Annotated in this window: 435 protein-coding genes, 6 tRNA genes, 2 pseudogenes and 1 riboswitch (2 of these 444 running past the window's edge); of the genes and pseudogenes, 168 read left to right on the top strand and 275 right to left on the bottom strand. The window is 59.2% G+C overall.

From position 1 onward, the window contains the following. The 7 genes from minD to KI231_RS08985 form a co-directional block, all read left to right on the top strand. Nucleotides 1-101, top strand: partial view of a septum site-determining protein MinD gene (minD, locus tag KI231_RS09015; RefSeq protein WP_007913953.1) — the 3' end only. The gene continues 712 nt to the left of window position 1, outside the view; the window shows 101 of its 813 coding nt (coding positions 713-813); the start codon falls outside the window, past its left edge; its stop codon occupies nt 99-101. Next, a complete protein-coding gene (gene minE, locus KI231_RS09010; RefSeq protein WP_003223146.1) occupies nt 101-355 on the top strand; it encodes a cell division topological specificity factor MinE in 255 nt (84 codons plus the stop codon). Before minD ends, minE begins: the two co-directional genes overlap by 1 nt. Nucleotides 356-446: 91 nt before the next feature. After that, nucleotides 447-1082, top strand: a complete 636-nt coding sequence (locus KI231_RS09005; RefSeq protein ID WP_007960625.1) for an RluA family pseudouridine synthase — start codon at nt 447-449, stop codon at nt 1080-1082. Between the two features lie 177 nt (nt 1083-1259). After that, nucleotides 1260-2549, top strand: a complete 1290-nt coding sequence (locus tag KI231_RS09000; RefSeq protein ID WP_007919200.1) for a M18 family aminopeptidase — start codon at nt 1260-1262, stop codon at nt 2547-2549. A gap of 237 nt (nt 2550-2786) precedes the next feature. Continuing rightward, complete coding sequence (locus KI231_RS08995; protein WP_177431475.1) at nt 2787-2963, top strand: hypothetical protein; 177 nt, start codon at nt 2787-2789, stop codon at nt 2961-2963. 77 nt (nt 2964-3040) lie between these two features. Further along, the gene (locus KI231_RS08990) at nt 3041-5194 is read left to right on the top strand and encodes a mechanosensitive ion channel family protein (protein WP_213028023.1); all 2154 of its coding nucleotides are present in this window, start codon (nt 3041-3043) and stop codon (nt 5192-5194) included. Between the two features lie 66 nt (nt 5195-5260). Beyond that, nucleotides 5261-6595, top strand: coding sequence for an amidohydrolase (locus KI231_RS08985; RefSeq protein WP_213028022.1), 1335 nt, complete (start codon nt 5261-5263; stop codon nt 6593-6595). A gap of 479 nt (nt 6596-7074) precedes the next feature. Here the strand turns inward: KI231_RS08985 and KI231_RS08980 are convergent, their stop codons facing one another. Continuing rightward, a complete protein-coding gene (locus KI231_RS08980) occupies nt 7075-7788 on the bottom strand; it encodes a UTRA domain-containing protein (RefSeq protein WP_103307243.1) in 714 nt (237 codons plus the stop codon). Nucleotides 7789-8139: 351 nt separating this feature from the next. On the opposite strand from KI231_RS08980, the gene KI231_RS08975 reads away from it, so the two are divergent. From KI231_RS08975 to KI231_RS08950, 6 genes are all read left to right on the top strand, one after another. Further along, on the top strand, nt 8140-9207 hold the full coding sequence (locus KI231_RS08975; RefSeq protein WP_103307244.1) for an ABC transporter substrate-binding protein: 1068 nt from the start codon (nt 8140-8142) through the stop codon (nt 9205-9207). 181 nt (nt 9208-9388) lie between these two features. Then, entirely contained in the window at nt 9389-10195 is an 807-nt protein-coding gene (locus KI231_RS08970) for an alkaline phosphatase family protein (protein WP_213028021.1), read from the top strand. A 5-nt stretch (nt 10196-10200) separates the two neighbouring features. After that, nucleotides 10201-11037 carry an ABC transporter permease gene (locus KI231_RS08965; protein WP_177431477.1) on the top strand — a complete coding sequence of 279 codons (837 nt, stop codon included), beginning with the start codon at nt 10201-10203 and terminating at the stop codon, nt 11035-11037. Then, nucleotides 11024-11824 (top strand): ABC transporter permease, encoded by an 801-nt coding sequence (locus KI231_RS08960; RefSeq protein WP_213028020.1) that lies wholly within the window; start codon nt 11024-11026, stop codon nt 11822-11824. The genes KI231_RS08965 and KI231_RS08960 overlap by 14 nt, the downstream gene beginning before the upstream one ends. Beyond that, nucleotides 11821-12810: an ABC transporter ATP-binding protein gene (locus KI231_RS08955; protein ID WP_213028019.1), complete on the top strand. Its 990-nt coding sequence runs from the start codon at nt 11821-11823 to the stop codon at nt 12808-12810. The genes KI231_RS08960 and KI231_RS08955 overlap by 4 nt, the downstream gene beginning before the upstream one ends. 111 nt (nt 12811-12921) lie before the next feature. Next, the gene (locus tag KI231_RS08950) at nt 12922-13575 is read left to right on the top strand and encodes an HAD family hydrolase (protein ID WP_213028018.1); all 654 of its coding nucleotides are present in this window, start codon (nt 12922-12924) and stop codon (nt 13573-13575) included. Between the two features lie 113 nt (nt 13576-13688). Here KI231_RS08950 and KI231_RS08945 read toward each other — a convergent pair whose 3' ends face one another. Next, on the bottom strand, nt 13689-14651 hold the full coding sequence (locus KI231_RS08945) for a zinc-binding dehydrogenase (RefSeq protein WP_213028017.1): 963 nt from the start codon (nt 14649-14651) through the stop codon (nt 13689-13691). Between the two features lie 138 nt (nt 14652-14789). Here KI231_RS08945 and KI231_RS08940 point away from each other — a divergent pair, with 138 nt between their 5' ends. Both KI231_RS08940 and KI231_RS08935 read left to right on the top strand, forming a co-directional pair. Then, nucleotides 14790-16874 carry a carboxy terminal-processing peptidase gene (locus KI231_RS08940; RefSeq protein WP_213028016.1) on the top strand — a complete coding sequence of 695 codons (2085 nt, stop codon included), beginning with the start codon at nt 14790-14792 and terminating at the stop codon, nt 16872-16874. A gap of 134 nt (nt 16875-17008) precedes the next feature. Then, nucleotides 17009-18799 (top strand): bifunctional diguanylate cyclase/phosphodiesterase, encoded by a 1791-nt coding sequence (locus KI231_RS08935; protein WP_213028015.1) that lies wholly within the window; start codon nt 17009-17011, stop codon nt 18797-18799. A gap of 109 nt (nt 18800-18908) precedes the next feature. On the opposite strand, the gene KI231_RS08930 is transcribed toward KI231_RS08935, so the two are convergent. From KI231_RS08930 to bamJ, 7 genes are all read right to left on the bottom strand, one after another. After that, on the bottom strand, nt 18909-19223 hold the full coding sequence (locus KI231_RS08930) for a contact-dependent growth inhibition system immunity protein (RefSeq protein ID WP_213028014.1): 315 nt from the start codon (nt 19221-19223) through the stop codon (nt 18909-18911). Continuing rightward, nucleotides 19213-23874 carry an RHS repeat-associated core domain-containing protein gene (locus tag KI231_RS08925; protein WP_213028013.1) on the bottom strand — a complete coding sequence of 1554 codons (4662 nt, stop codon included), beginning with the start codon at nt 23872-23874 and terminating at the stop codon, nt 19213-19215. Before KI231_RS08925 ends, KI231_RS08930 begins: the two co-directional genes overlap by 11 nt. A 237-nt stretch (nt 23875-24111) precedes the next feature. After that, nucleotides 24112-24519 (bottom strand): SEL1-like repeat protein, encoded by a 408-nt coding sequence (locus KI231_RS08920; RefSeq protein WP_103307431.1) that lies wholly within the window; start codon nt 24517-24519, stop codon nt 24112-24114. Continuing rightward, nucleotides 24520-24891 carry a hypothetical protein gene (locus KI231_RS08915; protein WP_003223109.1) on the bottom strand — a complete coding sequence of 124 codons (372 nt, stop codon included), beginning with the start codon at nt 24889-24891 and terminating at the stop codon, nt 24520-24522. After that, entirely contained in the window at nt 24888-25229 is a 342-nt protein-coding gene (locus tag KI231_RS08910) for a helix-turn-helix domain-containing protein (protein ID WP_213028012.1), read from the bottom strand. Before KI231_RS08910 ends, KI231_RS08915 begins: the two co-directional genes overlap by 4 nt. A gap of 112 nt (nt 25230-25341) precedes the next feature. Beyond that, a complete protein-coding gene (locus KI231_RS08905) occupies nt 25342-25797 on the bottom strand; it encodes a YkvA family protein (RefSeq protein ID WP_213028011.1) in 456 nt (151 codons plus the stop codon). Nucleotides 25798-26090: 293 nt separating this feature from the next. Continuing rightward, the gene (gene bamJ / locus KI231_RS08900) at nt 26091-26810 is read right to left on the bottom strand and encodes a BamJ family beta-barrel-assembly machinery protein (protein WP_103306955.1); all 720 of its coding nucleotides are present in this window, start codon (nt 26808-26810) and stop codon (nt 26091-26093) included. A 270-nt stretch (nt 26811-27080) separates the two neighbouring features. On the opposite strand from bamJ, the gene KI231_RS08895 reads away from it, so the two are divergent. Next, nucleotides 27081-28889, top strand: coding sequence for a di-heme-cytochrome C peroxidase (locus tag KI231_RS08895; protein ID WP_213028010.1), 1809 nt, complete (start codon nt 27081-27083; stop codon nt 28887-28889). After that, complete coding sequence (locus tag KI231_RS08890; protein WP_213028009.1) at nt 28886-30049, top strand: catalase family protein; 1164 nt, start codon at nt 28886-28888, stop codon at nt 30047-30049. Before KI231_RS08895 ends, KI231_RS08890 begins: the two co-directional genes overlap by 4 nt. Here the strand turns inward: KI231_RS08890 and KI231_RS08885 are convergent, their stop codons facing one another. The 5 genes from KI231_RS08885 to KI231_RS08865 form a co-directional block, all read right to left on the bottom strand. After that, nucleotides 30050-31465: a hypothetical protein gene (locus tag KI231_RS08885; protein WP_213028008.1), complete on the bottom strand. Its 1416-nt coding sequence runs from the start codon at nt 31463-31465 to the stop codon at nt 30050-30052. Nucleotides 31466-31607: 142 nt separating this feature from the next. Beyond that, a tRNA-Asp gene (locus KI231_RS08880) sits at nt 31608-31684 on the bottom strand. A 19-nt stretch (nt 31685-31703) separates the two neighbouring features. Continuing rightward, nucleotides 31704-31779 (bottom strand) — tRNA-Val (locus KI231_RS08875). 190 nt (nt 31780-31969) lie between these two features. Continuing rightward, a tRNA-Asp gene (locus KI231_RS08870) sits at nt 31970-32046 on the bottom strand. A 19-nt stretch (nt 32047-32065) separates the two neighbouring features. Beyond that, nucleotides 32066-32141 (bottom strand) — tRNA-Val (locus KI231_RS08865). Nucleotides 32142-32300: 159 nt separating this feature from the next. On the opposite strand from KI231_RS08865, the gene rdgC reads away from it, so the two are divergent. From rdgC to sugE, 3 genes are all read left to right on the top strand, one after another. Beyond that, nucleotides 32301-33221, top strand: a complete 921-nt coding sequence (gene rdgC / locus KI231_RS08860; protein WP_103306951.1) for a recombination-associated protein RdgC — start codon at nt 32301-32303, stop codon at nt 33219-33221. 164 nt (nt 33222-33385) lie between these two features. Next, on the top strand, nt 33386-34351 hold the full coding sequence (locus KI231_RS08855; RefSeq protein WP_213028007.1) for a bile acid:sodium symporter family protein: 966 nt from the start codon (nt 33386-33388) through the stop codon (nt 34349-34351). 118 nt (nt 34352-34469) lie between these two features. After that, complete coding sequence (sugE, locus tag KI231_RS08850; protein ID WP_127652648.1) at nt 34470-34784, top strand: quaternary ammonium compound efflux SMR transporter SugE; 315 nt, start codon at nt 34470-34472, stop codon at nt 34782-34784. 123 nt (nt 34785-34907) lie between these two features. Here the strand turns inward: sugE and KI231_RS08845 are convergent, their stop codons facing one another. The 4 genes from KI231_RS08845 to KI231_RS08830 all read right to left on the bottom strand — a co-directional run bounded on the left by KI231_RS08845 (nt 34908) and on the right by KI231_RS08830 (nt 39687). Further along, nucleotides 34908-36782: an MFS transporter gene (locus tag KI231_RS08845; protein ID WP_103306948.1), complete on the bottom strand. Its 1875-nt coding sequence runs from the start codon at nt 36780-36782 to the stop codon at nt 34908-34910. A 96-nt stretch (nt 36783-36878) separates the two neighbouring features. Beyond that, nucleotides 36879-38030 (bottom strand): TDT family transporter, encoded by a 1152-nt coding sequence (locus tag KI231_RS08840; protein WP_213028760.1) that lies wholly within the window; start codon nt 38028-38030, stop codon nt 36879-36881. Nucleotides 38031-38135: 105 nt separating this feature from the next. Further along, a complete protein-coding gene (locus KI231_RS08835; protein ID WP_213028006.1) occupies nt 38136-38447 on the bottom strand; it encodes a cupin domain-containing protein in 312 nt (103 codons plus the stop codon). A gap of 52 nt (nt 38448-38499) precedes the next feature. Next, nucleotides 38500-39687, bottom strand: a complete 1188-nt coding sequence (locus KI231_RS08830; RefSeq protein ID WP_213028005.1) for an MFS transporter — start codon at nt 39685-39687, stop codon at nt 38500-38502. A gap of 91 nt (nt 39688-39778) precedes the next feature. On the opposite strand from KI231_RS08830, the gene KI231_RS08825 reads away from it, so the two are divergent. Together KI231_RS08825 and KI231_RS08820 are read left to right on the top strand one after the other, a co-directional pair. Beyond that, nucleotides 39779-40321, top strand: a complete 543-nt coding sequence (locus KI231_RS08825) for a TetR/AcrR family transcriptional regulator (RefSeq protein WP_103306944.1) — start codon at nt 39779-39781, stop codon at nt 40319-40321. Between the two features lie 246 nt (nt 40322-40567). Next, a complete protein-coding gene (locus KI231_RS08820) occupies nt 40568-44038 on the top strand; it encodes a hybrid sensor histidine kinase/response regulator (protein ID WP_213028004.1) in 3471 nt (1156 codons plus the stop codon). Nucleotides 44039-44201: 163 nt separating this feature from the next. Here the strand turns inward: KI231_RS08820 and KI231_RS08815 are convergent, their stop codons facing one another. Together KI231_RS08815 and KI231_RS08810 are read right to left on the bottom strand one after the other, a co-directional pair. Then, entirely contained in the window at nt 44202-45566 is a 1365-nt protein-coding gene (locus KI231_RS08815; RefSeq protein ID WP_213028759.1) for a DNA recombination protein RmuC, read from the bottom strand. Nucleotides 45567-45741: 175 nt separating this feature from the next. Next, complete coding sequence (locus tag KI231_RS08810) at nt 45742-46065, bottom strand: SEL1-like repeat protein (RefSeq protein WP_103306941.1); 324 nt, start codon at nt 46063-46065, stop codon at nt 45742-45744. A 963-nt stretch (nt 46066-47028) separates the two neighbouring features. Between KI231_RS08810 and KI231_RS08805 the strand changes: the two genes are divergently transcribed. The 3 genes from KI231_RS08805 to KI231_RS08795 all read left to right on the top strand — a co-directional run bounded on the left by KI231_RS08805 (nt 47029) and on the right by KI231_RS08795 (nt 49429). Then, nucleotides 47029-47253 carry a hypothetical protein gene (locus KI231_RS08805; protein WP_064586664.1) on the top strand — a complete coding sequence of 75 codons (225 nt, stop codon included), beginning with the start codon at nt 47029-47031 and terminating at the stop codon, nt 47251-47253. Between the two features lie 275 nt (nt 47254-47528). Next, nucleotides 47529-48011 (top strand): hypothetical protein, encoded by a 483-nt coding sequence (locus tag KI231_RS08800; protein ID WP_103306940.1) that lies wholly within the window; start codon nt 47529-47531, stop codon nt 48009-48011. A gap of 146 nt (nt 48012-48157) precedes the next feature. Further along, complete coding sequence (locus tag KI231_RS08795; RefSeq protein WP_213028003.1) at nt 48158-49429, top strand: OmpP1/FadL family transporter; 1272 nt, start codon at nt 48158-48160, stop codon at nt 49427-49429. A gap of 120 nt (nt 49430-49549) precedes the next feature. On the opposite strand, the gene KI231_RS08790 is transcribed toward KI231_RS08795, so the two are convergent. The 15 genes from KI231_RS08790 to cobO form a co-directional block, all read right to left on the bottom strand. Further along, on the bottom strand, nt 49550-50110 hold the full coding sequence (locus KI231_RS08790) for a glutathione peroxidase (RefSeq protein WP_103306938.1): 561 nt from the start codon (nt 50108-50110) through the stop codon (nt 49550-49552). A 54-nt stretch (nt 50111-50164) separates the two neighbouring features. After that, nucleotides 50165-50287 (bottom strand): hypothetical protein, encoded by a 123-nt coding sequence (locus tag KI231_RS30150; RefSeq protein ID WP_256583597.1) that lies wholly within the window; start codon nt 50285-50287, stop codon nt 50165-50167. Beyond that, nucleotides 50284-51483, bottom strand: coding sequence for an MFS transporter (locus KI231_RS08785; protein ID WP_177431462.1), 1200 nt, complete (start codon nt 51481-51483; stop codon nt 50284-50286). Before KI231_RS08785 ends, KI231_RS30150 begins: the two co-directional genes overlap by 4 nt. A 61-nt stretch (nt 51484-51544) precedes the next feature. Further along, nucleotides 51545-51949, bottom strand: a complete 405-nt coding sequence (locus tag KI231_RS08780; protein ID WP_213028002.1) for a MarR family winged helix-turn-helix transcriptional regulator — start codon at nt 51947-51949, stop codon at nt 51545-51547. A 26-nt stretch (nt 51950-51975) separates the two neighbouring features. Next, nucleotides 51976-52302 (bottom strand): hypothetical protein, encoded by a 327-nt coding sequence (locus tag KI231_RS08775; protein WP_213028001.1) that lies wholly within the window; start codon nt 52300-52302, stop codon nt 51976-51978. Nucleotides 52303-52407: 105 nt separating this feature from the next. Further along, on the bottom strand, nt 52408-53139 hold the full coding sequence (locus KI231_RS08770) for an adenosylcobinamide-GDP ribazoletransferase (protein ID WP_213028000.1): 732 nt from the start codon (nt 53137-53139) through the stop codon (nt 52408-52410). Nucleotide 53140: 1 nt separating this feature from the next. Continuing rightward, nucleotides 53141-53716 (bottom strand): alpha-ribazole phosphatase family protein, encoded by a 576-nt coding sequence (gene cobC / locus KI231_RS08765; RefSeq protein ID WP_213027999.1) that lies wholly within the window; start codon nt 53714-53716, stop codon nt 53141-53143. Next, nucleotides 53713-54768: a nicotinate-nucleotide--dimethylbenzimidazole phosphoribosyltransferase gene (gene cobT / locus KI231_RS08760; RefSeq protein ID WP_213027998.1), complete on the bottom strand. Its 1056-nt coding sequence runs from the start codon at nt 54766-54768 to the stop codon at nt 53713-53715. The genes cobC and cobT overlap by 4 nt, the downstream gene beginning before the upstream one ends. Continuing rightward, a complete protein-coding gene (gene cobU / locus KI231_RS08755; protein ID WP_213027997.1) occupies nt 54765-55286 on the bottom strand; it encodes a bifunctional adenosylcobinamide kinase/adenosylcobinamide-phosphate guanylyltransferase in 522 nt (173 codons plus the stop codon). The genes cobT and cobU overlap by 4 nt, the downstream gene beginning before the upstream one ends. A gap of 148 nt (nt 55287-55434) precedes the next feature. Further along, complete coding sequence (locus tag KI231_RS08750) at nt 55435-56886, bottom strand: cobyric acid synthase (protein WP_213027996.1); 1452 nt, start codon at nt 56884-56886, stop codon at nt 55435-55437. Further along, nucleotides 56883-57875: a threonine-phosphate decarboxylase CobD gene (gene cobD, locus KI231_RS08745; protein ID WP_103306930.1), complete on the bottom strand. Its 993-nt coding sequence runs from the start codon at nt 57873-57875 to the stop codon at nt 56883-56885. The genes KI231_RS08750 and cobD overlap by 4 nt, the downstream gene beginning before the upstream one ends. Next, nucleotides 57868-58776, bottom strand: coding sequence for an adenosylcobinamide-phosphate synthase CbiB (cbiB, locus tag KI231_RS08740; protein ID WP_213027995.1), 909 nt, complete (start codon nt 58774-58776; stop codon nt 57868-57870). Before cbiB ends, cobD begins: the two co-directional genes overlap by 8 nt. After that, on the bottom strand, nt 58773-59423 hold the full coding sequence (gene bluB / locus KI231_RS08735) for a 5,6-dimethylbenzimidazole synthase (protein WP_213027994.1): 651 nt from the start codon (nt 59421-59423) through the stop codon (nt 58773-58775). The genes cbiB and bluB overlap by 4 nt, the downstream gene beginning before the upstream one ends. Continuing rightward, nucleotides 59420-60883: a cobyrinic acid a,c-diamide synthase CobB gene (locus tag KI231_RS08730; RefSeq protein WP_213027993.1), complete on the bottom strand. Its 1464-nt coding sequence runs from the start codon at nt 60881-60883 to the stop codon at nt 59420-59422. The genes bluB and KI231_RS08730 overlap by 4 nt, the downstream gene beginning before the upstream one ends. Next, the gene (cobO, locus tag KI231_RS08725; RefSeq protein ID WP_213027992.1) at nt 60880-61491 is read right to left on the bottom strand and encodes a cob(I)yrinic acid a,c-diamide adenosyltransferase; all 612 of its coding nucleotides are present in this window, start codon (nt 61489-61491) and stop codon (nt 60880-60882) included. Before cobO ends, KI231_RS08730 begins: the two co-directional genes overlap by 4 nt. A gap of 80 nt (nt 61492-61571) precedes the next feature. Next, nucleotides 61572-61796: riboswitch (cobalamin riboswitch) on the bottom strand. Between the two features lie 162 nt (nt 61797-61958). On the opposite strand from cobO, the gene KI231_RS08720 reads away from it, so the two are divergent. Both KI231_RS08720 and KI231_RS08715 read left to right on the top strand, forming a co-directional pair. Further along, complete coding sequence (locus KI231_RS08720; protein WP_213027991.1) at nt 61959-62543, top strand: hypothetical protein; 585 nt, start codon at nt 61959-61961, stop codon at nt 62541-62543. Nucleotides 62544-62609: 66 nt separating this feature from the next. Next, nucleotides 62610-63923 (top strand): PQQ-dependent sugar dehydrogenase, encoded by a 1314-nt coding sequence (locus tag KI231_RS08715; protein ID WP_213027990.1) that lies wholly within the window; start codon nt 62610-62612, stop codon nt 63921-63923. Between the two features lie 210 nt (nt 63924-64133). Here the strand turns inward: KI231_RS08715 and KI231_RS08710 are convergent, their stop codons facing one another. From KI231_RS08710 to KI231_RS08690, 5 genes are all read right to left on the bottom strand, one after another. Beyond that, nucleotides 64134-64670, bottom strand: a complete 537-nt coding sequence (locus KI231_RS08710; RefSeq protein ID WP_213027989.1) for a C40 family peptidase — start codon at nt 64668-64670, stop codon at nt 64134-64136. Between the two features lie 221 nt (nt 64671-64891). After that, nucleotides 64892-65509, bottom strand: a complete 618-nt coding sequence (locus tag KI231_RS08705; protein WP_213027988.1) for a C40 family peptidase — start codon at nt 65507-65509, stop codon at nt 64892-64894. A gap of 226 nt (nt 65510-65735) precedes the next feature. Next, the gene (gene hda / locus KI231_RS08700) at nt 65736-66440 is read right to left on the bottom strand and encodes a DnaA regulatory inactivator Hda (protein WP_003223042.1); all 705 of its coding nucleotides are present in this window, start codon (nt 66438-66440) and stop codon (nt 65736-65738) included. Between the two features lie 207 nt (nt 66441-66647). Further along, complete coding sequence (locus tag KI231_RS08695; protein ID WP_213027987.1) at nt 66648-67721, bottom strand: AI-2E family transporter; 1074 nt, start codon at nt 67719-67721, stop codon at nt 66648-66650. Between the two features lie 34 nt (nt 67722-67755). Further along, on the bottom strand, nt 67756-68814 hold the full coding sequence (locus tag KI231_RS08690) for a DUF2066 domain-containing protein (RefSeq protein WP_213027986.1): 1059 nt from the start codon (nt 68812-68814) through the stop codon (nt 67756-67758). Between the two features lie 373 nt (nt 68815-69187). Here KI231_RS08690 and purM point away from each other — a divergent pair, with 373 nt between their 5' ends. Genes purM through KI231_RS08675 form a run of 3 tightly spaced genes read left to right on the top strand, consistent with a single transcriptional unit; the run spans nt 69188 to nt 71618 of the window. Further along, nucleotides 69188-70246: a phosphoribosylformylglycinamidine cyclo-ligase gene (gene purM, locus KI231_RS08685; RefSeq protein ID WP_213027985.1), complete on the top strand. Its 1059-nt coding sequence runs from the start codon at nt 69188-69190 to the stop codon at nt 70244-70246. Beyond that, on the top strand, nt 70246-70896 hold the full coding sequence (gene purN / locus KI231_RS08680; protein ID WP_103306610.1) for a phosphoribosylglycinamide formyltransferase: 651 nt from the start codon (nt 70246-70248) through the stop codon (nt 70894-70896). The genes purM and purN overlap by 1 nt, the downstream gene beginning before the upstream one ends. A gap of 8 nt (nt 70897-70904) precedes the next feature. Continuing rightward, a complete protein-coding gene (locus KI231_RS08675) occupies nt 70905-71618 on the top strand; it encodes a DUF3108 domain-containing protein (RefSeq protein WP_213027984.1) in 714 nt (237 codons plus the stop codon). Between the two features lie 179 nt (nt 71619-71797). On the opposite strand, the gene KI231_RS08670 is transcribed toward KI231_RS08675, so the two are convergent. Further along, nucleotides 71798-73423 (bottom strand): methyl-accepting chemotaxis protein, encoded by a 1626-nt coding sequence (locus KI231_RS08670; RefSeq protein ID WP_213027983.1) that lies wholly within the window; start codon nt 73421-73423, stop codon nt 71798-71800. Between the two features lie 130 nt (nt 73424-73553). After that, nucleotides 73554-74609, bottom strand: coding sequence for an amidohydrolase family protein (locus KI231_RS08665; protein ID WP_502937311.1), 1056 nt, complete (start codon nt 74607-74609; stop codon nt 73554-73556). Between the two features lie 128 nt (nt 74610-74737). Between KI231_RS08665 and KI231_RS08660 the strand changes: the two genes are divergently transcribed. Both KI231_RS08660 and KI231_RS08655 read left to right on the top strand, forming a co-directional pair. After that, nucleotides 74738-75154 (top strand): OsmC family protein, encoded by a 417-nt coding sequence (locus tag KI231_RS08660; RefSeq protein ID WP_213027981.1) that lies wholly within the window; start codon nt 74738-74740, stop codon nt 75152-75154. A 61-nt stretch (nt 75155-75215) separates the two neighbouring features. After that, nucleotides 75216-76079: a pirin family protein gene (locus KI231_RS08655; RefSeq protein WP_213027980.1), complete on the top strand. Its 864-nt coding sequence runs from the start codon at nt 75216-75218 to the stop codon at nt 76077-76079. Nucleotides 76080-76237: 158 nt separating this feature from the next. Here the strand turns inward: KI231_RS08655 and KI231_RS08650 are convergent, their stop codons facing one another. The 4 genes from KI231_RS08650 to KI231_RS08635 all read right to left on the bottom strand — a co-directional run bounded on the left by KI231_RS08650 (nt 76238) and on the right by KI231_RS08635 (nt 79948). Then, nucleotides 76238-76966: a dienelactone hydrolase family protein gene (locus tag KI231_RS08650; RefSeq protein ID WP_213027979.1), complete on the bottom strand. Its 729-nt coding sequence runs from the start codon at nt 76964-76966 to the stop codon at nt 76238-76240. Nucleotides 76967-77035: 69 nt separating this feature from the next. Beyond that, on the bottom strand, nt 77036-78940 hold the full coding sequence (htpG, locus tag KI231_RS08645; protein ID WP_213027978.1) for a molecular chaperone HtpG: 1905 nt from the start codon (nt 78938-78940) through the stop codon (nt 77036-77038). Nucleotides 78941-79022: 82 nt separating this feature from the next. Continuing rightward, nucleotides 79023-79475 (bottom strand): PaaI family thioesterase, encoded by a 453-nt coding sequence (locus tag KI231_RS08640; protein WP_103307277.1) that lies wholly within the window; start codon nt 79473-79475, stop codon nt 79023-79025. Beyond that, nucleotides 79472-79948 carry a PaaI family thioesterase gene (locus tag KI231_RS08635; RefSeq protein WP_213028758.1) on the bottom strand — a complete coding sequence of 159 codons (477 nt, stop codon included), beginning with the start codon at nt 79946-79948 and terminating at the stop codon, nt 79472-79474. The genes KI231_RS08640 and KI231_RS08635 overlap by 4 nt, the downstream gene beginning before the upstream one ends. Before the next feature lie 158 nt (nt 79949-80106). Between KI231_RS08635 and KI231_RS08630 the strand changes: the two genes are divergently transcribed. Further along, nucleotides 80107-80343 (top strand): hypothetical protein, encoded by a 237-nt coding sequence (locus tag KI231_RS08630; RefSeq protein ID WP_007962865.1) that lies wholly within the window; start codon nt 80107-80109, stop codon nt 80341-80343. A gap of 75 nt (nt 80344-80418) precedes the next feature. Here the strand turns inward: KI231_RS08630 and KI231_RS08625 are convergent, their stop codons facing one another. From KI231_RS08625 to sdhC, 12 genes are all read right to left on the bottom strand, one after another. Further along, nucleotides 80419-80820, bottom strand: a complete 402-nt coding sequence (locus KI231_RS08625) for an MAPEG family protein (protein ID WP_103307279.1) — start codon at nt 80818-80820, stop codon at nt 80419-80421. Continuing rightward, nucleotides 80820-81557, bottom strand: coding sequence for a DUF599 domain-containing protein (locus tag KI231_RS08620; protein WP_103307280.1), 738 nt, complete (start codon nt 81555-81557; stop codon nt 80820-80822). Before KI231_RS08620 ends, KI231_RS08625 begins: the two co-directional genes overlap by 1 nt. Nucleotides 81558-81728: 171 nt before the next feature. Continuing rightward, a complete protein-coding gene (brnQ, locus tag KI231_RS08615) occupies nt 81729-83042 on the bottom strand; it encodes a branched-chain amino acid transport system II carrier protein (protein ID WP_103307281.1) in 1314 nt (437 codons plus the stop codon). A 495-nt stretch (nt 83043-83537) separates the two neighbouring features. Continuing rightward, nucleotides 83538-84419 carry a succinate--CoA ligase subunit alpha gene (gene sucD / locus KI231_RS08610; RefSeq protein ID WP_007919877.1) on the bottom strand — a complete coding sequence of 294 codons (882 nt, stop codon included), beginning with the start codon at nt 84417-84419 and terminating at the stop codon, nt 83538-83540. Then, a complete protein-coding gene (sucC, locus tag KI231_RS08605; RefSeq protein ID WP_007919879.1) occupies nt 84419-85585 on the bottom strand; it encodes an ADP-forming succinate--CoA ligase subunit beta in 1167 nt (388 codons plus the stop codon). The genes sucD and sucC overlap by 1 nt, the downstream gene beginning before the upstream one ends. A gap of 199 nt (nt 85586-85784) precedes the next feature. Continuing rightward, nucleotides 85785-87221, bottom strand: a complete 1437-nt coding sequence (lpdA, locus tag KI231_RS08600; protein WP_126361382.1) for a dihydrolipoyl dehydrogenase — start codon at nt 87219-87221, stop codon at nt 85785-85787. 97 nt (nt 87222-87318) lie between these two features. Next, the gene (odhB, locus tag KI231_RS08595) at nt 87319-88542 is read right to left on the bottom strand and encodes a 2-oxoglutarate dehydrogenase complex dihydrolipoyllysine-residue succinyltransferase (RefSeq protein WP_103307282.1); all 1224 of its coding nucleotides are present in this window, start codon (nt 88540-88542) and stop codon (nt 87319-87321) included. Nucleotides 88543-88584: 42 nt separating this feature from the next. Beyond that, complete coding sequence (locus tag KI231_RS08590) at nt 88585-91416, bottom strand: 2-oxoglutarate dehydrogenase E1 component (RefSeq protein ID WP_103307283.1); 2832 nt, start codon at nt 91414-91416, stop codon at nt 88585-88587. A 259-nt stretch (nt 91417-91675) separates the two neighbouring features. After that, nucleotides 91676-92380 (bottom strand): succinate dehydrogenase iron-sulfur subunit, encoded by a 705-nt coding sequence (locus KI231_RS08585; protein WP_038364054.1) that lies wholly within the window; start codon nt 92378-92380, stop codon nt 91676-91678. An 11-nt stretch (nt 92381-92391) separates the two neighbouring features. After that, on the bottom strand, nt 92392-94164 hold the full coding sequence (gene sdhA, locus KI231_RS08580; RefSeq protein ID WP_007919889.1) for a succinate dehydrogenase flavoprotein subunit: 1773 nt from the start codon (nt 94162-94164) through the stop codon (nt 92392-92394). A 3-nt stretch (nt 94165-94167) separates the two neighbouring features. Beyond that, a complete protein-coding gene (gene sdhD / locus KI231_RS08575; protein WP_007919900.1) occupies nt 94168-94536 on the bottom strand; it encodes a succinate dehydrogenase, hydrophobic membrane anchor protein in 369 nt (122 codons plus the stop codon). Beyond that, the gene (gene sdhC / locus KI231_RS08570) at nt 94530-94904 is read right to left on the bottom strand and encodes a succinate dehydrogenase, cytochrome b556 subunit (RefSeq protein WP_045122948.1); all 375 of its coding nucleotides are present in this window, start codon (nt 94902-94904) and stop codon (nt 94530-94532) included. Before sdhC ends, sdhD begins: the two co-directional genes overlap by 7 nt. A gap of 362 nt (nt 94905-95266) precedes the next feature. Here sdhC and gltA point away from each other — a divergent pair, with 362 nt between their 5' ends. Then, on the top strand, nt 95267-96556 hold the full coding sequence (gltA, locus tag KI231_RS08565; RefSeq protein ID WP_003222994.1) for a citrate synthase: 1290 nt from the start codon (nt 95267-95269) through the stop codon (nt 96554-96556). Nucleotides 96557-97840: 1284 nt separating this feature from the next. On the opposite strand, the gene KI231_RS08560 is transcribed toward gltA, so the two are convergent. The 3 genes from KI231_RS08560 to KI231_RS08550 all read right to left on the bottom strand — a co-directional run bounded on the left by KI231_RS08560 (nt 97841) and on the right by KI231_RS08550 (nt 100906). Then, entirely contained in the window at nt 97841-99499 is a 1659-nt protein-coding gene (locus KI231_RS08560) for a cation acetate symporter (protein ID WP_103307418.1), read from the bottom strand. Continuing rightward, a complete protein-coding gene (locus tag KI231_RS08555; protein ID WP_103307417.1) occupies nt 99496-99807 on the bottom strand; it encodes a DUF485 domain-containing protein in 312 nt (103 codons plus the stop codon). Before KI231_RS08555 ends, KI231_RS08560 begins: the two co-directional genes overlap by 4 nt. 247 nt (nt 99808-100054) lie before the next feature. After that, nucleotides 100055-100906 (bottom strand): glycine betaine ABC transporter substrate-binding protein, encoded by an 852-nt coding sequence (locus tag KI231_RS08550; protein WP_213027977.1) that lies wholly within the window; start codon nt 100904-100906, stop codon nt 100055-100057. A 287-nt stretch (nt 100907-101193) separates the two neighbouring features. Between KI231_RS08550 and KI231_RS08545 the strand changes: the two genes are divergently transcribed. Further along, entirely contained in the window at nt 101194-102789 is a 1596-nt protein-coding gene (locus tag KI231_RS08545; RefSeq protein ID WP_213027976.1) for a glycoside hydrolase family 17 protein, read from the top strand. Nucleotides 102790-102911: 122 nt separating this feature from the next. On the opposite strand, the gene KI231_RS08540 is transcribed toward KI231_RS08545, so the two are convergent. Further along, the gene (locus tag KI231_RS08540) at nt 102912-103280 is read right to left on the bottom strand and encodes a hypothetical protein (RefSeq protein ID WP_213027975.1); all 369 of its coding nucleotides are present in this window, start codon (nt 103278-103280) and stop codon (nt 102912-102914) included. Nucleotides 103281-103504: 224 nt separating this feature from the next. On the opposite strand from KI231_RS08540, the gene mlaY reads away from it, so the two are divergent. After that, complete coding sequence (gene mlaY / locus KI231_RS08535; protein WP_103307413.1) at nt 103505-104803, top strand: lipid asymmetry maintenance lipase MlaY; 1299 nt, start codon at nt 103505-103507, stop codon at nt 104801-104803. After that, nucleotides 104796-105584 (top strand): MlaA family lipoprotein, encoded by a 789-nt coding sequence (locus tag KI231_RS08530; RefSeq protein WP_213027974.1) that lies wholly within the window; start codon nt 104796-104798, stop codon nt 105582-105584. Before mlaY ends, KI231_RS08530 begins: the two co-directional genes overlap by 8 nt. A 180-nt stretch (nt 105585-105764) precedes the next feature. On the opposite strand, the gene KI231_RS08525 is transcribed toward KI231_RS08530, so the two are convergent. Further along, nucleotides 105765-106679 carry a DUF808 domain-containing protein gene (locus KI231_RS08525; RefSeq protein WP_103306809.1) on the bottom strand — a complete coding sequence of 305 codons (915 nt, stop codon included), beginning with the start codon at nt 106677-106679 and terminating at the stop codon, nt 105765-105767. Between the two features lie 135 nt (nt 106680-106814). On the opposite strand from KI231_RS08525, the gene KI231_RS08520 reads away from it, so the two are divergent. Next, complete coding sequence (locus tag KI231_RS08520) at nt 106815-107420, top strand: TetR/AcrR family transcriptional regulator (protein ID WP_007919931.1); 606 nt, start codon at nt 106815-106817, stop codon at nt 107418-107420. Nucleotides 107421-107824: 404 nt separating this feature from the next. On the opposite strand, the gene KI231_RS08515 is transcribed toward KI231_RS08520, so the two are convergent. The 3 genes from KI231_RS08515 to KI231_RS08505 form a co-directional block, all read right to left on the bottom strand. Beyond that, the gene (locus KI231_RS08515; RefSeq protein ID WP_103306810.1) at nt 107825-108283 is read right to left on the bottom strand and encodes an REP-associated tyrosine transposase; all 459 of its coding nucleotides are present in this window, start codon (nt 108281-108283) and stop codon (nt 107825-107827) included. A 299-nt stretch (nt 108284-108582) separates the two neighbouring features. Continuing rightward, nucleotides 108583-109653 (bottom strand): alpha/beta hydrolase, encoded by a 1071-nt coding sequence (locus tag KI231_RS08510; RefSeq protein ID WP_213027973.1) that lies wholly within the window; start codon nt 109651-109653, stop codon nt 108583-108585. Nucleotides 109654-109748: 95 nt separating this feature from the next. Continuing rightward, the gene (locus KI231_RS08505; protein ID WP_103306812.1) at nt 109749-110189 is read right to left on the bottom strand and encodes a GlcG/HbpS family heme-binding protein; all 441 of its coding nucleotides are present in this window, start codon (nt 110187-110189) and stop codon (nt 109749-109751) included. A gap of 268 nt (nt 110190-110457) precedes the next feature. On the opposite strand from KI231_RS08505, the gene gcl reads away from it, so the two are divergent. The 8 genes from gcl (at nt 110458) to KI231_RS08465 (ending at nt 120333) form a co-directional block, all read left to right on the top strand. Beyond that, entirely contained in the window at nt 110458-112233 is a 1776-nt protein-coding gene (gene gcl, locus KI231_RS08500) for a glyoxylate carboligase (RefSeq protein ID WP_213027972.1), read from the top strand. A 140-nt stretch (nt 112234-112373) separates the two neighbouring features. Further along, nucleotides 112374-113156: a hydroxypyruvate isomerase gene (hyi, locus tag KI231_RS08495; RefSeq protein ID WP_025111893.1), complete on the top strand. Its 783-nt coding sequence runs from the start codon at nt 112374-112376 to the stop codon at nt 113154-113156. Nucleotides 113157-113379: 223 nt separating this feature from the next. Then, nucleotides 113380-114273, top strand: a complete 894-nt coding sequence (locus KI231_RS08490) for a 2-hydroxy-3-oxopropionate reductase (RefSeq protein ID WP_064594449.1) — start codon at nt 113380-113382, stop codon at nt 114271-114273. Between the two features lie 170 nt (nt 114274-114443). Continuing rightward, nucleotides 114444-115718 carry a glycerate kinase type-2 family protein gene (locus tag KI231_RS08485; RefSeq protein ID WP_213027971.1) on the top strand — a complete coding sequence of 425 codons (1275 nt, stop codon included), beginning with the start codon at nt 114444-114446 and terminating at the stop codon, nt 115716-115718. Then, the gene (gene pyk / locus KI231_RS08480) at nt 115715-117130 is read left to right on the top strand and encodes a pyruvate kinase (protein WP_103306816.1); all 1416 of its coding nucleotides are present in this window, start codon (nt 115715-115717) and stop codon (nt 117128-117130) included. Before KI231_RS08485 ends, pyk begins: the two co-directional genes overlap by 4 nt. Before the next feature lie 340 nt (nt 117131-117470). Continuing rightward, nucleotides 117471-118385, top strand: a complete 915-nt coding sequence (locus tag KI231_RS08475) for an urea transporter (RefSeq protein ID WP_213027970.1) — start codon at nt 117471-117473, stop codon at nt 118383-118385. 21 nt (nt 118386-118406) lie between these two features. Then, nucleotides 118407-119231 (top strand): ion transporter, encoded by an 825-nt coding sequence (locus KI231_RS08470; protein ID WP_103306818.1) that lies wholly within the window; start codon nt 118407-118409, stop codon nt 119229-119231. A 103-nt stretch (nt 119232-119334) separates the two neighbouring features. Next, nucleotides 119335-120333, top strand: coding sequence for a sulfate ABC transporter substrate-binding protein (locus tag KI231_RS08465; RefSeq protein WP_213027969.1), 999 nt, complete (start codon nt 119335-119337; stop codon nt 120331-120333). Between the two features lie 240 nt (nt 120334-120573). On the opposite strand, the gene KI231_RS08460 is transcribed toward KI231_RS08465, so the two are convergent. Then, the gene (locus tag KI231_RS08460) at nt 120574-121194 is read right to left on the bottom strand and encodes a DUF5666 domain-containing protein (protein ID WP_213027968.1); all 621 of its coding nucleotides are present in this window, start codon (nt 121192-121194) and stop codon (nt 120574-120576) included. A gap of 243 nt (nt 121195-121437) precedes the next feature. On the opposite strand from KI231_RS08460, the gene KI231_RS08455 reads away from it, so the two are divergent. Beyond that, nucleotides 121438-122625, top strand: a complete 1188-nt coding sequence (locus KI231_RS08455; RefSeq protein ID WP_213027967.1) for an MFS transporter — start codon at nt 121438-121440, stop codon at nt 122623-122625. A 68-nt stretch (nt 122626-122693) separates the two neighbouring features. On the opposite strand, the gene KI231_RS08450 is transcribed toward KI231_RS08455, so the two are convergent. From KI231_RS08450 to ccmA, 12 genes are all read right to left on the bottom strand, one after another. Then, entirely contained in the window at nt 122694-123098 is a 405-nt protein-coding gene (locus KI231_RS08450; RefSeq protein WP_213027966.1) for a type II toxin-antitoxin system HicB family antitoxin, read from the bottom strand. Then, complete coding sequence (locus KI231_RS08445; RefSeq protein ID WP_213027965.1) at nt 123098-123310, bottom strand: type II toxin-antitoxin system HicA family toxin; 213 nt, start codon at nt 123308-123310, stop codon at nt 123098-123100. The genes KI231_RS08450 and KI231_RS08445 overlap by 1 nt, the downstream gene beginning before the upstream one ends. Nucleotides 123311-123517: 207 nt before the next feature. Next, nucleotides 123518-123922, bottom strand: a complete 405-nt coding sequence (locus KI231_RS08440) for a hypothetical protein (protein WP_103306824.1) — start codon at nt 123920-123922, stop codon at nt 123518-123520. Between the two features lie 31 nt (nt 123923-123953). Next, a complete protein-coding gene (gene ccmI / locus KI231_RS08435; protein ID WP_103306825.1) occupies nt 123954-125156 on the bottom strand; it encodes a c-type cytochrome biogenesis protein CcmI in 1203 nt (400 codons plus the stop codon). Continuing rightward, nucleotides 125153-125623, bottom strand: a complete 471-nt coding sequence (locus tag KI231_RS08430; RefSeq protein ID WP_103306826.1) for a cytochrome c-type biogenesis protein — start codon at nt 125621-125623, stop codon at nt 125153-125155. The genes ccmI and KI231_RS08430 overlap by 4 nt, the downstream gene beginning before the upstream one ends. Then, nucleotides 125620-126156, bottom strand: coding sequence for a DsbE family thiol:disulfide interchange protein (locus KI231_RS08425; protein WP_099758373.1), 537 nt, complete (start codon nt 126154-126156; stop codon nt 125620-125622). The genes KI231_RS08430 and KI231_RS08425 overlap by 4 nt, the downstream gene beginning before the upstream one ends. After that, nucleotides 126153-128141: a heme lyase CcmF/NrfE family subunit gene (locus tag KI231_RS08420; RefSeq protein ID WP_213027964.1), complete on the bottom strand. Its 1989-nt coding sequence runs from the start codon at nt 128139-128141 to the stop codon at nt 126153-126155. The genes KI231_RS08425 and KI231_RS08420 overlap by 4 nt, the downstream gene beginning before the upstream one ends. Before the next feature lie 3 nt (nt 128142-128144). Beyond that, the gene (gene ccmE, locus KI231_RS08415; RefSeq protein ID WP_213027963.1) at nt 128145-128600 is read right to left on the bottom strand and encodes a cytochrome c maturation protein CcmE; all 456 of its coding nucleotides are present in this window, start codon (nt 128598-128600) and stop codon (nt 128145-128147) included. Then, the gene (gene ccmD / locus KI231_RS08410; protein ID WP_103306829.1) at nt 128597-128773 is read right to left on the bottom strand and encodes a heme exporter protein CcmD; all 177 of its coding nucleotides are present in this window, start codon (nt 128771-128773) and stop codon (nt 128597-128599) included. The genes ccmE and ccmD overlap by 4 nt, the downstream gene beginning before the upstream one ends. Next, nucleotides 128770-129525 (bottom strand): heme ABC transporter permease, encoded by a 756-nt coding sequence (locus KI231_RS08405; RefSeq protein WP_213027962.1) that lies wholly within the window; start codon nt 129523-129525, stop codon nt 128770-128772. The genes ccmD and KI231_RS08405 overlap by 4 nt, the downstream gene beginning before the upstream one ends. 78 nt (nt 129526-129603) lie before the next feature. Beyond that, a complete protein-coding gene (gene ccmB, locus KI231_RS08400; RefSeq protein ID WP_103306830.1) occupies nt 129604-130272 on the bottom strand; it encodes a heme exporter protein CcmB in 669 nt (222 codons plus the stop codon). After that, on the bottom strand, nt 130269-130904 hold the full coding sequence (ccmA, locus tag KI231_RS08395; protein WP_213027961.1) for a cytochrome c biogenesis heme-transporting ATPase CcmA: 636 nt from the start codon (nt 130902-130904) through the stop codon (nt 130269-130271). The genes ccmB and ccmA overlap by 4 nt, the downstream gene beginning before the upstream one ends. 197 nt (nt 130905-131101) lie before the next feature. On the opposite strand from ccmA, the gene fliK reads away from it, so the two are divergent. The 4 genes from fliK to KI231_RS08375 all read left to right on the top strand — a co-directional run bounded on the left by fliK (nt 131102) and on the right by KI231_RS08375 (nt 135516). Further along, a complete protein-coding gene (gene fliK / locus KI231_RS08390) occupies nt 131102-132676 on the top strand; it encodes a flagellar hook-length control protein FliK (protein ID WP_213027960.1) in 1575 nt (524 codons plus the stop codon). Beyond that, entirely contained in the window at nt 132673-133011 is a 339-nt protein-coding gene (locus KI231_RS08385) for an EscU/YscU/HrcU family type III secretion system export apparatus switch protein (RefSeq protein WP_213027959.1), read from the top strand. Before fliK ends, KI231_RS08385 begins: the two co-directional genes overlap by 4 nt. 100 nt (nt 133012-133111) lie before the next feature. Then, nucleotides 133112-134818 carry a hypothetical protein gene (locus tag KI231_RS08380; RefSeq protein ID WP_213027958.1) on the top strand — a complete coding sequence of 569 codons (1707 nt, stop codon included), beginning with the start codon at nt 133112-133114 and terminating at the stop codon, nt 134816-134818. A 50-nt stretch (nt 134819-134868) separates the two neighbouring features. Further along, nucleotides 134869-135516, top strand: coding sequence for a hypothetical protein (locus KI231_RS08375; RefSeq protein ID WP_213027957.1), 648 nt, complete (start codon nt 134869-134871; stop codon nt 135514-135516). A gap of 78 nt (nt 135517-135594) precedes the next feature. On the opposite strand, the gene KI231_RS08370 is transcribed toward KI231_RS08375, so the two are convergent. From KI231_RS08370 to flhA, 16 genes are all read right to left on the bottom strand, one after another. Then, entirely contained in the window at nt 135595-137229 is a 1635-nt protein-coding gene (locus KI231_RS08370; protein WP_213027956.1) for a hypothetical protein, read from the bottom strand. 43 nt (nt 137230-137272) lie between these two features. Then, nucleotides 137273-138913 carry a hypothetical protein gene (locus tag KI231_RS08365; RefSeq protein ID WP_213027955.1) on the bottom strand — a complete coding sequence of 547 codons (1641 nt, stop codon included), beginning with the start codon at nt 138911-138913 and terminating at the stop codon, nt 137273-137275. Between the two features lie 202 nt (nt 138914-139115). Next, complete coding sequence (locus KI231_RS08360; RefSeq protein WP_213027954.1) at nt 139116-139508, bottom strand: DUF2802 domain-containing protein; 393 nt, start codon at nt 139506-139508, stop codon at nt 139116-139118. Nucleotide 139509: 1 nt separating this feature from the next. Next, on the bottom strand, nt 139510-139995 hold the full coding sequence (locus tag KI231_RS08355; RefSeq protein ID WP_025111919.1) for a chemotaxis protein CheW: 486 nt from the start codon (nt 139993-139995) through the stop codon (nt 139510-139512). 73 nt (nt 139996-140068) lie between these two features. Then, nucleotides 140069-141013, bottom strand: coding sequence for a CheW domain-containing protein (locus tag KI231_RS08350; protein WP_213027953.1), 945 nt, complete (start codon nt 141011-141013; stop codon nt 140069-140071). Between the two features lie 2 nt (nt 141014-141015). Then, nucleotides 141016-141804 carry a ParA family protein gene (locus KI231_RS08345; protein ID WP_116033258.1) on the bottom strand — a complete coding sequence of 263 codons (789 nt, stop codon included), beginning with the start codon at nt 141802-141804 and terminating at the stop codon, nt 141016-141018. A gap of 43 nt (nt 141805-141847) precedes the next feature. Next, nucleotides 141848-142738: a flagellar motor protein MotD gene (gene motD / locus KI231_RS08340; protein WP_064120990.1), complete on the bottom strand. Its 891-nt coding sequence runs from the start codon at nt 142736-142738 to the stop codon at nt 141848-141850. Between the two features lie 15 nt (nt 142739-142753). Then, on the bottom strand, nt 142754-143494 hold the full coding sequence (locus KI231_RS08335) for a flagellar motor protein (protein ID WP_095190692.1): 741 nt from the start codon (nt 143492-143494) through the stop codon (nt 142754-142756). Beyond that, complete coding sequence (locus KI231_RS08330) at nt 143494-144630, bottom strand: protein-glutamate methylesterase/protein-glutamine glutaminase (RefSeq protein WP_103306837.1); 1137 nt, start codon at nt 144628-144630, stop codon at nt 143494-143496. The genes KI231_RS08335 and KI231_RS08330 overlap by 1 nt, the downstream gene beginning before the upstream one ends. Before the next feature lie 49 nt (nt 144631-144679). After that, nucleotides 144680-146947, bottom strand: coding sequence for a chemotaxis protein CheA (locus KI231_RS08325; RefSeq protein ID WP_213027952.1), 2268 nt, complete (start codon nt 146945-146947; stop codon nt 144680-144682). 54 nt (nt 146948-147001) lie between these two features. After that, entirely contained in the window at nt 147002-147790 is a 789-nt protein-coding gene (locus KI231_RS08320; RefSeq protein WP_027613919.1) for a protein phosphatase CheZ, read from the bottom strand. A gap of 17 nt (nt 147791-147807) precedes the next feature. Further along, nucleotides 147808-148179: a chemotaxis response regulator CheY gene (locus KI231_RS08315; RefSeq protein WP_024012118.1), complete on the bottom strand. Its 372-nt coding sequence runs from the start codon at nt 148177-148179 to the stop codon at nt 147808-147810. Nucleotides 148180-148345: 166 nt separating this feature from the next. Next, nucleotides 148346-149086, bottom strand: a complete 741-nt coding sequence (gene fliA / locus KI231_RS08310) for an RNA polymerase sigma factor FliA (protein ID WP_003222919.1) — start codon at nt 149084-149086, stop codon at nt 148346-148348. After that, nucleotides 149083-149913 carry a flagellar synthesis regulator FleN gene (gene fleN / locus KI231_RS08305; RefSeq protein ID WP_003222917.1) on the bottom strand — a complete coding sequence of 277 codons (831 nt, stop codon included), beginning with the start codon at nt 149911-149913 and terminating at the stop codon, nt 149083-149085. The genes fliA and fleN overlap by 4 nt, the downstream gene beginning before the upstream one ends. A 116-nt stretch (nt 149914-150029) precedes the next feature. Further along, nucleotides 150030-151370: a flagellar biosynthesis GTPase FlhF gene (gene flhF, locus KI231_RS08300; RefSeq protein WP_103306839.1), complete on the bottom strand. Its 1341-nt coding sequence runs from the start codon at nt 151368-151370 to the stop codon at nt 150030-150032. Between the two features lie 11 nt (nt 151371-151381). After that, nucleotides 151382-153511, bottom strand: coding sequence for a flagellar biosynthesis protein FlhA (gene flhA, locus KI231_RS08295; RefSeq protein WP_213027951.1), 2130 nt, complete (start codon nt 153509-153511; stop codon nt 151382-151384). Between the two features lie 348 nt (nt 153512-153859). Between flhA and KI231_RS08290 the strand changes: the two genes are divergently transcribed. Further along, nucleotides 153860-157549, top strand: a complete 3690-nt coding sequence (locus KI231_RS08290) for an immunoglobulin-like domain-containing protein (RefSeq protein ID WP_213027950.1) — start codon at nt 153860-153862, stop codon at nt 157547-157549. Nucleotides 157550-158226: 677 nt separating this feature from the next. Further along, the gene (locus KI231_RS08280) at nt 158227-158586 is read left to right on the top strand and encodes a DUF6124 family protein (protein ID WP_213027949.1); all 360 of its coding nucleotides are present in this window, start codon (nt 158227-158229) and stop codon (nt 158584-158586) included. A 282-nt stretch (nt 158587-158868) separates the two neighbouring features. On the opposite strand, the gene KI231_RS08275 is transcribed toward KI231_RS08280, so the two are convergent. From KI231_RS08275 to tssI, 48 genes and pseudogenes are all read right to left on the bottom strand, one after another. Next, nucleotides 158869-159543: a hypothetical protein gene (locus KI231_RS08275; RefSeq protein ID WP_213027948.1), complete on the bottom strand. Its 675-nt coding sequence runs from the start codon at nt 159541-159543 to the stop codon at nt 158869-158871. A gap of 180 nt (nt 159544-159723) precedes the next feature. After that, nucleotides 159724-160862, bottom strand: a pseudogene (gene flhB / locus KI231_RS08270) (flagellar biosynthesis protein FlhB). A gap of 3 nt (nt 160863-160865) precedes the next feature. Next, nucleotides 160866-161651 carry a flagellar biosynthetic protein FliR gene (gene fliR / locus KI231_RS08265; protein ID WP_103305378.1) on the bottom strand — a complete coding sequence of 262 codons (786 nt, stop codon included), beginning with the start codon at nt 161649-161651 and terminating at the stop codon, nt 160866-160868. Nucleotides 161652-161654: 3 nt separating this feature from the next. Further along, on the bottom strand, nt 161655-161924 hold the full coding sequence (gene fliQ, locus KI231_RS08260; protein WP_007920026.1) for a flagellar biosynthesis protein FliQ: 270 nt from the start codon (nt 161922-161924) through the stop codon (nt 161655-161657). After that, a complete protein-coding gene (fliP, locus tag KI231_RS08255) occupies nt 161921-162679 on the bottom strand; it encodes a flagellar type III secretion system pore protein FliP (RefSeq protein WP_064121002.1) in 759 nt (252 codons plus the stop codon). The genes fliQ and fliP overlap by 4 nt, the downstream gene beginning before the upstream one ends. Next, the gene (gene fliO, locus KI231_RS08250) at nt 162679-163140 is read right to left on the bottom strand and encodes a flagellar biosynthetic protein FliO (protein WP_213027947.1); all 462 of its coding nucleotides are present in this window, start codon (nt 163138-163140) and stop codon (nt 162679-162681) included. The genes fliP and fliO overlap by 1 nt, the downstream gene beginning before the upstream one ends. Next, nucleotides 163141-163596: a flagellar motor switch protein FliN gene (fliN, locus tag KI231_RS08245; RefSeq protein WP_025111935.1), complete on the bottom strand. Its 456-nt coding sequence runs from the start codon at nt 163594-163596 to the stop codon at nt 163141-163143. Between the two features lie 56 nt (nt 163597-163652). Continuing rightward, nucleotides 163653-164621, bottom strand: coding sequence for a flagellar motor switch protein FliM (gene fliM, locus KI231_RS08240; RefSeq protein ID WP_003222890.1), 969 nt, complete (start codon nt 164619-164621; stop codon nt 163653-163655). A 9-nt stretch (nt 164622-164630) separates the two neighbouring features. Next, complete coding sequence (gene fliL, locus KI231_RS08235) at nt 164631-165134, bottom strand: flagellar basal body-associated protein FliL (protein ID WP_007920033.1); 504 nt, start codon at nt 165132-165134, stop codon at nt 164631-164633. Nucleotides 165135-165354: 220 nt separating this feature from the next. Next, nucleotides 165355-166725 (bottom strand): flagellar hook-length control protein FliK, encoded by a 1371-nt coding sequence (locus KI231_RS08230; protein ID WP_213027946.1) that lies wholly within the window; start codon nt 166723-166725, stop codon nt 165355-165357. Nucleotides 166726-166831: 106 nt separating this feature from the next. Further along, the gene (locus KI231_RS08225; protein WP_103305375.1) at nt 166832-167179 is read right to left on the bottom strand and encodes an Hpt domain-containing protein; all 348 of its coding nucleotides are present in this window, start codon (nt 167177-167179) and stop codon (nt 166832-166834) included. 31 nt (nt 167180-167210) lie between these two features. Further along, nucleotides 167211-168917: an ATP-binding SpoIIE family protein phosphatase gene (locus KI231_RS08220; RefSeq protein WP_213027945.1), complete on the bottom strand. Its 1707-nt coding sequence runs from the start codon at nt 168915-168917 to the stop codon at nt 167211-167213. A gap of 5 nt (nt 168918-168922) precedes the next feature. Then, nucleotides 168923-169228: an STAS domain-containing protein gene (locus KI231_RS08215; RefSeq protein ID WP_103305373.1), complete on the bottom strand. Its 306-nt coding sequence runs from the start codon at nt 169226-169228 to the stop codon at nt 168923-168925. Between the two features lie 100 nt (nt 169229-169328). Continuing rightward, nucleotides 169329-169778: a flagellar export protein FliJ gene (fliJ, locus tag KI231_RS08210; RefSeq protein WP_213027944.1), complete on the bottom strand. Its 450-nt coding sequence runs from the start codon at nt 169776-169778 to the stop codon at nt 169329-169331. Between the two features lie 6 nt (nt 169779-169784). After that, nucleotides 169785-171143 carry a flagellar protein export ATPase FliI gene (gene fliI, locus KI231_RS08205; RefSeq protein WP_103305370.1) on the bottom strand — a complete coding sequence of 453 codons (1359 nt, stop codon included), beginning with the start codon at nt 171141-171143 and terminating at the stop codon, nt 169785-169787. After that, entirely contained in the window at nt 171133-171939 is an 807-nt protein-coding gene (gene fliH / locus KI231_RS08200) for a flagellar assembly protein FliH (RefSeq protein WP_103305369.1), read from the bottom strand. Before fliH ends, fliI begins: the two co-directional genes overlap by 11 nt. A gap of 4 nt (nt 171940-171943) precedes the next feature. After that, the gene (fliG, locus tag KI231_RS08195) at nt 171944-172963 is read right to left on the bottom strand and encodes a flagellar motor switch protein FliG (RefSeq protein WP_007920042.1); all 1020 of its coding nucleotides are present in this window, start codon (nt 172961-172963) and stop codon (nt 171944-171946) included. Next, nucleotides 172956-174743, bottom strand: coding sequence for a flagellar basal-body MS-ring/collar protein FliF (gene fliF / locus KI231_RS08190; RefSeq protein ID WP_103305368.1), 1788 nt, complete (start codon nt 174741-174743; stop codon nt 172956-172958). Before fliF ends, fliG begins: the two co-directional genes overlap by 8 nt. A gap of 15 nt (nt 174744-174758) precedes the next feature. Then, on the bottom strand, nt 174759-175088 hold the full coding sequence (fliE, locus tag KI231_RS08185; protein WP_103305367.1) for a flagellar hook-basal body complex protein FliE: 330 nt from the start codon (nt 175086-175088) through the stop codon (nt 174759-174761). A gap of 128 nt (nt 175089-175216) precedes the next feature. Further along, nucleotides 175217-176608, bottom strand: coding sequence for a sigma-54-dependent transcriptional regulator (locus KI231_RS08180; RefSeq protein WP_213028757.1), 1392 nt, complete (start codon nt 176606-176608; stop codon nt 175217-175219). A gap of 5 nt (nt 176609-176613) precedes the next feature. Continuing rightward, nucleotides 176614-177807, bottom strand: a complete 1194-nt coding sequence (locus KI231_RS08175; RefSeq protein ID WP_213028756.1) for a sensor histidine kinase — start codon at nt 177805-177807, stop codon at nt 176614-176616. A gap of 128 nt (nt 177808-177935) precedes the next feature. Then, nucleotides 177936-179411: a sigma-54 dependent transcriptional regulator gene (locus KI231_RS08170; protein WP_007920053.1), complete on the bottom strand. Its 1476-nt coding sequence runs from the start codon at nt 179409-179411 to the stop codon at nt 177936-177938. Nucleotides 179412-179583: 172 nt separating this feature from the next. Then, nucleotides 179584-179880 carry a flagellar protein FliT gene (gene fliT / locus KI231_RS08165; RefSeq protein ID WP_103305364.1) on the bottom strand — a complete coding sequence of 99 codons (297 nt, stop codon included), beginning with the start codon at nt 179878-179880 and terminating at the stop codon, nt 179584-179586. A 10-nt stretch (nt 179881-179890) separates the two neighbouring features. Next, a complete protein-coding gene (gene fliS, locus KI231_RS08160; protein WP_103305363.1) occupies nt 179891-180286 on the bottom strand; it encodes a flagellar export chaperone FliS in 396 nt (131 codons plus the stop codon). A 129-nt stretch (nt 180287-180415) separates the two neighbouring features. Beyond that, the gene (fliD, locus tag KI231_RS08155; protein WP_213027943.1) at nt 180416-181876 is read right to left on the bottom strand and encodes a flagellar filament capping protein FliD; all 1461 of its coding nucleotides are present in this window, start codon (nt 181874-181876) and stop codon (nt 180416-180418) included. A gap of 82 nt (nt 181877-181958) precedes the next feature. Beyond that, nucleotides 181959-182315, bottom strand: a complete 357-nt coding sequence (locus KI231_RS08150) for a flagellar protein FlaG (protein WP_103305361.1) — start codon at nt 182313-182315, stop codon at nt 181959-181961. Nucleotides 182316-182388: 73 nt separating this feature from the next. Then, nucleotides 182389-183240 (bottom strand): flagellin domain-containing protein, encoded by an 852-nt coding sequence (locus tag KI231_RS08145; RefSeq protein WP_016984295.1) that lies wholly within the window; start codon nt 183238-183240, stop codon nt 182389-182391. 244 nt (nt 183241-183484) lie between these two features. Further along, nucleotides 183485-183751 (bottom strand): hypothetical protein, encoded by a 267-nt coding sequence (locus KI231_RS08140; protein WP_213027942.1) that lies wholly within the window; start codon nt 183749-183751, stop codon nt 183485-183487. Then, nucleotides 183748-185037 (bottom strand): motility associated factor glycosyltransferase family protein, encoded by a 1290-nt coding sequence (locus tag KI231_RS08135; RefSeq protein ID WP_213027941.1) that lies wholly within the window; start codon nt 185035-185037, stop codon nt 183748-183750. The genes KI231_RS08140 and KI231_RS08135 overlap by 4 nt, the downstream gene beginning before the upstream one ends. 86 nt (nt 185038-185123) lie before the next feature. Beyond that, the gene (locus tag KI231_RS08130) at nt 185124-186050 is read right to left on the bottom strand and encodes a ketoacyl-ACP synthase III (RefSeq protein ID WP_064119546.1); all 927 of its coding nucleotides are present in this window, start codon (nt 186048-186050) and stop codon (nt 185124-185126) included. Between the two features lie 230 nt (nt 186051-186280). Continuing rightward, a complete protein-coding gene (gene pseI / locus KI231_RS08125; protein ID WP_213027940.1) occupies nt 186281-187333 on the bottom strand; it encodes a pseudaminic acid synthase in 1053 nt (350 codons plus the stop codon). After that, on the bottom strand, nt 187330-188760 hold the full coding sequence (gene pseG / locus KI231_RS08120) for a UDP-2,4-diacetamido-2,4,6-trideoxy-beta-L-altropyranose hydrolase (protein WP_213027939.1): 1431 nt from the start codon (nt 188758-188760) through the stop codon (nt 187330-187332). Before pseG ends, pseI begins: the two co-directional genes overlap by 4 nt. Further along, on the bottom strand, nt 188757-189452 hold the full coding sequence (gene pseF / locus KI231_RS08115; RefSeq protein ID WP_103305356.1) for a pseudaminic acid cytidylyltransferase: 696 nt from the start codon (nt 189450-189452) through the stop codon (nt 188757-188759). The genes pseG and pseF overlap by 4 nt, the downstream gene beginning before the upstream one ends. After that, nucleotides 189449-190069, bottom strand: coding sequence for a pseudaminic acid biosynthesis-associated methylase (locus KI231_RS08110; protein ID WP_213027938.1), 621 nt, complete (start codon nt 190067-190069; stop codon nt 189449-189451). The genes pseF and KI231_RS08110 overlap by 4 nt, the downstream gene beginning before the upstream one ends. A gap of 31 nt (nt 190070-190100) precedes the next feature. Beyond that, nucleotides 190101-191258 carry a UDP-4-amino-4,6-dideoxy-N-acetyl-beta-L-altrosamine transaminase gene (gene pseC, locus KI231_RS08105; protein WP_213027937.1) on the bottom strand — a complete coding sequence of 386 codons (1158 nt, stop codon included), beginning with the start codon at nt 191256-191258 and terminating at the stop codon, nt 190101-190103. After that, entirely contained in the window at nt 191255-192256 is a 1002-nt protein-coding gene (gene pseB, locus KI231_RS08100; RefSeq protein WP_213027936.1) for a UDP-N-acetylglucosamine 4,6-dehydratase (inverting), read from the bottom strand. Before pseB ends, pseC begins: the two co-directional genes overlap by 4 nt. Nucleotides 192257-192286: 30 nt before the next feature. Continuing rightward, on the bottom strand, nt 192287-195211 hold the full coding sequence (locus tag KI231_RS08095) for a TIGR00180 family glycosyltransferase (protein WP_213027935.1): 2925 nt from the start codon (nt 195209-195211) through the stop codon (nt 192287-192289). A gap of 49 nt (nt 195212-195260) precedes the next feature. Further along, nucleotides 195261-195989, bottom strand: coding sequence for a cephalosporin hydroxylase family protein (locus KI231_RS08090; protein WP_213027934.1), 729 nt, complete (start codon nt 195987-195989; stop codon nt 195261-195263). A 29-nt stretch (nt 195990-196018) separates the two neighbouring features. Beyond that, complete coding sequence (locus tag KI231_RS08085; RefSeq protein ID WP_103305350.1) at nt 196019-196684, bottom strand: acetyltransferase; 666 nt, start codon at nt 196682-196684, stop codon at nt 196019-196021. After that, the gene (locus KI231_RS08080) at nt 196681-197802 is read right to left on the bottom strand and encodes a DegT/DnrJ/EryC1/StrS family aminotransferase (protein WP_213027933.1); all 1122 of its coding nucleotides are present in this window, start codon (nt 197800-197802) and stop codon (nt 196681-196683) included. The genes KI231_RS08085 and KI231_RS08080 overlap by 4 nt, the downstream gene beginning before the upstream one ends. Further along, nucleotides 197799-199025: a class I SAM-dependent methyltransferase gene (locus KI231_RS08075; RefSeq protein ID WP_213027932.1), complete on the bottom strand. Its 1227-nt coding sequence runs from the start codon at nt 199023-199025 to the stop codon at nt 197799-197801. The genes KI231_RS08080 and KI231_RS08075 overlap by 4 nt, the downstream gene beginning before the upstream one ends. Further along, nucleotides 199022-199582 carry a dTDP-4-dehydrorhamnose 3,5-epimerase family protein gene (locus tag KI231_RS08070; RefSeq protein WP_213027931.1) on the bottom strand — a complete coding sequence of 187 codons (561 nt, stop codon included), beginning with the start codon at nt 199580-199582 and terminating at the stop codon, nt 199022-199024. The genes KI231_RS08075 and KI231_RS08070 overlap by 4 nt, the downstream gene beginning before the upstream one ends. Continuing rightward, complete coding sequence (gene rfbG, locus KI231_RS08065; protein ID WP_213027930.1) at nt 199579-200661, bottom strand: CDP-glucose 4,6-dehydratase; 1083 nt, start codon at nt 200659-200661, stop codon at nt 199579-199581. The genes KI231_RS08070 and rfbG overlap by 4 nt, the downstream gene beginning before the upstream one ends. After that, nucleotides 200643-201416 (bottom strand): glucose-1-phosphate cytidylyltransferase, encoded by a 774-nt coding sequence (rfbF, locus tag KI231_RS08060; protein WP_103305345.1) that lies wholly within the window; start codon nt 201414-201416, stop codon nt 200643-200645. Before rfbF ends, rfbG begins: the two co-directional genes overlap by 19 nt. 62 nt (nt 201417-201478) lie before the next feature. Further along, nucleotides 201479-202882 (bottom strand): 7-cyano-7-deazaguanine/7-aminomethyl-7-deazaguanine transporter, encoded by a 1404-nt coding sequence (locus tag KI231_RS08055; protein ID WP_249412107.1) that lies wholly within the window; start codon nt 202880-202882, stop codon nt 201479-201481. Then, nucleotides 202875-206273: a toxin VasX gene (locus KI231_RS08050; RefSeq protein ID WP_213027929.1), complete on the bottom strand. Its 3399-nt coding sequence runs from the start codon at nt 206271-206273 to the stop codon at nt 202875-202877. Before KI231_RS08050 ends, KI231_RS08055 begins: the two co-directional genes overlap by 8 nt. Continuing rightward, nucleotides 206270-207145 (bottom strand): DUF4123 domain-containing protein, encoded by an 876-nt coding sequence (locus KI231_RS08045; protein ID WP_213027928.1) that lies wholly within the window; start codon nt 207143-207145, stop codon nt 206270-206272. The genes KI231_RS08050 and KI231_RS08045 overlap by 4 nt, the downstream gene beginning before the upstream one ends. Further along, complete coding sequence (gene tssI, locus KI231_RS08040; RefSeq protein ID WP_213027927.1) at nt 207138-209153, bottom strand: type VI secretion system tip protein TssI/VgrG; 2016 nt, start codon at nt 209151-209153, stop codon at nt 207138-207140. The genes KI231_RS08045 and tssI overlap by 8 nt, the downstream gene beginning before the upstream one ends. Before the next feature lie 579 nt (nt 209154-209732). Here tssI and KI231_RS08035 point away from each other — a divergent pair. Then, the gene (locus KI231_RS08035; RefSeq protein WP_213027926.1) at nt 209733-210101 is read left to right on the top strand and encodes a DUF6124 family protein; all 369 of its coding nucleotides are present in this window, start codon (nt 209733-209735) and stop codon (nt 210099-210101) included. A gap of 230 nt (nt 210102-210331) precedes the next feature. On the opposite strand, the gene KI231_RS08030 is transcribed toward KI231_RS08035, so the two are convergent. From KI231_RS08030 to KI231_RS07990, 9 genes are all read right to left on the bottom strand, one after another. Beyond that, complete coding sequence (locus KI231_RS08030) at nt 210332-213925, bottom strand: glycosyltransferase (RefSeq protein ID WP_213027925.1); 3594 nt, start codon at nt 213923-213925, stop codon at nt 210332-210334. 108 nt (nt 213926-214033) lie between these two features. Further along, complete coding sequence (locus KI231_RS08025) at nt 214034-215602, bottom strand: flagellar hook-associated protein 3 (RefSeq protein ID WP_103305343.1); 1569 nt, start codon at nt 215600-215602, stop codon at nt 214034-214036. Between the two features lie 13 nt (nt 215603-215615). After that, nucleotides 215616-217661: a flagellar hook-associated protein FlgK gene (flgK, locus tag KI231_RS08020; protein WP_103305342.1), complete on the bottom strand. Its 2046-nt coding sequence runs from the start codon at nt 217659-217661 to the stop codon at nt 215616-215618. A gap of 24 nt (nt 217662-217685) precedes the next feature. Further along, a complete protein-coding gene (gene flgJ / locus KI231_RS08015) occupies nt 217686-218978 on the bottom strand; it encodes a flagellar assembly peptidoglycan hydrolase FlgJ (protein WP_213027924.1) in 1293 nt (430 codons plus the stop codon). Between the two features lie 11 nt (nt 218979-218989). Further along, on the bottom strand, nt 218990-220078 hold the full coding sequence (locus tag KI231_RS08010; protein WP_213028755.1) for a flagellar basal body P-ring protein FlgI: 1089 nt from the start codon (nt 220076-220078) through the stop codon (nt 218990-218992). A gap of 27 nt (nt 220079-220105) precedes the next feature. Further along, the gene (flgH, locus tag KI231_RS08005; RefSeq protein ID WP_213027923.1) at nt 220106-220801 is read right to left on the bottom strand and encodes a flagellar basal body L-ring protein FlgH; all 696 of its coding nucleotides are present in this window, start codon (nt 220799-220801) and stop codon (nt 220106-220108) included. 52 nt (nt 220802-220853) lie between these two features. Further along, the gene (flgG, locus tag KI231_RS08000; protein ID WP_103305338.1) at nt 220854-221639 is read right to left on the bottom strand and encodes a flagellar basal-body rod protein FlgG; all 786 of its coding nucleotides are present in this window, start codon (nt 221637-221639) and stop codon (nt 220854-220856) included. Between the two features lie 45 nt (nt 221640-221684). Next, nucleotides 221685-222425, bottom strand: a complete 741-nt coding sequence (locus KI231_RS07995; protein ID WP_213027922.1) for a flagellar basal body rod protein FlgF — start codon at nt 222423-222425, stop codon at nt 221685-221687. A 355-nt stretch (nt 222426-222780) separates the two neighbouring features. After that, nucleotides 222781-224343 (bottom strand): sigma-54-dependent phenylalanine hydroxylase transcriptional regulator PhhR, encoded by a 1563-nt coding sequence (locus tag KI231_RS07990; RefSeq protein ID WP_008085977.1) that lies wholly within the window; start codon nt 224341-224343, stop codon nt 222781-222783. Between the two features lie 372 nt (nt 224344-224715). Between KI231_RS07990 and phhA the strand changes: the two genes are divergently transcribed. The 6 genes from phhA (at nt 224716) to KI231_RS07965 (ending at nt 229223) form a co-directional block, all read left to right on the top strand. Then, nucleotides 224716-225507, top strand: a complete 792-nt coding sequence (phhA, locus tag KI231_RS07985) for a phenylalanine 4-monooxygenase (protein WP_003222800.1) — start codon at nt 224716-224718, stop codon at nt 225505-225507. 117 nt (nt 225508-225624) lie between these two features. Continuing rightward, nucleotides 225625-225981, top strand: coding sequence for a 4a-hydroxytetrahydrobiopterin dehydratase (locus KI231_RS07980; RefSeq protein ID WP_213027921.1), 357 nt, complete (start codon nt 225625-225627; stop codon nt 225979-225981). Further along, entirely contained in the window at nt 225981-227174 is a 1194-nt protein-coding gene (locus tag KI231_RS07975) for an amino acid aminotransferase (RefSeq protein ID WP_213027920.1), read from the top strand. Before KI231_RS07980 ends, KI231_RS07975 begins: the two co-directional genes overlap by 1 nt. A 363-nt stretch (nt 227175-227537) precedes the next feature. Continuing rightward, a complete protein-coding gene (locus tag KI231_RS30145; RefSeq protein ID WP_256583563.1) occupies nt 227538-227669 on the top strand; it encodes a hypothetical protein in 132 nt (43 codons plus the stop codon). Nucleotides 227670-227738: 69 nt separating this feature from the next. Further along, complete coding sequence (locus tag KI231_RS07970) at nt 227739-227921, top strand: hypothetical protein (protein WP_213027919.1); 183 nt, start codon at nt 227739-227741, stop codon at nt 227919-227921. 102 nt (nt 227922-228023) lie between these two features. Beyond that, nucleotides 228024-229223, top strand: a complete 1200-nt coding sequence (locus tag KI231_RS07965; protein WP_213027918.1) for an MFS transporter — start codon at nt 228024-228026, stop codon at nt 229221-229223. Here the strand turns inward: KI231_RS07965 and arfB are convergent. Beyond that, a complete protein-coding gene (gene arfB, locus KI231_RS07960; RefSeq protein ID WP_095050152.1) occupies nt 229220-229633 on the bottom strand; it encodes an alternative ribosome rescue aminoacyl-tRNA hydrolase ArfB in 414 nt (137 codons plus the stop codon). The two genes, KI231_RS07965 and arfB, sit on opposite strands and share 4 nt — an antisense overlap. Nucleotides 229634-229890: 257 nt before the next feature. On the opposite strand from arfB, the gene KI231_RS07955 reads away from it, so the two are divergent. The 10 genes from KI231_RS07955 (at nt 229891) to queC (ending at nt 235359) form a co-directional block, all read left to right on the top strand. Beyond that, nucleotides 229891-230388, top strand: coding sequence for a hypothetical protein (locus KI231_RS07955; RefSeq protein ID WP_213027917.1), 498 nt, complete (start codon nt 229891-229893; stop codon nt 230386-230388). Between the two features lie 127 nt (nt 230389-230515). Beyond that, nucleotides 230516-231004 (top strand): SUKH-3 domain-containing protein, encoded by a 489-nt coding sequence (locus KI231_RS07950; protein ID WP_213027916.1) that lies wholly within the window; start codon nt 230516-230518, stop codon nt 231002-231004. A gap of 8 nt (nt 231005-231012) precedes the next feature. Next, entirely contained in the window at nt 231013-231750 is a 738-nt protein-coding gene (locus tag KI231_RS07945; protein ID WP_213027915.1) for a hypothetical protein, read from the top strand. Between the two features lie 107 nt (nt 231751-231857). Continuing rightward, complete coding sequence (locus KI231_RS07940) at nt 231858-232286, top strand: hypothetical protein (RefSeq protein ID WP_213027914.1); 429 nt, start codon at nt 231858-231860, stop codon at nt 232284-232286. Between the two features lie 42 nt (nt 232287-232328). Continuing rightward, a complete protein-coding gene (locus tag KI231_RS07935) occupies nt 232329-232679 on the top strand; it encodes a hypothetical protein (RefSeq protein ID WP_213027913.1) in 351 nt (116 codons plus the stop codon). Further along, a complete protein-coding gene (locus KI231_RS07930) occupies nt 232676-233086 on the top strand; it encodes a hypothetical protein (protein WP_249412106.1) in 411 nt (136 codons plus the stop codon). The genes KI231_RS07935 and KI231_RS07930 overlap by 4 nt, the downstream gene beginning before the upstream one ends. A gap of 169 nt (nt 233087-233255) precedes the next feature. Next, the gene (locus KI231_RS07925; protein ID WP_213027912.1) at nt 233256-233588 is read left to right on the top strand and encodes a hypothetical protein; all 333 of its coding nucleotides are present in this window, start codon (nt 233256-233258) and stop codon (nt 233586-233588) included. A gap of 36 nt (nt 233589-233624) precedes the next feature. Continuing rightward, on the top strand, nt 233625-234089 hold the full coding sequence (locus KI231_RS07920) for a hypothetical protein (protein ID WP_213027911.1): 465 nt from the start codon (nt 233625-233627) through the stop codon (nt 234087-234089). A 6-nt stretch (nt 234090-234095) separates the two neighbouring features. Next, nucleotides 234096-234488 carry a hypothetical protein gene (locus KI231_RS07915; RefSeq protein ID WP_213027910.1) on the top strand — a complete coding sequence of 131 codons (393 nt, stop codon included), beginning with the start codon at nt 234096-234098 and terminating at the stop codon, nt 234486-234488. A gap of 172 nt (nt 234489-234660) precedes the next feature. After that, entirely contained in the window at nt 234661-235359 is a 699-nt protein-coding gene (gene queC, locus KI231_RS07910) for a 7-cyano-7-deazaguanine synthase QueC (RefSeq protein WP_213027909.1), read from the top strand. 62 nt (nt 235360-235421) lie between these two features. Here queC and KI231_RS07905 read toward each other — a convergent pair whose 3' ends face one another. Continuing rightward, nucleotides 235422-236300, bottom strand: a complete 879-nt coding sequence (locus KI231_RS07905) for a queuosine precursor transporter (protein ID WP_103305323.1) — start codon at nt 236298-236300, stop codon at nt 235422-235424. Then, on the bottom strand, nt 236284-236889 hold the full coding sequence (locus tag KI231_RS07900) for a helix-turn-helix transcriptional regulator (RefSeq protein ID WP_213027908.1): 606 nt from the start codon (nt 236887-236889) through the stop codon (nt 236284-236286). The genes KI231_RS07905 and KI231_RS07900 overlap by 17 nt, the downstream gene beginning before the upstream one ends. A 555-nt stretch (nt 236890-237444) precedes the next feature. On the opposite strand from KI231_RS07900, the gene glyA reads away from it, so the two are divergent. Further along, entirely contained in the window at nt 237445-238794 is a 1350-nt protein-coding gene (glyA, locus tag KI231_RS07895) for a serine hydroxymethyltransferase (protein WP_213027907.1), read from the top strand. Nucleotides 238795-238848: 54 nt separating this feature from the next. Here the strand turns inward: glyA and KI231_RS07890 are convergent, their stop codons facing one another. Beyond that, nucleotides 238849-240270 (bottom strand): amino acid permease, encoded by a 1422-nt coding sequence (locus KI231_RS07890; RefSeq protein WP_103305320.1) that lies wholly within the window; start codon nt 240268-240270, stop codon nt 238849-238851. 893 nt (nt 240271-241163) lie between these two features. On the opposite strand from KI231_RS07890, the gene KI231_RS07885 reads away from it, so the two are divergent. Further along, the gene (locus tag KI231_RS07885; RefSeq protein WP_003222780.1) at nt 241164-241301 is read left to right on the top strand and encodes a hypothetical protein; all 138 of its coding nucleotides are present in this window, start codon (nt 241164-241166) and stop codon (nt 241299-241301) included. Between the two features lie 70 nt (nt 241302-241371). Then, the gene (locus KI231_RS07880; RefSeq protein WP_213027906.1) at nt 241372-242337 is read left to right on the top strand and encodes a M29 family metallopeptidase; all 966 of its coding nucleotides are present in this window, start codon (nt 241372-241374) and stop codon (nt 242335-242337) included. A gap of 211 nt (nt 242338-242548) precedes the next feature. On the opposite strand, the gene rluB is transcribed toward KI231_RS07880, so the two are convergent. The 6 genes from rluB to KI231_RS07850 form a co-directional block, all read right to left on the bottom strand. Next, a complete protein-coding gene (gene rluB, locus KI231_RS07875) occupies nt 242549-243769 on the bottom strand; it encodes a 23S rRNA pseudouridine(2605) synthase RluB (RefSeq protein WP_103305383.1) in 1221 nt (406 codons plus the stop codon). Nucleotides 243770-243923: 154 nt separating this feature from the next. Beyond that, on the bottom strand, nt 243924-244115 hold the full coding sequence (locus tag KI231_RS07870) for a DUF1289 domain-containing protein (protein ID WP_007919669.1): 192 nt from the start codon (nt 244113-244115) through the stop codon (nt 243924-243926). A 145-nt stretch (nt 244116-244260) separates the two neighbouring features. Then, a complete protein-coding gene (scpB, locus tag KI231_RS07865; RefSeq protein WP_213027905.1) occupies nt 244261-245277 on the bottom strand; it encodes an SMC-Scp complex subunit ScpB in 1017 nt (338 codons plus the stop codon). Nucleotides 245278-245288: 11 nt separating this feature from the next. Further along, nucleotides 245289-246110 carry a segregation and condensation protein A gene (locus KI231_RS07860; protein WP_103305317.1) on the bottom strand — a complete coding sequence of 274 codons (822 nt, stop codon included), beginning with the start codon at nt 246108-246110 and terminating at the stop codon, nt 245289-245291. Next, nucleotides 246111-246740: an L-threonylcarbamoyladenylate synthase gene (locus tag KI231_RS07855; RefSeq protein ID WP_103305316.1), complete on the bottom strand. Its 630-nt coding sequence runs from the start codon at nt 246738-246740 to the stop codon at nt 246111-246113. It lies immediately after the preceding gene. Nucleotides 246741-246753: 13 nt separating this feature from the next. After that, complete coding sequence (locus KI231_RS07850; RefSeq protein WP_103305315.1) at nt 246754-247617, bottom strand: PHP domain-containing protein; 864 nt, start codon at nt 247615-247617, stop codon at nt 246754-246756. Between the two features lie 87 nt (nt 247618-247704). Here KI231_RS07850 and KI231_RS07845 point away from each other — a divergent pair, with 87 nt between their 5' ends. From KI231_RS07845 to KI231_RS07820, 6 genes are all read left to right on the top strand, one after another. Continuing rightward, nucleotides 247705-248301, top strand: a complete 597-nt coding sequence (locus KI231_RS07845; protein ID WP_103305314.1) for a septation protein A — start codon at nt 247705-247707, stop codon at nt 248299-248301. Between the two features lies 1 nt (nt 248302). Then, nucleotides 248303-248602 carry a YciI family protein gene (locus tag KI231_RS07840; RefSeq protein WP_007984134.1) on the top strand — a complete coding sequence of 100 codons (300 nt, stop codon included), beginning with the start codon at nt 248303-248305 and terminating at the stop codon, nt 248600-248602. Nucleotides 248603-248712: 110 nt separating this feature from the next. Further along, nucleotides 248713-249123 carry an SH3 domain-containing protein gene (locus tag KI231_RS07835; protein ID WP_103305312.1) on the top strand — a complete coding sequence of 137 codons (411 nt, stop codon included), beginning with the start codon at nt 248713-248715 and terminating at the stop codon, nt 249121-249123. A gap of 7 nt (nt 249124-249130) precedes the next feature. Further along, nucleotides 249131-249808, top strand: coding sequence for a response regulator transcription factor (locus tag KI231_RS07830; RefSeq protein ID WP_016771129.1), 678 nt, complete (start codon nt 249131-249133; stop codon nt 249806-249808). A 166-nt stretch (nt 249809-249974) separates the two neighbouring features. Then, the gene (locus tag KI231_RS07825) at nt 249975-250424 is read left to right on the top strand and encodes a Spy/CpxP family protein refolding chaperone (RefSeq protein WP_213027904.1); all 450 of its coding nucleotides are present in this window, start codon (nt 249975-249977) and stop codon (nt 250422-250424) included. Between the two features lie 238 nt (nt 250425-250662). Next, entirely contained in the window at nt 250663-252003 is a 1341-nt protein-coding gene (locus tag KI231_RS07820) for a sensor histidine kinase (protein ID WP_213027903.1), read from the top strand. A 259-nt stretch (nt 252004-252262) separates the two neighbouring features. On the opposite strand, the gene KI231_RS07815 is transcribed toward KI231_RS07820, so the two are convergent. Then, nucleotides 252263-252829, bottom strand: a complete 567-nt coding sequence (locus KI231_RS07815) for a nitroreductase family protein (RefSeq protein ID WP_213027902.1) — start codon at nt 252827-252829, stop codon at nt 252263-252265. A gap of 121 nt (nt 252830-252950) precedes the next feature. On the opposite strand from KI231_RS07815, the gene KI231_RS07810 reads away from it, so the two are divergent. Then, nucleotides 252951-254405: a TrkH family potassium uptake protein gene (locus KI231_RS07810; RefSeq protein WP_103305308.1), complete on the top strand. Its 1455-nt coding sequence runs from the start codon at nt 252951-252953 to the stop codon at nt 254403-254405. Here KI231_RS07810 and KI231_RS07805 read toward each other — a convergent pair. Next, entirely contained in the window at nt 254362-255423 is a 1062-nt protein-coding gene (locus tag KI231_RS07805; protein ID WP_213027901.1) for an AraC family transcriptional regulator, read from the bottom strand. The genes KI231_RS07810 and KI231_RS07805 overlap by 44 nt on opposite strands. A 164-nt stretch (nt 255424-255587) precedes the next feature. On the opposite strand from KI231_RS07805, the gene KI231_RS07800 reads away from it, so the two are divergent. After that, complete coding sequence (locus KI231_RS07800; RefSeq protein WP_095187810.1) at nt 255588-255899, top strand: Mpo1-like protein; 312 nt, start codon at nt 255588-255590, stop codon at nt 255897-255899. A 23-nt stretch (nt 255900-255922) separates the two neighbouring features. Beyond that, nucleotides 255923-256513, top strand: coding sequence for an HD domain-containing protein (locus KI231_RS07795; protein ID WP_213027900.1), 591 nt, complete (start codon nt 255923-255925; stop codon nt 256511-256513). 116 nt (nt 256514-256629) lie between these two features. Here the strand turns inward: KI231_RS07795 and KI231_RS07790 are convergent, their stop codons facing one another. After that, nucleotides 256630-257445 (bottom strand): UDP-2,3-diacylglucosamine diphosphatase, encoded by an 816-nt coding sequence (locus KI231_RS07790; protein WP_103305305.1) that lies wholly within the window; start codon nt 257443-257445, stop codon nt 256630-256632. A gap of 132 nt (nt 257446-257577) precedes the next feature. On the opposite strand from KI231_RS07790, the gene KI231_RS07785 reads away from it, so the two are divergent. Both KI231_RS07785 and KI231_RS07780 read left to right on the top strand, forming a co-directional pair. Continuing rightward, the gene (locus KI231_RS07785; RefSeq protein ID WP_213027899.1) at nt 257578-258342 is read left to right on the top strand and encodes a helix-turn-helix transcriptional regulator; all 765 of its coding nucleotides are present in this window, start codon (nt 257578-257580) and stop codon (nt 258340-258342) included. A 196-nt stretch (nt 258343-258538) separates the two neighbouring features. Beyond that, nucleotides 258539-259432, top strand: a complete 894-nt coding sequence (locus tag KI231_RS07780) for a DMT family transporter (RefSeq protein WP_103305303.1) — start codon at nt 258539-258541, stop codon at nt 259430-259432. Here KI231_RS07780 and KI231_RS07775 read toward each other — a convergent pair. After that, nucleotides 259426-259713: an Rdx family protein gene (locus tag KI231_RS07775; protein ID WP_103305382.1), complete on the bottom strand. Its 288-nt coding sequence runs from the start codon at nt 259711-259713 to the stop codon at nt 259426-259428. The two genes, KI231_RS07780 and KI231_RS07775, sit on opposite strands and share 7 nt — an antisense overlap. Before the next feature lie 70 nt (nt 259714-259783). Here KI231_RS07775 and KI231_RS07770 point away from each other — a divergent pair, with 70 nt between their 5' ends. Further along, nucleotides 259784-261973 (top strand): patatin-like phospholipase family protein, encoded by a 2190-nt coding sequence (locus KI231_RS07770; protein WP_213027898.1) that lies wholly within the window; start codon nt 259784-259786, stop codon nt 261971-261973. A gap of 153 nt (nt 261974-262126) precedes the next feature. On the opposite strand, the gene KI231_RS07765 is transcribed toward KI231_RS07770, so the two are convergent. From KI231_RS07765 to recQ, 3 genes are all read right to left on the bottom strand, one after another. After that, a complete protein-coding gene (locus KI231_RS07765; protein WP_213027897.1) occupies nt 262127-263911 on the bottom strand; it encodes a motility hub landmark protein FimV in 1785 nt (594 codons plus the stop codon). Nucleotides 263912-264038: 127 nt separating this feature from the next. Next, nucleotides 264039-264473 carry a MarR family transcriptional regulator gene (locus KI231_RS07760; RefSeq protein ID WP_213027896.1) on the bottom strand — a complete coding sequence of 145 codons (435 nt, stop codon included), beginning with the start codon at nt 264471-264473 and terminating at the stop codon, nt 264039-264041. Between the two features lie 134 nt (nt 264474-264607). Next, the gene (recQ, locus tag KI231_RS07755; protein ID WP_103305300.1) at nt 264608-266737 is read right to left on the bottom strand and encodes a DNA helicase RecQ; all 2130 of its coding nucleotides are present in this window, start codon (nt 266735-266737) and stop codon (nt 264608-264610) included. A gap of 411 nt (nt 266738-267148) precedes the next feature. On the opposite strand from recQ, the gene KI231_RS07750 reads away from it, so the two are divergent. Next, nucleotides 267149-267736: a UPF0149 family protein gene (locus KI231_RS07750; RefSeq protein WP_007919726.1), complete on the top strand. Its 588-nt coding sequence runs from the start codon at nt 267149-267151 to the stop codon at nt 267734-267736. A gap of 10 nt (nt 267737-267746) precedes the next feature. Beyond that, entirely contained in the window at nt 267747-268142 is a 396-nt protein-coding gene (locus KI231_RS07745) for a YbaN family protein (RefSeq protein WP_213027895.1), read from the top strand. A gap of 252 nt (nt 268143-268394) precedes the next feature. On the opposite strand, the gene KI231_RS07740 is transcribed toward KI231_RS07745, so the two are convergent. The 4 genes from KI231_RS07740 to KI231_RS07725 form a co-directional block, all read right to left on the bottom strand. Further along, nucleotides 268395-270230 carry an autotransporter outer membrane beta-barrel domain-containing protein gene (locus tag KI231_RS07740; RefSeq protein WP_249412105.1) on the bottom strand — a complete coding sequence of 612 codons (1836 nt, stop codon included), beginning with the start codon at nt 270228-270230 and terminating at the stop codon, nt 268395-268397. A gap of 671 nt (nt 270231-270901) precedes the next feature. Continuing rightward, complete coding sequence (locus KI231_RS07735) at nt 270902-272860, bottom strand: hypothetical protein (protein WP_213027893.1); 1959 nt, start codon at nt 272858-272860, stop codon at nt 270902-270904. 127 nt (nt 272861-272987) lie between these two features. Beyond that, entirely contained in the window at nt 272988-275006 is a 2019-nt protein-coding gene (locus KI231_RS07730; RefSeq protein ID WP_213027892.1) for a hypothetical protein, read from the bottom strand. A gap of 321 nt (nt 275007-275327) precedes the next feature. Beyond that, nucleotides 275328-284702, bottom strand: coding sequence for a retention module-containing protein (locus KI231_RS07725; RefSeq protein WP_213027891.1), 9375 nt, complete (start codon nt 284700-284702; stop codon nt 275328-275330). A 532-nt stretch (nt 284703-285234) separates the two neighbouring features. Between KI231_RS07725 and KI231_RS07720 the strand changes: the two genes are divergently transcribed. From KI231_RS07720 to KI231_RS07710, 3 genes are all read left to right on the top strand, one after another. Next, on the top strand, nt 285235-286593 hold the full coding sequence (locus tag KI231_RS07720) for a TolC family outer membrane protein (RefSeq protein WP_038363705.1): 1359 nt from the start codon (nt 285235-285237) through the stop codon (nt 286591-286593). A 171-nt stretch (nt 286594-286764) separates the two neighbouring features. Continuing rightward, nucleotides 286765-288924, top strand: coding sequence for a type I secretion system permease/ATPase (locus tag KI231_RS07715; protein WP_213027890.1), 2160 nt, complete (start codon nt 286765-286767; stop codon nt 288922-288924). Nucleotides 288925-288933: 9 nt separating this feature from the next. Continuing rightward, nucleotides 288934-290307, top strand: a complete 1374-nt coding sequence (locus KI231_RS07710) for an HlyD family type I secretion periplasmic adaptor subunit (RefSeq protein ID WP_213027889.1) — start codon at nt 288934-288936, stop codon at nt 290305-290307. Nucleotides 290308-290451: 144 nt separating this feature from the next. On the opposite strand, the pseudogene KI231_RS07705 reads toward KI231_RS07710, so the two are convergent. Next, a pseudogene (locus KI231_RS07705) lies at nt 290452-291047 on the bottom strand (tRNA-uridine aminocarboxypropyltransferase). An 18-nt stretch (nt 291048-291065) separates the two neighbouring features. Next, a complete protein-coding gene (locus tag KI231_RS07700) occupies nt 291066-291959 on the bottom strand; it encodes a LysR family transcriptional regulator (protein ID WP_007956593.1) in 894 nt (297 codons plus the stop codon). A 358-nt stretch (nt 291960-292317) separates the two neighbouring features. On the opposite strand from KI231_RS07700, the gene speB reads away from it, so the two are divergent. The 6 genes from speB (at nt 292318) to KI231_RS07670 (ending at nt 297906) form a co-directional block, all read left to right on the top strand. Beyond that, the gene (speB, locus tag KI231_RS07695) at nt 292318-293268 is read left to right on the top strand and encodes an agmatinase (protein ID WP_103306197.1); all 951 of its coding nucleotides are present in this window, start codon (nt 292318-292320) and stop codon (nt 293266-293268) included. 10 nt (nt 293269-293278) lie between these two features. After that, nucleotides 293279-293701 carry a YybH family protein gene (locus KI231_RS07690; protein WP_213027888.1) on the top strand — a complete coding sequence of 141 codons (423 nt, stop codon included), beginning with the start codon at nt 293279-293281 and terminating at the stop codon, nt 293699-293701. Nucleotides 293702-293756: 55 nt separating this feature from the next. Further along, on the top strand, nt 293757-295259 hold the full coding sequence (locus tag KI231_RS07685; protein ID WP_213027887.1) for a purine-cytosine permease family protein: 1503 nt from the start codon (nt 293757-293759) through the stop codon (nt 295257-295259). A gap of 163 nt (nt 295260-295422) precedes the next feature. Next, nucleotides 295423-296802 (top strand): sodium:solute symporter family protein, encoded by a 1380-nt coding sequence (locus KI231_RS07680; RefSeq protein ID WP_103306194.1) that lies wholly within the window; start codon nt 295423-295425, stop codon nt 296800-296802. Between the two features lie 86 nt (nt 296803-296888). Further along, the gene (locus KI231_RS07675; RefSeq protein WP_213027886.1) at nt 296889-297614 is read left to right on the top strand and encodes an MBL fold metallo-hydrolase; all 726 of its coding nucleotides are present in this window, start codon (nt 296889-296891) and stop codon (nt 297612-297614) included. Between the two features lie 43 nt (nt 297615-297657). Continuing rightward, nucleotides 297658-297906, top strand: coding sequence for an acyl carrier protein (locus KI231_RS07670; RefSeq protein WP_213027885.1), 249 nt, complete (start codon nt 297658-297660; stop codon nt 297904-297906). A gap of 222 nt (nt 297907-298128) precedes the next feature. On the opposite strand, the gene KI231_RS30140 is transcribed toward KI231_RS07670, so the two are convergent. Continuing rightward, nucleotides 298129-298257: a PA1414 family protein gene (locus KI231_RS30140; protein ID WP_003184145.1), complete on the bottom strand. Its 129-nt coding sequence runs from the start codon at nt 298255-298257 to the stop codon at nt 298129-298131. Nucleotides 298258-298399: 142 nt separating this feature from the next. After that, nucleotides 298400-299293, bottom strand: a complete 894-nt coding sequence (gene ptrR, locus KI231_RS07665) for a putrescine utilization regulator PtrR (protein ID WP_213027884.1) — start codon at nt 299291-299293, stop codon at nt 298400-298402. Nucleotides 299294-299397: 104 nt separating this feature from the next. Here ptrR and KI231_RS07660 point away from each other — a divergent pair, with 104 nt between their 5' ends. After that, nucleotides 299398-300579, top strand: a complete 1182-nt coding sequence (locus KI231_RS07660; protein ID WP_213027883.1) for an MFS transporter — start codon at nt 299398-299400, stop codon at nt 300577-300579. Here KI231_RS07660 and KI231_RS07655 read toward each other — a convergent pair. The 3 genes from KI231_RS07655 to KI231_RS07645 all read right to left on the bottom strand — a co-directional run bounded on the left by KI231_RS07655 (nt 300524) and on the right by KI231_RS07645 (nt 303042). After that, the gene (locus KI231_RS07655) at nt 300524-301456 is read right to left on the bottom strand and encodes a DMT family transporter (protein ID WP_103306189.1); all 933 of its coding nucleotides are present in this window, start codon (nt 301454-301456) and stop codon (nt 300524-300526) included. The genes KI231_RS07660 and KI231_RS07655 overlap by 56 nt on opposite strands. Before the next feature lie 299 nt (nt 301457-301755). After that, entirely contained in the window at nt 301756-302160 is a 405-nt protein-coding gene (locus tag KI231_RS07650; RefSeq protein WP_213027882.1) for a DUF2177 family protein, read from the bottom strand. A 45-nt stretch (nt 302161-302205) separates the two neighbouring features. Next, entirely contained in the window at nt 302206-303042 is an 837-nt protein-coding gene (locus KI231_RS07645) for a CvfB family protein (protein ID WP_103306187.1), read from the bottom strand. Between the two features lie 340 nt (nt 303043-303382). Here KI231_RS07645 and KI231_RS07640 point away from each other — a divergent pair, with 340 nt between their 5' ends. The 3 genes from KI231_RS07640 to KI231_RS07630 all read left to right on the top strand — a co-directional run bounded on the left by KI231_RS07640 (nt 303383) and on the right by KI231_RS07630 (nt 305443). Beyond that, the gene (locus KI231_RS07640; protein WP_016985943.1) at nt 303383-303571 is read left to right on the top strand and encodes a PFL_1563 family small protein; all 189 of its coding nucleotides are present in this window, start codon (nt 303383-303385) and stop codon (nt 303569-303571) included. 207 nt (nt 303572-303778) lie between these two features. Next, nucleotides 303779-304495 carry a TorF family putative porin gene (locus tag KI231_RS07635; RefSeq protein ID WP_103306186.1) on the top strand — a complete coding sequence of 239 codons (717 nt, stop codon included), beginning with the start codon at nt 303779-303781 and terminating at the stop codon, nt 304493-304495. Between the two features lie 78 nt (nt 304496-304573). Then, nucleotides 304574-305443: a DUF6279 family lipoprotein gene (locus tag KI231_RS07630; protein WP_213027881.1), complete on the top strand. Its 870-nt coding sequence runs from the start codon at nt 304574-304576 to the stop codon at nt 305441-305443. 123 nt (nt 305444-305566) lie between these two features. Here the strand turns inward: KI231_RS07630 and KI231_RS07625 are convergent, their stop codons facing one another. Further along, the gene (locus KI231_RS07625; RefSeq protein ID WP_213027880.1) at nt 305567-305959 is read right to left on the bottom strand and encodes a transcriptional regulator; all 393 of its coding nucleotides are present in this window, start codon (nt 305957-305959) and stop codon (nt 305567-305569) included. Between the two features lie 175 nt (nt 305960-306134). Here KI231_RS07625 and KI231_RS07620 point away from each other — a divergent pair, with 175 nt between their 5' ends. The 4 genes from KI231_RS07620 (at nt 306135) to KI231_RS07605 (ending at nt 308679) form a co-directional block, all read left to right on the top strand. Then, the gene (locus KI231_RS07620; protein ID WP_213027879.1) at nt 306135-306869 is read left to right on the top strand and encodes a DUF899 domain-containing protein; all 735 of its coding nucleotides are present in this window, start codon (nt 306135-306137) and stop codon (nt 306867-306869) included. An 84-nt stretch (nt 306870-306953) separates the two neighbouring features. Beyond that, nucleotides 306954-307229 carry a hypothetical protein gene (locus KI231_RS07615; RefSeq protein ID WP_213027878.1) on the top strand — a complete coding sequence of 92 codons (276 nt, stop codon included), beginning with the start codon at nt 306954-306956 and terminating at the stop codon, nt 307227-307229. Nucleotides 307230-307485: 256 nt separating this feature from the next. Continuing rightward, a complete protein-coding gene (locus KI231_RS07610) occupies nt 307486-308067 on the top strand; it encodes a C39 family peptidase (protein ID WP_213027877.1) in 582 nt (193 codons plus the stop codon). A gap of 12 nt (nt 308068-308079) precedes the next feature. Next, nucleotides 308080-308679 carry a hypothetical protein gene (locus KI231_RS07605; protein ID WP_103306180.1) on the top strand — a complete coding sequence of 200 codons (600 nt, stop codon included), beginning with the start codon at nt 308080-308082 and terminating at the stop codon, nt 308677-308679. 62 nt (nt 308680-308741) lie between these two features. On the opposite strand, the gene KI231_RS07600 is transcribed toward KI231_RS07605, so the two are convergent. Next, nucleotides 308742-310082, bottom strand: coding sequence for a DEAD/DEAH box helicase (locus tag KI231_RS07600; protein ID WP_103306179.1), 1341 nt, complete (start codon nt 310080-310082; stop codon nt 308742-308744). Nucleotides 310083-310273: 191 nt separating this feature from the next. Here KI231_RS07600 and KI231_RS07595 point away from each other — a divergent pair, with 191 nt between their 5' ends. Further along, a complete protein-coding gene (locus KI231_RS07595) occupies nt 310274-311572 on the top strand; it encodes a mechanosensitive ion channel family protein (RefSeq protein ID WP_213027876.1) in 1299 nt (432 codons plus the stop codon). Nucleotides 311573-311682: 110 nt separating this feature from the next. Here the strand turns inward: KI231_RS07595 and KI231_RS07590 are convergent, their stop codons facing one another. The 3 genes from KI231_RS07590 to KI231_RS07580 all read right to left on the bottom strand — a co-directional run bounded on the left by KI231_RS07590 (nt 311683) and on the right by KI231_RS07580 (nt 314050). Next, nucleotides 311683-312549, bottom strand: a complete 867-nt coding sequence (locus tag KI231_RS07590; RefSeq protein WP_213027875.1) for a carboxylate/amino acid/amine transporter — start codon at nt 312547-312549, stop codon at nt 311683-311685. A gap of 344 nt (nt 312550-312893) precedes the next feature. Continuing rightward, nucleotides 312894-313493 (bottom strand): FMN-dependent NADH-azoreductase, encoded by a 600-nt coding sequence (locus tag KI231_RS07585; protein WP_213027874.1) that lies wholly within the window; start codon nt 313491-313493, stop codon nt 312894-312896. A 242-nt stretch (nt 313494-313735) separates the two neighbouring features. Continuing rightward, complete coding sequence (locus KI231_RS07580) at nt 313736-314050, bottom strand: 3-phosphoglycerate kinase (RefSeq protein ID WP_103306175.1); 315 nt, start codon at nt 314048-314050, stop codon at nt 313736-313738. Nucleotides 314051-314099: 49 nt separating this feature from the next. Here KI231_RS07580 and KI231_RS07575 point away from each other — a divergent pair, with 49 nt between their 5' ends. From KI231_RS07575 to aqpZ, 5 genes are all read left to right on the top strand, one after another. Beyond that, nucleotides 314100-315023 (top strand): PA3225 family LysR-type transcriptional regulator, encoded by a 924-nt coding sequence (locus KI231_RS07575; RefSeq protein ID WP_213027873.1) that lies wholly within the window; start codon nt 314100-314102, stop codon nt 315021-315023. A 14-nt stretch (nt 315024-315037) separates the two neighbouring features. Further along, complete coding sequence (locus tag KI231_RS07570) at nt 315038-315841, top strand: alpha/beta fold hydrolase (RefSeq protein ID WP_103306173.1); 804 nt, start codon at nt 315038-315040, stop codon at nt 315839-315841. A 3-nt stretch (nt 315842-315844) separates the two neighbouring features. Beyond that, the gene (locus KI231_RS07565; protein WP_103306172.1) at nt 315845-316408 is read left to right on the top strand and encodes a peptidylprolyl isomerase; all 564 of its coding nucleotides are present in this window, start codon (nt 315845-315847) and stop codon (nt 316406-316408) included. Between the two features lie 88 nt (nt 316409-316496). After that, complete coding sequence (locus tag KI231_RS07560; RefSeq protein WP_213027872.1) at nt 316497-318329, top strand: ABC transporter ATP-binding protein; 1833 nt, start codon at nt 316497-316499, stop codon at nt 318327-318329. Between the two features lie 314 nt (nt 318330-318643). Then, nucleotides 318644-319339 (top strand): aquaporin Z, encoded by a 696-nt coding sequence (gene aqpZ, locus KI231_RS07555; RefSeq protein WP_103306170.1) that lies wholly within the window; start codon nt 318644-318646, stop codon nt 319337-319339. Nucleotides 319340-319450: 111 nt separating this feature from the next. Here the strand turns inward: aqpZ and KI231_RS07550 are convergent, their stop codons facing one another. Beyond that, on the bottom strand, nt 319451-320575 hold the full coding sequence (locus KI231_RS07550; RefSeq protein ID WP_213027871.1) for a GNAT family N-acetyltransferase: 1125 nt from the start codon (nt 320573-320575) through the stop codon (nt 319451-319453). Nucleotides 320576-320856: 281 nt separating this feature from the next. On the opposite strand from KI231_RS07550, the gene KI231_RS07545 reads away from it, so the two are divergent. Continuing rightward, nucleotides 320857-322179, top strand: coding sequence for a putative porin (locus KI231_RS07545; RefSeq protein ID WP_213027870.1), 1323 nt, complete (start codon nt 320857-320859; stop codon nt 322177-322179). Between the two features lie 96 nt (nt 322180-322275). On the opposite strand, the gene KI231_RS07540 is transcribed toward KI231_RS07545, so the two are convergent. The 5 genes from KI231_RS07540 to aceK all read right to left on the bottom strand — a co-directional run bounded on the left by KI231_RS07540 (nt 322276) and on the right by aceK (nt 330574). Next, nucleotides 322276-322515 carry an anti-sigma factor family protein gene (locus KI231_RS07540; RefSeq protein ID WP_213027869.1) on the bottom strand — a complete coding sequence of 80 codons (240 nt, stop codon included), beginning with the start codon at nt 322513-322515 and terminating at the stop codon, nt 322276-322278. Then, complete coding sequence (locus KI231_RS07535; RefSeq protein WP_103306166.1) at nt 322509-323120, bottom strand: RNA polymerase sigma factor; 612 nt, start codon at nt 323118-323120, stop codon at nt 322509-322511. Before KI231_RS07535 ends, KI231_RS07540 begins: the two co-directional genes overlap by 7 nt. Nucleotides 323121-323267: 147 nt before the next feature. Beyond that, the gene (locus tag KI231_RS07530; protein ID WP_213027868.1) at nt 323268-324389 is read right to left on the bottom strand and encodes a beta-ketoacyl-ACP synthase III; all 1122 of its coding nucleotides are present in this window, start codon (nt 324387-324389) and stop codon (nt 323268-323270) included. A gap of 320 nt (nt 324390-324709) precedes the next feature. Then, nucleotides 324710-328621, bottom strand: coding sequence for an ATP-dependent RNA helicase HrpA (gene hrpA, locus KI231_RS07525; protein WP_213027867.1), 3912 nt, complete (start codon nt 328619-328621; stop codon nt 324710-324712). Between the two features lie 231 nt (nt 328622-328852). Further along, nucleotides 328853-330574 (bottom strand): bifunctional isocitrate dehydrogenase kinase/phosphatase, encoded by a 1722-nt coding sequence (gene aceK / locus KI231_RS07520; RefSeq protein ID WP_103306163.1) that lies wholly within the window; start codon nt 330572-330574, stop codon nt 328853-328855. Between the two features lie 213 nt (nt 330575-330787). Here aceK and KI231_RS07515 point away from each other — a divergent pair, with 213 nt between their 5' ends. After that, nucleotides 330788-331696, top strand: coding sequence for a DMT family transporter (locus tag KI231_RS07515; protein ID WP_213027866.1), 909 nt, complete (start codon nt 330788-330790; stop codon nt 331694-331696). A gap of 146 nt (nt 331697-331842) precedes the next feature. Here KI231_RS07515 and KI231_RS07510 read toward each other — a convergent pair whose 3' ends face one another. Beyond that, nucleotides 331843-332706, bottom strand: a complete 864-nt coding sequence (locus KI231_RS07510; RefSeq protein WP_213027865.1) for a DMT family transporter — start codon at nt 332704-332706, stop codon at nt 331843-331845. Between the two features lie 451 nt (nt 332707-333157). Here KI231_RS07510 and KI231_RS07505 point away from each other — a divergent pair, with 451 nt between their 5' ends. Both KI231_RS07505 and KI231_RS07500 read left to right on the top strand, forming a co-directional pair. Continuing rightward, complete coding sequence (locus tag KI231_RS07505) at nt 333158-333682, top strand: hypothetical protein (RefSeq protein ID WP_213027864.1); 525 nt, start codon at nt 333158-333160, stop codon at nt 333680-333682. Beyond that, the gene (locus tag KI231_RS07500; protein ID WP_213028861.1) at nt 333679-333876 is read left to right on the top strand and encodes a hypothetical protein; all 198 of its coding nucleotides are present in this window, start codon (nt 333679-333681) and stop codon (nt 333874-333876) included. Before KI231_RS07505 ends, KI231_RS07500 begins: the two co-directional genes overlap by 4 nt. Before the next feature lie 55 nt (nt 333877-333931). Here the strand turns inward: KI231_RS07500 and KI231_RS07495 are convergent, their stop codons facing one another. Then, entirely contained in the window at nt 333932-334870 is a 939-nt protein-coding gene (locus tag KI231_RS07495) for an aspartyl/asparaginyl beta-hydroxylase domain-containing protein (RefSeq protein ID WP_213027863.1), read from the bottom strand. A gap of 224 nt (nt 334871-335094) precedes the next feature. Beyond that, the gene (gene cysK, locus KI231_RS07490) at nt 335095-336072 is read right to left on the bottom strand and encodes a cysteine synthase A (protein WP_213027862.1); all 978 of its coding nucleotides are present in this window, start codon (nt 336070-336072) and stop codon (nt 335095-335097) included. A gap of 126 nt (nt 336073-336198) precedes the next feature. On the opposite strand from cysK, the gene KI231_RS07485 reads away from it, so the two are divergent. Continuing rightward, nucleotides 336199-337275 (top strand): DUF748 domain-containing protein, encoded by a 1077-nt coding sequence (locus KI231_RS07485; protein WP_103306157.1) that lies wholly within the window; start codon nt 336199-336201, stop codon nt 337273-337275. On the opposite strand, the gene KI231_RS07480 is transcribed toward KI231_RS07485, so the two are convergent. Both KI231_RS07480 and KI231_RS07475 read right to left on the bottom strand, forming a co-directional pair. After that, the gene (locus KI231_RS07480) at nt 337272-337769 is read right to left on the bottom strand and encodes a helix-turn-helix domain-containing protein (protein ID WP_213027861.1); all 498 of its coding nucleotides are present in this window, start codon (nt 337767-337769) and stop codon (nt 337272-337274) included. The genes KI231_RS07485 and KI231_RS07480 overlap by 4 nt on opposite strands. Beyond that, on the bottom strand, nt 337757-337987 hold the full coding sequence (locus KI231_RS07475) for a DUF4160 domain-containing protein (protein WP_213027860.1): 231 nt from the start codon (nt 337985-337987) through the stop codon (nt 337757-337759). The genes KI231_RS07480 and KI231_RS07475 overlap by 13 nt, the downstream gene beginning before the upstream one ends. A gap of 200 nt (nt 337988-338187) precedes the next feature. Here KI231_RS07475 and KI231_RS07470 point away from each other — a divergent pair, with 200 nt between their 5' ends. Together KI231_RS07470 and KI231_RS07465 are read left to right on the top strand one after the other, a co-directional pair. Beyond that, nucleotides 338188-339033, top strand: a complete 846-nt coding sequence (locus tag KI231_RS07470) for an AAA family ATPase (protein WP_007911294.1) — start codon at nt 338188-338190, stop codon at nt 339031-339033. A gap of 12 nt (nt 339034-339045) precedes the next feature. Beyond that, the gene (locus KI231_RS07465; RefSeq protein WP_027614532.1) at nt 339046-340224 is read left to right on the top strand and encodes a vWA domain-containing protein; all 1179 of its coding nucleotides are present in this window, start codon (nt 339046-339048) and stop codon (nt 340222-340224) included. A 117-nt stretch (nt 340225-340341) separates the two neighbouring features. Here KI231_RS07465 and KI231_RS07460 read toward each other — a convergent pair whose 3' ends face one another. The 4 genes from KI231_RS07460 to KI231_RS07445 all read right to left on the bottom strand — a co-directional run bounded on the left by KI231_RS07460 (nt 340342) and on the right by KI231_RS07445 (nt 344078). After that, nucleotides 340342-341265 carry a 5-oxoprolinase subunit C family protein gene (locus KI231_RS07460; RefSeq protein ID WP_213027859.1) on the bottom strand — a complete coding sequence of 308 codons (924 nt, stop codon included), beginning with the start codon at nt 341263-341265 and terminating at the stop codon, nt 340342-340344. Further along, nucleotides 341262-341966: a 5-oxoprolinase subunit PxpB gene (gene pxpB / locus KI231_RS07455; RefSeq protein ID WP_103306154.1), complete on the bottom strand. Its 705-nt coding sequence runs from the start codon at nt 341964-341966 to the stop codon at nt 341262-341264. The genes KI231_RS07460 and pxpB overlap by 4 nt, the downstream gene beginning before the upstream one ends. Continuing rightward, nucleotides 341963-342715 (bottom strand): 5-oxoprolinase subunit PxpA, encoded by a 753-nt coding sequence (locus tag KI231_RS07450; RefSeq protein WP_213027858.1) that lies wholly within the window; start codon nt 342713-342715, stop codon nt 341963-341965. The genes pxpB and KI231_RS07450 overlap by 4 nt, the downstream gene beginning before the upstream one ends. Before the next feature lie 76 nt (nt 342716-342791). Beyond that, on the bottom strand, nt 342792-344078 hold the full coding sequence (locus KI231_RS07445; protein WP_213027857.1) for an MFS transporter: 1287 nt from the start codon (nt 344076-344078) through the stop codon (nt 342792-342794). Nucleotides 344079-344236: 158 nt separating this feature from the next. Here KI231_RS07445 and KI231_RS07440 point away from each other — a divergent pair, with 158 nt between their 5' ends. Continuing rightward, a complete protein-coding gene (locus KI231_RS07440; RefSeq protein ID WP_213027856.1) occupies nt 344237-345151 on the top strand; it encodes a LysR family transcriptional regulator in 915 nt (304 codons plus the stop codon). Nucleotides 345152-345313: 162 nt separating this feature from the next. On the opposite strand, the gene KI231_RS07435 is transcribed toward KI231_RS07440, so the two are convergent. The 3 genes from KI231_RS07435 to KI231_RS07425 are packed head-to-tail and all read right to left on the bottom strand — an operon-like array spanning nt 345314 to nt 347158. Continuing rightward, nucleotides 345314-345856 (bottom strand): DUF2937 family protein, encoded by a 543-nt coding sequence (locus KI231_RS07435; protein ID WP_103306150.1) that lies wholly within the window; start codon nt 345854-345856, stop codon nt 345314-345316. A gap of 12 nt (nt 345857-345868) precedes the next feature. Next, a complete protein-coding gene (locus KI231_RS07430; protein WP_100847538.1) occupies nt 345869-346645 on the bottom strand; it encodes a class II glutamine amidotransferase in 777 nt (258 codons plus the stop codon). Between the two features lie 15 nt (nt 346646-346660). Continuing rightward, nucleotides 346661-347158 carry an MFS transporter gene (locus KI231_RS07425; RefSeq protein WP_213027855.1) on the bottom strand — a complete coding sequence of 166 codons (498 nt, stop codon included), beginning with the start codon at nt 347156-347158 and terminating at the stop codon, nt 346661-346663. Nucleotides 347159-347384: 226 nt separating this feature from the next. On the opposite strand from KI231_RS07425, the gene KI231_RS07420 reads away from it, so the two are divergent. Together KI231_RS07420 and KI231_RS07415 are read left to right on the top strand one after the other, a co-directional pair. Beyond that, complete coding sequence (locus KI231_RS07420) at nt 347385-349439, top strand: S9 family peptidase (RefSeq protein ID WP_213027854.1); 2055 nt, start codon at nt 347385-347387, stop codon at nt 349437-349439. A gap of 152 nt (nt 349440-349591) precedes the next feature. After that, nucleotides 349592-350065, top strand: a complete 474-nt coding sequence (locus KI231_RS07415) for a cyclic nucleotide-binding domain-containing protein (RefSeq protein ID WP_103306147.1) — start codon at nt 349592-349594, stop codon at nt 350063-350065. On the opposite strand, the gene KI231_RS07410 is transcribed toward KI231_RS07415, so the two are convergent. Next, a complete protein-coding gene (locus KI231_RS07410; protein ID WP_103306146.1) occupies nt 350062-350346 on the bottom strand; it encodes a superantigen-like protein SSL4 in 285 nt (94 codons plus the stop codon). The two genes, KI231_RS07415 and KI231_RS07410, sit on opposite strands and share 4 nt — an antisense overlap. 78 nt (nt 350347-350424) lie before the next feature. Here KI231_RS07410 and KI231_RS07405 point away from each other — a divergent pair, with 78 nt between their 5' ends. From KI231_RS07405 to KI231_RS07390, 4 genes are all read left to right on the top strand, one after another. After that, nucleotides 350425-351111 (top strand): spermidine synthase, encoded by a 687-nt coding sequence (locus KI231_RS07405; RefSeq protein WP_103306145.1) that lies wholly within the window; start codon nt 350425-350427, stop codon nt 351109-351111. Between the two features lie 48 nt (nt 351112-351159). Beyond that, nucleotides 351160-351531, top strand: coding sequence for a YajD family HNH nuclease (locus KI231_RS07400; protein WP_007911336.1), 372 nt, complete (start codon nt 351160-351162; stop codon nt 351529-351531). A 205-nt stretch (nt 351532-351736) separates the two neighbouring features. Next, a complete protein-coding gene (locus KI231_RS07395) occupies nt 351737-352207 on the top strand; it encodes an RNA methyltransferase (protein ID WP_007911337.1) in 471 nt (156 codons plus the stop codon). An 81-nt stretch (nt 352208-352288) separates the two neighbouring features. After that, nucleotides 352289-352666, top strand: a complete 378-nt coding sequence (locus tag KI231_RS07390; RefSeq protein WP_213027853.1) for a YgaP family membrane protein — start codon at nt 352289-352291, stop codon at nt 352664-352666. 127 nt (nt 352667-352793) lie between these two features. Here KI231_RS07390 and KI231_RS07385 read toward each other — a convergent pair whose 3' ends face one another. Both KI231_RS07385 and KI231_RS07380 read right to left on the bottom strand, forming a co-directional pair. Next, a complete protein-coding gene (locus KI231_RS07385; protein WP_213027852.1) occupies nt 352794-354023 on the bottom strand; it encodes a hypothetical protein in 1230 nt (409 codons plus the stop codon). 35 nt (nt 354024-354058) lie between these two features. After that, nucleotides 354059-354508 carry a YcgN family cysteine cluster protein gene (locus KI231_RS07380; RefSeq protein WP_213027851.1) on the bottom strand — a complete coding sequence of 150 codons (450 nt, stop codon included), beginning with the start codon at nt 354506-354508 and terminating at the stop codon, nt 354059-354061. Between the two features lie 278 nt (nt 354509-354786). Between KI231_RS07380 and KI231_RS07375 the strand changes: the two genes are divergently transcribed. After that, nucleotides 354787-355380 (top strand): nitroreductase family protein, encoded by a 594-nt coding sequence (locus KI231_RS07375; RefSeq protein ID WP_213027850.1) that lies wholly within the window; start codon nt 354787-354789, stop codon nt 355378-355380. Between the two features lie 122 nt (nt 355381-355502). Here KI231_RS07375 and KI231_RS07370 read toward each other — a convergent pair whose 3' ends face one another. The 4 genes from KI231_RS07370 to KI231_RS07355 all read right to left on the bottom strand — a co-directional run bounded on the left by KI231_RS07370 (nt 355503) and on the right by KI231_RS07355 (nt 359777). Beyond that, nucleotides 355503-356435, bottom strand: coding sequence for a D-2-hydroxyacid dehydrogenase (locus tag KI231_RS07370; RefSeq protein ID WP_103307058.1), 933 nt, complete (start codon nt 356433-356435; stop codon nt 355503-355505). A gap of 105 nt (nt 356436-356540) precedes the next feature. Continuing rightward, a complete protein-coding gene (locus KI231_RS07365) occupies nt 356541-356834 on the bottom strand; it encodes a YcgL domain-containing protein (protein ID WP_103307060.1) in 294 nt (97 codons plus the stop codon). Next, nucleotides 356831-357964, bottom strand: coding sequence for a ribonuclease D (gene rnd / locus KI231_RS07360; protein WP_077571546.1), 1134 nt, complete (start codon nt 357962-357964; stop codon nt 356831-356833). The genes KI231_RS07365 and rnd overlap by 4 nt, the downstream gene beginning before the upstream one ends. A 163-nt stretch (nt 357965-358127) precedes the next feature. After that, complete coding sequence (locus tag KI231_RS07355) at nt 358128-359777, bottom strand: phosphoethanolamine transferase (RefSeq protein ID WP_213027849.1); 1650 nt, start codon at nt 359775-359777, stop codon at nt 358128-358130. A 398-nt stretch (nt 359778-360175) separates the two neighbouring features. Between KI231_RS07355 and KI231_RS07350 the strand changes: the two genes are divergently transcribed. Then, nucleotides 360176-361360, top strand: a complete 1185-nt coding sequence (locus tag KI231_RS07350) for a cyanate transporter (RefSeq protein WP_213027848.1) — start codon at nt 360176-360178, stop codon at nt 361358-361360. A gap of 197 nt (nt 361361-361557) precedes the next feature. Then, nucleotides 361558-362493: a LysR family transcriptional regulator gene (locus KI231_RS07345; RefSeq protein WP_213027847.1), complete on the top strand. Its 936-nt coding sequence runs from the start codon at nt 361558-361560 to the stop codon at nt 362491-362493. Between the two features lie 62 nt (nt 362494-362555). Here KI231_RS07345 and KI231_RS07340 read toward each other — a convergent pair whose 3' ends face one another. From KI231_RS07340 to KI231_RS07320, 5 genes are all read right to left on the bottom strand, one after another. Continuing rightward, nucleotides 362556-363476 carry a LysR substrate-binding domain-containing protein gene (locus KI231_RS07340; RefSeq protein ID WP_103307067.1) on the bottom strand — a complete coding sequence of 307 codons (921 nt, stop codon included), beginning with the start codon at nt 363474-363476 and terminating at the stop codon, nt 362556-362558. An 87-nt stretch (nt 363477-363563) separates the two neighbouring features. Beyond that, nucleotides 363564-365660, bottom strand: coding sequence for a DUF6311 domain-containing protein (locus KI231_RS07335; protein WP_213027846.1), 2097 nt, complete (start codon nt 365658-365660; stop codon nt 363564-363566). After that, nucleotides 365657-366043 (bottom strand): GtrA family protein, encoded by a 387-nt coding sequence (locus KI231_RS07330; protein ID WP_213027845.1) that lies wholly within the window; start codon nt 366041-366043, stop codon nt 365657-365659. Before KI231_RS07330 ends, KI231_RS07335 begins: the two co-directional genes overlap by 4 nt. Continuing rightward, complete coding sequence (locus KI231_RS07325; RefSeq protein ID WP_213027844.1) at nt 366040-366750, bottom strand: class I SAM-dependent methyltransferase; 711 nt, start codon at nt 366748-366750, stop codon at nt 366040-366042. Before KI231_RS07325 ends, KI231_RS07330 begins: the two co-directional genes overlap by 4 nt. 3 nt (nt 366751-366753) lie before the next feature. Continuing rightward, nucleotides 366754-367719, bottom strand: coding sequence for a glycosyltransferase family 2 protein (locus KI231_RS07320; protein ID WP_213027843.1), 966 nt, complete (start codon nt 367717-367719; stop codon nt 366754-366756). 277 nt (nt 367720-367996) lie between these two features. On the opposite strand from KI231_RS07320, the gene KI231_RS07315 reads away from it, so the two are divergent. Then, on the top strand, nt 367997-368188 hold the full coding sequence (locus KI231_RS07315; protein WP_103307075.1) for a YegP family protein: 192 nt from the start codon (nt 367997-367999) through the stop codon (nt 368186-368188). A gap of 152 nt (nt 368189-368340) precedes the next feature. Next, nucleotides 368341-368547, top strand: coding sequence for a hypothetical protein (locus KI231_RS07310; RefSeq protein ID WP_103307076.1), 207 nt, complete (start codon nt 368341-368343; stop codon nt 368545-368547). 133 nt (nt 368548-368680) lie between these two features. Here the strand turns inward: KI231_RS07310 and KI231_RS07305 are convergent. The 5 genes from KI231_RS07305 to dapA all read right to left on the bottom strand — a co-directional run bounded on the left by KI231_RS07305 (nt 368681) and on the right by dapA (nt 372375). Continuing rightward, a tRNA-Ser gene (locus tag KI231_RS07305) sits at nt 368681-368770 on the bottom strand. A gap of 83 nt (nt 368771-368853) precedes the next feature. Continuing rightward, a complete protein-coding gene (gene purC, locus KI231_RS07300) occupies nt 368854-369567 on the bottom strand; it encodes a phosphoribosylaminoimidazolesuccinocarboxamide synthase (RefSeq protein WP_103305607.1) in 714 nt (237 codons plus the stop codon). A gap of 28 nt (nt 369568-369595) precedes the next feature. After that, complete coding sequence (locus KI231_RS07295) at nt 369596-370357, bottom strand: MBL fold metallo-hydrolase (RefSeq protein ID WP_103305606.1); 762 nt, start codon at nt 370355-370357, stop codon at nt 369596-369598. A 6-nt stretch (nt 370358-370363) separates the two neighbouring features. Beyond that, nucleotides 370364-371479, bottom strand: a complete 1116-nt coding sequence (gene bamC, locus KI231_RS07290; RefSeq protein ID WP_103305605.1) for an NlpB/DapX family lipoprotein — start codon at nt 371477-371479, stop codon at nt 370364-370366. 17 nt (nt 371480-371496) lie between these two features. Next, nucleotides 371497-372375 carry a 4-hydroxy-tetrahydrodipicolinate synthase gene (gene dapA / locus KI231_RS07285; protein ID WP_047292292.1) on the bottom strand — a complete coding sequence of 293 codons (879 nt, stop codon included), beginning with the start codon at nt 372373-372375 and terminating at the stop codon, nt 371497-371499. 339 nt (nt 372376-372714) lie between these two features. Between dapA and KI231_RS07280 the strand changes: the two genes are divergently transcribed. Further along, complete coding sequence (locus tag KI231_RS07280; protein ID WP_016984694.1) at nt 372715-373275, top strand: glycine cleavage system transcriptional repressor; 561 nt, start codon at nt 372715-372717, stop codon at nt 373273-373275. Nucleotides 373276-373285: 10 nt separating this feature from the next. Further along, nucleotides 373286-373759 carry a peroxiredoxin gene (locus tag KI231_RS07275; RefSeq protein WP_103305603.1) on the top strand — a complete coding sequence of 158 codons (474 nt, stop codon included), beginning with the start codon at nt 373286-373288 and terminating at the stop codon, nt 373757-373759. Between the two features lie 127 nt (nt 373760-373886). Here the strand turns inward: KI231_RS07275 and KI231_RS07270 are convergent, their stop codons facing one another. Beyond that, nucleotides 373887-374957, bottom strand: coding sequence for an AI-2E family transporter (locus KI231_RS07270; RefSeq protein ID WP_103305602.1), 1071 nt, complete (start codon nt 374955-374957; stop codon nt 373887-373889). A gap of 32 nt (nt 374958-374989) precedes the next feature. Beyond that, nucleotides 374990-375229: a sulfurtransferase TusA family protein gene (locus KI231_RS07265; RefSeq protein ID WP_038358357.1), complete on the bottom strand. Its 240-nt coding sequence runs from the start codon at nt 375227-375229 to the stop codon at nt 374990-374992. Nucleotides 375230-375328: 99 nt separating this feature from the next. Here KI231_RS07265 and KI231_RS07260 point away from each other — a divergent pair, with 99 nt between their 5' ends. After that, nucleotides 375329-376762, top strand: a complete 1434-nt coding sequence (locus tag KI231_RS07260) for a M48 family metalloprotease (RefSeq protein ID WP_213027842.1) — start codon at nt 375329-375331, stop codon at nt 376760-376762. A gap of 78 nt (nt 376763-376840) precedes the next feature. On the opposite strand, the gene KI231_RS07255 is transcribed toward KI231_RS07260, so the two are convergent. The 4 genes from KI231_RS07255 to rpoE form a co-directional block, all read right to left on the bottom strand. Then, the gene (locus KI231_RS07255; RefSeq protein ID WP_213027841.1) at nt 376841-378271 is read right to left on the bottom strand and encodes a DegQ family serine endoprotease; all 1431 of its coding nucleotides are present in this window, start codon (nt 378269-378271) and stop codon (nt 376841-376843) included. 210 nt (nt 378272-378481) lie between these two features. After that, nucleotides 378482-379447, bottom strand: a complete 966-nt coding sequence (locus KI231_RS07250) for a MucB/RseB C-terminal domain-containing protein (RefSeq protein WP_213027840.1) — start codon at nt 379445-379447, stop codon at nt 378482-378484. 8 nt (nt 379448-379455) lie between these two features. Next, nucleotides 379456-380043: a sigma-E factor negative regulatory protein gene (locus tag KI231_RS07245; protein WP_034153146.1), complete on the bottom strand. Its 588-nt coding sequence runs from the start codon at nt 380041-380043 to the stop codon at nt 379456-379458. Between the two features lie 30 nt (nt 380044-380073). After that, on the bottom strand, nt 380074-380655 hold the full coding sequence (gene rpoE / locus KI231_RS07240; RefSeq protein WP_003172477.1) for an RNA polymerase sigma factor RpoE/AlgU: 582 nt from the start codon (nt 380653-380655) through the stop codon (nt 380074-380076). A 559-nt stretch (nt 380656-381214) separates the two neighbouring features. Between rpoE and nadB the strand changes: the two genes are divergently transcribed. After that, the gene (gene nadB / locus KI231_RS07235) at nt 381215-382831 is read left to right on the top strand and encodes an L-aspartate oxidase (RefSeq protein ID WP_103305598.1); all 1617 of its coding nucleotides are present in this window, start codon (nt 381215-381217) and stop codon (nt 382829-382831) included. Here the strand turns inward: nadB and KI231_RS07230 are convergent. Continuing rightward, nucleotides 382800-383252, bottom strand: a complete 453-nt coding sequence (locus KI231_RS07230) for a protein YgfX (protein WP_213027839.1) — start codon at nt 383250-383252, stop codon at nt 382800-382802. The genes nadB and KI231_RS07230 overlap by 32 nt on opposite strands. Beyond that, nucleotides 383236-383496, bottom strand: a complete 261-nt coding sequence (locus tag KI231_RS07225; protein ID WP_103305596.1) for an FAD assembly factor SdhE — start codon at nt 383494-383496, stop codon at nt 383236-383238. The genes KI231_RS07230 and KI231_RS07225 overlap by 17 nt, the downstream gene beginning before the upstream one ends. A 150-nt stretch (nt 383497-383646) precedes the next feature. Between KI231_RS07225 and ygfZ the strand changes: the two genes are divergently transcribed. Further along, nucleotides 383647-384588: a CAF17-like 4Fe-4S cluster assembly/insertion protein YgfZ gene (ygfZ, locus tag KI231_RS07220; protein WP_103305595.1), complete on the top strand. Its 942-nt coding sequence runs from the start codon at nt 383647-383649 to the stop codon at nt 384586-384588. Nucleotides 384589-384623: 35 nt separating this feature from the next. Continuing rightward, complete coding sequence (locus KI231_RS07215; protein WP_213027838.1) at nt 384624-385445, top strand: HDOD domain-containing protein; 822 nt, start codon at nt 384624-384626, stop codon at nt 385443-385445. A 151-nt stretch (nt 385446-385596) separates the two neighbouring features. Here KI231_RS07215 and tctE read toward each other — a convergent pair whose 3' ends face one another. Both tctE and tctD read right to left on the bottom strand, forming a co-directional pair. Beyond that, the gene (gene tctE / locus KI231_RS07210) at nt 385597-386982 is read right to left on the bottom strand and encodes a two-component system sensor histidine kinase TctE (RefSeq protein ID WP_213027837.1); all 1386 of its coding nucleotides are present in this window, start codon (nt 386980-386982) and stop codon (nt 385597-385599) included. Beyond that, nucleotides 386975-387646, bottom strand: coding sequence for a two-component system response regulator TctD (gene tctD / locus KI231_RS07205; RefSeq protein WP_038358340.1), 672 nt, complete (start codon nt 387644-387646; stop codon nt 386975-386977). Before tctD ends, tctE begins: the two co-directional genes overlap by 8 nt. A gap of 236 nt (nt 387647-387882) precedes the next feature. On the opposite strand from tctD, the gene KI231_RS07200 reads away from it, so the two are divergent. The 5 genes from KI231_RS07200 (at nt 387883) to KI231_RS07180 (ending at nt 393320) form a co-directional block, all read left to right on the top strand. After that, nucleotides 387883-389175 carry an OprD family porin gene (locus tag KI231_RS07200; RefSeq protein WP_103305592.1) on the top strand — a complete coding sequence of 431 codons (1293 nt, stop codon included), beginning with the start codon at nt 387883-387885 and terminating at the stop codon, nt 389173-389175. 109 nt (nt 389176-389284) lie between these two features. Next, on the top strand, nt 389285-390262 hold the full coding sequence (locus tag KI231_RS07195) for a Bug family tripartite tricarboxylate transporter substrate binding protein (protein WP_103305591.1): 978 nt from the start codon (nt 389285-389287) through the stop codon (nt 390260-390262). A 56-nt stretch (nt 390263-390318) separates the two neighbouring features. After that, nucleotides 390319-390777: a tripartite tricarboxylate transporter TctB family protein gene (locus KI231_RS07190; protein ID WP_103305590.1), complete on the top strand. Its 459-nt coding sequence runs from the start codon at nt 390319-390321 to the stop codon at nt 390775-390777. A 1-nt stretch (nt 390778) separates the two neighbouring features. Next, a complete protein-coding gene (locus KI231_RS07185) occupies nt 390779-392293 on the top strand; it encodes a tripartite tricarboxylate transporter permease (protein WP_213027836.1) in 1515 nt (504 codons plus the stop codon). Continuing rightward, the gene (locus tag KI231_RS07180; protein ID WP_103305588.1) at nt 392286-393320 is read left to right on the top strand and encodes an AbrB family transcriptional regulator; all 1035 of its coding nucleotides are present in this window, start codon (nt 392286-392288) and stop codon (nt 393318-393320) included. The genes KI231_RS07185 and KI231_RS07180 overlap by 8 nt, the downstream gene beginning before the upstream one ends. Before the next feature lie 139 nt (nt 393321-393459). Here the strand turns inward: KI231_RS07180 and ung are convergent, their stop codons facing one another. Further along, entirely contained in the window at nt 393460-394152 is a 693-nt protein-coding gene (gene ung, locus KI231_RS07175) for a uracil-DNA glycosylase (protein ID WP_213027835.1), read from the bottom strand. Between the two features lie 132 nt (nt 394153-394284). Between ung and dspII the strand changes: the two genes are divergently transcribed. Next, a complete protein-coding gene (gene dspII, locus KI231_RS07170; protein WP_103305587.1) occupies nt 394285-395397 on the top strand; it encodes an enoyl-CoA hydratase/isomerase DspII in 1113 nt (370 codons plus the stop codon). 66 nt (nt 395398-395463) lie between these two features. Here the strand turns inward: dspII and KI231_RS07165 are convergent, their stop codons facing one another. Both KI231_RS07165 and KI231_RS07160 read right to left on the bottom strand, forming a co-directional pair. Then, complete coding sequence (locus tag KI231_RS07165) at nt 395464-395871, bottom strand: hypothetical protein (RefSeq protein WP_103305586.1); 408 nt, start codon at nt 395869-395871, stop codon at nt 395464-395466. A gap of 178 nt (nt 395872-396049) precedes the next feature. After that, nucleotides 396050-396313: a hypothetical protein gene (locus KI231_RS07160; RefSeq protein WP_213027834.1), complete on the bottom strand. Its 264-nt coding sequence runs from the start codon at nt 396311-396313 to the stop codon at nt 396050-396052. 238 nt (nt 396314-396551) lie between these two features. Between KI231_RS07160 and KI231_RS07155 the strand changes: the two genes are divergently transcribed. The 6 genes from KI231_RS07155 to KI231_RS07130 all read left to right on the top strand — a co-directional run bounded on the left by KI231_RS07155 (nt 396552) and on the right by KI231_RS07130 (nt 400857). Continuing rightward, entirely contained in the window at nt 396552-398039 is a 1488-nt protein-coding gene (locus tag KI231_RS07155; RefSeq protein WP_213027833.1) for a sensor domain-containing diguanylate cyclase, read from the top strand. Further along, nucleotides 398032-398262 carry a cysteine-rich CWC family protein gene (locus tag KI231_RS07150; RefSeq protein ID WP_103305583.1) on the top strand — a complete coding sequence of 77 codons (231 nt, stop codon included), beginning with the start codon at nt 398032-398034 and terminating at the stop codon, nt 398260-398262. Before KI231_RS07155 ends, KI231_RS07150 begins: the two co-directional genes overlap by 8 nt. 33 nt (nt 398263-398295) lie before the next feature. Continuing rightward, complete coding sequence (locus KI231_RS07145) at nt 398296-398988, top strand: pseudouridine synthase (RefSeq protein ID WP_213027832.1); 693 nt, start codon at nt 398296-398298, stop codon at nt 398986-398988. Between the two features lie 316 nt (nt 398989-399304). Further along, nucleotides 399305-400189 (top strand): alpha/beta fold hydrolase, encoded by an 885-nt coding sequence (locus KI231_RS07140; protein WP_213027831.1) that lies wholly within the window; start codon nt 399305-399307, stop codon nt 400187-400189. A 158-nt stretch (nt 400190-400347) separates the two neighbouring features. Then, a tRNA-Gly gene (locus KI231_RS07135) sits at nt 400348-400421 on the top strand. A gap of 253 nt (nt 400422-400674) precedes the next feature. Beyond that, nucleotides 400675-400857 carry a hypothetical protein gene (locus KI231_RS07130; RefSeq protein WP_213027830.1) on the top strand — a complete coding sequence of 61 codons (183 nt, stop codon included), beginning with the start codon at nt 400675-400677 and terminating at the stop codon, nt 400855-400857. A 19-nt stretch (nt 400858-400876) separates the two neighbouring features. Here the strand turns inward: KI231_RS07130 and KI231_RS07125 are convergent, their stop codons facing one another. Further along, complete coding sequence (locus KI231_RS07125; protein WP_213027829.1) at nt 400877-401395, bottom strand: BRCT domain-containing protein; 519 nt, start codon at nt 401393-401395, stop codon at nt 400877-400879. Between the two features lie 360 nt (nt 401396-401755). On the opposite strand from KI231_RS07125, the gene KI231_RS07120 reads away from it, so the two are divergent. Further along, entirely contained in the window at nt 401756-401935 is a 180-nt protein-coding gene (locus KI231_RS07120; RefSeq protein WP_103305578.1) for a type II toxin-antitoxin system HicA family toxin, read from the top strand. Between the two features lie 36 nt (nt 401936-401971). Then, nucleotides 401972-402379 carry a type II toxin-antitoxin system HicB family antitoxin gene (locus KI231_RS07115; RefSeq protein WP_103305577.1) on the top strand — a complete coding sequence of 136 codons (408 nt, stop codon included), beginning with the start codon at nt 401972-401974 and terminating at the stop codon, nt 402377-402379. A 70-nt stretch (nt 402380-402449) separates the two neighbouring features. On the opposite strand, the gene KI231_RS07110 is transcribed toward KI231_RS07115, so the two are convergent. Further along, nucleotides 402450-402812 (bottom strand): DUF6124 family protein, encoded by a 363-nt coding sequence (locus KI231_RS07110; protein WP_213027828.1) that lies wholly within the window; start codon nt 402810-402812, stop codon nt 402450-402452. A gap of 571 nt (nt 402813-403383) precedes the next feature. Here KI231_RS07110 and KI231_RS07105 point away from each other — a divergent pair. Continuing rightward, complete coding sequence (locus KI231_RS07105; RefSeq protein WP_213027827.1) at nt 403384-404112, top strand: class I SAM-dependent methyltransferase; 729 nt, start codon at nt 403384-403386, stop codon at nt 404110-404112. A gap of 142 nt (nt 404113-404254) precedes the next feature. Further along, complete coding sequence (locus tag KI231_RS07100; RefSeq protein ID WP_213027826.1) at nt 404255-405499, top strand: VWA domain-containing protein; 1245 nt, start codon at nt 404255-404257, stop codon at nt 405497-405499. Nucleotides 405500-405548: 49 nt separating this feature from the next. Here the strand turns inward: KI231_RS07100 and KI231_RS07095 are convergent, their stop codons facing one another. The 16 genes from KI231_RS07095 to tam form a co-directional block, all read right to left on the bottom strand. Continuing rightward, nucleotides 405549-406727, bottom strand: a complete 1179-nt coding sequence (locus KI231_RS07095; RefSeq protein WP_213027825.1) for a DUF4236 domain-containing protein — start codon at nt 406725-406727, stop codon at nt 405549-405551. 52 nt (nt 406728-406779) lie between these two features. Then, nucleotides 406780-407745 carry a lysozyme inhibitor LprI family protein gene (locus KI231_RS07090; RefSeq protein WP_213027824.1) on the bottom strand — a complete coding sequence of 322 codons (966 nt, stop codon included), beginning with the start codon at nt 407743-407745 and terminating at the stop codon, nt 406780-406782. 174 nt (nt 407746-407919) lie between these two features. Continuing rightward, nucleotides 407920-408498 carry a TerD family protein gene (locus KI231_RS07085; protein WP_213027823.1) on the bottom strand — a complete coding sequence of 193 codons (579 nt, stop codon included), beginning with the start codon at nt 408496-408498 and terminating at the stop codon, nt 407920-407922. Nucleotides 408499-408525: 27 nt separating this feature from the next. Further along, entirely contained in the window at nt 408526-409101 is a 576-nt protein-coding gene (locus KI231_RS07080; protein WP_103305570.1) for a TerD family protein, read from the bottom strand. Nucleotides 409102-409133: 32 nt separating this feature from the next. Next, entirely contained in the window at nt 409134-410135 is a 1002-nt protein-coding gene (locus KI231_RS07075; protein ID WP_103305637.1) for a TerC/Alx family metal homeostasis membrane protein, read from the bottom strand. Between the two features lie 44 nt (nt 410136-410179). Continuing rightward, nucleotides 410180-410629, bottom strand: a complete 450-nt coding sequence (locus KI231_RS07070) for a tellurite resistance TerB family protein (protein ID WP_103305569.1) — start codon at nt 410627-410629, stop codon at nt 410180-410182. Nucleotides 410630-410675: 46 nt separating this feature from the next. After that, entirely contained in the window at nt 410676-411851 is a 1176-nt protein-coding gene (locus KI231_RS07065; RefSeq protein WP_213027822.1) for a TerD family protein, read from the bottom strand. Beyond that, nucleotides 411851-412435, bottom strand: coding sequence for a TerD family protein (locus tag KI231_RS07060; protein ID WP_213027821.1), 585 nt, complete (start codon nt 412433-412435; stop codon nt 411851-411853). The genes KI231_RS07065 and KI231_RS07060 overlap by 1 nt, the downstream gene beginning before the upstream one ends. Before the next feature lie 2 nt (nt 412436-412437). Next, complete coding sequence (locus tag KI231_RS07055) at nt 412438-413193, bottom strand: HAD family hydrolase (protein ID WP_213027820.1); 756 nt, start codon at nt 413191-413193, stop codon at nt 412438-412440. After that, a complete protein-coding gene (locus KI231_RS07050; protein WP_103305565.1) occupies nt 413190-414140 on the bottom strand; it encodes an HpcH/HpaI aldolase/citrate lyase family protein in 951 nt (316 codons plus the stop codon). The genes KI231_RS07055 and KI231_RS07050 overlap by 4 nt, the downstream gene beginning before the upstream one ends. Then, complete coding sequence (locus KI231_RS07045) at nt 414140-415234, bottom strand: cysteine protease StiP family protein (RefSeq protein ID WP_213027819.1); 1095 nt, start codon at nt 415232-415234, stop codon at nt 414140-414142. Before KI231_RS07045 ends, KI231_RS07050 begins: the two co-directional genes overlap by 1 nt. Further along, nucleotides 415227-415985: a trehalose phosphatase gene (locus KI231_RS07040; protein ID WP_213027818.1), complete on the bottom strand. Its 759-nt coding sequence runs from the start codon at nt 415983-415985 to the stop codon at nt 415227-415229. The genes KI231_RS07045 and KI231_RS07040 overlap by 8 nt, the downstream gene beginning before the upstream one ends. Further along, nucleotides 415975-417102 (bottom strand): phosphoribosyltransferase domain-containing protein, encoded by a 1128-nt coding sequence (locus tag KI231_RS07035; protein ID WP_213027817.1) that lies wholly within the window; start codon nt 417100-417102, stop codon nt 415975-415977. Before KI231_RS07035 ends, KI231_RS07040 begins: the two co-directional genes overlap by 11 nt. 70 nt (nt 417103-417172) lie before the next feature. Continuing rightward, the gene (locus KI231_RS07030) at nt 417173-418312 is read right to left on the bottom strand and encodes a trypsin-like peptidase domain-containing protein (protein ID WP_103305561.1); all 1140 of its coding nucleotides are present in this window, start codon (nt 418310-418312) and stop codon (nt 417173-417175) included. 93 nt (nt 418313-418405) lie between these two features. Beyond that, nucleotides 418406-419407, bottom strand: a complete 1002-nt coding sequence (locus KI231_RS07025) for an ATP-grasp domain-containing protein (protein ID WP_213027816.1) — start codon at nt 419405-419407, stop codon at nt 418406-418408. Between the two features lie 167 nt (nt 419408-419574). Continuing rightward, nucleotides 419575-420348, bottom strand: coding sequence for a trans-aconitate 2-methyltransferase (gene tam / locus KI231_RS07020; RefSeq protein WP_213027815.1), 774 nt, complete (start codon nt 420346-420348; stop codon nt 419575-419577). 233 nt (nt 420349-420581) lie between these two features. Here tam and KI231_RS07015 point away from each other — a divergent pair, with 233 nt between their 5' ends. Further along, a complete protein-coding gene (locus tag KI231_RS07015) occupies nt 420582-420992 on the top strand; it encodes a low affinity iron permease family protein (protein WP_103305557.1) in 411 nt (136 codons plus the stop codon). 59 nt (nt 420993-421051) lie between these two features. Here KI231_RS07015 and KI231_RS07010 read toward each other — a convergent pair whose 3' ends face one another. From KI231_RS07010 to KI231_RS06975, 8 genes are all read right to left on the bottom strand, one after another. Further along, a complete protein-coding gene (locus KI231_RS07010; protein WP_103305556.1) occupies nt 421052-421555 on the bottom strand; it encodes a DUF4142 domain-containing protein in 504 nt (167 codons plus the stop codon). A 75-nt stretch (nt 421556-421630) separates the two neighbouring features. After that, complete coding sequence (locus KI231_RS07005) at nt 421631-421789, bottom strand: KGG domain-containing protein (protein ID WP_081500477.1); 159 nt, start codon at nt 421787-421789, stop codon at nt 421631-421633. 116 nt (nt 421790-421905) lie between these two features. Continuing rightward, the gene (locus tag KI231_RS07000) at nt 421906-423255 is read right to left on the bottom strand and encodes a GGDEF domain-containing protein (RefSeq protein WP_213027814.1); all 1350 of its coding nucleotides are present in this window, start codon (nt 423253-423255) and stop codon (nt 421906-421908) included. A gap of 79 nt (nt 423256-423334) precedes the next feature. Further along, nucleotides 423335-423973: a LysE family translocator gene (locus KI231_RS06995; RefSeq protein WP_213027813.1), complete on the bottom strand. Its 639-nt coding sequence runs from the start codon at nt 423971-423973 to the stop codon at nt 423335-423337. A 60-nt stretch (nt 423974-424033) separates the two neighbouring features. Beyond that, nucleotides 424034-424450, bottom strand: coding sequence for a fosfomycin resistance glutathione transferase (gene fos / locus KI231_RS06990; protein ID WP_213027812.1), 417 nt, complete (start codon nt 424448-424450; stop codon nt 424034-424036). Nucleotides 424451-424454: 4 nt separating this feature from the next. After that, nucleotides 424455-425171, bottom strand: a complete 717-nt coding sequence (locus KI231_RS06985) for a PA3715 family protein (protein ID WP_103305552.1) — start codon at nt 425169-425171, stop codon at nt 424455-424457. 37 nt (nt 425172-425208) lie between these two features. Next, nucleotides 425209-425943 (bottom strand): PA3715 family protein, encoded by a 735-nt coding sequence (locus tag KI231_RS06980; RefSeq protein WP_213027811.1) that lies wholly within the window; start codon nt 425941-425943, stop codon nt 425209-425211. Nucleotides 425944-425964: 21 nt separating this feature from the next. Then, complete coding sequence (locus KI231_RS06975; protein WP_213027810.1) at nt 425965-426876, bottom strand: LysR substrate-binding domain-containing protein; 912 nt, start codon at nt 426874-426876, stop codon at nt 425965-425967. 77 nt (nt 426877-426953) lie between these two features. Here KI231_RS06975 and KI231_RS06970 point away from each other — a divergent pair, with 77 nt between their 5' ends. After that, nucleotides 426954-427442: a DMT family transporter gene (locus tag KI231_RS06970; RefSeq protein ID WP_213027809.1), complete on the top strand. Its 489-nt coding sequence runs from the start codon at nt 426954-426956 to the stop codon at nt 427440-427442. Between the two features lie 173 nt (nt 427443-427615). Here the strand turns inward: KI231_RS06970 and yiaY are convergent, their stop codons facing one another. Beyond that, nucleotides 427616-428764, bottom strand: a complete 1149-nt coding sequence (gene yiaY / locus KI231_RS06965; RefSeq protein WP_213027808.1) for an L-threonine dehydrogenase — start codon at nt 428762-428764, stop codon at nt 427616-427618. Between the two features lie 154 nt (nt 428765-428918). Here yiaY and KI231_RS06960 point away from each other — a divergent pair, with 154 nt between their 5' ends. Then, the gene (locus KI231_RS06960; protein ID WP_213027807.1) at nt 428919-429938 is read left to right on the top strand and encodes a DUF4917 family protein; all 1020 of its coding nucleotides are present in this window, start codon (nt 428919-428921) and stop codon (nt 429936-429938) included. Nucleotides 429939-430104: 166 nt separating this feature from the next. Here KI231_RS06960 and KI231_RS06955 read toward each other — a convergent pair whose 3' ends face one another. Continuing rightward, nucleotides 430105-430647 carry a helix-turn-helix domain-containing protein gene (locus KI231_RS06955; protein ID WP_103305546.1) on the bottom strand — a complete coding sequence of 181 codons (543 nt, stop codon included), beginning with the start codon at nt 430645-430647 and terminating at the stop codon, nt 430105-430107. Between the two features lie 106 nt (nt 430648-430753). Between KI231_RS06955 and KI231_RS06950 the strand changes: the two genes are divergently transcribed. Both KI231_RS06950 and KI231_RS06945 read left to right on the top strand, forming a co-directional pair. Further along, entirely contained in the window at nt 430754-431536 is a 783-nt protein-coding gene (locus KI231_RS06950) for an aldolase (protein WP_213027806.1), read from the top strand. Nucleotides 431537-431560: 24 nt separating this feature from the next. Then, on the top strand, nt 431561-432442 hold the full coding sequence (locus tag KI231_RS06945) for a dihydrodipicolinate synthase family protein (protein WP_213027805.1): 882 nt from the start codon (nt 431561-431563) through the stop codon (nt 432440-432442). Nucleotides 432443-432581: 139 nt separating this feature from the next. Here the strand turns inward: KI231_RS06945 and KI231_RS06940 are convergent, their stop codons facing one another. Beyond that, a complete protein-coding gene (locus KI231_RS06940; protein WP_213027804.1) occupies nt 432582-432926 on the bottom strand; it encodes a YegP family protein in 345 nt (114 codons plus the stop codon). A 156-nt stretch (nt 432927-433082) separates the two neighbouring features. On the opposite strand from KI231_RS06940, the gene KI231_RS06935 reads away from it, so the two are divergent. The 3 genes from KI231_RS06935 to KI231_RS06925 all read left to right on the top strand — a co-directional run bounded on the left by KI231_RS06935 (nt 433083) and on the right by KI231_RS06925 (nt 437257). Continuing rightward, nucleotides 433083-433619: an RNA polymerase sigma factor gene (locus KI231_RS06935; protein WP_103305542.1), complete on the top strand. Its 537-nt coding sequence runs from the start codon at nt 433083-433085 to the stop codon at nt 433617-433619. Beyond that, nucleotides 433616-434575, top strand: a complete 960-nt coding sequence (locus KI231_RS06930) for a FecR family protein (RefSeq protein WP_213027803.1) — start codon at nt 433616-433618, stop codon at nt 434573-434575. Before KI231_RS06935 ends, KI231_RS06930 begins: the two co-directional genes overlap by 4 nt. A 120-nt stretch (nt 434576-434695) precedes the next feature. Then, nucleotides 434696-437257 carry a TonB-dependent receptor gene (locus KI231_RS06925; RefSeq protein ID WP_213027802.1) on the top strand — a complete coding sequence of 854 codons (2562 nt, stop codon included), beginning with the start codon at nt 434696-434698 and terminating at the stop codon, nt 437255-437257. Nucleotides 437258-437325: 68 nt separating this feature from the next. On the opposite strand, the gene KI231_RS06920 is transcribed toward KI231_RS06925, so the two are convergent. Then, nucleotides 437326-437631 (bottom strand): ribbon-helix-helix domain-containing protein, encoded by a 306-nt coding sequence (locus tag KI231_RS06920; protein WP_016982789.1) that lies wholly within the window; start codon nt 437629-437631, stop codon nt 437326-437328. Nucleotides 437632-437644: 13 nt separating this feature from the next. Continuing rightward, entirely contained in the window at nt 437645-438226 is a 582-nt protein-coding gene (locus KI231_RS06915) for a DJ-1/PfpI family protein (protein ID WP_213027801.1), read from the bottom strand. Between the two features lie 321 nt (nt 438227-438547). On the opposite strand from KI231_RS06915, the gene KI231_RS06910 reads away from it, so the two are divergent. Further along, nucleotides 438548-439453: a DMT family transporter gene (locus KI231_RS06910; protein ID WP_213027800.1), complete on the top strand. Its 906-nt coding sequence runs from the start codon at nt 438548-438550 to the stop codon at nt 439451-439453. Between the two features lie 80 nt (nt 439454-439533). On the opposite strand, the gene KI231_RS06905 is transcribed toward KI231_RS06910, so the two are convergent. From KI231_RS06905 to KI231_RS06890, 4 genes are all read right to left on the bottom strand, one after another. Continuing rightward, nucleotides 439534-440751, bottom strand: coding sequence for a class I SAM-dependent methyltransferase (locus KI231_RS06905; protein WP_213027799.1), 1218 nt, complete (start codon nt 440749-440751; stop codon nt 439534-439536). Between the two features lie 335 nt (nt 440752-441086). After that, complete coding sequence (locus KI231_RS06900) at nt 441087-441704, bottom strand: TPM domain-containing protein (protein ID WP_103307434.1); 618 nt, start codon at nt 441702-441704, stop codon at nt 441087-441089. 33 nt (nt 441705-441737) lie between these two features. Further along, a complete protein-coding gene (locus KI231_RS06895; RefSeq protein WP_213027798.1) occupies nt 441738-442493 on the bottom strand; it encodes a TPM domain-containing protein in 756 nt (251 codons plus the stop codon). Nucleotides 442494-442506: 13 nt separating this feature from the next. Beyond that, complete coding sequence (locus KI231_RS06890; protein ID WP_103307001.1) at nt 442507-443115, bottom strand: LemA family protein; 609 nt, start codon at nt 443113-443115, stop codon at nt 442507-442509. Nucleotides 443116-443377: 262 nt separating this feature from the next. Here KI231_RS06890 and bglX point away from each other — a divergent pair, with 262 nt between their 5' ends. After that, nucleotides 443378-445669, top strand: coding sequence for a beta-glucosidase BglX (bglX, locus tag KI231_RS06885; protein WP_213027797.1), 2292 nt, complete (start codon nt 443378-443380; stop codon nt 445667-445669). A 133-nt stretch (nt 445670-445802) separates the two neighbouring features. On the opposite strand, the gene KI231_RS06880 is transcribed toward bglX, so the two are convergent. The 5 genes from KI231_RS06880 to KI231_RS06860 form a co-directional block, all read right to left on the bottom strand. Continuing rightward, nucleotides 445803-446960 carry a phospholipase D-like domain-containing protein gene (locus KI231_RS06880; protein WP_213027796.1) on the bottom strand — a complete coding sequence of 386 codons (1158 nt, stop codon included), beginning with the start codon at nt 446958-446960 and terminating at the stop codon, nt 445803-445805. A 1-nt stretch (nt 446961) separates the two neighbouring features. Then, entirely contained in the window at nt 446962-447552 is a 591-nt protein-coding gene (locus tag KI231_RS06875; protein WP_103307007.1) for a YceI family protein, read from the bottom strand. Between the two features lie 218 nt (nt 447553-447770). Continuing rightward, nucleotides 447771-448067, bottom strand: a complete 297-nt coding sequence (locus tag KI231_RS06870; protein ID WP_103307009.1) for an amidase — start codon at nt 448065-448067, stop codon at nt 447771-447773. Further along, nucleotides 448064-449137, bottom strand: a complete 1074-nt coding sequence (locus tag KI231_RS06865; RefSeq protein WP_213027795.1) for a serine hydrolase domain-containing protein — start codon at nt 449135-449137, stop codon at nt 448064-448066. The genes KI231_RS06870 and KI231_RS06865 overlap by 4 nt, the downstream gene beginning before the upstream one ends. A gap of 181 nt (nt 449138-449318) precedes the next feature. Further along, nucleotides 449319-450197 carry an acyl-CoA dehydrogenase middle domain-containing protein gene (locus KI231_RS06860; protein ID WP_213027794.1) on the bottom strand — a complete coding sequence of 293 codons (879 nt, stop codon included), beginning with the start codon at nt 450195-450197 and terminating at the stop codon, nt 449319-449321. Between the two features lie 153 nt (nt 450198-450350). On the opposite strand from KI231_RS06860, the gene olsB reads away from it, so the two are divergent. Then, a complete protein-coding gene (olsB, locus tag KI231_RS06855; protein WP_213027793.1) occupies nt 450351-451106 on the top strand; it encodes an L-ornithine N(alpha)-acyltransferase in 756 nt (251 codons plus the stop codon). After that, nucleotides 451106-451897 (top strand): lysophospholipid acyltransferase family protein, encoded by a 792-nt coding sequence (locus KI231_RS06850; protein ID WP_103307014.1) that lies wholly within the window; start codon nt 451106-451108, stop codon nt 451895-451897. Before olsB ends, KI231_RS06850 begins: the two co-directional genes overlap by 1 nt. A 125-nt stretch (nt 451898-452022) precedes the next feature. Here the strand turns inward: KI231_RS06850 and KI231_RS06845 are convergent, their stop codons facing one another. Then, entirely contained in the window at nt 452023-452601 is a 579-nt protein-coding gene (locus tag KI231_RS06845; protein WP_103307016.1) for an acyl carrier protein phosphodiesterase, read from the bottom strand. Between the two features lie 171 nt (nt 452602-452772). Here KI231_RS06845 and KI231_RS06840 point away from each other — a divergent pair, with 171 nt between their 5' ends. Genes KI231_RS06840 through KI231_RS06830 form a run of 3 tightly spaced genes read left to right on the top strand, consistent with a single transcriptional unit; the run spans nt 452773 to nt 455345 of the window. Beyond that, nucleotides 452773-453093: an ArsR/SmtB family transcription factor gene (locus KI231_RS06840; protein ID WP_103307017.1), complete on the top strand. Its 321-nt coding sequence runs from the start codon at nt 452773-452775 to the stop codon at nt 453091-453093. A 5-nt stretch (nt 453094-453098) separates the two neighbouring features. After that, a complete protein-coding gene (locus KI231_RS06835) occupies nt 453099-454265 on the top strand; it encodes an MFS transporter (RefSeq protein ID WP_213027792.1) in 1167 nt (388 codons plus the stop codon). Between the two features lie 30 nt (nt 454266-454295). Then, nucleotides 454296-455345, top strand: a complete 1050-nt coding sequence (locus tag KI231_RS06830) for an alkene reductase (RefSeq protein ID WP_213027791.1) — start codon at nt 454296-454298, stop codon at nt 455343-455345. Nucleotides 455346-455747: 402 nt separating this feature from the next. On the opposite strand, the gene emhR is transcribed toward KI231_RS06830, so the two are convergent. Beyond that, a complete protein-coding gene (gene emhR / locus KI231_RS06825) occupies nt 455748-456380 on the bottom strand; it encodes an efflux system transcriptional repressor EmhR (RefSeq protein WP_103307022.1) in 633 nt (210 codons plus the stop codon). A 267-nt stretch (nt 456381-456647) separates the two neighbouring features. Between emhR and emhA the strand changes: the two genes are divergently transcribed. Together emhA and emhB are read left to right on the top strand one after the other, a co-directional pair. Next, the gene (gene emhA, locus KI231_RS06820; RefSeq protein ID WP_103307024.1) at nt 456648-457805 is read left to right on the top strand and encodes an efflux RND transporter periplasmic adaptor subunit EmhA; all 1158 of its coding nucleotides are present in this window, start codon (nt 456648-456650) and stop codon (nt 457803-457805) included. Between the two features lie 3 nt (nt 457806-457808). After that, a protein-coding gene (emhB, locus tag KI231_RS06815; protein WP_213027790.1) for an efflux RND transporter permease subunit EmhB crosses the window boundary here: on the top strand, nt 457809-459398 show its 5' portion. The gene runs 1575 nt beyond the window's last position; the window shows 1590 of its 3165 coding nt (coding positions 1-1590); it begins with the start codon at nt 457809-457811; its stop codon lies beyond the right edge, outside the window.

Below are 459398 nucleotides of genomic sequence, written 5' to 3'. Positions count from 1 at the left end.
ACAGCGATACCGTCGACCGTTTGCTGGGCAAAGAAAAAGCCCACCGTTTCCTCGATGTCGAGAAGAAGGGATTCTTCGAGCGCCTGTTTGGAGGTAGGTAATGAACCTTTTTGACTTCTTTCGTGCCAACAAAAAGCCAAGTACCGCCTCGGTAGCGAAAGAGCGTCTACAGATCATCGTGGCGCATGAGCGCGGCCAGCGCAGCACGCCGGATTACCTGCCAGCCTTGCAGAAGGAACTGGTCGACGTGATCCGCAAGTACGTCAACATCGGCAACGACGACGTACATGTTGCACTGGAAAGCCAGGGCAGTTGCTCGATTCTGGAACTCAACATCACCCTGCCAGATCGCTGAGTCGATCCGGCAGGAACGACGGCGGCTCAGGGCCATTCCCATACCGGAATGGCCCTGAGCCGCCGTTGGCATTTGTTACGAGGCTGTTTTAATGCCGTTGTCCAACATCCGCATCATCCATCAGGACGCCGCCGTACTGGTGGTCGACAAACCGACCCTGCTGCTTTCGGTGCCCGGTCGCGCCGACGACAACAAGGATTGCCTGATAACCCGCTTGCAGGAAAACGGCTACCCGGAAGCGCGCATCGTCCATCGTCTGGACTGGGAAACCTCCGGCATCATTCTGCTGGCCCGTGACGCCGACACCCATCGCGAACTGTCGCGTCAGTTTCATGACCGCGAAACCGAAAAGGCCTACACCGCGTTGGCCTGGGGTCAGCCGGAGCTGGACAGCGGCAGCATCGATTTGCCGCTGCGCTACGACCCGCCGACCAAGCCACGTCACGTGGTGGATCATGAATTCGGCAAACATGCTCTGACCTTCTGGCGCGTGCTGGAACGTTGCGGCGACTGGTGCCGCGTCGAGCTGACGCCGATCACCGGCCGCTCGCACCAGTTGCGTGTACACATGCTGTCGATCGGGCATCCGTTGCTTGGCGATGGCCTCTACGCACACGAACAAGCCCTCGCTGCCTGGCCGCGCCTGTGCCTGCACGCGAGCATGCTCAGCTTCACCCATCCGCAAACCGGTGAACGCCTGCGCTTCGAGTGCCCCGCCCCCTTCTGACGGCTTGCGCAGAAACCCTGTAGGAGTGAGCCTGCTCGCGATAGCGGTGTGTCAGACCAGAATTATTTGAATGACACACCGCTATCGCGAGCAGGCTCACTCCTACAGGGATCCGGTGCAGATTCAATTCCCCGGCCGATGCGTTAAACTCCCGCCCATTGCTGTCTGGAGTTTCTTATGCGCGAAGAGTTGAACCAAGGCCTGATCGACTTTCTCAAGGCCTCCCCTACCCCGTTCCACGCCACTGCCAGCCTTGTTCAACGTCTGGAGGCCGCCGGTTTCGTGCGCCTCGACGAGCGCGAGCCATGGACCACCGAGCCTAACGGCCGCTATTACGTCACCCGTAACGACTCCTCGATCGTCGCGATCAAAATGGGCCGCACTTCGCCACTGCACGGCGGTATCCGCCTGGTGGGCGCGCACACCGACAGCCCGTGCCTGCGGGTCAAGCCGCAACCGGAGCTGCAGCGTCAGGGCTTCTGGCAACTGGGCGTCGAAGTCTACGGCGGTGCGCTGTTGGCCCCGTGGTTCGACCGCGATCTTTCGCTGGCCGGCCGCGTGACCTTCCGCCGCGACGGCAAGGTCGAAAGCCAGTTGATCGACTTCAAGGCGCCGATCGCGATCATTCCGAACCTGGCCATTCACCTCAACCGTGAAGCCAATCAAGGCTGGGCAATCAACGCGCAGACCGAACTGCCGCCGATTCTCGCGCAATTTGCCGGTGACGAGCGCGTCGACTTCCGCGCCGTACTCACCGATCAACTGGCCCGCGAACATGGCTTGAACGCCGACGTCGTGCTCGATTACGAGCTGAGTTTCTACGACACGCAAAGTGCTGCAGTGATTGGCCTGAACGGCGACTTCATCGCTGGCGCGCGTCTCGACAACCTGTTGTCGTGCTACGCCGGCCTGCAAGCCTTACTCACTGCCGAGACCGACGAAACCTGCGTGCTGGTGTGCAACGATCACGAAGAAGTCGGCTCCTGCTCGGCCTGCGGTGCCGACGGCCCGATGCTCGAACAGACCCTGCGCCGCCTGCTGCCGGAAGGTGACGAGTTCGTCCGCACCATCCAGAAATCCCTGCTGGTTTCGGCCGACAACGCCCACGGCGTACACCCGAACTATGCCGAGAAGCACGACGCCAACCACGGCCCGAAACTCAATGCCGGTCCGGTGATCAAGGTCAACAGCAACCAGCGCTACGCCACCAACAGCGAAACTGCCGGTTTCTTCCGTCATCTGTGCATGGCCGAAGAAGTGCCGGTGCAAAGCTTCGTGGTGCGCAGTGACATGGGCTGCGGCTCGACCATCGGCCCGATCACCGCCAGCCATCTGGGTGTGCGCACCGTCGATATCGGTCTGCCGACCTTCGCCATGCACTCGATTCGGGAGTTGTGCGGCAGCCATGACCTGGCGCACCTGGTGAAAGTGCTGAGCGCGTTCTACGCCTGCCGCGAATTGCCGTAAGCAGTATTTGTGGCGAGGGAGCTTGCTCCCGCCGGGTTGCGAAGCGGCCCCAAAACCTGAGCACGCGTAGAGTCAGCATGATCGTGTGCTCAGAATTTACGACGGCTGCGCCGCCGAGCGGGAGCAAGCTCCTTCGCCACAAGATCGAACAAACACCGGCTCATTGCTGACACACATCACCACCCGCGTCAGAAACCGACCTAGACTTGAATCATCCCTCCCGACAAGGCAGTCACCATGATCTCGATGTCCTCCTTCCACGCCATGCTCATTCCGATCCTGTGCGGAATGATCCTGCTGGCCATCGGCTTCAACTTCCGCGACAAGAACGCCGGGGTGTTCGCCATGTGGATCGGCATGCTGATGATCCTCGCCACCGTGGTCTACAAGATCCTCGCCAAACTCAACGAATAAATCCGCGCCCGGCTCGCATTGAATCAGGCGGGCTCGTACACTCCAGCGAATCCGCCCCTTGCGAGGTTGACCGCCTAGTGTTTGCTCGTCTGTTTGCTCTACCCTGCCTGTTCCTCATCTGCCTGATGACGCTGCTGCCCGTGGCGCCTGCCCACGCGGTCGGTCTGCCGGGCCTGCTCAACACCACCAAGACGCAGCCCGAAGCCCAGGAACCGCTGGGGCAATCCCTCGATGAAGTCATCAAGTCGCTGGAAAACGACAAGCAACGTGCGCAGTTGCTGACCGATCTGAAAAAGCTGCGCGACGCCACGAAAAAGGCTCAGGCCTCACCGGAAGAAGGCGTTCTCGGCCTGATCGGCGGCACGCTGGCCAGTTTCGAAAAACAATTCTCCGGCGCCGACAGCCCGCTCAATCGCTGGTCCAACGAGTTCGATCTGGCCAAGGATGAGCTGAAAGCCATGCTGCTCCCGGCCAGTGAATGGCTGCCGATCATCTTCGGCTTCGCGGTGATTCTGATGGTCTGGAGCCTGCTCGCCGCCGCGCTGATCTGGCTCGGCCACCGGGTGCGCATGCGCTTTGGTCTCACCGAAGAACTGCCGCAACACCCCAAGGCTCTGGATATGCTGCGCTTCGCGTTGCGCAAACTCGGGCCGTGGCTGATCGCCTTGGTGATGACCGTTTACATGAGCTACGCCTTGCCCTCGTCACTGGGCAAAAGCCTGGCGATGGTGCTGGCCTATGCGCTGGTGGTCGGCACCTGTTTCTCGGCGATCTGCGTGATCGCATTCTCCCTGCTCGACGGCCCGCACCGCCATCGCGCGCTCTATATCCTGCGCCATCAGGCGTTCCGGCCATTGTGGCTGATCGGCAGTTTTGCTGCGTTTGGTGAAGCGCTGAACGACCCGCGTCTGATCGAGAGCCTCGGCGTGCACTTGGCACACACGGCGGCGACTGTCGCCAATGTCCTCGCCGCGCTGTCAACCGGGCTGTTCATCCTGCGTTTCCGCCGGCCGATCGCGCACCTGATCCGCAATCAGCCGCTATCCCGGCGCCTGACCCGCCGCGCCCTCAGCGACACCATCGAAATCCTCGGGACCTTCTGGTACGTGCCGGCACTGGTACTGGTCGGCATTTCGCTGTTCGCCACGTTTGTTTCCGCTGGCGACACCAGCACCGCGCTGCGCCAGTCGCTGATCTGCACCGTGCTGCTGGTGTTGTGCATGGTCATCAATGGATTGGTACGCCGGCATTCGCTCAAACCGCAACGCGGAGCGAAACGCCACGCGCTCTACTCCGAGCGCCTGAAAAGTTTCTTTTACACACTCGCGCATTTGCTGGTCTGGCTGGTGTTCATCGAACTCGGCCTGCGGGTGTGGGGCCAGTCGCTGATCGGTTTTGCCGAAGGCGAAGGGCATGACGTCAGCGTCAAACTGTTCAGCCTGATCGGCACACTGATCTTCTCCTGGCTGATCTGGATTCTCGCCGACACCGCTGTGCATCACGCCCTCACCCGCTCACGCAAAGGCCTGGCCAACGCACGCGCGCAGACGATGATGCCGCTGATCCGCAACGTGCTGTTCGTGGCGATTTTCATCATTGCGCTGATCGTCGCCCTGGCGAACATGGGCATGAACGTCACGCCACTGCTGGCCGGTGCCGGTGTCATCGGTCTGGCCATCGGTTTCGGCGCGCAGTCACTGGTCGCGGACTTGATCACCGGCCTGTTCATCATCATCGAAGACTCGCTGGCCATCGATGATTACGTCGACGTCGGCGGCCACCTCGGCACCGTCGAAGGCCTGACCATCCGTACCGTGCGCCTGCGCGACATCGACGGCATCGTCCACACGATTCCATTCAGCGAAATCAAAAGCATCAAGAACTACTCGCGGGAATTCGGCTACGCGATCTTCCGCGTGGCCGTGCCGTACAACATGGAAATCGACGACGCGATCAAACTGATGCGCGAAGTCGGCCAGAAGATGCGCACCGATCCACTGCAACGGCGCAACATCTGGTCGCCGCTGGAGATTCAGGGTGTCGAGAGTTTCGAGTCCGGCAGCGCGATTCTGCGTGCTCGATTCAAGACTGCGCCGATCAAACAATGGGAAGTTTCCCGGGCCTTCAACCTGTCGCTCAAGCGGCATCTGGACGAGGCAGGGCTGGATCTGGCGACGCCGAGAATGAGTGTGCAGGTGATCACTGCCGGTGGTGGCCAGCCGAAGGAATAGCACTTAGGCACGACGTTCGGGTCACAGGCAGGGAAGCCAGAAAAACAATAACCATGGAGAAACCCGATGCAGCTGACACGCATTGCCCAAGCCCTTCTGCTCACTCTGATCGCCAGTAACGCCGTCGCGGCGACAATGGACAGCAGCCGCGAACAGATCGCCGCGCAAGCCAAACAGCTTGAACCCGAACTGCTGGAAACCCGCCGCGACATCCACGCCCACCCGGAACTCGGCAACAGCGAAAAACGCACGTCGGAACTGGTCGCCAAACAACTGAAAGCCATGGGCCTGGAAGTCAAAACCGGCGTCGCCCGCACCGGCGTGGTCGCCATCCTCAAGGGCGCCCTTCCTGGCCCGACCGTGGCCCTGCGCGCCGACATGGACGCCCTGCCGGTCAAGGAAGTTTCCGACCTGCCGTTCGCCTCGAAAGCCAAAGGCACCTACCTCGACAAAGAAGTCGACGTCATGCACGCCTGCGGCCACGACGCCCACACCGCCATCCTGCTCAGCACGGCAAAAATTCTCACCGGCCTGCGCGACACCCTGCCCGGCACCGTGGTGTTCTACTTCCAACCGGCGGAAGAAGGTCCGAGCGACTTCATTCCCGACGGCAAAAACAGTTGGGGCGCGAAAATGATGGTCGAAGAAGGCGTAATGAAGTCACCCAAACCCGACGCTGTCTTCGGCCTGCACGTCTGGGCCGGCATCCCCGCCGGCCAGATCGCCTATCGCCCCGGCGCCACCCTCGCCAGCTCCGACGACCTGCGCATCAAAATCCTCGGCAAACAAACCCACGCCGGCCGTCCCTGGGACGGCATCGACCCGATCACCGTCGGCGCCCAAACCATCGTCGGCCTGCAAACCGTGGTCAGCCGTCGTACCGACATCTCGTCTTACCCCTCAGTGGTCAGCATCGGCACCATCAACGGCGGCACCCGCTACAACATCATTCCCGAATCCGTCGACATGACCGGGACCATCCGCTCTTACGACTACGGCATTCGCCAGAAACTGCATGCGGACGTGCGCCAGACCGTCGAGAAAATCGCCGAGAGCGGTGGCGCGAAAGCTGACGTCACCATCATCGAAAAATACGACCCCACGATTAACAACCCGGCACTGACCGAAAAAATGCTGCCGACGTTGAAGTGGGCAGCCAAGGATGATGTGGTGAATGCACCGCTGGTGGGGGGCGCGGAAGACTTTTCGTTCTATGCCAAGGAAGTGCCGGGTTTGTTTGTGTTTCTGGGCGTGACGCCACGGGATCAGGACATGAGCAAGGCAGCACCGAATCATAATCCGGGGTTCTTTGTGGATGAGTCGGCGTTGGTGGTGGGCGTGAGGACATTGGCGTCGCTGGCGACGGATTTTTTGTATGCCAATGCGGGGGGTGGCAAGTAGAGAGGGGGTGACTGTGGGGGCGCTTTCGCGAGCAGGCTCGCTCCCACAATGGACCGAGCTCAATCAGCCAGAGACTGGTCGGCTGTCAGGCCGCCATCGCTGGCAAGCCAGCTCCCACAAGGAAATGAGTACACCCGAAACGCGGCGCATGCCGCCCCACTCAACACAATGAGCGTTAGCTCGAGTACCGCTTTTGATCTAGAGCGCCCATCGGCAGGCTGAGCGGAGGGATTGATCCGGGGGTGGGAGCGCAGCGACCGCTTGGCGAAGCCAAGCACATCGAGAGGAGGTGCAGCGCAGCAAACCGGAGGCGATGCCCCCCGGATCAATCCCGCAGCGAAGGAACCCGAGCCACAGCGAGGGCCGAACGTCAGGGCACAGACCTTTGGTTACTTTGGGGCGTTTGCCAAAGTGACCCGCCGTAAGGGCGGAACCCTAATCAGCAACACCCGAAGCAACGGATATGCCCCCAAAAACGATCAAACCACATCAACCCCGACGTGAATCGCATCATGCCGCCAAAACTCCAGATCACAATCAATCAACCGCTCATGCTGATCATAATTGACCCGAGCAATCCGCAACCCCGGACTCCCCACCGACACCCGTAAAGCCGCCGCCGCATCCACCGACAACGACGTAGGCACAATCTCAAAGCGCACCCGCCCGTAGTGCAAATCGTAATGCCGCGCATACAACTCGGTAATCGACTGATTCAAATCAAAATCCAGAATCCCCGGAAAAAACTGCGGATTCAGATAATGCTCCACATAAAGCACCAGCCGCCCATCAATCCGCCGCGACCGACAAATCTGAATCACACTCGACAGCGCCGGCAACTGCAGCCAGGCACAGACCGCCGCCGACGCCGGTTGCAGTCGAGCCGAAATCACCTCGGTCGACGGCACCCGCCCCTGCGCACTGACCATCGCGTGAAAGTGACTGCGCTGCATCAAGTTATAAGCCAGACGCGGCGGCGAAACGAACCAGCCCCGCCGCTCCTCACGATAAATCTGCCCTTGCGCCTCCAGTTGCAACAACGCCTCGCGCACAGTAATCCGCGTCGTGCCGAACAACTCACTGAGCTTGCGCTCGGCCGGCAACTTACTGCCAGGCGCCAATAGCCCGTGGTCAAGTTGCTCCTGCAACACCTGGCCAATCGCTGTCACCGCTTTTGTTGCCTCATCGCGCATCAACGTTACCTATCTGGACTAGACCAGCACTGTTTCGGGGCAAAACCGCACGGCGATCTCACCGCTTTCGTGTGTTGCAAGCCTAGGCAGTGCAGATGACCAAGAGATGACAAACCTGCTGAACGGTCGGCTAAACGACTTGCAATACATCGGCCAAGTCCCTTGCTCTCCGGGGCTTTGAGCATGGTCTACGCTTAGCGGGCAGCCGTCGAAACCGGGCAAATAAAAGGCTTGTCCGGCGACCACCGACATCAAAGTGTCATCCAGCCCCCTTAAATTGGCTCAGGTATTGCTGACCTAGACCAACACAAACCGCAATCGCAGCGTTGAACACGACCAAGGAGCTTCGGAATGAAACAGCTTTTCCTGGCAACACTGTTAGGCTCGACCATTGCAATGTGCACCTCCGCCATGGCGGCAGGCACCGATCTGAAAACCCTCGAAGCCGCTGCGAAAGCGGAAGGCGCCGTCAACAGTGTCGGCATGCCCGATGACTGGGCCAACTGGAAAGGCACCTGGGAAGACCTGGCCAAGACCTACGGCCTGAAACACATCGACACCGACATGAGCTCGGCTCAGGAAATCGCCAAGTTCGCTGCCGAAAAAGACAACGCCAGCGCCGACATCGGCGACGTCGGTGCAGCCTTCGGCCCGATCGCGGTCAAGCAAGGCGTGGTGCAGCCGTACAAGCCAAGCACCTGGGATCAAGTCCCGGACTGGGCCAAGGACAAGGACGGCAACTGGGCGCTGGCCTACACCGGTACCATCGCCTTCATCGTCAACAAAAAACTTCTGCACGGTTCCGAGGTACCGACCAAATGGGCTGACCTCAAGGGCGGCAAATACAAGGTCTCCATTGGTGACGTGAGCACCGCCGCACAAGCCGCCAACGGTGTACTCGCCGCTGCACTGGCCAACGGTGGCGACGAGAAAAACATCCAGCCTGCGCTGCTGCTGTTCGCCGACATCGCCAAGCAAGGTCGCCTGTCGATGGCCAACCCGACCATCGCCACCATGGAAAAAGGCGAGATCGAAGTCGGTGTGGTCTGGGACTTCAATGGCCTGAGCTACAAGGCAAAGATGGCCAACCCGGATGACTACGTGGTGCTGATTCCGTCCGACGGCTCGGTGATTTCCGGCTACACCACGATCATCAACAAATACGCGAAAAACCCTAACGCCGCCAAGCTGACCCGCGAATACATCTTCAGCGACGCCGGCCAGACCAACCTCGCCCGCGGCAATGCGCGCCCAATCCGCGCCGAGCACCTGCAACTGCCGGAAGACGTGAAAGCCAAGCTGCTGCCGAACGAGCAGTACAAAAAGGTCACGCCGATCAAAGACGCCGATGCGTGGGAAAAAACTTCCAAGGCCCTGCCGCAGAAGTGGAACGAAGAAGTCATCGTAGAGATGAAGTAACGCGGCTGATCACCACTTTGTGATCTGAAACAAATCCCCATGTAGGAGTGAGCCTGCTCGCGATAGCGGTCGAACATTCAACAACAGTGTTGACTGATCCACTGCTATCGCGAGCAGGCTCACTCCTACAGGGGGTCCAGGTTGAATCTGCAATTTATTGTTTCGCGGAGTTTTTGCCCCTATGAAGCACAACGTCATCCTTGTCGTGCTCGACGGCCTCAACTATGAAGTCGCGCGTCACGCCATGGGGCATCTGCAGGCTTACGTTGGCGCAGGACGCGCCGCGCTCTACCAGTTGGAGTGCGAGTTGCCGGCCCTGTCCCGACCGCTTTACGAATGCATCCTCACCGGCGTGCCGCCGATTGACAGCGGCATCGTCCACAACAACGTCTCGCGCCTGTCCAACCAGCGCAGCATCTATCACTACGCGCGCGAGGCCGGGCTGAAAACCGCCGCTGCCGCCTATCACTGGGTCAGCGAGTTGTACAACCGCTCGCCATTCGTGGCCGCCCGCGACCGTCACACCGACGATCCGACGCTGCCGATCCAGCACGGCCATTTCTACTGGCAGGATCACTACCCGGATTCGCACCTGTTCGCCGACGCGGAACACCTGCGCCTGCGCCACGCGCCGGACTTCCTGCTGATCCACCCGATGAACATCGACGACGCCGGCCACAAGCACGGCCTCGACACCGCGCAATACCGCAACAGCGCGCGTTTCGCCGACATTTATCTCGCCGACTATGTGCAGGGCTGGCTCGACGCCGGTTATCAGGTGCTGGTGACTGCCGACCACGGCATGAACAACGACCGCTCGCACAACGGCCTGCTTCCCGAAGAACGTCAGGTGCCGTTGTTCGTCCTCGGTGACGCCTTCAGCCTCGACGCAAACGCCACACCGAAACAGACGGAAATTTGCGGCACGGTCTGCGAACTGCTCGGCGTACCCCACGACAAACCTGTGTGCCGGGAGTTGCTCAAGTGAATGCCATGACTCGCGGCAAATGGCTGGCGGCCCTGTGTCTGGTGCCCTTCGCCCTGTTCTTTATCGTCTTCGAAATCGCTCCGCTGATCTGGGTGATGATCAACAGCCTGCAATCGGAGGAATTCGGTTGGGGACTGGAAAACTTCACCAGGATCTTTAGCTCGAAGTTCTATCTGCAAGCGATCCAGTACAGCCTCGAGATCAGTTTCTGGTCGAGTGTATTCGGCATCATCATCGCCGTACTCGGTGCGTATTCGCTGCGCCGGGTCGACTCCAAACTGCGCAATTTCGTCAATGCCTTCGCCAACATGACCAGCAACTTTGCCGGCGTGCCTCTGGCCTTCGCGTTCATCATCCTGCTCGGTTTCAACGGCAGCTTCACCATCATGCTCAAGCAGGCCGGGATCATTCAGGACTTCAACCTGTACTCGAAAACCGGCCTGATCATTCTCTACACCTACTTCCAGATTCCGCTCGGCGTGCTGCTGCTCTACCCCGCCTTCGATGCCTTACGGGAAGACTGGCGCGAGTCCGCAGCGCTGCTCGGCGCCAATGGCTGGCAGTTCTGGCGACACATCGGCCTGCCGGTGTTGACCCCGGCGCTGCTCGGCACGTTCGTGATCCTACTGGCCAACGCCCTCGGCGCCTACGCCACGGTGTACGCACTGACCACCGGCAACTTCAACGTGCTGCCAATCCGTATTGCGGCGATGGTCTCCGGGGATATTTCCCTCGATCCGAATCTGGCCAGTGCGCTGGCTGTGGTACTGGTGGCGCTGATGACCATCGTGACGGTTGTGCATCAACTGCTGCTGAAGAGGAGCTACCATGTCTCGCGCTGAATCCGGCCCGGCCGGTGTCTACCACCGCGTCGTGGTCTACCTGCTGTTCGCCATCCTCCTGTTGCCACTGGCCGGCACGCTGGTCTATTCGATCGCCAGCAGTTGGTCGGCGACCATCCTGCCCAGCGGCTTCACCTTCAAGTGGTACATCCAGTTGTGGAGCGACCCGCGCTTTCTCCACGCCTTTGGCCAATCGCTGCTCGTTTGCGTCGGCGCGCTGGTGCTGTCGGTGGTGCTGATCCTGCCGCTGCTGTTCGTGGTGCATTACCACTTCCCGAAACTCGATGCGCTGATGAACATCCTGATCCTGCTGCCCTTCGCGGTGCCACCAGTGGTGTCGTCGGTGGGCCTGTTGCAACTGTACGGTTCCGGGCCGATGGCGATGGTCGGTACGCCATGGATTCTGATCGGTTGCTACTTCACCGTGGCGCTACCGTTCATGTATCGGGCGATCACCAACAACCTGCAAGCGATCAACCTGCGCGACCTGATGGACGCCGCGCAACTGCTCGGCGCCACCACCTTTCAAGCGGCGTTTCTGGTGGTGCTGCCGAATTTACGTAAAGGCCTGATGGTCGCGCTGCTGCTGTCGTTCTCGTTCCTGTTCGGTGAGTTCGTCTTCGCCAACATCCTCGTCGGCACCCGCTACGAAACCCTGCAGGTTTATCTGAACAACATGCGCAACAGCAGTGGCCACTTCACCAGTGCGCTGGTCATCTCGTATTTCTTATTCGTGCTGGTCCTGACCTGGATCGCCAACATCTTGAACAAGGACAAAAGCGAATGAGCTATGTCAGCGTCCAACACCTGCAGAAAAACTACGCGGGCACCACGGTGTTCAGCGACATCAACTGCGAAATCAACAAGGGCGAATTCGTCACCCTGCTCGGCCCGTCCGGCTGTGGCAAATCCACCCTGCTGCGCTGCATCGCCGGCCTGACGCCGGTGGATGGCGGCAAGATCCTGCTCGACGGTGTCGACATCGTGCCGTTGAGTCCGCAGAAACGCGGTATCGGCATGGTGTTCCAGAGCTATGCACTGTTCCCCAACATGACCGTCGAACAGAACGTTGCCTTCGGCCTGCGCATGCAAAAGGTCAACGCCGACGACAGCCAAAAGCGCGTTGCCGAAGTGTTGAAACTGGTTGAACTGAACGACTTCGCCAGCCGCTATCCGCATCAGTTGTCCGGTGGCCAGTGCCAGCGTGTCGCCCTCGCCCGCTCGCTGGTCACCCGCCCGCGCCTGTTGTTGCTGGATGAACCGCTGTCGGCACTTGATGCGCGGATTCGTAAACACCTGCGAGAACAAATCCGTCAGATCCAGCGCGAACTCGGCCTTACGACAATCTTCGTCACCCACGACCAGGAAGAAGCGCTGACCATGTCTGATCGGATTTTCCTGATGAATCAGGGAAAAATCGTACAGAGCGGCGACGCTGAAACCCTGTACACCGCTCCGGTCGATGTATTCGCTGCCGGCTTCATCGGCAACTACAACCTGCTCGACGCCGATGACGCGTCGAAGCTATTGCAACGGCCGATCAACCACCGCATCGCCATTCGCCCGGAAGCTATCGAACTGAGCCTCAACGGCGAACTCGACGCGCAGATTCGCAGCCACAGCCTGCTCGGTAACGTCATCCGCTACCGGATTGAGGCGCGTGGCGTGGAACTGGTGGTGGATGTGCTTAACCGCTCGGCCGCCGATCTGCATCCCGACGGTCAGCGCCTGGCACTTTCCATCGATCCGACTGCCCTGTGTGAGGTAGCTTAAAAGCAGCTGCAAGCTTCGAGCTACAAGCTTCAAGTTGTAGACTGCGGCGCAGCTGATTCCAATTCTTGCAGCTCGAAGCTTGTAGCTCGCAGCTGTTCTCGGAGAGAACTGATGGCCCTGGCAATTTTTGATCTGGACGAAACCCTGATCCACGGCGACTGCGCCACCCTCTGGAGTGAGCAGATGGGGCGCCTGGGCTGGGTCGATCCCGAGTCCTTCATGCGCAAGAACAATGAGCTGATGGACGCCTACAGCCATGGCAAATTGCGCATGGAAGACTACATGGAGTTCAGCCTCGAACCCTTGATCGGCCGCACGCCGGAAGAGGTCGAGCACCTTGTCGGCCCGTGGGTCGAAGACTTCATCGAGCCGATCATCTTCAGCGACGCGACCAAAACCATCGCCGCCCACCGCAAGGCCGGCGACCGGATTCTGGTGATCTCGGCCTCAGGCACACATCTGGTCAAACCGATTGCCGATCGCCTGGGCATCGACGAGGTGCTGGGCATCGAACTGGAAGTCGCGCATGGCGTATATAGCGGCCACACCGTGGGCACCCTGACCTATCGCGAAGGCAAGATTACCCGGTTGCTGGAATGGCTGGATGCCGAGGAAGAAAACCTCGAAGGCGCGAGTTTCTATTCCGACTCGCGCAATGATCTGCCGTTGTTGCTGAAGGTGGATTTCCCGCATGTGGTGAATCCGGATCCGGTGCTGCTTGAACACGCCGAAAAGGCCGGCTGGCCAATTCATCTCTGGAAATAACGGAGATCAAATGTAGGAGTGAGCCTGCTCGCGATGGCGATCTGTCAGCCAACATCAATGCTGACTGACAGACCGCCATCGCGAGCAGGCTCACTCCTACAGGGTTTGCGTTCTCAGCTCAGGCTGTCGTCAATCACCAACACCAGTTTCCCCGAAACCGTATTGCTCGCCAGCTCGGCAAACGCCGCCTCGGCGTCTTTCACCGCAAAAGCCTTGGCCAACTGCGGACGCAGCCGCCCTTCGGCAAACAGCGGCCACACATGCTGGCTCAGATCACTGAACAGATCGGCCTTGAACTGATCGTCACGACTGCGCAGGGTCGAGCCCAGCAGTTGCACACGCTTGGCCAACACCTGCGCCAGATCCAGTTTTGCCTCACGACCGCCCATCAAACCAATCAACACCCAACGCCCATCCAGCGCCATCAGCTTGAGATTGAGCACCGAATAATTGCCCCCGACCGGATCGAGAATCACATCGAACGGCCCGAAGTCGCGCAGACTTTCCAGGTCATCGGTACGCACCACCCCGCCCTGGGCTCCCAGCGCTTCACAGTAAGCCAAACGCTCGGTGGAGCCGACGCTGACCCAGCAAGGGTTGCCAAACGCCTTGCACAACTGAATGGCGGCTGAACCGATTCCACTTGCCCCGGCGTGCAGGAGAACTTTCTCACCGGGTTTGAGTGCCGCAAGTTGAAACACATTCAGCCAGACTGTTGCGTAAACCTCGGGTAATGCCGCTGCTTCGATCAGCGATACACCTTCCGGCACCGGCAGCACATGCCGTCCGTCGACCACCACCTCTTCGGCCATGCCGCCCCCGGCCAGCAAGGCGCAGACCCGGTCGCCCACCTGCCACGAACTGCCCGCACCAACCTCGCTGATCACCCCGGAACACTCCAGACCGAGCACTTGGCTGGCGCCGGGCGGGGGCGGATAAAGCCCTGCCTTCTGTAATAAATCAGCGCGATTGAGGCCGGCTGCCGCCACTCGAATGCGGACTTGTCCTACATCACACGTAGGACTCGGCTCTTCAACCCATGCCACTTGACCTTCCACGCCTTGCAATGCCTTCACAGTGCCTCCATAGTGAGTCTGGACTGAGCCCGAAGCTGTAGCGCCGGGCTTTTTGCATTATGCGACCGGCTCTCGTAGAACCGGCGACTTCAAAGACGGCCTAATATGCGTTATCAATTGTCCCCGCGTCGAATCAGCATGAAGCATTTGCTCCCCAGCACCGCCCTCGCTCTTTTTATCGGTATCGGCCTGTTGCCGGTGTCTGGCACCACATTCGCAGCCAACAGCTGGGACAAGTTGCAGCCTGATCGCGATGAAGTCATCGCCAGCCTGAACGTCGTCGAGTTGCTCAAGCGTCACCACTACAGCAAGCCGCCGCTCGACGATGCGCGCTCGGTGATCATCTACGACAGCTACCTCAAGCTGCTCGACCCGTCGCGCAGCTACTTCATGGCCAGCGACATTGCCGAATTCGACAAGTGGAAAACCCAGTTTGACGACTTCCTCAAAAGCGGCGACCTCAACGCCGGGTTCACCATCTACAAGCGCTATCTGGACCGCGTCAAGGCGCGTCTGGACTTCGCCCTTGCCGAGCTGAACAAAGGCGTCGACAAGATGGACTTCACCACCAGGGAAACCTTGCTGATCGATCGCAAGGACGCCCCTTGGCTCAAATCCACCGCTGAACTCGACGACCTGTGGCGCAAACGCGTCAAGGACGAAGTGCTGCGGATGAAGATCGCCGGCAAAGAGCCGAAGCAGATCCAGGAAACCCTGACCAAGCGTTACAAGAACCAGTTGTCGCGCCTGGACCAGACCCGTCCGGAAGACATCTTCCAGGCGTACATCAACACCTTCGCCATGTCTTACGATCCGCACACCAACTATCTGTCGCCGGATAACGCGGAAAACTTCGACATCAACATGAGCCTGTCCCTCGAGGGCATCGGCGCCGTGTTGCAGAGCGACAACGACCAGGTGAAAGTCGTGCGTCTGGTGCCGGCAGGCCCGGCTGACAAGACCAAGCAGGTCGCTCCGGCCGACAAGATCATCGGTGTTGCCCAAGGCAACAAAGAGATGGTCGACGTGGTCGGCTGGCGTCTGGACGAAGTGGTCAAGCTGATCCGCGGTCCGAAAGGCACCGTCGTGCGCCTGGAAGTGATTCCGGCGAGCAACGCGCCGAACGACCAGACCACCAAGATCGTGCCGATCACCCGTGAAGCGGTGAAGCTCGAAGACCAGGCCGTGAAGAAGTCCATCCTGAACCTGAAACAGGACGGCAAGGACTACAAACTCGGCGTCATCGAGATCCCGGCCTTCTACCTCGACTTCAAGGCGTTCCGTGCCGGTGATCCGGACTACAAGAGCACCACCCGCGACGTCAAGAAACTGCTGACCGAACTGCAGAAAGACAAAGTCGACGGCGTGGTCATCGACCTGCGCAACAATGGCGGCGGCTCCTTGCAGGAAGCCACCGAGCTGACCAGCCTGTTCATCGACAAGGGCCCGACCGTCCTCGTGCGTAACGCCGATGGCCGTGTCGATGTGCTGGAAGATGAAAACCCGGGTGCGTTCTACAAAGGCCCGATGGCGCTGCTGGTCAACCGCCTGTCTGCCTCGGCTTCGGAGATCTTCGCCGGCGCCATGCAGGACTATCACCGCGCGCTGATCATCGGTGGCCAGACCTTCGGTAAAGGCACCGTGCAGACCATTCAGCCGCTGAACCATGGCGAACTGAAACTGACCCTGGCCAAGTTCTACCGGGTCTCCGGTCAGAGCACCCAGCATCAGGGCGTCCTGCCGGACATCGACTACCCGTCGCTGATCGACACCAAGGAAATCGGCGAGAGTGCCCTGCCGGAAGCCATGCCGTGGGACACCATCCGCGCGGCGATCAAACCGGCAGCCGATCCGTTCAAACCGTACCTGGCCCAACTCAAGTCCGAGCACGACACGCGCACCGCCAAGGATGCCGAGTTCGTCTTCATCCGTGACAAGCTGGCGCTGGCGCAGAAACTGATGGAAGAAAAAACCGTCAGCCTCAACGAGGCCGATCGTCGTGCCCAGCACGCCGACATCGACGCCAAACAGCTGACGATGGAAAACATCCGTCGCAAGGCCAAAGGCGAAGAGCCGCTCAAAGAGCTGAAGAAAGAGGACGAAGACGCCCTCGCCGCCGCTGAGCCGGACAAGGTCAAACCGGAAGACGATGCCTACCTGAGCGAAACAGGGCGTGTGCTGCTGGATTACCTGAAGCTGAGCAATCAGGTGGCCAAGAAGTAAAGTGATGGCAATTTAATGCTGACGATCCCCGGATCGTCATCAAACAGTCATCATTCTGTCGTGCAATAAAGGACTGGGAGCCACTCTCTTCATCGAGAGCGCTCCCAGTCCTTTTTTTATCGCCAGAGATTGCCATGACCACGACCGAACAGCTGAGTGCCTTGAGCTCGATCCTGACTCAAAGCGGATTACACAGCCTGTTCCAGCCGATCATCTGTCTCTCCGAACGACGCATCCTCGGTTACGAAGCCCTTACCCGCGGCCCGTCCAATAGCCCTCTTCATTCACCCATCGCATTGTTCGCCGTAGCGCGTCAGGCCGGCCGTTTGAGTGAACTGGAAATCGCCTGCCGGCAGAGCGCCTGCCGCCGTTTCAACGAGCAGCAACTGCCGGGGAAGCTGTTTCTTAACGTCTCGCCGGAGTCCTTGCTCGAAGCTGCGCACCAGCCGGGGCGTACGTTGCAATTGCTGCAGGACTTCGGCATTCCGCCAAGCCAGGTAGTCATCGAACTGACCGAACAGACGCCGATCGACGACTTCCAATTGCTGCAAACTGCACTGCATCACTATCGAGCCATGGGCTTCTCGATTGCGCTGGATGACCTCGGTGCCGGGTATTCGAGCCTGCGCCTGTGGTCGGAACTGCGTCCGGATTACGTGAAGATCGACCGGCACTTCATCGACGGTATTCATCAGGATGCGTTGAAGCGAGAGTTTGTTGGATCGATCCTGCAAATCGCCAAGGCCTCGCGGGCGCAAGTCATTGCCGAAGGTATCGAATTGCCGGAAGAGTTGGCGGTGCTGACCGAGATGGGTGTCGATCTGGTACAGGGTTACCTGCTCGGCCGACCGCAGGAACATCCGCCCCGCGACGCCCGGGCCTTGATGCCGAAACACGACAGCAGCGCCGTAGCGTTGAACGACGAAGGCAGCGATCTCAGCGCTCTGCTCAATGACCAACCCGCCGTGCATCGCGACACGCCGACCGCCACTGTGCTGGAAGCCTTCCGCCGCCAGGCCAACCTCAACTCACTGGCCGTCCTCGACGAACAAGGCCAGCCATGCGGCATCGTTCACCGCCACTCCCTATCGGATGCCCTGCTCAAACCCTTCGCCACCGACCTGTTCGCCCGCAAACCCATCAGCCGCTTGATGAACGACGACTTCCTCGCCGTGGAGATGAGCCAGTCGCTACAGCAGGTCAGCCGCCTGATCACCAGCCGCGCCCGCCAACGCATTGAAGAAGACTTCATCATCACCCTCAACGGCGGCTACCTCGGCCTCGGGCGCGTGATCGACGTACTCAAACTGATCACCGAACTGAAAATCCAGCAAGCCCGCTACGCCAACCCACTGACCCTGCTACCGGGCAACGTCCCCATTCAGCAATGCCTGACCCGCCTGCTGCAACAGGGCCGCGAATCGATCATCTGCTACGTCGACATCGACAGCTTCAAACCCTTCAACGACATCTACGGCTACGGCCGCGGCGACGAAGTCCTGCTGTGCCTGGCGCAATGCCTCAACGAACGCGTCGACCCGTCGCGCGACTTCGTCGGCCACATCGGCGGCGATGACTTCCTACTCGTTCTCGGCCCCGAGGACTGGCGCAAACGCCTCAACCAGTTGCTTGATGACTTCCAAAGCCAATGCCGCCGCTTTTACCGCCCCGAACATCTTGAAGCAGGTTGCTTCATTGCGCCGAATCGCCAAGGGGTGCGGCAGGAATTTCCGCTTCTGTCACTGTCTATCGGCGTCGTCCACCTGCATCCCGAAGCCTGCGCACAACTTGATGCGAGCCAACTCGCGGAGATGGCCTCGCAGGCGAAGCATCATGCGAAGAATGTTCCGGGGTATAGCGTGCACCTACTCGACAGCCTCACCGCCCCCGATCTCCATACCTCACAACTAATTGGCCAACGCTGATCCTCCAAACAGCATAAATCCATGTGGGAGCGGGCTTGCCCGCGAAGAGGACGGCTCATGAATCAATATTCTTATTGATCAAAAATAATAAAAGCTATCCAAGAAAAATTTAAACATAAGTTTGTGAATCCTCTTGAAGAACTGCAGAAATATGCTTCAACCAAGCATATCCATTTTGCCAGTCATGCCAATAGCAGTAACAACATCCAATTTCTTTCAGCAAAAAATCTCGAGTTTCGTGTTCTGTCATCTCCACGGCCAACAAGGTATCGATTTCCTTTATCACTTCACTTACTACAAAACCTTCTGAGTCCGCGAGGAAAGATCTAACAACGTCATCTGCCAAGTCAAACTCACACATCCAGTCTTCGTGAAAATAGGCCCCGAGAAACTGGAATAGGCTAGGAAAATCTTCAGTTGTCATTTACAAACCCCGTCAAGATAAAGTAACCAAGTGGTGAAGTTGAATCTCGCCGTAGCACTAATCTAATACTAGACAGTTGTTCCAAATTTCCGCTCTGCCTCACAACACCCACACCAGCAGGAGCAGACACCCGCTCATTAATCACGAGTTTATTTGCGTTACCTGCTAGAAAGTCATCAATTTTTACTTTGTTGATCCTCATAACATTTGAGAGTGCAGCCTCAGCTTCAGCTCTATTAAGAAATGTTGACGCAATAGGTATGTTCGGTTCAGCTAATAGTCTAGCTCTTAGTTGAGCCTCCGACCTATCGACATGTCTCGCAATAGCATGCCCTCCTCGAGACTCATGGGCCTCTAACCCTCCTCCTGGAACGATTTCACTGTAGGGGCCATCAGCAACACCCGATCCAGGACAAGGAGTGCAAGCTAACCCCAACGGATCCACCCACCCCGTCGGGTTCGGCACGTACTGGTACTGATTCAACCCACCGGCCAACTTGATCGGATCCGGCGTCAGATACCGTCCCAACCTCGGGTCGTAATACCGATGGCGGTTGTAGTGCAGCCCGCTTTCCCCATCGAAATACTGCCCCTGAAAGCGCAGTGGCTGGTCCAGGTAATCCTCGCCGGCCAGGGTGATCGCGGCGACTTTGCCGTAGGCGTCGTATTGCGCCGACCAGACGATTTCGCCGCTGTAGTCGGTGAGTTCCTGCGGGGTGCCGAGATGGTCGAGTTGGTAGTAGAACGGGCAGGCCTTCTTCGGGCCTTTGCCGTCGAGCAGCGCCAGCGGGCGGAAGGTGCCGGGTTCGTAGACGTAGCTGCGGTGGTGGGTTTTGCTGCTTTCGGCGACGAGGTGGTCGCCTTGCCAGAAAAACTCGGTGGTGGTGCCGTCGACGGTTTTGCGGATGCGCCGGTTGAAGGCGTCGTACTGGTAGGACGCGGTTTTGCCGTCGGGACGGGTCAGGCCGATGAGGCGGTGCTGGCTGTCATAGCGGTATTCGGTGACGAGTTTTTGCGCGGTGCCACGCCGTTCGCGGATCAGGTTGCCGAAGGCGTCGTAGTCGTAGTGGCGGTCGCCCTGCAGCAGCAGGCGGTTGCCCTTGATCTGTGTCGGGCCGGGACGGTCCTGCATCAGCAGATTGCCGGCGGGATCGTGGGCGAAGGATTCCGGCAGTTCGTCGCGCGAGTGGCGTACGCGGATCAGCCGGTCGAGGGCGTCATAGCCGTAGGTGCGCTGGCCGTGGCGGGTGTCGGTTATGTGCTGCAGATTGCCGTTGGCGCTGTAGGCATAATCGCGGCGGTACAGCGAAGCGTGCTCATGGCCTACGGCGTGGGCGAGCAAGCGGCCCTGATCGTCGTAGGCATATTTGCTGAGCAGCAGGCCTTGTTTGCGCTGTTGTTCACGACCGGACTCATAGCGATGCGAAGTCAGGGGCGCGCCGTTGAGGTGGATTGCGGTGAGCGCGCCGCCCTTGGCGTAGTGGTAGTCGAGCTTGCTGTTGTCCGGCAGACGCTGGCGTTTGAGCTGGCCGCAGGCGTCGTAGGTATAACGCAAGGTGCCCCAGCCCTGATGCTCGGTGATCAGCCGATCCTGCAGGTCGTATTCGAAGGCCAGCGGGTGCTTTTGGCCATCGTCGACGCCGGTCAGTCGGCCGAGGCGGTCGTAGCGGTATTCGACCTTGATCCCATCCGGCAAGGTCTTGATCAGCAGGCGCCCGGCGGCATCGCGCTCGTAAGCGGTGAGCAAAACAGAGCCGTCATCGCCGAACTCGGTCTTTTCCAGCAGATGGCCATTGAGGTCGTAGGCGTAGGCCGTGCGTCGGCCGTCGAAGCCGCTTTCCTGTCGGATCAGTCCGGTTGGTGTGTAGTCCAGTTGGTACTTTTCGCCGGACTCGTTCTCGATTTCGGTGAGCAGCAGCTGCGCATGGTCGTAGCGATACTGCACCCGCGTGCCGTCGGGGTTGATCTTGCGCGAGACCAAGTGGAGGTCATCGTCATACTCGTAGCGGGTGATGCGCCCGAGTTCGTCGCGTTCGGCGGTGACCTGGCCATAAGCGCCGTAGCTGTAGGCACGGGTGGAACCTGTAGGAGAAGTCGTCTGGATCAGTCGGCCAACCGCGTCCCAGTGCTGCCGCGTGATCGCGCCGTGTTCATCAACAGTGGTCGTCCGCCGCCCCAGAGCGTCGTAGGAAAAACGCCGCACGCCGCCATCGGGTAGGGTTTCTTCCGTCAGTTGACCGAGCGTGTTCCAGACGAAAACATGCCGACTGGTGTCCGGATAACGGATCGACAGCAACTGCCCGCGAGCGTCGTAGTGGTAATGGCTGACCTGCCCGTCGGGATCAACCGCTTCGGTGACATCGCCCTGGGCATTGCGCCGGTAGGTCCACACCGCCTCGCCACGGCAGCGGCTGTGCAGGAAACCGTTGCGGTACTCGTAGGACGTCGGCTCATCGTCCGGCGGAAGCAGCGCGACCAGCCGTCCGACGTCGTCGTAGCGGTATTCGGTAACGGCGCCTAAAGGATCCTGCTCGGCGATCAAACGTCCCGCGTCGTCGTAAGCCTTGAGATGCTCGCCGCCGTCGGCTTCGACCTTGCGCACCAGGCGTGCACGGTCGTCGTGGACGTAGGTTTCTTCGGTGCCATCGACGTAATGCACCGCCACGCTGCCGTCGTCGTCCCAGACGTAACGGGTGTCCATCTGCGAGAACGAGGCCCAGTGCCGCACGCAGCGGGCAGCATTGCCAGCGCGCTCCCACTCCCAGAAGAAGCTCGCGCCACCGGTCAACTGGCGCTGCAGAATGACGTGCTGATCGTCGTAGTCGTAACGCTCGCTGTCGCCGACGGCGTTACGCGCTTCGATCAGGTGCTGATAGGCGTCATAGGCGTAACTGACGAGGGTCTGCTCGGTGTGCCAAGGCTCAGCAAGATTCTGCGTCGGATCAAAGCGCTGGTAATCCACCGCAACCAGATGAGCCCGATCGTAGCGCAACAACAACGCCCGCCCAGCCCCGTTATCCAGCCGCTGAACACGATCCTGACGATCCCGACTAATACGCAGACGGTTGCCATACCCATCACTGACCGCCGCCAGCCTTCCAGCCCGAAAGTGATAAAACCGCGCCGCGTCCCCCGCCAGCGCGAGGATCAACTCCTCCGGCTCATCCCCGAGGAAAATCGCCGCCCGCGACAAACTGTTGTGAATCGCCGGCCGCGCAACGCTAGGCAACGGAAACCGCGTACGCCGGTTCTCATGGTCAACCCAGACCACAAAATCGCCATCGAACTCCAGCCGATGCGCCAGCGAGTGACTCCAGCCAAACCCTAGCCCGACATCGATCTCGGCCGCGCTGGTGCGATACAAACGGGTGAACTCAAACGGCAGCAAACCATCCAACACGCCATCGGTGAGGGTCAGCAGTTCCTCGCCAGTGACCATCGACACCGGGCAGCCGTTGGTGCAAGTACCGGGCACACAATCGGCGCTGTCACCGTTGGGGTTTTTCGCCTGATCCGGAGCGTCGTCGTGGTGTTCGTTTTTCTTCAGCAAAGCGTTGCGCTTGGCATTCCAGCGCAATTGCATCCGGCCTTTTTTCACACTGGCCGCGATCCCGCGCGCGGCAACGGTCTTGTATTTATCAACGTACTTGATGAAGCCACTGACGATGCCGAACAACGCCTTCACCAACCGCATCACCGCCGACAGCAGTTGAACCGCGCGATCCGCCATACGCAGCGTCAGATAAGCGATGCCCGCGCCGCCACTGGCAAACGTCAGAACAACGGCAATCAGCACATCAATCAACAATTGCACGATGACCAGCGACACCACTTCAGCGGTTTTGCCGAAGACCTCACTGGGCGGCAGCATCTCCAGCCAAAGGCTGGCCGTACGTAACAGCAAACACAGCGCGGCCTCGTCACTGACCAGCAACTGCAGCTTTTCCGTGAGCTCGGGAGCGTTCGCAACCAGATCGATCAGATCCGCCGCGCCACTGCCCAGGCGCTCTGCAAACGCGCCCGGATCCTTGAGAATGTCCGACAGCATCCCAATGCTGTCCCACACCCCTTCGATCGCCGCCCAACTGCCGGCGAGCATGCCGTTGCCCGCCGCCGTCGCCACCGACTGCGACCACTGCGGCTTGAATCCCTGCCACTCGCTGCGCAACCAATCATCCAGCTCAACGGTCAGGCCATCGTAGGATTCGAAAAGATCTTCAACTTGTTTCGGGGTGACAGCGCTGTGCACATGCACCCGATAGAACTTGCCCTCTTCGCCGCGAAATTCGCCCTGGCCTTGGGCATCAAGGGTCACGGGTACTGTTTTGCCACCATCTACCGCCACGACATCAACCACGATGTTGCCCAGCGGGATGTCATAGACCGATTCGAACTTGCTCTCGATCAGCATCAATCCGCCCTTCGGGCACTGGACGACGCGGGAGAAAAACTGGTCGTCGCTACTGCTGACGGCGCTAGTGTTTTCACCGAAGCGGATCAACCGCTCCATGCCCATCAGCGACGGCAGATCGGCGGCGTGGCTGACGGTATCGGCTGTACGGCTGGCCCAATGTTTGAGCTGTTCGCGGTAGAGGCTGAGGGTGTCGGGGAAGCTGTCGAGCTCTTGCTCGATACGGGTGATGGCTTCCATCAACGTACGCTGGCGTACGGAGTGGACTGAATGACCGGGTCGAGCATGAACGTTCCCTCGCGCAAAAATTAGGCGCGGGAACTGTGCGGGGGATCAATCAGGAAAGAAGTCAGGCAAGTAGGCAATGGATGTAGGACTAGTCTGTAAAACATCAAAAAAAATAAACAGACCGGCATAAACGCAAACGTGGCGTGAGGTTTCCCTCACGCCACGTTTATTGGGCAGACATATTTGAAGTTACTGCGTTGAACCTCCAGTCCCCAGTTCTTTCAATTTAAGCTCGGCCAACGGATGCCCGGCCTTGGCCGCCATATTCCACCAGCGTGCGGCTTCGACAGGATCCGGCGCTTTGCTTGGCGTGCCTGCCAGGCTGATCACACCGACCTGATAGGCCGCTTTGCCATCACCGGCCAGGGCCGCCAACCGCAACAGGCGCACGCCTTCTTCTCGCGCCCCCAGCCCGACACCGCGAAAGGTCAGGATGTGTCCGTAGAAGCTTTGCGCGCCGACATCGCCGAGGTTGGCCATGCGTGCGAACTGGCCCTCCAGCCAACGCCAGCCGCGCGGCTGACGGACAAACCACGACCAGTGAAACAGCCGGCGCGCCAACCAGTAGCTGGCCTGCGCCTTGAGTCGTAAAAACACTCAGGCCTCCGCCGATTCCGGGTACTCGTATTCGAAGACTCTGACCACTTCCGAAGCATGCCAGGAAGCCGCTGCAACACCATCGGACGGCCCGGAAAAACGTCCCAGACGCTCAACGCACTCGAAAAAACCGGTGCGCGGCAGACGACTCGCGCCCTGACTGATTACCAACGAGCTGCGCAACGGCTGTTCGGCCTTGGCGTCGAGTGCCGCCAGATGCTCAAGCGCGGCGGTCAGGGTCTGCATCGCCGGCGTCGGCAATTGCAAACGTTCGAGCAGCGCCCGATAAGTCAGCAGATGGCGCTGCCTGCGTGCCTGATCCAGCTCCCCCAGCAATCCGTCCCAATGTTGTCGACTGATGCGTACGCTCACGATTCTTCCCTCCACCCTGGCACCGTCAGTTCCCAGGCCAGGCTGCGGCGAATCGCGGCGTCAGGCAGACGCTCACCACTTTCAATCATGGCCAGGTAAGACGGGCTGATGCCTACCGTGCGGGCCAGCGCCTCGATGGCGATGCCCTTCCCTTCGCGCAAACTGCGTAGTTGATCCAGACCTGGAAGAATCGGGTCCGGTGATGCCGCGACTGGCTCTGGAGCCTGCCGCGACGGTGTTTCGTTGATGCCTGCTGCTTTCAGTAGAGCCTGATACTGAGCCCATGGCAGAACCGCGTATTCGGGTTCGCCATCGCGTGCAATTATCTGAATATCCATGACTACCCCGTAGGACAACAACACTTAGCGAGTCGGCACTTTTCCCTAGAAGTGTAATCCTAACAGCGGCCAAGGTCGCGGGGGGTATCTATCTGTTGGCGGGTTGGGTGGATCAGGGCTTTTTCGGGCCCTGAAGTTGCAGTTGCGCGGGGGTATCAGGCAGTCGCTCGACGACCGCCAGTTTTTCCGGTTGCTGGCGATTGCGCCAAAGTCTGAAGGCGCTGAGTTCATCGTCGAGGGTTTTCATCAGCCAGGCGAGGACGGCTATGTCATCAAGCATGCCGAATACCGGGATGAAATCCGGGATTGCATCGACCGGACTGAGGAAATACATCAGCCCCGCGACCACCGAGATCAACGCTTTGGGACTGATAGCGCGATACTCGCCGCGCCAGTAGGCCAGGCATAGCGCCTGGAGCAAACGCAGATCATCCTTCAGTTTTCCGAGACGATTGCCCTGCGCAGCGCCTTTGCTGGCTACCGCAAACAGCAACGTCGGCAGGCGACCGCGAGCGAGCAACCGGCCAGCCAAGGGCAGGAATCGAGCGAAATTCCACGGAGCTTTCATCTTTTCCTCCCGTTGAAATGTTATCCACACAAATTGTGGATAACCTTGTGAACAGAGCTGCATTTCAGCGCTGAGAGCCCCGTTTCATAAGGGCTGCGCTCAGATCGGGCGTTTTTTACTCACATAAAAAACCCCAATATTTCATTGACTTGGCGGCTCAGGGCGTCTAGCGCAGCAACCTCAAAGGCTATGACTCTTCTGACCGGCATCGGTTCGCTCTGTTTACCCTTGCCAAGGTCCAGATGCAACAACGCCCCGCATAAGCGAGGCGTTGTTGTTGAAGCCCTGGCCGATTACTTGGCGGCAGCAGCGTCTTCTTTGGCTGGATCCTTGATGGCCAGCAGTTCCAGATCGAAAACCAGAACCGAGTTGGCCGGGATTGCCGGGCTTGGCGATTGTGCGCCGTAAGCCAGATCGCTAGGGATGTACAGTTTGTACTTCTCGCCAACGTGCATCAGTTGCAGACCTTCAACCCAACCCGGGATCACGCCGCTCACCGGCAGATCGATCGGGCTGCCGCGCTCGACGGAGCTGTCGAAAACGGTGCCGTTGGTCAGCTTGCCGGTGTAGTGAACGGTCACTACGTCGGTAGGCTTAGGCTGTGGGCCGTCAGCTTTCTTGACCACTTCGTACTGCAAGCCCGAGGCGGTGGTAGTCACGCCAGCCTTCTTGCCGTTTTCTTCGAGGAACTTCTTGCCGGCAGCTGCCGACTCTTCGCTCATCTTGGCCATGCGCTCTTCGGCACGCTTTTGCAGCGCGGCGAAAGCTTCGACCAGTTCTTCATCTTTCAGCTTCTGTTCTTTCTTGCCGACGGCATCTTCGATGCCCTGGGCTACCGCTTTGGAGTCCAGGTCATCCATGCCTTCCTGAGCCAGGCTCTTGCCCATGTTCAGGCCGATACCGTAGGAAGCTTTTTGCGCCGGGGTTTTCAGCTCTACGCTGGTCTGCGAATCACAACCCGCGAGGACCAGGCTAACCAGGGCTACCGCCGCCGCCAACCGATGCTGTTTCATGCTATTTCCTTGTTCATGCGCCGAAAGGGCAATCGAGTAAAGCCGCGAGCTTATCAGGCCGCCACGACCAATGGCTACCGGCATGAGAGCAGTAAACCTGCGATAAGTTCAGGGACCAAAACGCATTTGGGCAAACGGATGATGAAGCTTCTGTCATCTGATCCTGAGCGCGAGCGAATCACCCATCCTTATGACTTGGCGTAATGGCCACTTGCCGCACCGGGTCAAGCTCAGGCATAACAGCGCAACAATTCGACAAGGATGTTTATCTTGCGCCTCTTATTCCGTGTGCTGACCCTGATCGTCGTGCTGCTTGGACTCGTCCTTGCGGTGGTGTTGTATTACGTCGCCAATCCGAAATTACCCTTCTACACCCCCGTGCAGCAGGTGCATTACCTGAATCAGTGGTCGCAGGCAGAACGCCAGACCTACTACTTCACGCCACAGGGCACTCAGGTCAAAGGATTGCGTTACGAGTGGTTCCAGGCGCTGGAGTTGCCCTTTTCGCAACAGCGTTTCGCCTCTCCCGAATACCTCGCACGCTTTGGCTTTCTGATTGATCCACAACAGAAAGCCACGCCAAACAACCCCGGCAATCTTCCTGTCGGCTTTGCGCGGCACCAGAATCCCGGAAGCACCGAGCAATATCTGGACATAACTTGCGCCGCTTGCCATACCGGCGAATTGCGCTTTAACGGCCAAGCCGTGCGTATTGATGGCGGCTCGGCGCAACACGTATTGCCTTCCAGTGTTCCTACGCTGCGCGGCGGCAGTTTCGGACAAGCCTTGGTCGCCAGTCTGACCTCGACTTACTACAACCCATGGAAATTCGAACGCTTCGCGCGCAAGGTGCTGGGCAATGACTACGACGCACGCCGCGAGCAACTGCGCAAAGACTTCAAAGGCTCGCTGAACACCTTTCTGAAAGTCGCCTGGAACGACACCCACCGTGGCCTCTACCCCACCGAAGAAGGCCCGGGACGCACCGATGCATTCGGGCGGATTGCCAACGCGACGTTCGGCGATGCCATTTCTCCCGCCAACTATCGCGTCGCCAACGCGCCGGTGGACTACCCGCAGTTGTGGGACATGTGGACGTTCGACTGGGTGCAGTGGAACGGTTCTGCGCAACAGCCGATGGCGCGCAACATCGGCGAGGCATTGGGTGTCGGCGCCACCCTGAACTTCTTCGACGCCAATGGCCAACCGCTGCAAGGTGATGAACGCTATGCCTCCAGCGTCCGTGTGCGTGATCTGCACAAAATCGAAGAAACCCTGCAGCGCCTGCAACCACCCGCGTGGCCGGAAGACGTGTTTGGCGTCGTCGATAAAGCGCTGGCGGCCAGGGGGCGCGCACTGTTTACCGAAAACTGCGCCGGCTGCCACGTTCCGCGCAAGACTCAGGAAGGCGAACGCTGGGTGCAACATTTGCACCTGTTGCCAGTGGAGGTGATCGGCACCGATCCGAATGCTGCCAACAACATCGCCAGCCATCGTTTCGACCTCACGGCCCTGCAATGGGACTTGAAGGAGCTGGAAAAAATGGACGTGAAACTGCACCCGTCACCCGAGGAGCCGCTAGATCTGAGCCAGTTATCCGTGGCCAAAGGCCTGGCGTACGTCACCGCATTCGTCGAAAACCGCGCTTACCGCGAAGCCAACGTCACTGCGCAAGAGAAACCGCGACTCGACGGTTTCGGCCTGCCGATCGGTGTGCGCGAAAAAGTCGCCTACAAGGCTCGCCCACTGGCCGGCGTCTGGGCCACTGCGCCGTTTCTGCACAACGGTTCGGTGCCGAGCCTTTATCAGTTGCTGTCGCCGCAGGATGAGCGCGCCACCACCTTCTATAAAGGCAGCTTCGAATACGATCCGCGTCATCTGGGCTATCGCACCGAGGCTTTTACCAACGGCTTCCTGTTCGACACGCGGATCACCGGCAACCACAACAGCGGGCATGAATTCCGTGCGGGTGAACGCGGCAACGGCGTCATCGGCCGCTGGTTGCAGCCCGAAGAACGTTGGGCGTTGCTGGAATACCTGAAAGTCCTTGGCGGTCCACTGGAGGCGCAATTGCCATGATCTCGACCTTCAAGAAAGACCTCCCGCCGCTGGCCCGGATCTGGTTGTGGCTGGGGCGCCTCCTGGGCAAAACCCTGCTGTTGTTACTCGCCATCGGACTGCTCGGCTGGGCCGTTGCCTGGGCCTGGTTTGCCTGGCAGCACCGTGGCCCGGTTTCCGCGCTGGAGCAGATTCCGCCGGGCGAGTCGGCCATGACTCAAGAGGTGATCCAGACCGCCGTGCGCATTGTTGATCAGCACCGCGAGCCGACCCGCTATCTGCGCGACGCTCACGCCAAGGCGCATGGTTGCGTGAAGGCGCAGGTGCTGGTTCTGCCGCAACTTGCCCAGTCGTTGCAGCAGGGCGTGTTCAGCGAGCCGGGGAAAACCTGGCAAGCGCTGATTCGCCTGTCCAACGGCAACGCCTATCCGCAGTTCGACAGCATCCGCGATGCCCGGGGCATGGCGATCAAACTGCTCGACGTACCCGGCAAACCCTTGCTCGACAACCGCCAGCAACAGCATGAGCAAGACTTCGTGATGTTCAGTCATCCGAACTTCTTTGTCAGTGATGTCGCCGAGTATCGTCAGAATGTGGCGGCGCAAGCTGACGGCAAAAAGGTCATGGCGTTTTTCCCCGGTTGGGATCCCCGCACCTGGCAAGTCCGGCATCTGTTTATTGCCCTGGCGACCTTGTCGCCTGCGCCGGACAGCCCGACACGGACCACGTATTTCTCGGTCTCGCCGTACAAGTTCGGCGAGTCGAACGCCAAGTTCCGAGTAACGCCGGATCCCGACAATTGCCCGGCCTACACCCTGCCCCAACAAAACCAGGATCTGCCGAACTTCCTGCGCAGCGCCCTGTATCAGCAACTCTCGACGGATCGCGTACCGGCCTGTTTCCTGCTGCAGATTCAGCGCCAGGATGCCAACAAATACATGCCGATCGAGGACACCAGCATCGAGTGGCGCGAGCAGGATTCGCCGTTCGAAACCGTGGCCCGTATCACCGTGCCACCTCAGGATTTCGATACACCGCAGCAGAACCTCGATTGCGACAACCTGTCTTTCAACCCCTGGTTCGGCATTGAAGCGCACCGCCCGATTGGCGGGATCAATCGCCTGCGCAAAGCGGTGTACGAGGCGGTCAGCGACTATCGTCATCAGCGCAATGGCGGTTGATCACGGCTCTTGCTGTGCGGCAGATGACGCCATGACTCTTCCAGCCTGGGGCCATGCAGCACTGGGGAGCAGGACGCTGAGAATTCCGGCGCTGGCGACTTTGTCGATCAACATCTGCGCACTGATGTCGCCGGAGTTGATTTTTTGCTCAAGGTCTTGGGTGAGTTCGGCGATCAACTCGCGAACCTTGGGCAGTATCGGTTTGGCGAAACGCAAGACAGCGCCGTCGGGGGTGATTGCAAAAATGCGTTGATGAGGCGCCTCACTGACCCGTGCCAGACTGACTTTGAGGTCGGCGGTAGAGAAAAAATTGCGCGAAAGATCGGTCCCGCCCGATGTCGGCGATGGTTGAATCGAGTGATAAATACCAAGCACGCGAAAGGCTCGGGGGATGCGCGGCTGACCCTGTTGATTCCCGGGAAACAGCGCACTGCGGTCAAAGCTCGCGTATTGGCGGGAGACCGGCTCGGTGACGATCAGAAAATCACTGACGTTATGTTTGAGAATAAAACCGACACTGGGATTTGCCGACGGCAACGCGGGTAATTGTTTTCGCAGATAGACGGCTGCTTCTTTTGCATTTCGACAGATCGGACCAAAGATCGGCATGGTTTTAAGCGCCGGTGGTGCCTGCAGAATGTCCGACCGCCAACTGGCTTTGAGCCGGCCACGGTGCCGCCAGAGATCCCCGGGAACCACAACGGTTACCTTTCCAGCCGCCACCGCCAACAGGATCCACAGGCTGCTGGGAATCGAACCCTCTTCATACAGGATCTGAAAACGTCGCGAATCGCCATCCGGGTTCGGCGCAAGGCGCGGCGACAGTTCCTGTTCAAACGGTAGATTGGTCGACGTGTACGAGAGAAGTCCGCCGTTACCGGCACTCAGATAACATTTCGAGTATTTTCGATGCGGATTCATCACCGCAGACAAATCGGCAATGGTGAAGAAGCGATTGCGCTGAACCCATTCCGTGGTGGCTTCGTCGGCGCCTTGAACCTTGGCCGGGTGCGCATGGAAACTCGCTTCGAGGGAAAAACCTCTGGGAATGATCAACTGGCCATTCGCACCGGCAGTCACTGCCCACTCTCGACGCGGATCCTTGGCTGGATCAGGGAGTTTTTCCTCGACCCCGCTGGCTTTAGCCTCGATCCGCTGAACGCAATAGAAGCGCTCGTCCGCGCTTTTCAGAATGAACCAGTGCAACTCGGTACTTCGCGGCGGTTTCAGCAGGCCGTGCAGACACGCTGCGGCATCATCGCTCGAGAGAAATGCAGGTTTGTCTGCCATGAATGACAGCGCATTCGTGTCGTCGGCAGAAACGGTAGCGGTTGCAGAGGGAGTTGGGGGCATGCGGTCGGGCTCTCGGCAGGCAATGGAATCGGCGCCATGACCTGATGAGGTCATGGAAAACAAGGTCCATTGTCCGAAAACGATGCGACTGGCAGGCACTACATAGATATAGGCCGTGAAGAAAACCCAAACGCCAGACAGCAAAAAGCCCGCACTAGGCGGGCTTTCTGTGGAATCTGGCGTTCAGTGTTCCAGATTCCGAATATGGCGCAGCGGACGGGACTCGAACCCGCGACCCCCGGCGTGACAGGCCGGTATTCTAACCGACTGAACTACCGCTGCGCGAAACGCTTGAAACGAATGGTGGGTGATGACGGGATCGAACCGCCGACATTCTGCTTGTAAGGCAGACGCTCTCCCAGCTGAGCTAATCACCCTTCGCTTCGTTACGGGACGCATTATGCCACAAGTTTTCGTAAAGTGTTGATTTAATTGAAGTTTTTTTCAAATAAATCCGAAAACCGGTGAAACGACACATCTCGAAGGTACAACTCGAGGCAGAAAAAAACCCGCCTTGGCGGGTTTTTCCGTGGTGACCTGGCGTTCAGTGTTCCAGGTTACCGAATATGGCGCAGCGGACGGGACTCGAACCCGCGACCCCCGGCGTGACAGGCCGGTATTCTAACCGACTGAACTACCGCTGCGCTAAACACTTGAAACGAATGGTGGGTGATGACGGGATCGAACCGCCGACATTCTGCTTGTAAGGCAGACGCTCTCCCAGCTGAGCTAATCACCCTTCGCTTCGGTGTGGCGCGCATTCTACGGAGCGACCCCACCTCTGGCAAGCACTTTTTTAAATAATTTTCTCAGGCCTTCCAAAGGCTTAGAGAAGGGTTGGCCTATGCCACGGCGAAGACAATAATGCCCCCCTTTGTATAAAGGAGAGACTCACCCCATGTGGTTCAAAAACCTGCTTATCTATCGCCTGACCCAAGACCTGCCTGTCGATGCCGAGGCGCTGGAAACTGCACTGGCCACCAAACTGGCGCGTCCATGTGCAAGCCAGGAGTTGACCACCTACGGTTTCGTCGCGCCGTTCGGCAAAGGCGAAGATGCTCCATTGGTGCACGTCAGCGGTGATTTCCTGCTGATCGCTGCACGTAAAGAAGAACGCATTCTGCCGGGCAGCGTCGTACGCGATGCGGTCAAGGAAAAGGTCGAAGAGATCGAAGCCGAGCAGATGCGCAAGGTCTATAAGAAGGAACGCGACCAGATCAAGGATGAAATCATCCAGGCGTTCCTGCCGCGCGCCTTTATCCGTCGTTCGTCGACCTTCGCCGCCATCGCGCCGAAACAAGGCCTGATCCTGGTCAACTCGGCCAGCCCGAAACGTGCCGAAGATCTGCTTTCGACCATTCGTGAAGTGATCGGCACCCTGCCCGTTCGTCCGCTGACCGTGAAAATGGCGCCGACCGCAGTCATGACCGATTGGGTGACCACGCAGAAAGCCGCCGACGACTTCTATGTGCTGGACGAGTGCGAACTGCGCGACACCCACGAAGACGGCGGCATCGTGCGCTGCAAGCGTCAGGACCTGACCAGCGAAGAAATCCAGCTGCACCTGAGCACCGGCAAAGTCGTTACTCAATTGTCGTTGGCCTGGCAGGACAAGCTGTCGTTCATGCTCGATGACAAGATGACCGTCAAACGCCTGAAGTTCGAAGATCTGTTGCAGGATCAGGCGGAACAGGACGGCGGCGACGAGGCCCTGGGTCAACTGGACGCCAGCTTCACCCTGATGATGCTGACGTTCGGTGATTTCCTGCCGGCGCTGGTGGAAGCGTTGGGTGGCGAAGAGACTCCGCAGGGGATCTGAACATAACCGGTTTCAACTGAAGAAACCGGGGTCTACTGTGGGAGCTGGCTTGCCAGCGATAGCGGTGTTACAGATAGCTCATATGCCGTCTGACACACCGCCATCGCTGGCAAGCCAGCTCCCACAATGTTATGTGGTGTTCACTCAATAATAAGGAACAAGCCATGCGCGCACTGGCTGCACTCAGCCGCTTTGTCGGCAATACCTTCGCTTACTGGGTTCTGATTTTCGCGGTCATCGCGTTCCTGCAACCGGCATGGTTCCTCGGCCTCAAAAGCGCGATCGTGCCGCTGCTGGGCCTGGTGATGTTCGGCATGGGCCTGACCCTCAAACTTGATGATTTCGCCGCTGTCGCCCGCCACCCGTGGCGTGTCGCGCTGGGCGTAGTCGCGCATTTCGTGATCATGCCCGGAGTGGCGTGGTTGCTCTGCCAGGTATTTCACCTGCCGCCGGAAATCGCCGTCGGAGTGATCCTGGTCGGTTGCTGCCCGAGCGGCACCTCATCCAACGTGATGACCTGGCTGGCCCGTGGCGATCTGGCGTTGTCGGTGGCCATTGCCGCCGTGACCACCCTCCTCGCCCCGCTGCTGACCCCGGCGTTGATCTGGCTGTTGGCTTCGGCGTGGTTGCCGGTGTCGTTCATGGAGTTGTTCTGGTCGATCCTGCAAGTGGTGCTGCTGCCGATCATTCTCGGTGTGGTTGCGCAACGCCTGCTCGGTGACAAGGTCCGCCATGCGGTGGAGGTGTTGCCGCTGGTGTCGGTGATCAGCATCGTGATTATCGTCACCGCTGTAGTGGCGGCCAGTCAGGCGAAAATCGCCGAATCGGGTCTGCTGATCATGGCGGTGGTGATGCTGCACAACAGTTTCGGCTACTTGCTGGGTTACTTCACCGGTCGCCTGTTCAAATTACCGCTGGCGCAGCGCAAGTCGCTGGCGCTGGAGGTCGGCATGCAGAACTCGGGATTGGGCGCCGCTTTGGCCAGTGCACACTTCTCGCCACTGGCGGCGGTACCAAGTGCATTGTTCAGTGTCTGGCACAACATTTCCGGGGCACTCCTTTCAACCTATTTCCGGCGCATGAGTGAGAAGGAAGATCGCGAAGCATTGGCGCAACAGGCCGTCGACTGAGCTGAAACTTGATCCCCGGATCAAGGCTCGGCAATATGTCGCGCAACGCGGGGACGACCCTGCGGCTCGATCGAGTTTTTAATCTGGGGACGACCCCGTCAATCGATGGAGGTCTCTCATGTCCTGGATCATTCTGTTTTTCGCCGGCCTGTTTGAAGTCGGCTGGGCCGTCGGCCTGAAATACACCGATGGCTTCACCCGCCCGCTCCCCACCGTATTGACCGTTGCGGCCATGGCCATCAGCCTTGGCCTCCTGGGTCTGGCGATGAAGGAATTGCCGCTGGGCACGGCTTATGCGATCTGGACCGGGGTCGGTGCCGTGGGCACGGTGATTGCCGGAATCATTCTGTTTGGCGAGTCGATGGCGTTGATTCGGCTGGCCAGTGTGGCGTTGATCATCACTGGTTTGATCGGCCTTAAAATTAGCGCTTAGGCCTCTGGCCCCATCGCTGGCAAGCCAGCTCCCACAAGGATTTCCGGTGAACACAAATGCTGTGTACACCCAGGAAACCTGTGGGAGCTGGCTTGCCAACGATAGGGCCAGTCCCTTCACCGACTATCTAACGGCGCCCCGCAAATCGCCCACCAACGTCTGCAACTTCTCTGGCTGCGCTGCCTCGACGTCCACAGGCGCACCCGCCACCAATGTCACCCGCGACCACAACCGGCGGAACACACCCTTGTTCGGGTCGCGACTGAAGAAACTCCCCCACAAGCCCTGCAACGCCAGCGGAATTACCGGCACCGGCGTTTCCTCGATAATCCGCGTCAGCCCACCCTTGAACTCATTGATCTCGCCATCGGCAGTCAACTTGCCCTCAGGGAAGATGCACACCAGCTCACCGTCCTTCAGATACTGGGCAATGCGGCTGAAGGCTTTTTCGTAGATCTGAATGTCTTCATTGCGTCCGGCAATCGGAATCGTCCCCGCCGTACGAAAGATAAAGTTCAGCACCGGCAAGTTGTAGATCTTGTAGTACATGACAAAGCGAATCGGCCGACGCACCGCGCCGCCGATCAGCAAAGCGTCGACAAACGACACGTGGTTGCACACCAGCAACGCCGCGCCTTCATCCGGTATAGCTTCAAGGTTGCGATGCTCGACGCGGTACATGGAATGGCTGAGCAGCCAGATCATGAAACGCATGCTGAACTCGGGAACGATCTTGAAGATGTAAGCGTTGACGCCGATGTTCAGCAGCGACACCACGAGGAACAGTTGCGGGATCGACAGTTTGACCACGCTCAACAACACGATCGAGACAATCGCCGACACCACCATGAATAGCGCGTTGAGAATGTTGTTGGCGGCAATCACTCGCGCCCGCTCGTTCTCGGCCGTGCGCGACTGGATCAATGCGTACAGCGGCACGATGTAGAAGCCGCCGAAAATGCCGAGGCCGAGAATGTCCACCAACACTGCCCAGGTGTGAGCAAAGCCCAGGACTTCGGTCCAGCTGTGGCCAGTGACACTGTCGGGAATCCCACCGGAATGCCACCACAGCAGCAAGCCGAACACCGTCAGACCGAATGAGCCAAACGGCACCAGACCGATCTCGACTTTGCGCCCGGAGAGCTTTTCGCAGAGCATCGAACCCAGCGCGATACCCACCGAGAACACGGTGAGAATCAGCGTGACCACGGTTTCATCGCCGTGCATCCACTCCTTGGCGTAGGCCGGGATCTGCGTCAGGTAAATCGCCCCGACAAACCAGAACCACGAGTTGCCGACAATCGAGCGCGATACTGCGGGCGTCTGGCCCAGGCCCAGTTTCAGGGTCGCCCAGGATTGGCTGAAGATGTTCCAGTTCAGACGCATTTCCGGTGACGAGGCCGCCGCGCGGGGAATGCTGCGGCTGGCCAGATAACCCAGCACGGCGATGCCGACGATGGCGGTCGACACCAGCGGCGCGTAGTGGGTCGAGGACATGATGACCCCGGCACCGATGGTCCCTGCAAGAATCGCGAGGAACGTGCCCATCTCCACCAGACCGTTGCCGCCGACCAATTCCTCTTCACGCAAGGCCTGCGGCAGGATCGAATACTTCACCGGCCCGAACAGCGCCGAATGGGTGCCCATCGCGAACAGCGCCACCAGCATCAGCGACAAGTGATCGAAAAGGAAACCGACCGAGCCCACCGCCATGATGGCGATTTCCGCAAGTTTGATCAGACGGATCAGCGCGTCCTTGGCGAACTTCTCGCCGAACTGCCCGGCCAGCGCCGAAAACAGGAAGAACGGCAGAATAAACAGCAGCGCACACAGGTTGACCCAGATCGAGCGATCACCCTCGATGGTCAGCCGGTAGAGAATGGCGAGGATCAGCGACTGTTTAAACACGTTGTCGTTGAACGCACCGAGCGACTGCGTGATGAAAAACGGCAGGAAGCGCCGGGTGCGCAGCAGGTTGAACTGTGAGGGGTGACTCATCTTCCGTGTTTTCCTGATGTTGGGTAGAGAGGCCTGGGTTCTTGTATTGGAATCTCGAACCGCGATCCAGGCCACACATTACCTAAACTTTTCAGGTTATTTCTTCAAACCTGCAATGCACGGCGAAACAAACAGCTCACCACGCCATGCCCCTTGCACGGTGCGCTTGCCGACAATCAGCCACATCAAGGCCAACAGGGCCACCAGCACGTAACCAACCACACTGAAAAACCCGAGGTTCAGCGTACTGGCAAGCTTGAGCGTTGCCAGCGAATACACGCCCAATGGAAAGGTGAACCCCCACCAACCGAGGTTGAACGGAATACCGTCGCGCAGATAACGCACGGTGATCAGCAGTGCCATCAGCATCCACCACAGACCAAAGCCCCACAGTGTGATCCCCGCCACCAAGCCAATGCCGGAAGCGATTTCGCCAATGCCCGGCAGGCCGTTGGCGGCGAAGATGGCCGGCGCGTCGGCCCCCAGCAGCAACATGCCCAGCGCACCAGTGCCAATCGGGCCGAGGGCCAGCCAGCTCGATGCAGCCATATTCTCGTGAGGAAGTTTGTGCAGGGCCATGCGCAGCAACAGGATTGTGAGAATGCTGAACGCTACCGGTAGGGAAAACGCCCAGAGCACGTAGCTTGTGGTCAACACCACCAGTTGCGAGTGGGCATCGGTCAGATGCGGAGCGAGCAAACCGCCGCTGGCCGCCGCCACTTCCGCAGCCACCACCGGCAACAGCCAAACCGCCGTCATCTGGTCGATGCTGTGTTCCTGACGGGTAAACATCATGTAGGGAATCAACACGCCACACGCCAGAGACATCGCCACATCAATCCACCACAGCACTTCGGCCAGCTGGATGACACCCTCGCCCCAACGCGGCAGACCAAACAACAGAAAGCCGTTGATGATCGTTGCCATTCCCATGGGAATGGTGCCGAAGAACATCGATACGGTGGAATGGCCGAAAATCCGCCGCGCCTCGTCGAAAAACAGGATCCAGCGTGCGGCGTATGCAGCGGTAAACAATGTGAACAACAGGATGTTGAAAAGCCACAGCCCTTCGGCCACGGCATGCATCCCGGGAATCGCCACCGGCAAATTCGCCAGTGCCAGCGCCAGCACACCAGTACCCATGGTTGCGGCGAACCAGTTCGGAGTGAATTGACGGATCACTTCACGCGGATGCTGAAGTTGGCTGAGCGGCTTGATGCCGGGTTTGGCGCTGTTAGGGCAAATCATCATGAACTCCTGTCCTCGGGTGAGGTTGAATCCATGGTAGATCCGAATCGAATATCTATATAACGGGTAATTTCTCTAACTGTTATCTGTTCTATAGATAAGCAGTCAAACACTACCTTCGCTTTCGATGACCAGAATCCGTGCGACGCCCTGCGGATGCGCGACATGTTCGGTACCGACCGAGGCGTAGAAGATGTCGCCAACTTCCAACTGCACCTGTTTTTCTTCACCTTCCTCGCGGTAATGCATCGACACTTTGCCGTCGAGCACCACGAACACTTCCTCGCCGTCATTGACGTGCCACTTGTACGGCTGATCAGTCCAGTGCAGGCGTGTGGTGATGCCGTTCATGTTGGCGATATCGAGCGCGCCCCAGGCGCGGTCGGCGGTGAAGGTCTTGCTGCGAATAATCTTCATGAATCGATCCGTGAGAAGAGTGGCCGGGCAAGGCTAACCGAAACCGCTGTGCTTATGGAGCGCTGCACACCTTGGCAGATCGAGGACGCAGACTGAGCAACAGCGCTGCCACGGCCAACACGATCAGCACCCCGCCATACACATCAGTCGTGGCCAGCAATCCGAGTTGGTGGGTGAAGTGCCCGGCTAATAAAGCAGGCACGCAAAACGCCAGATAGCTCAGCACGTAAAACGCCGACATCAACCCGGCCCGCTCATGCGGTAACGCCAGCGGCACCAGGCTGCGCACCGCGCCGAGAAAGCCTGAGCCGAAACCACACCCGGCGACCAGCGTGCCGAGGAAAAACAGCGACAGACTGGCGCTGTGCACACCGAGCAGAATCAGCACCAGACCACTTGGCAGCAGGCTTGCGCCGAGTTGCAAAGCGCGCGTGGCGGGACGATTGCGCAGGGTGAAGATCATCAGGGCGCCGGTGACGGTCAGTGCCGCGACGGTTGCGCCGCCGATCAGATTGGATGTGGAACCAGTGGCCGTGCGCACCAGCGACGGCGCCAGTGATGCGTAGAAACCGCCGAGCGCCCAGGTCGCGGTGTTCAGCGGCAGCACTCGCCACAACGTTGAACGCGCCTGAGCCGGGACATGCAGCGTCGGCCGCAACGACGCCCAGGCCCCAGGCTGCGGGCTGACAATTTCCGGCAGGCGCCAGACATACAGTGCTTGCAGCACAAACAGCGCGAGCAGCAGCCAGTACGTCAGTTGCAACGGCGCCGGAGCGAACTCGGCCAGCAGGCCACAGCCCATGGCTCCCAACGCCATACCCAGCAACGGCGCAACACTGTTGATCAGCGGACCTTGCTGACGGTCGGTGTCGAGCAACGTTGCACTTAATACGGCAGTGGCCATGCCGGTCGCGAAGCCTTGCAGCACCCGCGCACTGATCAGCCAGGTGACGCTGTCGGCGCTGATGAACAACAGCATCGCCAGCGCATTGAGCAGAACGGCAGCGAAGATCACCGGTTTACGCCCGAGATGATCGGACAGCGATCCGACGGTTAACAGCGCCGCCAGCAAACTCAGAGCGTAGACGCCGAAAATCAACGTCAGCATGGCTGCCGAGAAATGCAGCTGATCCTGATACAGGTGATACAACGGCGTCGGCGCCGTGGAAGCGGCGAGAAAACTCAGTAAGGTGATCGCCAGAAACCACAGGCTGGGACGATTGGATGCAAGGCTATTCATGTGCACACTCCGCAAAAGCTAATTTTTTGCTTTTGCGGAGTGTGCTCTCGGCCTGTGCTTAAAGCAAATTCTTTGTGTTAAGGTCTGCCGCATGGCTATTAAAGAAGGTTTACGCCCCGGTGGTCGCAGTGCCCGGGTGCAAGAGTCGATTCATTCGGCAGTCCGCGCGCTCCTGCAAGAACAGGAGCGTTCGACCGTGACCGTCCCGCAAATCGCCGCACGCGCAGGCGTTACGCCGTCGACGATTTATCGACGCTGGGGTGATCTGGCGGCCTTACTGGCCGACGTCGCCCTCGCCCGCATGCGTCCTGACAGCGAACCGGCAGAAACCGGCAGTTTGCGCAGCGATATCCGCGCGTGGGCCGAGCAGTATCTCGACGAGATGAGTTCCGAGCCTGGACGCAACATGATGCGCGACGTGCAGGCGAGTGCCACGCCGGGGTATTGCGTGACGATTATCGGCGCGCAGTTGCAGACGATCATTGAGCGGCATCCGGATGAGCCGGCACCGAGCGTTGATCATTTGATCAATCTGGTGGTGGCGCCGGTGGTGTTTCGCATTCTGTTTTCCGCGGCGGCGTTGCAGGTGGAGGAATTGCACCGGTTGATTGATATCGCGCTGAAACAGGACTGACGCCATCGCTGGCAAGCCAGCTCCCACAGGGATCTCCAGCGAATGCAAATTTTGTATACGCCCTGAAAACTGTGGGAGCTGGCTTGCCAGCGATGAGGCCGCCCAGTCACTGCAAAAACCACCCGGTTCCACACCTGCGACACCCCGCCACTCCACGACCTTGGTCGACACTGACTAACCGCCGCACTCATGCGAGACTGTCCGCCCGGGCAGGACTGCCGGGGAGTCTTCTGTCGGGAGTGTTGCATGTCGTTGTCCACCGGGCTGATCGCCGCCGTCGCTCTGGCCTATATGGCCATCATGTTCGCCATCGCCTTCTACGGCGACCGTCGCAGCACGCCGCTGCCGCCACGGATGCGTGCCTGGGTGTACAGCTTGTCGCTGGCGGTTTATTGCACCAGTTGGACGTTTTTCGGCGCGGTCGGTCAAGCCGCTGAACAGTTGTGGTCATTCCTGCCGATTTACCTCGGGCCGATCCTGCTGCTGGTCTGTGCACCGTGGGTCCTGCAAAAAATGGTGATGATCAGCAAACAGGAGAACATCACCTCCATCGCTGACTTCATTGCCGCGCGCTACGGCAAATCGCAATCGCTGGCGGTGGTCGTCGCGCTGATCTGTCTGGTCGGCGTTCTGCCCTACATCGCTCTGCAACTCAAAGGCATCGTCCTCGGCGTGAACCTGCTGATCGGCGCCGGGGCCGATGCAATGGGCACCCGCGCCCAGGACACCGCGTTGATCGTGTCGCTGGTGCTGGCGCTGTTCACCATTGTTTTCGGCACGCGCAACCTCGACGCCACCGAACACCACCGGGGCATGGTGCTGGCGATTGCATTCGAATCGCTGGTCAAGCTGTTCGCCTTTCTCGCCGTCGGCGCCTTCGTCACTTATGGCCTGTATGACGGTTTCGACGACCTGTTCAATCAGGCGATGCTCGCCCCGCGCCTGGAGGAATACTGGAAAGAAACCATCAACTGGCCGTCGATGGTGGTGCAGACCGGCGTGGCCATGATGGCGATCATCTGCCTGCCGCGGCAGTTTCACGTCACCGTGGTGGAGAACATCGATCCGCAGGATCTGCGCCTGGCCAAATGGGTGTTCCCGGCGTACCTCGCGCTGGCCGCGCTGTTTGTAGTGCCAATCGCCCTCGCCGGTCAGATGCTGCTCCCGAGCAACGTGCTGCCTGATTCATTCGTGATCAGCCTGCCACTGGCCCAGGCCCACCCGGCGCTGGCCATGCTGGCGTTTATCGGCGGCGCTTCAGCCGCCACCGGCATGGTCATCGTCGCCAGCGTGGCGCTGTCGACCATGGTTTCCAACGACATGCTGTTGCCGTGGTTGCTGCGGCGCAACAATGCCGAGCGTCCGTTCGAGGTATTTCGTCAGTGGATGTTGTCGGTACGCCGAGTGAGCATCGTGCTGATTCTGCTGCTGGCTTATGTCAGCTATCGATTGCTCGGTTCCACGGCGAGTCTGGCGACCATCGGCCAGATCGCCTTCGCCGCCGTGACGCAACTGGCGCCGGCGATGCTCGGCGCGCTGTACTGGAAACAGGCTAACCGGCGTGGCGTGTTTGCCGGCCTCGCCGCCGGCACATTCCTCTGGTTTTACACGCTGATCCTGCCGATTGCCGCGCGCAGTCTCGGCTGGTCGCTGGACACCTTCCCCGGTCTGGCGTGGCTGCACAGCAACCCGCTGAACTTGCCGATCACGCCATTGACCCAAGGCGTGGTGCTGTCGCTGGCGGGCAACTTCACCTTGTTCGCCTGGGTCTCGGTGTTGTCCCGCACGCGGGTGTCGGAGCACTGGCAGGCCGGGCGCTTCATCGGTCAGGAAATCAGCGCCCGCCCGAGTGCACGCTCGATGCTGGCGGTACAGATCGATGATCTGTTGCAACTGGCCGCGCGCTTTGTCGGTGAAGAACGTGCCCGCCAGAGCTTCATTCGATTCGCCTACCGCCAAGGCAAAGCCTTCAACCCCAATCAGAACGCCGACGGTGAATGGATTGCCCATACCGAACGTTTGCTGGCCGGCGTGCTGGGCGCCTCTTCGACGCGAGCGGTAGTAAAAGCCGCCATCGAAGGTCGGGAAATGCAGCTGGAGGACGTCGTGCGAATCGCCGACGAAGCTTCCGAGGTGTTGCAGTTCAACCGCGCCCTGCTGCAAGGCGCCATCGAGAACATCACCCAAGGCATCAGCGTGGTCGACCAGTCGTTGAAACTGGTGGCGTGGAACCGGCGTTACCTGGAACTGTTCAACTACCCGGACGGACTGATCAGCGTCGGCCGGCCGATTGCCGACATCATTCGCTACAACGCCGAGCGTGGCTTGTGCGGTCCCGGCGAGGCGGAAGTCCACGTCGCCCGGCGTTTGCACTGGATGCGGCAGGGTCGCGCGCACACCTCTGAACGGCTGTTCCCCAACGGCCGGGTGATCGAGCTGATCGGCAACCCGATGCCGGGCGGCGGTTTTGTCATGAGTTTTACCGACATTACCGCGTTCCGCGAGGCCGAGCAGGCCTTGACCGAAGCCAACGAAGGCCTGGAGCAACGGGTCAGCGAACGGACTCAGGAGCTGTCGCAACTCAACGTCGCGCTGACCGAAGCCAAGGGCACCGCCGAGGCCGCCAACCAGTCGAAAACCCGCTTCCTCGCCGCCGTCAGCCATGACTTGATGCAGCCCTTGAACGCCGCTCGCCTGTTCTCCGCCGCCCTCTCCCACCAGGATGACGGTTTGAGCAGCGAGGCGCAGAAACTGGTGCAGCACCTCGACAGTTCGTTGCGTTCGGCCGAAGACCTGATCAGCGATCTGCTGGACATTTCCCGCCTGGAAAACGGCAAGATCAACCCGGATCGCAAGCCTTTTGCGGTCAATGAGCTGTTCGACACGCTCGGCGCCGAGTTCAAGGCGCAGGCTCAGGAACAAGGGTTGACCTTCCGCGTACGCGGCAGCCATTTGCGCATCGACAGCGACATCAAGTTGCTGCGGCGGATCCTGCAGAACTTCCTCACCAACGCGTTCCGCTACGCCAAAGGCCCGGTGCTGCTGGGCGTACGGCGCCGCACCGGCGAGTTGTGCCTGGAGGTGTGGGATCGCGGGCCGGGCATTCCTGAAGACAAGCAGCAGGTGATTTTCGAGGAATTCAAACGCCTCGACAGTCATCAGACCCGCGCCGAAAAAGGTCTCGGCCTCGGGCTGGCGATCGCCGACGGCTTGTGTCGCGTACTCGGTCATACATTGCGTGTGCGCTCGTGGCCGGGGCGCGGCAGTGTGTTTAGCGTCAGTGTGCCGCTGGCTCGCACGCAGACCGTGCCGGCCAGCGCTGCTGTCGAGATAAACGGCAAGATGCTGAGCGGCGCGCAGGTGCTGTGCGTCGATAACGAAGACAGCATTCTGATTGGCATGAACAGCCTGTTGAGCCGTTGGGGTTGTCAGGTCTGGACGGCGCGCAATCGTGAGGAATGTGCAGCGTTGCTCAGCGACGGGGTGCGGCCGCAAGTGGCGCTGGTCGACTACCACCTCGATCACGGGGATACCGGGACCGAGTTGATGGCATGGTTACGCACGAGTCTGGGTGAGCCGGTGCCAGGCGTGGTGATCAGTGCCGACGGGCGACCAGAGATGGTTGCGCAGGTGCATGCGGCAGGGCTGGATTATCTGGCCAAACCGGTGAAGCCGGCGGCGCTGCGGGCGTTGTTGAGTCGCCATTTACCGCTGTAACGCAAAGATAGCGCAAGACCTGTGGCGAGGGAGCTTGCTCCCGCTCGGCTGCGCAGCAGGCGCCAAACCATTCAACGCGGTGTTTCAGATAAATCGGAATCGGGGTTTTCGGGGGTGCTTCGCCCCCCAGCGGGAGCAAGCTCCCTCGCCACAAAAATCGGGTTTACTCAGGCAACTCGACCAACCCGTCGACATCCGTCATCGCTCGCTCCAGCAGATCCGCCGGCAAGCTTTTGCTCGCCCGCGCGCCGAGCAGTTTGAGCTGCTCACTGCGGCTGACCAGGTTGCCGCGTCCTTCTGTCAGCTTGTTGCGCGCCGAGCTGTAGGCTTTGTCCAGTTGCTGCAGGCGATTGCCGACCTCGTCCAGATCCTGAATGAACAACACGAACTTGTCGTACAGCCATCCGGCCCGCTCGGCGATTTCCCGGGCGTTCTGGCTCTGGCGTTCCTGTTTCCACAGGCTGTCGATGACCCGCAACGTCGCCAGCAACGTGGTCGGACTGACGATCACGATGTTGCGGTCGAACGCGTCCTGAAACAGCGTCGGCTCAGCCTGTAATGCCGCCGAAAAAGCCGCTTCGATGGGCACGAACAGCAGAACGAAATCGAGGCTGTGCAGGCCCTCCAGACGTTTGTAGTCCTTGCCCGACAAGCCCTTGACGTGATTACGCAGGGACAGCACGTGCTGTTTGATCGCGATCTGCCCGAGGGTGTCGTCTTCGGCGGCAACGTACTGTTGATAGGCGGTCAGGCTGACCTTGGAGTCGACCACGACCTGTTTGTCGCCTGGCAGGTAAATGATCACGTCGGGCTGGAAGCGCTCACCGTCCGGGCCCTTGAGGTTGACCTGCGTCTGGTACTCGCGGCCCTTCTCCAGGCCGGCATGTTCCAGCACGCGTTCGAGGATCAACTCACCCCAGTTACCTTGGGTTTTCTGGCCTTTCAAGGCGCGGGTCAAGTTGGTGGCTTCATCGCTCAAGCGCAGATTGAGCGCTTGCAAACGCTCCAGTTCCTTGGCCAGCGAAAAGCGCTCGCGAGCCTCGGCCTGATAGCTTTCTTCCACGCGTTTTTCGAAAGACTGGATGCGCTCTTTCAACGGATCGAGCAACTGGCCGAGACGTTGTTGACTGGTCTCGGCAAAACGCTGTTCGCGCTCGTCGAAGATCTTGCCCGCCAGTTCGGCGAACTGCGCACGCAACTCATCACGCGAGCCTTGCAAGTCATTAAGGCGTTGTTGATGGCTTTCCTGCTGCTCGCGCAATTCGGCGTTCAGCGATGCCGCCTGAGCGTCGAGGCGACGCAGTTCGGCTTCCTTGTTGGCCCGCTCGATGTTCCAGGCATGGGAAGCGTCACGGGCGTCATCGCGCTCGATCTGCAACAACTCGACTTCGCGACGCAGGGCTGCCAATTCAGCTTGTTTGGCCGCGTTGGCCTGGCCGAGGTCAGCGACTTCGTCGCGACTGGCCTCCAGTTGAGCGTTGAGCCCGTCCTGTGCCAGTTGCGCCATGGCCAGTCGCTCTTCGAGCAAGGCCACTTCGGCTTGCCCGCTGCTCGCCCGGCGCTGCAGTTGCCAGGCCAGTGCCAGCAACGGCAGCCCTGCCGCTGCGAGCCCCAGCAATACGCTGGTCAAGTCCATAGCCATAGCGATTCCTGCCGATCCGATAAAGCCTGAAGGTTAACCAAGGTGTCAGAACTTGGACAGCTCAGTCTTCGATGAGACCGAGTTCCTGTTGCGCACGAAGGTCGCCGGCGCGCGCGGCCTGACGCAACAGATCGTGACCGATGCGGCGATCGCGGGCATTCCCGCATTCACGGCACATCAACTGTCCGAGACGGCTTTGCGCGGCGACCACGCCTTCGCGCGCCGGTTGCTTGAGCAAGCGACCCGCAAGGTGCTTGGCATTGTGACTGTCGCTCAGGCGCGGGCTGTCGAGCAGCCATTCGGCCACACGTACGGAAAATCGCTTTGGCGACGTAACACGAGGAGGTTCTGAGGTAACAGAGTCTGATACTGAGCGAAACTTCATAAAACACTGTGGGACAGATCGGAAGGCGCGCCACTCTACTCTCTTTTTCTTACAGGTAAAGTCGAAAAACAACCCGGCACGCCCGTCCTAGAGCAAGCGCTCGGGACAATCCACAGAAGCTGTGGATAACTCAGTGGACAACCGCCCTTCAACCCTCGCAAAGCCTTGTGGAATGGGGCTCGCAGTCAAACTGACGATTTTTTCACCAACAAAAAAAAGCGATGTTTTTCATTGACTTAAACTTTCGTTACAGGCAGCCATCGGGGTCAGGATTGATGTGACAGCGTCGTTACAGCTCGCGCAACTAATGTGCACAAGTACCTGTTACCCGGTTATATCGATGCGCTTTTTCCGGTCGTTTTAGCTGTCTGCCTGGGGATAAGCGGCTCTAAAACGCGGCTTGATGGAAAAACATTCACTGACCGGTGGTCGATATGTGAGCCGATTCGGGGCGATTCAATGGAATGCAAAGCAGACTTGGCCAGAGATTTCAATAATTTTTCAACAAAGGTTTGCTTTAACAAAAATGATCCATTACTATCCGCGGCGTTAGTACCAAGCTGAAAGTCAATTCCGGTCGAACATATCCCCACGGTCAGCCTTCTTCCAAGAAGCCCTTACCGAAAAAAGCGGGAACGACCCCTCGATGGTTTCCAGGTAAATCTTTCCGCGATACGGCCTTTGAATAATGCAAAGGGTGTTGCGAAGACCACTTACTCTGACCGAACCAGCCTGCAAATTGATCAGGATCTTCACCCCGGGCCCAGAACCTTTGCCCTTGATGTGATGCCTGTCCTCCTAAGTACCTACCTGCCAGCCCAAGCGCGCTCACTTATCAGCGCTTCAAACTGGCTGCTTTGTTCCAGTCGGGTTCTTTGTTCGACCAATGGTGGTCGACATTACTGGAACGTTTTAACGTTGCACGGTTCTTATCCGTGTCATTTGTAGGAACACCTAATAACTATGTCTACTCAAATCCATACTCAGGATGCCATTCGCACCCTAACCAACGCTTTTGCACCAATGAACTGCCTGATCATGGCCGCTCGCAAAGGCTGCTTCAGCTTCACCGTAGTCAATGAACACGGGATCGCCCGCCACAGCGAGCGTCTGTACCCCGATCAATACTCCAGCGCCGAACCGCTGCAGGCCGTGATCGATCGTACCCGTCAGGCACTGGTTGCCTGAAAGCCGAAAAGGCTGCAAAAAGCAAAAGCCCCGCTTAAAACGCGGGGCTTTTTATTGCCTGATGTTTCACTTTGCGCGGTCAGCGCTTAAGCACCTTCCGATATAACGGTTATAACGGGTCGGCGGAAATATTTTAAAAACAGGCCTTTACGTCGCGAATATGACACTACACTTCAACTCAAGCGGCGTGATCCGCTTCCGGCGAGCCTGAGTCGATCCACCGCTGCCAAGGCCCCTTCAGGTATCGCCGCCCAATAACAAGATCCGAGGGATTTATGGGTATCGCTGCCAGCGAACTGTGTCGCTATGTGATCCGTCCTACGCTGATTTATCTGGGACGTCACTGCGCGACCGCCGAATCCCTGCTGCTGGGCATCGCCGCCAGCCAGTCTGCCCTCGGGTCCGCCCTGCATGACCGCCGTGGCCACGGCCTCTACCGCATCGCCGAGCATCGCCATCAGGCGCTTTGGGATCACTACCTGGCGCTCGATCCGGAGCGTGCAAGCCTGGTGCGCGGTCTCGCCAGCCAGCATGCCTTTCTCAGCGGCCCGCACCTGGAATTGACCGTCAACCTGCGTTACGCCACGGCGATCGCCTGGCTGCTGGTGGAAGAACAAAACCCTACTCTCCCCGACCCGAATGACTTGCTCGGTATGGCGCGTATCTGGCGTCAGACCTTTCAACCTCAAGGTCGTCTGCGTGACTTCACCTGCGCTTGGCAAACCTGTGTTTCACCGCTGAATCAGGTCGCTTGCTGACCAAGCAGTTTCACAAGATCGCCCAACAGGCAGTGATTCTGGTCGGATTGTCCTACAAAACCGCTCTAACTCAAGGCATACGGACTATAGCGCCGAGACGAAAATGTTGGTAATTTTCGCCCCGGTGATCACCAGGAGTTCTAATAATGAAAAAAGTAATGCTCAAAACCACCCTTAGTCTTGCCGTAACCGTGGCATCCACCCAGATCTTCGCAGCTGGCTTTGCCATCAACGAACACAGCATCAGCGGGATGGGGACTGGGTACGCCGGGCGATCTTCTTCTGCCGACGACGCAAGCACTGTTTATGGCAACCCTGCCGGCATGTCGCGCATCAAGCGCGAACAAGTCACGGGCGGTGTTGCATTCCTCGACGCAAAAACCGATATCAGCGACGCCAGCTCCAGCCCTAACCGCGGTAGCAACAAAGGCGACATGGTGCCCTTCACCTCCGTACCTATGGGCTTCTACGTCAAACCGATTGACGACCATTGGGCATTCGGTCTCGGTGTATACGTGCCGTTCGGCCTGATTACTGACTACGAGAAAAACTTTGCCGGCCGCTACTTCGGCAGCAAGTCTGAAGTACAAGTCATCACCTTCCAGCCGACTGTCAGCTACGCCTTCAACGACAAGGTATCGATCGGTTTCGGTCCGACCATCAACCGCATCGACGGTACGCTGGAATCCAACCTGTCGATCACTCAGGCCGCGCCGGATGGCAAGGTCAAGATCAAGGGTGACGACACCGCGCTGGGCTACAACATCGGCGTGCTGGTACAAGCCACTGATACCACTCGTCTGGGTCTGACTTACCACTCGAAAGTCGACTACAAGCTGGAAGGCAACACCAAGGTCAACTACGGTGTGCTCGGTGCAGTCGGTCTGGGCGCCAACCAGAAGTACGATGCTTCGTTGAAGATCACCACGCCTGAATCGATCGACTTCTCGGTCACTCAAGCGATCAACGACCGCTGGAACGTCTACGCCGGTTCGACCTGGACCCGCTGGAGCCAGCTGGAAAAGATCACCGTCAAGAACTCCGGTGTGCAGCCGCTGCTGGCCGGTCAGTTCGGCGAGATCACCGAAGACCAGAACTGGCACGATTCCTGGGCTTACGCCGTGGGTACTTCGTACCAGTTGAACAAGGAATGGGTACTGCGAACCGGTCTGACCTTCGACCAGTCGCCGACCAACAACGTCGACCGTTCGCCACGTATTCCTACCGGCGACCGGACCATCTTCAGCATCGGTGCCGGCTGGAGCCCGACCGAAGACCTGACCATCGACGTTGCTTACTCGTACCTGAAGGAAGAGTCGGTCAAGATCCGCAACGAAAACGATCGTGGCCAGAGCTACAACGCCAAGTATGAAAACTCGGCAAACGGCTTCGGTGTCGGCGCGACTTACCGCTTCTGATGCTGCACGGCGAGGCTAACCCCCTCGCCCACAAAAAAGCCCCGCTCTCTTTGCAGAAGCGGGGCTTTTTTGTGCCTGGCGTTCGCCCTCAGAAACGAGCAGGCTCGCTCCCACAAGAGCTCAGTTCTTCAGGGGTTTCGAGGCGATGGCTTTCTCGATTGCGGCGATAAATTCCGGATCATCGGGCTTGGTCAGGCTGGAGAAATTCGCGATGACCTTGCCCTGACGATCGATCACATATTTGTAGAAATTCCATTTTGGCGCACTGCTTTGGGCAGCGAGCACCTGGAACAGATGGGTGGCATCGTCACCACGGACTTTCTGCGGTTCGGTCATGGCGAACGTCACGCCATAGTTGGCGTAGCAGACCTTGGCGGTCTCGGCGCTGTCCTTGGACTCTTGCTTGAAGTCATTGGAAGGCACGCCGAGCATTTGCAACCCCTGCCCTTCGTAGCGTTTGTGCAGCGCTTCAAGGCCTTCGAACTGCGGCGCAAAACCACAGAAACTGGCGGTATTGACCACCACCAGCGGCTTATCGGCGTACTGCTTGCACAGATCGATGGATTCCTTGGCTCGCAGCTTGGGCAGCGAACCTTGCAACACTTCCGGGCAATCCGCCGCCTGGGCCAGGCCAGTCAACGCCACCAGCAACGCGGGAACAGCACACCAGCGCATCAGCATGTCGTACATCCTTGAGCAGTCGTCAGACTTCGACGTTACTCGCCGGACAGCCTTCTAGCAAATGCTCATGCCAAGTTGCATCAATGCCAGCCCGCCTTGATGCCAGCCCCACCACACCAGCGCCAGCAAAGCGGCGCCGAGTGCGGTGATGGCGATTCGTGGCCAGAATCGGCTCATGCGGCGCTCGCAGCGGCTTGCAGGCGCGCCACCGGACGCTCGCGCACCGGCCAGTTCAATGCAGCCGCCAACAGGCTGAGAAGAATCGCCACTTGCCAGATCAAGTCGTAACTCCCGGTACGGTCATACACCACCCCGCCCAGCCAGCCGCCGAGGAACGATCCGAGCTGATGGAACAGGAACACAATGCCACCGAGCATGGACAGATTGCGCACACCAAACAAGGTTGCCACCGTACCGTTGGTCAACGGTACCGTCGACAACCACAGGAAACCCATGGCCATGCCGAACAGGTAGGCCGACGTGGTCGTCACCGGCAGCCACAGGAACAGCACGATCACCACCGCACGCAACAGGTACAACGCGGTGAGCAGACGCGGTTTCGACATGCGCCCGCCGAGCCACCCGGCGGTGTAGGTACCGAAGATGTTGAACAGCCCGATCAGCGCCAGCACCGTGGTGCCGACCGTGGCCGGCAAGTGCTGATCGACCAGGTACGCCGGCAGATGCACACCAATGAATACCACTTGAAAACCACAGACGAAAAAGCCGAACGCCAACAGCCAGAACCCCGAGTGTGAACAGGCTTCGCGTAGCGCCTCGGACAGCGTCTGCTCGTGACCGAGCACCGGCAGCGGTTTGTCCTTGAGCATGCTCACCAGTGGCACGATCATCGCCACCAGCAGGCCCAGCACCAGCAGTGCGGCCGACCAGCCGAGCCAGCCAATCAGCCCCAATGTCCCCGGCAACATGGCGAACTGGCCAAAAGAGCCGGCGGCACTGGCGATGCCCATGCCCATACTGCGTTTCTCTGGTGGCACGGCACGCCCCACGACGCCGAGGATGACCGAGAACGAGGTGCCGGAAAGACCGATACCGATCAGCAGGCCGGCGCTCAGTGACAACGTCACCGCCGAATCAGACAGCCCCATGCACACCAGACCCGCCGCGTAAAGCACTCCACCGACGAGTACCACTTTCGCCGCGCCGAAACGGTCAGCCAGCGCACCGGTAAACGGCTGCGCCAGACCCCAGATCAGGTTCTGCAAAGCGATCGCGAAGGCAAACACCTCGCGGCCCCAGCCGAACTGCGCACTCATCGGCGACAGGAACAGGCCGAAGCCGTGACGCACGCCCAATGACAACGCGAGAATCAGCGCACTACCCAGCAACACCCAACCGCACGCACGCCACATCGATGTCATTGTTATTCTCCAGTCGCGGGTATATACCCGCTTGAACCCGAAAAAACTGGCATCAAGCCAGTTCATCCAGCAATTTGAGCAAGGTTTCACGCTTCTCGGCACCCAGGCGATCAATCAATCGCTGCTGCGCCGCTTCCCACGCCGGCAGCGCTGCTGCCAAACGCTGCGCGCCGGTTTCGGTGAGCCGGACAATCCGGTTACGCATGTCCGCGCCCTCGGCCAGCGCCACCAGCCCTTCGCCTTCCAGCACGCGCAGATTGCGCCCCAGGGTGCTGCGATCCAGGCCCATGGCTTCGGCAAGTTCGGAGATGCTCGGTTGATCCAGACGCTGCAGATTGCACAGCAAAGAATACTGGGCAACGTTGATCCCGAAGCCGTCGAGAGCGCCGTCGTAATGCCTGCTGACGCCACGAGCGGCGCGACGCAGGTTAGTGCACAAACACTGAGAAGAAAGCATGATGCGTGTATATACCCGCGACTGTGTTAAATCAAGTTACAGATGAGTTCACCCATAACATTTGTGGTGCCTGAAGGATTGCTATCGCTGGCAAGCCAGCTCCCACAGAGAATGATATTGCCCACAAAATCTGCAAATCCCCCCAATACCTGTGGGTGCTGGCTTGCCAGCAGATTCAACATAAAATTTCTACAGGAAATGACATTGCCCAAAAATCGGCAAACCACCCCAATACCTGTGGGAGCTGGCTTGCCAGCAGATTCAACATAAAATTTATACAGGAAATGACATTGCCCAAAATCGGCAAACCACCCCAATACCTGTGGGAGCTGGCTTGCCAGCAGATTCAACATAAAATTTCTACAGGAAATGACATTGCCCAAAAATCGGCAAACCACCCCAATACCTGTGGGAGCTGGCTTGCCAGCGATGAGGCCAGCAGATTCAACAGAAATCTGTCAGACCAAAACCAGCCCAACCAGCACCGCCATCTCCAGCAACTCCAGCAACGCCCCCGCCGTGTCTCCGGTCGTACCGCCCAACCGCCGCACCATCACTCGCCGCAGCCAGACGAACACGACAACCGCCACCAGCAGCGCAACAACAGCCTTGAACCCGGCAATCAGCACACACGCCAACGCGCTCACCGCAACAACCCACCAACCCGCTTTGCGAGGCAGATGATCGGCCAACGCTTGCCCCAAGCCACCGGCCCGCACATACGGCGTGGTCAGAAACAACCCGAGCAGCGCCGCCCGCCCCAGCACCGGCACGATGATCAGCGCCAGCGTCTGCTGCTGTTCGATCAACGCCAGCAGCGCCGCGAACTTCAGCAATAACACCAACACCAGCGTCACCACCGCAATCGGCCCGCTACGTGGATCCTTCATGATCGTCAGCGTGCGCTCGCGATCACCAAAACCGCCGAGCCAGGCATCGGCGCTGTCGGCGAGTCCATCAAGATGCAATGCCCCGCTGAGCAACACCCAAACCGTCAACAGCAACGCCCCGTTCAGCAACAGCGGCGCGCCCGCCAACGCCAGATTCAGCGCCCAGAGCATCACGCCGAACAGCAGCCCGACCAGCGGATAAAACAGCAGCGAACGCCCAAGCTGTTCAGGCTCCGGCATCCCCGGCAAACGAATCGGCAAACTGCTGAGAAATTGCAGGGCGATCCACAGCGGCAACATGTCAGCGACCTTCCTTGAGCGAGCCATCAGCGTCGACGGTCAGTGAGAACAATGCCCCATGAGTGACTTCGACATTAAGCAGTTGCTCACGAGGCAACCCTCGCGCCCGCGCCAGCAACAGGCGCATCACTCCGCCATGACTGATCAGCAGCACCCGCTCACCCGCGTAAGCCCTGTGCAACCGCGCAACCGCCGCCAACACCCGTGCAGAAAAATCGCCGACTGGCTCCCCTTGCGGCGGCGTAAATGAATAGGGATCCGCCCAAAACAGCCCCAACGCCTCGGCATCGGTTTCCATCAACGCCGCCGCGCTCTGCCCTTCCCACGCACCGAAATGCAGTTCCTGCAGATCCTTGTCCAGTTGCACCGGCAGATTCAATTGCTCGCCCAACTCAGCGGCAAAGCGCGCACAACGCTGCAACGGCGAACTGACCAGACGATCCCACGGCCCGCCCGCGATGACCGCCGCACGCATCTGCGCCCAGCCCTTCTCAGTGAGCGCATCGTCGAGGCTGCCGCGCAAGCCACCACCCAGTTCCGTCTCACCGTGGCGCAGCAGATCCAGACGCAAAGTCATGCCGGACGATCCGCCACCGCCGCTTCGGCGAACGTCGCCATCTGCCCGTGCAGATCACAGGCCAGACGCAACAGCGGCACCGCCAACGCCGCTCCGCTGCCTTCGCCCAGGCGCAGACCGAGTTCCAGCAATGGTTCGGCGTTCAACGTTTCCAGCACATGCCGGTGACCCGGTTCCGCGCCACGGTGACCAAACAGCAGCCACTCGCGGCAGGCCGGATTCAGGCGTACAGCTACCAGCGCAGCGACGGTGCAGATAAAGCCATCGACCAGCACCGCGACACCCTCCTGCGCCGCTGCCAGATACGCGCCGACCAGCGCCGCAATCTCGAAACCACCCAGATTGAACAGCGTCTGCAACGCATCACCCCGTTGCGCCGCGTGCAAGGCCAAACCACGCTCGATCACTTGCGCTTTATGGCTGACGCCTTCGGCATTCAAACCAGTCCCGGGACCGGTCAGATGCACCACCGGGCAGTCGAGCAACGCACACGCCAGCGCGCTCGCAGCGGTGGTATTGCCAATGCCCATTTCGCCGCCGATGAACAACTGCGCGCCTGCCGCTTTCGCCCGCAGTACGCTGTCGCGACCGGCCTGCAACGCGAGTTCGCCTTGCGCCTGGGTCATCGCGGCGCCCTGAACGAAATTCGCCGTACCCGCGCCGATGTTCAAGTGACGTACGCCCGGCAGATTCAGCGACGGCGTCACCGTGCCCAGATCCACCACTTCCAGTTGCGCATTGAGCTGGCGCGCCAACACGCTGATCGCCGCCCCGCCACTGACGAAGTTGAGCAGCATCTGCCCGGTGACTTCCTGTGGAAACGCGGAAACGCCTTCAGCGACCACGCCGTGATCGCCAGCAAAAATCGCAATCCAGATCTGCTCAAGCGTCGGTTTGACCTGCCCTTGCAGACCGGCCAGTTGCACCGCCACGGACTCAAGGCGCCCCAGGGAACCGGCCGGTTTGGTCAATTGCTGTTGCCGCGCCGCCGCTTGCTCAACGATATCGGAGTGCACCGGTTTGCACGGGTTCAGCCACCAGGTGTGGGTCATAAGGCAGATCCTTTCAGGGTCAGGGGCAGGCCGGCGACGGTCAGGACAACACGCTGACAACGCTCGGCCAGAGCTTGATGCAGCCAACCGGCTTCATCGACGTAGCGGCGAGTCAATTCGCCCAGCGGCACGACACCCATTCCGGTCTCGTTGCTGACAAAAATGATTTCCCCCGGCAGTGACGCCAGGCAATCGAGCAGGGCTTCGCGTTCGGCAGCGAGGCGTTCGGCATCGTCGAGCATCAGCAGATTGGTCATCCACAGGGTCAGGCAATCGATCAGCAGGCAACGCTCGGCACTGGCGTTTTCGCGCAATACGCGAGCAAGCTCCAGCGGTTCTTCGATGAGCGCCCATTCAGCGGGGCGGCGGGCACGATGATGGGCGACGCGGTCGCTCATTTCACCGTCCAGCGTCTGGCTGGTGGCGATGTAGGTCACGGCCAGTTGAGTGTCGCTGGCGAGTTTTTCTGCCAGGCGACTTTTGCCGGAGCGGGCGCCGCCGAGGATCAGTTGGAGCATGGGTCATCCAGAAAAATGTGTAGTGAGCCAACCGGCCTCTTCGCTGGCAAGCCAGCTCCCACAGGGTTCAAAGGTGTTCACAAAATTTGCAGCCGACATCAATACTTGTGGAAGCTGGCTTGCCAGCGATGAGGCCAGCACAGGCAACTCAAATCCCACAGAGCTGACGCAACAAATCGGTATCCAGATGCTTCTCCACCAGATCCGCCAAGCGCTCGATATCGCGCTCGCGCAAGCCGTGGTAATCCACCTCCTGCACGTCGCTCAGCCCCGCCCAGCGCAACAGCGCCGCACTGGCTGCCGGCGATTCGAACAAGCCATGCAAATAGGTGCCAAACACCTGCCCGTCAAGACTTTGCGCACCGTCGCAACGACCATCATCCAGATGCACCGCCGCATGCTCCAGCGCCGGCCCGCTGGTCACACCGGCATGAATCTCATAGCCGCTGACCTCAGCCTCTTCCAGCGCCAGACGCCCGCGCACATTGCGCAGTTGCTTCTCGGCCTCCAGCGTCGTTGCAAACGCCAGCAAACCCAGACCGGCGCTGGAACCCGGCGCGCCTTCCAGGCCCAGCGGGTCATGCACCTGCTCACCGAGCATCTGCAGACCGCCGCAAATCCCCAAGACTTTGCCGCCGTAACGCAGGTGACGGCTGATCGCCGTTTCCCAACCGTTGGCGCGCAGATACGCGAGATCACTGCGCACGCTTTTCGAACCCGGCAGGATGATCAGATCCGCCGGCGGAATCGCCTGGCCCGGACCGACAAATTGCAGATCGACTTGCGGATGCAAACGCAGCGGATCGAAATCGGTGTGGTTGCTGATCCGCGGCAACACCGGCACCACCACTTTCAATACCTGTTCGGCCTTGTCGGTCTGGCGCTGATCGATACCGTCCTCGGCTTCAAGATGCAGGTCCATCACGTACGGCAGCACGCCCACCACCGGTTTGCCGGTGCGCTGCTCAAGCCAGTCGAGGCCCGGTTGCAGCAAGGCGATGTCGCCACGAAAACGGTTGATGATGAAGCCCTTGACCCGCGCCTGTTCGCTCGGCGAGAGCAGTTCCAGCGTGCCGACCAAGTGGGCGAAAACCCCGCCGCGATTGATGTCGGCGATCAGCAACACCGGACAATCCACCGCTTCGGCAAAGCCCATGTTGGCGATATCGCCGGCACGCAGATTGATCTCCGCCGGCGACCCCGCGCCCTCGACCATGACCAGCGGATACGCCGCGCTGAGCCGTTGGTGCGAGGCCAGCACGGCTTGCATCGCGATGGCCTTGTAATCGTGATACGCCACGGCGTTCATGCTGGTGACGGCACGGCCATGGATGATCACTTGCGCGCCGGTGTCATTGTTGGGTTTGAGCAAGACCGGATTCATGTCGGTGTGTGGTTCAAGATTCGCCGCTTGTGCCTGCACCGCTTGCGCGCGACCAATCTCACCGCCGTCAGCGGTCACCGCGCTGTTGAGCGCCATGTTCTGTGGTTTGAACGGCACCACGGCGATGCCTTGGCGGGTCGCCCAGCGGCATAGCGCCGTCACCAAGGTGCTTTTGCCGGCGTCGGAGGTGGTGCCTTGCACCATCAGGGTTGTCATCGGGTTTCCTTGGCGAAAGCTTGCAGCGCCTGTTCGAGGCGCGCCTCTTCAGCTGCATCGGCAGGCAGGCCGAAACGCAGACTGCTGTTGTGAGTGAAGATGCGCAGGAGGATGCCGCGTCGGGCCATGAATTCGTGCAGCGCTTGCGCCTGCTCGGTGATCAGCCACTGAAACAGCGCGCAACCGCCGTGCGGTTTGAAGCCATAGCGTTCCAGCAACAGCGCCAGCCGCTCGCTCGCTTCATCGCTGCGAATGCGCTGACGGGTGTGACCTTCGGTGTCTTGCAGACAGGCCTGACCAAGCACCCGCGTCGGTCCGCTCACGACCCACGGCCCGACCTGTTCGGCGAGTAGCTTGAGCAACTTGCGCTCGGCCAGCACAAAGCCCAACCGCACTCCGGCCAGGCCAAAAAACTTGCCGAACGAGCGCAACACAATCAGACCGACCAAGTGAGTATGCGCGGCCAGGCTCAGTTGCGGCGTGTTGTCCATAAATGCTTCATCGACCACCAGCCAGCCACCGCGCTGAGCGAGCCGCGCATGCCAGTCGAGCAGGCGCGCCGGGGTCAGGCTCAGGCCGGTCGGGTTGTTCGGGTTGACCACCACCAGCACATCGAGGCTGTCGAGAAAGAATTCGACTTCCTGTTCCAGCACTTCGCGCACGATGTAGCCGCTGCGCCGCCAGGCCTCGGCATGCTCGGCATAACACGGCGACAGCACGCCGACCTTGCCGGCACGACGCAAACGCGGCAGCAACTGGATGGCCATCTGCGAACCGGCCACCGGCAACACCTGCGCCGCGCCGTAGTAATCGCATGCCGCCTGCTCGAGACCATCATCGGTTTCCGGCAATCGCGCCCAGGCGCGCAGCGGAATCTCCGGGACTGGAAACGGCCACGGCGCCAGTCCGCTGGACAGGTCGAGCCAGTCAGCCTCGGCGATGCCGTAATCGTGTGCAGCCTTGCGCAGCCGGCCACCGTGCTCAAGCATAGAATTCAGCCCCCACGCAGAGAATCAGCAGCCATAACCATACGCCGCGCTGGACCAATTGCCAGCCACGGTCGATGGAATCGGCATCGGCCGCTGGGCCTTCGCCGAGTTGCGGACGCTCATGCAGTTCGCCGTGATAAATCGCCGGACCACCCAATTCCACGCCGAGCGCACCAGCCCCTGCTGCCATCACCGGGCCGGCGTTGGGGCTGTCCCACTGCGGGCCTTGGGTACGCCAGCATTTCAAGGCGAGTCGGGTTTTGCCCAGCACTGCGTAGGTCAAAGCAACAAGCCGTGCAGGAATGTAGTTAAGGACATCGTCGATTTTTGCCGCGCACCAGCCGAAGCGCTCGAAGCGTTCGTTGCGATAGCCCCACATCGCGTCGAGCGTATTGCTCAAGCGATACAGCACCACGCCCGGCGCACCGGCCACGACAAACCAGAACAGCGCGGCGAACACCGCATCGCTGCCGTTCTCCAGCACCGATTCAGTAGCGGCGCGGGCGACCGCAGTGCTGTTGAGTTCGCTGGTCTGGCGGCTGACCAGATAACCGACACGCTTGCGCGCTTCCTCCAGATCATCGGCGCGCAACGCCGCGGCAACCGGCGCGACGTGCTCACCGAGGCTGCGCATACCGAGGGCGCAATACAGCGCAAGAATTTCGACGAGCCAGCCCACGTACGGCGCCCAGGAAAACGCGGTGGCGAGCAACGTCAGCGGCAGCACCGCGATCACCCACGCGGTGACGCCATGGCTGCGCCAGCCACGTCCGCCGGCGTTGAAACGTTGCTCGATGCGCCCGGCAAAATTGCCGAACGCCACCAGCGGATGCCAGCGTTTCGGTTCACCCAGCAGCGCATCCAGCGCGACCGCGGCGACACTCAACAACGCCACACTCATTGACTCACTCCCCAATAATTCTCAAACAGCAACTCATTGAGCGGACGCGCCTGCGCCCACCCTTCGAGTACCAGCATCGGCGCCGGATAGAATTCCTTGACCGGGCCCAGACACAAAACCGCCAGCGGCTTGGCGCCGGCCGGCAGTTTCAGCAGATCCGCCAACGCTTGCGGCTCGAACAGCGAGACCCAGCCCATGCCCAAGCCTTCAGCCCGGGAGGCCAGCCACAGGTTTTGAATCGCACAAGACAACGAAGCCATGTCCATTTCCGGCAGCGTGCGCCGACCGAAAATGTGTTTCTCGCGATCATCCATCAATGCGGCGACCAGCACTTCGGCGCAGTCGTTGATGCCTTCGACCTTGAGTTTCATGAACTCGTCACTGCGCTCGCCGAGCGCTTCGGCGGTGCGGATGCGTTCTTCTTCCACCAGATTCTGGATCTGCCCGCGCAGGGCTCGGTCGCTGATACGGATGAAGCGCCAAGGCTGCATCAGGCCGACGCTGGGGGCCTGATGCGCGGCCTCGAGCAGTCGCCCCAGCAGTTCGGGCGCGACAGTGCCACCGGTGAAATGGCGCATGTCGCGGCGTTCGGCGATGGCTCGATAAACCGCTGCGCGCTCGGCTTCGGAGAATGCGTTGTCGGTCATGGCCCCATCGCTGGCAAGCCAGCTCCCACAGGGGATTGGGTTTCTTCAGACATTGCATCACCCACCACAGAAGCTGGATTACCAGTCCCTAATGGCGATCGCATTTCTTCAGGCTTTACACCGCCCACCGTGGGAGCTGGCTTGCCAGCGATGGCGGCCTTGAGATCTGGCGCAAACAGCGCGGCAATCGCAGTCGGATTCGACGGGAAATAAAAATGCACGTACGAAGCCGTCATCCGCCCTTCCCGATAAACCGCCTCGGCCCCGCGCCCGCCATTCGGGCTCAGGCCCCGGGCAATCGGCGTCAGCTCGGTGGTGGTCAGGGAATGATGATAGGTGTGACCGCGCAGCGAACCCTCCGGCAGATCCACCGCTTGCAGGGCCAACGCCGCGAGACGCTTTTGCATCACCGCATCGCCCGCCAGCAAACCGACCAGTTCAGCGCGAGTGCCTTCAACGTCAGTCAAGGAATCGAGCAGATACAGCATGCCGCCGCACTCGGCGAGTAACGGTTTGCCAGCCGCGTGATGCGCACGGATCGCGTCGAGCATCGCGGTGTTCTGCGACAGCGCAACATGATGCAATTCCGGATAACCACCGGGCAGATACAGGCTGTCCGCCTCGGGTAATTGCGTATCGCGGATCGGCGAGAAGAAGCTCAATTCGGCACCCATTGCGCGCAACAGGTCGAGGCTCGCGCCATAGGTGAAGGCAAAGGCTTCATCGCGAGCAACGGCAATGCGCACGCCTTCGAGCAATGGCTCGGCGGCGATCACGTCAGGCGCGGCGAACTCCACGGCCGGTGGCAGCGCTACCTCGCAACTGCTGGCAAGCGCTGCGGCGGCCGCATCGAGGCGCACGTCGAGATCATTCAGTTCGCTGGCCTGCACGAGGCCGAGATGGCGGCTCGGCAGTTCGATGCCGGTTTCGCGAGACAACGCGCCGTACCAGCGCAAACCTTCGGTGAGGCTGCCTTCGAGCAATTGCGCATGGCGCAGGGTGCCGACGCGGTTGGCCAGCACGCCGGCAAACGGCAAGTCCGGCTGATAGCGCGCCAATCCAAGCGCCAACGCTCCAAAGGTCTGCGCCATCGCCGTGCCGTCGATCACACCGAGGACCGGCACACCAAAATGCCGCGCCAGATCAGCGCTCGACGGCGTGCCGTCAAACAATCCCATCACGCCTTCGATCAGAATCAGATCGGCTTCAGCGGCCGCTTCCCATAACAGGCGACGGCTTTCCTGCTCGCCGACCATCCACATGTCCAATTGATAAACCGGCGCACCGCTGGCGCGCTCGAGAATCATCGGGTCGAGAAAATCCGGGCCGCATTTGAACACGCGGACCTTGCGCCCCTGATTGCGATGCAGACGGGCGAGTGCTGCGGTGACGGTGGTCTTGCCCTGACCGGAGGCCGGCGCGGCGATGAGGACCGCCGGGCAGTGACGTGGTTGATTCAAAGTTCGACGCCTTTCTGCGCTTTGATACCGGCCTGGAAGGCGTGTTTGAGCATGCCCATTTCGGTGACCGTGTCGCCCATCTCGATCATTTCCGGCTTGGCCGCACGACCGGTGACGATCACGTGCTGCATCGGTGGACGCGCCTGCAAGTCGCTGAGCACCTGATCGAGATCGAGGTAGCCGTGCTTGAGGGCGATGTTCAGTTCGTCGAGCACCACCAGACCGATCGACGCATCGCGCAGCAGTTCGCGAGAGACGGCCCATGCAGCTTCGGCGGCGGCGATATCGCGCTGACGGTCCTGGGTCTCCCAGGTGAAACCCTCGCCCATCACGTGGAAACGTACTTGCTCGGGGAAGCGGCGGAAGAACAGTTCTTCGCCAGTGCTATTACGGCCCTTGATGAACTGCACCACGCCGCACTGCATGCCGTGGCCCATGGCGCGGGCGAGCATGCCGAATGCCGAGCTGCTTTTGCCTTTGCCATTGCCGGTCAGCACCAGCACCAGACCGCATTCGTCTGGCGAGTTGGCGATGCGTTCATCGATCACGGCTTTTTTGCGCTGCATACGCGCCAGATGGCGTTCGTCACGCTCGGGGGAATCAGTCATGGGGAGCTCTCCGTTGAGGCTGGATAACGGCGGGCAGGCACAAGAATAGACGGCAAAAAGCCTGGCATCGCCCACCGTGATGCCGCTGGATGGATCAGGCCGGTCTCCGGGCTCATGAGCGGCGTTCGCCTGACTGCGCGCCTTCCCGCTTTGAGCAGTGGCATTCGACGCAGTTTTCACTCATTTACCGTTGCGGGGGCAGCGCCGGGATCGTGGTCGCTCTTCGCTCGAAGACAACCCTCACCGGCTTCCCTGTTTCACTCTGTCGACGCAGGTCACAGAGCACCTGAAACAAGCCGCGAAGGTTAGAGGGTTGGGGGTGGAGCGTCAATTAAAGAGGGGGCCGTCGGGCGAATAACTGCCGTCGATCAATTAACTGGCGTCAATCTTGTGCCATGCTCAGACAAGTGATATCAAAGAGCCATGCTTTTCTCGAAAAAGCCATCACAACAATAAGGATGATTACGATGCAAGGCATGATCATCAGCAACCCGCGCCTGGAATTCCTGCGCCCGGTGCTTGAACGCTGGTTTGACTGTATCGACCGCTACAACGCCGTGCGCGGCGACAGCGACACGCCCTACTGGCATGACGAGAAAGCCAATCTCGGCCTGCTCTCGGCGGCGGCATGGATGGCCGAGCTGGTGACGCTGGAACAGACGGCCACCCGCAAGCAAAACGAAGACGGTGAGCGCAATGCCCGTGCCGACCTGTTTCTCGCCGGCAGCGAAGACCGCGCATACATCCAGGCCACGCAACGCTGGCCGCGAGTCAACAACCTCAACCTGACCCAAGCCCTGCAGGAGATCACCGGCGACGCCAAACGCATCAGCTTTGCCAGCGATCTAAAACTCGGCTGCCTGTTTGTCGCCCCGCAAAAAGCCCAGCACAGCGCCAGCCCCGAAGAACTGCAAGACATGGTCGACGACCTGCAAAAGGAACACACCTGCGCCGTCGCCTGGTATTTCCCTTACGCCTATCGCAAGCTGCGCAACGAAGCCGGCAACTATCACCCGGGCATCGCCGTACTGTTCAAAGAGGCCCGCAGTTGAGCAGTTGAACCATCGGGCTTGCGCGCTCCTCTATGATTAGGAATGCATTCATAGGGAAGATCAGTAATGCGCAAGTCCCAGCTCGTTTTCGTCATCGCCCTCGCCGGAGGGCTCACCGCCTGCGGTGAATCCTCCAGCCTGCAAGTTTCCGACGGCACCGGCCCGTCACCGAAGCTGCCCGAACCCAATAAGACCCTGATCCCGACGGTGAATATTGCTCCGGCGGTCGGCTGGCCCGAGGGCGGCAAACCGACAGCAGCGGCAGGCACCCAGGTTGCCGCGTTCGCCGAAGGCCTCGATCATCCGCGATGGCTCTACGTGCTGCCCAATGGTGATGTGCTGGTGGCCGAAACCAATGCCCCGCCGAAACCTGACGACAGCAGCGGCGTTCGTGGCTGGGTGATGAAGAAAGTCATGGGCAAGGCTGGCGCCGGCGTGCCGAGCCCGAACCGCATCACCCTGCTGCGCGACGCCGATCACGATGGCGTGGCCGAGACACGCACGGTGTTTCTGCAGAATCTCAACTCGCCGTTTGGCATGACCCTGGTCGGCAATGATCTGTATGTGGCGGATACCGATCGCCTGCTGCGCTTCCATTACGAAGCTGGCGCGACCGAGATCAAGTCGCAACCGATCAAAGTCACGGATCTGCCCGGCGGTACGCTGAATCACCATTGGACCAAGAACGTCATCGCCAGCAAGGACGGCAGCAAGCTGTACGTCACGGTCGGCTCGAACAGCAACGTCGGCGAAAACGGCCTGGATAAAGAGGAAGGTCGCGCCGCGATCTGGGAAGTGGATCGGGCGACCGGCAATCACCGGATTTTCGCCTCGGGCATTCGCAATCCCAACGGTCTGGCCTGGGAACCTACCAGCGGTGCGTTGTGGACGGCAGTCAACGAGCGTGACGAAATCGGCAGCGATCTGGTGCCGGACTACATTACCTCGGTCAAGGATGGCGGCTTCTATGGTTGGCCATTCAGCTATTACGGCCAGCACGTCGATGTGCGGGTGGAGCCGCAGAATCTCGATCTGGTCGCCAAGGCGATTGCTCCAGACTACGCCGTCGGCCCGCACACGGCTTCGCTGGGCCTGACCTTCGCCGCAGGCAACACGCTGCCGGCGCAGTTCAAGGAAGGTGCGTTCATTGGCCAGCACGGCTCATGGAACCGCAAGCCGCACAGTGGCTATAAAGTGATTTTCGTGCCGTTTACCGGCGGCAAGCCGAGAGGTGCGCCGGTGGATGTGCTGACGGGGTTTCTCGACAAGGACGAGAACGCGCTTGGCCGCCCGGTAGGCGTGGTGATCGATCAGCAAGGCGGCTTGCTGGTGGCGGATGATGTGGGGAACAAGGTGTGGCGGGTGTCTTCAGCGAAGTAGAGTTCTAACCGCTGTACGCAATACCTGCGGGAGTGGGCTTGTGTGGCGAGGGGATTTATCCCCGATCGGCTGCGAAGCAGTCGCCAAACCATCACACTCGGTACAACGGGTGGACTGAGAGGGTTGTTTTGGGGCGGCTTCGCCACCCATCGGTGATAAATCCCCTCGCCACACAAGCCCGCTCCCATAAGGGTTCTTCAAAGAATTGAATTACGGGTTATGCGCCAGATGCTCAGGTTGCAACACCCGCTTGGCGCTCAGATAAGCCTTCTGCCAATACGCCTTCGACAGGCTATCCAGCTTCACCGTACCGCCAGTAGCCGGTGCATGCACAAAGCGCCCTTCCCCGACGTAAATCCCCGCATGGCTGACCTGCGAACCACCATTGGTGGCGAAGAAGATCAGATCCCCCGTCTGCAAGCCTTCCTTACCGACATTCGGCGCCTGCATCACAATCAGCTCGCGAGTCGAGCGCGGCAGAGAGATACCCGCCGCATCACGGTAGACAAAACCTATGAGCCCGCTGCAATCAAACCCTGAATCCGGCGTGTTGCCACCCCAGCGATAAGGCGTGCCGACCAGACCAAGCGCGCGGAACAGCACGTCTTCAGCAGCGGGCGAGAAAGATTGGGAAGGGCCGAACACGACCGGAGCGCGAACTACAGGCGCAGACGGCGGAGTACGACTGGCGCAGGCGCTGAGCAGCGCTGCGAAGAAGATCAATGCGAGACGGGCCGACATGGTCATAAGCAGAACATCCTGATCTGGCTGCGGCTTTCTCTGCCGGATGGACAGAAAACAAAACCGCCTGCGCAGCACGCAGGCGGTTTGCCATCAATATAGATTCAGGATTCTAGCGGCTACGCGGCAAACTTCAAGTAAGACTTTAACTTCACCTTGTAAAGTCTAGGTCTACTCCGTTGCCGGGAAGCTTTGTTGTCGCCACGGACGTGGCGACAACCGGGAAATTACTTGCGCGCGGTGACCACGGTCGGGGCCATGGCGAGTGCACGCTTGGCTTCGATGAAGGTCTTGCTCCAGTAGCTGTCACCCAGGCTGTCGATGCGAACACCGCCGCTGCGACGACTGCTGGAATGGATGAACTGGTTGTCACCGAGGTAGATCCCGGCGTGGCTGACACGACCGCGACGACCGTTGGTGGCGAAGAACAGCAGATCGCCCGGCTCGAGGTTGCTACGCGATACCAGCGGCGCATCCACGTTGATCATTTCGCGAGTGGAGCGTGGCAGGTTCATGCCGGCCTCTTCGCGGAACAGATAGCCGATGAAACCGCTGCAATCGAAACCGGCTTCAGATGTACCACCGAAACGGTAACGGGTACCGATCAGGGACATGCCGCGTTCGAGGATGCTGTCGGCCAGAACTGGAAGCTGGTAAGGCTTGTTGCCGTTGAAGTCCGACAGTTCTTTTTCGGTGTCCAGCTCTTCCTGGTAAATAACGGAAGACTGGGCAGTGGCAGAATTTTTAACCTGTTGTGGCTGCTCTTGAACTGGAGAATGAGCAGCGCAACCGAACAACAGGGTGACGAGTGCGAGAGGCACGAGGGGTGCGAAGCGCTTTAGCATGGGCACGACCGTGGCTGATAGTTGTAAAGAAGCCGAGACTATGCCCGCTATCGACCTCATTTGCAAATTCAATCGATCTTTTTGTGACTTCTCGGTTTCTCGTTTACATCTAAGCGCTTAAGCCCATTTGAACGAATACGCGACCTGCAAGCGGTGCAGGAACGCGGATTTTCTGGCGCCTGTAATATGCCGAAACACGCTGAAAGCCGCAGAACCAAAGGGATGGCTACCAGCCGAGGGTTTCTTTGAGGAAGGGAATGGTGAGCTTGCGTTGCGCCTGCAACGAGGCCTGATCAAGCTGTTCAAGCAGGTCAAACAGTGCACTCATGCTGCGGGTGCCGCGAGTCAAAATAAAATGCCCGACTTCGTCAGTCAGGTGCAAACCACGACGCGATGCGCGCAATTGCAAAGCACGCAATTTGTCTTCATCGGAGAGTGGGCGCATCTGAAAGATCAGCGCCAGGGTCAGACGCGATTTCAGGTCAGCCAGTTTGACCGGCAGTTCACGCGGCGAGGTCGAAGCAGCAATCAACAGGCGCCGACCGCTGTCACGCAGACGGTTGAACAGATGAAACATCGCCTCTTCCCAGTCCGCCTTGCCGGCAATCACCTGCAAGTCGTCCAGGCAGACCAGTTCGTACTGCTCAAGATTGTCGAGAATTTCGATACCGCGATCCATCAACTCGGCCAACGGCAGATACACCGCCGGCTCGCCCATCTGCTCGAAACGCAGACACGCGGCCTGCAACAGATGCGTACGCCCTACGCCGTGTTTGCCCCACAGGTAGATCAGGCTTTCTGTCCAGCCGGCGTCGGCTTCGCATAGGCGCTCGACATAGCCGAGTGCAGCGGCATTGGCGCCTGGGTAGTAGTTGATGAAGGTGGCGTCGTCACGCAGACGCACACCTAGGGGCAGCTGAATCGGTTTCATGCTGACTGAACAGTTCCCAAGGAACCGTTAGTGGCCTCTGTGTAAAGTTTGCGAAGTTTATACCCGTGAAGCTGAGCGCACAATGCAACAGAGTCCAGCCAAATCAAAGGTTTGCGTTAACACACTGGTTTTATGACAGATTCTCTGACGCCAACACCTGCATGACACGGGCCAACCCGGCGATTTGCCGGGTGGCCGTCACTGCCACTACAACTCGGGCTCGTCCGCCCCGCTATAGATGTCGGAGTCCTTGTACAAGTCGTGTACGTGGCGCACCAGCACCATGATCACCGCCGCCACTGGCAACGCCAGCAGTACCCCGGTAAACCCGAACAACTCGCCACCGGCCAGAATCGCAAAGATCACCGCCACCGGGTGCAGACCAATGCGGTCGCCCACCAGCAAAGGCGTCAGCACCATGCCTTCCAGCGCTTGGCCGACCATGAACACCGCAACAATCCCGATCATCGGGTAAAGATCACCGCCGAACTGGAACAACCCGGCAATCAGCGCCGCGCCGATGCCGATCACGAAGCCCATGTACGGCACGATCGCCGCTAGGCCCGCGATCAGGCCGATCAACAGCCCCAACTCGAGACCGACGATCATCAGTCCCGCCGCGTAGATCACACCCAGCGCCACCATCACCAACAACTGACCGCGCACAAATGCCCCAAGCACTTCATGACATTCGCCCGCCAGCGACACGATGGTTACTTCACGATCGCGCGGCAGCAGGCTGCGGATCTTGGCCATCATCACGTCCCAGTCGCGCAGCAGGTAAAAGCTCACCACCGGGATCAGCACCAGATTGGCCAGCCAGCCGATCAACGCCAGGCTCGACGCCGTTGCCTGACTCAGCACCACACTGACAATGTCAGTGGTCTGACCCATGTGCTCGCTGATCGCCGCCTTGACCTTGTCGAACTTCCAGAAGCCATCCGACAGCCCGAGCTTCGCCTGTGCCCACGGCAACGCCGTGTGCTGCAACCAGTCGAGCATCTGCGGCGCCAGTTCGTACAAGCGCAGCAATTGTTTGGCGAGCATCGGCACCAGTACCAGCAACAGCGCCGTGACGATCAGGGTGAACAAGGCAAACACGGCGATCACGCCCCAGGTGCGCGACAGACCGAGGCGCTCCAGACGATCCACCAGCGGATCGAACAGATACGCCAGCAGCAACGCCACCAGAAACGGCGTGAGGATCGGATGCAACAACCATACAAACGCGCAAAGCAGGACTACCCCACCGAGCCAGAACCAACGCCGCGTATCGGCCATGTACCACTCCTGTTGCTTCTATATAAGGAAAGACTTACCAGCGAAACCGCAACGACGGGGCCGCCGGTGTCGGGGCCGGAGCCACAACGGGCGGAGCACCTGCTACTGCTGGCTGTGGCGCTGCAACTGGCACGGGCGCTTCGGCGGGCAGTTCCTGCAACTTTGCCAGCGACAACTGCGCACGCATCTGATCGGCACTGCCATTGACCCGATAGACGATGCGATCGCCATCGACACTTTGCAGACGCACGCCGAACGGTTCGAGTAACCGCAGCAGCGTGGCGTAATGCTCAAGATTCATGCCCTGCACTTCCAGGGTCTGCTGCCCCGAAGCCCCGGGCTTGGCAACAAAGCGTGGCGCCAGGCGCTCGGCCACCGCCAGCATCACCGCATCGGCCACGGCGACCTGATCGGCGCCCTGCACGCTGCCAGCTTCTTTTTGATCGCCCAGCCACAAGTGCCATTTGGCTTGCCACTGCCCGCCCTCTTCGCGCGCATGCACGGCCAGCAAGGCATCCGCGTTGTAGCGCTCCGAAGCACCGCGCAACGGCGCCGGATCGCTTCCTTCCAAAGCAGGCGCCGTGGCAACCAGTTGCTCACTCAGATCGGCCAGCGGCAAACGCAGCGGCAAACCACGGTGCTGAGCAGCCGTACGCAACGGCGCGGCCGCGGCCTGACCGTCACCGACCAGACTCGAACCTTCGGTAGAGTCGTTCAGCCACCAGCTCAGAATCGAAGGTCGACTGGCGCCCCACAAGGACAACCCGGCACGGCGCAGGGCCTGTTCGGTGGTCGCCGGATCGAAGTCGACCTTTAGCACCTCCGGCGGCCCGGCATCAAAACCGAACTGGCTGATGATCTGCTGCGGATCTTTGCGAATCGCCGCCAGCCCTGGACTCTGCGGGGCTTTTGGGTCGCCGGTCAGGCGCAGGACCAGCGTATCCAGCGCAGCCTGAGTCGCGCGATCACGTTCTTCCGGTGCCTGGCCGTGGACCGGCTCACGTACTTGATAGAGGCCTTTGAGGTTTTCGGCATGACTCGCCAGGCTGACCACAGACAAACAGCCCACAAACAACAATTTACAAAAACGCATGGAAAATTCCCGTCGACAGGAGCGGCTGGAACAGGCCGCGTGAACCGGTTGAGCAAGGCTGTGACCCTCGGCCGTTGCAAAACATTCACACGGCGGCGGTAAGTTTTTGCACAGTGATAACGATAGACGGTTAATTGCCACACCTTATACAGGCACCCGTACGCCTCAATTGCAAAAAATTTCCGCCGATATGGCCCTGCCCGTCGGTGCGAGGATGGCCGCTGCCCCTCAAGCCTGATAAAATCGCGCGCCTTCGCAGACCGGCAACAGCCGGGCACCTCGAAACTCGCGTGAGGCCATCGCCCCCTCGATTTCGATGTTCCCGCTGAACTCGGTCGTTACCCCTGAATCCCCTCCCCTAAAGGCCTGGATCATGAGCAAGCAACCCTCCCTGAGCTACAAGGACGCCGGTGTAGACATCGACGCCGGTGAAGCATTGGTCGAACGCATCAAGAGCGTCGCCAAGCGCACTGCGCGCCCGGAAGTCATGGGCGGCCTGGGCGGTTTCGGCGCCCTCTGCGAAATCCCGGCCGGCTACAAGCAGCCTGTACTGGTTTCCGGCACCGACGGCGTCGGCACCAAGCTGCGTCTGGCGCTGAACCTGAACAAGCACGACAGCATCGGTATCGACCTGGTTGCGATGTGCGTGAACGACCTCGTCGTTTGCGGCGCTGAGCCACTGTTCTTCCTCGACTACTACGCCACCGGCAAACTCAACGTCGACACCGCTGCCCAGGTGGTTACCGGCATCGGCGCTGGCTGCGAACTGTCCGGCTGCTCGCTGGTCGGCGGCGAAACCGCTGAAATGCCAGGCATGTACGAAGGCGAAGACTACGACCTGGCCGGCTTCTGCGTCGGCGTCGTGGAAAAAGCCGAAATCATCGACGGCTCGAAAGTCGCCACCGGTGACGCCCTGATCGCGCTGCCATCGTCCGGCCCGCACTCCAACGGCTACTCGCTGATCCGCAAGATCATCGAGGTGTCCGGTGCAGACATCGAAACCATCCAGCTCGACGGCAAACCGCTGACCGACCTGCTGATGGCTCCGACCCGCATCTACGTGAAGCCGCTGCTCAAGCTGATCAAAGACACCGGCGCGGTCAAAGCCATGGCCCACATCACCGGTGGCGGCCTGCTCGACAACATCCCGCGCGTTCTGCCAAAAGGCGCTCAGGCCGTGGTTGACGTTGCCAGCTGGACTCGCCCGGCCGTCTTCGACTGGCTGCAAGAGCAAGGCAACGTTGACGATACCGAAATGCACCGCGTCCTGAACTGCGGCGTCGGCATGGTCATCTGCGTGGCTCAGGAGCACGTTGAAGTCGCTCTGAACACCCTGCGTGACGCTGGCGAGCAGCCTTGGGTCATCGGTCAGATCGCTGTAGCTGCCGAAGGCGCTGCTCAGGTCGAACTGAAGAACCTTAAGGCTCATTAATGTCCGCAACCTGTGATGTCGTGGTGCTGTTGTCCGGCACCGGCAGTAACTTGCAGGCTTTGATCGACAGCACGCGGACCGGCGACAGCCCGGTTCGCATCGCTGCGGTGATTTCCAACCGTGCCGACGCCTACGGCCTGCAACGCGCCAGTGACGCGGGTATCGCCACCCGCTCGCTGGATCACAAGGCATTCGAGGGTCGCGAGGCCTTCGACGCTGCCTTGGTCGAACTGATCGACGAATTCAATCCGAAGCTCGTGGTGCTGGCCGGTTTCATGCGCATTCTCAGCGCTGATTTCGTTCGCCACTATCAGGGTCGCCTGCTCAATATCCATCCGTCGCTGCTGCCCAAATACAAAGGGTTACACACTCATCAGCGCGCGCTGGAGGCCGGCGATACGGAACACGGCTGCTCCGTACACTTCGTCACCGAGGAACTCGATGGCGGACCACTGGTCGTACAGGCAGTATTACCGGTAGAGTTGCACGACACGCCGCAGAGTCTGGCGCAGCGAGTGCATGTTCAGGAACACCTGATCTATCCGATGGCGGTACGCTGGTTTGCCGAAGGGCGACTGGCACTCGGTGAGCAAGGTGCTTTACTGGATGGCCAGTTACTCGCGGCCAGCGGCCACTTGATTCGACACTAGGAGATATTATGCGTCGCGCCCTGCTCTTCGCTTGCGCACTGCTCGCCCTGCCTTTTGCGCAGGCGGCAGACCTTCAACCGTTCTCCGCCAGCTACACCGCCGACTGGAAGCAGCTGCCCATGAGCGGCACTGCCGAACGCAGCCTGACCAAAGGTGCCAACGGCGTCTGGACGCTCAGTTTCAAGGCCTCGATGATGATCGCCAGCCTGACCGAACAAAGCACCATGACCCTGGACAAGGACACCTTGCTGCCGCAGTCCTACCACTTCGAACGTGGCGGTCTGGGCAAAGCCAAGAAAGCTGATCTGGATTTCGACTGGAACAGCAAAATGGTCACCGGCACCGACCGTGGCGACGCGGTGAAAATCCCGCTGAACCGTGGCATGGTCGACAAGTCGACCTATCAACTGGCACTGCAACATGACGTGGCTGCCGGCAAAAAGACCATGAGCTATCAAGTGGTCGATGACGGCGAAGTCGATACCTATGACTTCCGCGTGCTGGGTTCGGAAAAAGTCGAGACCAAGGCTGGCAAGATCGATGCGATCAAGGTCGAGCGCGTACGCGACCCGACACAAAGCAAGCGCATCACCGTCCTGTGGTTCGCCAAGGATTGGGATTACCTGCTGGTCCGCCTGCAACAGGTTGAAACCGACGGCAAGGAGTACAACATCATGCTCCAGGACGGTACGGTCAACGGCAAGGCTGTCAAAGGTAGCTGATCCGATGGATGTGAAAAGCCCCGAAGATGCGGGGCTTTTTATTGCCTGCGATTTCTGCAACGACACCAATACCCTGTGGGAGCGAGCCTGCTCGCGAAAGCGGAGTGCCAGTCACTGAAAAATTTGACCGAACGGACGCCTTCGCGAGCAGGCTCGCTCCCACAGGATTCAGTGCTTATTCAAACCGAGAATTTGGCCACCATATTGTTCAAATCCACCGCCAACCGTGACAACTCCTGACTCGCCGCACTGGTCTGATTCGCCCCCGCCGACGTCTGCATGGCCAGATCGCGAATATTCATCAAATTGCGATCCACCTCCCGCGCCACCGCCGCCTGCTCCTCCGATGCACTGGCGATCACCAGGTTGCGCTCATTGATCAGCGTGAACGCCGAAGCGATCTCCTCCAGCGCAGTCCCGGCAGCCTTGGCCAGTTCCAGCGTCGAGCGCGCTCGAACATTGCTCTGCTGCATCGAACTGACCGCCGAATCCGTGCCTTGCTGGATCCCGCCAATCATCTGCTCTATTTCCTGTGTCGATTGCTGCGTGCGATGCGCCAGTGCCCGCACTTCGTCCGCCACAACCGCAAACCCGCGCCCGGCATCACCGGCGCGCGCGGCCTCAATTGCCGCGTTCAGCGCCAACAGGTTAGTCTGCTCGGCAATCGACCGAATCACGTCCAATACCTTGCTGATGCCATGAACCTTCTGTGCCAGGTCTTCCACCTGACTGGCATTGCTGGTCACATCCTCAGCCAGAAACTCAATCGACGACACCGTCTGCTGCACCTGCTCGCGGCCGTGCTGGGCAATCCGATCGGATTCACGCGAGGCCTCGGAGGTCGCCACCGCATTGCTGGCCACCTCCTCCACCGCTGCGGTCATCTGATTCACCGCCGTGGCCGCTTGCTCGATCTCCAGACTCTGTTGATGCAATCCGCGCGTGGCGTCTTCGGTGACGCAACTCAGCTCTTCCGAGGCCGAGGCCAGTTGGCTGGAAGACTCCGAGATCTGCCGGATCGTCTCACGCAGATTGTGCTGCATGCTTTTCAGCGCATGCAGCAGCCGCGCCGGTTCATCCTTGCCGGAGATCGTGATGTCGCCAGTCAGATCGCCGCCCGCTACCACTTCCGCGACACCTAGCGATTGCGCCAGCGGCAGCACGATGCTGCGGGTCAACAGCAGCGCCAGCCCGATGGTGATCAGTGCAGTGACAGCGATCATGACACCGACCCACACCCGCGAATTGATGAAAACCAGTCGTGCAGCCTCGGTCGCGAGATTCGCATTGTGCTTATTGAGCTCGACCAGTTCACGAAGGGTGACCGCCATGTCGTCGGCCAATGGACTCATCTCGCCATTGAGAATCGCAGCAGCCTCCTCGACTCGATCCTGAGCAGACAACTGCATCACCTGCGCCTGGAACTCCAGATACTTGTGCTCGGCGACTTTGAAGCGATCAAACAGCTTGCGCTCCTCGGGCAACACGATCAGCACGTCATAACGCTGCTGGGCTTCACTCAGCACACCGCGCAGCTCGTTGAGCTTGGCGACATTCTGCTGCAGCGCCTGCGGATCACGATTGAGCAGCAGGCGCATGGTCAGTGCGCGCAGGCGCAACATGTCCTGACTCATCTCGCCGACGGCCATCACGCTGGGCAGCCAGTTGTTGTCGACCTCATCAGACTGCGCGCGCATGTTCGACATTTGCAGCAGGGCGAACGCGCCGAGGGCAAATACCATCAGGGCCAACAGGCCAAAACCCAGTCCGGCGCGCGGGGCAATATTGAGACTACGGATACTCATTGCTCTGGTTCCTTCCAAAAGCGCTGCATCAACCCTGCAGCTGGTTGCTGTAGAAGGTATCGGCCCGGCGAGAATTTGCGTAAGACGAAAAAGTGATATCAAAAGGCCTTAATACTTCGAACGCTCGGCATTAACGATTCAGCGCGGTTTTGCCGGACTTGAACTCCATTCGCGGCAAGATCGCCAAAAAGTTATCTCGCGCCACTTTGCGGGCAACGTCTTCCGGCAATGCGTCGAGGAACGGGCTGAAGCTATGCATTTCCTGCCCAAGTTTGTTGAAACGCCCTACGACGTCTGAACCGAGCATGAAGCGCTCCGGGTATTTCTCCACCAGCGCAAGCCATTCCGGACGCGGCTTGCCCTGTTCGTCCAGCAGATAAGGCGTGAGCATGCTCCACGACAAGTCGATAAACAGATTGGGGTAAGCCTCAAGCATGCGCGTGAGGGTGGGCAGGAGAAAATCCAGTTGCGTCTGGTGTCGATGAATCTCGGCGCTGGTACCGGCGTGGGCCCAGATGAACCGTGTGTGCGGGTGATTACGCAGCGGCTCCTCGATTTCCTTCAGGTACAGCGGATTCTTCTCACGCTTGGAGGTGATGTTGGAGTGCAGCATCACCGGTAAATCGTTTTCCGCCGCCAGGTGATAAATCTTGGTCATAGCCTCGTTATTGGCGCGCGGCGTGTCGCCGGACGTCAGTGCCGTCAGGTCATCATGTCGGGTAAACACTTCACCAATGCCCTGCCACAACCCTGGATACAGATCGAGCATGCGTTGAATGTGCGCGGCGGAGTTTTTGTCGTTGGGGTTGAAGCCGGAAAGGAATGGATGAAAGTACGGACGCTGCTCAGGTGTCAATTTCTGTACGGCGTCGGCGACGATCACGTCGGTGGCGCTGTACCAATAGGCATCAGCGTCATCGCCGGCGTAATAACGTGGGCGCTTGGGTTCGTCTTCGTGCCACTTCTTCGCTACAGGGATGCCGGAAATCATCACATGCTCGATGGAGTTTTCCTTCATCGCCGTCAGCAGTTTCGCCATGCCGGCGGTTTCCTGGAAAAAATCCACGTAGTGCAGGTGTGCATCGCTGTAAGTGTATTCGCGGGCGCTGGCAGTACCGGCGAACACCAGGAGGCAGGCGAGACTCAAACGAAACAAAGACACAATTAATCTCCGACAAGTAGGCATAGCCTAGACCCCGCCCTGATGACAAGGGTTCATCCCGCAGGAAAGTGGAACGCGCACCAGTGGGAATGCTCTATAACTTCAAGGTCTTTTTTGATCGAACGACTTTTCCTACTGCCAGTGAGGTTCCCATGACCGTTACCGTCAATACCGTCTCCGCTGAAGGTTTTCGTCACACCGTACAAATCGATGACCACGAAATGTTTGCCGACGTACCGAAATCCGCCGGTGGCGAAGGCTCGGCACCTGAGCCGCACGACTACTTCGACGCCGCCCTCGGTGCCTGCAAAGCCCTGACCCTGAAGATGTACGCAAAAAAGAAAGACATCCCGCTGACCGGCGTCGGTGTCGAAGTGAAACGCGACAACAGTGAGGAGCAGAAAGGCAAATACGCCCTGCACGTCACCCTCACCCTCAAAGGCGTGTTGACCGATGCCCAGCGTGAAGAATTGCTGCGCGTCGCCGACCGCTGCCCGATCCACAAGCTGATGACCACCAGCGAAGTGGCCATCGAAACCCACGCCCCACAAGGCTTTGACAGCCAGTAATCACTACAGCGCCAGTGGCGGGTTATGCTTCTGGCATCACCCGCTCAGCCTGGAATGCACCATGGACACGCAACCTCTGATCATCCGCCCGCGCGCCGAAGACGTCGAAGGCCAGCCGATTCTGCGCCCGTTGCCGTCAGCCAAATGCCGTAGCGTCGGGCCTTTCGTGTTTTTTGATCACATGCTCGAAACCGTGTATCCGACCGGCAAAGGCATGAACATCCGACAGCACCCGCACATTGGTCTGTCGACCCTTACGTATCTGTTTGAAGGGCAGATCCAGCACAAGGACAGCCTCGGCTCCGATCAGGTGGTCAGCGCTGGCGATGTCAGTTGGATGACTGCCGGCAGCGCCATCGCTCATGTTGAACGCACACCTGAGCCGCTGTGGGAGCAGAGCTTCACGATGCACGGCCTGCAAATCTGGCTGGCTTCGCCCAAGGATCACGAGCAGGGCCCCGGACATTACAGCCATCACCCGGCAGCGACCTTGCCGGTCAGCGATAACCTCGGCGTGCAGATTCGCATGATTGCCGGGTCAGGCTTTTGCCTGGAATCACCGGTGCCGGTGCTTTCTCCTACGCTGTATGCCGAAGTGAAGATGCAGACGGCGACCACGCTGCTGATTCCGACGGAGCATGAGGAACGGGCGGTATATGTATTGAGCGGTGATGCGCAGTTGAATGGCGAAGCGATTGAACCGCACGCGCTGGTGGTGTTGCCGGCCGGGGAAGAGATGAGCCTGTTTGCCGACAGCGATTTACATGCAGTGATATTCGGCGGCGCGCCGCTGGACGGGCCTCGGCGGATCAACTGGAATTTTGTGGCGAGTGATCCGGCGGCAATTGATGAGGCGCGGCGCAAGTGGGCGGCCGGGGATTGGCCGACGGTGCCGGGGGAAGTTGAGCGGATTGAATTGCCTTAGTTCTGTGTCGCCTGTGAGTCAGTCATCGCTGGCAAGCCAGCTCCCACAGGTTTTCGCGTCGAATAGCTATTCTGCAAACGACTCGAAAACTGTGGGAGCTGGCTTGCCAGCGATGGGGCCCTGTCAGGCATCAGAAAAGTGAGTGCCTGTCACCAGAATCAACCCTTGAACACTTCATCCAGCAAATCATGCATCGACTTGAAAGCGCGCTTGGCAGTCTTCGCGTCGTACATCATCTTGCCCGGCACATTCGCATGCGGATCAGTAAACGAGTGCACCGCACCGCCGTAGCTCAGCAACTGCCAATCGACGTTCGCTGCGTTCATCTCATCTTCAAACGCCGGCAACTGCTCTTTCGGCACCAACGGATCGGAAGCGCCGTGCAGCACCAGCACCGAGCCTTTGATGTTTTTCGCATCGGCCGGGTTCGGCGAATCCAGTGTGCCGTGGAACGACACCGCCGCTTTCACCGCCGCGCCAGTGCGCGCCAGATCCAGCGCACAGCAACCGCCAAAGCAGAAACCGAACACCGCCAGTTTCGAGGTATCGACTGCCGCCTCACCCTGCTTCTGCAACTGCTCGAAAGCCGCCTGCATACGCTTGCGCAGCAATGCGCGGTCATCCTTCAGCGGCATCATCGCCGCACCGGCCTGGTCAGCGTTCTGCGGACGCACAGCCTGGCCGTAAACGTCAGCGATCAACACCACGTAACCCTTGGCCGCCACCGACTTGGCGATTTCTTCGGCACCGGCGCTGACACCCATCCAGTTCGGCGCCATCAACAGACCCGGGCGCGCGTCTTTATGTTCGGCGTCGAACGCCAGACGACCTTCATACGGCTGGCCATCAATCTGATAGACCACGGAACGTACAGTGACTTGGCTCATTTCTGACTCCTGATTTGTTAAACACCAGAATGAAAAAACCCGCCGAAGCGGGTTTTTCCTACAACGTGATCAAACCGACAGTTCAACCAGCAGCTTGTTCAGGCGGCGCACATAAGCGGCCGGATCCTTCAAGCTGTCGCCAGCCGCGAGGGCTGCCTGATCGAAGAGGATGTGCGAAAGGTCGCCAAAACGCTCTTCGCTCTGCTCGCCATCGAGTTTCTCGATCAGCGGGTGGCTCGGGTTGAATTCGAAGATCGGCTTCGAATCCGGCACCTTCTGACCGCTGGCTTCGAGGATCTGACGCATTTGCAGACCCAGGTCCTGCTCGCCGATGGCCAGAATGGCCGGCGAATCGGTCAGACGATGGGAAACGCGCACTTCAGCCACGGAATCGCCCAGCGCGGTTTTCAGACGCTCGACCAGACCTTCTTTGGATTTCGCGACTTCTTCTGCGGCTTTCTTGTCTTCTTCCGAGTCCAGGTTGCCCAGATCGAGATCACCGCGTGCCACGTCGACAAAAGTCTTGCCGTCGAACTCGCTGAGGTAGCTCATCAGCCACTCGTCGATGCGGTCGGTCAGCAGCAGCACTTCGATGCCTTTCTTGCGGAAGACTTCCAGGTGCGGGCTGTTCTTGACCTGCGCGTAAGTTTCGCCGGTGAGGTAGTAGATCTTGTCCTGACCTTCCTTGGCGCGTGCCAGGTAGTCGGCCAGACCGACGATCTGCTCGCCGTCGTCGCCATTGGTCGATGCGAAACGCAGCAGACCGGCGATTTTTTCCTTGTTGGCGAAATCTTCTGCCGGGCCTTCTTTCATGACCTGACCGAAGTTTTTCCAGAAGCCTTTGTATTGCTCAGGCTCGTTCTTCGCCAGTTTTTCCAGCATGTCCAACACACGCTTGGTCAGCGCGGTCTTCATCGAATCGATAATCGGGTCTTTCTGCAGGATCTCACGCGACACGTTCAGCGACAGGTCGTTGGAATCGACCACGCCTTTGATGAAGCGCAGGTACAGCGGCAGGAACGACTCAGCCTGATCCATCACGAAAACGCGCTGCACGTAGAGCTTCAGGCCTTTCGGCGCTTCACGCTGATACAGGTCGAACGGTGCGCGAGCCGGCACGTAAAGCAGCGAGCTGTATTCGAGCTTGCCTTCGACTTTGTTGTGGCTCCAGGCCAGCGGGTTTTCAAAGTCGTGGGCGATGTGTTTGTAGAACTCCTGATATTCCTCGTCCTTCACTTCAGTGCGAGGGCGGGTCCACAGGGCGCTGGCGCGGTTGACGGTTTCCCATTCAACGGCCGGGGCTTCTTCGCCTTCGGCAGCAGCCGCTTCTTTCGGCAGCTCGATTGGCAAAGCGATGTGGTCGGAGTATTTCTTGATGATGTTGCGCAGACGCCAGCCATCAGCGAACTCGTCTTCAGCCGCTTTCAGGTGCAGAACGATGCGAGTACCGCGCTCAGGTTTTTCGATGGTGGCGACTTCGAATTCGCCCTCGCCTTTCGACGACCAGTGCACGCCTTCGTTGGCCGGGGTGCCGGCACGACGGCTGTACACGTCAACCTGGTCGGCAACGATGAACGCCGAGTAAAAGCCCACGCCGAACTGACCGATCAGGTGCGAATCTTTCTTCTGATCGCCCGAGAGATTCTTCATGAAATCGGCGGTGCCCGACTTGGCGATGGTCCCCAGGTGGGTGATCACATCGTCACGGTTCATGCCGATACCGTTGTCTTCGAGAGTGACGGTCTTGGCGTCCTTGTCGAAGCTCACACGGATTTTCAGATCTGCGCCACCTTCGAGCAACTCAGGCTTGGCCAGGGCTTCGAAGCGCAGCTTGTCGACAGCGTCAGAGGCGTTCGAGATCAATTCGCGAAGGAAGATTTCCTTGTTGGAATACAGCGAATGGATCATGAGGTGCAGCAGCTGCTTTACCTCGGTCTGGAAGCCCAGGGTTTCCTTTTGAGTTTCCACACTCATGGTCATCAAACTCCAATCAGATGGCAGTGGCCGAGACCCGAAATGGTCTACGGCGGGTTGTCATCTGAGTTTGGGGCAGTGTTCAGGATTTCAAGGGCTCTTCAATTTTGAAGTGCGCGCGGGCGGTGGCAATCGGTTCGCTTTCTGTGCTTTGCCAGGCCGTGACGGCAACGTTGGCCACCCGCCGCCCCTGGCGGCACACCTGACACTTGGCCCAGGTGTCGCGAAACTGCCCGGCGCGCAGGTAATCAAGGGAAAAGTCGATGATCTTCGGCACACCCGGCGCACCAGTGAAGATCAATAAATGCAACGCCGCTGCGAGCTCCATGAACCCGGCAATCACCCCACCGTGGATCGCTGGAAGTAAAGGGTTACCAATGTTGTCCTTGTTCGCCGGCAGCTTGAACAGCAGCTCGTCACCGACGCGTGAGCATTCGATGCCAATCAGCCCGGCATACGGGATCAGTTTCAGCAACGGCGCATAGTCTCCCTGCGCATGAGCCTGTAGCAGTTGTTCCTTGAGGTCGTTGCTCATTGGCCTCCCCCCTTGATGGCGCCGCCGAAACCTTTTGTTCCTTTTATATTTTTGCCCATGCGCATGAAGGTGCCGACGACATGGGCAATCGGCTGCTCGGGATCATCCTGATAGGCGAAACCGCGAGCGAAGATCACATCGGTCGTCACTCGGTAGCACTGGGCAAAGCCGTAGACATCCTTATTGGGCTCGGCGGCGTGCATGTAATCAATGCGCAGGTCGAGGGTCGGGCAGACTTCGAATTCCGGCAGCACGCAGAGGGTGGACATGCCGCAGGCCGTGTCCATCAACGAGGTGATCGCTCCGCCGTGAATGACACCAGTCTGCGGATTACCGACGATTTGCGGACTGTACGGCAGGATCACCGTCAGCCCCTCGACTGAGGCGCTGTACACCTTTAAACCCAACACCTGACAGTGACGCAACGCCGACAGAAATCGCGTCGCACGCTCAAAAACGGGGTTTTCGGCCATTTGATAATTACTCTCGTTAGAGCCTTTTGCCAGTAGTAAGGAATACCGCAAAAGTTCCATGTAAAAACAAACTTATATATCTGAAAGAAATGAGGAACTTAACGTTGCGGGCAACGTTCTTAAGGCCAGTAGTTATTTTCCATAAGGAGAAACACCCCATGCGTAAGACTTTAGCTATTGCCTTGATGTTGACCGCTTCCCTCGGTCTCGCTGCCTGCGATAAAAAATCCGAGGACAAAGCTCAAGATGCCAACCAACATGCTGAGCAGGCTCAGCAAGACATGAACAAAGCTCAGGATAAAGTGAACGACGCAGCAAAAGAAAACGCCGAAGCTGCCAAAGCTCAGGCTGAATCGAATCAAGCTGCTCAAGAAGAAGCCGCCAAAAAGCAATAATTTGCTTTTCGGTGTAAAAAAGAAAACCCGCCAAGTGCGGGTTTTCTTTTGCCTGTCATTTGTCGCTAATGCCGCTTAGAGCAGCACAGTTCTAAAAGTCGGACTAATCATCAACAATAAAGAGCAAATCAGGCCCACCAGCCAGACCAGACTGCGCAGCTTTGGAATATCAGCCAGGTAGAACCACAAATAGAGGATCCTCGCGATCACAAAGATGATCGCCAAGGCATCGATCAACCATCCCTGGGTTTGCGTGGTATGCGCCATCAGCACACCGACTGCGAACAAGATGAATGCTTCGATACTGTTCTGGTGCGCCGCCAGCGCTCTGGCCCCATAACCGCTGAGTTGCGCCTGCTGTTGGCGTGGCAGATGGTTGTTGTAGCCGCCCTGCTCTTTCATGGCCTTGCCCACCGGCAGGCGCGCGATATAGATCAACAGCGCACTGATAAACACACACCAGAACGGAATACTCATCAAACGACCTCTTTGTTTGCCTCGGGAATGGGCGCTTCTGTAGGGGTATAGACCATCACATCAAGAACGTCGGAATGAAATTCACGGCGATACAACACCAGCACAACGCCAGCACTCATCAGCATGAACAGCCACGGGCTGACGAACCACGCCAGCATGGTCATGCCGAAATAATAGGAACGCAGACCAAAGTTGAACTGGTTGGCCGCCATGGAAATCACACGGGCCGCCCTTGACGCAAACGCCTTGCGCTCCTGCTCCGACACATGCCGCTCACCCACCATCGGCGCCGACCCCACTAGCACGGCGGCAAAGTTGTACTGGCGCATGCACCAACTGAACGTGAAGAACGCATAGACGAACACCAGCGCCAGGCACAGCAACTTGATCTCCGACATGCCCTGTGAGGCCTGCTGCACCATCGGGATGTCAGCCAGCAACGACACCGCCCGCTCGGAGGCACCGAGCACGGTGAGAATACCGGCAAGAATGATCAGGGTGCTGGATGCGAAGAACGAGGCGTTGCGCTCCAGATTGCCGATCACGCTGGCGTCGGCAATGCGGTTGTCGCGCAGCAACATGCGGCGCATCCAGTCTTCGCGGTAGAGATGCAACACGCTGGCCAGACACGCGGTGTCGCGAGCCTTCCAGCTGGCGTAGCGGGTGTAACCGCCCCAGCAGATGACAAACCAGAGTGCGGCGAGCAGGTGGATCAGGTTGGCGTGGATGAACGACATGCGGGTCCCTGTGATGAATGGAAGCTGTTCCAGGTAAAACCTGTGCAGTGCTTCGACGTTAGCTCAGGGAAAAAGACACTGCCTGACGCCCATAAAAAATGCCCCGTATCGATTGATACGGGGCATTTCTGTTTAAGCGTTGCAAACCCGCTTGTGGCGGATCACGAAGCTTTAAGCAATGGCTTCGCTACGCTTGCCCAGCAGACGATCGCAAACCACCGCGACCACCAGGGTCATCACGCACGGCACCAGCCATGCCAGGCCCTGCTCGCTCAGCGGCAAGTGGGACAGTTGCGAAGGCATCCAGTCAGCCAGACCGGCGCCCTTGAGTGCATCGATGGTGCCGAACAGGAACGACACCAGCATCACCGGGCCGAGAATGCGCCCATGCTCATGCCAGAAGTCTTTGCAGAAGCTCAGTGCCACCAGCACGATGCATGGCGGATAGATCGCGGTGAGCACCGGGATCGAGAACGCAATCAGCTTGGTCAGGCCCAAGTTGGACACCAGCAGCGAGAACGCTGCCAGGATGATCACCAGCGTCTTGTAAGACAGCGGCACCACACCGCTGAAGTATTCGGCACAGGCGCAGGTCAGGCCAACCGCCGTCACCAGGCACGCCAGCGAGATCAGCACCGCGAGGAAACCACTGCCCAGCGAACCGAAGGTGTGTTGCACATAAGCGTGCAGTACCGCCGCGCCGTTGGTAGCACCGACCGCCACTTCGTGGCTACCGGAACCGAGGCGGAACAGGCTGACATACACCAGCGCCAGACCGACACCGGCAATCAACCCGGCGATGATCGCGTAACGGGTGATCAGCGCAGGCGACTCGACGCCACGGGAGCGGATCGCGTTAACGATGACGATACCGAACACCAGGGCCCCGAGGGTATCCATGGTCAGGTAGCCATTGATGAAACCCTGGGAGAACGGTGCCGCCACGTATTCCGCTGTGCCTTGACCAATATCACCGGCCGGCAAGGCGAATGCCGCGATGCCCAGTACCGCCAGGGCGATGATTTTCAGCGGCGCGAGGAAACGCCCCACGGTGTCCAGCAAACGGCCCGGGTAGAGCGAGATGAAGAACACCAGCAGGAAGTACACCGAGCTGTAGAGGAACAGCGCCAGCGGGCTTTCGCCAGTCAGCGGCGCCAGGCCCACTTCGAACGACACGGTCGCGGTACGCGGTGTCGCGAACAGCGGACCGACCGCCAGATAGCACGCGGCAGCCAGAATGCCGCCAGCGATCTTGCCGATCGGGCTGCTCAGCGCATCCATCGCCCCACCGACCTTGGCCAGTGCAACGACGGTGATCACCGGCAAGCCGACAGCGGTGATCAGGAAGCCCAGCGCCGCCATCCAGACGTGAGGTCCGGCCTGCAAACCGACGATAGGCGGGAAGATGATGTTACCGGCCCCGACGAACAGGGCAAATGTCATAAAACCCAGTGCCAGGATGTCCTGACCTTTCAAAACTTTCATTAAGGAAACCACACTCTGAATCGGAATTTAGGAGGGGATTTCCCTGTGGGGTTAGGGAAATGCTGTCGATCCGTATGGGATCAACCCGTTTAGCGCGTTGCATGCCTTGTGGGCGGCAGACGCAAAAATGGCTGCTAGCCTAACGAATTTGTCTGACAAACGCACTGTTTGGGGGCGAACTATCCGATACGCGACGTGTCTTTGTCGCGTTTACGTATCTATTTTTCCTACATGGAACTCTGTAGGTAGAGCACGAACCCTGTAGTGAGGGGATTTATCCCCGATGGGCCGAAGCAGCCCTGATTGAGAACTTCTAGCGCTTTTCGATTGGCTGGATACATCGGGTTTGGAGCCGCTTCGCAGCCCAACGGGGCGGTGCGACGTTTCGCTAAATCCCCTCGCCACAGAAGCCCTCCTGTCCCTCTAAATGCCAGAAACGACAAAGGCCACCCGAAGGTGGCCTTTGTTTGGTAAAGCGTCAGCTAAGCACGAGGCTTACTTGACAGCCCAACCAGTCAGCTCGGCCAGGGCCTTGCCGATGTCTGCCAGCGAACGCACGGTTTTTACACCTGCGTCTTGCAGAGCAGCGAATTTCTCGTCTGCAGTGCCTTTGCCGCCAGAGATGATTGCGCCAGCATGGCCCATGCGCTTGCCCGGAGGAGCAGTCACACCAGCGATGTAGGAAACAACCGGCTTGGTCACGTGTGCCTTGATGTAGGCAGCCGCTTCTTCTTCAGCCGAACCGCCGATCTCGCCGATCATTACGATCGCTTCGGTCTTCGGGTCTTCCTGGAACAGCTTCAGGATGTCGATGAAGTTCGAACCCGGGATCGGGTCACCACCGATGCCGACGCAAGTCGACTGACCGAAACCGGCGTCAGTGGTCTGCTTCACAGCTTCGTAGGTCAGGGTGCCGGAACGGGAAACGATACCGACCTTGCCTGGCAAGTGAATGTGACCTGGCATGATGCCGATCTTGCATTCGCCTGGGGTGATCACGCCTGGGCAGTTAGGGCCGATCAGGACTACGCCCAGCTCGTCGCACTTAACTTTAGCGTCCAGCATGTCCAGGGTAGGAATGCCTTCGGTGATGCAGACGATCAGCTTGATGCCGCCGAAAGCAGCTTCCAGGATCGAATCTTTGCAGAAAGGAGCCGGAACGTAGATCACGCTGGCGGTAGCGCCAGTGGCCGCTACTGCGTCTTTGACGGTGTTGAACACTGGCAGACCCAGGTGCTCGGTGCCGCCTTTGCCTGGAGTTACGCCACCAACCATCTTGGTGCCGTATTCGATGGCTTGCTGGGTGTGGAAACTACCTTGCGAACCGGTAATACCCTGGCAGATAACTTTGGTGTCTTTATTGATCAGGACGCTCATTATTTGCCCTCCGCAGCTTTGACAACTTGTTGAGCAGCGTCGGTCAGGCTGGTAGCAGCGATGATGTTCAAACCGCTTTCTGCCAGTACTTTAGCGCCCAGCTCAGCGTTGTTGCCTTCAAGGCGAACAACAACCGGGATTTTCACGCCGACTTCTTTCACAGCGCCGATGATGCCTTCGGCAATCATGTCGCAGCGAACGATGCCGCCGAAGATGTTGACCAGTACTGCAGCGACGTTGGTGTCGGACAGGATGATCTTGAACGCTTCGGTAACGCGTTCTTTGGTAGCACCACCACCTACGTCGAGGAAGTTGGCTGGCTTGCCGCCATGCAGGTTGACGATGTCCATGGTACCCATGGCCAGGCCAGCACCGTTGACCATGCAGCCGATGTTGCCTTCCAGTGCTACGTAGTTCAGTTCGAACTTGGCAGCGTGCGCTTCGCGCGGATCGTCTTGCGACGGATCGTGGAAAGTCTTCAGCTTAGGCTGACGGTACATTGCGTTGGCGTCGATGTTGATCTTGGCGTCCAGGCAGTGCAGATCGCCGTCAGCCTTGATCACCAGCGGGTTCACTTCCAGCAGAGCCAGGTCGTGATCCTTGAACAGTTTGGCCAGACCTACGAAGATCTTGGCGAACTGAGCAACCTGCTTGCCTTCCAGACCCAGCTGGAATGCCAGCTCGCGACCCTGGAATGGCTGAGCGCCAACCAGTGGATCGATAGTGGCCTTGAGAATTTTTTCTGGAGTGTCGTGAGCGATTTTCTCGATGTCCACGCCACCTTCGGTGGAAGCCATGAACACGATGCGACGGCTCGAACGGTCAACGACAGCGCCCAGGTACAGCTCTTTAGCGATATCAGTGCACGATTCAACCAGGATCTTGGTGACTGGCTGGCCATTGGCGTCAGTCTGGTAAGTCACCAGACGCTTGCCCAGCCACTGCTGTGCGAAGGCTTTGGCGTCTTCTTTGCTGCGAACCAGCTTAACGCCGCCCGCTTTACCGCGACCACCGGCGTGGACCTGGGCTTTGACAACCCACTCGCTGCCGCCGATTTTGTCGCAAGCTTCTGCTGCTGCTTCCGGGGTGTCTACTGCGTAACCAGTGGAAACTGGCAGGCCGTATTCAGCGAACAGCTGCTTACCCTGATACTCGTGAAGATTCATGCTTTTTACCGTCTTCGTTAGGTACTGCGCATTCGGCGCTGCGCTCATTTGAGTGCCGCGCCACCTGTGACTGCTGCTTGCGTAGCCTTTCCGGATACCCGGTGCAGCTACGCAAGACTGCGTCCAGCGGACATTCCGCGGTGAGACTTGCTCGCAAGGCTCACGACGGGCCGTTACCGCCGTGGTTTCTTATTGTGTCTTAACGCTTCTTGCGGTTGGCAATGTGGATGGCGCCGCCATTCACAGCCAAAGCAGCTTCGTGCAAGGCTTCAGACAGGGTCGGATGGGAGAAAACCATCATGCCCAGATCTTCAGCGCTGGTGCCGAATTCCATACCGATCGCGCCCTGCTGAACCAGTTCTGCAGCGCTCGGGCCAATCACGTGCACGCCCAATACGCGGTCAGTCTTGGCATCAGCGATGACCTTGACGAAACCACCGGTATCGTTGGCGGCCATGGCACGGCCGGAAGCGGCGAACGGGAAGGTGCCGACGTTAACTTCAACGCCTTCAGCTTTCAAGGCCTGCTCGGTTTTGCCAACCCACGCGATTTCCGGGTGAGTATAAATAACCGAAGGGATCAGGTCATAGTTCATCTGGGCTTTGTGGCCCTTGATGCGCTCGACAACCATGATGCCTTCTTCGGATGCCTTGTGAGCCAGCATCATGCCGCGAACCACGTCACCAATGGCGAAAACGCCCGGTACGGTGGTGGCGCAGTGATCGTCAACATGCACGAAACCACGCTCGTCGAGGGTCACGCCGCTGTCGGCAGCCAACAGATCAGTGGTCACCGGACGGCGACCAACGGCTACGATCAGCTTGTCGAAAGTGATGGTCTGTTCGCCGTTGGCATCGGTGTAGTTGACAACGACTTCTTCGCCGTTGACTTTCGAACCGGTTACGCGAGCGCCCAGCTTGATGTCCAGACCTTGCTTGGTCAGGGTTTTCAGCGCTTCCTTGGAAACAGCGGTGTCCGCTGCCATCAGGAAAGTGTCCAATGCTTCGAGGACAACCACTTCGGAGCCCAGACGCGACCATACCGAACCCAGTTCCAGGCCGATCACGCCAGCGCCGATCACGCCCAGACGTTTAGGTACGGTCTGGAATTCCAGTGCGCCAGTCGAATCAACGATGACTTTCTGGTCAACCGGAGCCGGTGGAATGTCGATTGGACGCGAGCCTGGAGCCAGGATCACGTTTTCAGCTTCGATGACTTCAACCGAGCCGTCCGGCTTGGTGACTTCGACTTTCTTGCCAGCCAGCAGTTTGCCGTGGCCCTGGATCGAAGTAACGCCGTTGGCCTTGAACAGAGTGGCAACGCCGCCGGTCAGGTTCTTGACGATGCCAGCCTTGCGGCCAACCATCGCAGCGACGTCCATTTTGACTTCGCCAGTCGAGATACCGTGAACGTTGAAGCTTTCTTTGGCTTCCTTGTATTTCCAGGAGCTGTCCAGCAGCGCCTTGGAAGGAATGCAGCCGACGTTCAGGCAGGTACCGCCCAAGGCTTGCTTGCCTTCGGCGTCGGTGTACTTCTCGATGCAGGCAGTGGTCAGACCCAGCTGCGCGGCCTTGATGGCAGCTACGTAACCGCCAGGGCCGGCACCGATCACTACTACGTCAAATTTCTGCGACATTCAAAAAATCCTCTTTAGCGAAAAGCTTCAAGCCGCGCGCTCCAAGCCAAGCTGCCCTTTCCTGCAGCTTGAAACTTGAAGCCCGCGACTGCTTCTATCAGATATCCAGCAACAGACGAGCCGGATCTTCCAGCAGGTTCTTGATGGTCACCAGGAAGGTTACAGCTTCTTTGCCATCGATCAGACGGTGATCGTAGGACAGTGCCAGGTACATCATCGGACGGATAACGACCTGACCGTTGATGGCCATAGGACGCTGGATGATGTTGTGCATGCCCAGAATCGCTGCCTGCGGCGGGTTGACGATCGGGGTCGACATCATCGAACCGAAGGTACCACCGTTGGTGATGGTGAAGGTACCACCGGTCATCTCGTCCATCGACAGTTTGCCGTCACGGGCTTTCTTGCCGAAAGTGGCGATGCCGCCTTCGATTTCAGCCAGGCTCATCAGTTCGGCGTTACGCAGGACCGGAACAACCAGGCCACGGTCGCTGGAAACGGCAACGCCGATGTCCGCGTAGCCGTGGTAAACGATGTCGCCGCCGTCGATCGACGCGTTGACAGCCGGGAAGCGTTTCAGCGCTTCGGTAGCTGCTTTCACGAAGAACGACATGAAGCCCAGGCGTACGCCGTTGTGGGACTTCTCGAACAGGTCCTTGTACTTCGAACGCAGAGCCATGACTTCGGTCATGTCGACTTCGTTGAAAGTGGTCAGCATCGCCATGTTCGACTGAGCTTCAACCAGACGCTTGGCCACGGTGGCACGCACGCGGGTCATCGGTACGCGCTTCTCGATGCGGTCGCCAGCGGCGAACACAGGAGCGGCAGCCGAAGGAGCAGCAGCCTTGGCAGGCGCGGCAGCCGGAGCGGCTTTCTTGGCAGCAACAGCTGCAACCACGTCTTCCTTGGTCACACGACCGCCTTTGCCGGTGCCGGCAACGGAAGCGATGTTGATGCCGTTTTCTTCAGCCAGCTTGCGCGCAGCCGGTGCAGCAACAGGATCGTCTTCGCCTTCGGCAGCAGCCGGTGCAGCGGCAGCAGCGGCCGGAGCAGCAGCGGCGGCTGGAGCAGCGGCAGCAGCGCCGCCCGCTTCGATGGAGCCCAGGACTTCGTCGGACAGAACGGTGTCGCCTTCGTTCTTGACGATTGCGCCCAGCACGCCGTCGGCAGTAGCCAGAACTTCCAGTACGACTTTGTCAGTTTCGATGTCGACGATCAGATCGTCGCGCTTGACAGCGTCGCCCGGTTTTTTGTGCCAGGTGGCAACGGTGCCATCGGCAACCGATTCCGGGAAAGTGGGGGCTTTGATCTCGATAGCCATTATCTGTGGTTCCTTAAATTCGGTTTCAGGTGCGCGAAGGCATTAAACGGTAAACGCGTCTTGCAGCAGTTTTTCCTGCTGCTCGGCGTGCATCGATGCGTAACCACAAGCAGGTGCAGCAGAAGCCTCACGGCCCGCGTACTCAAGTACGAGAGATTTGTTGAGGTTGCTGATGCTGCGACGCAAGTGGTGCTGGCTGCAGTACCAGGCGCCCTGGTTCATCGGCTCTTCCTGACACCAAACGGCATGTTTGACGTTGGTATAAGGAGCCAGGACTTCTTTCAAGTCGTCCTCAGGGAATGGGTACAACTGCTCGATACGCACGATGGCGATATCTTCGCGGCCTTCGGCACGGCGTTTTTCCAGCAGGTCGTAGTAAACCTTGCCGCTGCACAGAACAACGCGCTCGACCTTTTTCGGGTCCAGGGCATCGATTTCCGGGATCACGGTCTGGAACGAACCTTCGGCCAGATCTTCCAGCGTCGAGATGGCCAGCTTGTGGCGCAGCAGCGACTTCGGCGTCAGCACGACCAGCGGCTTGCGCAGCGGGCGAATCACCTGACGACGCAGCAAGTGGTAGATCTGTGCCGGCGTGGTTGGTACGGCTACCTGAATGTTGTGCTCGGCGCACAGCTGCAGGTAACGCTCCAGACGTGCCGAGGAGTGCTCGGGACCCTGGCCTTCGTAACCGTGTGGCAGCAACATGGTCAGACCACAGAGACGGCCCCACTTGTGTTCGCCGCTGGTGATGAACTGGTCGATAACAACCTGTGCACCGTTGGCGAAGTCGCCGAACTGGGCTTCCCAGATCACCAACGCATTTGGCGTGGTGGTCGAGTAACCGTATTCGAACGCCAATACCGCTTCTTCCGACAGGAACGAGTCGTACAGGTCGAAACGTGGCTGACCGTCGTACAGGTGCTGCAGCGGAATGTAGGTGCCGGCATCTTTCTGGTTGTGCAGAACAGCGTGACGGTGCGAGAACGTACCGCGGCCGATGTCCTGACCCGTCATGCGGATCGGGTGACCTTCGAACGCCAGGGTCGCGTACGCCATGGTTTCAGCGTAACCCCAGTTGATCGGCAGGCCGCCGGCTTGCATCTTCTGACGGTCTTCGTAGATCTTCGCAACCTGACGCTGAACTACGAAGCCTTCCGGAATTTCCAGCAGCTTGGCAGACAGTTCTTGCAGGGTCTTCAGATCAAAGCGAGTGTCGTGACGCGCAGTCCAGGCGTGGCCCAGATACGGACGCCAGTCCACGAACAGCTCTTTGTTCGGCTCTTTGACCAGCGATTTCACAACGTGCAAACCGTTGTCCAGCGCGTTGCGATACTCGTCGACCTTGGCCTGAACACGCTCAGCGTCCAGTACACCGGACTGAGTCAGACGATCAGCGTACAGCTCACGGGTGGTGCGCTGCTTGGTGATCTGCTGATACATCAGCGGCTGGGTGCCGCTAGGCTCGTCGGCCTCGTTGTGGCCGCGACGACGGTAGCAGACCAGGTCGATCACCACGTCACGCTTGAACTGCATGCGGTAGTCGATAGCCAGCTGGGTCACGAACAACACGGCTTCCGGATCATCGCCATTCACATGGAGAATCGGCGCCTGGATCATCTTCGCAACGTCGGTGGCGTACTCGGTGGAACGCGAGTCCAGCGGGTTGCTGATGGTGAAACCCACCTGGTTGTTGATCACGATGTGCACGGTGCCGCCGGTTTTGAAACCGCGGGTCTGCGACATCTGGAAGGTTTCCATGACCACACCCTGACCTGCGAATGCAGCGTCACCGTGGATGGAGATCGGCAGAACCTTCTCACCGGTCTGGTCGTTACGACGATCCTGACGGGCGCGAACCGAACCTTCGACCACCGGGGAAACGATTTCCAGGTGGGACGGGTTGAACGCCATGGCCAGGTGAACTTCACCGCCAGTGGTCATCACGTTGGACGAGAAGCCCTGGTGGTATTTAACGTCACCGGAACCCAGCTCGACCTTCTTCTTGCCTTCGAACTCGTCGAACAGCTCGCGCGGGTTCTTGCCGAAGGTGTTGACCAGCACGTTCAGACGGCCACGGTGGGCCATGCCGATGACGACTTCCTTGGTGCCGTAGGAACCGGAACGCTGGATCAGTTCGTCGAGCATCGGAATCAGGCTTTCGCCGCCTTCCAGACCGAAACGCTTGGTGCCCGGGTATTTGGTGCCCAGGTATTTTTCCAGGCCTTCACCGGCAGTCACGCGCTCAAGCAGGTGGCTCTTGATGTCGGCGGAGTACGTCGGACGACCACGCACGCTTTCCAGACGCTGCTGGAACCACTGGCGCTGCTCGGAATCGGTGATATGCGTAAATTCAGCGCCGATGGTGCGGCAATATGTCTGCTGCAACGCTTCGTGAATTTCGCGTAGGCTCGCTTCCTCTTTGCCGATGAACAGGTCGCCGGCACGGAAGGTCGTATCAAGATCGGCATTGGTCAAGCCGTAATGATTGATCGACAGGTCTGCAGGTGCAGGACGCTGCCACAGCCCCAGCGGGTCAAGCTGGGCTGCCTGGTGGCCACGCATACGGTAGGCCTGGATCAATCGCAGCACTTCAACTTGCTTCTTCTCGTGCTCACTGCTCACGCTGCCGGCGGAAACCGGTTGGGCGCGGCGCTGGTTCTTTGCCAGCAGCACAAAATGATCGCGAATTGTGGAGTGCGAAACATCAGTGGCAGAGTTGCCGTCGGCAGGCAACTTCTGAAAGTAGGTGCGCCACTCTTCTGGCACAGCGTTAGGGTCGTGCAGGTAGAGCTCATAAAGCTCTTCCACATAGGCAGCGTTTCCACCTGAAAGGTAGGCGCTGTTCCACATGCGCTGCATCACGCTTTCTTGCATGCTTGGTCACCCTCGGTTAGGGGAACACCATCGGCGTCGACACCGAGCAAACTTGCAGAAGTCCGAATGCAGCGACCAAAACAAGCCACCTAGGATCACGCTGATAGTCCGGGTACCAGCCCGGATGCCCCTGCTTGTCTCATTTCTTCAAAATAAGAGCCGCAGCTTATGGCTGCTGCTCTGGTTATAGCCATGACGCGGGTTGAAGCCCGCGCCACAGCCTCTTCGGTACAGCGGTTCTACGGTTACAGCAGCTGAATCACACGCCGCTCGAAAGCAGCATGTTACGGATGTGACCGATGGCCTTAGTCGGGTTCAGGCCTTTCGGACATACGTTGACGCAGTTCATGATGCCCCGGCAGCGGAATACGCTGAACGGGTCATCGAGCGAAGCCAGACGCTCGTTGGTCTTGGTGTCACGGCTGTCTGCCAGGAAGCGGTAGGCTTGCAGCAGTGCAGCCGGACCCAGGAACTTGTCCGGGTTCCACCAGAAGGACGGGCAAGAGGTCGAGCAGCAAGCGCACAAAATGCACTCGTACAGACCGTCGAGCTTTTCACGCTCTTCTGGCGACTGCAGACGCTCGATGGCCGGAGCCGGCGTGTCGTTCTGCAGGTAAGGCTTCACCTTCTCGTATTGCTTGTAGAAGATGCTCATATCGACGACCAGGTCACGGATAACCGGCAAACCTGGCAGTGGACGAACGATCAACTTGTTACCTTTTACAACGGCGGACAGCGGCGTGATGCACGCCAGACCGTTCTTGCCGTTGATGTTCATGCCGTCGGAGCCGCAGACGCCTTCACGGCAAGAGCGACGATAGGAGAAACCCTCGTCCTGCTCTTTGATCAGCGCCAGCACATCCAGCACCATCAGGTCTTTACCACCGGTATCGACCTGGAATTCCTGCATGAACGGCGCAGCGTCCTGATCAGGGTTGTAGCGATAAACACTGACTTGCAACATGGCGGTCACCCTTAATAAGTCCGGACTTTAGGTTCGAAAGTCGGAACAGTCTTCGGCGAGAAGTTCACGGCACGTTTGGTGACGCGCTTGTCACCCGGGAAGTACAGGGTGTGGCACAGCCAGTTTTCGTCGTCACGATCTTCGAAGTCTTCACGGGCGTGAGCGCCGCGGGACTCTTTACGTACTTCGGCAGCGATGGCGGTAGCTTCAGCCACTTCCAGCAGGTTTTGCAGTTCCAGCGCTTCGATACGAGCAGTATTGAACGCCTGCGACTTATCGTTGATCTTCACGTTGGCGATGCGGGTACGCAGATCAGCGAGCTGAGCGATACCTTTCTGCATGTATTCGCCGGTACGGAATACGCCGAAGTAGTTCTGCATGCAGCTTTGCAGCTCGCGACGCAGGGTTGCCACGTCTTCGCCATCAGTACGGCTGTTCAGCGCGTTCAGACGCGACAGGGCAGCTTCGATGTCGGCTTCGGTAGCGTCGTCGTATTCGATGCCGTCGGTCAGCGCTTTTTCCAGGTGCAGGCCGGCAGCGCGGCCGAATACCACCAGGTCGAGCAGCGAGTTGCCGCCCAGACGGTTGGCACCGTGAACCGATACGCAAGCCACTTCACCTACCGCGAACAGACCAGGAATGATCTGGTCCACGCCTTCGGCGTTCTGGGTGATCGCCTGGCCATGAATGTTGGTGGCAACGCCGCCCATCATATAGTGGCAAGTCGGAACAACCGGAACCGGAGCAACCACCGGGTCAACGTGAGCGAAAGTCTTCGACAGTTCGCAGATGCCTGGCAGACGGCTGTGCAGCACTTCCTCGCCCAAGTGGTCGAGTTTGAGCATTACGTGGTCGCCATTCGGACCGCAACCGTTGCCGGCGATGATTTCTTTAACCATCGAGCGAGCAACCACGTCACGACCGGCAAGGTCTTTGGCGTTCGGAGCATAACGCTCCATGAAACGCTCGCCGTGCTTGTTGATCAGGTAACCACCTTCACCACGGCAACCTTCAGTTACCAGAACACCGGCGCCGGCGATGCCGGTCGGGTGGAACTGCCACATTTCGATGTCTTGTACCGGTACGCCAGCACGCAGAGCCATGCCGACGCCGTCACCGGTATTGATCAGGGCGTTGGTGGTGGAAGCATAGATACGACCTGCACCGCCGGTAGCCAATACGGTGGCCTTGGCGCGGATGTAGGTGGTTTCGCCGGTTTCGATGCAGATTGCGATCACACCGACGAATTCGCCTTCCTGGTTTTTCACCAGGTCAACAGCGTAGTACTCGTTCAGGAACGTGGTACCGGCTTTCAGGTTGCCCTGATAAAGGGTGTGCAGCAGAGCGTGACCGGTACGGTCGGAAGCTGCGCAGGTACGTGCAGCCTGACCGCCCTTACCGTAGTCCTTGGACTGACCACCGAATGGACGCTGGTAGATACGGCCTTGCTCGGTACGCGAGAACGGCAGACCCATGTGGTCCAGCTCGAAAACGGCAGCCGGGCCTTCCTGACACATGTACTCGATAGCGTCCTGGTCACCGATGTAGTCGGAACCCTTGACGGTATCGTACATGTGCCAGCGCCAGTCATCGTTCGGGTCAGCGGACGCGATCGCGCAAGTGATGCCGCCCTGGGCGGATACAGTGTGCGAACGGGTCGGGAAAACCTTGGTGATCACGGCAGTCTTGTGACCACCCTGTGCCAGTTGCAGCGCAGCGCGCATGCCGGCACCGCCACCACCAATAATGATGGCGTCGAAAGAAATCGTTGGAATGTTAGCCATGAATCAGATACCCCAGAGAATCTGCACACCCCAGACGAAGTAAGCGAACATCGCGATGCCGCAAACTGCCTGGAAAAGGAAACGTACTGCGGTCGCGGACTTGCCCAGCGCCATTGGCGTCAGGTAGTCGGTCGCGATGGTCCACATGCCAACCCAGGCGTGAGCGCCAAGGGCAACGAGGGCCAGCAGACTGAAGATACGCATCCCGTTGTGAGCGAACAGGCCGTGCCACTGGTCGTAGCCAATGCCCGGATTCGCTGCAAGGTATCCGATCAGGAAGATGAAATAAGCCGCGAGAACAACCGCAGACACACGTTGCGCCATCCAGTCATAGAGGCCCGAACGCGAAAGGTTCGTAACGCTGGTTACCATATCCAAACTCCTGCCAGAACGATCAGCACCACGGAAATGGCGATGATGATTTTCGAGCCCAGGCGGCCGCCTTCCAGCGTCTCACCGATGCCCATATCCATGATCAAGTGGCGCACACCGGCTACCAGGTGATACAGCAGAGCGGACAGGAGGCCCCATGCTACGAACTTGGCCAGCGGGCTGGTCAAGCATGCCTTCACTTCGGCAAAGCCTTCCTCGGAACCCAGGGATTTGCCCAATGCATAAAGCATGAAGCCAAGGCCCAGGAAGAGGATGATGCCGGAAACACGGTGAAGAAACGACGTAACGCCGGTGATGGGGAGTTTGATGGTCCTTAGGTCTAGGTTTACAGGTCGTTGGCTTTTCACGGCTTTTTTTTCACACTGAAGAGCCCCTAACAATCAGGGCAAAGTTGTTGGGGAGTGCACTGGTCAGGTAACCACCACCCAGGGATGCGACCCCCAATAAAGCAGGCCCAAAAGCCCTTGGCGGTCGGTGGCCGAGTATAGACAGTTAGGCTACTAATGACAACGCAATCACCTACCCCAAATAGCTGATTGCACAAGTCGTATAAAAGGCGTAAATGGCAGTCAATTTCGAGGAAAAAGTACGCTTAAAGCCTTCTGGAGCAAGACTTTAGGCAAATTGACATTCGAATTTATCTCACTATAGTGGTGCGGGCCCTGCGTGGGGGGTCTGTCTGATGGTTCAAGCATAAATAGGAGGCCACATGGCTGACAAAAAAGCGCAGTTGATCATCGAGGGCGCAGCCCCCGTCGAGCTGCCCATTTTAACCGGCACCGTTGGTCCCGATGTAATCGATGTTCGGGGCCTGACGGCCACGGGCCGCTTCACTTTCGACCCTGGTTTCATGTCGACCGCCTCGTGCGAATCGAAGATCACCTATATCGACGGCGACAACGGCATTCTGTTGCACCGCGGCTACCCGATCGAACAGCTGGCTGAAAAGTCGGACTACCTGGAAACCTGCTACCTGCTGCTCAACGGCGAACTGCCGACAGCAGAACAGAAGGCCCAGTTCGTCAGCACCGTGAAAAACCACACCATGGTTCACGAGCAGCTGAAAACCTTCTTCAACGGCTTCCGTCGCGACGCCCACCCGATGGCCGTCATGTGCGGCGTAGTCGGCGCCCTCTCGGCCTTCTACCACGACTCCCTCGACATCAATAACCCGCAGCATCGCGAAATCTCCGCGATCCGCCTGGTTGCCAAGATGCCGACCCTGGCAGCGATGGTTTACAAGTACTCCATGGGCCAACCCATGATGTACCCGCGCAACGACCTGACGTACGCGGAAAACTTCCTGCACATGATGTTCAACACCCCGTGCGAGATCAAACCGATCAGCCCGGTACTCGCCAAGGCCATGGACCGGATCTTCATCCTCCATGCCGACCACGAGCAGAACGCATCGACTTCCACCGTGCGTCTGGCCGGCTCTTCGGGTGCCAACCCGTTCGCCTGTATCGCCGCCGGTATCGCCGCACTGTGGGGCCCTGCCCACGGCGGCGCGAACGAAGCCGTTCTGACCATGCTTGACGAGATTGGCGATGTTTCGAACATCGACAAGTTCATCGCCAAGGCCAAGGACAAGAACGATCCGTTCAAACTGATGGGCTTCGGTCACCGCGTTTACAAGAACCGCGACCCTCGCGCGACTGTAATGAAGCAGACCTGCGACGAAGTACTGAAGGAATTGGGCATCAACAACGATCCGCAACTCGAACTGGCGATGCGCCTGGAAGAGATCGCGCTGACCGACCCGTACTTCATCGAACGCTCGCTGTACCCGAACGTCGACTTCTACTCGGGGATCATCCTCAAGGCGATCGGCATTCCGACCAGCATGTTCACCGTGATCTTTGCGCTGGCGCGTACTGTTGGCTGGATCTCCCACTGGAAAGAAATGCTCTCCAGCCCGTACAAGATTGGCCGTCCGCGCCAGTTGTACACTGGTTACGAGTCGCGTGACATTACCAAGCTGGAAGACCGCAAATAAGACTTGTCTTGCGATGACGTCTTAAGTTTGTAACGGGGACGGCCTCTATTTATATGGAGGCCGTTTTTGTTTGTCTGGGGGTTTGGGGGTTTGGGGGTTTGGGGATTGTGAGCATATCCGTTGCTGCGGTGATGGCTGCTTAGGGTTCCGCCCTTACGGCGGGTCACTTTTGGCAAACGCCCCAAAAGTAACCAAAAGGGCTGCTCCCTGACGTACGGCACTTCGCTTAGGCTCAGTGTTCCCTCGCTACGGCGTCCATCCGGGGGCATCGCCTCCGGTTTGCTTCGCTGCACCTCCTCTCGATGTGTTTGGCTTCGCCAAACGGCGCTGCGCGCCTACCCCGGATGAACACCTCCGCTCGGCCTGCCGATGGGCCTGAAGATCAAGAGCAGGATCAAAAGCCAGATCAAGAGCCCCTCACCCTAGCCCTCTCCCGGAGGGAGAGGGGACTGACCGAGGTGTTTGAGAGAACTACGCCGACATGAAATACCGAGTCGAACTCAGGTTCTGAAAGGCTCACAAATCGGCCCCCCTCTCCTTGGACCCTAGCCCTCTCCCGGAGGGAGAGGGGACTGGCCTAGGTGTTTGAGAGAGCTACGCCGACATGAAACACCGAGTCGAACTCAGATTCTGAAAGATTCACAAATCGGCTCCCTCTCCTAGGGGAGAGGGCTGGGGTGAGGGGCAAACCCAACACAAAACCAAAGCCAACCGCACGCTTCTCACCCCTCAACACAATGAGCATTAGCTCAAGTACCGCTCTTGATCTTCACCCCTCAACACAATGAGCGTTAGCTCGAGTACCGCTCTTGATCTTCACCACTCAACACAATGAGCGTTAGCTCGAGTACCGCTCTTGATCTTCACCACTCAACACAATGAGCGTTAGCTCGAGTACCGCTCTTGATCTTAAGCGCCCGTCGGAAGGCTGAGCGGAGGGATTGATCCGGGGTGGGAGCGCAGCGACCGTTTGGCACAGCCAAACACATCGAGAGGAGGTGCAGCGCAGCAAACCGGAGGCGATGCCCCCCCCGGATCGATCACGGAGCGAAGGAACCCGAGCCACAGCGAGGGCCGTACGTCAGGGTAAAGCCTTTTTGGTTACTTTTTCGGCGTCTGGAAAAAGTGACCCGCCGTAAGGGCGGAACCCTAAGTAGCCATCACAAAAAAAACGGATATACACCCAAAATAAAAAAACCCACCAAAGTCCGATAACCGCCCACAAAAAATGCCCCGATCTCTCAACCGGGGCATTCAGCACAACACTACAAAACCATCAAGCCATCAATGCGAAACCGCCCCACTCGCCCCCAACCCCGTCTGCGAACGCACGAACTGCGGGAAAAACAGCGCCCGCTCATTATCCGCAGCCGCCGACTTGTCAGTAATCGAGAAGAACCAGATCCCGACAAAAGCAATGATCATCGAAAACAGCGCCGGATACTCGTAAGGGAAGATCGCCTTCTCATGATGCAGAATCTGCACCCAGATGGTCGGACCAAGAATCATCAGCCCCACCGCACTCACCAACCCCAACCACCCGCCAATCATCGCGCCACGGGTAGTCAACTTCTTCCAGTACATCGAAAGCAACAACACCGGGAAGTTGCAGCTGGCCGCGATCGAGAACGCCAGACCCACCATGAACGCAATGTTCTGGCTTTCAAACAGAATGCCCAGACCAATGGCCAGAATCCCCAGCGCAATCGTGGTGATCTTCGAAACGCGAATCTCATCCTTGTCGTTGGCCTTGCCCTTCTTGATCACACTGGCATACAGATCGTGCGATACCGCCGAAGCACCGGCCAGAGTCAGACCCGCCACAACCGCCAGAATGGTCGCAAACGCCACCGCCGAGATGAAGCCAAGGAAGATACTGCCGCCCACCGCATCAGCCAGGTGCACCGCTGCCATATTGTTGCCACCGAGCAAAGCGCCCGCCGCATCTTTAAAGGCCGGATTGGTGCTGACCAGCAAGATCGCGCCGAAGCCGATGATGAACGTCAGGATGTAGAAATAACCAATGAACCCGGTTGCGTACAGCACGCTCTTACGGGCTTCTTTAGCGTCACTCACAGTGAAGAAGCGCATCAGGATGTGCGGCAGGCCAGCGGTACCGAACATCAGTGCCAGACCCAGCGAGAACGCCGAAATCGGATCTTTCACCAGACCGCCCGGGCTCATGATCGCCTCACCTTTGGGGTGAACCTTGATCGCCTCGGAGAACAGCATGTTGAAGTCGAAGTTGACGTGCTTCATCACCATCAGCGCCATGAACGAGGCACCCGACAGCAACAGCACCGCTTTGATGATCTGCACCCAAGTGGTCGCCAGCATGCCGCCGAACAGCACGTACATGCACATCAGGATGCCAACCAGAATCACCGCGACGTAATAGTCGAGACCGAACAGCAACTGGATCAGCTTGCCGGCGCCAACCATTTGCGCGATCAGGTAGAACGCCACCACCACCAGCGAACCGCAGGCCGACAGCGTGCGGATCTGGGTTTGCCCGAGGCGGTAGGACGCCACGTCGGCAAAGGTGTATTTACCCAGGTTACGCAGACGCTCGGCGATCAGAAACAAAATGATCGGCCAGCCCACCAGGAACCCGATCGAGTAGATCAGACCATCGTAGCCGGAAGTGAACACCAGCGCGGAAATCCCCAGGAAGGACGCCGCTGACATGTAGTCACCGGCAATCGCCAGACCGTTCTGGAAACCGGTGATCTTGCCGCCCGCCGCATAGTAGTCGGCGGCCGACTTGTTACGCTTCGAGGCCCAGTAGGTGATGCACAGCGTGGCACCGACGAACACCACAAACATGGCGATCGCGGAGACGTTGAGCGGTTGTTTGTGGACTTCACCCGTCAGGGCTTCAGCGGCCCAGACGGCGGGCGCGAACGCTGCGATGCTCAATAAAGCCAGTAGACGCCGGATCATTGCTGAGCCTCCTTGAGAATCGCATTGTTCAGGTCGTCGAACTCGCCATTGGCGCGGCGCACGTAGATCGCGGTCAGGATGAAAGCCGAGACAATCAGGCCGACACCGATCGGGATGCCCCAGGTGATCGAAGACTCGGGACTGAGCTTGGCCCCGAGCACTTTCGGGCCGTAAGCGATCAGAAGGATGAATCCGGAGTAGAGCCCGAGCATGATCGCCGAGAGTATCCAGGCGAACTTTTCCCTTTTTCGCACCAGCTCCTTGAATCGGGGACTGTTTTGAATCGAGAGGTAAATGCTGTCGTTCATTGTTTTTATCCTCGCAGCACAGATTATTGTTGGAACATAGCTAATGTATGCGGCTGCGAGCGCGGTAACAGACGACCTTAGTAGTAGAACGCCATGACCCTTTTGCCAATTTCAAGCACAAAAAAAACTGTGGGAGCTGGCTTGCCAGCGATGACGTCGTGTCAGCCAACTATTAGTCAACTGACAGACCGCTATCGCGGGCAAGCCCGCTCCCACAGGATTGGTGGTGAACAAAAGCTATTTCGGGTTATTTAGTCCAGTCAGCCACGCGATCCGGGTGCTTGGCGACCCAATCCTTGGCCGCTGCTTCAGGTTTGGCACCATCCTGAATGGCAAGCATGACTTCGCCGATTTCGTCTTTCGACGCCCACTGGAAGTTCTTCAGGAACTTGGCCACTTCCGGCGCCTTGGCGTCCAGTTCTTTGCTGCCGATGCTGTTGACGGTTTCAGCTGCGCCGTACACGCCTTTCGGGTCGTCGAGGAAGCGCAGTTTCCACTTGGCGAACATCCAGTGCGGCACCCAACCGGTGACAGCGATGGATTCGTTCTTCTTCTCGGCACGAGTCAGCTCGGCGATCATGCCGGCGCCGGAACTGGCCTTGAGGTTGTACTTGTCGAGGCCGTAATCCTTGATCGCCTGATCAGTCTTGAGCATCACGCCTGAACCGGCGTCGATGCCGACAATGCGGTTCTTGAAAGTGTCATCGGTTTTGAGGTCTTCGATCGACTTGGCTTTCACATACTCCGGCACGATCAGGCCGATTTTCGCGTCCTTGAAGTTCGGGCCGTAGTCGACGACCAGATCCTTGTTCTTCGCCCAGTATTCGCCGTGGGTCACGGGCAGCCAGGCGGAGAGCATGGCGTCGAGTTTGCCGGTGGCGACACCTTGCCACATGATCCCGGTGGCGACGGCTTGCAGTTTCACGTCGTAGCCGAGTTTCTGCTTGATCACTTCGGCCGCAACGTGGGTGGTCGCGACGCTGTCGGACCAGCCGTCAACGTAACCGATGTTCAGGGTCTGTTTTTCAGCGCTGGCAAATGTGGAACTCATCGCAAGCACCAGAGCGGCACCGGTGCCTAAAAGTCGTCGCATCTTCATCGTTACTTCCCCGAAATGCTGCGCCCGACGGATGACGGGCGACGTCAACGTATTGTTATGGTGCACAGCGCCCCCATCACGCCCGACCGCAAACTCGCTCTACTGCCAGTGGAGTGCTGACGCTTTCGATCATCAACCTGACGACCGTCGCGACCTGCTCTGTCAGCGACCTCAAGGCAACGAGAAACGACATCAGAAGGCCATTAACCGCGTCTATATAAATGACGCCAAATAATCCGCCCGAACTTTGCATGTCAAAATCATGCGAGCCACCAACCCCCGCTTAAATGCAGGTAACATGCGTCGCTTTGCAGCCACTCGGCCTGACCATGTCCGCGACCTCCCGCTTTCCTTTTCTTCCATATATCTTCGCCTGCCTGCTTGGCCTGTTTGCGCTTGGCGGCTTCTGGTACGGCTTGGGTAAACCGGTGATTCTGCCAGACGCCGCGACGCCGACGCACAAGCTGCAATGCGCCTCCTACACCCCTTTCGATAAAGACCAATCGCCGTTCGACGTGCCGTTCAAGCTGCGCCCGGAGCGCATGGACGCTGACCTTGCATTACTGGCGACGCGATTTGAGTGCATCCGCACGTATTCCATGACCGGCCTCGAAGCGTTGCCTGATCTGGCGCGCAAGCATGGCTTGAAGTTAATGATCGGCGCCTGGGTCAACAGCAATCCGGTAGACACCGAGAAGGAAGTCGATCTGCTGATCAAATCGGCCAATGCCAACCCGGACGTGGTCAGTGCGGTGATCGTCGGCAACGAAGCGTTGCTGCGCAAGGAAGTCACCGGCGCGCAACTGGCCCGACTGATCAACAAGGTCAAAAGCCAGGTCAAGCAACCGGTTACCTACGCCGATGTCTGGGAGTTCTGGCTCAAGCATCCGGAAATCGCGCCGGCGGTGGACTTCTTGACCATTCACCTGCTGCCGTACTGGGAAGATGATCCGTCGAACATCGACGCGGCCCTGCAACATGTCGCGGACGTGCGTCAGGTGTTTGGCAACAAGTTCGCACCCAAGGACGTGATGATTGGCGAAACCGGTTGGCCGAGCGAAGGTCGCCAGCGTGAGACCGCGCTGCCGAGCCGGGTCAACGAAGCCAAGTTCATTCGCGGGTTTGTCGCAATGGCAGAGAGAGAAGGCTGGCATTACAACCTGATCGAGGCGTTTGACCAGCCATGGAAGCGGGCAAGCGAAGGCGCGGTTGGCGGGTATTGGGGGCTGTTTGACGCCGATCGTCAGGATAAAGGCGTACTCGCCGGTCCCGTGACCAATGTGCCGTACTGGAAAGAATTGCTGGCGGCCGGAGGACTGATCTTCCTCGGCACCCTGATCCTCGGCGGCCGGGTTCGCACGACACGCTCGGCACTGATCTTGCCGCTGCTGGGCGCCCTCGCCGCTTGTTCGATTGGCGCCTGGGGCGATCTGGCGCGAGTCACCACACGATTCACCAGCGAATGGCTGTGGGTCGGGTTGTTGACGGCACTGAATCTATTGGTGCTTGCACATGCCGCGCTGACATTGAGCGCTCGTATTGGCTGGCGTGAAAAAGCCTTCAACCTGCTGGAGCGTCGTGCCGGGTGGCTGGTGGCCGCAGCCGGTTTTGCAGTGGCGGTGATGATGCTGGAAATGGTGTTTGATGCACGCTATCGCAGTTTTGCGAGCATGGCGTTTGTGGTGCCTGCGCTGGTTTATCTGTGCCGGCCGGTGAGCGTGCCGCGTCGTGAGATTGCTCTGCTGACCTTTATCGTCGGTGCGGGCATTGCGCCGCAGTTGTATCAGGAAGGTTTGCAGAATCAGCAGGCGTGGGGTTGGGCGTTGGTCAGTGGGTTGATGGTGATTGCGCTGTGGCGTTGCTTGCGAGTTTGTACCCGCTGATCTTCGGCGTCTGTACCGCCCTCATCGCTGGCAAGCCAGCTCCCACAGAGGTATGGGTTAACACGACATGTGTGCACGACCCAAAAAACTGTGGGAGCTGGCTTGCCAGCGATGGCTGACTGTCAGGCGCTACGGGAAGCTCTGACCAGCCGCAACCCGGCAATCACCACCGCAAACACCGCCAGTGTCGTGTTGTACAACGCCAGTGCCGGCAACCCGACCATCAGCGCCAGCACCGCCAGCCACCACCCTGCCCGCCCCGGCACGACAAAACCGAGCAACGCCGCACCCAACGCCGTCCAGCCCAATACCTTGAAGTGAATCATCAGCCCCAGGTTCGAGCGCAGCTGACACTCCCATCGGCTCGCCTCATCAACGCAGATGCCGACCCACTGCCCGTCCTCCATAAAGCCATAGCGAGCCCCATAACTGGCGGCCAGCCATAGCGGCAGCAAAACAAGCAGCAGAATCATGGGCAAGCGGCGGGACATGAAGCACTCCAATCTTCGGAAATCGGCGGCCAGCTTAATCTGCCGCCATCCATACGCAAGCACTAACAACAGTTAACTAGTCATCCAATCCGTGCAAAGTGTATCGTCCAGCTACTATTACTCCGAATTCTGCCTGTTTGGTGCCGCGGCATGGCACTTTGGCGCAAACCCGGTGGTCATAGCCTGCGAACTTCATTCGGCACCTTCCTCTAAGGGATCTAGTCATGCTCCGTTCCTTGCGCTTCGCCGCGCTGTTCAGCGGCCTTATTCTGAGTGCGTCCGCACTGGCGGTGGATATCGACGCCGCCAGCTATGGCTACCCCCTGACCAACCCGTTCGAGGCGACCATCGCCACGACTCCGCCGGACCTGCGTCCGGAACTGCCGCTGGATGACGACATCAATCAGTCGGATCGCAGCGTCACCCTGCGTCCGGAGCGAGCGTTCATCCTGCCAGACAACTTCTGGGCGGTGAAAAAGCTCACCTATCGCATCGCCGAGCAGGACAAACCGGCACCGCTGATCTTCCTGATCGCCGGCACCGGTGCGCGCTACGACAGCACGCTCAACGAATACCTGAAAAAGCTCTACTACAAGGCCGGCTACCACGTCGTGCAACTGTCGTCGCCGACCAGTTTCGACTTCATCAGCGCCGCTTCACGCTTCGCCACCCCAGGCGTGACCAAGGAAGACGCCGAAGACATGTACCGCGTGATGCAGGCCGTGCGGGCGCAAAACCCGAAAGTGCCGGTCACTGACTACTACCTCAGCGGTTACAGCCTCGGCGCTCTGGATGCCGCATTCGTTGCGCACCTGGACGAAACCCGCCGCAGCTTCAACTTCAAGAAAGTCCTGCTGCTCAATCCACCGGTCAACCTCTACACCTCGATCACCAACCTCGACAAGCTGGTGCAGACCGAAGTCAAAGGCATCAACAACAGCACCACGTTCTATGAACTGGTACTGGGCAAACTGACCCGCTACTTCCAGCAGAAAGGCTACATCGACCTCAACGATGCCCTGCTGTATGACTTCCAGCAGTCCAAGCAGCATCTGAGCAATGAGCAGATGGCAATGCTGATCGGCACCTCGTTCCGCTTCTCGGCCGCCGACATCGCCTTCACTTCGGACCTGATCAACCGTCGCGGCCTGATCACCCCGCCGAAATTTCCGATCACCGAAGGCACCAGCCTCACGCCGTTCCTCAAGCGTGCACTGCAATGCGACTTCGATTGCTACCTGACCGAACAGGTGATTCCGATGTGGCGCGCCCGTACCGACGGCGGCAGCCTGCTGCAACTGATCGATCAGGTCAGCCTGTACGCGCTGAAGGATTATCTGCACGACAGCCCGAAAATCGCCGTGATGCACAACGCCGACGACGTGATCCTCGGCCCGGGCGACCTCGGCTTCCTGCGCAAGACCTTTGGCGATCGCCTGACCGTTTACCCACTGGGCGGCCATTGCGGCAACCTTAACTACCGCGTCAACAGCGACGCCATGCTGGAGTTCTTCCGTGGCTAAATATCTCCTGCTGATTGCAGCGTTACTCTGTGCAGGCGTGGCCCAGGCCGACAACAGCAAAGCCAATGCACCGGTGGTCGTCGACAGTGACGGTTTCAAGGAGCCGCTGTCGAAACTCAAGTTCAACGCGGGGCTGGATCAGCGTGAATTCGAGCGGTCGACGCTCAACGCGCTGAACGTCTATGACCCGCTGGAAGAGTGGAACCGTCGCGTTTACCACTTCAACTACCGCTTCGACCAATGGGTGTTCCTGCCCGTGGTCGATGGCTATCGCTACATCACGCCAAGCTTCGTGCGTACGGGCGTGAGCAACTTCTTCAACAACCTTGGCGATGTGCCGAACCTGGTCAACAGCCTGTTGCAGTTCAAGGGCCAGCGCTCGATGGAAACCACCGCGCGCCTGCTGCTCAACACTACGATCGGCATCGCCGGCCTGTGGGACCCGGCCACTGCGATGGGCCTGCCGCGCCAGAGCGAAGACTTCGGGCAGACCCTGGGCTTCTACGGCGTACCGGGTGGCGCATACTTCGTCCTGCCGATCCTCGGCCCGTCGAACCTGCGTGACACCGCCGGTCTGGCGGTGGATTACAGCGCTGAAACGGCGATCAACTTCCTCAACGTTTCGGAAGTCAGCTCCAACCACCCGGAAATCTGGGCCCTGCGCGCCGTCGACAAGCGCTACCAGACCAGTTTCCGTTACGGTCAGCTGAACTCGCCGTTCGAATACGAGAAGGTGCGTTACGTGTACACCGAGTCACGCAAGTTGCAGATTGCCGAATAAGTAGGCGGCAACAAAAAAGGGCCATTCGATGCGAGTCGAATGGCCCTTTTTCATGGCACCACAAAGATCAAACTGTAGGAGTGAGCCTGCTCGCGATAGCGGTGTGTCAGGTCATGATTGTGCGACTGACACACCGCTATCGCGAGCAGGCTCACTCCTACAAAGGTTTTGTGTTGTAGGTTAGTTCTTTACTGCTTTCCAGATCTTGCCAACGACCGAGACAACCGCCAACACCACTGCACCGGCAATAATCCCCGCTACACCGTTGAGCAGCATCGGCACCACAAAGCCGGCACTTCCCGCCGCCGCGCCAACGCTTTCAATCCAGTGATGCACCACTGGAATGCCGTGAGTGAGGATGCCGCCGCCGACCAGGAACATCGCCGCCGTGCCCACCACCGACAGGGTTTTCATCATGTACGGCGCCGCCGTCAAAATACCGCTGCCGATTTTTCTGGCCACTTGCCCAGGCTTCTGCGTCAGCCACAAGCCGAGGTCGTCGAGCTTGACGATGCCCGCCACCAGACCGTAAACGCCGACGGTCATGACAATCGCGATGCCCGACATCACGATGACCTGCTGAGTCAGCGAGGCATCGGCCACCGTGCCCAGTGTGATCGCGATGATTTCTGCCGAAAGAATGAAGTCGGTGCGGATCGCGCCTTTGATCTTGTCCTTCTCGTACGCCACCAGATCAGTGGCCGGATCGGCTACGGCCTCGGTCAGTTGCGCGTGCTCGGCGTCATCTTCAGTCTTGCTGTGCAGAAATTTGTGCGCGAGCTTCTCGAAACCTTCGAAACACAGGTACGCGCCACCGACCATCAACAGCGGCGTCACCAGCCAAGGCACGAACGCACTGATCGCCAACGCCGACGGCACCAGAATCAGTTTGTTGACGAACGAGCCCTTGGCCACCGCCCAGACCACGGGAATTTCCCGCTCGGCGCGCACGCCGGAGACTTGCTGGGCATTCAGCGCCAAGTCGTCGCCGAGCACCCCGGCGGTCTTCTTGGCGGCCATTTTGCTCATCAACGCCACGTCATCCAGCACGGTGGCAATATCGTCGACCAGCACCAGCAAACTGCTTCCTGCCATGAATCCTGTTTCCTTCTATGTATGAATGTTGCGAAGCATAACGCGACCACAGACCACACGGGGCATTCTTGAGCGTCGCGCGAGGCCGGTGCTACCATGCGCAACCGCCAGAACAGGCAAGGAACCACCGGGTTTATGAGCACAATCCGCGAGCGCAACAAAGAACTGATCCTGCGTGCCGCCAGTGAGGAGTTTGCCGACAAGGGCTTCGCTGCGACCAAAACCAGCGACATCGCCGCCAAGGCAGGATTGCCCAAGCCCAACGTCTACTACTACTTCAAGTCCAAGGAAAACCTCTATCGCGAGGTGCTGGAAAGTATCATCGTGCCGATTCTGCAAGCGTCGACACCGTTCAACCCGGATGGCGTGCCGAGCGAAGTGCTCAGCGGCTACATCCGCTCGAAGATCCGCATCTCCCGCGACCTGCCCTTCGCCTCCAAGGTCTTCGCCAGCGAAATCATGCACGGCGCCCCGCACCTGAGCGCCGACCTGGTCGAGCAGCTCAACGGCCAGGCCAAGCACAACATCGACTGCATCCAGAGCTGGATCGACCGCGGCCAGATCGCCCCGATAGACCCCAATCATCTGATGTTCAGCATCTGGGCCGCGACCCAGACCTACGCCGACTTCGACTGGCAGATTTCTGCAGTCACCGGCAAGGACAAGCTGGACGAGGCGGATTACGAGGCGGCAGCGCAGACGATTATTCGATTGGTGCTCAAAGGGTGTGAGCCGGACTGATAGACCGTGGTGCGGCTATCGCTGGCAAGCCAGCTCCCACAGGGATTTGTATTGTTTACTGAATCTGCGTTCAACACAGCTCCCACATGGATTTGTGCTGTTTGCTGAATCTGGGTTCAACACAGCTACCACAGGGATTTGTGCTGTTTGCTGAATCTGGGTTCAACACAGCTCCCACAGGGATTTGTGCTGTTTGCTGAATCTGTGTTCAACACAGCTCCCACAGGGATTTGTGCTGTTTGCTGAATCTGGGTTCAACACAGCTCCCACATGGATTTGTGCTGTTTACTGAATCTGGGTTCAACACAGCTCCCACAGGGATTTGTGCTGTTTGCTGAATCTGGGTTCAACACAGAAACCTGTGGGAGCTGGCTTGCCAGCGATGGCGGCGACTCGGTCCTGGATTAAACCCAGATAGCATCCCACAGTGGATAGTCGCCAAGCTTTTCCACCAAGCCTGCCCGCAATGGGTTGGCCACTACATAGCGCGCCATTTTCACCAGATCATCTTCCCGCCTCAATGCGCGATCATGGAAACCCTGCTGCCAAAGCGGCCCACTTCTACCACTTGAAAGATTCACTTCACGCGTAATCAGGGACTTGGTCTCGCGCATCAACTTGTGCAGAGAACAATTCTCCAATTCGACAAGCCAATGGAAATGGTCAGGCATGACAACCCACGCCAATGATTTTGCCAGTCCAAGATCTTGCGCCCGACGAAACTGCCGAACAACCAATCGGCCCAACGCGAAATCGGAAAAGATCGGTTCGCGATCTAGTGTGTTAGTGGTCAGTAAGTAGATTCGATGGTGCTCGGCATAGCGGCCGGTTCGCAGACGATGTGATGCGGGAAGATCAGGCAATCCATTGCCCCTTCATGATGTGTTCATCAGAAGGCTAGACCTCAGTGGTCTATCTGGCTGTGCCAGTCTTTTATCTTGATGTGTCAGTCAGTCCGCCATCGCTGGCAAGCCAGCTCCCACAGGGATTTGTGTTGCTCGCTGAATCTGGTTTCAACACATAAACCTGTGGCAGTTGGTTTGTGTTGTTCGCAAAACCCACGTTCAACACAGAAACCTGTGGGAGCTGGCTTGCCAGCGATGGCTATCGATCAGACGCCAGAGAACATGCATTCACTGCACATCCGCGGCGATCTTTCGTTTCAACCCTCTTCACCCATCACCCAACGCAGCGCCTGCGGAAACGAAGTTTTCCAGTCATCCGGGTAGAAGTGTCCACCTTCATGGGTACGGGACTTCACCTCATTGCCGTCACTGAACAGCTGGCGGAAATCGACCGTCATCTGCTGATTGCCCGGCCCTTCTTTTTTGCCGTTGATCACAAACACCCTTTTGCCACGAGCCTTGCTCACCGTCGGGGTCGGCTGCATGCCGCCGGGTGAGACCAGCAGCGCACCCGCGTAATCCTCCGGATGCTGGGCCAGCAAGGCACCCGCGTGTTGCGAACCCTGGGAGAAGCCCATCAGGTAGACGCGTTTGCGGTCGATGCACTGCTGCGCTTCCAGCTCTTTCAAGCCTTTCTGTACAACCTTGTGCGTGCCTTCGAAACCCGGGCCGATCCAGCGGAAACTGTTGGTGGCATTGATCATTTCCGTGCCATTGATGCCGAGAATGATTGCCCCGGTATCTGCCAGCGGCTGATCACTTTCATCCAGTTCACCGTTGATGCCGTAACCGTGCAGCCACACCACGACCGGACGGCAAGCTTTGGGCGCGGGAATGCCGGCAGACGGGTTGAGCACCGAAATCGCGCCGACCTTGCCGACGGCGATTTTCTTGTAGCGCTCCTGAGCATTGGCCAGCACGGATTTATAGGTGGCGGTGTCGCGCAACTCGGAGAAATCCTCGTCACCGGCCAGCAACGGGCCGAACCACAGACCGCGATCATCGGCCTCTTTAAGAAAGCGCAGGGCCAGCTTGTCATCGCCACGGCGGGCAAACAGTGCGGCGACCTGGTAAGGCGCCTTCAGTTGCTTGGGATCTTCACGGGTGGCCGCCAGATAAACCGCAATCGCCTGCAGCGTATCGGTGTCTTCGAGCTTCTCGGCCCGTTCCATCAACTCGGGCACATCGTCGGCATTGAGCAACGCGGACACCACCGGGCTAAGCGCCTGGAACGCGATTTCGTCGGCGTCCAGCGGTTCGGCGGCGTGCAGAAAGGTCGTGCAGAGGGTCATGGCCGTGGCCAGAGAAATACGAATGAGCGTTTTCACGCTGATCTTCCTTGATACAAAAACGGGGCGGCAGTCTATCGACGCCACCCCGATTCGTCACCACCTCAATGCCAACCGGGGTGATTGCGTTCAGATCAAGAAGCCACTCCCGCGTCCGCTTTCAAATCCAGCGCCTCCACCGCTTTGATCGCGACCTGTTCATCGATGTCCGACAGATCGCCGCTGATGCCGATCGCACCCAGCACGTTCCCCGCCTGATCGCGGATCAGCACACCACCCGGTGCCGGCACGACGCTGCCCTGGCCCATGCTGTTCAGCGCGGCAATAAACGCCGGACGTTGTTGCGCGTCGAGCGCCAACAGGCGTGAGCCCTTGCCCAGTGCTATGGCGCCCCAGGCTTTGCCGATGGCGATCTGCGGGCGCAGCAGGCTGGCGCCGTCTTCGCGTTGCAGAGTGATCAGGTGCCCGCCGGTATCGAGTACCGCGATGGTCAGCGGCGCGGCGTTGATGCCCCGCCCGGCACTGATGGCCTGGTTGACCAGGTTGACTGCGACTTTCAAGGTTAAAGCGCTCATGGTGCCGTCCTCATTTTGTTATTGGGAAAGTCGTGGGGCTGCGGTTTTCTGCCGCAGCCGGATGCAACAAATAGAACACAATGAGTTATTTTTTTGTATACAATAATTCTCGAAAAGCGCCACGTGCGACGAAAAGCCACAGTCATACAGGCTTCCGACGAATGAAACAGGCGCTTGAGAAAATGGATTGACCTGCGCCGTCCGCCGTGAATACACTCTGCGCAAAGCCACTTGTATACAATTACAAAACGTAAAGAGGCACAAAACCATGAGCAAAATGAGAGCAATCGAAGCCGCCGTTCTGGTGATGCGCCGTGAAGGGGTTGATACCGCTTTTGGCATCCCGGGCGCTGCCATCAACCCGCTGTACTCCGCCTTGCAGAAAGTCGGTGGCATCGATCACGTCCTCGCTCGCCACGTTGAAGGCGCCTCGCACATGGCCGAGGGCTACACCCGCACCAAGGCCGGCAATATCGGCGTGTGCATCGGTACTTCCGGCCCTGCCGGTACCGACATGGTCACCGGGCTCTACAGCGCCTCGGCCGACTCGATTCCAATCTTCTGCATTACCGGCCAGGCACCCCGCGCCCGTATGCACAAGGAAGACTTCCAGGCGGTCGACATCACCAGCATCGTCAAGCCCGTCACCAAGTGGGCGACCACTGTTCTGGAACCGGGCCAGGTGCCTTACGCGTTCCAGAAAGCTTTCTACGAAATGCGCTCCGGCCGCCCTGGCCCTGTGCTGATCGATCTGCCGTTCGACGTACAGATGGCCGAAATCGAATTCGACATCGACGCTTACCAGCCGCTGCCATTGGCCAAACCGACCGCGACTCGCGTTCAGGTCGAGAAGGCCTTGGCTCTGCTCGATCAGGCTGAGCGCCCACTGCTGGTGGCCGGCGGCGGCATCATCAACGCTGACGCCAGCGACTTGCTGGTCGAGTTCGCTGAACTGACCGGCATCCCGGTTATCCCGACCCTGATGGGCTGGGGCACCATCCCGGACGATCACCCCCTGATGGTTGGTATGGTCGGCCTGCAGACTTCGCACCGTTACGGCAACGCCACGATGCTCAAATCCGACGTGGTGCTGGGTATCGGTAACCGTTGGGCCAACCGCCACACCGGTTCGGTTGACGTCTACACCGAAGGCCGCAAGTTCATTCACGTTGACATCGAAGGCACGCAGATTGGTCGTGTGTTCACGCCGGATCTGGGCATCGTGTCCGACGCCGCTGCTGCACTGACCGTGTTCATCGAAGTGGCCCGTGAATGGCAAGCCGCCGGCAAACTGAAAAACCGCAGTGCCTGGCTGCAGGATTGCCAGCAGCGCAAAGCCAGCCTGCACCGCAAGACCCACTTCGACAACGTGCCGGTCAAACCGCAGCGCGTTTATGAAGAGATGAACCAAGTATTCGGCAAAGACACCTGCTACGTCAGCACCATTGGTCTGTCGCAGATTGCCGGCGCGCAGTTCCTGCACGTCTACAAGCCGCGTCACTGGATCAACTGTGGCCAGGCAGGCCCGTTGGGCTGGACCATTCCGGCAGCGTTGGGCGTGGTCAAGGCCGATCCGAGCCGGAAAGTCGTGGCCCTGTCGGGGGACTATGACTTCCAGTTCATGATCGAAGAACTGGCGGTCGGCGCTCAGTTCAAACTGCCTTACATCCACGTCGTGGTGAACAACTCGTACCTGGGGCTGATCCGTCAGGCCCAGCGCGGGTTCGAAATGGACTACTGCGTGCAGCTGTCCTTCGATAACCTCAACGCGCCGGAACTCAACGGTTACGGGGTTGACCACATCGCAGTGGCCGAAGGCCTCGGCTGCAAGGCGCTGCGTGTGTTCGAACCGTCGGAAATCGCCCCTGCCCTGCGCAAGGCCGAACAGATGATCGAAGAGTTCAAGGTGCCGGTGATCGTCGAGATCATTCTGGAGCGTGTGACCAACATCTCCATGGGTACCGAGATCAACGCTGTCAACGAGTTCGAAGACCTGGCGCTGGTCGGCAACGATGCGCCAACGGCGATTTCGCTGCTCGACTAACTGCTGACCGCTCTCCCTGTGAGAGCGAGTCTGCTCGCGAAGACTGCTTCATATCCAACACCGATGTTGGCTGACAGACCGCTTTCGCGAGCAGGCTCGCTCCCACAAGGGGAACCTCACAAGATTTACGGGAGACCACCATGCCGCGTTTCGCAGCCAACCTGTCCATGCTGTTCACCGAACAGGATTTCCTTGCCCGTTTCGACGCCGCCGCCAAGGCCGGTTTCTCGGGCGTTGAATACCTGTTCCCGTACGACTTCAGCTCTGCCGAAATCAAGGCCAAGCTCGACGCCAATGGTCTGACCCAAGTGTTGTTCAACCTGCCGGCCGGTGACTGGGCCAAGGGCGAGCGCGGTATCGCCTGCCTGCCGGATCGCGTTGAAGAGTTCCGCGCCGGGGTCGATCTGGCCATCGCTTACGCACAAGTACTGGGCAATACCCAGGTCAACTGCCTGGCCGGTATCCGTCCGCAAGGCGTTGACGATGCCACGGTAGAAAAGACCTTCGTCGCCAACCTGAAATACGCCGCCGACAAGCTGCAGGCAGCGGGCATCAAACTGGTGATGGAAGCGATCAACACCCGCGACATCCCGGGCTTCTACCTGAACAACACGGCGCAAGCCCTGTCGATTCGCGAGCAGGTCGGCAGTGCCAATCTGTTCCTGCAATACGACATCTATCACATGCAAATCATGGAAGGCGATCTGGCCCGCACCCTGCAATCGCACCTGGGCGAGATCAACCATGTGCAGCTCGCGGACAACCCGGGGCGCAACGAGCCGGGCACCGGTGAAATCAACTACCGCTTCCTGTTCGAACACCTCGACCGCATCGGTTATCAGGGTTGGGTGGGTTGCGAGTACAAGCCGCTGACCACCACTGAAGCGGGCCTTGGCTGGCTGAAGACCCACAACGCAATCTGAGTTCGAGTTTTCAACATGGGTCTGGACTTGAAACCAGATCCCCTGTGGTGAGGGGATTTATCCCCGACCGGCTGCGCGGCAGTCGTAAAACCTGCACCCGGGATTGGAACTGATTGGCGCTAAAAACTGGGGCAGCTTCGCTGCCCATCGGGGATAAATCCCCTCGCCACAAAAGCCCATCGGTTGCAAACCGGGGGAAAGACAAAAACAAGAGGATTTTCTCATGGCTAAAATCGGATTTATCGGCACCGGCATCATGGGCCACCCAATGGCGGCGAACCTGCAGAAAGCCGGTCACAGCCTGTTCCTGTCGGCGCACCACGACGCCGCCCCGGCCGATCTGGTTGCCGCTGGCGCCGTCGCCCTGGCCAACCCGCGCGAAGTGGCGCAGGAAGCTGAATTCATCATCGTCATGGTCCCGGATACCCCACAGGTCGACGACGTACTGTTCCGCGCCGACGGCGTTGCTGCCGGTATCGGCAAAGGCAAAGTGGTGATCGACATGAGTTCGATCTCGCCAACCGCCACCAAGGCGTTCGCCGCGAAGATCAACGAGAAAGGCGCGCAGTACCTCGACGCACCAGTGTCCGGCGGTGAAGTCGGCGCCAAAGCTGCGACCCTGAGCATCATGGTCGGTGGCGACGCCGATGCGTTCGAACGCGCCCTGCCGCTGTTCCAGGCCATGGGCAAGAACATCACCCTGGTGGGTGGCAATGGCGACGGTCAGACTGCCAAAGTCGCGAACCAGATCATCGTCGCGCTGAACATTCAGGCTGTGGCCGAAGCCCTGCTGTTCGCCTCGAAAAACGGTGCCGATCCGGCCAAAGTGCGTGAAGCGCTGATGGGCGGTTTCGCTTCGTCGAAGATCCTCGAAGTGCACGGCGAGCGCATGATCAAAGGCACCTTCGATCCAGGCTTCCGCATCAGCCTGCACCAGAAGGACCTGAACCTGGCCCTGCAAGGCGCCAAGGAGCTGAACATCAACCTGCCGAACACCGCCAACGCCCAGCAAGTGTTCAGCACCTGCGCGGCCATCGGTGGCAGCAACTGGGACCACTCGGCGCTGATCAAAGGTCTGGAACACATGGCCAACTTCTCGATTCGCGACAAAAAATAATCTGCGCCTCTGGCTCGCTCCCTGTGGGAGCGGGCTTGCCCGCGATGGCATCGACGCGGTCTGCCTGCAAGACCGCAGCGCCTGAATCGCTGGCAAGCCAGCTCCCACAGGGACCGGGTCGCTGCACCGTTGTCGCTCCACTCCAATAACAAGAATTCCGGGAGCCCGCCATGTCGGTCGATCCGCAACAACTGCTGCGCGAGCTGTTTGCCACAGCCATCGACGCGGCCCATCCGAACCAAGTCCTCGAAGCCCATCTGCCCGCCGACCGCACTGGCCGCGTGATCGTCATCGGTGCCGGCAAAGCCGCCGCTGCCATGGCGCAAGTGGTCGAGCGCTGCTGGGAAGGTGAAGTGTCTGGCCTGGTAGTGACCCGTTACGGTCACGGCGCCCCGTGCGAAAAAATCGAAGTGGTCGAAGCCGCGCATCCGGTGCCGGACGCTGCCGGTCTGGCCGTGGCCAAACGCGTGCTCGAGCTGGTCAGCAACCTGACTGAAGACGACCGCGTGATTTTCCTGTTGTCTGGCGGCGGCTCTGCCCTGCTCGCCTTGCCGGCCGCCGGCATCACCCTCGCCGACAAGCAATCGATCAACAAGGCCCTGCTCAAATCCGGTGCGACCATCGGCGAGATGAACTGCGTGCGCAAGCACCTCTCGGCGATCAAGGGCGGACGCCTGGGCAAGGCCTGCTGGCCTGCGACGGTTTATACCTACGCCATTTCCGATGTGCCGGGCGACCTCGCCACGGTCATCGCTTCCGGCCCGACCGTGGCCGATCCGAGCACCTCGGCCGAAGCGCTGGCGATCCTCAAGCGCTATGCCATCGAAGTACCGGCCTCGGTACGCAACTGGCTGCAAAACCCGGAATCGGAAACCGTCAAACCCGGCGATCCGAGCCTGGCGCGCAGTCATTTCCAGTTGATCGCCCGTCCTCAGCAGTCGCTGGACGCCGCTGCGGTGAAATGCCGTCAGGCCGGTTTCAGCACGCTGATCCTCGGCGACCTCGAAGGCGAGTCGCGCGAAGTGGCGAAAGTCCACGCCGGCATCGCCCGCCAGATCATCAACCACGGCCAGCCACTGGCGGCGCCGTGCGTGATCCTTTCCGGCGGCGAAACCACCGTGACCGTGCGCGGCAATGGCCGTGGCGGGCGCAACGCCGAATTCCTCCTCAGCCTGACCGACAGCCTCAAAGGCCAGCCCGGCGTCTATGCCCTGGCCGGTGACACCGACGGCATCGACGGCTCGGAAGACAACGCCGGCGCCATCATGACCCCGGACAGCTACGCCCGCGCCGCCGCCCTCGGTCTGAGCGCCAGCGATGAGCTGGATAACAACAACGGCTACGGCTATTTCGCAGCGCTCGATGCACTGATCGTCACCGAGCCGACCCGCACCAACGTCAACGACTTCCGCGCCATTCTGATCCTCGAGAGTTCTAAATCATGACGCCTGATAAAAAGGTCAAAATCCTCGCCACACTCGGGCCTGCGGTCGATGGCATCGAAGACATCCGCGAGCTGGTCGAGGCCGGGGTCAACATCTTCCGCCTCAACTTCAGCCACGGCGATCACGCCGACCACGCCAAGCGTTATCAGTGGATCCGCGAAGTCGAGCGCCAGCTCAACTACCCGCTGGGCATTCTGATGGACTTGCAAGGGCCGAAACTGCGCGTCGGCAAGTTCGCTGACGGCAAGGTCCAATTGCATCGCGGTCAGGCATTCCGCCTCGATCTGGACGCGACGCCGGGCGATGAACGCCGGGTGAATCTGCCGCATCCAGAAATCATCGCCGCACTGGAAGCAGGCATGGATCTGCTGCTCGACGACGGCAAACTGCGTCTGCGCGTGGTGACCAAATACCACGACGCGATCGACACCACCGTGCTCAACGGTGGCGAGTTGTCGGACCGCAAAGGCGTCAATGTGCCGCAAGCGGTACTCGACCTGAGCCCGCTGACCGCCAAGGATCGTCGCGATTTGAGTTTCGGTCTGGAGCTGGGTGTGGACTGGGTTGCGCTGTCGTTCGTGCAGCGTCCGCAAGACATCCTCGAAGCCCGCGAACTGATCGGCGACAAAGCGTTCCTGATGGCGAAGATCGAGAAGCCGTCGGCGGTTGAACAGCTGCGCGAGATCGCCGAACTGAGCGACGCGATCATGGTGGCCCGTGGTGACCTCGGCGTTGAAGTGCCGGCGGAAAGCGTGCCGCAGATTCAGAAAAACATCATCACCACCTGCCGCGAACTGGGCAAACCGGTGGTGGTGGCGACGCAGATGCTGGAGTCGATGCGCTTCTCCCCTGCCCCGACCCGCGCTGAAGTGACTGACGTTGCCAACGCCGTGGCCGAAGGTGCCGATGCGGTGATGCTGTCGGCGGAAACCGCGTCCGGCGAGTACCCGCTGGAAGCCGTGCAGATGATGAGCAAGATCATCCGTCAGGTGGAAAACGGCCCGGATTATCAGACTCAACTGGACGTGAGTCGGCCGAAAGCTGAAGCGACCGTTTCCGATGCGATCAGCTGCGCGATCCGTCGCATCAGTAACGTGCTGCCAGTGGCGGTGCTGGTCAACTACAGCGAGTCGGGCGCGTCGAGTTTGCGTGCATCGCGGGAACGGCCAAAAGCACCGATCCTCAACCTGACGCCGAACCTGCAGACGGCGCGGCGTTTGAGCGTGGCGTGGGGCATTCACTCGGTGGTCAACGATCGCCTGCGTCAGGTTGACGAAGTCTGCTCGACCGCGCTGGAGATTGCTCAGGCGCAAGGCATGGCCGAGCGTGGCGATACTTTGCTGATCACGGCGGGTGTTCCGTTCGGGCAGCCTGGATCAACTAACTCGCTGCGTATTGAAACGTTGATTTAACGAAAGCTACACAACCTGTGGCGAGGGAGCTCGTCGAGTCGTCGCACCGTCCCGCTCGACTGCACAGCAGTCGTCGCTTTTAGGGCATGACGGTTTTCACAGAAAAACCGCATCAACCCATGTTGGGGCCGCTTCGCGACCCAGCGGGAGCAAGCTCCCTCGCCACAGAGATTCATATAACAAAGAGATTCATTGTTTTTACTGGCCTCTTCGCGAGCAGGCTCGCTCCCACAGTTGATTTGTGAGCACCACAAAATCAATGACTGAACAAAGATTCAATGTGGGAGCCAGCCTGCTGGCGAAGCAGGCGACTCGGTTTCACTGACTTTTTAGAACTGCCATGCCTGCCAATCATTTCAACACCCACTGCCCCGACTGGGCCGAGGCTTTGCTCAACGGTTTCAGTCAAATATTCCTTCAGCGCCATCCGCTGTGCGGCCTGCTGTGCCTCTTGGCGATCCTGCTCACTGCGCCCGTGCTGTTTGCCGGTGCGCTGCTCGGTGCTGTCGCCGGGTTGCTCACCGCACAACGACGCAACTACGCCAAGGCCGATCGCCAGGCCGGGCTGTTCAGCTACAACGGCGTTTTGCTCGGCCTGTTGCTGAGTCTGTATTTCCCTTGGTCGCCGATGCTGCCGCCGCTGATTCTCGCTGCCGGCGGCTTGAGCGCGATGCTCACGCAGCAATGGCTCAAATATGTGTACCGCAGCCGATCCATACCGGCCTACACCTCGCCGTTCGTGGCCATGAGCTGGGCGTTATTGCTGTTCGCTGAACCGTCAGCGCCGATGGCTCACATCGAGATGAATACGCTGAACCTGCTCGCGGCCGAGCTCCGAGGCTTGGGCCAGGTGATGTTTCTCGACCATCCATTGGCAGGCGCGCTGATCGCCGCCGGTTTGTTGATCGCGGATCGCCGCGCCTTCTGCTGGGCGCTGCTCGCATCTGCCATCGGCCTGGGCTCCAGCCTGCTACACCACGAAACCAGCGCTGCGCTTTTCGGCCTCGGCAGCTATAACGCCGTACTCGCCGCCCTCGCCTTCAGTAGCCAACGCCAACAACCGTGGTTGCCGCTGGTCGGCATCGTCCTCGCACTGCTGGTCACGCCGCTGTTTGCCGCCATCGGCTTGGCCACGTTGACCGCGCCGTTCATCCTCGCCTGCTGGCTGATTCGCGCCGGGATTCAAATGCTCGGCAAAGCCACGGTAGACAGTGCGTCTTGCGCTCACGGGGAGAATCAACCTAGGCTGCGCTGATCTTTGATTCAGGCGTTTTCCATGGACAGCAGCAGCAACTGGCGTGAACGGCTTTACGTCATGATTTTCCAGAGCGACACCCTCGCCGGGCGGCGCTTCGACGGCATCTTGCTGTTGATCATCCTCGCCAGTCTGGTGATCGTGATGCTCGACAGTATCGACAGCGTTCACCGCAACTACGCCGATGTGCTGGCGTACATCGAGTGGGGCTTCACGATCATCTTTCTCGGCGAGTACATCCTGCGTCTGTACTGCTCGCCCAAGCCGTTGCGCTATGCCTTCAGTTTTTATGGACTGGTGGACCTGCTGGCGATCGTGCCGGGCATCCTCGCGCTGTATTACAGCGATGCGCAGTACCTGCTGATTATCCGGATCATTCGGATGCTGCGGATTTTCCGCGTGCTCAAGCTCAGTCCGTACCTCAAGCAGGCCAACTATTTGATGTCGGCGCTGCGCGGCAGCAAGCAGAAAATCGTCGTGTTCCTGGTCAGCGTCTGCACCCTGGTGACGGTGTTCGGCACGTTGATGTACGTGATCGAAGGCCCGGAGCATGGCTTCACCAGCATTCCCAAAGGCATCTATTGGGCTATCGTGACCCTGACCACGGTGGGCTTCGGCGACATCGTGCCGAAGACGCCGCTGGGCCAGGTGATTTCATCGCTGGTGATGATCACCGGTTATTCGATCATTGCCGTGCCGACGGGGATTTTCACCGCCGAACTGGCCAACGCCATGCGCGGCGAACAGCTGCAACACGACTGCCCGGTGTGCAAGAAAAACAGCCACGAACACGGCGCGGCGTTCTGCTCGCGCTGTGGCAATGCGTTATTTAAGAAACTGGAATAAGCACAGAGCTTTTTAATCTTTAAACGACTATGCGGGCGCCGTTATAGTCAGTGGCAAATGAACATCACCCCTGCTTCTACACAGATAAAACAAGGAATGCGCAGTGAAAAAACTCTTTGGCGCCTCACTTCTCGCCGCCGGCCTGGCCTTGGCCAACATCGCTCAGGCAGCCCCGACGCTGCTTAACGTTTCCTACGACGTGATGCGCGATTTCTACAAGGACTACAACACTGCGTTCCAGAAACACTGGCAAGCCGAGCACAACGAAAACATCACCGTACAGATGTCCTTCGGCGGTTCGAGCAAGCAAGCGCGCTCGGTGATCGATGGCCTGCCGGCTGACGTCATCACCATGAACATGGCCACCGACATCAATGCCCTCGCCGACAACGGTCAATTGGTACCGAAGGACTGGGTCACCCGTCTGCCGAACAACAGCGCGCCGTTCACCTCGGCCACCGTGTTCATCGTCCGAAAAAGCAACCCGAAAGCCCTGAAAGACTGGCCGGACCTGCTCAAGGACGGCGTGCAAGTGATCGTGCCGAACCCGAAAACCTCGGGCAACGGCCGCTACACCTACCTGTCGGCCTGGGGTTATGTGCTGAAGAACGGCGGTGACGAGAACAAGGCCAAGGACTTCGTTGGCAAACTGTTCAAGCAGGCGCCAGTACTCGACACCGGTGGCCGCGCCGCGACCACCACGTTCATGACCAACCAGATCGGCGACGTGCTGGTGACCTTTGAAAACGAAGCGGAAATGATCGCTCGCGAGTTTGGTCGTGATCAGTTTGAAGTGATCTACCCAAGTGTTTCTGCTGAGGCCGAGCCGCCGGTGTCCGTGGTCGATAAAGTCGTCGACAAGAAAGGTTCACGCGCTGCTGCCGACGAGTACCTGAAGTACCTGTGGTCGCCGGAAGGTCAGGAAATTGCAGCCGCTAACTACCTGCGTCCGCGTGATCCGGCGGTACTGGCCAAGTACACCGACCGGTTCCCGAAAGTTGATTTCCTTTCGGTGGAGAAGACTTTTGGTGACTGGCGCACCGTGCAGAAGACGCACTTCAACGATGGTGGGGTGTTTGATCAGATTTACAGCGGGCAGTAAGACTTAAGTGACAACGAAAAAGGCGACCATCAGTGGTCGCCTTTTTTTGTGGAAGCCTTACCCTCACCCCAGCCCTCTCCCATAGGGAGAGGGAGCCGACCGAGGTGTCTGGCGTCAGACATCGACCTGAAAGATTTCGTCGATTATGGAATCGCTGAAGCACGTTCAGGTCGGTGTACCTTTCAAGCATCCCCCAATCAGTCCCCTCTCCCTCTGGGAGAGGGTTAGGGTGAGGGGCTTTTACATCGGCGGCGTTACCCCATCCTTACCTGCAGAGATCGATTGCGCCGTCAACGTGCCATCCGCACTCTGTGTCACGAACGTCACAATCTTCACCCCAACCTTCAGCAAGCTGCGATCCCCCGGCATCAGATTAACGATCGGCACATCCTCCGGCACCAGAATCTTCTGCTGGCCGCCCTTGTAATTCACCGTCAACACCCGGCCATTGCTGACCACCAGATCACCGACACTGCCATTGGTCATGCTGCTGCCTTTGGCCAGATCAAACGGCCGATGTCCATCGCCGCTGCCGGCCAACTCCGGCGGAAACACATGCACCTCCAACGCCTTGAGCGTGCCGTCTTCCTGTGGCATGGCTGCCGAGCCAATGTAGCTGCCGGGCTTGATGTCTTCGATATTGGCGAGGGTCACGGCGCGGACCTTGGTGTCCTGGGTCAACTGGATTACCACATTCTCGCCACTGTTGACGTGGACTTTCAAGGAGGCGGCGCTGACGCCAGTGATCTCGCCGCGCACGCCGATGCGCATCCCCGGCGCGTCGGCCGCTTGCACGCTGTTCGCGCCCAGCAAGCCGAGCATGGCTATGGTTGCGGTGTAACGAAGCATCAGACGAAACATTGCAATCCTCCGGTCATGAATATTCAACAAGTCGCTGCAAACATAAGCACGCTATCGAAGAAGATGTAAGTGAATGTATCATCGACCGTCAACGGCCGGACGCAAGGTCCACTGAAGAACATTGAACCGATGACAGCCCGTCATTCCGCAACGGAATAACTGATATCAATCGAAGGCGCCTTCTGCCCGCCTGGCTTGTCCCATAGCCTCACCGCATTCCCTTTCGCTGGATCGAGAAACCTTATGACCGCCACAACTCACGCAATGACCCGGGGCATGGTGCTGCTGTTCGCTTTCTGCTGCGGCGCCATCGTTGCCAACATCTACTACGCGCAGCCGATCATCGGCCTGATTGCGCCGGACATCGGCCTGACCGACACCATGGCCAGCTTCATCGTCTCACTGACCCAGATCGGTTACGCGCTGGGCCTGTTCTTCCTGGTGCCGCTGGGCGATCTGCTGGAAAACCGTCGGTTGATGATCATCACCACGATGGTGGCGATTGCCAGCCTGCTCGGTGCTGCGTTCACCGATCAGCCCAATGTGTTTCTGCTGATCTCGTTGTTGGTGGGCTTCAGTTCGGTGTCGGTACAGATCCTGATTCCGCTGGCTGCACATCTGGCGCCGGAAGAATCTCGTGGACGTGTCGTCGGCGGGATCATGGGCGGCTTGCTGCTGGGTATTCTGCTGGCGCGGCCAGTGTCGAGCGTGGTCGCCGACCATTTCGGCTGGCGGGCGATGTTCATGATCGCGGCGGCATTGATGGCGGCGATCAGCGTGGTGCTGGCCCTGACCGTGCCCAAGCGCCAACCGGATCACAGCGCCTCTTACGCGCAACTGATCGGCTCGCTGTGGACGTTGCTGCGTCAGCAACCGGTGCTGCGTCAGCGGGCGTTTTATCAGGGCTGCATTTTCGCCACCTTCAGCCTGTTCTGGACGGCGGTGCCGCTGGAACTGGCACGCAACCATGGCCTGTCGCAAAGCGAGATCGCGATCTTCGCCCTGGTCGGCGCCATTGGAGCCATCGCCGCGCCGATCAGCGGACGCCTGGCCGACGCCGGCCATACCCGCATTGCTTCGCTGCTGGCCATGGTGTTCGCCAGCCTGAGCTTCCTGCCCGCCTTTATCCACCCGGCCTACAGCGTCATCGGTCTGGCCGTGACCGGCGTGGTGCTCGACTTCTGCGTGCAGATGAACATGGTCCTTGGCCAACGCGCGGTGTACTCGCTGGACGCGAAAAGCCGTGGTCGCCTGAATGCGCTGTACATGACCAGCATTTTCATCGGCGGCGCCTTCGGCTCTTCGGTGGCCAGCGCGGTATTCGAGCATGGCGGCTGGTTGTGGATCGTGATTGTCGGCAGCGCGTTTCCGGTGTTGGCGTTGTTGCGGTTTTTGAGTGTTTCGCAGCGTGGTTCATTGGCAACGGCGTAAGACGTAAAAGCTTCGCGAGCAGGCTCGCTCCCGCAGGTTATTCATTGATCCCGCGGGAGCGTTGTCACTCAATACCGAACCAGTTTTTCCATCGCCGCATCCGCCAGAAAGGAGGAGCGGCTTTTGACGTTGTGCTCACGCACGTAGCGATCAATTCGCTGGATCACGTAGCCGGGCAGCGTCACGTTAACCTTCTCGGTCTTGCCCAGATAAGGCGAGATGTCCAGTTCCAGCATGCCCCAACCCATCTCGGCGAATTCCGGATTGTTGCGATGTGCCGCCGCAGAAGTTGGCAACGGAATGTGCTCTCCGTCCGCCGCGATCTCTTGCAGCATGATGTGTGCGATCTCAACCGCTGCGTTGTAGGCATCTTCAAAGCTATCCCCCGCCGTGACAGCGCCGGGAATATCGGGGATCTGAATACCGATGGCGGTGTTCTCATCACCCCACTCGATGCAGATGGGATATTGCATTATGGATCTCCTTCGAAACTGGCTGGCGGGTTGTACAGCCCGGCACGCCTCCTGATACTTTTGACCGTCCCCAACGGTAAATCCTTTTTCGGATGAGGCACGGGAATCGTGTACGGGTTGTAACGGTGCCTGAAGATGTGATGGCTGCCGGTAATCCCGTCCAGCGTCCATCCTGCCTCCTCCAGCTCCTTGATCAATAACCTGCTTTGCACCAACCGCCTCCTTGCCTCGGCCTGTTAAAAGTAACTCTAGAGTTATCTTTACTCAAGCATAGAAATCCGCAGAGCGACGCCCGGTTGTTTTACAGAGTGTGATTGAAACCGCTAAACCTTGAGCGCTGTGCAGCACTTCCATGAGCAATTTCTGTGGGCACCCAACAGGCACACAGCAAAACGGCGATCCGAAGATCGCCGTTTTCATTACTGTCCGAACTGCTTGCCCAATCCCGGCGGCACGCCGTGGATGTCGGTGTCTTCCCACGGGCCGTTGGGGCTGATGGAGCGGCTCCAGCCGTTGTTCCAGCGGAAGTAGGTGCGTTGGCGGTAGAAGGTGTTGGTTTGGCCGTCGAGGACGTAGACGCCGAGTTTCTGATCCCAATGGCTGTTGCCACCCGGTGGTGGAGCGAAGCTCGCCGAAGTACGCGGGACCGGTTTCGCCGGTTTGGCGGGGATGCTTTTACCCGGTGTCGGTGAGGTCGACGGAGTCGGGCTGGGTTGCGACGGCGGAATTGGCGGCAGGTTGGTGGTCGGTTCCGGTCGTTGCACCGCACATGCACTCATGCCCAGGGCCAGTGTGAGGACTGTGATTCGGGCGATGGTGTGCATGGCGGTGCTTTCCTGTTTTTATTCCCGGTGGTTATTTGTCCGGGCTGTCGATGGTCAGTGTTTGTGGCGCGGTGGTGCTGCTGGCCAGAGGGCCGCTGCGACCGACCCACTCCCCGGCGGTCGGCTGACCGGCCCGGGAGATGCGCGCAACCAATTGGACTTCAGGGAAGTTCGACAGTTTCAACTGCGGCATCATCGCGTCGGCATCGCCCAGTTCGACGGTCACCGGCAGATCGGCCACGGTCAGGCGTTTGGCCGCCAGCGGCGCTGGAGGCCCGGACGTGGCGCGGGCAAAGATGAACACGCTGTCCCCCGGCTGCACCCTGCCTTTGAGTTCGCTGGCCAGATCGACGCGAACCTTGAGCAGTGCGGCAGTTTTGGCCGCTGGAGCCTCGGCGACCTTGCCGCCGCTGGCTTGCAGGCGCTCGGCGGCACGCTCGATCCCGCCTTGCAGCGCTTCGCGGGACTTGTCGTCCGGTGGCAATTGCGCCAGCAGACGATTCCAGTAATCGATGGCTTGCTGATAGCGCTCACCTTCGAATGCGGCGATACCCAGCAGACCGAGGCTGGTGACTTCTTTCGGATCGGCCTTCAGCGCTTCATCGGTCAGGGCTTGAATCTTGTCCGACCACTTTTTGCCATCGGCAAAATACTGCGCCTGCGCCCACTGCCCGAGCAGTTCCGGCTGGCGGCCGGCGAGGTTGGCGGCGCGTTCGAACATCTTCGCCGCGTCCGCCGGACGCTCCTGAGCCATGTAAGTGCGACCGAGGAAGTACAGGCCTTCCGCCGAATCCGGCTGCGCGGCAACCGCGCGCTCCAGACGTTGGGTCATCTCTTCCATCGACTGCGGTGCCTGGGCGAATTCGCGGGTCAGTTCGACTTTGTCGGCAGCACCGAAATGCAGGTACAGACCGAGTCCCAACACCGGTACAAGCACCGCCGCCAGCAACGGCAACGGCTTGCCCAGCTTCGACACGCGCGGCGCTGTAACGCCTTCGGTATCCGCCAGCAATTCACGCGCAGCCTCAGCGCGACCGCTGTCCATTTGCGCGGCGTCGAGCACGCCTTCAGCCTGTTGCGATTGCAACTCGGCCACGCGCTCCTGATACAGCGCAACGTTCAGGGCAGTGCGATCTTCTTCACGCTGGGCGCGACGTTCACGCAAAACCGGGATCAGCAGAAAACTCAGGGCGACCAGAAGCAACAGCCCTGCGGCAAGCCAGAAATCAATCATTCTTGGTTTTTATCCAACAGTTGGTCGAGGCGCTGACGCTCATCGGCGGAAAGCGATTGCGGGGTTTCGGCGCGTTGCCCGCGACGACGGCGGACGATCACCGCGATCACCACAAAGCCACCGAGCAGCAGCGCGGCCGGGCCGAACCACAGCAAGGCAGTCTTGGCATTCAGTGCAGGTTTGTAGCGGACGAAATCACCGTAGCGATCGACCATGAAGTCGATGATCTGCTGGTTGTCCTTACCCTCGCCGAGCATGCGAAAAATCTCTTTTCGCAGGTCAGCGGCAATCGGCGCGTTGGAATCGGCGATGTCCTGGTTCTGGCATTTGGGGCAGCGCAGTTCCTTGGTCAGTTCGCGGAAACGCTCGCGGTCACCTTCTTTGGCGAACTCGTAAGTATCGATGGCGGCGTGCGCCACACCGGCCAGACTCAAGCCCAATACCACGGCGGCTAAAAAACGCTTCATGGCTTGGCCTCATCGACCAGCGCCTGATACTTGGCCGCGAGTTTTTCGCGCCAGACCTGCTCGTCGATCACACCGACGTATTTGTCACGAATGATGCCTTTGGCGTCGATGAAAAAGGTTTCCGGCGCGCCGTAGACTCCGAGGTTCAGGCCCAGCGAGCCTTCGTCGTCACGGATGTCCAGCGCATAAGGATTGTGAAATTCGGCCAACCACTTCAGCGCATCGGCGTTGGTGTCCTTGTAGTTGATCCCGTAGATCACCACACCGCGCTCGGCCAGTTTGTTCAGCACCGGGTGTTCGACCCGGCAGGAAATGCACCAGGTGCCCCAGACGTTTACCAGGGCAGGTTTACCGAGAATGTCAGCCTTGGTCAGGGTCTTGTCGCCCTGCACTGCCGGCAACGAAAACTCCGGGAACGGTTTGTTGATCATGGCCGACGGCAGCTCCGCCGGATCAAGGTACAGACCGCGATAAAGGAATACCGCCACCAGCAGGAAAATCGCCAGTGGCACCAGCATCAACCAACGTCTCATGCAGCCGCTCCCGTCATGCCTAGCGCATCACGCACCCTGGATTTCACCTTGACCCGATAACGTCGATCCAGCGCCGCCAGCAAACCACCCAAACCGGTGAGCAAACCGCCGAACCAGATCCAGCGCACAAACGGTTTGACATGCACGCGCACCGCCCACGCGCCGTTTTCCAGCGGCTCGCCGAGGGCAACGTAGAGATCACGGGTGAAACCGGCGTCGATCCCGGCTTCGGTCATCATCGAACTCTGCACGGTGTACAGGCGTTTTTCCGGGTGCAGCACGCTGATTTCCTTGCCGTCGCGAATGACCCGAATGGTGCCCTTGTCGGAGGTGAAGTTCGGCCCTTCGAAGTGCTTCGCGCCTTCGAAGACAAACTGATAACCGGCCAGCGCCATCGACTCACCCGGCGCCAGACGCAGGTCGCGTTCGGCACTGTTCTGGCTCGACAACACCACGCCCAATGCACACACGGCGATGCCGAGGTGGGCGATCTGCATACCCCAGTAACTGCGGGTCAGGGTCGGCAGGCCTTTGATCAGGCCTTTGTGGCGGGTCTTGTCGAAAATGTCGCGCACGCCGGCGAGCAATACCCACGCGGCGAGCAGGAAGGTCGCGATCACCGCCCAGTTGAAATCACCGTAGGCGACGCCGGCCACGACTGCCAGCGCGACACTGCCGAGCAACACCGGGGTGAGCATGCCAACCAGCCATTTCACCGGGGTGTCTTTCCAGCGCACGATCACGCCGACCGCCATCACCAGCATCAGCAACGCCATCAACGGAATGAACAGCGCATTGAAGTACGGCGGGCCGACCGACAGTTTGGCGCCGCTGATCGCATCGAGAATCAACGGGTACAAGGTCCCGAGCAGAATCATCGACGCCGCTACCACCAACACCAGGTTGTTGCCCAACAACAGGGTTTCCCGGGACCACAGATTGAAGCCGACCTGACTTTTCACCACTGGCGCACGCAAGGCAAACAACGTCAGCGATCCACCGACCACGAACAGCAGGAAGATCAGGATGAACACACCGCGCTCAGGGTCGGAGGCAAAGGCGTGCACCGAGGTCAGCACGCCGGAACGTACAAGGAAGGTACCGAGCAGGCTCAACGAGAACGCGGCAATTGCCAGCAGCACCGTCCAGCTCTTGAATACGCCGCGTTTTTCCGTGACCGCCAACGAGTGGATCAGCGCGGTGCCAACCAGCCAAGGCATGAAGGAAGCGTTTTCCACCGGGTCCCAGAACCACCAGCCACCCCAGCCGAGTTCGTAGTAAGCCCACCACGAACCGAGGGTGATGCCGATGCCGAGGAAGGCCCAGGCGACGATGGTCCACGGCCGCGACCAGCGTGCCCACGCCGCATCGAGACGACCGCCGAGCAGTGCCGCAATGGCGAACGCGAAGGCCACGGAGAAACCGACATACCCCATGTAGAGCATCGGCGGATGAACGATCAGGCCGATGTCTTGCAGCAAAGGATTGAGGTCGCGACCGTCCGCCGGAATCTGCGGCAGGATCCGCGAAAACGGGTTCGACGTGAGAATCAGGAACAGCAGGAAACCGGTACTGATCATGCCCATCACCGCCAGTACGCGGGCGAGCATGACTTGCGGCAATTGCCGCGAGAACACCGACACGGCGAAGGTCCAGCCACCGAGGATCAACGCCCACAGCAGCAGCGAACCTTCGTGGGCGCCCCACACCGCGCTGAACTTGTAGTACCACGGCAAGGCACTGTTGGAGTTCATCGCCACATAGCCGACCGAGAAATCATCGGTCATGAAGGCGTAAGTCAGGCAGCCGAAGGCAAACAGCAAAAAGGCAAACTGCCCCCATGCGGCCGGCTGGGCCAGACTCATCCAGAAACGGTCGCCGCGCCATGCACCGACCAATGGCACCACGGCTTGCACCAGCGCAAAACACAGCGCCAGAATCATCGCCAGATGGCCCAGTTCAGGAATAAATATCGCGGAAGTCATCGATCAACCCTCCTTCGCTGGGGTCGGTGCGGATTGACCGCTGTCTTTCAACGCTTTGGTCACTTCCGGCGGCATGTACTTCTCGTCGTGCTTGGCCAGCACTTCATCGGCGACGACCACACCGTCCGCATTGATCTTGCCGAGGGCAACGATGCCCTGCCCTTCGCGGAACAGGTCCGGGAGGATGCCGCGATAGGTGATGGTCACGGCTTTGTTGAAGTCGGTGACGACGAATTTGACGTCCAGCGAATCCGGAGAACGCTGCAGCGAGCCCTTCTCGACCATGCCACCGGCACGGATGCGCGTGTCGTGCGGCGCTTCGCCATCGGCAATCTGGGTCGGGGTGTAGAACAGATTGATGTTCTGCTGCAAAGCGCTGAGGGCCAGGCCGACGGCAGCGCCGACTCCGACCAGAATCGCCAGAATGATGATCAAACGTTTTTTGCGCAGCGGATTCACTTGCCGTTCTCCCGGCGCAGACGACGCGCCTCTTGTTGCAGATACCGCTTGCGGGCCACGATCGGCGCCGCCACGTTGAAGGCCAGTACCGCCAGACAGATGCCGTAGGCCGACCAGACATACAGGCCATGATGGCCCATGGCGAGGAAGTCGCCGAATGAAGCAAAACTCATCGAACGGCCTCCAGACTGTGCTGCACTTCTTCTTTGACCCAACTGGCGCGGGCTTCGCGCTTGAGCACTTCCAGGCGCATGCGCAGCAACAGCACGGCGCCGAAGAAGCAGTAGAAACCCAGAACCGTCAGCAGCAGTGGCAGCCACATCTCGGCAGGCATTGCCGGTTTTTCAGTGAGGGTAAAGGTCGCGCCCTGGTGCAGGGTGTTCCACCACTCCACCGAGTATTTGATGATCGGAATGTTGATCACGCCGACGATAGCCAGCACGGCGCAGGCCTTGGCGGCACTGTCACGGTTGCTGATGGCGTTGCCCAGCGCGATCACGCCGAAATACAGGAACAGCAGAATCAGCATCGAGGTCAGCCGCGCGTCCCAGACCCACCACGAGCCCCACGTCGGTTTGCCCCAGATCGCCCCGGTGACCAGCGCCACGGCGGTCATCCACGCACCGATCGGTGCCGCGCATTGCAGGGCGACGTCGGCCAGTTTCATTTTCCACACCAGCCCGACCACGCCGCACATCGCCAGCATCACGTAGATCGACTGAGCGAGCATCGCAGCAGGCACGTGGATATAGATGATGCGAAAGCTGTTGCCTTGCTGATAATCCGGCGGCGCGAAGGCCAGGCCCCAGACGACGCCGACACCAATCAGCAGCAACGCTGCAATGCTCAACCACGGCAAGAACTTGCTGCTGATGCCGTAAAACCACTTGGGCGAGCCGAGCTTGTGAAACCAGGTCCAGTTCATACTGTTTCCATCACGGGTGCCGCTCATCGGTGTGAGCAGTCTCAGGGTCTTTGCTGGTTAAATTTTAACCAGACCTCATTATTCGCCGACGCTGATCTTCAGGCCAGCCGCTATTGCAAAAGGTGTCAGGGTGATCGCCAGGGCGGTCAGGCTACCAAGCCACAGCAGATACCCGGTCGCCGGCATGCCTTGCAAAGCCGCCTGCAGGGCGCCACTGCCAAGGATCAACACCGGGATGTACAACGGCAGAATCAGCAGCGCCAGCAACAGGCCACCGCGCTTCAAACCCACCGTCAGCGCCGCGCCCACCGCGCCGAGCAAGCTCAACACCGGCGTGCCCAGCAGTAACGAAAGCAGCAAAACCGGCAGACACGCGGTCGGTAAACCGAGCATCAATGCCAGCAAGGGCGAGAGTAAAACCAGTGCCAGCCCGGAAAAAAGCCAGTGTGCCAGCACCTTGGCCAATACCAGAAGTGGCAGCGGGTGCGACGAAAGGACCCACTGTTCCAGGGAGCCATCTTCAAAATCACTGCGGAAAAGCCCGTCCAGCGAGAGCAGGACCGACAAAAGCGCCGCCACCCAGACTAACCCCGGGGACAGGTTTTGCAACACTTGCGTTTCCGGGCCGACGGCCAGCGGGAACAAAGCGATGACGATGGCGAAGAAAATCAGCGGATTGGCCAGTTCCGCCGGGCGGCGAAACAGCAGTCGGGATTCACGGGCAACCAGCAGGCCGAACACACTCATACCGCCCAATTCCCCAGATCGATGTCGCGATAACCGGCCGGCATCCGGCTCAGGGTGTGGTGCGTGGTCAACACCACCAGGCCGCCGCGCTCGCAATGACCAGCCAGATGCTCTTCAAGTTGCGCCACCCCTTGCTTGTCGAGGGCGGTGAACGGCTCGTCGAGAATCCACAGCGGCGGGCTGTCGAGATATAAACGCGCCAGTGCCACACGGCGCTGCTGACCGGCGGACAACGTGTGGCAGGGAACATCTTCGAAACCGCGCAATCCTACGGCTGCCAGCGCTTGCCAGATGGCATCGCGTTCGGCGGGATGATGCAGGGCGCACAGCCAGGAGAGGTTTTCTTCCGGGGTCAGCAGGTCCTTGATCCCGGCGGCATGGCCGATCCACAACAGATTGCGCGCCAGTTCGCTGCGCTGTTCGGTCAGCGGCTGGCCGTTGAGCAGGACTTGACCGTCGGTCGGTTGCATCAGCCCGGCCAACAGACGCAACAGACTGGTTTTACCGCTGCCATTGGGACCGCTGATTTGCACCATATCGCCACTGGCCAGTCTCAATTCGAGATTTTCGAAGAGCAGCCTCAAGTCACGTTCACACGCGAGGGCAACGGTTTGCAGGACAGGACTGGTCAAGGGATCACGGGCCTTATACGGTTCAAGTCGGCTCGGGTGCGGCCGTTAAAGAGATGCAGCATAGATGCATTGACGGCTCGTTCTAGAGAGCTGCGTCAAACAATTGTTATGTTTTTTGAACGAAGCGCAAGACGGGCGGCATTATACATGTCGTGCCTTACTCTCAAGAGTGCAATTTCCTCAGGTTGTGTCCGCGTATGACAGGCGAAATGAACATCCTCCCGCTCCCGCCCACCACCCCGGCGACCGCTCGCCCGCAGGTGGGTGAGCTGCTCAAGCTGCTGACGCCGGTTGAAGGCTTGATCGGCGCCGGGCAGAGCGCCAAGGCCGAGGTGTTGTCGCTCAAACAGGCGGATCAGACGTTTCAATTATTGCTGAAGGTGACGCTGGACAGCGGGCGGCAGACCACCGTGCAAGCGACCAGCAATCTGCCATTGCCGCAAGGCACCAGCCTGGCGATCACCCAGCCGTCGGCAGGCAATCTGGCGATCACTGTGCAACAGGCGATTGCCAGCAGTGTCGCCACCCTCACCCGCATCGACACCGCGCAACTGCCGGTCGGTACTTTGTTGCAAGGCAAGGTGCTGACCTCGCAGGTCGTTGCGCAGCCACCGGGTCAAGCGACGGTGTTCCGCTCGATGGTCAGCCTGCTCAATACCGCGTTGAGCGGCAGTACCCTGAGCATCGACAGCCCGCAACCGCTGCGTATCGGCACCCTGCTCTCGGCGCTGGTGGAAGATTCGCAAACCCTGAAATTCCTGCCGCTGAGCAGCCGTCAGGAGCAACTGGCGGTGAGCCAGCAACTGGTCGGCCAGCAGAGTCGCCAGGCATCGCTCAGCGGTTTATTGAATGCGCTGCAAAACCTGCCGGCCGATACCGATCAAACGTCGGCAGATCTGCGCGCAGCGGTCGACAAACTGCTGGCCGGCCTGCCTGACGTACAACAGCTGAGCACGCCGAAGGGTCTGGCAATGGCGCTGGCCAACAGCGGCATGTTTCTCGAAGCCAAACTGCTGACCGGGCAAAACCCGACGCTGGCCCCGGACATGAAAGCCGATCTGCTCAAGTTGATCGCGCAACTCACACCCGGCCTGCCCGGCAACACCAATCTGAATGCGATCATTGCCGCCAACACCTTGGCGCAGGCCATGCCGAGTTTCGTACGCAACGCCCTCGGCATGCTCGGTCAAGTCAGTGCCAAACCGCTGCCAAACAGTTTCCCGCTGCCCGACCGACTGCTGCAAAGCCAGGACGGCGAAGGTGATCTGGAACATTTGCTGCGCCTCGCCGCCGCCGCTGTTTCCCGGCTGCAAAGCCATCAGTTATCGAGCCTGGAACAGACCGGCGTCACCGATGACGGGCGCCTGCTCAGCACCTGGCAACTGGAAATTCCCATGCGTAACCTGCAGGACATCGTGCCGTTGCAGGTCAAGTTCCAGCGCGAAGAAGCGCCGGAGAAAGAGCCGCAACCGAATGAGCGTCGCGACGAACGCGAGCCCAAACAACAATTGTGGCGCGTCGATCTGGTGTTCGACATGGAACCGCTGGGGCCGATGCAGATTCAGGCGCAATTGATTGCCGGCAGCCTGTCGAGTCAGCTCTGGGCCGAACGGCCGTACACCGCCGACCTGATCGAAAACAACCTGTTCGCTCTGCGCCAGCGCCTGCTCGATCGCGGGCTGAACGTCGGCGATCTGGACTGCCACCACGGCACCCCGCCGCAAGGCAACCAAACCCGCCTCGACCACCGCTGGGTTGACGAAACCGCATGAATGACACCACCGCCCCACGCCAGGCCATCGCCCTCAAATACGACGGCAACCACGCCCCGACCCTCACCGCCAAGGGTGACGAGGAACTGGCCGAAGAAATCCTGCGGATCGCCCGCGAGTGTGAAGTGCCGATCTACGAGAACGCCGAACTGGTGCGCCTGTTGGCGCGCATGGAACTGGGCGACAGCATTCCCGAAGAGCTGTATCGCACCATCGCCGAGATCATCGCGTTTGCGTGGAATCTGAAGGGGAAATTCCCCGAGGGACAGGATCCGGATGCGCCGATGGTCGAGAAGGACATCACCGATCAGGGTGCAGACTACCGATACACGTGACCATCCGTCGGGACTGTCAGATCTGACAGTTGGCGAATTGCACTGAATTTGGCCAGATCATTCCTGGAAGCCGCATCGCGCTTTTTTTCAGGAGAATCCAATGACAACGCAATCGAAACCCGGCTCAGATAATGCGATTCAAGCCCTGCGACCTGTCGATATTTCGGGCTTTGTGCAACCAGTCGAGGGTGAGGAGCTGTACGACGGTGGCGTGGGAATCAATGCCTTCGAGCGAGGCCTGCGTATAAACATCTCCCCTTGGCAAATGAAGTTGGGGGATGAATGCAGATTGTACTGGCAGAACGTTGCCTCACCGATCAGGCTGGAAGTCATCGACTCCGATGACAAACTCAACAAAGAAGTTGTATTCAACCTGAGCGGCCAGGAAGTCCTCGACGGCTCCGCACTGGTTTTTTATACCGTGGGAGCTAGACACCAGACACCGGAAGACTCAGCAAAGCTGAAGGTGCTGGTCAAACGCACCTATCCTGGCGGCCAACTTGACCAGCCAGAACCTGCTGGGCACCCGAACCTGCGCTATCGATTCATTCCCGATGTCGCGAACGGCATTGATCAAGGCATGGTCGATAACGGCATCCGCTTGCGGGTTCTGCCTTACCCCAATATGACGATCTACGACAAAATAGTCGCGCGGTGGGGAGTATCTGAGAAAGCGACTTTCTATCCCGTCACTCAACGCAACATTGACGATCCTATCAATCATCCGGTCGAAGTTTTCTTCAGCAAGGCCTTGATCGAGCGAGCAGGACGAGGCATTCACTCTGTCACCTTTCAGGTTATCGATCGCTGCGGCAACTTTCCGCACCCTTCTGCGCCTTGGGCGATTGCGACCGAAGTCAGCGTAAACCTGGGAGACACCTCCCCTCTTCTGCCACCTGAAGTCACAGGCGAACAATCCGGCTCCATCGACCCGGCCTTTCTGACAAACCTCGTCGTCAGGGTTCCCAAGAGCGGATTGCACCTCAATGACCTCGTCAGTGTTGACTGGCAGGGACGCATTGCCCGATCAACCCCCGCAAAGAACTACACCGGTGGAGAAACCCTTGACTTTGCCATTCCACTCGATTGGGCGAGAGAAAGCGATCAAAGCACAGTCACTATCACTTACAAGGTGCGCAACAGAACTTCCCAGCCCAAATCTGTAAACGTGAAAACCACCATTGAGCTAAAGATTCCATTGGTTCTAGAAGCTTACGGTGATGCTCGCGATCGATTGAAGATGGCTGACATCTATGAAGCGAGACATGTAACGATTCGCGTCCAACCCTATGTGGGCATGGCGGTCGGGCAAACCATTCGAGCCCGCTGGGACAATGCCCGGCATCGCTGCGACAGCGAAATAACCACGGTCACAGCCGTCGGCCCAATGGATTTTCTCGTGCCACGCATGGAAGTTGTGGACTCCATCGGGAGTATCGTCCCCGTCTCCTTCAAGGTGCGTACCTTTCCGAAAGGACCTCTACATCGCTCTATCCCCCTGCGACTCACGGTTGATGCTCAAGACTTCGCTCTTCCTCCGCCACGCCTCACGCCGGATCAGACCACCGTCACTGTTCGTTATCCGCAAATGGCGAGCGGCCAGATAGCGCGTGTACGCCTGGCAGGAGTAGTGACCCGCAGGACCGCATGGAAGCAAATGAAAACCGGTATCACAGCCGAGTTTACGATCCCGGCCAGTTGGATAGAAGAAAACAAAGGCAAGACTGTCTTGATCAATTACAGCGTTAATCGATCCTCACCAGGCGAGTTGAGCCAGTTCTCTCAGGTATTGAGAGTCGCGCTCTAACCCGCGCAGATCGTTGCCCGCGTATTAATATCTCGAATGGAGTTGAAAAGATGAGCACTGAACTTACAACATTCAATCTTGTTCCACCGAAAGTCCTCGAGGCCTATGGCGCTGATGGTAAACGTTTGAATTTCAATGACGTCTACGCCAGCACTCACATCAACGTGCGGGTGCCGCATTACGTTGGCATGCTCAGAGGCCATAGAGTGCGAGTGCGTTGGACAAACGGCCACTATAAGTACGACACGGAAATACTGGACGTCGGCAATCCGGCGCCGTTGAACTTCATCATCCCTCGTCTTGAAGTCATTGATTCAATTGGTCGGCTTGTCACCGTCAACTACAGCGTTCGCCTCACACCAGAAACACCGTTGATCATCTCAAAATCGCTGTCGCTCACTATCGACCCGCAAGATTTCGATCTGGTTGAGCCAAGACTCTCCAGCGACAGAAAAAGAGTGACCGTCAAGTTCTTGAACATGGCACCCGGCTATACCGTCAAGGTCAGATGGCACGGTGTGGTAGTGCGCGAGACAGAAACAAAGCCGATTCAAAGCAGCTCTTCAGTGGCTTTCGATATACCTGCGAACTGGGTAACAGAGAACGCTGGCAAAACTGTAATCGTCAACTACACCGTTTACCGGGTCGGTTCGAATGCCAATCTGATGTTTTCCCGCTTGTTGCGTGTCACTTTATGAGTAAATGGTAGAAATAAAAAAGGCACACGATACTGAGTTACAGCATCCTGTGCCTTTACGTAAACAACGCCTACCCCACTAAATACCGGAAACAGTGACCGATTGCTCCTCAGGATGAAAACTGAATGTCGCCACATCACCCGCAAAGGTGAGCCGTATCACTGGCAAATAATTTAAAGTCTGCTCAAAATAATCCTCCTGCATGAATTTTGCGCCGGCGAGCGCTGTTGCCGGGTTAGCAGAAGCAACATAAATAAAGGCCTCCAGGGGTAATTTTTCCGGTATTCCTGCAGGCCATGCCGCCATTACGATTTCATTTGTATAGTTCAAATCAACAGGGTATTCGAAGTTATTTCGACCTTGTAAAAAAATTGTAAATTGGTCCTTTCCCGGCCCCAAACTGCACTGATGTTGAAATCTATCTCCTATTTGTGTCTTCGAATGATAATGACTTTTCCACTCAGCCAAAGTCAACTTCCCTAATTCCTCACAAGGGCCGCTATCATCTGGAAACCGAACATGCGGCCCACATGATTTTTCCCGATAAGTACTCGTCGCCCCATCCCCCGGAAACTCACATCGCACCGTGATAGGCTGTGAGTTTGACTTGATTGCGAAATCCATACTCTTGAACGTAAATCCGACTGCCTCGGAAATATACAACCCCTTCATCTTTAGATCTTTTCTAAGGTAGGAAAATGAAATCCCGTCCCGCGCGATAGAGTTACTACTGGGGTCCCAGGCGTGGTAATTGGTAGTCGCCTTTGTCGTCCTGATCATTATCCCGTTGCAAAAATATGCTGGCCTACCAGAACAATCATTTGAAACGTTGGCGAAGCGGGCATTCATTTGTTCGGCAACTACCTCGCCATACTTCTGATCCTCAGCAGAAAAAACAAAGACATTCCTGTCTGGCGCAGCCAGATTCAACTTGACGATAGGGACGTACAGAGAAGTTGCAAGGTAGTACTCGCGCTGAAACTTTTGCGCATCGGCCACTTTGGCGGGCGTCGAAGCATCGTAGAACACAGCTTCGACGGGTAGAGTTTCAGGCTTGCTCTCATCCCACGTCTTCAACAGGACTTCCATCGGCTTGGCCGTCCACGCAGCGCCCATTAGCGTGTGTGCTTCAAGACTGGCCTTGAATTGCGCCGCCACCACCGTACTTAGCGAACACTGATTCCTGGGAAGGGACTGATTTTCCAAGAAGTTCCGCAGCCATGCCGACGTCGTAACAGGCGAGCCCGACAATTTTGCACAATTGGCCAGATCGGGCTCCGCTTGTGCCGCTCCAGGTGCAAACCCACAACCGTGATCTGCCCGAAGATTGAGTGACTCGGTCGGAAAAGGGAAAATACACCGCAGACTCAAAGCCTTTCCCGCTGCCAATGCCGACGTCTGGTCTTTCAAAATGAAGCCGCTTTTCCTGTTGCCGTTCAGCGTCGTACTGCCGATATCTGAACGGACATAAGTAAAAGCAACCGAGCCCAACTTTGTCGCCTGCGAGCCGTAATCCCAAAATTTAAAAAACGTACTGTAATCCACTGCCCGCAGGAGAACTCCAGAACAATAGTACGCAGGCGTTCCGTTCGAGCATTGAGCAACTGTACTGAAATATCTCGCATTTAAATCGGTTACCATGGCCTGACCAGACATGGCATTAACATTAGCATTCACAGCCACTACTAAAATCAAAAAAATTAACAATCTCATACTGATCTCCCCGCAATAAAGATCGCAGCGCTATTTACGCGACCTATTTCCAGACATCTGACTGCTCAGACGCATGATAACTAAATGCCTCTGACTTACCATCAACCAAGGTGACACGTATGACAGGCAATAAATTGCCTGTCACATTGAAGTAGTCTTTCTGAGCATACTTGGCACCCTCTATACCCACCTCAAGGGTCTGCTTGTGCAGATAGAAAAATGCGGCTATCGGCAATTGTTCTGGAATGCCTCTAGGCCAAGTCTTCAACATGACTTCGTTATGATAAGGACGCTCTTCTTCTGGCCGCTCAAAATTGTTACGTGCTTCTAGACTCAGAGCAAACTCATCCTTGTCACCAGTAAAACTGCACTGATTTCTGTTTCTCTGCGAAAAGTAGCCTGAACCACCGACAGATCGGTAATGCACCTTCCAACTATCCAATGTTGTAACACCGACTTCCAGGCAGGTACGACTGGTTACTGGATAAAATGTGTTTGGACCACACCCTCCATCCGTAGGTCGACTGTACGTATTAGCGTCAGATGGATAAGAGCAAAGCAAAGGAGTGGGATATGAGCCTAAGCGTTCTGCTGTATCAAAGTCCTTGAAAATGAAACCTTGCGTCTCATTGTAGACGAGGATTTCTGTACCCAAGTCTTTTCGCAAATAAGAGAATGAAACTCCGCCCGTTTTTATAGAGTTATCACTTGGGTCCCAGGCATGATATGCCGGCTTGGTTCCCGTGACCCTCAAAAGCACACCACTGCAATAATAAGCTGCCCAACCATTACACTCTTTTGTCACATTGGAATACTTAATGTTCAAGCGCTCAGCGACCGCTTCCCCATAACGCTGATCATCAGTGGCGTAACTAAAGACTTCTTTATTCGCATCCGTCAGGTTCAATCTGACGATTGGCACATAAATAGATGTCTCCAGATAGTATTCTCGCTGAAACTTCCGCGCATCTTCCACTTTGGCGGGAGTTGAGGCATCGTAGAACACAGCTTCGACGGGTAGTTTTTCAGGCTTGCTCTCATCCCACGTCTTCACCAGGACTTCCATCGGCTTGGCCGTCCACGCAGCGCCCATTAGCGTGTGTGCTTCAAGACTGGCCTTGAATTGCGCCGCCACCACCGTACTTAGCGAACACTGATTCCTGGGAAGGGACTGATTTTCCAAGAAGTTCCGCAGCCATGCCGACGTCGTAACAGGCGAGCCCGACAATTTTGCACAATTGGCCAGATCGGGCTCCGCTTGTGCCGCTCCAGGTGCAAACCCACAACCGTGATCTGCCCGAAGATTGAGTGACTCGGTCGGAAAAGGGAAAATACACCGCAGACTCAAAGCCTTTCCCGCTGCCAATGCCGACGTCTGGTCTTTCAAAATGAAGCCGCTTTTCCTGTTGCCGTTCAGCGTCGTACTGCCGATATCTGAACGGACATAAGTAAAAGCAACCGAGCCCAACTTTGTCGCCTGCGAGCCGTAATCCCAAAATTTAAAAAACGTACTGTAATCCACTGCCCGCAGGAGAACTCCAGAACAATAGTACGCAGGCGTTCCGTTCGAGCATTGAGCAACTGTACTGAAATATCTCGCATTTAAATCGGTTACCAAGGCCTGACCAGACATGGCATTGACACTGGCGGCAAGTAGCATTGTTAAAAACAGTAATAGTCTCATGCCCATACTCAAGATGATTTTGAAATCATCTTGAGTATGTTGAATGTCAAAGAACGCTAGCTACTGTCAGATCTGACAGTCCCGACAAACGGTATTTTTCGTCTAAAAGCAAAAAATCGCAGCCTTTGGCAGCTCTTACAGGAAATGCGAATTCCAATGTAAGAGCTGCCGAAGGCTGCGATCTTTTGATCTGGTTTTAGCTTCAGCTTCTGTGCAACTTACGCATCAACTCCGCCTCAGCCTGGGTCAAACCGCAGGACTGAGTCAGTTCATCAACGCTCGCGCCCATCCCCACCAGTTTCGCCGCTTGGGCGAACGACAGGCTCGATGGATCGCGCTGCTCCAGCGCAACAATCTTGTCAGGCAACGGCCCGACGACCGCGCGCAACTCGTGCAGGGCTTCGCCCATGCGCACGTTGCCGTTCTGGTAGTCGTCAACGCGTTTGGCCAGGTCCTTGATGCGCTGATCACGCAGCGCATCGCCATGAGCCTGTTGCGCGGCAATCACTTTTTGCGCCTTGATGTACGACACAAACATCGCCAGCGTCCCTGCCCAGAAAAGGAACAGGACAATAACCGCAACCTCGAGAATCAAATCAGATGCTCTCCAGTTCCGACCATTCTTCTTCGCTCATCATCTTGTCCAGCTCGACCAGGATCAGCAACTCGTTGTTCTTGTTGCACACGCCCTGGATGAACTTGGCCGACTCTTCGTTACCGACGTTCGGTGCGGTCTCGATTTCCGACTGACGCAGGTAAACCACTTCAGCCACGCTGTCGACCATGATCCCGACCACTTGCTTGTCGGCTTCGATGATGACGATACGGGTGTTGTCGCTGATCTCGCCGGTGCTCAGGCCGAAGCGCTGACGGGTGTCGATCACGGTGACAACGTTACCGCGCAGGTTGATGATGCCCAGCACGTAACTTGGCGCACCCGGTACCGGCGCGATCTCGGTGTAGCGCAGGACTTCCTGAACGCGCATCACGTTGATGCCGTAGGTTTCGTTGTCCAGCTTGAAGGTCACCCATTGCAGGATCGGATCTTCGGAACCCTTTGCCGCCGTCGCCTTGTCGTTCATACCCTAGCCCCTCGAAGTACCGCGCCTGGCGGTTTATGTTTCGTTTCCGGCATATCGATGCCGGTACTGTCTGTTATGTCGGTTTGTGGTTCGGCTTACTGCCGGACATGTGTTTTGCCCCGCCGCTGGCGATTAACTCGGCCAGTGCGGCGACATCGAGCAAGGCGCACATGTGTTCAATCACCGTGCCGGCGAGCCATGGCCGCTGACCTCGATGACTTCTCCATTTGATTTCATTCGGATCAAGACGCAACGAACGACTGACCTGATGCACCGCCAGGCCCCACTCGTAACCTTGTACCGAAATCACGTACTGCAAGCCCTGACGGAAGTCATCGCGATAGCGATCCGGCATGACCCAGCGCGCGGTGTCCAGAACTTTCAGGTTGCCGGCCTGGCTCGGCAAGATGCCGAGGAACCATTCCGGCTGGCCGAACAGCGGCGTCAGTTCATGACCGGCCAGCGAATAGATCGAGCCGAGGCACACCAGCGGCACCGCCAACGTCAGCCCGGCCACGTCGAACAGCAGGCATTCGAACGCTTCGGAGGCCCAGGCTGGACGGCCGTCGGTTTCCACGGGCGGTGGCGTATTGCTCGGCGGCAAATGCACTTCCACCAGCGGCGGCACCAGCGTCTGTTCGACGGGTTCGGGCACGACTGGCGCAGGCTCGGCCACGACCGGTTCTGGCGTGGTTTTCAGAAGCTGGGTTTGCAGCAGTGGCGCCAATGTCGAAACGGGGGCGCGAACCGGCGCTGCCTCTTCGATCAACATCACCGGCGCCTTGGCCGCTGGAGCAACGGCGGGGGCAGCAACCGGCTTCACAGCCTGCTGCGCATCACGCGCCTGCTCTTCCAGCACCGCGGCCTGGAATTCATCCAGCGCCGCCGCACTTTCCACCTCTTCAGGTTCCGCTACGAATGCCGCTGGCAACTCGTCAGGAATCTCCTGCAACAAGCCATCCAGATACGACTGCAAGGCCAACTGCGGCTTCGACGTCAACTTAAGCGGCCGATTCATGCTCAAGCCACCTGCGGAACAAGTTGTTGCGCCAACAGATGCTTGAGCAGCGCGCGGTAGGCCAGCACGCCACGGCTCTTGCCGTCGAATTGCGAAGGTGTGACACCGGCACGGCTGGCGTCGCGCAGACGCGTATCGACCGGGATGTAACCCTGCCAGATCTCCTCGGGGAATTTGTCACGCAGCACGCGCAAGGTATGCATCGATGCCTGTGTACGGCGATCGAACAGGGTCGGCACGATGCTGAACGGCAGCGCCTGTTTGCGCGAGCGGTTGATCATCGCCAGGGTGTTGACCATCCGCTCCAGGCCTTTGACGGCCAGGTGTTCGGTCTGCACCGGGATCACCAGTTGCTGGCTGGCCGCGAGGGCGTTGACCATCAGCACGCCGAGCAACGGCGGGCTGTCGATGACGGCGTAATCGAAGTCCTGCCACAGCTGCGCCAGACTCTTGGCGATCACCAGACCCAAGCCACTCTGCCCCGGCGACTGGCGCTCAAGGGTGGCCAGAGCGGTGCTCGACGGCAGCAGGGAAATGCGTTCGTCGCTGGTCGACAACAGCAACTGCCCGGGCAAGCCTTGCGGCACAGTGCCCTTGTGCAGAAACAGGTCGTAGTTGCTGTGTTCCAGGCTGTCGGGGTCGTAGCCGAAATAGCTGGTCATCGAGCCGTGCGGGTCGAGATCGACCACAACCACGCGCTTGCCCGCCTCCGCCAGTAAACCGGCTAAAGCGATGGAAGAAGTGGTTTTACCAACACCACCCTTTTGATTGGCGACTGCCCAGACTCTCATTCAGTTCGTTCCTCCCGGTCGAGATGCTCGACCGAGACATGGCTCAGCGTGTTAATGCGGGTGACGGAGAATTGACGGCACTCTCGCGTCCCGGCGTCTTGACCGGGGTCGGTGCAGTTTGTGTGCCAGCACGCTTGAGTGCGGCGTCCGGTTGCGCGTTGGCGGTTCCGGTGCCCGTGAGGCTGCGGCGCACATCGAGGTTGCGCGACACCACCAGCACCACCCGACGGTTTTTCGCCCGGCCTTCGGCCGTGGCGTTGTTGGCCACTGGCTGGAACTCGCCGTAGCCCACCGAGGCCAGACGACCAGGGTTCACGCCCTGCATCGCCAGCATGCGCACGATGCTCGCCGAACGCGCCGAGGACAGCTCCCAGTTGGTCGGGTACTGCGCGGTGCGGATCGGTTGATCGTCGGTGAAGCCTTCAACGTGGATCGGGTTGTCGAACGGTTTGAGGATCGCCGCAACCTTGTCGATGATGTTGAACGCGATGTCGCTGGGCATGGCGTCGCCGCTGCCGAACAACAGGCTGGAGTTGAGTTCGATTTCGACCCACAACTCGTTGCCACGCACGGTCATCTGATTGGAGCTGATCAGATCGCCGAACGCTGCACTGATGTCATCGGCAATGCTCTTCAGCGGATCGCTGGCGCCGGCGATACCGGCGTCGACCTGCTCGGCATCCTTGACCAGCGGCTTGGCCGGGGTCACGGTCTTCGGTCGTTCTTCGCCGATCGGGATCGGTTTGAGTGAGCGATCGGAGTCGGTAAAGACGCCGATCAGCGCTTCGGAAATAACCTTGTACTTGCCTTCGTTTATCGACGAGATCGAGTACATGACCACGAAGAAAGCGAACAGCAGCGTGATGAAGTCGGCGTAGGACACGAGCCAGCGCTCGTGGTTAACGTGTTCTTCCTGATGCCTGCGACGAGCCATAGTCCATTACCCCCATCAATCCATGAAGCCCTGAAGCTTCAACTCGATAGAGCGCGGGTTTTCACCTTCGGCGATCGACAAGATACCTTCCAACAACATTTCGCGATAACGCGACTGTCGCAACGCGATTGACTTCAGTTTGGCCGCGACCGGCAACAGGATCAGGTTGGCACTGGCCACGCCGTAGATGGTCGCGACGAACGCCACGGCGATGCCGCTGCCCAATTGCGTCGGGTCGGCGAGGTTGCCCATCACATGAATCAGGCCCATCACCGCACCGATGATGCCGATGGTCGGCGCGTAGCCGCCCATGCTTTCAAAGACTTTCGCCGCTTCGATGTCGCGGGCTTCCTGGGTGTAGAAATCCACTTCAAGGATGCTGCGGATCGCTTCCGGCTCGGCGCCGTCGACCAGCAGTTGCAGGCCCTTGCGCGAGTAGCTGTCGGGTTCGGCATCGGCCACGCCTTCCAGACCGAGCAAACCTTCCTTGCGTGCGGTGAGGCTCCAGTTGACCACGCGGTCGATGCCGCCGGCCAGGTCCACTCGCGGCGGAAAGAAGATCCAGGCGAGGATCTGCATCGCGCGTTTGAACGCGCTCATCGGCGATTGCAGCAGCGCGGCACCGATGGTGCCGCCCAGTACAATCAGTGCCGCCGGGCCGTTGGCCAGCGCACCGAGGTGACCACCTTCAAGGTAGTTGCCGCCGATGATGGCGACAAACGCCATGATGATCCCGATAAGGCTTAGAACATCCATCAGATACACGCCTCGACGATGTGCTTGCCGATGTCGTCCAGACCGTACACCGCATCCGCAAGGTCGGCTTTGACAATGGCCATCGGCATGCCGTAGATCACGCAGCTGGCTTCGTCCTGTGCCCACACCGAACTGCCGCCCTGCTTGAGCAGTCGTGCGCCTTCACGACCGTCGGCGCCCATGCCGGTCAACACGACCGCCAGAACTTTGTCACCGTAGGATTTCGCCGCCGAACCGAACGTGATGTCCACGCACGGCTTGTAGTTCAGACGCTCGTCGCCCGGGAGGATTTTCACCGCGCCACGGCCGTCGATCATCATTTGCTTGCCACCCGGGGCCAGCAACGCCAGGCCCGGACGCAGGATGTCGCCATCCTCGGCTTCCTTGACACTGATGCGGCAGAGCTTGTCCAGACGTTCAGCGAAGGCCTTGGTGAACGCTGCCGGCATGTGCTGGATCAGCACGATCGGCGCCGGGAAGTTGGCCGGCAATTGCGTCAACACGCGTTGCAGGGCAACCGGACCGCCCGTCGAGGTACCGATGGCAACCAGTTTGTAGGCTTTGCGTTTCGGTGCCGGCGACGAAGCGCTGGCAGCCGGCGCGCGCGTTGGCGCTGGCGCAGGTGCCGGACGTACCGGGGCGCTGGTGCTGTGGCTGCTGAAGCTCGATGCCGCCGGAGCAGGCGTCGGTGCAGGCGCAGCTACCGGAGCCGGCGCGCTGTAGGCACTGAAACGACGGTTACTGCGCGAGATGCTATGGACCTTCTCGCACAGCAGTTGCTTGACCTTCTCCGGGTTACGCGAGATGTCTTCAAAATTCTTCGGCAGGAAATCCACCGCACCGGCATCCAGCGCATCGAGGGTTACCCGAGCGCCTTCATGGGTCAGCGAGGAGAACATCAACACCGGGGTCGGGCAGCGCTGCATGATGTGCCGCACGGCCGTGATGCCGTCCATCATCGGCATCTCGTAGTCCATGGTGATCACGTCTGGCTTGAGGGCCAGGGCCTGATCAATCGCCTCTTTACCGTTGGTGGCCGTACCGACCACCTGGATGCTCGGATCCGCTGAAAGAATTTCCGAGACGCGGCGGCGGAAAAAACCCGAATCGTCCACCACCAGGACTTTGACTGCCATAAACACTCCATTAGGCGCAGCGGGACGTTGTCGCCCCGCCGCCCCGGATTCAAATACGCCGTGCGGCGTAACGCTTGAGCATGCTTGGAACATCGAGAATCAGTGCAATGCGGCCGTCACCGGTGATGGTGGCGCCGGACATGCCCGGAGTCCCTTGCAGCATTTTGCCCAATGGCTTGATGACCACTTCTTCCTGGCCAACCAGTTGATCGACGACGAAGCCGATCCGCTGAGTGCCCACCGACAGGATCACCACATGGCCTTCGCGCTGTTCTTCATGAGCGGCGGAGCTGACCAGCCAGCGCTTGAGGTAGAACAAAGGCAAGGCCTTGTCCCGCACGATCACCACTTCCTGGCCGTCCACGACGTTGGTGGTCGACAGGTCGAGGTGGAAGATTTCGTTGACGTTGACCAACGGGAACGCAAACGCCTGATTGCCGAGCATGACCATCAGGGTCGGCATGATCGCGAGGGTCAGCGGCACCTTGATGACGATCTTCGAGCCCTGGCCCTTGGTCGAGTAGATATTGATCGAACCGTTGAGCTGGGAAATCTTGGTCTTCACAACGTCCATGCCGACACCACGGCCGGACACGTCGGAGATCTCGGTCTTGGTCGAGAAACCCGGGGCGAAAATCAGGTTGTAGCACTCGGTATCGCTCAGGCGATCGGCCGCGTCCTTGTCCATCACGCCGCGTTTTACCGCGATCGAACGCAGGACGTTCGGGTCCATGCCTTTGCCGTCATCGGAGATCGACAGCAGGATGTGGTCGCCTTCCTGTTCGGCGGCCAGCACCACGCGACCACCACGGGCCTTGCCCGACGCTTCGCGTTCTTCCGGCGACTCGATACCGTGGTCGACGGCGTTGCGCACCAAGTGGACCAGCGGGTCGGCCAGAGCCTCGACAAGGTTTTTGTCGAGGTCGGTTTCTTCACCCACCAGCTCCAGATTGATCTCTTTCTTCAGCTGACGCGCGAGGTCGCGAACCAGACGCGGGAAGCGCCCGAAGACCTTCTTGATCGGCTGCATCCGGGTCTTCATCACCGCGGTCTGCAAGTCAGCCGTGACCACGTCGAGGTTCGACACGGCCTTTTGCATGGCTTCGTCGCCGCTGTTGAGACCCAGGCGCACCAGGCGGTTACGCACCAGTACCAGCTCGCCGACCATGTTCATGATTTCGTCGAGACGTGCGGTGTCGACCCGCACGGTGGTCTCGGCTTCGCTCGCCGGTTTTTCCGGTGGCGGTGCAGCGGCAGCACGGGCCGGAGCCGGTGCAGCAGCGGCAGCCGGTTTTGGCGCTTCGGCTTTCGGTTCAGGCTTGGCGGCAGGCTTCGGCGCAGCAGCAGCGGCCGGTGCTTTCGCAGGCGGCGTGGCGACTGTCGAAGCGGAGCCGGCAGCAGCGGCGCCGACTTCAGTGAACTTGCCTTTACCGTGCAATTCGTCGAGCAGCGATTCGAATTCGTGATCGCTGATCAGATCGCTACCGGCAGCGGCGGCCGCCGGTGCGGCAGGCGCAGGGGCCGAGGCAATCGCCGACTCCAGCGCTTCGACGGCGAAGTTGCCTTTGCCGTGCAACTGATCGAGCAGTGCTTCGAATTCGTCGTCGGTGATGTCCGAGCTGTCGCCTGCTGCCGGCGCTGCAGGTTTGGCCGCCGCCGGCGCGACTGCGTCAGCTGCAAATTGACCTTTACCGTGCAACTGATCGAGCAGTGATTCGAACTCGGCGTCAGTGATTTCATCGCTGGCTGCCTCTTCGGCAGTTTGCGCAGGCGCAGCCGCCGCCGGGGCTTCGGCTTCGGCCTTGACGGCGTTCAGCGAGTCCAGCAGCTGTTCAAATTCGTTATCGGTGATGTCGCCCGAATCGCCTTCGACGACCAGTTCTTCGATCATCTCGGCCACTGGCGAAGCCGGGGCTTGATCCGCCGATTGCGGCTCGGCCAGACGCGCCAGCGCTGCCAGCAGTTCCGGCGTGGCGGCGGTGATCGGTGCACGCTCGCGGACTTCGCTGAACATGCTGTTCACCGCGTCCAGTGCTTCGAGGACAACGTCCATCAGTTCTGCATCAACGCGACGCTCACCCTTACGCAGGATGTCGAACACGTTTTCGGCGATGTGACAGCACTCCACCAGCTCGTTGAGCTGAAGGAAGCCGGCGCCCCCTTTTACAGTGTGGAAACCGCGAAAAATTGCGTTGAGCAAATCTGCGTCATCCGGACGGCTTTCCAGCTCGACCAGTTGCTCGGACAGTTGCTCAAGAATCTCGCCGGCCTCAACCAGGAAATCCTGAAGGATCTCTTCATCGGCGCCGAAGCTCATTAATGGGGTGCTCCTACAGGTCTAAAAACCCAAAAAACCTAAAATTCCAAAACTCTAGAATCCGAGGCTGGATAACAAATCGTCCACATCGTCCTGACCGGACACAACGTCTTCTCGTTTATCGGCATGAATCTGCGGACCTTCACCCTGCGAGAGATGTTTTTGTGGATCTTTTTCTGCAAGCATCGCTGCACGGTCATGTTCGATGCCCGCAAAGCGGTCGACCTGACTGGCCATGAGCACAAGTTTGAGCAAATTGCTTTCGACTTCGGTGACCAGTTGGGTCACACGCTTGATCACTTGACCGGTAAGGTCCTGGTAATCCTGAGCCAGCAGGATGTCGTTCAGATTGCTCGACACCGCACGGTTGTCCGTGCTGCTGCGTGACAGAAAACCGTCGACCCGGCGCGCCAGTTCGCGGAACTCTTCAGCTCCGACTTCACGACGCATGAAACGCCCCCAGTCGGTACTCAAGGCCTGGGCTTCTTCAGCCAGACCATTGACCACCGGCGTGGCGCTTTCCACCAGATCCATGGTGCGGTTGGCCGCGGCTTCTGTCAGCTTGACCACATAGCCCAGGCGTTCGGTGGCGTCGGTGATTTGCGACACTTCCTCAGCCTGCGGCATGTGCGGATCGATCTGGAAGTTGACGATCGCACTGTGCAGTTCACGTGTGAGCTTGCCGACTTCCTGATACAGGCCACGGTCACGGGTCTGATTGAGCTCATGGATCAGTTGCACAGCGTCGCCGAACCTGCCTTTTTCAAGGCTCTCGACCAGTTCGACCGCGTGTTTTTTCAGGGTCGACTCGAAATCGCCCTGTGAAGATTCGTTATGCTCCATAGCTCCCCCGCGCGTCATCAGCCGATGCGTTCGAAAATCTTCTCGATTTTGTCTTTCAACGCCTGAGCCGTGAAAGGTTTGACCACGTAGCCGTTCACACCGGCCTGAGCGGCCTCGATGATTTGCTCGCGCTTGGCTTCAGCGGTCACCATCAGCACGGGCAGATGCTTGAGTTTTTCATCGGCACGCACGTGGCGCAGCAGGTCGATACCGGTCATGCCCGGCATGTTCCAGTCTGTTACCAGAAAGTCGATGCTGCCGCTGTTGAGCACCGGAATGGCGGTAGTGCCATCGTCGGCCTCGACGGTGTTGGTGAACCCAAGATCGCGCAGCAGGTTCTTGATGATCCGCCGCATCGTTGAGAAGTCATCAACGATGAGGATTTTCATGTCTTTGTTCAATTCGACCTCCAAGCAGTCTTAAACGCGCCCAGCACCTGGGCGCGCCACTTCAATCAATCGGCGCAGCACTCGAAGACTGTCTGGAGCACAACAGAGCAAGACCGGTGCCGTTCATCACTGCACCAGCCTCGTTCGCAGTGTCCCCACACTGCCTTCAGCGCGCTCGCCACTCCCCCAAACGCCCCCGCAAACGGGCCGCGCACTGGCTGTGTAACTGGCTGACCCGCGATTCACTGACGCCAAGGACTTCACCGATCTCCTTGAGGTTCAGCTCTTCGTCGTAGTACAGCGCCAACACCAGTCGCTCACGCTCCGGCAAATTGGCAATCGCGTCCGCCAGCGCCGCCTGGAAGCGTTCATCTTCCAGATCGCGTGACGGCTCAAGATGAGCACTGGCGCCATCCTCGTGCAGCCCTTCGTGTTCGCCGTCCTGCAAGAGGTCGTCGAAACTGAACAAGCGACTGCCCAGGGTGTCATTCAAAATCCCGTAGTAATCGTCGAGACTCAATTGGAGTTCGGCCGCAACCTCGTGATCTTTAGCATCACGGCCGGTTTTAGCTTCAATTGCCCGAATTGCGTCGCTGACCATACGGGTGTTGCGGTGAACCGAGCGTGGCGCCCAGTCCCCTTTGCGCACTTCGTCGAGCATCGCGCCGCGGATTCGAATGCCCGCGTACGTTTCGAAACTGGCGCCTTTACTGGCGTCGTATTTGGTCGAGACTTCGAGCAGGCCAATCATCCCGGCCTGAATCAGATCCTCGACCTGCACACTCGCCGGCAATCGCGCCAGCAGGTGGTAGGCGATGCGTTTGACCAGTGGCGCGTAACGCTCGATCAACTCGTACTGCGCGTCACGTGCCGACTTCTTGTAGTAGTTCATACCGCTGGCGGTCATAACACAGGCCCTGCCGTTTGCTGCACGAGGCGCTCGACGAAAAACTCAAGGTGGCCGCGCGGGTTGGCAGGCAGTGGCCAGGTATCGACCTTCTGCGCGATCGCCTTGAACGCCAGCGCGCACTTGGAACGCGGGAAAGCTTCATAGACCGCTCGCTGCTTCTGCACTGCCTTGCGCACGCTTTCGTCGTAGGGCACGGCGCCGACGTATTGTAGGGCCACATCAAGGAAGCGATCCGTGACCTTGGTCAACTTGGCGAACAGGTTGCGACCTTCTTGCGGGCTCTGCGCCATGTTGGCGAGGACGCGGAAGCGGTTCATGCCGTAATCGCGGTTGAGCAGTTTGATCAGTGCGTAGGCATCAGTGATCGAGGTCGGCTCGTCGCAAACCACCAGCAACACTTCCTGGGCTGCGCGAACAAAACTGACTACCGAGTCACCAATACCCGCAGCGGTGTCGATCACCAGTACATCGAGATTGTCGCCGATGTCACTGAAGGCCTGAATCAGACCGGCATGTTGCGCCGGGCTCAGGTGAACCATGCTTTGGGTGCCGGACGCGGCCGGCACGATGCGGATCCCGCCGGGACCCTGCAACAGCACGTCGCGCAATTCGCAGCGGCCTTCGATCACGTCGGCCAGGGTACGTTTGGGCGTCAGGCCCAGCAGAACGTCGACGTTCGCCAGCCCCAGATCGGCGTCCAGCAGCATGACCCGACGGCCAAGCTCTGCCAGCGCCAGAGACAAGTTCACTGACACGTTAGTCTTGCCGACGCCACCTTTGCCGCCGGTCACCGCGATCACCTGTACGGGATGCATGCTGCCCATGTTATTTCTTTACCTTGTCTTGCATAGACGGAGGCCACATTACTGGCTGCGCGTTCACAACCGGAACAATGCATGGCAGACCATCGATGTAGGTACAAAAACTGTTCATGATTACCTCAGCCAACCTGCTTGGTCGGGCTGTGATAGATATCAGCGAACATGTCGGCCATGGCTTCTTCGCTGGGTTCTTCCTGCATTTGCACGCTGACGGCGCGGCTGACCAGTTGATGACGCCGCGGCAGATGCAGATCATCCGGAATCCGTGGGCCATCGGTCAGGTACGCGACCGGCAATTCATGACTGATCGCCAGGCTCAACACTTCGCCAAGGCTGGCCGTTTCATCCAGTTTAGTCAGGATGCAGCCGGCGAGCCCGCAACGCTTGTAACTGTGATAAGCGGCGGTTAGAACCTGTTTCTGGCTGGTGGTTGCCAGCACGAGATAATTTTTTGCACGGATGCCACGCCCGGCCAGGCTTTCGAGCTGCATGCGCAGGGCTGGGTCGCTGGCTTGCAGGCCGGCGGTATCGATCAGCACCACGCGTTTGCGTAGCAGTGGATCCAGCGCCTGCACCAGCGACTGGCCCGGATCGACGTGGGTCACCGGCACATTGAGGATGCGACCGAGGGTCTTCAGTTGTTCCTGAGCGCCGATACGGAAACTGTCCATGCTCACCAGCGCCACATTCTGCGCGCCGTACTTGAGCACATAACGGGCCGCCAGTTTGGCCAGCGTGGTGGTCTTGCCCATGCCGGCGGGGCCGACCATGGCAATCACACCGCCCTCTTCCAGCGGCTCGACTTCCGGTACGGCAATCATCCGCGCCAGGTGCGCGAGCAACATGCGCCAAGCCTGACGAGGTTCTTCAATATCGGTGATCATCGCCAGCAGGTCGCGCGACAGCGGGCCGGACAGGCCGATCCGCTGCAGACGGCGATACAGGTTGGCTTGCGCCGGACGGCTGCCTTGCAGCTGATTCCAGGCGAGCGTGCCGAGCTGGACTTCCATCAGCTCGCGCAGGCTGTTCAATTCAAAACGCATCGAATCCAGCGCACGCGGATCCACGCCGCCGGAGGACTGCGCAGGCGCCGGGGCCGGACGCGCCGGGGCGGCGTAAGTCGGCTCGCTCAGCGGCTCAGCGGCAGTCAGCGGCAGGCCAGCGGTCAACGGCAGCCCGGCGAAAATCTGGCGATTGCTATTGCCATCGGCTTCGCCACGCAGGCTCAGTTCGGCCTGGGCGGTGACGATGCGCGACTGGGTCTTGCGCAGCTCGTCTTCGAGTTCCATGTTCGGAACCCGAGGCGCCAGCGCCGACAATTTGTAATCCAGTGCCGCCGTCAACTCGACACCGCCGGCAATGCGGCGATTGCCAATGATGGCGGCATCAGCGCCCAGCTCATCACGAACCAGCTTCATGGCCTGACGCATATCGGCGGCAAAGAAACGCTTAACTTGCATAAACCACTACCTCAGCCGTTGGGCCCTACTGTCGCAACGATGGTCACTTGCTTGTTGTCCGGTATTTCCTGGTAGGCCAGCACGTGTAGCCCTGGGACCGCGAGGCGGCCGAAACGCGAAAGCATCGCGCGGATCGGGCCTGCTACCAACAGGATCACCGGCTGACCTTGCATTTCCTGACGCTGCGCCGCTTCGATGAGCGACCGTTGCAGCTTCTCGGCCATGCTTGGCTCCAGCAGAACGCCCTCTTCCGAGCCTTGTCCTGCCTTCTGCAGACTATTGAGCAATATTTGTTCCAACCTTGGTTCCAGGGTGATCACAGGCAGCTCGGAGTCAGTGCCTACAATGCTTTGGACGATGGCGCGAGATACGCCGACCCGCACGGCAGCCACCAGCGCGGCGGTATCTTGACTCTTCGCGGCGTTGTTGGCGATGGCTTCGGCGATGCTGCGGATATCGCGCACCGGCACGTGTTCGGCCAGCAACGCTTGCAGCACTTTGAGCAACTGCGACAACGTGACCACGCCCGGCACCAGCTCTTCGGCCAGTTTCGGCGAGCTTTTGGCCAGCAATTGCATGAGTTGCTGGACTTCTTCGTGGCCAATCAGCTCGCTGGAGTGCTTGTACAAAATCTGGTTCAAGTGGGTCGCGACCACGGTACTGGCATCCACCACCGTGTAACCGAGGGATTGTGCCTGGGCACGCTGGCTGATTTCGATCCACACCGCCTCCAGGCCGAAAGCCGGATCTTTGGCGTTGATACCGTTGAGCGTGCCGTAGACCTGGCCCGGGTTGATCGCCAGTTCACGATCCGGGTAGATCTCCGCTTCGGCGAGAATCACGCCCATCAGGGTCAGGCGATAGGCGCTCGGCGCCAGATCGAGGTTGTCGCGGATGTGCACGGTCGGCATCAGGAAGCCCAGATCCTGCGAGAGCTTCTTGCGCACGCCCTTGATCCGCGCCAGCAGTTGCCCGCCCTGATTGCGGTCCACCAATGGAATAAGGCGATAACCGACTTCCAGGCCGATCATGTCGATCGGGGTCACGTCATCCCAGCCAAGCTCCTTGGTTTCCATGGCGCGGGCCGGCGACGGCAGCAGCTCCTGCTGGCGCTTGACCTCTTGCAGTGCTTCGACCTTGGCGACGTTCTGCTTTTTCCAGAACAGGTAAGCGCCGCCAGCGGCCAGCGCCGCCATGCTCAGGAACGAGAAGTGCGGCATGCCCGGCACCAGACCCATGACCGCCATCAAACCTGCGGCCACCGCCAGCGCTTTCGGCGAGGCGAACATCTGGCGATTGATCTGCTTGCCCATGTCTTCCGAGCCGGACGCACGGGTCACCATGATTGCCGCCGCTGTCGATAACAACAGTGATGGCAATTGCGCCACCAAACCGTCACCGATGGTCAGCAAGGCGTAAACCCGGCCGGCGTCGCCGAAGCTCATGTTGTGCTGGAAGATACCGACGGCCATGCCGCCGATAAGGTTGATGAACAGAATCAGCAGACCGGCGATGGCGTCACCACGGACGAATTTGCTGGCACCGTCCATCGAACCGTAAAACTCGGCCTCTTGCGCCACTTCCTGACGACGCGCCTTGGCCTGGTTCTGGTCGATCAGACCGGCGTTGAGGTCGGCGTCGATCGCCATTTGTTTGCCGGGCATCGCATCGAGGGTGAAACGCGCACTCACCTCGGAAATCCGCCCGGCACCCTTGGTCACCACGACGAAGTTAATGATCATCAGGATCGCGAAGACCACGATACCGACCACGTAGTTACCGCCGATCACTACTTCACCGAAGGCCTGGATCACCTTACCGGCGGCGGCGTGGCCGTCCTGACCGTGAAGCATCACCACCCGCGTCGACGCCACGTTCAATGCCAGCCGCAGTAACGTCGCGACCAGCAGAATGGTCGGGAACACCGCAAAATCCAGCGGCCGCAGCGCGTACACGCAGACCAGCAGCACGACAATCGACAAGGCAATGTTGAAGGTGAAGAACACGTCGAGCAGGAACGGCGGCACCGGCAGCATCATCATGGCCAGCATGACCAGCAGCAACAACGGCACGCCCAGATTGCCTCGACTGAGGTCGGCAACATTCGAGCGAGCAGTGTTGAATAACTGAGAGCGATCCACCGGTTTTCCCCGTTCCTTTAAAGCAAACTTTTGACGCCCAGAGCGGACGCACGGCGGGTACTGCAAGAAGCCTTCCAACTTTTGCCATTGATTGAAACAGAGGGGGTTGAACGTGAGTTTCTGCTGACCGCAATGTGAGTTCGCGGAATCTGCAGGTGTCGGACTATCCGTGGCACACCACACATGACATCTGGAGCTGCCGAAGGCTGCGATCTTTTGACCTTCGCTTTTCCTCAATGACCGTTCGTCGAAAACCCACCCGCACCTGTCAGATCTGACAGGTGCGCAATTCCCCGATCCCACGTTCAATCACTCCGTCGCCCCCACCATCGACCGGAGCCCGCCACCATGACCACGTCCCAACATCCGCTAGCCCTCAAACCGCTGTATTTCCCCACGCTGGTCACCCTGACTCCCGCCGAGCATTACAACGGTGGCATTCCCATCCGGGCGGTGGAAGACGACCTGCAAGGCATCATCCCCGCCTGGTTCAACATGAACATTGGCGACAAGGCCGAGGTGTTCTGGGGCAATGCCACGACGGCAATCTGGAGCAAGACCCTCGATCTCGATATCGAGCTCAACAAGGACCTGTCGTTCACCATTCCCAAGGCCCACGTGCTCGACGGCGAGGCCAAGCCGGTGTTTTACCGGATCACCTACAAGAACCAGACGGAGGAAGACTCCAAACCCGAACTGGTCCTGCTGGTCAAGCTCACGCGGCCCGGCGAATACGATGACATCGCTGGCGATGACGGCCACTCCGATCTGAAGTTTTCCCTCGACCATGACGAGGTTGACCAAAACCTGCCGGCCAAGGGCGTGACGATGCGCATCGTGCCCTACCGCAACCTCACCCGCTACGATCGCATCCTCGCCCGCTGGGGCAGTCAGCAAGTCACTCACGTCGTCACGCCGGAACAGGCCCTGGACCCGGTCCGCCATCCAATCGACGTGGTGTTCAGTCGCGCCGTGATCGAGACGGCGGGTGATGGCCCGGAAGTGGCGGTGGCTTATCAGGTCATCGACCGCTGCGGCAACTACCCGGACGAGCGCGCGCCGTGGTCGGCCATTCGCAAAGTGCTGGTGGATCTGGGCGGCAATCGACTGGACGTTCCATTGGTGCTGGTCAAAGGCCAGCCGGCCAACAGCATCAATCTCGATCAGCTCGGCGATGACGATGTGGAGGTCCTCGTCAACACGCCGGCAGCTGATTTCAAGGTCGGTGACAAGGTGTTCCTGACCTGGACAGGCACCCCGGCGCAAGGCTCGCAGATCATCGTCGGGCCACTTGAATTGCCGGTCGCGGTCGTATCGTTTCCTCTGAAATTTCCCATTCCCAATGCATCGGTCAGGGCCATCGCCAAGGGCAGCGCCTCGGTCGGCTATGTCTGTAAGCGCAGCGGTGCAGCCGACCGCCCTTCGAAGAACGCCAGCGTCCCGGTGATTGGTGACATCAGCCAACTGCGTGAACCAACCGTGGACGAGGCCCCGGGTGGGACTTTGCCGCCGGAGACACCTTGGGCGACGGTGAACATTCCCTGGTATCCCGGCCGCAACAGCAGCGACCTGATCAATCTGATCTGGCAGGCCCAGGCGCCGGGTGGTAGTACCGTCTATTACGAAGATCCGCGTCCGGTCGGCGACATCGCGGAAAACCAGCCCGTCCAACGCAACGTGAGCAATGCCGAAATCCGGCGCTTCAACGGCCTGAACGTCAAGGTCTTTTACACCGTCACCAACAGCGAAACGGCGCTGCTGAGCGTGCGCGAATCGCTGGTATTTCCGATGCAGGTCGGCGTGGCCTTGCCGACGTTTGACCGACCGGAAGTCGAGGGCGCAGACAATGACGTGCTCGATCCGGACAAAGTGCCGCCGCTCGGCGCCACGCTGGTGGTGCCGTACCTGGGCACCCGCGACAAGGACCGCGTGACCTGGCGCTGGCGCGGTTCGGCCAGCGGCGGCAGCACCAGCGGCCATATCGACCTGATCCCCGCCACCGCCGGCAAGCCTGTGCGCATCACCGTGGCCAAGCAATATGTGACGGCCAACCTCAACGGCACGGTGGTCGCTGATTACAGCATTCAGCGGGCGGGGGCGACGGTAGGGAACTCGCATGAATTGACGTTGCGTATTGGCGCGGCGCTGGGTCTGGACGCACCGAAGATCAAGGAGGCCAATGGCAGCACCAGCCTCAATCCATTGGCAGCCAAGGACAGCCTGACCGCCATCGTCGACTACACCGGCATGGCCCTCGGTGACGACATCATCGTCACCTGGACCGGCACGCCACCGAACGGCTCGGACACCTCCGCGAAAAAAACCGTGACCACGCTGGGGCCACAATCGATCCCGCTGAAGAACGCGGTCGTGGCCTTCAACCTGGGCAAAGCGGTGACGGTGAGTTACACCGTGACGCGCGGTGGTGCGCCGGTGCCTTCGAAGGTTTTGCCGCTGACGGTGCTGGCGATCCCGCAAGAACATGCCGAACTGCCCAAGGCAACCATCGATGGCGCGTCCAACGATGATCTCGATGTGACCGCCCTGGCCAATGCGTCCACCCGCGTGGCTGCCTGGCCTTTGATTGCTGCGAATCAGAAAATCTGGCTGCGCTACAGCGGCACCAAAGCCGATGGATCGGAGTACAAAAAAACGACTTATGAGGGGGAAACTCTACGCGGTGATGGCGTGATCGTAGGGCCTTACCCGGCGACACCGGTGGCCGAGTTGCGCGGTCTCAAGGACAACTCGACACTGAAAATCGAGTTCAAGGTCACTTTCGACGGCAGCCCCGATGAAGCCAAAGCCGTGACCTTCCCGTCGCGCGTTTACAACGTCAAAGCCGTGCAGGATGTGAAACCGGTGATCAGCACGGTGAAGGATTCCAAGGGTGAAGACATTCCGAATTACGGTGGCACGGTCGATCCGAAGATCAAACTGACCGGCACTGCGGCACCGCTTCAGGAAGTCGAGGTGTTCGAGGGAGCTGCCACTAAAGGTAAACACCCGGTCAATGCCGGTGGCATCTGGACCTGCGAAATCACACTGACCGCCATTGGTACTCGCACGCTCACTGCCAAGGCGCTGTACGGTACGGGGCAGGTATCGCTTGGCAGAGTCGTCACCCTTTCCAATGCCATCAAGCCAAGCATCACCTCGGTGAAAGACTCGACAGGCATTGAAATTCCCTCTAACGGCAAGACGTACGATACCTCACTCAAATTGACCGGCGGCGGTACACCGCGCCTGAAAGTCGAGATCTTTGACGGGCCGACGTCCAAAGGTATAGCGGAGGTGCGTGCCGATAACGGCCGTTGGGAACTTGAGGTGAAAGAACTGAACGCCGCGCTGCACAGTTTCACCGCCAAGGCGCTGTACGCTCCGGGGGAGACATCTGCCGCAAGGACATTAACCGTAATGACGCGTCCTGAACTTATCGTGGATCCGTCCCTGCTCAGAATCAACGGGCACAACATATCAATCGAAGGCTCGGGACTGCCATGGGTCCTGACTGGCGTCGATCCTATCGGAACCGCGTTCGATCGTAGTGCCGAAGGTGGGGTTCCTCCTTATATCTATGAATCCCTCGACGAGCGCATTGCTTCGGTTGATCGCCTTCTCGGTATCGTCAGAAGTCAAGGCAACGGAAGCACCACTATCAGAGTTCGAGACCAGGCGAATCAAATTAAGGAGTTCCCCGTCACCGTTTCCAATGTGGCCCATTACGTATCTTCCAATAATCAGAAATTCAATCATGAGGAATACCTCGTATGGGCGCAAAGCGTTGGTGCGGAACCAATCCCAGTTCACGAACGCTCTCATCACATGAAAGTCATGAATACAAAATTCACCGCTACCGCGCATTACCCAGAAGCCGTCTGGTGGCATGGGCCTAGTCAGACGTTTCAGGATAGAGAGCAGGCATTCTGCACAGGCTATCTTCCTTTTACAAAAGATTGGAGTCTCCAATTCAGTCGGTTGAACGACCAGAAACACGGTGTGGCCATGTACGTTCCCGATCAAAAAAAAACTACCTGATCGCATTAATAGGACAACTTTGATTTGTCCCATCCACTGCCCTTCCTAGGGCAGTGGATGAAGTTGTACCTGAAACAGTCGCTCTTTTTATGATTAGTAACCAGCATGAGTCCTATTGAGATGGGCTAACGCTTTCGATGGAGAGTCTGGTCAGTTCGATATAACGTCGGCGAAGGGCCGTGATGTCGCTGCATGATGGCTGTGTTGGCCCAGTATGTTCAGGCTCGGATCTGACGGAGAGAAAATCAAAGATCGCCGCCTTCGGCAGTTCCTACATGGATCGATGTAGACGCTGCCGAACGTTGCGATTTTTGTTTTTAAACACCTTCGTTTAAGTGACACGGCAAGACACGTAATCAGGCTACACGACCTTGCGTAATTGCCTACAGCTACGCCAGAATCCGCCGGCTTGTGCGCCTTGGGGGCGGGTTCTATTGTGGTGCGATCGCTGACGAATCAGCGATCGGGTTTAGCGATCCGGCATCTAACAGACGCAACATGCCCATTCTCAATTGCAGTTTTTGTCTATCTGCAATTGGCGTCATGGTGGCTGTGCGTGGGAGACCTTCGGGTCTACCCGGGGTTTCTGTGACCCGGATCGCTAACCTGCGTACAGCCGCCACCTTTACTTGTTTAGCGATGAGCCGTGGCGGCCAAATCAACCACGGAGTCTCACCATGTTCAAACCAACACCCAACCCGCCCGAAACCGATCTCACCTCCCCCTACGAATCCCTCGATTCGAAAAAGCTCAACGACGCCGCCGACCGCGCCCTCGATCACTATCTCTGCCCGCCCGGGTCCACACCACCGCCCCGCAGAACCCGCAGGATGTACGCCGTTACTGCGGACTTCAAAAACGAGGAGATGCTGGCCGATGCCTTCGAGACCCTTGCTTCGGCAAGAACCATTGCCAGTGACTTTGCCCACCTCTTGCCAGCGTCGCAGCGCCGGACGCTGTTGGGGATTGCGCAGCTGATCATGCTCGGGGAGTTGGCGGTGAACCGGGTGCTGGATAATCTGCAGGTGCCGCAGTAGCAGGACTGTCTGACAAGGCTTGAGTGCTGTGCTGTGGTTGCTGAGGTCTTCGCGGGCAAGCCCGCTCCCACAGGGATATGCATTAATCACAAGCCTGTGAGCAGTTACCAAACCTGTAGGAGCAGGCTTGCTCGCGAAAACTGAGGCACAGCCAACACATGTCTTCAGGCATGAAGAAACCGCCGCCCGGTTCAATCGGGACGGCGGTTTTTTCGTTTCAGCTCTCGATCAAACCGTTTCCACGGTCGTCCAGCAACAACGTGGCGGCCATGCTGCCCATCCCTACGCCGTCAAAACCTGCTCAGGTGCAATCACACCGAAACTGAGGGCCTTGCCATTGATGTAGCGCGAACCCTTGAGCACGAAGACCCCTTCGATGTCGACGAACTCAGTCTGCGTGTACATAAACGTCACTATCTCCTCAGGCGTTCTAATGTCTGGCTTCCCCCAGGACACTTTTACGCGCTGCTCTATCAGGGTTAGCCCCCACTTGAAAGGGATGATGGCGAGGTCTTTGATTTCGATCTGGCGCGCGGGATCCAACCAGCGAAAGTCCTGACGTGCCGTAATGAAAAGAGCATCACCTTCAATGGTGAATTGCGGTTTGCTGTAGCGCCTTTCCATTTCATCGTAGATCCAGCCATCCATGTAGTCCTCCAGATGGGTGAATCGCTCGAAAAGCATCGCGCTGTTGACGATTTTTTCGTCAGGTTTGCCAATCAAATTGTAGCTAGAGTGGTACGCCAGCCCCTCCAGCTCAGGCCGAATCGAGTTAGTCGACACCTCCAGATAATTTGGACTATAGGCGTTGGCCATGTGCTTGAAATGAGTGAAATCCAGAATCAGTTTGAACGTGACGGTGTAACCGATTGCGCGCTCATCAGGGCGCCTTTCCAACACACCGGAGACAAACTCCATCTCCATGCCGTCCAATTTTTTTAGCGGATTCGCTGCCATGATCGCTTCCTCTGAAACCTGACGTAGACGCCGATCCCTGGTACTCGCATCAAATGATCAGAGCCACCAATACAGGGAAAATGCCGGGAGAAATCCCATGGCAATTAGATCGCTGAGGAGTGCTCACTGGCTACTGTCAGAAATAACAGGTGCGGAGGTCTTTCAGACAGACGGTAACCGTCAGGAATCGCGACGCAGGTCCGGCGGAATCGGCAGATCGTCCTTGAGCGGATCCGGGCGCTTGCCCTTGCCCGCCTGGAATTGGCGGATCTGGTAGACGTAGGCCAGGACCTGGGCAACCGCCAGATACAAGCCCCGGGGATTTCCTGATCGAGCTCAGTGGAGTAGTAGATCGACCGCGCCAACCCCGGCGACTCGAGGAGCATGACGTTGTTGGCCACGGCGATTTCACGGATCTTCAGCGCCAGGAAGTCGCTGCCCTTGGCCAACAGGACGGGGGCCCCACCCTTCTCGGAATCGTACTTGAGCGCCACCGCGTAGTGGGTCGGGTTGGTGATGACCACGTCGGCATCGGGAATCGCCGCCATCATCCGCCGCTGGGACATCTCGCGCTGGGTTTGACGGATGCGTTGTTTGACTTCAGGCCGGCCTTCCTGATCCTTGTGCTCGTCGCGCACTTCCTGCTTGGTCATCAGCAGTTTCTTGTGGGCTTCCCAGAGCTGCACCGGCACGTCGACTGCAGCGATGATGATCAGCCCGCAAGCCAGCCACAACGTACTCCAGGCAACCAGCGTGACGCTGTGAATGATCGCCCGGTCCAGCGGCTCATGGGCGATGCGCAAAAAGTCATCGACGTCGGCTGACAGCACCACCAGCGCCACACCCAAGGTGATCAGAAACTTCGCCAAAGCCTTGAGCAGTTCGACCACAGACTTGAAGGAGAACATCCGCTTGATGCCCGCTGCCGGGTTCATCCGGCTGAACTTGGGCGCCAGGGAGCCGGCCGCGAACAGCCAGCCACCGAGGGAAATCGGCCCGATCAACGCGGCCAGCAACAAGGTGATCATGATCGGCTGAATCGCCACCAGGGCGAGCTTGCCCGACTGCATCAGGAACGTGCCCATGGAGCCCTGGTTCATGATCACTTCGCGCGACAGCGTGAAGTTCATACGCATCAGGTCCATCAGGTCTTCGGCGAGCATGCCGCCGAATATCAACAGCGCGCTGGCACCGGCCATCATCACGGCGAGGGTGTTGAGCTCTTTCGAGCGGGCGATCTCACCCTTCTCACGGGAGTCCTTTTTACGTTTCTCCGTGGGGTCTTCTGTTTTGTCCTGACCGCTTTCGCTCTCGGCCATGAGTCAGCGCGCCCGTGCCAGTTCGCGTAACAGCTGCAAGGCCTCGGTAGCCAGCGGCTGGTACTGATTGAGAATGTCCGCCAGGCCGACCCAGACAATGAACAGGCCGAGCACCAGGGTCAGTGGAAAACCGATGGAGAAAATGTTCAGTTGCGGCGCGGCACGGGTCATCACGCCGAACGCGATGTTGACCACCAGCAGCGCGGTGACCGCCGGCAATACCAGCAACAACGCCGCGCCCAGCACCCAGCCGAGTTTGCCGGCCAACTCCCAGTAATGCGCGGTCATCAACCCACTGCCCACGGGCAACGTGGTGAAGCTTTCGGTGAGGACCTCGAACACCACGAGATGGCCATTCATCGACAGGAACAGCAACGTCACCAGCATGGTGAAGAATTGGCCGATCACCGCCACCGAGACACCGTTGGCCGGGTCGACCATCGAGGCGAAGCCCATACCCATCTGGATCGCGACAATCTGCCCGGCCACGGCAAAGGCCTGGAAAAACAGCTGCAAGGAAAACCCGAGTACGGCGCCGACCAGGATCTGCTCGGCAATCAACAGCAGCCCGCTGAGATCGAGCGGACTGACCGCCGGCATCGGCGGCAGGCCGGGCACAATCACCACGGTAATCGCCACGGCGAAATACAGGCGCACACGCCGGGGGATGAGGGTTGTGCCGAACACGGGCATGACCATCAGCATCGAGGCGACGCGAAACAGCGGCAACATGAACGTCGCCACCCAGGAACTGATCTGGGTGTCGGTCAACTGCAGCAGCGATTGCATGGCTTAGCCGATGACCATCGGAATGTTTTTGTACAACTGAATGATGTACTCCATGAACGTCTGCACGATCCACGGGCCGGCGACGATCAGCGTGACCAGCATCACCAGCAGACGCGGCAGGAAGCTCAGGGTCTGTTCGTTGATCTGCGTGGCCGCCTGGAACATTGCCACCAGCAAACCGACCAACAGGCTCGGCACCACCAGAATCGCGACCATCAACGTGGTCAGCCAAAGCGCCTCACGAAATATGTCGACCGCGACTTCCGGCGTCATGGCGAAACACCTCCAAAACTGCTGGCCAGCGTGCCGATGATCAGCGCCCAGCCATCCACCAGCACAAACAGCATGATCTTGAACGGCAGCGAGATGATCAGCGGCGAGAGCATCATCATACCCATCGCCATCAGCACACTGGCCACGACGAGGTCGATGATCAGGAACGGAATGAAGATCATGAAGCCGATCTGGAACGCGGTTTTCAGCTCGGACGTGACGAACGCGGGTACCAGAATGGTCAGCGGCGCCTGATCCGGGGTGGCGATGTCGGTGCGCTTGGACAGGCGCATGAACAACTCCAGATCACTGGTGCGGGTCTGCGCGAGCATGAAGTCCTTGATCGGCACCTGAGCCTTTTCCACCGCTTGCTGAGCGGTGAGTTTCTCGGCCAGATACGGTTGCAACGCATCGTTGTTCACCCGATCGAACACCGGCGCCATGATGAACATGGTCAGGAACAGCGCCATGCCCGTGAGGATCTGGTTCGACGGTGTCTGTTGCAGGCCCAGGGCCTGACGCAGGATCGAGAAGACGATGATGATCCGCGTGAAACTGGTCATCAGGATGACCGCCGCCGGGATAAAACTCAGCGCGGTCATGATCAGCAGAATCTGCAGACTGACCGAATATTCCTGCGCGCCGTCGGCGTTGGTGCCCAGCGTGATCGCCGGGATCGACAACGGATCGGCGGCGAACGCCAGCGGCGCGGCCAGCAACAGGGCCAGCGTCAAGACGATGCGTAGCGCACCCATTACTTCTTATCCTTCTGATCCTTGCCGAGAATCTTCAGCAGATGCTGAGCGAATTCCGGGGTCGCTTTCTCGCTGGTACCTGGCACTTCAACCGGCTCTTTGAGCACGTGCAGCGCGGTGATGGTGCCGGGGCTCAGACCGAGCAGAATCTGCTCATTGCCGACCTGCACCAGCATCAACCGGTCACGCGGACCGAGCGCACGGGAACCGATCAGCTCGATCACCTGGCCCTTGCCTGCCGGGCCTGCCTGCTGCACTCGACGCAACAGCCAGGCAAGGAAGAAGATCAGCCCCAGCACCAGCAGCAAGCCGAACACCAGTTGCGTCAATTGCCCGGCCACGCCGCTGCTGACCATCGGCGCAGTCGCGGCAACCGGCGCAGCAGCAGCGTGGGTTGCCGCCGGTTCAGCGGCCAGCACGCTCAACGGCAACGCGAGCAGAGCCCAGAGAAACCTTTTCACTCAGCGCAGCTTCTTGATGCGTTCGCTTGGGCTGATCACGTCGGTCAGGCGGATGCCGAACTTCTCGTTGACCACGACCACCTCGCCGTGAGCGATCAGCGTGCCGTTGACCAGCACGTCCAGCGGCTCACCCGCCAGGCGGTCCAGTTCGATGACCGAACCCTGGTTGAGTTGCAGCAGGTTGCGAATGTTGATGTCGGTGCTGCCCACTTCCATCGAGATCGACACCGGGATGTCGAGGATCACGTCCAGGTTCGGACCGTCCAGCGTTACCGGATCGTTGTTCTTCGGCACGCTGCCGAATTCTTCCATCGGCAGACGGTTGGAGCTGGCGGCGCCAGCGTCAGCAGCCAGCAGCGCATCGATGTCAGCCTGGCCGTCACCGGTTTCTTCCAGGGCAGCAGCCCATTCGTCAGCCAGTGCCTGATCGTCCTGGGCGTTCATATCGTCGTTCATCATTTGTCCTCGGCGGGCAACAATTCAGCTAAATGTGTGGGGGTGAGAGCGGCGCTTCAGCGACGCTCGATCGGCTCGATCACTTGCAACGCGAGGTTGCCTTTGTGCGAGCCCATCTTGACCTTGAAGGCCGGTACGCCGTTGGCGCGCATGATCATGTCTTCCGGCATTTCCACCGGGATCACATCCCCCGGCTGCATGTGCAGGATGTCGCGCAGCTTCAACTGGCGACGGGCGACGGTGGCACCGATCGGCACGTCGACATCGAGCACGTCCTGGCGCAGGGCATTGACCCAGCGCTCGTCCTGATCGTCGAGGTCCGACTGGAAACCGGCGTCGAGCATTTCGCGCACCGGCTCGATCATCGAGTACGGCATGGTCACGTGCAGGTCGCCGCCACCGCCATCGAGTTCGATATGGAAGGTGGAAACCACGATCGCTTCGCTCGGGCCGACGATGTTGGCCATGGCCGGGTTCACTTCCGAGTTGATGTACTCGAAATTGACTTCCATGATCGCCTGCCAGGCTTCTTTCAAATCGACGAAGGCCTGCTCCAGCACCATGCGCACCACGCGCAATTCGGTCGGGGTGAATTCACGCCCTTCGATCTTCGCGTGACGACCGTCACCGCCGAAGAAGTTGTCCACCAGTTTGAACACCAGTTTGGCGTCGAGGATGAACAGCGCGGTGCCGCGCAGGGGTTTGATCTTGACCAGGTTGAGGCTGGTCGGCACGTACAGCGAGTGTACGTATTCGCCAAACTTCATCACCTGTACGCCACCGACGGCAACGTCCGCCGAGCGGCGCAGCATGTTGAACATGCTGATGCGGGTGTAACGGGCAAAACGCTCGTTGATCATCTCCAGAGTCGGCATGCGTCCACGGACGATGCGATCCTGGCTGGTCAGGTCGTAGCTTTTGACACTGCCGGGTTCGGCAGCGTTATCGGTCTGTACCAGACCATCGTCGACGCCATGCAACAGCGCATCGATTTCATCCTGGGACAGCAGATCCTGCACGGCCATGTCGTGTTCCTACTGCAGTACGAAATTAGTGAAAAGCAACTGTTCGATCACCACTTTGCCCAGCTCTTTCTGCGCCACTTCCTGCACGCTCGCTGTGGCCTTCTGGCGCAACATCTCCTGGCCGACCGGCGTCGCCAAAGTGGCGAAATCCTGACCGGAGAAGAGCATCACCAGGTTGTTGCGGATCACCGGCATGTGCACTTTCAGCGCTTCCAGATCGGCCTGGTTACGCGCCAGCATGGTGATGCTCACCTGCATGTAGCGCTGACGGCCGTTCTGGTTGTAGTTGGCGACAAAGGCCGGCGCCATCGGCTCGAAAATCGCCGGCTGCTTGCCGACGGGCGCTGCATCTGCGGCCTCGGCAGGCTTGCTTTGGGCGCTGTGCATGAAGAACCAGGTCGCCCCCACGGACGCGCCAATGGCCAGCAGCAACGCCAGCACGATCACGATGATCAGCTTGAGTTTGCCTTTGGTTGCTGGGTCTTTCACTGCTGCTGTTTCGCTCTTCGCCATGCCAATAATCCGTCACTAATCGGGTTTTCACAGTCGCACGGCAAGGCAAGAGCAAGTGTTATGCCAGAAGTGTCGGAGGGATTGACGAGAGGGATGTATCGACTGATGCAAGACCCTGTGGGAGCTGGCTTGCCAGCGATAGCGATTTGTCTGACACATTGATTTCGAATGTGCCGCCGCCATCGCTGGCAAGCCAGCTCCCACAGGGTACAGCGGTGTGTCAGGCGTAATAGTCGACCGCGCTGGTGCCGATCACGCTGGTGGTTTGCGCGGCTGCTTCAGCAATAGCGGCAGGTGCCAACTCTTCATCCGCCGAATCCAGACGACCACCGGTAGCGCTGGTACGCCCACTCTGACCCGGCTGCGCCTGCTCCTGACCTTGCTGGCCCTGCCAGCCACGACTCTGGTCGGAGACATTGACGTCGACCTGACCCATGCCCTGCTGGTTGAACATCTCGCGCAAACGATGCATCTGCCCGTCAAGCGCTTCACGCACACTCGGGTGCGCGCTCATGAACGTCACCTGAGTCTGCTGGTCGGGGACCATATTCACGCGAATATCCAGACGCCCCAGCTCGGCCGGCTGCAACTGAATGTCCGCCGCCTTCAGATTGGCGCTCGACAGATACATGACGCGGTTGACCACTTCTTCGGTCCAGCCGCTTTGATGCATGGCGATCGGCTGATTGACCGGTACTGCGTTCGCAGTTTTCGGCGTGGCAGCCTGAGTCAGTGCCGCCAAGCGGTTGGCGAAGTCATCGACGCGGGTGTCGCTGGTGGCGGTTTTCAGGTCTTTCAGGCCGTCATCGATCAGCCCGCTGAAAGCCTTCTCGCCGCCCTGACTGGTGCTGTCCTTGTCGGACTGCACATCAAGCATGCTGGCCATGCCGGCGGCAAAGTTCTGCGCCGAGGTCAATTCGCCGTCAGCCTGAGTCTGCGCGGGCGCCGCTTTCGGTTGTGCCTGGCTGGCGGCGGAGATATGTCCACCCTGCTCCATCGCCATGCGCACGGCCGGCAAGGCATCGAGAGGATCGGCCGAAGGATCGAAATCGCTGTCGGTGCTCGCCGCCGGGTCTTTGACCGCGCCCGGCAATAGGGCGACGGCCGGGGTTTCGGTTTTCGCCGGGGTGGCCGCTTCGACAACCGGGACCGGCACGACGGGTGCCGTCACTGCCGGCTGCACGACGGCGGCCAACGCAGGATCCAGCGTCGGATCGACTGGAGTGGCATCGGCTACCGGAGTCTGGTTGGTATCCGCGGATTCGTCGCTGCTGACGACCTTGTCGTCGGCCGCCACCGGCTTTTCGGCAGGCAAGGCATTGCCGCTATCGGCAACCGCCGGCTTCGCAGGGGCAGATTGATCCTTGCTGACGTCCTTCTTGCCGCCGGTGTCAGCGACCTTGTCGCGCGCCGATTTCAGCGGGGCGTCAACCGTGACGGCAGGCTTGCTCGAATCCTGACTGGCAAACACCTGAGCGAAGCTTGAGGCCTTGTCCCCGGCGTCTGCGGCCACTGCCGACGGTTTGGCAGAGGCGGCTTGCGCCTTGGCCTGGGCGGCGTTCTGAAGAAGAATGTTGGGGGTCGCAGGCATGAAACGGTCTCCGCTGCACTGGGATCGTAGGTACAGTTGCGGGAGATGACTGCAAGTGCCGGGCCAGTTTTGTCCGACGCTTTGGAAAAGCGCCGGACGGCTCGTTTTATTGGGTTAGCGCGTCCTGGCGTTCATGCTCATATTCAGGCCGCACCTGAGCGAATTCGCTACTGATCTCGGCGACCAGTTTGGCGATTTGTGCAGGGCTATTGCCTTTGGCGTCCGACTCAAGCCTCTGACAAAGCTCGGCCAGTCGAACCGCGCCCATGTTGCCGGCGCTGCCCTTGAAGCTATGAGCCACTTCGGACAAGACCTTGGCATCGGCAGTCTCGCGCAGCTCAAGCAGGCGGTTTTCCGAATCCGCCAGAAAGGTATCCAGCAATTCGGGATAACCATCCTCCATGACTTCGCGCAGTACGCTGAGCACCTCGCGATCAATATGTTTATCAGTCACTTGCTCACTCCTTGATCAAGAATTGCGCCGATTATGACTCAATCTCCCAGAAAAACTCCACGTGGGCACTACGACCTTCGTCCGACCAACTCGCGTTGCGCCCCAATTGCCGGACCAGACTGACACCGCGTCCCGACAGACGGACACCGTCCAGCGGCCGATCCATGACCCTTGCGACATCGAAACCCTTACCGCTGTCATCGACACGGATAAGCAGACAACCGCCCTTGCCTTGCGGCTTCACCTGCAAATGCACACGCACAAAGCCATCCTGCAAACTCTCCAGACGCACGTTGCGCTGCTCATAGTAGCGGGCGAATCCCGAGGCATCGCGCTTGAGGCTGGAGTCCAGACCCAACACCCCGTGCTCCAGTGCATTGGAATACAACTCGGCGAGCACGCTGTATAGCGCGCCGCTTTGCGCGCGCAGCCCATGCACCTCCTGGAGCAACTGCAACAGGTACGGCAACGGATTGAAACGCTTTAACGTGGCGCCACGAAATTCGAAACTCGCCGACCAGTCCAGCGGACACGACTGACCGCTGTCGGAGTACACCGGCACCGCAGGGTGCACCTGCTCAGGCTCAAGCAGGCTGACCTCGACCATACTCACATCGTCGCGAGCCTCACCGCGAAAATCGCGCAGCGCCTGCTCGATCTCGTCGAACAGTCGATCTGGCTCGCGATTGCTGGCGAACACTCGCTGCAAACGCTCGACGCCGAACAACTGATCACTGGCGTTACTGGTGTCGATCACCCCGTCGGACAACAGGAAGACCCGATCACCGACGGCCATCGGATGCACTTGCGTGCAGTCATCGAACGCCTGCGGGCTCAATACCCCCAACGGCAAATGTCGCGCAGCCAGAGGCTCGCGCTCGCCGCTGGCAATCCGGTGCAGATAGCCGTCCGGCATGCCACCGTTCCAGACTTCGACCGAACGCCTTTGAGAACTCAGGCACAGCAGCGTCGCACAACAGAACATGTCCACCGGCAGGATGCGCTTGAGCTTGGCGTTCATCTCGCGCAGGGTTTCCGCCAAGCCGTAGCCCTTGGCCGTCATGCCGTAAAACACTTCGGCCAACGGCATCGCACCGACGGCGGCCGGCAAGCCATGGCCGGTGAAATCACCCAGCAACACATGCATGTCGCCCGCCGGCGTATACGCCGCCAGCAATAGGTCGCCATTGAACAGCGCATAGGGTGATTGCAGATAACGAATATTCGGCGCACTCAGGCAACCGGAGTGCGCGACCTTGTCGAACACGGCTTTTGCGACCCGTTGCTCGTTGAGCAGGTAATCGTGATGTTTGGCGATCAGGTCGCGCTGCTGCAGCACCGTGGCTTGCAAGCGGCGCAAGCGGTCCATCGCCTTGATTTTGGCGGCAAGAATCACCTGGTTGTAGGGCTTCGCCAGAAAGTCGTCACCACCGGCCTCCAGACAGCGGGCCAACGCCTCACTTTCGGTGAGCGAAGTCAGGAAGATGATCGGCACCAGGGTTTCCCCGGCCAGCGCCTTGATCTGCCGCGCAGCCTCGAAACCGTCCATCACCGGCATCATCGCGTCCATCAGGACAAGATGCGGTTGCTGCCGGCGGAAGATCTCCACTGCATCGGCACCATTGGCCGCCGTCAGCACCTCATGGCCCTGACGGCGAACGATGGTCGACAACAGCAACCGGTCGGCGGCGCTGTCTTCGGCGATCAGAATTGTCAGCGGCTCGGAATCAGCCTGCATTGCGCTTATGCCACGTCGAAGATTTGTTCGAAATTTGAAATCGCAAGAATCTTGCGAACATCGGCATTGGCGTGGGTCAGCGTGATTTCGGCACTCTCACCGCCGGCATGATCGCGCAGCAGCAACAACATCCCGAGCGCCGAACTGTCGAGGTAAGTGGCGTCTTTCAGATCCACTTCAAAGGATTCGGGTTTCGGCTGCAGATTCTCGTAGGACTCTCGAAATTCCTGATGCTTGGCGAAATCGAATCGACCCTTGACTAAAATCGTCAGTTTTTGACCATCCGGGGATAATTCTGTAACGACTGACATTGACTGGCTTCCTTGTCATTGACGAACGTTTACAAGGTTTAGCACTTGGACAGTGTTGGGGCAAGGTGCAACGCGGGATCACATGTGGGAACGGCGCGGCTTAGAATGGCTGATGACGCGGCAAGCGCTGGGACAACTCATCGAGCAGCTTCTGCTCGCGTTTGTCTTCAAGGCGCTGCGCCTCTTCGCGATAGCGCTGCACCAGTTTGCGCAGGCCCTCGACCTTGGCGAAGGCCTGTTGCCATTCCTCACGAGCCTTGTCGAGCTTGTTCTGGTGCCAGACCAGGCTCTGCCGCTGCTGGTCGACGGCGGTGTCGAGTTGCGCCAGAAAGCCCTGGAAGCCGAGCAGCCATTGCCCACTGACGCCAGTGCTGCCGCGCACGATCCATTGCTGCGAGTAATCCAGACGGAAGGCGTGCAGGTCGGCGAGTTTGCTTTCGGCGACCTTCACCTGGCCCTGAAAATAACCCAGGCGCTGCACGGCGGTTTTCTCGGCCTGTTCGGCCATGTCCACCACCGGAGCGAGACGCGCGGCTCGGCTGACGGCCATGGCCGGTTACCCGCCCGCCGCAGGGGCGAACAGGGTCTCGAGATAGGACTGGCTTTCGCCCATGTTGATTTTGTCGTTGAGGCCCTGACGCTGGTACCTGACCAATTGCGGTTGCAGGGAAATCGCCAGATCGGTCTCGCGATCGCCACCAGCGACATACGCACCGACGCTGATGAGGTCGCGACTCTGCTGATAGCGCGACCACAATTGCTTGAAATACTGCGCGCGCTGCATGTGTTCCGCCGAGACCACCGCCGGCATCACCCGGCTGATCGAGGCTTCGATATCGATGGCCGGGTAGTGCCCTTCCTCGGCCAGACGCCGCGACAGCACGATGTGGCCATCAAGTACGCCCCGCGCCGAGTCGGCAATCGGGTCCTGTTGGTCATCGCCCTCGGACAGTACCGTGTAGAACGCGGTGATCGAACCCCCGCCCTTCTCGGCATTACCGGCACGCTCCACCAGTTTCGGCAGTTTGGCGAACACCGAGGGCGGATAACCCTTGGTCGCTGGCGGCTCGCCGATGGCCAAAGCGATTTCCCGCTGCGCCTGGGCGAAACGGGTCAGCGAATCCATCAGCAACAGGACGTTCTTGCCCTTGTCGCGGAAATACTCGGCAATGCGCGTGCAGTACATCGCCGCGCGCAGACGCATCAGGGGCGCATCGTCCGCCGGCGAGGCCACCACCACCGAACGCTTGAGGCCTTCTTCACCGAGGATGTGCTCGATGAATTCTTTAACTTCGCGACCCCGCTCACCGATCAGACCGACGACGATAATGTCGGCCTCAGTGAAGCGGGTCATCATGCCCAGCAATACCGATTTACCGACACCGGTACCGGCGAACAGACCCAGACGCTGACCACGGCCCACCGTCAACAAACCGTTGATGCAACGGATGCCGACGTCCAGCGGTACGCTGATCGGGTCGCGGTTGAGCGGATTGATCGTCGGGCCATCCATCGGCACCCAGTCTTCGGCTTTCATGCCACCCTTGCCGTCCAACGCACGACCGGCGCCATCAAGCACACGGCCGAGCATGCTCATGCCCATCGGCAGTCGACCGGTTTCAGCCAACGGCACCACGCGGGCACCGGGAGCGATACCGGCGACGCTGCCGACCGGCATCAGAAAGACTTTGCCGCCGGAGAAACCCATGACTTCCGCTTCCACCTGGGACGGGTGATAGCTGTCGTCATTGATTACCAGGCAGCGCGTGCCCATGGCTGCGCGCAGGCCTTCGGCTTCCAGCGTGAGACCAACCATACGCAGCAGGCGACCTTCGAGAATCGGCGCGCCAGCAATTTCAGTGGCTTCGGCATAGGTGCTGAGGCGCTTGGCGAAACTGGTGCGTTCAAGGCGCATCGGCGGTGTCCGCAAGCGGCTCGTCTGGCTCGGCCGCCGGTTTGACGTCTTCGGCAATATCCAGGCTCAAGTCCGGGGCAGCCGGGTGCAAAGCCTGTTCGTGCAGTTGATCGAACAGCTTGTCCATGACCTGAGTGACACGGGTTTCAATGCTCGCGTCGATGCGGCTGTGCGCCGTCTCGACCCGGCAACCACCCGGCATCAGCGCTTCGTCTTCAACGATGCGCCAGGTTTCTTCGTGACGCTCGCGCAGGGCTTTGGCCTGCTCGAAGTCTTGCGGATTAACGTACAGACGCACATTTTCCACGCCCAGCGGCAACAGCTTGAGCGCATCGCGCATGACGTGTTCGATCTGCGACGAATCGATGGCCAGCTCGCGCTTGATCACCTGCTTGGTGATGTGTTGCACAAGATCGACCAGCGATTTTTCGATCTGGGTGTCTTGTTCGGCGATAGGCTCGAACAAGTGAGTCATCAGTTGCTCAAGACTGGCCAGTTTCGCCGCCAACGCGACTTCGGCTTCCTGACGAACCTTCAGCGTAGCGCTGTGAAAGCCTTCTTTTTCGCCGATGCCGAAGCCCTCGTTGTAAGCCTCCTGACGGATGCTTTCGAGTTCTTCCAGGGTCAGTGGCTGGACTTCTTCCAGCGGCACTTCTTCCATTTCCGGCGGTTCGGGCTCAGGCTCCGGCTCGGGTTCCGGTTTCGGCGGATCGAAGCTGGGCATTGCCCATGACTCGAAGCCACGGACATCGCGGGCACGGATCAGATCCGTCACATCGTCATCGTGCTTATCCATGGGCTTAGATCATTTCCTCGCCGCCCTTGCCACCGAGCACGATCTCTCCGGCTTCGGCCATACGGCGGGCGATGGTGAGGATTTCCTTCTGCGCGGTTTCGACGTCGCTGACGCGCACCGGGCCTTTGGCCTCGAGATCGTCGCGCAACAGTTCGGCCGCACGTTTGGACATGTTCTTGAAGATCTTTTCTTTGACGCCTTCGTCCGAACCCTTGAGGGCCAGCACCAGCACGTCGGAAGACACTTCGCGCAACAGCGCCTGAATGCCACGGTCGTCGACATCGGCGAGGTTGTTGAACACGAACATGAGGTCTTCGATCTGACCGGACAGGTCTTCGTCGACTTCGCGGATCGAGTCCATGAGCTGGCCTTCGATCGAGCTGTCGAGGAAGTTCATGATGTCTGCCGCACGCTTGATGCCACCCAGGGTGGTGCGCGAGGCGTTCGAGTTGCCGGAGAACTGCTTCTCGAGAATCTGGTTCAGTTCTTTCAGTGCCGCTGGCTGCACGGTGTTCAACGACGAGACGCGCAGGATGATATCCAGACGCACCTTGTGGTCAAAGTTGCCGAGCACTTCACCGGCCTGATCCGGGTCGAGGTACGCAACCACGATGGCCTGGATCTGCGGGTGTTCGTAACGGATCACGTCGGCTACGGCGCGCGGCTCCATCCATTTCAGGCTGTCGAGGCCGCTGGTGTTGCCACCGAGCAGGATACGGTCGATCAGGCCGTTGGCCTTGTCTTCACCCAGGGCCTGGGTGAGCATTTTGCGCACGTAGTCATCGGAACCGACGCCGAGGCTGGTCTGGTCACCGACGATGTCGACAAACTCGCTCATGACCTGCTCGACCTGTTCGCGATGGACGTTGCCCATCTGCGCCATGGCCACGCCGACGCGCTGAACCTCTTTCGGGCCCATGTGGCGCAGCACTTGCGCAGCATCGGTCGAACCCAGGGACAGCAGCAGAATCGCGGCTTTGTCGACCTTGTTCAGTTTGACGGTGGCGGCTCGGTTATCACTCATCTGCGTTAATCCACTCTTTCACGACCTGAGCCACACGACCCGGGTCTTCAGCCACAAGGCTCTTGATTGCATTCAGTTGCGCGTCATAACCCTCACTCGGGCTCGGCAACAGAATGCTCTGCGGACCACCGAGGCTTACGCGATCGTTGGAAAGTTCGCCGTCCAGGCCGCCCATGCCACCGAGTTCCACGTCGCCGCCAAGACCGGCCAGCTCCTTGCCTTTGCCACCGCCGGTGATGTTGTTCAACACCGGGCGCAGCACACCAAACACCAGCACGAGGATGAACAACACACCCAGCACTTGTTTGACGATGTCCCAGAACCATGGCTGGGAGTAGAACGGAATATCGGCAATCACTTCGCCGCGCTCGGCGGAGAACGGCATGTTGATCACGCTGACACTGTCGCCACGGCTGGCATCGAAGCCGACCGCGTCCTGTACCAGACGGGTAAAGCGCGACAATTCGTCGGCGCTCCACGGCGCGCGGGTGATTTCCCCGTTTGCCGCATTGACCTTGACCTGATCATCGACAACCACCGACACCGACAGGCGATTCAGGCGACCCTGCTGCTGTTTGGTGTGGCTGATGGAACGGTCGAGTTCGAAGTTCTTGGTGGATTGTTGACGCTTGTCTGCCGGGTACGGCGCGAGCATCGGCTGGCCGGTGGCCGGGTCCATGATCTGCTGGCCGTTGGCGTCAACCAATGGCTGACCCGGCTGCACCATGCTGGCAGGCGCTGCGGCGCCACCGGTGGTTTGCGGTGCCGAGGCTGGCGACGGTGGCTGGTTGCTCAGGGCACCCGGCACACCTTGCGGGCCATTGCTGGCGGTACGTTGTTCGTTGACCGACTGTTCACTGCGCAGCGCCGGTTGATCCGGGTTGAACTGCTCGGCGGTGGACTCGACAGCATTGAAATCGATATCGGCCGACACTTCAGCCTTATAGCGGTCGTTACCCAATACCGGTTGCAGAATGTTGTGCACGCGCTGAGTCAGCATGCTTTCCATGCGGCGGCTGTAATCGAACTGCTTGCCGGCCATGGTCATTTCGGAGTTTTCCGCCTGATCAGAGAGCAGGTTGCCCTTCTGGTCGACGACGGTGATCTGCGATTTGCTCAGCTCGGGAACGGAGGTGGCCACCAGATTGATGATCGCCACGACCTGGCCCGGCTCCAGCGAACGACCGGAATACAGCTCGACCAGCACCGAAGCGCTTGGCTTGCGTTCATCACGCACGAACACCGAGCTCTTCGGAATCGCCAGGTGCACGCGAGCACCCTTGACGTTGTTCAGGCTGGAAATGGTACGGGCCAGTTCACCTTCGAGGCCGCGACGATAATTGGTCGCTTCCATGAACTGGCTGGTGCCCAGACCCTGTTCCTTGTCGAGGATTTCGAAACCGATGTTGCCGTCGCTGGGAGTGACACCAGCAGCAGCGAGTTTCATCCGCGCACGGGACAGGTCATCGGCCTTGACCAGCAAGGCGCCAGAATTCGGTTCTACGGTGTAAGGGATATCGGCGGAGGCCAGGGTGTCCATGACCTGCTTGGCGTCCAGGCCGGCAAGGCTGCCGTACAACGGACGGTAATCCGGCTGCTGCGACCACAGCACCACGGCAAAGCCAATCGCCACGCTCGCAGCCAGGCCGACCAACAGGCCCACCTGACGCAGCACGGTCATCTCGGAGAGGTTTTCCAGGAAGGACAGGCCGAACAGCGGCGGTTTGCCGTCTATCGGGGTGGCCTTGGCCGGAACGTTATCGGCGACTGCTTCTGCCATGACTCAATCTCGTCCTTAAACCGGCATCTGCATGATGTCTTGATAAGCCTGAACCAGCTTGTTGCGCACCTGGGTCAGAGCCTGGAACGACACGCTGGCTTTTTGCGAAGCGATCATCACGTCCGTCAGATCGACGCCGCTCTTGCCCACTTCAAATGCGTTGGCCAGTTGAGTCGACGCCTGCTGGGTATCGCTGACTTTGTTGATGGCCTGACCGAGCATGTCGGAAAAGCTGCTGCCTGCCAGTTCAGGGACAGCGGCAGTCGATTTCGGCGCAGACATGGCATCCAGCTTCATGGCCTTCATGTCTGTCATCAACCGATTAAATTCAATACCTTGGCTCATGGTCTACTCTCTTGGGCGGCCCGCAATTTTTTGACACTCACTCGGCGGGTACACAGGTATTAGCAACAAGGGTGCCAGCTCATGGGCACCCCTTTCAGAAAAGCATTTTCAAATCTTTGCGCCACGACTCAGGTGGCGAACAGGTAGCCTTCGACATCCATCCCGGCATCACGCATTTGCGCCAACTTGTAACGCAGGGTGCGCGGACTGATGCCGAGCTTTTCCGCTGCTTCCTTGCGCCGGCCACGCTCGGTGCGCAGGGTGTCGATGATCATCTGAAACTCCCGGCGGCGCAGGTCATCACCCAGGGCGCCGGCCGAATCGGCTTCGATCTCCACCTCACGAATCACCGCAGGCACCGGCGCTACCGCTGGCAACGTGGCGAACATCACCGGCCCGGCAAGACAGAAATCCTGCGGCTGGATCAAGCCGCCCTGCTGCAAAATCAACGCACGCTGAATCGCGTTATCCAGCTCGCGCACATTGCCCGGCCATGGATAACCGATCAGGCACGCCTGCGCCTCTGGCGAAAGTTTTGCCGCCGCATGCTTCATTTTATTGACGTGCTTGGCCAGCAAGCGCTCAGCCAGCGGCAAGATATCGGCAGTGCGCTCGCGAAGTGGACGCCAGGCCAGGGGGAAAACCGACAGACGGTAAAAAAGATCTTCACGGAAACGCCCCGCCGCCACTTCCCCTGCCAGGTCGCGGTTGGTGGTGGCGACCACGCGGATATCCAGGGTGATCGGCTTGCGCGCCCCCACCCGCTCGACTTCGCGCTCCTGCAACACGCGCAGCAGTTTGGCTTGCAGGCCGAGGGGCATTTCGGAAATTTCGTCGAGCAGGATGGTGCCGCCGTCGGCCTGTTCGAACTTGCCCGCCTGCGCCGCGATGGCGCCAGTGAACGAGCCTTTCTCGTGACCGAACAACGTCGCTTCGAGCATGTTGTCGGGGATGGCCGCGCAATTGATCGCAATGAACGGTTGGCTGGCACGATGGGATTGCTGGTGAATGTAGCGCGCCAGCACTTCCTTGCCGGTACCGGACTCGCCGGAAATCAGCACGGTGGAATCACTGCGTGCGACACGCGCTGCCAACTCCAGAAGCTGGGCACTGGCCGGCTCGACCGCGATCGGGCCATCAGCTTCGCATGCGCCAATATTGCCCAGCGCATGCCGCGCCACCAGATCCAGCAAGGCCTTGGGCTCAAACGGTTTGACCAGATAGTCCGCCGCACCTTGGCGCATCGCATCGACGGCACGCTCAACCGCACCGTGGGCGGTCATGAGCAACACCGGCAACTGCGGCTGACGGGCACGCAGCAACGCCAGCAATTGATGGCCATCCATGCCGGGCATGTTGACGTCGCTGACCACCAGACTGAATGCTTCGCGCGCTACCGCCGTCAGTGCCTCTTCAGCACTGCCGACCGCGTGATAATCATGACCGGCCAACAGCAACGTATCGGCCAGCGCCTCACGCAACGAGCGGTCATCCTCGACCAGCAAAACCTTGATGCCCATGACGTTCACTCAGCTCCTTGTCCAGCGCAAAACAGCGGCAGGATCACCTGCGCGCACGTGCCGCGTCCGACCCGCGAACGCAGCTGCAATTCTCCCTGATGTGCCCGTGCCACAGCCTTGACCACGGTCAGGCCGAGGCCGGTACCGGTGACTTTGGTGGTAAAAAATGGCTCGCCGAGACGTGCCAGCACGGTCGGTTCGATGCCGCTGCCGGTATCGCTGACGCACAACCGCAGCGTGTTGTCTCGGCTGTAGCAATGCACTTTCAGACGTACATCGCCGGCGCTGGCCTGAATCGCGTTCTCGATCAGATTCAAAAGCGCGCCGACCAGCGTGTCGCGATTGCACAGCAACTCGCCGGCGTGGCTGTCGCACTGCCAGCGAATCGGCAGGTCCTGCACGTGGGTCAACGCGGCAGCTTGCAGTGACTGCATCAAGGCATTGGGCGTGATGCGATCAGTCAGCGGCAGTTCACCGCGAGCGAAGACCAGCATGTCGCGCACCTGATGCTCCAGCTCATGCAGACGCTCCTTGAGGCGTCCGGCGAAACGCTGCTGGGTGGCGACAGGCAGTTCCTGCTCGGTCAAGTGACTGGCATAGAGCAACGCGGCGGACAACGGCGTGCGGATCTGATGCGCCAGCGAGGCGACCATACGCCCCAGCGAGGACAGACGTTCGTGGCGCGCCAGTTGATCTTGCAGATGACGGGTTTCTGTCAGGTCGTTGAGCAGCACCAATTGCCCCGGCTCGGCATCCAGCGAGCGCGTGGCAATCGACAGGCGTCGACCGTTTTTCAGGGAGATTTCGTGGCCGTCGTCTTCACGCGGCGCAAAGCAACGTGCGATGACATGGCGCCACAGTTCGCCGTCCAGCGGCAGACCAAGCAGTTCGATGGCGGCCGGGTTGGCTTCGCGCACGATGCCGTGACCGTCAATCACGATGACGCCACCGGGCAACAGATCAAGAAGGTTTTGCAGACGGTTGGCCAGACGTTCTTTTTCCGCCAGCTCCTGCATGCGCTGGGCACTGACCACCGCCAGCTCACCCTTGAGTTCGGTCACCCGCGCTTCGAGCATGCTGTAGGAGTCAGTCAACTGACTGGACATCTGGTTGAACAGCTCGAAAGCCTGCTCAAGACCCTGTCGGCTTGCCTGCTCTACGGAGGACGGTTGCCCCTCGGGACTGGAGGCAGAAGACATCTGGGCGGCTTGGGGCATTGTGCTCTCTCGCTTGGCTGACCGTCAGTTAAACGGAACGTTGCGAGGGATGTAGCAATACCCGTGCCTAAAAAAAACTGCTTATAAATGAAGCAGTTGAAAAACAGGCGTCAATCCTCCGCCTGTTCGTCTCCATCGCGCCGGCTCATGCCGTACTTGCGCATCTTCTCGACCAGCGTGGTACGTCGAATGCGCAGACGCTCGGCGGCACGCGCAACGATGCCATTGGCATCGTCCAGCGCCTGCTGGATCAGGCCCTGCTCCAGACCACCGAGGTAGTCCTTCAGATCCAGACCTTCCGGCGGCAGCATGGCATTGGCGGTGAAGTCCGGCGTATGACCATTGATGGCCACGCGCTCTTCGAGATCGCTGCGCAGGCTGTCGACCATTTGCTCGTCTTCGTCATCGACGTAGCGGAATTTCTTCGGCAACTCGACGACGCCAATCACCCCGTACGGATGCATGATCGCCATGCGCTCCACCAGGTTGGCCAGCTCACGGACGTTGCCCGGCCAGCCGTGACGGCACAGCGACATGATTGCTGCCGAGTTGAAGCGGATCGAACCGCGCTTCTCGTGCTCCATGCGCGAGATCAGCTCGTTCATCAGCAACGGAATGTCTTCGACGCGCTCACGCAGCGGCGCCATCTCGATCGGGAACACGTTCAGGCGATAGTAGAGATCTTCGCGGAACGTGCCGATCTCGATCATGCTTTCGAGATTCTTGTGGGTCGCAGCAATGATGCGCACATCGACGCTCTGGGTCTTGTTGCTGCCCACGCGTTCGAAGGTGCGCTCCTGCAACACGCGCAGCAGTTTGACCTGCATCGGCAGTGGCATGTCGCCGATTTCATCGAGGAACAGCGTCCCGCCGTTGGCCAGCTCGAAGCGCCCGGCACGGCTGGTGATTGCACCGGTGAAGGCGCCCTTCTCGTGGCCGAACAGTTCGCTTTCGAGCAGCTCTGCCGGGATCGCCCCGCAGTTGACCGGCACGAATGGCGCGTCGCGACGCTTGGAGTGGTAGTGCAGGTTACGCGCGACCACTTCCTTGCCGGTGCCGGACTCGCCAAGGATCAGCACGCTGGCGTCGGTGTCGGCCACTTGCTGCATCATCTGACGCACGTGCTGGATCGCCCGGCTGGTGCCGACGAGGCTGCGGAACAGATTGGGTTCGCGATGACGGCCGCGTTCGCGGGCCTGGTCATACATTTCGCGATAGACCTGGGCGCGGTGCAGAGAGTCGAGCAATTTGCTGTAGCTGGGCGGCATTTCGAGGGTCGAAAGCACTCGGCGACGCTGGTCTTCGGGCAAGTCGACGGAAGAATTATCACCCATCAGCAAAACCGGAAGGAACTCATCCCAGGTTGAGAGTGTCTTTAGCAAGCCCAAAAGCGCACCAGGAGCATTGACCGTCCCGATCAGTACGCAAATGACCTCACGACTAGACGACAAAGAGCCGACTGCCTGCTGCCAGTCATGGCTGCCGCAGGGTAAATTTTCTTCGCCGAGAAAATTTAGAATCACCGCCAGGTCGCGGCGGCGGACGCTATCGTCATCGATCAGCAGAATTTTGGTTTCACGCCACATGCAATAGCAACTTCCCTAGTCAACTCAATGCCCGAAAAATGGGGCAAGCGAGACGCTTGCAGGACACCTTGTGCCTGTAGACGCCTGAAATCTGAAAACAGCCACTAGTTAAGTCAAAAAACCGTGCACAGTCAAATTTATGGCGCACATGTCTGGATTAACTGGAGGTTAATTAACCAAACAGATGGTAAACCTTTGCCGCCTTTTGCGCTTGGGTGATCTGCGACATCTCGTTGGCTATCGCTTGCCGCTCACCCATGGCCGCCTCAAGAAGCTCCTTGTAGACATGGAGCAACTCCTCAAGGTTATCGCGCAACGCGACCTCGTCCAGCGAGGCCTCGGCCATGACGTCTTCCATGCAGGAACGGCAAGCCAGATCCAGCTCGCCAATGGCTTCCCAGTTGCGCTCGGCCAAGGCACCGACCAACGCTTCACGGGTATCGGCAATTCGCTGCAATACAAGACTCATGGTGCTCTCCTTAAAACTGCGGGCCTGGTGGAGCAATGCCGTCCCAGCCCTCTTTTACGGTGCGCAGCAGGCCGGCAACTTCGTCGAGAATCCGTGGATCACTCTTGGCGTTGGCTTCGGCGAGTCGCTTCATCATGTAGATGTAGAGCTGGTTGAGCTCACCTACCGAATCCGCGCTGTTTTCCAGATCCAGGCCTTCACACAGGCCACCGATAATGCCCACGGCCTTGCTGATGGCCGTGCATTTGGCAGCAATATCCTTGCGCTCGATGGCGCCCTTGGCCTCGGCAATACGCCCCAGGCCACCTTCCATCAACATTTGCACCAAACGGTGCGGGCTCGCTTCGGACGTCTGTGCATGCGCGCCGACTTTCTGGTATTGCCGAAGGGCTAACATCGGATTCATGTTCTACCTCATTGCCACAATGACTCGTATATCCAGTGTATCGCCAACGAATCAGAGAACTTTAGATCAAAAGACAAAAACCCGGCACACGCCGATAAAGCGTAGCCGGGTTTTTGTCGTGCCTGCCTGTTACTTCGCAGACTGCTGAGCGGTCAGCGAGCTGAAGAACGACGTGATGTTGCTCGCCGTCGCCTTCATCTGCCCTACCAACAAGTCCATGGCGTTGTACTTGGCAGTCAACGTCTTGGTCAGGTTAGCGACACGCAAGTCCAGCGCCGCTTGCTGGTCGGTCAGGTTTCGGGTGTTTTTGGTGAGAATGGCCATGCGCTGATCAAGCAGACTGACACCTTTGAGCTCTCCCGCCGGTGGCTTGAGATACGGATCAACAGCCTTGTTCATACGCGCCAGCAAACCATTGGTGTCGTTGGTGCCGTTGAACAACTGCTGAACCTGGCCGGTCATGCCTGGCTGCGCCATGGTTTTGTTGAAGGCATTGGTATCGAACGTCAGGTTGCCGGTGTTGCGGTCGGTCATCACACCCAGCTGGGACAGCACCGCCAATGGACCGCCGGCCCCTTCCGCAGTCAACTGACCACGAATATCGGCAATCAGCGAGCGCGGCATCGCGTCACCTGTGAATGCTGCTTGCACAGTCAGCTTGCCATCCGCATCCGGCGTCGCCTTGGACAGCGTGTCGATGGTCGTCTTCAACGTGTTGTAAGCGTCGACGAACGACTGAATCGATGTCTGCAACCCTTTGGTGTTGGCATCCACGGTGACAACAGTCGGCGTCGCAACGTTACCCACGACAGGGCTGACGGTCGTCAGGTTCAGGGTCAAGCCACTGATTGCACCGGTCACCGTGTTGCTTTTGCTGGTGACTGCAAGGCCATCGATAGTCAGCTTGGCGTTTCCCGCCACGTCGTTGACAGCGCCTGAAGCGCCTGCAGCCGGACTAGGGCCCATCTTCTGGGTGCCATCGATTTCCAGACCGGCAATGCCGCTGACTTTGAGGTCAGAACCTTCGCCGGTCTTGCTCGAACTGATCACCAGGCGCGACGAACCTGAGCTGTCGGTCACGATGTTGGCGGAAATCCCGTTTGCGCCCTGAGCCTTGTTGATGGCGTCGCGGGTGGTTTGCAACGTGGCATTTGCCGGAATGTCGACATTGTAATCAGTGCCATTCTGACTGATTTTCAGGGTACCACTCGGAATGGCACTGGCGGCACCGCCGGCGAAAGAGGCGCTGGCGATTTTCGAGCCAGTGGCCAATTGACTGACAACAACGTTGTAATTGCCCGTCACAGCAGTGCTGTCGGACGTCGCGCTCAGAGTGGCATTGTTCGAAGTCGCGGTGAAACCGGCAAATGCAGGATTGGTCTTGCTGCCCAGGTTGGTCATCGCCGTCTGGAACGCGGTCAATGCACTCTTCAGCGAGCCGACACCGGAAATCTTCAGCGTATTGACTTTGGTCGCGGTATCGATCTGCGTCTGCTTCGGCGCCTTGTCGGCATTAACCAGCGCAGTGACGATCGCACCGATGTCCAGGCCGGAACCCAGTCCGGAACCCGGTAGAATTGGACTTGCCATGTGCATCTCCCTTCAGATTGTTGCCATTCTTTTGACCGTTACACGCGTCCTGAGAACGGACAAACACTATTCATGCCAGCTATCAGACTTTGGCGTCGAACAATACGTGACTCGCGTTCGCGAGGCTGTCTGCCAGCTTGAGGGCTTCCGCGGAGGGAATCTGTCGAACAACCTCACCCGTCTCGCTTGCGATCACCTTGACGATGACCTTTCCGGAATGTTCGTCGATGGAGAACTCCAGATTGCGCTTGATCGATTGAACGAACTTCTCGATCTCCTGCACCGCCAGCTTCAACTTGGCATCGTCCGTATCCTGACTCTTGGCAGCGGCCGGAGCTTCAGCCTTCACAACCTTAGGCGTCTCTGACGGTTTGTCAGCAACCGGCGTTACTGGCTTGGGAGCCGGATAAGACTGGTTAAGCTTGACGCTCATGTCCATGCTCATCACCTCCTAACGAAAAAAGGCGAGAGAGCGCGACTAGCGCACTCCCTCGCCCGAACTCATTCCGAAATTACTGAAGCAGCTTCAGTACAGCGGAAGGCAGTTGGTTGGCTTGAGCCAGTACGGAGGTCGAAGCCTGCTGCAGAGTTTGCTGCTTGGTCAGGTTAGCAGTTTCTGCGGCGAAGTCGGTGTCTTGTACACGACCCTGTGCAGCAGTGGTGTTCTCAACGATGTTTTGCAGGTTGGAGATGGTGCTGGTCAGACGGTTTTGCGAAGCACCCAGGCTCGAACGAGTGCTGTTGATCGTTGCAATTGCAGCGTCGATCGCGGTGATTGCGTTGTCGATGTTGGCAGCAGCGCCCGATACGCTTGCACCGGTCAGAACTACAGTACCGCTACCTACGGACAGGCTGACGGCGTCGAACTTGGAGCTCAGTACCAGGTCGATGTGGTTAGCCGAACCGGTGTTTGCGCCCACTTGCAGGGTCACAGTACCAGCCGAACCGTCCAGCAGGTTTTTGCCGTTCAGGTTGGTGGAAGCAGAGATACGAGTCAGTTCGTCCGACATCTGGGCGAATTCGTCGTTGGTTGCTTTCTGGTCGATGCTGCCGTTGGTACCGGTACGGGCTTTAACAGCCAGTTCACGCATACGCTGCAGAATGTCGGTCGAAGCTTGCAGAGCGCCTTCAGCGGTCTGAGCAACGGAGATACCGTCGTTGGCGTTCTGGATCGCCTGGTTGCCACCACGGATCTGGGAAGTCATACGGGTAGCGATCTGCAGGCCAGCGGCGTCGTCTTTAGCGCTGTTGATTTTCAGGCCGGAAGACAGGCGCTGCATCGAAGTCGACAGAGCGTCGGAAGCGCGGTTCAGGTTTTTCTGAACGTTCAACGACGTGGTGTTGGTGTTTACTGTTAAAGCCATGACGAATTCCTCGTTGGTTGGGTACTGCGGCTTCCGGCCCTGGCAACCGCCGGGTATGGCCTAGAGAACCTTCGTAATAGTTATCGTCGGGTAATCAGGTTGCTTGAGGGCTTTTTGAAAAAAATTTGCCATCACCCTGCCACCCCCGAGAAAACAAGGGCTTAGCGCGCCCCCTCCCACGAAAAAATGACGCCATAAAACTGCCCACATCACCAACCCTCGTGCCAGAGCCGTCGGTTCCCCGTCAGCGCTGCGCACTGTCCAGCAATTCAATCAGTTCATACTCCATGAAATCGGCAAGTCCCAACCAGTCCTGGCGCTCCTGACACGCCAGGATGTGTGTCAGTACCTGTGCCCACGACTGCTGGACATTCTCAGGAGCGAGCGCAAAAAACCGTTGTGCCTCGTCAAATACATCGACCATGGTCAGCGCCGCTTCGACATCACGGCCCAAACGAAACAATCCCGCGCATTGCCGACATGCGCTGATGCACATCACCTGCGCACTCATTGCACAAACTCCGGATTGAATTGCGTGCCCACGATCATCGCCCCTGCCCGACTGCTGTTAAGGAACCTGACCTCTGGGTGCAGAGCGATATACCGCTCCAGCACGCACAGGTAGCCACGAAAATTCAACTGCGTCCTGACCCGTTCGCCATACCCGTCACGAACCCAGTGTCGCGCCTGCTCCACGGGTGGCCCCAGATCGCCATCGTCCCATCCGGCATGTGTCTTGTTCATCGGGAAGGCAAAGTCGGCGCCGAACAGCGTGATGCGCGTGCCGCCCATTTTCACGGCCAGGTCCACGGCGGGGTGAATCACGCTGCCACCGGCATGCAATTCGGCCCGAGGGTGCTGCTGACGCAACGTGGCGTAGACCGGGCTGGCGGTATAAGCGCCATAGCGCTTGCCTCTCCAGGCCTTCAACACCGTCGGTGAGCTCATGGGCAGATACACCAGCGGGATGCCGTCGGACTCCTCGAAAGGCAGATGCCGAAAGCTGATCAACTGATCGATCGTCACCACCAGATCGGGGATGATCCCGTGCTGACGCAAAGGTCGATAAGCCGTGTCGACACAAATGAACAGCGGCCGCTCGGCCTGGCCACGCACCGACGCCAGCCGTTCAAAATGTCCTTCCAGGCTCGGTCCGGTGCCGATCACATAGATTTCGCGGCCGATGCAAGTGCCAAACAGTTGCGCCACGTCATCATCCGCAAGCAGCACCTCCAGGCTATCGCGCAAGCGCTGCTGAATTGCCGGCAATTGCGGATCGAACTCGCGATTGTTGAAACTCAGGTGAACTTCATTGACCAGCCGATCACGCACCTTGGCATTGAAGTCATCGGCCAGGAGCATTTCCGCAGGAAGGGCAAAAAACGGTGTGAAGATATCGGCGTGATCGCCGGCGTACATCAGTTCCACCCTGGGGTCTTCAAGCCATTGCCGCTGATCGAGCAGTTGCAACACCAGCGCAAACAGGGCGCCGTTAAGGACGTGCACGTACAAGCGTTCAAGCCCGGCACGCTCCAGCAAAACCGCTGGCAAGTCGCCAAGGCCGGTGCCATAGACATGCAATCGCGGTTTTTCCGGCAGGCTGGCCGCCTGGACCCGGGCCTCGTGAATCCGGTCATGGCGACTGGTCAGCTGGATCCCGTCCACGCTCAGCGTAGAGCCCAAGCCTTGTACCAGCTCGGCTTGAATGGCCGAACTGTCTTCAGCCACCAATCGTACAAACAACGCCGGCCAGCGCTGCTGGATCACCTGGGCGTTGGCTTGGAAAAACTCGCTCATGCCGGCTCGCGCTCCGTTCAGGCAAAAAAATAGCGCTCAAGGTTAACCTTGAACGCTATTTTTGTATCCGCCGTTTTTTATCCAGCTCAAGGACGATAAATAATCGCCGAGCCCCACGACAGACCGACACCAAAACCGCTCAACGCAATACGCTGCCAATCGGAATCGAGTACGTGTTTTTCCAGCAGCAACGGAATGCTCGACGACACGGTGTTGCCGGTCTCGACCATGTCCTTGATGAACTTCTCCGGCTCGCCTTCGAAACGTCGCGCCACCGCGTCGACAATCGCCGCGCTGCCCTGGTGAATGCAGAACGCATCAATGTCGTCAGCCTTGAGGCCTGAATCATCGAGCAGCTCATGCAGGTGCGCCGGAACTTTCAGCAGCGCAAAGTTGAACACCTGACGACCGTTCATGAAGAACACGCCATCGGTGACTTTCAGGTGCGGAGCGCCGGAGCCGTCAGTGCCGAACTTGGCCTTGCCCAGCGCCCAGCTCGGATCTTCGCCCATCCAGGTAGCGGTGGCGGCATCGCCGAACAGCATGGTGGTGTTGCGGTCTTCCGGATCAACGATTTTCGAATACGGATCAGCGGTGATCAGCAGGCCGTTCTTCAGCCCGGCGGCTTCCATGAAGCCCTTGATCGCGTAGATGCCGTAGACATAACCGGAGCAGCCCAGGGAAATGTCGAACGCCGCAACGTTGGTCGGCAGACCGAGCTTGTCCTGCACGATCGCGGCAGTGTGCGGCAGGCCTTCTTCATCACCGTTCTGGGTGACGACAATCAACGCGTCAATCGATTCACGCTTCAGATCAGGGTTGCTGGCAAACAGCGCATTGGCCGCTTCCACGCACAGATCGGAGGTTTCTTGTTCAGCGTCTTTGCGCGGCAGAAATGCCGAACCGATCTTGCCAAGGATGAACTCTTCATCCTTCTCGAATTTTGCACCTTGTGCGTAATTGTCCACGCCGGCTACAGGAACGTAGCTCGCAATGCTTTTTATGCCAATCATTACGGCTTCCCAATAAAAAACAGCCCAAGACCACCGCTCGCAAGGATTCGAGGGGCGCCGACAAACAGAAATTGGCCGCCACGAAGGGCGGCCAGGGGGAGCGCAAAGGGCTATCACTGGAACCGAAAACGGGCCAGGCGCCATCTCCCCGATCAATACAATACAGTACAGTGAAGATGCGCGTTATGACTCGCAGGTCACGCTATTTTGCCGAATCGGTGCAGATCGGCTTATTCGACCAACGACCAATCCAGCGGCGTGCCGCGCTTGATCGGCGTGCGAGCGCGGCGGCCGAGAACGGCGTCGGTGTGCTTGGGCGGCAGACCGAGGCCGGGACGAATGGCCCGCAGATTGTCCCGAGTAAAGGGCTCACCCGCGGCCATGTCGGCGGTCACGTACAGCGAACGGCGATAGACCACCGATTTCAGTTCAGCTTCGGTGGCGCCGTATTGCACGTGCCCCAAAGCCTGCCAGGCACGTTCGGTTTCCAGCACCAGACTGGCCATTTCTGCAGGTTCCAGCGAGAAACTCGCATCAACCCCACCTGCCGAACGGTCAAGGGTGAAGTGTTTTTCCACCACCGTCGCGCCAAGCGCCACGGCTGCCACCGACACACCGACGCCCATCGAGTGGTCGGACAGCCCCACCTCGCAACCGAACAATTCACGCAGATGAGGGATCGTGCGCACGTTGCTGTTGAGCGGTGTCGCCGGATACGTGCTGGTGCATTTGAGCAGCACCAGATCCTTGCAACCCGCCGCGCGGGCAGCGCGCACGGTTTCGTCGAGTTCGGCGATGCTGGCCATGCCGGTGGAAATGATCAGCGGTTTGCCGGTGGCGGCGACACGGCGAATCAACGGCAGGTCGGTGTTTTCGAAACTGGCGATCTTGTAGGCCGGCACGTCGAGACTTTCGAGAAAGTCCACGGCCGTGTCATCGAACGGCGTCGAGAACGCGAGCATCCCCAGCTCTTTGGCCCGGGCGAAAATCGGTGCATGCCATTCCCAAGGCGTATGGGCTTTCTCATACAGATCGTAGAGCGAAGTCCCCGCCCACAGACTGCCCGGATCCTTGATGAAGAACTCGCCTTCGGCCAGATCCAGCGTCATCGTTTCGGCGGTGTACGTTTGCAGTTTCAAGGCATGCGCGCCGGCCTTGGCGGCGGCTTCGACAATTTGCAGGGCCACATCGAGCGACTGATTATGGTTGCCGCTCATCTCGGCAATGATGAACGGCGGCGCATCGGCACCGATCAGACGGTCGCCAATCTTGAAACTGCTCATGTGTGGTGTTCCTTCAAAACCTTGGTGAACGCGCAGGCATTTTGATTGAAGCCGGCGTCGCGAAATACATTCAATGAAGCGTGATTATCCGGCTGCACCTGGGCGGAAATGGCGGTCAATTGCGGCCAGTGTGCCCGGACAAACGACTCGCCCCGCGCCAGCAGCGCCCTGCCCCAGCCAAGGTCGATTCGCCCTGCAAACAGATGCAGCGAAACGTCGGCTTCGAAGCCGCGCAGGTCGTAACGCAACACCCCGACCGGGCCGTCGTCGGCCTCGGCGATCAACAACAAGTGCTGCGGATTACGCAGACTGGCGCGCATTCCGTCGAGTAGCAGCGGCGTGTCGTCCTGCGTCGCCGGACGAACCTTGAGCACGGCGCCGGCCAACGCCGCAGCGACTCGCAACGCTCCACGACCATCGACCAGTTGCCGCGAACGTTCTGCCAGGCTCTGCCGCAAATACTGATTTCCCGCGACGAAACCAATCGCATCGCGCAACTGCTCGACACTGATCTGCTCCCGCGCGCCCATGAATATATGGGCGCCGGCTGCCGCCATGACTTCGCCATTGACTTGCTGGTTGTTCGACACCGCGATACAGATGGTCGGCAGGCCCAGCGCCGCACGCTCCCAACTGGTACCGCCGCCAGCGCCGATAAACAGGTCGGCCTCGGTCATGCGCTGATGGAAATCACTGACAAAGCTGTGCAGACGCCAATTCGGTCGCGTATCGCTCAGGGCTTGCATTTGCGCCCACGCCGGATTGTCGGCACCGGCAACAAAGTCCACTTCCAGCTCGGGAAAACCCACCAACGCGAGCATCGCATGATGAGTCTGCATCGCTGCGTCGAAACCACCGAAATTGACCAATACCCGTCGCGCCCTGGCTTTGATTTCGATCGCCGGGCCGTTGAACTCTTCACGCAACATCGCATAACGCGGACCGAGCAGGGTGCGGCAGCCATCAGGCACTAGCGCAGCGTAGTTTTCGCTGAGCCCCGAGAGATTCTGATTAAGCAGCAGATCAATGCTGTAGCGCCGAGTGGCGAGATCATCGACCGCAGCGATGTGCGGCGCCCAACGACGCGCGGCGGTTTGCCAGTGATGATCGAGGCCGTAGTGATCGACGATAATCCAGTCGAATTCGCCATGACCTTGCAGTAACGCGCCCAATGCATCGATGTCGGCCTGCCACGGCAGCATCGATTCGATGGCTTGTTGCGGGTCTTCATCGGGGTAGAAATCCGGTAGCGCGAAGGTCTCGAAACCTTCCTCGCTCAGGACGTCGAGCCGATGTCCCGGCAAGCGCCGACAAGCAAACGCGACATGACTGCCCTGCTCGCGCAGCACGCGAGCCAAGGTCAGACACCGGGCAATGTGGCCGCTGCCAATGGTCGGCGAGGCGTCGGCGCGAATCAGCACTCTCATCGCAGCTCTCCGCCGGCCTTGAGCGCGGCGTAAAGGTATTCGGCGCGCTTCCAGTCTTCAGGCGTATCGATGTCCTGCACCAGATGTCGCGGCAAAATCACTGGAAGACTCGCCGACGAATAAACCACTTCGCTGCGCAACCAGGCGTCGCTGCGCCCCCAGTAAAACTGGCCGGCATCCTGAAACGCTTCGGGCAAATCCTGCGAGCGGGTGTTGCGAAACTCCGGGTACAACGCCGTGAGCGCGCCCTGCCCGTCCAGCGTCAGCGCTCGCTGCACCGGAAAACCGAAACTGCAAACCGAGAAGGCAAATGACTTGTCCGGATGCAGCTTCAGCAACTCGAATCCCTCGCGCAGATAAGACGCCTGCAACAGCGGCGCCGTGGCGTACACGCAACAGGCGTAATCGAAGGCTGGCAGTTGCTGCAAGGCGTGCACGATCACGGCTGCGGTGCCGGTGAAATCATCGGCCAACTCCGCCGGGCGCAGGAACGGCACCTGCGCGCCATGCGCCCGCGCGACATCGGCGATCTGCGCGTCGTCGGTACTGACCACGACCTGATCGAACACGCCTGAATCCAGTGCCGTGCGGATCGAGCGGACAATCATCGGCACGCCGTCAAACAGCGCAAGATTCTTGCGCGGGATGCGTTTGCTGCCGCCACGGGCCGGGATGATTGCGACGTTGCTCAAGGGCGCTTTTCCAATAAAAACCAGGTGACATCATCTGCCGGGAATTGCGCATCGCGGTGATACACGAAGCCGTAATCGAGCAACTGCAGATCGGCATAGCGATCGAGCATTTCGCCAGCAAAATCGCGTTTGAACAGTTTGCCGCTGTTGCCGCGATAGGACACTTCCATCGGGACCGGACTGTAATACTCTGCGATCAGGATGTAGCGCCGGCTCAGAGCATACAACTGCGCATACGCGCTCGCCAAAAGCTCCGGCGCCAGATGGATCAGCACGCCTTTGGTCAGGCTCAGGTCGTAGGTGCGCTCGCGGGGAAAGTCGAACAGCGAGCCGTGCCAGATCTGCGCAATGTCCAACGCCCGCGCCTGGGCGCAGGCGCATTCATTGATCTCGACCCCGAACAGTTCACTTTGCGGCAGCAATTGATGCAACGCCTGCAGGTTGTTGCCGGCATTGGTGCCCAGTTCCACCACGCTGGCGATGCGTGCGGCGCGGGTCAGAGCCCTGTCGAACAGCGCCAGATTGGCCGCCACCAGTGGCTTACCGATGTTGCGGTCAACGTACTGATTGCCGAAATCGCCCTGCCAGAATTTTTCCTGCTCACTCAGCTCACGCATTGCACAGCCCCATCCACCGCCGCAGCGGGATTTATTCGGTCAGCCGACGTAACTGCTCGATCACATGGTCCTGCTGTTCCTCGCTGAGCAACGGATACAGCGGCAGGCTGATCGCCTCGGCGTAATAACGCTCGGCTTCGGGGAAGTCGCCCTCGGCAAAACCCAGGTCGCGATAGTACGGCTGCAAATGCACGGGAATATAGTGAAGATTCACCCCGATACCGGCTGCACGCAAACCTTCGAATACCTGCCGATGCGTCAGGCCGACGCGCTCGGTCTGCAGTCGCACCACGTACAGATGCCACGCCGACTCCGCCTCCGGCTGCGCACTGGGCAAGGTCAGCGGCAGATAGGCCAGCAAACGCTCATAGCGCGCCGCCAGTTCACGACGACGCGCGATGAAGTCGTCCAGCTTGGCCAGTTGCGACAGGCCCAGCGCAGCCTGCAAATCGGTGATCCGGTAATTGAAACCCAGCTCGATCTGCTGGTAATACCAGGGACCGTGGCTGGGCTCGGTCATCTGCTGCGGATCACGGGTCATGCCGTGGCTGCGCAGACGCTGCAAGCGCTCGGCCAACTGCGCACGATTGGTCAGCACCATGCCGCCCTCTCCCGAGGTGATGATCTTCACCGGGTGAAAACTGAATACGGTCATCGCCGCAAATTCACCGCAACCCACCGGACGCCCGGCGTAGCTGGCGCCCACCGCGTGCGAGGCATCCTCGATCACGGTGAAGTTGTAGCGCTCGGCCAGTTCGGCAATCTTGCGCATATCGCAGCTCTGCCCGGAGAACGCCACCGCGATCAGGACTTTCGGTAATGTGCCGTCGTGCTCGGCCTGCTCGAGCTTCGCCTGGAGGGCGACAACGTCGAGGTTCCAGGTCAGTGGATCGATGTCGACGAAATCAACTTCAGCCCCGCAGTACCGCCCACAATTGGCCGACGCGAGAAAGGTGTTCGGCGTCGTCCACAACCGATCACCCGGCCCCAAGCCAGCCGCCAGGCAGGCAATGTGCAGAGCCGCCGTGGCGTTGCTCACCGCGACGGCGTAATCGGCCTGGCAACGCTCGGCCATGGCCTGCTCGAAACGCTCGATGCTCGGCCCCTGGGTCAGCCAGTCCGACTGCAGCACTTCGACGACGGCATCGATGTCTGCCTGATCGAGGCTTTGCCGACCGTAGGGGATCATGCCGAGAGCTTCGCGTGCAGGTCGGCGATCTGCCCGACCGAGAGGAAATGCGGATTGGTGTCGGAGCGATATTCGAAATCTTCGCTCACGGCATGACCCCGTTCGCCGAGTTTGTCGACGGCAAAATCGACATCGACACTGGTAAAGCGAATCGATGGCTGGATGGTGTAGTGATCCGCAAACTCAAGGGTCATCCGCGCATCGTCCAGCGGCACCATCAACTCATGGAGTTTTTCGCCGGGACGAATGCCGACGTTCTTGTGCGGCAGATGTTCAGCCATGCCGTGCGCCAGATCGACGATGCGGATCGACGGGATCTTCGGCACGAACACTTCACCACCGTGCATCCGCGCGAAGCTGTCGAGCACGAACTGCACGCCGTGGTCGAGGGTGATCCAGAACCGCGTCATGCGCTCGTCAGTGATCGGCAACTGCTCTGCGCCGTCGGCGATCAGCTTGCTGAAGAACGGCACCACCGAACCCCGCGAGCCGGCCACATTGCCATAGCGCACAACGGCAAAACGGGTTTCCTGCTCGCCGGCAATGTTGTTGGCGGCGACGAACAATTTGTCCGAGAGCAACTTGGTCGCACCGTACAGGTTGATCGGGCTGGCCGCTTTGTCGGTAGACAACGCCACAACCTTTTTCACGCCGTTGTCGATGGCGGCGGCAATGATGTTCTCCGCGCCATTGACGTTGGTGCGGATGCATTCGGTCGGGTTGTATTCCGCCGCCGGCACCTGCTTCAACGCAGCGGCATGTACCACGTAGTCGATGCCGCGCATGGCCTGACGCAAGCGCTCGGCATCGCGCACATCACCAATGAAATAGCGCATGCACGGTGCGTTGAACGTCTGCTGCATTTCGTACTGCTTCAACTCGTCACGGGAGAACACCACCACGCGCTTGGGCTGGTATTGCTCCAGCAGACGGGCGATGAATTTGCGCCCGAACGAGCCGGTGCCGCCGGAGATGAAGATTGATTTGCCGTTGAACATATCTGAATTCCTGTGTCCTGTTCGCAAGGCTTAGCCGAGCAATTGCGCCCAATTGATCGGGGCACTTTCACCCAGGGTAAAACCTTTGCCGGTCAGCGCCAGGTTGGCGTTGTACGCCGGATCCTGTGCAAAGGCCGCGCTCCACTTCTCACGCAATGCAGACAATGCGTCAGGGGCTTGCGGCAACTCGCCGGTGTGCAATACCTGCACCAGCGGCGTCCACACCGTGAGGTAACCGGCCTGCCCGGCCTTGAGACACAGATCAACATCGCTGAAGCCGTCGGCGAAGGTCACTTCGTCCAGGCCACCCAGTGCGTTGAACAATTCTTTGCGCACCATCAGGCACACCTTCGACACAGCCGAATAGTTCTGCTCGACCGCCAGGCGCTGCATGTAACCTTCGCTCGCGTGTTTCTCGCCGATGAAGGCCGAAGCCACCCCGCCGTTCAACCCGAGAATCAAACCTGCCTGGGAGATCTTGCCGTCGCGGTCCACCAGTTTGGCACCGACGATGCCGACCTCAGGACGCTGGGCGTGATTGAGCAACGACTCGATCCAGTTCGGGTTGACCACTTCACTGTCGGTGGCCAGCAGCACCAGATATTCGCCCTGCGCCTGCTGGCTGGCCGCGTTGTACAGCGCCACTTGATCAAGCGGGCGATCTGCATGCAGCACCTGCACCTTGGCGTTGCGCAGCGTTCCCAACCAGTCATTGATCTCGGCCGACTGGTTCGGGTTGACCGCAATCAACAGCTCATAGCGGGTGTAACGGGTTCTGAGCAGCACGCCATCCAGGCAGCGTTGCAAGGCGCCAAGATCGTCGCCGGCAGGCACGATCACCGAGACCAGCGGCCGCTCGGCATGGCGATAGTCGATCTGCCAGGTGCCAGGCTGCGTCGAGGTGACCTGAGCCTTGTAACCGCGATTACCCAAATGGCGCAGCAGCGCCTGCCGCTCGTGAGCATTTTCTGTCAGTTCCGGCGCGCGGGTGATCAGCAACGGTTCGTCGAGATGGGCCAGGCCGTCGAGGCCGCCCTGCTCGATGATGCGCAGCAGCACATCGAGTTCCAGCGCCTTGCTGAAATCGACCTGATAGCCACCGAGTTCAGTCAGCACTTCGCGACGAATCAACCAGTGCCGCGCCATCAGTGACGGAACGCTCTGCAGCAGATCCAGGTTGAAGCCCGGGCGGAACATATTTACCAGCGCACCATTTTCCTGGCGCTGGATTTCATCCGTGGCCACCGCACGCACACCTGGCGCCGCCATCAATTCCAGGCTGGCACGCAACAGGCCGGCAGCCGTGAACTCTTCACCCGCTTCCGCCAGCAGCAGCCAGTCGCTGGTCGATTGATTGACGCTCTGGTTGAGCTTGTCGACGAAGTTGCTTTGGGTCACTCGCACAAAGTGCAGCGTATTTTGTGCAGTGGTTGCAGCTGGCGGCTCACCCGTGGTGAAGACCACGACCTTGAAAGCTTTGCTGTGGCCTTCGAGCAAGCTGTCCAGGGAGATCTGCAACTTGTCGAGGTCGTTGTCCAGATCGAGCAGGAAAATGCCGAACTGCGGACCACCGCCATTGTCGGCCAGGTGCCGGGCAATCGCCGCAGCCTGTTCGGTATCCGGCGTACGCGCAGCGAGCCACTTGAGCAGGCGGCCGGTCAGCATTTTCTCGAATACAGGCTGATGCCCTTCGAGCAACGCTGCGTCCAGGCGCGCAACCCAGTCACGCAGCACTGGCGCGTCGTCTTCCTCGTCCAGCGGTTGCAATTGCGCGATCAGTTGCTTGATCACCGTGCGATTGAACACGTTAAGGTCGTGCGCCTGCCACAAGCGGTCGAGCACGCTTTCCGGGGTGTCATTGTTGCGTGCCAGCATCAGGCTCTGCTGGCGAGCCCAGATACCCTCCAGCTCCTTGAGCTGAACGCGTCCGGCCGGCATCGCGTGCAACAGAAACTCGAATTGAGTCAGTTGATCGAAAAACACCTGGTTGTAGAACGGCATTTCAACGTATTGCTTGGGACCGAAGCGACGCTGCGGCCCGGCCTCGATATCGATCCATGTCGACTCGAAGATCAGCTCGGCGGTGAGTGCCCGGTTGGTCTGCAGGCTTTCGGCGAGCGTGGCAAAACTCTTCAGAACAAACTGTTTGCCCTGCTGTGGATCCTGGTGCCCAAGCTGGGTCGGCAGCCCGGCAAGGAACTCGGCAAACGCTTCACGTCCGGCCACGCTCTTGGCGTCCATATAGGCCAGAGAGTGATAGATCTCGGTGTTGTGATCAGACTGTTCGTAGTTGATTTCGCGCACGACATAAGGAATCGGCAGAATCCGCGCCTTGCCCCGAGCCAGCATGTAATAGGTGTGACCGACTTCCTGCCACTGGAAGATCGTGTCTTGCGGCATCGCGTTGTACCAGTCGCGCAAGATCGCCGTACGCTGCACCGCATAGAACGGCGGCAAGTACTGATGCATGTAATCGAGCAGGCGATCCTCGGCCTGATCGGCCGAGTAGTCCTCGCAGACTTTCTTGTCGCGGCGGTAGTAATTGACGCTGTTGGCCAACGCCAGATACATCATGCTGTAGCCATGGCACAGGCTGTAATCGGGGTTGGCTTCCATGAACGCCACGGCTTCATGCAGGGCGTCATGCACAAGGAAATCATCGTCGGCGGCGAACACCATGTAAGGCGTCTGCAACTGCTCGACACCGTAGGCGAGCTTGGCGCGAATGCCCCAGTAGCCGAACTGCGGCAAGTGCTGATAATCCACGTTGGTGAATTCGGCAGGGATGCCCGCCAGCGCCACCGCCGACGAATCCAGCACCAGAATCCTGCACGGCAGGCTGCTGTAGAAGCGAATGGCTCTACGCAGAAACGCCGGGCGTTCGTGAGAGATCAGCACAATGGTCAACTGTTCGTTGAGTGCCAGACCGGTTTCAGAAGTGTTCTTGCCTTGCATATATTCCCCACACGCGGCGAGTCGCCGAAAACTCATCGTTGTTTGTCGATTAACGCACGCGACGCAGATAACCATCCGGCGCGACTGTGATCAGCAATTTGCTGTGAATCGACTGATCGATCTCGAAATCGCGGTTTTCTTCCAGGTAAGCCCACACTGCGGTTTTCGGGTTGTCACCCTTGCCCCACGGACGATCCGGGAAAGCATCGGCCGGCATGTCTTCGACCACGGTGTCCATGACCACGCAATAACTGCCCACCGAAACCAGTGGTGCATACAGGCGCAGCTCTTCGAGGACGTGCTCGTGGGTGTGGTTGGAGTCCAGCACCACCAGGACTTTTTTGCCCTGCACACGCTCGCGCACCTGATCGACGATCGCGGTGTCGATGCTCGAACCCTGGATCATGCTGATGCGTTTGAACATCGGGTGCGCTTCGATCGCTTCGCGATTGTGCTCGCGGATATCGATGTCGATGCCCAACACTTCGCCATGCCCGATCAGTTCCAGAATCGAGGCATAGAACACCAGCGAACCGCCGTGGGCGATGCCCGTCTCGACGATCACGTCCGGACGCAGGTTCCAGATGATTTCCTGCATCGCAACCATGTCCTGCGGGAACTGAATGATCGGCCGGCCCATCCAGCTGAAGTTGTAGGTGTACTTGTGTCTGGCCGTGGTGCCGACCCAGTCCAGGGACTCGGTCTGCAAGGCCTTGTCTTGCTGCAGGCCTTCGATGTTGGCTTTTACTTCTTCGCGAAACTGTTCATGCGGATTCATTGCAACTCTCCAAAAATTCGGGAAACGGCTTACCTGAACACTCTGGCGTCCGGGTAAGGCACTGCGTTGGTCTTGATGATCCTGGCGGGATTGCCCACCACGACCGAAAAATCCGGAACATCCCTGGTCACGACCGCACCGGCACCGATGGTCACCCACCGCCCGATGCGCAAGCGCGGCAGGATCGTGGCGTTGGTGCCGATAAAGGTCCCGTCACCGATTTCCACGCAACCTGCGATACACACGCCCGGCGCCATGAACACCGAGTGGCCGATCTGCCCTTCATGCCCCACGACACTGCCGGCGCTGATGCTGGTGTTGTCGCCCAGTGTCACTTCGGCCTGCATCAGCACGCCTTCCTGCAGGTAACTGCCCTGCCCCATGCGGATCATGCTCAGGTCGATACCCGGATGAACGAACTGGCCGAGTCGCGCACCGGCGTCGACCAACTGGCAGGTGGTTTCGTAGCGTAACCGGGTACTGCCGGTGATCAGATTGACGAAGCGCACGTCCTCGCCATTAAGCTCGCCGACGAGTTCGGACCCGCCGAGCACCGGCACCCCGTGAAACAGCGTGCCGTGCTTGCGCGGATCGTTGTCCAGAAAAGCGAATTCGATGTTCGGCGTGCTGCGCTTGACGGCGTGCAGCATGCGCACCGCTTCCGGGTTGGCCGCCCCCAGCAGATACATCTTCACAATGCGTGCCTGCGCGCCAGCAGATCGAGCACCACTTGCACCACCCGCTGCTGATCGGCGTCGGTCATGTCGTGATAGCTCGGCAGGTTGAAGGCGCGCTCAGGGAGTGCGAACGCCAGCGGCGTATCGACCACGTATTCGCTGAACATCGGCAGCGACGACAGCGGCCAGAAAAACACCCGGGCGTCGATGTCGGCGGCCTGGAAGGCAGCGATCATTTGCTCGCGGTGGATGCCGGTGTCGGCATCGAACACCACGGTCGGCATCCAGTAGCCATTGCGGCCATGGGCTGGCTCGGGATTGAGCGACACCCCCGGCACACCTTCGAGCGCTCGCGCGTAGTTGGCAAAAATCGCCCGTTTGCGCTCGATCAACTCGTCGATGCGCTCGACCTGAGCACAGCCGACAGCCGCTTGCAGGTTACTCATCTTGTATTTGAAGCCAACAAACTCCGGCCAGAACTGCTTGGTGCAACCGGCCACACGACCATGGTTGGACAGGGTCAGGACCCGCTCATACAAGGCTTTGTCCGAGGTGACGAACATGCCACCTTCACCGGTGGTCATGGTCTTGGTGCCATGAAACGAAAAAGCGCCGAAAGCCCCCTGCGAGCCGGCAGCCTTGCCGCGCCATTGCGAGCCGATGGCTTCCGCCGCGTCTTCGATCACCGGGATGCCGAATTCGCGACCGATGGCGAGCAGCGCGTCCATGTCACACAGATTGCCGTACAAGTGCACTGCCAGAATCGCCTTGGTGCGCGGGGTGATCGCGCTTCTGACCCGTTGCGGATCCAGGCACCAGCTGTCGGCCAGCACATCGACAAACACCGGCGTAGCACCGAGGTAAGTGATCGGCGCCGCCGAGGCAATCCAGTTGGTGTTGGCCAGGATCACTTCGTCGCCAGCGCCAACGCCCAGGGCTGCCATGCCCATGTGCAGCGCGCCAGTGCAACTGGAGGTGGCGATGGCGTAGGTTGCGCCCAGATGCTCGGCAAAGCCGTGCTCGAAACGTGTCAGGTATTCGTAGCAACGCGCGCCCCAACCGTTCTGCACGGCGTCCAGGGCATACTGCGCTTCGAGTTCGCCAACGCTGGGTTTGGTGTAATGGATTCTGCTCATTGGATGATCAACTCCGGAACGGCGACGACAAAGCGTGCGCCCCATGCCTTGGCCGCCGACAGTTGCTGCGTCACTTCGCTCAACAGGTTCCACGGCAAAACCAGAATGTAGTCAGGCTGCTCCTGGGCAATACGCTCAGGCGCGACAATCGGGATACGGCTGCCCGGCAGAAACTTGCCCTGCTTGTGCGGATTGGCATCCGCCACCCAGGCGAGCAGGTCCGGTTTGACCCCGGCGTAGTTGAGCAAGGTATTGCCCTTGGCTGCCGCACCGTAGCCAACCACACGCTTGCCGTCGGCCTTGGCCTGTAACAAAAAGCGCAGCAGTTCATGCTTGATGCGTTCAGCGGCGGGCGCGAGGGTCGCGTAGTACTCGGTAGTTTTCACCCCGGCCTCGAGTTCCGCCTGCAACTGTTGCTGCACTGCTGCCTGCACCGGACGACGTTCGCCATCCTTGCGCTGCACGAACACCCGCAGCGATCCACCGTGGGTGCTCAACTGGCTGACGTCGAACACTTCCAGGCCATTGCGCTCGCACAGGGCTTGCACGGCGGTCAGCGACAGGTAGGAATAATGTTCGTGGTACAGCGTGTCGAACTGCGCGCCAGCCATCAGCGTCAGCAGTTGTGGAAATTCGAAGGTGGCGACGCCGGCCGGTTTGAGCAAAGTGGCGAAACCAGCGAGGAAATCGTTGATGTCCGGCACGTGCGCGAGCACGTTGTTGGCCGCCATCAGGTCAGCGCCCCAGCCTTCGCTGTGCAACTGCGAGGCGGTGTCGCGACCGAAGAACAGTTCGCGGATTTCCAGGCCCTTCTCGCGTGCTGCCTGTGCGGTGCTGCGCGTCGGCTCAACGCCCAGACACGCAATGCCGCGAGCGGCCACGTACTGCAGCAGATAACCGTCGTTGGCGGCGACTTCAACCACGCGGCTGTCGGCAGTCAGGCCAAAACGCTCGACCATTTCTGCCACATAACGCTCGGCATGCGCGAGCCAAGTGCTGGAAAACGAACTGAAGTAAGCGTACTCGGCATCGAACAAGCTGTCGGCGCGGGTGTAGTCCTCGGTCTGCACCAGCCAGCATTGCTGACACACGGCGACCTTCAACGGCACCCATTGCTCAGCCTGATCCAGGCGATCTGCATGCACGTAGGCGTTGGACGGCGGCGAGGTGCCGAGGTCGATCAGCGGCAGGCTCAGCGGTGCGGCGCACCCACGGCAGTTCATAGACGCACTCCAGCAAAGTGTTGATCGAGCGCGGGATGGCTGGAATCACGCGCTGACAAATTATTGACAGGCAACGGCCAGGCAATCGCCAGCCGTGGATCGTTCACCGACAGACCGCCCTCATGCTCCGGCGCGTAATCGGCGCTGTGCAGGTAGAGCAATTCGGCGTCTTCGGTGAGCGTCTGGAAACCGTGGGCGAAGCCCGCCGGGATCAACAGGCTGCGACCGTCACCGGCCTTGAGATGCTCGGCGTGCCAGTGCAAAAAGGTTGCGGAGTCGGGGCGCAGATCGACCGCCACATCCCACACTTCACCACGCAGGCAGGTGATCAGTTTGGCTTCCGGCGCATTGGCATTCTGATAATGCAGACCGCGCACGCTGCCCTTCTCGCGGGTGCAGGAATGGTTGATCTGGCGGATATGGAATTCGCTGCCGAACGCACTCAGACTGCCTTCGCAGAACAGCCGGGCGAAGTGCCCGCGCTGGTCTTCGAAACGTTTGTGCTGGACGCTGAACAGGCCGGCCAGCGGCAATGCCTTCAGGGAAAACTCGCTCACAGCGCGCCTCGGTACAGGTTCAATTGGCCAAGTGTCACGTTGCGCATGTCATCGCCGTTCTGCCACGCCAGATGCCAGTCGAGGGTCTGGGTCAGGCATTGCTGCAAGGTCCAGCGTGGTTGCCAGCCGAGCACCTGGCGTGCGCGGCTGCTGTCCAGACGCAGCAGGCCGGCCTCGTGCAATTCACTCGGTTCGATGCGCAAGCCACGCGCCTGCGGCCAGCGGCTGGCGAGCAATTCGACCACCTCGCCAACGCTGCACATGTCCGCCTCGCCCGGGCCGAAGTTCCAGGCACCGGCGTACTCCGGGCCCTCTTCGTAAAGGCCGGCGGCCAGTTGCAGATAACCGGCCAGCGGCTCCAGCGCGTGCTGCCATGGGCGCACGGCTTGCGGATAGCGCAGGGTCACCGGCTCGTCGGCCGTCCAGGCTTTGAGCACGTCGGGAATCAGTCGCTCCGGTGCAAAATCGCCGCCGCCCAAGACGTTGCCGGCGCGCGCGGTGGCCAGGGCCAGACCGTGTTCGGCGTACTTGTCCGCCGGGAAGAACGACGCGGCATAGGATTGTGCAAGCAACTCGCAGCAGGCTTTGCTGCTGCTGTAAGGATCGTGACCACCGAGGGCTTCGTCTTCGCGGTAGGGCCATAGCCACTCTTTGTTGGCGTAGACCTTGTCGGTGGTCACCAGCACGCAGGCGCGCACGCAGCCGACCTGACGAATCGCTTCAAGCAGGTTCAACGTGCCCATGACGTTGCTGGAGTAGGTACCGAGCGGATCGCGATAGCCTTCGCGCACCAACGGTTGTGCAGCCAGATGCAGAACGATCTCAGGCTCGGTGTCGGCGATGATTTCCAGCAGAGCGCCGAGATCGCGCAGATCACCGCGCTGATCATTGATGCCTTCGTGCACGCGCGCCAGTTCGAACAGGCTCGGCTCGGTCGACGGCTCCAGGGCAAAGCCGCTGACTTGCGCGCCGAGGCTTTGCAGCCACAGGGTCAGCCAACTGCCTTTGAAACCGGTGTGGCCGGTGACCAGTACACGTTTGCCGCGCCAGAAATCCGCGCTCAGTCCCATTGTTTCCATGGGGCCTCCCCGCTCTGCCACAGCGCTTCGAGATGATTCTTGTCGCGCAGGGTGTCCATGGGCTGCCAGAAACCGTCGTGCTGGAACGCCATCAACTCACCGCGTGCGGCCAGACCGTCCAGCGGACCCGACTCCCACGACGTCGAATCGCCTTCGATCAGCGGCAGGACTTTGGGCGACAACACGAAAAAGCCGCCGTTGATCCAGCCACCGTCGCCGCGTGGCTTCTCGGTGAAACCCAAGACCCGATCACCTTCGCGATCCAGCGCACCGTAGCGTCCCGGCGGTTGTACGGCGGTAACGGTGGCCAGTTTGCCGTGGGTCAGGTGGAAATCAACCAACGCGCCGATGTTCAAATCGGAAACGCCGTCGCCATAGGTGAAGCAGAAGGCTTCCTCATTTTCCAGATAGCGCGCGGCTCGCCCAAGGCGGCCACCGGTCATGGTCTCTTCACCGGTATCGATCAGCGTCACACGCCATGGTTCGCTGTAATTCTGGTGAACATCCATGCGGTTTTCACGCATGTCGAAGGTCACATCGGAGGTGTGCAGGAAGTAGTTGGCGAAGAAGTCCTTGATCGCGTACCCCTTGTAGCCCAGGCAAATCACGAAATCGTGAATCCCGTGGGCGGAGTACTGCTTCATGATGTGCCAGAGAATTGGCTTGCCGCCAATCTCGATCATCGGCTTGGGCTTGAGGTGCGACTCTTCACTGATGCGTGTGCCCAGACCACCCGCCAAAATTACTGCCTTCATCCTCTCCCCTCTCGCTCGTCACAGGGCTGCGCGTCGCTTTCTTGCGCGTCGCGGCCTTCTGGCTAAACCTTTCTGCCGTGCCGGGCGCAGGGGCAATGACCGCGAGCGCTCGTTTTATGGCGATTTAAGGGGGACTTGCAGGAAACGCGCCAGCTCGGCGGGTATTGTGTCAGCGGAAGATGAAGCAAAAAAAGAATGAATCCGGCGGAGGACTCATTCCTTTCATTGAGCCACGCCCACGGGTTGATCGATTGAACAACCCGTACCGGGCCTTGCTCAATGCAACCCTGCCGCTTTACAGGCATCGACGAAGTTCGCGCCTTTTTTATCCATCGCAGTTTTGACCAGTGCGTTGGCCTTTTGCAGGGCAGGACTGGGTTTGGCCCATTGCTCGGGGGCAGGGGTTGCGACCAGGCTTGCACGTTTTCCGGCAGGGTCGGGCGGCCCTTGCGGTGCGCCCATTCGGCGATCAGGTAGGGCATTTTCCAGAAGGTCAGGATGCGGCGCACGTACCACCAGCGCAGGGGCCATGGGGTGCGTTTGCCGTAACCGTAACGGTGACGTTGTTCGGCGGTCAGGTGCGCGGCGCCATCGTCAAGCGAACCCGTGAAGCGCGCACCTTTACGTTCAATCTCGAACGTGTGCAGGCCTTCATAAGGCTTGAGTTCGTCTTCGGTTGGAGTCAGTCCCAACAGAGCGAGCATGGGATTGGGGGCATCCACCAATTCCCCTTCTTCCATGTAATTGCGAATCGACGTCCACATGCCCAGTGCATGCGCATCGCTGGGTTGGGCCGACAGGATGAATTGCGCGGTGTCGTGCTCTTCGTCCTCCAGCCCCATGCCGAAAGTGTAATCGCGCATGGCGCCGTAACTGGTGACGCCCTGACTGCGGGCGACCCAGGCCACCACGCTTTCCCACGGCACGATGAGTACGCGATGGGTGGTGTCGTCGATGTAGCAGACTTCGCGGCGCTGGCGGTTGAAGCGAACGGGGTAGCTTTTGGCGAGGGTGCGGACGTTGGAGAGCATGCCGTAGATGAAGGCGCCGATGGGAATGATGAGTAAAAGCGAACCCGTCGCGAACACTTGTGCTACATCCCAAATAATGTCGAAAAACTTACGGTCAATCTCTGGAGGACTTGCAATAACGAGCCATAAACAAATGAGTACAGGCGCGATAAAAGCCAAGGCGAAGGCGAACCATATTTGGATGGCCAATCTCTTTCCCAACTCAACCATTCCGAAATTACTTCCACCTAGCTCCAGATAGATCTCGTTCATCGCTGAGAAAGTACGCCGAGACACCTGAGCTTGTCCGGTGTAAACCGGTAGCGGCGCCAAGAACAAAGTTTCATTCAAACCCTTCACCCGCAGTTCCCCGGCACTCGGTCGCTGGCTTCGAATGTCCGGTGCCGAGTCTTTGGTTTCAGGCTTTTTTTTGTGCTTGAACAGTTTGCTAAACATCGACAGTCGCCATTTCGTCTCGGGTGAATAACCAGTACGGGGCCTTGCTCAATCCTGTGGGCAGGGATTCTACGGGGTCGAGTGTAAAACGCCCTTGGGCCGGCAACCGTACACCACGTTCCGTGGCAATGCGCAGATCGCGCAGGACAAAACAGGTGCGATGGATCAAATCGCGTTCGGCTTCCAGTTGGTAGCCAATGTTCAGGGCCAGGGCGAAATCCGATGTTTGCAGGACATCGGGGATCGGCAGGTGCAAGGTCAGTGCCTCGTCTTCCTGGCTGACGACTACGGTCACCGCGGCCCATGCGGCGCTACATTCCTGCCAGCGCCGCGTTGGCAACTGGCTGTTGTAGGGGCCTGGGATCGGTACCGCGCGGGTTTGCTGATACGCCAGCAGTTGCAGTTGGCGGCTGTCCATTTCCCGTGTGCGGACGCCGGGCAGTCTGAGTTGCAAATAGGTGCGCTTACTCTCGCGGATAAGCTCACAGGTCGGTTGTTGCACCACCGTTGCCAATGCGCTCCAGTCCTCTGGCAGGCTGCGTTGCAGGTTGGCGGTACCCCATGCGCTGGCCTGCAACCACTTTTGTAAGGCATCCAGATTGAAATAGTTGTAGAGGCCTTCGCCCAGCAGTTGCAGGGCTGTGCCGATCAGACCTACGAGGTTGGCTTGCGCAGCGATGCCCAGCAGCCGGGGACTGGATTCGGCCCAGGCAATAGCTCGCAGTTCGGCGGGTTTTCTCAGAACCTGACTGATGATCGACGTCGTGTGTTTGGCCCCCCAGGTGTTGGTGCCTACGAGAGTAGCGTCGCCGGCGATTTGTATGGTCGTGGCTGCCAAGGCTTGGTGGTTGCCTTCGGCCAGCGCTTTAGTCCATTGCATGGAGTGTTTACCTAAATCGATTGCGGCTGCCAATGCTCCGAAACCGAATGCAGCATTCCCTGCAATACCGCTCCAGCGTCCCAAACGGCTCATGGTATTGAGTTTTCCAGCGGCACTGTCCATTTGCTCGATATGCGCTTGAAGAGTCGTCACCGAAAGACCTTGCACTGCCGCGAAACCCGCAGCCAACATTCCTATTGATGATTCAAAGAGTGTCCACAAATCAGATAGAGACGACGTTTCCTTTTTATTCAACGAGCTCAACACCTCAACAAACTTCTGCCCCTGATAAACAAACAGCAACAACGCAATCCCGTCGCCCTTGGATTTCAGCGCACTCACAATAGGTTTGCCAAACGTCCCCGTCGCGCGGAAATCACGCACGGTTCTGTGCATCTCCTCTCGCAACGCCGGGGCCATGCCATCGATCACCGTGCCGATTTGTCCCGGCCCGCTTGAGCCGACGGTCAGGGCGCGGCTGAGATTATCCTCCAGCGGTAGCAACGCAGCCCTGAGCTGATTGATGCGCTGGTTATGTACCTGCTCGCTACCGGATGGGGCCAGGCCATGGATCTGCCGCGACAACTCGCGGTGACGCAATTTGTAGCTGTCCTTGAGTTGGCGGCGCAGGTCGAGCGCGGTATCGCGGGCTTTGTTGAAGGCCTGGAATTCGGACGCCGACGCGGCCCGCAGGGTCAGGCCACTGCGGGAGAATTCGCGCAGCAGTTGCAGGCGCGTTGAAATACCGAGGCCACGGATGAAGCTGTTGGGGTCGATTGGTTGTTGGCGTTTGAATTCTGTATGCGCTCGATCCAACTGATCCGCTGCGATCAACTGATGCGCTGGCATGTACGCCCCATCCAACAAACTCTGCAGCCCACTAAACCGCACATTCAAATCCGCAAAGTTTGGCAACCGCTCATTCATCAAACTTCTGAACTGATTGGTCAGCACGTCCACCGCATCAAGGCTTTCCTGCGCCGCCGCGACCTTGATCGAGAAGCTGCTCAGGTCCATGAGTTTTTTGCTCACGTCCATCTGATCGGCCAGGGTCAGGGTCTCCAGCCCCGGCACGACGGTCAGCAGGTTGCTGTCGAGGAAGGTCACCAGTTTTTCCGTGGCCTCGCGGTTCCAGCACAGAGCGGCCACGCAGAGGAATTCGGTTTCGAGGCGATGGCGGATCTGCTCGTCGTTGCGGAAGTCGTAATACCAGGCCGCCCGGTGAAAATGACCACCCACGATCATGTTCAGGCGATCTTCACGAATGGCCTGCAAGCGCTTGTGCCAATGGCTCAGCAGCGTCTGTTGCTGGCTGACGAACGCTTGCATGTCGCTGCGGTTGATCAGGTGATCGATGCCGCGTTGGCCGATCTCTTTTCCGTACAGCGCCTCCCAGGTTTGCAAGTGAAGTGTGGTGATCGTACTCCGGTGTTTTTGCCAGAGCGCGTCGCCCAGTGCGTCCTGCAAGTTGACGGCGGCGCGTGCGTAAGGGTCGCTGATCGCCGCTCTTCGCCAATGAGCCTCGTCACCAAAGATTGGCGACCCGGCGTTGTCACGTTTCGCCCGCAAGTAGTCGTGGACAGCCGCTTGTTGCTCGGCGCTGGTCTCGTCCTTCAGGGCTTTGACGGCGGGGTCGGTGCTGGCCAGTGCATCAAGGCGTGCCGGGGTCACTTCGTACAACGACTGAATGTAGGCGCCGGTGAGGTATTGGCGCTGGGCGACATCATCGCGGCTCCATTGATCGAGCCAGTGCGCGACATTCAGTTGGGCGCTGGCCAGATCGCGCATCACGCCGAAGTCGTCGCGCAAGACCAGAAACAGGTAATCGTTCTGATACGCCCCCAGCACTTGGCTGGTGAGGGTTTCAATTGCCGTACCCTTGAACAGCGGGGTGTCTTCCCAGGCGTATGGCTGGCGCTCTTGCGGGTTGGCGCCTTCGGGCAGATCGACTGGCGTGGATTTTTCGGCAACCTCTGCCAGCCAGGTATTCGCCTGCCGTTGGCTCAACAAATGCGCACCGCCCTTGTCCGGACAAGCACTCGCCGGTTCGATGCGTTGCATCAGACGTTCACGCTCTGCGGCGTCCTTGAGCACTTGCGAACATTTGTAGGCCGTCCACTGGATTTCCGAATAACCGGCGAACAGCGTGTGCTGCCGGCTGAAGATCAGTTGCGGTTCACCAACCGATGCTGTGCGCGTGTCGCTGGCCACTTCCTGGCCTTTCCAGACCAGTTTGTTGATCTGGCCTTGCTCAATGCGGTATTCGTGCAAGTAACCGCTGCCGTTATCGATGATGTACAGGTAGCCGTCACGCAACAGCCGAATGCCCAGCGGTTGGCTGCTCAGGCTCAGTGGCATGCTCAGTTCAGAAGAAGGATCAAGGTGTTCGACCAGGCCATAGCGCAGCGGTAACAGCTGCACTTTTTCGCTCATCAAGTGACACATTCCCAGCGGGGAACGGGTGTCCTGGGCGCTCTTGGCCATGGCGGCGATATTGGCGGCGGCTGTCATGGCAAGTCTCTCGGCTGTTGGATCGATCGTTCATGCGCCAGATCGGCGGCGCGTCGCACGCGGCTCATCGGGGATTGCTGCGACGGCACTGTCAGCAGCTCGACAATGTCCGGGTGGCTCTCCAATGGTTGCCCGGCCAGATAGCCAAATACATTGGCGTAGAGCGTGATTTCCTGTTCAGAGGTGAAGCCCTGTTGATAGGCCTGCTGTGCTGTTTTCTCGGCAAATCGAAGGCGTTCCCGGGCTGAACAGGACGCCATGAGTCCGGGGAAATATCGCTGCAAGTGATTGTTGAGGCTGAGTACCGACTGATGGAACTGCGCCTCTCCCAGAGCGGTGAGTTCCTGTTCGGTCAACTGATAGATGTCGGTGGTGTCGGGCGCAGCAGCCTCCGCACGTTGATGCTGTTGCCAGATGGCCTGAAGCCCATCGGGCAGGCACAGGTGCTGGACGAGGCCAAACCAGCGTGCGCTGTTGGCTTGTTGCGCAAGGTCGAGCAATGAATGCATGACCGCTGGATCGGCGATGCGCAGCATGACCTCCACCGAACTCGGGTGCTTGACGGTGAGCAGGCGACGCCAGTGTTGGCAGAGCGTTGGCGCATCGGCCTCGCTGAACAGCAAAAAGCCCCATTCCAGCGCGGCGTTTTCCTGAAAGTACGTCAGCAGCGGATCGTCTGCGCCTTTGAGCGTGATCAAGTACGGCGAGATATCTGCCAGTTCCTGCCAGCGCGTGCCTTGGTAGAGGCAATAAACCGGGTTGTCCCAGCGGCGCAGGCATTGCGGCAGGTTGGTGACACTGACCCCATCCAGCAGCAAGTAAGCCGGCACCGACCATGGCAGATCATCGGGTAAGGAAGGAAATTCAAGCATCGGCTTCTCCGCGCTGTTGTTGAGCGGCTTCGCAAACAGCGCAGATCGGCCTCTTGGCCATCAGGGCCAGACGCTGCGAGTGAAGTAAAACGGGGGCTTGAAGGGCGATCTCGGCTGATGGGATAGCAGATAACGCCGCCACTCCGACCACTGGCGCGCCACCCTCGACGATGGCGACACTGCTGAATATCCCGCCCGCATTGATCACGAGGTGATGGCCGCCCGCCGTCAGCGTCAGGCTCGTACCGGCATCGATCACCACTTGGCTGGCGGTAACGCGGGCATGCGGCCCGGCCTGAATCACCAGCGTTCCATCCGCTGTGGTGCTGCTGTTGCCGCTGATGTTGAGCACGTCATCACTGCCGATGACAGTGTTGCGCGTCCCGTCGGTGGTGTGGTGTTCGTCAGCCTTGATCAGGCTGGTGCTGTGGTTGTCGACTTGCTCGAAACGGTCACGACGGATCTGGCTGCGGCTGTCGTTGAGGATCAGTTGTTCGACATCGCGTTCGGCGCGCAGGTAGATTTTTTCCTGACCGGCGCGGTCTTCGATCATCAGTTCGTTGTAGCCGCCGGTATGCGGTGAACTGTGGCTGCGCAGCACGGTTCGGGTCTTTTGCTCGGGCAAGGCGTAGGGTGGCGACGTAACCTTGTTGGGCACACAGCCGGTGATCAGCGGATTGTCCGGGTCGCCTTCGAGATAGGTCACCACGACTTCCATACCGATGCGCGGAATGGTCACCGAACCAAAATTTTCCCCGGCCCAGCTCGATGAAACCCGGACCCAGCAACTGCTGCGCTCGCTGTTGAGTTCGGCGCGGTCCCAGAAAAACTGGCACTTCACGCGGCCATATTCGTCACAGTAGATCTCTTCGTTAGCGGGGCCGGTCACACGTGCAGTCTGGGAAACCAGAGGACGACGCGGTGCTGGCAACTGTGGGCGAAACACCACCTCGGCGGGAATCACGCTGAAAGTATTGCGATAGCCCTGAGTGAAACCGTCAGCCGCGTTGGCGTCGCTGGTGACGGATTCTTCGAGCACTTGTGGCTGGCGGCCATCATGAGAAACGCTGAGTAACAGCCACAGGTCGTTGCACTTTTTTCGCGGATGGTCGGTGAGCTCGAACAAGTGGCCGCAGCGCAGGTTCGCCTGATCGCTTTGACCTTCACCCAACTCATAGTCGGCGCGATGCCGTTCGAGCGCCTGTCGGGCGAATTGCTTGCCGGACTTTTCGTTCTCGATCAACAGCGGATAACGGTAGTCCTCCAGCGCCGGAGTGAACTCGGCGGTGAAGTGGCTTTCAATCAACAGACTTGGGCGTTTCAGGTCATAGTCGCGGCGAGTGACCGTGCTGGTACGGGTGCTGGTTCGCGCGCTGAAACGGCTGACCACCGAATGCTCGGCGACCATGCCGGAATCTTGCTGATACGACGTAACGCCAAGTTTGGGCAGGAACACCTGATCATCGGTGAACACCAATAGATGCCCATCCACCGAGTGCTGGTGGTGCCAGGCAATGCCCTCCTCGGCGCATAACCTTTGTATGAATTCCAGGTCAGATTCCGCGTACTGCGTGCAGTATTCGCGAGCGGCGCTGGTGCTGACGTGGAAGGTAAACGCATCGGCCTGAATGCCATGACCGTTGAGCACTTGGGCGATGATCTGCGGCACGGTCATGCGTTGAAAAATCCGCTGATCGTGGCTGAACTGCAAATAGTGCAGTGCCGGCACCAGCGTCAGGTGATAGCGCGTCAGGCGTTTACCGGCCTCACCAATCAGCACGTCTTCAATGCGCCCGTGAATGCCTTCGCCATTGAAACCAAATTGCAGAAACGCCGGTTGGCTGAGCAAGCTCTCCAGATCGAAGTCCGGGTGCTCGCTGACCAGTTCAATATGGATGCCGTAGAGGGTGCTGATCGCTTCGGTGCCGCTGAAAGCCAGCACCTGGAAGTCGTGACGGATCGAGGGAATTTGCAACGTGAAATGCGCGGCATTGGCCGACCGGAACATACGCTTATCCTTAAGCAAAGAGGAAAAGAGCGCGATGTCCAAACCGTCCTTGGTCTGTGCTCGCGAAAACTGGCAAGCACGCTAACAAGGGGGCTAATGATTTTATGTAGGGAGACTCGTCAACACTTGTAGGACGTGTCGCGAATTAGAAAATCTCCCCTCAACCGAAGATCAATGGCGGCCAAATCACAATCTCAAATTTCGCGGCAAACAGTGCTCCGATTGATGTGCGGCACCCTGTGTATTTCAATGTGGAATGTTTAACGACTACTGAAAAATACAGAACCGTCCCACAAGGTTTTCAGGTTGTCCGTCGGACGTCCGCTCTCTAGGCTGTGCACGTCGCTGCCAATTCAGCGACCGGGACTGGAAACCCCGATGGGTATTAGTGGCGCGTACACGCCTTTCATAACGTATCCTTGCGCACTTCGAATGTGTGCACTCCGTTATGGCGGCTGTGCGCGGGAGACCTTCGGGTCGACCGGGTCGCCGCTGCCCGGGTTTCCAACCTGCGTACAGCTGCCACCTCTTCGTCCGGAAACCGAATGGGCAGCTCCAACTTTCCAGTGGAGTTTCATCATGAAAAAGCCAACACCCAATCCCCCCGAAACCAATACCGACCCAACCTCCCCCTACGTCTCCATCGACAGCAAAAAACTCAACGAAGCGGCCGACCGCGCCCTCGACCATTACCTGAAACCGACCGCCCACATCATGGCGTCCACCCGCGTATCTGAACCGATGTACCTCGCCAACCCGGTGTACGACACCGAATCCCTGCTGGCCAATGCCAGCGAAACCCTCGGCTCGGTCACAGAGATGCTCAACAACTTCGCCGCCGTGCTCGATACCTCACACCGCAAGACCGCGCTGGGCATAGCGCAAATCGTCATGCTGACTGAGTTGGCGGTGAATCAGGCGCTGGATAACGTTCAGCCGGAAGCGTAATCGGTGCAACGCTAAAAAAACCGGACGTGGCTTAGTACCGATCAGCCAAGCCTCGCTGCCTGAACTTCGGACTATCTGATTAAGCTACATGCCTACCGGTGTGAGGAGCGTGCGTATCCTCGACCATTCGGTTGAAATCACAGAAGTGTCCGATCAGAAACAAAAATGCCAGTCAGACAGGCTGACTGGCATTAACTTTAAAGGTCGAGTTTTTGATACCTGCGAACCGATCAGTCCGCCAGCCAGCCATTTTCCCAGTAGCGCAGGTTATCGCCACGCAGCACGTAATCGCGCAGCACCACCTCACGCAACTCGTCGCCCATGCGGTAGCTGGCATCAGGATCGGCCAGGTGCATGCGAATCGCCTGCAGCCACTCATCGGTGGTGTTGGTCTTGATCCGCGTGCACGGCAGGTAGCCGCGATAGGCCTCGGTGTCGGTGCAGATCACCGGGTAGCCGCAGGCGCCGTACTCCAGCAGACGCAGGTTGCTCTTGCAGTCGTTGAAGATGTGGAACTCCAGCGGTGCAAGGGCCAGATCCAGGTTGAGGCTGGCCAGTTTGGCCGGATACACGTCCAGGCCGATCACACCATGGAATTCATGCATGTACGGCCGCAGGTCATCCGGGCACATGCCGAAAAACACCCAGTCGACTTCGTTGGCCAGTTCGCGCACGACATCCGCGATCACCGCCAGATCACCGTGGTGACTGGTGCCGCCGCCCCAGCCGACACGGGGTTTCTTCGAGGTGCGGCGGCGGCTGCGCAGGTTGCTCCAGAGGTCCTTGGCAAGCATGTTCGGCACCACACGAATGTCGTGGTGCATGTCCGAGAGCGCGTTGGCCAAGGGTTGAGTCGACACGACCACTCGATCACACAGGCCGATCGCCCGGCGTACCATGCGCTCCATGTCCTGCTTGCTCGGCATGTTGCGGATGTGCGCGTTGCGATGGGGAACATCAATCACATAGTCATCCAGTTCGAAGATCCGCCGGGCACTGAAGTACTTCTTCAGTGGCGGGATTTCATCGATGGCGTGCTCCGAGTAGCGCCCTTGCAGCACGATCACGTCGGGGGCCTGACGCTCGATTTCAACGATCGACGGCAAGCCGTAGCAGATGCGCCCTTCGACCCGATTGGCCGCCACCAGCTCGATCATCGGCTGGCTCATGCGGTAATGACCAATGGCAGAAGCATTGATCGGCACCGACAGTACATTGGGCAGCTGCGACTTGGAAAATGCAGTCCAGCCGGTCAGCAGACCCGGTTCGAGGCTGAAGTTGCTGGCACCGACGCCATGCAGGGCGAGGTTGACGTTGTATGCCGGATCGCGGGCGATCTGCGGTAACCAGCGCTGATAAAACGTATCCTGCTCGCGCTCATGCTGCTGCTGATCTTCGCGCGTGGCCTCGATAATCGGGCGGGCGCCCACAGCCAGCCTGGCATGCGGATTCCACACCACCAGATAACCTTCGCGGCCGACACGCAGGCACAGATCCACGACGTTGTACGCGACCTTCAAGTCCTGTTCGTCGAGCCCCGCTACCTCCTCGAAGACCGACTTGCGCACCATCAGGCAGTCACCGCCGACGGCACTCAGATCCTGCACCGCCTGCAACCGGAACATATAGCCCTCCGACTGCATCGGCTGACCAAAGAACGGCAGCCCGGCCGGCCCTTGCAAACCGAGAATCAGGCCGGCATGCAGCACACCGCCGTCCGGGTCGTACAACTTGGCGCCGACCACCCCGACTTCGGGACGCTGCGCATGATTGAGCAATTCGTCGAGCCAGTCGGCTTGAGTGATCACCGCAAAAGCATTGAGCAGCACCACATACTCGCCGCGCGCCTGACCAACGGCAAAGTTGTGAATGGCAGCGAGGTTGTTCTTTTGCGGGTAGCGCAACACCCGAATCCGCTCACCGCCCAACTGCCCCATACCGTCGAGCCAGGCCTGGGCCTCGGCGCTTTCGCTGCCGCTGTCGACCAAGAGAATTTCGTAGGCGGTGTAAGCGGTCTTTTCCAGCAGCGTTTCGACACACCGCTGCAAGGCAGCCGTCTGATCCTGAGCGACGATGATCACCGACACCAACGGGCGGCGGGCATGGCGATAATCGACCCGATTGAGCAGCTCGCTGCCCTCGCGTCGGGTCTCGTAGGCAATCCCCAGGCGCTGCAGATGCGCATCGAGCACCCGCGGATTCTGCTCCAGGACACCCGGGTCGGTGAGCCACTGGGACAGATCGAATTTCGATTCGAGCAACACTTCAGCGATATGCCCGATCACCTGAGTGCCGTCACTCTCGACCATGCGCCACAGCAGATCGTGAGGCGCCAGTTGTGCGAAGTCAGGCGCAAGGCCTCCCAACGCCAGAACCCGCTCGCGCTTGAACGCCAGAGCCCGCCCGACGTAGGGATAGCTGCGCATGAGGTCGAGGTTGAAGTCCGGCTTGAACGCAGGTTCTGCCGACTCGCCATTGCGCAGACTGCCTTCGTCGCTGTACAGGCATGTGAAAGACCGCGAATGGGCAATCCGGTCAGCCATGATCAGCAACGCCGTGGCCACCGGGCGATCACCGGGTTGCAGCAGGTAGAACCAGTCGGCGCCTTCCAGTTGCGGCAGCAAGGTGTTGAGCTGCTCCAGCCCGTCGTCTTGTAGCGGCAGGCGAAACACGCGGCCATCCAGCTCCGCTTCGGAACAGGACGCGGACAGGACCAGCACCAGTTCCGCCGGGTAATCCTGATTGGCGAGGGCCTCCAGCGTGCGTTCCACACCGTCGCGACTGCCTTTGCCGTCGATGATGATCGGCACGATCCGTGGCTGGTGTGACCAACCGGCGATGGTTTCCGGGAGCAACTTGCGCTGTCCTTCGGTGAGCACCCGGCATTCCAGCCATTGCGCGTAGAGTTCGCCGAAACTCAGGCTGTCTACCCCGACGCCACACTCCTGACGGCTCTGCCTGGAGCCCAGGGTACGGCTCAACGGCAGCTCTTCCCAAATCCTGGGTGACTCATCAGCCTTTGCCAGCGGGATATAACGCACCCAGCCTGGCGCAGGTGCCGACTCACCGTTGCGGGCCTTGAGCATTTGCGAAAGCCACTCGCGCTCGACGTCCATCGCATCCTTCATCGGTTGCTGCGCGCTCAGCCGCTCCGGATAAAGACGCTCGGCGCTCAACACGTTGTTGGACACCGCCAGATTGCCGCGTCGCAGCAGGCAGATATACAAGGCGAAATCCAGGGACGCGACGAAGCAACTGCCCTCCTCGGTCAGTGCCGGCAGCAGCTCGACGACGTCCGCGCGGCGAAACAGCGCGTTGCTGAATCCGCCCAGAACGTTGACCGGGAATTTTTCAAATATCGCCAGCAGATCGTCGCCCTTGAACAGGCCACTGACCGGCGACAGCGAGGTGTTTTCCAGACGCGCAGGCAGGATGATGTCGTTCGCGTCCCAGAGCAGTCGCTGCGCCAGCACCAGGCTGACCTCGGCACGGTGCATCTCGTGCGCCTGCTGCTCGATACAGGCGGAATAGAGCAAATCATCGTCACACAGAAACTTGATGAACTCGCCCTGCGCCTGATCCAGGCAAGCTTTCAGGTTGCCGACCAGACCCAACGTGCGCGGGTTGCGTACATAACGGACGGCGACGCCGGTCTCCTCGCCGACAGTCGAGACGATGTTTTCGATCTCGACGCCACGACTGTCATCGCAAACGATGATCTCCAGATGGCCATAACCTTGGCCGACAGCGCTACGCAAAGCTCGCTCGAAAAAGCGTGGATTGAAGGCGGGAATGACAAGGCTGACGAGAGGGAGTGACTTCACGGCGGGCTCACAGGCGGCAAAAGCCCGCCGGGTACAGCGAGCCCTTGAAACCGCTAAAAAACATTACTTGGGGATAGAGCGAACGGGCGCTCACGCGCCCGTTAATCATCAGATCTTGTTGAACAGTCCCAACTGGCTGATCTTGCTGAACGCCAGTTGCGCGGCCTGCAGCATGGTCTGCTGCAAGGTCAGACGGGTCATGACTTCGGCCGGATCGGAATCGCGGATCGAGCCTTGGGTCGTGGTGTTCGCCGTACTCAGGCTCAGGTTAGTCGCGGTTTGCATTTCCAGCGCTTGGCCACGGGCACCAATGGTGGTGACAGAAGCGCCAATCTGGTTGGTAGCGGCGTCGATGTTGCCGAGACCCGACTCCATGACACCCTGAAACTTCTGCTTGGCAACATCATCACCGTCGATCGGCGTATTCAATGCCGTAATCATCTGGCCCAGCGTGTCGAGCACGTTCTGGGTCTGGTGATTGTTCGGCTGGATCGAGAACTGATCGCCAGCGGCCGGAGTGTTGCCCAGCGCGAAAGTCACGCCCGCAGCGGTCGCGTTGCCGCCAGCCACGGTGCCGGACGACACGGGCTTGCTGTCCGCAGTGACTGGCGCCGCATACAGATCGAACGCCGTGGCGCTGGTGAACTTGAGCACCGCGCCGCCTTGCGGGAAGGCGTTTGTATAGGCCGACTGGTCGGTGATGGTCGAACCGGTAATCACCGCAGTAGACGGGTTACCCGGGCTGCGCGCGGTGGTGAACGAGTCAGGCTGGGTCGACAGCTGGAAGCTGTGCCCGGCAATGACCGCGTCCGGGTTGGTGTCCCCCGCTTTCAGGTTGATGTTCAGCTTCAGGTCGACGCCACGGAAACTGACCGACTGGTTGGTGCCGGTGGTGTTGACGATCGCGCCGTTCTGGCTGGCTTCGGCCGTCACGTCGTTACCCAGCGCATCGGTGATTTGCAGTTGGGTACTGCTGACGAAGCTGACGGTGTACGGCTGACCACCGGAGAACTTGGAGTTGTAGGTGGCAACATTGCCAACGGTACCGCTGGACAGCACGACACGGCCGTCATCCACTGCAGGAGCCGTCATGTTGGTGCTGGTGCGGCCGGTGTTGATGGTCTGCTGAAAGGCATCCCAACCGGTGGTGTTGGTGCCGACCGTCATACCGTCGCCGATGCCCAGGTTGATCGTGGTCTGGTCACCGTTGTAGGTGTAAGTGCCGTCGGCATTCTGCGAGTACGGCGCGGTATCGGTCTTCGAACCGGAGAACATGTAGTTGCCGTTGGCATCCTTGGAGTTCATCAAGCCCAGCACTTGTTGCTGGATCTGACTCAGTTCCGAAGCGTAAGCCTGGCGATCCTTGTCGGTGCGCGTGCCGGTGTTGGCGGCCAGGGCGAGTTCCTTGGCACGCGCCAGTGCGGTGGTGATGGAATCCAGCGTGGACTCCTGCACATTCAACGAATTTGTGGTGGTGTCGACGTTGGTCTTGTACTGATCCAGCATCGCTGCCTGCTGACCCAGTTGCAGCAAGCGACCGGCGCCAACCGGATCATCGGCTGCGGTGTTGATGCGTTGCAGGCTGCTCGCCTCGCTGGCAGTGGCCAGCGCCTTATTGAAGTTACGCTGATAATCCGAAGCTTGCGTTCCGTAATACTGAGCGGTGGAAATGCGCATGAATTACGACTCCTTAAAGGCTGTTGATCAGCGTGGCGAAAGTTTCCTGCGCAGCTTTGATGATCTGCGAAGACGCTGTGTAGTACTGCTGGTATTTGACCAGATTGCCGGTTTCTTCATCCAGGTTGACCCCGGACAACGAATCGCGCGAGTCGGCGGCCTGCTTCAGGATTGCCGAGGTGGCTTCACCGTCGGAGATGCCTTGCGCGGTCTTGGTGCCGACATTGGTCACCAGTTTGTTGTAGGCGTCGGTCAGGCTGATGCCCTTGCTCGCCGAGCCGGTGTCGACGGTCTGCTTGGTTTGCAGGCCGACCAGCGCCTGGGCGTTGCGGTTATCCGAAGACGCCGCACCGGTCAGGTTCATGGTGAAGGTTTCGCCCGGTTTCGGCGTACCGCCAACCGTGGTTTGCACGGTGAAGGTTTTCTGCACGTTAGGCGTGACGCTCGTGTCCAGCACCGGGTTGCCGCTGGCATCGACGATGCCCACTTTCAGGTTCAGGGTGTTGGCCTGCCCCGGAACGATGGTGCCGGAGCTGATGGTTCCGCCCTTCGCGTCGACGAACTTGTAAGACTGACTGCCGCCGCTCGGATCGCCGAACACCAGTTTTACCGGTGTCGAATTCTTCAATGCCGCCTGCATATCGGCCTGAGCAGTCGGGTTGTAGATGTTGATGCTGTCGCTGAGCGTCGGCTGGGTGTAGGTGCCCAAACCGGCAGCGCTGGCCACACCGGTCAGTGGACCGGCTGCAGCGATTTTCTTCGGATCGGTGAGTACGGTCTGAATGCTCGCTGCAGCGTTACGGGTCGGGGTCACCTTGAAGGTGTCGCCAGCGCTCAACGCGCCGCCCTTGAGTGCCAGCGTGAAACCGTCGATCACCGGTGGCGGATTGGTCGTCGTGCTGAAGGCGCCCATGGCGGTGCCGTCCGAGCGCTTGACGGTGTAGTCAGTAGCGCTGGTGAACGTGACCTGATAATCGCTGGTGGTCAGCTTGCCGGTGTCCTTGATGGTGACGTCAAGGTTGCCCGAGCCTGCGCTGTTGCCCGACTGCGCGATACTGCGCTGACTGATCAGCGCCGCACTGTTGATGTTGTTGAAAATCGCCGCGCCGAAGTCACCGTTCTTGTCGATGCCCTGGGCTTGCTGGCTGTTGATCTGATCGGCGATAACCAGGGCCACGCGCCCCAGTTCGTTCAGCGACGGATCGAGGACTTCTTTGCGATAGGTCAGCAGACCACCGATTTCACCACCGCTCATCGCCGAGGTGATATCGATGACGCTCGAACCGCGATCCATCTGGATCGCCATGCGCGTCGGGTCATCCTTGCTCGCAACGGTGCTCAGGGTGTTGGTGGTGTTGCCGATCACCAGCGGCTGGCCGGTGCCGATATACACGTCGAAACTGGTGCCACGCTCAACGACCTGCGCGCCGGTCAGTTCGGACAACTGGCGTACGGCTTCGTTACGGCTGTCGAGCAGATCGTTCGGCTGACCGCCACTGGTAGAAATCTCACCGATCTTCTGGTTCAGGCCGGCAATCGAGTTGGCCAGCTTGTTCACCTGGGCGGTCATGTCGGTCAGGTTGCCGTTGATGGTGGTGTTCTGGTCGTTCAACTGCTTGGCGATGGAGTTGAAACGGCCAGTCAGTGCCTGTGCGCCGGTCAGCACCGTTTGACGGGAAGTGTCATCGGTGGCCGAGGTCGATACGCTCTGCATAGAGGTGAAGAATTTTTGCAGCACACCGGTCAGGCCGGTGTTGACGTCCGACAGCGTGCCGTCCAGTGGCTTGGCTTGCGCCAGATACGACGCTGCTTCGCTGTTGAGCGAGGTCGCCGTGTGCAACTGGGTTTCCAGGTACGAGTTGTAGACCCGGCGCACGTCGGCCAGGGTGGTCCCCGTGCCGATGAAAACGTTGCCGACTTGCTGCGAGGCCTTGGTGCCTTGCACGGTTTGCTGGCGTGAATAACCGGCGGTATCGACGTTGGCAATGTTGTTGCCTGTCGTAGCCAGAGAGGACTGGCTAGCCGACAGCCCCGACATCCCGATATTGAGCAAACTCATGGTTCAGACCTTATACCTTGTGCCTTATAAAGGCGTGGTGGAAACGCCCGCCGCAGCGTAGTTTTCAAAACTGTTCATCTGCTTGGCTATCTGCGAAATCTTCGTCGCGTAGTTCGGGTCGGTTGCGTAACCGGCCTTTTGCAACTCGCGTACAAACTGTTCTGGGTTATCGGCAGACTTCACGACATCTTGATAGCGATTGTTGCTCTGCAGCAAAGTCACCAGATCGTGGAAACTGTCCTTGTACGAGGCGTAGGAACGGAACTCGGCCGTCTCCTTGACCATCGCGCCATTGCGGAACTCGCTGGTGATTGCCCGGGCCGAATCGCCCTTCCAGTTACTGCTGGCCTTGATGCCGAACAGGTTGTGGCTGCTACTGCCATCCTGCGCGCGCATGACCGATTTGCCCCAGCCGGTTTCCAGCGCGGCCTGCGCCACCAGGTAACGCGGATCGACGCCGATACGCGCGGCAGCTTCCTTGGCCATCGGCAACATGGTGTTGACGAATTCGTCGGCGGAGCTGAAGGCTTTCTTCGCGGGCGCCAGCGGAATCTGCGCCATCGCCCGGCCGTAAATCTGCATCTGCCCACCAGCCGCTTTGTCCGACTCGGCGCGGGCCAGCCAGTCGCCGTTGTACAGCGGACCGGCGCCAGTGGTGGCGGCCGTCGTGGCGCGTTGCGGCAATTGGCTGGCGGCTGTCGGCATCGCGGACGGCACCAGACCTGCGAGCAAACGATCGGCGAGTTTCGGCGGCAAGGCCAGTCGACGCTGGTTGATCATTTCCATGTCGTTGCGGTGCGCCAGTTGCGTGTTCGGCGCATTGACCGAGCGCGACGCCCACAACGGGCGCTCGCCATTGAGGCGCGACAACGGGCCGTTGGTGGCGACGGTGCCTGCGGCAACCGGCGTGGCCACGGCCAGCGCCTTGGCCTTGGCTTCTTCCTGTTTGGCGGCGGAGGCTGCGGCTGCCTCGCCCGGCGCCATCGGCTTGTTCTTCGACATCTGCCGCATCAGCACGTCAGCCAGACCGATACCACCGCCCTCGCGAGACATGGAAACGGCCAGTTGCTGGTCGTACATTTCCTGATACTGCTTGGCCGCCGGGGTGTTCAGCGGATTGTCCTGGCCCAGCGCTTCGGTGGCCGAACGCATCGACTTGAGCATCTCGCCGAGGAACAGCGATTCGAACTCCTGCGCCACCTTGCGCATGTTCGCATCGCTGTCCTTGTCGCCAACCTTGAGCTGGTTCAGACGATTGAGGTCAGAGTAAGAACCCGAATCGCTGCTGCTGACCAGACCGCTCTTGCGCATATCCATGATGGTCGGCCTCAGATCACAATCAGGTCGGCTTGCAACGCGCCCGCCTGCTTCAATGCTTCAAGAATCGCCATCAGGTCACCCGGTGCCGCGCCGACCTGGTTCACCGCACGGACGATCTCGTCGAGTGTGGTGCCAGGGCCGAACTTGAACATCGGTTTGGCTTCCTGCTCGGCATTCACCCGCGAGCGCGGCACAACCGCAGTCTGGCCGTTGGACAAAGGGCCCGGCTGGCTGACGATCGGGTCTTCGGTGATGGTCACGGTCAGGCTGCCGTGAGTCACGGCGGCCGGCGACACTTTCACGTTCTGACCGATGACGATGGTGCCGGTCCGCGAGTTGATGATGACTTTCGCCACCGCCTGCCCCGGATCGACTTCGAGGTTTTCGAGGATCGACAGATAGTCGACGCGCTGGCTCGGATCGAGCGGCGCAGTCACACGGATCGAACCGCCGTCGATGGCTTGCGCGACGCCAGGGCCGAGCATGTCGTTGATCTTGTCGACGATGCGCTTGGCCGTGGTGAAGTCGGAACGGTTGAGGTTCAGCGTCAGGCTGTTGCCCTGGTTGAAACCGCTCGGCACCGAACGCTCCACCGAGGCACCGCCAGGGATACGACCGGCCGACGGCACGTTAACGGTGATCTTCGAACCGTCACGACCCTCGGCATCGAAACCGCCGACCACCAGGTTGCCCTGAGCGATGGCGTAGACGTTGCCGTCGATACCCTTCAGCGGGGTCAGCAACAGGGTGCCGCCGCGCAGGCTCTTGGAGTTACCGATCGAGGAAACGGTGATATCGACCTGCTGACCCGGTTTGGCGAACGCCGGCAGATCGGCACTCACCGACACCGCCGCGACGTTTTTCAACTGCACGTTGCCCGAGCCCGGCGGCACTTTGATGCCGAACTGCGAAAGCATGTTGTTGAACGTCTGCAGGGTGAACGGAGTTTGCGTCGTCTGGTCACCGGTGCCGTTAAGCCCGACCACCAGGCCGTATCCGATCAACTGGTTGGAGCGCACGCCGGAAATGCTGGCGATATCTTTCAGCCGCTCGGCTTGTGCTGTGAAGGCCGCCGACATCAACAGCGCGGCCACCATAAGGCTCTTGAAATTCAACGTAGCCACCTAGAAAGGGAACAGCGGGCTGAGGAAGAAACGGTCGAACCAGCCTGGCTGACTCGCATCGGCGAACGAACCGGTGCCCGAGTAGGTGATGCGTGCATCGGCGACACGGGTCGACGACACGGTGTTGTCGGTGGCGATGTCATCCGCGCGCACCAGACCGGCGATCCGCACCAGCTCATCACCGGTGTTGAGGGTCATCCACTTCTCGCCGCGCACGGCGATGATGCCGTTGGGCAATACGTCAGCCACGGTCACAGTGATCGAACCGGTCAGGGTGTTGCCCTGCGCAGCCTTGCTGTCACCCTTGGTCGCACGGTCGCCGCTGTAGCCGACGTCCAGGCTCAGGTCATTGCCACCCAACGGGTTGTTGGTCACGGCGCTGCCGCCGAACAACGAAGTCAGGCCGATGCCGGTCTTGCTGTTCTTGGCCACTTGCGAGTTGGCGTTTTTGCTCGCCTGGGTCTTCTCGTTCAGGGTGATGGTGATGATGTCACCGACCCGGAACGCCTTGCGGTCGCTGTACAGGTTCTGTTCGAACCCGGCCTGATAGATCGAGCCGTTATTGGCCGCAGCCGGCAGCGGCGTGCGCGGCAACACCGGGGCGTAGTAAGGGTCATTGGGCTTGGGCGTCGGAGCGACGCAGCCCGCGAGCGAGACGACTCCACTCAATGCCAGAACAGATACGAAGCGATTCATGACCCTACCTCACGGTGTTGCAGGCGACCTCATGGCCGCCTCATAGACTTGATTACAGATTCTGCGTTACGAACGAGAGCATCTGGTCGGCGGTGGAAATCACCTTGGAGTTCATCTCGTAAGCGCGCTGAGTGGTGATCATGTTGACCATCTCTTCAACGGTGCTGACGTTGGAGGTTTCCAGGGTGTTCTGCAGCGTGGTGCCGAAACCGTTCAGGCCCGGAGTACCGACTTGCGGCGCACCGGAAGCAGCGGTTTCGAGGAACAGGTTGTTACCCACGGCTTGCAGCCCGGCCGGGTTGATGAAATCGGCGGTTTGCAGGTTGCCGATCACCTGGGCGGCAGGGTTGCCGGCAACGGAGATCGACACGGTGCCGTCGCGACCCACGGTGAAGGTCTGGGCATCGTTCGGAATGACGATGGCCGGTTCCAGAGCGAAACCGCTGGCGTTGACGATCTGGCCGTTGGAGTCGAGGTGGAAAGTACCGTCACGGGTGTAGGACGTGGTGCCGTCCGGCTGCAGGATCTGGAAGAAACCGCGACCGTCGATGGCCATGTCCAGCGGCTGCTCGGTGGTTTGCAGGCTGCCGGCGGTGAAGTTTTTCTGCGTGCCGACGATGCGCACACCAGTACCCACTTGCAGACCCGACGGCAGTTCGCTGTCCTGGGTCGACTGGGCGCCTGGCTGACGTTTGATCTGATACAGCAGGTCCTGGAACTCGGCGCGGTCACGTTTGAAACCCGTGGTCGAGACGTTCGCCAGGTTGTTGGAAATGGTGGTCAGGTTGGTGTCCTGAGCGGACAGACCAGTTTTGGCAACCCATAGAGCCGGAAGCATTCGATTCTCCTCGTGCGCCTGTTTTACGGCGCGACGTTCTGATAATTAGCTGATCTGCAAGACCCGAGCCATGGCCTGGTCGTCGTCTTTGGCGGTGTTCATCATCTTGACGTGCAACTCGAACTGCTTGGCCAGAGCCAGCACCGAGGTCATCTCTTCCACGGCATTGACGTTGCTCGATTCCAGGAAACCCGACACCAGTTTGACGTTGGCATCGGCCGGCGCAGGCTGGCCGTCCTTGGTGTAGATCGAGCCGTCGAGGCCCTTGTTCATGCTCTTGATGTCCGGGTTGACCAGTTTGATCCGGTCGACTTCCGCCATGACGCGCGGGCCTTCGCCCATCGCACGAATACTGATGGTGCCGTCTTCACCGACTTCGACCTGCTGCTCGGGCGGCACGGCGATCGGACCGCCATTGCCCATCACCGGCATGCCGTTGCCGGCACGCAACACGCCGAGGGCGTCGATATTGAGGCTGCCGGTGCGCACGTAGCTTTCGCCGCCGTTGGGGTTCTGCACGGCGATGAAGCCGTTGCCGGTCACCGCGACGTCGAGGTCACGCCCGGTCTGCACCAGCGAGCCCGGCGTGAAATCAGTGGCGGGCCGTTCGCTCATGGCAAACGCGCGCGCCGGAAAGCTGTCACCGAACACCGGCATCGAACGCGCCTGCTCCAGGTCGCGCTGAAAACCGTTGGTGGAGATGTTCGCCAGGTTGTTGGCATGAGCCTTCTGCGCCAGCGCGTTCTGGCTGGCGCCGGTCATTGCCACATAAAGGTACTTGTCCACACTCTTTCCTCTGCATGCCGGACGTTTGCCGCCCACCGCTGTACTGCTGAGCCATAAGCAATTTGCAGACCAACTTTTTTCTGGCGGCTCGCGGCCCGGTAAACAAAGGACTTGGGGGATTTTGCGGGGATAGGGGAAATGTATCGAAGACGAAAAACCGGCGGTGTCATGCCGCTAGGCGGCAATCCCGATCTCGGGCTGGGCGAATAACCCTGTGGCGAGGGGATTTATCCCCGATGGGTGGCGAAGCCGCCCCGATACCGATGAATGCGGTTCAGCTGATACATCAAGTTAAGCGGCCTTGGGGCTGCTTCGCAGCCCATCGGGGATAAATCCCCTCGCCACAGGGGTCCACTTAGCTTTCAGGATCTTTGCCCACTTCATATTCGCGGAGTTTGTTGGCGATGGTGGTGTGCGAAACCCCCAGCCGCTTACCCAGTTGCCGACTGCTCGGATGCTCTGAATACAGTCGCTCCAGCACCGCTTTCTCAAACCGCCCGACAATCTCGTCCAGCCCACCCTCCAGCGAAAAATCGCCAAGCGGCTGACGCACGCCGTAATCCGGCAGGCGGATATGCTCAGCCTTTACCGTGCCGCCATCACACAACGAAACCGCCTGAAACAGCACGTTCTCCAACTGCCGCACATTGCCCGGCCAGTGGTAATGGCTGAGCCGATCCATCGCCGCCGGCGCGAGTTTCGGCAGCGAACAACCGATCTGCCGGCTGGCCTGATCCAGAAAGTGCTCGACCAATGGCGTCAAACCGTCGAGGCATTCGCGCAGCGGGGGAATATGCAGCGAAAGCACATTCAAGCGGTGATACAGATCCTGGCGAAACTCGCCACGCGCGCACAGCTCGGACAAGTCGACCTGGGTTGCGCAGATCACCCGTACGTCCAGATAAACCTCTTCATCACTGCCTACACGACGGAAGCAACCGTCCTGCAGAAAGCGCAGCAATTTCACCTGCAAGCGCGGACTCATTTCACCGACGCCATCGAGAAACAACGTGCCGCCCGCCGTCAGTTCCAGTAGCCCGAGCTTGCCTTCCGCCCGTGCACCTTCGAAGGCACCCGGGCCGTAGCCGAACAATTCGGTCTCGGCCATCGACTCCGGCAGCCCTGCGCAGTTGAGCGCCATCAACGGCGACTGCCCACGCGGACTGGCGAGGTGACAGGCACGCGCCAACAACTCCTTGCCGGTGCCGGTTTCACCTTCTATCAATAACGGCGCATCCAGCGGCGCCATGCGCCGCGCTTCGCGCACCACCGCCGCCATGACTTTCGAACTCTGGAAGATGCTGTCGAAGCCACGCAACTCCTGCTTGCGCACGTTATAGATGCGCTCACCGACGCGGTCGGCGCGGTGCAAGGTCAGCACTGCACCGGCCATGGCTTCGCTGTCGTCGTGTTCGGATTGCAGCGGCGCGATGTCAGCGAGAAAGATGTCGCCCTTGACCTTGACCCGCATGCCGTTGATTCGGGATTTATTGGCGCGCACCAACTCCGGCAAATCGAAATCCTCGGCATAGCGCGACAGCGGAATCCCCGGCACTTCATCGACCCGCACGCCGAGCAATTGCGCCGCCGCACGGTTGGCGGCAACGATCGAGCCGCCCATGTCGATCGACAACACCGGGAATTCCAGCGCACCGAGCAGCGCATTCAATTCCATGTGCCGACGCTCGCTTGGCATCAGCCCTACCCGCTTGACGCCGAACACCCCGGCAATCGCTTCGAACTTCGGCCGTAGCGCCTGGAACTGGATGTTGATCAGGTTCGGGCAATGCAGATAGATCGCGTTGCCATGCTCACCGCCGACCTCGCCGCGCGCGACGTTGATCCCGTACGCCACCAGCAGATTGAGGATGTCGCGCAGGATGCCGATGCGGTTCTGGCAGTGGACTTTGATGCGCATATAAATGACCCGTGAAGACAGTAATACCTGTAGGAGTGAGCCTGCTCGCGATAGCGGTGGGTCAGTTGATATTGATGCTGACGGATACACCGCTATCGCGAGCAGGCTCACTCCTACAAGGGAACGGCGCCGGACTTTTCTGTCGAGGGGCGCAGATAGTTGTCAAGATTATGTGACAGCCATTGACCTTTTCAAACCCGAGAATCACCGTAAACGCGAGATATCCGCCAAACCGTAACGATAACTTTACGAATTAAAGAGAAATTTCCTACGCACAGGCCATTCAACCTGCTGCACATCAACACGCTCTCAGGTAATTCTGAATCCATCGCTGGACATAACAAGAACGAATTCCCCTAGCAGGAGAGCAGTATGAAGCAGACGCAATACGTGGCCCGCGAGCCCGATGCGCAAGGTTTTATCGACTACCCCGCCGAAGAACATGCGGTGTGGAACACGCTGATCACCCGTCAACTGAAAGTGATCGAGGGTCGTGCGTGCCAGGAATACCTGGACGGTATCGAAAAACTCGGTCTGCCCCACGACCGCATTCCGCAGCTCGGCGAGATCAACAAGGTGCTCGGCGAGACCACCGGTTGGCAGGTTGCCCGTGTCCCGGCGCTGATTCCGTTCCAGACTTTTTTTGAATTGCTCGCCAGCAAACAATTTCCGGTGGCCACGTTTATTCGCACCCGTGAAGAACTGGACTACCTGCAAGAACCGGATATTTTCCACGAGATCTTTGGTCACTGCCCGCTGCTGACCAACCCGTGGTTCGCCGAATTCACGCACACCTACGGCAAACTTGGTCTGCAAGCGACCAAGGAAGAACGCGTGTATCTGGCGCGGCTGTACTGGATGACCATCGAATTCGGTCTGGTCGACACCCCGCAAGGCAAACGCATCTACGGCGGCGGCATCCTGTCTTCCCCCAAGGAAACTGTTTATTCCCTGTCGGACGAGCCCGAGCATCAGGCCTTCGATCCGCTGGAAGCCATGCGCACGCCGTATCGCATCGACATTCTGCAACCGCTGTACTTTGTCCTGCCGAATCTCAAGCGCCTGTTCGACGTGGCTCATGAAGACATCATGGCCATGGTCAAGCAAGGCATGCAGCTGGGTCTGCACGCGCCAAAATTTCCGCCGAAACCGAAAGCGGCGTGAACCGTCGCTTTTAGTGACAAGTGAGTCTGTCAGTCGTCGCGGCTTTGGTTTAGCGTGACGGCATTGACGTCCGTAACAGCTCTTATAAAAAAGACACCCGATCTCAGGAATCCAACCATGTCCTCTTTGAACCAAGCCCACTGCGAAGCCTGCCGCGCCGATGCGCCACAAGTCAGCGACGAAGAACTGCCGATCCTGATCAAGCAGATCCCTGACTGGAACATCGAAGTGCGCGACAGCATCATGCAACTGGAGAAGGTCTTCCTGTTCAAGAACTTCAAGCACGCGCTGGCCTTCACCAATGCCGTCGGCGAGATCTCCGAGGCCGAGGGTCATCACCCGGGCCTGCTGACCGAGTGGGGCAAAGTCACCGTGACCTGGTGGAGCCACTCGATCAAAGGCCTGCACCGCAACGACTTCATCATGGCCGCGCGCACTGACGAAGTGGCCAAGACCGCAGAAGGACGCAAGTAATGCACTTTGACGCCATCGGCCGGGTACCCGGCGACCCGATCCTCGGTTTGATGGAGGCGTATGCGCAGGACAGCAACCCGCGCAAATTCGACCTCGGCGTTGGCGTCTACAAGGATGCCCAAGGCCTGACGCCGATCCCGGAAGCGGTGAAAATCGCCGAAGCACGGCTGGTCGAAAGCCAGGACACCAAGACTTACATCGGTGGCCACGGCAATCCGCTGTTCGGCAAAGTCATCAACGAGTTGGTGCTCGGCGCCGACTCGAAGCTGATCGCCGAACAACGTGCCGGCGCTACCCAGACGCCGGGCGGTACCGGTGCCCTGCGTCTGGCCGCTGACTTCATCGCCCAATGCCTGCCGGGCAAAGGCGTGTGGCTGAGCAACCCGACCTGGCCGATCCACGAAACCATTTTCGCCGCGGCCGGGGTCAAGGTCAGTCACTACCCGTACGTGGGCAGCGACAACCGCCTCGACGTCGATGCCATGCTTGCCGTGCTCAATGAAGTACCGAAAGGTGATGTGGTGCTGCTGCACGCGTGCTGCCACAACCCGACCGGTTTCGACCTGAACCACGACGACTGGCAGCGCGTACTCGACGTGGTGCGCAGCCGCAATCTGCTGCCGCTGATCGACTTTGCCTACCAGGGTTTTGGCGATGGTCTGGAGCAGGATGCGTGGTCGACCCGCTTGTTCGCGGCAGAGATACCTGAGCTGCTGATCACCAGTTCCTGCTCGAAGAACTTCGGCCTCTATCGCGACCGCACCGGTGCGCTGATTGTCTGCGCGAAAACCGCCGACAAGCTCATCGACATCCGCAGCCAACTGGCCAACATTGCCCGCAACCTGTGGTCGACACCACCGGATCACGGTGCAGCTGTTGTCGCAACCATCCTCGCCGACCCGGAACTGAAAAGCCGCTGGGCCGACGAAGTGGAAGCCATGCGTTTGCGCATCGCCCAGCTACGCAGTGGTCTGGTGGAAGCGCTGGAGCCGCACGGTTTGCGCGAACGTTTTGCGCACATTGGCGTGCAACGCGGGATGTTCTCATACACCGGCCTGTCGCCGGAGCAGGTAAAACAGCTGCGCGAGCACCACAGCGTGTACATGGTCAGCTCGGGGCGGGCCAACGTGGCCGGCATCGATGCCACGCGTCTGGCGCTGCTGGCCGAAGCCATCGCCAGCGTCTGCAAGTAACACCGCAATACTCTGCAGGAATTGCCGCAGGCTGCGATCTTTTGATTTGATCGTTCCCACGCTCCGCGTGGGAATGCAGCCCAGGACGCTCTGCGTCCCAACAGCGGACGCAGAGCGTCCTTTGAGGCGTTCCCACGCAGAGCGTGGGAACGATCAACACACACTGCCTTCGCGAACAGGCTCGCTCCCACATTTGGTTTCGGCTATGGCCCAGTCTTTTGCTTTTCGCTCTCCCTGCGGCCATCTGTCGCATTAATTTGAATTAAAAGTCTGATTGTCATTTTTCCTCCTGTATCCTGCGCAGGCTTTTTCAGAAGCGCGGATCTACCAGATCTATCAACAGACTTAGCGAGGAGCGCAACCATGCACGAGATTCCTAATCTCCCCTTCCCAAGCCTGCACGTACCTGAGCAGACGACCACGCAACAAGCCGGTGCGGGCCAGCCCGAGCCGCAAGAAGCCGTTGAGAGCCGCCCGGCCGACAACGAAGAGTAAGACCCGTCGTACAGACCGTGTGGAAAGCGCTAACATGCGCTTTCCACACTGCCTGAAACCGAGCCTGCCATGACCGACGAATTCTCCGAAAGCCAAGCCGCCGTCCTGATCGGCGCCACCGAGAAAATGATCGAGATCTGGAACCGCCTCTCTCCTGAGAAACAAGCCGCTCTGCTCGCCCGCTTCGGCTGTGAAGAAAACGCCCTCGCCGCGCTGGTCACCACACAACTGGTCGCTCCGGCCAAATCCTGAAGCCGCCGCCCGACAAATAGTTTTACTTTTCCCGCCTCAGATTGTTCCGCGCCGGTATCATGAGCAGCCTATCTATTCTGCTCTCCCCGTGGATCGTTACCCATGTCGTTCTCTAAGTCAGAGCCCCAGCGCCCCCTGGCGGTCACGCTGCAAGTCGTCTCCATCGTCCTCTTCACCTTCATCGGCTACCTGAACATCGGTATTCCCCTCGCGGTGCTGCCGGGTTACGTCCACAGCGACCTGGGCTTCGGCGCGGTAATCGCAGGTCTGGTGATCAGCGTGCAATACCTCGCGACCCTGCTCAGCCGCCCGTACGCCGGCAAGATCATCGACAACAAGGGCAGCAAGCTCGCAGTGATGTATGGTTTGGCCGGCTGCGGTTTGAGCGGTGTGTTCATGCTGATTTCCGCGTGGACACCGAACATGCCGATGCTCAGTTTGATCAGCCTGTTGATCGGCCGACTGGTGCTGGGCAGCGCGGAAAGCCTCGTCGGCTCCGGCTCGATCGGCTGGGGCATCGGCCGTGTCGGCGCGGCGAACACCGCCAAGGTGATCTCGTGGAACGGCATCGCCAGCTATGGCGCACTGGCGGTCGGCGCACCGTTCGGGGTATGGCTGGTCGGCAAATTGGGTTTGTGGAGCATGGGCGTCAGCATCATCCTGCTGGCCGCGTTGGGCCTGTTATTGGCATGGCCAAAAACCGCCGCACCGATTGTTGCCGGTGAGCGCCTGCCATTCATGCATGTGCTCGGACGCGTGTTCCCCCACGGTTGCGGGCTGGCCTTGGGCTCAATCGGTTTCGGTACCATCGCGACCTTCATCACCCTGTATTACGCCACTCAGCACTGGGACAACGCGGTGTTGTGCCTGAGCCTGTTCGGCGCCAGTTTCATCGGTGCGCGACTGCTGTTCGGCAACCTGATCAACCGCCTCGGCGGCTTCCGCGTGGCGATTGCCTGCCTGTCAGTGGAGACCCTCGGCCTGTTGCTGCTGTGGCTGGCACCGGACGCGCATTGGGCACTGGCCGGTGCGGCGTTGAGCGGTTTTGGCTTCTCGCTGGTGTTCCCGGCGCTGGGCGTGGAGGCGGTGAATCTGGTGCCGGCGTCCAGCCGTGGCGCGGCGGTGGGTGCGTACTCGCTGTTCATCGACTTGTCGCTGGGGATCACTGGGCCACTGGCCGGGGCGATTGCGGCGGGATTCGGGTTTGCTTCGATCTTCCTCTTCGCCGCCCTCGCCTCGCTGAGTGGATTGGCCTTGAGCGTGTATCTGTATAAACACACCGCCAAGTATCGCGAGGACTAGAAATCCACCTTGCCCCGCCCGGCCTTGATACTGCCGCGCTTGGTCTTCGACTCAAGCCGGCGCTTTTTTGAACCGAGGGTCGGCTTGGTCGGACGGCGTTTCTTTTCAACTTTGGTGGCGCTGAGAATCAGCTCCACCAGACGCTCCAGCGCATCGGCTCGGTTGGCTTCCTGCGTGCGGTATTGCTGAGCCTTGATGATCAACACGCCATCGCTGGTGATGCGACTGTCGCGCAGCGCCAGCAGCCGCTCCTTGTAGAATTCGGGCAAGGACGAGGCTGGAATGTCGAAGCGCAGGTGCACGGCGCTGGAGACCTTGTTGACGTTCTGCCCTCCGGCGCCCTGGGCGCGAATGGCCGTCAATTCGATCTCGGCATCCGGCAGATGCACGTTGTTGGAAATTACCAGCATGGAAAAGCGTCCGTATTCAGAACGCGCAGGATACCGCGAATAGCCAGAACGCGATCGCATTACAAGAGTACGCAACTTCTTGCGCACTTTGATGCGGTTTACTACAGCAAAAATTGAACAAGCTCTTCGGCCAGCGGCGCCCCTCCATGCCCCGTAATGGCCATATCATGGCTGGCATGAATCTTGATTCATGTTAAAAATTGAAGCGTAATTGACGCGGCTAGCACCAGCCCCCCCGCAAAAGTGAAAACCCGGTCATGGAAGAGATAAGGAAGTCGTTATATGCCGCGGAAGGAAAAGGAGCGCGCAAGCGAGTCATGGCGCTTGCTGATGACTACGATCGGCTGACACTGAGTCATGAGATCTTTCCTGAGAAATGTCTGAATTTCATTATTGAAATTCTCTCGACAGACGCATTTTTCAATAAGCCTGGCGCAGATTTTTTCATAATAAAGATTTCATCGGATATGAACAGGCTCTCGGCAATTCAAAAGCAGGCATTGCTCGATGCCATTCGGAGCAACTATTCCAGATATGCAGTTATGGAATTCTGCTGGACTGTCGGCGATATGCTCGCGCGTCACTTTGATCGCACATCTGTCATCAGGGTATTTAAGTCAGTCTTTGACCAAGCGACAGCAGAGGGGAAAGAAGGTATTGCACTTGGGCTGGACATTATCGCAAGGCATTCGAAGCAAGATCCGGGTGTCATGAGGCAAATCCAACGGATTTTATACAGCAAGCCGGCACACTGACTTTGACCATGCCCCATGAAAAACTCATCTTGATCAGGGTTATGGAAGAGGCAGCGGTTCTGCAAATGGAAAAATCAAAAAAGCATGACGCATTGCGGGTCAGATCTATCATGAAGCAGGTTTACCGATGACACTCATTGCCCAGCCCGAACCTTCGCTGATCGAGTTTCCTGACACTCTGCGCCCTCTGTTCCTGGCCGCTGGCTGGCCCGTGACTCTCGCAGAACCTTTGCCGGACTTCGTCCCGCCCGAGCACCCGGCCGCCGCACTGCTCGGACAACTCGCCGGCCTGCAGGTGGGGACCTGCGGTAGAGGCGAAGACTGCGCTACCAGCGATGTCGCCTTTGGCACCTTTGAATACCTGCATGACAGCGAAGACTTCCTGGCCTGGCAGCAGCGCCTGGGCAGCACTTTGGTAAGCATCGCCGAGATCCATCACGGTCACGCTGCGCTATTGATGGACGAGCAGCAGCGATGCTATGTCTTGAGCATGATTCATGACGGTTTCTGGCTACAGGGTCGAACCTTCGTCCAGGCCATGGAAACCCTGGTGTTTGGGCGCAAAGCCGGTGAACAGGTCGCGCTGGCCACGCCCGGCGCCGTGCCCGCCATTTGAGTTTCTTTATGAAAGCCATCATAGACACAGGATCAATATATGCATCGAAGGCTGCGCGGATCAGTCTTGATGAATCATGTGATGCAATATGGTATCTGGCTACAGGATATAGCCACGAGTTGATCTTCGAACCTCTGGCACCGATTTTTCTTCAATATAATGTATACGCAGTACTGGCTGCCGAACTCGAATCCAGTAGTGTTATTGCGGAGAAACTAGGTCGACACAAAAGGGCCTTTGGCAAACTTGGCATGGCCGCCATGAACAAAAGAAGGGAGATGGAAGTTGACTTACACATTGATGACAAACTTAATTTCTGTGACATCTCTAGCATTCTGTGCCACGAAGAAGTATTGACGCTATTTAGCGCTATATACAGAGGATGGAATGCCTTGATATTTTTATCCAAGAAAAAGCTGGATGAAACGGATAAAAAAGAAATTCTAGGTACGATAGTCAACATGTATAAGGCTTCCGGCACAGAATTTTCAAAGGCGTCGTCTTTCAAGTCGTTTGCTAACGTCGCAAAATTATTAACTTCAAAAAAATACCTCGTGGCGCTTACAGGTGAGGATCTCTCCGATACTCGCTGCATACTGATTCACGGCCTCCCGGAACAGACTATTGAATTCTCAGAACTTGCAGAATCCTTGAAACAAGCCGACGCTGACATGACACCCACACCAAAAACCAGAGAATTCTTGCTTAAAATTCCATTTTCAAGAAGATCTACTTTTCAGCGATAAAAATCAGACAGCCAAAGAATCGGAATACTGGAAAGCCGTACTGAGCGAACGACCCAATAGAACCTTTTTGCAATGCACCGCCCATAGCGGCAGGTAGGGAAACCAAATTGAACAAGATTGACTTCAAAAAATACAACATGAACGGCATCATTCGATCAAACAACAGTTCAATTGCGCACAAACATCAACTCACCTTTTTTCTTAAGGTATTGCACGCCCTGAACATCAAGTTTGCCAATTGCAAGCATGACCCTATGCATCTGGCTCAAGAATACATTGATGGAAAAATCACCACCAAAATATTAAAAACAGAGTCATCTATTTGGTGGGCGAAAATCGATGAGCACGAGGCAATACGCAACTTTCGTGAACGTAAAAATCTGATGGCAAGACTGGCGTTATGTTTATTGATGAGTGAGAGGGAGGATATCTCTGAACTCGGAGATGATCTATCGTGGTTCCTGGAGGTTCTCGGATTCTTGGGTGCTGGCATGAAGCCGACCGAACTTATGATCGAGTATTTTGACTTCCGCTGACGGCTACGAAAAAACCTATCGCGCTTTCGCGGAGCAAGTGAAATGTTCAATGACTATCTGCACAATCTGGACTGCTACTTCAGATTGGAGCGATCCTTTTATGAGTTTTTTCGCCTGGAGGCTCAGACGAACAAAATCGATATAAAGGGATTTAAAGCACCTTATTACAATACGACATTCTCAAATGGCACGCCGTTCATGGATGGCAATCCCATTTTTTCTGCCAGAAACGAAGCGAATGGGCAAATTCTTAGAGTAATACTCGAACAGGACACTGATGAGCTTGTTTCCTACCGAGACAAGGAACTGGGGTGCGAACTGGTTGTAATCGGCAACGTGAACTCACTGGAAGAAATAAAAAGAAAAATAGCTGAGTGGACCAAAATTCAATGATCATTCAAGAAGAGTTAGCGCAAGCACTTGCCAACCTCTCCCCAGCTGCTTTACAGCGCTATGCGTCCAGACTGCTGCATACCTATTGCGAAGCAAAGTTCATTCGACACGGTGCTATCGAAAAATTGATAGCTCACCTTGATAGCTTTCCGGAGTGCGGTGGCTTGACTGACTGGGAGAGAAAAGGTGCAACACTGCCCCTGAATGGCAGGGGAGATAATATGCCGCCTGATCTCCTCCACTGCATTTCATCACAAGATATCGATGACTTCCGCGTAATTGTTGATTGCGCTGTGGAAGTTGGATTAGTAGATATGTACTCCACCCCAACTGAGCATCCGATAAAATTTATCGAGATGATTTGTTTAATTCTTTCCAGAAACAACATTGCTCTTCCTCGCCTGTAAATTGACATCAAACAGACTGACTTATACTGAAGGGATACAGTGTGACTTAAAAAATCTTGTGCTATAGAGCAAAATTCGGCAACTTTAAAAGCTCCTCAAGTGTACGAATTAATAAAATCCCAGCAGAGGACGCCGCCACCAACCTTCCGTCAGAGGACGACTAAAAAACATGAGTTATGAATATAAACTGGTTTTTGATGACAACTTTACGGCTCAACATGTCATGAATGAAATAAAAACCAGTCAGGCTTGTGTTCTTGTAAAACACGGTGATATCTATTTGAAAGATCATGCACTGATCAGCAATGGAGGTTACCATGCTCGTCTGACACAGACAGATCAAAGTTCTCTTTGGCTTCAAATAAACTTCCAATCTGTGAAACTCTGCGGGCTATTGCACAAAGCACTATCGGGCATAAGCTTTAGGTGCCTTGAAGATGGCGATCCCGCTGAAGAGGTGGGGCTGAATGAAGCTTTTCGCATTGAAGGTCACCTTGTTTAGGCCTAGGAGCCCATTCAACACACAAGGATGTTCAACATGATTTATGATCCCTATACGAGGGAGTTATTGTATCGAAAGGCACAATATAAGAATGTACTGGGCCGATACAGCAAAAAAACCAGCCTGCTTTTAGCACACCCTTTCGATGAGAGCTTGCTCTTAAGCCTGCCGGCAACGGACTCGATAATTAGTGATTTAAGATCAAGACGAGAAATCTTATGTGAGTTCACCGAGTTCTCTTCGATCGCTGAGTGCCTGCGCTTTACCTCATCACTAATGGATGATCGCGAATACTACTTGTTGATGGATGAAGACTGGAAATTCTGCGGGGCATACAAGGTAAAAAGCGGCGTCCGACTCTGTGAAGGGTTTGATTTTGACAGTACCGACAGCGACGAAATAAGACTGATCAGCTCTGATTTTACCGCGCAATTTTCTATTGATTACAGTGTCACAGGTTTCAGCAGAACCCTTGATTGCTGCATAAGACGCTATGGATAAATAAAAATGTCATTCTCGATCGACGACATCAATGAAATATCTCAGGCATTCAATCGGTTTGAAGATGGTTTGATACTGTCCTTCGAATTTTATTACGTACCCAATGAGCCACTGGCAGCAACCGTTGTGCTGCATGGAAGAGACCACAGAGCCAAAGGCAACGTCTGGAAAAAAATAAGAATAACCTTGACAGGTGTGACGGAATTGAGCGCACGGGTCAGGGGCAATCAATTCAACTCCATTTGCTCGGGTGTTCGTTTATTGAAATTAAACGATCTCTGGTGCATTGATATCGACGGGAATTACGCGCTGGATGCAGACCCGTCTTCCCTGGAAGAAGTACGCCAGGACGGTGACCTCTACGTTATTGGTCGACAGATTGAGATTCAAGACGCCTGAGTCACGGCAAGCGGTCGATATGACGATTTTGAAACTGTGTTGTTTTATCTGCTGAATGTTTCGGGCAATAGAGCTTTTTGACAGATCCAGCGCCTGAAGCGTTTATACCGAGGGCCATTCGCGTTACCCTTTCGGGCGTTGCTCTACTCCAATCAATGCAGGAAGCATAAGCATGACCAATAAAGCAGTTATCGTGTTCAGCGGCGGGCAGGACTCCACCACCTGTTTGATCCACGCCCTGACCCACTACGATGAAATTCACTGCATCACGTTTGACTATGGTCAGCGCCATCACGCGGAAATCGAAGTTGCTCAGCAGCTCGCCAAAAAGCTCGGCGTGACCGTGCATAAAACCATGGACGTGTCCTTGCTCAATGAGCTGGCCATCAGCAGCCTGACCCGCGACAACATTCCGGTCCCGACCGTGAATAGCTCCGGAGAAAGCCTGCCAAGCACTTTTGTCCCGGGAAGGAACATTCTGTTTTTGACCCTGGCGTCTATCTACGCCTATCAAGTCCAAGCCAGGACTGTCATTACCGGCGTGTGTGAAACCGACTTTTCTGGCTACCCTGATTGCCGGGATGAGTTCGTCAAGGCCCTGAACAAGGCCCTTGAGTTAGGCATGGATTACAAGTTGCAACTGGACACCCCATTGATGTGGCTAAACAAGGCAGAAACCTGGGCCCTGGCTGATTACCACCATCAACTGGATCTGGTTCGTAACGAAACGCTAACCTGTTACAACGGCATCAAAGGTAGCGGATGTTCCGATTGCGATGCGTGTAATCTTCGCGCCAAAGGCCTGAACGAACTCCTGAATAACAAAGATCAGGTTACACACAATCTTAAAAACAAATTGAACTTGAAATAAATCAAACCACAAACGAGGCGCTCCCTAACGAAGGGATTTCCCTAGTGAGCGCCTTGTTGATCTTATTGCGTCTGAGCGCCTGTTAAATACTTCTTGAACAGTGACCTTGCGCCATACGCGGGCAAGACGTTAAAGAAGGCAAAACCGACTTTTATCGCGATCTGGACATAGATCATGCTCAATATCGCACTATTGTCCATCTTTCCATAAAAGGCGATATAGCAGAAAAGGAAACTGTCGATAATCACCGCAAATAACGTACTCAAGAACACCCGCAAAAACAGGAATCTCGAGTTCGTCAGTTCCTTGATCTTGCACAACAAATAAGAGTTTATGTTTTCCGAGACCAGGAACGAGATGGATGAGGCTACCAGTACCGACGACAACTGACTGATCACGTCGTTGTAAGGCCCGTCCAGTTTCCAGCCTGGTAGCCCAGGCAAGTGGGTAGTAATAGCCAGCAAAATAATAATGGCCGCATTACTGATAAAGGCAAAAAGAATCGCCTTTCGCGCAAGTCTGAGACCAAAGGTTTCGTTCAGCAAATCGACGATCAGAAACGTCAGCGGATAAAGAAAGGTGCCCGGCGTTACAACAATATCGAAATATTCCAGATAAATCGGCTTCGTTGCGGCAATACTGGTGAAAATGTACAGCGTGAACAGCATCAGGTTCAGGATGATGTAGATCATCCAGGAACTCTCATGACGGTCATTGATCTCGTAGGCAGTGAGTGCCCCACCCTGAGAATAAAACTTTTTATAGAGATTTTTTACTTCTATTTTATTTAGATTATCCATAATCTCACTATTCAACACTTCACTGAGCTTTATTTTAATTATCTTGCCTGTGGCTATCACCATGATGACGGCCAGACTTTTACCGTTTTCAAACCCTAGCAGCTTGTATTTGCTGTTTTCCGTTTCAACGCTGCAATCCATTAAATCGTTCCTCGATTATATCCCCGACCACACAAATACGATCCGTATCAGGGTCAACCTCATCCATTATGAATAACTTTTTGCCGACTTTGTCATACACCAGCTTTTGCCTATCGTTGCTGGACACCCCCTTCTGCACGATCAAAAGATCACCTGGTTCATTCATTCCACTGATCTCGTTTTCCAGCAGTACACCGATCAGATTGAAAGACGCACCAAAGTAGTATGTCAGTGGATAGATGGTAGCCAGCTCACCAATTCTTTTATCAAGATTCTGAAGCAGCAAGCTCTCTTTTATAACCGGAACAGCCGCGGGATTCATATTTCCCTGCGGAGAGATGCTGTTGTCGATTATTTCCTTTTCTTCAAAATCAATGGTCTCTATTTCTTCATACGATACACCGAAGAAATCAGAAATCTTGCGCACGGTGGAGTGCTGTACGTTGACCACCTTGCCTTCAAGAATGTTATAGATAGTCGTCCTGGTCAATCCACTGGAATTGCACAACGACAACTGTGTCTCCCCACGACTCTTTATCAAGTATTTAATGTTGTTTTTCAGATTCTCCGATCTTTCTCTTCTGTGCATAAAGTACTTACCATCTTTTTATAAAGGCAATTAGAAAACACGCCACGAATGAGCATTCAGTGGTGACACAGGAACACTACGCAGATAGTTGTACTGGTATTGGAACCGCCAGCGATCATAGCATTCTCCATCCTTGGTTTCGGTACAAAAGTCAGACGCAACAACCACATGCTCAGCTCTACGGAGTCGATTCATGCTGCGTACCGACTCGTCCGTTTTGGCTGCCATCACTCGACAAACGCCTCCCGAACTGCAGTTTTACACCGTTTGCTTACGCAAAAAGAATCATTTTATTTGAACAATGTTCATTTTTCTGATTAATTTTTCTGGCGTTCCTCACTGAAAAACCTATGATGCGTCGAGCTCACCTCCTCTGATCAGCGAGCGAAACGCAAGAGCAGTGGTTGCTCGTACAGACGTTAGTTTTGCGCGCATTGCCCGCAAAACACGGAATGCGCCTGTACCGATCGGCAAGTGGATGTACGCAAAGTCGTGAAACCAAGGAAGGCGTGCTGTTGTTCGCAGTACGCAGCAAACATGGAAGGAATACGAAGCATGGCAGTCAAAACTGAACCGCTGATGAACCAGGCCGACTTACTGCGAAATGGTCTGGCGGATCTTCGTACGGAAGATGCCGAGTTGGCGGGGATTCTCGACGCTGAGGTCGCACGACAACACCGAGTGCTGTCATTGGTCTCCTCCTCCTGCGCAGTCATGCCCCGCACGCTTGCCGCCTCTGCGTCGGCACTGGTCAACGTGACCGCCGAGGGGATGCCAGGCAGGCGCTATAACGCCGGCTGCGAGAACGTTGACCTAGTCGAATCGCTTGCCATTCGAAGGGCGCGGGAGTTGTTCGGTGCCCAATATGCCAACGTGCAGTCACACTCGGCTTCGAACGCCACTTATCAGGTGCTCACTGCGTTGCTTGAGCCGGGCGACACCCTGCTGGGCATGGCTGTTGAACACGGCGGAGACCTCACCCATGGCAGCTCCAAAGCCTTCTCGGGCGCCTACTACAAGGCGATTCAGTACGGAACGACATCAGACGGCGTCATCGATTACGACAATGTGCGCAGCCTGGCGCTTGCGCATCGCCCGCGCATCATCATGTGCGGCGCCACAGCCTATTCGCGGGCCGTGGACTTTGAACGGTTTCGCCAAATTGCCGATGAAGCCGGGGCGATCCTGCTCGCCGACATTTCTCATATCGCCGGACTGGTCGCCACGGGCCGACATCCGAGTCCGATCGACGCGGCTCACGTCACCACGACGTGCACACACAAACAACTCATGGGCCCTCGTGGCGGCCTGATCCTATCGGGCCGGGACGCCAATACCAAGGTTCCCGGCTTGCGAACAACCTTCCGCCGCGCCCTCGATCAAGCCGTGTTTCCGCAGATGCAGGGGGCGCCAGCCGTCAATATGATTGCAGCCAAGGCTGCGGCGCTGGGCTATGCGATGTCTTCGCAGTTCGACGCTTACATGGGGCGAATTCGCAGCACCGCCGATGAGCTTGCCAGCGCGTTTCAAGCTCATGATTACGAGGTTGTGGGCGGCGGCAGTGAAAACCACACGGTGCTGATCCGCTTGCGTGGCGGCATCACCGGCGCCATTGCCGAGAAGGCGCTGGAGCATTGCGGGATCATCGTCAACAAACATCGCGTCCCCGGCGAGACTCGACCGGCACTTATCGCCAGCGGATTGCGTATCGGCACCGGCTCCATAGCGCAGCGTCACATCGACCCGCAGGGATGCCGCGAAGTTGTCAGTCTGCTGTGCCAGATTCTCGACAAGGTAACGCCGCAAGGCGAGCGAGAATACTCGCTGGACCCGGCCTCACAGGAGCAATTCCGCTTACAGGCCGAGGCATTGTGCGCGATCTATCCCATCGCCGATTACGTATAACGGCGAACACAACAAACCCGGCACTTGGCCGGGTTTGTTGTTTTTGCACTTTGCTTACTTCGCGACAGAACTCGACGCGTGCAGAGCCTGCTGCGCACCACGTTTGTTCTTGATCACGTAGCAGACCCACATGAACACGACCCACAGCGGAATCGCGTACACCGAGATCTGAATGCCCGGGATCAGCAGCATGACGCCGAGGATGAACAACACAAACGCCAGGCAGACGTAGTTGCCGTATGGATACCACAGTGCCTTGAACAGCGGCGTCTGGTTGGTCTTGTTCATGTGTTGGCGGAACTTGAAGTGCGAGAAGCTGATCATCGCCCAGTTGATCACCAGGGTCGCAACGACCAGCGACATCAGCAGCTCCAGAGCATGCTGCGGGATCAGGTAGTTGAGCAGCACAGCGATCAGCGTCACTGCCGCCGAAGCCAGAATCGAACGCACCGGCACGCCACGTTTGTCGATCTTCGCCAGGCCTTTTGGCGCATCGCCCTGCTCGGCCATGCCCAGCAGCATACGGCTGTTGCAGTAGGTACCACTGTTATAGACCGACAGCGCCGCCGTCAGCACGACAAAGTTGAGGATGTGCGCAGCGGTGTCACTGCCCAGCATCGAGAACACTTGCACGAACGGGCTACCGCTGTAGGAATCGCCGGAGGCGTTGAGGGTTTCCAGCAGGCTGTCCCATGGGGTCAGCGACAACAGGATCACCAGGGCGCCGATGTAGAAAATCAGGATCCGGTAGATCACCTGGTTGATCGCTTTCGGGATCACGGTCTTCGGCTTGTCGGCTTCGGCGGCGGTGAAACCGAGCATTTCCAGACCGCCAAAGGAGAACATGATGATCGCCATGGCCATCACCAGACCGCTGACGCCGTTGGGGAAGAAACCGCCGTGGGACCACAGGTTGCTGACCGAGGCTTGCGGGCCGCCATGGCCGCTGACCAGCAGGTAGCTGCCGAGGGCAATCATGCCGACGATGGCCACGACCTTGATGATCGCGAACCAGAATTCGGCTTCACCGAAGACTTTGACGTTGGCCAGGTTGATCACATTGATCAGCACGAAGAAGCCGGCCGCCGTGACCCAACTCGGAATGTGCGGTGCCCAGTAGTGGATGTACTTGCCGACCGCTGTCAGCTCCGACATGCCCACCAGGATGTACAGGATCCAGCAGTTCCAGCCCGACAGGAAACCGGCAAAGCCGCCCCAGTACTTGTGCGCGAAATGGCTGAAGGAACCGGCCACCGGCTCTTCGACGATCATCTCGCCGAGCTGGCGCATGATCATGAAGGCAATGAAGCCGCAGATGGCATAGCCGAGAATCATCGACGGGCCAGCGGATTTCAGGACCCCGGCCGAGCCGAGGAACAATCCGGTACCGATCGCGCCACCGAGGGCGATCAGTTGAATGTGGCGATTTTTCAGGCCGCGTTTCAGCTCGCCTGATTGCGAGGGTTGTCCACTCATGAAAAAGGTCTCACGCAAGGTTTGATGATGTTCAGTAGACGTTGCTGCAAGGTTGCGATTTCAAGCAGCCCCGATCAAACCCCAGCGCAGGCACCAGGAGTTCAGCTTTTTTACAACGGTCATGCGTCACCTGTTTGTTTTTATCTGTGACGAAATCGAACCCGACACGCTTGTGACGCGGCGGAGTGAACAAGGCGGATAGCCTTGAGGTTTGCGCGATTACGCAGAGGGTCACAGTTAAAACGCGGCGCATTGTACACCGCTAACCCCCTGCTGCCAGACTCCGCTGGATCAGCGTATCGGTTGCCGGGATTGCGTGTGTCCGCCTCGAGACGCTCGAGCGGCTGCAAAAATTGAGTCAGGCCTTTGCAGGCCATCGACGGGGACGATGGAAAAACCGTCCCACGGAGAGAGGTGGAGATCAGTCACGGCGTTCATTGCGCCTCCTTCTTGTTATGCACCTGCACGACAGGCATGGGGCGCATCTCACTCTTCAAACGCCTCTGAAACAAGCGCGCCAGAGCCTTGCGCCATGCCCGGCCAGCGGCGCTTCGGCAGCTTTTCCTTACACTGGCTCGGTGCGCGGTGTTCCGTTGGGTTTTACCGGGTTTTTCGTAAACATTTATTTACAGTGCGTAACGCGAAGTTTCCATTTCAGAAATTTCCGTCAGACGTCTGCAAATTGACGGTAGCTAGCTTGCTAATGAAAACCACCACTTAGTTTTTTGTTTTTAAATAAGAAAACGCCGCTTAAAAAACAGAATAAAAAGTCCATTTAAAAATTAAATAAATTATTTTTTGCATTACAAAAGTCCCTGAACTAGGTTCTTCACGTCTTGCCGGCCACTTCGACCGGCCAGTCACAACCGTGAAAGTCATCTAGGAGATCGACCATGCAAGCACTGGAAAAAGACTTGGATACCGAACTGCAACTGGACGAATGGTTTGAAGCACCGACCCATGAGGCGGCTGTGGAAATGATGCAAGCCGATGCGGTCGTTCCGTTCGGCACGGCGATGTGGCCTCTGTAAGACATCCCGGGCAGGCATGATCCGGCCGGTCGTGCCTGCCACTTTTTTCTCGGTCAGTCAGGGAGGACTCATGGATAAGCCCCGCGCGATCTCGCATTTCCTTTACTACCTCGAACATCACCCTGCCCTCGCCGGCCTCGACTCGGCGAAGATATTGCTCGGCCACACGGCGGATTACGAAGCCCTGACTGGCGCCATCGCCGAACAGGCTGGCGAACATCCGCGTTTCAGTTTCAGCGCCCGACGCCTGGACCTGGAAAGCACCGCAGCGCTGACCTCGGCGATTACCGACAGCGATCTGTACATTTTCTTTTACGACTCTTCCACCCTGCCCAACCCGCGCCCCGACGGCCCGGAATTTATCCGCGCGCTGCAAGCGGTGATGGCGGAGAACTGGAAGAAGTCGCTGCTGTTCAAGGATTACGGCGACTATTTCTATGACACTTTCAGCATCGCCCCGCAGCGTATTGCCGGGCTGAACAGCCACTTGATCCAGCGCATGTCCCAGGCGACCACGCTGAGCTTTACCGATGAGCACGGCTCGCGGTTTGAAACCCCCTTGAGCAGCATCAAGAAGTGGACCGACATCAATGGCGTCGGCAACTTCGACCTGGCGCCCGGTGAAATCGCGACTCACAGTGAAGCCATCAACGGCCATGTGAAGTTCAAGGGCACCTTCCTCAGCACCATCCCGTTCGCGCGCAAATATGGCGTGCTGGAGTCACCGCTCGAGTTGTGGATCGAGAACTCGACCATCAGCCGCATCGCCACCGATGTGCCGGGGCTGGAGCATGATTTCAACAAGTATCTGGACGCCAATCCTTCAAACCGGCGGATTGAGGAGTTGGGGATTGGTACCAACGAAGGGGTGAAGGATCTGTATGCGCGTAATGCCGGGTTTGAGGAGCGGCATTGTGGGCTGCATCTGGGATTGGGCGGTGGCGCCAAGGGCAGTCATCACCTGGACCTGATCTTCTCCAGTGGCGTGTTGGCACTGGATGACAAACCGGTGTTTGATGGGCGGTTTGTGTTCTGATCCTGGAAATTATGGGGTGCATTGGCCTCATCGCTGGCAAGCCAGCTCCCACAGGAAGCTGCGGTGTGCACAGGATTTATGCAACGCAACAGAAACCTGTGGGAGCTGGCTTGCCAGCGATGAGGCCCTCAAAAGCACCACCCGACTTTCGCCAGACGAAAAAAAACGCCAACCCTGCGGTTGGCGTTTTTTCATTCGGTGCTAAACCCGATTACTCAGGCTTCTTGCGACCGAAACCCGGACGCTGACCGGAACCGGCCGGTGCACCGCGACGCTTGCCCGATGGCTTGTCGCCGTCGACCAGTTTGATCCCCGGACGCTTCGGCGCGGGTTTCGCAGGACGCTTGTTGGTGGTGTCCGCCGGGCGATCTGCCACTGGCGTACCGCGACCGGCAGGCGCACCACGCTCGCCACGCTCAGTGCGACCGTTGGCCGGACGCGGAGCGCGCTCGCCGTCACGGGCGACTGGCTTGCGACCTGGACGCTCGCCTTCGATCTGCGGCTCGCGGGCCGGACGTGGGCCGGTCGGCGCGCCAGCGGCTGGACGCAGGGTGCGCACGCGCTCGGTCTTGGCCATCGGCCGCGATGATTTGCGCTGCATGCGCTCAAGCTTGTCTTTGCTCTTGGCGTTCAGTTGCGGCATGGCAACCGGCGTCAGGCCCACCTCAGCGCTGAGGATGTCGACTTCGTACTGGCTCATTTCGCGCCAGCGGCCCATCGGCAGGTCGGAGTTGAGGAACACCGGACCGAAACGCACGCGCTTCAGACGGCTGACCACCAGACCTTGCGATTCCCACAGACGACGAACCTCACGGTTACGCCCTTCCATCACCACGCAGTGATACCAGTGGTTGAAGCCTTCGCCACCTGGCGCCTGCTTGATGTCGGTGAACTTGGCCGGGCCGTCTTCCAGCACAACGCCGGCCTTCAGGCGTTCGATCATTTCGTCGTCGACTTCACCGCGTACACGCACGGCGTACTCACGGTCCATCTCGTAGGATGGGTGCATCAGGCGGTTGGCCAGTTCACCGTCAGTGGTGAACATCAGCAAACCGGTGGTGTTGATGTCGAGACGACCGATGTTGATCCAGCGTCCTTCTTTCGGACGCGGCAGCTTGTCGAACACGGTCGGACGGCCTTCCGGGTCGTCACGGGTGCAGATCTCGCCATCGGGTTTGTTGTACATGATCACGCGGCGGACCGATTCGGCCGCTTCTTCGCGCTTGATCACCTTGCCATCAATGGTGATGGCGTCGTGCATGTCGACGCGCAGACCGAGGGTGGCGTCTTTGCCATTGACCTTGATCCGACCCTGGCTGATCCAGGATTCCACGTCACGGCGCGAGCCGACGCCGATACGGGCGAGGACTTTCTGCAGCTTTTCGCCTGCTGGGCCGATTTCCTGGTCGTCTTTCTGATTGATGTCACTCATCTGGGCACCTCCCGGTGTGATCTGTTCAGTCGCCTCGAAGTGAGCGCCTGAAGCATTGGAATCTGGGTTCTTGGCCGAAGGGATCGGCGAAGGGTCGCGAATCATACGCGGATGTGGGCCATCGCGCATCAGAGACTAGTTGATCAAGCCAAGGTTATTTCTTTTTCCGCCGACCGGCGCCGCCGAGTTTGATCAGGCGCAGGGCGGCTTCGGCCAGCACCGTACGCTTGTCATCCTTGTCGAGTTTCTTCCAGGCCTTGATTTCGCGCTTGCTGCGGCCGCAGCCGAGGCAGATGTCGTCGGTGAATTTGCAGAGGCTGATGCAGGGATCTTTGGTTGAGCTCATACCCTTCTCCAGAACACATTGAACCCTGTGGGAGCGGGCTTGCCCGCGATGACGGAGTGCCAGCCAGCCTATTTTTGTCTGATCCACCGCAATCGCGGGCAAGCCCGCCCCCACAGGGTTCTTCAGTGTTCAGAGAATTTGATTGTCAGTCTTCGAACTCGCGACGTTCGGCTTCGATCGCTTCAGCCAGGGCGCGGGCTTCGGCTTCTTCTTCGCTCAGCTCGGGTTCTGGTGCGGACTGCTCCAGGGCAGCGACGGCAGCAAGAAGTTTTTCCCGGGCTTCGGCGACGCCAAGCACGTCCTCTTCAGGTTCGGCTTCAGGCTCAGCCCCGAGTTCAACCTCGATAACCGGCTCGGTGATTTCAGCTTCGGGTTCGCTCGTCGATGCTTCAACATCAGCAACATCAGCAACATCAGCAACATCAGCACCATCAGCACCATCAGCGGCATCACGCAGCAAATCGTCGAAGTCGGTCTTGATCCCCTCCTCCATGCTGTCCAGTTCCAGCAGCAAGGTATGGAAACTGGTTTCTTCCTTCTCCTCTTCCGGCTCGGCGCTGGCGTCGGCCAGCTCCTGCAAGCCTTGCGGCACCGGCGCATCGTCGAAATCGAGCACCGGGTCGGTTTCCATCTCGCGCAGCTCGGCCAGCGGTGGCAGATCTTCAAGGTTCTTCAGATTGAAGTGATCGAGAAACGCCTTGGTCGTCGCAAACATCGCCGGTTTGCCGGGCACGTCGCGGTAACCGACGATGCGGATCCACTCGCGTTCAATGAGGGTTTTGACGATGTTGCTGTTGACCGCCACACCGCGCACGTCTTCGATCTCGCCACGGGTGATCGGCTGGCGATAGGCGATCAGCGCGATGGTTTCCAGCAAGGCACGAGAATAGCGCTGCGGGCGCTCTTCCCAGAGTCGGCCGACCCACGGCGAAAACTTCTCGCGGATCTGCAAGCGATAGCCCGACGACACCTCTTTGAGCTCGAACGCACGGCCGTCACAGGACTTGGCCAGTAACGCCAGGGCTTTCTTGAAGACTGGCGGTTCGGGCCGCTCGCCCTCTTCGAACAGTTCGTAGAGGCGCTCAAGGGATTGCGGCTTTCCCGAGGCCAACAGAAAGGCTTCAAGCAGGGGGGCCAGCTCGCGGGGTTCAGTCAGGTTCATGTTTCGACTCGTTATTCGGCTCGGGCTCGCACGTGGATCGCGGCGAACGGCTCATTCTGCACCAGCTCGACCAAGGATTCCTTGACCAGTTCAAGGATTGCCATAAAGGTCACCACCACACCGAGGCGGCCTTCTTCGGCGGTGAACAGCTCGACGAACGGCACGAAACCGCCGCCCTTGAGCCGTTCCAGCACATCGCTCATGCGTTCGCGGGTGGACAGCGCCTCGCGGCTGACCTGGTGGCTTTCGAACATGTCTCCTCGGCGCAGCACTTCGGCCATGCACATCAGAATCTCTTCCAGCGCGACGTCGGGCAACAGCTTGCGTGCGCGGGCTTCCGGGGCGTCAAGCTTGGGCACCACGACGTCGCGCCCCACCCGGCTCAGGCCGTCGATGCCTTCGGCGGCAGCCTTGAAGCGTTCGTATTCCTGCAAGCGGCGGATCAGTTCGGCGCGCGGGTCGTCTTCTTCGTCTTCGACGGTTTCGGCCCGTGGCAGGAGCATGCGCGACTTGATCTCGGCGAGCATCGCGGCCATCACCAGATACTCGGCCGCCAGCTCCAGGCGCACCGACTGCATCAACTCGACATACCCCATGTACTGACGGGTGATTTCCGCCACCGGGATGTCGAGGATGTTGATGTTCTGTTTGCGGATCAGGTACAGCAGCAGATCGAGCGGGCCTTCGAAGGCTTCAAGGAAGACTTCCAGTGCATCCGGCGGGATGTACAGGTCGAGCGGCATTTCCATGACCGCTTGGCCATAGACCATGGCAAACGGCAGCTCCTGCTGAGCTCCGGCCTGGGGATCGACAACGGTTTCCACTGCGGACATTCAGGCCTCGACCATGAACGGCGTCGGATCGCCACAACCGACACGGACCACTTCCGGGTCATCGCCGGTCAGGTCGATCACGGTGGAGGCCTTGATGCCGCCAAAACCGCCGTCGATGATCAGGTCCACCTGATGTTCGAGCAACTGGCGCATTTCGTACGGATCACTCAAGGGATCTTCGTCGCCGGGCATGATCAGCGTTACGCTCATCAGCGGCTCACCCAATTCGGCCAGCAGCGCCAGGGCGATCGGTTGGCTGGGTACGCGTAGCCCGATGGTGCGCTTCTTCGGATGCAGGAGCAGCCGAGGCACTTCGCGGGTGGCGTTGAGAATAAAGGTGTACGGCCCCGGCAAATGCGCTTTGAGAATGCGGAAGGTGCCGGTGTCGATCTTGGCGTAGTTGCCCAGTTGCGAAAGGTCACTGCAGATCAAGGCGAAGTTGTGCTTCTCATCGAGCTGACGCAGGCGTCGCACGCGCTCGATCGCGGTTTTGTCGCCGATTTGGCAACCGATGGCGTAGGAAGAGTCTGTGGGATAAATCACCACCCCGCCCCTGCGGATGATCTCGACCGCCTGTTTGATCAGGCGCGCTTGCGGGTTTTCCGGATGAATCTGGAAAAATTGACTCACATTCTCTACCTGTTCAGACGGCGGCAATAACTGTGTCATGTTTGAACCGACCCCACAGGGGTGGAAGGTCCTCGGGAACCGGCCGGTACTGGCCGATCTCGGACCAGCCGCCTGGGCCATGAAAATCACTGCCGGCGCTGACCAGCAGACCGAACTCACGGGCAAGGATTGCCAGGCTGCCGACCTGTTCCGCAGGCTGATGGCCATTGACCACCTCGATCGCATGCCCGCCTGCTTGAATATAGTCGGCAATCAGCTTTCGGCGCTTGCTGCGGGTGAAATCGTAGTGCCACGGATGCGCCAGACTGACCCAGGCACCAGCAGCGCGCAGTGTGCCAACGGTGTCTTCCAGGGTCGGCCAGTGCAATTTGACGTCGCCCAGCTTGCCGGCGCCGAGCCACTTGCGGAACGCCTCGGCGCGATCCTTTACAAAACCTTCACGCACCATCCAGTCAGCGAAATGCGGCCTGGCCGGGGCGTTGCCGCTATCGCCCAGCTCCTGCTGGATCTTCCGGGCGCCGTCAAGGGCGCCGGGCATGCCCTTGAGGGCGAGTTTGCGGCTTATCTCTTCCGACCGCAGCCAGCGGCCATCGTGCAATTTGGCAATCGCCTCGACCAACGGCGCGGCGTTAACGTCGAAGCCGTAACCCAGCACATGAATGGTCGCCCCGCCCCAAGTGCAGGACAATTCCACGCCATTGACCAGTTGCATGCCCAATTCGTTGGCGGCCGTGCGCGCTTCGGCGAGGCCTTCAAGGGTGTCGTGGTCGGTCAACGCCAGGACTCGCACGCCGTTCTCGAACGCTCGCGCAACCAGAACCGCAGGCGCCAGGGCGCCATCGGAGGCCGTGCTATGGCAGTGCAAATCAACATTCACGGGGAGTTGTAACCTCAAATCAGCTGGCGCTATCGCGCGCCCATATGTTTGTTATTATGCCGCCACATCCGGCATCTGGCTCTCACTGTGAAACAATTCATCGATTTCATCCCGCTTCTGCTGTTCTTCATCGTCTACAAACTCGATCCCCGCACCGTCGACGTCGCCGGCCATGAGTTGACTGTAGGCGGTATTTACAGCGCCACCGCAATGCTGATCATCAGCTCTCTGGTGGTGTACGGCGCACTGTTCATCAAACAGCGCAAGCTGGAAAAGAGCCAATGGCTGACCCTGATCGCCTGCCTCGTGTTCGGCAGTCTGACCCTGGCCTTCCACAGCGAGACCTTCCTCAAATGGAAAGCCCCGGTGGTCAACTGGCTGTTCGCTCTGGCCTTCATCGGCAGTCACTTCATCGGTGACCGCCTGCTGATCAAACGAATCATGGGCCACGCGCTGACCCTGCCGGATCCGGTCTGGACACGCCTGAACATCGCCTGGATCGTCTTTTTCCTGTTCTGCGGGGCCGCCAACCTGTTCGTCGCCTTCACCTTCCAGAGTTACTGGGTCGATTTCAAGGTGTTCGGCAGCCTGGGCATGACCGTGCTGTTCCTGGTCGCACAGGGCATTTACCTGTCCCGTCACCTGCACGACACCGATACCACAACACCAAAAACCGAGGACTGACATGCTCTACGCAATCATTGCCACCGACGTCGCCAACTCGCTGGAAGCGCGCCTGGCTGCGCGCCCTGCGCATCTGGAACGTCTGCAAGTGCTCAAGGGCGAAGGCCGCATCGTCTTGGCCGGCCCGCATCCGGCCGTCGACAGCAATGATCCGGGCGCAGCGGGCTTCACCGGCAGCCTGATCGTCGCCGAATTCGACTCCCTGAGCGCCGCGCAAGCATGGGCTGACGCCGATCCGTACATCGCCGCTGGCGTCTACGCCAATGTGCTCGTCAAGCCGTTCAAGCAAGTCCTGCCGTAACGCTTTCCCCACGCGATGAACCTTCTCGGTTCATCGCGTTCTCAATCGCTCATTATTCTCGTTTGCCTGCCGACAACCTGCCCAATATCCATTTGGAAGCAGGTGTCGCGATGCGCAAGGGTCCGTTGTGTCTGATGTTGGTCACGTTGTCGATCATGGCGCCCGCCCATGGTGAGGAAACTACCGAAGGCGGTAACTCCACGCCGCTGTCATTGAGTGCCGGCAGTCAGATCACCGAGTTGCAGCAGCGCCTCAAGGCCAGCGAGCAGCAGCGAGAAGAATTGAACAAACAACTGCAAAATGCCGACAACACACGCGAAAGCGCTCAGCTCGCCCGGCTACGCCAAGAGAACCAGCGCCTCAAGCTGCAACTCAAGGAAGCCCAGGCCAGCCCGCTGCCGCGCCTGTTGACCGATCAGCAGCAGTGGTTCGTTACCGGGGCCGGGGTAGCGCTATTGGCGCTGCTCTGCGGTATCTTTGCCAGTGGTGCAAGCCGAAAACGTCGGCAATGGTTAAATTGAGTGAGTCATGAGCGAGCTGTTACTGATTGATGATGACCAGGAGTTGTGTGAACTCCTGAGCAGTTGGCTGAGCCAGGAAGGCTTTCAGGTGCGTGCTTGCCACGATGGTCAGAGCGCCCGCAAGGCACTGGCGGAAACCGCCCCGGCGGCGGTGGTGCTGGACGTGATGCTGCCCGACGGCAGCGGTCTGGAACTGCTCAAGCAACTGCGCAACGATCACGCCGATCTGCCGGTGCTGATGCTATCGGCACGCGGCGAACCGCTGGATCGTATCCTCGGCCTGGAACTGGGCGCCGACGATTACCTGGCCAAACCCTGCGATCCCCGTGAACTGACCGCTCGCTTGCGCGCCGTATTGCGCCGCAGTCATCCGGCCGCGGTGTCGACGCAACTCGAGTTGGGCGACCTGAGTTTCAGCCCGGTGCGCGGTGTGGTCAGCATCGATGAGAAAGAACTGACGCTGACCGTTTCCGAAAGCCGTCTGCTCGAAGCCTTGCTAAAGCAACCCGGCGAGCCGCTGGACAAACAGGAACTGGCGCAACTCGCCCTCGGCCGCAAGCTGACCCTGTACGACCGCAGCCTCGACATGCACGTCAGCAACCTGCGTAAAAAGATCGGCCCCCACCCGGACGGTCGCCCGCGCATCGTCGCCCTGCGCAGCCGCGGCTATTACTACAGCCTGTAAATACCCATCTGTGGCGAGGGAGCTTGCTCCCTCGCCACAGCGGTTTGTCAGGCTGATGGCAAAGCGTCTTTACCCAAGCTTTACGCAGCGCTGACCGCCGCTGACCTTGATCTCCGTAATCTGCACACATCCGGAACGTACCGGGAACGAGACAAGGAGATACACCATGCGCAAGACTCTTATCGCTCTGATGTTCGCTGCCGCTCTGCCAACCGTCGCCATGGCCATGCCACAGGATGGCGGCCCGATGGGTGGCCCGCTCGACGGCCCACGCCACGGCGGTCAGATGCACGGCATGCACGGCAAAGGCCCGTACAGCCAACTCGACCTGTCCCGCGAACAGCGTGAACAGATCCGCAAGATCATGGGCGAGCAGATGCACGAGCGTAAGCAAGTGGTCGACAAGTACCTGGAAAAACTTTCGCCAGCTGACCAGAAAGCCCTGAAAGACGAAATGGCCGCTAACCATAAGGAAGCCGAAGCCGATGTGCGTGCGGTATTGAAACCGGATCAACAGAAGAAATTCGACGAGATCCAGAAGAAACAAGCCGAGCGCCGCGCCGAATGGGCCGAGTTCAAGGCGTGGAAAGCGCAGCAGCCGCAAAAGGCGCAATAATGTTCTAACCCAGGCCCGACGGTTAAATCCGTCGGGTCTTTTGTTTTCGATCTAATGTTGAGGCCTGGTGGCGAGGGGATTTATCCCCGATCGGCTGCGAAGCAGTCGCAAAATCAGCGGATGCAATGTATCTGGCAATCCGCATTCGCAGGTTTTGGGACCGCTACGCGTCCCATCGGGGATAAATCCCCTCACCACAGGGCTTCCAACATGGACTGTGTTTGATTGAGGATTTTCTGTGCGTTCATTGTTCTGGCGTATTCTCGCAAGCTTCTGGCTGGCCATTGCTCTGGTGGCAGGGCTTTCGATTCTGCTCGGGCACATGCTCAATCAGGACGCGTGGATCCTCAGCCGCCATCCGGGCCTCAACACGTTGGCCTCCGAGTGGACGCAGACCTACGAAGCGCAAGGCGAAGAAGCCGCCCAGGACATCCTCGAACAACGCAAACGCCAGTATCACATCGACGTTCAGGTGCTCAACGAAAGCGGCGACCCGGTGGTACGCGGCACCTTCCCCCGCCGCGCCGCCGCCTTCGAAGCACGCCAGAACAACGATGACCGCCGCCTGCCATGGCGCCGCCTCACAGACGAGTTCACCAGTGACAAAACCGGCGACACTTACCTGTTCATTTACCGCATCCCGCACCCGGAACTCGACGCATGGCATCGCGATAGCCTGCTCTGGCCGTTGAGTGCGCTGGGCATCGCGCTGGTGGTGCTGACCCTGTTCAGTCTGCTGGTGACCTTTTCCATCACCCGCCCACTCAGCCGTTTGCGCGGCGCGGTGCATGATCTGGGGCAGACGACTTATCAGCAAAACAGCCTGGCGAAACTGGCCAACCGTCGCGATGAGTTCGGCGTACTGGCCACCGATTTCAACCGCATGGGTGCGCGTCTGCAAAGCCTGATCGGCAGTCAGCGCCAACTATTGCGCGATGTCTCACACGAACTGCGTTCGCCGCTGGCGCGGTTGCGTATCGCCTTGGCGCTGGCCGAACGCGCCAACCCTGAAGAGCGCGAAAAACTCTGGCCACGCCTGACCCGCGAGTGTGATCGGCTCGAAGCGTTGATCAGTGAAATTCTGGTGCTGGCGCGGGTCGATGCCGACAATGCCAGTGCTGAAGAAGTGGATCTGAATGCGCTGCTGGGTACCCTGCAAAAAGACGCGCAGCTTGGCTCGCCGGAGCAGACGGTACGCCTGGAAGCCGAGCCGCAACTGAACCTCAAAGGCTGGCCGACGATGATTGAGCGGGCCATCGACAACCTGCTGCGCAATGCTCAGCGTTTCAACCCTGAGGACCAGGCCATTGAAATGCAGGCATCGCGTCAAGGCGAAAAAATTATCGTGAGCGTGCGCGATCATGGGCCCGGGGTGCAGGAAGAGCATCTGAAGCAGTTGGGCGAACCGTTTTATCGGGCGCCGGGGCAGACTGCCGCCGGGCATGGTTTGGGATTGGCGATTGCGCGAAGGGCGGCGGAGCGGCATGGCGGCAGTCTGACGCTGGCCAATCATCCGCAGGGCGGGTTTATTGCCAGCCTGGAATTGCCGCTGGTGCCAGGCGCGGTGGTGCAACCCTAAGAGCCGCCCTCACCCCAACCCTCTCCCGGAGGGAGAGGGAGCCGACCGCAGTGTGTTGCGTCATACATCGACCTGAAAAACCGAGTTGATTATGGATTCGGAGGCCTAATCAACTTTGAATTCGACTTAAACCGAAGTCGATTCTGGATTCCACGAAGATCGCCCACGTCGGCGTACCTCTTGAGCCCCCCCCAATCAATCCCCTCTCCCTCCGGGAGAGGGTTAGGCGGGCGGCGTTCCGATGAGGGGCTTTTGATCTTCAGGCTTTACCAGGCCAGGCGCTGACAAACTCGGCCAGATCAGCTTTCTCCGCCACACGCGGTTCTTTCTGCGGAGTGCCGAGGTAAAGGAAAGCAATCACCTCTTCACCCTCGGTCAAGCCCAAACCCTGCGCCACATGCCTGGAATACGCCAAATCACCCGTACGCCACACCGCACCAATCCCCTGCGCATACGCCGCCAGCAAAATCCCGTGCGCCGCACACCCGGCCGCGAGCAATTGCTCAGCCTTCGGATACTTGACGTGTTCCTGCAATCTGGCGATCACCACAACCACCAGCGGCGCACGCAGCGGGCCGTTGCGGGCCTTGTCGATCATTGCTTCGGTGACTTCGCCTTCCTGCATTTGCGCAGCTTCAGCCAGCAACTCGCCCATCTGCTCACGCGCTGCGCCTTCGACCGTCAGGAAGCGATACGGCTGCAAATGCCCGTGATCCGGCGCGCGCAACGCTGCGCCAAACAGCGCTTCGCGCTGCTCGGCAGTGGGGGCCGGTTCGACCAGGCGGGGAACGGAAACACGGTTGAGCAAAGCGTCGAGAGCCTGCATCGGCCACCTCCTGAGAAAAATGTGCGGCTATTCTAGCTGCATCTGCCAACGGGATGCCGGTTTACATGCCCTGTCCCACGGGTAGAATGGCGCCCTTCTTACATCAGCCCGAGCGGACTTCATGGCGTTGCCGACCTTACGGATCATTGGTTTCATCATCGGCATCTTCCTGATCACCCTGGCCGTCGCCATGGTTGTGCCCATGGCCACCCTGGTGATTTTCGAGCGCACCAGCGACCTGCCATCGTTCCTCTGGGCGAGCATGATTACCTTCGTCGCCGGTCTTGCGCTGGTGATTCCCGGCAGGCCCGAACACATTCACCTGCGCCCGCGTGACATGTATTTGCTGACTGTCAGCAGTTGGCTGGTGGTGTGTATTTTCGCCGCGCTGCCGTTTCTGCTGACCCAGCACATCAGCTACACCGATTCGTTCTTCGAAAGCATGTCCGGCATCACCGCCACCGGCTCGACCGTGCTCAACGGCCTCGACACCATGTCCCCCGGCATCCTGATGTGGCGCTCGCTGCTGCACTGGATCGGTGGCATCGGCTTTATCGGTATGGCGGTGGCGATTCTGCCGCTGCTGCGCATCGGTGGCATGCGCCTGTTCCAGACCGAATCCTCGGACCGTTCGGAAAAGGTCATGCCCCGCTCGCACATGGTGGCGCGGCTGATCGTGGCGGCGTATGTCGGCATCACCATCCTCGGCAGCCTGGCGTTCTGGTGGGCCGGGATGAGCCCGTTCGATGCGATCAACCACGCGATGTCGGCGATTTCCACCGGTGGTTTCTCGACGTCCGACCAGTCGTTGGCCAAGTGGACACAACCGGCGGTGCACTGGGTCGCGGTGGTGGTGATGATTCTCGGCAGCCTGCCGTTCACCCTGTACGTGGCGACGTTGCGCGGCAACCGCAAAGCGTTGATCAAGGATCAACAAGTGCAGGGCTTGCTCGGCATGTTGCTGGTGACCTGGCTGGTGCTCGGCACCTGGTATTGGTGGACGACCAATCTGCATTGGTTGGATGCGTTGCGGCATGTGGCGCTGAACGTGACGTCAGTCGTCACCACCACTGGTTTCGCCCTCGGCGACTACAGCCTGTGGGGCAACTTCTCGCTGATGCTGTTTTTCTATCTGGGCTTCGTCGGCGGCTGCTCCGGTTCGACGGCGGGCGGGATCAAGATCTTCCGCTTCCAGGTCGCGTACATCCTGCTCAAGGCCAACCTTAACCAACTGATTCACCCGCGTGCGGTGATCAAGCAGAAGTACAACGGTCACCGCCTCGATGAAGAGATCGTGCGTTCGATTCTGACTTTTTCGTTTTTCTTTGCGATCACCATCTGCGTTATCGCCCTGTTGCTGTCGCTGCTCGGCGTCGACTGGATGACCGCACTGACCGGCGCTGCCAGTACCGTGTCCGGCGTCGGCCCGGGTCTGGGCGAAACCATCGGTCCGGCGGGCAACTTTGCCACCCTGCCGGACGCGGCCAAGTGGATCCTGTCGTTCGGCATGCTGCTTGGCCGACTGGAAATCATTACGGTGTTTGTGCTGTGTATTCCGGCCTTTTGGCGTCACTGATCACATTCGGCGCCTGCAACAGCCGCGCCCGGTAATCACCGGGCGTTGTGTCGAACCAGCGACGGAAGGCGCGGAAGAAGTTGCTCGGATCGGCAAAACCCAACAGATAGGCGATTTCCAGCAACGTCATGCTCGGTTGCGCCAGATACTGCTCGGCCAATTCGCGGCGGGTGTCATCGAGCAGTTGCTGAAAGCTTGTGCCCTCCTCCTGCAACCGGCGCTGCAAGGTGCGCTGCGACAGGTGCAAAGTCTGCGCAACGGTGTCGCGCTTGGGTTCGCCCTGAGGCAGTAAACGGCACAGCACCTGCCGCGCCTTGTGGGTCACGCGACTTTCGGAAAACCGCGCCAGGTACTCCCCGGCAAAACGGTCATGCAGCAACGCCATCGCCTCATTGGCCGTGGGCAGCGGCGCTTCCATGTCGGCGCGCTCGAAGATCAACGCGTCGTACGGCGCATTGAACATCAGCGGTGCATGGAAAGCCTGTTTGTAAGGTTGCAGATCTTCCGGTTCATCGCCTTGCACCAACACTTTGACCGGGTGCAGCGTGCGCCCGGTCAACCAGCCACACAGGCCCAAAGCGCAGGCCAGCGAAGCCTCGGCACTTTGCCGGGTCGGCGGCAGATGGTCGCCGTGCACCGTCAGGATCAGCGCGTAACCGTCCTCGATCAGACGAAAACTCAGGTCGGCGCTTTCGGCAATAATGCGCTGATAACGCACCAGTCGCTGGAAACCTTCGGCGAGGGTGTTGCTGGACATCAGCGCATAACCGGCGACATGGAACGACGCCGGGCGCACCACTTTGCCCATGTTCAGGCCGATCGCCGGGTTGCCGGACAACTCGACCGCCCGTTGCCAGAGTCGGGTCATGGAATCTTGCGGAAAACGCGCATCCGGATCATCCAGGGCCGAATAATCGAGCCCCAGTTGCTTGAACAGTACCCGGCAATCCAGGCCGTCCATCTCCAGTGCTTTGACAATCCCCATCGCCCAGCTTGCAGAAGTTGTTCGTTCGCTCATGGCGTTATTCTTTTACATGAGGGGCCGCATGCTACGGCCTGATTTGCGAAGGATACTAAAGTGGCGCCGATTGTCACTGGCCCACGCCAATGATCACTCTAGACTCAAATAAGCTACCCGCAGAACAACTCGTCGCCAGAACAATAACCACAGAGATCGCGGTCGTGGAAAACATCAAGCATTTCAACAGCTTCGCCGAGTTCTATCCGTATTACCTCAGCGAACACAGCAACAGTACCTGTCGTCGATTGCATTTCATCGGCACGACACTGGTAATTTTCATTCTCGCCATGACCATCGCCAAGGGCGCTTGGCTGCTGTTGCTGGCCCTGCCGCTGGCCGGTTACAGCTTCGCCTGGGTCGGGCATTTCTTCTTTGAAAAGAACCGTCCGGCGACGTTTCAGCATCCGCTGTACAGCCTGCTCGGCGACTTCGTCATGTATCGCGACATGATCCTCGGTCGCGTGGCCTTCTGAAAAAACAACACTGAGGATGGCCGATGAACGCCAGCGCCCGTTTCACCCATATGCAGGATGGCACCCAGGAAGACTGGGCGATCATCGCTGCGGATTTCAGTGCCTATGCCAAGCAATTGCCGTCACGGATCATGACCCACCTGAAATTGCTCGAAGGCGATTTCGGCGGTTTCCCGGTGGACCGCCTGACCCATTCGCTGCAAACCGCCACCCGCGCCTTTCGCGACGGGCGTGACGAGGAATACGTGGTCTGCGCATTGCTGCACGACATTGGCGACACTTTGGGCTCGTATAACCATCCGGATATTGCGGCGGCGATCCTCAAGCCGTTCGTCAGTGCCGAGAATCTGTGGATGGTCGAGAAGCATGGGGTGTTTCAGGGTTATTACTTCTTTCATCATCTGGGCATGGATCGGCACTTGCGCGAGCAGTTCAAAGAGCACCCGCAGTTTCAGGCGACCGCCGAGTTTTGCGCCAAATACGACGCGGCGGCGTTTGACCCGACGTATGACACGCTGCCGTTGAGCTTCTTTGAACCGATGCTGGAAAGGCTGTTTGCGCAGCCGAAGAACTCGATCTACAAGGCTGCCATGGAAGAACACAGCCCAGCTTGATGTTGCCTGTTCCGGCCTCATCGCTGGCAAGCCAGCTCCCACATGGGTTTGTGGCGTTCATAAAACCTGTGGGAGCTGGCTTGCCAGCGATGGGGCCCTCTCAAACACTCGAGAATTCAGGCAACCTCAACGACTTTGGCAGCCTTGAGTTCCGCCTCACGCGCCTGCGCATCCGCCAGCCGATACAGCTCGATCGTGCCATCCCAATGCTCGATCAGCGCCGTGCACGACTCCACCCAATCGCCGCAATTGAGGTAATCCACCTCACCGACCTTGCGAATCTCGGCATGGTGAATGTGTCCGCACACCACACCGTGCAGTTCGCGCTTCACGCATTCATGGGCGATGGCTTCTTCAAAATCGCTGATAAAACTCACCGCGGTCTTCACCTTGTGCTTCAGATACGCCGACAACGACCAGTAACCGTAGCCATAACGGGCGCGCCAGTGGTTGAGCCAGCGATTGAGCGTCAAGGTGAACTCGTAGGCGGAGTCGCCGAGAAAAGCCAGCCAGCGGTGATAACGGGTAATCACATCAAACTGGTCGCCATGAATCACCAGCAAGTGCCGACCGTCCGCCGTGACGTGCACCGCCTCGTCGACCAACTGAATGTTACCCAGAATCAGTTTCGAATACCGGCGCAGGAATTCATCGTGGTTGCCGGTGACATAGATCACCTCGGTGCCGCGCTTGCTCATGGTCAGCAAGCGGCGAATCACGTTGGTGTGCGCCTGCGGCCAATACATGCCACCGCGCAGTTTCCAGCCGTCGATGATGTCGCCGACCAGGTAGATCTTGTCGGCATGGTAGCCCTTGAGAAATTGCGACAAGTGCTCGGCCTGGCAATCCCGCGTGCCCAGGTGCACGTCGGAAATCCACAAGGTGCGCACCCGTTGTTTACGACTGGGTCTGGCGAGCTCGGCGCTGGTCATGGGCAACCCTCTGCGATGTTTTCGCCAGAGTGCGCCCGTCCGGTTAATCGACCATGACAGGCGCGAGTCATTCCTGTGACAGCGCATCCCGGTTGCGTCGGTGTAGACTGGCTGCCTGCCCGGAGACTTGCCATGCGACCGATTCTCACCCTGCGTCAGTACACCCACGACTTGATCGTTCACAGCCACGAGCATGCCCAATTGGTGTTCGGTCTGTCCGGTGCGCTGGATTTCGAGGTCGAGGGCTGCGGCAGCCAGGTGCGGCAGCAGAGTTTCGTGGTTATCCCTTCCGGCGCCCATCACGCCTGCGGCAGTCCGCAGGGCAGTCGCTGTCTGGTGCTGGATATTCCTGACGGGCAATGGCTTGCCGATTCACTCGGTGATCATGCCGAGGCCAGCCGCCGCTTGCTCGACACTCCTGCTCGTCTGTCGCTGGATGGCGGGCAAAGCCAATTGGTCAGTTGGCTGGCGCACAGTCCGGTCAGCGACCCGCTGATTGCCCAGCAAGGTGCGGTGTTGCTGCTGGCCAGCCTCAATCATGCGCAACCGGTCGAATGCGCCGCCCGGCGCCTGCCCTATGCGGCACTGGATGCGCACATCGAACAGAACGCCGCTTACCCCTTGCAGGTCGCCGATCTGGCGCGGGTTGCCGGGTTGTCCAGCGCGCGTCTGCATGCACGTTTCATGGCCGAATGCGGGCAGACGCCGATGGATTACATTCGCAGTCGACGGCTGCGTCTGGCTGTGCAACTGCTGCGCGACACCGCATTGCCGATAGGTGAAATCGCCAGTCGCGTCGGTTACAGCTCGCAGAGTGCCTTTTCAGCCGCGGTCCTACGTGAGTTCGGCTCATCACCCGGCCAGCTTCGGCGCGATTCCTGCGACAAAAGACGATAGTCTGCCGACAGACTTATTGGCCTGAACGCGCTTCAATGAGCCTACGGGTTGATCGTTCCCATGCTCTGCGTGGGAATGCAGCCCGTGACGCTCCGCGTTACTGGACGCAGAGCGTCCCTAGAGGCATACCCACGCAGAGCGTGGGAACGATCAACGGTTCAATGTAGGTTGAATTTGCGTTAATAGAAGGATTGCAATGACTCCGCGTACCGCCCTTGGCGCCCTGCATATCGGTGCTCTGATGTTCGGCCTAACCGGTGTGTTCGGCAAACTCGCCGCCGCTTCCCCCGCTGTTATCGTGTTCGGACGAGCCGCTTTCGCTGTACTCGCCCTGGGATTTTTCGCCCGTTTCGCCAGTCAGCACGGCTGGCAAAAACTGCAAGCCGTGGACTGGCGCCGTCTCGCCCTCAGCGGCGTTTTGCTGGCCGGGCACTGGGTGAGCTTTTTCATCGCGGTGAAGGTGGCCGGCGTAGCTATCGCCACTCTGGGTTTTGCCAGTTTTCCGGCATTCACGGTGATTCTGGAAGGGCTGATTTTCCGCGAGCGCATCCGCGCCAATGAAATCGTACTGGTGGTGCTGGTCAGCGTCGGCCTGATCCTGGTGACCCCGGCGTTCGATCTGGCCAGCGGCGCGACCACGGGTTTGCTCTGGGCGGTGTTGTCGGGCCTGTTGTTCGCGCTGCTGTCGCTGACCAACCGCGCCAGCTCCGGGCGCATTCCGGCGGTGCAGGCGGCGCTGTGTCAGAACGTGGTGGTGGCGCTGTGTCTGCTGCCGGTTGCGGCACCGCAACTCAGTGAGGTGCGCGCGCTGGACTGGTTGTGGATCGCCCTGCTCGGCGTGTTTTGCACCGGCGTCGCCCATAGCCTGTTCGTTGCCAGCCTGGCCGTGATCAAGGCGCGCACCGCCGCAGTGGTGTTCGCCATGGAGCCGGTCTACGGCATCACCGTCGCCTGGCTGTTGTTCAACGAAAATCCGACGCTACGGATGTTGATGGGCGGCGCACTGATTATCGTCGCCATCGTAGTGTCCGCGCGGATGTCCGGCAGCACCAACAAGAACACCGTTGCCGCCGAGGCCGCGTCTCACTGAGTACGGTCGTTGTGGCCGAGGTCGCGGTCAGGATCGATCTGATCGCGCACCCGCTGCTTCAGCACTTTCGCCTCGGGGAAACCGCCGTCAGCCTTGCGTTCCCAGATCTGCACGCCCGCGCAGGTAATGTGGAATACGCCGCCAGTGCCCGGCACCAGCGACACTTTGCCGAGGTCATCGCCGAAGGTGCTGAGCAGTTCCTGCGCCAGCCACGCGGCGCGCAACAGCCACTGGCATTGGGTGCAATAGGTAATGACGACTTCGGCTTTTGCGGCAGACATGTTCATTGAAACTCCTGAGACGAGGGCGCCGCTATAATAGCCGGCTTTATCGCTTGCCCCGAGACTCACAATGCACCGTCTGCTGTTCTGCCTGCTGCTTGGTTTCCTTCCAATGTTGCTTTGCGCCGCTGAAGCGCCACGGCCGAAAGTTGGCCTGGTGCTGTCCGGCGGTGCCGCTCGCGGGCTCGCGCACATCGGCGTGCTCAAGGCACTGGAAGAACAAGGCATCAAGATCGATGCGATCGCCGGCACCAGCATGGGCGCAGTGATCGGCGGTCTGTATGCCTCGGGCTACAAGATCGATGAACTGGAAAAACTCGCCCTGGGTATCGACTGGCAACAGGCGCTGTCCGATGCGCCGCCCCGCGAGGACGTGCCATTCCGGCGCAAGCAGGATGACCGCGATTTTCTGGTGAAACAGAAACTCAGTTTTCGCGACGACGGCAGCCTCGGCCTGCCACTGGGGGTGATTCAGGGCCAGAACCTCGCGCTGCTGCTGGAAAGCCTGCTGGCCCACACCAGTGACACCCGGGATTTCGACAAACTGCCGATCCCGTTCCGCGCCGTGGCCACCGACATCGCCAACGGCGAGAAAGTGGTGTTCCGCAAGGGCCACCTGCCCCAGGTGATCCGCGCCAGCATGTCGATCCCGGCGGTATTCGCCCCGGTCGAACTCGATGGTCGGCTGCTGGTGGACGGCGGCATGACCGACAACATCCCGCTGGATGTGGCGCGGGAAATGGGCGTCGATATCGCCATCGTGGTCGACATCGGCACACCGCTGCGCAATCGCAAGCAACTGACCACCGTGGTCGATGTGCTTAACCAGTCGATCACCCTGATGACCCGGAGCAATTCCGAAGAACAACTGGCCGCCCTCAAACCGACTGACGTGTTGATCCAACCGGCATTGGCCAGCTTCGGCGTCACCGATTTCGGCCGCGCCCAGGAGATGATTGATGCCGGTTATCGTGCCACCCGAATCCTCGACGCCCGCCTCGCCCGACTCAAGCCGAGCGAGTCTCAGGACGCCGAACTCAACGCCGCCCGCGCCCCCGGTCAACGCACGCCCATCATCACCGCGATCAAGGTCGAGAACGACTCGAAGGTCGACGACGATGTGATCCGCTACTACATCCGTCAACACATCGGAGAGCCGCTGGATCTGGGCCGATTGCATTCAGACATGGGCACCTTGTACGGCCTCGACTACTTCGAGCAGGTGCAGTATCGCGTGGTGCACAAGGGCCAGGATCACACCTTGGTGATCAGCGCCCGGGGCAAGCGCAGCGGTACCGATTATCTGCGCGTCGGCTTGAACCTGTCGGACGACATGCGCGGCGACAGCGCCTTCAACCTCGGCGCCAGTTACCGCATCAACGGTATCAATCGCCTCGGTGCGGAATGGCTGACCCGGGCGCAGCTTGGCGACAAACAGGAACTGTACAGCGAGTTCTATCAGCCACTGGACGTCGGTTCGCGCTACTTCATTGCGCCCTCGGTGGTGTTCGAAGCACAGAACGTTGATGCCGTGCTCGACAATGATCCGATCGCCCAGTACCGCGTCGAGCGCTACGGCATGGCGCTGAATGTCGGCCGGCAAATCGGCAACAACGGTGAAGTGCGTTTCGGTGTCGGCGAGGCCTGGGGCAAGGCTGACGTGCGGATCGGCGATCAGGATCTGCCCAGCGAAAACTTCAACGAAGGTTTCTACTCGCTGAAGTATTCCTACGATTCGCTGGACAACGTTTACTACCCCCATGAAGGCAAGGACATCAGCCTGACGTTCCTGCAATTCGAGCCAAGCCTGGGTTCGGATACGCGCTATCGACAGTGGGAGTTCAAACTCGACAAGGCCATGAGCCGAGGGCCAGACACACTGATTCTCGGTGGGCGCTATGGCCGTACCCTCGACGACACCAACGTGGTGACGTCGAGTTTCCTGCTCGGCGGCGCACGGCAATTGTCGGGGTTCCGCGAGGATGCGATTTCCGGGCAGAACGTCAGTTTGATGCGCGCCGTTTATTACCGTCGACTGACACCGCGCTCGTACCTGCCGCTGGACTTCCCGCTGTATGCCGGAGCTTCGCTGGAACGTGGACGGGCGTGGAACAACGACAATGAGTTCGACAGTGGATACATCAATGCAGCGAGTGTGTTTATCGGTTTCGATACGCCGCTGGGGCCGTTGAATTTCAGTTATGGATTGAATGATGCAAATGAGCAGGCGGTTTATCTGAATCTGGGGCAGACGTTCTGATCAGGATTCAGAATGGGCGGTGCCTGTTCTATTGCCGCTCCCACAGGGATTTGTTGTGTTGTCGAGAAATGGGACACAGCAAACAACCTGTGGGAGCGGGCTTGCCCGCGATGGCGTCGTCAAGAACACCACATCAGTCAATGAACGTCTGGATCAGCGAATGCCCGCCAGAAGGGTTCGGGCGGTTTGCTTCAATGGCTCATCGCCTTCCTTGAGCAATTCATTGAGCAACTCAATCGCGCTGTCGATGTCTCCATCATCAATGCAGGTCTGTGCCTGTTCGAGCTTCCCGGCACCCGTTGCCTCCTCCGGCTCCGACATTTGCAACGCCAACGGCTCCAGCGTGAGCGATGGCGCTGGATCAGCAAACTCATCGAGAAAATCATCGTCCAGCGCTTGCGCATCCGGCTCGGGGATCCACTCAAGTTCGGCGTCCTCACTGACCGTGGTCTCCGGCAGTTCAAAGCCCTGCGGCAACACTTGCAGGCTGGAACTGAAAGCGGATTCTGCAGCGGATGGCTGAACCGGCGCCGAACGGCTGTCCTCCAGATCCCAACTGGCATCCATCGACAACTCGTCGAGATTCAACTCGAAATCATCCTCGGGTGGTGCGGGCTCAGGAACAGCGACGACGGCGGGAACTACGCTGGCGACCACAGGGGCAACTGCCGCCAACGGCGCGCTGTTCGCCAGTTTCGGATACCGGACGCGGATTTCCTGTAAGGACTGCGCGTCCACGCCAAGCGCTCGCAAATGACTTTCCTGTTGCTCGAACGCCGCGCTATCACCCTGACGCCCCAGCACTTCCAGCAATTGCAGACCCAGGTCGACACGCTCGGGCTCCTTGTGCAAGGCATCGCGCAACAACCCGGCCGCCTCGCCAAGTCGCCCATAGGCGAGGTAGATCCCCACCGCTTCCAGCACATCACCTGCCGCCGGTTCTTCTCGCTGTTCAGCTACAGCGTGAGCCGTGACGGGACGGCTATCTTCGGTTTCATCAACATCCGGCTCATTGCGCAGTGGCAACAGCGGCAGCGGTGCAACGCCTTGCAGCTGTTGCTGGCGTCGGCGGTGAACAAACAAAGCGGCCAACACGCCCAGCAAAAGCAGCAGACCACCCAGCAACGGCCAGCTCAAACCTTCATCCGTGGATTCGACGGGTGCAGCAACTGGCGTTGGCGTCGGTGTGACGACGGGCGCTGGCGGGGGCTTTTGCTGTTCGGCCAGGCGCGTTTGCAAATCACTGACCTGCTTCTTGCCGTCGGCAATCTGCACATCCTGCGCCTGCAGTTTCGCGTTCAGTTCGTCGAGAGTTTTTTGCAACTGCTGGTTCAGCAGCACGCTGGCGGCCAATTGTTCGGCCAGCGCGTCGTTGGCCGGCGTCGTTACGGGCGGTGGCGCAGCCGGTGTGTCGCGTTTGCCCTGCGCCCCCTGTGGCGGCGCAGTGACGGGTTCGACCGTGGGAAACGCCGAGGACTGTGCGCGGGGATCCGGCTCATCGGTGGCCGGCACGATACCCGGCGAGCCCGGTGGATCGATCAGCACCGTGTACTCGCGCAGCAGACGGCCGTTGGGCTGATTGAGTTGCACAAGGAAATTCAGAAAGGGTTCGTTGACCGGTTTGCTGGAGGTCACCCGGATCATCTGGCGATTGCCATGCAGGATTGGCGTGAATTTCAGGTCGCTGAGAAAGAACACCCGCTCGACCCCGGCACGGCCGAACTCGTCTGCCGTGGCCAGGCTCACCGACAGATCGCTCTGCGTCAGACCACCGACATCAAGCAGCGCGATATCGGCCTTTAGCGGCTGATTGAGCGCGGAATGAACCGTGATGTCACCCAGCCCCAGGGCCAGCGACAAGGTTGAATAGCCGACGGCGCCAGCGACCAACAGCGCTTTGGCGCTAACGCGCAGTACCACGTGCCAACTTGCGAGCATGAGCATCCCTTAAATAAGCAAAACCGACTTCTATGCGTTCGCACATCCGGTACGAACACGATATTGCCCAGTAGTTCTTATAGTCTGCCCAGCCCGATCTCTCAAAAAACCGGCACGCGGTTATGCCTCAAGATTTTTCCAGATTGGCCAGAATGTGCCCGTGAACACGCATGCACACCTTTAAATCCGCCTCATCCACGCCATCGAACAATTCATGGCGCAGTTGCGTGGCAATGGTTTCGATCTGTTCGATGAGCGGCAGGGCGGGTGCGCACAGGACGATTTTTTTCGCCCGGCGGTCTTCCATCACGGACTGGCGTTGCACCAGCCCCTGGCTTTCCAGACTATCGAGCAAGCGGGCGAGCGTCGGGCCTTCGACGCCGACGCTTTGCGCCAGCTCGCGTTGGGTGGGTGCTTCTTCGAAACGCGCCAGATGCAGCAGCACCAGCCAGCGCGCCTGAGACAGGCCGAGGCCGGCCAGGCGCCGGTCCAGCTCGGCACGCCAGCCGCGGGACATCTGGGCCAGTTGCATGCCAAAGCGGTGTTGATCGGTTAACGGCATAAAACACTCATGATTAGACTGAAGTAATAGAGAAAAACTAATTATTAGTCAGCTAAGCATGAGCTGCAGCTATAGGCAAGTGGCGGTCTGTACTGAATCGTTACAACTGTATAGCGCTTGGCGCAAACGCCATCTCACATCTCAAATTCAGATTGCAGCGCAGCCCGCACGCAGTACAGCACGCCCTCCGGCACGCGGCCGGCAAACAACTCGGCGATCTCGGCGACCGACGGCAACTCGCCCTCGCCATCGAGGAACGCGTCCTGCACTTCGCCCATCAGTTCTTCAGGCAAATCCAGGGCCTGCTCCAGCGACAACTGCTGCTTGCCAATCGCTTCGGCGAGCATGGTGTAAACGTTTTTTTCCGAGCACTGCAATTGCCCGGCGATCTGCATCGGCGTCATGCCGGCACGAGCCAGGGTGATCAACTCGTGACGCACGTCGGCCACCACTTTCGGCGCCTCGGCCTCGCCACCAAGCACTTCGAGGAAAGCATCGCCGTAACGCTCCAGCTTGCGCGCACCGACGCCGCTGACCCGGGCCATGTCCGCCAGCGAGGTTGGCTGGCTGCGGAGCATTTCCAGCAGGGTCGAATCGGGGAAGATGACGTACGGCGGCACGCCATGCTCTTCGGCGAGTTTGCGCCGCAGGGCGCGCAAGGCTTCCCACTGTTCGCGTTCCTCGCCGCGCACCAGTTGGCTGGCCGGGCTCTTGCTGGCGGTTTTGGCGGTGACTTGCGGTTTCAGGTCACGGCGCAATTCCAGGGTCACTTCGCCCTTGAGCAATGGCCGGCAGGTGTCGCTCAGGCGCAAGCCGCCATAGCCTTCATGATCGACATCGGCCAGGCCACGCGCCACCAACTGGCGGAACAACGAGCGCCATTCGCTTTCACTCAGCGCCTTGCCTACGCCATACACCGACAGATGCTGATGGCCAAAGCTGCGAACTTTTTCGTTGTCCTTGCCCAGCAGCACATCGACCAGATGGCCGACGCCGTAACGCTGACCGGTGCGATAGATCGCCGACAACGCCTGACGAGCAGGCTCGGTGGCGTCCCAGGTCTGCACGCCATCAACGCAGTTGTCGCAATGGCCGCAAGGCTCCGCCATCTCTTCATCGAAATACGCCAGCAGCGTCTGTCGGCGGCAACGGGTCTCTTCGCACAGCGAGAGCATGGCATCGAGCTTGTGCTGCTCCAGGCGCTTGTGGCGCTCGTCGCCTTCGGAGTTTTGCAGCATCTGCTTGAGCATCACCACGTCTTGCAGACCGTACGCCATCCACGCGTCCGCCGGCAGACCGTCACGGCCGCCGCGCCCGGTTTCCTGGTAATACGCCTCAAGGGATTTCGGCAGGTCGAGGTGGGCGACGAAACGCACGTTGGGTTTGTCGATACCCATGCCGAACGCCACGGTGGCGACCATGATCAGGCCTTCCTCGTTGAGGAAGCGTTTCTGGTGATAGGCGCGCAGATCGTTGGGCAGGCCTGCGTGATACGGCAGCGCCGGGAAGCCTTGCTCGCTGAGAAACGCCGCCACTTCCTCGACTTTCTTGCGCGACAGGCAATAAACGATGCCGGCGTCACTGCGGCGCTCGGCGAGAAACGCCAGCAACTGCTTGCGCGGCTGCTCCTTCGGCACGATGCGATAGAAGATGTTGGGCCGGTCGAAACTCGACAGAAAGCGCTCGGCATTCTGCAAATGCAGGCGGGTGACGATTTCTTCGCGGGTACGCTTGTCGGCGGTAGCGGTCAGGGCGATGCGCGGCACATCGGGGAACATCTCCGCCAACTGACCCAGTTGCAGGTATTCCGGACGGAAGTCGTGACCCCACTGCGAAACACAGTGTGCCTCGTCGATGGCGAACAGGGCGATGTTCAGCCCTTGCAGGAAAGACAACATGCGCGGCTGCACCAGACGTTCCGGCGCCAGATAGAGCATTTTCACTTCGCCGCGCTTGATCCGCGCGGCCAGATCACGCTGCTGCTCGGCGCTCAACGTGGAGTTCAGCGCGGCGGCGGCCACGCCCAGCTCTTCGAGGGTGGCAACTTGGTCGTCCATCAAGGCGATCAGCGGCGACACCACTACCGCCAAGCCATCGCGCAGCAACGCCGGCACCTGGAAGCACAGGGATTTGCCGCCACCGGTAGGCATCAGCACCAGCGCATCACCGCCGCTGGCCACGCGCTCAATGATTGCACCCTGACGGCCACGGAAACTGTCGTAGCCGAAGATGTCCTTGAGGACGCGTTGAGCCTGTTCGAGCATAAAAACTCCAAAAATCTACTGATACATCCCTGCTCAGGCTGGTTCAAGACAGCCAGGGCTGCTTAAACAAAACGTAAGGACGCGTTGCATGGCGGCCGCCTTACGGGCAGGGATCGCAAAACGCGGCAGTATACCCGAGCGTTCCCCGGCACAGGGTGCCGCTGATAAGACTCCGCTAGTCAACAATACGAAACCCCGTGGAAGCGGGCTTGCCCGCGATGGCCGGCACGGCAAACTTCTTCATCGACAAATACACCGCTATCGCGGGCAAGCCCGCTCCCACAGGAGTCGTTGCCCACCTTCAGTTTGTAGGCCGGCCGGCAATTGCGGCAAATCTGCCATGCGGCTGGCTTGAGCGCTCAAGAAGGCCTAGAATTCCCGCATTGTTTATTCCCCCAAGGTAGCCCCGTAATGTCCTTCGCTGAGCAACTGACCCGCCTGCAAGTCTTCCTCGATGCCGACGAGCTGCACGACGAGGCACTGGATTACGTGGCCGCTCACGGCTACCTGACCGCGCTGTCGATCTGCGCCGAAGACGTACCGGAGCGTGAATGGATCGACGCCCTGTTCGCTGAAGAGCCGCATTACAGCAGCGACGCCCAGCGCGAAGAGATCGAAGCCACCCTGATCGGCCTCAAGGCGCACATCGCCCGTCAACTCGCTTCCGACGAAGAATTCGAGCTGCCCTGCGAACTGGATCTGGGCGAAGAGCCGGACGATTCCGAACTGCGCGGCTGGTGCATCGGTTTCATGGAAGGCGTGTTCCTGCGTGAAGCGGCCTGGTTCGAAACCGCCGAAGAAGAGGTCAGCGAAATGCTCCTGCCGATCATGGTCGGTTCGGGCCTGTTCGACGAACAGCCAGAGTTCGAAGACATCGCCAAGGATGCGAACCTGATGGACGACATGATCGTGCAGATCCCGGAAGCCCTGACGGCGCTGTACCTGCTGTGCCAGGCGCCCGACGAAAAACCGGCGATCCTCAAGCCACGTCACCACTAAGATCCGGCCTATGGACAATCCCATAGGCAACCGCCCCCTGATGTTGCGCTACTGCCTGCTGGCCATCGGCTGGCTCAGCGTGGCATTGGGGGTGATCGGGATTTTCCTGCCCGTCCTCCCCACCACTCCCTTCCTGTTACTCGCGGCCGCGTGTTTCGCCCGCAGTTCTCCGCGTTTCTATCATTGGCTGGTCGAGCATCCCCGGCTTGGGCCATGGATTCGTGACTATCTCGATGGCAACGGCATTCCGCTCAAGGGCAAGGTCTACGCGATCGGGCTGATGTGGGCGAGCATTCTGTTTTCCTGCTACCTGGTGCCGCTGCCGTGGGCGCGGGGGTTCATGTTGACCAGTGCGGTTTTGGTGACGGTTTATATCTTGCGGCAGAAGACCCTGGAAAAAGACTGACTTTGCGGACTCACCCGCGCGGGCTCGACACCACGGCCACCTCAGGTCACTCGGGGCTGTCATTCAGTCAATCATTCCGATTTGTGGTCGGCCAAACCTACTCATTTTGTACTTACAGCCCAACCTTCCTCACCTGTAAAGGCTGGCAGGTTTATTCGAAAAAGCCGCTTGCTCTGTTACAGAGAAGCGGCTTTTTTTACTCCTTGACGATGTTCTGAAGATCACACCGTCGCCTCGCCAGCGCTGTCAGACCTACCAGCTATACCTCACCCCGACATTGGCCCCCCAGGGCTGCTCGATGTGCTCGCCTTTCGAGTAGTCAAAATCGGCATGCACTTGCCACTGCGCAGACATGGCCACCGCCACCCCCGCTCCGAACTCGGCCCGGGAGCCCGACAAGTCATTGTTGAACACGTTGTTGTTGACCTTCACTTCGTTGTTCGAGGCGAACTCATGAGCAATCGCCGCGCGCACGTAAGGCTGCGCGACAGCGCCGTTACCGAAACCGAAGTTACGCCCGAACGTGGCACCGGCCTTGCCGAGCAGTGAACGCATGCGATCGCCGTCGGCGTCCATGTCGTTGTCCAGCGTGTAGCGTTTGCCCTGTATCTGCACCGCCGACAATTGCGTGAAAGGCTCGATGAAGTAACCGTCAGCCAGTTTGATATGCCGACCGAATTCCGCCGAACCGCCCACACCCCAGTTGTCGTAATCGCCCTTGGTACGACTGCCGTCGCTCAGGTTGACCTTTGATTCGTTGCGAAAGCGGTTGAACTTGAGCACGCCATCAACGTAGTAACCGGTGTCGCTGTCGAGCCAGGTCACGTACGGGCCGACGTAATAGCTTTTCACCGTGCCCGAGGTGCCACGATTCAAATCCAGATCAGACTGGCTCGTGCCCGCCAGCACACCGACCAACACCTGGCTTTCACCTATCCGGGCGTCGGCGCCAAGGGACAGGCCCTGCTGCTGTTGCTGATAACCGGTTCCCGAACCGTCGGCCACGTTGTATTTGTTGCCGTAGGTGCGGATCCAGCCACCGGCCTGACCGCCGTTGAAACGCAGCTCACCCATGCGGCTGCGCAACGAGCTCAACTCGCCGTACCACACGGTGGGCGCGGTATTGAACAGTGCCAGCACTGAACGCGCGCCAGGGCTGATCACGGCGGTGGTAGGGTCAAGAAACCAGTCCCTGCCGCCTTCGCCGTTTTCTCGATTGGCCAAGCTGTAAGACCAGGTGCCGACGTCGACCACACTGTTGCCCGCCAGTGCAAACTGCGCACCATCGGTAGTGCCGGTGCGTGCCAGCGTCAATTGCTGAGGCGCCACCGCATCCAGGCCCGACGCCGCCACCGCGAGAGCAAAGTCACCCGCCGATGCGCCGACCACATTCAGGAAGTCATGCTCGCCCGTAGCAAAATCCCCCTTCATGACAAAGGTGCCATTGCCAGACAGCGCGCCGACATTCAATTGGTAATAGGTGGCGGGTGCATCTGCGGCGCCAAAGGTGACATTGCCACCATTCATGCCCAGGGCGCCGATCGAGTCGTTGCCTGTCAGCGTCCAGTTCGAATGGCTGTCGATGTTGACGCTGGCGACCTTGTCCAGGCGACCGGTGAACTGTGATTGGTTTTGCAAGGTCACGCTGGCTGAGGAACTGCCATCGACCAGCACGTCGCCGGTCATCTGGCCCTGGTCGAAAGTGAGGTTGGCGGTGCTGCCGTCCGCAATGTTGATGTTGCCTTGCAACGTGCTGTTGGCAACTGCCATGGTAACCGTTGAAGCACCTTGCACATCGAGCAGGATGTTATTGCCAGCGAGCAATTTCGAGTTGTTCAGAACATGAATATCCGCCTGCACCCCTTCCTCGACAAGAATGGCTGACGATAACCGCCCTTCAAGTGTTGCGCCATCAAGCGTCAGATCGGTCTCTGCCAACCCTTGACCACTCAGGGCCATCCGCACACCGTTGGCGTCACCACTGATTATTGTGCCGTTCGCCCGAACCGTACCTGCAAAAAATTCGATGCCGACGCTGTCCGCAAGGGTACCCGTGACTTCACCGCCATTAAGTTCGAGGGTACTCAATCCTGTAATCGCAACACCCGCTATTCCACCGCGCAGGACGCTGTCTGTCACTACGGCAGCAGAACCGGTAAGCGTTCCCACCTGGCGCCTCAGCGTCAGTGCGGCGTCATCACTGGTGAGCGTTACTCCGATCAACGTTGCCTGACTGTTCGAGAGGGTAATACCACTATTGCCATTGCGACCGGCGAAAGTGCCCCCTGTCGCATTTATTGTCGAACCGGACTGAACGAGAACTTCATAAGTACCGGCATTATGGGCGTTCAGGATACCGCCGCTGTTCACCAGGTAATTATCAGTTGGCGTGGCGTTGTCTATGCTTCGACTTTCCCCCGCCCCCACGATGGTCAATGCCATCAGGGGCGAGCTGACAAAAAACAAAGGTGAAAACATCAGAAGGGTTACTCGGCCGGCGCACAGAAAATGCCCTCTCGACTTTTTACAACTCATAATTCTCTCCGATGGTATGAGTGTTAAAAAACAGATTCTTTGATGTGAGCAGAGTAATAGGAAGTGTCACCCACAAAATGTAGGAAAAGTCTCATATTGCATGAGGTTTTATCCCGCGCTCGCGCCGAATCCGCACATCGCTTCCATTGCGAAACCCCACATCATAAAAACCTGCAGCACAAATGAAAAAGGAAGATTTGCATCTTCCTTTTTCGTTACACCGATTAACGAACAGTCGGGATCGGGCACATACCTCCGTCGCCTGTGCGGGCAATCACTTGAACTTCGTGCTTATCAGAAGTCTCAGACCGACCCTGTACTAAAGCTGAATATTCAATGCTCCCACTGCCGTCTATGATCGGTTGCAAGACGGCGTTGTAAGGTATATACACAGTGAATCCGTCTCGATGTTCTTCGTTGGCAAGTTTTTTGGTAAATTCATAAGGTGTGATTGGAACAGGATCTGTTCCATCCCAGCCCACGCCAGTCCAGGTAAACGCCAAATCCATGCCCAACTCCAAAGGCGCTCCGCCCGGAACCGTCACAACGGCTACATGTCCCTGTCCGGCAATATTTCTCAGCGACCCACAGTCCAAGTATTCGCTACTTCCAATCATGAAAGTAAAGTTGATCTTTGGCTCTGGCAAGGTGACGGGCACGACGTAAACGCTCACTGGCTGTCGAAGTGACGGGTTTGGATTATTGTCGGGCAATGCGGGATTGGTAATCTTGTAATGTACGGGAATTGCCTGACCATTACCCTGTGCAGTAATAAATGCGTGTGGAATGGTAAACGGAACCGGATCGTCGTCAACTTCACTACCAGTCACGGTATACACCCCTCCAGGAGCGGGAACAGCTACGTCCCCCCAGTAGAGTTGATAGACGTCACCAACTTCTCGAACTTTATCAATGACTGTACTCGCCGTGCCGTCCTGCCCTGCATCGACGAGCTCAAATTTATTGGGATCGCCAGTGACTGCCGCTTGAACCCTTACCACGCTCAAGTTCGGGTTGCCTGTTTCCGGATCTTCTGGATCAGGTGGCGGGGTACCAGGACGCCGAAGGTCGACCTTCACCGGCACAACCGTGTTTTCAGGATATTCCTGCGTGCTACGCCATATCGAGTAGGTGACGCTGACAGGCCTTTCCCCGAGTCCTTTGGCTTTCACATGGTGGTAAGGAACGTCGAAGATCATCGGAAAACCATCAACGGACCTTTTGCGTGGCTGAGGAATGCCATCCCACGTCAGCGCTACCTCATCCATCGCGCCAACATTGTCGTACTCGCGGATGATAACGCCCACATCAGGGTACGCATCCTTGATAGTGATGAGGTTATCGGGACCCGGCGCCTCAGGCACTTCAAGAGGCTTCAGGTTAGTGGGCTGCTGCGCCAGCAGAACCAGAACGTCCAGTTCATGTGAAGGCGGTCCTTCATTGCCAACGCGATCCTGCCATTGGTAATAAATGATTTTTTTCCCCTCACCCTCGGCTTCGATCCGGGCCTTCGTCAGTGTGACCGTCATAGCAGCGCTACCGTCGTCGGGGGCAATATAGGTGTCGACAATCGTGCCCGGGATGCTATCGCCCATATAGACACGGGCAGTATCCCCGGTTCGTCGATCGGGATGCAGCGGGATCGTCAACTCAAGATCAGGGTCGGTTGCCAATCGCTCTATTGTTATACGACCGTCCTCGTACGGAGTCGGTAATTCAATTGGCTCACCAGCGATATTTTTATTCGGCGGCTCCTTATCAATCAGAATAAATTCCGGAACTGGAAAATCATATACATCCCTGACATAGGTCAATCTATAGCTCAATGCAAACCGACCTTCTGCAGTCGTCTCAAGACTCGGCAATACCAGTTTCTGCTGAGTAGTTACCGGAGTCTTCGCTATGATGGCATCGCCCACTTCCGCGCCATTCCACAATAGTTGCAACTTTACGTCGCGATTAGGTGGAGGGACAGGATTGATATCCAGAACGTTTTCGATAATAACTTCGTTAGGAAAACCCTGCCGAGCCTTCGGTAGTTTGTTGTCATCGTCACCTGAAACATTATCCAGCAAACCCTGTAGTTTCGGTGGCGTTGGAGCGCGTGACGCCCGGGTTGCGCGGATGGCCTTCATTGCCGCCCTGCCGGGCTCGCCTTGGGTATTTTTTTCATGGACAGTCATTTTGTCACTCTCCTGATATTAAAGCAGATATTTGAACTCTATTTTTCGACACAACATGACCTCCGAATCGAAACTTCGACCCGTTACTGCCTGTCATTTATTTACTGCTTTATTTGCACGAAAAAACTTATTCCGGGCAATAAACCTCATTCATCGGCGAACAGACTATGCCGCTAGGCATGGTTCTATTGATAATTACAAATTCAGGTCGTGACCTGCCAATCGTGCCGTCCTGTTTATACAACACATAATAAACAAGTGCAGAAGCATTATTCACCATGGGTGCTATAAGCCGTTCGTAATCAGTGACGACCAGATCAAAGCCATTTTGGATATCCGCCAACTCGATTTGTTTTGGCAATTCGTCATAGGCATCGACAATAGGATTAGTCCCGTTCGGTCCCAGACACCCCTGCCAATGCACAATAACTTCATCCTTCTCTGCAAAGAGCGGGTTGGCCGGAATATGTACGGTGACGCCTTCCCACAAACGAGGTTTGGAGCAACAGTGCAATTCGACTTGTTTTCCGGCATGGGGGAATGTCGGCTCGTCGAGATTTTCGATGACGACGATCGCCACCTCTACCTCAGTCTTTCGAGCATGCTGGTCATTCACCCCATTACGGGTAACGTAGTAAACCGGTAACTTCGGATTCTGCAGGTCTGGCTGAATGTACTGCCAGGGAATCTCCACCTCGATGGGCGTGCCGGCGCCATCACTGGCTTGCACCGTGTACGTGGCAACCGGCGTCGGAATCTGCCCCCAGTACACGTCTATTTCCTCAAAGGGCTGAGGATTGTCGTAGAGCGTCAATATCGCTCGCGCCGGCAAGCCGAAATCAATACTGCGTAGCTTGTCGGGAAGATCAGACTTCTGCCCGCGAATTTCCACTTTAGCCAGGGTTTCATTGAGCAACGCCGGGGCGTGCACATGATCCTGACCGGCAATGGTCAAATTCAACGCGACAGAAATGTCGGAGGAAGGCGCAGTGTAGCTGCCATCTGCCAGACGAATGCGATAACTCACTTTGGGCCGTGACGGACCATCGCCACGCGCATGCAGCGCCGTCCACGGAACAGTGGTTTGCAGCGGGAAGTCCGTCGGATCGACCGGAATTTCTGCCAGCGTTGTTCCGTCCCAGTCGATTGCAACCCGATGGGTAGCATCCGGAAAATCATAAGGATCTATCAGTACCTGGACGCTTTCACGAGCCTGCTGCCGATCAAGCAGATTACGCGTCAATATCACGCGAGGAGGAGGCAGATTGCCTGGCAGCGGCGACAGGTCGACAAAGATTTTCGCTCGCTTGGCGTTGGGCCCGATATTGCCCGCACGATCCCTGAGCCGGTAATACATAAAACGATCACCGTGCCCCCAAGGGCGGATCTCGTCGGCATACACAGTGATCAACAGACGTTTGTCGATAATGTCCTGAGCGCTGAACTCCTGTTCGCGGATCTCGACTTCGCTGTCGGACGGATCTTCCTTGTCCGTCCAGAAATAGACGGCTCGATCGCCCGGTGCTACATCGATGTAAAACGGTACTTCGACGATGACCTGCCCGTGCTGCGTCAAATAGCTTTCTGTGATGACACCGTTCAGCTCGTCAGGAAAAATGACCGCATCGGGCTGGTTGCCGAAATTGGGCTTGTAGGTGTCGATGGTGATCTGTTTTTTTAAGGATTCCGAAGCGTTGGCCTCAGATCCGCTGGGGTAAAAGCGAATGGATACGTCATAGACCCCATGGCTTAAAAGATCTTTCGGTACGCTAAGAGTCTGCGGCTGCTGCACCGGGACATTGGATGGGTACTCGCGAAAATCCACCGGAACAAAGGCTGCGCCGCGCGTTCTGAAGCTCAGTTCCACTTTGTCGGTACGATTGGGAACCGTGGTGAAATCCACGCCTTCGAACGTGACCTGCAGAGGCTGCCCCAGCGCGCGCAGAGGAAGCAGTCCCGCAGGATCTTCCGGGTCCAGCACCGAAGGTACTTTGGGTGCTGGAATATCGGCGAGCGGCTCGCCCTGAGGAGTGATTTGATCGTTCGGCGTATTGGTGGCAGACATCGCACGTAATCCCTGACGAGTGTTGGAGCCCGCGTTGCGCACATTGTCGAACTGCGGCAGGCGTGTGTTGAATGGCTTCATTTAGCGCGCATCACTCAAAAGCGACAACTGTCAGAAATTACAGGTATTGCTACCGTTCGTCGGAGAAAATCCCGATTAGCAGGCCTACACCCGATAGACGACAGCGTTTAACCGATCGCGCCCTCGACCGTGGTTGCTGAAGCTCTCGGGAGCAAGTCCTCCGCCCACAGGGATCTGTGTCGATCACAAACCTCTGTCACACCACCGTACCTGTGGGAGCAGCTCGCGCAGACTGGCGAACAGGCAACGCATTTCCATCAGGCAGAAAAAACCCGCCGCCCCTTCAACGGGGGCGACGGGTTTTGTCGTTTCAGGCCTCGATCAGACGGTGTCCACCTTCAATGAATGATCATTCAACATGCCGCTGATGATCGTCGCCGTGTCATGTCCACCGGCAACCACGCCACCCGCTCCCGGCGTGACGCCGTAGTGGCTGGCGAGGTTGACGCCGGCCAGATCGATGGTCTGGTTCGGCGTGGCACCGGCCATGGCGCTGACATCGATGCTGGTGAGCACCGACGCGCCGCTGCCGGTGACGGTGAAGTGCAGGTAGTCATCCAGCGACGCCGTGGTGCCGTTTTCACCTTGCAGCAGTTGCGACAGGTCGAGCTTGTCGGTGCCGGGGGTGAAGTCGGTGATCAGGTCGTGGCCGCTGTTGCCTTTGAGCCACTGGAAGGTGTCGGCCCCTGCGCCGCCCGTCATCGTGTTGTTGCCCATGCCGCCGATCAGCAGGTCATCGCCGCCGCCACCGTTGAGGATGTCGTTGCCCAGGCCGCCGTTGATCACGTTGTTATTGTTGTCGCCGGTCAGGGTGTCGTTGAAGTTCGAACCGACGAGATTTTCGATAGCGGTCAGGGTGTCCGTCCCTGCGCCGACGGTGTTTTGCGCGCCGAGCAGGCCGAGGTTGACCGTCACGCCAGCCGTGGCGTGGGCGTAGCTTGCGGTGTCGATACCCGTGCCACCGTCAAGCAAGTCGTTGCCCGGGCCGCTGTAGAGCAAGTCATTACCAGCGCCGCCGTGCATTTCGTTGTTGCCCGAGCCTGCGGTGAGCACGTCATTGCCATCGCCACCGTTGAGGATGTTGTCGCCGGTGCCGGCCACCAGAATGTCATCCCCGGCAGTGCCCGTGAGGGTGTGGCCATCCTGATAAGTAATGGTCACAGCAGCGGTATCGCTGCCGCCGTGGTTGTCGTTGGCGGTGTAGGTACCGTTGAAGTCCGGGGTGATGTCGTGGGCCCCGGCGTAGTTGACCGTCATGGTCAGTTGGTAGTTTTCCGCAGCGTTGGTGTTACTGCCGCTGGTGTTGGTGATGTTGGTCACGTGGATCTGATACGTGCCGTCGGCGCTGGCGGTGATGGTGCCGCCATCGGCGATGCCGACGAACGCTCCGCCGTTGAGCGAGTACTCCATGGTGATGTGCCCGGCCGCCAGGTTGTGATCGAGGTTGAGAGTTTCGCCCTGTTTCAGTTTGACGGTGATCAGGTCTTCATCGTTGGCATTGGCGTTGGTCACCGCGCCGAGGTAACCGCTGACCACCAGCACGGCGGTCATCGCTGCAGTGTTGGCGGCAAACGCATTGCGCACATCCGCCAGGCTCTGGTTGGCGGCCGTATTCCCGGTGCCGTTGAAGGTGATCGCACCACTGCCGGTGAAGTCCGCGCCCTTCGCCACCCAACCGGTATTGAAACTGGTTGGCGTGGCGTTGAGCGTGTCGCCATTCGGATCAGTGTCGTTGGCCAGCAACAGCTCACCCGGCACCACGATGTTGCTCGACAGCACGTTAGTGATGATGTGGTCGTCCGCCGCCACCGGAGGCGCGTTGGGGATCACTTTCACCGTCAGCGTCGAGCTGGCGAGGTCGCCGTCGTTGTCGCTGAGGGTGAAACCGATGTTTTCGGTGATCACCACCGCGGTGGTTTTCTGCGAGGTGTAGCTGTAGTCACCGGTGTCGAGGTTGATCACCAGCGTGCCGCTGTTGTTGGTGGCGATGCTCAGCGTGTTGTTCACGGTGTTGAAGGTGCCATGGTTGGTGCCGCCGCTGGCGACCAGCGAGCCCTGTCCGCCATTGGCTTTTGGATCGTAGGTGTACGTGGTGCCGTCAATGACGATGGATTTGATGAAGCCGCCATCGGCGCCGAACGTACCGCCCTCTCCCAGCAACGAACCGGTAACCGGCGCGCCTTCCACGGTGCCGGACAGCACCGAGTTGAGCTGGTTGAGATCCGTCACCACCACCGCGTTGGTATTGGTGTGGGTGATGCCGTCATACGCCAGCGGATCGAGGTTGGCGTTGCTCACGCCACTGCCCAGGCCGATCGCGTAGTTCTTGATGTTGTTGGCATCGAGGAAGTTTTTCAGCGCCGCTTCGTCGGCAGCGTTGATGTCGCCCTCGTTGGGTTTGCCGTCGGAGAAGAAGTAGCCGACGTTCTGCGCCCCGGTGAGTTTGCCCGAGGTGTTGAACGCGGTCTGCATCACCGCCACGGCCGCGTCGTAGTTGGTGCCGCCACCCGCCGTGAGGCCGGCGAGAATGGTTTTCGCCGTGGCCACATCGACCCACACCGAGGTGCGGTCGGTAGCGTTGCTGCTGAAGGTAACGAGCTGCACTTTCACATCGCCAAGATCATCGTACTTGTCGAGCAAGGCACTGATCGCCTGCTTGGCCAGCGCCAGCCGCGACAAGCCGGGCACGCCAGAGGCGTCGGCCATACTGCCCGAGATGTCGAGAACGATCAGCAGGTTGGAATCGATCTCCACTGCCGCCACCGAACGATCCGACGCCACGGCTTTGGGCACGTCGTCGACGATGTTGACGACGAGGGTGCTGGTGGTGCTGTTGCCCAACGCATCGGTGGCTTTGTAGGTGAAGCTTTCGCTCAGGGTATTCGCCCCGTCGTTGGCATTCGGCGTGGTTTTCGGTGCCGAGGTCAGCGTGTAGGTGTAGGTGCCGTCAGCGTTGAGCTGGATCTGTCCGTAAGTGCCGGTGGCGCTGCCGACCAGCGTATAGGTGATCGCGCCCGTGCCGCCGGTGACCGCGCCGACCAGGGTACCGGTGGCGGTTTCGCCGGTGTTGGTCGGGTCGCTGCCGGTGACCGTGCCGGGGGCCAGATCCGCGCCGTCCTTGGTCAGGTCGAGGGCTTTTTCGTAGACCGTCACGTCCTGATCGACCGAGGCCACCAGTTTGCTGTCGGCGACATTGATGGTGATGGTCGTGGTGCTTTCGTCGCCGTCACTGTCGCGGATGGTGTAGGTGAATGTATCGGTGGCGCCGGGTGGACTCACCGAGTTCGGGTTGCTGTGGTAGACGGCGTTGCCTGCCGCATCGAGGGTCAGGTATCCGAAGGCGCCGTTGATGTTGCTGTTGAGGCCGCCGATTGCCGACGTTGCGGTGTTGCTGCCGGCGCGCACGCCCACCACGGCTCCGCCCGCCGCAGCACCATCGGCGCCGGTGACGTCGTTGCCGAGCACGCTGATGTTGACCGTGCCACCCTCCGCCACCGAGCCGGTGTCGGCTCTGGCGGTGGGGAGATCATCGATGATGTTGACGTTGATCTGGCCGCTGGCGGTGCTGCCGTCGGTGTCGGTCGCCACCACGTTGAAGTTCTCGGTGAGGCTGTTGGCACCGTTGGCGTTCGGGTGGGTTTCGTTATCCACCAATGTGTAGCTGTAGCTGACCACGCCGGTCGCCGGGTTGTAACCGGTGATGGTGAACGTGCTGCCCAGCGGCGAGACGACCGATTGCGGGAAGCCTGCGGCCACGCCGTTAGTGACCACGGCAATGCCACCGACGGTGAGGGTTTGCAGACCATCGAGGGCGGTGACGGTAAAGGTGCCGCTCTGGGTCAGGGCCGGTGCGTTGGGGCTGGTGCCGTCGCTGAGGTTTTTCTCGTAAACGGTGAGTTCGCCGCCATTGACGTCAAGGCCGTTGAGCACCACCGGATCGTCGTTGTTGTGGATGTTCAGCACCAGGTTGGCGGTGCTGGTGTCGCCGTCGGCATCGGTCAGGGTGTAGGTGAAGGTCTCGGTGCCGTTGCCACCGCCGTGCAGATTTTTGAAGTCGGCGTCGCTGGTATCCAGCGTGTAGGTGTAAGTGCCGTTGGCGTTGAGTACCAGGGTGCCGTAGGTCCCGACGATCGTGGCGGGCGTGATCGGACCGGCATTCGGACCGGTCGCGATGACATCGGCGCCTTGCACGTCATTGGTCAGCACGTTGCCGGTCAGCGTCAGTTGGCTTTCCGAGGCGGTGCTGGCGTTGCTGTCATTTACCGCTTTCGGCACGTCATCGACGATGCTGACGACGATGGTGCTGGTGACGACGTTGCCCAGCGAATCGGTGGCCTGATAGGTAAAGGTTTCGGTCAGGGTGTTGGCCCCGTCGTCGGCGTGCGGCGTGGTGGTCGCCGGCGATGTCAGGGTGTAGGTGTAGGTGCCGTTGGGGTTGAGGACGATCTGCCCATAGTTGCCGGTGGCACTGCCGACCAGCGCATAACTGATCGCACCGACGGCGCCGGTGACCGAGCCGACCAGCGTGCCGGACGCGGTTTCGCCGGTATTGCTCGGATCGCTGCCGGTGACCGTACCAGGGGCCAGATCGGCGCCGTCCTTGGTCAGGTCGAGCGCTTTTTCGTAGACGGTGACGTCGGTGTCGCTTGTCGCGTACAGCTTGCTGTTGGCGACATCGATGGTGATGGTGGTGGTGCTCTCATCACCGTCAGAATCGCGCACGGTGTAGGTGAATACGTCCACCGCGCCCGGGCCGTTCACGGTGTTCGGATTGCTGTGATAAACCGCGTTGCCGTTGGCGTCGAGGGTCAGGTAGCCGTAGGTGCCGTTGATTTGCGCGTTCAGGCCCCCGATGGCGGAAGTCGAAGTGTCGGCACCGGCGCGGACGCCCACTACTGCGCCAGTCGCGGCCGGGCCGTCAGCGCCGCCGATGTCATTGTCGAGCACGTTGCCGCTGACCGTACCGCCCTCCGCCACCGAGGCTGCGTCGGGATGAGCGCTGGGCAGGTCATCGACGATATTGACGTTGATCTGGCCGCTGGCCGTGCTGCCGTCGGTGTCCGTGGCGACGACATTGAAGTTCTCGGTAATGCTGTTGGCACCGTTGGCGTTCGGATGGGTTTCGTTGTCGACCAGGGTGTAGCTGTAGCTGACCACACCGGTGGTTGCGTTGTAACCGGTGATGGTCAACGTACTGCCGAGTGGCGTGACGATCGATTGCGGAAAGCCTGCGGCGACGCCGCCGGTCACCACGGCAATACCGCCCACGGTCAGGGTTTGCAGGCCATCGAGGGCGGTCACGGTGAAGGTGCCGCTCTGGGTCAGTGCCGGCGCATCGGGACTGGTGCCGTCACTGAGATTTTTCTCGTAAACCGTCAGTTCGCCGCCATTCACATCGAGACCGCTGATGACCACTGGATCGTCGTTGTTGTGGATCTGCAAGACGAGGTTCGCGGTGCTGGTATCGCCGTCGGAATCGGTGATGGTGTAGGTGAAGGTTTCGGTCCCGTTGCCACCGCCGTGCAGGTTTTTGAAGTCGGCGTCGTTGGTGTTCAACGTGTAGGTGTAAGTGCCGTTGGCATTGAGTTGCAAGGTGCCGTAGGTCCCGGTGAAAGTGCCGGCGGTGACCGGCCCGGTAGTTACGCGGTCGGCGCCTTGCACGTCGTTGGTCAATACGTTGCCGGTCAGTGTCAGTTGGCTTTCCGAAGCGGTGGTGGTGTTGTTGTCGTCCACGGCTTTTGGCAGGTCATCGATGATGTTCACATCGAGGGTCGCGTTGGCGGTTGTGCCGTTGTCGTCGACCACGGTGACGGCGAACTGCTCAGGCAGGTTGTTCGCGCCGTTGGCGGTTGGGTGCGCTTCGTTGTCGACCAGGGTGTAGCTGTAGCTGACCACGCCGGTTGCTGCGTTGAAACCGGTGATGGTCAGCGTGCTGCCCAGCGGTGTGGTGACTGATTGCGGGAAGCCTGCGGCGACGCCATTGGTGACGACGGCGATGCCGCCGACGGTAAGCGTGGTGACGCCATCGAGCGCGGTGATGGTGAACGTGCCGTTCTGAGTCAGCGCAGCGGAGTCCGGTGCGCTGCCGTCACTGAGATTTTTCTCGTAAACCGTCAGTTCGCCGCCATTCACATCGAGGCCGCTGATGACCACCGGATCGTCGTTGTTGTGGATCTGCAAGACGAGGTTGGCGGTGCTGGTGTCGCCGTCGGAATCGGTGATGGTGTAGGTGAAGGTTTCGGTCCCGTTGCCACCGCCGTGCAGGTTTTTGAAGTCGGCGTCGTTGGTGTTCAACGTGTAGGTGTAAGTGCCGTTGGCATTGAGTTGCAAGGTGCCGTAGGTCCCGGTGAAAGTGCCGGCGGTGACCGGCCCGGTAGTTACGCGGTCGGCGCCTTGCACGTCGTTGGTCAATACGTTGCCGGTCAGTGTCAGTTGGCTTTCCGAAGCGGTGGTGGTGTTGTTGTCGTCCACGGCTTTTGGCAGGTCATCGATGATGTTCACATCGAGGGTCGCGTTGGCGGTTGTGCCGTTGTCGTCGACCACGGTGACGGCGAACTGCTCAGGCAGGTTGTTCGCGCCGTTGGCGGTTGGGTGCGCTTCGTTGTCGACCAGGGTGTAGCTGTAGCTGACCACGCCGGTTGCTGCGTTGAAACCGGTGATGGTCAGCGTGCTGCCCAGCGGTGTGGTGACTGATTGCGGGAAGCCTGCGGCGACGCCATTGGTGACGACGGCGATGCCGCCGACGGTAAGCGTGGTGACGCCATCGAGCGCGGTGATGGTGAACGTGCCGTTCTGAGTCAGCGCAGCGGAGTCCGGTGCGCTGCCGTCGCTGAGGTTTTTCTCGTAAACCGTCAGTTCGCCGCCATTCACATCGAGACCGCTGATGACCACCGGATCGTCGTTGTTGTGGATCTGCAAGACGAGGTTGGCGGTGCTGGTGTCGCCGTCGGAATCGGTGATGGTGTAGGTGAAGGTTTCGGTCCCGTTGCCACCGCCGTGCAGGTTTTTGAAATCGGCATCGGTCGGATTCAGCGTGTAGGTGTAAGTGCCGTTGGCGTTCAGCACCAGCGTGCCGTACGTGCCGGTAAAAGTACCCGCCGTGATCGGCCCGGCATTTTCACCCGTCGGCACACGGTCGGCGCCTTGCACGTCGTTGGTCAACACGTTGCCGGTCAGCGTCAGTTGAGTTTCCGAAGCAGTGGCGGTGTTGCTGTCGTCCACGGCTTTTGGCAGGTCATCGATGATGTTTACATCGAGGGTCGCGTTGGCGGTGGTGCCGTTGTCATCAACCACGGTGACGGCGAACTGCTCAGGCAGGTTGTTCGCGCCGTTGGCGGTTGGATGCGCTTCGTTGTCGACCAAGGTGTAGCTGTAGCTGACAACACCAGTTGTGGCGTTGAAACCGGTGATGGTCAGCGTGCTGCCCAGCGGTGTGGTGACTGATTGCGGGAAGCCTGCTGCCACGCCGTTGGTGACGACGGCAATGCCGCCGACGGTCAGCGTGGTGACACCGTCCAGCGCGGTGATCGTGAAGGTACCGTTCTGAGTCAGCGCAGCGGAGTCCGGTGCGCTGCCATCGCTGAGGTTTTTCTCATAAACCGTCAGCTCACCGCCCTCGACGTTCAAGCCGTTGATGATCACCGGGTCGTCGTTGTTGTGGATCTGCAAGACGAGATTCGCGGTGCTGGTATCGCCGTCCGAATCAGTGATGGTGTAGGTGAAGGTTTCAGTACCGTTGCCACCGCCGTGCAGGTTTTTGAAATCGGCATCGGTCGGATTCAGCGTGTAGGTGTAAGTGCCGTCGGCATTCAGCACCAGCGTGCCGTAAGTGCCAGTAAAAGTACCCGCCGTGATCGGTCCGGCATTTTCACCCGTCGGCACACGGTCGGCGCCTTGCACGTCGTTGGTCAGGACGTTGCCGGTCAGTGTCAGTTGAGTTTCCGAAGCGGTGGTGGTGTTGCTGTCGTCCACGGCTTTTGGCAGGTCGTCGATGATGTTTACATCGAGGGTGGCATTGGCGGTGGTGCCGTTGTCATCGACCACAGTGACCGCGAACTGCTCAGGCAGTGTATTGGCGCCGTTGGCGGTCGGGTGCGCTTCGTTGTCGACCAGGGTGTAGCTGTAGCTGACCACGCCGGTAGTGGCGTTGAATCCGGTGATGGTCAGCGTGCTGCCCAGCGGTGTGGTGACCGATTGCGGGAAGCCTGCTGCCACGCCGTTGGTGACCACGGCAATGCCGCCCACCGTCAGGGTGGTGACACCGTCCAGTGCCGTGATGGTGAACGTGCCGTTTTGCGTCAGTGCGGTTGCATCAGGCGCGCTGCCGTCGCTGAGATTTTTCTCGTAAACCGTCAGTTCCCCGCCCTCGACGTTCAAGCCGTTGATGACCACCGGATCATCGTTGTTGTGAATCTGCAAAACCAGGTTCGCGGTGCTGGTGTCGCCGTCGGAATCGGTGATGGTGTAGGCGAAGGTTTCCGTGCCGTCGCCACCACCGTGCAAGGCTTTGAAATCCGCGTCGCTGGTGTTCAGCGTGTAGGTGTAAGTGCCGTTGGCGTTCAACACCAAAGTGCCGTAAGTCCCGGTGAACGTGCCGGGCGTAACCGGGCCGGTGGCCACACGGTCGGCGCCTTGTACATCGTTGGTCAGGACATTACCGGTCAGCGTCAGCAAGGTTTCCGAGGCTGTCGAGGTGTTGCTGTCATCCACCGCTTTCGGTACGTCGTCGGTGATGTTGACGTCGAGCGTGCCAGTGGCGCTGTCGCCGTTGCTGTCGCCGGCAATCACCGTGAACTGTTCGCTGAGGTTGTTCGTGCCGTCGCCGGCGGCATGGGTTTCGTTGCCGTTGAGGGTGTAGCTGTAAGTGACCACGCCGGTCGCCGGGTTGTATCCGGTGATGGTCAGCGTGTTGCCCAGTTGCGTGGTGATCGATTGTGGAAAGCCGACAGCCACGCCCGCGTTGATCAGGCTGATGCCGCCCACGCTCAGGCTGCTCAACCCGTCTGGCGCCGACACGGTGAAGCTGCCGCTTTGGGTCAGCGCGCCGGGATTGGCGGCCGAACCATCAGGCAGATTGGCTTCATTGAGGGTCAACTCGCCGCCGGGCACGGCAAGGCCGCTGAGGGTGACCAGATTGTTGACCGGTGGCGGTGGCACCACCGGCACGGTGTTGTCACCGTTGTCGATGACCGCGTTGTGGCGTTCTTCGGGAAACTCGGGGATACCGCCGAACCCGGCAGTCGGGAAGCCGATGATCGGATCGACCCGCCCGCCGACTTCGGTCAGTAAAACGAAACTGTGCCCGCCGCCCAATTCACCCGGCGCGCCGCCCGGTGCATTGGGGCCGGCTGCAGTGGCTTCAGCGGATTTGGTCGGGTCGTCACCGGCGGCGATGGCTTTCTGGATCTGCTCGACGTCGGTCAGTTGCGCCTCGCTCGGGGTCAGCACTTCGGGCGCGTTCACATGCGCCGCCTGATCGGCCAGCAACTGGCTGGTCATGGTCAGGCTGCTGTCGCGGCCCAGGGTCAATTCCTGGCCATTTTGCAGATGAACGGCAACGGCGCCTTCCGCCCCGGTGATCAGTTGATCGCCCGCAAACAAGCGATCCCCTTCAACCAGTGCGCGTTTTGTACCGTCGGCTGACTGAGCGAAAACCTGGCCAATGACTTTAGTAACCGTACCGATGAGCGTTGCCATGTGAAATCCTCCGCTGCCGACCACCGTCGGCACTGGTAAGCGAAGCAGCCCATGGCTCAATCGGGTTGTCGGGGGCGACGCTCGCACCCTCGACAGTTCGTTTCGCAGGTAGCACCTTACGGAAACTTCAGTGCTATCAAGCACTTCCGAACCCTGTTCAAGGCAGCACGCCCACTAACGCTACGTAACGATGGTGAATCACCCGAGTGACAAAAAAATGTCGCTCATCCGTCGCTACGCGTCCCTCCCCTTCAGCAGTACTTCGCCGTATGTCGCAAAGTGAGTGGAACTTTCCTCAAGCCTTTTTGCACTCCCTAAAGCGCATAAAACAAAGGCTTTCGTGCTGAACAATGTGCCGCTTTTTACAAAGCGCATAAGTTTTTTTCGGCATAAGCCTTATGAAAATTTTTTCTTAGCTACGCTTCAGGATGTTCTTAGCTCTGTTGTTACAAGAGTGAAACGCCTACACCTAAAAATATCGTCAAATATTTGGCGACAGTTACACACCATCAGGACTCAGGGAGATGCACCCATGCGCGTTCTAACCCCCCTCTGCAGCGCGGTTTTGCTGGCCATGGCTTGCACTTCTCAAGCCCAGGCCATGAACCTCACCGAGGCGATCCAAAGCACGATTGCGACCCACCCGGAACTGGCTTCGCGCGTGGATGCACGCCTGTCGGCTGATGAACAAGTCAAAGTTGCCAAGGGCGGCTTCTACCCGTCCGTCGATTTGAACGCCGCCTATGGTCGCGGCTACAGCGACAACACCAACACCCGGGCCTTCGGTAATCACCACACCGAGATTCTCAATTACACCCAGTCGGAGCTGCGTCTGCGGCAAATGCTCTTCGACGGTTTCAACACCGCCAACGAGGTCGAACGGACCAAAGGCGTGTCCAATTCGCGCGCGTACTACGCGCAAGGCACCGCTCAGGATCTGGCCCTGCGCACCATCGAGGTCTACCTCGAAGTGCTCAAGCGCCGCGAACTGGTGACGCTGGCCCGGAACAACCTGCAGGCGCACTTGCGCGTCAACGATCAGATCGGCCTGCGTACCGAGCGCGGCGTCGGCAGCACCGCTGACTCCGATCAGTCGGTCGCTCGTAAAGCGCTGGCACAGAACAACCTCGACACCGCCGAAGTCGATCTGGCCGATGCCGAATCAAACTTCTACAGCGTGGTCGGGCGTATGCCCGATGAGCTGGAAACCCCGGCCTCGACCCGTGGCGAGTTACCCACCTCCCTGCCGGAAGCCCAGCAGAGCATGGTCGAGAACAACCCGTATCTGAAATCCGCACAGGCCGACGTGCAATCGGCCGAGAGCCAGTACGAAGTCGCCAAGTCACCTTTCTATCCACGCTTCGACGCAGAAGCGGCGGTGGGCGCGAACAACAACGTGCAAGGCGATGAGGGTCACGACAACGAATGGCGTGTGGGTGTGGTGATGAACTACAACCTGTTCCGTGGCGGCAGCGACAAGGCACGACTGGCCTCCGATGCGCACCAGATCAATCAGGCGATGGACATCCGCAACAACGCCTTGCGTCAGTTGAACGAGAACATTCACCTGGCCTGGAACGCCATGGTCAACGCGAAAAAACAGACCCCGACCGCCCGCGAATACGCCGAAACCACCAAGCGTGTACGCGCCGCGTATCAGGATCAGTTCGGCCTTGGCCAACGCACCCTGCTCGATTTGCTCGACAGCGAAAACGAGCTCTACAACGCCAACCGCCGCTACACCGAAATCCGCTACACCGAGGAATATTCGATGTACCGCGTGCTGGCGAACATGGGCCAGTTGCTGAGCAAACAACGGGTGGTGCTGCCTGCCGATGCGATCGCCGCGACCGAAGTGAAAAACGAGGCGCGCCTGCCCGAGCTGAAATGACGTAGACCTCCTGCCGAAGGCTGCTGATTCTGATCGTTCCCACGCTCTGCGTGGGAATGCAGCCCGTGACGCTCCGCGTCACTGGACGCAGAGCGTCCCTGGAGTTATTCCCACGCAGAGCGTGGGAACGATCAGTAAGCCCAATGAAGCGGTAACAGGGGAGCGATCAATATGACCAGCATGGAACCCGGCCATTCCGGGGTCGATCCGCGGCTGAGCTTCGATGATCCGTTACTCGACGGTCTGTTGATCCTCTGCAAACTCCATGGCGCGACGGTCAGTCGCGCCAGCCTGAGTGCCGGGCTGCCCCTGAACAAACAACGCCTGAGCCTCGATCTGTTGCCCCGCGCCGCCGCCCGGGCCGGGTTGCAGGCGCGTTTGCTGCGTCGTGATCTGAAAGATATCTCGCCACTGAACCTGCCGATCCTGTTACTGCTCAACGACGGCCGCACCGCCGTGTTGCGGCGTTTTGGCGATGACGGCAAAGCCCTGATTTTGCCCAGCGAAGCCGATGGCGGCGAGCAATGGGTCAGCCGCGAAGAACTCAGCGAACACTACAGTGGCCAGGCCTTGTTCGCCCGGCCCCGCCACGAACTTGAAGACCTGCGCTCGCCCCTGGTGCCGCGAGTGCATGCGTGGTTTCGCGACACTTTGAAGCTGTCGAAATGGCTCTACAGCGACGCGATCCTTGCCAGTTTCCTGATCAACCTTCTGGGCCTGATGGTGCCGCTGTTCGTCATGCAGACCTACGACCGCGTGGTGCCGAATCAGGCCACCTCGACCCTGTGGGTGCTGTCGATCGGGCTGCTGATCGGCACCGGTTTCGAACTGGTGTTGCGGGTGGTGCGCGCGCACTTGCTGGACACCGCCGGCAAGAAAACCGATGTGATCCTATCCGCGACATTGTTCGAGCGCATCACCGGCATGTCGATGAAGGCGCGGCCGGCGACCATCGGTGGTTTCGCCCAGAGCATTCATGACTTCCAGGGCTTGCGCGAATTCCTCACGGCGGTGACCCTGACCAGTCTGATCGACCTGCCCTTCGTGGTGTTGATGCTGGTAGTGATCGGCCTGCTCGGGGGCTGGCTGGTGGTGATTCCGCTGCTGGCGTTTCCGATCACGATCATGTTTGCCATGGCCATTCAGGTGCGTCTGCGCGACACCGTGCAGAAGAGTTTGAGCCTCGGCGCCGAACGTCAGGCTTTGCTGATCGAAACCCTCGGCGGTCTGGAAACCCTCAAGGCTTGCAGCGCCGAAAGCGAGCGCCAGCACAAATGGGAAAGCACCCACGGCGCCCTCACCCGCCTCGACAGCCACGCGCGCAATCTATCGGCGCTGGCCACCAACGGCACGCTGTTCATCCAGCAGTTTTCCGGGATGGCGACGATTGTTGCCGGGGTCTACAGCATCATCGCCGGCAACCTCAGCGTCGGCGCGCTGGTGGCGACATACATGCTCGGCAGTCGCGTGCTCGCGCCGCTGGGGCAGATCGCCGGGCTCATCACCCGTTATCAGCAAGCGCAACTGACCATGAAGAGCACCGACGCGCTGATGGCTCTGCCGCAAGAGCGCGACGGCAAACAGCGGCCGCTGGAACGTACGCAACTGCAAGGCGCGCTCGACGTCAACGGCGTGACCTTTCATTACAACGGGCAGAATGCGCCAGCCCTGAGCAATGTCAGTTTCAGTCTGAAACCTGGCGAACGGGTCGGCATTATCGGTCGCAGCGGTTCCGGCAAAAGTACTTTGGCGCGGCTGGTGATGGGCTTCTATGAACCGGAAGAAGGCCAATTGCTGCTCGACGGCCTCGACCTGCGGCAACTGGACGTCGCCGACCTGCGCCAGCAGATCGGTTACGTCGCCCACGATCTGCCACTGTTGGCCGGCAGTCTGCGCGACAACCTGACCCTCGGCGCGCGCTACATCAGCGACTCACGCATGCTCGAAGTTGCCGAACTGACCGGCGTCACCGAACTCGCCCGTCAGCACCCGCAAGGCTTTGACCGCCCGGTGGGCGAGCGCGGGCAATTGCTCTCCGGCGGACAACGCCAGGCCGTGTTGCTGGCGCGAGCGTTGTTGCTCGACCCGCCGATCATGCTGCTCGACGAACCCACCAGCGCCATGGACAACAGCAGCGAAGACCAATTGCGCCAGAAGCTGCACGACTGGGTACAAGGCAAAACCCTGCTGCTGGTCACCCACCGCACCTCGATGTTGAGTCTGGTCGACCGGTTGCTGGTGCTGGACAACGGCCGGGTCGTCGCTGACGGTCCGAAAGAAGCGGTCATCGATGCACTGCGCAAGGGCCGCGTCGGCTCGGCGGCGGTTTAGGAGTTGCCCATGTCTGCTTCTTCCGGCTCTGATTCAAATGCCAAATCACGCGGCTACTTCGACAGTTTCGGCAAAAGCGCCGAGGCCGAGTTCATGCCGGAAACCGCCGGCGCCTCGTTGCAGGATTCGCCACGCTGGTCGCGGATCACCGTGTGGCTGGCAGCGGGCTTACTGATCTCGGCGCTGGTCTGGGCCAAATTCGCGGTGCTTGAAGAAGTGACCATGGGCGAAGGCAAGGCGATTCCGTCGAGCAAGGTCCAGGTGATCCAGAATCTTGAGGGCGGGATCGTCACTGAAATCTTTGTCCGCGAGGGGCAAATGGTGAACAAGGGCGACACCCTGCTGCGCCTGGATGACACGCGGTTTCGCTCGAACAAGGGCGAAAGCGAAGCGGATCGTTATGCACTGACGGCCCAGGTCGAACGGCTGTCAGCAGAAGCCGAGGGCCGGCCGTTCAAACTCTCTGATGAAGTGATCGCCAAAGCACCGCAAGTGGCAGAAGACGAGCGCTCGCTGTACGAGCAACGGCAACGGCGTCTGGCCAGCGAACAGCGCACCTTGAGCGAACAATTGCGCCAGAAGACTCAGGAACTGGCTGAATTCCGCTCCAAGCAAGGCCAGTTCAGCTCAAGCCTGGCGCTGCTGCAGCAAGAGATGAACATGTCCGAGCCATTGGTAAAAACCGGCGCGGTGTCCCCGGTGGAAATCCTCCGGCTCAAGCGTAGCGCGGTGGAAATTCGCGGCTCCTTGAACGCTACGACACTGGCGATTCCCCGGGCCGAATCGGCGATCGCCGAGATCCGCAGCAAGATCGACGAGTCCGAGCAGACCTTCCGCTCCGAGGCCGCCAAAGAGCTGAATGAGAAACGCACGGACCTGTCGAAAATCACTGCCAGCAGCATCGCCATCGACGACCGCGTCAGCCGCACCACGGTGACGTCGCCGGTACACGGGGTGATCAAGCAACTCAAGGTCAACACCATCGGCGGCGTGGTCCAGCCGGGCAGCGACATGGTCGAAATCGTGCCGCTTGAAGACAACCTGCTGATCGAGGCCAAGGTGCGCCCGCAGGATGTGGCGTTCCTGCATCCGGGCCAGAAAGCCATGGTCAAGTTCAGTGCTTACGACTACACGATTTACGGCGGGTTGAGTGCCAAGCTTGAGTTGATCGGTGCGGACACGATTACCGATGACAAGGGCAACAGCTTCTATCTGATTCAGGTGAGAACCGATAAAAACCATTTGGGCGGGGATGTGAAACCGCTGCTGATCATTCCGGGAATGGTAGCGACGGTGGACATTATTACCGGGGAGAAAAGTGTGCTGGATTATCTGCTGAAACCGGTGCTGAAGGCGCGGACCGAGGCGATGCGTGAACGGTAGCGATATCCGGATTTTGCGGTGAATTGACTGGCCTCATCGCTGGCAAGCCAGCTCCCACAGTATCCGGGTCAAACACAAAATCTGTGAACACCTCAGAACCTGTGGGAGCTGGCTTGCCAGCGATGAGGACTGCAAAGGCACCGATCACTTTTCAGCATGATTACGCAAAAAAACCTCCTCCCCCATCGCCGCAATCTGCCCCTCGATCAACGCCTCGAACGGTCTCAGCAACGGCGCAAACGTAGTCGGCGCTTCGAGAGTTTCAAGCGCCTGCACAATCGCCTCGATCGTCGACAACGCCCCGGCCCCGGCGCCTTGCGCAATCGATAGCGCGACACACCGCCCTGCGCCAGCGTCACCCGTGGCAACGCCGCCAGCAGCGGATTGAGGTGCAACATCTTGCGCGCCTTGCGCCAGGTGCCGTCGGGCACCACCAGCAGCAACGGTTCATCAGACTCGCCATACGCCTGCATCGGCTGCGCATCATCCGCCGGAAACAACAACCGCGCCTGATACCCCGGCCGGTTCAGCAGCGCCGGCAAATCCGCGAACACCTCGCCGACAATCAGTTCGGCATTGGTCAAACCCAGCGCCGCCAAGCGCGCGGTATTGAGCGCATGACTGACCTCGCTCGGATGCTGCAACAGCAACACCCGGGTGCGGCTGTCGAGACGGGGGATCAGCGCGCACAGGCAATGGGTTTCGGGGCGCAGGCAGCGCGGGCATTGAGGTCTGGACATACTTCTTGTTCCTACAAGCTAGGCCTGATTGAGCTGGGCTTTGAGCAAATCACGGAAGGTCTGAATCAGCGGTTCACGGCTGCGGCCCCGGCGCATGATCATCGAAAACGGTGCCTGATAACCGAAGGTCGCCGGCAGCAACACACGCAAATCACCCTTGTCCGCCCAGGCTTGAGCGTAGTGCTCCGGCAGGTAACCGATGTAGGCGCCGGACAGCACGAGAATCAGCTGCGCCTCCATACTTTCCACGGTCGCCGCACTGTGTTTGAAGCCGTGCCGGGCCAACTCCGCCTGACTCCAGTAACCGCGTCCGACCATGCGCTGCTGGGTGATGACCTGCTCAGGGATGCGCCGCTCGTTGAACAACGGGTGCCGGCTGCTGCAATACAGCCAGTGCTGCTCGCGGTACAGCGGCATGTAGACCAGACCGCTCATGCGCGTGGAGAACGCCCCGATGGCCAGATCGAGGCGGTTGTCCTGCACGCCGAGTTGCAGTTCATACGGGCTCATCACCGACAGATGCAAATGCACCGCCGGATGTTCCTGACTGTAGGCGCCGATGGCTTCGGCGAACGGCAAGGCCTTGTCACTTACGGTGGAGTCGATGACCCCGAGATTGAGCGTGCCGCGCAGTTCACCCTTGAGCGCGGCGGCGTATTGCTCGAAGCCTTCGAGTTCGGCGAGCAGGCGCAGGGTTTCCTGATGGAACAGCTCACCTTTACTGGTCAGGCTGAACCCGCCACGCCCGCGATGGCACAGCACCAGACCGAGCGCGGCTTCGAGCTGGCTCATGTAGGTGCTGATCGCCGAGGTCGACAGGTTGAGTTCCTGTTGCGCGTTGGCGAAACCCTGATGGCGCACGACGCTGACGAAGATGCGCAACAGTTTCAGGTCGGGTAAAGCGTTGGCCATGCGGCTCTCCAAACATCTGTCGAACACTGATGACTTTGTGGTGAGGGGATTTATCCCCGATGGGTGGCGAAGCCGCCCCACGCCTGCAAATCGATTCATCAGGTATGCCGCGAGCAACGAATTTACGACTGCTGCGCAGTCGATCGGGGATAAATCCCCTCGCCACAGGGGTATAGGTGCAGGTTCGGGAAGTCTATCTCCAGCCTCGCCATTAGTTTAGAAAAATCTGAACTAAGTATTTGCCCGTAGCGATTCTTCCCCTCCACTACATTTCGCAGAATCGGCCCCACAGCGGCGTCCGAACCTGTGCTGAACGGTGCGCCGACATAAATAAAACAAAGACGATGAGGCCTTTCCCGTGGACAAGATTCTTCACCAACCACTGGGCGGCAACGAAATGCCGCGCTTCGGCGGCATCGCCACCATGCTCCGACTCCCACACCTGCCCACTGCTGCCGGTCTGGACGCTGCCTTCGTTGGCGTGCCGCTGGACATCGGTACTTCGCTGCGCCCCGGCACCCGCTTCGGGCCACGCGATATCCGCACCGAATCGGTAATGATCCGCCCGTACAACATGGCCACCGGCGCCGCTCCGTTCGACTCGCTGTCGGTGGCCGACATCGGTGACGTGGCGATCAACACCTTCAACCTGCTCGACGCCGTGCGCATCATCGAAGAAGCCTACGACAATATCCTCGAGCACAACGTGATCCCGATGACGCTGGGTGGCGACCACACCATCACCCTGCCGATCCTGCGTGCGATCCACAAAAAGCACGGCAAGGTCGGTCTGGTGCATATCGATGCCCACGCTGACGTCAACGATCACATGTTCGGCGAGAAGATCGCCCACGGTACGACCTTCCGTCGCGCCGTCGAAGAAGGCCTGCTGGACTGCGACCGTGTGGTGCAAATTGGTTTGCGTGCGCAGGGTTACACCGCTGACGACTTCAACTGGAGCCGTGATCAGGGCTTCCGCGTGGTTCAAGCCGAAGAGTGCTGGCACAAATCGCTGGCACCACTGATGGCCGAAGTGCGCGAGAAAGTCGGCGGCGGTCCGGTGTACCTGAGCTTCGACATCGACGGCATCGACCCGGCCTGGGCGCCAGGCACCGGCACCCCGGAAATCGGTGGTCTGACGACCATTCAGGCGATTGAAATCGTGCGCGGCTGCCAAGGCCTCGACCTGATCGGTTGCGATCTGGTAGAAGTCTCGCCCGCTTATGACACCACCGGCAACACCTCGCTGCTGGCCGCCAACCTGCTGTACGAAATGCTCTGCGTACTGCCTGGCGTGGTCCATCGCTGAGGATCGGGTCATGAACGAACGTGATCAGGTTCTGAAGGCCGCCGCCGATCTGGTGTCCGCCTTCGCCCGTAACGATCGCGAAGCCTACTTCGGCGCGTTCAGCGCCGATGCCAGCTTCGTTTTCTACACCCTCGAACAGCCGCTGCTGTCGCGCGATGCCTATCAGGCGTTGTGGGACAAATGGCGCGCCGAGGATGGCTTCGAGGTGCTTTCCTGCACCTCAAGCAACGCCTTCGTCAGCCTGCAAGGTGACGTGGCGATTTTCATCCATGACGTGGCCACCGAGCTGCGCATGCAAGGGGAGCAACACTTCAGCCAGGAGCGCGAGACGATTGTTTTCAAGAAACAAGCGTCGAGCCTAGAACAACAAGGCCATTGGCTGGCCTGCCACGAACATTTGTCCGCAATGCCGGAAGGGCTGCCATCCCCTTAGCCAAGACAGGTGACGTTCACGCACGATGAACGCGCCTTTATGATCGGAGCAGATCATGAATAACAACAACAACGACCAAAGCCTTACGCAAATTGAAACCCACGGGGTCGAACAGATCCCGGACCACGAACGCAGCGCAGGCCCGACGGACTTGTTCCGGATGATCTTCGGCGGCTCGAATACCTTTGCCACCGCCGTGCTCGGCAGTTTCCCGGTGCTGTTCGGCCTGTCGTTTCAGGCCGGCGTCTGGGCGATTGTTGCGGGCGTGCTGCTCGGCTCGCTGATCCTCGCACCGATGGGCCTGTTCGGCCCGCTCAACGGCACCAACAATGCCGTGTCGTCCGGTGCGCACTTCGGCGTGCACGGGCGGATCGTCGGTTCGTTCCTGTCGCTGTTGACCGCTATCGCGTTTTTCTCGCTCTCGGTGTGGAGTTCGGGGGATGCGCTGATCGGTGGTGCGAAACGCTTGATCGGTCTGCCGGAAACCGACCTGACTCTGGGCCTGGCCTACGGTCTGTTCGCGATTCTGGTGCTGACCGTGTGCATCTACGGCTTCCGCTTTTTGCTGTGGGTGAACAAGATCGCCGTGTGGAGCGCCAGCCTGTTGTTCCTGCTGGGCATCTTCGCCTTCGCCGGTCCTTTCGACGTCAACTACGCCGGCACGGTGAGCCTCGGTCAGCCGGGTTTCTGGGCCGCGTTCATCGGCGCCGCCCTGGTAGCGATGAGCAACCCGATTTCCTTCGGCGCGTTCCTCGGCGATTGGTCGCGCTACATCCCGCGTGACACCTCCAAGCAGCGGATCATGGCGGCGGTTGTGCTGTCGCAGATCGCCACGTTCATCCCGTTCCTGTTCGGCCTGGCCACCGCGACCATCGTTGCGATCAAGGCGCCGGACTACATCGCGGCGAACAACTACGTGGGTGGTCTGCTGGCGGTGTCGCCGAGCTGGTTCTTCCTGCCGGTGTGCCTGATTGCGGTGATCGGCGGCATGTCCACCGGCACTACCTCGCTGTATGGCACCGGGCTCGACATGTCCAGCGTGTTCCCACGGGTGCTGTCGCGCGTGAAAGCGACCTTGCTGATCGGCGTGCTGTCGATTGCCTTCATCTTCATCGGGCGCTTCGCGGCGAACCTGGTGCAGAGCGTGTCGACCTTCGCCGTGCTGATCATCACCTGCACCACCCCGTGGATGGTGATCATGATCATCGGCCTGCTGGTGCGTCGCGGTTTCTACTGCCCGGATGACCTGCAAGTGTTCACTCGCGGCGAGCAAGGCGGACGCTACTGGTTCAGCCACGGCTGGAACTGGCGTGGTCTGGGTGCATGGATCCCGAGCGCGGCGGTCGGCCTGTGCTTCGTCAACCTGCCGGGGCAGTTCGTCGGCCCGCTGGGCGAGATGGCCGGCGGCATCGACATCAGTTTGCCGGTGACTTTGGGTCTGGCTTCGGTGGTGTATCTGACCCTGCTGAGCCTGTTCCCGGAACCGCGCGACGTGTTCGGCCCGAAGGATGCCCGCAGCCAAATCGTGGAAAAAACTGAACTGCGTCAGGCCGCCTGACGCAGCCCCCCGGTGGGAGCGAGCCTGCTCGCGATAACTGCAGCACATCCAATAAAGATGTGACTGACAGACCGCTATCGCGAGCAGGCGAAGGCCTACAAAGGGCAGCACCACTGAACCAAATTTGTTTCACCATAAAAAAGACAATCGGAGACACGCCATCATGGCTTTGGATTTATTCGTCGTCCTCATCTACGCCGCCGGCATGCTCTTGCTCGGCTACTTCGGCATGCGCAAGGCCAAGACCAACGAGGACTTTCTCGTGGCCGGTCGTAACCTAGGCCCGAGCCTGTATATGGGCACCATGGCCGCGACCGTGCTCGGTGGCGCATCCACCGTCGGCACCGTGCGTCTGGGCTACGTGCACGGCATCTCCGGTTTCTGGCTGTGCGCGGCACTCGGTTGCGGCATCGTCGCGCTGAACCTGTTCCTCGCCAAACCGCTGCTGAAACTGAAGATCTACACCGTTACCCAGGTCCTGGAAAAACGCTACAACCCGATGGCCCGCTCGGCGAGCGCGGCGATCATGCTGGCCTACGCGCTGATGATCGGCGTGACTTCGATCCTCGCCATCGGCACCGTGCTGCAAGTGCTGTTCGGCCTGCCGTTCTGGATCTCGGTGTTGCTCGGCGGTGGTGTGGTGGTGGTCTACTCGGCCATTGGCGGCATGTGGTCGCTGACCCTGACCGACATCGTCCAGTTCATCATCAAGACCGTTGGCCTGATGTTCATCCTGTTGCCGATCTGCCTGTACCGCGTTGGCGGTTGGGATGAGTTGGTGCTGAAACTGCCGGCCACTGCCTTCAGCTTCACCACCATCGGCTGGGACACGATCATCACCTACTTCATGATCTACTTCTTCGGCATCCTGATCGGTCAGGACATCTGGCAACGGGTGTTCACCGTCAAGACCGCCAAAGTCGCGCAATACGCCGGCAGCATTGCGGGTATCTACTGCATCCTCTACGGCCTGGCCTGCGCGCTGATCGGCATGGCCGCGCACGTGCTGATCCCGGATCTGGACAACGTCAACAACGCCTTCGCCGCGATCGTCAAACTGTCGCTGCCGGACGGCATCCGTGGTCTGGTGATCGCTGCGGCACTCGCGGCAATGATGTCCACCGCCAGCGCCGGCCTGCTCGCCGCTGCCACCACCCTGACTGAAGATCTGTTGCCGAAACTGCGTGGCGGCAAACAGTCGAGCCTGGGCATCAACCGCCTGTTCACCCTGCTGACCGGCATCGTTGTGCTGGGTATCGCGCTGGTGGTGAACGATGTGATCAGCGCCCTGACCCTCGCCTACAACCTGTTGGTCGGCGGCATGCTGATCCCGTTGATCGGGGCGATTTTCTGGAAACGCGCGACCACCGCCGGCGCCATCGCCAGCATGGGCCTGGGCTTTGCCACCGCGCTGCTGTTCATGTTCAAGGACGGTCTGGACGCCAACACGCCGATCTACTACAGCCTGGCTGTCGGTCTGGTGAGTTTCGTGGTGGTCAGCCTGGTCTCCCCTCGCCCGGCGACCGTGGCCAGCGCGATCTAAGCTGAAACATAACGACTTGATGCTTTCTTCGACGGGTGTGGCGTCGGTTGCCACACTCGTTTTTTTACGCCTGAAGGAATGTGCTGATGAAGATTGTTTCTCGCGATCAGTGGTTTGAAGTGCAGCACCTGAGTGACGGCATCCGGTTGATTCATGAGCCGCACATTCGACCGTTCTACCGCTGCAACCTGTGGCATGTGCAGGGCCGCGACAAAGACCTGTTGCTCGATAGCGGTTCAGGGCTTGTCAGCCTGCGCGAACAATTGCCATGGATTACCGAGCGACCGTTGGTGGCAGTAGCCAGTCATTGCCATTTCGACCACATCGCCGGGCATCACGAATTCGCTGAACGACTGGTGCATCCGGCCGAAGCGGACATTCTGGCTGCGCCCGATGGCGAGAATGATCTGAGCCGCGCTTTCGTCGGCGATGACATGTTCGAGGCGCATCCGGATTGCCCGTTGTGCTACGCCGAGTACCGGGTCAAAGCCGCGCCGGCGACCGGGTTTGTCGAGGATGGCGATGTGCTGGATCTGGGCGATCGCAGCCTGCAGGTGCTGCACACGCCGGGGCATTCGCCGGGCGGGATCAGCCTGTATGAAGCGGCGACACAAACGCTGTTCAGTGGCGACATCATCTACGACGGGCCGTTGATCGAGGACGCCTACCATTCTAATCTGGATGACTATGCGGCCAGTCTGCGGCGTTTGCAGGCATTGCCTATCCGCACCGTGCATGGCGGGCATTTCGGCAGTTTCTCCGGCGAGCATTTGCGTTCGATGATTGACGAGTGGTTACGCGGGCACGCGTGACGCCTGCTGTAATCAAGCAAAACAACAATCAGAAATATCTGCCATGAGAAGAGCTGCCGTGCGTGCCGCCGTGCACCGATATATTCGGCGTCTGCTGGAAAGCCGCGAATTCAATGACAACACCAGCCTGGTGCAACTGGGTTTGGAGAAAGCTGATATCGAGGATCTGATCTTTCATCTGGAAGATGAATTCGGACTGACGGCGTTTACGGCGCAGGAAGACCGGATGCTCAAGACCGCGAAGACCGCGAATGACTTGAGCCGGTTTTTACTGGAGATCGGGCGGCATTGAGAGGGATTGGCAAATACATCTGTCAGGATGCTGGAGATCCCTGTGGCGAGGGGATTTAGCGAAACGTCGCACCGCCCCGATGGGCTGCGAAGCAGCCCCAAAACCATTAAACCCGGTTCGACCTGTAAGAATGTGATTGCTGCAAATGGGGCTGCTCCGCAGCCCATCGGGGATAAATCCCCTCGCCACAAATAACCCCATTCACCTGATGCTTACGTCTGCCTAGCGCCGACGCGGTTGGCGCCGACGCTGTTCGTCGTCTGTGCGAATCGGTACAGGTTGCAGAGGCGGTTCGATCAAGCCGAGGGCAACACCTAAATCGTGCAGCCAGTTCTGAATTTTCTCTTTCATCGTCATGCCCCCTTCAGGGTGGTGCTGAGCGGCCGGAATTCTGAGGCCGCTTCGCACTGATAATAGTCCGAAGTCCTACGCAATGCTCGGCGAAATCCGCAATGATCTGTTACTGAATTGAACAGAATTCCTGTCCATTCGTTCAAGCCGTTTCCCGGCTTTCATTCAGAGCCGCAGGATAGACGGCTTGCTGCACTTCAATCCACGCGTTGAGGTTGGCGCCAAGCATGCCTTTGCGCCACATGAGCCATGTTGTCGCACTCACGAACGGCTCAGCCAATGGATGCGCGGCAACGTTCTCGCGACCCGGCAGACTGGCGAGCATCGACTCCGACATCAGCGCCACGCCACTGCCCGCCACCACACAAGCAAGCATGCCCTGATAGGACTCGATTTCCATCGCCCGGCCCATCGCCGCATGGGCGTGGGCAAACCACGCCTCCAGGCGCATACGGTAGGAGCAGCCCTGGCGGAACGTGAACACCGAACGCCCTTCAACATCCGCGGCGCTGCGCACCGGTGGATGATCGATTTCCGTGATCAACACCAGCCGCTCTTCGCACAACGGCACACCATCGAGCCCGGCCAGCTCCAGCGGGCCGTCCACCAAAGCTGCATCGAGGCGACCCGTGAGCAAGCCTTCGAGCAGTTCGCCGCTCGGTGCCGACTGCACTTGCAGGTTCACCGCCGGGTACTGCTTGTGATACCGCGCCAGCAATGCCGGCAAATGGATCGCTGCGGTGCTGTACATAGTACCCAGAACAAAATCACCCGCCGGCTGCCCACCCATCACCGCCGCAGTGGCCTGATCACGCAGGGCAAACAGTTTGCCGGTGTAGTCCAGCAAGACTTTTCCCGCAGGCGACAGCTGCAAACGCTGACGTTCGCGGACGAAAAGCTCTACGCCGAGTTGCTCCTCCAACTGTTTAAGCCGGGTCGACAGATTCGACGGCACTCGGTGCAGGCGTTCGGCGGCGCGGGTGATCGACCCTTCCTGCGCAACGGCCTGAAAAATCCGCAGTTGGCTGAATTCCACGACCTTTCTCCAGAACAGAACAAGTTACTCACTATTATTCAATTTTAAAGAAAGTCAATCAGTCTTAGCCTGACGGTCATTGATCCTCTAAAGGAATCCAGACCATGTCGCCGCTGATTCGCTTATCCGCTTGCTTCGTCGCTCTGATGATGGCCATGGGCATCGGCCGTTTCGCTCTCACACCGCAAATGCCGCATCTGCTCAGTGAAGGGCAGTTTGACCTGACGGCCGCCGGTCTGATTGCGGCGGCCAACTACCTCGGTTATTTGTTGGGTGCGGTGGATGCAACGTTCGCCCGCCGTCCCGAGCAGGTGCAGCGTCGCCTGCACGGCGGATTGTGGCTGTGCGTGCTGCTGACGCTGGCATCGTTCTGGGCCAACGGTTTCTGGTCGCATCTGGTATTACGCTTCGGTACCGGCGTGGCGAGTGCCTGGGTTCTGGTGATGATCACATCACTGAGCCAGCCATTGGCTGCGGCGGCAGGGCGTCCTCGGTTGGGCGCATTGGTGTTTGCCGGACCAGGTCTGGGAATTTTTCTGACGGGATTGCTGGCACTCGTCTCACATCTGCTGCAGCAGACGTCGGCGACGTTGTGGCTGATTTATGCCGTGGCGGCCTTGGTGATGATGCTCGGCGTCTGGCGCTTTTTGCCGCAACCGGTCGCCGCGCCCATCGTTGCAACGACTTCCATCAATCCAGCCAATCGCGGCATTGCCCGTCTGGCCGTTATTTACGCGTTGTACGGCATCGGCTACATCATCCCGGCGACGTTCCTGTCGCAGATGGCCAACGCGCAGTTTCACGGGCAATGGCAAGCGGATCTGTTCTGGCCGTGCTTCGGCCTTGGCGCGGCCATCGGCGTGTTGCTGGTGAGTCTGCGCCGGCATGATCCGGCGACCACGCGCCACTGGTTGACGGCGACGCTGTGGCTGCAAGCCGCCGGGGTTTTTGCCTGCCTGTTGGGCAGTGGTTGGGGTCTGGCACTGGGTGTGGTTCTTTGCGGCACTCCGTTTCTGGCCTGCATGCAGTTGGTCATGCAACGCTCCCGGGAGCTGGCGCCGCATGCCACCCAGCGCAATGCCGGCATGTTGACCGCTTGCTTTGCCGTCGGCCAGCTCAGCGGCCCGTTGCTGGCCGCGCTGAGCAGCCATTTCAGCGGTGGTTTGCAGCCTGCGCTGGTGATCGCCGGCAGCGGCTTGTTGATGGCCGGTGGCCTGGCGCGGCAATCGACTAGCGCTGGCCGAGCGCTTTGCGCAAACGCCGACGCAGCCACTGCTCGGCGCTGACAAAAGTGATGCCGAGCAATACCAGCACCGCACCGATGACAAAGTTCAGGCTCAGGTGTTCGCCGAGCAGCAACACGCCGAAGGTGACGCCGAACAACGGCGTCATGAACGAGAACACCGCGAGGTTGGCGGCCAGATAACGGCGCAGCAGCCAGAACCACACCAGGTAACTGAAGAACGACACCACCAGGCCTTGAAACAACACGCTGGCCACTGCCACTGTAGTCAGGCTGACATGAGTAATCTGGCCGCTGAACAGCGCGATCAGCAACAGGCCGAGAAAGCCGACGATCAATTGATAGAACAGGGTCAGCGTTACCGGTGCCTCGGACAACCGCGAAGCGCGCACCACCACCGTCGTCGCGCCCCAACAGGCGCCAGCCAAGACACCAAAGGCGTCCCCCAGCAGCATCCGCCGGTCGAGGTTGTCCCACGACACGCCGCCAGCGAAGGCAATCGCGATACCGATGAAGGCGAGCAAAATCCCCAGCCACTGCAAGGGCCGCAAACGCTCGCTGGCCAACAGGAAGTGCACGCCCAGCGCGGTGAAGATTGGCGCGGTGTAGAGGAACACTGACATGTGCGCCGCCGTGGTCAGTTGCAGACCTTCGGCGATGAAGAAGAACTCCAGGCCGAACAGCGCACCGGCCAACAAGCCGCCGCGCCAGGTCTTGCCGACCTGATTCCAACCGCCCTTCCAGCAGATGAGCAGTCCTACCAGCAATGCGGAAATGCCCGAGCGCGCCGCCGCTTGCATGACCGGCGCAATGTCGGGCGCCGCCCACTTGATCATCACTTGCTGCACGCCCCAGATCAGGCACAGGCCAATCATCACTTGCAGGGCAAAACTATCGGCATTGCGCCGCTCGATACTCACGGCAACACCTCGTACACACACAACATGGCAGGCCATCCAATGGTCATAACAAAGCCCCGGATCGATGTCCGGGGCGAATAGTGATGGCGTCGATTATTCACCAGTGCGGCAGAAAAAGCCGTCTGGAAAAGACATTTAATTCTTCCGTTGCGTCAGCGGTGAATGGCTGTCGGCTGCGCCGTCAATCGCTGGCAAGCGAGCTCCCACAGGGTTGCATAGTGTCTACAGATTCTACGTTCGGCACAAAACCCTGTGGGAGTCTGGCTTGCCAGCGATGAGGACGGTCGAAGCAGCACAACTCAACGCTTCGAAACAGCAAACCGCCGAGCCACACAAAACCCGACCGTACAAGCCACCGCCGTGGCAAACGTCCCCCACCCCCAATCCAGCAACGTCACCTGCACCGACCAGCCGCGCAATGTCGCCCAATTGGTCAGGTCATACGTCCCATACGCCACCAGCCCCAACAACGCTCCCATCCGCGCCGCTTGCTGCCAACTGAGCGCGGGCAACACCACAAACTGGATACAACCAAAAACGTACAGGCAATAAAAAACCGCTGCGGGAACCAGCAGCGGTTTTTCGAGCATCAGCGGACCGAGCAGTTCGCGATAGGTCGGTGCCATCAGCAGGCCGAGCCAGATGCCGTCAAGCAAAAGAAACGTCACCAACGTGGCGACGTAGGCAATCAACGCTTTTTTCATTTACCCGACCTCCTGTGAGCCCATGCAACATGGGCCACACCAGGCTCAGGTTAGTTCAATGCGATCGGCGTGAATGACGATCTTGCCATCCTTGTACAGCGAACCGATGGCCTTCTTGAAGTTGCCCTTGCTGACGCCGAACAGGCTGCTGATCAGTGCCGGATCGCTCTTGTCGCTGACCGCCAGCGTGCCGTCGTTCTCGCGCAATTTGGCGAGGATCTTCGACGACAGGCTGCTGGCCGCTTCCTGGCCGACCGGTTGCAGGCTCAGGCTGATCTTGCCGTCACTGCGCACTTCCTTGATGAAACCCTTTTCACGCATGCCGGAGCGCATGAACTTGAAGATTTCATTCTTGTGAATCAAACCCCAATGCTTGTTGTTGATGATCGCCTTGAAGCCCATGTCGGTGGCTTCGGCGACCAGCAGATCAACTTCCTGGCCTGCGCTGTACGTGGCCGGGGTCTTGTCGAGGTAGCGATCCAGACGCGCGGTGGCGGTGATGCGGCGGGTGTGCTTGTCGAGGTAGACGTGCACTACGCAGTACTCGCCGGCAGTCATCTGCCGCTTCTCTTCGGAATACGGCAGCAACAGATCTTTCGGCAAACCCCAATCGAGGAATACGCCAATGCTGTTGACTTCAACAACTTTCAGACTGGCAAACTCGCCCACCTGAACTTTTGGTTTTTCCGTGGTAGCGAGAAGTTTGTCTTCGCTGTCCAGATAAATAAATACGTTGAGCCAGTCTTCATCTTCGCTGGGAATATCTTTAGGGATATAACGGTTGGGCAAAAGAATTTCGCCGTCGGCACCGCCGTCCAGATATAAACCGAAGTTAGTGTGTTTAACCACTTGCAAACTGTTGTAACGCCCGACTAAAGCCATTTTCCAGAACCCTCATTGCGTGGGCGGCATTCTACCCGGTTTTGCCGCGTCCGTTCGCGGGCAAACCGGCGAGGCCGCAAATTCTGTGACAAGCCTTGATTTTCCTCGGTCGCGGGCCGGCGACCTGCCGCTCGTCAGTCTGATTTCGCGCCTCGCGATCGAGCATCACGGCGCCACGAAACATCAATGTTCTTATTTAAAACAGCAGGTTAGCCGGATATTTCGAGTATTGAATCGAGAATAATGCAGCAGCGCACTGGGTTATTCCGAAGGATATTTACCAAGCTATTGTCAAGTTATTCCTGTACGATGCCTGGCCGAGTTACTTTTCTACAGGTTAATGGCCGCCATGCGTGTAAAAGCATCCACCAGCAAAGCAAAGCCAGCTCCAGCCGTTGAAACCAGCGAATCGATCAACGATCAGATCGCAGCGTTCCTCAAGTCCGGCGGCGAGATTCAGCAAATTGCCAAAGGCGTCAGCGGCCAGACGTTCGGCCCGTCCAAGCAGATCAGCCTGGGCAAGAAGTAACACCCGGTAATACACCCGTCCTGAGGCGCTTTGAGCTTCGAAGCGTCTGGACTGGCACCCTCGCCACACCCCACCTCTGTTTAATCAAACTTGTATAAATCGACGAACGGCCTTCAATGCCGATCATTCGCCGGTATCCTTGCACGCGTCTAGATCAAGCGTTTCAGCAGGCCCGCCGGCCAGCGCTCGCTGTTCATGGAGTGACGCATGCGCAAAACATCCTGTTTATTGCTTGTAGGCCTGCTGGCATGCACGACTGCGCACGCGCAGATTTTCCAGCGTGAGCTCGGCGATTTCGACCTCAAACTCGGCACCACTCCGAGCCGCAGCATGGCCCAAGGCCTGGTCAAACCCGCGGCGGTCGGTTCATTCCACGGCGGCCTCGATCTGAGCCATAACAGTGGGCTCTATGTTGGCCAATACGCACCGAGCATGGGCATCACTCCGGGCAAAAACCTCGAGATCGATTCCTACGTCGGCTTCAAACAACCCTTCGATAACACGCTTGGCTATGAAGTCGGGATGATTCACTACAGCTATCCCAAGGTGGATACCCTCGACAGCCAGGAACTGTTCGGTGGCCTGACCCTGCTCGGCAGCCGATTCGGCATCGCCTTGAGCAACGATCCGGACAAACAGAACAACACCCTGTTCGCCGACCTTGGCGGCAATCAGCCGTTTGGCATTGGCGTCAGCATGAAATACACCACCCACCAACTGAACACACCGGTCGCTGTGGACGGTGGCTACGTCAGCAGCTTCACCGATTGGTCGGTGAAATTCTCGCGTCCGATCATGGGCGTCAATCTGGACCTGATCTACAGCAATTCCAGCCTCAGCGGCAGCGATTGCTCGGCCTACTCCGGCCATAACAGCGAGTGCGACGGCCTCGTCACGCTCAAGGCCGAACGCGCGTTCTATTGATCGGCTGAACTGCCGCACACCTTCTGCGTTCACATAGGAATCAGACTTTCGAAGCCAGGCTCACGCAAGGATTGGCCCATGTCTCGCTGGTTCAAAAACATTGCCGCCCTGTTGATATTTACCCTCGCCCTCGGCGCCTGCAGTCGCGTCGGCCTGGCCTATCGCAACCTCGACGTGATCATCCCATGGACGCTCAGCGACTATGTGGACATGAACGGCGAGCAGAAAGACTGGTTCAACGAGCGACTCAAGGAACACCTGAGTTGGCACTGCACCACGCAATTGCCAGGCTATCTGGATTGGCTGGATCGCTTGCAGACCATGGTCGAAACCAATCAGGTCACCGACGCAGCACTTCAGTCGCGCACCGTGGAAGCCAAACAGGCCATCGCTGAAACCGCACGAGAAATCACTCCGTCTGCAATCGAGTTGTTGCAGGGGCTGGATGACAAGCAGGTCGCGGAAATGAACGACGCGTTTGCCAAGGATCTGCGCAAACGTCAGCAGGAATACCTCAAGCCACCGCTCAGCCAACAGATCGCCGAACGCGCTGCACGCATGGATAAACGCCTGAACGACTGGCTCGGCCCTTTGAGCGCGCCTCAGGAACAACGGGTGATGGCCTGGTCAACGGCGCTGGGCGATCAGAACACCCAGTGGATCGCCAATCGTGCGCATTGGCAGAAGCAGTTCAGCGCCGCCGTCGCGCAGCGTAACAGCCCGGAGTTCCCACAACGAATCCAAACGCTTCTGGTCAATCGCGAGAGTTTATGGACAGCGGATTATCGCAAAGCCTTTGCCGATACCGAGGCGCAGGGACGCGCACTGGCGGTGGACTTGATGGCGGTAAGTACGCCGCAGCAGCGTCAGCGGTTGTTGAAGAAGATCGAGGGTGTACGGAAGGATTTCAATGACTTGAAGTGTCTGAAGGCCAGGCAAAAACCCTGAGCATCACGTATTTCAATTGGAGGAGTGAGCCTGCTCGCGATCGCGGTGTGACAGACGCTGTTTATGTGGCTGTCACATCGTGGTCGCGAGCAGGCCCACTCCTACAGGGCGATCTGCGTAAACTCAGGCGATCTGGGCTTTAGACGCTACTTCGTCAAATGTCGCCTCATCCAGCGCATCCTCCTGCTCATCCAGCACCTGGCGCGGATGATCATTGCCGGGGATGCTGCTGTCGATCAGGCTCAGCAGGCTGGATCCGCGCGGGGTCAGAATGAAATTGTTGCCGGTGCTGCCCTCATGGTCCGGGCGCGGCGCGATATACCCGCGGTCGAGCAGCAGACTTTCATACTCACAGGCCAGCGTTTTCAGATGATCCAGATTCTCGATCTGTTCACCTGAATTGGCTTTCTCCGCCGCATAGTCCTCGGCGTATTTTCGAGGCGCGAAACTTTCGCCAGCGCTGTTCTGCACTTCGTGCAGCAAACGCTCAATCAAATCCCACTTATAAGTCGTCATCCTGATTCAACCTCCGGTGCGCATGGTTTATGGCGCTGTCATAGGTTGTGACCCGAGCCTGTCGCAGCCGTTCAGCCGCGTTTTGCGAGATGACCGACCGGCGGTCTGTCGAATTCCCCGAGGGTTAAACGACTAGTCTGAAACAGACGGTTTCAACCCCGCAGGAGAAATCATCATGAACGTTGAGAATCATCCGGTGGTATCGCGCGAAGAATGGCTCACCGCCCGTAGGCAACACCTCGATCACGAAAAAGCCTTCACCAGGGAACGCGATCGGCTCAGCGCCGAACGCCGCGCCTTGCCCTGGGTGAAGATGGACAAGGACTACCACTTTCAGGGCCCGAACGGCGAACTGAAATTGGCGGACCTGTTCGGTAAACACAGCCAGTTGGTGGTTTACCACTTCATGTTTGCCAAGGATTGGGAAGAAGGCTGCCAGGGCTGCTCATTCCTCAGCGACCACATTGATGGCGCCAACCAGCACCTGGCCCATCACGACATCGCTGTCGTTGCTGTTTCCCACGCGCCGTTCAACGAATTTCAGGATTTCAAACGGCGGATGGGCTGGAAGTTTGACTGGGTGTCTTCAGAAGGCTGCGACTTCAACTATGACTTCGGTGTCTGTGCCCGGGCTGGGGATGTGGCTGCAGGAAAGGCTACGTACAACTATGAAAAGACCGACAGTGCCGAGGAAGAGATGCCGGGGCTAAGCGTTTTTTATCGCAACGATAAAGGCGAGATATTCCATACTTATTCAACCTACGCCCGTGGCCTGGACATGTTGGTTGGCGCCTACAACTACCTCGATCTCACACCCAAGGGCCGCAATGAGGACGAGATCATGGAGTGGGTTCGTCATCATGATCGGTATGAGGCAAAAGCAAAGTCCAGTTGCTGCCATGGAGACTGAAAGGCAAGTACAGATTCTGAACTTTTCCCGCCACCCAGGCCTCAACCGGTTAACCCGCCTTAACCGGAACTGAGGCCTGCCACGATGAAAACCCTGATCAAGCTCACCCTCGCCGCCACTCTTGCCTGCGCCCTGCCCGTCTGGGCCTGCACGCCGGAAGAAGCCACCGCCAAACGCGAACAACTGGCCAAGGAAGTCGCCAAGCTCACCGAGCAGAATCCAGCCAAGGCCAAGGAAATCAACGCTGAGTTGCAGAAGATGGATCTGGGCACGGCCAGTGCGGATCTGCCGGACAAGTGTCAGTTGATTGATCAGCGCTTGAAAGAGCTGGATAAAGCAGAGAAGAAAACCGAAAGCTAAAAAACTAAAGATCGCAGCCTTCGGCAGCGCCTACACCGAACCCTGTAGAAGCTGCCAAAGGCTGCAATCTTTCGACCGTAAAAATGCATTAGTGCATTTATTTATTTGCACAAATGCATATTCATGACTACGGTTACTTCGAGCAAGGAGATCGGCACCGGCCATCGGAGATGGCAACCGTTGAATACCGATCGCTCTGTAATACCGCAACACCCATACAAGCTGGACGCTTGTTTTCACTCATGGAGGATTGAAAATGTTAACCACAGAAGCAGCCCGATTTACCGGCGAAACTTTGCCACGATGCCTGATCGGCCATCTTCTCGACCCGCAACTGGTCGAAGTCGAAGCCGCTGCACAGGTCAACGCGCTGGCCGCCAGTCTCAACTTCAACATGCAAAAGCAGACCCAGACCAACTGGTGCTGGGCCGCCGTCTCCGCCTCGGTCGGCAACTATTACGGCACTGGAAACTGGACCCAGTGCGGGGTCGCCAGCTCGGCACTGGACCGCAACTGCTGCAATCAACCCGGGCCGTGCAACGTCTATGGCTATCTGGACACCGCGCTGCGGATCACCCGCAGTTACAACGGCATGAATCAGGGCTCGCTGCAGATGTCGGCCATCCAGAACCAGATCAGCATGGGCCGACCGGTCGGCCTGCGTTGCGCCTGGTACGGCGGCGGTGCGCATTTCCTGACGATCTACGGCACCAACGGCGATTACGTGCTGGTCGCAGACTCGATCTACGGCTACTCGACCCGCGCCCTGAATGCTTTCCCCCGTTCCTACAACGGCGGCGGCAACTGGACCAACACTTACTTCACCGTAAAAAACTAGGAGGGCGACATCATGCAACTGACTTATCCAAAGGCGCCTTCCAACGGCGTACAGACCTTGCGTCCGGCACTGCAAGCCGCCCTGCAAACCCGGGGCTTTGGCGTCAACCGCCAATTCGCCAACGCCGCTGCGGCGAAGATCAGTCTCAGCGAGGCTTATCGTGGCTACTCGCTCAGTCTGGACGACCTGAGCAACGGCAAAGGTCTGCAGAACGCGCGGATCGGCGATTGGCATTACCTGGTGTTTGCCGATGGCGTAACGATTGCCGATGCACAATTGGCTGAAGTGCGCGGGCATGTCGAGTTCGCCTCGTTGAACCACGGCGACCTCGCCGCCGCCACGGTGGGTGCGCTGAAACTGGCAGAGCAATCGCCGCAGTTGCAGGGCAAAACCGTGGAGCTGCGGCTGTTGTTTGTATCTGCGCTCAACGTTGTGGCGATCTGGCTGCATGCTGACGGTGAAGAGCTGCTGATCCCGATCGAGCCGACGCCCAGGGACCTGGCCGTCACTCGGTTGTACAGCGAGGCTGCCCTGCTCGCTGCATTGAAACCGGCGGCTGCTCAGGCGAAACAGCGCTTTGATGCCGACACCAGCGGCCTGCTGGGCAACTGACAAACGCTGGACGAAAAAAAACCCGGACATTGTCCGGGTTTTTTCTGTGTGCCTGAATCGACTTACTCAGCCGCAGGCTCTGCCGGCTTGCGGCGCTTGAGCGGGGCCATGCCGTCGCTGCTCACCAGAGAGTCCGGTTTCGGGCGGTTGACGCTCTTGCGCTTGGTCGGCGTCTTGGCGGCGGTTTTCTTCTTGTCGCCCTTGGCGTCGGTCTTTTTCTTCTTCACGCCGACAGCTTTGCCCGAGGCCTTGACCTTTTTCGGTCCGCCGTAGGTGCCTTTGACTTCCTTGATGGTGCGGCGCTCGAAGCTCTGCTTCAGATAACGCTCGATGCTCGACATCAGGTTCCAGTCGCCGTGGCAGATCAACGAGATCGCCAGACCGTCGTTACCGGCGCGGCCGGTACGACCGATACGGTGTACGTATTCGTCGCCGCTGCGTGGCATGTCGAAGTTGATCACCAGGTCCAGACCATCAACGTCCAGACCACGGGCCGCGACGTCGGTGGCCACCAGAATCTTCACGCCGCCCTGCTTCAGACGGTCGATCGCCAGTTTGCGATCCTTCTGGTCTTTCTCGCCGTGCAGCACGAACGCCTTGTATTCCTGAGCCACCAGACGCCCGTAGATGCGGTCGGCCATGGCGCGGGTATTGGTGAAGACGATGGCCTTCTGATAGGTCTCGTTGGCCAGCAGCCAGTTCACGATCTGTTCTTTGTGCTGGTTGTGGTCGGCGGTGATGATCTGCTGACGGGTTGTCGAGTTCAGCTGGCTGACCGCGTTGAGCTGCAAGTGCTCAGGGTTGTTCAGCACCTTGGCGATCATCTCGCGCAGGCCGGAACCGCCGGTGGTAGCGGAGAACAGCATGGTCTGCTGACGGTTCGGGCATTCGTCGACCAGACGCTGGACGTCTTCGGCGAAACCCATGTCGAGCATGCGGTCGGCTTCGTCGAGCACCAGTACTTCGACTTCTTTGAGGTCGAGGTTGCCGGCGTTGAGTTGCTCGATCATCCGGCCCGGGGTGCCGATGAGGATGTCCGGCACTTTGCGCAGCATCGCCGCCTGCACTTTGAAGTCTTCACCGCCGGTGATCAGGCCGGACTTGATGAAGGTGAACTGCGAAAAGCGTTCAACTTCCTTCAAAGTCTGCTGGGCCAGCTCGCGGGTCGGCAGCAGGATCAGGGTCTTGATGCTGACGCGAACCTTGGCCGGGCCGATCAGGCGATTGAGGATCGGCAGGACGAAAGCGGCGGTTTTGCCGCTACCGGTTTGCGCCGTCACCCGCAAATCACGCCCTTGGAGCGCCAGCGGGATGGCCGCGGCTTGCACAGGCGTTGGCTCGACAAATTTCAGCTCGGCCACAGCTTTAAGCAGGCGTTCGTGCAGGGCGAATTGGGAAAACACGGGTGCTACCTCGAAGATATGCAAAAAAACAGCTGCATAGGTTACCGGTTTCGAGCGCTCAGGCCGAGTTTCTTTATACAAACGGACGTAATCAGTGGCTTTTTTGTTGCTCGATTTGTCTCTAACGGTAATACACAGCGTCTTAAATGCTCTAATTGCCCATCGCGTCTTACAGAAGAATCGTTTCTCTCATGGATTTCAAACAGCTCTGGCTCAAAGCCCAGGACCTCTGGGGCACCCTCGAACAGCATCCGTTCCTGCAGGCCGGCCTCGCCTTGACCCTGCTGCTGGTGATCGCGCTGGTACTCGGACGAGTGGCGCGTTATCTGATCCTGCACGCCAGTCGCATGCTCGGTCGCCAGCCGTCCCTGCACTGGATCAACGACTTTCGCCACAACAAGGTGTTTCAGCGCCTGGCGCAGATGACGCCGTCGCTGGTGATCCAGTTCGGCCTGCACCTGGTGCCCGAACTGAGCAAAACCGCGATGACGTTCCTTGGCAACGTCGCGCTGTCGTTCACCATTCTGTTCCTGCTGCTGTCGATCAGCGCCCTGCTCAATGCCTTGCTCGACATCTACGCGCGCACCGAACACGCCCGTACCCGCTCGATCAAAGGCTACGTGCAACTGGCAAAAATGGTCTTGTACGTGTTTGGCGCGATCATCATCGTCGCCACGCTGATCGACCGCTCGCCGCTGTTGCTGCTGTCCGGTCTTGGCGCGATGTCGGCGGTGATTCTGTTGGTCTACAAGGACACTCTGCTGTCGTTCGTTGCCAGCGTGCAACTGACCAGCAACGACATGCTGCGGGTCGGCGACTGGATCGAGATGCCGCAAGTCGGCGCCGATGGTGACGTGGTCGACATCACGTTGCACACGGTCAAGGTGCAGAACTTCGACAAGACCATCGTCTCGATCCCGACCTGGCGGCTGATGTCCGAGTCGTTCAGAAACTGGCGCGGCATGCAGCAGTCCGGCGGGCGACGGATCAAGCGCAGCCTGTTCATCGACGCCAGCGGCGTGCGTTTCATTCGCGATGATGAAGAAGAAAAGCTCTCCCAGGTGCACCTGCTGACCGGCTACATGAGCCGCAAGAAAGCCGAACTCAAGGCGTGGAACGAGGCGCAGGGCAACGTCGCAGCAATGTCGGCCAACCGTCGGCGCATGACCAACATCGGCACCTTTCGCGCTTATGCGCTGGCGTATCTGAAGAGTCATGTCGAGGTTCAGCCGAACATGACCTGCATGGTCCGGCAGATGCAGACCACGGCGCAGGGCATTCCGCTGGAAATCTACTGCTTCACGACGACCACGGTGTGGGCCGATTACGAGCGGATTCAGGGGGATATTTTCGATTATCTGCTGGCGGTGCTGCCGGAGTTTGGTTTGAGCCTGTATCAGCAGCCGAGTGGTGGGGATTTGCGTACCGGGTTGCTGCCGGCGGTGTTGGGCGCAAGCCACATTCCCGAACCTGAAAAACATCTGATGTAACTTCACCGATCAAAACTGTAGGAGTGAGCCTGCTCGCGATGGCGGTGTGTCAGACAAATCAATATTGACTGACACACCGCCATCGCGAGCAGGCTCACTCCTACAGGGGATTATGAGGTGGCCGCAGATTTGCGGATACCCAACCGGCTGATCCACACCGCTGCCAGAATCACACTCCCGCCGAGGAACAACCGCCCCAGTTCCTCATGCTGATTCCAGATCAGCAGGTTAAGCAAAAGCCCCACCGGCACGTGCAGGTTGTTCATCACCGCCAGCGTGCCGCCGTTGACCATGCACGCGCCTTTGTTCCACCAGTACAAACCGAGCGCGGTCGAGACCAGGCCGAGGAACAGCAGCACGCCCCATTGCAACGGCGCTTCCGGCAGGAAGTTGGCCTTGCCGAACATCAGGAATGCAGGCAAGACCACCGCCAATGCACCGAGGTAGAAGAAGCCGAAGCGCCGGTAATGCGGCAGATCGCTCGGGTGTTTCGCCACCAGATGCTTGTACATCACCTGCCCTGCCGCGTAGGTGAAGTTGGCCAGTTGCAGCAGCAGGAAACCCATAAAGAAGTCCGGATTGATGCTATCGAAGCGAATTACCGCCGCGCCGCCCACCGCCACCAGCGCCGCAATCAGCGCCCACGGATTGAAGCGGCGGTTCAGCGCGTCTTCGATCAGCGTCACATGCAGCGGCGTGAGGATGGTGAACAGCAAAACCTCAGGCACCGTCAGCACGCGGAAGCTCAGATACAGGCAGACGTAGGTCACGCCGAACTGCAACGCGCCGATCAGCAGCATGCCGCGCATGAACGCCGGTTCCACCGAGCGCCAGCGCGTCAGCGGGATGAACACCAGCCCGGCCAGCACCACACGCACCAGCACCGCGAAGTAACTGTCGACATGCCCGGCCAGGTATTCGCCGATCAGGCTGAAGGAAAACGCCTGGATCAGCGTGACAAAAAGTAGATAGCCCATGGTCGCCTCTGTTTCGAATGGCGGCGACGATAGCGGGTTTTGCGCCAGACCGCGAACCCTCAAACAACACAAATCCCCTGTGGGAGCGAGCTTGCCCGCGATGAGGGTGTGTCAGGCAATTTGATGTGTCTGAATGACCGCCATCGCGAGCAGGCTCACTCCTACAGGGGTTCTACGTCGTTCACTGAATCGTGGACAAAAAAAAGCCCGATCTCGCTAAGGCGTTCAATCGGGCTACAGCACTCAGGAGCAACAAGTGCAAAGGGAGGTTCGATGCGCGTAGAGCCTTGAAGGGGTTGCGCCAGGTCACTAAAACAATCGGCGATTATCTGGCGATTAACATATCAAGCGACCTGGGACAGCTTGGCGTTGGCCTGATTCAAGCCTTTCTCCTGAAAGTCGCCGCCAAGGTTCATGCCTTCGGCGTGAATGAAGGTCACGTCGTGGATGCCGATGAAACCCATGACCTGACGCAGGTACGGTTCCTGGTGATCAGCCGGGCCACCGGCGTAGATGCCGCCCCGTGCGGTGAGCACATAGGCACGTTTGCCGCTGAGCAAGCCTTGCGGACCGGTTTCGGTGTACTTGAAGGTCACGCCGGCACGCAATACGTGGTCAAGCCAGGCCTTGAGGGTGCTCGGGATCGCGAAGTTGTACATCGGCGCGGCCATGACCAGTACGTCGGCGGCCAGCAATTCATCAGTCAATTCGTTGGAGCGGTCGAGCGAGGATTGTTCGTTGGCGTTGCGCTGTTCGGCGGGTTTCATCCAGCCGCCCAGCAAATTGATGTCCAGGTGTGGCACCGGCTTCACGGCGAGGTCACGTACGGTGATCTGATCGGCAGGGTGCGCGGCTTTCCACTGACTGATGAAGGTCTGGGTCAGTTGACGGGATACCGAGTCTTGCTGGCGGGCGCTGCTTTCGATGATCAGAACGCGGGACATGTTGTGTAGCCTCCATCCGAGAATGTTGTAGGTCGATGGAGTGAAGGTTAAACAGAGTCGAATCGATGAAAAAGCGCAAATAATTGCTATAAAGCATCGATAATTTCGTTTATAAGCTGACCATACCTTTAGGAGTGAGCCGGCTCCGGGCGGCGTTCCGACGATAGCGGTGTATCAGTCAATATCGATGTAGCTGACACACCGCTATCGCGAGCAGGCTCACTCCTACAAGAGATCGACTGTTATTTCGGGGTGCAGGTCAGGTTGATGCGCAGCTTGATGATCTCTCGGGTGAACTTGGCCGTGGCGTTTTTATGTTTGCCGGCAGGCACATCGATGGTGCGGGTGCGCGGCGCCTCCGGGCCATTGTTGAACACCGCTTTGCAGGTCGCATCGACATCACCGTAGTTGCTCACTCGTATGGAGCCGATGTCGTTGTCCGTATCGAAGGACTCGTAATCGATCTTCATGCCGTTGAGGTTTTTCTGCACATCGATCGGATACGCAAACGCCGTCAGCGGCAGCAGCGCCAGCAACACACAACAGAATTTTTTCATTCGGCAGTCTCCATGAGGGACCGCCAGCTTAGGACAAGAGGAGCTATTGATGAAAGCGCCCCGCGTGACCCTTGATCAATGGCGAACATTGCAGGCCGTGGTCGACCACGGCGGCTTTGCGCAGGCCGCCGAGGCCCTGCACCGTTCGCAATCGTCGGTGAGCTACACCGTCGCCCGCATGCAGGATCAGCTTGGCGTGCCGTTGCTGCGCATCGACGGGCGTAAAGCGGTGCTCACCGAAGCCGGCGGCGTGTTGCTGCGCCGCTCGCGGCAACTGGTGAAACAGGCCAGCCAACTGGAAGACCTCGCCCACCATATGGAACAAGGCTGGGAGGCCGAAGTGCGGCTGGTGGTCGACGCGGCTTACCCGAGCGCACGCATCGTCCGCGCGTTGACCGCGTTCATGCCGCAGAGCCGTGGCTGCCGCGTGCGTCTGCGCGAGGAAGTATTGTCCGGCGTTGAGGAAGTGCTGCTCGAAGGCGTGGCCGATCTGGCCATCACCGGCATGGGCATCCCCGGCTACCTCGGCGCGGAATTGAGCGACGTCGAGTTTATCGCCGTGGCCCATCCCGACCATGCCCTGCATCGGCTCAATCGCGAGCTGAGCTTCCAGGACCTGGAAACCCAAATGCAGGTGGTGATCCGCGACTCCGGCCGCCAACAACCACGGGACGTCGGCTGGCTCGGCGCCGAGCAGCGCTGGACCGTCGGCAGCCTCGCCACCGCCGCGACGTTTGTCAGCAGTGGCCTGGGTTTCGCCTGGCTGCCACGACACATGATCGAACGCGAATTGAAAGAAGGCACGCTCAAGCTGCTACCGTTGGATCAGGGCGGCAGCCGCAACCCGAGTTTCTACCTGTATTCAAACAAGGACAAACCGCTGGGCCCGGCCACGCAAATCCTTATCGAACTGCTGCGTACCTTCGACACTTTGCCGCTGGACGCACCGTTCGCCGCCCCCGAACAAGCCTGACACGGAGTTCACCGATGGCGTATTTCGAGCATGAAGGTTGCAACCTGCACTACGAGGAATATGGCCACGGCACACCGTTGCTACTGGTTCACGGGCTCGGTTCAAGCACGCTGGACTGGGAAATGCAGATCCCGGCGCTGGCCGCCCACTACCGGGTGATCGTCCCTGACGTGCGCGGCCACGGCCGCTCCGACAAGCCCCGCGAGCGCTACAGCATCGCTGGTTTCAGCGCCGACATGCTGGCGCTGATCGAGCACTTGAACCTCGGCCCGGTGCACTACGTCGGGCTGTCGATGGGCGGCATGATCGGCTTCCAGTTCGGCGTCGATCAGCCGCAACTGCTCAAAAGCCTGACCATCGTCAACAGTGCGCCTGAGGTGAAACTGCGCAGCCGCGACGACTACTGGCAGTGGTTCAAGCGCTGGAGCCTGATGCGCGTGCTGAGCCTGGCGACCATCGGCAAAGCCCTCGGCGGCAAACTTTTCCCGAAACCCGAACAGGCCGATCTGCGGCAGAAAATGGCCGAACGCTGGGCAAAAAACGACAAACGTGCTTATCTCGCCAGCTTCGATGCGATTGTGGGCTGGGGGGTTCAGGAACGACTTTCCCGAGTGACCTGTCCAACCCTCATCGTCAGCGCCGACCGTGACTACACACCGGTGGCACTGAAAGAAACCTATGTAAAACTGCTGCCCGATGCGCGGCTGGTGGTGATCGCCGATTCACGCCACGCCACCCCGCTCGATCAACCCGAACGTTTCAATCAAACGCTGCTGGAGTTTCTCGCCGCAGCCGATATTCAATCTCAGGATCACTGACCCATGCTGAAAAAACTCGCCCTCGCCGCCGGTACCGTGCTGTTCGCTGCCAACCTGATGGCGGCCACGCCAGCCAAGGCACCACACGTGCTGCTGGACACCACCAACGGCCAGATCGAAATCGAGCTGGACCCGGTCAAGGCGCCGATCAGTACCAAAAACTTTCTCGATTACGTCAACAGCGGCTTTTACACCAACACGATTTTCCACCGTGTGATCCCGGGTTTCATGGCTCAGGGTGGCGGTTTCACCCCGCAGATGCAGCAGAAAGACACCAAGGCACCGATCAAGAACGAAGCCAGCAACGGCCTGCATAACGTTCGCGGCACCTTGTCGATGGCGCGCACCTCCAACCCTGACTCGGCCACCAGCCAGTTCTTCATCAACGTGGCTGACAATGCTTTCCTCGATCCGGGTCGTGATGCCGGTTACGCGGTGTTCGCCAAAGTGGTCAAGGGCATGGACGTGGTCGACATCATCGTCAACTCGCAGACCACCACCAAAAGCGGCATGCAAAACGTGCCAGTCGACCCTGTGATCATCAAGTCGGCCAAAGTCATCGACTAAGCTCTGCAGGGCGTATCGAGCGGCGCTGGCCTGATCCCGCGCCGCTCACACCGATAAAAGGAGAGCCCGTGCTCCGGGCGGTTATCTGATGCTCTATCGCCGTTTCGAACAACTGATCGACATTTTTCGTGAAGCCCCGACGGCGTCTCCGCCGGACCGCGTTCTCCCCTTCTACACCTATTACCTGAAGCAGGTCTGGCCAAGTTTTGCCGCCCTGCTCGTCGTCGGCCTGTTCGCCGCGCTGATCGAAGTGGCGCTGTTCAGTTACCTGAGCCGCATCATCGACCTGGCCCAAGGCACACCGAACCCGAATTTCTTCAGCGACCACGCCCTCGAACTGACGTGGATGCTGGTGGTTGCGCTGGTGCTGCGGCCGATCTTCTTTGGCCTGCACGACCTGTTGGTACATCAGACCCTGAGCCCGGGCATGACCAGCATGATCCGCTGGCAGAACCACAGTTACGTGCTCAAGCAGAGCCTGAATTTCTTCCAGAACGACTTCGCCGGACGCATCGCCCAACGCATCATGCAGACCGGCAACTCGCTGCGTGACTCGGCGGTGCAAGCGGTGGATGCGCTGTGGCATGTGGTGATCTACGCGATCAGTTCGCTGGTGTTGTTCGCCGAGGCCGACTGGCGCCTGATAATCCCGTTGCTGACGTGGATCGCCGCGTACATCGGCGCGTTGTATTACTTCGTGCCACGGGTGAAGGATCGCTCGGTGGAAGCCTCTGACGCGCGCTCGAAACTGATGGGCCGGATCGTCGATGGCTACACCAACATCGCCACGCTGAAGCTGTTCGCCCACACCAATTTCGAACAGCACTACGCCAAGGAAGCCATCGAAGAACAAACGGTCAAGGCGCAAATGGCCGGCCGCGTGGTCACCAGCATGGACGTGGCGATCACCGCCATGAACGGCTTGTTGATCGTCGGCACCACTGCGCTGGCGCTGTGGTTGTGGACGCAATCGCTGATCAGCGTCGGCGCCATCGCCCTGGCCACCGGCCTGGTGATCCGTATCGTCAACATGTCCGGCTGGATCATGTGGGTGGTCACCGGCATTTTCGAGAACATCGGTATGGTGCAGGACGGTCTGCGGACCATCTCGCAACCGGTCAGCGTCACTGATCACGAACAGGCCAAACCGCTGGATGTGGCCCGTGGCGAAGTGCGTTTCGAGCACGTGGATTTTCACTACGGCAAGAAGAAAGGCATCATCGGCGACCTCAACCTGACCATCAAACCGGGCGAAAAAATCGGCCTGATCGGGCCGTCCGGCGCCGGCAAATCGACCTTGGTCAACCTGCTGTTGCGCCTGTACGACGTCGAAGGCGGGCGCATTGTGATCGATGGGCAGAATATCGCCGAAGTCGGCCAGGAGAGCCTGCGCGCGCGCATCGGCATGATCACTCAGGACACTTCGCTGTTGCACCGTTCGATCCGCGACAATTTGCTCTACGGCAAACCCGACGCAACGGATGCAGAGCTTTGGGACGCGGTGCACAAGGCCCGTGCCGATGAGTTCATTCCATTGCTGTCGGACGCTGAAGGCCGTACCGGTTTCGATGCGCACGTTGGCGAACGCGGAGTGAAGTTGTCCGGCGGCCAGCGTCAGCGCATCGCGATTGCCCGCGTGCTGCTCAAGGACGCGCCGATCCTGATCATGGACGAAGCGACCTCGGCACTGGACTCGGAGGTCGAAGCGGCGATTCAGGAAAGCCTGGAAACCCTGATGCAGGGCAAAACCGTGATCGCGATTGCCCACCGCCTCTCGACCATCGCGCGCATGGATCGGCTGGTGGTGCTGGAAAACGGCAAGATTGCCGAAAGCGGCACCCATGCCGAGTTGCTGGCCCACCGTGGGCTGTATGCGCGGCTGTGGGCACACCAGACCGGGGGGTTTGTCGGGATCGATTGATCTTCTCATGATCGTTCCCCCGCTCCGCGTGGGAATGCAGCCCGTGACGCTCCGCGTCACTGGACGCAGAGCGTCCCTTGAGGCGTTACCACGCAGAGCGTGGGAACGATCATCACAGGGGATTCGCCGAATCCCGACTGGATAAAACCGCCACAGCCCGCCAACCACGGGCGCTGGCGGTTTTTTATCGGCTGCTGGAAATCCATCCAAACCCTGCTGTACTCAGCCAAGGCTCCAGCACGGAGCCTGTCGTAAGTCTGCAGGGATGCACAACTCGATGCGGTCTCGATAGCACGTCTATCAAGGACTCTCTCATGTCTCTGTTCAAACGTTCAGTTACTGAGTTGCTGGGTACATTCTGGTTGGTATTGGGAGGTTGCGGCAGCGCCGTGATCGCCGCTTCATCACCTTTGGGAATCGGGGTGCTGGGGGTCGCCCTGGCGTTTGGTCTGACGGTACTGACCATGGCGTTCGCCATTGGCCACATCAGCGGATGCCACCTCAACCCGGCGGTCTCGGTCGGGCTGGTGGTCGGCGGTCGGTTTCCGGCCAAAGAACTGCCTGCTTACATCATTGCCCAGGTACTCGGGGCGATTCTCGCGGCAGCGCTGATCGCGCACATCGCCAGCGGCAAGGAAGGCTTCGACATCGCCGCCGGTCTGGCCTCCAACGGTTATGGCGAACACTCCCCCGGCAAGTATTCGATGGCCGCAGGCTTCGTCACGGAACTGGTGATGACCGCGATGTTCGTGATCATCATTCTCGGCGCCACCGATAGACGCGCTCCGGCGGGGCTGGCCCCGATTGCCATCGGTCTGGCCCTGACGCTCATTCACCTGATCTCGATTCCTGTGACCAACACCTCGGTCAACCCGGCCCGCAGCACCGGCCCGGCGCTGATTGTCGGCGGCTGGGCGATCGCGCAGTTGTGGATGTTCTGGGTCGCGCCGCTGATTGGCGCGGTAGTCGGTGGCGGGATCTATCGCTGGTTGGGTAAAGAGGAGTCCTGAAGACACGGAAATCCCTTTGTAGGAGTGAGCCTGCTCGCGATAGCGGTCCGCCTGACAGTGATGAGGTGACTGAAAGACCGCCATCGCGAGCAGGCTCACTCCTACAAGGATCTATGTTTGGCGGTAGGGCAAGGCTGCTCTGGCCTCTTCGGCATAGGCCAGCACGCCAGCGCGTTCCTGGTGCAGGAAATCCTTCACCGCCGCTTTCAAACCCGGATGGCGCAGGTAGTGCCACGAATGGGTGATCACCGGTTCAAAACCGCGAATCAACTTGTGCTCGCCCTGAGCGCCGGCGTCGAAACGCTGAAAACCGTTGGCGATCGCGTAGTCCATGCCTTGATAAAAACAGGTCTCGAAGTGCAGTCGATCAAACTCGGCGAGACAACCCCAGTAACGCCCGTAGAAGCTGTCGCCCCCCACCAGACTGAAGGCCATCGCGACCGGCCGTGAGCCCTGTCTGGCCAGCACCACACGGATCGCCTCGGGCATGCGTTCGGCCAGCAAACTGAAAAACTCCCGGGTCAGGTAAGGCGTTTGTCGCCGCACCGCGTAGGTGTTGGCGTAGCAGGCGTAGACGAAATCCCATTGCGCTTCGTCCAGTTCACGCCCCTCAAGCCATTCAAATTCAAAGCCCTGCCCCGCCACCTGCTCACGCTCTTTGCGCATTTGCTTGCGCTTGCGCGAACTGAGCACGTCGAGAAAATCCTGGAAGTCGCGATATCCGCGATTTTGCCAGTGGTACTGACAGCCGATGCGCTGCAGCCAGCCCGGCTGCTCGGCCATTGCGGCATCGGTAAACGGATCGGTGAAATTGATGTGCGCGCTGGAGAGCCCTTCGATTTCCAGATAACCCGGCAGGCTCTTGAGCAACTCGAAACCGTCCTCGACGTTGGCGGCCAACAGCCGCGGCCCGCTGACCGGACTGAACGGCACCGCCGTCAACAGCTTGGGGTAGTAATCGATTCCGGCACGCGCGCAGGCATCGGCCCAGCCATGATCGAACACATACTCGCCATAGGAATGCCATTTGCGATAACTGGGCAACGCCGCGATCAATCGCCCGTCTTCGATGTGCAGCAAATGCTCGGGCTGCCAACCGGTGTGGGGGCCCACGCTACCGCTGTCTTCCAGAGCGCTGAGAAAGGCGTGACGCAGAAATGGCTGAGTGTCGGGCACCAGCGCGTCCCACATCGCCGGAGCGATTTCAGACAGGTTTTGCAGGCATTGCAACGGCATCGACAAGCTCTCCACAACTGGGTTTCAGCGCCCGGCGAGTATCGCCGATTGCGTTGCATTGCACACCCGCAATCGGCCGACAGCGCTCTAGATCAATAGTTCACGACAAATGCGCATCGTCATCAACCTGCCATCACCGTGCCACTGCTCTGTCATAAACCATCGCGATACTGGCGCCTGTTTTTAGAGCGCCGGGTTCTACCCGGACACTGTTTTCCGACCTTCAACCGTCGGTTGTGCCCAGGATGGTTCAGCCATCCCTCTCATCTTCGGAGATTGCTATGCGTCTTGCTTCCACGAAAACTGCGGCGGCCCTGTGCGGTGGCCTGTTGCTGGCCATGAGTGTTCCGGCCAGTGCTGCAGTCGACGCCAAACTGCTCGACATGCTCAAGGCTAACGGTTCGATTTCCCAGGCGCAGTACATTGAACTGCAAACTGAACTGGCCAAGGATCAGAAGGCTCAGCAAATCGCGCAGCAGGCGCAGCAAGAGACCAACGAACAAGTCGCGGCTGTCGCGAAGAAGACCAATGAACAAAGTGCCTTCGACCAGAAACTGGCCTGGGCCGCCAAGACCCAGTTCAAGGGCGATGTGCGTTTCCGTCAGGAAACCATCAAGATCGACGGCGAACCGAACAACGGTGGCCGCGACAAGGACCGTCAGCGTATCCGTGCCCGCCTCGGTGCCTACACCGAGATCAACCCGCAAGTCGACACCGGCATCCGTATCGCCACCGGCGGCGGCGATGATGCCCGTTCGACCAACCAGGACCAGGACAACTACTTCGACAAGAAGCAGATCTGGCTCGACCTCGGTTACATCGACTACCACCCTGATCAGATCAAGAACCTGCACATCATCGGCGGCAAGATGCTGCAACCGTGGGTCAGCATGGGCGACGTGATCTGGGACAGCGACATCAACCCGGAAGGTCTGGCCGTTACCTACAAATACCCGCTGGGCAGCAGCGCCGAACTGTTCGGCAGCCTGGGTAACTACAACCTCAAGGACAACGTCGATGGCGATGGCGTGCAATTCCGTCACGACCTGCGTCTGACTTCCGGTCAGTTGGGTAGCCGCTTCAGCATCACCGACAACCTGAAAGTGACTTTGGGCGGCAGCATCTACGCCTACCAGAATGATGAAGACAGCCGTTGCACCGGCACTTCCACGCCGTGCGCCCTGGCGGTCAACGGCAACTCGGCCAACAACGAATTCCGTCTGTATGAAGGGTTCAGCCAGGTCGACATCGGTGGTTTGCCGATGCCATTGTCTTTCTACGGCCAATACGTGAAGAACAACGATGCGGTGACCGATCAAGACACCGCGTGGCTGTTGGGTGCCAAGTCGAAAGTCTTCGGCCTGAACCTCGATTACAACTATCGTGACGTGCAGCGCAACGCCGTGGTCGGCGCCTTCACCGACTCCGACTTCGCCAACGGCACCACTGGTTCGCGCGGTCACAAGTTCAAGGTCGGTTACGACATCGACAAGAACTTCGCCATCGGCGCTACCTACTTCCTGACCAAGGCTGACTTCGCCAGCCGTACCCAGCGTGACGCAGACGCCAACACCCTGCAGCTGGATGCGGAAGCCAAGTTCTAAAACGCGTCACCCTGTAGTCTGGCGCGGGTGGGGCGATCCCCATCATCCGTTCGTTTCACCCACGCCGGGCTATTTTTGCAGTATGCAAAAGCCCTCCTACAGGGGCTTGTCTTTTCGGCGCTGTTCAGCCAGGCGCTGAGCCAAGGCATCCACACCCTCTTGCGCTTTTTCCGGCATCGCCTTCAGCGTGGCTTGCATCAAACGCATCTGACGAATGAAACGCCGGCAGTTCGGGCAAAACATCAGGTGATGGCGCACCATCAGGTTTTCCCGAAAACTCAGTTCGCCATCGAGATAATCGCTGGAACGCGCCACTTGCTCCTTGCAGGTCAACATTCTCCTGTCTCCTCAAAATGCTCCACGGTCGCAAAGACCTTCAAACGTGCCCGATGCAGCAGCACGCGGACATTGGAGAGCGAGATCTCCAGAAGATTACAGATCTCTTCCAGCTCCAGACCCTGACGTTCGCGCAGCAGCAACACACTGCTTTGCAGTTCCGACAGGCTCAACAGCGTGTGCTCCAGGCATTCGCGCAGTTCGCCTTCGGTCAGCAGCGCTTCGGGGGTGTCCTGGTGCCAGGCAAATGGTGCGACCAGCCAATGGCCGTCGCCGGGCGAGAAACGGTCGTCGTCAATGGTGCCGTGGGGTGACGGCAGGTCATCCATCAGCACTTCGCGGCGATTGAGTTTGTAACGACTCTTGGCCGAGTTGGCGGTGATGGTCAGCAACCAGGTCTTGAGACTGGAGCGGCCCTCGAAGCTGCCGATATGGCGAACCACCGACAGCCAGGCATCCTGCACCACTTCTTCGACGTGACGCTGGCCAACAATCGCATACGCGACAGCGCGCATCGCGCTCTGATACGTCGTGACCAGTTCCTTGAAGGCCTTTTGCTCGCCTGCCAGCAAACGTGCGAGCAGTAGGGTGTCGTCAGCCGCCATCCATCAATCTCCTTGTTCCGACGTCGAAAATGACTGCGGCAGGATTCGCCAAAAGCGTCTCCTGCCGCGATTTCCGAAAACTACAGCGTTGCAGCCGATTCGGATGTAGGAAAGATCAGCGCGATTAAGCGGAAATTAAACCGCTTTTCAACGCTTGCGCAGAATCACACTGCCGATCGAGTAACCCGCACCGAACGAACTCAGCACCGCCAGCGAACCGCTCGCCAGATCATCCTGATACTTGTGGAAAGCAATCACAGAACCTGCGGAGCTGGTGTTGGCGTAGGTGTCGAGGATCACCGGTGCTTCTTCTTCGGTAGCCTCGCGGCCGAGCAGTTTGCGCACGATCAGGTGGTTCATGCTCAGGTTGGCCTGGTGCAGCCAGAAGCGCTTGACGTCGCCGACGTTGAGCTTGTTCTCCTCCAGATGTGCAGCGATCAGTTCGGCGACCATCGGGCAGACATCCTTGAACACCTTGCGACCTTCCTGCACGAACAGCTTGTCGCGGGCGCCGATGCCCTCTTCCGCCGCGCGGTTGAGGAAACCGAAATTGTTGCGGATGTTGTTGGAGAACTTGGTCAGCAGTTTGGTGCTGACCACATCGAACTGGTGTTTGGAGGTCGCGGTGTCTGCGCGCTCGATGATCACCGCAGTCGCGGCGTCGCCGAAGATGAAATGGCTGTCGCGGTCACGGAAGTTCAGGTGACCGGTGCAGACTTCCGGGTTGACCATCAGGATTGCCCGGGCCTGGCCCAGTTGCACGGTGTTGGCGGCTTGCTGGATACCGAAAGTGGCCGACGAGCAGGCGACGTTCATGTCGAAACCGAAGCCTTGAATGCCCAGCGCTTCCTGGACTTCGATGGCGATGGCCGGGTAGGCGCGCTGCAGGTTGGAGCAGGCCACAATGACGCCGTCGATGTCAGCGGCGGTTTTGCCGGCGCGCTGCAAGGCTTGTTCGGCAGCGCCGATGGCCATTTGGCAGAGTACCGACCATTCATCGTTGGAGCGCTCCGGCAGACGCGGGGCCATGCGCTGCGGGTCAAGGATGCCGTCCTTGTCCATGACAAAGCGGCTCTTGATGCCCGAGGCTTTTTCGATGAACGCGGCGCTGGATTCGGTCAGAGCCTGGATTTCGCCGCTGGCGATGGCGTCGGCGTTGTCCGCGTTGAACTGCGCGACGTAGGTATTGAAAGACTGCACCAGCTCTTCGTTGGAGATGCTGTTGGCCGGGGTGTACAGGCCGGTGCCGCTGATGACGACGTTATGCATGGTCGTTTCTCTAATCTGTTCAGGCAGAAAGTGCTGGAACCGTCGTACCAACACACAAAGGGTCTATTCCCATCAGGGGGGACGCAAACCTGGCATCGCTTTATTCCGCTCCGTGACCGCGCCAAAGGCTCTGGGTCGCGAAACCGGCGTTTATGGTCGCGAAGTTTGCCATAAACGTTGGCTTTTGGCGCCTTTCTCAAAATCAACACGGATGATCGTTCCCACGCTCCTGCGTGGGAATGCAGCCCGTGACGCTCCGCGTCACTGGACGCGGAGCGTCCCCAGAGGCGTTCTCACGCAGAGCGTGGGAACGATCAGCTTCACGGTTCGACCTGGGTCCACTGCTTGTTCAGGCGTTTGTCGGAGATCGGTACTTTCGTGCCCAACTGCTGGGCGAACAGCGAAACCCGGTATTCCTCCAGCCACCAGCGATACAGCTCAAGCTGCGGATCGCGTTTGCCTTCCTGGGCATGCTTGGCCGCGCGAGCCTGGTATTGCGCCCAGAGCCCGGCGAGTTCGCCACTCCAGACGCGATCCTTCTGTACCTGCGCGCCGAGTTTTTCGAAACGCTGCTCGACTGCCTTCAGGTAACGCGGCAGCTCTTTAAGCCACTGCATCGGCGTTTCCCGGACAAACCCCGGATAAACCAGATGGCTGATCTGCTGCTTGATGTCGTTCAACGCCACGGCTTGCGCCAGATCGATCTTGCCTTTGAAGCGTTTTTGCAGACCGTGCCAGATCTTCAGGATGTCCAGGGTCAATCGCGCCACTCGCTCGGCGTGCTCGGTCCAACTGCCGCGTTTGCGTTCGGCCAGTGCCGCCAACCCGGCGCCATCTCGCGGCAACGGGTCTTCACCCTCCAGAATGCAGCTGTCGAGGCTGGCCAGCAGAATGTCTTCGACCAGTGCATCGACCCGGCCCAACTCGCGATAGAGCAAGCCCAGTTCAGTCTGCCCCGGCAATTTGCCACGCAGGAACTTGGCCGGCTCGGCCAGTTGTTGCATCAACAGACGCTGCAACGCACGACGATGCTGGAACTCGGCTTCGGCCGGGGTCGAGAACCGCCCTTCCTTGACCGTGCCGCCCTCTTCCACCAGCGCCGGATAGACCGTCATCGACAGCCCGGCGATCTTCTGTTGAGTCTTTTCCGCCACTGGCGCAAAGACTTTGGCTTCCACCGGTTGCTGACTTTTCGCACTCTGCGGCACTGCCAACGCCGCCTGACTGGCTTCGGCAAAACGCGCGGTCAGCTCAGCGAGATCACGTCCTTCGCCGAGGAATTTGCCTTGGCCATCGACGATTTCCAGGTTCATCCGCAGATGCCCTTCGACGCCTTGCTCAGCTTCGGCCCACGCCTCATCGCTGACCCGCGCACCGGTCATGCGCAGCAGCTCACGCCCGAGCGCCTGCGGCAATGAACCGTCGGCAAAGGTCATGCGTTGCAGCGCAGCCTTGATGAAGTCCGGCACCGGCACGAAGTTCTTGCGCAGCGCCTTCGGCAGGTTGCGCACCAGCGCGATGCACTTGGCCTCGATCATTCCCGGCACCAGCCATTCCAGACGCTCCGGCGGCAGCATCGGCAGCAGCGGCGCCGGCACGCGCAGGGTTACGCCGTCACGCGGGTGGTTGGGTTCGAAGTGATAGGTCAGCGCCAGTTCCAGATCGCCAATGTGCAGCGTGTCCGGGTAATCCCGCGCGGTAACTTCACTGGCCTCGCGTGCCAGCACGTCTTCTTCGCGCATGATCAACAGCTGCGGATCTTTCTGGCTGTTGATGCGATACCAACTGTCGAACGTCGCCGTCTGATGAATCTCTGCCGGCAGCCGCGCATCGTAGAACGCGTAGAGGGTTTCTTCGTCGGCAAGAATATCGCGGCGACGAGCCTTGGCTTCCAGTTCGTCGAGCTGCTCCAGCAATCGCTGGTTGGCGCTCAGGCACTTGGCTTTCGACTGAATCTCGCCACGCACCAGACCTTCACGGATGAACAGTTCACGCGACACCACCGGATCGACCGGGCCGTAATGCACCGGCCGACGGCCGACCACGATCAGCCCGAACAGAGTGATCTGCTCGAATGCCACGACCTGACCGCGCTTCTTCTCCCAGTGCGGTTCGAAGTGGTTTTTCTTGATCAGGTGACCGGCCAACGGCTCGATCCAGTCGGCGTCGATCTTGGCGACCATGCGCGCATAAAGCTTGGTGGTTTCCACCAGCTCGGCGGTCATCAGCCATTGCGGGCGTTTCTTGCCAATGCCCGACGACGGGTGAATCCAGAAGCGCCGCTGACGGGCGCCGAGGTAATCGCCGTCTTCGGTTTTCTGGCCGATCTGGCTGAGCAAACCGACCAGCACCGCTTTGTGCAATTTCGGGTAATCGGCCGGCTCTTTGTTGAGGCTCAACTGCATGTCGCGGCAGATCAGGCTCAACTGGCGGTGGGAATCGCGCCACTCGCGCAGACGCAGGTAATTGAGGAAGTTCTTCCGGCACCAGTTGCGCAGCGGGCTCGCGGTCAGGGCCTGGCGCTGTTCTTCAAAACCGCGCCACAAATTGACCAGTCCGGCGAAGTCGGAATCAGTGTCTTTCCATTGCGCGTGGGCCTGGTCGGCAGCTTGCTGACGCTCCGGCGGACGCTCGCGCGGATCCTGAATCGACATGGCACTGGCGACGATCAGCACTTCCTGCAGGCTGCCGAGCTTCGCCGCTTCGAGCAGCATGCGGCCCATGCGCGGGTCCACTGGCAGACGCGCCAGTTGGCGGCCCAATGGCGTCAGCTGACTGTTGCGATCCACCGCCGAGAGTTCTTGCAGCAGGTTAAAACCGTCGCTGATCGCCTTGCCGTCCGGCGGCTCGATAAACGGGAACGCGGTGATTTCGCCGAGGCGCAGATGGAGCATCTGCAAGATCACGGCTGCAAGGTTGGTACGCAGAATTTCCGGATCGGTAAATTCCGGACGGCCGAGGAAATCTTCTTCGCTGTACAAACGTATGCAGATGCCCGGCTCAACCCGACCGCAACGACCCTTACGCTGGTTGGCGCTGGCCTGGGAAATTGCTTCGATCGGCAAACGCTGCACTTTGGCGCGATAGCTGTAACGGCTGATGCGCGCAGTGCCGCTGTCGATCACGTAGCGGATGCCCGGCACGGTCAACGAGGTTTCAGCAACGTTGGTCGCCAACACCACACGACGGCCCGGGTGCGACTGGAAAATCCGCTGCTGTTCGGCCGGCGACAGGCGTGCGTACAGCGGCAGAATTTCAGTGTGTTTGAGCTGGGCTTTACGCAGCATGTCCGCTGCATCGCGGATCTCGCGCTCACCGGGCAGGAACACCAGCACATCGCCAGGGCTGCGGCGTTCGCTGCGCTCATAAGCGGCGATTTCATCGAGGGTGGCGAGGATCGCCTGATCCACGGTCAGGTCGTCTTCGACGCGGTTGCCCTCTTCGTCCTGCTCAAGGGTCAGCGGGCGATACCAGGTGTCCACCGGGAAGGTGCGGCCGGAGACTTCGACAATCGGCGCATCGTCGAAGTGCTTGGAGAAGCGCTCCAGATCGATGGTCGCCGAGGTGATGATGACTTTCAGGTCCGGACGACGCGGCAGCAGGGTTTTCAGGTAACCGAGGAGGAAGTCGATGTTCAGGCTGCGTTCGTGGGCTTCGTCGACGATGATCGTGTCGTAGCGTTCCAGATACCGGTCATTCTGGGTTTCCGCGAGCAAAATGCCGTCGGTCATCAGTTTGATCAGGGTGTTGGAATCGCTCTGATCCTCGAAACGCACCTGATAGCCGACCAGCGCCCCGAGCGGCGTGGCGAGTTCTTCGGCAACGCGGCTGGCGACACTGCGGGCAGCGATCCGCCGTGGCTGGGTATGACCGATCAGGCCATGCTGGCCGCGACCGATTTCCAGACAGATTTTCGGCAACTGGGTGGTTTTGCCCGAGCCGGTTTCGCCAGCGATGATCAGCACTTGGTGCTGTTCCAGCGCTTTTTTGATTTCGTCGCGCTTGGCGGCAATCGGCAGGCTGTCGTCGTAACGAATCACCGGCAGGCTGGCGCGGCGCGCCAGCACTTGATCACATGACGCCTGCATGCGCGTCACCCACTGGGCCAGCTTGGCTTCGTCAGGTTTCTTGCGCAGCTCAAGCAACTGCCGCCGCAGCCGGTGGCGGTCGGCGAGCATGGCGTGATCGAGGTTCTTCAGCAGTTTGTCGATGGAGGGCGATTCGTCGGTCATCGGGTACGCAATTCGGTCGTCTATTTGTGCAGGGGGCGGATTGTCGCAGATTTGCGGCACTGAACACGACTGCGAGGTGCTCTTGTGGCGAGGGGATTTATCCCCGATCGGCTGCGCAGCAGTCGCCGACTGGATATCAAAGTCGATCTGGGGCGTCTGAGTTGAATGGTTTTGGGGGGCTTCGCACCCCATCGGGGATAAATCCCCTCGCCACAATGTGTTCAGGGTGAGTTATTCGTTATCCAGGCCCTTGCGCCGATACGGAAAGACGTCGATAACCTTTCCCGCCCGAATCGCCTCCTGCAACCCCTTCCAGTAATCGGCGTTATACAACTCCCCATGCAGCTGATCGAACAACTTGCGCTGCCCCGAATCGGCAAACAGAAACGGCGGAAACTCCTCAGGGAACACATCCAGCGGCCCGATCGAATACCACGGCTCCGAGGCCATTTCGTCTTCCGGCGTACGCGGTGCCGGAATGTGGCGAAAGTTGGCCTCGGTCAGAAAGCAGATCTCGTCGTAGTCATAAAACACCACACGCCCGTGCCGCGTGACGCCGAAGTTCTTCAGCAGCATGTCGCCGGGAAAGATGTTCGCCGCCGCCAGTTGCTTGATCGCCAAACCGTAGTCTTCCAGCGCCTCACGCACTTGCGCTTCGTTGGCGTTTTCCAGATACAGGTTGAGCGGCGTCATCCGCCGCTCAGTCCAGCAGTGGCGAATCAGCACGGTATCGCCCTCCACCGAGACCGTGGACGGTGCGACTTCAAGCAATTCCTCAAGGCACGCCGGATCGAACTTGCTCAGCGGAAAACGGAAATCGGCAAACTCCTGGGTATCGGCCATGCGCCCTACCCGGTCGACACTCTTCACTAGTCGGTACTTCTCGATCACCGTGGCGCGGTCGACGTTTTTTGACGGCGAAAAACGGTCCTTGATGATCTTGAACACGGTGTTGAAGCCCGGCAGGGTGAACACACTCATGACCATGCCGCGCACACCGGGAGCCATGATGAATTGGTCGTCGGTGTTGGCCAGGTGGTTGATCAGCGCCCGATAGAACTCGGACTTGCCGTGTTTGTAGAAGCCGATCGAGGTGTACAGCTCGGCGATGTGCTTGCCCGGCAGGATGCGCCGCAGGAAACCGATGAACTCCGCCGGCACCGGCACATCGACCATGAAATACGAACGAGTGAAGGAGAAGATGATCGACACATCGGCTTCGTCGGTGATCAGCGCGTCGATCTGAATCCCGCGTCCCTCGCGGTGCAGCAGCGGAATCACCAGCGGCCACTGCTCGTCGCGGGTATAGATGCGCCCGACCAGATACGCGCCTTTGTTGCGGTACAGCACCGAGGAAAACAGCTCGACGCTCAGTTCCGGGTCCTTGCACACCCAATCCGGCAGGTTCTCGCGCAGTTGCGCTTCGAGGCGGCGCAGGTCGCCCGGCAGGTCGGCGTAATCCTCACTGAAGCGGTAGTCGGCAAAAATGCTCGCGAGCATCCCCGACAACTGGCCCTGGGGTTTGTAGGTGCGGGTTTGCGCGGCCCGGGCACGCCGCAGGCTCGGGCGCGTGGTGTGGATGAACATGCAGCCGTCGCTGATCAGGTCATGGCTGAACAGCCCGCAGAAAATCGAGTTGTACCAGGTCTCGGACAGCTCATCGTCGAAACGCAGGTCGATGACGCTGATGTAGGCGCTTTTCACCAGCGGCCAGCAACTGACATTCATCAGCGCTTCGTCATCGAAATACTCGCGCAGGCGGGCGATGGTTTCGCTGACCTTTTCTTCGTAGAGGTTGATCCGCGCCGCCGATGCGGTTTGTGTCTCCTGCCAGCGCGCCTGCTCGAAACGCTCCCGGGCACCGTCGGTGATCCGGCGGAAATGCTCGCGGTAGTCGTCAAAGCCATCGAGGATCATGCGGGCGATGTCGGTGGCGGGCCATGGCTGCGGCATAGATAAGACCTCAACGTGCATTCGGAAGGCTTGAGCTTAGCCACGGAACAGACCTGAGGAGAAGTGCAATTTCTGCCAAAACTGAAGCACAGGCGTACGTCAGTGCGTTTTTTCGCCGGGCAGTGGTCGGGAAAAGTTAATTGCCCGATTGGCGGTTGCCATTGGCAAGGTGCTCGGCAACACTCTCGTCCCGATCTAGGAAGGAGACCCGTCGTGAGCCCAGTCGATATTTTCCGTATGTTGTCGCTGGCGGCCATCTGGGGCGCGAGTTTTCTGTTCATGCGCATTATTGCGCCGGTGATCGGCACGATTCCGACGGCGTTTTTCCGTGTGTCGATCGCTGCCGTCGGCCTGCTGGTGATCCTCGGGTTGATGCGCATCAGTTGGGATTTCAAAGGCAAGCTGAAAACCGTGATGTTGCTCGGGGTGATCAACTCGGGGATTCCGGCGACGCTGTATTCGGTGGCGGCCCAAGTGTTGCCGGCCGGTTACTCGGCGATTTTCAACGCCACCACGCCGCTGATGGGCGTGCTGATCGGCGGCTTGTTCTTCAGTGAAAAACTGACCGTCGCGAAATTGACCGGCGTGTTCCTCGGCCTGTTCGGCGTCGGCGTGCTTACGCGCGCAGGTCCGGTGGCCTTCGATCTGGAACTGCTGATGGGCGCCCTCGCCTGCCTGCTCGCTACCACCTGCTACGGTTTCGCTGGCTTCCTCACCCGGCGCTGGCTGGATCAAAGTGGTGGGCTCGACAGTCGACTCTCGGCGGTCGGCAGCATGCTCGGTGCTTCACTGTTTCTCCTGCCGTTGTTCGGCTACAGCGTGATCACCGCACCACCGGCAAGCTGGGGCGGCTGGAGTGTCTGGCTTTCGCTGCTGGGCCTGGGCCTGGGCTGCACGGCGTTTGCCTACATCATTTACTTCCGCCTGCTCAGTTCCATCGGCCCGGTGAAGTCAATGACCGTGACCTTCATGATTCCGGCGTTCGGCGTGTTGTGGGGTGCGTTGCTGCTCGATGAGCCGCTGTCGATGGCGCATCTGTATGGCGGGGTGTTGATTGCGCTGGCGTTGTGGCTGGTGTTGAAGCCGGCGGTGGTGAAGTCTTCTGCAGCGCCAGCCCGATGATTTTGCGGCGTTGCTGATTCAGTCTTCGCGGGCAAGCCCGCTCCCACAGTGATTGATGTCGTCCACATCATGGGTGTTCAACACAAAACCCTGTGGGAGCGGGCTTGCCCGCGATGGCGGCTGTTCGGCCGCCATCACCCTACAGGTCAGCCGGTTTTACGGAACACGAACGCCAGACCGACGATGATCAACAGCATCCCCAGCACGCTCAACGCGGCCAGGCGGTTGCCGAAAATCAGATAGTCCATCACCGCTGTCACCGCCGGCACCAGATAGAACAGACTGGTGACATTCACCAGATTGCCCCGTGCGATCAGGCGATACAGCAACAGCGTCGCCAGCACCGACACCACCAGCCCCATCCACAGCACCGGCACGATGAAACCGGCGCTGTGTTCGAAGTGAAACGGCTGGAACGGCACAAAGATCCCGCAGAGCAACAGGCCCGCCAGATACTGCACCGGCAACGTTCCGAGGGGATTGTCGGTGATGCGTTTCTGCATGATCGACCCCAGCGTCATACTCGCCAGCGCCAGCAAGCCAAACAGCATCCCCGCCCACGACATCCCGGCCAAACCAATGCCTTGGTAAACCACCATGATCAACCCGGCCAACCCCAACGCCAGGCCAAACATCCGGCTCGCCGAACGCTGCCGCTCCATTAATACCACCGTGAGAATCGGCTGCACGCCCATGATCGTCGCCATTACCCCCGGTGTGACTTTGGTGTTCAGTGCCAGCAGATAGAAAATCTGATAAGCGCCCAACAACACCATGCCCGTGGCGATCGCATACAGCATAGGCCTGCCGCTTTTGGGCAGTTTCAACTTGAGCAACGGCGCCAGCAGCACCAGCCCGCACAGGGCAATGACGAAACGGATCAGCAGAAAGGCAAAGGGCGACGCGTGGGCCAGGCCCCATTTGGAGAAGATCGCCCCGCTGCTCCACAACATAACGAACAGGCTCGTGGACGCCGCCGCGAGCGCGGTTTTTTTCGAAAGGACAAACATGAATACCACCTGTAGTCAGGCAAAAAGCCAACTCAGCCGAAGCTGAAATTCAGTAGGTTTTTTCAGGCGGGCACAGGGGTCAGCAGAAACTGCCGATCAGCCCGAAACGCCAACGCCCGGCGGTGATACGACTGCGCACACCGGCGTGCTACTGACAGGTGGGGGGTAATGACTGATCTGCTTTGGCTGCTGATTCCCGCACGGCACGACGCCAGCGTTGACCGCTGAATCGACTACCGCGTTGATGAGGGATGCAGGCATTGGGGCTGATCTTTTTCCGAGGATGGAAACGAGAGTGATGACTCTCGCGAGCGCCGACTATAACCAGCGTGGGACATGGATTGCAATGATTTGGGCAAAGGGCCGGTAACGACGAATGGATGACGGCTGAATAGGCTGTGGAGCAACCGCAACACCTATCGATGGGGAGACATGGAATGCTCGAAGTCATATGCCAAGGGAACGGAGTTATCTGCGCTATCAGTTGTATCGGTCGCTTGCCAGGAGGCAGGCAAGTATCGCCACTGCTCTATTACAACTTTCAGCAGGACAAGACTTTTCGAAGATACGCTTCGAACCTATCGATGCCCTAGCACTGAGCGCGTTTGAGCTTTGGGAGAATCCGCATTTTTGCTGGCGAGAGATTGCCGCATGGAAGTCACGAGAGCCCTTGTCCCTGGATATCGCGATCTGGTTTGAAGAACAGCTATGCGGACTTTGTTTCGTCAATCCAAACAAAAGCCGTCAGCGAATTCGAATCGTGCGATTGGAGGGGCGACCCGGCGCGCACCCACTTAAAAAGCGTATTGCGGTTTTGGCGATGATGGCCATCGATGAGTTTGCGCAAATAATCGGCAGTAAGTGCATTGAAGTCCAGGAACCGATACAAGGAGCAATTCCTGTTTATACAAAACTCGGCTTCAAATTTGATTTGGAAGGCCGCCTTGTCCTCACAGTGGAGAGTAAAGTATCGTGAAAACTGTTCAAGTAATGATCAACGAGGGCGGGAGCATGCGTAAATCTGTGAAAAAATCCCCCATTAAGAAACGATCAACCAAAACGGACGAAAAGCTTGACTCCTCCGAGCTATCAGCCAATCAGCAGCGCTTTCTTCAGCTACTGATTACAGGGATCGACAACGAACCCGACGTCCTCGCCGGACGGCGCTGACTTGCAGGCAATAAAAAACCGCTCACAAGGAGCGGTTTTTTATTGCCGGCGGCTTTTATCCAAACAGCCAATACCCGAGCAACGTCAACACCACCACTGCCAGCACCGGCCGTAAAACGCGGTAGGCCTTAGGGTTACGGCGCTTCCACTGCTTGACCACGCCGCTGAACTTGTCACTGAAGTTCTTGCTCCAGGCGTAAGCCTGATTGATACCGCCGACGCGTTCGTCGTCGAGGTTCTGCGGTGCGGTCGCGCGGCCGAGCCAGCCACTGATGAAGCGGTTGATGCGGGTCATGAGGCGGTTGCTCAGCGGCCGCTCGATGTCGCAGAAGAGGATGACGCGGGTCTTGTCGGTTTCGTTCTTGACCCAGTGTACGTAGGTTTCGTCGAACATCACGTCCTCGCCATCGCGCCAGGCGTAGACCTGACCATCGACGAAGATGCGGCAGTCGTCGGAGTTTGGCGTCGACAAACCGAGGTGATAACGCAGGGAGCCGGCAAACGGATCGCGATGCGGGTTGAGGTGGCTACCGCCCGGCAACAGCGCGAACATGGCGCCCTTGACGTTCGGAATGGCACTGACCAGCGCGACGGTTTTCGGGCACAGGGTTTCTGCCGACGGCAGCGGTTTGTCGTACCACTTGAGGTAAAAACGCTTCCAGCCCTTCTTGAAGAACGAACCGAAACCGGCATCGTTGTTCTTCTCCGCCGCACGGATGTAACCCTCGTCGAACAGGTGCATGGCTTCGTCGCGAATGGTTTCCCAGTTATCGCGCAGCACATCCAGTTCCGGGAACTTGCTGCGGTCCAGATACGGCTTGGACGGCACGCCGGAAAACAGATACATGAGGGCGTTATACGGCGCGAACAGCGCCGAGTGGTTGACGAACTGGCGCAGCACCGGCAGGCGCGCCTTGCCGCGCAAATGCACGTAAAGGATGCTGCCCACAAACAGCAGCAACACCAACACCTTGGCGGCTAACGAAAAGGTCATCAACGACTCCTTGAATAAAGACAACACTGCGCACGCCCTTTACCCGGCATGGCAGCCGGCCATGATAAACACTACCGGCCTGGGGAAAAACCCGTTAAACCTAATATTCAGTATTAAGAATTGCGCAATAAAGCATTTATTAACATAACGGTCCTGAACGGTGGCTGACCTGAGTCAAAGATCAAAAGATCGCAGCCTGTACTGCGATCCTTTGCTTTACCGGGTTACTGCTGGTTCTCCTGCTCGGTGAACAGATCGCTGAACAACATGCTCGACAGATAACGCTCACCGGAGTCCGGCAGGATCACGACAATGGTCTTGCCCTGCATTTCCGGGGTTTCCGCCAGGCGCACGGCAACCGCCATCGCTGCACCGCAGGAGATACCGCACAAGATGCCTTCTTCCAGCATCAAGCGCAGGGCCATCGCCTTCGACTCCTCGTCGGTGACCTGCTCGACCCGGTCGACCATGGCCAGATCCAGATTCTTCGGTACGAAACCGGCACCGATGCCTTGAATCTTGTGCGGTGCCAGCGGCTTGGCCTCTTCACCCGCCAGCGTCTGGGTGATCACCGGCGACAACACCGGCTCCACCGCCACCGACAGAATCGGTTTGCCCTGGGTATTCTTGATATACCGCGAAACACCGGTAATCGTTCCGCCCGTGCCGACGCCAGCCACCAGCACATCGACGGCGCCATCGGTGTCGTTCCAGATTTCCGGGCCGGTGGTTTTTTCGTGGATGGCCGGGTTGGCCGGATTGTCGAACTGCGCCGGCATGAAGTATTTGCCGGTATCGCTGGCAACAATCTCGGCAGCCTTCTCGATCGCGCCTTTCATGCCTTTGGTCGGTTCGGTCAGCACCAGCTCGGCACCCAAAGCCTTGAGGACCTTGCGCCGCTCGATGCTCATCGACGCCGGCATGGTCAACGTCAGTTTGTAACCACGGGCGGCGGCGACGAAGGCCAGACCGATGCCGGTGTTGCCCGACGTTGGCTCGACGATGATCATGCCCGGCTTGAGTTTGCCGCTGCTTTCGGCGTCCCAGATCATGTTGGCGCCGATCCGGCACTTCACCGAATAACCGGGGTTGCGCCCCTCGATCTTGGCCAGGATGGTCACGCCACGTGGCGCGATGCGGTTGATCTGCACCAGCGGCGTATTACCGATGGAATGGGCGTTGTCAGCAAAAATACGGCTCATGGCTGGGTCCTTATGCAGCGTTGAATTCAGCGCCCACGGTATGCCTGTTGCCCATTGCAGTCCAGTCGGGTCGAACGTCTGCGGCCGGCAACAGTCAATCGCTTACGTCGTTCGGGAATTGCCGTCATGAAACGTCGTTACAGCTGGCCATTAGGGATTATCGCCGTCATCGTCGTGTTGTTGATTGCCCTGCACATCGCTCTGCCTTATGTCGTACGCGATTATCTCAACGACAAGTTGGCGAACATGGGCGATTACCGTGGCCAGATCACCGACGTCGACCTGGCGCTATGGCGCGGCGCCTACAAGATCAACGGTCTGAAAATCGTCAAGGTCGACGGCAAGGTTCCGGTGCCCTTCGTTAACGCGCCGCTGATCGATCTCGCCGTGAGCTGGCATTCGCTGTGGTACGACCATGCGGTGGTGGCGCAGGTGAAATTCTTCAATCCCGAAATCAACTTTGTCGACGGTGGCGCCAACAAGCAGAACTCCCAGACCGGTCAGGGTACCGACTGGCGCGCGCAACTGGGCAAGTTGCTGCCGATCACCCTCGACGAAGTGCAGATTCACGACGGCAAAATCAGCTTCCGCAACTTCAACTCCAAGCCACCGGTGAACATGAATGCCACCAATGTCGACGCCAGCATTTACAACCTGACCAACGTGGTCGACAAAGAAGGCAAACGCGATGCCCGCTTCGAAGGCAAGGCCAAGCTGCTCGGCCATGCACCGCTGGAAACCACCGCCACCTTCGACCCGTTGAGCAACTTCGAAGACTTTGAATTCCGCCTGCGCGCCAAAGATATCGAACTCAAAAGCATGAACGACTTCGCCTCGGCCTACGGCAAGTTCGACTTCAACGCCGGCCACGGTGACGTGGTCATCGAAGCCCAGGCGAAAAAAGCCCAGGTCAGCGGCTACATCAAACCACTGCTGCGCGATGTCGAAGTGTTCAACTGGCAACAGGACGTCGAAAACAAGAACAAAAGCATCTTCCGCTCGGTGTGGGAGGCAATCGTCGGCGGCACCGAGACTGTGCTGAAGAATCAGGCAAAGAACCAGTTCGCTACCAAGGTCGAACTCAGCGGCAACGTGCATCAGCAAAATATCAGCGCGTTCGAGGCGTTTTTGCAGATTTTACGCAACGGTTTCGTTCAGGCATTTAATGCCCGGTATGAGCGGCCTAAGCCGGATGCAGGCTAAGGCTTTCGATTGACAATGTAGCGACCAGACTCTTCCGCTGCCATCGTCGACCTTTGCTGCAAAGAATCCCAGCCCAGGCATGCTAACGCCAAAGAACGCGGCACCGCCTCACGACCATTACTGTAGCGGCTGATGCTGCGCGCACTGACACCCAATGCCTCCGCAGCCTGATTAAGAGACAGCCCCGTACGGGCACGCCAATCAATGAAAATTCGAGTATTTTCATCGGCCGCGTTTTGAGCCAGTGCATCCATATAGAGCGTGTCTGCGCCAATCTGTATATCGGGCTCAAGCCATTCGACAGTCCAGCCGTCGTCGTCCAATGTAGCGGTTAAAAACACCTCGGGATCGAGCAATGGCCGCAGACCTGGATAAGCTTGAATATCCCGGCCCAGATCAAGTATCAGTTCCTGGCCATCAATAAAGGTCAGGGCCAATCGAAAATCTGACAGTGCCTGCACAGCTGACAGACGAGGCCTTTTCATGGGTAACATCGTTTCCACTCCTCCAACAGTTGCGCTTGATGAGCCGAAACCCACGCCAGCGCTTCCTTGATAATCAGCGGCGGCGCCTTGCCCGTCATGACCTCCACGGTTTCAAGGCTCAGCATCACTTCAAAGCCGCCACCTATGAGGTGAACATGGGGTGGCGGGTGATCCTTCTCGCGCAACTGAATGCGGTATTTGTCGCGAAATCTGTATTTAGTCGTCATGCTCGAAGGCTATCGCCAAATCGGCGATACCTGAATACTGGCCAACCGCCGAGACTGAGTCAACATGTGACGCCCCATTCAGAGACTGAATAAGCCGTCTGCGTTCACAGTCGACCGGGCTGCGCGTTATAGTCGGGGCATCCGATTATTTCGCCCCCGCCCTGCCCGTCAGGTCGGCGTTACCGTTCGAGGATTAGCAGATGAAGTTCGAAGGCACCCAGGCCTACGTCGCCACCGATGACCTGAAGCTGGCGGTCAACGCCGCCATCACCCTGGAGCGGCCGCTGCTGGTCAAGGGCGAACCGGGCACCGGCAAGACCATGCTCGCCGAGCAACTGGCCGAATCGTTCGGCGCCAAGTTGATCACCTGGCACATCAAGTCGACCACCAAGGCTCATCAGGGCCTGTACGAGTACGACGCGGTGAGCCGTCTGCGCGACTCGCAGCTGGGCAATGAGAAAGTCCATGACGTGCGCAACTACCTGAAGAAAGGCAAGCTCTGGGAGGCTTTCGAGTCCGAAGAGCGGGTCATTCTGCTGATCGACGAGATCGACAAGGCCGACATCGAGTTCCCGAATGACCTGTTGCAAGAACTCGACAAGATGGAGTTCTACGTTTACGAGATCGACGAGACCATCAAGGCCAAGAAGCGCCCGATCATCATCATTACCTCGAACAACGAGAAAGAGCTGCCGGACGCCTTCCTGCGCCGCTGCTTCTTCCACTACATCGCCTTCCCCGACCGCACCACCCTGCAGAAAATCGTCGACGTGCATTACCCCGACATCAAGAAGGATCTGGTCAGCGAAGCGCTGGACGTGTTCTTCGACGTGCGCAAGGTTCCCGGTCTGAAGAAGAAGCCGTCGACCTCGGAACTGGTCGACTGGCTGAAACTGCTGATGGCCGACAACATCGGCGAAGCCGTGCTGCGTGAACGCGATCCAACCAAAGCGATTCCGCCACTGGCGGGTGCCTTGGTGAAGAACGAACAGGACGTGCAACTGCTTGAGCGTCTGGCGTTCATGAGCCGTCGCGGCACCCGCTAAGAGGCTGATGCCATGTTGCTCAACCTGTTCAATGAAATGCGTGCAGCCAAGGTACCGGTGTCGGTGCGCGAACTGCTCGACCTGATCAACGCGCTGAAACAGCGCGTGACCTTCGCCGACATGGACGAGTTTTACTACTTGTCGCGGGCGATTCTGGTGAAGGACGAGCGGCATTTCGACAAGTTCGACCGCGCGTTCGGCGCCTACTTCAATGGTCTGGAAAAACTCGACGATCACTTGCAGGCGCTGATTCCCGAAGACTGGTTGCGCAAGGAGTTCGAGCGCTCGCTGACTGACGAGGAACGCGCGCAGATCCAGTCCCTCGGCGGCCTGGACAAACTGATCGAAGAGTTCAAGAAGCGCCTGGAAGAACAGAAGGAGCGCCACGCCGGCGGTAATAAATGGATCGGCACCGGCGGCACCAGCCCATTCGGTTCCGGCGGTTTCAACCCGGAAGGCATTCGGGTCGGCGATGCCGGCAAACGCCAAGGCAAAGCAGTCAAAGTCTGGGATCAGCGCGAGTACAAGAACCTCGACGACTCGGTGGAACTGGGCACGCGCAACATCAAGGTAGCCCTGCGCCGTCTGCGTAAATTTGCCCGCCAGGGCGCGGCGGAAGAACTGGACATCGACGGCACCATCGACCACACCGCCAAGGACGCCGGCCTGCTCAACATCCAGATGCGCCCGGAACGGCGCAACACAGTGAAGCTGCTGTTGCTGTTCGACATCGGCGGCTCGATGGACGCGCACGTGAAGATCTGCGAAGAACTGTTCTCGGCCTGCAAGACCGAGTTCAAGCATCTGGAGTACTTCTACTTCCACAACTTCATTTATGAATCGGTGTGGAAGAACAACATGCGCCGCACTTCCGAGCGTTTCTCCACTCAGGATCTGCTGCACAAGTACGGCGCCGACTACAAAGTGATCTTCATTGGCGACGCGGCCATGGCACCTTATGAAATCACCCAGGCCGGCGGCAGCGTCGAGCACTGGAACGAGGAGCCGGGCTACCTGTGGATGCAGCGTTTCATGGAGAAGTACAAGAAGCTCATCTGGATCAATCCGTATCCGAAAGATACGTGGGGCTATACCTCGTCGACCAATATCGTGCGCGATTTGATCGAGGATCAGATGTATCCGCTGACCCTGCGTGGGCTTGAGGAAGGGATGCGGTTTCTGTCCAAATAATTGTTGTTGTCTGGACTGGCGCCATCGCGGGCAAGCCCGCTCCCACAGGTATCGGTGGTGTACATAAATTTCGAGTACAACTCGGACACTGTGGGAGCGGGCTTGCCCGCGATGCTTTTAGCGATTGATAAAGCGCTGCAAATACTCGACATGCTCCCGGTGCGCGACGTCCTGCACCACCGGCCTCAACCTCACCTTGGCCCCCGGCAAACACTGCGCCAGCCGCGCCAACGCCAACGGCGTCAGCGCCCCCAATCGCGGATAGCCGCCAATGGTCTGCCGATCGTTGAGCAGCACAATCGGTTGCCCATCCGGCGGCACCTGCACGGCCCCCAACGGAATACCCTCGGAAATCATCGGCTGGCCGTGATACTGCAACGCCTTGCCGAGCAAGCGAATGCCCATGCGATCGGCGCGACTGTCGAGCGTCCACGCGCTGTTGAACAGATCAAACAGACTCTGCCCGCTGAACTCGCCGATCTGTGCACCGAGCACCAGATCCAGCGGCGTATTCAGCCGTAGATCCGGACGATATTCCATCGGCACCTCACGAACCAGCAAGGCGTGCCCCTGATAAGTCAGCGTCGCGCCTTTGGCCAACGGCAAGCCCATGCCATCCAGACCGCCAAGTTCTTCGCGCACCACCGTAGCACTGCTGCCCAACACCTTCGGCGCGTCGAATCCACCGGGTGCGGCAAGATAAGCACGGGCACCGAGCAGCGGCTGAGTGAACTGCAACTTCTGCCCTCGGGCCAGTTTGAAACTGCGCCACGGCGCCACTGGCTGCCCGTCGATCTGCGCGCCGAGATCGGCTCCGGCCAATGCCAGCAAGCAGTCCTCCTCAGCCACCACGGCAAACCCGCCAAGGGTAATTTCGACCACCGGCACGTCCAGCCCATTGCCCAGCAGCCAATTGGCCCAGCTCATCGAACGCCAGTCCGCCGCACCGCCCTGGGTCACGCCCAGATGCCGCACGCCAAAACGTCCTGCGTCCTGCAACAGGCACAGCGGCGTGCTCGCTTCAATCTTCAGTCCGCTCATGCCAGCGCCTCCAGAGGCGTGTCATCGCCGCCAAAACGGATGAATTCGGCATGGCTCACCGCTTCGAAACGCACGGTGTCGCCGGGTTGCATCAGGCTGTAGCCATCGCGGTTGCGGTCAAACAGCTTTGCGGGCGTGCGGCCAATCAGGTTCCAGCCGCCGGGGGAGACCACGGGATAGGCGGCGGTCTGGCGTTCGGCGATCCCGACGCTGCCGGCCGCGACTTTTTTCCGTGGAGTGCTCAGCCGTGGCGCCGCCAGAATCTCTTCGACCAACCCCATGAAAGCGAAACCCGGCGCAAAGCCGAGCGCGAACACCTGATATTCCCTGGCGCTGTGACGGCGAATCACCTCCTCCAGCGCCAGACCGCTGCGCTCGGCGAGCAAGCTCAGTTCCGGTCCGACACTCAGGTCGTACCAGACCGGCAGCACATGACACTGGCCGCCGGTTCGCGCATTCGGCGACAGGTCGACCAGCGCCTGCGCAATCAACTCCCGCGCCTGATTCGGACTCAATGAAGTCAGGTCGTAATGCACCATCAACGTCGTATAGGACGGCACCAGATCAATCAACTGCGTGCCGAAGGCCTGACGCAACCGCTCGCTGGCCGCCAGCATCCACGGCATGTTGGCCTCGGCAATTTCATCGAACAGACGCAGCATCAGGCAATCCAGTGCCACCACTTCAATCCTTGGGTTCATTGCGCATCCTGCTGATTCAGGGCCTCGCGAATGCGTTGCACGGCGGCGACCGAACTGGCGTTGTCGCCGTGTACGCAGAGGGTGTTGGCTTGCAGGCGCAAGGCGCTGCCATCGTTGGCGATCAGATTGTCACCACGGGCAATCTTCAGCGCTTGTTCGATGATGATCTCGGGATCGTGATGCACCGCGCCCGGCAGTTGCCGTGAAACCAGTTTGCCGGCGCTGTCATAGGCGCGATCAGCGAAGGCCTCGAACCATAGCGTGAGGCCGTACTCATCACCGATCTGCTGCGCAGCGCGATTGTCACGAGTGGCCATCAGCATCAGCGGCAGACTGCGGTCGTAAGCCGCCACGGCCTGAATCACCGCGCGCAATTGCGCCGGGTTCGCCATCATGTCGTTGTACATCGCACCGTGGGGTTTGACGTAACTGACTCGCCCGCCTTGGGCCCGGCAAATGCCGTCGAGGGCGCCGATCTGGTAATGCAGGATGTCTTGCAGTTCCTGCGCGGAGTACGCCATCGAACGGCGGCCGAAGCCGACCAGATCCTGATAGGCCGGATGGGCGCCGATCTGCACGCCGTGACTCAGGGCCAGGCTGACGGTTTTGCGCATGATGCTCGGGTCGCCGGCATGGAAGCCGCAGGCGACGTTGGCGCAATCAATGAAGGGCATGACTTCGGCATCCAGACCCATGGTCCAGCTGCCGAAACTCTCGCCGATGTCGCAATTCAATAACAGGCGGCTCACGGTAAACACTCCTGTAGCTTTTTGTCTTTCTATCCGTAGGACATTGCCCGCCGGGCAGTGCCTCGCAGGTTAGCAGTTACTGTGCATCGAGTTGCTTGCCGCGAGTCTCCGGCAGGCTCAAGGCCGCGAGAATCACCACGCCGTAGGACACTGCAGCGAACGCACCGATGCCCATGCTCAATGGCACTTTCTGGCTGAGCAAACCGATCAGCAGCGGAAACAATGCGGCCAGCGCACGACCGATGTTGTAGCAGAAGCCTTGCCCGGAACCACGAATCCGCGTTGGAAACAGCTCGGTGAGAAACGCGCCCATGCCGCTGAAGATCCCTGAAGCAAAAAAGCCCAACGGAAAGCCCAGCCATAACATCACAGCGTTGCTGACCGGCATTTGCGTGTACAGCAGAACGATGGTGAACGAGCCCACCGAGAACAGGACGAAGTTCTTTTTGCGCCCCAGCAGATCGGTCAGATAGGCGCTGATCACATACCCGACGTAGGAACCGACGATCACCATGGCCAGATAGCCGCCGGTGCCGAGCACGCTCAAGCCGCGTTCATTTTTCAGGAAGGTCGGCAGCCACGAGGTGATTGCGTAGTAACCACCCAGCGCACCGGTGGTCAGCAGCGAGGCACGGAATGTGGTGAAGAGCATGCCGGGGGCAAAAATCTCGTAGAACTTCGCCGGGTTCTGGGGTGTTTGTGCAGCCTTGGCTTCGCGGTAAATATCCGGATCTTTCACCAGTCGACGGACAAAAATCACGAAAATCGCCGGGACGATGCCGAGAATGAACAGCGCGCGCCAGGCGTCTTCCGGCGGTAGTACCGAGAACAACAGCGCATACAGAATCGCCGTCAGCCCCCAACCCAAAGCCCAACCGGATTGCACCATGCCCACCGCTTTGCCGCGATCCTTGGCGCGGATCACTTCACCGATCAGCACCGCACCGGCGGTCCATTCGCCACCGAAACCGAAGCCCATCAGGGTGCGGGCGATCAACAATTGTTCGTAGTTCTGGGCGAAGCCGCAGAGGAAGGTGAAGAAGGCAAACCACAACACGGTCAGTTGCAGGGTGCGCACGCGACCGATGCGGTCGGAAAGGATGCCGGCAACCCAGCCGCCGATGGCCGAGGCGATCAAGGTGCTGGTGTGGATCAGCCCGGCTTCACCGGTGGTGATGCCCCACATCGCAATCAGCGTTGGCACCACGAAGCTGAGCATCTGCGTGTCCATGCCGTCCAGACCGTAACCGATCTTGCAGCTCCAGAACGTGCGGCGCTCCTGTTGATTGATGTTGCGGTACCAGTCGAACGGCCCCGGACGCGCCGCTGCCTTGGGTAAATCAATGGTGTCGGGAGCACTCATGGCAAATCTCCGCAGGTTTTTATTGGTCTTGTTCGCAGATCCCGCGACGCCTATCGTGGGAACCGGATGCGCCGATTTTTGGGCGCTCCGCCCTGCTGCGTCCAACGAATAAAAACCCGCCTTAGGCATAAGAAAAATTTGTCACCCGAGCCTTTGCCATGAACCTGAAGTTTCTCGAGACCTTTGTCTGGGTCGCCCGGCTGAAGAGTTTTCGCCTGACCGCCGACAAGCTGTTCACCACCCAGGCGTCGATTTCCAGCCGTATCGCGGTGCTCGAAGGTGAGCTGGGCGTGAAGCTGTTTTTGCGTGATTCTCGCGGGGTCAGCCTGACGCCCGAAGGCTTGAAAGTGCTGGACTATGCCGAGCAGATGCTCGACACCATGAGTGCGCTCAAGCAATCGATCGAAACCCTTTCAAGCAAGGTCGGTCGGGTGCGTATCGGGGTGATGGACACGGTGATCCACACTTGGCTGAGCCCGTTGGTGGCGCAGATGACCGATCTCTATCCGCGCGTGGAAATCGAGTTGGTGGCGGATACCTCGCTGAACCTCTGCGATCAGCTGCAAAAAGGCTTTCTCGATCTGATCCTGCAAACCGACCTGGTGCGCCATGAAAGCGTGCGCAGCCTGGAGCTGGCCAGCCATCCGCTGGGCTGGATTGTCGCCAGTAATTCGATCTACAACCGCGAGTACGCCGATCTGGCCGAACTGGCGCAGGAACGGATCATCACCTATTCGAAAAACTCCCGGCCGCATCAGGACATTCTGGCGTTGATGCAGGCAAATGGCGTGCTGGCGCCGCGCTTGAATTGTGTGAATTCGGTATCGGCGATTACGCGGTTGTTGCGTGATGGATTTGGTATTGGCGTGTTACCGCCCGTGCTGGTGGCGGAGGAATTGGCGCGGGGGGAACTGACATTGTTGGCCATTGATCAGCGGCCGCCGGACTTGCAAGTGGTGGTGTCGTGGCGAGTGGGGGTTGAGTGGGTCGAGGAGATTGTGACGTTGTGTCAGCAGGTGTTGGCGGGGTATGCGCACAAAGTGGGCAAGGACTACATCACCCTCACTGACTGATCACACCTGTGGTGAGGGGATTTATCCCCGATGGGCTGCGTAGCAGCCCTCAAACCTGCAGCATCAGGTTTACCTGACACACCATAGGGGGCCGCTTTGCGCCCCATCGGGGATAAATCCCCTCACCACAGAATCCCCTCACTTCAACGGGTTGTGCAGGCCTTACAACCCGCGCACGTCGCGATCTTCGATCGGCCGGCTCTGGCGCAGACGCTTGCCGCCCAGCACCACCCAGTCAATCAGACGGAACAGGCATTCAATCCCGAACGACAGCAGCAGCGCGCCACTCATGCCCCAGATCATCGCCTCTGGCGTCAGCAGAATCTGGTAGCTGTAGCCATTCCAGGTTTCCTTGCGGATGTCCGGATCAGCGGCCAGCACCACTTGCAGGAAGCGGATGTACCACGGGCCCTGCATCGCCTGGTATTGCTTGTCCAGCGCCAGCTGACGATTGAGCAAGGTGCTCAGGCTGTCGGCGTCGCTGCGAAATACCGGATCTTCGCTGGCGCGGTAATGCGCAACCAGCGCCTGCAAGTCGCCTTTGAAAAACTGCTCGGCAGTGCCCTGAAACCCGCGCAGGCCGGTCTGCGCTTCGATCAGATGAGCCTCGACGCGTTTCGCATAATCGCTGATGAACCCCGGCACCTGGACACCGATCAACAGGCCCGCCGCAAACAACACCAGCCGTAGATAACTGAGCAACATGGGGTGCAATCCTTATTCGGTCTTGCCTTGGCTGACGCATTCGCCGCGTCGCCACAGGCTCCATTGGCCCGGTTCGTAGCGGGTCCAGGTTTCGTTTTCGGTCAGAGGTTCGGTGGCGATCACCGTGACCACGTCGTTGGGCGTGGTTTCCGCCTGGAAGTCGACGATCACATCGACATCCTTCAGGCGAGCCGGGCCGAACGGTGCGCGTCGGGTGATCTGCGCCAGTTTGGTCGAGCAATAGCAGAACAGCCAGTCGCCGTCGCTGAGCAGGCAGTTGAACACGCCTTTGCTGCGGTATTCGGCGCACGCGGCGACGAGATCCGGCAGCAGCACTTCTATATCGACCGGTTCCGGGAATGCTGCACGCACACGATTGAGCAAATCGCAGAACGCCGCCTCGCTGTCGGTATCGCCGACCGGGCGGTAGAAACTTTTGATCGGGGTGAAATCGGCGAGCTGGCCGTTGTGCGCGAAGCACCAGTTGCGCCCCCACAGTTCACGGACAAACGGGTGAGTGTTGGACAGGCAGACCTTGCCGACGTTGGCCTGACGAATGTGGCCGATGACCACTTCGCTCTTGATCGGGTAACGCTGCACCAGGTTGGCGACTTCGGATTCGCAACTCGCCGCCGGATCCTGAAACAGCCGCAGGCCACGGCCTTCATAAAAAGCGATGCCCCAACCGTCGCGGTGCGGGCCGGTGCGACCGCCGCGCTGCATCAGGCCAGTGAAGCTGAACACGATATCGGTCGGCACGTTGGCACTCATGCCCAGTAATTCACACATGTGCGGACTCTCGGATTACAGACGCGGCTCGACCCGCATGCGCTGCGGATTGTTCGGCACTGGCGGGCGACCATAACGATCATCACCGGCACCACCGAACGGTTGATCGTCGTCTCGATCCTCTGACCGGGCCGCTGCCTTGGCGGCTTCAGCCTGTTCGCGGCGAGCTCTGGAAGCGCGCTCGATCGGGAAGCGGATCAACACGAAGATCAGGTAAATGCCAAAAGCGATCATGCCGTACATGAACAGATCGGAGATTGCGCGCCAAGCGTTGTTGCCGACCTTGAAGGCCAGATCCAGTGCGGTGATGGCGATGGCCGGCGCAACCTTTTCCTTCACCGGATCGATGATGGTGGGGCTGAACAGCAACACCGCCATCAACACGCGCAACGGTTCGCGCAGCCAGCGCCACATCCAGGTGGTCAGGCGCATCCATACCAACAGGCAGCCTACAGCGGCAAAGGCGTAGAGGCCCCAGGCGATCAGATAGTCGTTCTCGGTCATGGTGTCCATGGCAAGGCAGGCAAAGAGGCGCTTATAGTAACGACTTTTCGCCCGTCAGGCTTGTCCCAATAGACATGCAACCTGTGGGAGCGAGCCTGCTCGCGATGAGGCCGGCACATTCAGCACCTATGTTGTCTGGCCGTCCGTCATCGCGAGCAGGCTCACTCCTACAGGGTCTGCGGCGGTATCAATATCAGCGAAAAACCCTATTCCGAACATTGTCCGAGAGCCTTCCATGCCCGTATCCGCCAACGTCATCAGTGCCCCGATTGCCCACAAGGCACCCGGCGCCGACCCGTATGCCTGGCTGCAGGAGCGTGACACCGACGCGGTGCTCGACTACCTCAAGGCTGAAAACGCTTACCAGGAAGCGCAAACCGCCGATCAGGCCGAGCTGCGCGAATCCCTGTTCGAAGAGATCAAGGGCCGGATTCTTGAAACCGACCTGTCCCTGCCCTCGCCGTGGGGCCCGTATCTGTATTACACGCGCACCACTGCCGGTGACGAATACGCCCGGCACTACCGCTGCCCGCGTCCGGCGGACGACAGCCTGACCCTCGATGAAAGCCGCGAGCAACTGTTGCTCGACCCGAACGTGCTGGCCAATGGCGGTTTCTTCTCGCTGGGCGCGTTCAGCATCAGCCCCGATCACCAGCGTCTGGCCTACAGCGTTGATGCCTCGGGCGATGAGATCTACACGCTGTTCGTCAAAGAACTGGCCAACGACAAAGTCAGCGAACTGGAGTTCGAAGACTGCGACGGCAGCATGACCTGGGCCAACGACAGCCTGACGCTGTTCTTCGGCGTCCTCGACGACACCCATCGCCCGCACAAACTGTTCCGCTACCGCCTCGACGGTACCGCTGCCGAAGAAGTTTTCCACGAGCCGGACGGGCGTTTCTTCCTGCACTGCTACCGCGCAAGCTCCGAACAGCAGTTGCTGCTGTCGCTGGGCAGCAAGACTACCAGCGAAGTCTGGGCGCTGGATGCCAACCAGCCGCAGCTGCCATTCGCTTGCCTGGCGCCACGGGTCGAGGATCACGAATACGACGTCGACCATGGCCTGCTCGATGGCGTATGGACATGGTTTATCCGCACCAACCGCGATGGCATCAACTACGCCCTGTATCAGGCGCCGGACACTGGCGTGGTGCCGACGGAGGCCGATTGGCAACAGCTGATCGCGCACAGCGACACGGTGATGCTCGACGGTGTGAGCCTCAACAGCGAGGCCATGACCCTGAGCCTGCGCGAAGGTGGCTTGCCGATCATCGAAGTTCACCCACACGGCGTGGCGCCTTATCGCGTGCAATTGCCGGACGCGGCCTACAGCCTCTACGTGCAAAACAGCCTGGAATTCGATAGCGACCGCATTCGTCTGCGCTATGAGGCGTTGAATCGCCCGGCTCAGGTCCGCCAATTGATACTGGCCAGCGGCGAACAGACCGTCCTGAAAGAAACCCCGGTACTCGGCCCGTTCGATGCCGACGCTTACGTCAGCCAACGCCTGTGGGCGAGCGCGCCGGACGGTACGCTGGTGCCGATCAGCCTGGTGATGAAACGCGAAATGGTCGGCAAACCGGTGCCGCTGTATCTCTATGGTTATGGCGCTTACGGTTCGAGCCTAGACCCGTGGTTTTCCCACGCACGTCTGAGTCTGCTCGATCGCGGTATGGCCTTCGCCATCGCCCACGTACGCGGTGGCGGTGAACTGGGTGAAGCCTGGTATCGCGCAGGCAAGCAGGAACACAAACACAATACTTTCAGCGACTTCATCGCGTGCGCCGAGTTTTTGATCCTCAACGGCATCACCACGGCGGAAAAACTGGCGATCAGCGGTGGCAGCGCCGGTGGTCTGTTGATCGGCGCGGTGCTCAACCAGCGCCCGGATCTGTTCGGTGTGGCGATTGCCGAAGTACCGTTTGTCGACGTCCTCAACACCATGCTCGACCCGGAGCTGCCGCTGACCGTCACTGAATACGACGAGTGGGGCAACCCGCAGGAACCGGAAGTCTATGATCGGATCAAGGCCTATGCACCGTACGAAAACGTCAGCGCTCAGGCGTATCCGGCAACGCTGGTGATCGCCGGCTACAACGACAGCCGCGTGCAGTACTGGGAAGCGGCCAAGTGGGTGGCAAAATTGCGCGCGACGAAGACCGACGACAATGTGCTGCTGCTCAAAACTGAATTGGGCGCCGGCCATGGCGGAATGAGCGGGCGTTATCAGGGATTACGTGACGTAGCGCTCGAATACGCATTTGTGTTCAAGGTTTTGGGCATCGTCTGAGGAACTCCGTCGGTCACTTGGGTCTTAACTCCAGACCCAAGAGGCCGATACCTCACAGATCTCCGTGAAAACCGATCCCCTCACCACAAAAAGGGTTCCCACGGGATCCGTGTACAGCCTCGAAAATGTGAAAACAAAAAGATTGCCACGACATGTCAGAACCCACCTTACTCAACAACGAAATTCGCGACTGGCTGATGGATTGCGGCCTGTTCGATCAATTGCAACTGGCCGATTTCGCAGCGGCATCCGGCTACTTCAGCATCAGCACCGTGGCTGAAGGCGAAGCGATTTTCCGCGAGGGCGATGCCGGCAGCTTCATGTGCATCCTCCACACCGGCCAGGTCGCCGTGCAGAAAACCGGCGCCGACGGCCAGGTCATCACCATGGCCACCCTGCGCAGTGGTCGGGCGTTCGGCGAAATGGCCGTGCTGGACGGCGAAAGGCGTTCTGCGACGTGCGTGGCAGCGAGCAATTGCCAACTGCTGAACCTGGGCAAGGACTCGCTGGAAAAAATGCTCAACGACGCGCCGAAGATCGCCGCCAAGATCATCCGCGCCCTCGCCGTCTCTCTCTCCAAACGCCTGCGCATGGCCGACGGCCAATTGGCGGCGCAGCAGATTTAACCGCCCGGGGATTTGGCCTTGGTGCCGCTCGGTTCAATGCCCGGCACCGCTTGATCCTTGCTCGGCGGACTGGGCATTTCGATCGGCACCAGCGGCGGGCTGCCACTGCCGGCGCCCGACTTGGGAATGTTGATCGGCGTGATCTGCGGATACGGTGTCGGTGTCGCGGTTCCGGGCGAGCCAGGCTGCGGCGCCGGGCTGACCGGAACAACCTGCTGTGCCTGCACGGCAGTAATCGAGAGCGCGGCCAGGGCAATGACCGTTAGAATGGTGCGCTTCATCAAGGGCTCCGTTGGCCTTAGTCTGCGCTCAGGCTACTCCCAACGGGCCTGCTTGCCTTCCCCCTTGTAGAGATTTCCATGAAACGTTTCGTTCTGCTCGACACCACCCCGATCCCTGAAAGCGGCGGTGCCCTGTGCCTGTTCGAGTATGGCGAGGATTTCGTCATCAAGATCCAGGGCGGCGACGGCGGGCAATTGATGAACACGCGTATGCACGGTTCCGAAGATGCGCTGGCCGAGATTCCTTGTCGCAAGGTGGCTGGCCGGCCGAACTCGCGGGTGCTGATCGGTGGGCTCGGCATGGGTTTCACCCTCGCCTCGGCGCTCAAGCATCTGGGTAAAACCGCCGAAGTGGTGGTCGCTGAGCTGGTGCCCGGCGTGGTCGAGTGGAACCGTGGCCCGCTCGGCGAAAAGTCCGGGCGGCCATTGCTTGATCCGCGCACGGTGATCCGTCAGGACGATGTGGCCAAGGTGCTGCAAAGCGAGCCGAACGGCTTCGACGCGATCATGCTCGACGTCGACAACGGCCCCGAAGGCCTGACCCAAAAGGCCAACAGCTGGCTGTATTCCGCCGCCGGTCTGAATGCCTGTGCCAAGGCCCTGCGTCCCAAAGGCGTACTCGCCGTATGGTCGGCCAGCGCCGATCGGCTGTTTTCCGACAAATTGAAGAAGGCCGGTTTCAAGGCCGAAGAAGTGCAGGTGTTCGCCCACGGCAACAAGGGCACCCGCCACACGATCTGGATTGCCGAGAAACTCAAGGGCTGAGCTAAACTCTGCACATAACCGTCATTAGTCTTTTACAAAGGTGAACCCATGAGTTCGTCCACCCCAACCAACACGTCGAAGCTGGATCGCATCCTCGCCGACAACCAGCGCGACAAGGAAATGGGCTACCGCGACAAGGCCCTGAAGATGTATCCGCACGTCTGTGGCCGCTGCACCCGCGAGTTTTCCGGCAAGCGCCTGAGCGAACTGACCGTGCATCACCGCGACCACAACCACGACAACAACCCGCAGGACGGCTCGAACTGGGAGCTGTTGTGCCTGTACTGCCACGACAACGAGCACTCGCGCTACACCGACCAGCAGTATTTCAGCGAAGGCTCGCTGAGCACGCCGAAAATCGCCAAGGCAACGCACAACCCGTTCGCCGCGCTGGCCGGGTTGATGAAGAAAGAAGACTGATCTTCATCGCCTGAATTGGCCTCATCGCTGGCAAGCCAGCTCCCACAATTATTTTGGTCGCTCACAAATTTTGTGTACACCCGAGATACCTGTGGGAGCTGGCTTGCCAGCGATGAGGTCAGAGCAGACAGCGCAAGTCCTGAATCTGCCCGCCCTCCCCCAATCCCCGTATAATCGCCGTCTTTTTCCCGAAGGCACCCCGCTCGTGGCAGACAAACGTTACAGCTGCATTGGTTTGTACAACCCCAAGTCACCGGAGAACGTCGGTTCGGTGATGCGCGCCGCAGGCTGCTACGGCGTGGCGTCGGTGTTCTACACCGGCAAGCGCTATGAACGCGCCGCCGATTTCGTCACCGATACCAAACGCGTGCACTACGACATCCCGTTGATCGGCATCGATGATCTGAAAAAGATCCTCCCGCTCAACTGCGTGCCCGTCGCCGTGGAACTGGTCGAAGGCGCCCGTCCGTTGCCGGAATACACCCACCCTGATCGCGCGCTGTACATCTTCGGCCCCGAAGACGGCTCGCTGGACAAAGAGATTCGCGACTGGTGCGAAGACGTCGTGTACATCCCGACCACGGGCTGCATGAACCTCGCCGCCACGGTCAACGTCGTGCTCTACGACCGCATGGCCAAGGGCCTGAATACCCGCTCCGGGCCGAAATTCCGCTGAAGCGTCGCACATCCGATGGAACAAGCGGACCGCTCTGGCAGTCAGCTTGTTTATCCATTACTCATTGCCTGGAGAAAGATCATGAGCGAACTCAAACGTGTCGAGCGTATCGAATCCACCCCGTTCCAGAGCCGTTCCGAGCAGAACGTGGAAGGCTGGGAGCGCATCGGATCCTTGGCCGGCGGCGTGATCATGGTCGGCAAGGGCCTGCGCCGTGGCGGGGTGTTCGGGTTGATTCAGGTGGCGATTGGCGGCGTGGCCATGGCTCGTGGGATTACCGGGCACAGTTCGGTGAAAAGCCTGATCGAGAAAAGCCGTCAGGACATGAACAACGTGCGGGCGAAGATCGAACGCGCGGGTGAAGAACTGAGCAAGCTGAAGGCCAATGCCGAAGCAGCGACCAGTACCGCCACCGTTACCGGCAATGATTCGGTGAAATCGCCGAAAGCCGGGGTTTGATCCAGAATTTGCTTTGGGGCTGATGACCCCATCGCTGGCAAGCCAGCTCCCACAGGTCTTGTGGTGATCACATATTTTGTGTCCGACCTAAAACACTGTGGGAGCTGGCTTGCCAGCGATGGCGGCGTTACTGAAGTAACGCGGTATCGAGGACTTTGGAAGACTCGCCGAGAACACTCTCGGCCAGTTGCACAAATTCTTTTGTACTCACCGTCCCCAAATGCATCGCCCCACGCAACACGTCATCCAGCGAGCGCTTGTTGCGTGTCTTCAAACGAATCTCGCCATCCAGTTCCTGCAACACCACCACCGCTTTCGCCATCTGCGCCGGGCTGATCTGCTCGCCGCGCAAGGTTGTAACCTTCTGGCTGTCCTTGGACAATTTCGCCTGTAACGCCTGATAACGCTCATCGCTCATACCACCGGCACGGCGCACCAGTTCGATCGCGTAATACTCGGCAAACCCTTCGCTGATCCAGTCGCTGCGCTGCTCGTCATTGATCCGGCCGAACACCTGCGCCAACTCACGCACCAAGGCACTGCTGCCGCTTTCACTGACCAGCGGCAGGCGCGTATTGAGATAGATCGACTCGTGCGCGCCGAGGCTGCCGCGCCACATCGGGTCATTGGCGCCGACGATCAGCAACTTGGTCGGATGACGCGGATACAGCGCTTGTACCTGCGGCCAGACAAACGTCAACAACGTCAGCACGTCCATCCGCCGCATGCCCTGCCCTTGCGGCGACGCCACGGTGACCTCGGTTTCACCCAGGCGCGTGCGCCGGCTGCCGAGATGGCCGGCAAGCATCCAGCCCGTCGGGCGATCGAACAGACGTGAGGGATTGTCGATGCGGAATTTGTTCTTGCCGATGCGTGGCCAGGCGGTTTCGACGCTTTTCCAGCCCTCGGGCAGTTCGAATTGCAAGCGCGAGACCAGTTCGGTGCCGTCCTGTTGATCGAGTTTGGCCGACGGCACCAGTTCGTCGCCGCGCATCAACGCCCAGGTTGAAGTCATACGGGTGTCGAAACTACCGCTCTTGCGGCCGTGGCTGATGCGCACGCGGTAGGTCAGGCTGGCCTTGTCGCTGGTCGGACGCCAGACGCCACGGGCCTGTTTGCCGGGCGTCAGCAGCCATTGGCCGTCCGCCTTGAAGTCGCTGTAATGACTGCCGTCGCCGAGGTCGAAATCAAGGCTGCGCACCGCTTCACCTTTGGCCAGGGTCAGGCGCACTTCAGCCTGATCGCTCTGTGGCAACAGGCGTACGTGGTAATCCAGATCGACTTTCTTCGCCGCCCATGCCGGCGCGCTGAGCGCCAACAGCGCAACCATCAACGCCCGCTGCAATCCCACAGCCATACCCACTCCTTGTTGAAATCTGGATTTGCGGGCGTTTAGCCCGCCCGGAAAATCAGGTGATCTTCCCAGTCATCCTCCGGCACGCTGCCCTCGGCGAGCATGCGCCCGGACTGCGAAATTCGCTCGTGGTGCACCGCGTCGCGGTCGCCGCAGACCAGGTGATGCCAGAGTGGCAGGTCCTTGCCTTCGCTGACCAGACGATAGCCGCAGGTCGGCGGCAACCATTTGAACTCTTCGGCCTGGCCCGGGGTGAGCTGGATGCAATCCGGGACAAACTTGATGCGGTTCGGGTAATCGCTGCACTGGCAGGTTTTCAGGTCCAGCAGTTTGCAGGCGATGCGCGTGTAATAAACGCTGTTGTCCTCTTCATCCTCGAGTTTTTGCAGGCAGCACAGACCACAGCCGTCGCACAGCGATTCCCATTCCTCCAGATCCAGTTGATCGAGGGTTTTGCGTTTCCAGAACGGTTCGACTTTGGCGACCATGGCTCAAGCATCAACATCAGGTGGTGAAAAGGCCGCCAGTCTAGTGCCCCAGGCCTTGCGGGCCAAGCGCTGGCGACTGCCGGTTGCGCAGCACTTGTCAGTTTTTGTGACGGCGCGTAGCTTTGCCAGTCGCAGGAGCCTTGCCCGGGAGCCATTAACGCTCGAGCACGTTGCATCCCGGTGAACTGACACGGCTCGGAAAACCCCATCGTTCAGCGCACTGATCCCGCCGGGTTTTCGTTCGAATCTTTTACTCAAACGTAGCAAGGAATTTCTTGATGAGTGCCAACCTTCGCGTTGCCGAATACGCCATTCACCCACAGTTCACCGACCGCTGGTCGCCCCGCGCCTTTACCGGTGAAGCGATCCCGGAAGAAACCCTGCTGAGCTTTTTCGAAGCGGCGCGCTGGGCGCCATCGGCCTATAACTCGCAGCCGTGGCGCTTTCTGTACGCACGTCGCGATACGCCGAACTGGGAGCGTTTTCTGGGGCTGCTGAACGAATTCAACCGTGGCTGGGCGCAGCACGCTTCGGCGCTGGTGATCGTGATCTCGAAAACCACCTTCGCCGTGCCGGGCGCCACTGAAGAAACGCCGGCGCTTTGGAGCACCTTCGACACCGGTTCGGCGTGGGGTCATCTGGCGCTGCAAGCCAGCATCAGCGGCTGGCATACCCATGGCATGGCCGGCTTCGATCAGGAGCTGACGCGCAAGGAGCTGAACATTCCTGAGGGTTATGCGCTGCATGCCGCAGTGGCCGTCGGCAAACTTGGCGACAAATCGACGCTGGCGGATTACCTGCAAGCGCGTGAAGAGCCGAGCCCGCGTCGCCCGTTGAGCGAACTCGCGGCAGAAGGCGACTTCACCCTGTAAGCCACAACGCAAAAAAACTGTAGGAGTGAGCCTGCTCGCGATGAGGCCGTATCAGTCGACATTAATGTTGTCTGACGCACCGCTATCGCGAGCAGGCTCACTCCTGCATTGTTTGCGGTGAATCAGTAACCGCGGTTGAAATCCACTTCCCCGCGCAACGCTTCACCCGCCTGATACGCCCGCAGATTCTCGACAAACAACTGCACCATCAACGCCGGTGAAGTCGGTGCCGAACTGTGACCGGTCAACAGCAAACCCCAGGCCGTCCAGAACGGATGACGTTGCGGCAACGGTTCCTGACGGCAGACGTCGATCACCGCGCCCGCCAGATGCCCTTCCTTCAAGGCCTCCACCAGATCCGCATCAACCACCGCCACACCGCGCCCGACGTTGATGAACAACCCGGTCGGCTTGAATTGCTTGAACAGCGCCGCGTCGTAGATATCGTGGGTGTGTTCGGTGTTCGGCAGCAGGTTGACCACGTAATCGACCTCGCCCACCAGACGCGGCAGATCCGCCATCGAGCCGACTTCAACGAACGGTGCCTGCTCACGGGCGCTGCTGGCGATACCGTACAGTTCGACGCCGAACGGCAACAGGAACTGCGCAACGCTCTGGCCGATGTCACCGGTGCCGACGATCAGCACCTTGCGTCCGACCAGGCTCTGGCCGGTGCGGTTGTCCCATTTGCGCTCGACCTGGCTGACCAGCCGCGCCAGCACTTCGCGTTCGTGGCCGAGCATGTAAGTCAGCACGTATTCGGCCATCACCTGGCCAAAAATCCCCACCGCGCGGGTCAAGCGGTAATCCCGACGCAAGCCATCAGCGAGCAGCGGCGTGATGCCGGCCCAGGTCGATTGCAGCCATTGCGGTTGATGGCCTTGGCGCAACAGGGTCGCGAGTAGATCCGGTTGCCCCAGCCATACCGGGCAATCGGCGGCCTGACGGGCCAGTTCAGCGGAGTCGCCGCTGGTCAATACTTCAAGCTCCGGCGCTGCCTGACGCAGCAGCCGGGCGTATATCGCGTGGTCGTGTTCAGCAATCAGAACGCGCATCTTCAAACCTTTCGCAAACCGTGCAGACAGCCGCCGCTTTCAGGGCGGCCATCGCGGTAAAAACAGTTCCAGGGTTAACAGAGGCCCAGAACAGGGCCTCGCCGATCAGACCGGGTCGTTGCGGCGCAGCAACTCTTCGGGCAAGTGCTCGATGTACTCGTCCTCGGCCGGTGGCATTTGCAGGTGATAGCCCTGCTTGTCGAGGTTTTCCAGGACCACGACGATGTCCTCACTGGCCAGTTTGCGCTCAGGCGTCAACACCAGACTGAAGGAAAATATGGCTTTGCCGAAAGCCGCCATCAACGCCTCGGGCACGCGTTCCAATTCATCGCTCTTGAGCACATAGAGGTACATGCCTTTGCGCTTCGAGCTTTGGTAAATAGAGCAAATACGTTTCAAGGCTGTTCTCCGGCGGTGGCCAGGCTGTCGAGCAGCTTCTGGCCCATGAGTTCGCGGCGCCAGCCACGCAACGACTCAGGCAATTGGTAAGGACCCTCGGGGTAGCCGCTTTTGACCAGCGCTTCGAGGGTTTTCTTGCGCAGCATCAGCTCTGGGGCAATGCCCAGACGCTCGGCCTCAGCCTGGCCCAATGCGCGCAGTTGTTTGATCAACGCTGCCGCTTCGATCGGCAATGGCTCTGCTACAGCAGGCGGCCATTGATCAGGCCCCACACTGCCAGAGCGCTTGATCAGATCAAGCAGAAATTGACCGTCCTGACGCACGGTACGCGGGTGCATGTCTTCGATCTTGCCCAGCGCGGCGAGGTTGTCCGGTTGGGTACGCGCCAGCGGCCACAGCGAATGCTCGCGAACGATGCGGTTGCGTGGCAGATCGCGGGCACGGGCTTCTTTTTCACGCCAGGCGCACAGTTCACGCAGCACAGCCAACTGGGCGCGAGACAGTTTCCACGCCAGTTTGGCCTCGCGATAAACCTCGTAAGGGTCGGTTTCGCGACGCAGGTTGGCGACCAGTTCGGCGCCGTCTTCCAACACCCAGGCGAATTTGTCGTCAGACAGTTTCGGCCGCAGCTGGACGAAAACCTCCGCCAGATGCACGGCATCTTCAGCGGCGTAGCTGATTTGCGTGTCGGACAACGGACGCTGCAGCCAGTCGGAGCGGGTTTCACCTTTCGGCAGTTCGATGCCGAGCACTTCCTGCACCAGTCGCGAATAGCCCATCGAGAACCCTAGGTTCAGATAGGCAGCGGCCAGTTGCGTGTCGAACATCGGCGCCGGCAGGCTGCCGGTCAGGCGCAACAGGACTTCGAGGTCTTCGCTGCACGCGTGCAGGACTTTGAGCACTGCCGGGTTTTCCAGCAATGCGGCCAACGGTTGCCAGGCATTGATGGTCAGCGGATCTATAAGGTAGGCGCGTTTGCCGTCGCCGACCTGCAACAGGCCGGCAATCGGGTAAAAGGTGTCGACCCGCATGAATTCGGTGTCGAGGGCCACGAAAGGCAGCTGCTGCCACTCAGCGCAAAATTGCGCGAGGCTTTCGTTGTCGCGAATCCAGTGAATATCGATGGCCACACGGCTCTCCCTTGAAGAATGGCGCGCAGTATATATCGCCACTGGCGATTTACGCGCCTGCGAAGGGCAAGAGCTGTAACGAAATGTCCTGCCAAAGAGCAAGAATAGTCTGACAGAGGAAACGGACAGGCCCGTCGGGTCAGAACGACGGGCCCTAAACGGCTCAGTCCTTGGCCAGCACGCCGTCAATCACCGCTCCACGGCATCCGGCAAACAGGTCCAGATCCGGCTGATAGACCTTGCTGCGCACCTCCAGCAGACCAAGCATCGAGTGGAACAGATTGTCCTGACTCAACGGTTTGTCACGACTCATTTGCAGGCAATGGGTGTCGACCGAATAAGCCTTTTGATAGTTGTCGGAGAACCACGCGAGCATCGCCACATGCTTTTGTTGCTCGGGTGCCAGCATGTAAGGCGTGCCATGCAGGAACAAGTTGTACTCGCCCAGCGACTCACCGTGATCAGACAGATACAACATCGCCGTATCGACTTTGTCCTGATTGTTGCGCAACACATCGATCAGGCTCGACAGCACATGATCGGTATAGACCAGGGTGTTGTCGTAACCGTTGACGATACTTTCGCGGCTGCAATTGTTCAGCGCGTTACTTTCACAGACCGGCGTGAAGTGCTCGTATTCCTTTGGATAACGCTTGAAGTATTCCGGGCCGTGACTACCCATTTGATGCAGGACCAGCACGGTGTCCTTGTCCAGATGATCGATAAAGCCTTGCAGACCTTGCAGCAGGATTTCGTCGCGGCACTCACTGCTGGCGCACAGCGTCGGGTCCTTCAAGTTGCTGACATCCTGCACGGTGACTCGATCACAGGTGCCTTTGCAGCCGGACTGGTTATCACGCCAGATCACGTCGATGCCGGCACGCTTGAGCACGTCGAGCAGGCCTTCTTCGTTCTTCGCCTTGCTGGCGTCGTAATCCTTGCGGCCCATGTTGGAAAACATGCACGGCACCGAGACCGCGGTTTCAGTGCCGCAGGAATGCACATCGGTGAAAGCGATCAGCCCGGCTTCCTTGTCCAGTTTCGGCGTGGTGTCCCGGCCATAACCGAGGATGCCGAAGTTCTCTGCGCGGGCACTTTCCCCCACCACCAGTACGGTCAGGGATTTGCGCGGCTGGACTTTCAGATCCGGGTTGCGTTGTGCGTCTTCGCCAATTTTCACGAACGGTTGCTGCGCCGAGACGACCTGCTCACGCAGGTAACCGGCCGACGCGCCAATGTAGTTGCTCGGCACGAGCATCAGGCGCAGTTCATGGTGATTACGAAACAGCGAAGACAATCCCTGATAGTTGGCCAGTGCCACACCACCGATGACCGCCACCGACGCCACACTGACGACAACTTTACTGAGCAGTTCGTGATGCCAGCGACGATAGTTGACTGGAACTTTCCATAACAACCACGACGGTAAAATGCCTAACAGCAAGACATACATAAACAACTTCAACGACAACAAGTCACGCACTTCCGTGACATTCGTTTCAGCGAAGTTTCGAAACATGCCCGCATCAATCATCACGCCATACTGGCTCATGAAATAAGCCACGCCGGCGCTGATCAAAAACATCAAAGTCAGGATGGGTTTAAGCAGCGGACGAAAGGCCAGAAAAGTCAGCACGATGTTGAACGCGGCAAAGATCATCACGGCGAAAGCCACGCGCATGGCGATGCCTTTGCCATCCGCCGCAGTAATCTCGAACAAATGCTGCCAGAGCACAAAGTTGAAACCGAGCAAAAGAAAGGCACTGGCAATCAACGTCACCCATTCCGGGCGCACGGTTTTTGACTTCAACATAGAGGTGGGCAATTCCTGAAAAGAAGCGCCTGGGTTAATTGTGAAAAATTCATTAACCGAGGCATAACAAACTTTAGGCAGGCAACCATCAATTTTTTGTGAAAAAGACGCCAACGATTAGTTGGCAGGTGGCTATAACGCGAACTTGTGAAGTATTTGAGAATGATTCAGTTCTGGTTAAGTTTTGGACCAGACACTTTTCTGTGGGAGCGGGCTTGCTCGCGAAGAGGTCGGCACATTCCGCACTGAGGGTGACCGCCCCACCGCTTTCGGGAGCAAGCCCCCTCCCACAAGGAGAGAAGTGTTATCGACTTTTTAAATACTGCTCGGGATTTTCTGGTTTGTCCGGTGCGACAGCCGGGCGCCTAATTGTCAGCCTCTCGCTCATAGGTCTGAAGATGGAAAACGTCCGCACCACCGCCCGCCCCGCTCTCTGGCTGATGCTCGCCATCATTCTGGTCGCGCTTAATCTGCGTCCATCGATGGCCGCGGTCGGGCCGTTGCTCTCGGCCATTCGCGGCGATATCCCGTTGAGTTACAGCCTCGCGTCGCTGCTGACCATGCTGCCGGTGATGGCCATGGGCATGGCGATGTTTTTCGGCATTAGCATCAGTCAGCGTCTGGGTGAGCAGCGCACGGTGCTGCTGTCGCTGCTGATCATCGGGTTGGCAACACTGGCGCGGCTGTTTGTCGATTCTGCGGCGGAGCTGATTATCAGCGCGGTGCTGGCGGGAATCGGCATCGCGCTGATTCAGGCGTTGATGCCGGCGCTGATAAAAGCACGTTTCCCGGACAACGTGGCGCTGTGCATGGGCTTGTACGTGACCTCGATCATGGGCGGCGCGGCCCTTGCCGCCTCGTTCGCCCCACTGGTGATGGTGCAAACCGGAAGCTGGCGTCTCGGATTGGCCATTTGGGCAGCGCTGGCGTTGTTCGCCTTGCTGTTCTGGTGGTCACAACGCACCCATCTGCCAAACGCCGTCAGCGCTGCCGCGAAGAAAGAATCGTTTTTCGCCAATTCCCGCGCCTGGTTACTCGCGGTCTTCTTCGGTCTGGGGACGGCGTCCTACACCTGTGTGCTCGCGTGGTTGGCGCCGTACTACGTTGAAAAAGGCTGGAGTGAGCAGAACGCCGGTCTGCTGTTGGGTTTTCTGACGGCCATGGAGGTGATTTCCGGCCTGGTGGTTCCGGCCATTGCCAATCGCAGTCGTGACCGGCGCGTGGTGTTGATGGCGCTGCTCGGATTGATCATCGCCGGCTTCTGCGGGTTGATCCTCAGCCCAGACCATCTCAGCCTGCTGTGGCCCTGTCTGCTGGGGCTGGGTATTGGCGGACTGTTTCCGATGAGCCTGATCGTCTCGCTCGACCACCTCGACAATCCACAGCGTGCCGGCGGCCTTACCGCTTTCGTGCAAGGCATTGGTTATCTGATTGCCGGCCTCTCCCCTCTTATGGCGGGGATGGTTCGTGATCAACTCGGCAGCTTCGAATGGGCGTGGTGGTCGCTGACGGCGGTGATGGTGGTCATGCTGCTGATGGTGCTGCGCTTTGATCCGCGACATTACACGCAGCATATTCGATGATCGCAGACGCCCATGAGCTAGAGGCCTCTGGCCATCTTTGCGCGGATTATTCAGCGACGTCGTGTTGCTAAAACTTTCTGTCCCACAACTGTCCGTGAAATGTCCTACAGGGGTTTCTCCTAGCACTATCGTTCCGTTAGGATCGTTCGCACACGTTTGCGCGGATTCAGCGCAAGGAGCACAGCGAGACAGTACGGATGCTGAACAGTAACTTGCTTCGAAAGCTCGACATGCAGGACCTCATGGTGTTTATCGCCGTGTATGAGCAGAGCAGCGTCACCGATGTGTCGGAAACGCTGTTCGTCAGTCAATCCACCGTCAGTTATTGCCTGAAAAAACTGCGTACCAGTTTCGAAGACGAGCTGTTCATCAACACCCGTACCGGCATGCGCCCGACCTACAAGGCCTGCAGCATGTACGGCCATGTGCAGAAAATCCTCGAAAGTATCAACCTGTGCCACGCCGGTGCCCCGGCATTCGATCCGAGCCGGCAAGCCGTCACCTTCAACATCTGCGCCCCGGAGTACTTCGAGCAACTGATCCTGCCGCGTCTGTTGAAGCGGTTCGACTACGATGACTTGCCAGTAATGGTCAACATGCACAAGTTCGAAACCGACGTGCCGGCCGATGAACTTCGCGACGGCAGTCTCGACCTGGTGATCAGTTTCGGCCCGAACTTTCACCGCAATCACACTGACCTGAAGTCGCGGATGCTGCTCGAAGATGATCTGGTCTGCGTCTTCGATAAACGTGCCACACCACTGGAACCACGTCTGAGCCTGCAAGCCTTCACCGAACGCCGGCATGTCTTTCCGACACCGTGGACGTCCACCACCAACATGGTTGATGGCTGGCTGGCACGGCAGGCGCAGAAACGTCAGATCGTGGCACGCTCCAACAGCTATAGCGCCGCACTGAAAATGATCACCGGCACCGATTTCATCCTCACCCTGCCCCGGCGCATCCAGCGTTTACTGACCAAAGAAGCCATCTTCAATCACTGTGAGGCGCCGAATGGCCTGCCGGGGTTCACCCTCGACATGCAATGGAGCCAGCACGCCGACCATGACAGCGCCAACATCTGGCTGCGCGAGCAAGTGATCAAGGTGTGCAGCGAACTGGAAGCCGCCTGAAGCTTCACCAATGCCGGTTTTGCAAATCCCTGCAGGCGCTGTCGCGCCTGACTGCAGTGATTTCAAGGCGCGGTGAGGGGGCGCTCGCTCATGAACGCTTCCAGCCGCGAACGTAACCAGCGTTCGGCCGGGTCGCTGTCGACGTGACTGAGCCAGACCATCGATAGATCGAGCATCGGCGTCTTGAAGGGAAACGGTTCTTTGAACAGCAATCCGGACGCAGCCATGGCCTCGGCGGTGTAATCCGGCAGACTGGCAATCAGATCCGTCCCGGCCAACAAGGCAGGCAATGCGCTGTATTGCGGCACTGACAACACGACCTGCCGGGTGCGACCGAGTTCGGCGAGCCACTCGTCAGCGTAACCACTGATGTTCGCCGTGTGGGAAACCAGCACATGGGGGCGCGAGCAGTATTCATCGAGGGTCAACGGTGAGTCGGATGCATCGGCACGCAGGATACTCGGCTGGATATGCCGCAGCAGTTTGCGTTTGGCATTCGCCGGCAAACCACGGGTCTGGCTGATACCCACGGTGATATCACCCGCTGCGAGCAAGTCGGGAATCCGCCAGTAATCGACGTGTTGCACCACAAACACGACTTTCGGCGCTTCCTGGCGCAGGGCGCGCAGCAAGGGTGGCAACAGGCCGAACTCGACGTCATCGGACAAGCCGATACGAAAGGTCATGTTGCTGACCGCAGGATCGAAATTGTGCGTCAGGCTCAGCGCGACGGACAGCGAATCGAGCGCCGGCGAGAGATGACGAAACAGTTCTTCGGCACGGGCCGTAGGCTCCATGCGATGGCCGACGCGGATAAACAATGGATCGTTGAACATCGAGCGCAAGCGATTGAGCGCCGAGCTGATGGTCGGCTGGCCGAGAAAAAGCTTTTCCGCCGCCCGGGTCACATTGCGTTCGAGCATCAAGGTCTCGAACACCACCATCAGGTTGATGTCAGCCTTGCGCAGTTCATTTCGATTCATCCATTGCTCCCCTGATCCCCAGACTGGAGGCAGTGTAGAAAGTCCTTGGGCCTGGCGTCCATCAGCATCCACACAGTGTTTCAGCGCTTAGTGGACGGTCAGCGTTTTCAACCCCAGCCCCATGACCCGCGCATCATCATTCAAGCCCAGCTGTTGCGGGCTGACGGCATCGGGCAGATGCAACTGAAGTTTCAGCAGACCATTCTTGCCCAACGTCTCGCGGATGGCCGTACTGAGCGGAATTTCCAGCCGGTTGTCTTGCACCTGCGTCAGACGCGTCGACAACACCTGTTCACCATTGATGCTGACGATGACTCGCTGGGTAAGACCTGGCGGCATCACGAATGCCAGTGCCTCCAGCACGATCACTTGGGTATCCGGCTTCACCCGCAGGGTGATTTCAGCCTCCGTCCCTTCGCTCCAGGTACCCCAGGTTTCAGGCGCCGCCCAGCCCTTGGTCAGCTGTCGGCTTTTACGATTGAATGTCTGCACCAGCCCTGACTGGCTGGACGGAATCGAGGACATTGCCCGCCCCTCATCAACCATCGCCAGGCATTGATTGCAGTGTTTCCAGCCCGGTGCCAATACAACAAAATCGTCTACGCGAGTCAGCAGGTCAGTGTCGCTGTGCACACTGTTGATGGCCGCGTCCAACGCCTCATCATCAATGATGTACAGCGAGTCGGCCTCGTAATCGCCCGTCGCCAGCCTGCGCTGCGCATCGAGCTGGGTGCGTTCGAGGACAGAAGGACTCATGCGCCCCATGTACACGGCATCGGTCTGCAATCGATGAGCAGCGGCGAAATCGGCGATGGCCTGCCACTGATCGGGCTGATTTTTCGGGATCATCGCGCGGATATTCTTGTAATGAGCCGCGGCGCTGTCCCAGAAAGGATCATGCATGGGGCTGGCCCAGGTGGATGTCGGTGGCAGCATTTTCGCCGCCCGCAAACTCGCCCAGGCGATGCGGGTATCCACCACTTGCACCACCAGCGCCAGTGCCAGCAAACCGATGGCGGTACGCGTTCGATAGCCCCGCACGACGAAGAACACCAGCAACACGACGATGGTGTAAAACACCGGCCAGAACATGCGACCCGAGGCGCGAAAAATACTCGCCAGACGCTCAAGGATTTTGGGTAGCGGATAGCTGAACGTGTGCGTGCCCCAACCGATCTGGTTCGACAGTGCGAACAGGGTCAATCCCAGCATCGCCAACACCAACCAGGGCCGGCTGCGCAGCAACGCCTTCAAGGAAATGCCGCTTCTGAACCAGGCGATGCCCGCCAATGGCACCAGCAACAGAACCCCGAGGCCCAGATAATTGAAGCCTTCATAATCGCCGCCGCCGTTGGCAAGGTTTGGCAGAACATATGACCAGCCATCCGAATCGACCAGGGACAGCAGATTCATTCGATACCAGCCAAACCCGCCACCGCCCGCGCCGTCGACAATGCTGAAATACCCGGCTTGCCAGCAGCACACGCTGACCAGGGCAAACAGACTGGCGAACTCGATCAGGCCCTGACGTCGGGTCAGCCTGCCTACCCAGACCTTGCCAAGCAGATCCGCCACCCAGATCAGCGCCACCATCACCAACAGATACGCATGCACCAGTGCGGTGGCGGCCAGTAATGCGCCCCATGCCAGGCGCCGCCGTTGGAGCATCGGCTGCAGCGCCAGGTAAAGGGCCGCCAGAATCAGGAAGTGTCCGGCCAGGGACAAGTGCCCTCCGGTACGAAGAAACATCGGCGGAGAAAACACCAACAGGCCCGCGCCCAGCAGTCGAAGCACGGGGTTATCAGTCATCAACCCGAGCAATTGCCAGGCAAACCAGGCCTGCAAAACGAAACAGGCCAGCAACCAGATTCCGAAATACTGAAAGGTGTCCGGCAACCAGCCACTGAACGGTTTGAACAGCAACGCCATCAGTGGATTGGAGTCAGAAAAGATGATCGCGCTGCCCAGCTCCAACCCATACGACGGGTTGAGCCCGAGCGGAAACGTCCAGGGCGAATGACGGAAATTCACCCAACCCAAATAATGCGTTGCCGGATCACCGTCCTTCAACCAAGCGATGTTCTGCGGATCCAGCGCCTGTGGACCGATCACCAGGAAGAACACCAGCACGCCCAGCAGGATCGGTAGCAACGCGAGGGCCGGATGGGTGTTCGAAACCTTCATCGATACGTCCAGAAGTTATGCAGCACAAAAGTGAATGCCGGAATCGTCAGCGCCACCGCTCCGATGCCCAACAGATAGTGGAGCCCGGCCATTTGCGCACCCCAGGCAACCAACATCGCCAATAAAAACCCACCCAGCGATACCAGCAGAAAACGCATCAGGGTTCTGCCATGCAGCCGGGCCGAGAAACTCCAGGTGGTGTTGATCACGTAGGAAACGACGGTCGCGACGGCAAAAGCCACGCCGTTGGCAAGCGGTGGCTGAGGGGCGATGAAATTGATGAACAGCACCGCGACCAGGGCATGCAAGCCAGTGACGAAAATCCCGGTCAAGGCAAAACGCAAACCGCGCTGGATCAACAGGGATTTTTCCGCTGAGGTCACGGTTTTTGCGCCAGCACAAAAACGCTCAAACCGGCGAGGCGATTGATGCCCATCAATGGCAGCTCCAGGCTGCAAAGGGCCTTGAGCACCGAGTTCACCAGCGGGTGATGACGCTTGAGCTGCGAGCGTGGCGTTGCAGTCTGTGGGCCCTGTGGCAGCAAACGCAGTGCCGCCGCAATCGGGAACACCGCGCCGAAATAATAGGCACCGCGCTGCACCGTCAGGCCGGCATCGCGAGCCAGTGTCTCGAACTGTGCCAAGGTGTAGCGGCGCTTGTGTTCAAGAAAGTCGTCGTGGCCGCTCCAGAGAAACTGGAACGCCGGCACCGTCATCAGAAAGCGGCTGCCGGGCGGCACTTTGTCGACGTATTCCCTGAGCAGACCGAGGTCGTCATCGACGTGTTCAAGGACATCCATCAGCAGCACGAGATCGGCGTCAATGGTTTCGATGCCGCGCCGGTAATGCACCGGTTTGCCGGTGGTGGTTGCATCTGAATCAACGGGGTAGCTGATATCCACGCACCAGGCCTCACGCGCATCGGTCTGGCTCAACAGATGATGGGAGAAAAACCCGGAACCGGCGCCCACATCGAGAATCCGCTTGATCGGCGCATTGCCGAGCAAGCGACGGGTGGCTGCCGCTTTGGAGCAGTAATACCAATGCTCGCCGATGCTGTCGCCGAGGATGTCGGTTTCCTTGAGATCCATGTGTCAGTCCTTGGGGTCGTAGACGCGACGCACCAGATAAACCGGCCGGCGTTTGGATTCGATATAAGTGCGGCCCAGGTACTCGCCGAGCACACCGATGCCAATCAATTGCAGGCCGCCAAGGAACGTGACCGCGACCATCAGCGAGGCGTAACCAGGCATGTCGACACCGTGGACCAGCGTACGAACCACGATAAAAATGGCGAAGGCAAACGACACCAGCGACACCAGTGCCCCGATGTACGTCCAGATCCGCAACGGTTCGGTGCTGAAACTGGTGATGCCTTCCAGGGCAAAATTCCACAGTCGCCAGCCGTTGAACTTGCTGTGCCCGGCCACGCGCTCGGGGCGCTCGTAATCGACGTGAGTGGTGCGAAATCCGACCCAGGCGAACAAGCCTTTCATGAAGCGTCGGGACTCCGGCAAGGTCAGCAACGCATCGACCACACAACGATCCATCAGGCGGAAGTCGCCGACGTTCTCCGGCAATGGCTGTTCGGCGATTTTATTGTGCAGGCGATAGAACCAGTGCGCCGAGGTCTGCTTGGCCCAGGTATCGCTGCGACGACTGATGCGATGGCCCAGCACCACTTCGTAGCCTTCCCGCCAGCGCTCGATCATTTGCAGGATCACTTCAGGCGGATCCTGCAGATCGGCATCGATCGGCACCACGATCTGCCCCGTCGCCATTTGCAGACCGGCAGACAACGCCGCCTCTTTGCCGAAGTTGCGACTCAGATCGACGATGCGCAGGCGCGAGTCTCGCTGCTGGCGCTCAAGTAAACGCTGCAACGTGGTATCAGTGCTGCCGTCATTGACGAACACCAGTTCAAGGTCAATTGACGGCTGGGTCTGAAAGACCTCATCTATGCGCAGGAGAAACGTGTCGAGACTGTCCTCCTCGTTAAAAACGGGGACAACCAGCGATAACGTCACCCGAACGGCCTGTTGCGTTCCGTGCTCAGTCAAAGAAGTGCTCTTTTTATAGTGTTTGTCGGTCGACGAAAGATTTTCGACGCCATGAGCCGTCCCGTATTAAGCAGTAGCGTCGACGGCGTTGCAAGGGTCAAACGGCGTCATTTCGGCCAAACCAGAGGCCTGACCCGGCGCTCTAGTCCGCACTCCTCAGAAACATCCGCGAACGATTGGAAACAAATGTCCGATAGCCAAAATACCCGCCTGCGCTAGGCTTGCGTCGATGCGCCACACAGGCTGTCGCACGCACAAATCGCATGGAGCGAACTGAATGTATTTCGAGATTTACAGGCAATCCAGAGGCACCCCAAGCACCGGCAAAGGCCAATGGCGCTGGAGGCTGCGCGCGGGCAATCACGAGACCATCGCCAGCGGCGAGTCGTATGTGAACAAGGCGGATTGTTTGCATGTGATCGCGCTGATCAAGGGTGCAACGGGAGAGACGCCGGTCAAGGAGATTTAACCGCGAGAGCCAATGCACGACTGCGTCCTACAGCCCTTTCCTTTTTTGTTCGAACCAGTGGCGAGTTATCCCAACGCCCCTACGCTGACCGGCGTATGGGGCAATCCGGCCCTGTTCCACCTGATCAATCGAACTCGAAAGGAGCCGTAAAAATGGCTAGAGACAAAGCGAAAGACGACAAGCACTTCAACTGCTCGCAAGAACACGAAGCGGACTATGTCGCCGGCCTCTACCCACATGCCAAGGACGAAGTGAAAACCTTCCTCAGCTCGGCATGCAAGGACAAGACGCTGCACAATTCGACGCATAAGGATGTGTATGAATTGATCAAACGGAAGCTGGGGCACTCGCAGCCGTGAGTGATTGATTGCGGGGAGCTTTAGACCCTGCAGACATGGAAAAGCCCCACAGAGTGAATTTTGTGGGGCTTTTCCAAGGCACCGAAAACAAAAAATCCCCGTAGATTTTCATCTACGGGGATTTTTCTATATATGGCGGAGAGATAGGGATTCGAACCCTAGGTACCGGTGAAGGTACAACGGATTTCGAATCCGTCCCATTCGGCCACTCTGGCATCTCTCCAACGGCGCGCATCATAACAACACTTTTACCGAAAGCAAACCCTCTTTCGAAAATTTCTTCGTGCTATCAGATGCTTGCGTCGATTAAAGCGGTACACCCAGACGATTGGCGACTTCTTCGTAGGCTTCGATGACGTCACCGAGGCCCTGGCGGAAGCGGTCCTTGTCCATCTTCTTCTTGGTGTCCTTGTCCCACAGACGGCAGCCGTCCGGGCTGAACTCGTCGCCCAGGACGATGGAGCCGTCACTGAACACGCCGAATTCAAGCTTGAAGTCGACCAGCAGCAGGCCGGCGTCGTCGAACAGCTTGGTCAGGACTTCGTTGACCTTGAGCGACAGTTCTTTCATGCGAACCAGTTGCTCGGCGGTGCCCCAACCGAATGCCACGACGTGGGATTCGTTGATGAACGGATCGCCCTTGGCGTCGTCCTTCAGGAACAGCTCGAAGGTGTACGGGTTGAGCTTCATGCCCTCTTCGACGCCCAGGCGCTTTACCAGGCTGCCGGCGGCGTAGTTACGCACGACGCACTCAACCGGGATCATGTCGAGTTTCTTCACGAGGACTTCGTTGTCGGCCAGCAATTTGTCGAACTGGGTCGGAATACCGGCCGCTTCGAGTTTCTGCATAATGAAGGCGTTGAACTTGTTGTTCACCATGCCTTTGCGGTCGAGCTGCTCGATGCGCTTGCCGTCGAACGCCGAGGTGTCGTTGCGAAACAGCAGGATCAAGCGGTCAGCGTCGTCGGTCTTGTAAACCGATTTGGCTTTGCCGCGGTAGAGTTCTTCACGTTTTTCCATGATGGGCTCCGCTTGCTAAGTAGGTGGGCTAGGCGATGTGGCGCCAGTCGAGCCCTGAATCTTGATCGGCCAGTTGCAGCCAGTCCGGGTCGCACCCGAGGGTGTCGACAAAACATTGCCGGGCCAGCTGCGGCAAGTTGTTCTTGCTGCTCAGGTGGGCCAGGACCAGGTGTTGCAAGCCCTGCCAACCCAACTCGGACACCAGGAATGCCGCCTGATGATTGTTCAAATGTCCCAGCTCGCCGCCCACCCGTTGCTTGAGAAAGTACGGATAGTGACCGCGGGCCAGCATGTCGCGGCAATGGTTGGATTCGATCATCAACGCATCGAGATCCCGATAACCGTCCAGCACCCGCTCGCAGTAGGAACCCAGGTCGGTCAGCAGGCCGAAGCGCCGCTGCTCGTTATCACTGAATACATACTGGGTCGGTTCCTGCGCATCATGGGCCACGGCAATGACCCCGATATTCAGCGCACCGATCTGCAGTTGCTCGCCGCCGGCCAGAAAGCCTGCAGGTTCAATCGGTTTGCGCATCCCGCGCAGTGTGCCGCGACTGAGGTAGACCGGTAGATTGTAGCGCCGAGACAGCAAACCCACGCCATGCACGTGGTCGGCATGTTCGTGGGTTACGAGTATCGCGCTCAGTTGCGCCGGGTTCACCCCCAGGCGCAACAGGCGTTTTTCGGTTTCCCGCAGGGAAAAACCACAATCCACCAGCACATACGTATCAGCACTGGCGATCAGCGTGCCGTTCCCTTGGCTACCGCTGCCGAGAACGGCAAAACGCATGGTTGATCAGCCCAGGTTGTCCTGAATCACGCTCAACACTTTACGCGCCACTTCAGCCGGCGCGACGGTGTTGATGTTTTTCTCGACGGTCACCTGAATGTTCTCGCCAACCTTGCTCAGACGAACCTGATAACGCTCGGCACGGGCTTCGACTTCTTCCTTGCTCGGCGCGCTGCCGAATAGGCTGCTGAAGAAACCAGGCTTGTCGTCTTTCTTCTCGGCTTTTTCGGCCAGGTTGATGTAGTACAGGCCCAGGCTGCGGTTGATGTCTTCAACGCGCCATTCGCCCTGTTCCAGCGCGCGGCCAACACTCGACCAGGCACGGTCCAGATCGGTACCGACGTTCAATACCGGGTTACCGCTGCCGTCTTCGCTGAGGCTGACACGGCTCGGTGTATCGAAATCACGCGACGCCAGCATCGATACCGAACCGCCCTTCTCGGCGATACGGCTCATGCTCGCGAGCATGTCGTCGACCAGCGCTGCGTCCAGGCCAGTATTGACCGAACGATTGGTGAAGGCGACGTCGGCGGTGCTGCCGGCAGGACGCTCGGCGCTGACCACGTAGATTTCACTGGTGTTGCGCTGCACGCCCGGCTCGATACGCACACGAACGCGGGTTTCGCTGTCGCTGGCGACACCGGCCGCGCTCAGGCGCTTGGCCATGGCGGCGGACAGTTCGTCGGAATGCTGCCAGGTGGTGGTGAATTCGCCGGTTTGCGGGCGCTGTTCATCCAGACGGAAACCGTTGTCCTGGAAGAACTGCACCGCCACTGGCCAGACTTCAGCCGGTGGATGCTGGGCCATGACCCAACGCGAATCGCCACTCTTCTGCAGCGAGTAGTCGGTCGCATCGGCGATGGCCGACAACGGCTGTGGACGTGGAACGATGTATTCGCCCTGGGCGGTGTCGTCAGCGACGTTACGCGGGATCGGCAGCAGCGGATCCAGACGCTTGGAGGTGCTGACATCCGGTGGCAGTTGCATCGGTGCAGTCTGTTGCGCTTGCAGGTAATCGCTACCACGGTCGCGGAAATAACCTTCCGGCCCCCAGACCCATCCACAGCCACTGGTGCTGGAGATAATCAAGGCAAGTGCGGAAAGTCCGGCCATTCGCTTCATGCGTTGTACTTCCTCAATTAAACCAGGACGCTGCACTGGCGCAGGGCCGTGCGAAGCGTTTCATGACAAGGTGCGCTCAGCCAGGTCAGCGGCAGGCGGATGCCTTCGTGCATCAGGCCCATTTCAACCAAAGCCCACTTCACCGGAATCGGGTTGGCTTCGATGAACAGGTCCTTGTGCAGCGGCATCAGTTTTTCGTTGATGGCCCGTGCGGTGTCGGCATCGCCCTTGAGCGCGGCCTCGCACAGATCAGCCATTTCGCGCGGGGCGACGTTGGCGGTAACAGAGATGTTGCCCTTGCCACCCAGCAGGATCAGCTCGACTGCGGTCGGATCATCGCCGGACAGCACGATGAAGTCCTTGCTCACGCCGTCGATGATCGCCTTGGCACGTTTCAGGTCGCCGGTGGCTTCCTTGATGCCGATGATGTTCGGCACGGTGGACAGGCGAATCACGGTCTCGGCCTGCATGTCGCAAGACGTGCGGCCAGGCACGTTGTAGAGAATCTGTGGAATGTCGACCGCTTCAGCGATGTGCTTGAAGTGCTGGTACAGGCCTTCCTGGGTCGGCTTGTTGTAGTACGGAACCACCAGCAGGCAGGCATCGGCGCCGGCTTCTTTGGCGTTGCGGGTCAGCTCGACGGCTTCACGGGTCGAGTTGGCGCCGGTGCCGGCAATGACCGGGATGCGCCCGGCAACCTGTTTGACCACGGCTTTGATGACGGCGATGTGTTCTTCTACATCAAGGGTTGCCGACTCGCCGGTAGTACCGACCGCGACAATGGCATGGGTGCCGTTCTTGAGATGGAAGTCCACGAGTTTGCTGAGGCTGTCCCAGTCAAGACGCCCTTGTGCATCCATGGGAGTGACCAGTGCCACCATACTGCCCGCAATCATGAAACCGCTCCTGCCGGAAAAAGAGAGCGGTAATGGTACTGGCGCCAAGATGCTTGCACAAGCGAAGTACTGCGCTGCCGCCATTCCCCTTGGCGTCGCTTTTCGCTACCCTTCAGACTTTGATCGGTACTGATCAGCTTGTACGCCGGGTTCCAGCCTCCCTTTTCGGCCTCCCAGACCCCGTTCCTGCGTCGCATCGACGCGCTCCCGCTATAGTGGAGCGAGCCGCGAGCGCATGCCGGGGCATTTTGAACGGACCGCCCGAATCGGCACACACTGGCGCAGCCCGGCGCCCAACGTCCGTAACCTACCGACCGCTCATCGCTTTAGGAATGCTGCATGTCCACCCCCACAGTCCGCGAACAATTCCTTGTCATCAGTGCCCTCGGCGCCAACCCCATGGAGCTGACTAACGTCCTGTGCCGCGCCAGCCATGAAAATCGCTGCGCCGTGGTTACTTCACGCCTGACCCGCCACGGCGAGTGCAGCGCGCTGATCCTCGAGATCTCTGGCAGCTGGGACGCCCTCGCGCGCCTGGAAGGCAGCCTGTCGGGGCTCGCCAAGAAGCACGCCTTCACCGTCAACGTGGTGCGCAGCGCGGCGCTGGAAAATCGGCCACAGGCGCTGCCATACGTGGCTTACGTCAGCTCGGCTTATCGCCCGGACATCATCAATGAGTTGTGCCAGTTCTTCATGGACCACAACGTCGAACTGGAAAACCTGACCTGCGACACGTATCAGGCACCGCAGACCGGCGGCACCATGCTCAATGCCACGTTCACCGTGACCCTGCCGGCCGGCACCCAGATCAGTTGGCTGCGCGACCAGTTCCTCGATTTCGCCGACGCGATGAACCTCGACGCACTGATCGAGCCTTGGCGCCCACAAAACCCAATGTAAGGAAGCTTTCATGGCCGTTGTCATCGACCAACCGGTTACGGATTTCGAAGCACCTGCCACCAGCGGGCAAACCGTCAGCCTGTCTGCCTTGAAAGGCAAGCAAGTGGTGATCTACTTCTATCCGAAGGACAGCACCCCCGGTTGCACCACCGAAGGTCAGGGCTTTCGTGATCAGTACGCAGCGTTCCAGGCTGCCAACACGGAAATCTTCGGCATTTCCCGCGACAGCCTGAAGTCGCACGAGAACTTCAAGTGCAAGCAGGAGTTCCCGTTCGAGTTGATCAGCGACAAGGACGAGGCCGTGTGCCAATTGTTCGACGTGATCAAGTTGAAGAAGCTGTATGGCAAGGAATATCTGGGCGTTGATCGCAGCACCTTCCTGATTGATAAGGACGGTGTGCTGCGTCAGGAATGGCGCGGCGTGAAAGTGCCGGGGCATGTGGATGCGGTATTGGCTGCGGCTCAGGACCTGAATAAAGCCTGATGTTTTTGTGGCGTTATCACTGACGCCATCGCTGGCAAGCCAGCTCCCACAGGGTTTCCGGCACACACGAAATCTGTGGGAGCTGGCTTGCCAGCGATGAGGCCAAAAGCCTCTCCAAAGAAACGCTTTAAAGCAGCGGCGCCACTACCGGCTCCTTGCGCGGCCACGCATCCAGCACAGCCTTGAACAGCGTCGCCAGCGGAATTGCAAAGAACACCCCCCAGAATCCCCATAACCCGCCGAACAACAGCACCGCGCAGATGATCGCCACCGGGTGCAGGTTGACCGCCTCCGAGAACAGCAGCGGCACCAGCACGTTGCCATCCAGCGTCTGGATGATTCCGTAGGCCGCCATCAAATAAATGAACTGATCGCTCCAGCCCCACTGGAACAGCGCAATCAGCAACACCGGGACGGTCACCACCACCGCGCCGACGTACGGTACCACCACTGACACACCGACCAACAACGCCAGCAGCGCCGCATAATTAAGCCCGAGCGCAACGAATGCGATGTAAGTCACGCCACCGCAAATCACGATCTCGATGACCTTGCCGCGAATGTAGTTGGCGATCTGCCGGTTCATTTCCTGCGCGACCCGAGTGATCAACGCCCGCTCACGGGGTAAATAGCCGCGCACCCACTCGCCGATCATGGCCCGATCCTTGAGGAAGAAGAACACCAGGATCGGCACCAGCACCAGATAGATCATGATGTTGACCAACAGCGGCAGGCTCGACAGCGAGAAGGTCAGCGCCCATTGGCCGAACTTGCCGATTTCGCCGCGCGCCGCTTCGATCGCCTGTAGCACTTGCTCATCGGACACCAGATGCGGGTAACGCTCCGGCAGCAGCAACAGTAGCGATTGCCATTTGGCGAGCATGCCCGGCAATTCGTTGAACAGCGTGATCAACTGATGCCAGAGCAGCGGCAGCACCACGACGATGAACAGCATCAGCACGCCCATGAACAGCGCAAACACTAATCCCACCGCCGCACCACCCGGGACCCGCAGACGCTCCAGCGTGACCACCAGCCCCTGCATCAGATACGCCAGCACCATTCCCGCCAATACCGGCGCCAGCATGCCACCGAGGGTGAGCACGGCGGTAAAGGCCAGCACCAGCAGAACGGCCAGCACCACGGCTTCCTCATCGGAGAAGTAGCGCTGAATCCAGTCGCGTAACACTTTGAACATCAATATTCCTTAGGTCTTTTACGCTGTCGGTTTCAGGCTTTTTTCAACCAGTAACGGTAGACGCCCGCCTCGTCTTCTTCGCGCAGCAGCGTATGACCGGCCAATCGGGCAAAGGTGCGGAAGTCGCGCTGCGAGCCAGCATCCGTGGCGATCACCTTGAGTACGGCGCCGCTTTGGAGCTTATTGAGCTCCATTTTTGCCTTGAGCAACGGCAACGGACAATTCAGGCCACTGGCGTCCAGTTCCACGTCATGGGCTACAGCGTCAGTCATTGCGTCACTCCGGATCAGGTCAGTCGAGCTGCCTAGAATATCTGGTCGCAGCTTCGGTGTCCGGCTACAGTAAGGTCTTTGTCTTCTAAGGCTTTGTGCATGACTTTTCTGCGCCCTACCCTGCTGACGCTCGCTTGCCTGCTCGCCTCACCGGGCTTTGCCGACGATCTGCCGTCACTCGGCGACGCCAGTTCTGCCATTGTCTCGCCGCAACAGGAATATCAGCTCGGGCGCGCCTGGCTGGCCATGTTGCGCAGCCAGGTTTCACAGCTCAACGATCCGCAGCTCAAGGACTACGTCGAGTCCAGCGTTTACAAGCTGGTTGAGACCAGTCAGGTCACTGACCGGCGCCTCGAATTCATCCTGATCAACAGCCCGCAGCTCAACGCCTTCGCAGCGCCGGGCGGGGTGGTCGGGGTCAACGGTGGTTTGTTTCTGAACGCGCAGACCGAGGGCGAATACGCTTCGGTACTGGCGCACGAACTGGCTCACTTGTCGCAACGCCATTTTGCCCGCGGCGTCGAAGCCTCGCAGCGGATGCAGGTGCCGATGATGGCCGCGCTGCTGGCCGGTATTGTGATCGCAGCGGCGGGTGGCGGTGATGCTGGCATCGCGACCATCGCCGGCACTCAAGCGGCAGCGATTCAATCACAGCGCACCTTCTCCCGTCAGAATGAACAGGAAGCCGACCGCATCGGCATCCTCAATCTGGAAAAGGCCGGCTACGACCCGCGTTCGATGCCGACCATGTTTGAACGCTTGATGCGCCAATACCGTTTCGACGCCAAGCCACCGGAATTCCTCCTGACTCACCCGGTCACCGAATCGCGTATTGCCGACACCCGCAACCGCGCCGAGCAAGCCAAACCGGGCGGCATTGAAGACTCCAAGCGCTATCAGTTGATCCGCGCACGCGTGCAACTGATCTACGAAGAAACCCCAGGATTGGGCGCCAAGCGTTTTCGCGCGCAGCTGGACGAAAACCCGAAAAACGACGTGGCACGCTACGGTCTGGCAATTGCGCAGATCAAGGGCGGTCAGTTGAATGAGGCACGCGAGAATCTCAAGCAATTGCTGGCGACATCGCCGAACGAAATCATCTACAACCTGGCGCAAGTCGACCTGGACATCACCAACAATCGATTGCCCGATGCACAGTCGCGGGTCGAGCGGATGCTCACGCAATATCCCGGCAACTATCCGCTGAATCAGGTTCGCGTGGATCTTCTACTCAAACAGAACCGCGCCGCCGATGCCGAGAAGGCGCTCGAAGGCTTGCTCAAAACACGCCCGGATGATCCGGATGTCTGGTATCAGGTCGCCGAAACCCGTGGGTTGTCGGGCAACATCATCGGCTTGCATCAGGCGCGTGCCGAATACTTTGCACTCGTCGGCGACTATCGTCAGGCGATTCAGCAGCTCGATTTTGCCAAGCGCAAGGCGGGCAGCAACTTCCCGCTGTCGTCGCGCATCGACGCACGTCAGCGCGAGCTGATGGAGCAGGAGCGGATGATCAAGGACATGATGGGCTGATCATTACCCGTCAGCACAAAAGCTTCAGGCATAAAAAAACCGCCTCTTTCGAGGCGGTTTCTTTTTATCTACCAGCGGTTATTCAGCCAGTTTGAACGTGATGAAGCTCGCACGCCCTTGGCGCAGGACCCGCATCGACACCGAACGATTCTTCGGCAATGCCTTGGCGATCTCGGCGAACTCCTTGCTGGAGCTGATGGCCTGATTGTTCAGGTGAGTGATGACATCACCCGGTTGCAGACCGATCAGGGCGGCAGGACCGTCCTGCACTTCCTTGATGACCACGCCACCTTTGAGGTCGTAGGTTTTCTTCTGTTCGGCGGTCAGTTCGCCGACAGAGACACCGAGGCGGTTGCTGTTGGTTTCAGCACCGGACTTCGGCAGCGCATCCAGCTCTTTGTCTTCGTCAGGAATCGCGCCAACCGTCAGCTCGACGTTTTTGCGCTTACCTTCACGGATCACTTCCAGATTGGCTTTCGCCCCCGCCTTCAGCGCGCCGACCAGATGCGGCAGATCAGCAGACATGATGATCGGCTGACCGTTCATGCTGAGGATCACGTCGCCCACTTGCAGACCGCCCTTGGCCGCCGGGCCGTCATCCTGGATCTGCGCTACCAGCGCGCCGGCCGGTTTCTCAAGACCGAACGACTCGGCCAGATCCTTATTCACTTCCTGGATGACCACACCCAGCCAGCCGCGACTGACCTTGCCACCGCTCTTCAGCTGATTGGAAACGTCCATCGCCACATCAATAGGGATCGCGAACGACACGCCCATGAAGCCGCCGGAACGGGTGTAGATCTGCGAGTTGATCCCGACCACTTCGCCGTTCAGATTGAACAGCGGGCCACCGGAGTTGCCCGGGTTGATCGGTACGTCGGTCTGGATGAACGGCACATAGTTTTCGTTCGGCAGGCTTCGACCCACGGCGCTGACGATACCTTGGGTCACGGTGTGGTCGAAGCCGAAAGGCGAACCGATTGCCACGACCCACTGGCCAGCCTTCAGGTCTTGGGACTTGCCGAGCTTGAGCACTGGCAGATCCTTGCCTTCGATTTTCAACAACGCCACGTCGGAGCGCGGGTCGGTGCCGATCAGCTTGGCTTTCATTTCGCTGCGATCAGCCAGACGCACGAGGATTTCGTCGGCATCGGCAATCACGTGGTTGTTGGTCAGGATGTAACCATCAGAAGAGATGATGAAGCCCGAGCCCAACGATTGCGCTTCACGCTGGCGACCACCACCTGGCGAACGCTGCTGAGGCGGCATGCCGCGCTCGAAGAACTCGCGCAGCATCGGCGGCAGGCCTTCGAGATCAGGCATCTGCTGGTTCACTTTGCGATCGGGCAGTTTCTGCGTGGTACTGATGTTCACCACGGCAGGCGAGGCCTGTTCAACCAACTGAGTGAAATCAGGCAAATCGGCCGCTTGCGCAGCCGGGACCGCCTGACCGAGCAACAGCACGGTGGCGAAAATGGAGAAATAAGACTTCAAGCTAGGTATCGACATACAGCTCCCGTTACGACGAGCAGGTTTAAGCGATATGGAACAAGAATCACCGGAAACCACTGGCCGGGACTTTTATTCCAGGAACAACAAACAAGGCCAGAGCCGTGAGGCTCTGACCTATAAAAAACTTTCGGGTTATTTGCAAATGAAAATGCTCAGCAAACATTTCATCTCCGTCTCGACGAAGAAATGGTAATGACTGAAATCAGCTCACTGCTTGCTGGTTGCAGCGCCATCAGTATTACGCATCGATAGAGCAATTCGTTCGGCAGTGCCGATCGGAATCTCGCCTACCACGGTGACCATCATTTCGCCTTCTGGCGTGGTCAGGCGACGGGATACAGCGACGGTCGGACCGAGTTGAGTACGGGTATCGGTGACCGTAGCGCCATTCAATGGCTCGAGGAAAACCGAAAAGCGCGCCAATCCGTCGTCATACATCAGGCTGTTGACCTGAGTCTTGGTTTCAGGATCTTTGTGCGAGGTGCTGCTGGTCAGCTCGAAGCCCGGCGGCAGCCAGTCCGAATGCCATACCTGAGCAGTCTTTACGGCAGAGGCCTTGTCGCTGTCGAGGGTAATCGGCTTGCAATCAGCGGCAGCCAAAAGATCTTTATCCGACGGTACATCATCGGTATCGAGGCTGGTGAACTGGAATCGTTCGAGCAACTGCCCTTTGTCGTTCAACAGCAGCGACTTCAATGGCAGACCGGTCCTTTTGTCCAGATGCAACTCGAACCCGTAACGGTGCTGGTCACGAGGCGTCAGCGATACGATCACTGCGTCTCGCCCGGCCACGCGCGACTTGCCAATGACGGCAAGGTCATACCAGTTTTTCAGCTTTTGCGGATCGAGAGGACGAGCGGCCGAGTTGGGAGAATCCCCCAGTCCGGCAATCAGGGTGCCGCTGACGCATTGAGTATGCCCATCAATGCGCACGACTTCCTGAGCCGAACCGTCGAGCTGGAGTAAACGCTCGCGGACTTGGCCATTCTGGACGCGATGCCATATGTTATGGGTAGAAAAACTACCGTTACGCTCATAAACAAAGGTGCCGTGGAAGCTTTGCTGCTGCTCGGCCTGGCCCAGTCGGGTCAGCCAATCCTGGGCCTCATCGGCATGGGCTGGAACGATGAACCAGCCACTGAGCAGAAGCGAAAGTAGAGGTATGGCGCGCATGATCCTCCTTAACGGTTTTCCAGGCTTGCTGCACGTGCATACGGCAATGCACTTTCAGTACCTTTCAGCGCTGCCTGTTGGGCGTGCTGACGCAGGTAGCCTGGCAGACGCTGATCGTGCCAGCCTGGTTGACCTTGCAATACGCCGTTGGCCATTGGGCCAGTGGCTTCCGAACTCTCACTATAGCCTGCCAGAACAGCCGGACCTTTGACCTGTGGGGTGGCCAGGGTTGGCTGATTGGATTGCTGTGCCAGTTCGACACCAGCGATTTCGTCCTGGTTGTACAGACGAACACCCGCCAGAACGGCAACAGTCACCGAGGCTGCAACAGCCAGACGGCCGAGGTTGCGCCATGGGCTGCGAGATACTTTGGCCGGAGCCGTCTCGTCTTCCAGTGCAGCAGATACTGCCGCAGCAATGTCCAGACGTGGCAGCAGCAGATCCTTGTGCATAGCTGCCCGAGCGATCTGGTAACGAGCCCAGGTCTCACGGGTATCGACGTCGTCCAGTGCATTGAGCACTCGACGCAATTCCAGTTCGTCCGCTTCGTTATCCATCACTGCGGACAGCGATTCCTGCAGGGCTTCACGACTCATGGCGTTCCTCTCTTGGCTGTCGCCGCTGTCTCAGTTTTCCTGCAACAACGGCTGCAGGGCTTTATCGATGGCCTCCCGGGCGCGGAAAATCCGGGAGCGCACGGTACCCACCGGACACTGCATGACACTCGCAATGTCCTCGTAACTCAGACCATCGAACTCACGTAAAGTTAAAGCAGTACGCAAATCCTCTGGCAGTTGCTGGATGGTTCGATGGACGGTGCCTTCGATCTCATCCCGCAGCAATGCACGTTCTGGTGACTCGAGATCCTTGAGGCCATGATCGCCATCGTAGAACTCTGCATCTTCGGAACTTACATCACTATCTGGCGGCCGACGGCCGCGAGAAACCAGGTAATTCTTTGCCGTGTTAATGGCAATACGGTACAGCCACGTATAAAACGCACTGTCGCCGCGAAAGTTTCCAAGTGCTCGATACGCCTTGATAAAGGCTTCCTGAGCCACGTCCTGGGCTTCATGGGTGTCGTGCACAAAACGCACGATCAACCCGAGAATTTTGTGCTGATATTTCAGCACCAGCAGATCGAAAGCTCGCTTATCGCCACGCTGAACGCGTTCGACCAGCTGCTGATCCTCTTCCTGGGTTAGCATGAACACTCCTCGATAAGCCCGAAGGAGACTTGCATAACTAAACGACCAGACTTGCAAACATAGACTCGGGCTTTTCGCAAAAGTTCTCCCCCTCCAAGCAAGTTTCCTGCGGGCTCTGATTTGGCACGCACGAAAAACGCAGCTCGGGATAAACCGGCTGCGCGAATAATCTTGTCATCGGTTTCGCCGGCAGGAACCCCAACCACAGATTCCGCACTGAAGCCGACACTGTCCCTTGTTTCTGGCACCGACTATTGATCTTGGGCCTTTGGCAAAAGTTCCAATTATTTATAGCCGTACCCACTGCACATTGGGCGACCCTGAACGGAAAAAGCGTGTTTCACCGCCGATACAGTCGTCTTTTCCCAAAACCTGCGGAAAAATCTTCCGACGAAGCACCCGATTTTTCCCGTCACAGTAGTTTCACAATGCCATATAGGCTCGGCTATTGTGCCGCCCCACCCCTCTATATACTAGTGGGCTGTGTGGCTGTCTTGACTCGCCGATCCAGCTGTCTTGCGCCAACCCCGACCCGGGTCGCTTTGAGCGGAATCCTGTAATGAGCCAACAATTCCAACATGATGTTCTGGTCATAGGCAGCGGTGCTGCCGGTTTGAGTCTCGCGCTGACCCTGCCGGGTCATTTGCGCATTGCCGTATTGAGCAAGGGCGATCTCGCCAACGGTTCGACATTCTGGGCGCAGGGTGGCGTCGCCGCCGTGCTCGACGATACGGATACTGTCGAATCCCACGTCGATGACACCCTTAATGCGGGCGGCGGCCTGTGCCATGAAGACGCCGTGCGCTTCACCGTCGAGCACAGCCGTGAAGCCATCCAGTGGCTGATCGACCAAGGCGTACCGTTCACCCGCGACGAGCAGTCAGGCACAGAAGACGGTGGTTTCGAATTCCACTTGACTCGCGAAGGCGGCCACAGTCATCGGCGCATCATCCACGCGGCGGATGCCACCGGCGCCGCAATTTTCAGAACTCTATTGGCCCAGGCCAAAGAACGTTCGAACATCGAACTGCTGGAACAGCGGGTGGCGGTCGATCTGATCACCGAACGACGCCTGGGCCTGGACGGCGAACGCTGCCTCGGCGCCTACGTGCTGAACCGCGCCACTGGCGAAGTCGACACCTACGGCGCGCGCTTCGTGATTCTCGCTTCCGGTGGTGCAGCCAAGGTCTACCTCTATACCAGCAACCCCGACGGCGCCTGCGGTGATGGCATCGCCATGGCCTGGCGCTCTGGCTGTCGGGTAGCGAATCTGGAGTTCAACCAGTTCCACCCCACTTGCCTCTATCACCCGCAGGCCAAGAGTTTCCTGATTACTGAAGCCTTGCGTGGCGAAGGCGCGCACTTGAAGTTGCCGAACGGCGAACGCTTCATGTACCGCTTCGACAAACGCGCCGAACTGGCACCCCGCGATATCGTCGCCCGTGCCATCGACCACGAAATGAAGCGTCTGGGCGTGGATTGCGTTTACCTCGACATCAGCCACAAGCCCGAAGCCTTCATCAAGACTCACTTCCCGACTGTTTATGAGCGCTGCCTGGGCTTTGGCATCGATATCACCAAACAGCCGATCCCGGTCGTACCGGCAGCGCACTACACCTGTGGCGGCGTGATGGTCGATCAACATGGCCGCACCGATGTGCCAGGGCTGTACGCTATTGGCGAAACCAGCTTCACCGGCCTGCACGGCGCCAACCGCATGGCCAGCAATTCGCTACTGGAGTGCTTCGTCTACGCCCGCTCGGCGGCGGCGGACATTCTTGCGCAACTGGACGCTGTTACAGCGCCGCACGCCCTGCCCGTCTGGGACGCCAGCCAGGTGACCGACTCTGACGAAGACGTGATCATTGCGCACAACTGGGATGAGTTGCGGCGATTCATGTGGGACTACGTCGGCATCGTGCGCACCAACAAGCGCCTGCAACGGGCTCAACACCGCGTGCGCCTGCTGCTGGACGAGATTGACGAGTTCTACAGCAACTATAAAGTCAGTCGCGATCTGATCGAGCTGCGCAACCTCGCGCAAGTTGCTGAACTGATGATCAGCTCAGCCATGGAGCGCAAAGAAAGTCGCGGCCTGCATTACACCCTCGACTATCCGGACCTGCTGCCCGAGGCGCTCGACACTATTCTGGTGCCGCCCACCTACGCCGGCTGAACTTGAGCCGAACCCGCAGGCGCCGGTGCAGATCCGCCGCCTGCGAGTCGCGTGGTACGCAGATCGATCTGACCCGCCATTCTCCGCGCAAGCGAAAACGCAGCACCACGATCAGCGGCAGCGCCAGGCTGTCCGGTCGCAGTTGCACCGCTTGCCAACCATCAGCCTGATTCCACAGTTGCCAGCCATCGGCATCCCGACGCAGGCGACAAAAAGCACTGGGATGACTCAACAGAATCTGCCGTGGCATCACGTAAAAGGCGTGAAGCAGGCAAGCGAAAGCGCCAAGGAGACTGGCCCAGAGTGGAATTGAAAGCAGGAACAACGAACCCAAAGCGAACGCCTGGGCCAACAAATACGCCGCCAGCAACTGCCGCGAGGCATGCCAGCGGCATTCGAACGTATTACTTGGGCTGGACACGATCCAGGATCATGCGAACCATGCGTTGCAGCTCGGGGTCTTCAGACTCGCTGCGCTCCATGAACCAGCCGAACATGTCCTGATCCTCGCACGTCAGCAGACGCACATACAGATCGCGATCCACCTGGTTCAACGTCGCGTAGACCTCCTGCACGAACGGCACCAGCAATACGTCAAGCTCAAGCATGCCGCGACGGCTGTGCCAAAAGAGGCGATTCAGTTCAACTTGTTCGACTTCGGCCATGGGGCCCTCCTCAAATTTGGCGGCAAGTATACAGCCCGTGCGCAAGTCGCACAGTCGGCTTTGGTCGGGCACCACCGATCCTTTATCAACTACCCATTTCAACAACGCGCCCTTATGATGTGCCCCAGTCTATTTACCCTGCGATGACCCATGGCCGATTCTGCTTTTTTCTGCACCCTGTCTCATGAAGGCGTTCTCGCGGTTCGCGGCGCGGATGCCGGAAAATTCCTGCAAGGCCAGCTGACCTGCAATATCAATTACCTGAGCGACACCCGGGCCAGCCTCGGCGCGCGCTGCACGCAAAAAGGCCGGATGCAGTCGAGTTTCCGCATTCTGCTCGAAGGTGACGGCGTGCTGCTGGCGATGGCCAGCGAGCTGCTGGAACCGCAACTGGCGGACCTGAAAAAGTACGCAGTGTTCTCCAAATCCAAACTGACTGACGAAAGTGGCTCATGGGTGCGCTTCGGCCTGGAGCATGGCGACGCCGCACTGGCCAGCCTCGGTCTGGATCTATCCGCCGAAACCGACAGTGTCGCGCGCAACGAAGGCCTGATCGCGATCCGCGTTTCGCCGCAGCGTGCCGAACTCTGGGTACCCGTCGATCAAGCTGAATCCATCAAAGCCAGGCTGTCCGCCGTCCTGCCTGAAGGCGAGCTGAACCAGTGGCTGCTGGGCCAGATCCGCGCCGGTATCGGTCAGGTCATGCCGAGCACCCGCGAGTTGTTCATCCCGCAGATGCTCAACCTGCAAGCCGTTGGCGGCGTGAGTTTCAAGAAAGGCTGCTACACCGGCCAGGAAATCGTCGCGCGCATGCAGTACCTGGGCAAGCTCAAGCGTCGTCTGTATCGCGTGAGCCTGGACGCCGCCGAATTGCCGGAACCAGGCACCCCGTTGTTCGCGCCGAGCCACAACAGCTCGATCGGTGAAGTCGTATTGGCTGCCAATGCCGGGAAAAATATTGAACTGCTGGCGGTGTTGCAGGCCGAAGCTGCCGAAGCGGGCGATCTGCATGTGGGCACCCTTGAGGGGCCAGCGCTGCACTTGCTCGATTTGCCCTACGAACTGGATCGCGACCGCGAAATCCAGCGCTGATCGCAGCATTTGTTGCAACACCCTAGAGAGCATAAATGAACGAACTGGCGGATAAGATCCAACAGGATTTGGTTGAGGCCATCGATAACGATGACCTGGTTCTGCCAACACTGCCGGAAGTGGCCCTGCAAATTCGCAAGGCCGCTGAAGACCCGGAAATCAGCGTCAGCGACCTGAGCAAAGTCATTGGCCGTGACACTGCGCTTTCTGCGCGCCTGATCAAAGTGGTCAACAGTCCACTGCTGCGCGCGGCGCAGGAAGTCACCGACCTGCACACCGCCATCACTCGCCTGGGCATCAACTACAGCAGCAACCTGGCAATCGGCCTGGTGATGGAGCAGATTTTCCACGCCAGTTCCGATGTGGTGGAACAGAAGATGCGTGAAGTCTGGCGCAAGAGCCTGGAAATCGCCGGGGTCAGCTACGCGCTGTGCCGTCGCTACACTCAGCTCAAACCCGATCAGGCAGCACTGGGCGGTCTGGTGCATCAGATCGGTGTGCTGCCGATTCTGACCTACGCCGAAGATCACTACGAATTGCTGTCGGACCCGGTCAGCCTCAACCATGTAATCGACCAACTTCACCCATTGCTGGGCGACAAACTGCTGCGCGTCTGGGAATTTCCGGAGCGGCTGGTGGAGTTGCCGGGGTTGTATCAGGACTTCAAGCGCGACTCGGCAGAGATCGATTACGTCGATCTGGTGCAAGTGGCGAGCCTGTATTGCCACAAGGGCAGTGATCATCCGTTTGCGCGGATTGACCCACTTACGGTTCCGGCATTCAGAAAGCTTGGGATCGACCCGGAGAACAAGGCGTTGTGCGCGGATCTGGAAGAATCGCGGACGATGTTTTACTGATCGCTGTGGTGAGGGGATTTATCCCCGATGGGTCGCGAAGCGACCCCAAAATATGCAATCCGATTTTTCCCGACAGACCGTACTTTCCGAACTGCGGCTGCTCGGTCGCCGATCGGGGATAAATCCCCTCGCCACAAAGGCCCTCGCCGATTTAGCCAGCAATAAAACTCACACGCACCTTCAACCCCGCCTGCTCACCATCATGCAACGTGATCTGCGCCAGATGCGCCCGGCAGATCTCACCGACAATCGCCAGCCCCAACCCCGAACCGGCGACCTGCTGATTACGTCGGTAGAAGCGCTCGAACACCCGATCACGCTCTTCCAGAGGAATCCCCGGTCCGTCGTCTTCAACCTCAAGCACCGCCGGCGCCGTCACGCGCAAAATCACGTTGCCGCCCGGTGGCGTGTGCGCCAGTGCGTTGTCCACCAGGTTGCTCAGCAACTCATTGAGCAACGTCGGCTCGCCGCGCAACCACACCGGTTCATCCGCCTCCAGCGCCAGCGCAACACCACGGGCGTGGGCCAGTGGCGCCATGGCCATGCCCAGTTCCCGGGCCAACTGACTCAGATCGAGCAATTGCGCCCCGCCCTCGGCAATCGCCCGCGCGCCGTTCTCGACACGCGCCAGCGAGAGCAATTGATTGGCCAGATGGGTCAGGCGATCGGTGCCCTGCGCGGAAGATTCCAGCGTCGTGCGCCAGACCTGCGGGTCATTTGAACGCAAGCCCAATTCAAGTCGCGCCTTCAACGCCGCCAAGGGTGTGCGCAATTCATGCGCGGCGTCGGCGATGAACTGTGCCTGTCGCTCGAACTGACCACGCAGGCGCTCGGTGAAATGGTTGAGCCCGCGCACCAGCGGCCACAACTCATGCTGCACTTCTACCAGCGGCAACGGCCGCAAGTCGTCGGGTTGGCGCTCCTCGACGGCGGTGCGCAAACGCTCCAGCGGTCGCAACGCTGCGCTGACCGCGAACCAAACCAACAGCAACGCACCGATCGCCAACATGCCCAAACGCAACAAGGTGTCGGCGGCCAGACTGCGGGCCATGCTGACCCGGGCTTCATCGGTCTCGGCGACGCGGATTTCCGCCATGCCGTTCATGTTGGGTTCGGTCACGGCTTTGAGCAGGCTGACCACACGCACGTTTTGTCCGCGATAAGTCGCGTTATAGAAGCGCGCCAAGGCCGGGTAGTCATCAGTCCTGGGGGTGCCGGGCGGTGGGCCGGGGAGGTTTTCGTAGCCGGAAATCAGCTTCTGGTGGATGTCGTTGACCTGGTAATAGATCCGTCCGGCGCTGTCATAGGCAAAGGTATCGAGGGCCACGTAAGGCACGTCGGCACTGAGGCTGCCGTCACGCTGCGACAGACCGGCAGCAATGGTTCGCGCCGACGCCAGCAAGGTACGGTCATACGCCGTGTCGGCCGCCTCGCGTCCATTCCAGTAAGCACTCAAGCCACTGGCGAGCATCAGCACCACCAGCAGCAACGCGAGGTTCCACAGCAACCGCCAGCGCAGGCTGCTGGGCTTATGCATCGCGACTTTCCAGCAGATAGCCGAGACCACGGAATGTCACGATCGCCACCGGTTGACCGTCGAGTTTCTTGCGAAGGCGATGCACGTAGATTTCGATGGCATCGGGGCTGGCTTCTTCGTCGAGGCCGAATACCTGCGAGGCCAGTTGCTCCTTGCTCATCACCCGTCCCGGTCGGGCGATCAGCGCTTCGAGTACGGCTTGCTCGCGCGAGGTCAGGGTCAGCAGCTCTTCACCGAGGGTGAAGCGCCGTGTGTCGAGGTCATAGGCCAGCACGCCGCAACGTTGCTGGCGCTCGCCGCCGAGCACACTGCGGCGCAACAGGGCTTTGACCCGGGCTTCCAGTTCGGTCAGTTCGAACGGTTTGGCGAGGTAATCGTCAGCGCCGAGATTGAGGCCATGCACGCGATCCTTCACATCACTGCGCGCGGTCAGCATCAGCACCGGCAGATTTTTTCCACGAGCACGCAAGCGCGCCAACACCTCAAATCCATCCATGCGCGGCAAGCCGACATCAAGAATCGCCACCGCGTATTCCTCACTGCTCAGGGCCAGATCGGCGGCGACACCATCGTGCAACACATCCACGGTCAGACCGGTGCTCTTGAGCGCCTGGGCCACACTTTCGGCCAGTTGCAGATGGTCTTCGACGAGCAGGACACGCATGGATTCTTACCTCGTTCAGGGGTGGCCGGCGCCACTCTTTGTCGCGGAGTTTACAGCCGCAACCGTCGCTGTGAAGCCCGAAAACCGTGAAAGTCAGCTGAAAGGTTAGCGAAAGGTTGGGCCGTTAGAGTCGGTTTACGGACAGTTTCGACTGCCGTCGCTGCTGCCACACAGCGTGACGAAAAACGCCACGAAGCGTTTTCGACCAATAAGAACAATAAACGGAGTACACCCGCATGCCGTCCATGCAGACCCGGGCTCTCATGCCCGTTCGCCCTTCCCGTTTCAGCCACGCCACCCTCGCCAGCGCCGCCGCCCTCGCCGGTTTTTCGCCGTTGAGTTTTGCCGACTTCATCGAAGACAGCAGCGCCACCTTCGAAACCCGCAACATGTATTTCAACCGCGACTTTCGCGATGGCACCAGCGCCCAGCAATCCAAGCGTGACGAATGGGCACAAGGCTTCATGCTCAATCTGCAATCGGGTTACACCGACGGCACCGTGGGGTTCGGTGTCGATGCGTTGGGCATGCTTGGGGTCAAGCTCGATTCGAGCCCGGACCGTACCGGCACCGGCCTGTTGCCGACCCACGACGACGGGCGCGCGGCTGACGAGTACTCCAAGGTCGGCCTGACCGGCAAAGTGAAAATCTCCGCCACAGAACTGAAAATCGGCAGCCTGATCCCCGAACTGCCGATCCTCAAGCCTAACGACGGACGCATCCTGCCGCAGACCTTTGAAGGCGGTTTGCTGACGTCCAAAGAAATCAAAAACCTGACCTTCACTGGCGGACGCCTGGAGAAAGCCAAGGATCGCGACAGCACCGATTTCGAGGACATCGCCCTCAACAACAAGAACAGCCGTTTTGCCGGCACCGCTGCCGGCAAGCACTTCGATTTCGGCGGCGTGGACTACAAGTTCACTGACAAGATCACCGGCAGTTACCACTTCGCGCAACTCGACGAAGTCTACAACCAGCACTTCTTCGGTCTGGTCGCCTCCCGCCCGATGGGCCCGGGCACATTTGCCACCGACCTGCGTTTTGCCGTCAGTGACGATCAAGGCGCGGCGCGTGGCGGCGAAATCGACAACCGCTCGCTCAACGGTCTGGTCAGTTATGCCCTGAGCGGCCACAAGTTCAGCGCCGGTTATCAGCACATGTCCGGCGACAGCGCATTCCCGTATGTCGATGGCAGCGACCCGTACCTGGTCAACTTCGTGCAGATCAACGACTTCGCCGGCGCCGAAGAACGCTCTTGGCAAGCACGTTACGACTTCGACTTCGCCAAACTCGGCATCCCCGGTCTGAGCTTCATGAGCCGTTACTTGAGCGGTGACAACATCAAGCTCAAGAACGGTGAAGAAGGCAAAGAGTGGGAGCGCAACACCGAGATCAAATATGTAGTACAAAGCGGCGCCTTGAAGGATGTCGCGGTGCGTTTGCGTAATGCCACTTATCGCTCGAATTACTCCGCTCGCGATGCTGATGAAGTGCGGTTGCTGGTGAGCTATAGCGTTGCGCTTTGGTAATTGATTGAAATGTCGAAGATGAAGATCAAAAGATCGTCCGATCGCGATCCGAGCCTTCGGCAACTCCTACAAAGAATCCCCTACAACAAAAAAACCTGTGGAGAGACCAATGAATTTGTCACTGCGTAAAGTTGCTTTAGCTATCGGCACGGTGCTGGTTGCCGGCCAACTCATGGCCGAACCGAAACGTCCGGAATGCATCGCCCCGGCCTCGCCGGGTGGTGGTTTCGATCTGACCTGCAAACTGGTGCAGAGCGCGCTGGTCAACGAAAAACTGCTGACCAAACCGATGCGTGTCACCTACATGCCCGGCGGCGTTGGCGCGGTGGCGTACAACGCCGTGGTTGCGCAACGTCCGGCCGATGCCGGCACGCTGGTGGCGTGGTCCAGCGGTTCGCTGTTGAACCTGGCCCAGGGCAAGTTCGGCCGTTTCGATGAAACCAATGTGCGCTGGCTCGCGGCCGTCGGCACCAGCTACGGTGCCATCGCGGTGAAAAGCGATTCGCCCTACAAGACCCTCGACGATCTCGTTCAGGCATTGAAGAAAGATCCGAGCTCCGTGGTCATCGGTTCCGGCGGCACCGTCGGCAGCCAGGACTGGATGCAAACCGCGCTGATCGCCAAGGCTGCCGGGATCAACCCGCGTGACCTGCGTTACGTCGCCCTCGAAGGTGGCGGCGAAATCGCCACCGCCCTGCTCGGCGGCCACATCCAGGTCGGCAGCACCGACATCTCCGACTCCATGCCGCACATCCAGAGCGGCGATATGCGTCTGCTCGCGGTGTTCGCCGACAAGCGTCTCGACGAGCCGGAAATGAAAGACATCCCGACCGCTCGCGAGCAAGGCTACGACATCGTCTGGCCAGTGGTGCGCGGCTTCTACCTCGGGCCAAAAGTCAGCGATGAAGACTACGCCTGGTGGAAAGACTCGTTCGACAAACTGCTGGCCTCCGACGAGTTCGCCAAGCTGCGCGATCAGCGTGAACTGTTCCCGTTTGCCATGACCGGCCCGGAACTCGACACCTACGTGAAGAAGCAGGTGGCGGACTACAAAGTGCTGGCCAAAGAGTTCGGCCTGATCCAGTGATCGCCTCTGTCTAGCGGCTGCGTTCCCGACTGCGGGGACGCGGCACAGGAGCTCCCATGCTTATTCAACGCATTTTCGCTTCAGTGCTGTTGCTGGTTTGCGCCGGCCTGGCCCTGATGGCGTGGCCGTATCAAGCGGCTTTTTCCTACGAACCGGTGGGCCCGCGCGCCTTCCCTTTGCTGATGCTCGGCCTGATGGGCGCGGCGCTGCTGTACATGGTGTTCCGCCCGGCGCCAATCAAACACAGCGATGAAGATCCACCGCTGGATCGCGAAACGCTGACCAAGATTGCCATCTGCGTCGCCTTGTTGCTGGTGTTCGCCGGTTTGTTCGAACCGTTGGGTTTCATCCTCAGCAGCATCCTCATCGGCATTCCGATGGCGCGCCTGTATGGCGGTCGTTGGTGGCCGAGCGTGGTGGTGACCACGCTGATGGCCATCGGTCTGTACCTGCTGTTCGACCGTGTGATGGACGTTCCGCTGCCCCTTGGCCTGCTCGACGTGCTGGAGAACTGATATGGATACCCTCGGTTATTTGGGTCAAGGCTTCGGCGTCGCGCTGAGCCCGTACAACTTGGTCACGGCCCTGACCGGCACACTGATCGGCACCGTCGTCGGCTTGCTGCCGGGCCTTGGCCCGATCAACGGGGTGGCACTGCTGATTCCGATTGCTTTTGCCCTCGGCCTGCCGCCGGAGTCGGCGTTGATTCTGCTGGCAGCTGTGTATCTGGGCTGCGAATACGGCGGGCGGATCAGCTCGATTCTGCTGAACATTCCCGGCGAAGCATCGACCGTAATGACCACCCTCGACGGTTACCCGATGGCCCGCAAAGGTCTGGCCGGTGTGGCGCTGTCGCTGTCGGCGTGGAGTTCGTTTATCGGTGCGTTTATCGCCACCTGCGGCATGGTGCTGTTCGCGCCGTTGCTGGCGAAATGGGCGATTGCCTTTGGGCCGGCGGAATACTTCGTGTTGATGGTGTTTGCGATTGTCTGCCTGGGCGGCATGGCCGGTGATCGACCGCTGAAGACGTTTATTGCGGCGTTGATCGGGCTGTTCCTGTCGAGCGTCGGCATCGACGCCAACAGCGGCGTGTACCGCTTCACTGGCGACAACATTCACCTGACCGACGGCATCCAGTTCGTCGTGCTGGTGCTGGGCTTGTTCTCGATCAGCGAGATTCTGCTGTTGCTGGAGAAAACCCATCGCGGCCAGGAAGCGGTAAAAGCCACCGGCCGGATGATGTTCAACTTCAAGGAAGCGTCTTCGGTGTTCGTGGTGAACATCCGTTGCGGCCTGCTCGGTTTCATCATGGGCGTATTGCCGGGTGCCGGCGCCACATTGGCCAGTGCCGTGGCCTACATGACCGAGAAACGCATCGCCGGTGCCAGCGGCAAATTCGGTGAAGGTGATGCCCGTGGCCTCGCCGCCCCGGAAACCGCCATCGGTGCTTCTGCCTGTGGCGCGCTGGTGCCAATGCTGACCCTCGGTGTTCCGGGTTCGGGTACCACCGCGGTGATGATCGGCGCCCTGTCGCTGTACAACATTACCCCGGGGCCGCTGCTGTTCCAGCAACAACCGGATATCGTCTGGGGCCTGATCGCCTCGCTGTTCATCGCCAACATCATGCTGGTGATCCTCAACATCCCGATGATCCGCATCTTCACGCGCATCCTTGCGGTGCCGAACTGGGCACTGGTGCCGGTGATCGCGATCATCACCGGGATCGGCGTCTACGCGGTGCACGCCACCACGTTCGACCTGTTCCTGATGGTCGGTATCGGCATTTTCGGTTACATCCTGCGCAAGCTCGACTTCCCGTTGTCGCCGGTGCTGCTGGGCTTCATCCTCGGTGGCCTGATGGAGCAGAACCTGCGTCGGGCGCTGTCGATTTCCAACGGTGCATTGGAAATCCTCTGGTCGAGCCCGATCACCTTCGGTGTCTGGGTACTGACCGCGATCATGCTGCTGATGCCGCTGCTGCGCATCTGGCGCAAACGTTCGGTCGCACGCCGCGCCATTGCCGATGTTTGATCGCGCCTCACTGAAATCCTGGTGGGGAACCCCGCTGGTCGGTCTGCTTGGCGGTTACCTCGCCAGCCAGATCGGCTGGCCACTGCCGTGGATGGTCGGCTCGTTGCTGGCGATCATCCTCGTGCGCTGCCTGACGCCGTGGCAACTCACGGAAATCCCCGGCGGCCGCAAGTGCGGCCAGTGGATTGTCGGGATCGGCATCGGCCTGCACTTCACCCCGGTGGTGATGGAGCAGGTGCTCAGTCATTTCGGTCTGATCTTTTTCGGTGCGCTGGTGACCAGCGTGTCGGCGGTGGTTGGCGTGTGGTTGATGCGCCGCACCGGGGAGGATCGCGCCACGGCGTTTTTCTCGAGCATGCCCGGTGGCTCCGGTGAGATGGTCAACCTCGGTGCACGCAACGGGGCGATGCTCAGCCACGTTGCGGCAGGGCAAAGTCTGCGGGTGTTGGTGGTGGTGTTGTGTGTGCCGGCGGCGTTCAAGTATCTGCTCGGTGACGGCACGCCGATTGCTCACGCTGGCAGTGTCGATTGGCGCTGGCTGGCGATCCTGTTTCCGGCAGGTGGTCTGCTTGCTTGGCTCTGGCAGCGTTTGCGTCAACCCAATCCGTGGCTGTTCGGGCCGTTGCTGGTGAGTGCGGCGGTGAGTATCGGTTGGGATCTGCACATCGGTTTGCCCAATGGCGGCAGTCAGATTGGCCAGTGGTTGATCGGCAGCGGCCTGGGCTGCCACTTCAATCGACAGTTTTTTCGGCGTGCGCCGTCGTTCATGGGCCGCACGTTGATCGGCACGGCGCTGACCATGTTGATCGCCACATTGGCGGCGTTGGGATTGAGTGCCTTGACCCATCTGGATCTGCGCTCACTGACGCTGGGCATGATGCCCGGCGGGATTGCCGAAATGAGTCTGACGGCGGAGACCCTGCAACTGTCGGTGCCGCTGGTGACGGCGATGCAGGTGATGCGGCTGTTGTTTGTGCTGTTTCTGGCGGAGCCGTTGTTCAAATACTGGAATCGTAATCCCGAGTAAGACCGAGTCGACTTTATCGCTGGCAAGCCAGCTCCCACAGGGTTCTGAGGTGTACACATAATTGTGGCACCCACAAAAACCTGTGGGAGCTGCGGTGCGACGACTCGACTTGCCAGCGATGGGGCCCTTCAGGCCGACATCAAACCGGTGGCAAACGCCACTCGATCGGCGTTTCGCCATTCTGCTCAAGAAACTTGTTGGTCCGGCTAAAGTGCCCGCAGCCCAAAAATCCTCGATACGCCGACAGTGGCGACGGGTGCACCGAGGTCAGCACCAGATGCTTGGTCGCGTCGATCAGCTTCTGCTTGCTCTGCGCATGCGCGCCCCAGAGCATGAACACCAGATGCGGCTGGCGCTCGCTGACCAGTTCAATGATCCGATCGGTGAAAAACTGCCAGCCCTTGTCCTTGTGTGCGTTGGCGGTGGCGCGCTCGACGGTCATGGTGGTGTTGAGCATCAACACGCCCTGATCGGCCCAGCTCTGCAGATAACCGTGGTTCGGGATGTCGATGTTCAGATCGCGTTTCAACTCTTTATAGATGTTGACCAACGACGGCGGCGCCGGCACGCCCGGCTGCACCGAGAAGCACAAGCCATGGGCCTGTCCCGGGCCGTGATACGGATCCTGACCGAGGATCACCACTTTCACTTTATCCAGCGGCGTCGAATTCAGCGCATTGAAAATCAGCGGACCCGGCGGATAGATTTCCTTGCCGGCCGCCCGCTCCTGCTGCAGAAAGTTGCGCAACTCTGCCATGTAGGGCTGGTCGAATTCAGCACGCAGTGCCTCCTTCCAGCTCGGTTCGAGTTTGATACGGTCGTCAGCAGTCATGGTCATATCCGGCAAAAACAATGGGGCGAACCCTAGGAAAGCCGACCACGCTTGTCAATTGATCTGATGCACATCAGGCACTTTCCCACACAGCGATCATACTTATCGTTCAAATTCCCGATCGAGGTCACGATGAATCTGCACTTCGAAGAACTCTCCGGCACCGACGGCGCACGCCTCGGTATCGCCAGCCTGGACGCTGAAAAATCGCTGAACGCGCTGTCTCTGCCGATGATCAACGCCCTCAGCGATAAATTGAATGCCTGGGCCAAGGATCCACAAATTGTCTGCGTATTGCTGCGCGGCAATGGTGCCAAAGCCTTTTGCGCTGGCGGTGAAGTGCGCAGCCTGGTCGAAGCCTGTCGCGCCCATCCCGGCGAAGTACCGCCGCTGGCCGCGCAATTTTTCGCTGCGGAATACCGCTTGGACTACAGTCTGCACACCTACCCGAAACCGTTGATCTGCTGGGGCCACGGCTACGTGCTGGGCGGCGGCATGGGTTTGTTGCAAGGTGCGAGCACGCGGATTGTCACGCCGAGCAGCCGTTTGGCGATGCCGGAAATCACCATTGGTCTGTATCCGGATGTTGGCGCCAGCTGGTTTCTGGCGCGGCTGCCGGGCAAGCTCGGCTTGTTCCTTGGCCTGACCGGCGCACACATGAACGGCCGCGATGCGCTTGATCTGGATCTGGCCGACCGTTTCCTGCTCGACGAGCAGCAGCCAGAACTGATCGAAGGCCTGTTGCAACTCAACTGGCAGGAACAGACCGCCATGCAGCTCAACAGTCTGTTCAAGGCCTTGCAGCAGGAAGCGCTGGCGCAGATGCCCGAGCCGCAGTGGCTGCCACGGCGTCGGCAGATCGACGAACTGCTCGACGTCAGCGACGTGAGTTGCGCCTGGAAAGCCATCAGCCTGCAACGTGACAGCAGCGACGCGCTGATCGCTCGAGCGGCAAAAACCCTGAGCGAAGGTTCACCCCTGACCGCGCACCTGGTGTGGGAACAGATCATCCGTGCGCGACATATGTCGCTGGCCGAAGTTTTCCAGATGGAATACACCCTGAGCCTTAATTGCTGCCGGCACCCGGAGTTCAGCGAAGGGGTTCGCGCGCGGCTGATCGACAAGGATCAAAAGCCGCACTGGCATTGGCCGGACGTCAGCAGTGTGCCGGATGCGGTGGTCGAGGCGCATTTTCACAAGGTCTGGGAGGGGCGGCATCCGTTGGCCGATCTGAGCCAATACTGACCCTCCAATAAAAAGCAGGCACAAAAAAAACGGCGCTCAATGCGCCGTTTTTTTGTTTGCGGTGGATTACCAGCGGTTGCCACGTCCGTTGTGGTCGCCGCGACCACTGTGACGGTCGTAGTTGCCGCGACCGCGGTGATCGTTGTCCCAGCCGCCGCGACGGTGGCCGTCCCAGCCGCCACGATCATTGCCGTGCCAACGACGGCTTTCGTAGTAGCGCGGAGCCGGCTGGTAGTAGCGTGGTGCCGGTTGGTAATAACGCGGTTGCTGGTAGTAACGCGGGGCTGGCTGATAGTAGCGCGGGGCCGAATAGTACGTGCTGCCACCGCTGTAATAAGTGCCGCCACCGTTGTAGTACGCCGGCGCGGGTGAGGTGTAGACCTCTGACCTGTAGTAGCTGTCTCCGTATGAATAAGGGACGCATCCGCCAATGGAAAAAAACATCACGGCAAGCAGAAGAATTCGGCGATACATGGCGGCCTCCTGGACCGCGGGTAGCCACACCAGCGACGCTGGCAGGCGTCAGTCGTTTATTCGGTGACTGACGAAGTATCTGACAGCGTTTTCAGAATCTGGTGCGTTTCTGAAACAAGTTGAAACAAGTGATTAATGAAACCTTGTTCATCCGCCAACTCCGTCATTCAGGAGCTGATTAGTGGTGCCCACCGTGATATCCGCCGCCGTGATAACCCCGTCCGTAGCCGCCGTAATAGCCGCGACCACCATAGTAATAACGCGCGCCACCGTAATAGCGCGGGCCGTAATAACCGCCGTAGTAATAAGGCGAGTAATAGCCGGGAGAGTAATACGTGGCGGGATATGCATCGTAGGGACCGGCGTAGTAGTAACAACCGGACAAGCCCAGACCGAGCACGGCTCCAAGCAGTGCTCGACGCAACAGTTTCGAAATTCGCATGACGGCCTCCTGAAAGACCCACAGCCGCAACAGGACAGAGCAGCCGATAGAGCTTTTGACTGACGCGGATCGATCAAGTGCCCGGTTCAGTCCGGCTTCAGATCAGTGGTGCTGGAACCCTGAAAACCACAGGTTGATGTCCAATACAGAAGCGACCATTCGCGCCGCGCATGGAGCAGTTATTTCCGCGCAGTGCCACTAGAATGCTTGCCATCGGGCCACTGCCAACGGAACTGCCATGCCGCTTCGTTCTCCGCTGTACTCGCAACGCTCACTGGTACTGACGCTGATTGCCCTGCTTGGCGCCGGTTTTCTCGCCACGTCGCTGCTCAGTTACTACGCTTCGCGCACGTCGATTCGCGACAACATCGTCAACACCGAACTGCCGCTGACATCCGACACGGTCTATTCGGAAATCCAGAAAGATCTGATCAGACCGATCCTGATTTCCTCGATGATGTCCCGCGACACCTTCATGCGCGACTGGGTGGTGAACGGCGAACAGAATTTCGAGCAGATGACCCGCTACCTCGACGAAGTCATGAGCCATTACGGCGCCTACACTGCGTTCTTCGTCTCCAACAGCACCCTCACCTACTACCACGCCAAAGGCGTGCTCAAGCAGGTCAGAGTCGATGAGCCACGCGATGCCTGGTACTTCCGCGTGCGCGACATGAAAGACCCGTACGAGATCAACGTCGACCCGGATCTGGCCAACAAGGACAACCTGACGTTCTTCATCAACTACAAGGTCTACGACTACCACAACCGCTTTATCGGCGCGGCGGGCGTGGGTCTGACCGTAGATGCGGTGATCAAGCTGATCGACAAGTACCAACAGCGTTATCAACGCAGCGTGTACTTCGTCGACACCTTCGGCCGACTGGTGCTGACCGGTGCCGAGGGCGGGCCAGAAGGTGCGCATAGCGGGCAAAGCCTTGGCGAACTCGACAGCATGAGAAGTCTGGTCAGTCAGTTGCCGAAACCGCACAGCGGCAGCTACGAATACTCCGCTCACGGCCAGGGGCATTTTCTCAACGTTAGGTTTATTCCGGAGTTGAACTGGTACCTGTTCGTCGATAAACGCGAAGACGGCGCTTTGAGCGAAATCCGTCAGTCGCTCTATCTCAATCTGTTGATCTGCCTGTTGGTGACGTTGATTGTGCTGGCCTTGCTCAACCGGGTGATCAAACGATTTCAGTCGAAGATCCAGGCCCAGGCCACCCTCGACAGCCTCACCGAGCTGCCGAACCGCCGTGGCTTCGATCTGCTCGCCGTGCAAGCCCTGCACGAAGCGCAACGGGAAACGAAGCCATTGACCGCGCTGTTGCTGGATCTCGATCACTTCAAGGCGTTGAACGACACCTATGGGCACATGGCCGGTGATCAGGTGCTGATCGGTTTTGCCCGCGACCTGCAAAGTTGCCTGCGCCATGCCGACATTGTCTGCCGCTGGGGCGGTGAGGAATTCATTGTTTTGCTGAAGGATACCGACGGCGACACCGGTCAGAAAATTGCCGAGAAAATCCGCCAGCATGTCGAGCAGCACGAATATGCCTACAACGGCCACAGCCTGAATCTGACCGTGAGCATCGGCGCCACCACCCTGCAACGCGAAGACACCTTGCACAGCCTGCTGTCGCGGGCCGATCATGCGATGTACCGGGCCAAACAAACCGGCCGCAACCGCACCTGCGTGGAAATGCCTCACTCGACTTATGCCTGACGTCATCGAAAGACCCGAACTCTGCCCGGCCTGCGGCGCCCGCAACGATTGCAGCCTGGCCGATCCGCGCACCGCCGACCGCGCATGCTGGTGCTACGGCGTCAGCATCGACGCGGCCGTGCTCGAAGCCTTGCCGCCGGAACTGCGGAACAAATCCTGCCTGTGCCCGCGCTGCGCGCAGGTCGAGGCGCAACTGCAAGCGGCCAAGCCGTCGATCCCGTAAGATGCGCGCCTCGCCATCCACTGAAACCTGAACATGCGCGTCGACCGCTTCCTCAGCAACTTGCCCCGCTACAACCGTCAGCAGGTTCGCCTGTTGCTGGTGGAAAAGCGCGTGCGCGTTGACGGAAAAGTCGTCACGGATCCGCACAGCGAAGTGCTGGAATTCAGCCGCGTCGAAGTCGACGACGAGGTGCTGCAACTGGGCAAACCGGCGCGCTACTTCATGCTGCACAAGCCGCCGGGATGCGTCAGCGCCACCCGCGATCCGCAACATCCGACCGTGCTCGATCTGATCGACGAACCGGACAAGGACGACTTGCACATTGCCGGACGTCTGGATTTCAACACCACCGGTTTAATGCTGATCACCAACGACGGCACCTGGTCGCGGCGCCTGACCCAGCCACAAACCAAACTGCCAAAGGTTTATTACGTCGAAACCGAGCAGGATATTGGCGCGGAGTATGCGATGACGTTTGCCGAGGGCATCTACTTCGCCTTCGAAGACCTGACCACGCAGCCTGCACATCTGGAACTGCTCAGCCCGAGGTCGGCGCGCCTGAGTATCGTCGAGGGTCGCTACCATCAAGTGAAGCGCATGTTTGGCCACTTCAACAACAAAGTGCTGCGCCTGCACCGCGAATCCATGGGCCCGCTGCTGCTCGATCACGCGCTAAAACCGGGCGAGTACCGCGCTTTGCGCACCGAAGAGATTCATTTGTTCTAAGCCGGCGACCGCTCAGCAGAAGTTGTCGAACAATTTACCAAAGGCACTTGCGCGATCCTCCTCCCCCTGCTTGAATCAGGACGTCGGCCAAATTGTGACCGATGAGTCACACCATACATCCAAGAAACTTTTTGCCGGTCGTCAGCCCTCTGGGTTGCGCCTCAGCCGGCAGACTGCCCGCCAATAACAATACCCGTCGACCGCTGTCATGGATCGACATGGGCCAAGCAAATTCCAGGCGTATGCCTACCTGTCACAAAGCTCGTGCAATCTCTTTTTGCGCGCATACCCGCTTGCTTGCCAGGAGTCTTATGACATGAGGCCAGAAATCGCTGTGCTGGATATACAGGGTCAGTATCGGGTTTACACGGAGTTCTATCGCGCAGACGCCGCAGAAAAGACCATCATCCTGGTCAACGGCTCGATGGCCACGACTGCGTCGTTTGCACAAACCGTGAAGAACCTGCACCCGCAATTCAACGTGGTCTGCTACGACCAGCCCTACGCGGGCCGGTCAAAAGCCCACAACCGTCACGAGAAACATCTGACGAAAGAAGTCGAAGGGCAGATCCTGCTGGAGCTGATCGACCACTTCGCCGCCGAACACGTGTTGTCGTTCTCCTGGGGCGGCGCCGCGACGCTCGTGGCCCTCGCGCACCAGCCACGGCGCATCGAGAAAGCCGTGATCAGCTCATTCTCGCCAGTGATCAACGCGCACATGCTCGATTACCTGGAACGCGGCGTCGACTACCTCGGCCAGCGCGATGGCGATCGGGTCGGTGAACTGGTCAACAGCACCATCGGCAAACACTTGCCGTCGCTGTTCAAACGCTTCAACTATCGCCACGTCAGCAGCCTGGCCGAGCACGAATACGGGCAGATGCACTTCCACATCAGCGACGTGTTGCACAGCGATCGGCAGTGCTATTTGAACGCGGCGAAGAAAATCAACGTACCGGTGCTGTTTCTCAACGGCGAATGGGACGAATACACCGCCGCCGAGGATGCGCGCCTGTTCGGCAACCACGTGGCGCAGAGCACCTTCACCACCCTGCAAGCTACCGGGCACTTCCTCGACATGGAGCACAAAGCGGCGTGCCGCGATAGCCAGAACGCCCTGCTCGGCTTCTTGAAACCGGCACCGCAGGCGAGCCGCACGCGATACTCGTTTGTTCAGGATCAACATGCATTGGCTATTTGAAAGAGCGTCGTCGCGAGCAAGGCTGCCGGGCTGAGATTTTGCTTTTCTCACCGCAGTGCTCGCCCGCGATTGACCGTTTTCAGTGATTTAAAGCGTTCATGAGTAAAAGAAAAACTTCAATTCCGTGGCCGAGTCTGGTACAAAGTCAGCCGCTCTGAGCGGGTATAGTTTAATGGTAGAACAGTAGCTTCCCAAGCTTCCGACGAGGGTTCGATTCCCTCTACCCGCTCCACTCGAATATTGGTCTCACGTTGTGTTTTTTGACGGGGGATGCAGGGATAGAAAAAACCGGCCTATAGGGCCGGTTTTTTTGTGGCTGGGATTTGAGGTTGGCCGTTTGGGCAGCGCGGAATGATTCGGAAACACATCATTGATTGCAGATACCCCCTCCCCTCTTACGCTTTGATCTCTCTAACGAGAATCCTTGAGAAGCGTGCGACGCACGAAGTGATGCCCATGCTCGGGATCAATGACGGAGCAATTCCATGACAATCGGATTCAAACAGGAGTACGCAAGCCCATTCGCAGACTTCATCCGTAATGCGAAATCGGACGAAAAAAAGCGTGTTTACCGTGAAGTTCTGACCGAAGCTACCAAGAAGCAGAATGAGGTGATGCTGGCCGCACGTACCAAGCATTCGGCGGTTGGCGCAGGTTTAAATGCGTAAGCTGATCGAAGTGATGACTTCAGGGGATTTCTCCTGTTGTGATCAGATTCAAGAATTGCTCTGAGTTGATGATGAAAGCTCCAGCCTCAAGTGCTTTGGAAACTTTGGTTGGTCCTGCATTTTCACCATAACAAAGAAACGTCAGCGTCTTGCCTGCCGTACTCATGACCCTCAACCCATATTCCACTGCTTTTTGCTCAAGCTCAGCCCGTTGTGCAGCTGCGAACCCAGTGAAAAGAATTTGATTGATCCTACCCGGTGACATTTTCGGATGAGGCGTTTGCGAAGCGGCTTCTGAAGCAACGAGCGCCGGTGGCTTTCGATTGTGCTGAAGCCTCGGAGAAGGAGGAGCGGCCTCATTTAAGAGCAGCTCAGCCCCAAGCAATACTTCGATGATGCGATCCTTGCGATAGGTTTTAGGAAAGGTATCGCTGGCCGATCGTCCTTGAATGTAAACCGAACTCTCTGACCAATGAATCAACTCCCGCTGACTTAAATCGCCCTTTGCATCTCTATAGCTGAATTTTAGAGTCGACATCCGTTTCACTCCCTTCTGACGATCACATGGCCAAATCCCATGCATTACTACGCTGGCTTTATCGAGAGGTGATCCCTTTCAACAGGCTCGTTGAGTGTCCATGACCTTCATTAGAGTTCAACGTTAGCAGCCCGAGCAGTGACGTCAGAAAAAGATGTGTTCCAATATTTTGCAGCGGAAGATCGCCCCATGAACATAAGCAAAACCGGGTAACAAACCCACCTCGCCATCGCTTCGGTCTTACCTAGACTGCGCTAAGCCAACCACCCAACAGAGAACGACGACCGCCCGGTGGTTATAGTGTTGATCATAAAAATTCAATAGGTATAGTACCCACCAAGCACACCACAAGGAGGTGTTGTGAATAGCCGTTTTTTAATCGGCCAACTCGTCGCAGACGGTTGGTATCTGGTACGGATCAAAGGAAGTCACCATCACTTCAAGCATCCGACCAAACCTGGACTGGTCGCCGTGCCACATCCGAAAAAGGATCTGCTGAAGAAAACGGCCATCAGTATTTTGCAGCAGCCGCTGCTTTGACTCTCTGAGTCAGTTGCGCCATGGAGGACAACGAATATGCTCTACCCGATTGCGATTTCAATTGGCGATGACCAACACGCCTGGGGTGTAGAAGTCCCGGACATTCCTGGATGCTTTTCCGCTGGAGAGGATCTGGACGATGCCGTCGCCATGGCTCGCGAAGCCATCGAAGGTCATTTCGAGATTCTCGCGGACGACGGCGCTCCCATTCCAGCGGCCAGCAAGCTGAGCCTGCACGTGGCCAACCCGAAATACACCGGCTGTGCATGGGCCGTGGTGGATATCGATGTGCTCAAGTATTTGGGCAAAGCCCAAAAACTCAACATCACCCTGCCGGGCCACTTGCTCAACCGCATTGATGAGTATGTGTTGCATCACCCGGAAGAGAAAAGCCGTTCCGGGTTTCTGGCTTCGGCAGCGTTGAAGGTGTTGCAGCAGGGTTAAGTCCTGGCGTTTGGGAACCGGCCTCATGGGCCGGTTTTTTTATGCCTGTCAGATATCGACTTTGATGCGACTACTCATCCGGCACAACCTTATCCAGCGCCTGATTCACCGCCAATTCCCCCAACATCACAACCTGCGCAATGCCGAGTGCAGTCTTGCGGTGCGAGGTGTCGAGCAGCGCGGCGAAGTTGTTGAGCATGGTGGTGGCCGAGCCGAGTGTTTCGCTGGCGTTGGCGAGCAAGGATTCGGTGTCGTAGGCAGGGTTGGCGAGGTACATCGGTTCGGGTTCGCGGGTGGAACCCATGATCTGCGCGGTTGGGCTGAGGTAGTGGTCGAGGGCGCGCTCGGCGGCTTCGTGGAATTTCTTTGAATCAGGTGATTCGTAGGGGGAGGCCGGATCGGTTTCCGGCGGATTGGGCGTTACTTTGAACATTGGATTGAGACCTTTTAGTAAGGCCGCAACCGATCTCGCTACTAAACGGATGGGTGGCAGCTGTGCGCAAGTTAGTAGACCGGACCCCAATCCAAATCCGGCGCACCCGAGGGCGCCATGCGCACAGCCACCATCAGGTGCAAGCATTCGCCTGACTGAGTGGTACTCATGCAGCTATTTAGATTGAGGATGCCGGGCTACTAAACCCGATCACTGGAAATCAGTGACGCGAACCAAGTTACCGACCGCCCCTAAAGCGCACAAGCCGGCGGATTCTGGCGTAGCGGTAGGCAACGGCGCAAGGATTTGTAGGCTTCAGGACGTAACACTGCACGCCTTTAAACGCCTCACCCGGAAGATGTTTACGCAGCGATAACACATAGCGATTTTCCCGACATTACAGATCCACAACACTCCACCGGTTTTCACCTCCCACCCAACCGACTAGCATTTCCCCATCAGCCACCACCCTCCCCCTGCGCGGCCATTGACGAATACGCGCCATCACTTTCGAGGGATTCCAATCGCGGCCACTTTGCCGCTGACGATCGAACTCAAAAGAGCCTTCACCATGACGCAAAACATTTACGACGATCCCGAATTCTTCCAGGGCTACAGCCAGATGAACCGCTCCATCGGCGGCCTCGACGCGGCGCCTGAGTGGCCGGCGCTCAAGGCCCTATTGCCGTCCATGCACGACTTGAACGTGGTGGATCTGGGTTGCGGTTATGGCTGGTTCAGCCGTTGGGCCATCGAGAATGGCGCGGCGAGCGTGCTGGGGCTGGATGTCTCGGAGAAGATGCTGGAGCGCGCGCGCGAAACCACCTCGGCGGCGAACATCCGCTACGAACGCGCCGATTTGGAACACCTCGACCTGCCCGCCTGCAGTTTCGATCTGGCCTACAGTTCTCTGGCGCTGCATTACATCAAGGATCTGCCGGGGCTGTTTGCCCACCTGTACGCCGCGCTGAAACCGGGTTCGTACTTTGTGTTCTCTATCGAGCATCCGATCTTCATGGCCCCGCGCAACCCCGGCTGGCTGATCGACAACGAGGGGCACAAGCGCTGGCCACTGGACAGTTATCAGATGGAGGGCGAACGGGTGACTAACTGGTTGACCGACGGCGTGATCAAGCAACATCGTACGGTCGGGACGTTGCTCAATTCGCTGATCGCTGCTGGTTTCACCCTTCGTCATCTCAACGAATGGGGCCCGAGCGATGCCGAAGTGGCTGCACAACCGGCGCTGGCGGAAGAGCGCGAAAGGCCAATGATGATGTTGGTGGCGGTGCAGCGCTGAGACCAAATCTTTCGACCGGCCAGCCCGGTTTTTAGGGTGATAATGCGCGGGCGATTCAATCGCCCGCTTTTCCATCGGGCAGCAGAATATCCGGCGCACTCAAACGTGCGTCGAGGCAGTACCCACCACTCAAGGAAGCAAGATGCAGATCACCCAGGGACAACGACTACCTCTTTCAAACATTCTTCAGGGGCAATCGCTCACACTCGCAGTTCAGATCCAGTCCAGCGATGTGATCGATTTCGTCTGCTTCGGCGTCGACGCGCAGGGCAAACTTTCCGACGATCGCTACATGGTCTTTTTCAACCAGCCGACCACGCCGTGCGCCAGCGTAAAAATCGAAGATCAGGGGCGTTTTCAGATCAACCTTGCGCAATTGCCAGCGTCGATTGACCGCTTGGTGTTCACGGCCTCCATCGACGGTGCCGGGGCGATGAGCGCAATCGGTGCCAGCCACTTCACGGTGTCCAATCCTGCCGGCCAGGCCGTCGCCCACTGCGCTTTTTCCGGCGCAACGTTCAGCGCCGAAAAAGCCATCATGGTGGCCGAGTTGTATCGCAAAAACGGCGAGTGGCGCCTGCTCTCGAACCTGCAAGGATACGCACAAGGCCTTGACGCGTTGGTGAATCACTTTGGTGGCGAAGTGGCCGAAAGCCCTGCACCCGCACCAGCCCCGGTGAAAATATCCCTCGAGAAAAAAATCGCCGACGCCGCACCGCATCTGGTCAGTCTGGCGAAGAAAGCGCAGATCAGCCTGGAGAAAGCCAACCTCACCCAGACCAAGGCCCGGGTGGTGCTGGTGCTCGACGCTTCCGGCTCAATGAATCATCAGTATGCCAAGGGCCGGGTGCAGGAAGTCGTCGACCGGTTACTGCCGCTGGCGGTGTCGTTCGATGAGGACGGCGAACTCGATTGCTGGGCATTCGGCGCCAAGCCTTTGCGCCTCTCACCAGTGACCCTGAGCAATCACAAAGCCTTCATCGATACCGACAATGGCGGCTGGAGAAAATGGGAGCTGGGCAGCCGCATCAACGATGAGCCCAAAGTCATCCAGAAGGTCATCGAGCAGTTTCAGCAAAGCAATGACGGTACACCGATGTATGTGCTGTTCATCAGCGACGGCGGCGTGTCCCAAAGCACCAAGATTACCCGTCTGATGGTCGAGGCAGCCAACCTGCCGATCTTCTGGCAATTCGTCGGACTCGGTGGCCACGGCTACGGCATTCTGGAGAAACTCGACACCCTGACGGGGCGCGTAGTAGACAACTGCGGTTTCTTTGCTCTGGACGATCTGCACGACATCTCTGAAGAGCAGCTCTACGACATGTTGATGGCGGAATTCCCGATCTGGCTCAAAGAGGCCAAGGCCAAGGGCATCATTCGCTGACGATTTGCCGACAACCCGCGCACGGGGTCGTCCTGCGCGGACCGGGGACTCAATCCAGTGCCGACATCGGCAGCGGTGTGATGGCAGCGAATCGCGCCGAACGGTCAAGCTTGACCCGCGCGCCAAAATTGTCGAGTGCCGCGACCGGATCGATTTCACTCAGTCGGTCGAAGTTCAGCGAATTCCATTGGCTGCGTGAAATCACCACCGAGATCACATAGTGATCCTCGACTGTCCCGCTGGCCGCATCATCACGCTGGATATAACCCGACACCAGCACGTTGCCGATTCCGGGCAACAACGCAAAAACCTCACCCGTCACCCGAAACAACGAACCGTAACAAATCGCAACGAAGTCGCGGCGCGCCTGGGCATCGGTGCGTTTCTTGAAGGTCAGGCGACCATTGCCAGTGGCTTGGGCAATACGCCGTGGCATATCGCTTTCGTCCGGTAGATCAATATCCAGCGCGATGCCGCACACATCCTGAGAAAACTCGTAGGCCACCCGGGTATCCTTGGGCCACGCAATGCCGCTCAGCACATAGTTGAGCGCCTTCTCCATTTGCGCACTAAAGCCTTTGGCCGATAAGCGGAAAGCCTTTTCGATCTCTGTCCGCTCGAACTCATGGGCATCGCGAGTGGCCTGCCATTCGGCGAGTTCCTGAGCGTAAGCTGCCAACTGCGATTCGGCCTGCCGAACGACTTTCGCTGCACGCAGGAGCATTCGATCGACAAGGCCTGGGGTCAACTGCACAGGCATTGCCGGGGCCTCTATGGAAAAAGGCGCGGGAATCGCCGGCAGCGATCCTGGGCGCGGTGTCGGCAAATGCACCCCAAGGCAATCCTCAAGATCACGATTGATCGTCTGCGCGGCCTTCTCCAGCAACTGCTGAATGTCCTGCTCCTTCTCGGCCTTCACCCGTTTGACGATGGCTGCCGACAACGGTTGATCATCGATATCGGTGATCAGCAGAGTGCCCTCGTCGGTGATCTTGATCTTCACCGGGCCGGTGTACTCCGTTGCCGCCGTGCGCTGCCGAGCAGGACGATCAATGCGCTCACGATAGGACAGCCCCGTACCGGGCAGCCCCGCATTGAGGTAAGTGCCATTGCGGCCAATGGTCATGCTCAGGCCCCGAGGACCGATTGAAGTGCTCACCCCGGAACCGCTGATATTCAGGCGCACGCCCGGCACCAACGTAATCCGTTTGCTGAACCGAAATCCCATGATTGCTCCTTGCGTCCTGTCTGGCTGAGGTCAGCACCTCGACCGTGAAGGCTTACGTTCTGCCAGCGATGTAGTCGTCAATCGAAGAGAACTGCCGATGCCGGCACATCCACCCCGAGAGGAATACAAAAACCGTCGTCACCGCCACAGCCCAACCGCGCTTGCGCCGGGCCTCGCGCTTGTTGCTGGCGTTGCTGGCGAACAACATCAGCATCATCAGGCAGTAAAACGTCAGCAAGGCGATTTTTGCGAACAGTGCGAGCAAGAAATACAACGACACGCCGTTGCTGCGGTACGTCTGCACAATCACCTGCAAGGCCATGAGCGACGCCAGCACCCCGGCGGCAATCGCCGAATAGCGGGCAGGAATTTCCAGCCAGGCACTGCAGATAAAGTAGGTGCCAATACCGAGGATTGGCGTGAGACTGGTCCACAGTGCGTCGGTGTAGTCCTGGTAAATCGTCATCGATCCCCGATGATGCAACCAGACACAGATCAGCAGCAAAACCGCCATGACAAACAGCGCGATTTTCAGGTTCAGAACCGCTTGATGATCGTCCGCCGCATTGCGCACGGGACTTGCCGGCCTGGCCGTTGCCGATGCCGACGCCTGTACGGGGCCGGGATTAACTGCTGGATCGAGAGTCGCCGCCGGCACGCCCGGTTTAGTGACGGAGCCGACCACGGGCCTGACAGGTTGTGCCAACTGCTGCGTCAGCTCGCTGAGCCTTTGTGACATCGAGGACGACAGGCACTGCCCGGTTTTGCAGTTGTCGCGCAAACGCAGCCACTCACGCTGCTGCTGGCGGACGTCACTGGGGTTAGAGGCGCTTTCCAGCACACGAACGTACTTGGCGTTCAATTGCTCATCCAGCAGGCCGAGGGCCCCCTCTGCGCAGATTGCGTTTTCGGCAAAAGTGGTGGCCTTGGAACAATCAAAACTCGCTGCCGATACCGGGGCAGCGCACAGCGCCAGCAGCAAGCCAAAGAAGCTTGAGCCGAGAAACAAGCGTGACATGGTCGAAATCCCTTTTGTGTACGCAAACCCTGCGGTAGATGCCCAACGACGTTGCCAGAACGCCAACCATCCACTCGCCGAAACATTCCCTTTTTTGCTTTCAAGTACCACTGCCGTACGAACGACGGACAAGAAAAAGCCCCCTCGCGAGGGGGCCTTCTCAACCCTTGCGGGTTAGCCGATGCTCACACCGTGGGCTTCAGCCAGAGGCTTCAGGCCGCCAGCAAAACCCTGGCCGATCGCCTTGAACTTGAACTCTTCACCGTTACGGTACAGCTCACCGAAAATCATCGCGGTTTCGGTGGAAGCGTCTTCGCTCAGGTCGTAGCGAGCCAGCTCTTTACCGTCAGCCTTGTTGATCACTCGGATGTAGGCGTTGGACACCTGACCGAAGCTTTGCTTGCGGGCTTCGGCGTCGTGGATGGTCACCGAGAACACCAGTTTCTTCACAGCAGCCGCCAGGCCGTTGAGCTTGACGGTGGCTTGCTCGTCGTCGCCTTCACCAGCGCCCGAGCGGTTATCGCCCAGGTGCTCGACGGAGCCGTCGGTGGATTTTTTGTTGTTGTAGAAAATGAAACCGTTGTCGTCGAGGACTTTGCCGTTTTCACCCACGATGAAAATCGAAGCATCCAGGTCGAACTCGGTGCCGTCAGTGACACGCGGATCCCAACCCAGGCCCACGATCACTTCGGACAGGCCCGGAGCTTCTTTGGACAGCGAAACGTTGCCACCTTTGGACAGACTTACAGCCATGTTCACATTCCTTTTGTTGGGGGTTGGTTAAAAGTTCATGCCGTAGGAGTTGGCCAGGGCGCGCAGACCACCGGCATAACCCTGACCAACGGCGCGGAATTTCCACTCGCCGTTGTGGCGATACAGTTCAGCGAACACCATCGCCGTTTCGGTCGAGGCGTCTTCAGCCAGGTCGTAGCGGACCACTTCGGCACTGGTCACGTCATTGACCACGCGGATGAACGAACCACCCACCTGACCAAAGCTCTGCTTGCGCGATTCGGCGTCATGGATGGTGACAACGAAAACCACCTTTTCCACGTCGGCCGGAACACGGCTCAGGTCGACCTTGATCACTTCGTCGTCGCCGTCGCCGGCACCGGTGCGGTTGTCACCGGTGTGCTCAACCGAACCGTCCAGGCTTTTCAGTTGGTTGTAGAAAATGAAGTCGGCTTCGCTGCGGACCTTGCCGTTCGCACCCAGCAGAAGAGCGCTCGCGTCCAGGTCAAACTCTGCGCCATCAGTGGCGCGCGGGTCCCAGCCCAGGCCAACCAGAATCTTGCTCAGGCTCGGGTCGGTTTTGGTCAGCGACAGGTTTGCACCCTTTTGAAGAGTCAGTGCCATGGGGTATTACTCCTTGTGGTGAAGACGATTACTCATTGGTTTTCGATCGGTGCTTCTTCTTCCTTTCCGGGGAAGATCAGACTGGCGACGACACCGATCGCCAATACAACCATTACGATCAGCAAACTGGTGTTCGCATCGATGGTGTAGCCGTGGTGGAACATGTGATCGGTTGCGTTCAAGCCCAGCTTGACGGCAATGAAGAACAGCAGCGCGATCACCGATTTTTCCAGGTGCACCAGATAGCGTTTCAGGGCTTCCAGGACGAAGTACATGGTCCGCAGGCCGAGAATGGCGAAGAGCATGGCCGAGTAAACGATCAGCGGCTCGCGGCTCACGGCGATGACTGCCGGTACGGAGTCGAAGGCAAACAGGATGTCGGAAACTTCTGCGACCACCAGGCAAAGGAACAGTGGCGTGGCGAAAATGGTGCCCTTCGCCGCCAGTGTCATGCCCTGGTTCTCGGGTTTCTTCAGTTCCACTTCGAGTTGCTTGCGCGACACGAAGAAGTTATGGCCGTGCAGCTTTGGCCATACCGGGAAGAGTTTTTGCGCAAAGCGGTAAGCCATGTGCTTGGAATAGTCTTCCTCTTCTTCGTCATCACCGCCGCTGCGCAGCATCATGATGGCTGTCCAGGCGACGATCACGGCGAACACGATCTCGACCCACGGGCCGAACGCCAGCAGACCGGTACCGATGGCAACGAAGATCCCACGGAACACGATGGCGCCGATGATGCCCCAGTACAGCACGCGGTGACGCATGCCATCAGGCACTTTGAACCAGGCAAAAATCGCCATGAATACAAAGAGGTTGTCGACGCTGAGGACTTTTTCCAGCGCATAACCGGTGACGAACAGGCTCGCGACATCCGGCCCGTGCTGGACATACAGAAAGCCTGCAAACGCCAGCGAGATCGCAATCCAGAAAATCGACCAGATCGAGGCTTTGGCCAGCGAAATGGGTTTGTCCCCACGGTGGGTGACCATGTCGAGCAGCAGCGCGCCCAGCGCGATACCGACGAACACCGCCATGGTCAGCGGGGGAAATCCAATGTGACTGTCCAAGGTACCGCTCCTTAAAGTTCGAAATCAGCCGGGTTCAATCCCAGCTCGAGGCAAATCAGACGGCATGCCGCTTTTTCTTTGTCGTCGAAGTTGCCATCCGACGCACCGATGGCACACGCGACACGCACCAGCAGGCGGCCGGCACCGGCATCGCCCTTGATCTTGCCGATAGCCTTGAGCGCTTCCGCCTGACCGATCTGAAAGTCGAACTCGAACTTTTCGCAGTGACCGTTGAAGGATTTGATGACGTCGGCCATGTTGAAAACCTTCAATTCCGACGAGTTATTGATAAACCCGGCCATTTTGGTTTTCTCGGCGGAAGAAATCTCACCGTCTGCAGCGGCGACGATTGCGCACGCGGCAGTCGTGGCCTCCATGAATTTCTGGTTTTTGAACTTGCTCACCTCAGTGGTCAGTTTGTCCCGCGCCAATGCAGCGTTTTCTTTAAGCCATGCAAGCATTTTGAGGTCCTCTCAAAGGGCGGGGCACCAAGCCCCGCCAAGGTAACTATTTAGAGCCGGCGCGCCAGTTCATGCCCCAGCCGTAGGCTTCGTCCATCGCCGAATGCCCGCGGTGGAAATCCACTCGCCGGGAAACCTTGACGGCACCGTTGACGTTTTCGAGCATTGCAATGGCGCACATGCCATGGCGACCGCCCTCTTCGTTGAGGCGAACCTCGATGTCTGGCTGATTCGGGATGTAAATGGTCACGACGCCGTCGGTCTCGCGCCAGTTCGGCGCGCCTTCGTAGATGAAGGCGAAAATCAGGATGCGGCGCACTTCTGCCCACTTGCCGCCATTGATGTGCATCCATTCGCCACCGGCCACGGAGCCGGTACGGTCGTCGCCCATCAACTGGATGTAAGGCGCATGCTTCAATTCGCCGAAGCAGTTGCCAAGGGCTTGCACCACACCCTTTTCACCGTCCTGCAACTCGTACAGGCAACCGACGTCCAGGTCGACCGAGGTGCTGCTGCGGAAGAAGCCGCCGGAGCTGCGCTTGTTCCAGTTCAGGTTGACCTTGATCTCACCGAAACCGGCCGCCGTCTTCTCCAGGCTGATGGAGCTGCGGGTTTTGTCGAGGGTGACCTTGCTCAGGCTGATCGACGATTTCGCTGCCGCAGGAGCCGCTGGCGGCACGGGGGCTGGGGCTGGAGCAGGTGTCGGCGCTGCTGCCGGAGCAGCCACATCCACACCGAAGTGCCTGGCCAACGGCTCAAGTCCACCGTTGAAACCCTGTCCGACGCAGCGGAATTTCCACTCGCCCTGACGACGATAAAACTCGCCGAGGATCAGCGCGGTTTCCTTCATGCCACTGGTCGGTATCTGCGCTTCGACGCCACCGGACACCACCACCGACAACTGCGAGACGCGCTCGAAACTGGCCTTGTTTTCGTAGATCGTGGCGGTCAGTGCGACCTTTTCCACGGCCGCTTCAAGTCGGCTCAGATCGACCGTGAACACCGCACGACCCGCCGAGGCGTCGGACAGGGTGACTGCCCCGCCCAATACGCTCGGTTGCCCGTAAAAGCACATGTCGCCATCGCCGCGAACCTTTGCCGTGGTTCCCAGAACAAAGGCCGAGACATCAATGTCAGCGCCAGGAATCGGCGAGTAATTGATGTCGACGCGAAGCAGGCCGCTGGCAACTGGCGCGTTGCCGCCCGGAGCAAGGGTCGCCATTAACGCAGCGCCTGAACGGCCAGGTTGACCAGATCGTCGGCGGTACGGCCATTGGTGGTCTGACCGATCGCGGTGAATTTCCAGCCATCGCTGTCGCGGGACAGGCTGGCCATGACGATGCCGGTGTGAGCGCCACGCTCGGACAGATTGAAGCGGGCCAGTTCGTTTTTGTTACTGGCGTTGACGATGCGGCAGTAGGCATTTTCGACTTTTTCGAAGTTCTGCCCGGTGAAGCTGTTCACGGTGAACACCAGGTGCTGGACGACGGCCGGCAGACGTTGCAGGTCAACGTGGATGGTTTCGTCGTCACCCGCACCTTCGCCGGTGCGGTTGTCGCCGGAATGCTGGATCGAGCCGTCCTGCGACTTGAGCTGGCGGAACCAGACGAGGTCGACCGGCTGCAGGCTGCCGTCGAGCAGGATGCACGAAGCGTCCAGGTCGATATCACCGCCATTGCCCATCAGCTTGCCGAGAAAGCCGGCCTTCACCGGGTCCCAACCCAGGCCGAGGCTGACGCTGGACAGCGCCGTACCAGCGGTTTTTTCCAGGGAAATGGACTGCTTTTTTTCTAGGGTAAGTGCCATCGTTACGCTCCTTGTTGGTCATCGGTGTTCATGGGGCGCTCGGATGTGCGCGCCTCATGCAGGTCGGCCTGCGCATCGCGCACGCCCGGATTTCTTCCATTGCTTACCCGCAGGCGTCCACGCCGCCATGACGGGTGAAAGTGCCGCCAGTGCGCATCTTCGGCCGCCGCGAGCAATTCGTGATCGCCGCGGGTATCGCCCCAGGCCCTGATCCGGTATTGCAGCAAACTGCCGTAAACCGCTTCCAGCCTGATGACTTTGTTCGCGCAGCGGCAGTTGTCGCCGGTGATGTGCCCGGTCAATACGCCGTCCACCACTTCCAGTTCCGTACCGATCAAGTTGATGCCCAGGCGCTCGGCGAAAGGCTGCAACACCAGTGCAGGCGAGGCGGAACACAACGTCACCACGGCACCGGACTTGAGTTCGGCCTCGATCGCCAGCAACCCTGACGGACGCATCAGGCGCGGCCAGGCCTGCGCGCAATAACTCGTGGCCTGCTGTTGCAGCCACTCAAGCTTCACACCGCTCAGAAACGTGCGTATCAACTGCGCCTTGAGTTCGTCACGGCTCATCCGCCGGGCGACGAATCGCAAGCTGGGCAGCGCCAGTCGAAGCAGGCGCCGATTGAACTCGCGCTTGCCGAACGCGAACTTCAGAAACGGCACGAAACTGTCGTGCCGGGTCAGCGTGCCGTCGAAATCGAACACGGCGAGGACTGGTCGCTGCGGCGCCCCGGCATTGTCGATCAGCTCTTTCATCCTGCGGCCTCCGCCAAGCGAATCGAGACTTCGCCGACACCGTTTTCCGCATGGCGGATACCGTGCCAGCGCGCGCGCTCAAGAATGTTCGTCGCCCACTTGTAGTGGGTGGCTGGCTCGCACATCGCGTCGTTGTGGCGGAATACCGCAGGGGCCACGTCACTAACGATCAGCTTGGCGCTGTTGAAGTCTTCGAGGCTGACGCGCAACGTGTCCTGGATGATTTCGATCTGGCTCGGGTGAATGGCGGTCTTGCCGACCAGGCCATGGGCGATATCGAATTCCAGTTCTTCCTTGAGCAACTGCGGCGACGCCAATTGTTCGAAAACCGGCGCGGTCAAGGCAAAGCCCAGCGAACCCATGACCCCCGCCAGCATCGGAATCACGTAGCCCATCGGCGTGCTATAGAGCGTGGTGGTCGGATTGCGGCGCAGACCGAGGCTGCCCATCAAGTCGTTGCCACCGATGCGCAGAGCGATGATTCGCTGGTCGAGGCTGGCCTTGAGGGCATGCCCCAGTTCGACCATCGCGCCGGGGTTGAAGACGTCCGTGGTTTCCAGCGTCGGCATCAGGAACAGCGCAGGGTTGGTCACGGCCTGCTCCCAGGCGCCCAGATTGGCCAGGGTCAGCTTCGGGATGACAAAACCGTCGACATGCGCCATCAGCGGCCAGTCATTGAGAACAGCGGCCATCTGTGAATCGCGCGGGCGCACGAACAGCAGCGGGCCGCCCTCTGGGCGACCACCGCGTTGCTCGATGACCGTCAACAAACCATGCAGGTTGGCTAGCGCCGTCTCGATATCAATGTCCGCGACCGCGTCTTCCAGGCACACCACCAGCGAACGCAGTTCCGGCAGCTTGGTGCGGAACACCACGTCCAACAGATCGGCGCGAGTTGCGGGCATGTAGAGCGTGGCCCCGAGGGCGTAAGGAGAAAGCATCTTCATCAGCCCAGACTCCGAATGATCGTCACTGCCCGATAAGGGCCCAACTGCGCGCCGACCTCTTCCACCGGTACACCGGCGGCTTCGGTCAGGTGCATGAGCAATTGCACGTCGCTGTCGTTGCGGTCGCGAATCAGCACATGGTGCGGGACGCGGCGCAACACTGCGCGGGTCGCCTCGGCGATGCCTGGCTTGACCCGATTGAGGTTGCTCACCTCGAAACGTGCTGCCAGTGCTGCAACGACGTGGGTGGCCGCCCCCTGAAGCTCGAGACGCTGTGCGTCGGTCCATGGCACGGCTTTCGGCACGATGCCCAACGTTTTACGGTGAGTTTCGATCTGCTCGATGAACGTCTGTGTCACATCGTGTTCGCGCAAGTGGTCGTAGACCACGCAGCCATGCAGTCCGCCGTTTTCAGGCCAGATCGAACGCGACACCAGGCCGGAGACAGTGGCGCCGAGAATCCCCGACGGAATCACCCAGTCTTCGGACGAAGCGGCCATCCAGGCGCGACCACAGGGGTCAGCCAGCACGACCAGTCGGGGAGATTTCGGGAAACGTGCATCTGCGCCAAGGCTGCGTTGAATTTCGCCGCTGATCGCGCCCTTGCCGGTCCAGCCATCGACGAAGACGATGTTTTCGGCCCCGTGGGTCTGGATGATGGCTTCCAGGGCGACCGTGTCGATGCCGCGATCACGGACGATGCTGATGCCGTAATGGAAGGCTTCGCGACCCATGTCGATGAGCGCGCGACGCAACAGCACACCCAGCGGCAGTCCGGCACGCACGAACGAAACCAGCACAATCGAAGCGCCGGTGCAGGCCTCGTTCAAGCCCAGAGCCAAGGCCTGCACATCCGCCGCCATGCGCGCGCCGTTCTGCGCCAGCACCCGATCGTACAGGGCCTTGTGCACATCACTCGGGGCACTTTCCAGACTGATCATTTCGGAATAGTGCTTCTGCTTCGTCTGAATCAGGCGCTCTTTTTCCTCGACGTCCGTCACGTCCATCTGCACCGCTTGCAGGAGGAAATGCACGTCTTCCGGCGCGTAGCTCGCACTGCCCACCGTCAGCAGTCTTGAGATCGCATCACTCATGGATCGAAGCCCCTGCCCGCTTGGCCAACTGGCTGCGCGTCGGGGTCGCCCACAGGTGGCACTCCTCCATGAACGCCAGGTCGGTGATGCTGTCGCCGAAGCCCAGCACAGGGCGTTCACCGTTGATTTCACGATCACGGCGCAACCATTCCTGAACCGCTGCCTGCTTCGACAGACCTTGCGGCAGGAACGCCAGATTGTTGCTGTTGCCATGAATGTGCAGGCCATCCAGCAAGCCTTGCGCCCGGACTTCAGCCAGCACCGCATCAAGAACGTCGTCACTGCTTTCGTTGTGTTTGGTCACCACGTAATGGCGCAAGCCCTGCTCTTCGACCACCCAGCCGCGCAGGGAAATGCCCAGTTGTTTGCCGATGGCCAGCGTCGCTTCACTCAACTCCGGCAGACGGCGCTGGTAGTTGGCGAGGAGGTCTTCCATGCGCGCCTGCCAGGCCTGGTCGAGCGTGCCGTCCGCGCCGAGGATCACACCGCCATGGGAGCAAATGGCACCGTGCTTAAAGGGCAACCGGACCCGGCTGAACGCTTCCACGCTGCGCGCCGTGACCGGGACGACATCGGTCGTCGCCAGCAGCCACTCGACCATCGATTTCTGCACCGGGCTCATGTAACCGTTGGGCTGACCGTCGACATCCAGGGTCGCTGTGTGGCGAGGTGTGCCCTCTTTCATCTTGCGTGCGGTTTGAAACAACGTGTCGTCGAGATCAACCAGCGTCAACGGACGGTTACTTGGCATCGACGATCACCTGCGCATTCAAGGTTTTCAACAGTTCGGCAGAGACTGCCTGCTGTGGGGTTTCCGAACAGATCAGCACCCGGTCGAACTGACCCGAACGCACGTTGTAGAGAAAATTTGGAATGCCCAGACCGTAGTTGTCGGCGAACGACAAGGCATGCTCGATCGCATGGCCCAGCGCAATCGGCGAGCGGCTGGTCGAACTGAAATGGACATCGGCGCCAGCACGTTCCAGACGTTCGGCGAGCAGGAATGGACGCCAGACAAACTCGCTGGTGCCCACCACCAGAATCCGCTCACCCGGTTGTACCTGAAGGCCTGGCGCCAGGGTGTCGGCGACAGCCCGCACGCCGAGGCGGCCCCAGTCATTTTCCGCGCTCACCGGCCAGTCACCGGCAGCAATGGTGCCCACCGCCGGCATGTCGGGCAAAGGCGCATCCGGGTCTTCATGGAATTGATACGAGCCCTGCAGCAGGGAAACCTGATGCGCGCAATCACCCAGCGCATCACGCACCGCGCCGCCGGACCAGTCCGTGAGTACACAGGTCACGACCTGTTCGAGTTTATCCAGACCGGCATCGACCAGCGCCCGATGCAGATTGATGAACGTCTTGCCCGTCGAGGCCTCGTCATCAACCAGCACCAATGAACGGGCGCTGAGCATCTGTTCACGCACTTGCGGATCGACCGGCAGGTGAATCAGATGCGCACTGGCGTGACTGTGTTCTTCTTCGAAACGGGCGAACAACTCGGTTCCGGTGGGGTGACGGGTGCTGACCATGTACACGGTATCGGGGCGAGTGGCGCTGTACGCACGGTGAACGCCGGCGCCGAGGCCGACTGCGGTTTCGGCCATGCCGATGACCAGCACAGGGCCTGGCAGGTCCGCCGGAATTTCGGCGGCCAGACTTTCAAAACTGGCGGCCATCACTGATGGCCGGACCGGAATATGCCGTCCGAGTACTTTCGACACGAACAGGAATGCCCGCTTCGGATTACGTCGTTCGGCAAAGCCGAACAGTGATTCGGGGGCAATGACAGCATCATCAACGTTGACGTCCAGACGTCCACGCATCAGTTGTGCGCTCAGCGCTTTCGTTGCTGTACCAGATTCCATTAACAATTCCTGACTTGGCGTGTGATCGAAGATCCAGCGCCTCTTCCGTGGGTTTCAATTCAAAAGTGAATCAGAGATTTGTGGCTTCCACCCGCCACATTGATGCTTGTGCTTCGCGAGCCAACTGCGCCGCTGTGAACGTCTGGCCAGACGCATTTATTTTTCCATCGACCCGACAGGCATCGAGGAACGAAACCAGCAGCGAGGCTTTCACCGCAAAATTCATGTTTTGCGCATCGGGTACCGAAGAGGTCACCAGGCCAATCACGGCACCGGAAAAATCGAATAGCGGACTACCGCTTGAGCCCGGCTGAATGGGCGCCGTGAACTGCAACAGACTGGCATCGTTGCGCAAACCGAACAGCGCCGACACACCACCCTGAGTGACGTGGACGCCGCCACCGGCGAAACCGGCCAGCGGAAAGCCCAACGCGACAATGTCTTCACCCAGATCGCAACCGAATCCGGACTTGAAGGCCACCGGTTTCAACGGCGGGCAGTCGATCACCCGTAAAAGAGCAATATCGTTGCGCCGATCGACCACCACGGGGTCGACACGATAGCGTCCGTCAAACGAGGCAATGTGAATCTCGCGCATGCCTTCAATGACGTGGGCACAAGTCATGACATGGGTAGGAGAAACGGCGAAAGCAGTGCCGGTGGCGCTGTCCGGGGCTCTGCCGGAGCCCGGCGCGTTCTGGCGTCCATTGGGGTGGGCTTCGTCGATATCGAGGCCGATGCGACGGCCGAGTGCCGCCAGCCCGTAGGCAGAACCTTCGGCCAGTGCGCGAAATTTCCACTGCTGATTGCGGCTGTAAAATTCGCCGATGATGATGGCGGATTCGCCGTTTTCGCGCAGATCCAGGGAGTACTCGATCTGGCCATCCACCTGCAGGCGCAGGTTCTTCAGCTCACTGACCGGGCCAACGGCGGAGAACGTGTAGACCACCAGCAACACACGGTCGCTGCCGGCCGGGATTTCATCCAGGTTCAGCTTGCAACCGACTTTTTGCTGATCGCCGACCCATTCCATCCACGCGCGCGGCGTCTGAAAAAGGGCGGCATCACCTTTCGGGCGGCGTTTTTCGTCAACCGGCAATATGGCAACGGCGGCGTACTCCCCGAAAGCCGAGGAGTTTCCACATTCCAGAGTCCATTCACTCCGGGCGTTTGATACTGCGGTGTTTGCGCCAGGCGCGAGCACCATCATTCCTTGAAAACTCCTTGTCTTGCTTCCTGCATGGGGCCGTATCGAACGACAAAAACGCGCAAATGGTAACAGATTCCATATGTCTATTTAACATCAGGATGATGCTAGCGCAGCCACGGTCACCCCTTTTAAACGCACGTTCGGCCGCCAAACGCCCGCAGGCTCAGGCAAACCCAGCCGACGAGTGGCAAAGATGCCGGGCAGGTTCAAACCCGCTTCCCGGGTGTAACCGATGCCCCCGGAGTAACGAGCGTTAATTTCCAGCAAATGCGGTTTACCGTCTGCATCGTCACGGGTCTGGACATTGACGATGCCATCGCATTGAAAGTGTTCGGCTGCCTTGAGCGCGAGTTCTACAGCGGCACCTTCACGCTCGAGCAACTGATACAGACCGGTCTTGCGACGGCCAACAAACGCAATCGGACGACCGGCTTCACAGACCATATCCACCGAACATTCGCTTCCCGCCATATAGGGCATCACTAGCATCGGTGGCGGCGGCGTATCAGCCGAGCGATAGGCATGCATATAAAGGTCGAAGTTGACCTCACGCTCGTCGGGGTTGGCGAAACAGCGGAAAGGGTCGGCACCTGCCTTGAAACGCCAGAACCCCTGGCCATAAATACCCACGGCCGGCTTGACGCACACTTCGCCCGATGCACTCAGCGTCTGATAAGCGGCGAGCATCTCTTCGGCATTGGCGGCGGTGATCGCCGGCACGCAGGCCAGCCCCGCTCGCTCTGCCTCAGCGGTGAATCGGCTCTTGTTATCGACCCGATCAAACGTATCCAAAGAGAGTGCGCCGGTAACCAGTACCAGGCCGGCCTCCTCGAAGCGCTGCCGAGCCTGTTCGAAGACGCTGCCAACGCGGCCCGCCAGGATGACTTTGATGTTGTGAGCCTGAGCGGTCGCAATGACCCAATCGATGCGTTCCTGATTGTCCGCAGGCTCCACAAAGCTGATGTCGGCGAACGAGGTGATTTCCGGGCGATCCCGTCGATGCGACGCATAAATCTTCACGTCGGCCGGCAGCGCCTCGCGCGCGCCGAGAATGATGTCGCGCTGACTGGACTGCCCTTCTAGAAACCAGATCACTATGTTTACCCTCCCTTGTCGTTACGCCGAATGCCGAAACATTTTCTGAGAACGTTCGTCTCACATCCGCCAATGGGTGCGGACAGTACCGTCTTCCACTGCAAACTCAAGGGGAACATTCGGCAGTGGATCTGGCGCTCGCGGAGCGTCATTAGTGCTTCCCGGGTTTATTCTCGGGTGGCCACAATAAACAGGCGCGGGAACGGCAACAGCACCGAGCCATCGGCCATTGCCGGGTAAGCCTTTTCGATTTCGGTCAGATACTGCTGCAGATACTGCGCCCGTTCGCTTTCAGTCAAAGGGCTCAGAAACGGAATCAACCCGCTGCCCTTGAACCACTCGACGACGCCCGCCGCACCGCCCGCCAACTGATGGTGATAGGTGGTGCGCCACACATCGACTCGCGCGCAGTGCGCACGCAACATCGAGAAGTATTCGCTGGCACTCGCCATGTCAGTGCGCTGCCCGGCGGCACCGGCGAGTTTGCTGGCCCACGGGTCGTTTGCGGCGACTTCGCGCATCAGCCGGTGGGAGGGTTCGTTGAGGTTGTCCGGCATCTGGATCGCCAGGCTCCCGCCTGACGCCAGTTTGCCCGCCAGCTTCGGCAACAGCGTCGCGTGGTCCGGCACCCACTGCAACACCGCATTGGCAAAGATCACATCGAACGGGCCTGCATCGGACCATTGATCAATCTCGGCCACATCGAACTGCAACAGCGGCAAGCGCTTGCGGGCGGCGTCGATCATGTCGGGCGAACTGTCGAGTCCGCTGACCTTCGCTCCGGGAAAACGCTGCACCAGCAACTCCGTCGAGTTGCCCGGACCGCAACCGATATCGACCACCGCTTGCGCCTGCGCCGCAGGAATGGCCGCCAGCAGATCGCGGGCCGGGCGAGTGCGTTCATCTTCAAAAGCGACGTACTGTTTGGCGGACCAACTCATTGCGTTCTCCTGTCGGGGCATTCAGCGGTTGGTCACGATACAGGCAGCGACGCGAGCAGTTCCAGAGCCACTCGTTGCAAAGCATTTCAGCTCGATCACTCACACCTCAAGGCCAATCATGACGAAACCAGTCGCAAGGCCGATTTCACATGGAATACCTCGGTAACAAACAGAATTTTCATAATGCCGTCAGTGTCTGAATTTCAAGCACTCCGCCAATAAGGAACACGGCCATGAAATTCGCGAAGATTTCCCAGAAGCTCGCCCTGTGGGCCGGCAGCCCCAAGACCTTCATGGGGGCGCTGATCCTGATTGGGTTATGGGCATTGACCGGGCCGATTTTTGATTACAACGACACCTGGCAACTGATCATCAATACCTCTACGACGATCATCACGTTCCTGATGGTGTTCCTGATTCAGAACACGCAGAACCGCGATACCGACATTCTGCACTTGAAGATCGATGAGTTGCTGCTGGTAACCAAGGAGGCGCAGAACGCAATGCTGGGGCTGGAAGCGTTGGATTTGAAGCAACTTGAAGCGTTGCGCAAGCACTACCGTACGCTGGGTGAAGGGGAGGTGTTCAACCTTGAAGGTTTGGGCGAGAAGAGCAAGCCGAAGCAGGATTTGAATGATTGCTGAATCGTCTTTGTGGCGAGGGAGCAAGCTCCCCCGCCACAGGATTCTTGTAAGACTTGAGATTAGCGGCTGGCTTGCAGCGCTCTGGCCATCTCCAAATGATTTTGCAGTTTAGGCAACGTCTCATCAGCGAAAGCCTTGATCTCCGGGACATCGGTGGTCTGCGCTTCTTGCTGGATCTGCTGAATGGCTTCTTCAGTGGCTTTGACTTGGCTGGCGGCGTAGGCCTGGTCGAAGGTTGCGCCGTCTTTCACTTCAGGGATCATCTCCTTGGCCTTGTCCGCCATCTCGTCACGCGGTGCGACGGGCAAGTCGAGCTTTTTGGCGATTTTCGCCAAATGCTGATTGGCCGTGGTGCGGTCGTTGATGACGACGATGGTGTAGTCCTTGACCTCTTTGGATTCGGTCTTCTGATGCGCCAGACGGCTGGCTTCGATGTCAGCCATGCCTTTGGCTGATGCATCGTTGATAAATTCGGCTGGCGACTGGGCAAAAGCGCTGCTGGCGAACAGTCCCAGAACAGTGACAAAACTCAAACGACGTACTTGGGTGGCCATCCGGCTCATGGTCGCGCCCTCCTTCTCTCAAAATTCAAGCGGGAGCTTGCGCCCCCGCCTCTCAATCAAAACAACCTTCACCGACTACTTCGATTTCTGAGCGGGCTTGCGGCCCATGTCTGTTTTCGCAGGCTCTTTATCGACCGTCGTTGTGGTGGTTTTCCCACCTTTGCGACCGGCTTCAGACGCCTTCGTTCGATCGTTGGCGAAGTTTCCCGAGTTCGAGTTTCTTGAATTAGGCATGATTCTCTACCTCTTGGTATTGATCGTGGCGAGCAGGTGCCCGCCTAGATTGAGAATTTTCTGGCTGGCAAAGGTTTAGAAAAGTTGCCCGCGTCGCGACGAACGGTGAACCCGCATCAGCCATTGAGCTCGCGATGGTTCTGGCGCTTGGCGGCATACATCGCCTGATCGGCATGGCGAAACAATTGATGTTCCTCGCAACCATGCTCGGGATAGCGGGCGACACCGATACTCGGTTCAATCTGCAGGTTGTGGCCATCCAGGCGCATGGGTTGCACCAGCACTTGGCGGATTTTTTGCGCGACGCTGTCGGCATCTTCCACCGCTTGCACGCTGTGCAACAACACGACGAACTCATCACCACCGATCCGCGCGACCGTATCGGTCTCGCGCACGCAGCCCTTGAGGCGGTTGGCCACGGTTTGCAGGAGCATGTCGCCTACCGCATGGCCGAAGGTGTCGTTGACCTGCTTGAAGCGATCCAGGTCGACATACAACAGCGCCATGTGCCCGGAGTGCTCGCGGGCGCTGGCCAATGCAGCCTTCAGACGGTCACGGAGCAGCTCACGATTGGGCAGTTGAGTCAGTTGATCGTATTGCGCCATGCGCCGCAGTCGCGCGTGCAATTGCTGACGCTCGATGGCGGTAGCGACCTGGGCGCAGACGTATTGCAGCAGTTCCTTGTCCTGTTCGGTGTAGCGCTCGCCGCCGGGCAGGCTTTTGACGATCAACGCGCCGATGGTGCCGTTTTTCGAGCTCAGCGGGACGCCGAGCCAGCACGGTGAATTCTGTTCGGCCACCAATGCAGCAAAATCGGGCGGGGAATCGGCGCTGTCCGGCGTCAGAAGAATCGGCTGACCACTACGGATCACTTGCGTACACAGACGCCCGGTGATCGTCCCGGGTTGCTCGGGCTGCAATTCGTGATCGTCAACGTGATAGGGAAAGTTCAGCTGTGCACAGTGTTCGTCGTAGAGCGCCACCGAGAAATTCATCGCCGGCAGCCACTCGCCGATGATCAGGTGGATACGTTTGAACAACGCCAGCAAATCTTCCGCCACATGCGCCGCCTCGGAAATCGCATACAGCGCCGCTTGCCGCGATTCGGCCTGCTTGCGTTCGGTAATGTCGCGGGCCACGGCGATGCGTAATTGATCCACTTCCGACCAGCGCGCCGACCAGAGAATGTGAGCGACGCCGCCGTCCTTGCGCACGTAGCGGTTCTCGAAATTGAGCTTGGGCTCGCCACCCATGATCTCGCTGGCGGCAGCGAGGGTGCGCTGGCGATCCGCAGGGTGCACCAGCTCGATCATTTGCCGGCCGATCAATTCCTCAGGCGTGTAGCCGAGTATGCGCTCGCAGGCGGCACTGACAAAAACGAAGCGACCCTGCTTGTCCACCGCGCAAACGGCGTCCAGCAACAGGTCGATAAAACTCGCCAACGGCGCGGAATTTCGGCTTTCCATGGTTCAGCACAGGTGTCCGGGCAATGCAGCACTGATCAACCATCCTTGACCGTTCGATCCCGCATCCCTGCACGCAAAATCAAGCCTTGTTCGGCATCAGCCCCGGCAGCGCATGTAGCAGCGCATTGACGGCGAAACCGATGAACATCACGCCGCACAACCGGGTGATCAGCAGTTCATGGCGCTGATAAATCGTGCGCACCCGCTGCGCGCCGACAACGCCAATGAGGATAGCGTAAGCCAGCAATCCGCCGAGGAAACTCAGGGCGATCAGCGCTGGCAGCATCGACCAGTTGAGCAGTTCGGCGCGGCTCGACAGCAGCGCTGTGAACGTCGCCACCGCCACCGGATAGGCCTTGGGGTTGGTCAGACCGAACAGGATGCCGTGCCAGAACGGATTGCGCGCCGCGCCTTGCGGCTGGTCATCGCTGCGTCGTTGCGCGCGCACCGCACGCCAGCCCAGCCAGAACAGGTACAAGCCGCTGAGTACGCCGAGCACATCGAACGCAGTGCTGCCGATTTCCCGTGCACCGACAATCGCGATCAACGCGGTGCTGCACCAGACCACGTCGCCGAGCAGGTGCCCACAGAGAAACCCTGCCCCGGCCCGTCGCCCGTGGGCCGCGCCGATGCCGAATACCGCCAGCACACCCGGCCCCGGCGTAATGCCGTAAATGAAACCCGAGGCCAGAACGGCCATTAGTAACGATGGGGTCATGGAATACCTGCAAGCGCCAGAACACGTGGCCGCCAGTCTATATCAGCAAAATGTGTCAGATCACGGCGCGTCGTAAATACGCATGCCGGCGTACGGTTTCAGTCGACATGCCGCCAGCCGCGAAGCCAGTCCACCGACGTGGGCTTCGAGCTTGTGGCCATCGGGATCGAGAAAGTAGAACGACGCACCTTCGCTGCGGTTATCCCGCCATTCCTGCACGTTGGCCGCTTTTAGTGTCTCGACGAACAGCGGAAAATCCGCCGCATTCAGGCTGAAAGCGTAATGGGTGTAGTCGGCGGACGCCTCGGCGTTACGTTTCGGGTCAAGCGACAGGCACAGCCACAACCCGGGCAGCGATAGATAGGCACCGGCATCCCACGTCGCGTCGACGCGCAATCGCAGCACGTCGCGATAGAACGCCAGGCTGCGATTCAGATCAGTGACGGCCAGGGTCAGGTGGTTGAGGCCGGTGAGCATCGGATCAGTAACCTCTGAGGTCTTCAGGGACGACGTATTGCTGGCCGTCGTAAGTCAGGGTGATCTGGGTTTTCTTCAGGTCGGTGGTTTTCGAAACACACTGATCGCCCGACTGGGTGTTTTTCATCTTGCTGCCGCTGGTGGTGATGATCAGATCGGCGAGGCCGTGATGACTGGTGGTACCGATTTCGAGCGTCCTGCGGGTTTTCTTCATGTAGCCCGCGCAACCGCTCATGAACTCACCGTGGTTCTTGTAGACCACCAAGCCTTCCAGTACCGGGCGCAGCTCATTGCCTTCGCGGACATACAGCGCCAGATCGGTTTTCTCGTAGGGAATCGCGCTGGAACTGTGCCCGAACATTGAACGCAGGCCAAACGCGCGGATGTCCGGCGCCAGTCGATAGCGGCCGGTGTCGATGCGCAGATCGTCAAAGCGAATGGCATCAGAGTTGTACGCGCCTGGTTTACGGTAAGTGGCGATGGTTTTTGCGTCGCTGGCATTGACGATCGCCAGATCCAGATCGAGCACCCCGGCATCGTCGCCGCCGGAGTCGGCAAGGTACGTGGTCTTGACTGAGATCGCCTGATTCGGGAAGGCCGGCCAGACGACGCAACGTGACATTGATTGGCCGTCATAGGCCTTGGTGGTACAGGCGCCTTGGGCTTGGGCGGTGATGGCCAGAAAACCGAGAGCAATAAGGAGTCTGGTTGGGCTGAACATTGTTCTTCCTTGATAAAAGTCGAGTGTGGCGGGCTGGTTACAGGCCTTGGACATCGTTAGGCAAAACGTAAGATTTGCCGTCGTAGCGCAGCGTGGTCAGTTCGGGCTTGTAATGGGTGGTCTTGATTTCACAGGTGTCCGGTGGCCCTTCTCCGGTGAGCCCGGTGGTGACCGATTTGAGGATCAGGTCGGCAAATCCGTGAGAGCTGGTTTTGCCCATCTCAATCGTGCGAACCGTAGTCCCGCGATCGCCCGCACAGTTGCCATCCCACTCGCCACTGAAGCGGTAAACCACCAGACGATCCAGCACCGGACGCAATTTGCCGCCCTCTTTCACATAGAGCGAGAGTACGGTTTCATTCAACGGATTGACGCTTGAAGAGCCTTTGAAAATCGCCCGTACACCAAAAGCACGCAGGGTCGGTGTGAGCTTGTAGCGCGCGGTGTCGAGTTCCACGCTCTCCATTTCGATGGCATCCGTGGAAAACGCAGAGGGTTGATGCCAGGTGGCGAGCGATGTCGAATCGTCTGCTGACAACACCGATAAATCCAAATCGTAGGTGCCGATTTTTTCGCCTTTGGCGTACACCGGATCCGCTACAAATTTTGATACCGCGGTGATCGTCAGGGGCGGATCGACAGGCCAATCCTTGCACACAGAAAAGTCCCACTGCCCCGTCACCGCTGGCGGCGTGCAATCGGCAAACGCCTGCCCCGCCAGCAGCCACCCACCCAGCGCCACGCACCGGATCAATCCAGACTTCACTGTCACATCCCGCTCCTTGATGACTTTTCAGCCGCGCACTATCCCCTCCTCGATCCTGCGATTCAACCAGTTCAACGCCTGATCCCCACCCCGGCGCTTATGCCACGCCAACACAAACGTGAACGGCGGTATCTCGAACGGCGGTGGCACGACGATCAATTCGCGCTGATCAATCTCCCGCAGCCCCCGCGATGACACCGTGAGAATCAGGTCTGTGCCGCTGATGAACTGCGGCGCGACGTTCCAGTGCGGCAGGCTGATGGCAACGCGGCGGCGTTCGCGCAAAGCGGTCAGCGCCCGTTCGATTTCCGGCGTACCGCTGCCGCGCATTTCCAGCAGCACGTGCGGGCGCGACAGGTAGGTCGGCAGATCAAGAACACCGTCGGCGGGCAATGTCTGACGGTCGAGCAGGCACACGTAGCGCTCTTCGAACAGCAGCGTACTGCGCAGTTCATTGGGCATTTCCGGGAACACCCCGGCGGCGACGTCGATATCGCCGTTGAGCACGCCTTCAAGCATGCCTTCGCGGCTGGCGTGGCTGATCTGCAAATCGATGCCCGGCGCTTCGCGGCGCAAGGTGCGGATCAGCGCGGGCAGGATAATCGCCGCGCCATAGTCCGACATCGCCACGCGAAAAGTACGGCGGGCACTGGCCGGATCGAAAGTGTTAGGCGCCAGCAACGATTGCACCTGGGCCAGCGCTTCGGCCAGTGGCGCGACCAGTTCCAACGCCCGCGCAGTGGGCGCCAGACTGGAACCGGCGCGCACCAGCAACGGGTCGCCGAGCAGGTCGCGCAAGCGCGCCAACGCATGACTGACTGCCGGTTGGCTCAGGTGCAGGCGCTCGGCTGCGCGGGTGACATGTTGCTCACTGAGCAAAGCGTCGAGGATCACCAGCAGATTGAGATCGATACGGCGCAGATCATTCATTTGATGCATGTTCTGGATGACAAAACGGAATTTAAATCTGCTCGACGAATAGCCTAGAGTCCAGCAAAACCTGTTGGAGGAAGAACATGAGTACGTTGCAGTGGACCGGTTTGTTGTCGTTGGCCGCTTTTGCCGGGGCAGTTGTGCCGTTTCAGAGCGCCATCAATAGCAACCTGGCGCGCGGATTGGGGCATCCGTTGTGGGCGACGCTGGCGTCCTTGCTGGTGAGCGTTCTGGTGTTGTTGCCGGTGATTGTGGCGCTGCGCTTGCCGTTGCCGTCGTGGGCATTTATCAGCAAGGCACCGTTATGGATGTGGGCGGGGGGCGCGTTCGGGGTGTGTTTTGTGGCGCTGGCGGTGATGCTTTTGCCCAAGCTTGGGGCCTCAGGGTTTGTGGCGTTGGCGTTGGCGGGCCAGGTAATTGCCTCGATGGTGCTGGATCACTTCGGGCTGTTTGGGTTGGTCGAGAAGCAGCTGACATTGTCGCGGGTGTCTGGCGCGGTTTTGCTGATTGCCGGGGTGGTGTTGATTCAGTTTGGCGGGGTGTTTGAGAGGAATGTGGTGACGGTTGGATGATGGGAATAGCAGATGGATTTGCGCTGCCTTGAAGTCAGTCATCGCGGGCAAGCCCGCTCCCACAGGGTTCTGCGGCGAATACAGATTTATGTATCGCCGCGCAAACTGTGGGAGCGGGCTTGCCCGCGATGGCGTCGGTGTAGCAGCCAAACTCTTTCAGAATGCAGCCGATCTCAAAACGCGTTGCGGAAAATCTCCTCGATCTGCCGCTGATCCGCCGCACGCGGATTGGTGAAACCGCAGGCATCCTTCAAGGCATTGGCGGCGAGAATCGGGATGTCGGTGCATTTCGCGCCGAGATCACGCAGCCCGCCGGGAATCTCGACGTCACTGGCCAGGCAGCGGATCGCGTTGATCGCCGCTTGCGCGCCCTCTTCCGGGCTAAAGCCACGAATGTCTGCGCCCATCGCGTGCGCAACATCGGTCAGGCGATCGGCACACACCAGCGCGTTGAACGTCTGCACGTGCGGCAGCAGAACCGCGTTGCACACGCCGTGAGGCAAGTCGTAGAAACCGCCCAACTGGTGCGCCATCGCGTGTACGTAACCCAGCGATGCATTGTTGAACGCCATGCCCGCGAGGAATTGCGCGTAAGCCATGTTTTCCCGCGCGGCAAGATCACTGCCGTCGCGCACGGCCAGACGCAGGTTGTTGCTGATCAGGGTCATGGCCTTCAACGCGCAGGCGTCGGTGATCGGGTTGGCGGCGGTCGAGACGTAGGCTTCGATGGCGTGGGTCAGGGCGTCCATGCCGGTGGCGGCGGTCAGGCTTTTCGGCATGGCGACCATCAACGCCGGGTCGTTGACCGACAGCAGCGGCGTGACGTTGCGGTCAACGATGGCCATTTTCACGTGGCGCGATTCGTCGGTGATGATGCAGAACCGGGTCATCTCGCTGGCGGTGCCGGCGGTGGTGTTGATGGCGATCAACGGCAGTTGCGGCTTGCTCGATTGATCGACGCCTTCGTAATCGCGGATCTGTCCGCCATTGGTCGCACACAGGGCAATGCCCTTGGCGCAGTCATGGGGCGAACCGCCGCCCAGCGACACCACGAAATCACAGCGACTTTCCCTCAGCAGCCCCAACCCGGCCTCGACGTTGGCGATGCTCGGGTTCGGTTTGGCACCATCGAAGATCACAGAATCGATGTCCTGCATCGCCAGTTTCTCGGCGATCATGCTCGCCACACCGGCCTTGGCCAACCCTGCGTCGGTGACGATCAGCGCCTTGCGAAAACCATGGTTGCGGATCGCGATCATGGCTTCGTCGAGGCATCCGCTGCCCATGATGTTGACCGCCGGAATGAAAAAGGTGCTGCTCATCGTGTATCTCCTGACTGGGGCCGAACCGACCGTCCGACTCGGTGGATGGATACAGGATCGACCGATCGGTCACGGCCGATGTTGATCTGGCTCAATGCCCGCTCGTGATAAAGTCGCCGCCCATCAGCCCCTATGTTTTGAGATGTGCCAAGCAATGAGCGATTTTCTGGATGTCGACGCGACCCTCGAAGACTGGAACACCCTGCGCGCCGCGACCGAATACAAGGGTTTGCTGGTGGGTAACGGTGCCAGCCGCGCGGTGTGGGACGACTTCGGCTACGACTCGCTGTTCGAAAACGCCCGCACGGTGGAAGAGAAACCGCTGAGTCCGTCGGAACTGGCGGTGTTCGATGCAATGCAGACACGCAGTTTCGAGCAAGTCCTCGGCGCACTGAAAACCACCAGCCGGGTCAACAAGGCACTGGCCGTCAGCTCGGCGGCGCCGCGCAATCGCTACTACGCGATCAAGGAAGCGCTGATCAACACCGTGCACGCCGTGCACATTCCATGGCGTCTGGTGCAGGCCTCGACACTGACCACGCTGAATGAAGAACTGGCGCGTTATCGCACGGTGTTCACGACCAATTACGACCTGCTCAATTACTGGGCTCTGCAGCACAAAAGCGAAGCCATCGACGACCTGTTCAACGGTGCCAACGCGAGTTTCGACCTGAGCGAAACCGCCACCGGCAAACCGCGCTTGCTGTACCTGCACGGTGGCCTGCACCTGGTGCGCAATCAGGATGGCACCGCACGCAAACTGACCTCGACCGAGGGCACACTGCTCGGCAGTTTCGCGATCAACAACACGATCAAGACACTCGATGACGTGCCGCTGTTTGTCACTGAAGGGCCGAGCGCGGACAAGCTCAAGACCATCCGCAGTTCGGATTATCTGTCGTTCTGTTATGAGCAGTTATTGGGCCATGGCGACAGTCTGTGCATCTTTGGCCATGCACTGGGTGAGCAGGACGCTCATATCGTTCGGGCGTTGCGTCTGGCGAAACCGAAGATGGTGGCGGTCTCGATTTATCCGCGCAGTACAGCGTTCATTCAGCACCAGAAGCGGCATTACGCGAAGGTGTTCGAGGGGACGGGGGTTGAGTTGCGCTTCTTTGATTCGAAGACGCATGCGCTAGGGAATCCGAAGCTGTCGGTGCCCGTCGAGGTTTAGCGGCAAGGCTTCTGACCCCATCGCTGGCAAGCCAGCTCCCACAGGACTTCTGCCTGGATCAGAATTTGAAGTTCGACACATGACACTGTGGGAGCTGGCTTGCCAGCGATAGCGATAAACCCGTCAACATCCAGGCTGCGGATACTGGCCAACTCCAACAGAACATTCACTCTTCAGCGCTGTGCACCACCACCAGCAACTGCGCCTGCACCTCGCCCACCGATCTGATCCGATGCGGTTTCTGCGCATTGAAGTGCAGCGCATCGCCGCGTTCCAGCAGCACCCGCTCGTTCATGAAATCCACTTCCACCTGCCCTTCGTGGACAAACAGAAACTCCTCGCCCAAATGCTCCTTGAAGGTCTTGTCGGTGAACTCGCTCGGCGGGTAGATGATGAACGGCAGCAGGTTGCGCTCGCTGACCTGATGCGCCAGCACCGCATAACCCGGGCTCTGATCATTGGCCGCCAGTGACTGCCGCTCGTGGCTGCGCACCAGGCTGTAGCTGTCGAGGCTGACGTTGTCTTCGGAGAACAGTTCCTCGACTTTCACGTTCAGCGCTTTCGCCAGTTTCAGCGCAGCGGCAATCGACGGGGTGTTCAGCCCGCGCTCGACTTTCGACAGATAACTCTTGGTCATGCCGGATTTTTCGGCCAATGCCTCAAGGGTTACGCCAAGTTTTTTTCTCAATAATTTCAAACGGATAGACATGCGCAGCGGTTATTCCATTGAGGAGGCGACGATTTGTGCTTGCCAATGACACTTTGTGTCATATAGCCTCTTTAGTGTCATTTGCAATCACCCAAAGGACACAGACATGGCCAAGACATTAGCACTACCCAAAGACCAACTGGTCAAGCAAGCGCTGACCCAGATGCAAAACACCCTGGCGGATAATACGTGGACAGACCGGCAAAAGCTGGCCCTGACCTGCCGGATTCTGTTCGAGAGCGGTCACGACTCCGGCCTCGCCGGGCAGATCACCGCCCGTGGCCCGCAACCGGGCACCTATTACACTCAGCAACTCGGCCTGGGCTTCGATGAAATCACGGCGAGCAATCTGCTGCTGGTCAACGAGGATCTGGAAGTGCTCGAAGGTCACGGCATGGCCAACCCGGCCAACCGTTTCCACAGCTGGGTGTACCGCGCCCGCCCGGACGTCAATTGCATCATCCACACCCACCCGACACACATTGCTGCGCTGTCGATGCTGGAAGTGCCGCTTGAAATCTCTCACATGGATCTGTGCCCGCTGTACGGCGACTGCGCGTTTCTCGAAGGCTGGCCGGGCGTGCCGGTGGGCAACGAAGAAGGCGAATTGATCGCCGTGGCCCTGGGCGACAAGCGCGCGATCCTGCTGTCGCACCACGGCCAGTTGTCGACCGGCACCACGATCGAGGAAGCCTGTGTCATTGCGCAATTGATCGAGCGCGCCGCCAAGCTGCAACTGTTGGCGATGGCGGCCGGAACGATCAAGCCGATCATTCCTGAGCTGGGCCGCGAGGCGCATGACTGGGTGTCGAAACCGAAACGCCACGCCGCCGCTTTCAACTATTACGCTCGGCAGAACCTGCGCCAACACGCCGATTGCCTGAACTGAAACCCATTTGACGGAGTCATCCCCATGTCCAACATTCACGGCATCATCGGCTACACCATCACCCCGTTCGGCGCCAACGGCGAAGGGCTGGATCTGCCGGCGCTGGGCAAATCGATCGATCGCTTGATCGACAGCGGCGTGCACGCTATCGCCCCCTTGGGCAGCACTGGCGAAGGCGCTTACCTGAGCGACGCGGAGTGGGATCAGGTCGCCGAGTTCAGCATCAAACATGTGGCCAAACGTGTGCCGACCATCGTCAGCGTGTCCGACCTGACCACCGCCAAAGCCGTACGCCGCGCGCGCTTTGCCGAGGCCCATGGCGCCGACGTGGTGATGGTGCTGCCGGCGTCCTACTGGAAACTCACCGAGGCAGAAATCCTCGCCCACTACCGGGCCATTGGCGACAGCATCAGCGTGCCGATCATGCTCTACAACAACCCGGCCACCAGCGGCACCGACATGTCGGTCGACCTGATTCTGCGGATCGTCGGTGCGGTGGAAAACGTCACCATGGTCAAGGAGAGCACCGGCGACATCCAGCGCATGCACAAGCTGCAATTGCTTGGCGAAGGCCAGGTGCCGTTCTACAACGGCTGCAACCCGCTGGCGCTGGAAGCGTTCGCGGCCGGGGCGAAAGGCTGGTGCACAGCGGCGCCGAACCTGATCCCGCAACTGAACCTGGATCTGTACGCGGCGTCGCTGGCGGGAGATATGGCCAAGGCGCGCGAACTGTTCTACCGCCAGTTGCCGCTGCTGGATTTCATCCTCAAAGGTGGTTTGCCGGCGACGATCAAGGCCGGTTTGCGTGAGACGGGGCTGGAAGTCGGCAATCCGCGCTTGCCGGTGTTTCCATTGAGTGAAACCGGGCGGGGTCAGCTGCAGGCAATCCTCAAAACCCTGCGCTGATTTTTCGGCAATACAGAAAACCTGTGGGAGCTGGCTTGCCAGCGATGGCGGCGTATCAGTCAACATCAATGCTGAATGATATGGCCTCATCGCTGGCAAGCCAGCTCCCACAGGAATGATGCTGGATTTGAAAGTGAGTTCAGAGGACCGGCAGGGTCTTGTCCTTGATGACTTTGGTCGGTCCGTTGGCCTTCACGCTGGCAATGCCCTTATCGCAAGCGGCGTCCGAAGAATACGACTCGCTGCTGCCGATGACCTGGTGATTGGCCGCCTTCAGGTTGAAGTACGGATGGCCGTCCTTGGTCGACTTCTTCTCGTAACGTTCATCCAGCGGGCTGTTGGCCTGCACCGAGGCAATGCCGCCATCGGCTGCCGCGCGGGTGGTGTACAGCTCACTGGTCAGAATCGTTTCGGCATTCGCCGCTTTCAGAACGAACCTGAACTGGCCGTTGCTGCTTTTACTCAACTCGTACCATCCGGACATGTTGCTGCTCCTGTGGATTGAACCCTCGACAGTAAAGACGGTTTCGCCGGTTTAGCCACTGCTGGATGAACGCCGAATCGCCAACATGACAAATGACAATAATTCTCGATATCATCCGCGACTTTCTGCGCCCCCGCTTCGTCGAGAAGGATATCCATGCCCCGCCTCACGCCCGATCCTCTGTCGGCTGATTCATTTCGCCGGTTTTACGGGGACATCCTGCATTACCTGCGCAAACGCACGGAAAATCCCAGCGACGCGGCGGACATGACCCAGGACGTATTTACCCAATGGCTCGACTATCGCGACCGGGCCAAGGTTGAGCAGCCGCGCGCTTTCCTGTTCCAGATGGCGCGCAATCTGCTGCGTGATCACTGGCGCCGGCAGAAAGTGCGGCACATCGTCCAGCCCAATCACGACAGCGATATCGAACCGGTCACCGACGAGCAGCACGATCCGATGGCAGCGGCGCAGCGCCAGCAACGGCTGGAGCATCTCAAGGAAGTATTGGCCGAACTCTCGCCACGTCGGCGCGAGGCCCTTATGCTGCACCGCTTTGAAGGCTTGAGTCAGGCGCAGATTGCCGAGCGCATGGGGATTTCGCTGAGCATGGTGGAGAAACACATCGCCTTCGCACTGATGCATTGCAAACAACGCCTTGAGCAAGACAACGGCATGGAGCAGCCAGAATGAACCGCCCGCACGAAGTCGACAGCGAATTGCCGGACGACAGCATCGACGGTCAGGCCGCCGCATGGTTTACCCGCAATCGCCAGCAACAGGGCCGCGCTGTCCGACAGGCATTCGAGCAATGGCTGCGCGAACCGGAACACGCCAAGGCGTATCGCGCCTTCGAAGAACTGTGGGCTGATCTTGGCGAATTGCAGCAACTGAATCGGCCGACGCCGCTCAAGCTGCAAAAACCCAAACGCCTCTGGCGCCCTACCCTGGCCGTTGCCGCGGCGTTGGTCGGCGCGGTGCTCGCCACGCAGTTGGGCACGTCCTACGGGGTTTTCCAGCAGCAGATCGCTGCGCAATCCAAAGGCATGCGCACCGTCGAATTGCCGGATGGCAGCACGCTGTCGGTGAACGCCAACACGCAACTGCGCGTCGATTACGACAGCCATCAGCGGCGGATCTTTCTCGAGCGCGGCCAGTTCTATGTCGACGTCGCCCCGGACAAGGAACGGCCGATGTGGGTGCAAACCGGCGACGCCACCGTGCGGGTGGTCGGCACCGGTTTTGATGTCCGGCGCACCGACAAGCAGCTGGTAGTCAGCGTCGCCCATGGCCAGGTCGCTTTCGCACCGGACCCGCGCACGTCATTGCTGCTCGGCGCACAACAACAAGCGGCGGTCGATCTGGACAGCGGCAACGTGCAGCAGCAAACGCTGGCCGTCAGCCAGGTCGCCGATTGGCGCACCGGGCACCTGTCGTTTCGCAACCGCGAACTGGCCAGTCTGGTGGATGAGCTGAACCTGTATCGCGCCAAACCGGTGCTGCTGGCCAATGCAAAACTGGGGCAGATCAAAGTCTCCGGCAACCTCGACGTCGAGGATCCGGACGCACTGATCAACGCCCTGCCCGCGCTGATCCCGGTGAAAACAGTGGCCCTTGCCGACGGGCGCATCCGTCTCGAAAATCGCTGACATCAGCTCATATGAGAATATTTTGCATTCGCATGTGAGGTTTTTTTTGTCTGCCGCGTCTTCCTCCGGTCTGCGTTGCTGACGCAGGCCTTTTGGCCTTTTGCCGCTTTGGGGGATTCCATGTTTCGCGTGTTTTCGCCGTACCCGCTCACCTGCCTTCGACCGACCCTGCTCGCCGCCGCCTGCCTGGCATTCAGCATGCAAGCCCATGCCGAATCGATCAGCCTGCACCTGCCGGCACAATCGATGGCAACTTCGCTGAGCCAGATCGCCCAGCAGGCGAAGATCCAGTTGCTGTTCGACGAGGCGCAATTGCGCAACCTCAAGGCTCCGGCCATCGACGGTGATTACAGCGCGGAAGCGGCGATTCGCCAGTTGCTCGACCACAGCCAGTTCGGACTGATCAAGGTCAACCAGACGTACGTGGTGCGCCCGGTGGAGTCGGTCACCAGCAGTAGCGACGCGATCCAGCTCGACGCCTTGAGCGTGATCGGCACCGGCACCGAAGTCGACTCCAGCACCGTCGGCCGCTCGACGCTGACCCAGGCCGACATCGATCGCCATCAACCGAACAACATTCCCGCGCTGTTGAAGACGCTGCCCGGCGTGAGCATGAGCGGTTCGATGAAACCCGGCGGCCAGAAGATCAACATCTGGGGTCTGGGCGAGGCCGAAGACGTACCGATGACCCTCGACGGCGCGAGCAAAAGCGGCTTCGAGCGCTATCAGCAGGGCACCATTTTCATCGAGCCGGAGCTGATCAAAAGCATCGAGGTGGAAAAAGGTCCGCACTCGCTGTTCACCGGCAACGGTGGCTTCGGTGGCACCGTGCACATGGAAACCAAAGATGCCCCGGACTTGCTGCAAGAAGGCCGCAATAGCGGCGCGATGGTCAAATATGGCTACGCCAGCAACGACCATCAGCAGACTTACACGGGTGCCGTGTTCGGTCGCACCGACGACGGGCGCGCCGACGCGCTGGTGTACCTGACCAAACGCGATGGCGATGACATGAAGCTCGCCGACAACCTGCCGGATCGCGACCACAACTACCCGCTCAACCCCAAGCGTCTGCCCAACAGCGCCCAGGATGTCGCCGGTCAACTGGTCAAGGTCAATCTGCACCTGACCGATGAGCACAGCGCCGGCCTGTCGTACTCGCACTCGGAAAGCCAGCGCTGGACACCGTTTTCCTCTGCCTCTTACCCGAGCCCGCCGAGCGCGTTCAACATCCAGAAATACGGTTACGAAGGCGCGTTGAAACGGTTGATTGCCAACCGCGAAACCCTCGACACCACCTGGTCCGGTTTCTACCAGTACCAGCCGCTGGACAACCGTTTGATCGACATGAAGTTGAGCTACTCGCAATCCGACACTGATCAGACCGACGAGCGCGACGCCAAGGCGTTTTTCCAGCCGGCCTCGGGCGGTCGCAAAATGGACACGGCTTATCAGGATCGCGTCGTCGAGTGGCGCAACATCAGCCTGTTCGATACCGGCGCCCTGGCCCACGCCGTGACCACTGGCGTGCAAATCCGCAAGCACAGCCGCGACACGGACATGTGGATGCCGGGCGCCGCCTATGATGTGCCGAAGTACAACTTTGGCCATTTCCAGCCGTATTTCATGCCCAAGGGCAAGGTCGACACCAACGCTTTCTACCTGCAAGACGCGATCACGCTGGGCGACTTCACCCTGACGCCGTCGGTGCGTTACGACCACGTACGCAACCGCGGCGAAGCCAACGACGCGCCGTATTACAGCAGCCCGAATCCGGCCATGGGCCACGATTACAGCGACCGCACTTATACGGGTTGGTCGCCACGTTTGTCGGCGTTCTGGAAGGTCACGCCGGATACTGCGTTCTTCGTCGACTACAGCAAAACCTGGCGCGCACCAGTCATCGACGAGCAGTACGAAGTCCAGGGTATCGGCAATCGCACGGCGACCAGCGTCGACCTCGACCCGGAACGCATCACGGGCTGGCGCGCCGGTAACATCAGCCACTTCTCCAATGTGTTCACCGACAACGACAACGTGCAGATTCGCACCACGTTGTATCGCAACAAGATCGACGACGAGATCTTCAAGGCCACCGGGGTCGGCTGCCAGAATCAGGCGATCAAGGGCGGCACGATCGATTCGGACTGCAAGGGCTCGGGCCCGATGAGCAACTACCGCAATATCGGCAGCCTGACCATCAAGGGCTTCGAGGTCGAAAGCTTCTACGACTCGACCTACCTGTTTGGCTCGCTGTCCTACTCGTGGATGACCGGCAAGCACGAAGGTGCCTACACCAACCCGTGGGGGCCAAACGTCTGGGCGCGAGACATTCAGCCGGCCAAATGGGTGGCGGTCATGGGCGTGAAGATTCCGGGTTGGGATGCGCAAGTGGGCTGGCAGGGTGAGTTCGTGCGCCAGACCGATCGATTGCCGAGCGATCGCTACAGCGGTGGCAAGAATACCCTCGGTGACGTGTATTACGACCAATACGCCAACGACCGCTACAACGTGCAGGGCCTGTTCGCCAACTGGAAACCGCAGCAGGCGTACCTCAAGGGCACCGAGGTCAACCTGACCATCGACAACCTGTTCAACAAAAGCTACCGCCCGGAGCTTAGCGGCGACCTGGCTTATAGCCAGGGGCGCAATGCCAAGGTGAGTGTGACGCGGTTCTTCTGATCAGGATTTGTGTTGCCTGATCTGGCCCCATCGCTGGCTTGCCAGCGATTGGGGCAACTCGGTCCGGACTACTTCACCACCGCCCGCACCACCGACAATTCCGGCGCACTCACCCGCCGCTGACTCAGATACCGCGTACAGCTCACCCGCAGGAACGACGCAAAGTTCACCACTTCCCCGCGATAATCCATCACCTCTTCATACAGCTTGGCAATCAACTGATTGGTGGTCATGCCATCAACTTCGGCGATTTCGCTGAGGATGTCCCAGAACTGATTCTCCAGGCGCAACGTCGTCACCACGCCGCAAATGCGCAGCGAGCGCGAGCGTGACTCGTAGAGAATCGGGTCAGCCTTGACGTAGAGCTCGCACATCGGCGCTTCCTCGTTACAGGGTGATTTTGGTGCCGAGCAAGCCAAGAAAACCGGCCAGCCAGTTCGGATGCGCCGGCCATGCCGGGGCGGTGGCCAGATTGCCTTGAACATGGCCGTCCGTCACCGGGATGTCGATGTACGTGCCGCCCGCCAGTCGGACTTCAGGCGCGCAGGCCGGATAGGCGCTGCATTCGCGACCTTCGAGAACGCCCGCCGCCGCCAGCAATTGCGCACCGTGGCAGACTGCGGCAATCGGCTTGCCGGCCTTGTCGAAGGCGCGTACCAGATCGAGAACTTTTTCGTTGAGGCGCAAGTATTCCGGCGCACGACCACCGGGGATCACCAGCGCGTCGTAATCGTCCTCACTGACGTTGGCGAAGTCGAAGTTGAGCGCGAACAGGTGTCCGGGTTTTTCGCTGTAGGTCTGATCGCCTTCGAAGTCATGGATCGCGGTGCGTACGGTTTTGCCCGCCGCCTTGTCCGGGCACACGGCGTGGACGGTGTGCCCGACCATTTGCAAGGCCTGGAACGGCACCATCACTTCGTAGTCTTCGACGTAATCGCCGACCAGCATCAGGATTTTTTTCGCGGCCATGGGGAGGACTCCTCTGGAGAATACTTGGGAGTATTCAAGGTAGACCTTATCCGCAGGGCCAGGTAATAACTGACTACTACACACTCTCAGTGGCGAGGGGATTTATCCCCGTTGGGCTGCGAAGCGGCCCCATGCGGTCTGTCATTGAGACCATACATTCAGGATTTACGACTGCTGCGCAGCCGATCGGGGATGAATCCCCTCGCCACAGGGACTACCCAACTGTACGGATAAGTCTGTGCCTAGCTGTAGCAGCCCGAACGCTGCGGTTTATGGCTTTATGAAGGTCATTCCCAGCCACCTTCAATTCCGGTCCCCCTCATGTCCTCGCGCGAAAACACCGGCATGGCCCTCGGCCTGCTCGGGGTTGTGATCTTCAGCCTCACCCTGCCCTTCACCCGCATCGTCGTGCAGGAACTGCATCCGCTGCTCAACGGCCTCGGCCGGGCGCTGTTCGCGGCGATTCCGGCGGCGCTGCTGTTGTTGTGGCGACGGGAAAAGTGGCCGACCTGGAAACAGATCAAAGGCCTGAGCCTGGTGATCGCCGGGGTGATTCTCGGTTTTCCGGTGTTGTCGGCGTGGGCCATGCAGACCTTGCCGGCGTCCCACGGAGCGCTGGTCAACGGCTTGCAACCGCTGTGCGTGGCCCTGTATGCCGCGTGGTTGTCCCACGAGCGCCCGTCAAAAGCCTTTTGGGCCTGCGCGGCGCTGGGCAGTGCGTTGGTGCTCGGTTATGCGTTGTACACCGGTGCCGGCAGTATTCAGGCTGGTGACTTGTTGATGCTCGGCGCGATTGCCGTCGGAGGGCTGGGCTACGCCGAAGGTGGCCGGTTGGCCAAGGAGATGGGTGGCTGGCAGGTGATCTGCTGGGCGCTGGTGCTGTCGACGCCCTTGTTGATCGGCCCGGTTTTGTACCTGGCGCTGCAGCATCAAGGGGCGGTGTCCGCCAAGACCTGGTGGGCGTTTGGCTATGTGGCGTTGTTTTCGCAGTTTTTAGGATTCTTCGCCTGGTACGCCGGGCTGGCCATGGGCGGCATTGCCCGGGTCAGTCAGATCCAGTTGTTGCAGATCTTCTTCACCATCGCCTTTTCGGCGTTGTTCTTTGGCGAGCATGTCGAGCCAATCACCTGGGTGTTTGCCTGCGGCGTGATTGCGACCGTCATGCTCGGGCGCAAGACCGCGGTGAAATCAAATGTGGGAGTGAGCCTGCTCGCGAAGGGGCCGTAACAGACAGAATCATCGTTGACTGTCAGTGCGCTTTCGCGAGCAGGTCGAGTCGTCGCACCGTCGCTGCCACAGGATCTGGCTCAGGCCAGGTAACCGTCGGCGCGCAGCAGGGTTTCCAGGCAGTGTTCGCTGATGTTGTAGAAGGCCTTCAACTCTTCGATCTTCACCAACAACTGCGCCGGGTCCACCGATTCGGCACGTTTCACCGCCAGAATCATCTTGTTCTTGTTGGTGTGATCCAGCGAGATGAACTCGAACACCTTGGTCTCGTAACCACAGGCTTCCAGAAACAATGCACGCAAACTGTCGGTGACCATTTCCGCCTGCTGACCAAGGTGCAGACCGTATTGCAGCATCGGCTTGAGCAGCGCCGGGCTCTGGATTTGCAGGCGGATCTGCTTGTGGCAGCACGGCGAGCACATGATGATCGATGCGCCCGAACGGATACCGGTGTGGATCGCGTAATCAGTGGCGATGTCGCAGGCATGCAGGGCGATCATCACGTCCAGCTGGCTCGGCGCGACGCTGCGCACGTCACCGCACTTGAACACCAGCCCCGGATGATCGAGCTTCGCCGCCGCAGCGTTGCACAGGTTGACCATTTCCTCGCGCAGCTCGACGCCGGTGACTTCGCCCTCGGCCTTGAGGGTGTTGCGCAGGTAATCGTGAATCGCAAACGTCAGGTAACCCTTGCCCGAACCGAAATCCGCCACCCGCACCGGTTTGTCCAGCGCCAGCGGCGACGAGGTCAGGGCATGGCTGAAGACTTCGATGAACTTGTTGATCTGCTTCCACTTGCGCGACATCGCCGGGATCAACTCGTACTGGGCGTTGGTCACGCCCAGGTCCTTGAGGAACGGTCGGCTCAACTCCAGGAAACGGTTTTTCTCACGGTTGTGCTCGGCGGACGGCGCTTCGCGCAACTGCTGAGGTTTGCTCTTGAACAGCGAAGCTTTGCCCTTTTTGCTGTATTCCAGCTGCGCTTCGTCAGTCACAGCCAGCAAGTGCGCGTTTTTGAACGAGGTCGGCAACAGCGCGGCAATCGTCGCCACGCCTTCGCTCAGCGGCAGGTTCTTGGTGATGTCGCGGGTCTTGTAGCGATAGACGAACGACAGATTCGGCTGCGCCTTGACTGTCACCGATTTGATGATGACCCGCTGCAGATCAGCCTCTTCACCGACGTATTTGGCCAGCACCAGTTTGATGAAGCCGTTCTGTTCGAGGCTGGTTTGCAGCAGCTCGATGAACTGGGCGTGGTGGTCTGGCGTGGGTTTGGTGGAAGGGGCGGTAACGGACATGGACAAGCGGCCTCGGGCAGGCGAAATCGGGAATGGCCGGTATTTTAGGGGGGATGGGGGTTGGGGACACGCTCTTATTTACCCAACGGTTGTCAGAAGCACCCTCACCCTAGCCCTCTCCCAGAGGTAGAGGGGACTGACCGAGGTGTTTTCACAAGTTACGCCGACCTGAATTACCGAGTCGAACTCAGGTTTGAAGGTTTTGCTTCAAATCCATAATCGACTCGGTTCCACAGGTCGATGTCGAGCGCCAGATACCTCGATCGGCCCCCTCTCCCTCCGGGAGAGGGCTGGGGTGAGGGGCTGGATCTCTGCATCGACGAATAATCCAGGCCTTACCCCAGCACAATCAACCGATTCGGTAATTCATTCCTCACCTGCGTCACCGGCACATGCACTTTCAGCAGTTCTCCACACGCCTCGATACAGCTGACAAACCCTTCCAGCGTGCGCCCTTGCCGGACCTGCTCGGTAAACGCCGCGACAATTGCATCCCAGCTCTTGTTGTCCAGCCGTCTGGAAATGCCCTCATCCACCAGAATCTCCACGTACCTTTCCGCCTCGCAAACAAAAATCAGCATCCCGGTACTGCCCACCGTGTGATGCAGGTTCTGTTCGAGAAACTGCCGCCGCGCCAGGTTCGATGCGCGCCAGTGCCGGACACGGCGCGGTACCAGATGGGTGGTGATCTTCGGCAGACGAAACAGCAGGCACAGCACAATGAACAGCCCCCACTGCACCAGCAGCAGACTGCGCAGAGTCAGCCACCCGGTCAGGTAATGCACGAAGCCCGGCACCACCAGCGCCAGCAGACTGGCCCACAGCAGCGGGATGTACGCGTAGTCGTCGGCGCGCGCCGCGAGCACCGTGACCAGTTCGGCGTCGGTGTCGCGCTCGACCCGGGCGATTGCCTCGGCGACTTTGCGTTGTTCGTGTTCAGTCAGTAATGCCATGTCGAAAAGTGCCTGATCGTTATTGTTATGTGCTCACCAGCCGCCCGACGAACCACCGCCGCCGAAACTGCCCCCGCCGCCGCTGAAGCCCCCGCCTCCACCGCCGCCACCAAATCCGCCGCCACCGCCGAAACCACCGCCGCCACCGGAGCCGCCACGGCCGGCGGGAAGGATACCGAGCATCTGGCAGACAAACACCGTCAGGATGAACAACATCACCAGAAACACGAACAACGCCGGGTGTCGGGAAATAAAGTCGTCTGAAGGATCACCGCTCGACTCATAAACCGTCGACGGCTCGTCCAGCGGATTGCCGCCCAACACCACCAGCATCGCCGCGACACCGTCGCTGATGCCCTTGCTGAAATTGCCGCTCTTGAAGGCCGGCGTGATGACTTGATGGATGATCACCGAGGTCTGCGCATCGGTCAGCCGATCCTCAAGACCGTAGCCGACCTCGATGCGCAATTTGCGCTCGTCCCGGGCGACGATCAGCAGCGCGCCGTTGTTCTTGTCTTTTTGGCCGATGCCCCAGTGCCGCCCCAACTGAACGCCGAAGTCCTCGATGGTAGTGCCTTGCAGATCCGGCAGCGTGACCACCACCAATTGCTCGCCGGTTGCCTGTTCATGGGCCTGCAACTGTTGGCTCAATTGCGCGCGCACCGAGGGTTCAAGCATCTGCGCTTCGTCCACCACGCGCCCGCTCAGCGCCGGGAACGTCAACTCGGCCCGGGCGCTGACGGCGAACAGCCACAGCATCAGCACCAGGCCCATCTTCAATACGCGCATGGGCAACCCCGGATCAGAATTTCACTTCCGGGGCCTTTTCCGCACCGGGCGTGGTGGCTTCGAAGGTTTCGCGAATCGGCAAGTCGCTGTACATCACGCTGTGCCAGAGACGGCCGGGGAAGGTGCGAATCTCGGTGTTGTATTTCTGTACCGCCAGAATGAAATCGCGGCGCGCCACGGCAATGCGGTTTTCCGTACCTTCAAGTTGCGATTGCAGGGCGAGGAAGTTCTGGTTGGCCTTGAGGTCTGGATAACGCTCGGACACCACCATCAGACGGCTGAGCGCGCCGGTCAGTTGGTCCTGCGCCTGCTGGAACTGCTTGAGTTTTTCCGGGTTGTCGAGGGTGCTGGCATCGACCTGAATCGAGGTCGCCTTGGCCCGCGCTTCAATCACGGCAGTCAGGGTTTCCTCTTCATGTTTGGCGTAGCCTTTCACCGTTTCCACCAGGTTGGGGATCAGGTCGGCCCGGCGCTGGTACTGGTTCTGCACCTGGCCCCATGCCGCTTTGGCCTGCTCGTCGAGGGTCGGGATGTTGTTGATGCCGCACGCCGTCAGCAGCGTGGCGAGCACTAGCAGCGTGGCGACCTGCAAGCGCGAGCGATAGGTTGGACTGACATTCATCGCGGTGATGCTCCTTGGCACATTTCATTATAAAAACCGGGTGCGAAACATTCTCGGCCGGCTCTTGGGGCATAATCGGCCGCGTCGCTGGATTACGACGGGGCAATGGGCTAAAAAGTGCCCTGCGTGATCATGCTGCCAAGTGTCGGCTGCCGTTTTTGGCTCTGCTTGTTTGAGCCTGTACCCGAACAACAATAGTCGCTCCCTAACTTTTGGCTGGCCGGCATCGCATTTGCCGTTTGGGCCCTTGAGAAAAATATTCATGAAGAAGCTGTGTTTGCTGGGTCTGTTCGTCAGCCTGGCCAGTCATCAAGTACTGGCCGCCACGACCCCGGTACCCCTGGAAAACAAGGATGCGTTCATCAGCAACCTGATGAAGCAAATGACCCTCGACGAGAAAATCGGCCAGTTGCGCCTGATCAGCATCGGCCCGGAAATGCCCCGCGAGCTGATCCGCAAAGAGATCGCCGCCGGCAATATCGGCGGCACGTTCAACTCGATCACCCGCCCGGAAAACCGTCCGATGCAGGACGCGGCGATGCGCAGTCGCCTGAAGATTCCGATGTTTTTCGCGTACGACGTCATCCACGGTCACCGTACGATTTTCCCGATTCCACTGGCTCTGGCTTCAAGCTGGGACATGGACGCCATCGGCCAGTCGGGGCGCGTTGCCGCCAAAGAAGCCGCCGCCGACAGCCTCGACATCACCTTCGCGCCGATGGTCGACATCTCCCGCGACCCGCGCTGGGGCCGCAGCTCCGAAGGGTTCGGTGAAGACACCTACCTGACCTCGCGCATCGCCAAAGTCATGGTCAAGGCCTATCAGGGCGAGACCCCGAGCGCCGCCGACAGCATCATGGCCAGTGTCAAACACTTCGCCTTGTATGGCGCGGTCGAGGGTGGCCGCGACTACAACACCGTCGACATGAGCCCGGTGAAGATGTACCAGGATTACCTGCCACCGTACCGCGCCGCGATTGATGCCGGCGCCGGCGGCGTGATGGTCGCGTTGAACTCGATCAACGGTATTCCGGCCACCGCCAACACCTGGCTGATGAACGATCTGCTGCGCAAGGACTGGGGCTTCAAAGGCCTGGCGGTCAGCGACCACGGGGCGATCTTCGAGCTGATCAAGCACGGTGTCGCCCGCGACGGTCGTGAAGCGGCGAAGCTGGCGATCAAAGCCGGCATCGACATGAGCATGAACGACACCCTGTACGGCAAAGAGCTGCCGGGGCTGCTCAAGTCCGGCGAGATCGAACAGAAGGACATCGACAACGCGGTGCGCGAAGTGCTCGCCGCCAAGTACGACATGGGCCTGTTCAAGGACCCGTACCTGCGCATCGGCAAGGCCGAGGATGATCCGGCCGACACTTACGCCGAAAGCCGTCTGCACCGCGCCGAGGCCCGTGAGGTCGCGCGTCGCAGTCTGGTCCTGCTGAAGAACCAGAACGACACCCTGCCGCTGAAGAAAGACGCGAAAGTCGCACTGGTCGGGCCGCTGGCCAAGGCACCGATCGACATGATGGGCAGTTGGGCTGCCGCCGGGCGTCCAGCACAATCGGTGACCTTGTTCGACGGCATGAACGCACTCATCGGCGACAAAGCGAACCTGATCTACGCCCGTGGTGCCAACATCACCAGCGACAAGAAGGTCCTCGACTACCTGAACTTCCTCAACTTCGACGCCCCGGAAGTGGTCGATGACCCGCGTCCGGCCAATGTGCTGATCGATGAAGCGGTGAAAGCCGCCAAGGACGCCGACGTAATCGTCGCAGCCGTCGGCGAGTCCCGTGGCATGTCCCACGAATCCTCCAGCCGTACCGACCTGAACATCCCGGAAAACCAGCGCGAGTTGATCCGTGCGTTGAAAGCTACCGGCAAACCGCTGGTATTGGTGCTGATGAACGGCCGCCCACTGACCATCCTCGAAGAAAACCAGTCGGCTGACGCGATCCTGGAAACCTGGTTCAGCGGCACCGAGGGCGGCAACGCCATCGCTGACGTGCTGTTCGGCGATTACAACCCGTCGGGCAAACTGCCGGTGACCTTCCCGCGTTCCGTGGGCCAGGTTCCGACCTACTACAACCACCTGAGCATTGGCCGGCCGTTCACGCCGGGCAAACCGGGCAACTACACCTCGCAGTATTTCGATGACACCACCGGTCCCCTGTTCCCGTTCGGTTATGGCCTGAGCTACACCCAATTCGCCCTGAGCGACATGGCGCTGTCGTCGACCACGCTGAACGCCACCGGCAAGCTCGACGCCAGCGTCATGGTGAAGAACTCCGGCAAGCGTGACGGCGAAACCGTGGTGCAGTTGTACATCCAGGACGTCACCGGTTCGATGATCCGCCCGGTAAAAGAGCTGAAGAACTTCCAGAAAATCATGCTCAAGGCCGGCGAACAGAAAGTCGTGCACTTCACCATCACCGAGGATGACCTGAAGTTCTACAACGCCCAGCTCAAGTACGCGGCAGAACCTGGCAAGTTCAACGTGCAGATCGGCCTGGATTCGCAGGACGTGACGCAGCAGAGCTTTGAGTTGCTGTAATTTTTTCAGGCAACACATAAAACTTGTGGGAGCTGGCTTGCCAGCGATGGCGGCCTGACAGTCAACTAAGATGTTGAATGTGATGGCCTCATCGCTGGCAAGCCAGCTCCCACAATGATTTTTGGGGGTCGGGTTACCCGCGTCTATCGAGGATGTTGACCACCAACCGATCCACCCAACCCCAAATCCGCTGTTTCACCCGCCGCCACAACGGCCGCTTCTGCCATTCCTCCAGACTGACCTGCTGACTCAAGCCGAAATCCTTCTCGAAACTCGCGACCACCGCTGCCGTCAACGACGGGTCCAGTGCCTCAAGATTCGCCTCCAGATTGAAGCGCAGGTTCCAGTGGTCGAAGTTGCACGAGCCGATGCTCACCCAGTCATCCACCAGGACCATTTTCAGGTGCAGGAAACACGGCTGGTATTCGAAGATCTGCACGCCAGCCTTGAGCAGGCGCGGGTAGTAACGATGCCCGGCGTAACGCACCGACGGGTGATCGGTGCGCGGCCCGGTCAGCAGTAAACGCACATCGACACCACGCGCGGCAGCCTTGCGCAGGGAGCGGCGAATCTTCCAGGTTGGCAGGAAATACGGCGTAGCCATCCAGATGCGTTTCTGCCCGCTGTTCAAGGCGCGGAACAGCGACTGCAAAATGTCGCGATGCTGGCGCGCATCGGCGTAGGCCACACGGCCCATGCCCTCGCCCATGTCCGGCATCTTGGGCAAGCGTGGCAGACCGACATGCGCCGACGGCTTCCATGCCCGTCGATGACGGTTGGCGTTCCACTGACGGTCGAACAGCACCTGCCAGTCGAGCACCAGCGGGCCGGTGATTTCCACCATCACCTCGTGCCATTCGCTGGTGTCTTGATCCGGTGTCCAGAATTCATCGGTGACACCCGTGCCGCCGACCACTGCCAGACGCTGATCGACCAGCAGCAATTTGCGGTGATCACGATAGAAGTTGCCGACCCAGCGCCGCCAGTTCAGCCGATTGTAGAAGCGCAGTTCGACGCCTGCATGGATCAGACGCTGACGCAGGTTGAGGGTAAACGCGAGGCTGCCGTAATCATCGAACAGGCAACGCACTCGCACCCCGCGTTCGGCGGCTTGCACCAGCGCTTGCACCACGGCCTCGGCGCAGGCTCCGGCCTCGACCAGATACAACTCCAGCTCGACCTGTTCTTCGGCACGGGCAATCTCCACCAGCATGCGCGGGAAGAACTGCGGGCCGTCGATCAACAGTTCGAAGCGGTTGCCGTCACGCCACGGGAAGATTGCGCCACGCATGTCAGCGCGCCGTGAAAATCAGCACCGCACCCACCGGCACCGACAGACTGATGGCCGACAGGTCGGCCAGTTTGCGCAGGCTGTCGAGACCCGGGACGAGGTCAAAATCCTCGGCGTTGATCACCAGCGGTTCCAGCGTCACCACTTGAAAACGTCGGTCATCCAGACGAGTCGCCAACAGCTCGGCCGGGTATTCGTGTTGCTTGCCGTGCAGGTTGACGGTCAGCGGCAGACGCAATTCCAGTTGCGCGCCGGGGGCCAGATCGTTGATCGGGCGCAGGTCGATTTGCGTAGTGATGATGGCTTCAGGGAATTGCTCAATCTGGAACAGCTCCTTGCGCATGCGTTCGTCACGCAACGGGATGCCGCTGTTGATCGAGTCCAGTTCGACTTCAACCTCGGCGCGGCCGTTGGGGTCGACCTTGCCGTGCAGCACCAGAAAGCGCTGCACTTCGGAAATATGCGCGTTTTTCGTGCTGACAAACGACAGCCGCGACGACTCGCCGTCCAGATACCAATTGGCCTGCGCCGGCAGCGCAGCGGCGGCCAGCAGCAGGCTGGACAGGGTTGTGAAGAGGGAGCGGTTGAACATTGAACACTCGTGGGGCCGATAAACCTGCACGAACCTTAACCGCCCCCACGGTTATTGCAAACTCGATCACCGCAAATCCACCGATTGATTAACTCCCTGTGGGAGCTGGCTTGCCAGCGATTGCGCCGGCATAGGCGGTACATGTGTGACTGACACTCCGTCATCGCTGGCAAGCCAGCTCCCACAGGGGCTTCTATTCACAGGGGGATTGGGTGTGCTCAGGGATCGAGGCGACAGCCCTGACGCTCGCTTTGCCATTGCGCACTGTTGTGGCGGCCCATGCCGCTGACGGTGATGGTTTTGCGGGTGCTGTCATCGGTGAATTGGCTGGTCGGCAGCCATTGTTTTACGTAGCCATGGCAATACTCGGCGTCATTGTTCATCACGTACCGACAGGAACAATATTCCTTGGCGGTGTAGGCGCTGATGATGTCCGGAAAGGCCCACAGATTTTCCCGTTCGTAGACGCCCCAGCCGAGCAGCACGACAAGCAGCACCAGCAAGAAGCGCTTCATGGCTGCACCGCCTTCAGCACACGCTTGAGCAATTCGTTGTGGCGGTAGCTGCCGTCGCGATCATCGCCGTAGCGCACGATCACGATTTTCTCGCTGGGAATCACGTACAGCGCCTGCCCCCAATGGCCAAGTGCGGCGAAAGTATCGGGCGGGGCGTCAGGCCAGGGTGACGGCGCGCCATCCGCCGGGCGATTGAGCCACCACTGGCCACCGGGGACGGCTTCGTCCTGATGGGCCTTGTATCCGTTGAAAGGTTTCAGGTTAAAGGCGAGCCAGTCCTTGGGCAGCAATTGCCGATCATGCCAACGCCCGTCGCGAGCCATTAACAGACCGACCCGCGCCAGATCCCGGGCAGTCAGGTAGGCGTAGGAAGACGCGACAAACGTGCCGCTGGCATCGGTTTCCCACACGGCGTGGCGAATGCCCAACGGTTCGAACAGCGCCGTCCATGGATAGTCGGGATAACGCTGCGGGCCGACGATGGTTTTCAACGCGGCCGCGAGCAGGTTGCTGTCGCCACTGGAATAACGGAACGCCTGCCCCGGCGCCGCGTAGCTGTCGTGATCAACAGTGAACGCGGCCATGTCGCGGTGGCCACGGGTATACAGCATCGCCACCACCGAAGATTTCAGCGGGGCGTATTCGTAATCTTCTTGCCAGTCGATGCCGGAGGCCCAGTGCAGCAGGTCGGCTATTTTGATCGCCGGGTGTTTGTGCAGCGCCGGGTAAAACTTCACGGCGGGGTCTTCAAGCTTGAACAAGCCTTCGCCATACGCCACGCCGAGCACACTGGCCATCAGGCTTTTGCTGATCGACCAGGTGAGGTGCGGAGTCAGTTCGGTAGTCGGGCCGGCGTAGCGTTCGTAGATGATCTGGCCGTCGCGGATGATCAGCAGGGCATCGGTGCGGACGCCTTTGCGGGTAGTGTCATCGCGAGTCGGGAAGGCATAGCTCTGCAGATCTTCAACCGCCGTGATCCGGGGGCCGACCGGCCATTGTTCGCCGGGCCATTGCTCGGCTTGAACGGTAAAGCTGAGCAGCAGCAGAAACAGCGACAGGCCTTTGAACATGGTGACGGCTCTGGAAATGAACCTGCTGAGCCTAGTCGGGGTTGATGACAGATTGGCGATTTTTGTTGCTCATGAAACCGCCATCGCTGGCAAGCCAGCTCCCCCAGGTTGCACAGGTGTTCACAAAATTTGTATCCACTAAAGAACCCTGTGGGAGCTGGCTTGCCAGCGATGGGGCCAGTCAGGCCTCCGCCAAAGCCTTGGCCAGCCGCTTGGCCCGAGCCCCCGCCGCCAACTGCATCACGCCCTGATCGCGCTGCCACATCGCCGCCCACTCGGGATCACTGGCGGCCAGCGCCTGATCGATTTCGGTCTTGAGCGATTCAAACTGCGCAAACAACCCACCGAGCAACACATGCCCCGGCGGATTGTTCGGCGGCTGCCGGCTCGCTTCCGCACACCCGGCCAACAGCGCGAGCAAGCGCAATTGCAGTTGCTGCGGCCAGTCGCTGTCCTGCCCGACGCCATACAGCCACGCGGTCACTGCGCTCAAGACATAGACATCTTCAAGGGTGCGAAACGGTTTGACGTAAGCGTCCCAACCGTCGCCGGCAAGCAGTTCGCACATCGCGCCGTCGAGGTGCAAGCGACCGTGGCTGATGTCCGGCATCAACGGCAGTGCCGGCAGCTTTTCCACGGTCACGCCGGGTTCGCCGGGATACACCACCGCCAGGCTCAGTTGCGGTGCCTCGCCGGGTTCCTCACTGCGCGCGGCGATCAATAACCAGTCCGCCGCATCACCAGCGGTGACAAAGTCCTTGCGCCCACTCAGACGCAAATCGCTCAACCGCGTCTGCATGTCCGCCGGGCGCAAGCTGCGCTGTTCGGTCGCACACAACGCGCCCAGGCTCAGCGGCGCACTCGGCCACAACATGCGCAACGCCGCTTGATAACCGACCAGAAATGCCAGCCCCGGCGTCGCCATCCGCCGCCCGCCCGCGGCAGCCAATTGGAACGGCGTGACGTTGCCCAGTTGATGCAACAACGTCGCAAAACCTTCGGCAAGGTCAGCAACGGCGGGCAATCGTTCACGGCTGTGCAGCAGATCTGGCCAGGGCATAAGAGGCTCCTTGTGGGCTGTCATATAAGCATCACCAAAGGTTCATGGCGATGACACCGGGGCTACATAGCCTGACTTTGCACAACACGGCTGCATAAAGAAAGTCGATCGGCTGCAACCCACGACGGGTTAAAGGCCCGTACGGAGATTCACATGACTCAGATCGCCCGCATCAGCGACACCGGCAATGAACGCCGCCTGCAAGCCGAACGCCTGATCGGCGCCGAGGCCTTGCAGCAAGCCCAGGCCTTGCGCTTCAGCGTTTTCAGTGGCGAGTTCAACGCCAAACTGAAAGGCGCGGAACTGGGTCTGGACATGGATGATTATGATGTTCACTGCAGCCACATCGGCGTGCGTGATCTGAACACCGGGCGCCTGGTGGCGACCACCCGTTTGCTCGATCACACCGCCGCCAGCAGCCTGGGCAAGTTCTACAGCGAAGAAGAATTCAGCCTGCACGGCCTCGCTCATCTACAAGGCCCGATCCTTGAAATCGGCCGCACCTGCGTTGACCCGGCCTACCGCAATGGCGGCACCATCGCCGTGCTTTGGGGGGAGTTGGCCGAAGTGTTGAATCAGGGTGGCTACAGCTACTTGATGGGCTGCGCGAGCATCCCGATGCAGGACGGCGGCATTCAGGCTCACGCGATCATGCAACGCCTGCGCGAACGTTATCTGTGCACCGAGCATTTACGCGCCGAACCGAAAAATCCGCTGCCGACGCTGGATATCCCCTCCAACGTGATTGCGGAGATGCCACCGCTGCTCAAGGCCTACATGCGTCTGGGCGCGAAGATCTGTGGCGAGCCGTGCTGGGACCAAGACTTCCAGGTGGCAGACGTGTTCATCCTGCTCAAACGCGACGAACTCTGCCCGCGCTACGCCAAGCATTTCAAGGCGGCCGTGTGATGAGCCGGTTGCGGGTGTACGCGCGGATTGCGCGAGTGCTGCTGGTGGTCTCGCTGGGCTTGAGCATGGCCAGCGTCTTCGGTGTGTTTGAACGGATTGGCCTGGCGCATTCGATGGAGCGTCGCCAGCGCTGGTCGCGGTTTTTTATGGCGCGCCTGAGCAACGCCCTGCCCTTTCGCGTGACAGTTCACGGTGAATTGCCGAAGCAGCCGATGCTGTGGGTCAGCAACCATGTGTCGTGGACCGATATCCCGCTGCTGGGCATGCTCACGCCGTTGTCGTTTCTGTCCAAGGCCGAAGTGCGTACCTGGCCGGTGGCCGGTTGGCTCGCGGCGAAGGCTGGCAGCCTGTTCATCCGTCGCGGTTCGGGCGACAGTCAGTTGATCCGCAAGCAGATGACCCGTCACCTGCAAAGCGATCATTCGCTGCTGATGTTCCCGGAAGGTACGACCACGGACGGGCGCTCGCTGCGCACGTTTCACGGTCGCCTGCTGTCGGCGGCAATTGATTCGGAGGTGATGCTGCAACCGGTGGCGATTCGTTATTTGCGCGACGGTGAGATCGATTCGCTGGCGCCGTTCATTGGTGACGATGATCTGCTGTCGCACCTGATGCGTTTGTTCAGCAACGATTGCGGCGATGTCGAAGTGCATCTGCTCAAGCCGATTGCCTGCCAGGGCCGGGAGCGTGCGGCGCTGGCGTTTGACGCACAGCAGGCGGTGCAGAAGGCGTTGTTTGGCGCGATTCCGGAAAAGCAACAAACCCCGATGCGCCCGGCCATCGCCGCCTGAAATACAAACGCTAAAATCACCCTCGGCCCCTGTGGGAGCTGGCTTGCCAGCGATAGCGGTAGACCAGCCGACACGACTGTTGAATGTGCCGACGCCATCGCTGGCAAGCCAGCTCCCACAGGGATTCAGGGTGTTGTTGAAGATTGTGCGAAGTCTTGCAATTGCGGATAGAACAACGCGAAGTCCTCACTTAACGGCTCATACAACCGCCGCAATTCCTGCATTGCCCCTGCCAGTTCCTCCGGCTTCGTCAGCCGCCGTGAGATACCGCGCAACACCTGCTCCAGCACTTCAAACTCGCGGTACGAACCCAACCAGTCATTGGCGACCATGTGCGGGGCGATCTTCGCCAGGCGTTCGGGCAATTGCCGTTCACGGGACAGCACCCGATAGACGTCCGCGGTGAACTGCTCCAGCGGTTGATCGGCATACAAGCGCCAGTCCCGCGCCAGGCAATGGTCGAAAAACACATCGAGGACGATCCCGGCATACCGCCGTCGAGTCGCGGAAAACCGCCCAAGCGCGATGTCCACCAACGGATGGCGATCGGTGAACACGTCAATCCGTCGATGCAGTTGAATCGCCGCTTCAACCTGCGGCGCAAACTGCCCTTGCAGCCGCCCTTTGACGAAATCGCCATACAGACTGCCGAGTAATTGCTCGGGGCGCTGGCCACCGAGGTGCAAATGTGCGAGATAGTTCATGGGCGCAGCTTAGCACTGCGCGCTTTCATCGCTACACCCAACGTATCGTTATAACCCGATATACCGATTTATGCGGTCGTCAGATCAAATTCATATTGGTATATCGCGAAGTACCGATTTAAAGTTCGCCTCATCGCGATATAGCGCTACAGACATCACGAGCCCCAAGCCATGAACATCGACCTCGACGAAATAATAAAAGCCCTGGCACACCCAGTACGGCGAGACATCCTCATCTGGCTGAAAGACCCCAAAGCCCAGTTTCCGGAACAGATCCACAACCACGAGTACGGCATCTGTGCCGGGCAGATCGACCAACGCTGCGGCCTGTCGCAGTCGACCGTATCGGCGCACCTGGCCACCCTGCAGCGCGCCGGGTTGATCAGCAGCCAGAAGGCCGGTCAGTGGCACTTCTTCAAACGCAACGAGGACGTGATTCAGGCGTTCCTCGACGCCATCGTCAAAGAGCTCAGCGCTCCCACAAGGAATTGATTCAAATGCCCCTCTCGCTACTCATTCTGGCCTTGAGCGCCTTCGCCATCGGCACCACCGAGTTCGTCATCATGGGCCTGCTGCCCGATGTGGCGGCCGACCTCGGTGTGTCGATTCCCGGCGCCGGCTGGCTGGTGACCGGTTACGCCCTGGGCGTGGCCATCGGTGCACCGTTCATGGCACTGGCCACCGCCAAATTGCCGCGCAAGGCTGCACTGGTTGCGTTGATGGGCATTTTCATTATCGGCAACCTGCTTTGTGCGCTGGCCAGTGACTACAACGTGCTGATGTTCGCCCGTGTCGTCACTGCCCTGTGCCACGGTGCGTTCTTCGGTATCGGTTCGGTGGTCGCGGCAGGTCTGGTAGCGCCGAACAAACGCGCCTCGGCGGTCGCTTTGATGTTCACCGGTCTGACCCTGGCCAACGTCCTCGGCGTGCCGCTGGGCACTGCACTGGGTCAGGAAGCCGGCTGGCGTTCGACCTTCTGGGCAGTGACCGTGATCGGTGTGATCGCGCTGATCGGTCTGATCCGCTTTCTGCCGGCCAAGCGTGACGAAGAAAAACTCGACATGCGCGCCGAACTCGCCGCGCTCAAAGGCGCCGGTATCTGGCTGTCGCTGAGCATGACCGCGCTGTTCGCCGCCTCTATGTTCACCCTCTTTACCTACGTCGCGCCGTTGCTCGGCGACGTCACCGGCGTTTCGCCAAAAGGCGTGACCTGGACCTTGCTGTTGATCGGCCTCGGTTTGACCGTCGGCAACATCATCGGCGGCAAGCTGGCCGACAAACGCCTCGGCGCCACGCTGATCGGCGTGTTCGTGGCGATGGCGGTGGTCTCCACCGTGCTGAGCTGGACCAGCGTCGCGCTGATCCCGACCGAAATCACCCTGTTCCTCTGGGCCACCGCCTCCTTCGCGGCAGTGCCGGCCCTGCAAATCAACGTGGTGACCTTCGGCAAGGCTGCACCGAACCTGGTTTCGACCCTGAATATCGGTGCTTTCAACGTCGGCAACGCGCTTGGTGCCTGGGTCGGCGGCAGCGTCATCGCCCACGGTTTCGGCCTGACCAGCGTGCCTTTGGCCGCAGCCGCTCTGGCGGTGCTCGCCCTGCTGGTGACCCTGATTACTTTCCGTCAGAACGGCAATGCCGAGCTGGCCCCCGCGACCAACTGATTAACCACTTCACTACGAGGGTTGTATTTCATGGCAACAATTTTCGATCCGATCAAACTGGGCGACGTCGAGCTGTCGAACCGCATCATCATGGCCCCGCTGACCCGCTGCCGCGCCGACGAAGGCCGCGTACCGAACGCGCTGATGGCCGAGTACTACGTACAGCGTGCCTCCGCAGGCCTGATCCTCAGCGAAGCCACTTCGGTGACGCCAATGGGCGTTGGCTACCCGGACACCCCGGGCATCTGGTCCAACGATCAAGTGCGCGGCTGGGCTAACGTGACCAAAGCCATTCACGCTGCCGGCGGCAAGATTTTCCTGCAACTGTGGCACGTCGGCCGGGTTTCCCACCCGTCGTACCTCAACGGTGAAGCGCCGGTTGCACCGAGCGCGGTTCAAGCGAAAGGTCACGTCAGCCTGGTGCGCCCACTGTCCGACTACCCGACCCCGCGCGCTTTGGAAACCGCTGAAATCGCCGACATCGTCGACGCCTACCGCACCGGTGCCGAGAACGCCAAGGCCGCTGGTTTTGACGGCGTGGAAATCCACGGCGCCAACGGTTACCTGCTCGACCAGTTCCTGCAAACCAGCACCAACCAGCGCACCGACAACTACGGCGGCTCCCTGGAAAACCGTGCACGTCTGCTGCTGGAAGTGACTGACGCGGCGATCGACGTCTGGGGCGCCGGCCGTGTCGGTGTGCACCTGGCACCGCGCGCCGACGCTCATGACATGGGCGATGACAATCTGGCTGAAACCTTCACTTATGTGGCGCGTGAGCTGGGCAAACGTGGCATCGCGTTCATCTGCTCCCGCGAGAAAGAAGGCGCCGACAGCCTCGGCCCACAACTCAAAGAAGCCTTCGGCGGCCCGTACATCGCCAACGAACGCTTCACCAAGGACAGCGCCAACGCGTGGCTGGCCAGCGGCAAGGCTGACGCGGTGGCGTTCGGTGTACCGTTTATTGCCAACCCGGATCTGCCGGCACGTTTGCAGGCCGATGCGCCGTTGAATGAGCCGCGTCCAGAGTTGTTCTACGCCAAGGGCCCGGTCGGCTACATCGACTACCCGACGCTGTAAGCGCTATTCAGTACAAAGCAGCAAAAACGCAAAAGCCCCCGACTTGTGAGAGCCGGGGGCTTTTTTGTGTTCGCCTGGAGATTGATTGCGCGGCTGATTAAGTAGCCCCTCATCGGAACGCCGCCCGCCCAGCCCTCTCCCGAGGGAGAGGGAGCCGATCTGTGTGCTTTTCAGATCTGGAGTTGGACCTGATATCCCAGGTCGGTGTATCTCGAAAGAACACCTCGGTCAGTCCCCTCTCCTTCAGGGAGAGGGCTTGGGTGAGGGCAAGCAGGCACATTCGTTCACACAGGAGACACAAATTCCCTACAAAATCCGTAGCTCGCTACGTATAAACTCCGCGCCTCAAACGTTTATAAAAGCAGGCCAGTTGACATAAGCTGCGCCAATTGCTCTTTTCTTTCATTTGCGCAGGCTGGGGCTCAGGCGCAGCATATCCAGCCCAGTGTCGACCCAGCGCTCGGCTTCGGCATGCAGTTCAAAACTGTCCGGCGCCAACAGCCAGCCGTACAGGAGGCCATCGATATAGGCATGAATGCTGATGGCCGCACGGGCAGTGTCGAGATCTTCCGGCAACTGGCCGCGATTCACCGCATTACGCAGGGTCAGCCCGATACGCAGATTGCAATCGAGACTGGCCGCCCGGCGCTGCTGGCGCAAATCGCACATTTCATCGGTGAACTCGCACTTATGAAACAGAATTTCGTTGATGCGTCGGGTCTTCGGATCCAGCGCAACTTGATGAAACAAATGAATCAGCAATTTGCGCATGCAGCCCAGCGGGTCCAGTTCGTCCTCGCTTTCGCTGGCTTTTGCCAGTTCATCCAGCGGCTCATGCAAGCTGTCGAGCATGGCTTGGACCAGATCGGCTTTGTTGCTGAAATGCCAATAGATCGCGCCGCGTGTGACACCGGCCATGGTCGCGATGTCCGCCAACGTCGTACGAGCGACGCCCCTTTCATAAAAGGCTTTCTCTGCCGCTTCCAGGATCTGGCTGCGGGTTTCTTGAGCTTCCTCTTTGGTACGACGGACCATGGCAGTAAAACCTCAAACAGGATGTTTCAGGGATGGCTGAATATCCGCTGAATAAAAAGGGGGCGATCTCTTCGCGAATCGACTCCCCGGCCTACAATTTCGAACCTTGCAACGACTTTTGTAACAGGGTGGGTACGCGGCCAAGGTGTTTACAAACAACCATGAACGTAAGTATATTCCTTAGCAAGCTACTTATCCACCCGACACTCTTTTTTTACCCTTCCACACTTCTTGTGCGTTTTTTGCGCGCCTGACCCGAGGATCTTCATGCAATTCAAGCCAGCTGTTACCGCTCTGGTCACTGCCGTCGCCCTGGCATCGCTGCTCAGCGGATGTAAAAAGGAAGAAGCGGCACCGGCCGCTCCGCCCCCTCAGGTCGGCGTCGTCACCCTGCAACCACAAGCGTTTACCCTCACGTCAGAACTGCCGGGCCGCACCAGTGCGTTCCGCATTGCTGAAGTTCGACCGCAGGTCAACGGCATCATTCTCAAGCGTCTGTTCAAGGAAGGTGCCGACGTCAAGGCTGGTCAGCAGCTCTATCAGATCGATCCATCGGTCTATGAAGCGACCCTGAAAAGCGCTGAAGCCAACCTGCGTTCGACCAAATCGATCTCCGACCGCTACAAGCAACTGGTCGATGAACAGGCTGTGAGCCGTCAGGAATACGACACCGCACTGTCCAACCGTCTGCAATCGGAAGCTTCATTGCAGAGCGCGCAGATCAACGTGCGTTACACCAAGGTCTACGCGCCGATTTCAGGCCGTATCGGTCGTTCTTCGGTCACCGAAGGTGCATTGGTCAGCAACGGCCAGACTGACGCCATGGCAGTGATCCAGCAACTGGACCCGATCTACGTCGACGTCACGCAGTCGTCGGTTGAACTGCTGGAACTGCGTCGCGAGCTGGAAAGCGGTCGTCTGCAAAAATCCGGCGACAACGCTGCAGCGGTCAAGCTGACCCTGGAAGACGGCAGCCAGTACAAGCTCGACGGTAAGCTGGAATTCTCCGAAGTATCGGTCGACCCGACTACCGGTTCCGTGACCCTGCGCGCCGTGTTCCCGAACCCGGATCACACCTTGCTGCCGGGCATGTTCGTCCACGCCCAATTGCAGGCTGGTGTGAACAGCGCCGCGATCCTCGCCCCGCAGCAGGGTGTGACCCGCGACCTCAAAGGCACACCGACCGCACTGGTCGTTGGTCCGGACAACAAGGTCGAGTTGCGTCAGCTCAAGGCCAGCCGCACCGTCGGCAGCCAGTGGCTGATCGAAGACGGACTGAAGGCCGGCGATCGTCTGATCACCGAAGGCCTGCAATTCGTCAAGCCCGGTGCCGAGGTCAAACCGACCGAAGCGACCAATGTCGGCGCAAAGAACCCGGCCCCCGCACAGGCAGCTGACAAAGCCGCCGGCGGCAAAGGGGAGTAACCCATGTCAAAATTCTTCATCGACCGTCCGATTTTCGCCTGGGTAATTGCCCTGGTGATCATGCTGGTCGGGGCACTATCGATCCTCAAGTTGCCGATCAACCAGTACCCGAGCATTGCGCCACCGGCCATTGCAATCTCCGTGACCTACCCGGGTGCTTCGGCGCAAACCGTGCAGGACACCGTGGTCCAAGTGATCGAGCAGCAGCTCAACGGTATCGACAACCTGCGTTATGTATCGTCGGAAAGTAACTCCGACGGCAGCATGACCATCACCGCGACCTTCGAGCAAGGCACCAACTCCGACACCGCACAGGTACAGGTTCAGAACAAGCTGAACCTGGCGACCCCGCTGTTGCCGCAGGAAGTGCAGCAACAAGGTATCCGTGTGACCAAGGCAGTGAAGAACTTCCTGCTGGTGATCGGCGTTGTGTCACGTGACGGCAGCATGTCCAAGGACGACCTGTCCAACTACATCGTGTCGAACATGCAAGACCCGATCTCGCGCACCGCCGGTGTCGGTGACTTCCAGGTCTTCGGTGCCCAGTACGCGATGCGTATCTGGCTCGACCCGGCCAAGTTGAACAACTTCAACCTGACCCCGGTCGACGTGAAAACCGCCATTGCGGCGCAGAACGTCCAGGTCTCGTCAGGTCAGCTCGGCGGCTTGCCGGCCGTGCAAGGTCAGCAACTGAACGCGACGATCATCGGCAAGACCCGTCTGCAAACCGCCGAGCAGTTCAAGGAAATCCTGCTCAAGGTCAACAAGGACGGCTCGCAGGTTCGCTTGAAAGACGTCGCCGACGTTGGCCTGGGTGGTGAAAACTACGCGATCAGCGCCCAGTTCAACGGCAGCCCGGCTTCCGGTCTGGCAGTGAAACTGGCCAACGGCGCCAACGCCCTGGACACGGCCAAGGCCCTGCGCACCACCATCGACAGCCTCAAGCCATTCTTCCCGCAAGGGATGGAAGTGGTATTCCCGTACGACACCACTCCAGTGGTGACCGAGTCGATCAAGGGTGTGGTTGAAACCCTGGTCGAAGCGATCGTGCTGGTATTCCTGGTGATGTTCCTGTTCCTGCAGAACTTCCGCGCCACCGTCATCACCACGATGACCGTGCCGGTGGTATTGCTCGGTACGTTCGGCATCCTCGCCGCCGCCGGTTTCAGCATCAACACCCTGACCATGTTCGGTATGGTGCTGGCCATCGGCTTGCTGGTGGACGATGCCATCGTCGTGGTGGAAAACGTCGAACGGGTGATGGCTGAGGAAGGGCTGTCTCCGAAGGAAGCGACCAAAAAGTCCATGGGCCAGATCCAGGGCGCACTGGTCGGTATCGCCCTGGTACTGTCGGCAGTACTGCTGCCGATGGCGTTCTTTGGTGGCTCGACCGGCGTGATCTACAAGCAGTTTTCGATCACCATCGTCTCGGCCATGGCCCTGTCGGTGCTGGTAGCTCTGATCTTCACTCCGGCGCTCTGCGCGACCATGCTCAAACCGATTCCTCATGGTGAGCATGGCACGCCGAAAAAAGGCTTCTTCGGCTGGTTCAACCGCAACTTCGACCGTAGCGTCAAAAGCTACGAGCGCGGC

Source organism: Pseudomonas sp. Seg1, from assembly GCF_018326005.1.
Taxonomy (GTDB): Bacteria; Pseudomonadota; Gammaproteobacteria; order Pseudomonadales; family Pseudomonadaceae; genus Aquipseudomonas.
Note: the sequence above shows the minus strand (reverse complement) of the source record. Positions and strands in the feature narration are given on the sequence as shown.

Excerpts from the sequence above, each read along its gene's own strand:
- minE (WP_003223146.1), top strand. The coding sequence starts at position 101 with ATGAACCTTTTTGACTTCTTTCGTGCCAACAAAAAGCCAAGTACCGCC.
- KI231_RS09005 (WP_007960625.1), top strand. The coding sequence starts at position 447 with ATGCCGTTGTCCAACATCCGCATCATCCATCAGGACGCCGCCGTACTG.
- KI231_RS09000 (WP_007919200.1), top strand. The coding sequence starts at position 1,260 with ATGCGCGAAGAGTTGAACCAAGGCCTGATCGACTTTCTCAAGGCCTCC.
- KI231_RS08995 (WP_177431475.1), top strand. The coding sequence starts at position 2,787 with ATGATCTCGATGTCCTCCTTCCACGCCATGCTCATTCCGATCCTGTGC.
- KI231_RS08985 (WP_213028022.1), top strand. The coding sequence starts at position 5,261 with ATGCAGCTGACACGCATTGCCCAAGCCCTTCTGCTCACTCTGATCGCC.
- KI231_RS08980 (WP_103307243.1), bottom strand. The coding sequence starts at position 7,788 with ATGCGCGATGAGGCAACAAAAGCGGTGACAGCGATTGGCCAGGTGTTG.
- KI231_RS08975 (WP_103307244.1), top strand. The coding sequence starts at position 8,140 with ATGAAACAGCTTTTCCTGGCAACACTGTTAGGCTCGACCATTGCAATG.
- KI231_RS08970 (WP_213028021.1), top strand. The coding sequence starts at position 9,389 with ATGAAGCACAACGTCATCCTTGTCGTGCTCGACGGCCTCAACTATGAA.
- KI231_RS08965 (WP_177431477.1), top strand. The coding sequence starts at position 10,201 with ATGACTCGCGGCAAATGGCTGGCGGCCCTGTGTCTGGTGCCCTTCGCC.
- KI231_RS08960 (WP_213028020.1), top strand. The coding sequence starts at position 11,024 with ATGTCTCGCGCTGAATCCGGCCCGGCCGGTGTCTACCACCGCGTCGTG.
- KI231_RS08955 (WP_213028019.1), top strand. The coding sequence starts at position 11,821 with ATGAGCTATGTCAGCGTCCAACACCTGCAGAAAAACTACGCGGGCACC.
- KI231_RS08950 (WP_213028018.1), top strand. The coding sequence starts at position 12,922 with ATGGCCCTGGCAATTTTTGATCTGGACGAAACCCTGATCCACGGCGAC.
- KI231_RS08940 (WP_213028016.1), top strand. The coding sequence starts at position 14,790 with ATGAAGCATTTGCTCCCCAGCACCGCCCTCGCTCTTTTTATCGGTATC.
- KI231_RS08935 (WP_213028015.1), top strand. The coding sequence starts at position 17,009 with ATGACCACGACCGAACAGCTGAGTGCCTTGAGCTCGATCCTGACTCAA.
- KI231_RS08930 (WP_213028014.1), bottom strand. The coding sequence starts at position 19,223 with ATGACAACTGAAGATTTTCCTAGCCTATTCCAGTTTCTCGGGGCCTAT.
- KI231_RS08925 (WP_213028013.1), bottom strand. The coding sequence starts at position 23,874 with ATGGAAGCCATCACCCGTATCGAGCAAGAGCTCGACAGCTTCCCCGAC.
- KI231_RS08910 (WP_213028012.1), bottom strand. The coding sequence starts at position 25,229 with ATGGATATTCAGATAATTGCACGCGATGGCGAACCCGAATACGCGGTT.
- KI231_RS08905 (WP_213028011.1), bottom strand. The coding sequence starts at position 25,797 with ATGAAAGCTCCGTGGAATTTCGCTCGATTCCTGCCCTTGGCTGGCCGG.
- bamJ (WP_103306955.1), bottom strand. The coding sequence starts at position 26,810 with ATGAAACAGCATCGGTTGGCGGCGGCGGTAGCCCTGGTTAGCCTGGTC.
- KI231_RS08890 (WP_213028009.1), top strand. The coding sequence starts at position 28,886 with ATGATCTCGACCTTCAAGAAAGACCTCCCGCCGCTGGCCCGGATCTGG.
- rdgC (WP_103306951.1), top strand. The coding sequence starts at position 32,301 with ATGTGGTTCAAAAACCTGCTTATCTATCGCCTGACCCAAGACCTGCCT.
- KI231_RS08855 (WP_213028007.1), top strand. The coding sequence starts at position 33,386 with ATGCGCGCACTGGCTGCACTCAGCCGCTTTGTCGGCAATACCTTCGCT.
- sugE (WP_127652648.1), top strand. The coding sequence starts at position 34,470 with ATGTCCTGGATCATTCTGTTTTTCGCCGGCCTGTTTGAAGTCGGCTGG.
- KI231_RS08845 (WP_103306948.1), bottom strand. The coding sequence starts at position 36,782 with ATGAGTCACCCCTCACAGTTCAACCTGCTGCGCACCCGGCGCTTCCTG.
- KI231_RS08840 (WP_213028760.1), bottom strand. The coding sequence starts at position 38,030 with ATGATTTGCCCTAACAGCGCCAAACCCGGCATCAAGCCGCTCAGCCAA.
- KI231_RS08835 (WP_213028006.1), bottom strand. The coding sequence starts at position 38,447 with ATGAAGATTATTCGCAGCAAGACCTTCACCGCCGACCGCGCCTGGGGC.
- KI231_RS08830 (WP_213028005.1), bottom strand. The coding sequence starts at position 39,687 with ATGAATAGCCTTGCATCCAATCGTCCCAGCCTGTGGTTTCTGGCGATC.
- KI231_RS08825 (WP_103306944.1), top strand. The coding sequence starts at position 39,779 with ATGGCTATTAAAGAAGGTTTACGCCCCGGTGGTCGCAGTGCCCGGGTG.
- KI231_RS08820 (WP_213028004.1), top strand. The coding sequence starts at position 40,568 with ATGTCGTTGTCCACCGGGCTGATCGCCGCCGTCGCTCTGGCCTATATG.
- KI231_RS08810 (WP_103306941.1), bottom strand. The coding sequence starts at position 46,065 with ATGAAGTTTCGCTCAGTATCAGACTCTGTTACCTCAGAACCTCCTCGT.
- KI231_RS08805 (WP_064586664.1), top strand. The coding sequence starts at position 47,029 with ATGTCTACTCAAATCCATACTCAGGATGCCATTCGCACCCTAACCAAC.
- KI231_RS08800 (WP_103306940.1), top strand. The coding sequence starts at position 47,529 with ATGGGTATCGCTGCCAGCGAACTGTGTCGCTATGTGATCCGTCCTACG.
- KI231_RS08795 (WP_213028003.1), top strand. The coding sequence starts at position 48,158 with ATGAAAAAAGTAATGCTCAAAACCACCCTTAGTCTTGCCGTAACCGTG.
- KI231_RS08790 (WP_103306938.1), bottom strand. The coding sequence starts at position 50,110 with ATGCTGATGCGCTGGTGTGCTGTTCCCGCGTTGCTGGTGGCGTTGACT.
- KI231_RS30150 (WP_256583597.1), bottom strand. The coding sequence starts at position 50,287 with ATGAGCCGATTCTGGCCACGAATCGCCATCACCGCACTCGGCGCCGCT.
- KI231_RS08785 (WP_177431462.1), bottom strand. The coding sequence starts at position 51,483 with ATGTGGCGTGCGTGCGGTTGGGTGTTGCTGGGTAGTGCGCTGATTCTC.
- KI231_RS08780 (WP_213028002.1), bottom strand. The coding sequence starts at position 51,949 with ATGCTTTCTTCTCAGTGTTTGTGCACTAACCTGCGTCGCGCCGCTCGT.
- KI231_RS08775 (WP_213028001.1), bottom strand. The coding sequence starts at position 52,302 with ATGTTGAATCTGCTGGCAAGCCAGCTCCCACAGGTATTGGGGTGGTTT.
- KI231_RS08770 (WP_213028000.1), bottom strand. The coding sequence starts at position 53,139 with ATGTTGCCGCTGTGGATCGCCCTGCAATTTCTCAGCAGTTTGCCGATT.
- cobC (WP_213027999.1), bottom strand. The coding sequence starts at position 53,716 with ATGACTTTGCGTCTGGATCTGCTGCGCCACGGTGAGACGGAACTGGGT.
- cobT (WP_213027998.1), bottom strand. The coding sequence starts at position 54,768 with ATGACCCACACCTGGTGGCTGAACCCGTGCAAACCGGTGCACTCCGAT.
- cobU (WP_213027997.1), bottom strand. The coding sequence starts at position 55,286 with ATGCTCCAACTGATCCTCGGCGGCGCCCGCTCCGGCAAAAGTCGCCTG.
- KI231_RS08750 (WP_213027996.1), bottom strand. The coding sequence starts at position 56,886 with ATGACAACCCTGATGGTGCAAGGCACCACCTCCGACGCCGGCAAAAGC.
- cobD (WP_103306930.1), bottom strand. The coding sequence starts at position 57,875 with ATGCTTGAGCACGGTGGCCGGCTGCGCAAGGCTGCACACGATTACGGC.
- cbiB (WP_213027995.1), bottom strand. The coding sequence starts at position 58,776 with ATGAGTGTGGCGTTGTTGAGTGTCGCCGCGGTCGCGCTGGATGCGCTG.
- bluB (WP_213027994.1), bottom strand. The coding sequence starts at position 59,423 with ATGACCGACAACGCATTCTCCGAAGCCGAGCGCGCAGCGGTTTATCGA.
- cobO (WP_213027992.1), bottom strand. The coding sequence starts at position 61,491 with ATGACTGATTCCCCCGAGCGTGACGAACGCCATCTGGCGCGTATGCAG.
- KI231_RS08720 (WP_213027991.1), top strand. The coding sequence starts at position 61,959 with ATGCAAGGCATGATCATCAGCAACCCGCGCCTGGAATTCCTGCGCCCG.
- KI231_RS08715 (WP_213027990.1), top strand. The coding sequence starts at position 62,610 with ATGCGCAAGTCCCAGCTCGTTTTCGTCATCGCCCTCGCCGGAGGGCTC.
- KI231_RS08710 (WP_213027989.1), bottom strand. The coding sequence starts at position 64,670 with ATGACCATGTCGGCCCGTCTCGCATTGATCTTCTTCGCAGCGCTGCTC.
- KI231_RS08705 (WP_213027988.1), bottom strand. The coding sequence starts at position 65,509 with ATGCTAAAGCGCTTCGCACCCCTCGTGCCTCTCGCACTCGTCACCCTG.
- hda (WP_003223042.1), bottom strand. The coding sequence starts at position 66,440 with ATGAAACCGATTCAGCTGCCCCTAGGTGTGCGTCTGCGTGACGACGCC.
- KI231_RS08695 (WP_213027987.1), bottom strand. The coding sequence starts at position 67,721 with ATGGCCGATACGCGGCGTTGGTTCTGGCTCGGTGGGGTAGTCCTGCTT.
- KI231_RS08690 (WP_213027986.1), bottom strand. The coding sequence starts at position 68,814 with ATGCGTTTTTGTAAATTGTTGTTTGTGGGCTGTTTGTCTGTGGTCAGC.
- purM (WP_213027985.1), top strand. The coding sequence starts at position 69,188 with ATGAGCAAGCAACCCTCCCTGAGCTACAAGGACGCCGGTGTAGACATC.
- purN (WP_103306610.1), top strand. The coding sequence starts at position 70,246 with ATGTCCGCAACCTGTGATGTCGTGGTGCTGTTGTCCGGCACCGGCAGT.
- KI231_RS08675 (WP_213027984.1), top strand. The coding sequence starts at position 70,905 with ATGCGTCGCGCCCTGCTCTTCGCTTGCGCACTGCTCGCCCTGCCTTTT.
- KI231_RS08670 (WP_213027983.1), bottom strand. The coding sequence starts at position 73,423 with ATGAGTATCCGTAGTCTCAATATTGCCCCGCGCGCCGGACTGGGTTTT.
- KI231_RS08665 (WP_502937311.1), bottom strand. The coding sequence starts at position 74,609 with ATGCCTACTTGTCGGAGATTAATTGTGTCTTTGTTTCGTTTGAGTCTC.
- KI231_RS08660 (WP_213027981.1), top strand. The coding sequence starts at position 74,738 with ATGACCGTTACCGTCAATACCGTCTCCGCTGAAGGTTTTCGTCACACC.
- KI231_RS08655 (WP_213027980.1), top strand. The coding sequence starts at position 75,216 with ATGGACACGCAACCTCTGATCATCCGCCCGCGCGCCGAAGACGTCGAA.
- KI231_RS08650 (WP_213027979.1), bottom strand. The coding sequence starts at position 76,966 with ATGAGCCAAGTCACTGTACGTTCCGTGGTCTATCAGATTGATGGCCAG.
- htpG (WP_213027978.1), bottom strand. The coding sequence starts at position 78,940 with ATGAGTGTGGAAACTCAAAAGGAAACCCTGGGCTTCCAGACCGAGGTA.
- KI231_RS08640 (WP_103307277.1), bottom strand. The coding sequence starts at position 79,475 with ATGAGCAACGACCTCAAGGAACAACTGCTACAGGCTCATGCGCAGGGA.
- KI231_RS08635 (WP_213028758.1), bottom strand. The coding sequence starts at position 79,948 with ATGGCCGAAAACCCCGTTTTTGAGCGTGCGACGCGATTTCTGTCGGCG.
- KI231_RS08630 (WP_007962865.1), top strand. The coding sequence starts at position 80,107 with ATGCGTAAGACTTTAGCTATTGCCTTGATGTTGACCGCTTCCCTCGGT.
- KI231_RS08625 (WP_103307279.1), bottom strand. The coding sequence starts at position 80,820 with ATGAGTATTCCGTTCTGGTGTGTGTTTATCAGTGCGCTGTTGATCTAT.
- KI231_RS08620 (WP_103307280.1), bottom strand. The coding sequence starts at position 81,557 with ATGTCGTTCATCCACGCCAACCTGATCCACCTGCTCGCCGCACTCTGG.
- brnQ (WP_103307281.1), bottom strand. The coding sequence starts at position 83,042 with ATGAAAGTTTTGAAAGGTCAGGACATCCTGGCACTGGGTTTTATGACA.
- sucD (WP_007919877.1), bottom strand. The coding sequence starts at position 84,419 with ATGAGCGTCCTGATCAATAAAGACACCAAAGTTATCTGCCAGGGTATT.
- sucC (WP_007919879.1), bottom strand. The coding sequence starts at position 85,585 with ATGAATCTTCACGAGTATCAGGGTAAGCAGCTGTTCGCTGAATACGGC.
- lpdA (WP_126361382.1), bottom strand. The coding sequence starts at position 87,221 with ATGTCGCAGAAATTTGACGTAGTAGTGATCGGTGCCGGCCCTGGCGGT.
- odhB (WP_103307282.1), bottom strand. The coding sequence starts at position 88,542 with ATGGCTATCGAGATCAAAGCCCCCACTTTCCCGGAATCGGTTGCCGAT.
- KI231_RS08590 (WP_103307283.1), bottom strand. The coding sequence starts at position 91,416 with ATGCAAGAAAGCGTGATGCAGCGCATGTGGAACAGCGCCTACCTTTCA.
- KI231_RS08585 (WP_038364054.1), bottom strand. The coding sequence starts at position 92,380 with ATGTTGCAAGTCAGTGTTTATCGCTACAACCCTGATCAGGACGCTGCG.
- sdhA (WP_007919889.1), bottom strand. The coding sequence starts at position 94,164 with ATGGCTAACATTCCAACGATTTCTTTCGACGCCATCATTATTGGTGGT.
- sdhD (WP_007919900.1), bottom strand. The coding sequence starts at position 94,536 with ATGGTAACCAGCGTTACGAACCTTTCGCGTTCGGGCCTCTATGACTGG.
- gltA (WP_003222994.1), top strand. The coding sequence starts at position 95,267 with ATGGCTGACAAAAAAGCGCAGTTGATCATCGAGGGCGCAGCCCCCGTC.
- KI231_RS08560 (WP_103307418.1), bottom strand. The coding sequence starts at position 99,499 with ATGATCCGGCGTCTACTGGCTTTATTGAGCATCGCAGCGTTCGCGCCC.
- KI231_RS08555 (WP_103307417.1), bottom strand. The coding sequence starts at position 99,807 with ATGAACGACAGCATTTACCTCTCGATTCAAAACAGTCCCCGATTCAAG.
- KI231_RS08550 (WP_213027977.1), bottom strand. The coding sequence starts at position 100,906 with ATGAAGATGCGACGACTTTTAGGCACCGGTGCCGCTCTGGTGCTTGCG.
- KI231_RS08545 (WP_213027976.1), top strand. The coding sequence starts at position 101,194 with ATGCAGGTAACATGCGTCGCTTTGCAGCCACTCGGCCTGACCATGTCC.
- KI231_RS08540 (WP_213027975.1), bottom strand. The coding sequence starts at position 103,280 with ATGTCCCGCCGCTTGCCCATGATTCTGCTGCTTGTTTTGCTGCCGCTA.
- mlaY (WP_103307413.1), top strand. The coding sequence starts at position 103,505 with ATGCTCCGTTCCTTGCGCTTCGCCGCGCTGTTCAGCGGCCTTATTCTG.
- KI231_RS08525 (WP_103306809.1), bottom strand. The coding sequence starts at position 106,679 with ATGGCAGGAAGCAGTTTGCTGGTGCTGGTCGACGATATTGCCACCGTG.
- KI231_RS08520 (WP_007919931.1), top strand. The coding sequence starts at position 106,815 with ATGAGCACAATCCGCGAGCGCAACAAAGAACTGATCCTGCGTGCCGCC.
- KI231_RS08505 (WP_103306812.1), bottom strand. The coding sequence starts at position 110,189 with ATGAGCGCTTTAACCTTGAAAGTCGCAGTCAACCTGGTCAACCAGGCC.
- gcl (WP_213027972.1), top strand. The coding sequence starts at position 110,458 with ATGAGCAAAATGAGAGCAATCGAAGCCGCCGTTCTGGTGATGCGCCGT.
- hyi (WP_025111893.1), top strand. The coding sequence starts at position 112,374 with ATGCCGCGTTTCGCAGCCAACCTGTCCATGCTGTTCACCGAACAGGAT.
- KI231_RS08490 (WP_064594449.1), top strand. The coding sequence starts at position 113,380 with ATGGCTAAAATCGGATTTATCGGCACCGGCATCATGGGCCACCCAATG.
- KI231_RS08485 (WP_213027971.1), top strand. The coding sequence starts at position 114,444 with ATGTCGGTCGATCCGCAACAACTGCTGCGCGAGCTGTTTGCCACAGCC.
- pyk (WP_103306816.1), top strand. The coding sequence starts at position 115,715 with ATGACGCCTGATAAAAAGGTCAAAATCCTCGCCACACTCGGGCCTGCG.
- KI231_RS08475 (WP_213027970.1), top strand. The coding sequence starts at position 117,471 with ATGCCTGCCAATCATTTCAACACCCACTGCCCCGACTGGGCCGAGGCT.
- KI231_RS08470 (WP_103306818.1), top strand. The coding sequence starts at position 118,407 with ATGGACAGCAGCAGCAACTGGCGTGAACGGCTTTACGTCATGATTTTC.
- KI231_RS08460 (WP_213027968.1), bottom strand. The coding sequence starts at position 121,194 with ATGTTTCGTCTGATGCTTCGTTACACCGCAACCATAGCCATGCTCGGC.
- KI231_RS08455 (WP_213027967.1), top strand. The coding sequence starts at position 121,438 with ATGACCGCCACAACTCACGCAATGACCCGGGGCATGGTGCTGCTGTTC.
- KI231_RS08450 (WP_213027966.1), bottom strand. The coding sequence starts at position 123,098 with ATGCAATATCCCATCTGCATCGAGTGGGGTGATGAGAACACCGCCATC.
- KI231_RS08440 (WP_103306824.1), bottom strand. The coding sequence starts at position 123,922 with ATGCACACCATCGCCCGAATCACAGTCCTCACACTGGCCCTGGGCATG.
- ccmI (WP_103306825.1), bottom strand. The coding sequence starts at position 125,156 with ATGATTGATTTCTGGCTTGCCGCAGGGCTGTTGCTTCTGGTCGCCCTG.
- KI231_RS08430 (WP_103306826.1), bottom strand. The coding sequence starts at position 125,623 with ATGAAGCGTTTTTTAGCCGCCGTGGTATTGGGCTTGAGTCTGGCCGGT.
- KI231_RS08425 (WP_099758373.1), bottom strand. The coding sequence starts at position 126,156 with ATGAGACGTTGGTTGATGCTGGTGCCACTGGCGATTTTCCTGCTGGTG.
- KI231_RS08420 (WP_213027964.1), bottom strand. The coding sequence starts at position 128,141 with ATGACTTCCGCGATATTTATTCCTGAACTGGGCCATCTGGCGATGATT.
- ccmD (WP_103306829.1), bottom strand. The coding sequence starts at position 128,773 with ATGAGTTTTGCTTCATTCGGCGACTTCCTCGCCATGGGCCATCATGGC.
- KI231_RS08405 (WP_213027962.1), bottom strand. The coding sequence starts at position 129,525 with ATGAACTGGACCTGGTTTCACAAGCTCGGCTCGCCCAAGTGGTTTTAC.
- ccmB (WP_103306830.1), bottom strand. The coding sequence starts at position 130,272 with ATGAGTGTGTTCGGCCTGCTGGTTGCCCGTGAATCCCGACTGCTGTTT.
- fliK (WP_213027960.1), top strand. The coding sequence starts at position 131,102 with ATGACAGGCGAAATGAACATCCTCCCGCTCCCGCCCACCACCCCGGCG.
- KI231_RS08385 (WP_213027959.1), top strand. The coding sequence starts at position 132,673 with ATGAATGACACCACCGCCCCACGCCAGGCCATCGCCCTCAAATACGAC.
- KI231_RS08380 (WP_213027958.1), top strand. The coding sequence starts at position 133,112 with ATGACAACGCAATCGAAACCCGGCTCAGATAATGCGATTCAAGCCCTG.
- KI231_RS08375 (WP_213027957.1), top strand. The coding sequence starts at position 134,869 with ATGAGCACTGAACTTACAACATTCAATCTTGTTCCACCGAAAGTCCTC.
- KI231_RS08370 (WP_213027956.1), bottom strand. The coding sequence starts at position 137,229 with ATGAGATTGTTAATTTTTTTGATTTTAGTAGTGGCTGTGAATGCTAAT.
- KI231_RS08365 (WP_213027955.1), bottom strand. The coding sequence starts at position 138,913 with ATGAGACTATTACTGTTTTTAACAATGCTACTTGCCGCCAGTGTCAAT.
- KI231_RS08355 (WP_025111919.1), bottom strand. The coding sequence starts at position 139,995 with ATGAACGACAAGGCGACGGCGGCAAAGGGTTCCGAAGATCCGATCCTG.
- KI231_RS08350 (WP_213027953.1), bottom strand. The coding sequence starts at position 141,013 with ATGAATCGGCCGCTTAAGTTGACGTCGAAGCCGCAGTTGGCCTTGCAG.
- KI231_RS08345 (WP_116033258.1), bottom strand. The coding sequence starts at position 141,804 with ATGAGAGTCTGGGCAGTCGCCAATCAAAAGGGTGGTGTTGGTAAAACC.
- motD (WP_064120990.1), bottom strand. The coding sequence starts at position 142,738 with ATGGCTCGTCGCAGGCATCAGGAAGAACACGTTAACCACGAGCGCTGG.
- KI231_RS08335 (WP_095190692.1), bottom strand. The coding sequence starts at position 143,494 with ATGGATGTTCTAAGCCTTATCGGGATCATCATGGCGTTTGTCGCCATC.
- KI231_RS08330 (WP_103306837.1), bottom strand. The coding sequence starts at position 144,630 with ATGGCAGTCAAAGTCCTGGTGGTGGACGATTCGGGTTTTTTCCGCCGC.
- KI231_RS08325 (WP_213027952.1), bottom strand. The coding sequence starts at position 146,947 with ATGAGCTTCGGCGCCGATGAAGAGATCCTTCAGGATTTCCTGGTTGAG.
- KI231_RS08320 (WP_027613919.1), bottom strand. The coding sequence starts at position 147,790 with ATGGAGCATAACGAATCTTCACAGGGCGATTTCGAGTCGACCCTGAAA.
- KI231_RS08315 (WP_024012118.1), bottom strand. The coding sequence starts at position 148,179 with ATGAAAATCCTCATCGTTGATGACTTCTCAACGATGCGGCGGATCATC.
- fliA (WP_003222919.1), bottom strand. The coding sequence starts at position 149,086 with ATGACCGCCAGCGGTATGAACTACTACAAGAAGTCGGCACGTGACGCG.
- fleN (WP_003222917.1), bottom strand. The coding sequence starts at position 149,913 with ATGGGCAGCATGCATCCCGTACAGGTGATCGCGGTGACCGGCGGCAAA.
- flhF (WP_103306839.1), bottom strand. The coding sequence starts at position 151,370 with ATGCAAGTTAAGCGTTTCTTTGCCGCCGATATGCGTCAGGCCATGAAG.
- KI231_RS08290 (WP_213027950.1), top strand. The coding sequence starts at position 153,860 with ATGACCACGTCCCAACATCCGCTAGCCCTCAAACCGCTGTATTTCCCC.
- KI231_RS08280 (WP_213027949.1), top strand. The coding sequence starts at position 158,227 with ATGTTCAAACCAACACCCAACCCGCCCGAAACCGATCTCACCTCCCCC.
- KI231_RS08275 (WP_213027948.1), bottom strand. The coding sequence starts at position 159,543 with ATGGCAGCGAATCCGCTAAAAAAATTGGACGGCATGGAGATGGAGTTT.
- fliR (WP_103305378.1), bottom strand. The coding sequence starts at position 161,651 with ATGCAATCGCTGCTGCAGTTGACCGACACCCAGATCAGTTCCTGGGTG.
- fliQ (WP_007920026.1), bottom strand. The coding sequence starts at position 161,924 with ATGACGCCGGAAGTCGCGGTCGACATATTTCGTGAGGCGCTTTGGCTG.
- fliP (WP_064121002.1), bottom strand. The coding sequence starts at position 162,679 with ATGGGTGCGCTACGCATCGTCTTGACGCTGGCCCTGTTGCTGGCCGCG.
- fliN (WP_025111935.1), bottom strand. The coding sequence starts at position 163,596 with ATGAACGACGATATGAACGCCCAGGACGATCAGGCACTGGCTGACGAA.
- fliM (WP_003222890.1), bottom strand. The coding sequence starts at position 164,621 with ATGGCCGTGCAGGATCTGCTGTCCCAGGATGAAATCGATGCGCTGTTG.
- fliL (WP_007920033.1), bottom strand. The coding sequence starts at position 165,134 with ATGGCGAAGAGCGAAACAGCAGCAGTGAAAGACCCAGCAACCAAAGGC.
- KI231_RS08230 (WP_213027946.1), bottom strand. The coding sequence starts at position 166,725 with ATGCCTGCGACCCCCAACATTCTTCTTCAGAACGCCGCCCAGGCCAAG.
- KI231_RS08220 (WP_213027945.1), bottom strand. The coding sequence starts at position 168,917 with ATGCAGGCTGATTCCGAGCCGCTGACAATTCTGATCGCCGAAGACAGC.
- KI231_RS08215 (WP_103305373.1), bottom strand. The coding sequence starts at position 169,228 with ATGTCAGTCGTTACAGAATTATCCCCGGATGGTCAAAAACTGACGATT.
- fliJ (WP_213027944.1), bottom strand. The coding sequence starts at position 169,778 with ATGGCCGTCAGCCGAGCCGCGCGTCTCGCTCCGGTGGTGGACATGGCC.
- fliI (WP_103305370.1), bottom strand. The coding sequence starts at position 171,143 with ATGCGCCTTGAACGCACCAGTTTCGCCAAGCGCCTCAGCACCTATGCC.
- fliH (WP_103305369.1), bottom strand. The coding sequence starts at position 171,939 with ATGGATAAGCACGATGACGATGTGACGGATCTGATCCGTGCCCGCGAT.
- fliG (WP_007920042.1), bottom strand. The coding sequence starts at position 172,963 with ATGAGTGATAACCGAGCCGCCACCGTCAAACTGAACAAGGTCGACAAA.
- fliF (WP_103305368.1), bottom strand. The coding sequence starts at position 174,743 with ATGGCAGAAGCAGTCGCCGATAACGTTCCGGCCAAGGCCACCCCGATA.
- fliE (WP_103305367.1), bottom strand. The coding sequence starts at position 175,088 with ATGAGCCAAGGTATTGAATTTAATCGGTTGATGACAGACATGAAGGCC.
- KI231_RS08180 (WP_213028757.1), bottom strand. The coding sequence starts at position 176,608 with ATGGGCATCAAGGTTTTGCTGGTCGAGGATGACCGCTCGTTGCGTGAG.
- KI231_RS08175 (WP_213028756.1), bottom strand. The coding sequence starts at position 177,807 with ATGTCTTCTGCCTCCAGTCCCGAGGGGCAACCGTCCTCCGTAGAGCAG.
- KI231_RS08170 (WP_007920053.1), bottom strand. The coding sequence starts at position 179,411 with ATGTGGCGTGAAACCAAAATTCTGCTGATCGATGACGATAGCGTCCGC.
- fliT (WP_103305364.1), bottom strand. The coding sequence starts at position 179,880 with ATGAGTCTTGTATTGCAGCGAATTGCCGATACCCGTGAAGCGTTGGTC.
- fliS (WP_103305363.1), bottom strand. The coding sequence starts at position 180,286 with ATGAATCCGATGTTAGCCCTTCGGCAATACCAGAAAGTCGGCGCGCAT.
- fliD (WP_213027943.1), bottom strand. The coding sequence starts at position 181,876 with ATGGCAAGTCCAATTCTACCGGGTTCCGGACTGGGTTCCGGCCTGGAC.
- KI231_RS08150 (WP_103305361.1), bottom strand. The coding sequence starts at position 182,315 with ATGGACATGAGCGTCAAGCTTAACCAGTCTTATCCGGCTCCCAAGCCA.
- KI231_RS08145 (WP_016984295.1), bottom strand. The coding sequence starts at position 183,240 with ATGGCTTTAACAGTAAACACCAACACCACGTCGTTGAACGTTCAGAAA.
- KI231_RS08140 (WP_213027942.1), bottom strand. The coding sequence starts at position 183,751 with ATGAGTGCGCAGGTGATGTGCATCAGCGCATGTCGGCAATGCGCGGGA.
- KI231_RS08135 (WP_213027941.1), bottom strand. The coding sequence starts at position 185,037 with ATGAGCGAGTTTTTCCAAGCCAACGCCCAGGTGATCCAGCAGCGCTGG.
- KI231_RS08130 (WP_064119546.1), bottom strand. The coding sequence starts at position 186,050 with ATGATTGGCATAAAAAGCATTGCGAGCTACGTTCCTGTAGCCGGCGTG.
- pseI (WP_213027940.1), bottom strand. The coding sequence starts at position 187,333 with ATGAGCAGTTTCAAGATTGGCGACCGTCTGATCGGTGCCGATGCGCCG.
- pseG (WP_213027939.1), bottom strand. The coding sequence starts at position 188,760 with ATGAGAGTGCTGATTCGCGCCGACGCCTCGCCGACCATTGGCAGCGGC.
- KI231_RS08110 (WP_213027938.1), bottom strand. The coding sequence starts at position 190,069 with ATGCGTGAGCTGAGTGAGCAGGAAAAATTCTGGCAGGGCGATTTCGGC.
- pseC (WP_213027937.1), bottom strand. The coding sequence starts at position 191,258 with ATGATCCCCTACGGTCGGCAAAGCCTCGATCAGGCAGACATCGATGCC.
- pseB (WP_213027936.1), bottom strand. The coding sequence starts at position 192,256 with ATGTTCAACGGCAAATCAATCTTCATCTCCGGCGGCACCGGCTCGTTC.
- KI231_RS08095 (WP_213027935.1), bottom strand. The coding sequence starts at position 195,211 with ATGCAAGGCAAGAACACTTCTGAAACCGGTCTGGCACTCAACGAACAG.
- KI231_RS08090 (WP_213027934.1), bottom strand. The coding sequence starts at position 195,989 with ATGAATCCGCATGAACAGTTTCGCGAAGAAGTAAAAGCCAACATCGAA.
- KI231_RS08080 (WP_213027933.1), bottom strand. The coding sequence starts at position 197,802 with ATGAGCAGAATCCATTACACCAAACCCAGCGTTGGCGAACTCGAAGCG.
- KI231_RS08075 (WP_213027932.1), bottom strand. The coding sequence starts at position 199,025 with ATGAACTGCCGTGGGTGCGCCGCACCGCTGAGCCTGCCGCTGATCGAC.
- rfbG (WP_213027930.1), bottom strand. The coding sequence starts at position 200,661 with ATGGAAACAATGGGACTGAGCGCGGATTTCTGGCGCGGCAAACGTGTA.
- rfbF (WP_103305345.1), bottom strand. The coding sequence starts at position 201,416 with ATGAAGGCAGTAATTTTGGCGGGTGGTCTGGGCACACGCATCAGTGAA.
- KI231_RS08055 (WP_249412107.1), bottom strand. The coding sequence starts at position 202,882 with ATGTTTAGCAAACTGTTCAAGCACAAAAAAAAGCCTGAAACCAAAGAC.
- KI231_RS08050 (WP_213027929.1), bottom strand. The coding sequence starts at position 206,273 with ATGACAGCCGCCGCCAATATCGCCGCCATGGCCAAGAGCGCCCAGGAC.
- KI231_RS08045 (WP_213027928.1), bottom strand. The coding sequence starts at position 207,145 with ATGCTTGAATTTCCTTCCTTACCCGATGATCTGCCATGGTCGGTGCCG.
- tssI (WP_213027927.1), bottom strand. The coding sequence starts at position 209,153 with ATGTTCCGGTCGGCCAATGCCGCGCATTTCACGTTGCAAATTCCCTCG.
- KI231_RS08035 (WP_213027926.1), top strand. The coding sequence starts at position 209,733 with ATGAAAAAGCCAACACCCAATCCCCCCGAAACCAATACCGACCCAACC.
- KI231_RS08025 (WP_103305343.1), bottom strand. The coding sequence starts at position 215,602 with ATGCGCATTTCCACCGCTCAGTATTACGGAACGCAAGCTTCGGATTAT.
- flgK (WP_103305342.1), bottom strand. The coding sequence starts at position 217,661 with ATGAGTTTGCTCAATATCGGGATGTCGGGGCTGTCGGCTAGCCAGTCC.
- flgJ (WP_213027924.1), bottom strand. The coding sequence starts at position 218,978 with ATGGATATGCGCAAGAGCGGTCTGGTCAGCAGCAGCGATTCGGGTTCT.
- KI231_RS08010 (WP_213028755.1), bottom strand. The coding sequence starts at position 220,078 with ATGGTGGCCGCGCTGTTGATGTCGGCGGCCTTCACAGCACAAGCCGAG.
- flgH (WP_213027923.1), bottom strand. The coding sequence starts at position 220,801 with ATGAATCGCTTCGTATCTGTTCTGGCATTGAGTGGAGTCGTCTCGCTC.
- flgG (WP_103305338.1), bottom strand. The coding sequence starts at position 221,639 with ATGCTTCCGGCTCTATGGGTTGCCAAAACTGGTCTGTCCGCTCAGGAC.
- KI231_RS07990 (WP_008085977.1), bottom strand. The coding sequence starts at position 224,343 with ATGCGCATCAAAGTCCACTGCCAGAACCGCATCGGCATCCTGCGCGAC.
- phhA (WP_003222800.1), top strand. The coding sequence starts at position 224,716 with ATGAAGCAGACGCAATACGTGGCCCGCGAGCCCGATGCGCAAGGTTTT.
- KI231_RS07980 (WP_213027921.1), top strand. The coding sequence starts at position 225,625 with ATGTCCTCTTTGAACCAAGCCCACTGCGAAGCCTGCCGCGCCGATGCG.
- KI231_RS07975 (WP_213027920.1), top strand. The coding sequence starts at position 225,981 with ATGCACTTTGACGCCATCGGCCGGGTACCCGGCGACCCGATCCTCGGT.
- KI231_RS30145 (WP_256583563.1), top strand. The coding sequence starts at position 227,538 with ATGCACGAGATTCCTAATCTCCCCTTCCCAAGCCTGCACGTACCTGAG.
- KI231_RS07970 (WP_213027919.1), top strand. The coding sequence starts at position 227,739 with ATGACCGACGAATTCTCCGAAAGCCAAGCCGCCGTCCTGATCGGCGCC.
- KI231_RS07965 (WP_213027918.1), top strand. The coding sequence starts at position 228,024 with ATGTCGTTCTCTAAGTCAGAGCCCCAGCGCCCCCTGGCGGTCACGCTG.
- arfB (WP_095050152.1), bottom strand. The coding sequence starts at position 229,633 with ATGCTGGTAATTTCCAACAACGTGCATCTGCCGGATGCCGAGATCGAA.
- KI231_RS07955 (WP_213027917.1), top strand. The coding sequence starts at position 229,891 with ATGGAAGAGATAAGGAAGTCGTTATATGCCGCGGAAGGAAAAGGAGCG.
- KI231_RS07950 (WP_213027916.1), top strand. The coding sequence starts at position 230,516 with ATGACACTCATTGCCCAGCCCGAACCTTCGCTGATCGAGTTTCCTGAC.
- KI231_RS07945 (WP_213027915.1), top strand. The coding sequence starts at position 231,013 with ATGAAAGCCATCATAGACACAGGATCAATATATGCATCGAAGGCTGCG.
- KI231_RS07935 (WP_213027913.1), top strand. The coding sequence starts at position 232,329 with ATGTTCAATGACTATCTGCACAATCTGGACTGCTACTTCAGATTGGAG.
- KI231_RS07930 (WP_249412106.1), top strand. The coding sequence starts at position 232,676 with ATGATCATTCAAGAAGAGTTAGCGCAAGCACTTGCCAACCTCTCCCCA.
- KI231_RS07925 (WP_213027912.1), top strand. The coding sequence starts at position 233,256 with ATGAGTTATGAATATAAACTGGTTTTTGATGACAACTTTACGGCTCAA.
- KI231_RS07920 (WP_213027911.1), top strand. The coding sequence starts at position 233,625 with ATGATTTATGATCCCTATACGAGGGAGTTATTGTATCGAAAGGCACAA.
- KI231_RS07915 (WP_213027910.1), top strand. The coding sequence starts at position 234,096 with ATGTCATTCTCGATCGACGACATCAATGAAATATCTCAGGCATTCAAT.
- queC (WP_213027909.1), top strand. The coding sequence starts at position 234,661 with ATGACCAATAAAGCAGTTATCGTGTTCAGCGGCGGGCAGGACTCCACC.
- KI231_RS07905 (WP_103305323.1), bottom strand. The coding sequence starts at position 236,300 with ATGGATTGCAGCGTTGAAACGGAAAACAGCAAATACAAGCTGCTAGGG.
- KI231_RS07900 (WP_213027908.1), bottom strand. The coding sequence starts at position 236,889 with ATGCACAGAAGAGAAAGATCGGAGAATCTGAAAAACAACATTAAATAC.
- glyA (WP_213027907.1), top strand. The coding sequence starts at position 237,445 with ATGGCAGTCAAAACTGAACCGCTGATGAACCAGGCCGACTTACTGCGA.
- KI231_RS07890 (WP_103305320.1), bottom strand. The coding sequence starts at position 240,270 with ATGAGTGGACAACCCTCGCAATCAGGCGAGCTGAAACGCGGCCTGAAA.
- KI231_RS07885 (WP_003222780.1), top strand. The coding sequence starts at position 241,164 with ATGCAAGCACTGGAAAAAGACTTGGATACCGAACTGCAACTGGACGAA.
- KI231_RS07880 (WP_213027906.1), top strand. The coding sequence starts at position 241,372 with ATGGATAAGCCCCGCGCGATCTCGCATTTCCTTTACTACCTCGAACAT.
- rluB (WP_103305383.1), bottom strand. The coding sequence starts at position 243,769 with ATGAGTGACATCAATCAGAAAGACGACCAGGAAATCGGCCCAGCAGGC.
- KI231_RS07870 (WP_007919669.1), bottom strand. The coding sequence starts at position 244,115 with ATGAGCTCAACCAAAGATCCCTGCATCAGCCTCTGCAAATTCACCGAC.
- scpB (WP_213027905.1), bottom strand. The coding sequence starts at position 245,277 with ATGAACCTGACTGAACCCCGCGAGCTGGCCCCCCTGCTTGAAGCCTTT.
- KI231_RS07860 (WP_103305317.1), bottom strand. The coding sequence starts at position 246,110 with ATGTCCGCAGTGGAAACCGTTGTCGATCCCCAGGCCGGAGCTCAGCAG.
- KI231_RS07840 (WP_007984134.1), top strand. The coding sequence starts at position 248,303 with ATGCTCTACGCAATCATTGCCACCGACGTCGCCAACTCGCTGGAAGCG.
- KI231_RS07835 (WP_103305312.1), top strand. The coding sequence starts at position 248,713 with ATGCGCAAGGGTCCGTTGTGTCTGATGTTGGTCACGTTGTCGATCATG.
- KI231_RS07830 (WP_016771129.1), top strand. The coding sequence starts at position 249,131 with ATGAGCGAGCTGTTACTGATTGATGATGACCAGGAGTTGTGTGAACTC.
- KI231_RS07825 (WP_213027904.1), top strand. The coding sequence starts at position 249,975 with ATGCGCAAGACTCTTATCGCTCTGATGTTCGCTGCCGCTCTGCCAACC.
- KI231_RS07815 (WP_213027902.1), bottom strand. The coding sequence starts at position 252,829 with ATGCAGGCTCTCGACGCTTTGCTCAACCGTGTTTCCGTTCCCCGCCTG.
- KI231_RS07810 (WP_103305308.1), top strand. The coding sequence starts at position 252,951 with ATGGCGTTGCCGACCTTACGGATCATTGGTTTCATCATCGGCATCTTC.
- KI231_RS07805 (WP_213027901.1), bottom strand. The coding sequence starts at position 255,423 with ATGAGCGAACGAACAACTTCTGCAAGCTGGGCGATGGGGATTGTCAAA.
- KI231_RS07795 (WP_213027900.1), top strand. The coding sequence starts at position 255,923 with ATGAACGCCAGCGCCCGTTTCACCCATATGCAGGATGGCACCCAGGAA.
- KI231_RS07790 (WP_103305305.1), bottom strand. The coding sequence starts at position 257,445 with ATGACCAGCGCCGAGCTCGCCAGACCCAGTCGTAAACAACGGGTGCGC.
- KI231_RS07785 (WP_213027899.1), top strand. The coding sequence starts at position 257,578 with ATGCGACCGATTCTCACCCTGCGTCAGTACACCCACGACTTGATCGTT.
- KI231_RS07780 (WP_103305303.1), top strand. The coding sequence starts at position 258,539 with ATGACTCCGCGTACCGCCCTTGGCGCCCTGCATATCGGTGCTCTGATG.
- KI231_RS07775 (WP_103305382.1), bottom strand. The coding sequence starts at position 259,713 with ATGTCTGCCGCAAAAGCCGAAGTCGTCATTACCTATTGCACCCAATGC.
- KI231_RS07770 (WP_213027898.1), top strand. The coding sequence starts at position 259,784 with ATGCACCGTCTGCTGTTCTGCCTGCTGCTTGGTTTCCTTCCAATGTTG.
- KI231_RS07765 (WP_213027897.1), bottom strand. The coding sequence starts at position 263,911 with ATGCTCGCAAGTTGGCACGTGGTACTGCGCGTTAGCGCCAAAGCGCTG.
- KI231_RS07760 (WP_213027896.1), bottom strand. The coding sequence starts at position 264,473 with ATGCCGTTAACCGATCAACACCGCTTTGGCATGCAACTGGCCCAGATG.
- recQ (WP_103305300.1), bottom strand. The coding sequence starts at position 266,737 with ATGCTCGAACAGGCTCAACGCGTCCTCAAGGACATCTTCGGCTACGAC.
- KI231_RS07750 (WP_007919726.1), top strand. The coding sequence starts at position 267,149 with ATGTCCTTCGCTGAGCAACTGACCCGCCTGCAAGTCTTCCTCGATGCC.
- KI231_RS07745 (WP_213027895.1), top strand. The coding sequence starts at position 267,747 with ATGGACAATCCCATAGGCAACCGCCCCCTGATGTTGCGCTACTGCCTG.
- KI231_RS07735 (WP_213027893.1), bottom strand. The coding sequence starts at position 272,860 with ATGACTGTCCATGAAAAAAATACCCAAGGCGAGCCCGGCAGGGCGGCA.
- KI231_RS07730 (WP_213027892.1), bottom strand. The coding sequence starts at position 275,006 with ATGAAGCCATTCAACACACGCCTGCCGCAGTTCGACAATGTGCGCAAC.
- KI231_RS07725 (WP_213027891.1), bottom strand. The coding sequence starts at position 284,702 with ATGGCAACGCTCATCGGTACGGTTACTAAAGTCATTGGCCAGGTTTTC.
- KI231_RS07720 (WP_038363705.1), top strand. The coding sequence starts at position 285,235 with ATGCGCGTTCTAACCCCCCTCTGCAGCGCGGTTTTGCTGGCCATGGCT.
- KI231_RS07715 (WP_213027890.1), top strand. The coding sequence starts at position 286,765 with ATGACCAGCATGGAACCCGGCCATTCCGGGGTCGATCCGCGGCTGAGC.
- KI231_RS07710 (WP_213027889.1), top strand. The coding sequence starts at position 288,934 with ATGTCTGCTTCTTCCGGCTCTGATTCAAATGCCAAATCACGCGGCTAC.
- KI231_RS07700 (WP_007956593.1), bottom strand. The coding sequence starts at position 291,959 with ATGGCCAACGCTTTACCCGACCTGAAACTGTTGCGCATCTTCGTCAGC.
- KI231_RS07690 (WP_213027888.1), top strand. The coding sequence starts at position 293,279 with ATGAACGAACGTGATCAGGTTCTGAAGGCCGCCGCCGATCTGGTGTCC.
- KI231_RS07685 (WP_213027887.1), top strand. The coding sequence starts at position 293,757 with ATGAATAACAACAACAACGACCAAAGCCTTACGCAAATTGAAACCCAC.
- KI231_RS07680 (WP_103306194.1), top strand. The coding sequence starts at position 295,423 with ATGGCTTTGGATTTATTCGTCGTCCTCATCTACGCCGCCGGCATGCTC.
- KI231_RS07675 (WP_213027886.1), top strand. The coding sequence starts at position 296,889 with ATGAAGATTGTTTCTCGCGATCAGTGGTTTGAAGTGCAGCACCTGAGT.
- KI231_RS07670 (WP_213027885.1), top strand. The coding sequence starts at position 297,658 with ATGAGAAGAGCTGCCGTGCGTGCCGCCGTGCACCGATATATTCGGCGT.
- KI231_RS30140 (WP_003184145.1), bottom strand. The coding sequence starts at position 298,257 with ATGAAAGAGAAAATTCAGAACTGGCTGCACGATTTAGGTGTTGCCCTC.
- KI231_RS07660 (WP_213027883.1), top strand. The coding sequence starts at position 299,398 with ATGTCGCCGCTGATTCGCTTATCCGCTTGCTTCGTCGCTCTGATGATG.
- KI231_RS07650 (WP_213027882.1), bottom strand. The coding sequence starts at position 302,160 with ATGAAAAAAGCGTTGATTGCCTACGTCGCCACGTTGGTGACGTTTCTT.
- KI231_RS07645 (WP_103306187.1), bottom strand. The coding sequence starts at position 303,042 with ATGGCTTTAGTCGGGCGTTACAACAGTTTGCAAGTGGTTAAACACACT.
- KI231_RS07640 (WP_016985943.1), top strand. The coding sequence starts at position 303,383 with ATGGCCGCCATGCGTGTAAAAGCATCCACCAGCAAAGCAAAGCCAGCT.
- KI231_RS07635 (WP_103306186.1), top strand. The coding sequence starts at position 303,779 with ATGCGCAAAACATCCTGTTTATTGCTTGTAGGCCTGCTGGCATGCACG.
- KI231_RS07630 (WP_213027881.1), top strand. The coding sequence starts at position 304,574 with ATGTCTCGCTGGTTCAAAAACATTGCCGCCCTGTTGATATTTACCCTC.
- KI231_RS07625 (WP_213027880.1), bottom strand. The coding sequence starts at position 305,959 with ATGACGACTTATAAGTGGGATTTGATTGAGCGTTTGCTGCACGAAGTG.
- KI231_RS07620 (WP_213027879.1), top strand. The coding sequence starts at position 306,135 with ATGAACGTTGAGAATCATCCGGTGGTATCGCGCGAAGAATGGCTCACC.
- KI231_RS07615 (WP_213027878.1), top strand. The coding sequence starts at position 306,954 with ATGAAAACCCTGATCAAGCTCACCCTCGCCGCCACTCTTGCCTGCGCC.
- KI231_RS07610 (WP_213027877.1), top strand. The coding sequence starts at position 307,486 with ATGTTAACCACAGAAGCAGCCCGATTTACCGGCGAAACTTTGCCACGA.
- KI231_RS07605 (WP_103306180.1), top strand. The coding sequence starts at position 308,080 with ATGCAACTGACTTATCCAAAGGCGCCTTCCAACGGCGTACAGACCTTG.
- KI231_RS07595 (WP_213027876.1), top strand. The coding sequence starts at position 310,274 with ATGGATTTCAAACAGCTCTGGCTCAAAGCCCAGGACCTCTGGGGCACC.
- KI231_RS07590 (WP_213027875.1), bottom strand. The coding sequence starts at position 312,549 with ATGGGCTATCTACTTTTTGTCACGCTGATCCAGGCGTTTTCCTTCAGC.
- KI231_RS07585 (WP_213027874.1), bottom strand. The coding sequence starts at position 313,493 with ATGTCCCGCGTTCTGATCATCGAAAGCAGCGCCCGCCAGCAAGACTCG.
- KI231_RS07580 (WP_103306175.1), bottom strand. The coding sequence starts at position 314,050 with ATGAAAAAATTCTGTTGTGTGTTGCTGGCGCTGCTGCCGCTGACGGCG.
- KI231_RS07575 (WP_213027873.1), top strand. The coding sequence starts at position 314,100 with ATGAAAGCGCCCCGCGTGACCCTTGATCAATGGCGAACATTGCAGGCC.
- KI231_RS07570 (WP_103306173.1), top strand. The coding sequence starts at position 315,038 with ATGGCGTATTTCGAGCATGAAGGTTGCAACCTGCACTACGAGGAATAT.
- KI231_RS07565 (WP_103306172.1), top strand. The coding sequence starts at position 315,845 with ATGCTGAAAAAACTCGCCCTCGCCGCCGGTACCGTGCTGTTCGCTGCC.
- KI231_RS07560 (WP_213027872.1), top strand. The coding sequence starts at position 316,497 with ATGCTCTATCGCCGTTTCGAACAACTGATCGACATTTTTCGTGAAGCC.
- aqpZ (WP_103306170.1), top strand. The coding sequence starts at position 318,644 with ATGTCTCTGTTCAAACGTTCAGTTACTGAGTTGCTGGGTACATTCTGG.
- KI231_RS07550 (WP_213027871.1), bottom strand. The coding sequence starts at position 320,575 with ATGCCGTTGCAATGCCTGCAAAACCTGTCTGAAATCGCTCCGGCGATG.
- KI231_RS07545 (WP_213027870.1), top strand. The coding sequence starts at position 320,857 with ATGCGTCTTGCTTCCACGAAAACTGCGGCGGCCCTGTGCGGTGGCCTG.
- KI231_RS07540 (WP_213027869.1), bottom strand. The coding sequence starts at position 322,515 with ATGTTGACCTGCAAGGAGCAAGTGGCGCGTTCCAGCGATTATCTCGAT.
- KI231_RS07535 (WP_103306166.1), bottom strand. The coding sequence starts at position 323,120 with ATGGCGGCTGACGACACCCTACTGCTCGCACGTTTGCTGGCAGGCGAG.
- KI231_RS07530 (WP_213027868.1), bottom strand. The coding sequence starts at position 324,389 with ATGCATAACGTCGTCATCAGCGGCACCGGCCTGTACACCCCGGCCAAC.
- hrpA (WP_213027867.1), bottom strand. The coding sequence starts at position 328,621 with ATGACCGACGAATCGCCCTCCATCGACAAACTGCTGAAGAACCTCGAT.
- aceK (WP_103306163.1), bottom strand. The coding sequence starts at position 330,574 with ATGCCGCAGCCATGGCCCGCCACCGACATCGCCCGCATGATCCTCGAT.
- KI231_RS07510 (WP_213027865.1), bottom strand. The coding sequence starts at position 332,706 with ATGTTTGTCCTTTCGAAAAAAACCGCGCTCGCGGCGGCGTCCACGAGC.
- KI231_RS07505 (WP_213027864.1), top strand. The coding sequence starts at position 333,158 with ATGCCAAGGGAACGGAGTTATCTGCGCTATCAGTTGTATCGGTCGCTT.
- KI231_RS07495 (WP_213027863.1), bottom strand. The coding sequence starts at position 334,870 with ATGACCTTTTCGTTAGCCGCCAAGGTGTTGGTGTTGCTGCTGTTTGTG.
- cysK (WP_213027862.1), bottom strand. The coding sequence starts at position 336,072 with ATGAGCCGTATTTTTGCTGACAACGCCCATTCCATCGGTAATACGCCG.
- KI231_RS07485 (WP_103306157.1), top strand. The coding sequence starts at position 336,199 with ATGAAACGTCGTTACAGCTGGCCATTAGGGATTATCGCCGTCATCGTC.
- KI231_RS07480 (WP_213027861.1), bottom strand. The coding sequence starts at position 337,769 with ATGTTACCCATGAAAAGGCCTCGTCTGTCAGCTGTGCAGGCACTGTCA.
- KI231_RS07475 (WP_213027860.1), bottom strand. The coding sequence starts at position 337,987 with ATGACGACTAAATACAGATTTCGCGACAAATACCGCATTCAGTTGCGC.
- KI231_RS07470 (WP_007911294.1), top strand. The coding sequence starts at position 338,188 with ATGAAGTTCGAAGGCACCCAGGCCTACGTCGCCACCGATGACCTGAAG.
- KI231_RS07465 (WP_027614532.1), top strand. The coding sequence starts at position 339,046 with ATGTTGCTCAACCTGTTCAATGAAATGCGTGCAGCCAAGGTACCGGTG.
- KI231_RS07460 (WP_213027859.1), bottom strand. The coding sequence starts at position 341,265 with ATGAGCGGACTGAAGATTGAAGCGAGCACGCCGCTGTGCCTGTTGCAG.
- pxpB (WP_103306154.1), bottom strand. The coding sequence starts at position 341,966 with ATGAACCCAAGGATTGAAGTGGTGGCACTGGATTGCCTGATGCTGCGT.
- KI231_RS07445 (WP_213027857.1), bottom strand. The coding sequence starts at position 344,078 with ATGAGTGCTCCCGACACCATTGATTTACCCAAGGCAGCGGCGCGTCCG.
- KI231_RS07440 (WP_213027856.1), top strand. The coding sequence starts at position 344,237 with ATGAACCTGAAGTTTCTCGAGACCTTTGTCTGGGTCGCCCGGCTGAAG.
- KI231_RS07435 (WP_103306150.1), bottom strand. The coding sequence starts at position 345,856 with ATGTTGCTCAGTTATCTACGGCTGGTGTTGTTTGCGGCGGGCCTGTTG.
- KI231_RS07430 (WP_100847538.1), bottom strand. The coding sequence starts at position 346,645 with ATGTGTGAATTACTGGGCATGAGTGCCAACGTGCCGACCGATATCGTG.
- KI231_RS07425 (WP_213027855.1), bottom strand. The coding sequence starts at position 347,158 with ATGGACACCATGACCGAGAACGACTATCTGATCGCCTGGGGCCTCTAC.
- KI231_RS07420 (WP_213027854.1), top strand. The coding sequence starts at position 347,385 with ATGCCCGTATCCGCCAACGTCATCAGTGCCCCGATTGCCCACAAGGCA.
- KI231_RS07415 (WP_103306147.1), top strand. The coding sequence starts at position 349,592 with ATGTCAGAACCCACCTTACTCAACAACGAAATTCGCGACTGGCTGATG.
- KI231_RS07410 (WP_103306146.1), bottom strand. The coding sequence starts at position 350,346 with ATGAAGCGCACCATTCTAACGGTCATTGCCCTGGCCGCGCTCTCGATT.
- KI231_RS07405 (WP_103306145.1), top strand. The coding sequence starts at position 350,425 with ATGAAACGTTTCGTTCTGCTCGACACCACCCCGATCCCTGAAAGCGGC.
- KI231_RS07400 (WP_007911336.1), top strand. The coding sequence starts at position 351,160 with ATGAGTTCGTCCACCCCAACCAACACGTCGAAGCTGGATCGCATCCTC.
- KI231_RS07390 (WP_213027853.1), top strand. The coding sequence starts at position 352,289 with ATGAGCGAACTCAAACGTGTCGAGCGTATCGAATCCACCCCGTTCCAG.
- KI231_RS07385 (WP_213027852.1), bottom strand. The coding sequence starts at position 354,023 with ATGGCTGTGGGATTGCAGCGGGCGTTGATGGTTGCGCTGTTGGCGCTC.
- KI231_RS07380 (WP_213027851.1), bottom strand. The coding sequence starts at position 354,508 with ATGGTCGCCAAAGTCGAACCGTTCTGGAAACGCAAAACCCTCGATCAA.
- KI231_RS07375 (WP_213027850.1), top strand. The coding sequence starts at position 354,787 with ATGAGTGCCAACCTTCGCGTTGCCGAATACGCCATTCACCCACAGTTC.
- KI231_RS07370 (WP_103307058.1), bottom strand. The coding sequence starts at position 356,435 with ATGCGCGTTCTGATTGCTGAACACGACCACGCGATATACGCCCGGCTG.
- KI231_RS07355 (WP_213027849.1), bottom strand. The coding sequence starts at position 359,777 with ATGTTGAAGTCAAAAACCGTGCGCCCGGAATGGGTGACGTTGATTGCC.
- KI231_RS07350 (WP_213027848.1), top strand. The coding sequence starts at position 360,176 with ATGGAAAACGTCCGCACCACCGCCCGCCCCGCTCTCTGGCTGATGCTC.
- KI231_RS07345 (WP_213027847.1), top strand. The coding sequence starts at position 361,558 with ATGCTGAACAGTAACTTGCTTCGAAAGCTCGACATGCAGGACCTCATG.
- KI231_RS07340 (WP_103307067.1), bottom strand. The coding sequence starts at position 363,476 with ATGAATCGAAATGAACTGCGCAAGGCTGACATCAACCTGATGGTGGTG.
- KI231_RS07335 (WP_213027846.1), bottom strand. The coding sequence starts at position 365,660 with ATGAAGGTTTCGAACACCCATCCGGCCCTCGCGTTGCTACCGATCCTG.
- KI231_RS07325 (WP_213027844.1), bottom strand. The coding sequence starts at position 366,750 with ATGGATCTCAAGGAAACCGACATCCTCGGCGACAGCATCGGCGAGCAT.
- KI231_RS07315 (WP_103307075.1), top strand. The coding sequence starts at position 367,997 with ATGTATTTCGAGATTTACAGGCAATCCAGAGGCACCCCAAGCACCGGC.
- KI231_RS07310 (WP_103307076.1), top strand. The coding sequence starts at position 368,341 with ATGGCTAGAGACAAAGCGAAAGACGACAAGCACTTCAACTGCTCGCAA.
- purC (WP_103305607.1), bottom strand. The coding sequence starts at position 369,567 with ATGGAAAAACGTGAAGAACTCTACCGCGGCAAAGCCAAATCGGTTTAC.
- KI231_RS07295 (WP_103305606.1), bottom strand. The coding sequence starts at position 370,357 with ATGCGTTTTGCCGTTCTCGGCAGCGGTAGCCAAGGGAACGGCACGCTG.
- bamC (WP_103305605.1), bottom strand. The coding sequence starts at position 371,479 with ATGAAGCGAATGGCCGGACTTTCCGCACTTGCCTTGATTATCTCCAGC.
- dapA (WP_047292292.1), bottom strand. The coding sequence starts at position 372,375 with ATGATTGCGGGCAGTATGGTGGCACTGGTCACTCCCATGGATGCACAA.
- KI231_RS07280 (WP_016984694.1), top strand. The coding sequence starts at position 372,715 with ATGTCCACCCCCACAGTCCGCGAACAATTCCTTGTCATCAGTGCCCTC.
- KI231_RS07275 (WP_103305603.1), top strand. The coding sequence starts at position 373,286 with ATGGCCGTTGTCATCGACCAACCGGTTACGGATTTCGAAGCACCTGCC.
- KI231_RS07270 (WP_103305602.1), bottom strand. The coding sequence starts at position 374,957 with ATGTTCAAAGTGTTACGCGACTGGATTCAGCGCTACTTCTCCGATGAG.
- KI231_RS07265 (WP_038358357.1), bottom strand. The coding sequence starts at position 375,229 with ATGACTGACGCTGTAGCCCATGACGTGGAACTGGACGCCAGTGGCCTG.
- KI231_RS07260 (WP_213027842.1), top strand. The coding sequence starts at position 375,329 with ATGACTTTTCTGCGCCCTACCCTGCTGACGCTCGCTTGCCTGCTCGCC.
- KI231_RS07255 (WP_213027841.1), bottom strand. The coding sequence starts at position 378,271 with ATGTCGATACCTAGCTTGAAGTCTTATTTCTCCATTTTCGCCACCGTG.
- KI231_RS07250 (WP_213027840.1), bottom strand. The coding sequence starts at position 379,447 with ATGCGCGCCATACCTCTACTTTCGCTTCTGCTCAGTGGCTGGTTCATC.
- KI231_RS07245 (WP_034153146.1), bottom strand. The coding sequence starts at position 380,043 with ATGAGTCGTGAAGCCCTGCAGGAATCGCTGTCCGCAGTGATGGATAAC.
- rpoE (WP_003172477.1), bottom strand. The coding sequence starts at position 380,655 with ATGCTAACCCAGGAAGAGGATCAGCAGCTGGTCGAACGCGTTCAGCGT.
- nadB (WP_103305598.1), top strand. The coding sequence starts at position 381,215 with ATGAGCCAACAATTCCAACATGATGTTCTGGTCATAGGCAGCGGTGCT.
- KI231_RS07225 (WP_103305596.1), bottom strand. The coding sequence starts at position 383,496 with ATGGCCGAAGTCGAACAAGTTGAACTGAATCGCCTCTTTTGGCACAGC.
- ygfZ (WP_103305595.1), top strand. The coding sequence starts at position 383,647 with ATGGCCGATTCTGCTTTTTTCTGCACCCTGTCTCATGAAGGCGTTCTC.
- KI231_RS07215 (WP_213027838.1), top strand. The coding sequence starts at position 384,624 with ATGAACGAACTGGCGGATAAGATCCAACAGGATTTGGTTGAGGCCATC.
- tctE (WP_213027837.1), bottom strand. The coding sequence starts at position 386,982 with ATGCATAAGCCCAGCAGCCTGCGCTGGCGGTTGCTGTGGAACCTCGCG.
- tctD (WP_038358340.1), bottom strand. The coding sequence starts at position 387,646 with ATGCGTGTCCTGCTCGTCGAAGACCATCTGCAACTGGCCGAAAGTGTG.
- KI231_RS07200 (WP_103305592.1), top strand. The coding sequence starts at position 387,883 with ATGCCGTCCATGCAGACCCGGGCTCTCATGCCCGTTCGCCCTTCCCGT.
- KI231_RS07195 (WP_103305591.1), top strand. The coding sequence starts at position 389,285 with ATGAATTTGTCACTGCGTAAAGTTGCTTTAGCTATCGGCACGGTGCTG.
- KI231_RS07190 (WP_103305590.1), top strand. The coding sequence starts at position 390,319 with ATGCTTATTCAACGCATTTTCGCTTCAGTGCTGTTGCTGGTTTGCGCC.
- KI231_RS07185 (WP_213027836.1), top strand. The coding sequence starts at position 390,779 with ATGGATACCCTCGGTTATTTGGGTCAAGGCTTCGGCGTCGCGCTGAGC.
- KI231_RS07180 (WP_103305588.1), top strand. The coding sequence starts at position 392,286 with ATGTTTGATCGCGCCTCACTGAAATCCTGGTGGGGAACCCCGCTGGTC.
- ung (WP_213027835.1), bottom strand. The coding sequence starts at position 394,152 with ATGACTGCTGACGACCGTATCAAACTCGAACCGAGCTGGAAGGAGGCA.
- dspII (WP_103305587.1), top strand. The coding sequence starts at position 394,285 with ATGAATCTGCACTTCGAAGAACTCTCCGGCACCGACGGCGCACGCCTC.
- KI231_RS07165 (WP_103305586.1), bottom strand. The coding sequence starts at position 395,871 with ATGTATCGCCGAATTCTTCTGCTTGCCGTGATGTTTTTTTCCATTGGC.
- KI231_RS07160 (WP_213027834.1), bottom strand. The coding sequence starts at position 396,313 with ATGCGAATTTCGAAACTGTTGCGTCGAGCACTGCTTGGAGCCGTGCTC.
- KI231_RS07155 (WP_213027833.1), top strand. The coding sequence starts at position 396,552 with ATGCCGCTTCGTTCTCCGCTGTACTCGCAACGCTCACTGGTACTGACG.
- KI231_RS07150 (WP_103305583.1), top strand. The coding sequence starts at position 398,032 with ATGCCTGACGTCATCGAAAGACCCGAACTCTGCCCGGCCTGCGGCGCC.
- KI231_RS07145 (WP_213027832.1), top strand. The coding sequence starts at position 398,296 with ATGCGCGTCGACCGCTTCCTCAGCAACTTGCCCCGCTACAACCGTCAG.
- KI231_RS07140 (WP_213027831.1), top strand. The coding sequence starts at position 399,305 with ATGAGGCCAGAAATCGCTGTGCTGGATATACAGGGTCAGTATCGGGTT.
- KI231_RS07130 (WP_213027830.1), top strand. The coding sequence starts at position 400,675 with ATGACAATCGGATTCAAACAGGAGTACGCAAGCCCATTCGCAGACTTC.
- KI231_RS07125 (WP_213027829.1), bottom strand. The coding sequence starts at position 401,395 with ATGTCGACTCTAAAATTCAGCTATAGAGATGCAAAGGGCGATTTAAGT.
- KI231_RS07115 (WP_103305577.1), top strand. The coding sequence starts at position 401,972 with ATGCTCTACCCGATTGCGATTTCAATTGGCGATGACCAACACGCCTGG.
- KI231_RS07110 (WP_213027828.1), bottom strand. The coding sequence starts at position 402,812 with ATGTTCAAAGTAACGCCCAATCCGCCGGAAACCGATCCGGCCTCCCCC.
- KI231_RS07105 (WP_213027827.1), top strand. The coding sequence starts at position 403,384 with ATGACGCAAAACATTTACGACGATCCCGAATTCTTCCAGGGCTACAGC.
- KI231_RS07100 (WP_213027826.1), top strand. The coding sequence starts at position 404,255 with ATGCAGATCACCCAGGGACAACGACTACCTCTTTCAAACATTCTTCAG.
- KI231_RS07095 (WP_213027825.1), bottom strand. The coding sequence starts at position 406,727 with ATGGGATTTCGGTTCAGCAAACGGATTACGTTGGTGCCGGGCGTGCGC.
- KI231_RS07090 (WP_213027824.1), bottom strand. The coding sequence starts at position 407,745 with ATGTCACGCTTGTTTCTCGGCTCAAGCTTCTTTGGCTTGCTGCTGGCG.
- KI231_RS07085 (WP_213027823.1), bottom strand. The coding sequence starts at position 408,498 with ATGGCTGTAAGTCTGTCCAAAGGTGGCAACGTTTCGCTGTCCAAAGAA.
- KI231_RS07080 (WP_103305570.1), bottom strand. The coding sequence starts at position 409,101 with ATGGCACTGACTCTTCAAAAGGGTGCAAACCTGTCGCTGACCAAAACC.
- KI231_RS07075 (WP_103305637.1), bottom strand. The coding sequence starts at position 410,135 with ATGGCGGTGTTCGTCGGTATCGCGCTGGGCGCGCTGCTGCTCGACATG.
- KI231_RS07070 (WP_103305569.1), bottom strand. The coding sequence starts at position 410,629 with ATGCTTGCATGGCTTAAAGAAAACGCTGCATTGGCGCGGGACAAACTG.
- KI231_RS07065 (WP_213027822.1), bottom strand. The coding sequence starts at position 411,851 with ATGGCGACCCTTGCTCCGGGCGGCAACGCGCCAGTTGCCAGCGGCCTG.
- KI231_RS07060 (WP_213027821.1), bottom strand. The coding sequence starts at position 412,435 with ATGGCACTTACCCTAGAAAAAAAGCAGTCCATTTCCCTGGAAAAAACC.
- KI231_RS07055 (WP_213027820.1), bottom strand. The coding sequence starts at position 413,193 with ATGAAAGAGCTGATCGACAATGCCGGGGCGCCGCAGCGACCAGTCCTC.
- KI231_RS07050 (WP_103305565.1), bottom strand. The coding sequence starts at position 414,140 with ATGAAGATGCTTTCTCCTTACGCCCTCGGGGCCACGCTCTACATGCCC.
- KI231_RS07045 (WP_213027819.1), bottom strand. The coding sequence starts at position 415,234 with ATGAGTGATGCGATCTCAAGACTGCTGACGGTGGGCAGTGCGAGCTAC.
- KI231_RS07040 (WP_213027818.1), bottom strand. The coding sequence starts at position 415,985 with ATGCCAAGTAACCGTCCGTTGACGCTGGTTGATCTCGACGACACGTTG.
- KI231_RS07035 (WP_213027817.1), bottom strand. The coding sequence starts at position 417,102 with ATGGAATCTGGTACAGCAACGAAAGCGCTGAGCGCACAACTGATGCGT.
- KI231_RS07030 (WP_103305561.1), bottom strand. The coding sequence starts at position 418,312 with ATGATGGTGCTCGCGCCTGGCGCAAACACCGCAGTATCAAACGCCCGG.
- tam (WP_213027815.1), bottom strand. The coding sequence starts at position 420,348 with ATGAGTTGGTCCGCCAAACAGTACGTCGCTTTTGAAGATGAACGCACT.
- KI231_RS07015 (WP_103305557.1), top strand. The coding sequence starts at position 420,582 with ATGAAATTCGCGAAGATTTCCCAGAAGCTCGCCCTGTGGGCCGGCAGC.
- KI231_RS07010 (WP_103305556.1), bottom strand. The coding sequence starts at position 421,555 with ATGAGCCGGATGGCCACCCAAGTACGTCGTTTGAGTTTTGTCACTGTT.
- KI231_RS07005 (WP_081500477.1), bottom strand. The coding sequence starts at position 421,789 with ATGCCTAATTCAAGAAACTCGAACTCGGGAAACTTCGCCAACGATCGA.
- KI231_RS07000 (WP_213027814.1), bottom strand. The coding sequence starts at position 423,255 with ATGGAAAGCCGAAATTCCGCGCCGTTGGCGAGTTTTATCGACCTGTTG.
- KI231_RS06995 (WP_213027813.1), bottom strand. The coding sequence starts at position 423,973 with ATGACCCCATCGTTACTAATGGCCGTTCTGGCCTCGGGTTTCATTTAC.
- fos (WP_213027812.1), bottom strand. The coding sequence starts at position 424,450 with ATGCTCACCGGCCTCAACCACCTGACCCTGGCCGTCACTGATCTGAAT.
- KI231_RS06985 (WP_103305552.1), bottom strand. The coding sequence starts at position 425,171 with ATGTTCAGCCCAACCAGACTCCTTATTGCTCTCGGTTTTCTGGCCATC.
- KI231_RS06975 (WP_213027810.1), bottom strand. The coding sequence starts at position 426,876 with ATGCATCAAATGAATGATCTGCGCCGTATCGATCTCAATCTGCTGGTG.
- KI231_RS06970 (WP_213027809.1), top strand. The coding sequence starts at position 426,954 with ATGAGTACGTTGCAGTGGACCGGTTTGTTGTCGTTGGCCGCTTTTGCC.
- yiaY (WP_213027808.1), bottom strand. The coding sequence starts at position 428,764 with ATGAGCAGCACCTTTTTCATTCCGGCGGTCAACATCATGGGCAGCGGA.
- KI231_RS06960 (WP_213027807.1), top strand. The coding sequence starts at position 428,919 with ATGAGCGATTTTCTGGATGTCGACGCGACCCTCGAAGACTGGAACACC.
- KI231_RS06955 (WP_103305546.1), bottom strand. The coding sequence starts at position 430,647 with ATGTCTATCCGTTTGAAATTATTGAGAAAAAAACTTGGCGTAACCCTT.
- KI231_RS06950 (WP_213027806.1), top strand. The coding sequence starts at position 430,754 with ATGGCCAAGACATTAGCACTACCCAAAGACCAACTGGTCAAGCAAGCG.
- KI231_RS06945 (WP_213027805.1), top strand. The coding sequence starts at position 431,561 with ATGTCCAACATTCACGGCATCATCGGCTACACCATCACCCCGTTCGGC.
- KI231_RS06940 (WP_213027804.1), bottom strand. The coding sequence starts at position 432,926 with ATGTCCGGATGGTACGAGTTGAGTAAAAGCAGCAACGGCCAGTTCAGG.
- KI231_RS06935 (WP_103305542.1), top strand. The coding sequence starts at position 433,083 with ATGCCCCGCCTCACGCCCGATCCTCTGTCGGCTGATTCATTTCGCCGG.
- KI231_RS06930 (WP_213027803.1), top strand. The coding sequence starts at position 433,616 with ATGAACCGCCCGCACGAAGTCGACAGCGAATTGCCGGACGACAGCATC.
- KI231_RS06925 (WP_213027802.1), top strand. The coding sequence starts at position 434,696 with ATGTTTCGCGTGTTTTCGCCGTACCCGCTCACCTGCCTTCGACCGACC.
- KI231_RS06920 (WP_016982789.1), bottom strand. The coding sequence starts at position 437,631 with ATGTGCGAGCTCTACGTCAAGGCTGACCCGATTCTCTACGAGTCACGC.
- KI231_RS06915 (WP_213027801.1), bottom strand. The coding sequence starts at position 438,226 with ATGGCCGCGAAAAAAATCCTGATGCTGGTCGGCGATTACGTCGAAGAC.
- KI231_RS06910 (WP_213027800.1), top strand. The coding sequence starts at position 438,548 with ATGTCCTCGCGCGAAAACACCGGCATGGCCCTCGGCCTGCTCGGGGTT.
- KI231_RS06905 (WP_213027799.1), bottom strand. The coding sequence starts at position 440,751 with ATGTCCGTTACCGCCCCTTCCACCAAACCCACGCCAGACCACCACGCC.
- KI231_RS06900 (WP_103307434.1), bottom strand. The coding sequence starts at position 441,704 with ATGGCATTACTGACTGAACACGAACAACGCAAAGTCGCCGAGGCAATC.
- KI231_RS06895 (WP_213027798.1), bottom strand. The coding sequence starts at position 442,493 with ATGCGCGTATTGAAGATGGGCCTGGTGCTGATGCTGTGGCTGTTCGCC.
- KI231_RS06890 (WP_103307001.1), bottom strand. The coding sequence starts at position 443,115 with ATGAATGTCAGTCCAACCTATCGCTCGCGCTTGCAGGTCGCCACGCTG.
- bglX (WP_213027797.1), top strand. The coding sequence starts at position 443,378 with ATGAAGAAGCTGTGTTTGCTGGGTCTGTTCGTCAGCCTGGCCAGTCAT.
- KI231_RS06880 (WP_213027796.1), bottom strand. The coding sequence starts at position 446,960 with ATGCGTGGCGCAATCTTCCCGTGGCGTGACGGCAACCGCTTCGAACTG.
- KI231_RS06875 (WP_103307007.1), bottom strand. The coding sequence starts at position 447,552 with ATGTTCAACCGCTCCCTCTTCACAACCCTGTCCAGCCTGCTGCTGGCC.
- KI231_RS06870 (WP_103307009.1), bottom strand. The coding sequence starts at position 448,067 with ATGAAGCGCTTCTTGCTGGTGCTGCTTGTCGTGCTGCTCGGCTGGGGC.
- KI231_RS06865 (WP_213027795.1), bottom strand. The coding sequence starts at position 449,137 with ATGTTCAAAGGCCTGTCGCTGTTTCTGCTGCTGCTCAGCTTTACCGTT.
- KI231_RS06860 (WP_213027794.1), bottom strand. The coding sequence starts at position 450,197 with ATGCCCTGGCCAGATCTGCTGCACAGCCGTGAACGATTGCCCGCCGTT.
- olsB (WP_213027793.1), top strand. The coding sequence starts at position 450,351 with ATGACTCAGATCGCCCGCATCAGCGACACCGGCAATGAACGCCGCCTG.
- KI231_RS06850 (WP_103307014.1), top strand. The coding sequence starts at position 451,106 with ATGAGCCGGTTGCGGGTGTACGCGCGGATTGCGCGAGTGCTGCTGGTG.
- KI231_RS06845 (WP_103307016.1), bottom strand. The coding sequence starts at position 452,601 with ATGAACTATCTCGCACATTTGCACCTCGGTGGCCAGCGCCCCGAGCAA.
- KI231_RS06840 (WP_103307017.1), top strand. The coding sequence starts at position 452,773 with ATGAACATCGACCTCGACGAAATAATAAAAGCCCTGGCACACCCAGTA.
- KI231_RS06835 (WP_213027792.1), top strand. The coding sequence starts at position 453,099 with ATGCCCCTCTCGCTACTCATTCTGGCCTTGAGCGCCTTCGCCATCGGC.
- KI231_RS06830 (WP_213027791.1), top strand. The coding sequence starts at position 454,296 with ATGGCAACAATTTTCGATCCGATCAAACTGGGCGACGTCGAGCTGTCG.
- emhR (WP_103307022.1), bottom strand. The coding sequence starts at position 456,380 with ATGGTCCGTCGTACCAAAGAGGAAGCTCAAGAAACCCGCAGCCAGATC.
- emhA (WP_103307024.1), top strand. The coding sequence starts at position 456,648 with ATGCAATTCAAGCCAGCTGTTACCGCTCTGGTCACTGCCGTCGCCCTG.